We start from the raw sequence: 461,373 nt of genomic DNA, 5'->3' as shown, positions 1-461,373 counted from the left end.
CGAACCTGCTTGCTGTGCCGTTGACATAATAAAAGTCGTTCTCGCTGGCACCTGCTCAGCAACCTCCACTGGTTTGCGAGAAACAACAATGAAGCGAGTGTAGTTTTGTTGCTGATTGGCAATATCGGTTTTCAAGGCTTGCAAACCATACATTTCACCACCCACTTTGCTGCCAATGGCACCAACGGTTAAATCGTCGCCTCCGGCAACCACTTCCATTGCTTTGGAAGAGCTATCTACAAAATCTACTCGGGTATTCGCTAAGGTGCGCAAATAAAGGCTGCACTGAGCATAAGGTTGAGGGTGAGCATACAAGGTAGTTATTTGCTCTAGTTTGGCTTTTGGATGAGCCAAAATACAGTGGTCAATAGGTATTGATAGTTCACCAACAATCGACAAACTGGTGTGCTGCAATACATCGTATACCTCATTAATACTGCCAGAACTGGTGTTTTCTATAGGCAACATGCCGTAGTCAGCTTGACCAGATTCCACGGTATCAACAATGTCTTGGAATGCACTGCAGCCAAATTCAACAATTTGCTTTTTATAACGCGAGAAGTATTGATGAGTTGCAATATTACTGTAAGAGCCTTTGTTACCTAAAAATGCCACTCTTACCGCTTGCGCATGAATATCTGGATTAGTAATGCCTTGCAAAAATGCTTGTTGCGATAACACCGAGTCTTCGATGATGGTGTGATAAAGCTGAGTTACATAGTGGGCGTCTAAGCCTAATTCTCTGCCTTTATTTATTAGCTTAACCAGCAGCAACTGTTCACGTTCTTGGTCGCGAATCGCTTTGGGGTTTTCTATTTTACTTTTTGCTACTTCAACACTGAGTTGGCGACGCTCAGTCAGTAGTGTTAATAATGATTGGTCGAGCGCTGTTATTTTTGTTCGGATCTGCTCTAAGTCTGCCATCTGTTGTATTCCCTGTTAACAAAAAAGCCTCCTAAGAAGGAGGCTTTATGGATTCTGTGTGTTTTCGTTTTTACACCTATTCCGTCCGCCTCCCTAAAAGGGTGGAGTAAAAAAGAAACCAAACAAAAATCGGGTGTTGAATATTTTCATGACGTCAGACTAAAAAGCAATCAGGGGAAAGTCAAGTAATACCAAGCGATTAGTTGCTTGGTATTACTCTTTATTTAGCCTTTATGCGGCTTGTTCATCCTCGGAGCTAGGCTCGCCGTCGTCTACTTCACTCGGCGAACGTAAGAAATCTTTTCCAGAGCGGCTAGCGCGGTGCGCATTAGGCTTATCTTGGAAGCGGTGTAACTGGCGTTCAAGTTTTTGCCCTAAATTGTTAATGGCAACGCTCAGGTCTTGATGTTCATCGCTGGCAAACAGTTGTCCGTTTGGCAGATTGATCTTCGCTTCTACTTTTACCTTTTTATTGTCGGTGGTGATAATCACTTTTGGTGATATGAGCGGAATTTGGTTTTTTTCCAGTTTCTTAAAGCGCGCGGCAATGTGCTCGCGAATGGTTGGGGTAATAGAAATTGTCTTGCTGGTAATATCAATAATCATAAGCCTCCCAAAGACTATCTAGTAATTATTTCAACTCCAGAATACGACTTTCATAAATAAAAAACCAGATCTAGATCACTATTTCTTAAGGGTTAAATTGGCTGAGCTTGTGAATGTGATTGCTTAGCGAAAAGTACTATAAATTACCGGAAATCGCTTGAATGTTATGGCGAACTTGGGCACATTGGAGTGAATAACAAGCACTTGGTGTTAGCAATTAGTTTTTAATTAGTCATAAGCCAAAGGATGCCTTGCTTCATTGTTGACCACTATGGACAATATTCAACCTACAATCAGCGTTGTGAATTCCCCCGCGTCGTCTTCTGAAACCTCCACTGCACTTACCGAGCTCGCGCTTGCCTTAGCTGCTAAGCCTAGCGAAGGCTTTTTTGACGAGCTCATTAGCAGATTGGCGCAGCAAGTTGGTGCTTGCGAAGGCTATATTGCTCACTTCGATTCTCGAACCCCCAGTCTTCCTTGTATTCGCTACTGGCGAGAAGGCCAGTTTATTGGTGGAAAGCTAAGCCCTGCCTCAGCTAATTTGCTGGCTGAAATACGCGCTAGGCGGGTTGTAAATATTGATAACCTACAACAAGCTCATCCTGATTATGCGAGCACCCAACCTGAGATCCAGCAACCGTTACAAGGTTTTTGGGCACAGCAAATAGTTCAGCAACAGCGGGTTATTGGCTATATTGCCTTTAGCTTTAGCCAGGCAAAGTTTGATCATGCTTTGCTCGAACAACTGTTAGCCCCATTCTTTGAACGTTTAAGTAGCGAATTTGAGGTTCAACAACAACGAGAAGCTTTGAGCTTGTCGGCGATCGCCTTTGAGAGTAATGAAGGGCTTATTATTACCGATGTAAATTATCGCATCGTTAAAGTTAATAAGGCGTTTAGCCAAATTACCGGTTATCAACAACATGAAGTATTGGGACAGGAACTCACAGAAGTACTGGGCAATCCAAGCCCGGTATTTATTGAAGAAGTAGATGGCACGGTTAGGCGTAAAGGTGAGGTAGAACGGCAGCGCAAAAATGGCCAACGTTACACCCAGCAAGAAACCATCACTGCTGTTCACAATGATTTAGATTCGTTAACCCATTACGTAGTGTGTCTTCAAGACATATCGGCAAACAAAGCCACAGAGCAGCAAATTCAACATTTGGCTTATTTTGATGAGCTTACTGGTTTGCCTAATCGTCGAAAGCTGCGCGAAGAACTTAGCCTTTGTTTTTCACGTGCTAAAAAGCAGCATGCCATTGGCGCTTTGCTGTTTATCGACTTAGATCATTTTAAAAACATTAACGACTCATTAGGGCATGCTGCAGGCGACTGGGTATTGCAGCAGGTGGCCAAGCGTTTGCAGGAGCTTATTCGTGAGGGAGACGTGCTGGCTCGCTTAGGTGGTGATGAATTTGTTTTGCTGCTGGCAGATTTAGGAGAAAGCCCTCCTCACGCAGAGCAACAAGCCAATATTGTGGGTAAACGCTTAATCCAAACTATTTCCTCTCCTTATCCCTTTGATGGCCAGTCGCTGCATATTGGTGCCAGCGTAGGTATAACCTTGTTTCCTGGTAAGGGGCAAACCGCTGAAGACCTATTGAAGCAGGCTGATACAGCGATGTATCAAGCAAAGTCAGCCGGTCGGCGTACCGTTATCTTTTTTGATGATGGTATGCAAAAACAAGCCGATAAACGTTTAAAGCTACATAACGCGTTACGTGGAGCATTGGCCAACGACGAGTTGCTGCTTTATTACCAGCCGCAGCACATGGTGTCTACTGGTGAGTTAGTCGGCGCAGAGGCCTTAGTGCGCTGGCAACCTGAAGGTAAAGGTTTGGTTTCACCCACCGAGTTTATTCCCATTGCCGAAGAGTCAGACCTGATCATTGATATTGGTATGTGGGTATTAGAGCAAAGCTGTAAACACATGGCTCAGTGGCAGCAAAAGGGTTTACTGTTGCCAGAACTATCTGTGAATGTTAGTGCTAAACAGTTTCATCATCCTGAATTTGTCGACCGAGTAGAAGAGCTGATGACGCGTTATAGCATTGATGGCGCGATGCTTAATTTAGAAATTACTGAATCGGTGGTGCTAGGCCATGCAGAAGACACCATTCGAAAAATGGAGCAGCTAAAGGAAATGGGGCTGCGTTTTTCCATTGATGACTTTGGTGCCGGGTACTCGTCTTTAAGTTATTTGAAACGCTTGCCAGTGGATGAACTAAAAATTGATCGCTCGTTTATTCGTGATATTCCACGTGATAGCCGAGACATGGCCATTGTTGATGCGGTATTGGCGATGGCCAACCATTTAGGCTTTACCGTTACCGCTGAAGGCGTTGAAACGCGTCAGCAATTAGCCTTTCTTAAACAGCAAGGGTGTACCTTCTATCAAGGTTATTTATCCAGCAAAGCGATTACTGCAGAAGCCTTGGAGAGATATATTCAGCGTTTTCAGAGCAAATTTGGCTAATAGCCCTTTATCTTTTGCTTTCGAGTCGGTTATAACTAGAGCTAGATATTAGTTAAGTCGATGATTCGACTCACTCAATAAGGAACCGCGTATCATGAAATGGCTGTTATCGGCTTTTGCACTTTTGGTTTTAAATGTAGCTCATGCCGAAGATTTTGTTCGCTCCCACGCCCTAGTGATGCACGGTGAACCTGCCTTAGCTGCAGATTTTAGTCACCTTCCTTATGTGAATGTTAATGCGCCCAAACAAGGGAGTATTACTTACGATGCGCTTGGTACCTTTGATACTTTTAACTCTTTCATTGTTAAAGGCAATTCTGCTGCAGGTGTTGGCCAAATTTACGATACCTTGCTAACAGGCAACAGTGATGAGGCTTTTGCTCAATATGGCTTGCTGGCTGAGAGTATTGATTTACCAGCAGATCGCTCTTGGGTTCGTTTTAACCTTCGTCCCGAAGCACGTTTTCATGATGGCGAGCCAGTTACCGCAGAAGATGTGGTGTTCACCTTTAATTTATTGATGGAAAAAGCCGCCCCTCATTATCGCGCATATTATGCAAGTGTTGATGGTGTTAAAGCCGAATCTGCATCGAGTGTGCGTTTTACTTTCAAGCCAGGTAATAATCGAGAGCTACCACTTATCTTGGGTCAACTGCCGATATTGCCTAAGCACTTTTGGCAGAATCACGACTTTTCTAAAGCAGATTTAACCATTCCGCTGGGTTCTGGTCCTTACAAATTGGGTGAGTTTGATACAGGGCGCTCAGTGAGTTATCAGTTGGTTAAAGATTATTGGGCTAAGGATTTGCCGATTAACCGTGGGCGTTACAATTTTGCAGAGATTAAATATGAATACTACCGCGACTCTTCAGTAGCCTTAGAGGCTTTTAAATCTGGTCGAATTAGTTTTAGATTAGAGACCACAGCTAAGAGTTGGGCAACTGCTTACACTGGGCCAATGTTTGATAGTGGGAAGATAATTACCGATTCCATCGATAATCATAATCCTCAAGGCATGCAAGGCTTTGTATTTAACACTCGTCGTGATTTGTTTAAACAAACCGAAGTGCGTAAAGCGATTGGTTTATTGTTTGATTTTGAATGGACTAATGAGCAGCTTTTTTACGGTGCTTACACACGCAGTAATAGTTATTTTGCTGCTTCTGAATTGGCTTCAACTGGCTTACCAGAAGGTGGTGAGTTAGCGTTGTTGGAGCCTTTCAAAAAGCAGCTACCGCAAGAGTTATTCACTAAAGAGTTTACTCTAAACAAAACCCGCGGAGATGGAAATATTCGTCCGCAAATGCGTGAAGCGTTGGCTTTATTAAAGGGGGCCGGCTGGAGCTTAGATAAAGGCAAGCTAGTGGATGCCAACGGTAAACAACTGCATATCGAGTTTTTGCTGTATCAAAAGGCCTTTGAGCGCATCGTATTACCTTACACGCGCAACCTACAAAAAATAGGTATAAGTACTGAGATTCGCTTGGTTGATCTTTCTCAGTACGTCAATCGCTTGAATAACTTTGATTTTGATATGGTGGTTGGCAATTTTGGTCAGTCTTCCTCTCCGGGTAATGAGCAGCGTGATTATTGGGGAAGTAAAGCGGCTGAGCATGTTGGTTCGCGCAATATAATCGGTGTAAATAGCCCGGTTATCGATTCGTTGATTGAAGCGGTAATTGCTGCCGAGGACCGTCAGGCCTTGGTTGATGCAACCCGCGCTTTAGACCGAGTATTGTTGTGGTCGTATTACGTAGTACCGCAATGGCACTTAAATGCTTGGCGAGTTGCTTATTGGGATAAACTTAAACGACCTGAGCGTAACCCTAAATATGCGCTGGGTTTAGATAGCTGGTGGGTTGAATAGTTATCCAATGACTAGCTACATTCTTCGACGTTTATTATTGATGATCCCCACTTTGCTGGGGATCATGACTCTTAACTTCATTATTATTCAATCTGCGCCGGGTGGGCCGGTTGAACAAGCCATTGCTAAGATACAGGGCATTGATACCTCAGCTACCCGCCGCGTTGATTCCGGTGTAGATACCGAGATTATTCAATCTAATAATGGCGGGAATTCTAGCCAGTATCGCGGAGCACAAGGTTTACCACCAGAGTTGGTTGAAGAGCTAGAGCAACTGTATGGTTTTGATAAACCCTTACACGAGCGCTATTTTGAGATGCTAGGTAACTACCTTCGTTTCGATTTTGGTGACAGTTTTTATCGTGACAGCTCTGTAGTAGATTTAATTCTAGAAAAGATGCCGGTGTCTATTTCCTTGGGCTTATGGACCACTCTATTAGTCTATGGGATCTCCATTCCATTAGGCATCCGCAAAGCGGTGCAACACGGCAGTCGCTTTGATATTTGGAGTTCAACAGCGGTTACCATTGGTTTTGCCATTCCCAATTTCTTATTCGCCATTATGCTGATAGTGCTTTTTGCTGGTGGTAGTTATTGGGATTGGTTCCCGTTGCGCGGGTTAACGTCCAGCAATTGGGACGAACTAAGCTTGCTAGGCAAAGTGGGTGATTACTTTTGGCACCTCACACTACCTGTAACAGCCATGGTAATTAGTAGTTTTGCTACCTTAACGATGCTGACTAAAAACTCCTTCTTGGATGAGATTAATAAGCAATATGTGCTTACCGCTAGAGCTAAGGGCTTAACTGAAAATCGGGTACTTTACGGCCATGTTTTTCGTAATGCGATGTTACTGGTTATCTCGAGTTTACCTGCAACCTTAATTAGTATTTTCTTAACTGGCTCATTCATGATCGAAGTTATTTTCTCACTAGATGGCTTGGGTTTATTGGGCTTTGAGGCGGTGGTTAACCGTGATTACCCCGTGGTGTTTGGCACCTTGTATATATCTACGTTAATTGGTTTAGTTCTTAAGCTGATAAGTGATATAACCTATACCATGATTGACCCTCGAATTAACTTTGAGGGGAGGCAGTAGCATGGGAGTTGTAGCTCAATGGAAACGCGCTAAAGCCAGCCCACTTAACCAGCGTCGCTGGTCTCAATTTAAGGCGAATCGTCGTGGCTACTGGAGTTTTTGGCTATTTATTTTGCTGTTTTTCACTAGCTTATTTGCTGAATTTATTGCTAATGACAAACCCCTATTAATTCGCTTTCAACAGCAATGGATGATGCCGGTAGTGAGTGAATACACCGAGCTGGATTTTGGAGGGGACTTCGATTTAGCGGCTGATTATTCGGACCCTTACATTCAAGAACTGATTACAGAACAAGGTGGGTGGATGCTGTGGCCACCGGTGCGTTTTTCTTACGGAACTATTAATTACAATCTTAATGTGCCTTCGCCTTCTCCGCCTACCAGTGTTAATTGGTTAGGTACCGATGACCAGGGGCGAGATGTTTTCTCGCGCTTATTATATGGCTTTCGTTTGTCGGTATTGTTTGCTTTAGTTCTGGCGACTAGCAGCTCGGTGATTGGTGTAGCAGTAGGTGCTATGCAAGGCTACTTTGGTGGGCGAGTTGATTTGTTTGGTCAGCGCTTTATTGAGATTTGGTCGGGCATGCCGCAAATGTTTTTGCTGATTATTTTGTCCAGTTTGGTACAGCCAAACTTTTGGTGGCTACTCGGCATTTTGCTGCTATTTAGTTGGATGAGTTTGGTTGATGTGGTGCGTGCCGAGTTTTTACGAGGTCGTAATTTAGAGTATGTAAAAGCGGCTCGTGCCTTAGGTGTCGGCGACAGAGCGATTATGATACGACACATTTTGCCGAACGCCATGATTGCTACGTTAACCTTTATGCCGTTTATTTTCATTAGCGGGCTAACTGCATTAACGGCCTTAGATTATCTCGGCTTTGGTCTGCCGCCAGGCTCGCCTTCGTTAGGTGAAATGGTGGCGCAAGGAAAGAATAATCTGCAAGCGCCTTGGTTAGGGATAACTGCATTCTTCTCCATGTCGATTATCTTAGTGTTGTTGGTATTTATTGGTGAAGCAGCCCGTGATGCTTTCGACCCTAGAAAACGAGTGTAGGTAGCTGACAATGAACAAGTTATTAGAAGTAAAACAGCTATCTGTTTGTTTTGGTTTGCCAGAGCCGGTAGTAAAGCAAGTTAGTTTTGATGTCTATGCTGGTGAGATCTTGGCCTTGGTGGGGGAGAGTGGTTCCGGGAAATCGGTGACTGCGCTGTCGGTATTGTCTTTGCTGGGCGATAAAGCCGAGGTTAAGGGCGAAATTTTACTGCAGCAGAAGTCGGTGCTAAATCAACCAAAAAAACTGCTGCAGGCCTTACGTGGCGACCAAATCGCAATGATATTCCAAGAGCCTCTTACCTCGCTTAATCCTCTTCATAGTGTTGAAAAACAAATAAGCGAAGTATTGTGTGTACACCGAGGCATGCATAAACAACAGGCACGCGAACGGGTGTTAGAGTTGTTAAACTTGGTGGGCATTGTAGAGCCAGAAAAACGCTTGAATAGCTTTCCTCATGAGCTTTCTGGTGGGCAAAGGCAACGGGTGATGATTGCTATGGCCTTAGCCACTGAGCCAAAACTACTAATTGCCGACGAGCCCACCACTGCCTTAGATGTCACTATTCAATTACAAATTTTGGAGTTGCTTAAAGAGTTACAGCAAAAGCTAGGCATGGCAATTTTGCTTATTACGCACGATTTAAATGTTGTGCGAAACTATGCCGACCGAGTCGCGGTAATGAAGGCCGGTGAGTTGGTAGAGTTAAACGCTTGTCAGCAACTATTTTCTGCTCCACAACATGCGTATACAAAGGTATTGTTAGATTCTGAGCCTGTGCGTGAGCAGCTTCCTGCAGCTAAACAAGAGCTGTTACTTGAAGCCAGTAAGCTAAAAGTATGGTTTCCGATTAAGCGCGGCTTTTTGCAGCGTACGGTTGATCATATAAAGGCGGTTAACAGTATCGATTTTCATCTAAAACGTGGTGAAACACTGGGGATTGTAGGTGAAAGTGGCTCAGGTAAGAGTACCTTGGCCCAAGCGGTACTAAGGCTAATTGATAGTGAAGGTGAAATTGCGTTTAAGCGTGAGTTTATTCATGGCTATGGGGTAAAACAGATGCGACCGCTGCGTCGTTTTATGCAAATTGTGTTTCAAGATCCCTTCTCCAGTTTAAGTCCTCGTATGTCGGTGCTACAGATTATTGGCGAAGGTTTAAGTTTGCACTTTTCGCTTAACGAGCAGCAGCTTAAGCAACGCGTTTCTGAAGCTTTGCAAGATGTTGGCCTAGAGCCCGAAACTATGCATCGTTATCCACACGAATTCTCAGGCGGGCAGCGTCAGCGGATCTCATTAGCGCGAGCATTGGTATTGAAGCCTGAAGTGCTCATTTTAGATGAGCCTACTTCAGCTTTAGACAGTACCGTACAAAAGCAGTTATTGGAGTTACTTAAAAAACTTCAAGTAAAATATAACCTTAGCTATCTGTTCATTAGCCACGATTTAGCGGTTATTCGCGCCTTGTGTCATCGTGTGATGGTGATGCAACACGGGCAGTTGGTTGAGCAGGGCGAAACCGAGCAAATTTTTTCTGATGCAAAGCAAGATTATACTCGCCGATTAATCAATGCTGCGTTAATCTAAATATCAGTAGTTTCTTTTAATAGGGCGCCACTAGTAATGCTCAAGCGGTTTTGGCGAGTACTGGTTTGTTTGGTGTGTGGCAGCTTGGGCATGGCTCATGCTGCAGAGTTAAGCCCCCAACAGCAGTCTTATAAAGATATAAGAAAACTGCAACGTGCCGATAAATGGGCGCAGGCAGAAAAGTCTATCGAAAAGCTTGGCGCTTACCCCTTGGTGGATCATTTGCAATACTACCAGTTGCGTGGCCAATTGCGTAAAGCTTCACGTCAGCAAGTAGAACAGTTTATTTTAGACAATCCTCAATCTTACTTGAGCAATGCTTTGCAGCGCCGCTTTTTGTTGGAATTAGCGAGGCGTAAACAGTGGCAAAGTTACCTGGAGTTTTATCCAAAGCTACCCAATAGTATTGATTTGCAGTGCCACCATTATTTCGCTCAACTTAAAGTGGGCGATGCTAGTCAAGCTTGGCAAGGCGCCGAAAAACTATGGGTACATGGGCGTTCTCGCCCCAAAGCCTGCGACCCCTTATTTGACAGCTGGCAGAAAGCTGGAAATATTAGCGACCAACTACGTTGGCAACGAATGCTGTTGAGTTTTCAAGCCAGTAAGCCTGGTTTAATGAAATATGTTGCTAAGTCCTTATCTGATTCTAAAAAAGCTGATGCCAAGTTATTAGCGGATGCTTATGTTAAGCCTATGGCGGTGCTAAGTTCCGGTAAGTTAAAATTAAACCAATCTAGCCGCCATCAAGAAGTCGCTTTACTAGCAATTAAGCGTTTAGCTCGCTCAGACTTAGAGTCAGCCGTTGAGCATATTGAGCGTTGGTCGAAAGTACTGGCTAAATCAGACGCCTTGTACCTTAATGTTGAACGCTATCTGATCCGCAAAGTGATTAGTGACAAAAGCCCAGAATTATTGAAATGGTCAGATCGGCAGTTACGCCTTAATCCTGATACGGCGACAATTGAGCGTCGAATTCGCCTAGCCATAGCAGAGCAACAATGGGATCAAATAGGCTTGTGGATTGCCCGCCTTCCTGAAGCAAAGCAAAAACAAGAACGCTGGACCTACTGGCAAGCTCGTTCATTAGTGGCTTTAGGGCAGAAAGAACGTGCGCAACCTACCTTAGAGATGCTGGCTAAAGAACGAAGCTATCATGGCTTTTTATCTGCGCAGTTTTTACAGCAACCTTATCAACTGGGAGAGCAGCGTCATATCACTAGCGACGATACTCTGAAGCAGCTCAACCAACATCCTGTGGTGCTTAAAGTCACTGAACTACTTGCTTTGGGCGAGTATTACTCTGCCCGTACCGAGTGGGATACCTTGTTACGTCGTTCAAGTTTATTACGGCAGCTTGATTTAGGTGTATTAGCCCTAAACAATGATTGGCAAGATTTGGCGGTTCAAGCCTCTATTGTTGCAAAGCAGTGGGATCAGTTGGAAATGCGTTTCCCTCTAAGCTTTGCTAAAGAGTTTGAGTACTTTGCTAATAAACGACAGGTTGAGGCAAGCCTGCTTTATGCAGTCGCTCGTCAAGAGAGTGCTATGTATCCCTTGGCTCAAAGCTCGGTAGGCGCGCGCGGTTTAATGCAGCTAATGCCAGCCACAGCCAAAGAAACTGCACGAAAAATCGGTTTCCGTTATCGCTCGCGAAGCCAATTGTTCGAACCCGAAGATAATATACGCTTAGGCAGTGCTTACTTTGATGGTTTACTTAATCGCTATCAAGGGAATCGAATTCTTGCAGCAGCAGCTTACAACGCTGGGCCACACCGGGTAAACCGGTGGTTGAAGGAGCGTGGCGATGTGCCAGCCGACGTATGGGTAGAGTCTATTCCATTTAAAGAAACCCGCCATTACGTGCAAAGTGTGCTGGCTTATCAGGTGGTATACCAGTATCGACGTAAGCAGCAACTTACGCCGTTTCTTACGCCAAATGAACTGGGCTACCAATATGGAAAATCTAAGGGCTAAGGCGGTCTATCTTCCAGCCTTTGGCATCACTGGTATAGCGAAAGCGGTCGTGTAGACGGTCGGCTTTTCCTTGCCAGAACTCAATCGTGTCGGGGATGACTCGATAACCACCCCAAAACTCGGGCAATGGCACCGTTTTGTCAGCAAACTGCTGTTTGTATTGTGTTACTTGTTGCTCTAGCACTTCGCGGTTTGCGATAACTTGGCTTTGATGACTCGCCCAGGCGCCAATTTGACTACCTCGACCACGACTATGAAAGTAATCTTCTGACTCTTTAGGGCTAACGCGTTCTACGCGGCCTTCTATTCGTACTTGACGCTGTAAGATATTCCAATGAAAAGTGAGGCAAGCAAGTGGGTGGTTTTCTAACTCTTGGCCTTTTCTGCTGCCATAATTTGTATAAAAAACAAAGCCTTGATCGTTAAAGTCTTTGAGTAACACTACTCTGGCTGAAGGGCGGCCATCGGGACCTACCGAAGAAATGGTCATAGATTCAGGTAATACAATGCCTGACTTCTCTGCTTGTTTAAACCAATCGCCAAATAGCTCAAAAGGATCTTCATTTCCTTTTGGTTCTGGTGGGGAAAGCAGCACCCCTTGGCCTAAGGTTAGCGCACAGCGTATTTTACTTAAGAGTGACATAATTGATTTGCTTAATTAATTGATGCAACAAACAAAATTTGCATAAAAGGGTGAAAATAGCATAACTGACTAAAGATCATAGTTTACACTCTGTAGCACGGTTTCACTATCAAGTTTTGCTTTGGCTTGATATAGTTTTGCCTTGTTCGAGTTTCAGGTTTAATTCTGCTTAGCAGACGAAAAGAGGGTAAGTAATTTGGCCACAATTAAAGACGTTTCTCAGTTGGCGAATGTATCTATTTCGACAGTATCCCGTGTTATTAACAATACTGCCCAGGTTGCCCCGGAGAAACGAGAGGCCGTACTCAGAGCGATGGAAGAGCTGCATTATCGCCCTAACAGCTTTGCCCAGGCTTTAGTGAGCAAACGCTCAGATTGCATAGGCTTGATTGTTGGTGATTTAGGTGGTGGTCCATTCTTCGTGCAAATGATGAAAGGCATTGAAGAAGTTGTTGATGAGTCTGATAAATACACTATTGTGATGTCTGGTCACCATAGTGCAGAAAAAGAACGCCATGCCATCGATATTTTATTGCAACGCCAATGTGATGCAGTAATTGTTCACTCAATGGCATTAAGTGATGAAGAGCTACGCGAAGTAGCGGATTGTGATACGCCATTTATTTTCATTAACCGTTTAGTGCCTGGTTTTGAAAACCGTTGTGTGTATTTAGACAACCATGAAGGCTGTTACAAAGCGACGTCATTCTTGTTAGAAAAAGGTCATAAAGATATTGCGTTTATCACCACCGATGACTTGTCATTTGCTGATGGCGTCGAGCGTTTATCTGGCTATCGTCAAGCAATGGAAGAGAGCTCTGGTCCGCTTAACGAGCAATTAATTGCGCGTGCTTATCCCGACGAAGTGGGTGGCAGTCAAGCCGTTGATAAGTTGCTAGAGCGCGGCGTAGAGTTTAGCGCCATTGTTGGTTACAACGACTCTATGGTGGCAGGTGCATTATCAGCACTTCGTGACAAGGGTTATGATATTCCAGGGCAAATCTCTGTAGTGGGTTACGATGACAACCACTACGCGCGTTTTGTTCACCCTAAACTAACCACGGTTCGTTACCCAATTGAAGACATGGGCAAACGTGCTGCTCAGTTAGCAATTGATATTTTGGAGTCGAAAGATGACGAAATGGGACCAAATGTTATGGATCTAAAATTTCATCCAGAATTGATCGTTCGCGACTCCGCTAGCGATAAATCGTGATCCAATTCAAAAAATAATAATTAAGGCTGCTTGCAGCCTTTTTTATGACTTGTCTTGAAAAGGTTTTCTGGTATCGTTTTCACATCGAGTGCAACTGTTAGCCGCATTTGAAGATTGAGTTTGAGATGACTTAATTGAAACTTTCCCGCTGTATAGGGTTGTTTGAATTACTTAGCCTTTTCTAGGTATCAACAATTCTAAAAACTTGCTGTTACGACCTAATTTATTAGGTCGTTTTTTTTGTCTGCGTTTTGGCGAAGCTGGTTTTTCAACCCTTCCATAAAAGCCGCTAGTTAGTGCAGCCTCTATTCGCAGATGTAAACAATTAATGCTGAACTCACCCGTCTTTAAAGCCAGTTGGCTTGCCGCCATATTTTTATTTTTAATAGTGACCAGCCACATAGCTAGATAGGTATACTATGCAAACCTAAGGCACAGAAGGAAGCCCAGTGATTAAGCGAATTAGTATTGTAGGTTGTGGTTGGTTAGGGATGCCGTTGGCAAAGTCATTGCTAGAGCAAGGCTATCATGTGCTTGGCTCTAAGCGACACAATGAAGAGCTGGCTGAGCTTAGTGCCGTAGGCATAGAAGCTTACCGCCTAGAACTAAACCCGCAGCTTGATTCAGATAACATTGACGCTTTACTGAATAGCGATTTGCTGATCATCAATATTCCACCTGGGCGTAAAACCAACACTGCTGAATTTCATATTGCGCAAATAAGTAATTTGCTCGCAGCCGCCAAACGCCAAGGGCTGAAAAAGGTGCTGTTTGTTTCGTCTACTTCTGTATATGGCCCTATGCAGGGCGTGGTGGACGAATCTAGCCCACGGCTACCAGAGGCTACCTCCGGTAAGGCTTTAAAGCAGATTGAAGATGAGCTAATCAATGATGCTGATTTTGATGCTTCGATATTGCGTTTTTCAGGTTTGGTGGGCGGGCAACGTAAACCAGGACGTTTTCTCTCGGGTAAAACGGTGAGTGGCCCGAGTAGCCCGATTAATATTATCCATCGCAGTGATTGTATTGAGATCATCTGTCAAATTATTAAGCGTGATTGTTGGGGAGATACTTTTAATGCCAGCGCAGATCTTCATCCTACTAAGGAAACCTTTTACCAACTAGCAGCAGAGCAGTTGGGCTTGCCGGCTCCCAACTTTGTTGATGGAACAGCAAGTAACAAAGTTATTGCCAATAACAAACTAAAAGCCAGCCTAAATTTTCAATTTACCTATCCTGACCCTATGGCATGGTTGCAGGACAATATCGAAGAGGCAGAATAATGAGCGATTTTAGAAGTGATACTGTAACCCAACCTAGCCAAGCGATGCGCCAGCTAATGAGTGCTGCTCCAGTAGGTGACGATGTTTATGGGGATGACCCAACAGTAAATCATCTGCAAAGCTACGCTGCAGAGCGCATGGGCAAACAAGCTGCGTTATTTTGTAGTTCTGGTACTCAGGCCAATTTACTGGCGATAATGGCCCATTGCCAACGCGGAGATGAGTATATTTGTGGGCAAAATGCTCACAACTATAAATACGAAGGAGGCGGTGCGGCAGTACTTGGCAGCGTTCAGCCTCAGCCTATTGAAAACGAAGGCGATGGCAGCCTTAATTTAGATAAAGTAAAAGCCGCTATTAAATCCGATGATTTCCACTTTGCTAAAAGTCGTTTGTTATCGCTGGAAAACACCATTGGTGGAAAAGTATTGCCAATGGATTATTTAGCTACGCTACGTCCTTTTGTTAAGCAAAATAACCTGGCTTTGCATTTGGATGGCGCACGCATTTTTAATGCGATAATTAAAAGCGGTGAAGATGAACGAAAACTTGTTGACCCTTTCGACAGTTTTACAATTTGTTTATCTAAAGGACTTGGTGCACCTATTGGTTCTTTGTTGCTGGGCAGCGAAGAGCTTATTGCTCGTGCAACTCGAATAAGAAAAATGTTGGGTGGCGGGATGCGTCAAGCAGGTATTATTGCAGCTGCTGGACAATATGTTTTAGAAAACAATGTACAGCGTTTAGCCGATGACCATAGCAACGCTCTTTATCTAGCCGAGCAACTGGCAACTATTGAGGAGCTAAGTTGTGAGCCAAGCCTTGTGCAAACTAATATTGTATATGCCACGTGTTTAAAGCAGCAGTCTAGCGCATTGGCCGCTGCATTAGCTGAACAAGGGATTTTGATGACCGCTGGTACGCCAATGCGATTTGTTACCCATTTAAATGTGAACAAACAAGATATAGATACTCTGATAGCCGCAATTAAACAGTTTTACGCAGGACAATAAGGGCCCCAATGCTATGAAAATTGAAATGCTGAGTACCGGTGATGAAGTGTTACAAGGTGATATCGCCGATACCAATGCTGCTTGGTGTGGTCAAGAGTTAAATGAGCTGGGTTTAAGCTTTAGTCGTCGCCAAACGGTGGCAGATAATATGGACGATATTGTTGATGCGTTGCAGCAAGCGGCTGAGCGCAGCGACTGGGTATTAGTTAATGGTGGCTTGGGCCCTACCAGCGATGACTTGAGTGCTGAAGCCGCAGCGCGATTAACTGCTTGTGAGCTAGAGCTTAACCAAGATTGGCTAAAGCAGCTTGAAGCTTGGTATGTGGCACAAAACACTAAAATGCCTGAAAGTAATATCAAGCAAGCCATGTTACCCAAGGGCGCAGTAATGGTAGATAACCCTATAGGCACTGCATGTGGCTTTATAGTGGAACATGCTGGGGCAAAACTTATCTTTACCCCGGGCGTGCCTAGCGAGTTTAAGCGAATGCTCAAAGAGCAGTGGTTTCCGCAGCTAATCGCCGCTGCACCCAATGCGCAAGCCAAGGTTAAGCGCTTTTATACCTTTGGTTTGTCTGAGTCCTCACTTAGTGATCGCTTTAACGATTTAGCGCTACCAGAAGGTGTTCATCTGGGGTATCGCTCGGCGCGTCCAAGTATTGAAGTTAAGTTGTTTTATCCTCGCGAAGCTCCTCAATATGAGCAACTAAGCCAAGTTGTTCGCAACGAGTTAGCCGACCATGTATTTACCGAAGACCAAGGCAATTGGGCCTTGTACCTGCAACAGTTGATGATCGCGCAGGGCAGAAAGCTGGCCTTAGCTGAATCTTGCACTGGCGGGATGTTAGCTGCAGAACTGGTTGCGGTTGCGGGCAGTTCTGCCTACTTGGATCGCGGCTTTGTTACTTACAGTAATCAGGCAAAGCAGCAAAGCATAGGGGTGCCCTTAGCCACAATTGAGCAATATGGCGCAGTATCAATAGAAACTAGCCAAGCAATGGCTCTAGGCGCACTTAAACATAGTGAGGCTGATATTGCTTTGTCGGTCACTGGCATCGCAGGTCCAAGTGGCGGTAGTGAGGAAAAACCGGTAGGTACCGTTTGTTTTACCTTAGCAGAAGGCGATAAATGTATTAGTCAGCAGCTATTACTCAGTAATCGAAGTCGCTCGGTAGTACGTATTATGTCTACCGCCGTTGCTATGGATATGTTGCGTCGGTACTTAACCGGCTCGCCGGTATTAGGTGATTACCAGCACTTAAAACGCATTGATAGCGCCGATAGAATCCTGTAGCTGAATTAGTTTAACAGCGGCGAGTTTCACGAAATTTATTTGGCACTAGTGTGGTCTGTTATAAAAAGGAGATGCTATGTGGTTGAAATTTAAACGTGATTGGGAAGAGCCCGAGTCGGCTGTTACCCCAGAAGCGCTGTTTAAGCAGCGCCGCAATATTATCAAAGGCTTTGGCGTTGCAGGAGCTGCCAGTTTGCTTCCAGTTACGGGGCAGGCTGCGTCTTGGTTTGGTGGTGACGACGAAGAGCCTGCAGCAATAGTGCGACGCGCTCTCAATAAAACCGATATTCCCCCTTTGCATAACGATGCTTTAACGCCAGAGGCAAAAGCCATTAGTCATAATAATTTTTATGAGTTTGGCACCGCTAAAGATGACCCCGTTAAGAACAGCCGCCAGTTTAATCCTAACCCTTGGTCTTTCACCATCGATGGTTTGGTGGAAAAACCACTGACCTTAGATTTAGATGACGTAATGGCTAAAATGGCTCTAGAGCAACGTATTTACCGGTTACGTTGTGTAGAAGCTTGGTCGATGGTTATTCCTTGGGTTGGCTTTTCTTTGAGTGATTTGCTCAAACAGGTTAAACCTTTGTCATCAGCGCGTTATGTTGCTTTTGAAACGCTGTACGATCCAGAACAAATGCCAGGGCAGAAAAGCCGGTTTGTAGGTGGCGGCATCAATTATCCCTATGTAGAAGGCTTGCGTTTAGATGAAGCGATGAACCCTTTAAGCTTTATGGCAGTGGGCATGTATGGCAAAACCTTACCTGCGCAAAACGGTGCGCCATTGCGCTTAGTTCTGCCTTGGAAGTATGGGTTTAAGAGCATTAAGTCGATAGTACGAATTCGCTTTACCGAAGTAGAGCCGCCCACCACTTGGAATATCCTTTCACCCCATGAGTATGGCTTTTATGCCAATGTAAATCCCAAGGTCGACCACCCTCGATGGAGCCAAGCGTCTGAACGTAGAATTGATGACGCGGGTTTATTGGGACGCAAGCGTATCGATACCGAAATGTTCAATGGTTATGGTGAGCAGGTTGCCCACTTATACAAAAACATGGATTTAACCCGCTACTTCTAATGGTGCTTAGGTGAGTAAAGCTATAAACAAAACGCTTGCCAGCTATCGTTGGCAACTAAAAGGCCTATTGCACCTGCTGTTATTATGCCCGTTGTTTTATTGTGTTTTAGCGGTCGTTAATGGCTGGTGGGGAGGAGACCCCGTTCAAGCTATTATTCATTACCTAGCGAACAGTGCATTAAACATTTTAGTTATTACGCTTTGTTTAGCGCCTGTGTCACGTAGGTTTAAGTTACCTAGCTTATTAGCTTATCGGCGCTTAATTGGCCTTTATGTGTTCGTTTATGCACTGTTGCATTTAGCGGCTTACTTGGTGATTGATTTAGGTTTAGATTGGCAGCTATTTTGGCAGGAGAATATCCAACGACCTTACATTTGGTTGGGCATGGTTGCCTTTGTGGTATTGCTAGCAATGAGCATTACTTCGCTTAAAGCCTTACAACAAAAACTAGGGCGTCGTTGGTTGCAATTGCATGGCTTAGTTTATCCTATAACCTTGCTTGTTCTGGTTCACTTTTGGTGGTCATTAAAGTCGGGGTGGTTAGAACCGGTGCTTTATTTAGTAGTGGTTGCTGGCTTGTTTTCACTGCGAAAGCTGCAAATTCAGCGTTGGTTGAGTAGTTTTAATAATACCAGTCACTCTAAGTAAGTGATCAGAAATAAGGCAGGATTATTTGATAAGTAGTTATTCTACAATCAAAAATTCTTATAAATAGCTACTTTGGGGTAGGGGCCTTCCACAACGCGTAGTTGTTTTTGCCATTATGTTTAACTTGGTACATGGCTTGGTCTGCGCGATGGAGAATTTGGTTAAATTCTTCGTTGTGACGGTGAAAGCTGCACATACCTATGCTTAGGCTCACCGAAACTTCAATATGATTAAAACTATGAGTTTGGTTGAAACTATCGAGCAATGTTCTAGCCTGTTGCTCTAGCTGCTCGGTATCACTAAAGGGCAGCAGTATGGCAAACTCATCGCCGCCAATGCGCCCTGCCTTTGCCTTTTCAGGACAGCTATCTTGGATACGTTTAGCACAAGCTTTTAGTATGTGATCGCCCGCAGTATGGCCATACTGGTCGTTAATTGGCTTGAATTGATCTAAATCGACAAACATTAAGGTGCCGCCGTTGGCATCTATGGTTTGGCAAAATCGGTTGAACTCCGTTTCAAATGCATGGCGGTTTAGTAAACCCGTTAAGGTGTCATGGTGGGCCAACTTAGATAAGCGGTGTTGGTCTACGCGCAGTTGAGTGACATCGATATGCGTGCCAATCACTCGAAGTGGGTTATTGTCGCGATCATACTCTTGAATGGTGCCGCGGTCTTTAATCCAGCGAGTACTACCATCTTGATGCACCATGCGATATTCAATATTGTATTCATTACTATGCCCGTGGATCATTGACTCAAAAGCATTAATAGCTAGCTCTTTGTCTTCGGGGTGAAGGTTAGATTTCCAATTTTCGTAGAGTGCTTCCTGTTCAGAAGCTGAAATGCCACAAATTTTTCCGTATTCACAATTGTAAAGACTAAGCCTACCACTAGGAATATCCTGCTCCCAAAGCACAAGTCCGCTGTCGTTTAGGGCAATATTAAGAAGGTTTTTAGTGTCATCGAGTTGGGATTGTAGATGCCGATTTTGCTCGCGCAGTTCGGCGATTATCTTGTCGCTTTCATCCATTAATGCGGCTTCACAATGTGTTTACAATTGTAAGCAGTTTATCAAATTTTACTCTCGCTTTCCTATAATTATTTGACTCTCCGGTCAAATCTAAAGGGCGATACAGTTTTTTATTCCGTATCGCCAAGTTTACAAGTTGTTATTTAGGGCCTTAATTCTTACCAAGAACCAGTGCTTGGCATAGATGCCCAAGGCTCTTGTGGAGGTAGAGATTCACCTTGTTGTAAGAGTTCTACAGAGATTCCATCTGGAGAAACGATAAATGCCATGTGGCCGTCTCTTGGTGGGCGGTTAATGGTTACACCGGCATCTTGCAGTTTTTGGCACAAGCCGTAAATGTCTTCTACCGACACCGCAATGTGACCAAAGTTACGACCGCCGGTGTAGCTTTCCTGTTGGCCATCTTCATCTGGCCAGTTGTAAGTTAACTCTAAGCAAGGTGCGTTTTCGGCTTTTACTCGCTCAATGTCTTCATCGGCAGCCAAATAGATAAGAGAAAATCGCCCTTGTTCGCTTTCGTAACGACGCACTTCGCTCATGCCAAGTAAATCGCAGTAAAATCGCATGGACTCGTCGAGATCTTTAACTCGAACCATGGTGTGAAGAAACTTCATATTGTCTTCCTGTTAGTTTAATAATGATTAGATTTTTGCTAATCCTGAGTAATGCAGACATCCCCTTTGGGAATACAGCTACAACTCAAGATATAGCCTTGTTGTTTTTCATCGTCGGTTAATCCGCTATCTTCTAATACTTCAACTTCACCACTTTGCAGCTTAACTTTGCAGCTGCCACAAAAGCCGCCACGACAAGAGTAAGGTAAGTTTAGGCCTGCTTGTTCTGCTTGCTCTAATAAGTTTTGCTGATTGTTGCCTTGAAGGTAGGTATCCCAACTGTCGAATAAAATATTCAGCGCTTTAGTCTCTGAAGTCGTTGTTGGGTGATGACCAAAGCTCTCTTCGTAATAATCGTCTTCATGTAAACCTAAGGCTAACAGTTGTTCTTTAGCGCTTTGCATAAAGGTTTGCGGGCCACATACATAAACAGCGCGTTGTTCTAAATCTGCTACATCCATTAACATGCCTCGGTTTAGGCGACCTTGATAGCCTTGCCAGTTTTCAGGGGCTTGTTGGGTGAGTGTATAGCGGATACTGCAGTGACTAAAGCTTTGGCTAAGTAGCGCTAGCTCTTGCTTGGCAATGAGGTCATTTTCACTATGAGCACTATGCAAAAACACGATGTCGCGGTCGATATTCAAATCACTTAAATAGCGCATCATCGACAACATAGGGGTAATACCGCTGCCGGCGGAGAGTAAAAGTAATTTGGCGTTGCTGCTTTGCTTAACATGAAAATCGCCATCGGGAGCATGGGCTTTTAAGCTCATGTTTGGCTTGAGGGTATCATGAAGCCAGTTAGACACTTGGCCATTAAGCACCCGTTTAACGGTAATGGCTAAGCGTTGTGGGCGAGTAGGAGAGCTAGAAAGCGTGTAGTTGCGGCGCAGTGGCTTTCCGTCAACTTCAAACTCGAAGCCTATATATTGGCCAGGCAAATATTCACTCAAGGTTTGCTCGGGGGCCTCAAAGATAAAGGTTTTTACATCGTGAGTTTCTTGTTTTACTGCTAAACAACGTAACTCAAGTGCCTCACCTTGTTGCCACTGTTGTTTGTCTGGGGAAGTTTGGCTTCGTTTATTTACGTTTTCTGGGTAACGCTCTGGTGTGCGAGTTTCAAGCACTTCTACTGGGTCGTATAAGCTAATATTTCCGCTGTTAAGCGCCACAACATTCTGCCCAAAATAAAGATTGCCGTCTTCACCTTGGCGATACTTAGCTAGAGTACTAAGTGGTTCTTTGTTGGCATCAAACTCACCAGTGCGCTGGTCAAGGGTGGTAAATACACAACGTGAGCAAGGGTTTTGCACTTCAAATTCTACTTCACCAATCTTAAAGCGCTTCCAGCCGTCCTCGGCAAAGGCTTCAGTATTTTTAACCACTAAGTTAGGGCGAAATTGTTCCATGCTGTGCTTGGTGGTAGAGCGCAGGTTCAAGTCTTCGAGTGATGCTTCTGAGATCAGTAACAGTGGGTAACCATCGGCAAATGCAACTTGGGTTTCACGCTGTTTTACCAAACGAGATGAATGTTCACCAAAAAATACTAAATGGCATTTTTCCCCCAAATAGCGACTAAACCATTGGTCGTAAGATTCACTGCAATGCTGGGCTTGCACTGTATCTTTCCAAATCATTATCTCTTTGTAGTGACTAGAGAACTCGGCATATTGTATCGCTAAGTTTGGCATGTTCTCTGCTCTTAGCTGCAAACCGGTTTGGGTAAGCGCAGCATGAACTTGAGCCAGCTTTGGGTGAGTACGTGCGGTAATTTGTTTGCCATCCGGTTGGCAAACCACAAAGCGCCGGTCAAAGGCTAAGCCATGCTCTTCAACAAAGGCATGATTTAGATGAATACCTGCGGTTGACTTAATCGGATAAACACTTAATTGACTAACACGAGCATCATTCACTGCTTGAGCTTCCTTTTGCCTATTTAATCTAGCAATAGTACTCAAGCAAAGGCTTGGTAGCTAGGGTGTTCAGCAAAAAACGAGCTACGTTTTCGCCACCTCACCTTAACCACCGGGTCACGAGCTAAAGTGTAATTATATTATAAATGAATCTGTCAGTTTTATTTACAATCAACCCAAGAACTTAGCTGTTATAAAAAACTATTTATATATTTATCATTGCCTTATCTTTATGTCTTCAGCTGGCGTGCTTTTTGCTCACTAAATAGACTTTTAAGTTCACTCGTTATTTAAGGAAGGGAAGCTGTCATGAACAAAAAAGTTTTGCAGGCCTCGCTGGTTTCGTTAGCGATTGGATCGCTCTATGCGCCTATGGCCTCTGCTATCGTTATAACAGAAAGTTTTGATGCAATGGAGCTAGCTGAATCTTTGTTAGTTCCTGATTCAAGTATTGTTATCAATTCGGCGACTTTGTCTCAATCTGGTCTTGGGCAAGCTGGTACTTTCACCAATGAGTCTGGCGTATATGGTATTCCCTCGGAAGGCGGAGTGGTTCTTAGCTCTGGTTTAGTTAAATCGTATGAGGATGGGCCAAATACTGACAGTGGGTTTACCGGAAGTTTTGACACTGCAGCAACTGCTGAGCAAAACGCAATGTTAACCCCTTTAACGGGTATTCAAGGCCATTTTGATCCGGTGCAGTTAGATATTAGCTTCACGGTAAATTCAGTCGACCCTACCACATTGACTTTTTTCGGGGTATTTGGCTCTGAAGAGTGGCCGGAGTTTGTTGGTGGTACTGTCACCGATGGCTTTGGCTTATTTTTAAATGGTGAAAATATCGCAGGAGCCTTACCCACCGGTTCTAGTGCAGGTGACCCTTTGTTACCTATCAATATTGACCATCCAGATATGAGTGACATTCGAGGTACTGAGCTTGATGGTGTACTAGCACCAAACGGCAATCCGCAGTTGCGTTTTGATGCTCCAGTACAGCCAGGGGTAAACACCTTTACTTTCATTTTGGCTGATGCCGGCGATAGCGTGTTAGATACGACTATCTTCTTAAGTAGCTTTGGTGAATTAGGCGAATCTGAATTTGTGCCGATTTTGCCGGATCCGAGTAACCCTACTGATGAAAATGGTGCCTTTGTATTTGACCTACCCGAGGTACAAAGTGGTGAAACGATTTGGATCGACCCTGATGTAGCAGCTGGTTATGTCTACTCTACTGATGGTATGTTTGCTTCAGTTACCGCACCTTCATTAGCTTCGGTGAATGACCCAGATGGTTACGTGATTGAGTTTTTGTTTGAAGGAGTATTGCAGCAAATTGCATTAGCAGCAGGAGAAACGTTTGAGTTTGGTATCAACTTTGATCCTGTAAGTACCTTCACCTTAAGCGGCATTAACTTAGATCTTGGCTTGGATCCTACCAGTCCACTGGCATTTGTTACCGGTTTGTCTTTTGTCGAAACGGGCAGCTTCCAAGTATCGCAGCTACCCGTTACGGTATTTGTTCCAGATAACAACAGTGTGCCAGAGTCGCCAACGTTATTTATGTTTGGTCTAGTTATGGCATTTTGGGCTGGACGAAAAAAACTCAGTGCTTATTATAAATAGTATTGTTTTTAAAAGCCTAAGTGAAAACTTAGGCTTTAATCTTTTTGGGGTGTCATGAAACATATACTAATAGTTGTTTGGTCGATTGCGGTGTTTATTAGCAGCAGTGCATTGGCTGCTGACGATTCTGGTAAATTTGCTGCAAAAGGCGCCGCAAGAAAAAGCTGTAGTGACTTTACTCAAAGCGCTCAACAGAAAAATTCTGATTACTTACTTTATGGTGGTTGGTTAGAAGGTTACGTGACTTCTTACAATCAATTTCAGCCCTCAAACTATGATGTTGTGCCTTGGCAAACTACCGAGTTGTTGTTGGCATTACTGCAGCGTCATTGTAAAGCTAACCCCGATATTAAGTACTTAGACGCAGTAAATAGCTTAATTAAAACGGTGTTTCCAATTCGCTTAGAAAAAGAGAGCCCGTTAGTGCAGGTCTCTGTGGCCGATGCAAACTCTTATTATTATGTAGAGATTTTGCAGCGAGCTAAGCAGCGTTTAAAGTTTTTAGGGTATTACAATACCTCGGTTGATGGCTCAGTATTTACCCCATTGGATGTGGAAGTATTTGTTAAGTATCAAAAAGACATCGGCATTCCGCAAACGGGTATTCCCGACCAATTTACCCTGTCTAATTTATTCCTTAAAAAGACCCAATAACACAATTCAATTGTTTACCAAATAGAGCCACTTTACTTTAGAAGGAAAGTGGCTCTGTTACTTTGAATTTTTAGTAAAATATCGCATACTGTGTTTATATACAGTTTTGAGGCGATAGCTGTGGCAGATTTACAGCCAATACAACGTAAAATAATCCATGTTGATATGGACTGTTTTTATGCGGCTGTTGAAATGCGAGACCAGCCAGAGCTAGCCAATGTTCCTTTGGCTGTAGGCGGGATGCGCAGCGGTCGCGGGGTGTTGACTACTTGTAACTACCTTGCGCGTGAATATGGTGTTCGCTCAGCTATGCCAACCCATAAAGCCTTGCAGCTTTGCCCTCATTTGGTATTGGTGCCTCCACGCATGCAGGTTTACCAAGAAGTGAGTAAACAAGTACAAGGCATTTTTCATGAATACGCCGATGCTATCGAGCCGCTGTCTTTGGATGAAGCTTACCTAGATGTAAGTAATAGTGAGGCCTGCAAAGGCTCGGCCACACTCATCGCTGAACAAATCCGCCAAGATATTTTTGCTAAAACAGGTCTAACAGCATCTGCTGGTGTAGCGCCTGTGAAGTTTTTAGCCAAAATCGCCTCAGATTTAAACAAACCCAATGGCGTATATGTCATTAAACCGCAGCAAGTCAGTGAGTTTATCGAGACCTTAGCGCTTGAAAAAATTTCAGGTGTTGGCAAGGTGAGCATTGAGAAGCTGCATCATCAAGGTTTGTATACCGGCGGTGATGTTCGCCGTGCAGATAAAGACAAGTTAAAGCAGCTATTTGGTAAATTTGGCGAGATGTTGTGGCTGCGTTGTCAGGGGGTAGACGAGCGCGCTGTAAGTAACGATCGTAAGCGAAAATCGGTGGCGGTAGAGCGCACCTTTGCTAAAGACGAAGGTAACCAAGCTATTTTGGTAGAACGCTTGTTAGCCTTGCTGCCTGAGCTTAAGCGGCGCAGTGAAAAGCACTTAAAGCAAGCCAAGATGAATAAACTTGGGGTGAAAGTAAAATTTGCAGATTTTCAACAAACTACCAAAGAACAACAGTGTCAGCATATTGATGAGTCGGCATTATTGGAGTTGTTTGAAGAGGCGCTTGCTAGAGGGAAGGGAAAGGCGGTGCGGCTAATTGGTTTGCATATTGGTTTGGCTTATGAGCAGCAAAACCAGTCACCACAACTGGTTTTGCCGTTTGAATCGTTAACTACTTAACCTGAACTCGGGATAAGGAAGTGACGATAGCTTTGCAACCAAGTACTTAATCTAGTGTCATGTTTCTGTCGAGATAGTTTTGCTTAGTTCAAGGCGAAGCTGCGCGTCAATAGCTAGCCTATTGCAAGCATCTTCAACACCGAAATAAGTAAAAATAGCCGCTAGAAACCAGTTTATTATCCCGAGCTTAGGTTATTTAGTAAGGTCTCGGTCATAACTAAGTCGTTTAGCTGCATCTAAAGTTAACATTTGCATAAACGCTCGCGTTTCAGCGTCGCTGCCTGAGGGTGTTCCTGATTGACTACCTGCGCCAAAAACGTTTGTAGGTACGTTACGTTTTGCAAAGGCTTCTGCCCAAAGCGCTTGAATCTTTACTTCCGCTTCTAGTTTCTGAGCTAAGGCGTTATCCGCTTCAAGAATTACCCGCTTTTGATAGGCTTCTGCTTCTGCCAAGGTTCGTTTGGTTTCAGCTTCGATACGGGCTTTTTCTAGGTCGATTTCAGCCGTTTCTTTAGAGATCTCTGCCTGAGCCTTTAACTTCTCTGCATTGGTGATAGCAAGCTGTTTGTCGGTTTGCGCTTCGGTGGTTTTTTGAATCTGCTCAACCTTTGCTTGAGCTTGACGCTCTGCGACTTCACGTTCACCACGAGCAATGGCGAGTAGTCGTTGCTCTTCCTCTTGAACTCGCTGCTCGCGAGCAATGGCTCGGTCTGCTGAGGCTTTTTGTTTGAGCTGCATACGCTCAATAAACTTGGCATTCGGGCGCATATCGGTCACTAATGCTGATACTACCGTTACGCCAAAATCGGTGAAGCGCTGGGACTTACGCATCGGTAAGCCGTTTGTATCTAGTACTTTGTTCACCACAAATACTGTTTTGCTATCGTCACCATATTCTTCTTGGTCGGTGCCCAGAGCGGCGTTGGCAGTGCCTGTAGACTGTTTTGAGTGTATGGTGATTTCTTCACGTTTAACTAAGAAAATACCGCTACTCATTTGGTTTTCAAACTCTGAGTTGAATTCAGTTCTTCCGCCTGCATAGTATTCTTCGGCTGCCATTAATGAAGCATTTGCTTGCAAGGTTTCTTTAAAGGCTGGTATCAGTGCGGTACGTAATAAGTTTTCCGGCGATCTAAATTCATGGGCCAGTTTTAAGAAAGATTCATGGTCGGCAGGAATCGAAAAACGCACGGTGGCTTCGGCATGAGCGTCTACTTGGTCTAAGAACATAATGCTCATTGGCGGAAGGCTAGCTGAGGAGTTGTCAGAGTCTTTTTCCGCGCGGATAGAGTTTGTAGCAGCACCCGATAAAGACTGCACGGTCATTGCTCTCTTCCATGAGTTGTAACGGCCAAAAGGATAAAACTTATAACCAACTTCAGTGACTACCGCTTCATTACCGGTAACAGTTCTAACGTGGTATATGTAACCCGGTTCTGCATAGAAAAATGAGTTACTTAAGGTGTAGCCTAATCCCGCGAGGGCTAGCAAAATGAAAACAAACTTAAAGTTAAATTGAAATCCACCTTTTTTTAGCTTGTTTAGGCTATCTAGGGCTTTTTTCTGCACTGGCATTGGTTTCAGCCATTGTTAGTTCCTTCTAAATCAATGTTTACACTAAAAATTAAAGGCTGCGATATTAGCACAGCTCGCCGTCTTGTTGAGGGCAATATTAATAATTTAATAAACAGAGTTTTGGAACTATAACTCGCTGGAGGAGAGCTTTGATATATAAGGCAAACTGGCAGAGAAACCAGTTTGCCTTCTTAAACAGAATTTACTATTTAGTTGGGATGTTTTTCAGCACACTGAGTAGTAGTTGCCAGTATTTTTCTACAGCGGCAATTTCTACTTTCTCATCAGGGCTATGTGGGAACTTAATGGTAGGGCCAAAAGAAGCCATGTCCCATTCTGGGTAAGCACTTTTAAATAAGCCACATTCTAAGCCCGCATGAATCACCATCACATTTGGGCACTTGCCAAATAGCTCTTGGTAGCTTTGCTGAACGACGTTTTTCATTACCGAGTTAGCTTCTGGTTTCCAGCCTGGGTAGGCGCCAGTGTGGCTAATCTTAGCGTTGGTTAAACTGAACAGTGACGCTAAGCTCGCTTCAACTTGTAAACGGCTTGAATCAATGAGCGAACGCACTAATATTTTTGCATCAATGGTTGATTCTGTTTGGCTAATTACGCCAAGGTTAAGTGAGGTTTCTACTACACCGGTAACCGTTTGGCTCATGCTTACAACGCCGTTGGTGCAGGCATTTAAGCTGGCTATAATTTGTTGAGATAAGCTAGTGTTCAAGCTTGTCTCTGGAGTAGCAACCTGCTGGCTAGTAATGCTTAAAGCTGTTTCAACTAGCCCAAACTCGTCAACTATCTCAAGGGTTTGTGCTTCGATAACCTGCTCAAGCTCTGGGTGTTTTGCTGCGTTAAACACCAATTTACAGCTGGCTTCGCGAGGAATCGCATTGCGCAGGCTTCCGCCTTGTATCTCGCAAATGATTGGCTCAATGCCTTGCTGTTGCATGGCTGCCAGTAAACGCACTAATAATTTGTTGGCATTGGCGCGGCCAGTATCAATGTCGCAACCCGAGTGACCGCCTTTTAAGCCTTTAATGCTTAATTCAATGGCTAATTGATTGCTTTGGGTTGCTTGGTACTCAAGAGGAAAGCTCACGTTGGTATCGCCGCCACCGGCACAGCCCATGTAAACTTCACCTTCTTGCTCGGAGTCGGTGTTGATTAGCAGTTTACCTTCAAGCACACCAGCTTGCAGACCAAAGGCGCCAGTCATACCCGCTTCTTCATCAATGGTAAATAAGGCTTCAATAGGGCCGTGAGTGATGTCGTTACTGGTTAAAATGGCCAATATAGATGAGCCGCCAATGCCGTTATCTGCGCCCAGCGTTGTGCCTTCAGCGGTAACCCATTCGCCATCGATATAAGGGCGAATAGGATCTTTGGTAAAGTCGTGTTGGGTATCATTATTGGCTTGCGGCACCATGTCTAGGTGAGCTTGCAGTATTACGCCTTGGCGATCTTCCATGCCTGCGGTGGCAGGTTTTTTAATAATTACGTTGCCCACTTCATCTTGAAAATGTTCAAGTTGGTGTTCGGCAGCTAAACCCATTACCCAGTCAATCATTGCTTGTTCGTGCTTAGAGGGGTGGGGGATAGAACACATTGTTTCGAAGTGTTGCCATAAACCCTGGGGATGTAGTGAAGATAGTGTAGACACAAAGCCACCTTTTAAACTGTATTACTAGAATTAATAGAACTCTAGCAGCTCAAAACTGTGAATATAAGTCTGTTAATGTGCTTTTTGGTGGAATAATTGTTTGGGCGCAATAAATCATCTCTTTAACTAATGGTTTTGTTACTAGTGGCTAGCATGATAATCACTATCAAGAAAGCATCAAAATTCCCATATAAACTAAATAATTACCGCATTTCGAAGCATATTAACGTTATGAGTTGGTGATTTTAGCTTTTTTTGCTGATCTAGCGCAGGTTGGTTGCATCATCAGGTAGCTTCTTAGATTTGGGATGAATATAATGCCTCGCGATTTCTGCTAGCAGCATAATGGAATGCCTGTTAGTGGCCCAAAATAACCAACTGTCTGTCCAAGGAACATACGCCGTTATGTTAGAGAAACTATTTAAGCTAAAAGAGCACGGAACCAATGTGCGCACAGAGGTCATTGCAGGTTTAACCACCTTCTTAACCATGGCCTACATTATCTTTGTTAACCCTAGCATGCTTGCTGCCACCGAGATGGATCAAGGTGCAGTTTTTGTTGCAACCTGTTTGGCTGCGGCCATTGGCTGTTTCATTATGGGCTTGTACGCTAATTACCCAATTGCTCAAGCGCCAGGCATGGGCTTAAATGCCTTTTTTACCTATGGCGTTGTACTAGGCATGGGCCACACATGGCAGGTTGCTTTAGGTGCCGTGTTCTTGTCGGGTGTTATCTTCATTTTGCTAAGCCTATTTAAAGTGCGTGAGTGGATTATTAACTCGATTCCGCAAACTTTACGTGTAGGTATTGCTGCAGGTATTGGTTTATTCCTTGGTTTTATTGCGCTTAAAAACGCAGGTATTGTGGTTGATAACCCAGCTACCTTAGTAAGTTTAGGCAAAGAAAACCCGCACCAGATGATTCTGGCTGCTTTAGGTTTCTTTTTAATCATTGGTCTTGAATACCGTAAGGTAAAAGGCGGTGTATTAATTTCTATTTTGGCGATTACGGTACTGTCTATTGTATTGGGTTACACTCAATATGGCGGCATTGTTTCTATGCCACCAAATCCAGCGCCTACCTTCTTGCAGTTAGATATTATGGGGGCCTTAGATGTCACCATGATTAGCGTTATTTTTGCCTTCTTATTTGTAGATTTGTTCGATACCGCAGGTACCTTAACTGCAGTTGCCCAGCGCGGAAACTTGCTTGATGAGAAAGGCCGTTTACCTAATCTTAAGAAAGCGTTGATGGCAGACTCTAGTGCCACTATCGCCGGTTCTCTATTAGGTACTTCAAGTACAACTTCTTACATCGAAAGTGGCGCAGGTGTTGAAGCCGGTGGCCGTACTGGCTTAACAGCTGTGGTTGTGGGCGTTTTGTTTATTCTTGCTCTATTGTTCTCGCCGCTGGCGGGCATGATCCCAGCTTACGCGACAGCTGGCGCACTGTTCTATGTGTGTACTTTAATGCTGTCGGGCTTAATTAATGTAGATTGGACTGACCTTACTGAAGCGGCTCCAGCAGCGATTGTGGCTATCTTAATGCCATTGTCGTTCTCTATCGCAGACGGTATTGCATTAGGCTTTATTTCTTACGCGGTTATTAAGTTACTAGCTGGCCGCTACAAAGAAGTACCACTAAGTGTTTGGGTACTGGCTGCTGTATTTGTACTTAAGTTTGCGTTCTTCTAAAGCTTAGTCATTTAGAATGCATCCTAAGCCGTCACATAGTGGCGGCTTTTTTTTGTGATATATTTTATAAGTTGATAAGCAAGTGAGTAGGTTGTTTTGAAAGAAAATCTGTCGGAAGTATTGTTTAAACCTCGTATTAATGTGGTGGAAACATCCACCGTGTCTAACTCGAGCGCGGCTCAATTAAGCGCTGTAGGCCAAGAAGAAGGTCGCAACTGGTACCGTATCTTGCGCAGAGAATACTGGGCTTGGTTAGGCTTAGATCCTATCGAAACAGAAAGCCTGTTTGCAGATATCGCAATGTGCGATAAGCCGCGCACTAGCGAGTTGCTCGATACCATTGGCGGTTACCAGCCGGGCAACTGGAACTACGAATGGATGCAACGTGCAGTTAAACACCAAATTTCAGCTAAAGATGCCGAGCAAAATGGTCAGCGAGATAAAGCCTATCAAGAATTCTTACTCGCTAGCTATAGCGCTACTATTGCTGCCTACCCACATTTTAAGGGCGATGATTTAGTTGCTTCTGCTCATGCTTTAGCTCACAGCAATTTAATGGCTGCTACAGAGCAAAGTAAATATGAGTGTAAAACCATAAACGTACCGATAGACGGTAAACAAGTTGCTTGTTATTTGCACCTTCCAGATACCGACTCTGTAAAACCAGTGGTGATGGTGAGTGGAGGCTTAGACACCATTCAAACTGAGCTTTACCCGTTTTTTGAACGCTTCTTAGCGCCTGCAGGTATTGCCATGTTAACCGTAGACATGCCAGGAGCGGGGCATTGCCTTAACTGGAAGCTACAACAAGATAGCAGCCGTATTCACTTGGCTATATTAGATCACTTGCCAAAGGTGCCCTGGGTCGATGATGCGCGTGTTGCCATGCTGGGTTATCGCTTTGCCGGTAACGTAGCTGCTCGCTTAGCTTTTGTTGCCGCCGAGCGTTTGCGCGCAGTGGTAACTATTGGCGCACCAGTAGATAGGTTATTTAGTGATATCCAGCGATTTAATAACTTACCGCAAATGTATCAAGATTGTTTAGCTAATCGCAGTGGCGTGAATGCTTCAAATACTGAAGGACTCTATTATCGCTGTATGCCTTTGTCCTTGAAAACTCAGGGTATACTTGGCGGGCCAAGAACAAAGTTGCCAATGTTTGTGGTTGGCCGTAAAAATGACGCAATATGCCCAGAAACCGATGTTTCTTTGCTTAGTATGGCTTCGCCAAATTGCAAGGTTGAAGTGCTGAAAGAGCTTGATTCACTACAAAATTACAATCAGATCTTCACTAAGGTCACGCATTGGCTACAAAAGCAATTGTGATTTAGCTTAATTGTGGTCATTATGGACATACGGTACGTTATACAAACTATTGTCCTACTGTGGAGAGATTAAGCGCATGGAAGTGACTTGGCCAAGCCATGGAAAGTTAACATCGAGATTTACGGCCATGGGTCCGTATTTTCGTAAAGAACACAGCAGCAAAGAAATGTACTTTTTTGATTGCCTTGCCTCTTGTGTAAGCTCTAAACCTGCAGCTGATGAACGCGAGTTTTATGGCTGGTGGTTTGAATTACGGGTAAACGAAGACAGTTTTGAATATCACTACTGGTTTGGTTTATACGACAAGCAAGGCGAATGGCAGGAAGGTACCATTCCAAGTAAACACCAAACAGAAGTGCAACAGTCACTAGAGGTGTTTTATCAAAAGCTGCTGGATACACTGCAAAAGTTGGAGTTAGACCTAAGCGCTGCCCCCTCTTTGTCCCCCAATTTAGCTCTCCCGGCAGCGTAAGCCGAAGAGTTCCCCAAAAAAAATGGCGCACAGGCTCTGTGCGTCGGTTTAATATCAGGTAGAATACTCGCTTTGCATTTTAGCCGAGTTGGAATAGTAAAATAGCATGTCGAAGCAAACCATCGTCGTTAAGTTAGGCACCAGTGTGTTAACCAGCGGCACGTCTAAACTTGACCGCGCTCATATGATAGAGCTGGTACGCCAATGCGCGCTGCTACGAAAGGCGGGTCATCAACTTATTGTGGTTACTTCTGGAGCCATTGCCGCCGGTCGCGAGCACTTATCGCTAACCCATGGCAATATCGCGCCCACCATTGCTAATAAGCAAATGCTTGCTGCAGTTGGGCAAAGCCGGCTCATTCAAGTATGGGAAAGCCTATTTAGCATCTACGATATTCATGTAGGCCAAATGCTGTTAACTCGCGCCGATTTAGAGGACCGCGAGCGTTTCCTTAACGCTAAAGACATGCTTAAAGCGCTACTTAATCACGGTATTGTGCCTATCATCAACGAAAATGACGCGGTAGCCACTGCAGAAATTAAAGTGGGTGATAACGACAATTTGTCGGCGCTAGCGGCTATTTTAGGCGAAGCAGACAAACTATTATTGCTAACCGACCAACCTGGTCTGTTTACTGCCGATCCGCGTAATAACCCGGATGCAAAACTCATTGAAGAAGTGGCCGAGATTGATGCCTCTATTCGCTCTTTAGCGGGCGATAGTGTAAGCGGTTTAGGGACTGGTGGCATGGCAACTAAACTGCAAGCCGCCGAAATAGCCGGTAGAGCAGGCATTGAAGTAGTAATAGCCGCAGGCCACAGTGAGAACGTAATTACCCGCTTAAGTGAAGGAAAAAGTGTTGGCACTCGTTTCCCGCCAACCAATAGCCCACTAGAAAATCGCAAACAATGGATTTTGGCTGGGCCTCCTCCACATGGCGAGTTAGTATTGGATGACGGCGCATGTAAAGCAGTAGTAGAGCGTGGTTCTAGTTTGCTGCCCAAAGGGATTACCGCGATTAACGGCGAGTTTAACCGCGGCGATGTAGTACGCATTGTAAATCCGCAAGGTGGTGAAATTGCCCGTGGTATTTGCCGCTATCCGGCCAAAGATATGAATTTAATTAAAGGGCTACATTCAGAGCAAATTGATAAGACTCTGGGTTATGGCTACGGATCAGTTGCGGTGCACCGTGACGATTTAGTTTTAAAATAGGAATTGTTAGATGAGCTTACAAACACTTGGTCAACAGGCTAAACAAGCCAGCTTTGATTTGGCCACCTTAAGTACTAGCCAAAAAAACGCAGCCTTGGCGGCAATTGCTGATCAGCTTGAAGCTCAGCAAGAGAGCATTTTAGCGGCTAACAAAATTGATTTAGACGCCGCTCGCCAATCGGGTTTATCTGAAGCTTTACTTGACCGCTTAATGCTAAACAGTGAGCGACTAGCAGGTATTGCTAGCGATGTTCGCAACGTTATTTCGCTTAACGATCCTATAGGTAGCGAAATGGATTGCCGCGTATTAGAAAATGGCCTGCGCCTATCTCGCCGCCGTGTGCCGCTTGGCGTAGTAGGGGTTATTTATGAAGCTCGCCCTAACGTAACTATTGATATCGCAGCGCTATGTTTAAAAACCGGCAATGCCAGTATTTTGCGTGGCGGTAAAGAGACCTTCCACTCAAACATGGCCTTAGTTGCTGTTATTCAATCTGCTTTAGAGCAAAGTGGATTACCAGCGGCTGCGGTTCAATACATCGAAAAGCCTGATCGTGAACTGGTAGCAGAGCTGCTTCGTTTAGACGAATACGTGGATATGATTATTCCACGTGGTGGTGCTGGCCTGCACAAGATGTGTCAGGAGAATAGCACCATTCCGGTGATTATCGGCGGCTTTGGCATTAGCCATATTTACGTTGATAAGTCGGTAGATTTAGCAGCAGCATTAGATGTAATTGAAAACTCTAAAGTGCAGCGTCCATCGGCCTGTAATGCCTTAGACAGCCTGTTAGTTGACCAAAACGTAGCTGCCGAGTTACTGCCAATGCTAGCGGAACGCATGAATAAGGCCTCGGTTAAGTTAGTGGCTACCGAAAACGCCATGGCTGGCTTGGCAAACGCGCAAGACTTACAAGCGGCTGGCGAAGGTGATTTTGATACAGAATGGCTAAGCTACACCTTGGGTGTAAAAGTTGTTGCCGATGTAGAAGAAGCAATCGCTCACATGCGTACGCACAACGCGAGCCATTCTGACGCAATTTTGTCGAATAACTTAAATGCTGTAGAGCGTTTTGTGAATGCTGCGGGCTCTGCCGCTGTTTATGTTAATGCTTCAACCCGTTTCACCGATGGTGCGCAATTTGGCTTAGGTGCCGAAGTGGCAGTATCTACCCAAAAGCTGCATGCTCGCGGCCCAATGGGCTTGGAAGAGTTAACCTCTTACAAGTGGATCGGTATTGGCGACATGTTAGCTCGCCCTTAAGTTTTAATTCACTTATGCTAAAAGCCTGCTTTGCAGGCTTTTTGTTTTTAGAATGCAGGATTATGCGTATGTCTCGCCAACTTTGGTTAATTCGCCATGCTAAATCCAGTTGGGACGATCCAAGTTTAGGTGATAGACAACGCCCCTTAGCAGAGCGCGGCCACAAGGCCGCAAAGCTTATGGCAAGTCACTACGCTAGCCAGTTTTCTCAGCTTGAATTAGTACATTACTCACCAGCTCTGCGTGCCCAGCAAACCTGCGAATATTGGTTAGCACAGCGCAGCCAATACCTTAAAGGCAGTGAGGTAGAGGTCGACCTTCAAATCACTTGTGAAAACAGCCTATATACATTTCGCTGGGCAGATTTGCTGGTACATATTCAAAGCTTGCCTAAGCAAATAAGTAAAATTGCGCTAGTAGGGCATAACCCAGCCTTTGAAGACCTAGTAAACTACTTAACCGGTGAAGACTTAATTAAGTTTCCTACCGCAAGCCTAGCGGTGATTGAGGCTGGTTTAGAGTGGCAGAATTGGAGTGAGCAGAGTGCTTATTTGCGACTGTTTGATACGCCCAAGAAGTTGGCGGCGAAGTTGTAGGCTTGTTTTTGGAGCAAAGCACATCTACAAAGCATCATAAAATGACGAAGAAGTTTGGGTTACATAGGTTTTAGCTTAAAAGATTTAAATTAATCTCGACACTCCAAAAAAGAGTCCTACAAGAATCAAGATAAAATAAGTAGAACCCCATATCCCAACTAGACATTTAGAATAAAACCGAGAACAACCGCGCCACCATTCTAATGAACAATAGCCACAAACCACAATAATTATGTAGGGAAGTAACTTTTGAAAAATAGTGCCACCATGCATTTTAGGCTGTACAAAAATTGCTGCCCATATGTATCCAGTTAAAGAGACAAATATACAACTATATCGATAATACTTATTTTGAACTGATGATATTTTCATAGAGAAACTTAACGCCGTGATCTTGAGGGCTGCTTTAGCGGTTTCCAACTCATTGCTTTGTTAGGAGCTGTGAACATTTTTCTCTATCTCACTAATAGGCATGGGCAAGCCAAGATTTTTAAAAAAGTAAAAATGATTGAGAGGAAATATTCCTTGTTTAATAAAGGAAGTTTTCTTCTTTTCATACAATTAATTAAAATAGACTATCACCTTTCCTAAGTTATATCAGCCACCTAGACCTAAAATTGACAAGAATATCAGCATGGAGGTGTGCAGGCGTCTGTGGAAAATAGTAACTGTCATTTGCTGGTGTATAAACGCAGTGTTTTTGTGGGTGAAGTTATAAGCACAAAGTAAAAAAAACGCGATAACTCTATGACAACTCTCTTGAAACTCTATCAGCCAGTACCGGTAATTTTTGATACCTTCCACAAAGCATTTCTCTATCTCTTGTTCCTGATATCTGCACTACGTAGGCTGCTTATAAATCTTATTTAGTAATGCTTAGTGAGTGCTTAAATGACGCAGATATTCCTAAACCAAGCTTGGCTGTTAAGTTCTCCAGAATACCCAGAGATTAAGGTAGCTTGCCAGATTCCCGGTGATAACCATTCTGCCTTGCTTGAGGCGGGGTTAATTGCCGATCCTTATCAAGCCTGCAATGAAGCAGATGTTCAGTGGGTGGGCCAGGCTAACTGGGTGCTATCTAGCCGCTTTGAGGTAAGTGCTGAGCGGCTCGACAGTGACTTTATCGATTTACATTTAGGTCGTGTCGATACCATTGCCGATATCTATATTAACCAGCATTTAGTTGCGCAATGCGACAATATGTTTCGTTTGTGGTCTTTCAATATTAAGCCTTATTTAAAGGCTGGCAGTAATCAGCTGCAAGTGCGGTTTTCCCGTTCTGATTTAGCCGCAAAGCAACGAGCAAGTACTTTACCCTTTGCCGTCCCATCTTCCATGGGCAACAACCAAATTCCTTATATGAATAGTTTACGCAAGTCGCAGTGCCACGCTGGCTGGGATTGGGGAATTTGTTTGATGGTGAATGGTATCTACGACCCAGTGGAAATTAAGTTCACCAACCAAGCTCGATTGTTAGCTGTGCAAGTTGAGCAGCAGTGGCGTGACAACAGCGTGGATGTGTTGGTTAAGGTTAGTCATGACTCATCTTGCCGCTCACCAATTGATATTCAATTTGCAGAGCATGCCTTGCAAATACAGCCAGCAGCTGATTCATCCATTACTGAGGCCCGATTCCACATTGCGGAGCCACAGCTATGGTGGCCAGCAGGTTATGGTGAGCAGCCTTTATATTCGCTGCAAGTTAAGTTGGCTGAGCAGCTTATTGAGAAAAAGATAGGCTTACGAAAACTAGAGCTAGATACGCGAGCCGATAGCCATGGTTCTGCGATGACCTTTGTGATTAACGATTGCCCCATTACCGCCAAAGGCGCTAACTGGATCCCGCTTGATGCGATGCCATCTAGGCAAACAGCCGAGCGTTATCGCCAGCTATTAACTGATGCTAAAACCGCCAACATGAACATGCTGCGGGTTTGGGGCGGCGGCCAGTACGAGGCTGATGAGTTTTATCAACTGTGTGATGAGTTAGGCTTAATGGTGTGGCAAGACATGATGTTTGCCTGTTCATTGTATCCCAGTACCGATGAGTTTGTGGCAAACGTGCAGCTTGAATTAAGCGACCAAATTCAACGTTTACGTGACCATAGCTGTATTGTGCTGTGGTGCGGCGACAACGAAGTGATTGGTGCAATTAACTGGTACCCAGAATCCAAAGCTAATCGAGAACGTTATGTGGTGAATTACGACAGGCTTAATCGCGCTATTCAACAGACGGTGGAGCAGCACGATGCTAGCCGGGTATTCTGGCCCAGTTCGCCCTGTAATGGCGCATTAGATTATGGCGATGCATGGCATGATGATAGTAAAGGCGATATGCACTTTTGGGATGTTTGGCATTCGGGTAAATCCTTCTCTGCTTACCAACAAATTAAGCCACGTTTTTGCTCTGAGTTTGGTTATCAGTCTTGGCCGTCATTAGCGGAGGTGAAAAGCTTTGTACCGGAAGATGACTGGAATATTTGCTCACCCACTTTTGAAGCGCATCAAAAGAACCCTAGTGGTAATAGCATTATTACCGAGATGTTTACGCGGATGTTCCGCTTTCCGGCAAGCTTTGAACAAATGCTTTATTTGAGCCAAGTGCAACAAGCTCTTGCGATAAAAACGGCTTGTGATTTTTGGCGAGCTAATAGCCCCCAATGTAGAGGAATGCTGTATTGGCAGCTTAATGATAATTGGCCGGTAAGCTCGTGGTCGAGCATCGAATATAGCGGCCGCTGGAAGCAGTTGCACTATCACGCCAAGCGCTTTTTTGCTCCGCAATACCCGAGTTTTATTGAGGATGAGCAGGGTTTAGAACTGCGGATAATGAACGACAGCCCCAAAACCAAATCTATTAAGGTGTACCTACAGCGAGTGAACTGGCAAGGCAAGGTGGAATTTAGCGAGCAGTTGGCCTTAAGCCTTGAGCCAGATGCCAATGTATCAGCGTGGCAATGTGCTAAAGCGCAACTTGATGAGTGGCGTACGCAAGGCTTTTTGATTGTTTCACTCACATGTGAAGGTTCTCGCGTTCAAAATACTTGGGTAGGGGATAGCTACAAAAACTTACCTTTAGCCAAGGCTAAGGTCTCTTGCGCGGTGGATGAAAGTACTAGAACCATTATTTTATTAGCAGATAAACCGGCATTTTTTGTTCATTTAGAAAGTGATGCTCCGGGACGCTTTTCCGATTCAAGCATTACTTTGTTGGCTAATCAGCCGCAAACTATCAAATATTTGGGTGATGACTTTGCATCCATGGTGAGTAGTTTGCGGGTTTACCAGTTGGCTGATAGCTATTAGCTCGTTTAGTTGTTGTTTGGCCATGTGTTTGCCGTATCAATTAATGCGGCTAGCGCAGGTTTAGCACTAGCGCTGGCTTTTATGCATAAACCAATGCTGCGGTACATACGAGGTGCTAGCAGCTTTACTTGCTGTAGTTGCGGCGCTGTTTCGAGCACGCCAGTAGGTAAAAAAGAGATGCCGATGCCTGCATTTACTAGATGTTTAACTTGGGTTTTGTGTTGCGCTTTGGCGACCAAGTTAACTGCAAAGCCTTGTGAAGCCAGCAAACTCAAGGTTTGTTGGTGGGCTTCACATACTACACATTCAATAAAATTGTAGTTGTTTAAAGCTGCAATCTCTACCTGGTTTTGCTGCGCCAGCGGGTGTTGGCGAGGTACGCACAGTACGTAATCTTCTTGCCAAAGTGGAATGAATAGCTCGTCTTCTTGTTTAAACACATCAAGAGTTAGCCTGGCCTGAGCGCTTTTATCTTGGTGATCGAGTAGCTCAAAGTTAAACAATGGCTGTTGGCTTTTACTGTGCTGAATAAACTCCGCCAACAAGCTAGGGCTTAGGTCGTCAAAATTAGCCAGTTTAATCGGCAGGCTGGCCGGTTGCTCAGCAAACAGATTAGACATGCGCTTGAGCTGACCTAGCGTTTGAACGGCCATGGGGTAAAGGTGATGAGCTTGGTCGGTTAAATCAACCCCGCGCTTGTGGCGAATAAACAGCTGAACCCCTAACTCAGACTCAAGCTGTTTAATGGCCGAAGATAGTGATGGCTGAGAGACATAACAGCGCTCGGCGGCGGCTGTCATCGAGCGCTCTTCAAAAACTGCCACAAAGGATCTTAGTAAACGCGCATCCATAATTATTGCCTATAACAACCAAAGGAAATCGATATTTTACACCTATATATAGCAGAACTATAGTTAGCGCCAATAAAGCAGCAAGCGCAAATGTAGCGTCTTGTGGTGGGTTATTTATGTATTGGAGAATCTTATGTCTAAGCCTTTAGTTGTTATTACTGGTGCCAGTTCTGGAATTGGCGAAGCATGTGCAAAAACCTTATCGGCTGCGGGGCATCCGCTGTTATTGGTAGCGCGTCGTATTGAACGATTGGAGGCGCTAAACCTGCCAAATACCCTTTGTCGTAAAGTTGATGTGACCGAGCTTGCCGACTTTGAGCAAGCAATTAAAGATGCCGAAGCCTTGTATGGTCCAGTAGATATGTTGTTAAACAATGCTGGAGTTATGTTATTAGGTGCGGCTCACGAGCAAGCACCTAGCGAGTGGAAAACCATGTTGGACGTAAACGTTATGGGCTTACTTAATGGTATTCACTTGGTATTAGCAGGTATGAAGCAGCGCCAGCAAGGCACTATTATCAACGTGAGTTCAATTGCTGGGCGTAAAACCTTTCCTAGTCATGCTGCGTATTGCGGTACCAAGTTTGCGGTTCATGCTGTAAGCGAGAACATTCGCGAAGAAGTGGCAGGAGATAACGTACGAGTAACCGTGATTGCCCCAGGAGCGGTAGAAACTGAATTGCTTAGCCATACAACCAGCCAAGAGATTAAAGATGGCTATGAAGTATGGAAAGAAGAAATGGGTGGCGTGCTTAATACCCAAAACATTGCCGACGCTGTCGCTTACGCTTATGGCCAGCCGCAAAACGTGTGTATTCGTGAAGTAGTATTAGCCGCCACTGGCCAACCTGCATAGGTATTGTTAGTCATTAAGATAGCAAATAAAAAAAGAGAGCCTAAGCTCTCTTTTTTATGGCTGACTGTTAAAGCTTAAAAGAAGCCCAGTGGGTTAACGTCGTAACTCACCAGTAGGTTTTTGGTATTTTGATAATGAGAAATTGCTACTTGGTGCGTTTCTCTGCCAATGCCCGAGCGCTTGTAGCCGCCAAACGCAGCATGGGCAGGATAGGCATGGTAGCAGTTTATCCATACTCGACCTGCTTCAATTTTACGCCCCATACGCTGCGCCAAGTTCATGTCGCGCGTCCATACTCCTGCGCCAAGGCCATATTCACTATCGTTAGCAATGGCCAGTGCTTCTGCTTCATCTTTAAAGGTGGTAACAGAGATGACTGGGCCGAATATTTCTTCCTGAAATACTCGCATGTCATTAGTGCCTTTTAAGATAGTCGGGCTTACGTAATAGCCGTTATTGTGCTCACCCGGTAAGGCAGCGGTGACACCTCCGGTTAATACCTCGGCACCTTCGTTTTTACCTATCTCTAAATAACTCATAATTCTGTCTAACTGCCCTTTAGAAACCTGAGCGCCAACTTGGGTATTAATATCTAAGGGGTCACCTTGCTTAATGGTTTTCACTCGCTCTAATACCCGCTGCATAAACTTATCGTAAATAGATTCCTGAATTAGTGCGCGTGAAGGGCAAGTACACACTTCGCCTTGGTTGAAAAAGGCTAGAAGTAGGCCTTCAATCACTTTATCCAAATACTCATCTTCGTGGTCCATTACATCGGCAAATATCACATTGGGCGATTTACCGCCTAGCTCTACAGTGGAAGGAATCAGTGAATCTGCCGCGCATTTAAGAATGTGTTGGCCAATTTCGGTAGACCCGGTAAACGCAAGCTTGGCAATACGAGGGCTAATGGCTAAGGCTTGGCCAGCCTCTTCACCAAATCCGTTTACTATGTTCACCACGCCTTTTGGAATAAGGTCTTCGATTAACTCCATTAATACCATAATGGATGCAGGGGTTTGTTCGGCGGGTTTAAGCACCACACAATTACCTGCTGCTAAGGCTGGGCCGAGTTTCCAAGCCGCCATTAACATTGGGAAGTTCCAAGGAATAATTTGACCCACAACGCCTAGTGGCTCGGGGAAGTGATAACTCACAGTGCTGGCATCTAAGTCGGCTGCACCGCCTTCTTGAGCTCGAATACAGCCAGCAAAATAGCGGAAGTGATCAACCACAAGAGGCAGATCGGCATTGAGCGTTTCGCGGATCGCTTTGCCATTTTCCCAAGCTTCGGCCACGGCCAAATACTCAAGGTTCTGTTCAATTCTATCGGCAATGCGCAGCAACATATTTGAACGCTCGGTAACTGAAGTACTTCCCCAGCTTTCTTTGGCTGCATGGGCAGCATCTAAAGCAAGACCGATATCGTCAGCATCTGAGCGGGCCACTTGGCAATAAACCTCACCATTAACCGGAGAAGGGTTATCAAAGTACTGGCCGTTTACTGGCGCTACCCATTCGCCGCCAATAAAGTTGTTGTATTGCTCTTTAAAAGTGATTAACGAACCTTCGGTACCTGGCTGTGCGTAAACCATAGTCAATTCCTTTTTGTTTTGTTATCAATATGTTTCTTGTGAGCGCATTTCGTGACACGCCTGCGCTTTACATAGCAAGTGCTAAGCCATTGCATAGAAACTTGTTGTTAACAAAATGTAAAACTATGATTATTCACACAAACAATTTTGCACAGTGTGAGTAGCGAAAACTAGCCGGCTTAATAGGCTTGTCACACTGTTATTTTTTGGCACAGTTACATTGTCTCACTATGGAACACTGCAATGACCAACAAGCTACAACTTCCTAGCTCTATTAATGCATCTTGGTTACGTAGCCAAGATGCCGGCCTGCAAGAGCAAGTCGCTCCTCAGGTTTTACGCTTGGCTAAAACCGAGTTGGCAGAGCGTCACCATCGACAACAAGCGTTGATTTCATTGGTAGAGCGCTACGCCTATCCCTTGTTTGAGCAAGTAATGGCCCATAGTTCTAGCAGGCTCATTTTGTCGGATGTAGACGGTTACCTTATTCACCACTGGGGGGTAAAACGCTACAACGATAAGTTGGCAACTATTGCGCTAGAGAGTGGGGTGAATTGGCTAGAGCGATATAAAGGCACTAATGCGATTGGCACCGCTATTGCCACTGGGCAAGCAGTATCGGTAATTGGCGAGCAGCACTTTATTCAACAGCATCGTTTTATGAGTTGCAGCGCTTGCCCAATCTATAGTCCGAAGGGAGAAATGCTAGCCATTTTAGATATTACCAGCGAGCAGCAGCGGCATACTCAGCAAACCATGTTACTTGCTGCCAGCCTAGCCCAACAAGTTGAAACAGCTTTGTTATGCCAGTTGCCCGAGAGCCATTATCGGGTTGATCTTGCCGCGCAGCCGCATTTGCTCAACTCCGGGTGGCAAGGCATTGTGGTGGCCGACAGCGACGGCAAGGTATTAGGCTTAAACCCAATGGCGCGTCAGTTGGTGGATAAGTTACATGTAGGCGAAGCGTTGGCTAGTCACTTTGGTGAGGATTGGCAGCAAGCTCACTTGGCAGATAAGGCAAAGCTTCATCTGCAAACTAAGGCTTTAAAAGCAAGGCCAATCATTAGTAAAGGCATTTCTAGTAAGAGTGAGTCTCGTGACCCTCGGGTTAATACCGCTTGGTGGCAAGCTTGCAAGGTGGTGAGTAAATCAATTCCACTGCTCATTTTAGGTGAAACTGGTGTAGGTAAAGAGCGTTTTGTAAAACAGCTGCACCAACAAAGCCAACGAGCGAGCAAGGCCTTACAAGCCGTAAATTGCGCAGCCTTGCCAAATGAGCTGGTGGAAGCTGAGCTGTTTGGTTATCAAGCTGGCGCATTTACTGGAGCCAACCCCAAGGGTTTTGTGGGGAAAATTCGTCAAGCCGATGGTGGTTTTTTGTTTTTAGATGAAATTGGTGAAATGCCTATGGCTGCCCAAGCGCGTTTATTACGGGTGCTGCAAGAGCGAGAGGTGGTACCGGTGGGAGGCAATCAGGCCTATAAGGTAGACATTCAAGTGGTTGCAGCAACGCATGTTAATTTGCAGCAAAGGGTGAGTGAAGGCTTGTTTAGAGAAGATCTTTACTATCGCTTAAAAGGCTTGCAGATAAGCCTGCCAGCCCTGCGGGAGCGCAGTGACATAGGTTTGCTCATTAATAAGCTTCACCAGCGTTATTGCGAGCATAAACAAGATATAGAGCAGCGTTTGTTTAGCAAAATGCTGGCTTATACTTGGCCGGGTAACTTGCGTGAGTTGGACAATTTTATGCAAGTGGCTTGTTTAATGACCGAGCAGCAAGCCTTGCTACGCAGTGCTGATTTACCCGAATCGTTGCAACAGCAACTGGCCTTAACTAGCCCGCCTGAGCAAAACTGTGAACAAGCAGAACTGCAGCAAACCATTGAGCAAAACATCGCTCAGGTTTATCAGCATTGCCAAGGTAACGTGACTAAAAGTGCCAAACTGCTAGGCATTAGCCGCAATACCTTGTATCGCAAGTTACGCCAACTAAAACTTAAACATTAAAAAAGAGAGCCTAGGCTCTCTTTGGTTTTTTAAGGTGGTTGTTTACTGATTTGCGTCTGTTGGGCCGTAAATCTTATATTCACCCGACATTTGCAGTACTGCAAACATGTGCAATAAGCCGTCGTAGTAACGCCACTTACCGGTTGGCGTAGCTTGCTTCCACAAACGTTCGGTGAACTCTTTGGCTTCTTGGCTATCGGTAATTAAAGCAGCAGTGCCGTTCATTGCGTTTTGGCCAGAGCTGCCCCATTCAGATGCAACCTTTCCGCCCATTTCATGTACCGCAAAGTTTTGACCTTTACGTTTGTACTCGTCGGCATAGAACGAAATTAAACGGTCAGCTAACTCGGTTTGGCGAGGGTCATCGTTAAACCAGTGGTAGTCCATGGCAATGTTACCAATTACGCGGAACGCATCGTAACCAGATTTATGGCTAATATCGTTAAACGAGGTTTTTTGTGGAGTACCGTCAAAAGCTGCGTATTCAGAGTACAAGCCTGTTTCTGGGTGGGCTGCGTTATACAAGTAATCGCGACTCACTTGTGCGGCATCAAGCCATAGTTGTTGGTCTTCATCTGCCCAACGGCCCAGTAGCTCATAAAAAGCAGCCACGTGGTAAGACGGATCGGTGTATAAACCTAAGCTTTTCTCGGTAACAAATAGGATTTGTTTTTCATCGCGGTTAAACATAGGAACCTGCGAGTCAGTTTCTTCTTTGTTAACCATTGCTTGCAGAATTACATTAGCTTCATCGCTATATTGGAAAATACCTTCACCGGAACCCCAGCGGTTTTCTGCAAAGAATAAGGCCATAGCAAAGTAAAGTTCGCCGTCTGGTGCAGGGTTGTTATCCATTTTGGCAAACGGTGCTTCCGGTCTTAAATGCCAAGCAAAGTAATCTTTGTACCATCCTTCATGGTGTTGCATGTAAGTTTTAGAGAACTTCCAAAGCTTATTGAACATCTCTTGGTCGTCCATCTGTACGGCGATCATCATGCCGTAAGACATACCTTCCGAGCGAATATCGTTGCTACCAATATCTTTAATGAAGCCCATGTCGTCACCAACTGGGAAAAACACCGCTTTGCCGCTTTCACTGCGAGAATCTGAGTAAAACAGCTGTTGGTAAGTATCTTGTACTTTTTTATTCACTTGTTCTGGTGAAGCGATACCTAGCTCAACAAAGGCATTGCGGTATTCTCCAGAATAAAAAGCCCCAGGAGCACTAATATTGCTGGTGCTAGTGTTGCTTTGCTTAGTTGCTGGAGCTGATGATTGCTCAACGGGAGCCGCGCAAGAAGCTAAACCTAAAGGCAAGGCGAAAAACGCCAAGGTTTTCACCGTTTTCATTATGGTATTACGGTGGGTGGTAAAAGTATTCATAGTCATAATATGCTTTGTTACCTTTGTTCTAATTGTAATCACTGTTTATAGGGCTTTTAAATACGTGCTAAGCCAAACGATGTATTCAGGCTAGTGCAAAGGGCTGGGGGCTTATACTGTGATTTTCCGCAAAAGACTGTGAAATCTGGATAGTTTGCGTTGCATCGGCTTAGTCTGACCAAGGCAAACAAATATGGTAAAAGCAGCTGTGTAAATTTAATAATTACCGGAGGGGAATTATTGTTCATTTATAGATTTCCCTTTAGCTAGATTTAGCATTGAGGAAATCATGGCTAATTTTGTCGTGAAATAAGCTAATTCTTTTCAATACGTTGCGCAGATTTTGTTGCTCTAGCTCGGTTAAATCTGCCAAGGCCAGTACATCATTTACTTTACGCAAATCTGTGTATTCCACGATTTGGTTCATAAAGCGCAGCTGCCAAATATGGTCGAAAATGTAGACCATTTCGCGAAAGCTCATGGCGTCGATTTCTTGTTTGGTGGCTAGCTGCTTAAGTCTTGTCATGGTGTTCGCTTCGCGAATATCGTGCTTGAGTGCGTAAATTCGGCAAAAAATTTCCATGGGGCGTAAACAGGCTTTTAGATTAACTGATTCTACGCCGTCGATATTCTCGGTTTTGATTTGTTTAAAACTAGTGAGTGGCACTTTGTAAGACAGGCAATTTTTGGCGTAGGTGGCTAGAAACTGCGGCTGGTTTTGCACAGTAGTTTGAATATGCTGTTGGATGCTATCGACCAGCTGTTTTTTCCCATAGGTAGCGCGTATATCAAAAAATACATTTAGCTCTAATATCGAATCAGGCTTGGCGTGATTAATCCAAGCGCTAAAGTTTGCAGTCCACTCATCTAGGCTTAGGCACCATTGGTGATTGGTGGCCATAATCAAACCATCGCAATAGGGGTAACCGGCTTGGTTGAGTAGGGCACAAACCCGCTCGGCTAGATGCAAAAAGTAGCGTCTGGTTTGTTTTAGTTTGCTCGGATCTTTGGGCGTTTCAAATACAATGGCATTGTCTTGGTCTGAAAACAGCGTCATATCGTGGCGAGCATTGCTGCCGAAGGATATAAAGGAAAAGGGGACCGGCGGCTTTCCTAACTCTTGAATACTTAGCTCTATAAATCGGCAAATGGCCGCATCGTAGGCACTTCCAATAGCTCGGCGAAGATTATCAGGGCGAGAGCCTGCATCAATCATCTCGCGTATTAAGTCTGGCAGTTGATTAAGTGTTTCTACCACACCACCTTGGCTATCGCTAAGCGCAATATCTTCGACCACTCGACTGTTTAGCACTTGGTAATCGCTGACTTGCTTTACAAGGCCATAGGCGCCTCCATAAATCTTTCGGGTTATTGGGCGGAATGAAATCACATGACCATGCTTTTCAGAAAAGAATATCTTTGAAGAACTAACAATTATATCTAGCTGTTTGCCGCTTTTGGTGCTTAAGCAGGCTTCAAATTCTGCAGGTTCGGCGGTGTGTTTGAACAGTTCATCAAAATGCTGCAATAAAGGGGTGTTTTTGGGGGTGGCGGGAAATAGCTGCTGCCAAATATTAGCGCTTTGAAGCTCGGAGTCGCTGTAACCTAACATGCGATGTAGTCGGTTGTTTGAGTAAAGAATATCGCCGTCGGCTTCTAGAATGTAACCTTCGTTGGATGATTCAACCAAGGCGCGGTAACGATCTTTGGCCTCGTGTAGGGCGACTTCGGCGCGCTTTTTCCGGTTCTCGATGGTTCGGCTTTGACCAATGATGTAGCTCATTATGGCGCTAAGCCCCAAGGTAATGAGGAAGAAGGTGGTAAACAGCGTTTGTTCTAGCTTATCGATTTCTTTTTGCACATCGTCAAAATAGACACCGGTTCCCACTATCCATTGCCACTCTTCCACTGCTTGCACGTAGCTAAGTTTGGGCGCTGTTTTGTTGGCATCATCCTTCCATTGCCAGAGATATTCTAAGTAGCCTTCTTGATTGGCTTTAACCAGCTTGGTGAACTCAACAAAAATGTGTTTACCGCTTTTGTTCTCATTATCTGAGTAGTGTGTAAGATCTTGGCCTGTTAAGTCTTTACGGTAAGGGTGCATGATCATTCGTGGATGCATGTCGGTGATGAAGAAGTAATCTTTGTTTTCATCACCATAGCGCATCGCTTTTAGCTCATTGGCCGCTTTCGCCTGAGCCTGGCTTAGGCTTAGTTCTCCGCTTTGTTCTCTCGCTACATAACTGTCGACAATGCTAATGGCCGAGGAAGTGAGCTCTTTTATCGTTTGTCGTTTTTGACCCATCATCGAGTCTTCTACCAGCGGGATAATCACCAAAGCAACCGCACTTACAAATAATATAATGGCCAAAATGGTGGGCAGTACAATGCGAAAAGCAAAGCTGCCAATAAAACCTTGTTGATTAGCTTCGTTATCACGTAGGCCATCAAAATATTCCGCTAGCTCTTTGGCATCTAATACTGCGCTCAGTTCTTCATTGTGGGTGGCGTCGTGGTATTTGGCAGTAAAAGTACCATTTTCAAAATCGGCTCGAGAAGGCAGGTAGCCATCGTAATCATCTTTAATATGGGTTTCGACAACGTTCTTAATTTGTTGGCGTGAATACTTGCCATCGAACTCTTGGTAGGCTTCTTGAAGTGCTTCTTTGCAGTGCCTAAACCTGCGATGGTCGTAAGGGTCGTATTGCTCTAGCTTGCCTTCACGCAGGTAGTGATCAAATCCGTCGTGGTCGAAAAAGCCGTCAATCCATTTATGGATGTCTTCTGCTCGTATGCCAAATAGCTGTTCTGTGCGCTGCGCGTGCTCGGAAATTTTCATCGTAATCAGTTGGTTGAACTAAGTTCAGCATAACAATTAGTAGAGAATTAGCATATCGATGAAAGGGTAAAATAAAAAGCAGTTAACTTGCATGAAAAGTAATCTAAATCAAAAAGTCATCAAACTTTATTGTCTTATACTAAGACAAATTTTCCAGTACCAGTTACTAAGGGCGCGTATCGTACCCTTTTTTCAGCCTGCGGGAAAATATGTGGCTTTAGCTCCCAGCTTTTAGGCACCTGCTTACTAGGTGTTCTGTAGCGTCTGGGATGTCGTCTCGTGTTAGCCGAAGGTTAACATACAGAGCATAAATGGAAGTTAATGCGCAATGGCCCCCGCAATTACATAGGAAGTAAAACATGTCTAGTAAGAACAAGACATTCTATAGAGATATGCGCCGAAAAGCGCAGGAATTCGACAACCGTGAAGAATTTTTGAACCACGATCTCAAAATTATGAGTTTTCGTCGCTGGGGGATCCATTTACCACTGCGAGATTACAGCATTGAGATTGAGGATTGGGTTCCAGCCTTAGCCGCCACCATTGGTAAAGTAGTGATGGTAACCGCAATGGTTGCCGCGTTTGCCGCGCAATTTGGCTTATCGCCAGAGTTTGTTGCCGAAAACGTACGTTACGAGCTGCTTATTGCAGGTGCGTTATTTGTAATTCTGTTCTCTGCTATTTTAAACCCTAATGCTAATTTGGCCGGTACTCATGGGCCAATGATCCCCTTAATTCCCTTGATTGCTGCTGCAGGGGGACACCCGCTAGCGCTGGGTTTAATGGTGTGTGTGTTTGGTTTGATTTTGGCTTATACCAAGGGGGGCTCAAAGTTAATGACGCTAACCGGGGTTGGTGTTAGAGGGGGCTTGCTGATTTACTTGGGGGCTGTGGGCTTAATTGGTCAAATAAACAAAACCGAAGCTTGGGCGTCAGCTGGAGACCAAGGTTACATATCGTTTGCGGTGATTGGCGTTACCGTTTTAGTGTATGCCTATTTAGCAAAAGTAGGTAAACGTTGGTTAGCTATTCCGCTTTGTTCAGCTTTAGCAGGCATTGTTGCCTATGTATGTGGAGCAGATTTTGCCTTTACCACCGCACCTGGCTTACCGCATTTCAGTCCGTTTTACTGGTGGGGTGAAGATACTGGTTGGCAATTGGGTTGGCCTAATCTTCAGCACTTCATTGCGGTTATTCCTTTTGCCTTGCTTGCGGTAGCTATGTGGTCTCCAGACTATTTAGGTCACCGTGTATTCCAAGAGCTTAACTACCCGAAAGAAGCCAAAGGCGTGTTAATGGATGTGGATGACACCATGGTGGGTGCATCGGTGCGTCAAGGTGTTGGTGCATTATTGGGCGGAGGTAATTTAGCCTCATCGTGGGGAACCTACATGATCCCTGCTGCTATTGCTAAGCGCCCGATTCCCGGTGGCGCTTTGCTAACCGGTATCTTGTGTGTATTGGCATCGGTTCTTGGCTATCCAATGGACTTAGCCATGTGGGAGCCAGTGCTGCGTGTTGCTTTAATTGTAGGGGTGTTCTTACCTTTGCTTGAAGCTGGCATGCAAATGATTCACAAGCACAAAGATTCTTTAAGTGCCGGTATTTGTATTTTTGCCTGTGCCTTTGTTAATCCAGTGTTTGGTTGGGCTACTACCATGCTGCTGGATAACATGGGGTTAATTGGCGACCATGAGCGCGCTAAAGAACTATCGGCTAAAGACAAGTACCTTATTCCAGGCATTGCCTTTGTGATTTGTGTGGGCTCGCTAGCAATGGTGGGGCAGCTTCCTGGCATTCCAGCTTTAATTGGTAATTAAACGAGATAAATGCAAACTGGTTTAGCTACAAGGCAGCCTCGTTGGCTGCCTTTTTACTTCCTCAAGAAACACAGCTACCAAAGTACCTTAACTACATTCGTTCGGCTTTTGCCTTTTGTTTTCTGACTAAAGTAGCTCGCTTTAAATGCCGATGAGCATCAATTCCAGTTGTTTTTGCAGATGTTTTTCGGTGTCGGATTTCTTTACACTTTATTTTTTGGTTAGGATCTAGCGCTGTAATGACCATATTTATGATGAATAGCGCTTTCATTAAAACATCATAAAAACATCATTTTTTGAGTGGTATTTTGCGGTTGATTAAATTTTCGACGTATTATTCTGTAGAAAAATTTCATCATTTTAAATGCTGGTGTTTTTTACTTGCTTAAAGACAAATACCAGAACTTTTAGAAACAGCGGATGTATAGACATATAGCGCCTCGCCTAGCTGCTACTACTGCAAATTGTCATATAAACCTAGGCTGGAAGCGTTTTGATAAAGGTTTGCTTTGTCGATATAGCTTACACTTTGTGTGATCTGTGTCACTTTGTGGTTTTGGGGTACTAAAAATAAAATCTTTATAAAACATAGTGTTAATTATTTTGTAAGTCTTTCTATAGATTTGGCTTAGTACTTGCGAAGAATCTAGTGCGTTAAAGGAATACCTTTTAATAACAGCAAAGGATCTGAGCAATGAAAGCACTACTATTAACCTTAACGACATTGTTTATGGCTATGTCGGCAAATGCAACGGTAATGTTAACTAGCGACAACCCAGCGCAAGCACCGGGAGTGGAAACCTATTTAGGTGATTTTCCTACACCTTTTAGTGATCCGACTGCTTTTCCTAACGTTCCTGTTGCTCAAAGCGTGTTTGACGCAGGCTCTGACATTCGAGCGGCATTTATGCTTGATCTTGATATGTTAGATGAAACTACAGATGAAGGTACTGGCGGCTACTTAAATGGCCTATTGGACCTCGAGTTTTACTGGTTTAATGGCGCTAATTTAGTGTGGCAAAACTACAACCCTTACTCTTGGGATCAAATCGAAGCTTGGCAGCCTAGCTTTGATGTTCTTGCAGTATGGAGTGATAGCAGTTTGTTTGACGATGGCTTAGTAGAAAGTGGCGCTTGGACAGTGGTTGCTGCAGTTGAAGGAAGTGTAATTGGCGGTAAGCAATTTTCAGTTCCAGAACCAGCAAGTTATGCCTTAGTGCTATTTGGTTTACTTGCCATTGTGGGCAGAAGAATGCGCGGTTCATTATTCGCTAAATAAACTATAGCGGCTTACAAGGTCATTGAATTTTCATTTAATTAATCTTGTTAATAGCTGTTTTTATATGTAGTTTATATTTTGTTCGACGTTGTAACAGAAGGAGCCAATTATGGTTTACGTAAAACGGACTTTGACAGCAGCTTTGTTGCTTTCTAGTACCTATGCCGTTGCGGCCGATGCGCCTGCAGCACCAACGCTGTCTCCAAACGATTTGTTTGCAGCGATTAGTGCTGGAACGCCTATTACTACAGCTAACTTGTTAGCTAGTGCTGGTTTGCCAGACTTTGTGCCTAGCTTACCGGGTAACGGTGGCGGTGCTGGTGGTGGTGGTTTAACGGCTTCACCAAACTAGTTGAATAAGTATTTAAAAAGAGAGCCTTAAGGCTCTCTTTTTTATTGTGCTGCTAATAGATTTATCTTTTGCCAAGCGTCAGTTTATAAACTAAGTCTTGGGCACTTATTGAAAATTTTCCTGCATATATTCTTCAATTTTATTGGCTATGTTAACCAACTCATTTCTTAGCCAAGTATTTGCGGGATCTTGAGTAACCTTTTTCGGCCAAATAAGGTAATTGGACACAGGTTTAAATTCGAATGGTGGTCTAAAAACCTGCAGCTGTAGCCGTTCTTCAAACTGTAACGCCATGGATAGAGGCACAGCAGACAGGTAGTGTGATTGGCTACACATCATAATATTGCTAAACAGCGAACCACCGTGGTAAGCCACTCGCCGTTTGCTTAAATCAATATTGGTATAGTGACTCATGGTGTAAAGGTGTTGTCTTTTTCTTTCTAATACTGCGTGCTCTTCTTGCATATACTGCGCTTCAGATAAGCTGCCTTGAATCCTAGGGTGGTCTTGGCTACATACCACCACAAAGTCGCCGTCATAGAGTTTTTGGCTATTCAAGCTTGGCTCTTTGGGCGGCAGAATATCAATCATTAGGTCGTATTCTTGCGTGATTAAAGCGTCGTATATGTTTTCTTCGTATACCGGTTGGTCGAACACTTCGAGGCTGATGTTTTTATTGGGCAGCTTGGCAAACTGATCGAGTAATACCCACTGTAAGTGCTCGGGAGCGGTTATCACAAAATTTCGTTTTGAGTGAGCAGCGTCAAACTGTCCAAAGGAGTGGAACACCGAATTAAGTTGCTGCAGTGGCTCTTGAATTTGCGCGTAAAGGTTTACCGAATAATTGGTGGGGGCAACGCCGCGACCACTGCGAATAAATAGTTCCTGCTGTACCTCATTTTTTAGGCGCCCTAGCATAGTAGAAATGGTCGACTGATTTGTATTTAGGTGCTCTGCTGCCTTGCTCAAACTGCCATGCTCCATTACCGCTGCAAATGCCGCCAGCAAATTGTATTTGGGGATATCGTTGTGCATTTTGCTCACCGTATTTAACGCTAGTGCTAAAGCTCTTATAAGTAATTATCGTATTTACGATAGTTTGAAATCATATCAGCCTATTTTTTAATGCTCCAGATATAAATAAAGTGGCTGCAATTTCATAATTGTAAGGCTTTAAGGTTGAACTATGACAAATCGATGTAAGCAGGTGTTATTGCCACTAGCTATTTCTAGTACTTTGCTTGTAGCGGGATATACCCAAGCAACACCCGTAATCGAAGCTAGCTCTAGCGTAGGACAAGAACTGCAAACGAGTGCAGCACGCCAATACCAAAATATTGATTTAGATGCTCGCTATAACGACGGCGTGTTGATTGAGCATTCATCAAACCTGTTCTGGGGCAAAGGTGAGCGAATCAAGGTATTGTCTAAAACCGGTGAGACTTTAGCTTACACGGCTGAATCTGAGCATGTTCACCCAACATTGACTAAACATAGCCGCAAGATGGATCAAGCCATCATTCAGGTAGATCACAATGTTTACCTAGGCTACGGATTTGGTATTGATACACCAGTTATGATTGAAGGTGATGATGGCATCATCATTGTTGATCCAGGTGAGTCTGTGGAGATGGCTGAGTCGGTTAAACAGCAATTTAGAAAAATCACTACTAAGCCTGTGAAAGCAATAATTTACTCACACAATCATATTGACCATATCTCGGGTGTGCGAGCTTGGGTTAGCGATGAAGAGGTAAGCTCTGGTGCAGTTAAAATTATTGCTCAAGACGGCCTAACCAATGCGGTAGCAAACTGGTCATCTAACCTTGGTACCTTGTTTGGTCACCGTACTTCATACACTGGCGCAAAGCATGTTGAAGAGGGCGAACACGGTACCGTAAACGACGGTCTTGGTCCGCGCTTTATGCAGGGCGCTATTTCTTTTATTGAGCCTAATACACTAATTGCGGCCAACGCTACCTTAGATATCACTATTGCTGGCGTGCACATGCAAATTGTAAACGTACCTTCTGAGACTAAAGACGAAGTGGTTGTTTACCTACCCGAGCAAAAAATCCTGCATGCGGCGGAAGTATTGCAAGGCGAGAACTTCCCTAACTTACACACTATTCGTGGTACTAAGTTCCGCGACCCAGCAATGTGGTTTAAAGGTATTGATGTGATGCGTCAGTTTGATACTGAAATCATGATCAACTCACATGGGCGTCCAGTTGAAGGTAAAGCAGCGGTAGCTAACGTTTTAACTGCTTATCGAGATGCGATTCAATATACCCATGACCAAACTATTCGTTACATGAATAAAGGTTTAACACCTGACGAATTAGTTGAAGTGGTGAAATTACCTAAGCATCTAGCAGAGCATCCTTGGTTAGGCGAACACTACGGCACCGTTGCGCATGCTGTTCGTCAGATTTACGTTGGCTATGTGGGGTTCTTTGAAGCAGATCCTTGGCAACTAGAACCGATGGCTTATCAGCAACGCGCTAAGGCTTTTGTTGAGCTAATGGGCGGGCGTGACAACATTATCAACACCGCAAAAGCGGCAATTGAAGCTAAAAACTACACTTTTGCGGCAGAGATCCTATCGTACCCAATTACCGTGAATAAAGATGATATGCAGGCGCGCCAGCTTAAGGCCGATGCTTATAAAGCCTGGTCTGCTGAGCAAGTAAATATTAATTGGCGTAACTGGGCTCTTAATGCTGCAGCTGAGCTAGAGGGAGAGCGAGATTTCTCTAACCTAATTAGTTTTGCCTCGGTTGACGTATTAACGGCGCTACCAAGCAAGCAAATCTTCGACATGATGACCGCTACCTTAATTGCTGAAAAAACCATAGATGTGAACATGTCTATGAGCTACAGCTTTGCTGATACTGGTGAGTCATTCACTATTGAGATCCGCAATGGTATTGCTCAATTACATGAAGAAGTGCTAACTGATGCCAATGTGCAGATCAACACATCTCGTGCAGTGCTTAACCAAATACTCATGGCTGGACCAAATGCACTGCAAGTGATCGCCCGCAATATGGAAACAGGTAGCTTTAGTTTTGCAGAAGGCAGCATTAAAGACTTCGGTTTATTAATGAGTTACTTTGACCAAGCAACTCGCCCACAAGACTTAATGCTAATTGTACGCTAAGCAAAGCTGGTAAGGGGCCCTTGTGGCCCCTCTTTTGAGGGGACTCAGATGTTTAGATTGTTTAGCTATGTTTTGGCCATTATCCCAATCGCAGTATCTGCATGTGGCCTTCACCAGAGTACCGGTTTGTATTTACAGACCGAACCTGGCTCTTTAGCGGTCGTTGAAAGTGTTGTAGACGCGAGAATGCGTGACGCTTTAGGCAATGCTAATAAGCCTGAGCAATTTAGGCTTTATTTGTTTATGCGTCGCTTAGCTAAAGCTAATCCAGACAAAATTAGTTTTAGCTTATTTGAGGCAATTAAAGGGCACTATCGACAAATTTTGCTTGAGCCAAAGCTGAAGATAGTGGGGCGTGATACCCGGCCTAGTCAACAAGAACTGCTAGTGATCACCGAGCTGGATGTGTTAGACGCACTAGCATCAGGAACGCTAAGTTGGCAGCAAGCCCACGCTCAAGGTTTGATTGCCATAAATGGCAACGCCGAGGATGTGGCGCAACTAAAGCGTTGGTTTGCATCGCTGTTTTTAGCTAGGGCTTAAACATTAAGGCGTAGGCAAGGTTTTTGAACATTGCTAGCGGCTTTCAACTTTATTTTGAGGAGGGCTTTATGCGCCTACTTCGCACGATTATTTCTAAGATCCGCATCATCTTTATGGTGTTAGTTAAATTTACCTGCTTCATGTTGGTGATGCTGGGTGGTGCTTATTTGTTAGCCCCAATGGGAACGATCAATTCTAAAGACATCGACATGAGCATCTACAGCAACACACCGAATAACACCATGATGGTGTTATTTAACTCTGAGTATTTTAGTGGGTACCTGTTTGCAGTCACTATCGCCTTAGTGGGTTTTGTTGCTTATTTGCTTTGGGAGTTACACGAAGTAGCAGTGCATAAAGCACATGAGAAAAAAAGTGCACATATTCAATTGGTTTTTGCTTTGTCGTTATGTGGCCTATTTCTGCATAAGGCTTGGTGGGTATTGGCTATTATTATCGCTTTTGCTAACTGGGCACATATTGGTGCGTCGATTAGTAAAATTATTAGCAATGGCAGACAAAAAGCGCATTCTCCTCGTCGTCCATCCGAACATTCAGAGGCCTAAGCAATGAAAGAGGTAATGATTCCTTACATCCTAATTATGTGGATTTTAGTTTCTACTGGGGCGATTAAATGGACATTAAAAAGCGCGTTTTGGATTGTATCTGGTGGACTGATGATCTTGGTATTGCTAGGCGTGCTTTCTCGCCTATGGGCGCCGGTAGATTTAAGTTACTCATCAACGGTTAAAGCTCCGCATTCGGTATTGTCGCCGCTATTGCGCGAACAAATCGATAAGATCCATGTCGAACATAATCAATACGTTAAACAAGGTGAGGTGATTTACACCCTTATCGACACAACGTCGAGTGCCGAGTTAGAGAAGATTAAGGCGTCTATTGTTAAACAAGAAGAGGCTATTGCCCAGTTAAAGCGGGATGTGGCTAGGGCTAAAAAATCACCGGAGATTTTCAAACAGCGTGAGGTTGAGTACTACCATTCGCAATTACGTATTGCTAATTCGGCACTCGCTTCGCTACGTGCAGACGCTAAAAAAACTGAGTTTGAACAGGAAAGGAAAACAATTCGTGCGCCATTTGATGGCCAAGTTGCAGTGGTTAATGTGGCCGACGGAAGCCGCGTGGGCAATATGCATATATACGATACTGGTCGTAAATTTATGGAAATGCGTATTCCGGATCAAACTTATCGTTATGTTGAGGTGGGGCAGTTTGCCGAGTTTTATGTGGATGCTTATCCAGGCGAGATTTTCCGAGCTAGAGTTCACAGCCTTACTGCAGGTACCGGAGAGTCAGCGGTCTCTCCAATGCAGGGCCCGCAAAGTGTTCGCCAACATGTGGGAGCAAACGCCAGCTCGCATGGCCGAACGGTGATATTAGAAATTGTTGAACCCGAAGGTAAAGTCATCCCTATTGGCGCTACGGGTTCGGCGTGGATTTCGGCTAATAAACCGCATCCATTCTTCGGCTTTATTGATGTCATTGGCGCCGCTACCGTGCGCCTGCATTCTTATAAGTCTTACTTAAACGCGATGTAATAGCTGTTTAAAAGTACGCCCGTTGTGAGGGCGTACAACACACGTTTTAATCCCCACTTATTATTTTTACAGCACTAATTTTGTTTAGTGCTGAACTTAGGTTATTCATGAATACAATCAAAATGCTGCTGCTAGTAAGTGCTTCCTTCTTATTTGGCAAAGCTTATGCCGGCGCTTACATGTTCCCAGAACTTGGCATGATGAGCATTAGCACCGCTGGTGCAGGGGCTCAAGCCGTTGCCGAAGGCGCAGAAACTGCTTTTGCTAACCCTGCTGCCATGACGGAACTTAACACCACCACGTTTGCATTTAATGTGCAGGGAATGGTGTCTAACATTAACTATACCGACAATGGTTCAACTGGCGTGTTTGCGGGTGGGGAATCATCTTCGAAAGCTGGTACTGCGATGCCAGTGGGATCTATGTATGCCGTTACTCCGCTTAACGATAGTTGGTCTGTTGGCCTAGCTATAGCATCTGCCGGCGGTTCCATTATTGATTATGGGCCGAATTTCGCAGGTTCACTATTGCTACAAGATGCACAGTTAACCACTGTACAGTTTAATCCTAGCATTGCTTACCAAGTGAAAGATGACTGGTCGATAGGTTTAGGCTTGGTTGCTGAATATGGCGTATTAGAACAAAACTTTGCTGGTCATTCCGATTCCTTGTTACCTTCAGTTTCGGCAGAAGGTAGCAGTATCGAGTTTGGTTACACCCTTAGCAGCCTCTATAAATTTAATGACGACAATCGTATCGGCTTTACTTATCGCTCTGAGTTAAACCACGATATGGATGGTGATATTAGCTCTGACAATCGCAGCAGTTCTTCATCCATTAACATTATTATGCCAGCTGTGGCCATTGTTAGTGGTTATCATCAACTTGAAAGCAAACCCGCTTTATTATGGAGTTTAGGCTGGAGCGATTTTAGCAAAGTGTCTGAAACAGCTATTTCGCTGGCTAATCGTGAAGCGGGCATCGCGCGAGAATGGCAAGACACCTTTTCTGCCAGCGTTGGTATGCATTACCCCTTAAACCAGCTGTGGCGCTTAGAAAGTGGTGTATATTACGAGACCTCACCGCAAGATGATCCAAGCTTACAATACCCAGATGTGCCTACCGGAGAGTTATGGAAACTTGGGCTTGGTGCTAGCTACGAGATTAACCAAAACTGGCGGATGCAAATGTATTACGAGTACTACTACGGCGGCACCCCAAGTATTGATTACACCTTATTCGAAGGCTCAGCTGCAGAAAGCTCGTTAAAAGGTGATTATGAGGCGGCAGTTCATTTCTTTGGTGTATTGTTTAACTACCAGTTCTAGTTTGTGGTATTAAGCGCAAGGCAATAAAAAACCAGCATGTAATTGCTGGTTTTTTTAATGAAGGGGGAACTGGTTTAACTAAGCTTACTTCACTTCTTCGCCTTTGGCTTGTAAGTCTGCGTGGTAGCTTGAGCGTACTAAAGGCCCACAAGCTGCGTGAGTAAAGCCCATGGCCTCTGCTTTTTCTTTTAGTTCATCGAACTCTTCTGGCGGCACGTAACGCGCTACTGGTAGGTGATGACGGCTAGGTTGCAAGTATTGGCCAAGCGTTAGCATGGTTACGCCGTGTTCGCGTAAATCTCGCATAACCTGCAGGATCTCTTCATTGGTTTCGCCAAGCCCCATCATTAAACCTGATTTAGTAGGCACATTGGGGTGTAGCTCTTTGAAACGCTTTAGCAACGTTAATGACCATTGGTAATCTGAACCAGGGCGAACTTGCTTATATAAACCTGGAGCTGTTTCTAAGTTATGGTTAAAAACATCTGGCGGGTTTTTGTCTAAGATTTCTAAAGCGCGATCCATACGGCCTTTAAAATCAGGTACCAAGGTTTCTATTTGAATATGTGGGCTGCGTTGGCGAATTTCACTTACACATTCAGCAAAGTGGGCGGCACCGCCATCACGTAAGTCGTCGCGGTCTACCGAGGTAATTACCACATATTTTAGCTTCATGTCGGCAATGGTGGCGGCTAACTTGGCAGGTTCTTCGGCATCTAGTGCTAAGGGCTTACCGTGGCCAACATCGCAGAACGGGCAACGACGAGTACAAATATCACCCATAATCATAAAGGTAGCAGTACCGTGGTTAAAACACTCTGCCAAGTTAGGGCAAGATGCTTCTTCACATACCGAGTGCAAATTATGCTTGCGCATAGCACTTTTAATTTCATTGATTCGAGTGCTATCAGAAGGAAGTTTAATACGCATCCAATCGGGCTTACGTAACATGGTTTCCTTTTCCGAGGGTATTACCTTCACTGGAATAAATGCCATTTTGTCGGCATCGCGAAGTTTTACTCCGGGCTCCATACGCACTTTTTTTGCACTCATAGTGTGGGTAGTCCTTGTTGATGTTCTGTACTGCTATAAGCCAGCTGCTTCACTAACACCTTGCTAAGGTATTCGGCAACCTGACTAATGTTTGGGCTAGCGTCATAGTCGCTAATTTGTGCCATTTCTAAACCGGCATAACCACAGGGGTTAATTTGCAAAAACGGACTTAGGTCCATGTCTACGTTTAATGCTAAACCGTGGAAAGAGCAGCCTTTGCGAATACGTAAACCTAAAGAGGCTATTTTCTTTTTGTCTACATACACACCGGGTGCGTCTTTTTTGGCAAAAGCCTCAATCTTATAATGACTAAGGGTTTCGATGATGCTTTGTTCGATAATGGTGACTAAGTCGCGAACACCAAGTTTACGGCGACGCAAGTTGAGCAAGGGGTAAGCGACTAGTTGGCCAGGACCATGGTAAGTGACCTGACCGCCTCTATCTGCTTGCACCACCGGAATGTCGCTACTGGCTAGTAGGTGTTCCGCTTTACCGGCCTGACCTTGAGTAAACACTGGCTGGTGCTCTACCAGCCACAATTCGTCATCCTGCTCAGCGCTGCGTTGATCAGTAAAATCACGCATAGCTTGCAAGATGCTTGAATAGTCTTGAAGGCCCAGTTGGCGAATGATTAAGCGGTTTTGCTCAGGCATTATAGTACGTGGCGTACGTCTTCAATGGCACCTATTTGGGTGTAAAGGCTCTCAATGTGTTGTTTGCTGGTAACTTTAACCACCAAGGTAATTGATTTGTAATTGCCTTTACTGCTTGGACGCGTTTTAGGGCTGTAATCACCCGGCGCTAAACCTTGAATAACACTTAATACTTCATCTTCTAAAGTGTTGTTGTTTACGCCCATGATTTTAAAAGTAAAATCACATGGGAACTCTAAATATTCATCAAATTTAGTTTGCATTTCTGACCTAAGAATACTGATTTAAGCCGCGATTTTTGGTCGAGCTAGAAATAAAAAACGCGTTATTCTAACGCGTTTTTGTGAGCTTTGCCTAAAATTTCCGCCAATTGGCTTAGAGTTTATGCATTGGTCTTATTGCTTAACTAAATAAAGACGCAAAGAACAACTTAATGTAATCCAGTAAACGTTTGAAGATCCCGCCTTGTTCTACTTCTTGCAGAACAACTAATGGGTACTCGGCAACATCTTCTTCACCTACTTGGAAATACACTGAGCCTACAGTTTGACCTTGGCTTAATGGCGCTTTTAGCTCTTCTTTTAGCTCAAAGCTTGCTTGAAGCTGACTGGCTTGGCCGCGTGGTAGGGTAAGGGCGATATCTTGGTTAACACCTAAAGATACTGTGTCTTGGTCGGCCATCCATACCGTTTGTTCTACAAAGCTGTCGCCAGCTTTATAAGGTTTAACGGTTTCGAAAAATCTAAAGCCCCAATTAAGTAGCTTTTTACTCTCGGCTGCACGAGCTTTCGCAGAGTTAGTTCCCATAACTACTGCTACTAGACGCATGTCTTGGTTGGTAGCTGAAGAAACTAAGCTATAACCGGCCTTGCTAGTATGGCCCGTTTTCATGCCATCTACATTTAGGCTTTTATCCCATAGTAGTGTGTTGCGGTTGTGCTGAGTAATGCCGTTAAAAGTGAATGATTTCTCTTTGTAAATGGCGTACTCATCTGGCACATCGCGGATCATCGCTGTGGCCAAAATTGCCATATCTTTAGCAGTGGTATATTGCTCGGTGCTGTCTAGACCGTGGCTGTTAGCGAAGTGAGTATTTACCATGCCTAAGTGGCCAGCCCAAGAATTCATTAAGCTGGTGAATGAGTCTTCGCTGCCGGCAATATGTTCTGCCATGGCTACACAGGCGTCGTTACCTGATTGAATAATGATGCCGCGATTTAAGTCAGCAACTTTGACTTGCTTGCCAACTTCGATAAACATTTTTGAAGAATCTGGGAAGTTCTTCGACCAAGCTTTTTCGCTAATGGTTACCATGCCATTTGGGTCAAGCTTGCCCGATTTGATTTCTTTACCAATGATGTAGCTGGTCATGATTTTGGTTAAGCTGGCAGGCGCTAAGCTGTCTTCTTCATTTTCGGCAGCGAGTACTCGGCCTGAGTCAAAATCTACTAAGTAGTAGGCTTTGGCTGAAACAATAGGAGCATTAGGGATAACTTGAGGAGCGGCATAAGCTACGCTCATACTACTTGCAATCAGAAGCGCAGAGGCGCAGCTAACACGCTGAAATACATTTTTTATCATGGTTGGCTCTTTGGCTTGTTAGTCAATAAACACGGACGGCAAACACTATAACAAAACTTTTCGGCTGTTTGTTAGTATCCTGCTCTAAATCCGCTAGTTTGCTTTTAGATTAATGATATAAGCGTCTTTATAAGGGCCTTTACGCATGTTTGCCAAGTATTTCTCGGCGCTTAATACATCGTAATAGGGACCCAATCGCAGTTTCTGCCAGCCATTCTCGGTAACTAATTGAGTGCTTAAACCTTCAGCTTGTAACTGTTGCTGGTGTTGCTCTAATACTTGCTGATTTTTACTGGCGAGCAGTTGAACATAGTATTGTTGAGCACTCGGCTGAGGCTTTGTGGCGGCATTATCGTTATCAAAACGCAACAGCTTGATTTTTACTTTGGCAGTACCCGATTTCAGCATATCGAGCTTGTAAGCCGCCGCGTAGGATAAATCGATGATGCGTTTTTGGTGAAATGGACCGCGGTCGTTCACTCGCACAATCACGGTTTTGTTATTGCTTAAGTTGGTAACTTCTACGTAGCTGGGCAGTGGCAAATTTTTGTGGGCAGCCGACATACTATACATGTCGTAAATCTCACCGTTGGATGTGAGGTGACCATGAAACTTTTTGCCGTACCAGGACGCTTCTCCTTCAACTTCGTGCTGCTCTATATCGCGCCAAACTTGGTAGTTTTTTCCACGCACTGTGTAGTCACGATTGCCTTGGCGGCTGTATGGTTCAAAACGAGGGATGGGGTTTTCAATATGATCTAGCTCTGGAGCTGAATCGGGTGCCTTGTCATTACTCATCCCATAGCGCTGATCGCTTGGTGAAGAGCTACAAGCACTAAGCAGTGCTGCTAAGGCAACACTGCTCAAGTAAACGGTGACAAGGCGTTTAAACTTAATTGGCATTAGTTTGCGCCTGAGCCTTTCGTAGTTGCTCACTAAATTGATACACGGCCATGGCATAAAGCGGGCTGCGGTTATAGCGAGTAATCACATAGAAGTTATGTTCCGCTAACCAATAACTCTGGCCTTCAGCTTCTTCCAGCTCTAGCAGTTTAACGGGGGTGTTATCTGTTAAGCTCGCTTCGGTTTTTATTCCCGCTTGAGACAGCTCTTGCCAAGTATTGTTAATTTCTAACTTTTTGCTTAACCATGGTTTGGCCTGTGTAGTGTTTGACTCAGCGGCATGCACTACGGGTTTGCCTAATTGCCAACGGTGTTTGGCAAAGTAGTTAGCTACGCTGCCTATGGCATCAACGGGGTTGTTTAGCATGTCTACTTTGCCATCGTTATCAAAATCTACGCCGTAATGAATATAGCTAGAAGGGATAAATTGACCAAAGCCCATTGCGCCAGCGTACGAACCTTTAACTTCGTCTAAGGCCCAGCCTTGTTGTTCTGCTAAACGAATGTAATAAGCAAACTCTTTGCTAAAAAACTGGCCGCGTTTAGGGTAATGGAAACCTAAAGTATACAAGGCATCAATGACTGGGTAAGTCCCTTTGTGTCGCCCGTAGTAGGTCTCTACGCCAATAATGGCAACTATTATTTGTGCTGGAACCTTAAACTCTTTTTCAGCGCGCTCTATGGTTTCTTGGTGCTCTTGCCAAAAGGCTAAGCCAGCTGCTAAACGTTCTTCGGTAAGGAATAAATCGCGGTAAAGGTGCCAAGGTTTGGCTTCCCATGGTCGAGTAATTGCATCGATTACCGCTTGCTGATAGGTGGCTTGTTCGGCGGCTTTTTCTAAGCTTTTGAGCGGAATATCAAGTTCTTGGCTTAATGCTTCAATACGTTGCTGCTGTTCGGTGTTGGCCAAGGCAGAAAATGACCAGATTTGAGACAGAGCAAGTAATAAGCAACAACATAAGCGCATAGCAATCCTTATTGGGCATAAAGCCGTTTGTGAGTATGAACAGACATCAGAATGCCAAAACCTGCCATCAGTGTCACTATCGATGTGCCGCCATAGCTCACTAAAGGAAGCGGAACACCTACCACGGGTAGTAAACCGCTCACCATGCCAATGTTTACAAAGATATAAACGAAGAAGGTTAAAATAATGCAACCAGCCAACAAGCGGCCAAAGGCTGTTTGTGCTTGAGTGGCAATAAACAAGCCACGCCCAATGATGTAGAAATACAAACACATCAACAGCACTACGCCTAAAAAGCCAAACTCTTCGGCAAATACGGCAAAAATAAAATCGGTATGCCGCTCTGGCAAAAAGTCTAATTGAGATTGGGTGCCCTGCAGCCAGCCTTTACCGGCGAAGCCACCAGAGCCAATAGCAATTTTAGATTGAATAATGTGGTATCCCGCGCCTAGCGGGTCACTTTCTGGATTAAGTAAAGTGAGTACTCGCTGGCGCTGATAGTCGCGCATTAAGAAGAACCATAGCAAAGGAATAAAGGCGGCGATGGCTGCACCTGCAGCACCCACTAATCGCCAGCTCATTCCGGCTAAGAACAAGGCAAAAATCCCAGAGGCAGCAACCAGTAAAGATGTTCCTAAATCGGGCTGCTTAGCAATAAGCAAGGTTGGCGCAATTGCAATGGTGGCACCAATCAGTAAGTGTTTGAAGCTAGGTGGAAGAGGGTGCTGACTAATATAACGCGCGACCATGAGGGGCACCGCGAGCTTCATAATTTCAGAGGGTTGGAAACGAATAAAACCGAGATCTAACCAGCGCTGGGCACCTTTACCCACATCGCCCACTATCAGCACCGCCAATAGCATCAACAAACCGGAGAAAAAGAAAAAGGGCGCCCAGCGCAAATATACGTCGGGGGGAACTTGCGCCAGTACAAACATCACTACAGTCGCTAAGGCAATGCGCACCAGTTGGCGATTTAGCATCGCCATGCTCTCGCCGCTGGCGCTGTATAAAACAAACATGCCCAAGCCCATTAATAACACTAAACCAAGCAATAAAGGCCAATCTAGGTGCAGTCGCCACCACAAAGAGTTTTTCTGCTCTTGGCTATAGTTGCCCATGCTTAAAAGGTTTCCTTGGTTTCAAAATAACTATCAAATAACTCGCGAATTACTGGCGCTGCATTGGAGCTACCACCACCGGCATTTTCTACAACCACTGAGGCAACAATCTCGGGTTTTTCGAAGGGCGCATAGGCGACAAACATCGCGTTATCGCGGTGTTGTTCTTTAAGGCTTTCGGCATCGTATTCTGCATCTTCAGCGATGCCTACAACCTGCGCAGTACCCGATTTACCAGCAGCGACATAAGTGGTGTCTTCAAAAGCTTTACGCGCGGTACCGTTACTTTTGTTGATTACGCCGTACATACCATCTAAAGCAACCTGCCAGTTTTTGTCACTGTTTAAAGCAATAGGAGCTTGAATTTGCGGCGGCAAGCCAATGTGTGAGTTGGCATCGCCGACGCTTTTTAAAATACGTGGGGTAATAATTTTACCTTTGTTTACCAAAATATTGGTGGCCTGAGCGAGCTGTATAGGGGTGGTGGTCCAATAGCCTTGGCCAATGCCAACAGAAATGGTATCGCCTTGCCACCACGGTTGGCGGTAGCGAGCTCGCTTCCATTCCCGGCTAGGCATGTTGGCCCGGCTTTCTTCATGAATATCAATACCAGTGTATTTACCAAAACCAAATTTGCTCATGTAGGCATGCATTTCATCGATGCCGGTTTCATAAGCCAATTTGTAAAAATAGGTATCTACACTTTGTTCAATAGCTTTATAAACATCAACCCAACCATGTCCCCAGCGTTTCCAGTCACGGAAGCGGCGTTTGGTATTAGGAATTTGGAACCAACCAGGATCCCACATGCGTTGCTCAACGGTAATTTTACCCAGCTCTAAACCCATTACAGCTAACTGTGGTTTAACCGTAGAAGCTGGAGGATAAACGCCTTTGGTGGCTCGGTTAATCAGCGGGCGGTCGGTAGAGTTAAGCAGCTTGTTGTAATTTTTGCTGCTAATGCCATTTACAAACAGGTTAGGGTCATAACTTGGGCTAGATACCATGGCTAGTACGCCACTGGTTTTGGCATCAAGAAGAACCGCTGAACCACGGCGTCCTGCCAGCAACCTTTGAGCTTCTAGTTGCAAGCGAATGTCTACGTTGAGGTAGAGATCTTTACCTGGAATAGGTGGAACAATCTTCATGGTACGAATAATTCGGCCACGGTTATTCACTTCAACTTCTTGATAGCCAACACTGCCATGCAGAATCTCTTCGTAGTAGCGCTCGATACCTTGTTTGCCGATAGTGCGCGTTGCATCGTACTCGGCCAGTTTGTTCTCTTTTTCTAACCGCTCTAAGTCTTTTGCATTAATGCGCGCTACATAGCCCAATAAGTGGGTGAGGCTGTCGCCATAGGGATAAAAGCGAATTAAGCTGGCATCGATGCTGGCGCCATGAAATTTGTGCTGTTGCACGCTAAACATGGCCACTTGTTGTTCAGTAAGTTGCGACTTAAGCACTACTGGTTTAAAGCGACGTGTGTGTTTACGGTTTTGCTGGAATCGCTCAACATCGTTTTCGCTGAGCGCTAATAATTCACTTAGTTCGGCGATCATTTGGTCGAGGTCATCTACATTCTCTGGGATGATCTCTAAACTAAAGTTGGGGCGGTTTTCTGCCAGTAATACCCCATTCCTATCATAAACCAAGCCGCGGGGAGGGGCGATAGGTAAAACTTTAATGCGGTTGTCGTTAGAGCGAGTGGTGTAGGTTTCGTGCTGTTCAAATTGCAGGTAATAAAGGTTGCCCAGCAATACACAAATAAGCGCGAAGGTACCTAAAATAGCCACTAATGAACGACGGTTAAACAACCGTGATTCAGCCGAGTGGTCTCGCATTGCGACGCGCTGTCTTGCCATACTTTAGCGTTTATTCTCTGTGATAAGGGTGGTTAGCCGTAACACTCCACGCGCGATAGAGAGTTTCGGCTACGATAACTCTCACCATTGGGTGGGGCAAAGTGAGTGCCGATAGCGACCATCGTTGTTCGGCGATGTTGGTGCAACTTGGGGCTAAACCTTCTGGGCCACCAATTAACAGGCTTACATCGCGGCCGTCCATTTTCCAGTTGTCTAGTTGCTTCGCGAGCTGCGGGGTGGTCCAAGCTTTACCGGTAACCTCTAAAGTTACAACACGGTTGCCTTTAGGAATAACCGCTAAGGTGGCCTCACCTTCTTTATCAAGAATGCGCTTTATGTCGGCATTTTTACCGCGGTTCCCGGCTTTTACTTCAACCAGCTCTAGTGGCATATCTTTAGGAAAGCGACGCGCATACTCTTGATAGGCCGTCTCAACCCAAGCAGGCATTTTAGTGCCTACAGCCACTAACTGTATTTTCATCCGGCTTTAGACTCAGAAACAGCGGGTGCCCATAGTTTTTCAAGTTGGTAAAAGTCGCGAGCGCTGTCTTGCATTACGTGCAATACCACATCACCTAGATCAACCAATACCCACTCTGACTCGTCCATGCCTTCGATGCCAATCACTTCAAGTTCAACTTGCTTGGCTTCTTTAACTACATTGTCGGCGATGGATTTAACATGACGCTTAGAATTACCACTACAAATTATCATGGTATCGGTCACGTTAGAGAGTTGGCTTACGTCTAGATTTTGAATATCTCGACCTTTCATATCTTCAATTTTGTCTACTACAAAATCGATCAGTTGTTGGTTTTGCAACAAAAGAACCCCAAATTTGGCTTAAAAGATAAGTATATCACGCTCTGTCTGGCTAGGTTAAGCGCCGTAAAGCTTATGTTGAAGAATATAGTTAAGGACTTTTTCAGATAACTGATTTTTCAGCAAGTCTAGGTTTGCTTGGTTTTGCAAGTGCTGGCGGATCTGGCTCGAAGACATATCCATTTTTTGCAGCTGACAAAAGTATATTTTGCCATTGTTGTGAGCGCTTAGCTCACGAACATCTTTACATAACTTGGTTTCAAGCCATTGGCTTAGCTGCTCTGAGACTTGTAAGTGGTAACCGGGGCGCGCAATCACGACCAAATGTGCGTAGTCGCAAAGTGTTTGCCATTCACGCCATTTATCTAAATGATTGAACGAATCTAAACCCATCACAAAGCCAAGCGGCTGATTTGGATATTCATTAGCGAGTTGTTTAAGGGTATCGCAGGTATAAGAGTGGCCGCCTCGAGCAACTTCGCGCCAGTCTAGCTTAAGTTGAGGGTAATCACTTAGTGCAAGCTCTAGCAATTGTTGGCGGTGTTGCGCGGTGCTAAATTGCTTTTCTTTAAGCGGTGATAAGGCATTGGGCAGCAGTGTTATGTCGGCAGCATTGGTGGCGGCTAGCAATTGTTGGGCACTGATAACGTGTCCAAGGTGAATAGGGTCAAATGAGCCGCCAAAAAACAGCTTAAGCATGTGTTACCGCTGGTGATGCCAATTCAAACACTAAGCGCTCTAATTGGTGCCAAGCATGGTCACCGGTAAATTGCTTAATGGCTTTGTCTATTTCGGCAACTTGCATACGCGCAGCGTTAACTTGTTGTGGGCTATAGCGTTTTGCCGCGCTACTGACTAAGCCTTGGCGCTTATTCCAAACGCCGTGCTGTTTAAATAAACTGGAATGGTGGCTAGAGGGCTGCTCTTGCAAAAGCTGTAGCAACTTAAACTCTTTGTCTAGGCCCCAATTGATTAAGGTTGGCTCTTCGCCTTCAAGTTGCAGCTGCTTAATGATTAATAAGCTGCGCTGAAAGTCACCACCTAATAGTGCATCGACCAATTGAAAACTTGAGAAATGATTGGCATGTGACAAGCCCGCTTCAATTTCTTTTAACGAAGGAAGTTGCTGCCCCCAGCGTAATGCAATGGTTGATATTGCCTGGCTAAGCGCGAGTAAGTTCCCTTCATAATAATGCAGTAATAAGGCTATTAGGTCGTTATCGGCGGGCAGGTGTTGTTGGCTTAAACGTTGCCTTACCCAAGCGTGCAATTGTCCACCTTCTGGTGGATAAATCATTACCACTAAGCCTTGTTGGTCAAAAAGCTTGTACCAATTTTGCTTTTCATTGGCTTTGGTTAACTTAGGCACGCTGAGTAAAAATCGAGTCTCAGGGTTGAGCAACTGTAGTAGTTCATCAAGCTGATTTTGAATGGCTTTGTCGGGTACCCGATCAAGTTGCAGTTCAATTAAACGATATTGGCTAAACAGCGACAGCTCAGACATTGCATCAAAAATATCTGGCCATTGAAAGTCTGCATCAAAGGTGAACTTTAAGCGTTCTTCAGCCAAACCTTGTTGTTGTAATTGTTGGCGAATGCTGTCGATAGTTTCAATCTTAATCAGCGGTTCTTCACCTGCTATTAAATAGCAGCTGTAGTTTGCGGCATTTTGCTGTGACAAGCGGTCAGCGTAGATGCGCATATTACCAACTAACCGTAGCCAATTGACGCATAATTTGGTCGGCAGCCATTACCCGTAACTCGTCGTACAATAGCTCCCGCTCTCGTTGTTTTGCTAGTGCTGCTAAGGGGTTATCTTGGAAGTCTCGGTGGAGTTGCACATTAATCGGGAAGTTGCCTTGGTCGGCAATTTGCAAGTAACCGCCCACTTGATAACTTAACTCGTATTCTGCGACCTGACCGTTTTCGAATAACGACAGCGTGCGCTTGCTAATATCTTCGCCTCTTAGGTGCAGGGTTGGAATGCCACTTTCAGGAAATTCAAATACTGCGACATTGTTTTGCGCTAGTTGACGTTTTAGCTCACGAACTAGTGGGCTAAATTCATCACTTGAAGATACGTAGATTTGAGTGAGTTTCTCATCTAACAAATAGCTGCCACGTGGTGCAAAACCACAGGCCGAAATTAGGCTAATGGCTAAGGCAATAACGGCGAAACGAATGGTTGTAGTCATGCTTTCTCGCAGTAAAAAACGGCGGGTGATAGCCCGCCGTATAACTTAGTTAGCAACAATGTTAAGCAGTTTACCTGCAACATAAATCACTTTGCGTACGGTTTTTCCGTCAACAAACTTAGCGACATTTTCGTCGCCCATTGCCAGCGCTTGAACTGCCTCTTGGTCTGCATCTGCAGCCACAGTAAGTTTAGCGCGTAGCTTGCCGTTTACTTGCACAACAATGAGTTTGCTGTCTTCTACCATGGCTTTTTCATCGGCACTTGGCCAAGCCGCTGTATCAATGTCACCTTCGTTGCCAAGTAGTGTCCATAATTGGTCACAGATGTGCGGCGTAATAGGCGATAGCATTAGTACTACTGCATTAATTGCTTCACGGGTTACTGCGCGGTTATTGGCATCACTTTGATCAGCTTTAGTGAGTTTGTTCATCAACTCCATAATCGCTGCAATAGCAGTGTTAAAGGTTTGACGACGACCAACATCATCACTCACCTTAGCGATGGTTTTATGCACTTCACGACGTAGATCTTTTTGTGCTGCGCTCAAGCTTGCCACATCAAGCGCTGGTGTTTCGCCAGCATTAACGTGGTCGTAGGCAAGTTTCCAAACACGGCGTAGGAAACGTAATGAGCCTTCTACTGCGCTGTCTTGCCACTCAAGGGTTTGCTCGGCAGGAGCAGCAAACATCATAAACAAGCGCACAGTGTCGGCACCGTATTTGTCTACCATTACCTGTGGGTCGATGCCGTTGTTTTTCGACTTCGACATTTTACTCATGCCGGCGTAAACAAGTGCTTTGCCATCGGCAGTTTTAGCACTGGTAATACGGCCTTTTTCGTCTTTCTCAGTGATGGCATCAACTGGAGAAACCCAAACCTTACCGCCTTTCTCATCTTCGTAGTAGAAGGCGTCGGCTAATACCATGCCTTGAGTAAGCAAGCGTTTAAACGGTTCGTCTGAATCCACTAAGCCGGTATCGCGCAATAGTTTGTGGAAGAAACGTGCGTAAAGTAGGTGCAAAATCGCGTGCTCGATACCACCAATGTATTGATCAACCGGCAACCAGTAGTTTGCTTGCTCTGGGTCTAGCATCATGTCTTCGTTGTTAGCACTACAGTAACGCGCGTAGTACCAGCTAGATTCCATGAAGGTGTCGAAAGTATCGGTTTCGTGGAAGGCTTCTTGACCTTCAAATTCAGTTTTTGCCCACTCTGGATCGGCTTTAATTGGCGAGGTTACGCCATTCATCACCACATCTTCTGGAAGAACAACCGGTAGTTGGTCTTCTGGCACTGGCACAACATCACCGTTAGCTAGGTTTAGCATTGGGATTGGCGTACCCCAGTAACGCTGGCGGCTTACGCCCCAATCGCGTAGGCGGAAGTTAACTTGTTTGTTACCTTTACCAATGGATTCAAGTTTGGCTGCAACGGCATCAAAGGCGGCTTTAAATTCTAAGCCGTCAAATTCATCCGAGTTAAACAATACGCCTTTCTCGGTGAATGCCTGCTCTGATAAGTCTAGCTCAGCATCGCTTGGCTTAATCACACCTACAATGTCTAAACCGTAAGCTTGAGCAAATTCGAAATCACGTTGGTCGTGTGCTGGCACAGCCATTACTGCACCAGAGCCGTAACCCATTAATACAAAGTTAGCGACCCAAATTGGCACTAGCTTACCCGTTAGGGGATGAACGGCATTTAGGCCAGTGGCCATGCCTTTCTTCTCCATGGTCGCCATGTCGGCTTCGGCCACTTTGTTGTTTTTGCATTCTTCGATGAAGGCGGCTAATTCTGGGTTAGTTTTAGCGGCTTCTAAAGCAAGTGGATGTTGCGCAGCTACGCCAACGTAGGTTACACCCATTACGGTGTCTGGGCGGGTGGTGTAAATAGAGAATTGCTCGTTGCTGTTCTCTAAACCAAACTGTATTTCTACGCCTTCAGAACGGCCAATCCAGTTACGCTGCATGGTTTTTACTTGCTCTGGCCAATCGTCTAGTTGGTCGAGATCATCAAGTAACTCTTGTGCGTAATCGGTGATTTTAATAAACCACTGAGGGATTTCTTTTTGCTCTACTAAAGCACCAGAACGCCAGCCTCGGCCATCAATAACTTGTTCGTTGGCTAATACTGTTTGGTCTACTGGATCCCAGTTTACCGTAGCCATTTTTTTGTAAACTAAGCCTTTTTCGTAAAGCTTAGTGAAGAACCACTGCTCCCAACGGTAGTAATCTGGCTTACAGGTTGCCAGTTCACGGTCCCAGTCGTAGCCAAAACCCAACTGCTTTAGCTGAGTTTTCATATATTCGATATTCTCGTATGTCCATTTAGCTGGCGCAGTATTGTTGTTAATCGCTGCGTTTTCTGCTGGAAGACCAAATGCATCCCAACCCATTGGTTGCATAACGTTTTTACCTTGCATGCGCTGGTAGCGAGAGACTACATCACCAATGGTGTAGTTGCGCACGTGACCCATATGCAGGCGACCGCTTGGGTATGGGAACATAGACAGACAGTAAAACTTCTCTTTACCCGGCTGTTCAACAACTTTAAAGGTTTGCGCTTGCTCCCAGTGCTGTTGCACTTTGGTTTCAATATCACGCGGATTGTATTGCTCTTGCATTGATGGAATCTTCCAGAATGAACCAAATTTGGATTAGGCAGCCTATTGCTACCATACTCGATCCGCATAGGATACCGAGTCCGCCTGCCGACAACAATAGCTAGCGCACATTTGCAGTGAAACAAAAGGTCTATGCTTAATAATGTAAATGCACTTTAGACTGTGGGTGAGTTATGCCAAAGCGAGTAAAAGCCTATCAAGCCTTTGTGGAAGACCTTGAAAAACGCATTCAAGAAAGTGGGGAAGTGGGTCAAGAAGAGCTGTCTAAGCTAATTGATACCACGCAAGAGTATTTACAAGCTGCTAGTGATTTAAGCCAAGATGAATGGCAGCTTATTGCTAACTACGTTCGTCGAGATTTAAGCGACTGGAAAACCGATTACCAGCGCGCTTATGACGAAAGCCCTGGAATGGCACTGCTTAAAGAAAGCATATGGTATTGGCTGGCTAAGTTAAGTGACCAAAGCCAAGTAGAGTGGCATGAGTTGATTGGTGATCTGCAACATCAAGGCGTGTATCAAAGCGGCGAGCTAATTGGTTTAGGGGTGATAGAGTGCGCTGAATGTGGTGATAAAACCGCACTGTGGCACCCAACCATTATTAGTAGCTGCGAACATTGCCAAGGTAAGCGATTTTATCGTCATCCTATTAGTGAGCAGCAGGCTTGAGATAACTCAAAGCGCTTGTTATACCAATCGTACTAAGTAACGGTTCATTCTATCTGGTTAAAATGCTCGACAACTGCGTTAGGATTTTTGATTGTAGAATAACTACTTATCGAAAAATCCTGCCTTATTCTCGAGTATTTTTCCTGCGTTATTTCTGTTCACTTACTTAGTGTGATTGGTATCACGCCAGCGCTTTGATGCTTAGTTTAATAGTTGGCAGCAGGTTGCAGCTTTCGCTGGCGGATCCGTTGTACCAAGCCAGAGGCTAAACCAAGTAACACGATTAACGCGACAGGCCATAGACCAAAGCGTTGATAAGGTGTTATCCCAGTAGCAGGGGTAACATCATCGGTGAGTGTTAACTGTTGATACTCAGGCGCACGCTGCTGAATATTACCAAAGCGGTCGATTATTGCGGTTACCCCTGTATTGGTTGAGCGCACTACTGGTCTGCCAAATTCTAAGGCGCGCATTTGGGCAATTTCTAAATGCTGCTGTGGCCCAATAGAGGTGCCAAACCAAGCATCGTTGCTGACCGTTATAATCGCGTCGGTCTCTGGCGTAAATTGCGGTCTTAGCAATTCACCAAAGGCGATTTCATAGCAAATTGCCGCTAGCCATTGATGTCCTTTTACTTCCAAGTTCTGCTGCATAGTATCCCCGCGATTAAACGAAGACATTGGCAAATTGAAAAACGGCGCTAAGGGGCGCAGCAATTGCTCAAAAGGCACAAACTCACCTATCGGTAATAAGTGATTTTTATAGTAGCGATTAGGGTTTTCGTAGTAATACGCAGAACTTGCACCCGCTTCTTCCGTTTGCTGACCCAGTGTTATTAGTGCGTTGTAATACTGGTTACTTTGTAAGTCGTGAGCAATAACACCAGTGATTAAGGCTTGTTGTTTATTAAGTAATTGGCCGTCTAAGTCATGTAAGAAATCAATGACTTCATATTCTAAGGCTGCGATAGCGGATTCGGGCCAAACTATTACATCGGCATTGTCTATCGCGGCGGTTTCTTGTTGGTACATAACAAGGCTTGCTGCACGATGTTGTGGTAACCATTTTATATCTAGAGGCACATTGCCTTGTACCAATGCAACTTTTAGTGAGTCCTGAGCTTGGGTCCAGCTTACCCCTTTAAAGGTTAATCCCAGTACCAGCGGTAAGGCAATTGTTAGGCAAGCCAGCCAGCGAACCTTTCCCTTGTTAACCAAGATAAGTGCAGCTGATGCTGCAATTAACAACACTAGCCAAGTAACCCCATAAAGACCAAACACTGGTGCAATAGTTGATAATGGCGAATCTATTTGACTGTAACCAGGTTGCAACCAAGGAAAGCCCGTTAATACCCAGCTGCGCAGCCATTCACCTAGTAACCAGCAGGCGGGAAACCACAGCAAGAAAAACGTAAGCCGGCGCGGCCCTTGCCATTTGTTTGCAAGCCAACAGGAAAAGGCAGGGTACAGGGCAAGGTAGGCAACCAATAGCGCCATAAGTGCAAGGCTAACTATCAAAGGCATGCCGCCAAACTCAGCCATGCTTACGTGCACCCAGTGAATGCCATAGCCAAACCAGCCTAAGCCATAACAAAAGCCCAGTTTAAAGCCTGACTGCTCTGGCTTTAACAGTAGCAATAAACCTAATAGTGAGAGAGGCATCAGTGGCCAGAGGCCATAAGGAGCAAAGGCGAAGGGGGCGATAAGGCCACAAACAAAAGCGGCTAACAAACGTAGCCGCGGTGTTAATACTTGTTTCATTTATTCTTGAATGCTTAATTGCAAGGCTTTCTCTTCTGGTATGCTCACCTGTAGCTGCACTAAGCGGCGGCGGTCGGCGGTGCGAACCTTAAAGCGGTAGCCTTCAATTTCAATTGATTCCCCCCGGCCAGGTAAATGGCCAAAGGCGTGAGTCACCATTCCACCAATAGTATCCACTTCTTCGTCGCTAAATTCGCAACCAAAGTATTGGTTAAAGTCTTCGATGTCGGTGAGGGCATTTACCGCAAAGGTTTTATCATTGATGCGGCGAATATCATCTTGTAGCGCTTCTTCGTTGGCAAACTCATCTTCGATATCACCCACAATAATTTCGAGTATGTCTTCAATGGTCACCAGACCGGATACACCACCAAACTCATCAACTACAATGGCCATGTGGTAGCGCTCGCTGCGAAACTCTTTTAGCAGTTTGTCGATGCGTTTACTTTCTGGCACTACAACTGCAGGGCGAATCACTTCGCTAAGGGGCGTGGTTGATGCTTCTTCGGTAAAAGCGAATTTGAGCAGATCTTTGGCGAGAAGTACGCCTTCAATGTGGTCTTTGTCTTCGTTGATAACCGGAAAGCGAGAGTGTCGCGCTTCGGTTAGCGTGGGTAAAATCTGTGCAATGGTTTGGCTAACATCTAAGGTTACCATTTGCGAGCGAGGGATCATGATGTCTCTTACACGCTGGCTTGATACATCAAGCACACCTTCAATCATCTCTCGGGTATTTTGGTCGATCAGTTCTCGTTGATTGGCGTCTTGAATTACTTCTACCAATTCCTCTTTGCTTTTCGGCTCTCCTTGTACCAGCTGAACAATTTTATCTATCCAGCCTTTCTTAGCAGAACCGTTGCTAGAGTGAGGGTTGTCGTCGCTCATATCTTTCTTTTTTACCTAGTTAGTTATTCAACAGGTATTAGTAAGGGTTACTAATACCTAATTTGGTAAGCACTGCGATTTCTAGTGCTTCCATTTCTTCTGCTTCTTGATCCTCGATATGATCATAACCTAGCAGATGAAGGCTTCCATGTACAACCATGTGTGCCCAGTGATCAAACACCGGTTTTCCCTGTTCTTCGGCTTCACGTTCTACCACTTGGCGGCATATCACTAAGTCACCTAATAGTGGCAAACTTACGCCCGGAGGCGCTTCAAATGGGAAAGATAACACGTTGGTTGGTTTATCTTTATGACGGTATTGAGAATTTAACGCTTGGCTTTCGGCTTCGTCAACAATGCGAACGGTAATTTCGCTATCATGGTCTTGTTCTACCAAAGTTGCATGCAACCATGCTTCAAATGCGCTGATACTTGGCAGATTTTCTTCATCACCCGTGGCGATTTGTAGATCAACAACCGCCATGTTTATTCTCCGCCACTTTGGCTAAGTTTTTGCGCAGCTTCGCGGCGTTGCTTTTGTTTTTCTTCGGCAATGCGGTCACGCTCATCTTGCTCTTCGTAAGCTTCTACAATAGCGGCGACAATGGGGTGGCGAACCACGTCAGCGGCTTGGAAGAAATTAAAGCTTAGTGCTGGCACCTCACTCAGTACTTCAATGGCGTGGCGTAGGCCAGATTTTTGATGGCGTGGTAAGTCAATTTGAGTGATATCACCGGTAATCACCGCACGCGAGTTAAAGCCAATACGGGTTAAGAACATTTTCATTTGTTCTACCGTGGTATTCTGGCTTTCATCGAGAATGATGTAAGCATCGTTTAGAGTACGGCCACGCATGTAAGCTAAAGGAGCAACTTCTATAACATTGCGTTCTATTAAGCGCTCTACTTTTTCAAAGCCGAGCATTTCAAATAGGGCGTCGTAAAGTGGGCGTAGATAAGGATCGACTTTTTGGCTTAAGTCACCGGGTAAAAAACCCAGTTTTTCACCGGCTTCTACCGCTGGGCGAGTAAGCAAAATACGGCGTACCTCTTGGCGCTCTAGGGCGTCAACTGCACAAGCTACAGCCAAATAGGTTTTACCGGTACCTGCAGGGCCAATACCAAAGGTTACGTCGTGGCCAAGCATGTTACCAATATAGCTTGCTTGGTTTGGCGTACGCGGCTTAATTACACCCCGTTTGGTTTTAATGTTTAATTCTTTACCGTAGTGCTGAGTATTTTCTTCGTCTTGCTCGAGTGCGTGGCTCTCTTGAATCGCTAAGTGGACTTTTTCAGGGCTTAGCTCTGGAATATCGCCACCTTTTAGCGGCGCGGTTTCAACATATAGCGAACGCAAAATGCTACCAGCAATCAAACACATGCCATGGCGGCCAGTAATTTGAAAGTTGTTACTGCGGTAACTAATTTCTACACCTAAACGGCGTTCAAGTTGCTTTAAGTTGTCATCAAGTGGGCCGCAAAGTTGGGCAAGGCGAGGGCTAGAGGCTGGCTCTAGATGTATTTCAATAGAATTGATTTTATTACTCAAATTGTTTTCGGGCTGGCTATGGTAGCCAGCCTCAACTCCTTAAAAGCGTATCGGCGACTAAGGCGTAAAGCTCGCCACACCAAGGTGGTCAGCTTGCCCATCGGTTTTGTCGATAATAGTGGCAGGGGCAACGTCATTACGCAACTCCATTTGTTGTTCTGTTCTTAGCAATTCACCACGTAAAGAGTGAGCAAACACATCAACAATTTTCACATCAACGAATTGACCTATAACGTCATGGCTGCCTTCAAAGTTCACTACGCGGTTATTTTCAGTGCGGCCACGCAATTCCATTGGGTTTTTCTTGGAAGGGCCTTCAACCAAAATGCGTTGCTCGGTATCTAGCATACGGCGGCTAACTTGCATCGCTTGTTGGTTAATGCGCTCTTGCAAAATATATAAGCGTTGTTTTTTCTCTTCTTCACTTACGTCGTCTGGTAAGTCTGCCGCTGGCGTACCTGGGCGTGCGCTGTAAACAAAGCTAAAGCTCATATCAAAGTTAACTTGCTCAATAAGCTTCATTGTATCGGCAAAATCATCTTGGGTTTCACCAGGGTAGCCAACAATGAAGTCAGAGCTAATTTCGATGTCGGGGCGCGCTTTACGTAGCTTGCGAATAATCGATTTGTACTCAATGGCTGTGTGGCCGCGCTTCATTAAGTTAAGAATGCGGTCGGCACCACTTTGTACAGGTAGGTGTAAAAAGCTCACTAGCTCAGGAGTATCGGCATATACCTCAACAATATCGTCGGTAAATTCGATCGGGTGGCTTGTGGTAAAGCGAATACGGTCGATGCCATTAATGCTAGCAACGTAACGTAGTAGTTCGGCAAAAGTACAAATGTTGTCGTCGTGAGTAAGGCCGCGGTAGGCATTTACGTTTTGCCCAAGCAGGTTTACTTCACGTACCCCTTGTTCGGCTAACGAGGCAATTTCGTATAGAACATCGTCAAGCGGACGGCTTACTTCTTCGCCACGGGTATACGGTACAACACAGAAGGTACAATATTTACTACAGCCTTCCATAATTGATACAAACGCGGTTGCGCCTTCGGCTCGAGGCTCTGGTAAACGGTCAAACTTTTCGATTTCTGGGAAGCTTACGTCTACTACCGACTTCTCGCCGCCTTTCACTTGTTTGATCATTTCCGGCAAGCGGTGCAGGGTTTGCGGGCCAAACACAATATCAACGTAAGGTGCGCGCTCACGAATGGCTTTGCCTTCTTGTGAGGCTACACAGCCACCTACACCAATCACTAAGTTTGGCTTTTTGTTTTTGAGTGTTTTCCAGCGACCTAATTGGTGAAATACTTTTTCCTGCGCTTTTTCGCGAATAGAGCAAGTGTTTAGCAACAGTACGTCGGCATCGTCAGCTTCTTCAGTAAGCTGAAAACCATGGGTTGCATCGAGTAGGTCAGCCATTTTCGAGGAATCGTACTCGTTCATTTGGCAGCCCCAAGTTTTTATATGCAGCTTATTTCCCATCGTTTTACTCATCATTACATCGTTAAAAAAGGAGGCGTATTTTACTGGTTTATAGCAAGCCTTGCTAGTAACAATAACGGTGATTACCAGAAAAAGGTCAAAAAACATCCGCGTGCTGTTGTGTTGGCTTTGCCGCTCAAATTTTTATTTCAAGATTCGCATCCATTTATCGCTTCAGGTTACACTGCAGAAAATAGTGAGAACAAATTGAAATACCATGGAAAAATTTGATGTTGTGGTAATTGGCGGCGGCATGATTGGCGCAGCCAGTGCGCAAGGTTTTGCCTTGCAGGGCTTATCGGTATTGATGTTGGAGTCTTTTGAGCCCAAAGCTTTTGACACCAATCAGCCAATAGACTTGCGTGTAAGCGCAATAAGCCAAGCCAGCGTTAATTTACTTAAGCACTTGCAAGCTTGGCCGCATATTAGCGCTATGCGCTTGTGCCCCTACCTACAACTGCAAGTGTGGGAAGATCCCAAAGATAAGCTGATTTTTGATTCAGCTCAACTCGATTTGCCCGAATTAGGTTTTATGCTAGAAAATCGCATTATCCAATTAGGTTTATGGCAAGCCAACGAGCAGGTCGGTGTAAAACGTAATATCGTTAAGCAAGTACAGCTTGTTAGCAATACCGCGCAAGGTGTAGAGCTTAATGTTGATGGGAAAGCGGTGAGTGCAGGCTTGATGGTAGTCGCAGACGGTGCAAATTCTCAAATGCGCCAGCAGCTAGGTTTAGGCATTAGCGCTTGGGATTATCGCCATGATTGCTTTGCCATTAACGTTAGGCTAGATGCGCCTCAGCAAACGGCTACTTGGCAACAGTTTTATCCTACTGGCCCACGAGCGTTGTTACCACTGGCAGATCAACACGCTGCCCTTATTTGGTATGACGCTAAAGCCACTATTCAAGGCCTCAAGCAGCTTAACAAAGCGCAGCTAAAACAACGCATCGAATCAGAGTTTCCTGCTTTACCGGGTGATATTGAAATACTAGATAGCGCCAGTTTTCCGTTAACTCGACGCCACGTAGATCGTTATGTAAAACATAGCGCAGTGGTGATTGGCGATGCCGCTCATACTATTAACCCATTAGCAGGGCAGGGGGTAAACCTTGGCTACCGCGACGTGAAGTGCTTGTTGGAACAATTCGAGCGCTATGACATGGCGGATAAACAAAAGGCACTACGTCGCTTTGAAGTGCGCCGTAAGCCCGATAATCACCTGATGCAAAGCGGCATGGATTTGTTTTACTTAATGTTCTCCAACAGTTTGCCGCCGCTACAGGCTATTCGAAAGCTTGCAATTAAAAGCGTACAACAAGCGGGCCCAGTAAAAGACTGGGCACTTAAATATGCTTTAGGAGATTTGCAGTAGCACTCCTGTTTATTCGCTAACATTTAATGAGCCTGCGTTATTTTTGAACACTTACTTAGTGTGATTGGTATAAGCAGGTTTTTTTTAATGTTTGAAAGGCAGAAAGAAAAAAGGCCTGCTAAAAAGCAGGCCTTTTAAGGTGGCAGGGATAGCTGGATTTGAACCAACGAATGGCGGCATCAAAAGCCGCTGCCTTACCGCTTGGCGATATCCCTACAAAACTCTTTGAACTGGATTCTTCATTAGAGAAGAATGGTGCGGAAGGAGAGACTTGAACTCTCACACCTTGCGATACTAGAACCTAAATCTAGCGCGTCTACCAATTCCGCCACTTCCGCACGAAATACTTCTTAAAACTAATGGTGGCTATGGCGGGACTTGAACCTGCGACCCCAGCATTATGAGTGCTGTGCTCTAACCAGCTGAGCTACATAGCCATCTGCAATTTCACAATGTGAACTTACAAATTTATCGGCAGGGCAAGCAAATACTAGTCAACAACATAGCTTTTACTGTCTTACCTGGGCACATTGCCCTATTCAGTTACTGCATTCTCAGGTAAACCTGAGCACAATAAAAGTGGCAGGGATAGCTGGATTTGAACCAACGAATGGCGGCATCAAAAGCCGCTGCCTTACCGCTTGGCGATATCCCTGCAGAAACTTTTCGAAACAAGCTTACCGATGTTTCGAGTGTCTAAACCTAAGGTTTAGACTGCAACCAAGAATCATGGTTCTTGCTGCTTAACTCAAGTTACTAAACTCAAGCCTTAAAATGTGGCAGGGATAGCTGGATTTGAACCAACGAATGGCGGCATCAAAAGCCGCTGCCTTACCGCTTGGCGATATCCCTGCAGGGTCTTACTATTGGTTTCTTCTTAAANCCTTACCGCTTGGCGATATCCCTACAAAACTCTTTGAACTGGATTCTTCATTAGAGAAGAATGGTGCGGAAGGAGAGACTTGAACTCTCACACCTTGCGATACTAGAACCTAAATCTAGCGCGTCTACCAATTCCGCCACTTCCGCACGAAATACTTCTTAAAACTAATGGTGGCTATGGCGGGACTTGAACCTGCGACCCCAGCATTATGAGTGCTGTGCTCTAACCAGCTGAGCTACATAGCCATCTGCAATTTCACAATGTGAACTTACAAATTTATCGGCAGGGCAAGCAAATACTAGTCAACAACATAGCTTTTACTGTCTTACCTGGGCACATTGCCCTATTCAGTTACTGCATTCTCAGGTAAACCTGAGCACAATAAAAGTGGCAGGGATAGCTGGATTTGAACCAACGAATGGCGGCATCAAAAGCCGCTGCCTTACCGCTTGGCGATATCCCTGCAGAAACTTTTCGAAACAAGCTTACCGATGTTTCGAGTGTCTAAACCTAAGGTTTAGACTGCAACCAAGAATCATGGTTCTTGCTGCTTAACTCAAGTTACTAAACTCAAGCCTTAAAATGTGGCAGGGATAGCTGGATTTGAACCAACGAATGGCGGCATCAAAAGCCGCTGCCTTACCGCTTGGCGATATCCCTGCAGGGTCTTACTATTGGTTTCTTCTTAAAAGAAGAATGGTGCGGAAGGAGAGACTTGAACTCTCACACCTTGCGATACTAGAACCTAAATCTAGCGCGTCTACCAATTCCGCCACTTCCGCAAATTTCTTACTGTAACTTTAGCAGTATACAGTAATGGTGGCTATGGCGGGACTTGAACCTGCGACCCCAGCATTATGAGTGCTGTGCTCTAACCAGCTGAGCTACATAGCCTTGTTTTCTACGCTTTGCGTTGAGAACGGGGCGTATTATGCTGATGAGACCCAACAGCGTCAACCGTTTTTTTGCCAAAAAACGGCAAAAAAGTTTGTTTGCGCAGTTTGTGTACGCGATGCACTTAGTTTGCTCATTTCTGCTGTTTGCTTTGTGCGCAATTGACTGTTACTTGCTCGCTTTGGCCTAATAGGTTTTTAGGGGGCGCTAACAAACTGTTGCTAACAATAGAGTAAATAAGTCTAAAAACTATCTTTTGGGGATGTTTTAACGCTTTTGTTTAGATCTTAATTTGGTGTGAGTGGCGGTTAAACTGTTAAAATCGTTTTAGCTAAACCTGAATTGCAGATACAAAAAAGCCAACTTGACGTTGGCTTTTTGGGTTTACAGATAAGGTTTATACGTTAAATAAGAAGTGAATCACATCACCGTCTTTTACTACGTAAGTTTTACCTTCTTGGCGCCATTTACCGGCTGTTTTAGCGCCGGCTTCACCTTGGTGCTCAATGTAGTCGTCGTAACCAACCACTTCTGCACGAATATAGCCTTTCTCAAAATCGGTATGGATTTTACCGGCTGCTTGCGGGCCTGTAGCACCAACGGGTACGGTCCAAGCGCGAACTTCTTTTACACCCGCTGTGAAGTAGGTTTGTAAGTCTAGTAGTTCGTAACCTGCGCGAATTACCCGGTTTAGACCCGGTTCTTCTAGGCCCATTTCTTCCATGAATTCGGCTTTTTCTTCAGCGTCTAGCTCGGCAATTTCGCCTTCAATTTCAGCACAAACGGCTACTACTACTGCGTTTTCGCTTGCTGCAATCTCTTTTACCTTGTCTAAGTAAGGATTGTTCTCGAAACCATCGTCATTTACGTTTGCAATGTACATGGTTGGCTTAGCAGTTAAGAAGTTCATGTAAGCAATGGCTGCTTTTTCTTCTTTGCTTAGCTCTAAGCTACGTAGCATTAAGTCAGCTTCTAAATGCGCTTGTACTTTTACTAATACTTCTGCTTCAAATTTGGCGTCTTTATCGCCACCTTTGGCTTTCTTAGCAACGCGGATTTGCGCTTTTTCACAGGTGTCTAAGTCAGATAGCGCTAACTCGGTGTTAATTGTGTCGATGTCTTCTGCAGGATCTACCTTGCCAGATACGTGAACGATGTTGTCGTTTTCAAAACAACGAACAACATGGCCAATCGCGTCGGTTTCACGAATATTAGCTAAGAATTTATTACCTAAGCCTTCACCTTTAGAAGCGCCGGCAACCAAACCTGCAATGTCCACAAATTCCATAGTGGTTGGAAGAATGCGCTGTGGGTTAACAATGGCTGCTAAGGCGTCTAGGCGCTCATCAGGAACCGGTACTACGCCGGTGTTTGGCTCAATAGTACAAAATGGAAAGTTAGCAGCTTCAATGCCGGCTTGCGTCAGAGCGTTAAAAAGGGTCGACTTGCCTACGTTTGGCAAACCAACGATGCCACATTTAAATCCCATAATAATACCTATTTGTGTAAGGGGCTTAGCCCGCTTTGTAACTGTGTAATCGATTCATTGCTTTGCTTAAACCATCTTTAAGCAAAACATCGGTACTGCGTACCGCCTCATCAATTGCATCATCAATCAGTAGTTGTTCGTTTTTAGGCGCTTTACCTAGAACAAACCCAGAAACTCGGTCTTTATGACCGGGGTGTCCAATACCTATCCGTAAACGATGAAAATCTTTATTGTTGCCAAATTTGCTGATGATATCGCGCAGGCCATTGTGGCCGCCATGCCCACCACCTTTTTTAAAGCGAGCTACGCCAGGTGGTAAATCGAGTTCATCATGAGCAACCATAATCTGCTCAAGTTCAATGCGATAGAATTTGGCTAAAGAAGCGACAGACTTGCCACTAAGATTCATAAACGTTGTAGGAATTAACAAACGCATTTCTTGACCCGCCATTTGAATGCGGCCGGTTAATCCGAAATGTTTGCTATCTGGTTTTAGTTGGACGTGATGATTGTTGGCTAGCTGAGTGACTAACCATGCGCCAGCGTTATGGCGGGTGGCTGCATATTCGGGGCCTGGATTACCCAGGCCCACGAGTAAACGAATATCGTTTATCACTATTCTTCAGTAGCTTCTTCTTCAGAATCAGAAGCTTCTTCAGATGTACCCTTAGGAGTAGTAATAGATACTACTGCTTGGTCGTGATCTTCACCTTTAGCTAACTCAACAGAGGTAACGCCTTCAGGTAGAGCGATATCTGAAATGTGTAGTGAGCTACCTAGTTCTAGGTTAGCTACGTCCACTTCAATGTACTCAGGTAGATCTTTAGCTAGACAGCTAACTTCGATCTCAGTAGCTAAGTGATGTACTTTACCACCGTTTTTAACTGCTTCTGCAGAATCTTCGTTTAGGAAGTGCAGAGGTACAGCTTTGTGGATAGCTTTAGTGTTATCAACACGTTGGAAATCGATGTGTTGAACACGTGGCTTGTATGCATGACGCTGCATGTCTTTTACTAATACGTCTACTGCTTCACCAGCAACACTTAAAGTAATGATGCTTGAGTAAAATGCTTCAGCTTCTTGAGCTTTCATCACGTGACGTTGCTCAAGAGTGATTGATACAGGTTGTTGACCAGCACCGTAAACGATAGCAGGAACTTTTTCTTCGTGACGTAGGCGGCGGCTCGCACCTTTCCCTAGGTCTGTACGCAGTTCAGCGTCAAGTTTAATGTTAGACATTGTGTTTCTCCAAATAATAAAATGAGGCTAAAGTTTCGCGACCAAACTCTAACCAGTACCTCGTTGAATCAGCGTTAAAGTGAGTAACACTTGGCCACTTCAATTCAAAAGGCGCGGCATTCTACCATTGACGTTTTTGAAAGCCAATAAAAAAGCGCGGTAATTCACATTACCGCGCTTTTTAAGATTCTTTGTCTAATGCTACTTAGAACATTGCAGAGATAGACTCTTCGTTACTTACGCGACGAATAGCTTCTGCTAGCATTGGTGCAAGCGACAATTGACGAACTTTCTCAACATTACGCATTTCTTCAGTTAGCGGAATAGAGTCAGTGATAATCACTTCATCTAGTGCTGATTCGGTAATATTGTTTGCAGCATTACCAGAAAATACTGGGTGAGTAGCATAAGCAAATACGCGCTTAGCGCCTTTTGCTTTAAGTGCTGCAGCTGCTTGACAAAGTGTGCCACCAGTATCGATCATGTCATCAACCATGATGCAGTCACGGCCATCAACATCGCCAATAATGTTCATAACTTGAGCCACGTTAGCGCGAGGACGACGTTTGTCAATAATCGCTAAGTCGCTGTCGTTTAGCATTTTAGCTACTGCACGAGCACGTACAACACCACCGATGTCTGGTGATACAACTACTGGAGACTCTAGATTCTTGTCTAGCATGTCTTGTAGTAATACTGGGCTACCAAAAGCGTTATCAACTGGTACGTCGAAAAAGCCTTGAATTTGCTCAGCATGAAGGTCAACAGTTAGTACGCGGTCAACACCTACACTTGATAGGAAATCTGCCACTACTTTTGCGGTAATTGGCACACGCGCGCTGCGTGGGCGACGGTCTTGACGAGCGTAGCCAAAGTAAGGAATTACTGCAGTAATACGACCCGCAGAGGCACGACGTAGAGCGTCAACGATAACAATCAGCTCCATCACGTTGTCGTTTGTTGGAGCGCAAGTGGATTGGACAACAAAGATGTCTCCACCACGAACGTTTTCATTGATTTGTACACTAATCTCGCCATCACTGAATCTACCTACTGAAATATCACCTAGGGTGGTATAGAGGCGGTCAGCAATACGCTGGGCAAGTTCGGGCGTGGCGTTACCGGCGAAGAGTTTCATGTCTGGCACGATGGAAACCTCAGATTTATCGGGTCAAAAGAGCGTTACGTTTTTTAAGTTTGAAAGAATGAAATTTCTTAAAAACCTGCTGTGTTTAAGAGTGTTTTTTCGTTAGCCAACTGCCGATGAAGCGGCGATTGGTTACAGGCTTTACACACAAAACCAGAAATGTTTTTAGGGCGTTTATTCAGCACTGACAAGGCTTCACGCTCTGTTGCAAAGGCGGCAAAAACACATGAACCTGTTCCTGTCATCCTCGACGGCGCGTATTCTACCAACCAGCTAAGAGCTTGTGCAACCTCCGGATAAACTTTAGCCACAATTTCTTGGCAATCATTTTGCCAATTGTCGTTCAAAAGCTGCTGCCATGTTCTTTTTGGCGTGTTTCTTGGCAACTCCGGGTGGCCAAATACACTTTGCGTAGAAACATGCACCTCGGGATGCAAAACAACGTACCAAGGCTCATCAATGTCTACTGCTTGAACTTGCTCTCCTACACCTTCGGCAAATGCACTATGGCCATGAATAAAAATAGGCACATCGGCGCCAAGTTGCAAACCTAGCTGGGCTAACTCGGTTAAGCTCAAATCGCATTGCCATAAGCTGTTTAGCACCAATAAGGCCGTTGCAGCATTTGAAGAGCCACCACCAATACCGCCGCCCATGGGCAGTTGTTTGTTTAGTTTAATATTGGCGCCTCGGCTAACAGTGCAGTATTGCTGTAGCAAACGCGCAGCTTTTACAATTAAGTTATCTTCGGCTGGGAAATCTAGTTGGCTTTCTAAATTAATTACGCCATCGTCTGTTAGCTGAAAATAAAGCTGGTCACAACAGTCAATAAATTGAAACAGGGTTTGCAAGTCATGGTAGCCATTGTCGCGCTGACCTGTGATGTATAGAAACAGGTTTAACTTAGCTGGTGAGAGCCAAGGACCGCTAATGGGGTGTTGAGTCATTAATTTGCCATTTGTGAATATTCAGTTTTAGTAGGTTGTCGGCCGAGCGAAGTGTTAGCTGACGGGGCAGAGTATGTTGGTTATATTGCCCATAGTTTAAGTAATCAATCTGCCATTGCTCTTTGGTGGTGAATTCGGCTAAACGGTTTTGAGCATTAAGCTGGTAATCATTTTGAGTTGGAATGCCAAGCAACCAAGAAGGCAGCTGCTCTACCGGTACTTGCCAACCGGTTAAACGGTAAACCAACAATTGCGCATCGCTGCCTTGGTACTCTTCATCTTTGGTTTTTACCCATACTTTGCCTGGCTGGTAGTGCAACTCGATGCCTTGCATGCCAAGTGGCCCATTAATACGCAGTACACTTTTATTGTTGTTTTGTTGCCAGAATAGGTTGGCGGCTTGTCTTTCATTGTCATTGATAAAGGCTATTTTGCCGCTAAGTTGCCAATTTTTTATCTGTTGAAGTTCGCTTAGGTGCTGGCCCCATTCGCTGTTTTGCGTAGTAATGGGCGGGGGAGAAGTACATGCGCTAAGGCCAAGTACCAAAATGAATAGAGCAGCTAGATGACGCACAGCAATTCCGATTGTTTTTTTGCAGTATAAAAGTTCAAGGTAGCGGCTGTAAATTGCTTAAAAGCAAAGATGTGTCGATTTAGGCGATAAATTTTAGCTAATCAGGCGCGGCTTAACGTGCGAGTTTCTTTTATTTAGCCCTATATTCCCGTACAATTTGCTTTTTTACCCCATTAGGAAAAGGCGCAACAAAGCCCCACTACGATGACTCTGCAAGTCTTAGGAATCAATCACAAATCGGCTCCCGTTGGCCTGCGTGAAAAAGTCGCGTTTAGTCCAGAACAGGTTAACCAAGCTTTAAGCCATGCTGGTACTCAGCTAGGTGTGGAGATGGTGATCGTATCAACCTGTAATCGTACCGAGCTTTATTGCAACTTAGGTGAAGTAAGTTGCGATGATGTTGTGCAATGGTTGATTAGCTATAAGGGCTTAAATCAGCAAGAAGTATTACCTTGCCTTTATAAATACCAACAGCAGCAAGCGGTGGCTCATTTAATGAGGGTGGCAAGTGGTTTGGATTCGTTGATTTTAGGCGAGCCGCAAATTCTGGGGCAAATAAAACAAGCCTATACCGAATCACGCGAGGCCGGCTCCGTGGGGAGCGTATTGGAGCGTTTTTTCCAACGCGCTTTTTCTGTTGCTAAGCAAGTGAGAACAGATACCGATATTGGGGTAAATGCGGTATCGGTTGCTTTTGCCGCGGTAAGTTTAGCTAAACAGATTTTTGATGATTTAAGTGACTCAAAAGTATTGTTAGTGGGAGCTGGTGAAACCATAGAACTGGTTGCTAAACACCTTGTAGACCAAGGCGTAAACAAACTAATGGTGGCTAACCGCACGGTATCGCGGGCTAAAACCTTGGCCGACCGGTTTGGCGCCGAAGTGATAACCCTAAACGAAATACCTAATCACTTAGCCGAATCCGATATTGTGATTAGCTCCACCGCTAGCCCGTTACCGATTATTGGTAAAGGCATGGTTGAAACAGCACTTAAGAAACGTCGCTTTCAACCGATGTTTTTGGTGGATATAGCGGTTCCAAGAGATATTGAAGAACAAGTGGGTGAGCTGCGCGATGCTTACCTTTATACGGTGGATGATTTGCAAGGTATTGTTGAACAAAACATTGCGTCACGCCGAGAAGCAGCTGAGCAAGCTGAGTTTATAGTAGAAACGCAAAGTGAAGACTTTATGGGCTGGTTGCGCTCGTTGGAGTCGGTTACCACTATTCGAGATTATCGTAGCCATAGCGAACGCGTTCGCGATGCTGCTGTTGAAAAGGCCCTTGAGTCTTTGGCAAATGGTAAAGATCCCACAACGGTGATCCGCGAAACTGCGTTTCAGCTAACCAACAAACTTATTCACGCTCCTACCGAAGCCATTAATAAAGCAGGCCGTGATGGCCGACTTGAAGAGCTTGCGGTAATACGAGAGGCCATTGGCCTAAGAAAATAACCCGATTGTGGTCGATACTTCGTTGCTAACATTAGCAAGCGAGGTATTGCGTTTAACAGAGAGAAAGCATGAAAGCGTCAATTTTATCCAAACTTGAAACCTTGCAAGAGCGTTATCAAGAAGTTCAGGTTTTGCTGGGCGAGCCAGACATTATTTCTGACCAAGACAAGTTTCGCGGATTAACCAAGGAATACTCTCAGCTTGAAGAAGTGGTAAATTGTTTTACTGCCTACCAACAAGCTCAAGAGAATTTAGAGTCAGCAAATGAAATGCTACAGGACGACGATCCTGAAATGCGTGAAATGGCTGAGATGGAAATTGACGAAGCTAAACAAAGCATGGAGACCTTGTCGGAAGAGCTTCAGCTATTGTTGTTACCTCGCGACCCTAACGATTCGCGTAGTGTTTTCTTAGAAATTCGTGCCGGTGCAGGTGGCGATGAAGCTGCCATTTTTGCTGGTAACCTATTTAGAATGTACAGCAAGTTCTCTGAGAGCCAAGGTTGGCGCATGACTATTATGTCGTGTAACGAAAGCGAACAGGGCGGCTACAAAGAGCTTATTGCTAAGATTGACGGTGAAGACGTATACCGTTTGATGAAGTTTGAGTCAGGTGGTCACCGCGTACAACGAGTACCTGAAACTGAATCGCAAGGGCGTATTCATACCTCGGCTTGTACCGTGGTAATCATGCCAGAAATTCCAGAAGCTGAACAAATTGAGATTAACCCCGGTGATCTGCGGGTTGATACTTTCCGTGCATCGGGCGCGGGTGGTCAGCACGTAAACAAAACTGACTCGGCAATTCGTATTACCCACATTCCAAGTGGCGTAGTAGTGGAGTGTCAGGAAGAACGTTCGCAACATAAAAACCGCGCTAAAGCGATGTCGGTATTGTCATCTCGTTTACAAGCTGCAGAAGACGAAAAACGCCGCGCAGAAGAAACTGGTATGCGCCGCGAGTTGGTAGCCAGTGGTGACCGTAGTGAGCGTATTCGTACCTATAACTACCCGCAAGGGCGCGTGAGCGACCACCGCATCAACTTAACGTTGTACCGCTTAAACGACATCCTCGAAGGTGAGTTACTGGCCTTGCTTGACCCAATCTTGCAAGAATACCAAGCCGACCAACTTGCCGCCTTAGCAGAAGGTGAAGGCTAAGTTGTCCAGCATTGTTGAGGCTCAGCAATGGGCCAAGCAGCAACTTGCAGGCGGTGAATCCCCTAAGGTTGATGCCAAGGTTATTCTGCAACATGTATTGCAATGCAACCAAACCTATTTGCTCACTTGGCCCGAAAGGGCCTTAAGTGCAGAGCAATGGCAGCTTTACCAAACGCTAGTGACTAAACGCGTGGCCGGGGAACCTGTGGCTTACATTATTGGTGAGCGAGAGTTTTGGTCTTTATCATTAAAAGTGTCACCTGCAACTTTGATCCCGCGCCCAGATACCGAAGTTTTAGTTGAGCAAGCACTAAAGAAAGTGCTTAACCACGCCGATACCCATATAGTTGACCTAGGAACCGGCACTGGAGCAATAGCGCTAGCCTTAGCTAGCGAACTACCAAAAGCGGAAGTATTTGCCAGCGACCTACATGAAGATGCAGTAAACTTGGCTAAGTACAATGCGAGTGAGTTAGGTTTATCGCGGGTTCAGGTTAAACAAGGATCTTGGTTTAGTCCTTTTGTGGGGCAGAAGTTTGATTTAGTGGTGAGTAATCCGCCTTATATCGACCCGGCTGATCCACATTTGTCGCAGGGCGATGTGCGTTTTGAGCCAAGTTCAGCATTAACGGCAGAGCAGCATGGTTTAGCAGATATCGACCATATTGTGAGTCAGGCGCCAAGCTATTTAAAAGCTGGTGGTTGGTTATTGCTAGAGCACGGTTTCGACCAAAAGAATGCAGTGCAGCAGCTGCTCACTGCCAAAGGGTTTGATGAGGTGTTTACCGAGCAAGACTATGGCGGTATGGATCGCGTTACCGGTGGCCGTATTAAAGAATAAGGCAATACACCTGGTGTATTGTTAGTACAAGATTGTAAAGGAAAAGCTTGAGTGATTTTTCGAATTTTAGGTATTGAAGAAGAAATCTCTGGGCAGCCTATGGTGCTGGTGCGTAAAACCTTGCATCGATTATGGTTAGATTGGCTCAAACTTAATCCTCTCGAAGAGAAGGTTGAGCTGCGCTTTGAACAACTTAAAAAGCTGTTTTATGTCGACTTAGGCTTTACCAGTGATTGGCAAGCTTACTATCACAGTCAAAATTTATTGATTGGTGAGTCGCTTAGTCGACGCTGCGGCAATGCAACTAGCCTTGCGATGTTATTGCATTACTTTGCCCGTAAATTGGATATTGAATGCCACGCTATTGAGTTTCCCGCCCAAACTATTCTCGCTTTTAAAATGTCACAGCGCTTTGTATATTTTGATGCCTGTAATGGTGAAGAGTGCAGTTTAGCGCAGCTAGAAGTTATTCATCGAGGTCACAAAGGTAATCTGGCTCGTTTATCACAAGATGACTTAGAACCTATTTCTTCAGCACAAATGACCGAGCGTTGGTTAGCAGAGCTTAAGAGCGCTTGTTTACGTGAAGATGACTTTGAAATAGCGTTGCGGGTTTCTCAAGTATTACTACGCTTAAAGCCTGGCGACCCGCATGAAATGCGCGACCGTGGTTTTATTTATCAACAGTTAGATTGCAACAACGTTGCAATTAACGACTTTGAATATTTTATTGAACAGTGTCCCGATGACCCCTTATCGAAGATACTAAAGGTGCAGATCCACTCGATGGATTCGCAACCCGCAATTTTGCATTAAGAGGAATAGCATGCAGCAAAAAATCGTTAATATCGGCAAAATAAATGTGGCTAACGATGCGCCATTTACCTTGTTCGCTGGTATGAATGTATTGGAATCTCGTGACTTGGCAATGCGCATTGCCGAGCATTTTGTAGAAGTGACCAACAAGCTAGGCATTCCCTACGTTTTTAAAGCGTCTTTTGATAAAGCCAATCGCTCTTCTATTCATTCTTATCGTGGTCCAGGCATGGAACAAGGCCTGCGTTTATTAGAAGAGATTAAACAACAGTTCTCTATTCCGGTTATCACCGATGTGCATGAAGTTGCGCAAGCTGCACCCGTGGCGGAAGTTGCCGATGTTATTCAGTTACCTGCATTTTTGGCGCGCCAAACTGACTTAGTGGAAGCAATGGCAAAAACCGGTGCGGTAGTTAACGTTAAAAAACCTCAGTTTTTAAGTCCTTCGCAAATGGGTAATATCGTTGATAAGTTTGCTGAATGCGGCAACGAAAAAATCATCTTATGTGAGCGTGGTAGTAACTTTGGTTACGATAACCTAGTGGTAGATACCTTAGGTTTTGGCACCATGAAAAAAGTCAGCAAGGGTTCACCGGTTATTTTTGATGTGACTCATGCTCTGCAATGCCGTGACCCACTGGGTGCTGCATCGGGTGGTCGCCGTGAGCAAGTAGGTGAGTTAGCTAAAGCTGGCATGGCAACTGGCCTTGCTGGTCTGTTCTTGGAAGCTCATCCTGATCCAGAAAACGCGCAGTGTGATGGTCCAAGTGCCTTGCCTTTATCTAAGTTAGAACCGTTCCTAACTCAAATTAAAGCCTTGGATGATTTGGTTAAGTCCTTTGCTGAGCTAGATACCCACTCAAAATAAGAATTTTATCGATAATGCTAAGTTTAGGTTTCCCTAAGCCAGCACTCTTGTTAGGGTTAATAACAATGATGAGCCAAAGTAAGCGTTGCTTTGGCTCAAGCTAGAAGAAAAATGGAAGTGATATGTTAATAAAAGCCTTGCGCACAGGGTGCATGTTAGTAACGTTTGGTTACCTTAGCGCTTGTGCTAGCACTTCGAGTCAAGCTCCGCAAACCGTGGTGTTGGCAAAACCTCTGCAAGTTAATTATCAATCCGAAGTTGCTTTGGCTCGCCTTGGGCAAATGCTTAACTCTGGTGAGTACAATCAAGAGCAAATGGCGCAATTGTATTATGAGCGCGGCATTGTTTTTGACCGAGTAGGCCTGCGCGCCTTAGCGCGTTTTGACTTTAATCGAGCAATTCAGTTAAAGCCAGACTTTGTTGAAGCCTACAACTTTTTGGGTGTGTATTTTACCCTAGCGGAAGAATTCGATAGCGCTTTTGAAGCCTTTGACTCCGCCGTAGAACTGGCGCCTGATTATAGCTTTGCTTATTTCTACCGCGGTATAGCGCTTAATTACGCCAACAAACCTCAGCTTGCTATGGCCGATGTAAATCATTATGCCGACCAAGCGCCTAACGACCCATACCGAGTGCTATGGCGCTACCTTATTCAGCTAGAGGCGGGGGAGCCTGAGGCCCAAAATGAACTGGTTGAAGCTTTAAAAACTTACCGCAATGAAGATTGGGGTTGGCAGGTTGTGCGTTTATACGCTGGCGAGATTGACCAGCAAACTTTCCTAGGTACCACTATGGATGTGCAAGGGGATAACCGCGCCTTGGCCGAGCGACTATGTGAAGCGTATTTCTATATGGCGAAGTTAGCGCAGCGTGCTGGCGACCCACAATTAGCCAGCAGTTACTTTAAGCTTTCATTGGCCAATAACGTGTATGACTTTGTTGAGCACCGTTTGGCTCTGTTTGAACTAAATCGTTACGAGAGCCAAATTTAACTGGCTCTCGCAAGTTGAGTTAATCTTGCTGGCGAATGCCCGCAATTTGATGCCAATATCCATTCACACTATCGGGAGTTGGAAAATGCTCGTTAGTGTTACTTCTCAAGCGAAATGCTTCTAAGTGTTCAATACTTTCTTCACCTAAAGGGCTGATTCTTACTATATCAACCAGCCCTTTCATGCTTTGTTGGTCATTAATTAAGTCGTAGCATTCACCAGAAAGCGTTTGAATACCATTTAGTACAAATAATGGCTGACCTTCTTGGCTATTTACCACTCGCCCTGTTGGGTAGTTAATACAACAGGTTTCGCAGTTGTCCTTACTCTTACCTTCTGATTGCGCAGTAAAGCAGCGAGCAGAGTAGGCGAGTGGTAGGTGGCCGTAAGCAAACACTTCTATTTCAAAGCGCTCTCTTATGCCCATCTCTAAACATTCATTACTCAACTTTTGCAGCCAATCACGAGACAGCTCCACTGGCATTACCCAGCGTTGCATGCCTTGGTCGAGCAATACTTTAAGGGCATAAGCGTTATATATGTTAATTGCTGGGCCGCACACAAAAGGCAGCTTCGCTTTATGGGCTTCTTCTACCGCACTAAAGTCGTTGGCTTCAATGGTAAAATCACCATTGTCGATGAGTTTCTTTAAGTTGCGGATCTCTGAGGGTGCCTCTAGCAAAGCCATAGTGGAAATAACCACTTGCTTGCCTGCTTGAGACAATTGTTGCCCTAGGCCTATCCAATCTTGCGCTTTCATATTGCGGCGCTTACTGCACACTGTTTCGCCCAAATAGACAATGTCGGCACTGCTGGCTTTGGCTAAATGGTAAAACTCTTCAATTTGTTGGTTTGGCCAATAATATAAGATTGGCCCAAGTGAGTACTTCATAATCTACCTATAGTTATTGCCAAGCTTTGTGATAAGCACCCAATGTAGTTTGGCTACCTTCTGACAATTTAGCGAGTTGGCTCATCCATTGTTGTTTGGCGGCGTACTGTTCGGGTTGCGCTTGGTAGCTATCGATTGCTTCGCGCCATACTTGGGTGACTTGAGCTACGTAGGCTGGGCTGCGTTGGCGACCTTCAATTTTTACCGCAGAAATGTTGGCGGCAAATAACTCGGGCAGCAATTCAAGGGTATTTAAACTAGTAGGTTCTTCGAGCGCGTGGTAGCGCTGCCCATCAACATCAAAACGGCCTTTACATAGGGTCGGGTAACCGGCTGTTTCATTTGGCCCATAGCGGTCGATAAGTATATCGTTTAAACGAGATTCCAAGCCTTGTTCGGTTTCTTGCCAGCGAACAAATGAGGCGGGCGAACAAGCACCTACGGTGTTGGGGGATTCGCCGGTGAGATAAGACGATAAGTAGCAGCGCCCCTCAGCCATTACACATAGGCTACCAAAGGCAAATACTTCTAGTTCCATATCTGGGCAAGCACGTGATAATTGTTTAACTTGATGAATAGAGAGAACACGCGGTAATACCACTCGCTTAACGTTAAAGTTTCGCTGATAAAATGCGATTGCCGAAGCATTGGTGGCAGAAGCCTGAACCGATAAATGAACGGTTAAATTTGGGTAGGTGTTTTTGGCGTACTCTAACAAAGCAATATCAGCCAAAATAACCACATCGGCACCAATTTCTACTGCTCTATCAATGGCCGAGTACCACAAATGATGCTGCTCTGGGTGAGCAAAGGTATTAATTGCAATGTGTAGCTGACGTTGGTGTTGCTTTAAATAATCTACTGCTTTATCGAGCTTTTTCCCATCAAAATTGAGACCAGCAAAATGGCGGGCATTAGTGGCATCTTTAAAGCCAATATAGATAGCATCGGCACCATGATCCACCGCCGCCTTAACTGCAGGCAAGGAGCCAGCAGGGCAAAGTAATTCCATATTTCCCTCAACGCGAGATTTTTTGTCATTCTACTGGGCTTAGTTAGATGGGATATTGACTCAGCGCAGCTTTGCACTAGGGAAAACTGCGTAAACTGAGCCACTTATCAGCTTTGTTTGTTAATTTTATGAGGTCTTTAGTGCTTACTCGCTTAAAACAATCTTTAGTCAAAGACATGCCGCGTTTGTTAAGTTTACCAGTTAAATTGTGTCCCTTTGCGCTGCAAGGCAAAGCCATGGAAAAAGCACTGGCATTAAGTTTTGCTGAAGCGATCGAAGAGGGTGATTTAGACTTTTTAGAACAGCGTTGGTTAAAACTTAACGTGAGTGATTTAGCCGCAAGCTGGTATATCACTTTTGATGAAGAGCGATTAAAAGTGCAAGCTAATGCTCCGCAAGTTGATGTAAGTTTTTCTGGCGAGCTCAATGACTTTGTGCTGATGATGGGACGTCAAGAAGATCCCGATACACTGTTTTTTCAGCGCCGCTTAAAAATTGAAGGTGACACTGAGCTGGGTTTAGAGTTAAAAAACCTCTTGGATAACCTTGATATTGATGATCTACCAAGCTGGATGAGTGAGCCGCTAAAGCACGGTGCGGCTATGGTATCTGAATATCGTGTAGCGTAGACCTTATTTTTAAAAATTCAATGGCTTAAATGCATGCCATCTCCCGAATACTAAACGCGTTTTCAGCGCAACTTAGTTCTTTTGAACTACACTGAAGACAGGGTGGATGAGAAGGGGGTTGCATGCGAGTTGTGCTGCTGTTGCTAGCAATAGTGTGGGGAAGCGCTAGCGCCGAGCAATTGAGCTTTCTTTATTACAGAGAGCAAGGCAAAGCTATTTTTCAAGAGCTGCTGGATGAGTTTTCAGCGCAAAGCCAGCATCAAGTTAGTCTTTATCAGATCACTTCTGAAAGCTTAAAACCGGCACTGATTAAATCGGTGTTGCAAGGTACTGCTGCCGATGTTGCTTTTGCTCCTTCCGATATCATTGGCATTGCAGAGCAAGCTAAGCTGTCGGCCGTCCCTCGTGAATTTATCGAAGCCAATACACCTGATACCCTGTTACTTACAGCCACAATCGATGAGCAATTGCATGGGATCCCGATTTTGCAGGGCAACCACCTGATGCTTTTTTACAATCGCAGTTTGGTTGAGAAGCCCGCCAATTCTTGGCAAGAGTTGTTAGAGCAGAAAAAACATCTAGATGAACAAGGCATTGCCACCATCGGTTGGAATTACTCCGAGATGTATTGGTTCGCTGGGTTCTACAATACTTTTGGTGGCCGAATGACGCGTGGAAAGCAAGTAACGCTTGATGAGCCCCCTATGGAAGACGCGCTTAATTTTTATAAGAGCTTAGCTAAACGCAGTTTAGTGAGCGCCGAATGTACCTACGACTGTGGTTACAAAGATTTTATCGAAGGTAAGGTTGCGTACGCCATTAATGGCGAGTGGGCAGTGGCTGACTTTGAGCACCACTTAGGAGATGATTTAGGCATTGCTTTAATCCCGAACATTGGCAATAGCGCTTTTAAGCCACTTTCTTCTAGTCTGGTATTGGTTTTTCCTGATAAAAGCTTGAGTTCTAACAAAGCCGCTGCGCTGAAAGAACTGAGTGAGTTTTTACAAAGTGAAAAAGTGCAAAAGCGTTTATACCAAGAGGCTCGATTCCTGCCAGTAAACGCCGACTTAATTAATCAAATAAAACAGCAATCAAACCCCAATCAGGCTGCGATGTTAGCGCAGTTAGAGCAAGCGGTTCCTATGTCGGCAGAGGCAGCGCAAGCCAGTGCTTGGCTTGGCCTGCGTAAAGGCTTTGAGTTATTTAGTAAAGGCGTGCTGGATGCTGCTAAAGCTAGAGAGTATATGCAGCAATTTGCTGAAAGAGATTATAGGCAGACTCAAAAGCAATGATGATAAAAGCCAATCAGCTGAGAACAACATTAGCGCTTAGTATTCTGTTAGGGGCTTTATTGCCCAGTATACTCATTGGTTCTTTTCTTCTTAAGCAAATTTCAGAACAAGATCAACAAGCTGTTACGCAAACTTTGTATCTAAAAGCCAACAATATCGCGCAAAATATCCAGTACCAAGTAAGGCAGTTGCTACTGGATTTACAAAGCCTAGCCCAAGTTAATGATGTAGTGCTTACACCAACTTCAGCCATTTTTGGCTTCCACTCTAACCAACTTATTAGTGAGGTACTTCAGCAAAACAGCTGGGCCTCCGCGATTTATATTGTTGACTTAGAAGGACAAATTATTGAAGGCGCGCCTTTGCAGGCTGAGATATTGGACTTGCGGGTGCATTACGCAGCGATTCAACGTTTAAATCAACAAGTAAAAGCTGGCAGCAAAGAAGCATTAATCGAAGTTTATCAAGATTCTGAGTTCGCTCAGCTAGTGACTGGTATAGATGATATCGATAGCGATTCGGGTCTGCTATTTATGCAGCCACTGTTGCAGAAAAATCTAAACGCCATTCAAGATAGCCAGCAAGTTGGCGCGTTAGTTGTGTTTGTACCTATGCAGTCGATTTGGCGCGAAGCGGCTTCACGAATTTCTCAGCAAGGCTCCTTAGAGTTATTTCATTCACAGCGCTTACTGTTTAAAGGCTCTAAGGGAGAGCCACCTAAAAGACGATTTTACATAGATGTTGATTTGGATTTAAGCCAAATGGCAGAGCCTCTTTCGCTATCGTTGAGTGCACAAAGCCGCTCGCTTTGGGGGCTGCTGGTGGAGCGCCAATCAAATGTGGTAATTGTGTTGTTGGTTGTGTTTGTATTGGTGGCCGTTATTGCTTTAGCGATGACGCGCAGAATTATTGAGCCCTTAGAGCATTTAAGCCGCTTGGTAAGCAATTACTCGAAGGGGCGCTACGATACTAAGGTTCCCTCGCTGGCCTATGATGAGTTTAATCAGGTTGGGGGCTTGCTTAAAAGCATGGCGGCAAAAGTTATCAGCGATCAGGAGCAGTTAGAGCAACGGGTAGCAGAGCGAACCCAAGAGTTAGAGCAGGCTAATCATACATTGCAGCATACTTTAGCGAAATTGAACGATACCCAGCTAGAGCTTGTTGAAAAAGAAAAAATGGCCGCATTAGGTGGCTTAGTTGCGGGCATGGCTCATGAACTTAATACGCCTTTAGGTGTGGGCATTACAGCAGCATCTCAGTTAATCAGCAACTATCAGAGCATAGGGCAGCAACTTAAAGATGGCTCCTTAGCACGTTCAGAGCTGGAATCTATGCTGGATCAAGGTATTGAAGGAGGGAAGTTACTTGAGAGTAGCTTACAGCGCTCAGCGGCCCTAGTGAACACCTTTAAAGCCTTAGCGGGCAGTGATATAGATTCAAGCCTGCAACGACTTAACTTGAAAACCTGGCTTGAGCAGCAGTTGCAGATGTTCTTGCAGCCCTTTACCGATTTACATGTTCAACTAAGTGTTTCTGGCAGTAATCCAAGTATGCTGGTGAATCAACGGGCGCTAGAGCTGGTGTTGTCTTGTCTTATTGATAACTCCATTCAACATGGTTTTGCTAGTCATGCTTATCCACATGTGAAGGTGGATATTGATGCTAACCAAGAAATGGTAGAAATTAACTATCAAGATAATGGCAGCGGAGTATCTAACGAAGATATAAACCTTATTTTCAATCCTTTTTATACCACCGGCCGCAGTTCTGGAAATGTGGGTTTAGGCCTAAACCAAGTATACAACTTGGTTCATCAACACTTGCTAGGTAGCGTAGAAACCTTTAATGCTGAACCTCAAGGTTTGGGTTTTACTATTCGCTTACCGCGCGAGTATGGCCAACATCACGCTGCTTAGCCTTTCTTAGGCCAAGTAACAATGCGTCCATTATCAAAAATGCTGCCAGATTGAGCCACCCTCAGAGAGACAAAAATGTTATCTAAGGCAATATGGCTATGTTGATGGATTACCTTAGCTAAAACACTAACAAGTTGTTGTTGGCGCTTATCGCTATGTACATCGGGGATAAACAGCTCAACCATGAGTGGCGGCTGATTAGCTTGTTGCTGGTGGTGAACTTGTTGGTTTACAAAGTAGTGGCCCGGCTGAATGTAATTCCATTCTATGCTTATATGCTCTAGTTGAATCTTGGCTTGTTGAGCAAAAGCATTGGCCAGCTTATCTAGTAGGCTAGGCATATCAATGGCGTTGGGTAAGGCTAAGGAGCGAATATGCACGATTGGCATTTACAGCTTCTCCCACTTGGTTGTTATTACTTTCCTCTAGCCTAACGCATTACTTAAATTGTTCAAATTGTTGTTGAATTTGTTGATATAGCTCGGCGGTCCACTCTGGAAGATGATCTGGTACCGGGAAGAGCGGTAATAGTCTTGGGTCATGCGGGGCAATAACAACCTGGCTGTTGCCCGGTCCAATGCGTTCAACCAATACAAACAAATCTTCTATAGATTGATCCCCCATAGCTAAACAGCCAACCGAGGATGTTTTACCGTGAATAAATATATTGGAACCGGGTTGATGACGTTGCTCTTTTTTGGCCATGGCTAAATCAAAGCTATTGGGATAGTTCAGCTTCATTGACAAATGGAATTTACTGTTAGGGTTTAAGCCTTCAATTTCATAGATACCTTCTGGAACCTGTAAATCACCTTCACGTAATTTGGGGCCCGCGGTTCCGCTTGCATGGCGTATCCAATAGGTATGAATGTACTTATATCCCTCCCCAGAATCGGCCCATAACTCTAATCTGCGTGAGCGCTTGCTGGCCAATAAGGTGATTTTTTGTGGTGGGTAATCCACTTTTGCAGCTACAAATAGCGGCAATAGTCGCTTTAGACTATCGTTATGGTAAGTGTTAATTACTTGTTTAATCGACCGTTTACTCGCTGGTAGTGAAGACGACTCAGACCAATTGCTGGCAAACAGTGAAAAGCTGCAGCAAGCCATAAGCGCCGCGCAGCACAGTCGATAAAAACGCAAAAGTTAATACTCTATCGATTAAGTGAGAGAGAAGTGTACTTGTAGTTGCTGATGAGCGCCATAGTTGACGCTTTAATGTGAATGAAAGCAGAGATACATACTCAATCTTTATCTCAAGAGGAGGACCTTATTTGCTAGGTTTTAAACTTGTTGTATTCACCGTTAGCCTGCTTTGTTGTAGTCAACTTAGCGCTCGCACGCTTGAGCAATTAGACTATTACAGTGAAGAATTTTTCCCTTATAACTATGTTGAAGACGGACAAGCGGCGGGCTTTTCTGTTGAATTACTGGCACTTATATTTGCCCAGCTAAATAGTCCTGCGCCAAAGGTGAAAATTGTTCCTTGGACGCGTGGTTACGCCACCTTACAACAACAAGCCTATACCGTTTTATTTTCAACAATTAAAACTGAGCCGCGCAAAAATAAGTTTGAATGGGCGTGCCCGATCAACGTGAGTCGAGGAAAGTTTTATGGTTTAAGTGATAGCAAGCTTGAGATCAGGTCTTTAAAGGATGCTGAGAACTTAAAAATTGCGATTATGAAGGGACAAGCCATTGACGGTTTTTTAACTAAATCTGATTTTGCCGCTGAGCTGGTGCCGGTGAAGAGTGTTGAGCAAGCTTTTAAATTGTTAGCGCTGCGAAGGGTGGATTTGATGGCCTTAACTGAACAAAGCTTGGAAGGGCATCAGTCTAGCTTTAAACCTTTATACACTCTGTTTGAAAATGATTACTGCTTTGCTTTCAATCGCTCAATTAGCCAGCAACAATTAACCAGGTTTCAACATGCACTTGCGCAGGTAAGAGAATCCGAAGCTTTTCAACAGCTCTATCAAAAATACTTCTATTAAGCCTTAAGGTTGCAACTTTAGTCTTACTAGGCTTGTTAATAACTTGTTAATGCTTGCAACTGTGTCTAGGATGAAAATTCAATAAAATCATTATGATTGTCTAATTAGCTATTTGTTTGGCTCTAGCACTAGCAGGGCTGTTTACTAAGGAGAGTAACATCATGCGTCATTGGTTATGCAAGGTTGCGCTAATCACTAGTGCTTTATCTTTTTCAGTACAGGCCGACACGGGGACAAACTACCTTTTGGCTACCGCCAGTACTGGCGGAACTTACTATCCGGTTGGTGTTGCGCTGGCAACGTTAACTAAGGTGAAAATTCAGCCAAAACACAAGGTGAGTGTGTCTGCGATAAACTCAGCTGGTTCGGGCGAAAATATTAAATTGCTACGCGATAAAGAAGCTCAATTTGCCATTCTTCAAGGTTTATATGGTTCTTATGCGGTGAATGGCAGTGGCCCCTTAGAGAAAGAAGGTAAGCAAACTCATTTACGTTCAATCACCATGTTGTGGCAAAACGTAGAGCAGTTTGTGGTTAAAAATGAGCATGCTAAAAATGGTGATCTAAGTGACTTAATGGCCTTAGCGGGTAAAAAAGTCGCTTTAGGTAAAAAGAACTCTGGCACCATTGGTTCTAACCGCTTTTTGTTAGGTAACTTAGGCGTAGATATTGATAAACAAATGGAGCTGTTTTCTGCTGGTTATGGTCCTTCTGCAGAAGCGCTACAAAATGGGCAAGTAGAAGCCATTAATACTCCTGCCGGCGCACCAACAGGGGCAGTAACCAAACTGTTTGCCGCAGCGGCAAAGGATGTGAGCCCATTAGATGTAACCGATGAGCAAATGGAAAAAGCTAATGGTGGCTTAGGTCTGTGGACGCGTTATGTTATTCCAGCGGGTACTTATCCAAATCTTGATAAAGATTGGAACACCATGGCGCAGCCTAACTTTTTGGCTGTGCATGCAGATGTAGACGAGGAATTTGTCTATTTGCTTACCAAAACCATTTATGAAAACTTAGGCTTTTTACAAGCTATTCATAAAGCGACCAATGCCATGGCCTTAGATAAGGCATTAGCGGGTTTACCTGCTCCATTGCATCCCGGTGCTGCACGTTACTACCGTGAAGCAGGTTTAAACATTCCCGATAACTTAGTTGCACAATAGTTTTTTTACCTAGGCCTTCGGGTCTAGGTCTCCTTTATTCTCCTCAGGATTCATCACTATGCAATGGAATGCCGTACCTGACAGTATTCGCCAAGAAATTGAAGATACTCGTGCTATACCTCTTATATACGTTTTAGGCATTGTTATTAGTTTGGCGCATGTCTACTTCAATATTTTTGCGGATATTGCCGTGCTACAGCAAAACATTCTTCATTTTGCTGGTTTTATTTTGTTGTGTGGCTTATTAAAACCATTCAGTTCGCAACGCCATTTGGCCATTCTGGACAAATTGTGGGTGCTGGCTATTGCCTTCTCGGCGATATATCTACTGTTCGCGGAAGACCTCATTTATGAACGAGGTGTGCGCTTAGCCCCTTTAGACTGGTTATGTGGCTCGTTGGTGATTTTGGGGGCAATTGATATGACTCGCCGCGCCACTGGCTGGGTGATTCCTATTTTGATTGTAACAGCCATCTCCTATCTCGCCTGGTGGGGAAATTTTGTGCCGGGGGTCTTTCAGTTTAAGGGGCTGAGCTTAGAGACACTGCTGTTTAGAAGCATTTATGGCGATGATGCTATTTTTGGCAATATCGCACGAATTTCTGCAAGTTTTGTCTTCATGTTTATCCTGTTCGGCGCTTTTTTGCTGCGCTCTGGCGCGGGTGATTTTGTTATTCATTTGTCTAAAAGCATTGCTAGCCGCTTGGTTGGTGGGCCAGGAATAGTGGCCATTATTGCATCTGGACTTACTGGCACTATTTCTGGAAGCGCTGTTGCCAACACTGCGTCTACTGGCGTTGTGACTATTCCCTTGATGAAAAACGCTGGCTTTAGCCCGCGGTTTGCAGCTGCGGTAGAAGCATCGGCTTCTACTGGTGGGCAAATTGTGCCGCCAATAATGGGGGCAGGGGCTTTTGTCATGGCTAGTTACACACAAATTCCTTATAGCACCATTGTGATGGTGAGTATTCTTCCGGCCATTTTGTATTTTGCATCGCTAGTTTTTTATGTGAGAACTGAATCTTACAAAGCGGGGTTAACCCGAACTATGGAACAAGCTCCTCCTTTGCTACCGATGGTGATGCGTGAGGGATTGTCGTTTATTGTGCCGGTTACCTTGTTGATTGTATTGCTGGTAATGGGCTATACACCGACTTACGCAGCTGTTATTGCAATTATCGCGGTGATTGTGAGCTCATGGTTTACCCCAAACAAAATGGGGCTAACGGCAATTGCTGATGCCTTCGCGCTCGGTTCGCGCAATATGGTGGTAACCGCAGTACTGTTATGTTCAGTAGGTTTGATAGTTAATGTGATTGCCACTGCTGGTATCGGCAATACTTTTTCCTTGATGATTACCGAATGGTCTGGTGGGAGTTTGCTCGTGGCGCTGCTGCTGGTTGCTGTAGCATCTTTAGTGCTAGGCATGGGGCTGCCAGTAACCGCTTCTTATATTGTGTTGGCTACTTTGTCTGCTCCAGCGTTATTACAATTAATGGCTAATGTAGAGCTAGTGAACGCTTTAAGCTCTGGTGCTCTGAGTGCAGATGTGCAAGCTATTCTAATGTTGGTTGGGGTTAGTCCAGAGCAAGGTGCGATGAGTGTTGCCCAAGCCCAAGCATTAATAAACGATATGCCTGATGAAATGATGGCCTTACTGCGGCCAATGCTACTTGATGAAAATCAGTTATCTATGTTGCTATTAGCTGCACATTTAGTCATTTTCTGGCTCTCTCAAGACAGTAACGTTACCCCGCCAGTTTGTTTGTGTACCTTTACTGCTGCTGCGATCGCTAAATCTCCTCCAATGGCAACGGGCTTTACCTCATGGAAGATTGCCAAAGGCCTGTACATCATCCCGATATTGTTTGCTTATACGCCGCTTGCTCAAGGAGACTGGCTGGCTGCTTTTCAGGTGTTTATTTTTGCTTTACCGGGTTTATATGCTTTTACTTTGGTTATGCAGGGGTGGCAAAAATGCCAGCTTAAGCATTGGGAGCGGGCAGCCCTAGCGGCAATAGCACTTGTATTGTTAAGCCCCGTGCCCATGGCTTGGCAGATTGCGGCCTTAGTTAGCTTATTGGCAGCGGTGTTTTATATTGGGCATAGCGGTAAGAAAGCCAGTGAGTTAGCTTTGTGATTTTTAGTTGTACATTATGAATAATTTCATTGTTATCAACGATGTTTAGAGCCAGTTCACAGTTTGAAATGGAAGTGAATTGTCTCTGAATATCTCACTAGAATGTCCTTTCAATCTGGTTACTATGAATCAATTGATAACGCCTTAGAGAAATAAAATGACAGAACAGTTTAATTGGGGAGTCATTGCTCCTGGTCGTATTGCGCGTAACTTTGCTGAAGCCTTAGCGGTTATTCCTCAAGCTACTTTATATGCTGTAGCTAGCTCTAATCTGCAACGTGCGCAGGACTTTGTTGATGAGTTTGATGGCCAAATAGCGCTAGATGATTATCAACAGTTAGCAAACGATCCCAAGGTTGATGCTATCTATATTGCCAACCCTCATCGGTTTCATTTCGACAGTATTAAAATGTGCCTAGAAGCAGGCAAGCCAGTGTTGTGTGAAAAACCTCTCACTGTAAACGCGGCGCAAACTAAAGATCTAGTCGCCTTAGCAAAGGCCAATAATGTGTTCTTAATGGAAGCATTATGGACGCGCTTTCAGCCTGCGTGGCAACAGGTAAAATCTTGGCTTGTTCAGCAAAAAATTGGTGAGATTAAACTCATCAGTTCCAGTTTTGGTTTTAACATCCCACGTGATGAAGATGATCGTTTGCTTAACCGCGAGTTAGCCGGTGGTAGCCTATTAGACATGGGAGTGTATAACGTATCTATGTCTCAGTTTGTTACCCAAAGCAAACCTAAAAAAATTGTAGCTGATGGCCTTGTTGGTTGCACCGGTGTAGACGAGCGCAGCAGTGTGATTATGAATTATGGCCATTGCGCTAGCCAATTTACCTGTAACTTTTTGGCTAATACAGAAAACAGCTTCACCATTTTTGGTTCAAATGGGCATATCCGCGTACCGAGTATGTTCTGGGTTGGGACTCAAGCTTGTCTGAGTGTACATGGCGAGCCAGATATAGTTGAAGACTTTCCATTTCGTGCATCGGGCTTTGAGTACCAAATAGAAGAAGTGATGAGTTGTGTTGCTGCCGGTAAATTACAAAGTGAAGTGATGAGCTGGCAAGAGAGTATTGAAACCATGCAGATTATGGATGAAATTCGCTCTCAAATCGGTGTGAGTTACCCTTTTTTAGGTGAGTAAAGTTATTGGTTTTTTGCTGTAGAAAGGGCTACTAGTGCGTAATCACTTTCCTCAAATCTTATAGATTTGGACAATTTATCATCTTGCCTTAAAAAAGTTGTGGATAATTGTCTGATTTGCGAGCGGTTAAACTTAATGGGTCTTTACATTCGAAAATCATAAACGTAATATTCACACCGCTGCGGAGGGGTGGCAGAGTGGTCGAATGCACCGGTCTTGAAAACCGGCAAGGGTTAATAGCCCTTCGAGAGTTCAAATCTCTCCTCCTCCGCCATTTTTTTAAAGCCACGCTTAGCGTGGCTTTTTTCGTTTTATATCCTAGTCAATATTCAAAACTTAAGTTGCTGATATTAATAACTAAAATGTCAATTTCTTAAGCTTCCTCCGTTGTTTTTCTGTTTCTCATCTTAGATCTTTTTATTGAAACGCCAGCGTAATACAAATGAAATTGGTTCTACTTAAGCTCAGTTTTTGCTAAAAATCTGTCAACTTTTCAGCTGAAAAATAGTTGAGTTTGTTCATTGTTTTGTGTTGACAAACACTATTCAGCTACTTATAAATGAGTAATGTTTTTTCTTGTTTTGAGGCTTGTATCACCTTTAATTTATATTACCAATTAAATTTTGTGATATTTGTCAGGTTAGTTTTTTGTTTATGAAGAATCAAAATTAAGAGCGGTAAACGCCAAATTTTGGTTTAGTAACCACCCGTAAGATACAGAGATATACAAGCAATACATGGAATTTTTAAGCTTGATACTAGGGGTGTGCAATGGATATGCAGAAACAAAATGGCGTAGTTCGTTCTAACGAATTTGAACTCGCTGTTGTCTACCGAATTTCAGATGTATTTATCATTATTGCCGTTTTAGCTGGCTTGTCTTGGCTTAAAAATGGTTCCTTCGATTTGGCCTTTCAGCTAATGGGTGTTGGCCTCTCAGCCATCTACTTGGTTGTAGCGGAATCCTTCAACTTATACCGTTCGTGGCGGGTTTCTTCTCTCAAGGAACAAGCCATGGTTAACCTATGGGTTTGGATTATCAGCATTGCCTTGTTGTTCGCGGTTAACTATTTCCTTAAAATCTCGGCTACATACTCGCGAGTGGTGGTGGGTTCATGGGTAGTGGCCACGCCAATGTTACTGATAGCTTGGCGCCTAGTATTTCGTGAGAGTTTAGCGGTGATGCGTCGCTTTGGTTATAACACTCGCCGCGCAGCCATAATCGGGGTGTCGCAAAACGGTGTGCAACTCAAGGAAACCTTTGAAAATTCAGAAGAGCTAGGTATTCAATTTGTTGGCTTTTTTGATGATAGGGATGTTTCTCGTTTAGAAAGTAGTGGCTATACAGGGCCTGTAGCTAAGGTTGATACCGCGCTGGAAATGGCTAAACGTGGTGAAGTCGACCACGTGTATATTGCGTTGCCTATGCATGCCAAAGACCGCATTACTGGTTATTTACAACAACTATCAGATACCACTACAACCACCTTTATCGTGCCAGATTTCTTTACCTACAACTTGCTGCATTCACGATGGAGTTCGCTGGGGGATATTCAAACCGTAAGTGTATTTGATAGCCCATTCCGTGGCGGCAGTATGTTGGTGAAACGCATTCAAGATATTGTATTGGCGTCGATCATCATCATGTTGATTAGTCCGATTTTGTTGGCGGTGGCTATTGGTGTTAAGCGCTCATCTCCTGGCCCCATCTTGTTTAAGCAAGATCGCTATGGCCTAGACGGTAAGAAAATCCGTGTTTGGAAGTTTCGCTCAATGAGCACCCAAGATAATGGTGCTGTTGTGAAGCAAGCAACTAAAAATGATCCCCGAGTCACCAAGTTTGGTGCTTTTATTCGCCGTACTTCTTTAGATGAACTACCTCAATTCTTCAATGTGTTGATGGGCAGCATGTCTATTGTTGGGCCGCGTCCTCATGCGGTATCTCACAACGAAGAATATCGTCAAATCGTTAACCGTTACATGCTGCGTCATAAAGTGAAGCCTGGTATTACCGGCTGGGCGCAAATCAATGGTTACCGTGGTGAAACCGACACCTTAGAAAAAATGGAAAAGCGGGTGCAATACGATCTTGAGTACATTCGTGTGTGGACGCTTTGGATGGATATCAAAATTGTATTCCTCACTATCTTTAAAGGATTTGTAGGTAAAACTGCCTACTAAATAAAGCTGTTCAAGGAGTTGTGATGAATAGGGATGGTTCTCTCTTGGCTAGATTGTGTAACACCAAACACGCCTGGTATTTGCTAATAACGGTGTTGATGTGGGGCGGATTTAGCGCTGCTTCTCTGGCCAATGACCTAGAGCAAAGCTACCGCTTAGGCGCAGGTGACCGCATCCAAATAGTGGTATACGGCGAGAGCGATTTGTCGATGGAGTTGCTAGTGACCAATAGTGGCAAAATCGACTATCCCTACTTGGGGCGAATTCCAGTTAATAACCTTACTGCCCAGCAACTTAGAGATAACATTGAGCAGGGTTTGCGCGGTGATTACCTGATTAACCCTAAGGTAGCGGTAAACATTATTGGCTACCGACAGATCTTTATTAACGGTGAGGTAGAACACCCTGGTGGTTACGCTTACCAACCCGGTCTCACGGTTGAAAAAGCGATAGCCTTAGCGGGTGGTTTTACAGAGCGAGCGTCGAAAACAAATATCAATATTACTCCCGGAAATGGCACTAATGACTTAGTGAAAGCTGCGTTAAAGCACCGCATCGCTCCGGGAGACATTATTGTGGTTAAGGCCAGTTTCTTTTAAGGCCTAGCTTCTTTTACGGCAAGGGTGCCAACAGTAATACTCCGTAAGTTTGCTAACAGGGAAGTGTTTAGTTAATGACAACAACAGTGAATAATGCAGCTCTAATGCGCAACGGCAATAATGCAGATGATGAGTTTATTAACATCATGCAATATTTGTCGATTTTGAAGTCGCGATGGCTGATGATTTTGGGTTTTACATTTATCAGTGTTTTGCTGGCCATATTGTTGGTTTTTGCGATTAAGCCAACCTATCAGGCAACCGCAGTATTACTGATTGAAGCTGAGCAGCGTAAAGCGGTGTCGATTGATGATGTGATTGGCATTGACACTTCCAAGCAAGAGTATTACCTCACGCAGTTCGAATTACTTAAATCACGAAGCATTGCTCAACGAGTGATTGACGAATTTCAGCTCTATGACAACCCTGAGTTTAACGGCGCAAACGATGGTAAGGGCTTTAATGCCGCTGGCCTTAAAAGTTTGTTGCGCTCGGTGCCACTTATACAAAGCTTTATGCCTGAAGAAGAGCTTCCAGATTTAGAACAGCAGCAAGAAATTGCGCGTCAAAAAGTAATGAAAACCTTCCAGCGCAATCTACACATTAATCCGGTTAAAAAGACCCAGTTAGTAAATATTAGTTTTGACTCTAGGGATCCTAAACTAGCCGCCAAAATTGCCAACGCGGTAGGGGAGACTTACATCAACTCTAACCGTGAAAGTCGCATTATTGCTAATCAAGAAGCCACCAACTGGTTGGCTGACCGAATCGGTGTATTACAAGCTGCGGTGATAGAATCACAGAGCCGTTTGAGTGACTTTTTGCAGCGTGAGCAGTTAGTCGATGTAAGCGGTATTGACAGTTTAGCTAGCTCAGAGCTAGGCAACTTAAGCCGCCGTTTAGCCGATGCACAAGATCGCCGCACCGCTTCGGAGTCTATTTACTACTTACTACAAGATAATAAAAATACCGCTATCTCAGAGCTTTCTTCGGTAACGGCAATCTCTAATCATCCGCAGTTACGTGATGTGCGTTTGGCACAAATTGAAGCAGAGCGATTGGTTTCTGAGCTTAGTAAACGCTATGGGCCTAAACACGACAAGATGATCCGTGCTCAAGCTCAGTTGGCTTCGGTGAAAGAACGCTCTGAAGTGCTGCTTAGAGTACTCGCTTCTGGTGTTGAAAAAGAGTTGCGTAGTGCACGCGCTCAAGAAAACGCGATCCGCACCGAGATGGAAAACAAAAAGGCCGAGTTTCAAGATATTGCGCTTAAGCGGGCAACTTACGATGCCTTGAAGCGTGAAGTTGACAGTAACCAAAACCTCTATGATTTGTTTGTTACTCGCCAAAAAGAAACCAATGCTACTAGTGACTTTCAAGCCGCAGTAGCGCGCTTTGCCGATAGGGCTGTTACGCCATTATTTCCCGCTAAACCAAAGAAAGGCATCATTATTGTGCTGGCTGCCGCTTTTGGTTTGGCTGTTGCCATAGTGCTGGCGCTGCTTAGTCAATCACTTAACAACACCATTGAAAGCGCCAGCGGCATTGAAGACAAGCTTCGTCTTACTCCGCTTGGGGTTATTCCTTTGGTTAAACGCTCTCGTTTTAATAAGGATAATTTGCCGCTAGAGCAGTTCTTTGATGAGAAACAGCTCAACTTTAGTGAAGCTGTACGCAGCATTCGCACTTCTGTAATGCTGAACATGATGAGCCAACAGCGTAAGCTTTTGTCGGTGACCTCTTCGGTGCCTAATGAAGGTAAAACCACTACTGCCTTAAACTTAGCTATCGCGATGGCTGGTATGGAAAAAACCCTGTTAATTGATGGTGATTTACGTAAACCCTCTATGGGTGAACGCTTTAATCTTAACCGTGCTCACCCAGGCTTAAGTAACTTGTTAGTGATGGATGCAGAGTTAGATGATTGCGTGGTTCATCACGAGCGCTCTGGCCTTGATTTATTGCCCGCGGGAATGCAAACCGCTAATCCTCAAGAGCTATTGGCGGGTTCCAAATTTAAAGCGCTTATCGAAGAGCTCAGCGAGCATTACGACAAAATTATTATCGATACCCCGCCAATTGCGGCAGTAAGTGATGCCTTGATCATTGGTCAAATCACCAAATCAAGCATTGTGGTGGTAAATGCTGGGCGCACCAAGGTGAATCAAATTGAACATACCTTGCAGCAGATGATCAATCACAAAGTAGTGGTAGATGGGGTTATCTTGAACCGAGTAAATGCCAAAAACGAAACACGTTATGGTTACTACCGTGAATACGGAGTAAGCGCATGAGTGGGCTAAAGCGCATAGAGTCTTTAGTTAAGCGCTTTGGCAGCATTACCCTGCTGCGAGCTTTTAGTGCGACCGGCTTAATTTTGTTTTCGTCGGTAATCACTTGGCTTTATGGCATGGACAGCTTTGGTCAGGTTTCCTTTGCTATTTCAATTGCTAACTTAATTTTGGTGATTGGCCGTTACGGATCTGAGTATTCATTTTTTGGCCGCTATTTCGACTTATCAAGCCAAGGCGAAACTGATAAAGCGGCGCGAGTGTTGTTTGAAAAATGCCGCTTGTCACTGATTTTAAGTTTAAGCCTGGCCATTGTGGTCGTGCCCTTAAGCTTTAGTAGCATCGAGATAATCGTATTTTGTTTTTTGTATATTGTTGGCTTTGCGATTATTCAAATGGTGTCTCTATCTCACCGAGTGATCAAAGAGTTTTACCGATCTTATTTATTTGAAGCGGGTGTGTTTTTTGTCTTCAGCTCGCTGATTTTCTTGTTGTTGGCCTTGTCGGGCTTTACTAACGATGTATTTGTGGTGTTAAGCGCATGTTTACTCGCTTATTTTTGTTTATTTAGCCTGTTTGGTAATAAAAAGTTGCTGCAGGGTTTTAAGCTATCGGATGAAAGCGAAGGCATAAAACTTAGCCAGAGTTTAAAACAAGACTCTAAGTTTTTAGCTTTTACTTTGAGTGAATACGTATTGTTTTGGGGCATCATCTTAATTAGTGGTTATTCCCTTAGCGAATACGATACCGGCGTTATTGCATGGGGTGGGCGGATCTTCCAGTTGTTTGTATTTATCTTGGCTATTCGCAACAGCGTGCAAGTACCGGAGATTTTAGCCTCAAACGATATCAAGCAAAGCTATCTCAAAGTCCGTAAAGATGGCGTGCCCTTAAGTGTGGCTGGTTTGATTGTTTCTTCACTGGCCGTTGTTGTGGTGTATGTTATTGCAGACTTAGATTCTAAAACCTTGGTAATTTGGTCGCTGTTTGCTTTAGCGGCCTGCGTTCGTTTGTATTTTGGTCCGGTTTACCACATTTTTGTGAAATTCTCGGCCGACAAGCAGGTATATACCAACTGTGTGCTAACGGTGTTGGTTTGTGTGCTTTGCTCCGGCCTTGCTTTGTCTTTATCAACTGGCGCTCTTGGTTTAGCAGCGTGTTACCTAGTTACTTGGCTAGTCTCTCTAATTTATGCCGATAGTCAGTCTTTAGGTGGACACTATGGTCGAGTTTAAACGCACTAAACTCGGTGTTTGCTACCTACTGTTTTGGTCGCTGATGCTGTTATTGCTGATGACCGTTGGTAAAGATTTTTTGCCCTGGAAATGGGGCTACGATGCAATGAAGATAGAAGGGCGCTTTGTATTTTTTGAACTAGACGGCTCCTTCCTAGCCACCCGTGAATTGCTCTATTTTTTAGGACGTGAAAGCGCAGTGCTGAGCACGGCTACCATTGGTTTTTTGTGGCTTCTGGTTATTTCCAAATATGTGGTAACCCTTAAAGATTTATTGGTAGTGAGCTTGTTTACCCTGCCTAGTATGTTGCTCAATGTTATTTGGCCAGCCAAAGAAACTATAGTAATGGCGCTTTGTCTGCTGGTGTTTTACTCCACTTATTTTAGCCGTAAAGCCTTTATCTTTAGTGTTGTGGTGCTTTACGTGAGTTACGCGCTGCAGGTTCGTTCCTACTATTTTCTTATTCTAGGGGTATTTCTCGCTGGCTATGTCATGCAGTATTTTAGCGATAAAGGCTTTCCTATGCGTAATAGCCTTAATCGAACTGCGTTTAAGCTCGCAAGCTTTAAACCCGCTTGGTATTTTCTTGCCTTTTTTGTTTGCTTAGCCTTTTTGTTACCTGATGCCTTTTATCAAATGTCCCAAGGCCAGCGAGATATTTCCAATAACTACGCCAAGTTAGAGGGGAGTTTTAACGTAACTGCTTTCGACAATTTAGTGGATGTAGCACGTGGCTTGCCCTTTATTATTAATTTTGGCTGGGCCATGTTGCAGCTGAGTTTGCCGCTGATTTTTGCCCAAGGACTTAATCAATTGTTACTGCTGTTGTTTAGTGTCGGCGTTTTGATGATTTGTGGAAAAATGATTAAGCGTAAACAGGGAGACTTGTTACTTACCTTGTTTTGCTCTCACATGTTTGTACTGCTGCTATTTGAGCCCGATCAGGGAAGTTACTTTAGGCATATTTTATCGGCAGCTATTTATTTACTCCCCGCTTATTCACTTATTTTTGGTAGTTCTCGACAAGGAGTCTTAGATGACTAAAAAGGACACCCATTACCTTATTGCTGCAGTTCCTTATAGTGATAATTTTGGTGATGCATTAATTCATAATTCGCTGGCATGGAAGCTAGAAAATTATGATATCTCCAGTGAGGCCCTAGATATTGCCGGAAGGCATAACTTTGAGCGCAGTGCTCAGCAAAATGCAATTAAAGACAAGATCTTGAAGAGCCGTTTTGAATGGGTACGCCAGCTATTCATCCCTCTCAATAGTATGCTGGTGGCTGTTAAGAACTACCGTAATTGGATGAGTAAAGTGAAGGCCGCGGATGTGGTGTTGATGGGCGGCGGTAACCTTATTAGCGATGTTTATCTTAACTTCCCGCTTAAACTTTATTTTCTATCACTGTTTTGCTACTTCGCTAATACTGACTACGCGGTAGTGTATGTTGGGGTAGCTAAGCGGATGTCTAGGCCAGGGCGCTGGCTGTTCAAGCGATTGTTTGCGGCTAAGCAGTGTTTGTATATTTCGGTACGCGATGCTGCCAGTAAAGACAATATTGCTTACTTGTTTGGCGCGCAGATTGCCGACAAAGTGGTGGTGAGCATAGACCCCGCTGTGAATCTGAACCTTAGTTACAGTGAAGCGCCACACTCCGATCTTAGTAAACAAGCATACGCCGCCATTAACATTGTGAATCCGGTGGTATTAATGGTTAATTCTGACAACGATGTGAGTTTTAACGAGCAGGACTACCAGCAATGGATCAGCCGGTGTGTGGCTAAGGTTAAGGCTGCTGGTTTGTTACCGGTGCTTTATACCAATGGTGCCCAAGAAGACCAGCAATATATGCAAGACATTGCCAGCAGTTTGCCCGATGCAAAGGTAGTAAGCGTAGAGCAAGTTGATGATTTGGTTAAAGTAGTTAGTCAAGCGCAGTGTGTATTTGCTACTAGGCTTCACTCGGCAATTAGTGCCTTTTCTTTTTCGGTACCGTTTACCGTAATGAGTTGGGACAGCAAAGTGAGTGCCTTTGTTGAAGCGGTCAAACTACCCACTTCAATGTTGTTTGATTTTAGCCGCGAAGGCATGCAGCAACACAGCGAAACCATTCAATTAGCCGACATGTCCGAGCTGCAGCAACAAGTTATTCAAGCTCGTCACAAGGTAGTAAATGCTTGGGATGTAGAGTTTAGAGATATGCTGCAACGCTTAGAGCAGTATCAAGCGGAGAGCCAGTTATCATGAAGATATTACATGTAACCGAAACCTTGGTAGGCGGCGTAGAAACTTACTTAAACACCATTATCCCTTACCAGGCAGAGTGCTACGGCACTGACAATATTTTGGTGTTAGCGCCGCAGCAACACGTAGCGGAAGACGCGCCCTTAAAGGCCTATTATCGCTGCTTTGATCGGCCAAGCCGCAGCCTAGGTTCGTGTGCAAGTTTAGCTAAGTTGTTTAAGCAAGCGGTTATCGATTTTGACCCCGACGTGATTCATATCCACAGTACTTTTGCTGGTGTGGTTTGCCGCATACCGGGCCTAATTACCAAACGTAGTCAGCGGAAGGTGGTGTATTGTTCCCATGGCTGGTGCTTTGATGGTTACAGCGGCATTAAAGCGAAGGTGTTCTCACAAATCGAAAAGGTATTGGCTTACCGAGTCAGCTCGGTGATTAATATTTCTCATCATGATTTTGAAAGTGCTCGCCAGCAAAAGATTCCTGAGCATAAAATGGTGGTGTTTGAGAATGCTTTAGATGATTTGGAACAAGACATACAGCGAAGCGAAAACCAAGGCATGTTAAAGCTATTGTTTGTAGGGCGTTTAGACAAACAAAAAGGCGTAGATTTGCTAATCGAAGCCATTCGCCAAGTAGATAGCGAAGTAGAGCTGCACATTGCTGGCGCGAGTGTTGTGTCGAAACAACAGCTTAATGTTTCCGATTGTCGAGTGATTCAACATGGTTGGTGTAGCCAAGAGCAACTTCGTGAGCTTTATGCCAGTGTTGATGCGCTGGTTGTGCCTTCGCGTTGGGAAGGTTTTGGTTTGGTGGTGATAGAAGCGTTCCGCCAAGGTTTGCCGGTTGTTGTGAGTGACGCAGGTGCTTTGCCAAGTTTAGTTGCCGAGGGAAGCACCGGCTACGTGTTTGAAAATAGTAACAGCAATGCACTTGCCAAAGTTATTGGCCAACTCGATAGAACAACGCTTAGCGCGATGTCTCAACAATGTCGTGAAGTATTTGTAAGCCGCTTTGAGGCTAAACGTTTAAATACCCAATTAACCGATCTATATGCAGCGGCCGATTAGCCCATGTATAAATGTGCGGGAGGGCATCATTGATGAGCCAAGTTAAGCATAAGTTGTTTTTATTTGGGCTATTAGGCACCGCTCTATGGGTGGCTGTTGTTGCAGTGCAATATGGTCTAGCCAATGCAAACAGCTATGCGGTTGGCGCTTGGCATCAACGTTGGCAGAAAGATCTTAATCAGCAACTCACACAAACTAACTTAGATGTAGCCGAACACGTCACTCGTGACATGCTCGCTTGGCAAGCCAATCACCCTCATTATCAGGTATTGGCTGCCAAACAAGTAGAATGGAGTAACTTCTACAGCTTAGTTATTAGCCCCGATACTGCGAATAAGTCCCTGTTAAAAAAGCAGAACTTGCTTAAAGCTCAACAGTTCTATTTACGTTCCGCTGAGCTTAGGCCAACTTGGCCAAATACCTATGTTGATTTAGCTAAAAACGCTCTTTATCGCCAAGCCAGTAGCCAAGAGGCGATGGCGTATTTAGAGCTTGCCGCAAAGGTGGGTGAGAACGCGCCCGTTACTTTATTTGCCTATGTAGAGATTGGTTTAAGTTTGTGGCCCGAGCTAAGTATCGAGCAGCGTACAACGGTGGCTAAAGCCTTACTTAAAATTGAACAGCACACCTTTATGCATAAAGGTTTAAGCCAAGCAATGAAGCAACCGCAGTTTAAACAACGCGCCTGTGCTTTGTATTTGTTAGCCGGGATAGATTATGTCGCTTGTGCCAATACCTAAACAGCGATATTGGCGTATTGCTTGCTGCATCGTTGCGCTGTTGCTATTGCTAGCGAGTAGCTTAAAGAGCCTAGGCAACAATCGTGTGTTTTTTGTTGAGTTAGAAATTTTGTTGGGTGGCGATAGCGTGGTGCACTTTAGTGCTGCATTTATTGTTAGCACCTTGGTAATGATGGCGGTGAGTGACAAGTTGTACCGCTTAAAGCTAGTTAAGTTGCCATTGGTATTTGTAATGTTGTGCTTAGTGTTTGCGGTAGATGAAGGGCTGCAGTTGTTTTCTGCCCATCGACAGTTTTCCTGGGGCGACTTAGGCTTTAATTATGCAGGGTTAATTTGCGCAGGCGCTCTAGTTTGGCGCTTGCGACGACCACATGTATGGCAAGTAGCAGGAGAAGAAAATGTTCATTGATTTGCATTGTCATATATTGCCGGGGATTGATGATGGCGCACAGAACCTAAAGCAAGCCATTGCAATGGTAGAGATGGCAATAGCCAGCGGAACCAAAGTGATGGTGGCTACGCCACATATGCATCCAGGAATTTACAACAATAATCCAGCCACCATTGAAGCTGCTTATAACACGCTTAAGCATGCTATTACTCAGCGCGAACTAGACATCGAGCTTCGCAGTGCAGCTGAGGTGCATTTATGCCCAGAGGTGATGCTGTGGGCTCAAAAAGGTTTGCTGCCTTTTATTGGTGAGTATAAACATAAGTCTTTGTTGTTACTTGAGTTACCACATGGCAGTGTCCCTCAGGGAACAACCAGTTTAGTGCGCTGGCTACACAGCAACAATATTCAAGTCATGATTGCTCATCCAGAGCGTAACCATGGTATTTGGAAGAATCCTTACCAGCTATCTCAGTTACTCAAATTAGGGTGTTTGTTTCAAGTGACCGCTGGTTCTTTTTTAGGGCTCTTTCGCCAACAAGCACAGAACATAGCAGAGAGTTTACTTAAGGCAGATTCAATTCATATTGTGGCTAGTGATGCCCATGACTTGGAAAAGCGTACCCCCGATTTACGTGAAGCCTTTGAACAGATAAGCCTACTAAGCAGTGAGCAGCACGCAAAACGTTTGCTATGGGATAACCCAGCGCAAATGCTAGGCAAACACTAACAAGCAGCAATTTAATCACTAGATTTTTCCGGGCTTTGCCCAGAGATGACAAGGAAGCGCCGACTATGCGAGTATCGACGGGAAGATTAGAAGCGATAATCTTTGCCAGCTTTATCTTTTTACTAGTTTGGTTACCCATCCCTTTAGGCAGTAATCGCCCTTGGGCATGGTCAATAATGGAATTGATCATTGCCTTACAAAGTATTGGCTTGGCTTACTGTTTTAGAGCAAAAATCCCTTGGCAGTATCTGCGTCCTGGCTGGTGGTTATTAGCAGCGTTGGCAATATTTCAATTTTTTACTTTGCTGCAATTAGTGCCTTTACCTGCCGGTTTACTGGCTTGGCTTGCACCGCAAAATGCTGAGTTGCGCGCCGTTGCCAGTTTATCTGGTGACGCCGTCAATGGCTTCGCACCGCTTTCGTTAGATCCGGAGCAAAGTAAAATTAGCTTATTGAAAGGTGTGAGTTATTTGTTGCTGGCAGTGAATACCTTGTTGCTGGTGAACCGCCCAGAACGTATTCGTGCAGTGTTAATCGCCATTGTGGTAAGTGGTACTTTTCAAGCCTTTTATGGGGCGATGCTGTTATTGACGAATGTTGAGCAAAGCCCAGTATTTGGCACCGATATTGGCCCGGTGGCGACAGGCTCTTACATCTATAAAAACCACTTTGCTAATTACTTGTTACTTAGCTTAATGATGGGCTTAGCACTGATTGTCGCCGACTTAAAACTAACCGGCGCAGAGACTTGGCAGGCTCGTCTCTCTGGTTTGCTGGAAGCTGCCCTAAGCCCCAAAATGCTGGTGCGCATGTGCATGATTATTATGGTTATTGGCTTGGTTATGTCGCGTTCACGCATGGGCAATAGTGCGTTTTTTGCAACCACTGTTATTGGCGGAATATTGGCGTTACTGCTTTATAAGCAGCGGCCAAAAAGCCTTACCATATTAATGGTGAGTATACTTATTATCGACATGTTGATTGTGAGTTCACTGTTTGGCTTAAGTAAGGTAAGAGAGCGTTTGAGCTCTACGGTATTGGTAGACGAAGGGCGTATTTATATCTTTGATTGGGCGCTGAATATGCTCAAAGATTTCCCTGTTTGGGGCAGTGGTGCTGGCAGTTTTTATTCGGTGTTTCAAGCCTATTTACCTCAGCCTATCAGTGCTTTTTTCGACCATACCCATAACGACTATTTGCAGTTCGCCATTGAGTCGGGCTTGCCTGTTACTTTGCTTTTAGGAGCAGCGGTTTTATGGGTAGCCTATCGCTGCTTACGTACCTTGCGAAAACGTAACGACCCCTTAATGAAAGGAACGGCCTTAGGTTGCTTTATGGCCATTACCGCCATGCTAATACACATTAGTGTTGATTTTAACTTGCAAGCGCCCGCTAACGCAGCCACGTTTGTGGTGGTGTTAAGCCTCGCTCTAATTGCCAGCAAAATGCCTAAACAAGGCTATCAAGTGGTTTAGCTAGCGGCTTTATATTGACCGCTGGCTTTATCGCGAATTGACTTGCGTAAGCGCTCAACGGGTAGGTCGATACATTTGATAACCAATAGCGAAAGCACTACCAGTATTAGGCCTACCAGCAGCAAGGCCGCTGAACTGAAGTGTTGTTTAAATTTACTTACTTCGCCTAACAGCAGCACACTTGCGATGATGCTCGCTTGGTAATGAAGTAGGTAAATAGGGTAAGAAAAGTCGCCAATAAACTTATCGAAGCCAGAAGATATTTTGTTATGTAGGCTATGCCCCAAGGCTAAACTCAAAACTAGCATCGCACTAATTAGCATATTTGTATAAAACAGTATCTCCGCGGTAATTAAGTGCAAACCTTGATTAATTTGCCATGCGGTAAAACCAGAAATAGTGACCATAACCAGCAGTATTAATGCTGGTTTTTTTAGTATAACTTGCCAGCTAATCGGCACTTTATTTTGCTGTACGACAAAGTAGATAATGGCCCCAATGGAAAATGGCAGTGAGCCTGCTGGAATGGAAAAGTAACGGGCATGCCAGTATAGGTCGCCAATGTAGCTAGCAACAACATACAGCACAGATAAGGCTAACCAAACAAGGCAGCGTTGTAATGTTTTAGATATGCCCAAGCAAATGGCGCAATAGAAGAATACTTCTACGGTAAGTGCCCATGCCGCTGGAGATAAACGTGGCGTAATAGAGTGGGGTAGCCAACTTGGGTAAACCATGGTGAAGTTACCCAACAAGCTGGCGGCATTGCTCGGTATCGCAATGGTTGAAAAGCCTGCTATAGGAAAGTAGCGATTAAAGACCAGCAGCAAAAGCAAACTTAACAGGCAAGCAAACCAATACCCCGGATAAAGGCGTAAAAATCGATTAAGGGCAAATCGCTTCTTGCCTGAAGCTTGATAACCGTAACGCTGCTGCATTACATAGGTCATCAAATATCCACTAAGAATGTAGAAGCCAAACACTGCAAAGCGACCGAAGTCGCTAAGCCAAAACAAGTGCCCAAATACTACCATTAATGCCCACAGTGTCCTTACCGTGCCAAACATATTGCTACTCGTAAAATGTTAGAACAAACAGTTTGGCAGCTTAAATGGTTAATAACAAGCTACTAACAAATTAATAGTTTACTGGCCGTTAGATAAAGGGTACATCTGCAAATACTGGGTCAAGGCATTGGCTAAATTCACCGACCAAAATTGCCCCGCCATGGTTAATGCGGCTTGTTGGCCAGTTAAACTGACTAAACCATTTGTTTGCCAAGCTTTAAACAAGGGGTGGCAATGTTCAAAGAGCGTTCTTCCGTGGGGAAGTTTATCTGCATCAATCAGCCCCTGATCACAAGCACTGGTGATTGCTGCTTTTAGCTGGGCATTGTTAGCCGGCAAACTTAGCTGCTCAAAAGCCCAGTTATTTTCTGTTATGCCTGCGCGCCAAGTATCTATATCTCGAGTTTGCATTAAGGCATAACCGTTGATGTTGCCACCGGCTCCTGCGCCAATCGGCAAAATTTCGGCTCCCTGTTTGGCTAAGGAGTTATAGCGGCTCTGCTCTTGTTCTCCATTTGCCCAATGGCAATAACTAAGCTGTCGAAAAGCGTTTTGGGCGAAGAACTGATGCCCTTGTTGGTACATTAACGCTTTGTCGCTAGTGCTCAATGGAACGGCTTCACGGCCCGCATCAATATTGCGTTGTAAGCCGCTGCTACCAAAGGTAAGTAATTGATATAAATCTACTCCGTGCACGCCTGTATCTAATACATCTTGTAAGTCTTGCTGCCAGTTCTCTGGTGTTTGGTGGGGGAGGCCATAGATAAGGTCTATCGCAATGGTTGCGCGATTACTGGCTGTTAGTTGGTTTAAGCGCTCTACAATGTAGTCTCGCTTATCAAGGCGTTTAGCAGCACGGCGAACTTTGGAGTTAAAGCTTTGTACACCAAAAGAAAAACGATTGAAACCACCGTCAAGTGCTGCCTCAAACTTGTTATCGTCAAAGCGATTTAATCTGCCCTCTAGGGTTACTTCACAGCTGTCGCTTAAGGGAAAATAACGATGAATAAGCTGCCCAAGCTGGTTAAGTTGCTCTGGGCTTAAATCAGTGGGTGTTCCACCACCTACATATACCGCATCAAAGCTTCTTGCTTGTGTCCAAGGGTAGCGAGATTTAGCAATCAGCTCTTTCTCCAACAGCGTAAAATAATCATCTATCATTTGTTGATTGCTGGCGTATTGGAAGAAGTTACAAAAGGTGCAGCGAACTCGACAAAACGGGATGTGAATGTAAATAGCGCGAGGTAATTGACTCGCTTTGCTTTGGCTTAATTGCTTGCTTAGCATCTGGTGTGCTTGCTCGCCATTTAAAGACTCACGCTTACCATGGTTTGCATGAGCGCCAGTTTTTTTGGTGAAGGCAAATTGTAATGGAGAAGGGCTTGCTTGGCCGGTTAATGCTTCGGGCAATTGCTGTGGTGGTGCGAGATCAATGGTAGACATGCTGTACTCAAATAACTATTTAACCTTAAAGTAAATCATTATCATTTGCGTTTGTTTGATCTAAGCCAAGTTTACGTTTCTCATCTTTTAAATGTTTGTTATCAACACCTTTGGCTAAGATGCAAAATAAGGCCACTAATTAGGCATTTTAATGCTGGTTGTTATGCTTGTAAGTGATTGTTATTGAACTATGATTAGCCTACTAACCATCGAATCAAGGAAGAAAGATGAAGCCTTTCATTTATCGCGTATTTATTCCCTCTGTGTTGGCTGGCTTACTCGCAGCCTGTAGCTCTAGCCCTGAGCAAACTTGGCAAGTCGATCAAAGCTATAAAATCACCGTACTACATACTAACGATCATCATGGCCGCTTTTGGCACAACAAGTATGGTGAGTATGGCTTAGCAGCGCGGAAGACCTTAATTGATAGTATTCGAGAGGAAGTGGCCGCCGAAGGGGGCAGTGTATTGTTGTTATCCGGAGGTGACATTAACACCGGTGTGCCTGAGTCAGATTTATTAGACGCCGAGCCAGATTTCAAAGGCATGAATATGTTGGGTTACGATGCCATGGCGATAGGTAATCACGAGTTTGATAACAGCCTAGAGGTGTTAGCCAAGCAGCAACAGTGGGCCAATTTCCCTTTCTTATCCGCCAACATCTATTCAAAATCCACTGGAGAACGTAAGTTTCAAGGCTATCAAATGTTTGACTTACAAGGCGTGAAAGTGGCAGTGATAGGTTTCACTACCGAAGATACCTATAAACTGGTACTGCCAGATACTGTTGCGGATTTAGCCTTTGAAGATCCCAAAGTAGAAGCTAAAAAAGTGATTGCCGAGATTAACCAGCAGCACCAACCCGACCTAGTGTTTGCGGTTACTCATATGGGCCACTATGCCAATGCTAAACATGGCGTTAATGCGCCGGGAGATGTAAGTTTAGCGCGTTCACTTAATGAAGGTGAGTTAGATTTAATTGTAGGTGGCCACTCGCAAGAGCCGGTGTGTATGGAAGGCCCTAACATGTACACCCAAACCTTTAAGCCAGGTGATGAATGTAAACCCGATCAACAAAATGGCACTTGGATCGTCCAAGCCTATGAATGGGGTAAATATGTAGGGCGCGCCGATTACACCTTTAAAAATGGCGAATTTACTTTAGACAGCTACAAACTCATCCCAGTTAACTTAAAGAAAAAAATCAAAGTAGACGGCAAAAAACAGCGGGTGTTTGTGCAAGAGGAAATTGCCCACAACCCCGAAGTACTGGCTTTGTTAACCCCTTACCAAGAACAAGGCCAAGCGCAGCTTAATGTTAAGATTGCTGAACTAAGCGGCCGCTTAGTGGGTGACCGTGACAAAGTACGTTTTGGCCAAACCAATTTAGGCCGATTAATTGCGTCTGCCCATAAAGAACGCGTAAATGCTGATTTTGCAGTAATGAACTCTGGTGGTGTTCGAGCCTCTATTGAGGCAGGTGATATCAGCTATAAAGATGTGCTTACCGTACAGCCTTTTTCTAACACCATTACCTATGTAGATATGGATGGTGCAGAAGTGATGGAGTACTTATCGGTAGTTGCGGCTATGCCTGTGGATACCGGTGCTTACGCGCAATTTGCTGGCATTAGCATGAAAGTAATTGATGGCAAGGTGAGCGAAGTAGTAATTGCAGGCAAACCTTTAGATGAAGCCAGCATCTACCGTTTCACTGTTCCAAACTTTAATGCTACTGGCGGTGATGGTTATCCTAAAATCACAGACCATAACGGCTTTGTGGACACTGGCTTTGTAGATGCCGAAGTGCTTAAGGCTTACTTAGAGCAGCAAAGCCCTGTTAATGCCGCTGATTATGATGATAAAGGTGAGATTAGCTACCAGTAGTTACACGATATAAAAAAGCCTCTTTATGGGGCTTTTTTATTGGCTTTATTTGAGGATTAGTTGTTAGCTACACCCTTGATATACCCTCAATTAAATATTTGGTTTTGGTGGCTGTTATTCACTAAATGTTGATTGCGAAATTGTATTAGCTCGCTATCTTTTAGTTTATGTTCATTAAGTACTTAGTTGTTAAGGATGCTAATGAAAACCACCGCGCAATACTGGAATGTATTAGCTACAAACAATGCTAACCAATGGGAAGAGATAGAAGGCAGTGATGGGCAGTTACATCAGCTTACCCTAGCCATAGATAACAGCACCTGTGACTATACACGCCTAACTCGCTTTAAAGCTGGAGCAAATACCAAAGCCTTTGGCGCTAAATCACATACTTATCCAGAGGAGATCTACATTATCTCTGGCCGTTTGTATGACGCGGCGTTTGACCTTTGGTTAGAGGCTGGTCATTACGCCAGTCGACCACCAGGCGAGGTTCATGGACCATTTAAGTGTGAGCAAGAGTGTTTGGTGTTAGAAATTTCTTACCCAAGCCAAGCGTTAAGCTAATGCTGGCTAGTTTGTTCTACTATTGAGATAACATCACTTGATTGCTTGGGAGAAAATATGGGCAGCCAGTTAAAGCAGAATAAAGCTAATGCCGTGGCATTTTATCAAATGGCTTATTTGGGTGAGCCAGCCAAGGCGGTAAAAATGTATGTTGGAGATGAATACATTCAGCATAACCCTTTAGTTAAAAATGGCTTGCAAGGTTTTATAGACTACTTCGATGAAATGCAGCGCGACTATCCCAGCAAACAAATTAAGTTTCTACGCTGTATCGCCGAAGGTGACATGGTGGCGTTACATACTCACCAAATTTGGCCGGGAAATGATCAATACGTCACCATGGATTTTTTCCGCTTTGATGAGAATGGCAAAATTGTAGAGCATTGGGACAGCATACAAGAAGTGCCAGAAGGCAGTGCTAATGGCAATAGTATGTTCTAGTCAAAAGGGAGCTGCATTGGGTATAAAGCCGACTTAAGGTCGGCTTTATTGTTTATGGGAGCAGAAGAGTTAAAAGTACTTTATCCAAGCTTTGTTGCTACTGTGCTTATAGCGTGAGAACGCGCGAGTAGGCAGGTACAACACAACAGCTAATACCGCAGTTAATAACCATACTTGCCAAAGCGCGGCGAAGCCAAACAAACCGTCTACATTGGGACCAATGGTCCACATAACCAACTTATAACCAATGTGCACTCTAAGTCTAAAAAGGCAGCATTTTTATGCTGCCTTTAGTTTATGGTTTGTTTTGGTATTTCACCAAAATCTAGATTAGCTGTTGTCTACCACTTCAGCGGTTACTTCATTGCCGTTACGTTGCCCTTGGCTAAATGCATTAGCGTTTAGCAAGGTAGTATCAGCAATGCTTTGCAAGGCCTCTTGGGTTAAAAAGGCTTGGTGGCCAGTGAAGATAACGTTGTGACAAGCTGACAAACGGCGGAACACGTCATCCAAAATGACTTCGGCGGATAAATCTTCAAAGAACAATTCTTTTTCATGTTCATACACATCCAAAGCTAAGCCGCCTAATGTCCCGTCTTTTAGTGCTTCAATACAGGCCGTAGAATCTACCAGTTTGCCGCGGCTGGTGTTGATTAGCAAAGTGCCTTTTTTCATCTGACTAAAGGCCGATTTACCAATTAAGTAAGTATTCTCTGGGGTAAGCGGGCAGTGCAAGGTAATGATGTTTGATTGCGCCAGTAGCTCTGCCATGCTTACGTACTCTATGCCTAGCTCTTTAGCTGCGTCATTTGGGTAAGGGTCAAAAGCAATTACTCGGCAACCAAAACCCTTGAGTATGCGGGCGGTGGCTAAGCCGATTTTCCCGGTGCCTATTACTCCAGCGGTTTTACCAAAAATGTTCATGCCGGTTAAACCTTCTAACGAGAAGTTGGCATCACGGGTGCGTTGGTAAGCTTTGTGAATACGACGGTTTAAGGTCATCATCAACGCGATAGCGTGTTCGGCCACCGCTTCGGGTGAGTAAGCCGGTACGCGTGAAACGGTAATGCCTAGTTGCTCTGCTTTGGCGAGGTCTACATTGTTAAAGCCTGCACAACGTAACAGTATAAGTTGGATCCCGTGTTCGGCTAAGGCTTCCAAAGTTGCGGCAGACAAGTCGTCATTTACAAAGGCACATACCGCATCAGCGCCATGGGCTAAGCGGGCAGTTTTTGCCGAGAGGGCAGTATCGAAATACTCGATGCTAAAAGCTGAAGATGTATTTTGGGCATCAAAATGTTCGCGGTCGTAGCGCTTAGCGCTGAAAAAACTAATCTTCATAGCGTCTCCTAAAACAATGTTAGCTAACGATAGCTTGTTTTGTAATTTTATTACATAATAGCGTCATTGAATAACAAAAGTCGACAAGAGTTATGAGAAAGTTTCAGAAATCAGTTGTTCTAGAAATGGCCTCTGGATTAGCGGTGATTTACGCTGCTTTGTGGGCTGGTCGTTGGTTAAGCGAAATTAGCGGAAACCTTCTCCCTGCAAGCATTGTGGGTATGCTGCTGTTAACTATAGCCTTACAGTTTCGCTGGATTAAACTGGCTTGGGTAGAGCGAACTGCTAATCAATTTGTCCGCTGGATGTCACTTTTGTTTGTACCTATTAGTATTGGCTTAGTAGAGCATATTGAAACTTTATTACAGGCTTTACCTGCAATGTTGCTTACTTGTGCTTTGGCGACGCTGATTTTGCTGGTAGTGGTTGGTAAAGCTTACCAACACTGGGAGCACAAGCACGAGCTTAAGGCTACTCAGCCACAATCCGTAGACGGGGAGGCAAAATAATGGTGAATTTTCTTTACCTGCCGCTAACCATTGGATTGTTCATTGCTGCAAAACATCTGCAACAACGTTTTTCGGTTACCTGGCTTAATCCCGTTCTAATTACCTTGAGCATATTGGTGGTTAGTTTGTTGGCATTAGACATCTCTTTTGACGATTACAATCAATATAGTGGGTGGCTAAGTAAGCTACTAGAACCAGCAGTGGTTGCCTTAGGTGTTCCTTTATATAAGCAGTTATACGATATAAAAGCAGAACTACCACGCATTGCTATTACCATTGTTGTTGCGGCTGTTGTGGCTATTGCTACTACAGTTGGCTTGGCGCTGGTGGTTGGGGCATCGCCTGAAATCGCGGCGTCTTTAGCACCTAAATCAGTTACTACGCCTATTGCGGTGCTAATTAGTGAACAAGTGGCAGGTGAGCCCGCATTAACGGCTATTGCTGTACTGATAACTGGCTTAGTGGGTGCGGTAGTAGGGATACCGGTACTTAAATTATGTGGTGTGCACTCGAGCAAAGCACAAGGTATTGCCATGGGCACGGCCTGTCACGCTTTGGGGACTGCTCGCATTGCTGAAGAGGGGCATCAGCAAGGTGCTTATGGCGCCTTAGCTTTAGTGCTCAGTGCCACTTTTAGTGCAATGCTTTGTCCGCTTATTGTGCCGTTGTTTGCCTGAATTTAATCTTACTCAATCCTTAAAGCTTGATGTATTAGCTTGATGTCTACACTAGCTCAGTGAATATCTTGTTCCCGATTAAGCAACATAGATACGTTGCTTGATTTACTATTAGCTATAAGTTTAAGCCTGATAGCCCTGTTGTTTCAGTCTAACTTCCAGTCACTCACCTAGTTTCTAGCGTTAAGTTACTAGCGTTAAGCTTACCCAGCGTGTTGGCAAGTTTAGGCATATTCTAAACTGCCTCAGTTGCTTAAGTTTTGGTCTAAAGTTGTTGTTTCTGCGCTCTAATTACTCACCACAAAGTAAAGTTTTGTAAAGTTCTTAGTTCTTCGTAATTGTCTTGGGTTAAAACGTCAAATAACCTTATTTTTTTTATGGTTACTGTCGCTTATTGCTGCGATAGTTTATACAAATTGGCTAGCTCAACGATAAGGTTATACGCTTTATCTTGAGTCGAAAATTAGTCTACGGCTTTTGGTAAAGCCGATACAAAAACAATGTAAACGCGATAATTAAGGAATGAATATGAGCAACGATAGTTCTGCTGGAAAGTGCCCAGTAATGCATGGTGGAGCAACTACACCACAAGCGGCAAATATGAATTGGTGGCCCAAGTCACTGAACCTAGATATTCTTCATCAGCATGATACTAAAACCAACCCTTTTGGTGAGGCATTTAGTTATCGCGAAGCGCTCAAAACCCTTGATGTAGAAGCCTTAAAAAAAGACTTAAAAGCCTTAATGACCGACAGCCAAGACTGGTGGCCAGCAGATTGGGGACATTATGGTGGTTTGATGATTCGTATGGCTTGGCACTCGGCAGGAACCTATCGTGTTGCCGATGGCCGCGGTGGCGGTGCTAGTGGTAGCCAGCGTTTTGCACCGTTAAATTCTTGGCCAGATAATGCCAATTTAGATAAGGCGCGTCGCTTATTATGGCCAATCAAGAAGAAATACGGCAACAAGCTTAGCTGGGCCGACTTAATGCTGTTAGCTGGTAATATGGCTTATGAATCAATGGGCTTAGAAACCTTTGGTTTTGCTTTCGGGCGCGAAGATGTTTGGCACCCAGAAAAAGACATTTATTGGGGTGCTGAAAAAGAATGGCTAGCAGAAAGTGGCGGAGAAGGGTCGCGTTACTCCGGTGAACGTGATTTGGAAAACCCATTGGCTGCAGTAATGATGGGTTTGATCTACGTAAACCCAGAAGGCGTAGATGGTAAGCCTGACCCACTTAAAACCGCTCAAGATATGCGTACAACCTTTGCACGTATGGCAATGAACGACGAAGAAACTGTTGCCTTAACTGCTGGTGGTCATACCGTAGGTAAGTGTCACGGTAATGGCGACGCTTCTTTATTGGGTGCAGAGCCAGAAGGCGCGGGCATTGAAGAACAAGGCTTAGGTTGGAATAACCATAGCAAGCGTGGCATCGGCAGAGATACCGTTACTAGCGGTATCGAAGGTGCTTGGACTACCCATCCAACCCAATGGGATAACGGCTATTTTGAGTTGCTGTTTGGTTATGAATGGCAATTATCAAAAAGCCCTGCAGGCGCTGTTCAATGGGAACCTGTAGATATTAAAGAGCAAGACAAACCTACCGATGTTGAAGATCCAAGTGTTCGTTATAACCCAGTAATGACCGACGCGGATATGGCGCTTAAAGTAGACCCAGAGTATCGCAAGATTTCTGAGCGCTTTAAGAATGACCCAGAGTACTTCTCTAAAACCTTTGCGCGAGCTTGGTTCAAATTAACCCATCGCGACATGGGGCCTAAGTCTGTTTATGTCGGGCCAGATATTCCAGCCGAAGACCTTATTTGGCAAGATCCTATCCCAGCAGGATCAACATCTTATGATGTAGATGCAGTAAAACAACGCATTGCTGCTAGCGGCCTAAGCGTAGCTGAATTGGTGACTATCGCATGGGATAGTGCCCGTACTTATCGTGGCTCTGATAAACGTGGTGGAGCCAATGGGGCGCGGATCCGCCTAGCTCCGCAAAAGGATTGGCAAGCTAACGAGCCAGAAAAACTGGCTAAAGTATTAAGTGTATTGGAAGCGATTGCTGCAGATACAGGTGCAAGCCTTGCCGATGTAATTGTACTTGCTGGTAATGTGGGTGTTGAACAAGCCGTTAAAGCAGCGGGTTTAAACTTAGCTGTACCGTTTACGGCTGGCCGAGGTGATGCAAGCCAAGAGATGACCGACGTGGAGTCTTTTGAAGTATTGGAGCCACAAGCAGACGGTTTTCGTAACTACTTGCCGAAGTACTATGTGGTTACCGCAGAAGAGTTACTGCTCGACCGCGCTCAGTTAATGGGCTTAAGTGCGCCAGAAATGACCGTGCTAATTGGTGGTTTGCGAGTATTAGGCACCAATTATGCGGGTTCTGAAGCGGGAGTGTTTACCGACAAGGTTGGCACACTAAGCAATGATTTCTTCGTAAACCTTACCGATATGGCTAACACCTGGAAGCCAACTGGCAGAAACTCTTACGACATTTGTGAGCGTGTTAGTGGAGAAGTTAAATGGACAGCAACACGGGTTGATTTGGTGTTCGGTTCTAACTCGGTATTACGTTCTTATGCTGAGTTCTATGCTCAAGACGACAATAAAGAAAGGTTCGCCAAAGACTTTATTGCCGCTTGGACTAAAGTAATGAATGCAGATCGCTTCGATGTATAAGCGCAAGCTATAACTAACCAAAGGGCTCCTTGTGGAGCCCTTTTTATTTGATGTGTACCGTCCTAAACAAGTTCATATAAAACATCGGGAACGTTCTCTTCGTTCGCCGAGCCATCACTAAATTCAATCGCTTCAAACCCTTGCTTTTCATAAAATAGTCTCGCTGCTCGATTTTCCTGAAAAGTATATAGTCTGCATGGTCTACCAACTCGAGTTAATGCTTCTCGTAAAAGAGCCGTACCGATCCCTTTTCTAACCTCAGAAGGCTTGAGGTACAAGTTGTCAATCCAGTCAACTTCCTCCGCTTCTGATAGGGAACACATACCAACTAAATTACCGTCTACTTCAGCCACAAGCACTCTACCACTGGGTATCAGCTGTTCCTTAATCCAAGAATGTACTTCTTCGTCAGAGTGGACAACTGGCGCAAAAGCAACCAGTTCTTTACGAGACTCAAGATAAATAGCAGCCGTATCATTAGCATCGCCCGATTTGGCTGTACGAACTTCTATTGATTTCGACATGATTTTACCTGGCTGTAACCCCGCAAGCACGGGCAAAGGCCTGCGGCTTGCCGCATTGTGGCCTTTGTTCTTGAGGAACGTAGCGACGAGTTAGTGACTTGCATTGTTATACATCTCGAAGGGCTAACTTCCCATTTGTGAGCTTTTGAAGCTTTTTGGCTACCCTAGCTGATACGATTAGTTGCTTGAATAAATGCTCTGTATAAAAGTCATTGGAAATTATTATTACTTTATAGCCAATAAATTCTCTTTTTATTGATAACTCAAGATCATTTATATCAAGCAGTAAACTAAAACTTGGAAAACCCCCTATGATTCCTAACTGCTCTTTTCCGACAATAAAATGTACAGGTTGAGAATCCCAGTCAACTCGAACAAAGCCAAAAAACTTTTTGCCGACCAGGTCGCCTAAAGCATCGTATTTCGGACGTTTGGGAGTGTTTAGATACAAGGGCACAAAAGCCACAACCAACCCAATCAATGCCAAAAAAGGTACAACGTAGTCCAAAATTCAACCTCAGTCGTGTAACGTTTCAATAACCGGCACAGTTTTGCTGCGTCCGGCACCGAGGGTGCGAAGTTGATTGACTTGTTACATGCCGTTTCATGATTTTGCTGACTTTATTAGCTTTCCTATTTGCTCTACACCATCAAAAGTAGAGGGCAAGTTTCCATCCTCAGTAACAATTCCAGAAAATATAATGTTCTCAAATTTCGCCAATGACTCTGAGTCTTGCTTCTTGATTTCACTGGAGTATTCAGAGTAATGTTGAATAAACCTACAAAGAGTCTTTCGTAAATCAATTTGCAATAGCTGAGATTTTACTGATTTATAGTTAAAGAGTAACACCCTGAAATAGTAAATCGCGATAGCAGCCAAGGATAGTGTTGGAAATATAGAAACGATTAGCCCATCTTTAATAGCTGCTATGTTGTCGATATTTTTATAAATTATTATAAGCTCTGCCAATACTGGTAAAACTACAAGTGCAGATAATACCTTAAGCCAAAAGAGTATATTGTCTCGCTCATCAGATTTTTCCTTTGCTAGATCATCGAAACCTTGAAAGAGACCGACGAAATTAAAACCGTTTTCATACTCTGAAAGGGATTCCTTTAGCTTATTTACTCTAGTTTCTTTATCTACAATATCTTTTTCCCACTCTTTTTTTAGTTCTTCAGCTTTTGCAGAAATAGAATTGAAATCTTTAATGCTCTCTATCGAGTCACTATTCGCAATTGATTTGAATATACTGATTGGCATGTCACGGATTGCAAATTCAATTTGCTCCTTCGCGTGACTCTCAAACAAACCCACATTATTGAAAACAAAACGTCTAGCAGACTCAAATTCCATAGCGAGGTCATTCTTCATTGAAAGGTATAATTCAAATAGAAACCTAAAACACATTGAGCAAATATCATCTAGCCTTTCCTTTGACAGTTTCTGTTCTTCATCTGAAAGTCGGCTAATGAATTGATCCCCTATCCATTCAATGTTTATCTGGCAAAGATTATCCCATTGCTCTGGCTTATTCTCCATTGAGCTGACAACCAATCGAATCAGACTGTTTCTTTGTTTTCCAAAATCATCATCGGGAACAAGCACATCTACCTTGTGTTTAAATTTAGATAGAACAGTCTTGCTCTGGTTTGTATCAAATATAACCTTCATTCAATCTCCGTACAGTGAGCTTTAGGCATGTAACGCCCGCATAACGGGCTAATAAAGCTTGGCTACAATTGGTGAGGCTCGAACCAAGCCAAGCTTTATTAGTCCATGCGTTGATGCGTTTGTTATATTTCAACTTTATACGCAACGTATTCAATAACGGTGTTCGCATCCAGAATAGTAAGGTAGCGCATAAATTGCTGGTTAACTTCTAATAATTCATATACTTTTGGCGAATCTTTATTTGCACCGTTTATAGACTCATATTTTGTTAAGATATTTTGCTCACATTTCCAGTAACCTATTTCAGTATCCTGTGTAACTTCGCCTTGGTACTTAGTCGTAAAAGTAACTGAAGAGCTGCCATCTCGTTGGTAGGTAGATACCCAAGATTCATGAGCATTAATGTCAGGGTATGACTTTTCCCCTTTCCAGCTACCGATTAGGTTTGGGCATAAATCTGCTTTATTTGTTGCAACCCCAAACACTGAAGAGCACTGAAGTATTGTAATTAGTAGTAATGCTATTCTCAAAGCACTCTCCGTTGAAATATAACGCCCGCTTCAGCGGGGCCGAATGCGGAGCGGTTTTGGTGTTATTGTTTGAGCACAGCGAGTAACGCCAAAATTGCGTAGTATTTGGCCTCGGCTGCAAGCGTTTGTTCTATTGTGTTACCCACAAAGGTAGGCTACCTCTACCCTATCACCACAGTAAAATGCAGAGTCATCTTTTTTCGAAAACTCTATGCCTTTTTCAGTAGTAACATCCAGTCTCTGAGAATCTTTCCACACTGCGCTAACTTGTGCACCCTCTTTACTGAAGTAAAAAACTGAACCACCACCAGAACCCCACATCATTAGCGCAGACGTATGGATATATTTACCATCGCTAAATTCTTCAGTAACCGTAAAGACTTTCTGATTGTCAGGCGCGACAAGCTCAACTAATTTATTGACACGAAAGTCATGCTTTGTCTTCTTACGTCTTTTCTTCGTTTTCTTTTCACATGAAATTTCTTCGAGAAACGAATTCAGTGCAATTTTCCGGTTCTGTATATCGTCTTTACTAGCCCCCAGCTCTTCCCAGAGCTTTAAATCACTTCCACTCTTTATTATGGATAGGACTTTTTCATATACGCTTTGTTCTAGACTCTTTGTCTCCCACTGCGCGTAAGCCAGTGCAAACCAAGAGCTATTTGAATCTTCAAAGTCGTTGAAATATTCGGAGAGCGACTCCTTTATCTCTGAGCTAGCGTGCTCTGGGCTCGCGCCATTGTTATAGATATCAAAGAATCCATCATAAACATCAGCGAATGAATCACTATCTTTGATATTTACACCCCATACTCCCACTACGATTCATCTCCAAGTTTCGTTAGCAATAGAACGCCCGCATAACGGGCTAATAAAGTTTGGCTAAAATTGGTGAGGCACGAACCAAGCCAAACTTTATTAGTCCATGCGTTGATGCGTTTGTTATGTTTCTAGTAACACACCAAGTTTTTTATAATACATTGATATCAACATCCATCTCTGATCACCATATTCATCAAATTGATCACGCCAATCGGGACAACTATCTAAATATTTATCATCAACACAACTTAAAAAAGCATCTATTGAATCTGCAGTGAATTGAACACCAAATGGTTTGAAGTGTTCTTTATAGCTTTTAATTACAGATATAGATTGAAGATCCCCTGCTAATTTTAGAATTGATTCAAGCTCATCGAGTAAATGCATTGAATAAGTAAAAAAGTGATCCCACCCTTGCATATCTGCGATAGATTCAAAATAGCTTGTTACAAAAATAGGTCTTTCTATTTCGTGTAACGACTTTTCATTTACTAGCCCTTTTTCAACTATTTCATCGATGTTTAATTTACGCATAATCCCAAAGAAACATAACAGTTTATTAATAGGAAAATTTCCTTGTTTAAACACGGAATTTTTCCTCTTATCATACATTTGATAAAACCAAGGCTATCATCTTTCCTACGCTACATCAGCCACCTAGCTCGAAAAATAACAAAAACATCAGCATGAAAGTATGCAATCACATGTAGAAAGTAGGAATCACAGGTTCCTGTATATCATTACAGTGTTTTTTACCCAGCCAAAGATAGAAAAATCATGGGCAGATAGGTGGGTTAGTTCAGCTTTTTAATACGTAAAGGGTTAGAAACGTGGAAGTGAGTCTATTGTCTGCCATGTGTAGTTGATAAACAAAAGCCGCAGTTTGTGGCTGCGGCTTGTTAGTTTTAGCATCGTGCTTTAAAGCGCTAAGCGGAGCCTTTGGCAATTAGCATGTCGCCATGCAAGGCAACAAACTTATCGTAAAGTTGCTCTTCGCTTTCTTTATGCGCTGGGTCTACGGCAATGCAGTCAATCGGGCAAACATCAATGCAAGTAGGGCGGTCGTAATGGCCTTTGCATTCGGTGCAGCGCTCTGGATCAATGACTGTGATAATGCCGTCGTAAGAGATAGCCTGATTAGGGCACTCTGGTTCGCACATATCACAGTTGATGCATTTTTTGCTGATTAGCAAGGCCATGTTTAAGCCTTAACTTCTGCAGCTTGATGCGGGTTGCGGGTATCTTGGCCAGATTGAAGATTGCGCATTATAAGTGCGTGCTCTAAATCTACATTTTCTGGCACTGGTAAAAATACCGTATGGCCGCTGCCTTTAGCATCGTCAATTAGCTCACCTTTTTTGTTCTCTAGGTGCTCTAGTTTGAAGTTAAGGTTACCTTGTGGCGTCATTAGCTCCAGCGTATCACCCAGTACAAATTTGTTTTTAACGGTGATTTCGGCAAGGCCTGCTTGGTTGCGTCCTGCCACTTCACCCACAAATTGTTGGGTATCGCTTACCGAGTAACCATAGTCGTAGTTTTGGTACTCATCATGGGTATGGCGGCGTAAGAATCCCTCGGTATAACCGCGGTGGGCTAGGTTTTCCAAGGTACCCATTAGGCTTGGGTCAAAGGGTTTGCCAGCTACTGCATCGTTAATTGCTTGGCGATACACTTGAGCTGTACGCGCACAGTAGTAGAAAGACTTAGTACGGCCTTCAATTTTAAGTGAGTGCACACCCATTTTAGTTAAGCGCTCTACGTGTTGAATAGCACGTAAGTCTTTTGAGTTCATGATGTAAGTGCCGTGCTCATCTTCAAAGGCTGGCATGTACTCGTTAGGGCGGCCTTGCTCTTGCAATAAGAATACTTGGTCGCTCGGCGCGCCTGCACCCAAGGTAGGTTCAACCACTTGCGGTTGGGCAGCGATAATATCGCCCACTTCGTTTTCTTTGGCTTCGTGCGCGTTGTATTTCCAGCGGCACGAGTTAGTGCAAGTCCCTTGGTTTGGGTCGCGCTTATTAATGTAGCCCGACAGCAAACAGCGGCCAGAGTAGGCCATGCATAATGCGCCATGTACAAACACTTCAAGTTCCATTTCTGGCACTTGCATACGAATTTCTTCGATTTCGTCTAGCGATAGCTCGCGTGACAAAATCACTCGCTCTACACCTTGTTGCTGCCAAAATTTAACCGTAGCCCAGTTAATTGCGTTGGCTTGAACCGATAAATGAATAGTTTGATCGGGGAAGGCTTCGCGCACCATCATAATCATGCCTGGGTCAGACATAATCAAGGCGTCTGGCTTCATGGCAATCACTGGCTCAATATCGCGCAGGTAGGTTTTTAACTTAGCGTTATGCGGGGCAATATTGCTTACCACGTAGAGTTTTTTATCTTGTGCATGCGCTTCGTTAATCGCTAGTGCAAGATTCTCGTGGTTAAACTCGTTATTACGTACACGTAAAGAGTAACGAGGTTGGCCCGCGTATACCGCGTCGGCGCCATAGGCAAAGGCATAACGCATATTTTTTAGGGTGCCAGCAGGTGACAGTAGTTCAGGTGTAAACATCAAAGCTCCGGGTCTTAGTCGAATCATTGAGGAAGGCTGCGAGCAGCACAATAAGGGCGCGCATTTTACGCGTAGCGAGCGGGGCTTGCAATGGTTTTGCTTAAAAAATCACCAACCTTTAGCAAGTATCTGAAACTATGTTAATGGTTGGTGAAATAGGTAAGTAACTGTGAGGACTTAGCTGGTTAATTCGCCGCCTAAGGCTGCGATTAAATCGGGGATCATCTTAGTGAGTTCGCCACTGGCTAGGGCAAAGTCAGCATCAAAGCGCGCTGCTACATCACTTTTATCAATGTCTTCATTTTGTTCGGTGATGGTATCGGTGAACTTAACCCCTTTAATGCTCATGTCTTCGCTAATTAAAAAGCGAATTGAGTCAGCCCAGGTAAGCTCTAGTTTGGTCACAAACTTATCGGCATCTAAGTGCACTTTAATTTCGTCGCTAAACAAATCTTGTTCTTTACAACGAATAATACCGCCACCTTCTAAGGCACTGCGTAGCTCGGCTTCTTCGCCTAACTCAAAGTTGGCTGGAATGGCTTTTTCGTTTAACCAGTCAGTCATGGTTACGTCAGCCTGATTGGCTAATTTAATGGGTGTAACAGGCAGGCTGCCTAAAGATTTACGTAATAAAGAAATCACTTCTTCAGCCTTTTTAGCGCTACCGGCATCAACCGCAATTAGGTTGTTATCTGGGCTTACCCAAGCGTAGGTTAGGCTGGTGCGTGAGAAAGCACGAGGTAGAAGAGTCATCACGATTTCTTCTTTAAGGGCATCTTTCTCGGCTTTCTTTAATGGGCGCTGTTGCTCTTGCTCGATAAGCTCAATTTTGTCGGCTAAGGTGTCGCGTATCACCGATGCTGGTAGCATCTTCTCTTCTTTTTTAGCACATACCAAGTATTCGTTACCAATCACATGCGTAAGGCTTTGACCAAATTTGCCCATGGGGGTCACCCAGCCAAATTTGCTTAAGTCTTGGCTTCCGCAAGGGGTAAAGCTTAGCTCGCCTAAAGTAGCGTCTAGCTTCTCTGGCTCGAGCTCTAGCTCTTTGGTAATGCGAAACAACATTAGATTTTTAAACCACATAACGGAATAGCTCTTTAAGAAATTTGGGGCGCTATTCTACCAAAACTGTTTGACTTGTCAGTGGGGATTTCGGTTTTTTTTGAGGGCTTTGATGCTAACCACATAGTTAAAGAATGATTGAGTGTGTTTGAGTTGAATGAAGTTCGCGAACAAATTTGTTATTTAATGAGCTTGCTGTGAAGCTATTAGCAAAATCGCAGTTAATGCTTAGCTTTTATGGGATGACGAAGCGTAAACTAAGGTTCAACAAGATTATTCAAGCCCCTTACTGTGAGAGAGTGAAATGATAAAAAAAGTTATGGTGGTTGCCTCACTATTATGGGCATCGCTAGCGCAGGCTGAGCTGGCTAATTTGCCCTCTCAAATGCGAATAGCTGGTGTAGAAGAAGTAAAGCAAGGTTTGCTGGTGGCGGTATTACCGGCCCCAAGTATTAATAGTTGCCCTGCAAGTCAAGGTGGTCTTTATCTATTGAGTGAACACCCTAAGTATAATGAGTATGCTGCATTGCTAGAACAGTTAGCGGGTAGTGATGATAAGGTGAAAATAAAAGCACAAACTCGCCAATATGAAAGCTTTTGCGATATCACTTCAATAACCGTCTTACCTTAAGTTGTAATCGCAAACTTATTCGCTGGTTGCTTTTTTAAAGCAAGTTTTCCATGTCGATACCTTGTGAATAGGCGAGGTATCGACTGTATCCAATCTATTTGAGGCTTTGGTTCTACACCAACAAACAAGCTGTTACTTTGGATTGTATTAATAATCTATTAATTAAGTTGTTTCTCTGTTCTGATTCTACCTTTAGTTTTTATCCCTTTGTGTAGTATTCACTTCGCGGCTAAGCTTATGAATACAATGCACTACCGTGGCAGGAAACATGAACAATAGAGCTCAACGAAATACAAGGTTTTCATCTGCAACTCTACTCACCACCATGCTTTTCATACCATCCTTCGCCATTGCTAAAGACACTAGCAATTACAGAGGCTCGGGTAGCATTACTCAAGGCTTTGCAAAAACCGTAGAAGCTAATATTTTTGAGTGCAAAAACGGTCGGAGTCGAGTTGCTGGTATAGGTGAAGTGACTGATTCGACCGGTAAATCGTGGACGGTCCCGGCGAGCAATAACTATGCTACTGCCGCTAAGGCTGTCGACCTTTATGAAGAGTGTGCCAACATTACTCCTAAAAGCATCGCTGAAGTAGATCAAGACTCTGTTCCAGTGGTAGTGGTTGATCTAGAAGGAGAAGAAGTAACCGGGTATATCTTTGCTGATAACTACTTTGAACTCTATATTAACGGCACGCTGATCGCCGTTGATACAGTGCCTTTCACACCATTTAACTCCAGTATCGTGAAATTTAAGGTCAGTAAACCCTACACCATTGCCGTTAAAGTGATTGATTGGGAAGAGAACCTAGGGCTAGGCTCCGAGAATAATCGAGGTAAAGCGTTCCACCCTGGCGATGGTGGCTTTATTGCTAGCTTTAGCGACGGAACTGTCACCAGTGCAGACTGGCAAGCTCAAACTTATTACACATCGCCAATATATGATCTTAGCTGCTTAAATGAAGTTGCAGGCAAGCGATTGTCTGACAGCTGCACAACGCAAGGCACTGATGATGGGCAAGATGCTTTTGCTGTGCATTGGGAAACGCCAAGCAACTGGATGGCTAAAGAGTTTGACGCGAGTGCGTGGCCAAAGGCGAGCTTGTATTCAGAAGATGAAATTGGGGTAAACAACAAAAAAGCGTATATGAACTTTATCGACAAGTTCAGTGGCGCGGGAGCGAGCTTTATTTGGTCAACAAACGTGGTTCTCGATAATCAAGTGTTATTGAGATACCAAGTTAACTAGCCCTTATTCATTAGTATGGCTTAAGTTAGCCAGCGTGTTTAGCGCTGGCCGGTTTAGCGGCTAACAGTGGTTTGAAACACTATCGGTTTTCATCATATTCTTTTCTGGCGCGATTAATCTCGTCTTGATGCTTGTCAGCCCAAGATACCAATTTGTATAAGGGCTTAACCAGATCCTTACCCATTGTTGTAAGCGCATATTCAACTCTTACTGGTACTTCAGGGTATACCGTTCTATTCACGTAACCTTCTCGCTCTAGATCTCGCAGAGTTTGGGTTAACATTCGTTGAGAAATACCTTCTACTCTTGATTTAAGCGCATTGAATCGATCAGCTCCATCTACTAGGGCAAAGAGAATAAGCAGAGACCATTTATCACCGATTTGTGCCACAACATTACGCACCGGGCAGCTCGCATCGTTGTAAAAAATGCGTCTTGTTGATTTTGCTTTTTCTACCACTTTAATCACTCCTTCCATTTACACAACCTAGGTACTGGTTACCAAAAACTGCCTAACTAAGCATTTAGTGCCTTCTTGTTTTATAGGTTACTAATAATTACCATGGTTATCAATGTATACTTATTTAGCGCAACAACTATTGGAGTCAACCATGTTTAAAGTACTTAGTTCGTTTATTCTTTTGTTCGTGAGCACAATGGCACTTGCCCAGTCAAAAGACACTTTGATCATTGATTTACCTTCACTTAAGAAAGCCAGTTGGACAGAACAAGAGTTAGCCAATGCAGAGTTAATAAGCGACTTTGTGCAAAACCTTATGAATAACCATAATTTTGACTACGTTATGCAGCACTACAACGATAGTGCCTATGTGCAGCACAACAGAAACTTACCTGACAAAGTAACCGGCCTGGTCAGTTTCCTAGAAGAGTTTGTCGAAGATTACCCAGACTACACATACGATGTTAAACATATTTACGTTGATGGTGATTATGTGATTTTTCACTCTCATGCCACCTTAGAGAAGGAAGGCAGGGGAAACGACCAAAAAGGGATGAATATCATCGATACTTGGCGTATTGAAGAGGACCGAATCGTTGAACATTGGGATTCAATTCAAGCTCTAGATTTTTCTATGCGGGTATATTCCCTTATTAGCGGCGGTGATATCGCCAATTCAAATGGTGTTTTTTAATTGGATATTATAGGTAAAGAGAGCTTTATTCTTTGTCGTTAGCGGCCAACTGTATTTGGCCGCTATATCCCGGTAAACCGATAGATATAATCTAAATACAAGCCCAGTTGCTTGCCCGTTTGAAATATAAGGTTTCCCACCCTCGGGGCTTTACAGCTCTTTCTTAACAATAATAAGTATCCTTTTGCTGACTCACTCGTGTCGTTAATAGAGGTACTTTATTTTTGTTAGGGGAGAGCAATGTTTGAAGTTTTCACACGATTGGCGGATTGCTTAGTATTTTCATTTATGGGCTTGGAACCTGATTCTTCGCTAGCTATCGGTCTGCATTTCTTCATTGAAGACACCACAAAAATTTTGAGCCTACTAGTGGTGTTAATTTATTTCATCTCCTTTATCCGCGCTGGACTGAGTACCGAGAAAGTTCGAGATTACCTACAGGGCAAAAATCGGGGAGTTGGTTACGTTCTCGGAGCCATGTTTGGCGCTATTACACCTTTTTGTTCTTGTAGTTCTATTCCGCTTTTTATGGGATTTGTGTCTGCGCGAATTCCTATTGGCATCACCGTAGCTTTTTTGATCACTTCTCCTTTAATCAATGAGGTTGTAGTCATCATGCTAGGAAGCATTCTTGGGCTCAGATTTACGGTTATGTATATCGTTATAGGATTAAGTTTGGGTGTTTTGGCTGGCCTATTGTTAGACATATTGAAAGCCCATCGTTGGCTTCAGCCGTTTCTGGCTAAAGCTTATTTACAAGATGAAAGCGGTTGTTCAGCTAATACCCAAAATAGCTATGTTGCATTGAGCTATCAGCAGCGTCATCAATATGCAGTGAATGAAACAAGCACAATTGTAAAACGCATTTGGAAGTGGGTAATTGTAGGTGTGGGCATTGGCGCATTTATTCACGGCTTTGTACCCGCTCAGTGGTTTGAGCAAAACCTGTCTAATGGGCAGTGGTGGACAGTGCCGTTGGCAACACTCAGTGCAATTCCTATTTATACCAATGCTTCTGGAGTAGTGCCCATAATGGCCTCGTTGATAGACAAAGGTATGCCATTAGGAACGACTTTGGCATTTTGCATGGGGGCTGTCGCGGTGAGTTTGCCTGAATACATGATGCTCAAACAAGTGATGCAATACCGCTTACTGGCTTGGATAACCGGCTATCTATTTGTTGCTATCTCAATAGTAGGATGGCTATTCAATGCATATTACTAACAACAAAATGGTGAAATAAATGAAGACAGTTCAAGTGTATGGTTCAGGTTGTAAAAATTGTGTAGTTACTGCGGAACGAATTACTCAAGTTGCTCAAGAGTTTGGCTTACGAATAGAGGTTGAGAAGGTGACGGGACTTGAAGATATCATGAAGGCAGGAGTAATGACTACTCCGGCGGTGGCAGTGGATGGTATTATCCAACACGCAGGCTCTGTTCCTACAATTGAGCAGGTTCAACAGATGCTGGGCTAGTACTCAGCTCTAAAGAACTTTGCTTTAAGCGTTTGCTTGCGTAATTTTCCTCTAAGGTTTGATAATGAAATGCTTAATGAAAGCGTGGCAACAATCTGAATCTCTGCTTTATAACTGGTTGTTAAAGCAGACACAAAGTCAGCATGAAACAGAAGATATAATGCAAGAGGTTTTTCTTAAAGCAATGCGTAATAGTGAGCGCTTTTGCTCACTAAAAGATGGCAAATCTTGGCTGTTTAAAATGACCAAAAATCAGTTTATCGATCATTGGCGCCGCAAGATTGAAATTGAAGACATTGATGACTTAGAAACGGTAGATAAGATCTTGCCGGTAATGGAACAGCTGCAAAGCTGCTTGCCTCGAGTTTTACCTAAACTCTCCAGTCATCATCGGCATGTTATTGAGTTCTGCGATTTAAATGGCATGACGCAAGCACAATACTCCAAAGAGAATGGCTTGAGTTTAGCGGCAACCAAAGCGCGCCTCCGTAGAGCACGTGTCGAGCTAAAACAGATCTTAGTGACCGAGTGCCAAGTCTCGCAAAGTGCAACAGGTGTGTGCAGTTTTAAACGAGCGCAATAACTCCGAGTTGCTGATTTTTGGCTCTCATTATTCATCGAAGTCGATACCAGAAAATCTCGGTTCTTAAACAAAAACATTTAAGGTTTAATGGTTGGCTTTTTAATAAGCGATTGATATTTATTGATTATCATCCTAGTTGAACAGAGATTCTACGAATGTTGTTTCGCTAGAGCTTTAGTCTGCTGTAATTGTCTTGCTAAGAATTTTTGATTAGTTAATGCGCCATTTTTGTTAGTAGGCTGTGATCTTCATCGTTTTCAAGCGTACAAAATTCGATCTAATTCACACCGAGATCTTTTGTTAGTTACCATACTGTTGGTCTGGATGAACAGTAATGGTTTTACTCATTGAACTCTTTTACTAATGCTGCAGGTTTAACCCTGCGAAAAGCAGAGCAGAACGATTACGAAGATATAGGCGAGATTTGGCTGTCTGCCAGTTTACGTGCCCACGATTTTTTACCTAGTAAGTATTGGTGGGAGCGCCAAGATGCATTGCAGCGCTTGTATCAATATAAAGCGGAAGTGTGGGTGGCTGAAGTAGAAGGCCAAGTATGTGGATTTTTAGCCTTGGTAGAAAGCAAACTTATTGCTCTGTTTGTTGCGCCGTGCTGGCAGCGCAGGGGAATTGGTTCGCAGTTATTAGAGTTGGCCAAGAGCTTACGTTCACGATTAGAGTTACATTTGTTTGCCGATAATGCCGAAGCCTTTAGCTTTTATTTAAGGCATCGTTTCGAAGTATTGTGGAAGCGGCCAGAGCGTTACACCGGTTACCCCTTAGTACATATGGGTTTTAACCCGCAGCCGATGTTTGTAGAAAATACTGCGCCAGTCGCTTAACTGACGCAGTGAGTCACTTACTTGCCGTATAGGTTCTCGAAGCAGTAGTTGGTAGCTTCAACAAAACCTTCAACACTACCGCAGTCAAATCGCTTACCTTTAAATTTGTAGGCCATTACGCAGCCGTTTTGGGCCTGGGTAAGGAGTGCGTCGGTAAGTTGAATTTCGCCATTTTTACCCGGCTTGGTATCGCGAATAAGGCTGAAAATATCTGGCGTTAAGATGTAACGGCCAATTACAGCAAGGTTTGATGGTTCTTCACCTTTGGCTGGCTTTTCTACCATTGAGGTTACGCGGAATAAGTCATCACGCAGCGCTTCGCCTTCAATAACCCCGTATTTGTGCGCTTCTTCTCGCGGTACTTCCATCACTGCAATAATCGAGCAGCGGAATTGCTCGTAAAGCTTGGTCATTTGCGCTAGTACGCCGCCATCATCACCAAAACACAAGTCATCGGCTAGCACAACGCCGAAGGGTTCTTGGCCAATTAAGGTTTCACCACACAATACTGCATGGCCAAGGCCCATCATTTTCTTCTGGCGAGTAAAGGTACAGTCAACGTGATCGACCAAGTGACGAATTTCTTTTAAGTATTCTTCTTTGCTGGTGCCAGCAATTTCGTTTTCCAGTTCATAACTAATATCAAAGTGGTCGGCAATTGCGCGTTTACCCCGGCCAGTAATAAAGGCCATGTCGCTCATGTCTGCAGCTACCGCTTCTTCTACACCGTATTGAACCAAAGGCTTGTTTACTATGGGCAACATTTCTTTAGGCATAGACTTGGTAGCGGGTAAAAAGCGGGTGCCATAGCCTGCAACGGGAAATAAACATTTCTTAATCATGGTCATTGGAACTCCTTGTAACCGTACAATCTTGTTGAATGTTGGTTGGTTAGTATCTGTAATTACTAGAGCAAGAGCGATGCCGTGAATAGATGCAAATTAGCTAAATTATTGTTTTGTTTATAAATAATCGGTTTATTTTTGATTTAACTAAGTTTGAGCATGATTGGCTCTGCACCTTGGTGGTGCAAATCAAGAGGGCCAAGCTAAATGCTGCGTTAAAATGGCACAATGCTATTGCGCTATTTGGGTTGTCTATTCCTAGCTAAAAAAAGTAGGAGGTATTTATTTCACAATTTATTCATATAAAACAGTTGCTTAATTTTAAATGTGCTCGAGCGACCCAGTTAGCTAGCCTTGGCATAGTTATTGGAAATACTTTATTAATAGAACGCTAAGCAAGCCATGGTGGGAGCCTTTATGGAAGAACTCGAGTTATTACTTAAGCAAGTATATGGAACATCCTTAGACCCCAATTTAAGCCAAGACATCATCCAAAAGATTGAACAAAGCAAAGCCGGCTTTCCTCGCTATCAAGCTTGGTCTGAACAAGACGTGATATTAATTACCTACGGAGACAGCGTATTAAGCAATGAGTTAATGCCTATACAAAGTTTGCATCAGTTTTTACGCGAGTACTTATCGGGCTTAGTGAGTTCGGTGCATATTCTACCTTTTTTCCCCTTTAGCTCTGATGATGGTTTTTCGGTGATCGACTACTATCAAGTTAACTACAGCCTTGGTGATTGGACCGATGTAGCCAAGCTAAATCAAGATTTTGAGTTGATGTTTGATTTAGTAATGAACCACTGCTCACGCCAAAGTTTATGGTTTAATGATTTTGTAAATGGCTCGGGAGAGGGGCAGGACTACTTTGTTGAATCCGATCCAACGCTTGATTACAGCGCTGTAACCCGCCCACGAACTAGCCCGCTAATTGTTGATGTTTATACCCGCCAAGGCTTAAAACATGTTTGGGCCACCTTTAGTGATGATCAAATAGATTTAAATTTTGCTAACCCTAAAGTGCTGTTAGCCTTTGTGGATATTTTCTTGTTCTATCTAAAGCATGGTGCCCGTTTTATTCGTTTAGATGCCGTGGCTTTTGTATGGAAGATTCTCGGCACTAACTGTATTCACCTGCCACAAACCCACGCCATTGTTAAATTGCTGCGCTGGGTGATGGAGCAGCTGGACCCCAATATGGTGTTAATCACCGAAACGAACGTGCCTCACCAAGAAAACATTAGCTATTTTGGTGAAGGTGACGAAGCCCACATGGTCTACCAGTTTGCGCTACCTCCTTTGTTGTTGCACGCTCTAAACCGTGGCAACGGCCATTACCTAACTGCGTGGGCGAGGGATCTAGTGGCTTTGCCAAAAGGCTGTAACTACTTCAACTTTGTTGCGTCGCACGATGGTATAGGGGTGAGGGCGGTTGAACAGATTATTCCCAAACACGAAATTGCAGACTTAGCTGAGTCGGTACACAATTTTGGTGGCTTTGTAAGCATGAAGTCTAACGGAGACGGTACACAAAACCCTTACGAGCTAAACATCTCCTTATTTGACGCTTTACAAGGAACACGTACCGGGTCTGATCAATGGCAAGTCGAGCGCTTTTTATGTAGCCAAAAACTGCTATTGAGCTTGCAAGGCATTCCCGGCATCTACATTCATAGCTTAACCGCCACTGAAAATGACCAATCGTTGGTTGAGCAAACGGGCCGCACTCGTTCAATCAACCGTCATCGCTGGGATCGTCAAGATTTTGAGAAGCTATTGGCACAAGAGCATAGCTCGCAAGCTCTGGTTTTTCAGCGCTACCGTGATTTACTGGCCTTACGCAAAACCATTGCTGCTTTTCATCCTGAAGCGGCCCAGCGGGTTTATGACTGTGGTGACGCCCTGTTTGTATTACAGCGAGGCGATGCCCCAAGAACTGCAGACGACGGCGCCAAGCGCAATGGCTTGTTGGCCGTGTTTAATTTGACCAAATACCCACAACAAGTAGAGCACTACGCGCAGCTACCACAGGCTTATCAAGCTGAATGTGAAGACTTACTCAGTGATGAAAAAGTGATACTGGCTGATTATAAGCTCAAGCCTTATCAGGTGCTGTGGTTAGTGCCATAAGCGTACTATGCATTAGCAGTTTGCTTCGGTAGCTTTGTGAATGGCTAAACCAAGAAAGTAAAAACCAGCGCCAAGCGCTGGTTTTTTAGTTTAGGGATGATGGTTGCTTATGCGGCTTTGGTTACTTCAAAGCGCTCAACCAGTTGATGCAGGCGAATAATTGAGTTTTTCACTAGCGTGGTTCGGCGAGTTAGTTGTTGTGATGATAGCTCTAAGGAAGAGGTCGTCACTTGAGCCTGCTCGGCAGTTTCGCTATGACGTTCACTGTTGCCAGCAATCATATTAATGGTGGTGAACATACTTTCGACCGCTTGTTGTAGTTCGTCGCTACGGCTGCCAGAGTCTAGCAAGGCAGAGCTTTGGTCTACATTTTTAACGCCTTGCTCCATGTAATCGACAGCCGTTTCGGTTTTAACACGCAGTTTACCCATGGTGTTGCCAATGTGCTTGGCAGCGTCTGAGGTTCGTGTGGCAAGATTTCTCACTTCGTCGGCCACGACCGAAAAGCCACGACCATGTTCACCGGCGCGTGCTGCTTCAATGGCGGCATTTAGCGCCAGTAAGTTGGTTTGCTCGGTGATTTCGGTAATTAGCTTCACAATGTCTTCGATTTGCTTCATTTCATCGTTAACTTGGTTAACGCTTTTGGCTGAAGCCTCAACAATGCGTTTGATTTCTTGAGTATTTTCTACGGCATGCTGGTATTCGGTTTCGGCGTTTTCAACCATGTCGGTCATTACTTGCTGTAGGTTCTCGGCTGACTGAGTGGCTTTAACAATGTCGGTTTGCTGGTGTTGCGCTAAGTTAAGCAGCGAATCGATGGAATTAGAGGTTTGTTGAGTACAATTATCAACCACTCCACAGCGACGCAGCATAGAGCTGCTTACTTGTTTAACCTCGTTAGAGGCGTAAATAATACCGCCGACTACGCCTTCAAGGTTATCAATAAAGCTGTTAATCCAACGGCCTAAATCACCGGTTTCGTCGGGCTTAAACTTACTCGCATCTAAGCGACGTTTTAAGTCGCCATCACCTTCGGCAATGGTTTGAATCACCCCACTCATGTTTTCTAAACGTCTAGCCAATGGCTTAGCGACGATTTGTTTAAAACCAAAGAAGCTTAGGGCTGAAAATAACACCAGTAGCCCAGCTAGTTGATTAATGCTAAGGGCGAATTGTTGAGCAATTAATAGAGGAGGTACAAGGCTAAACAGTGAGCTTATTAAGTATTTGTTGCTTAACTTATGGCTTAGTGAACGATGGCGATATACTTCTTCAAGGTCGGCTTCACACATCATTCCCCAACGATCAAGCGAACCGCGTAGCTGAAAGGTAATGCCTTTACCAATGACCGGAATGTGTCGGTAATCCGAATAACCGGGGTAATCGATAAACAGGTTACTGCCATTTTTGATGGTTTCTCTCACGCCTGGGTGTAGCTCATTAGTGGCTGGATCAGTAAATCTAATTTCAAACTCGGTATGTTTGGCTACTTTTACTGTGCCCCAATCGGTGCTCACACCAGATTTTAAGTTTTCCCCATGAGAAAAGGTATTGTCTTCAAAGCGTGAACGAGACAATGCGGTACCTGGCTTAATGCTCGGGTCAAAATTGGCATCCACCATGAAGATGTAATTGTCACCCGACTCACTATATATATGGCCTGCTTCACGCTGAATTAAGTCACCTAATACGTCGTTAGGCACTCGGCCACACAAGCAGCCCACCACGTCACCGTTAACCTCCAAAGGCTGGTAGAACATTAAGGTAACTTGGTCATGAAATTTTGAGCTAGACGGACCAGGGGCTAGGGTGCGGGGATCTTGATAAGGGCCGTGCAAAAATTGCTGGCTAAGGCCTTGCTCTAGGGCTTGTTTGCTGGCGGCTATTTGTCCGGTATGTGGCTTATAGCTACTAGCGCTAACCTTGCCTTGAGAATCAACAATAAATAGTTCAGAGAAGTCACTATTGCGGCTTAGCAACTGAGACAGAACTTCCGGTTGTTGTTCTAAGGGTTTGGTGGCGAGATAAAACATAGCATCTTGAAGAAAGTCCCATTGGGTATTGGCCCAGCCTTGTAATAGTTTTACTCGTGTGTTCGAGATGCTTTCAAAGGTTTGTTTTAGTTGTGGCTTTCGTTTTCGGTTTAACCAGCTCGCTTTACGCATAGCTAGCTTTCCGCTGTTACCAAAAATAGGTAACCAGTGTTTTTCTTGTTGTGTTAATTGCATAGAGTCTAAGTCCATTTATATTATTTTTTGCCTTTTTTAAGCAAAATTAATGCCTTGCATTAAAATGGGGCTTATTTTTGATGCTTTTGTTTATTTGTTGTTCGCTTTGGTTGTTTTGTGTACTTACTTTGTGGTCTTTAGTGGTGCCCATGTCTCAATGTGGTGCGTCCTTGCCTTGTTAAAGCGCGTTTTTATGGCTTGGCCTTATGAAGAAATGAGCGACTAATAGCTATAAATACCAGATTCGAAACCTGTATCTTGGCAATTTGGGCTACTCAGCAAAATAAGTGCTAGATGATCTATTAAGAACTTTTGAACACAATGGTTATTGGGAGCAGGGAGGCTTAGGAAACCATTGGCTGATAATTCGGCTTTTTCACCTTCTATATTGCTAACAAATGTTTGGCTTAACTCTAGGCTTTCACCCGAAATGTGAAACAGCATTTGTGGTGAGTCAGAGAACATTTGAGTGCTAGTTTTAGGACTCGGTGAAATTGCTTTTTGGTAGAATCTTGCATCTCCGCAAGAACTTGAAAATAGTAAGTTGCTGTCTACTTGGCTAAAGCTATAGTGATGATCTGATAAGCTGCCGTTATAAGCTAGCATGCAGGATTTGTTTTCTAGGTAAGCTGTTTCAAGACTCACCACTCGTTGTACTAACGCTCGTTGTTCAAGTTCACGGTCTTGGGAGTAGTCATCCCAAAACAACACTCTGCCATTTTGGTCGATGGTGGCTACATGGTCATTCGCTTGGTCACGATAGATTCCAGCAGTGGTTAACGTGGCTCCCTTTGGTGGAGCGGGTATGTGGCCGTTATTGCCGTTTCTATCGCAGTTGCTGCTGCATTTACTGCGCAAATCTACGCCTCCTTTAGGTTCACAGGCGCTAAGCAATAGTAATGCACTTACTGCAAATAGTAGTTTAATGATTAATGAAGCTTTTAGTTCTGGATGAAAAGCGAATAAATAACCTTGTTTGAATCCACACTTTATTGGCCAACTCATTTTGTTATCCTCATAATTGATAGCATTACTGCGCTTTGGTTTTGTAGCTTGGTGTTAGCTTAACAAAGGCGTTTTCTATATATTGGAAGGCTGAGAGAACTAAATTACGGATTTTGGAATGCCAGATTTAGACTGCGAAGGGTATGAGTTTTTTGGGCTTAAGGATCCGCAAATACGTGGGATGCAAATAGAGCGTATAGAGTTTTTAATGGCTAACTTAGCTTGGTCTAAAAAAACCTTAGCAGATAAAGCGAATTTACCTACCAGCTCGGTTTACGCAAAATTAGATCGCGAAGGCACCAGCCAGCTAACCATGTTAGACATGTGTGCTATTGCAAAAGCCATGGATATTAGCGTGGTGCAACTACTGCCGCTTACTGCGGCAGAGAGAGAGGCTGGAGTTAAGCCTCCGGCAAAAGCTTCTATGTTAAAAATGTGGGATGCTCTATTGTCGAGAAATGCAGAGCAATTAGAAGTTATCTATCAAATAGATAAATTGCTTCACGACAAAAAAGGCTAAGTTAGCAGAACTGTTCGATGCTGCTTTTTAGGCCGCCAAACTAGGGTGGTTAAACATATTAAGCTTGTTGAATACTGCTTTGAGCTGTTTGTTGGCATCAAATTGAATGCCCACTCTCAATTTGTCGCTGGTTTGCTGCTGGCTTTTAATGGTGCCGTTTAACACTATTGGCTTTTCTGGGTTGAGTGGGAAACGTAAGATTATTTGTACAAACACCATACTTAAGCTTTGAGATGGCGCTGCTAATTCTATGCGACAGCCACCCTCCGACAAATCTAGTACTACGCCTTCCAGCATATTGCTGGATGCTTCCTCAGCCGAAACGCTAGCTGCTTGCTGCTCACTAATTACTACTGGTAGGTGAGTATTAATACGGCTTTTATGTCGAAGCTGAATAAACTCGATCTGCTCTGGGTATTCAACAAATAGCATAATTTGTGGCTTTTTGTTTATGGTGATGAGCTTGGTTTTAAAGGCCACACACAGGCCTGCATCACCCTCAACGATCATTCTTATCACACAGCTTTTACCTTCAAACATATGGTCTTGTTGCTGGGCATATATGTGTTGAGGCAAAGAAAAGGCAAAGTAAGCGCCTTCTTGATAACCCACCAATTTGGCTTTAATTCGTTGTTGCTTGTTTGCCGACAATTGAATGTCGACCATTGCGCCAGGGCTTAACTTAGTTAGGGTATTTACAATGGTTGTTCTATCAGTGGTGATTTGATGTTTACTCAAGTTGCTAACCCTCTTGTTATTGCCCTGCGGCGTTATACTTTACTGGTCAAATTGCGAGCATTGGCTACTGCGCGAGTCTAATAATTCTTCAGCCATAATCTCAAAATCTAGCGCTAATACGGTGGCTAAAAAAACGATCATTGCAGCCATTCGTTTACGAATCATATTCATTACTTCCGTTGTGCTTATCTGTAGCGATTGTAAGAAGGGATAGGATGTTAAATTGACTTTTTACGAATGCGGGGCAATAAAAAAGCTTGTTCAAAGAACAAGCTTTTTAGTGAGAGTTAATCTGAAAATCTAGCAGTTATCAGCTTCAACAGCTTCGTACAAACGCTCTAAAAAGTCTGGCGCTGCACTTTGTACGCGGTTCCAACTTGGAATGAATGGTGTAGCTGAAGGATTTTCTAAGAAGGTTTCACCTGCTTGCATTACTGCTTTAGAAAACAGTTCTACTGCATCTTCTTCAGAGTGGCGGTCTAGGGTTAAACCATTGATTAATGCGTCTGCATGGTAGTTCTCAATGAAATCTAAGGCCATACGGTAGTAAGTTGCTTTTAGTGTACGTAGTTTGCCGGGGCTGAATGTATGTCCTTGGGTTGCTAACTTACGAATGACCGCCTTACTAATATCGGTGGCCATTTTAGCTAAACCAGCGTCTAAGTTGTCTAGGCTTAAGTCTTGGTGTTTATGGTCGTAAACATCTGCAATGTCTACCTGACAAATTCGGTTGGTGGAGTGATTGCGGTAAATTTCAGACAATACGCCTATCTCTAAACCCCAGTCTGAGGGAATGCGCAAGTCATTTAATACGTCTGACTGCATTGAAAACTCACCCGCTAAGGAGTAACGGAAGCTATCTAGGTATTCTAAGTAATCGTCATAACCTTCAATTTTTTTCAAGGCTTTTAATAGTGGCGTTACTAGTAAGCGAGCCACGCGGCCATTTAGTTTGCCGTCGGCATGGCGGGCGTAAAAACCTTTACAGAACTCGTAGTTAAATAGAGGGTTGGCTACAGGGTACATTAGGCGAGCTAACATGCTTCGGTCGTAGGTGATAATGTCACAGTCGTGCAGACCCACTGCTTTGCTTTTTCCAGACGCAAGCGCGTAACCAAAACAATACCAAACGTTTCTGCCTTTACCGGGTTCTTTAGGGGCTAAGTTGTGCTCCGCGAGTTGGGCATCTAAGGCGCGCAGGCGAGGGCCGTCGTTCCACAAAATACGTACGTGCTGCGGTAAGCCCGAGAAGTATTCTTTTGCGTAAGCAAATTGTTCTTCGGTGGCACAATCTAAACCAATGATGATTTCACTTAGGTAAGGCACCTTAGCCAGTTCTTCAACAATGGTTGCCAATGCCGGGCGCTCTAGCTCCGAAAATAGCGAAGGTAGAACCAAACTCATAGGTCTAACTTTTGAAAACGCTATGAGCTCCTGTTCTAACTCTTCGAGTGGACGATCAGTTAAGTTATGTAAGGTAGTCACAATACCGTTTTGATAAAAATCAGCCATGGTTATGCTCCATTAAGTAAGGAATGTAAAATTTGTTGCATCGATTGATGCCAGCCATGCGGCCCGGGGTGGGGCGCTTGGCAAGAATTAGGGTGGTTAATTACCAGTGCTTGCGAGTGTTTGCGAGGAATCACTACTGGAATGTCAGCTTGTTCCAGCATACTTAGATCGTTATCGCTATCACCTAGGGCTATGTTGGTAAAATTGCGCTGAAAATGGTCTTTATATATTTTGTTAAACCAGTGCATGGCGTCGGCTTTATCAAACTTGGCTTTTACATGATAAAAGCGACCCCCTTTTATTACCGCTAAATTGTGTTCGGCAAGCTTCTCGGTAAACACCTTTAGTTGCGCATCGCTGTCATTCCAAAGTAGTGGCTCTGAGGCCATTCTTTGCTTGGCCAATTGCGCATCGTATTTTGCTAAACCGGTATTAAGCTGTACTTCGCTTAGGTTCATGTCGTTAAACCCTTGGAAGCGAAAATGGTGCTGTTGGCGCAAAACACTAAGGTATTGGCAAATGTCGGGGTAGCTAGGGCCAAAGGTCTTAATTTTCCAATGCTGTTTGCCAACATTAATAGGGCTGAGCTGCTCATGTTGAATAGGGCTGTCGGCTGGAATACAAACGGCTGAGCCGTTTTCGATGGCAAAAGGCTGTTGTAAGGCCATCTTTTTCTGCAGCTCTAATACTTCCATAAAGGTTTTACTGGTATTAAAGATAACCGGCACTTTTAGAAGCTTTAACTGGTTTAAACTGGGTACGGCAGCCTCAAAACTATAACTATCATGATCTAACAAGGTGCCATCTAAATCCGTAAATACCAGTAAGCTACTGGCGGTGGTGTATAGCTCTGTTGATGATAGTTGCTTAGCGAAATACTGCATGCTGCCCCTAAATTTAACTGAATGAGTTTCTACAAGACGAAGCACGAGCAATGCCACAAAGGCAAAAAACTTTTATCAAGACTTAGTAAATCTCATATTTATCAATAGTTTGTTAAGGGTTTAATATTCATTGGTTTAGCTTCTAGAGACGGAAGCTTTGAACCTAAGTGGTGCAGGCTGAACAATATACTGTTTCTTTGCACCAAAATGGCAAGTGCTATATTTACTTAAGCCTTTGATTTACACTGAGGCTTGTCATAAATCTGTCATTAATACGTCGCATAATTGCCACAGTTTCTTAGATTGAGATGAATGAGATGCCCAGGAAGATACTTGTTGTAGAAGATGAAGCTCCAATCCGCGAAATGCTATGTTTTGTATTAGAGCAGCATGGTTATGAGCCGATTGAAGCCGCCGACTATGACCAAGCTTTAGCTAAACTAACAGAACCTTACCCAGAGTTAGCTCTGTTAGATTGGATGTTGCCTGGTGGCAGTGGGATTTCAATTATTAAGCACATGCGTCGCCACGATCTTACTCGTCAAATTCCGGTTATTATGTTGACCGCAAAAGGCGAAGAAGAAGACAAGGTTCAAGGTTTAGAAGCCGGTGCAGATGATTACTTAACTAAGCCTTTCTCGCCTAAAGAGTTAATGGCACGTGTTAAAGCGGTAATTCGCCGTATATCACCTACTTCATTAGAAGAAACCATTGAAGTACAAGGCTTACGCCTTGATCCGGTTTCTCACCGCGTTAGCGTTGAAAATGAACCCTTGGATATGGGGCCAACAGAGTTTAAGCTACTGCACTTCTTTATGACTCACCCTGAGCGTGTTTATAGTCGTGAGCAGTTGCTCAACAACGTTTGGGGTACTAACGTGTATGTGGAAGACCGAACAGTGGATGTGCATATTCGTCGCTTACGTAAAGCGATTGGCCTTCAAGGATATGACCGTTTAATTCAAACTGTACGAGGTTCCGGTTACCGTTTTTCAACTAGGGTGAAGTAAATACGGATGTTTGTGCCTTTCTCTTGGCAACGAGTATTGTGGCGAGTGGCCTTGGTGTACTCGCCTTTATTTGTTCTGGGTATGTTTACCGGTTATACCCTAGAAATGTGTTTGTTGGCAGCGGTCATACATATTGTATGGATGTACACCCAACAACATAAATTGCTTGATTGGTTATATAACCAACGAAAGTTGTCCCCTCCGCATGGTTCTGGCAGCTGGGAGCCGGTGTTCCACGGCATTTATAACATGCTTAAACGCCGTTTAGGCCGCGAGCGAGAGCTAGCCCAATTGATGAAGTACTTTCGTTTGGGCGCCGAAGCTTTACCCGATGCTATTATAGTGATTAACCAAGATGGCGCCATTTTGTGGTGTAATCAGTTAGCGCAAGGCATGCTTGGTTTAAAGTGGCCAGCCGATGCTGGGCAGCACCTAACCAACCTTGTTCGTACCCCCAAGTTTGTAAATTACCTGCGTAAAGCCCGTTTCGATCAACCTCTTGAAATAGTTAGCCCTGTGCAAAGTAACGTGTGGTTAGAATTTCGTGCCATGCCTTATAGCCAACAACAGTTGCTATTAGTGATTCGTGATGTGAGCCAGCTACGTAAACTGGAAAAGATGCGCAAACGTTTTGTATCTAATGTTAGCCATGAACTGCGCACACCTTTAACGGTAATGCGCGGTTATTTAGAAATGCTCGACCAAGATGAAGTTGACCCAATGATTTGGGGCAAAGCGCGCAATACCATGTTGGATCAAAGTAGCCGCATGGAGAACTTGGTTAATCAGCTGCTTACTCTGGCCAAAATTGAATCAGCCTCAGTGGAAGATAATCAAGAGACCATTAACTTCTCGAGCATGGTGGGTAATCTAGAGGCCGAAGTAGCCGGTTTAGCAAAAGGTAAACAGTTAAGTTTTAGTTTTGACATCGCCCCAGATATAGAAATAAAAGGTGATCGTGAACAGTTGCGTAGTGCTTGCGGCAACCTAGTGAGTAATGCCATTAAGTACTGCGGGCAACCCGGCGAGATCCACGTGAGTTTATCACTGATTCCGCAGGGCGCACTGTTTTTGGTTAAAGACTCAGGCCCGGGTATTGAACGTAAACACGTACAACGTCTTACCGAGCGTTTCTATCGCGTAGATAAAGCGCGTTCTCGCGACACTGGTGGTGCTGGCCTTGGTTTATCTATTGTTAAACATGCGCTGCAACATCATGATAGCCAACTTAAAATTAAGAGCAGCGTGAGCAAGGGCAGTACCTTTAGTTTTATCATTCCTCGTAAGCTGTTTATCCAGCAATAATTCACTTGGTGAAGTCAGCAAAACGTTTGGCTTCACAGCTTTCAATTCTGCTGATACTTTTTGAACAATTGAGCTTATACTGAAGTATAAGTTTGATTTGTAATGGTATTCCTTTGAAATTACAGGGTCTTTTACGCAGTTTTATCTTAATGCTGAGCATGGCTTGGCTCGTCTTATTGGCCTTGCCTAGTGCAGCGGTGGAAGACGAGGTGGAGCTTCCAGAGAGTAGCGATTTACTGCAATTTCCTTTTTATATTCGCGAACCTTTTGTTGGTGACCTACCAGAAATTAAAGAGCGCAAAATTATTCGTGCCTTGGTGACTTATGGGAAGTCAGATTTTCATTTGGCAGATGGTCGGCCGCTTGGCATTCAAATCGAGTTGCTGCATTTGTACGAGAAATTTCTCAATCAAGGCATTAGGCGTGATGTAGAAAAAACCAAAGTTAAGATCGTGCCAGTGCATTTTGACCAGCTTATTCCCGCTTTAGAAGCGGGCAGAGGAGATGTGGTAGCCGCCTTTTTAACCGCAACGCCCGAGCGGAAGAAACAACTACGTTTCGCCTTAGGCAATGCAGAAGGGGTGAGTGAAGTATTAGTGAGCAATAAAGATGCACCTAAGGTAACCAGCTGGGAAGAACTGTCGGGTAAAAAGGTCTACGTGATGGATGGCAGCAGTTATGCCGAGCACTTAAAAGCCCTAAATTTCACCTTAAAAATGCGCGGCGTTAAACCGATTAAAGTAATAGAAGCCGATGGTAACTTGTTGTCTGAAGATATTTTGGAGCTGGTAAACGCAGGAGTGATGCCTTACACCATCATTGATGATTACAAAGCCCACTTGTGGGAAAAAGTGTTTAAAGATATTCGGATCAATGAGCAACTAACTACCAGTCGCAATCAAAGCCTAGGCTGGGCGGTGCGTAAAACTAATCCTAAGCTACAAGAAAACTTACAAGAGTTTGTAAATAAGCAAGTTAAACAAGGAAGTCTACTAGGCAATACTTTGCTTAATCGCTATTTCGACCATACTGCGTGGATCAATCGCTTAGCCAATTCTGAAGATCGAATGCGTTTTAACCGTTATGTGCCTTTCTTTAAAAAGTATGCCAATGAATACGACTTTGATTACCTAGCGATTGTTGCCCAGGGTTATCAGGAGTCGGGCTTAGACAATACCAAAGTTAGCCATCGCGGGGCGCGCGGTATTATGCAGTTACTACCTTCTACTGCTAAACAAATGGGCTACAGCGATTTAAGCGATCCTGAACAAAATATCGCGGCGGGAATTAAATACTTGGCCTGGTTGCGTACACATTATATTAATGAAGAAGGCATTGAAGACAGTGAGCGCATGGCCCTCATTTGGGCGGCCTACAATGCTGGGCCCACTAAAATGAACAAAATGCGCCGACTCACTAAAGAAATGAATTTAGATCCCAACTTGTGGTTTGGCAATGTGGAAATAGCAGCAGGGCGTATTATTGGTAGAGAAACAGTGCGTTATGTCTCCAACGTTTACAAGTATTACATCGCCTATACCTTAGCCTTAGATTTAGAGGGCGACAGAGAAGAGGAGTAGCGCCTGCTTTTACCTGTTAGTGGGTGAGTGAGTTAATCGAAAAGCGAGCAGAAATGCTCGCTTTTTTTAGCTGGTTCACAAGCTGGATAATTGCTTTGGCGAGTAGATTGCCAATCTCATTTCATAAATATAGTATTGTAATACATTTAAAGTTGTTATGGACAATACTTAATATGAAGTTGATTGGAAAGCCCCTTGGCTTGGTGTTGCTGTTATCTTTGGCGGGGTGTGGCGGTTCTTCTGAAACCGCTGGAGTGGCTGATCCTGGCAATGAGCCAAGTACGCCGGAAGAGCCAACAACTCCTGAGCCACCCACAGACCCAATAAATCCAAGTTGCCTTAGCCCTAAAGTGTTAAGCATTAGCCAAGCCAGTGATGATGGAAACCATAAAGTGGGCTATGGGCCAGAGAACTCTATTGACGGTAACTATGACAGCGAATCGCGTTGGTCGTCGGAAGGGATTGGTAAGCAAATAACCTACAGCCTAAGTAGTCCTTCAATTGTTACCGGTATTAACCTTTATTGGCTGAACAATACCAGTCGTTTTGCCTATTATGACTTAGCAATTTCTACCGATAACCTGCAGTGGCAGGATGTAGTGACAGGCGGAATGTCTGATAAAGCTACTGGCAGTGCAGAAGCGATTACGCTGACAGATGACTTAATTGAAAACGTTCAATACCTGCGCTTAACCGGCAACGGCAACTCAGAGAGTAATTGGAACAGTGTCATTGAAGTTACTGCAGAAGGCTGTAACGACGAAGTGGCTACCGAACCGGTTGAAGATCTTAACCCCTCTTTACCGCCATCTGATAACTTTGATTTACAAGATTGGTATTTGAGCATACCTACTGATACCGATAACTCTGGCACTGCAGACTCGATTAAAGAGTCTGAGCTAAACAATGGGTATGAGAACAGCGAGTATTTTTATACCGGAGCCGATGGTGGCATGGTATTCAAAACCCCTATCTATGGTTATAAAACCTCCGCAAATACTACTTATGTTCGTACCGAGTTACGAGAAATGCTACGACGTGGTGATACCAGCATAAGTACCCAAGGTGTAAATAAAAACAACTGGGTATTTTCTAGTGCGCCTAGCAGCGCGCAAAATAATGCGGGTGGAGTGAACGGTGAACTGTTTGCCACATTGGCGGTAAACCATGTCACAACTACCGGGGAAGATTATCAAATTGGTCGAGTAATCATTGGTCAAATTCATGCTAATGATGATGAGCCGATCCGCCTTTATTACCGTAAGTTGCCTAACAATGATAAAGGGGCTATCTATTTTGCTCACGAGTCGCGAAATCAATCTGATGATGATTGGGTGGAAATGATTGGTAGCCGAAGTAATACCGCTAGCAATCCTTCCGATGGTATCGCGCTAGATGAGAAATTTAGCTATCGGATTAAAGTTGTCGCTAATACCCTTAGCGTAACCATTATTCGCGAGGGTAAAGCTGACGTTTCTGCAAGCTACGATATGAGCGACAGCGCTTACGACGACCCAGACCAATATATGTACTTTAAAGCTGGGGTATACAATCAAAATAAATCTGGCGATGTTGACGACTACGTGCAAGCCACTTTTTATGCTTTGAGTAATACTCACCAAGGTTATAATCCTTAAAATTAAAAGCTCGGTAGACTATCTACCGAGCTTTTCCAGCTGCTTTATCAAAAAAACACTATTATTTTCTGTAATTAATTATCTGCTAATTCAATTAGTTATTTTCATTGTTTGGCAAAAAAGACAGTTTTTTTACGAAAATAATAGACTGACATATAACTGTCACACTGCAGAAATATAATTGTCATCGAATTCACCAATACTACATGACGAAAATAACTCAACGCGTCATTTATGGAGATAAAGATGACATTTAAAAAATTGCTTAGTGCAGTAGCTATTTCTGCCTCATTGGTAACAACTACCGTACTTGCAGCTGGCCTGGATGCCACTCTTCCTGAATACAAGAAAACAACTGGTGTTTCAGGTAACCTTTCATCTGTAGGTTCTGATACTTTAGCCAACATGATGACTTTGTGGGCTGAAGAGTTTAAGCGTGAATACCCTAACGTAAACGTACAAATTCAAGCTGCTGGTTCTTCTACTGCTCCTCCAGCTCTAACTGAAGGTACTTCTCAGTTCGGCCCAATGAGCCGTCAAATGAAGAGCAAAGAAGTAGAAGCTTTCGAAAAGCGCTTCGGTTACAAGCCAACTCCAGTTCGCGTAGCTATCGACGCATTGGCTGTATTTGTTCATAAAGACAACCCAATCGAAGGTTTAAACCTTGCTCAAGTTGACGCTATCTTCTCTTCTACTCTTAAGTGTGGTGAGAACGCTGTTGCTGACCGTTGGAGCCAAGTTGGCCTAGAAGGTTCTTGGGCTGATAAAGACATTCAATTGTTCGGCCGTAACTCAGTATCTGGTACTTACGGTTACTTCAAGAAAAAAGCACTTTGTAAGGGTGACTTCAAGAACACTGTAAACGAACAGCCTGGTTCTGCTTCAGTTGTTCAGTCTGTATCTTCTTCTTTGAACGCTATCGGTTACTCAGGTATTGGTTACAAAACGTCTGGTGTTAAAGCTGTTGCTCTTGCCAAGAAAGGTAACGACTACATTGAAGCTACTTTAGACAACGCCGCTACTGGTAAGTACCCACTATCTCGCTTCTTATACGTTTACGTTAACAAGCACCCTAACAAGCCATTAGCACCAATGGAGCGTGAGTTCCTAAAAATGATTCTGTCTAAAACAGGTCAAACCATTGTTGCTAAAGACGGTTACGTACCACTACCTTCAAAAGTAGTTATGGCTGACCTAGAAAAATTAGGTATCTCTCTATAATCTGAGAGTAGCTAATAATAAAACCTCGCTGCGGCGGGGTTTTTTGCTTTTAAGTCTCCACCAAAACTCGCCATCAGCGCTAACTTCAAGCAACTCTACTGAACTTCTCAAGCCTTGCCGCCGTACTCTAGATACATCTCTAATACCAATCACACTAAGTAAGCGATCAGCAATAGCGCAGGAAAAATACTCGAGAATAAGACAGAGATTTTCGATAAGTAGTTATTCTACAATCAAAAATTCTAACGCAGTTATCGAGTTTTCTAAGCAGATTGAATGATCAGTTAATTAGTACGATTGGTACAAATAAGGAAATAACCATGAAACTTGTTACTTTGCTGCTTGGTCTGTTTTTGGCTTCACAAGTGAACGCTGCAGGAAGTGGTCGATATGAATCTCAAAAAAGCAGTAAGCCGCTTAGTGCTGCTGAAGCCATGCTTAGTGAACAAAACTATCTTCAAGCTAGCGAATGGCTCAGTGACTACCTGCAAAGCAAAAAGGGTCGCCGTTCAGCCGACGCTTGGAACCTACTAGGCTTTAGCTTGCGTAAGCAAGGCCACTACCAGAAGGCTTTATATGCTTATCAGCAAGCCTTGTCTATCAAACCTTCTCATCTTGGCGCTTTAGAGTATTCGGGAGAGCTGTACTTGAGTCTGCAAGAGTTAGCGCGAGCAGAGCAAAACTTAGCACGATTGGAACAATATTGTGGTAATTGCCAAGAACAGCAACAGCTAGAATCGGCAATTTATCGCTATCTTGCTGAATAATATAGATTTTGTCGCTAATCGGCGACGTTTTAGCTTTGGTGGTAAATTTTGAGAATAGAGTTTATTTAGTGATTTATAGTGATTGGGTAGCGGTGAAAATCCTTTCAGCAACATATCTAGGTGAACTTCGGTTTTAATGAAATTGTCACTTGAAATGTGATTCGTGTCACACTAAATTATAGGTGTGACTTGGATCACGTTTGATTTGAGACACTAATGATATTAAATACTTAGGAGAAAGATTATGTTTGATTACTTTGGCGCACTTTACTCGTCGTATTATTTTACTAAAGCTGATGATTACAACTTTTATTGCGAAACTCGCAAAGATATTCACCGTTAAGACTCGTTAAAGGTGGATATATGGTTCTTCATCCGATCATTGGTTCAGCATTATCAACTTATGTTCGTTTCGGGTGCTTAGAGCAAGATAAAGGACAGCAGAGATAATTGTAATGAATCAAGTTAACCCCAGTGCCTGAAACGAGCTCGCTCCTTCAGGCATTTTTTATTCTTTTCCCCGCGCTTCCCGTCTTGTTCGTTTCCTGAGCAAATTATTTTAGCAAAAACTCTAAAACAAGCTTGCAATGTGATGTGTGTCACATTATTATTCTTTCCGTGAGCTGGTTCACACTTTTTAGTTTCTAGGAGAAACATTATGTTTGATTACTTTGGTTCTTTATATACAACTTACTATTTCACTAAAGCTGCGGATTACAAAGCAACAGATTCTAACAACCTACACCGTTAATCCTCACATTTGAACATGTGGGCTTAGCACTTAGCCTTTCGCAATGCCGAGAGAGTGACAGTCAACTGAGCGAGAATACACTATGAGTCAAATGTTCTAAAATGCCTGATAGCTTAAAAGCATCAGGCATTTTTCGTTTTAAAAATTTTTTTACCCCGTATCAAATTACTTCCCGACAAAATTACTTATACTGCTAGGCAGTGATTGTTAAATGAGAAATTTTTATGTCGTTAGTTCAACCTCTTATTCTTAAGTCTCAACAGCATCATGCTAGTTTTTTGCGCTTTAGCCTCGTTAACCGTGAGGCCCTAGCTGATTGTTTAAGTCAAATTCAAGCGCTTTACCGAGCAGAAGATACGGTGATTGGTTTTGGCCAGCCATTGCTCGCTATGAATAACACTGTAGTAGAAGGTGTAAAGAGTGCCGAGAGTATTCAAGGGCCAAAACGCACCAGTCCAGCTAACCAAGATGATTTATGGCTGCGAGCAAGTGGCAGCGATCCTGGTGAAGTGATGCTGCGTGTGCAAGAGTGGTTAGATGTTTTAGTGCCAAGCTTTAGTTTAAACGAACAAGTAGATGGCTTTTGTCACCGAGAGGGACGAGATCTATCGGGTTACGTAGATGGCACTGAAAATCCAGAAGACAACGCTGAGCAAGTGGTAGCCTTAACTGGCGAGAAGGGCATTGCTGGTTCAACCATGCTAGCGGTGCAAAAGTGGCAACATCAACTTAAACATTTCAATAGCCTGCCTAGCAAACATCAAGACGATATTATCGGTCGCCGCAAAAGTGATAATGTGGAGTTTCCTGAGTCGCCACCTTCAGCTCACGTGCGTCGTACGGCTCAAGAGAGCTTTACTCCAGAAGCCTTTATGTTACGCCGCAGCTTACCTTGGATAGAGCAGCAAGATTGTGGTTTAAACTTTGTGTGTTTTGCTAACAGCTTTTACCCTTTTGAGGCGCAGCTAAAACGTATGCTGGGTTGTGAAGATGGTATTGAAGATGGTTTGTTTGAATTTAGCCGCCCATTAAGCACCGCTTATTACTGGTGCCCACCAGTAGACGGTGAGCAGCTAGATTTAAGCTACCTACAGCTTTAGTTTAACCAAGCTGATTAGTTGGCGTTCATCGATTTAAGATGAACGCCATTTTTATTCTTCAAGCTCGGTTTTATAAAGCGCCATACCTCGAGCTTTATAGTTAGCAAGTGCTGCCGGGTGGTCTAAATCACAGGTGTGTACCCACACACGTGTTGGTTGCCATTGCCATGCTGTTTTAATGCACTGGCTGAGTAAACCGCCGCCTAAGCCTTGGCCAAAGAATGCTTTATCTAGACCAAAGTAGATGATTTCTACGCTGTTATCTTGGTGTTTATTTAGCTCAAAGTAACCGACAAATTGCTCACCTGAATAGGCGCCAAAGGTTCGTAGGTTTGCTGGCTGGGTATAGTCGGCCCACTGTTGCTCTGTCCACACAAGCTTATCGTTCCATTGCCAGTGTTTTCCTACTTCGCTATAAAACTGGCGACTTAGCTCAGCCTGATTGGTTTTTACTTCTTCAATTCTTACATGTTCTGGAAGGGGCTTAGCGTTGAGTTGCTCAAGCTGAGTTTGTTGTAGGTAGTATACGGTGGTCATTGTTTTTCCTATTGCAATTCTTTGCCGCAGTGTAGCAATTGCAGTGGCATCGCTCTATCTAAATTTTATTAGTAAGTAACTGATTATTAGATAAAATTATCAGTGTGAAATAGTTGTTACAACTGTCCAAGTTTTTTACATGCTGATAATTTAATTTTTTATTAGACAATTCAAGTTATTGAAATGAGGTTACTTATAGCTGATGGCTTAGTTTATGCTTTTACTTAGATATCACTAATAATGGGACTTTATTGGTATCGTTATCAGTATCGGCTATACCAAAAAGAGCGTTAGTTTTATGAAAACTTTGCCTATTGTGGCCGGCTTCTTTGCCATTCTATCCTCCTTCAACCTTTGGGCTACACCAGTAACAAGCTTCGTGGTGGGCGGAGTGTGTGACCCCTCTCGTGCTACCTTAAATTCTATTATGGAATCAGGAGAGGCAAGTGAATTGTTAGGAGGTGCCAATCCATCTTACTCTGCCAGTGCTTGTTTGGTGTTTGATGGAAATGATGACGGCAACGCGAACGATCCTCAGGTGAATATTGGTCAAAAAGACGATGGCTTGCTCAATACTAAGTATGGGCCTGATGATTCTTTGTTTTTTATTGAACCAGAAGAGCTGCAAAATTTGGATGACTTTCCTGCAGGCATTGCCGATGACCCCGGCTGGATTCACTTGGCTAGTGTAGGTGGCGCGGTAGGGCAGAATGAGCAATTAGCGGTGAACTATGATCAGGCAGGGCCAATTGCTAGTGGTGGATTATTCCTTGATATCGACGCTCTGCTAAACATGACGTTTACTTGTGTGGATGATGATAATGGCGAGTGCAAGGCAGTAGATTGGGTTATAGAAACCGATCCAAGTATTATCGACCAAGTATCTCAGTTGTTAGGTGAGGCGACTTTCGACCACCTTGTGTTCTCTATAAAAGCGGGTAATGGTTTTATACTTTACGACTTCGACTTTATCGATATTTTTACTCAGGAATTGAGTGATTATCCCGCTTCAAGTTTAAACTTTAATACCCCGTATAAGCTATCTGGTAGTTTAAACACCGGGGATTTTCTTAATCCGAATGGGAATAGTGCCCAGGCTATATCGCACTTAAATGTTTGGGCGCGAGACCCTTCCGATCCTTCTATTACGCGTATCAATGAACCAAGTACCTTTGGCATATTCATACTGGCTGTTCTTGGGGTGATTAGTGCGCGACTAGCCCGCAAAAATCCCCAAATTTCCTAAGCGCTTTACGCTTTGTTTTTCTAGTAAACCAAATGTAACTACTCGCTAGTAGTTACATTTCATTTACTTTTGTGTAAACGTTTTCCTGCTTTCGTGAGTACGCTCTCATTTTTGCTGAGGTAGGCCAACTAAAATCAGCCAATAAACTTGTTATCACTGTAACTGGTATATCCGCCTGTTAGAGCTTAGCAGTTAGATAACAAGCGCCTACATTGTACTACTTGGTTTATGGAGATAAGAATGACGCGAGTAAGCGCCACACTGTTAGCCCAAAAAGATTGGGAAAATCCCTCTGTTACTGAGCGTAATCGCTTACCCTCACATGCACCTTTAGCCTCATATAGCAGCTTAGATGCAGCCTTAAATCTGCAACAGGCAGAGCATCAGCTCAGTTTAAATGGGCAGTGGAATTTTTGTTTGCTAAAACAGCCTGAGCAATTGAGTGATGCGCTAATTGCTGGCAGCAAGGGTAGTTGGAAAAGTATAGCTGTGCCTGGTAATTGGCAGTTACAGGGCTTTGATAGAGCCATTTATACCAATGTAATTTACCCATTCGAAGTAAATCCTCCCTATGTGCCTAGTGATAACCCTACGGGGGTTTATCGTACTCAGTTTAACTACCAAGCTGCTTGGGCTAATAAACAAGTGCGTTTGCGTTTTGAAGGGGTTAACTCTGCTTTTCACGTAGTTATAAATGGCCAACAAGTGGGTTACGGACAAGATAGCCGTTTAGCCAGCGAATTTGATATTGGGCCTTTTTTACAAGAGGGGACCAACCAACTGTGTGTGATTGTTTATCGCTGGAGTGATGGGAGTTACCTAGAAGATCAAGACATGTGGTGGTTAAGCGGCATTTTTCGTGACGTGAGCATTTACGCTAAGCCGCAAGTTCATATTGCAGACTTTAGCATCAATACCCAACTAGATGCTTGTTATCGAGATGCGCGGTTGCAAGTAGAAGTGCAGCTAGCCGGCGCTAGTTTAGCGCAGTTAGACGGCTACCAAATTGAGTTGCAGCTTTATAACGGTGATGGCGCGGTATTCGCTAACCCAGTGCGAGAATCCACCAACAATTTGTCGGTGGATGAAAAAGGCGGCTTTGCCGATCGTATCTTTTTAAGCAGCAATGTTGTTGAACCTAAACTGTGGAGTGACGAACAACCTAATTTGTATCGAGCGGTCTTAAGTTTATTTGATGCTAAAGGAAACTTACTGGAAGTTGAACAAAGCTCGGTGGGCTTTCGCTGCGTAGAAATTAGCGATGGTTTATTGAAACTCAACGGCAAACCGGTGTTAATTCGTGGGGTAAACCGTCACGAACATGACCCAGAGCTTGGCCACGTAATGACCGAAGCCAGCATGTTGCAAGACATAAAGTTGCTAAAGCAGAACAACTTTAATGCTGTGCGCACCGCGCATTACCCTAATCACCCACGTTGGTATGAGCTCTGTGATGAATACGGATTATTGTTAGTTGATGAAACCAACCTAGAAACCCATGGCATGTTTCCGATGAAACGTTTGTCGGACGACCCGCAGTGGATGCATGCGTATATGCAGCGGGTGACTCGCATGGTGGCGCGTGACAAAAACCATCCGTCGATCATTATTTGGTCTTTAGGTAATGAGTCTGGCTATGGCTGTAATCACGATGCTATGTATGGCTGGATGAAACAAGCTGATCCAAGTCGCCCGATTCAATACGAAGGTGGTGGGGCTGATACTCCCGCTACTGATATTTTGTGCCCAATGTATGCTCGGGTAGATTGGGACACTGCAGGAGAGGGGATCCCTAAGCGAGCGATTACCGCGCACATTGCCGACCCTAACGAACAGCGTCCGCTTATTTTGTGTGAGTATGCCCATGCAATGGGCAACAGCCTGGGAAGTATTGAAGAGTACTGGCGAGCATTTCGTTTGCATCCTCGCTTGCAGGGCGGTTTTATTTGGGACTGGGTTGACCAAGGTATTACCAAGCAAACTGATTCTGGAGAAACTTACTGGGCCTATGGGGGCGATTTTGACGACCAACCTAATGATCGCCAGTTTTGTATTAACGGGCTGATTTTCCCAGATCGCAGTCCTCACCCTAGTTTGCATGAAATTAAGTATTTACAGCAATACTGGCAGATAAGTGCAGAAAACCCAGCCAAGGGCGAGGTGTTAATCAGCAATGAGCACTTAGTAAATGACAGTAGTAACACCGCAGGGGAGTGGCGAATAGAACGTAATGGCGAGCTATTTAGCCAAGGCGAGTTTAGCTTAAGCTTGCAAGCTGGTGAGCAGCAAATAGTGTGTTTGCCAAAGGCAGCTATGCAAGATTTAGCGACTCAAACTAGTGGTGAGTTTTGGCTAACTATAAACATTAAATTGAAACAGGCTACTGCTTGGGCACCTGCTGGCCATAGTTTGGCACAACAACAGTTTAAGTTAGCTTTCGGTGGTTTAAATAGCTCTAAACCTATAAATAAAGCCGAAGTTAAATGCACGCAGCAAGATCGCAGAATACGCTTTGAGAGCTCAAAGCAGCTGCTTGAATTTGATTGTGTTAGCGCGCAATGGCTAGCTTGGACGGTAAATGAAAAGCAGTTGTTTACCGCTGCACCGGTTGATAATTTTTACCGTGCTCCGCTCGATAATGATATTGGAGTAAGCGAAGCCAGCCAAATGGATCCCAACTCGTGGATTGCCCGTTGGCAAAGCGCTGGACTTCATCAACTCAAACGTGAAGCTTTAGATTTTAATTTCTCTCAACTTAGCAACGGATGCTGGCTTGTGGAATGCAGCAGCGAGTATCGCCATCAACAGAAAACCGCTTTTAAGGTGTTACACCGTTATGTGATTAGTGCCGACAAGGTAGCTTTTGATTGTGAGGTGAACGCCGCAGCTTACTTGCCGCCTCTGCCAAGGGTAGGGCTGAGCTTAAGCCTAGACAAACAATTTAGTGAGTTGTCGTGGTTTGGTTTGGGTCCACATGAAAATTACCGAGACCGTTTAGCCGCTGCTACTGTCAGCCGCTATAATGAAACTGTCGATAACTTGCATACCCCCTATATTTTCCCTAGCGAAAATGGCGGGAGGGGAGAAGTCAGACAGCTGTCTATTAAGCATGAGCAGAAGTTGAATCTAGAGCTGCAGTGCCAACCGAGTTTGCAAATGACAGCGAGTCGTTTTAGCCAGCAAGACTTAAGCGACGCAACACATAATTATCAGCTTAAAGACAGTGGCAGTGTGTTTATACATTTAGATGTTGCCCACCAAGGAGTGGGGGGAGATGACTCTTGGAGTCCTTCGGTACACCCTAAACATCAGGTACTAGAGAACTACTTTAGCTACCACATTGATTTTACCGCACAAGGATAGTTGCTATGAGCTTGTTTCATTTATTCGGGCGAAGCAGTAGCTTGCTGTTAAAGCAAACCAACAGCCTACCAGAAATCATTTATTGGGGCGCAAAGCTTAATGGCCCAATCGATGAAGCCTTGCTGGATGCCATTAGCCGACCGGTGCCTGAAGCAAGCTTAGATGAAGACGTGCCGTTAACCCTTTGCCCCGAGGCCAGTGAAGGGTGGTTCTCGAGCCCAGGCTTAGAGGGAAACCGCGCCGGTAAAGATTGGTGCCCAAGCTTTACCGCTAACGCCACCTTTGAAGGTCATAGCAAGTTAATTGTAGAAGCCGTAGATAGCCGTGCAGAATTAGCGCTTAGCTTAAGTGTAAGCCTTGATGAGGCGAGTGATGTGCTTACCTTGCAAAGTAAGGTAACTAACCTTGGCGAACAAGCTTATAATTTGCAGCGCTTGGCGCTGACCCTGCCTTTGCCAGCCTATTGCGATGAACTGTTATCATTACATGGCCGCTGGACTAAAGAGTTTCAGCAGCACCGTCAGCCCTTGGAGCGGGGGATAATAAGCCAAGAGAACCGTCGTGGGCGTACTTCACACCAGTATTTTCCGGGAGCGATTATCGGTAGCAAAGGTTTTTCTCACCAAGTGGGAGAAGTGTTTGGCTTTCATTTCGCTTGGAGTGGTAATCACCGTATTCAAAGCGGTGTAAAAACCGATGGGCGACGTTGGTTACAAGCCGAAGAGTTATTGCTTAGTGGTGAAGTTCGCTTGACTAAAGGCGAAAGTTACCAAACTCCAGAGTTGATGGCGACTTACGCCAGCACTGGCTTAAACTCGATGAGCGCTAACTTTCACCATTATGTGCGTAGTCACATTCTTCACTTTCCTGAAGCAGATAAAGCGAGACCGGTGCACCTTAACACCTGGGAAGGGATCTATTTTGACCACGATCCTGCTTACATTAAGCAAATGGCCAGCTTAGCAGCAGATATTGGTGTAGAGCGCTTTATTATTGATGATGGCTGGTTTATTGGTCGAGAACACGATAAAGCAGGTTTGGGAGATTGGTTTTTAGATAGCCAAAAATATCCTCAAGGCTTAGAAGAAGTGATAAACCATGTGCATGCATTAGGCATGGAGTTTGGTTTATGGTTTGAGCCAGAGATGGTTAACCCCGACTCAAATTTGTACCGTAAACACCCTGAATGGGTATTGGGACAGGCCGGTTATCAACAAAAAACGGGTCGTTACCAATATGTACTCGATTTACAAAATCCTCAGGTGTTTGCCTATTTGCTTGAGCGCTTAGATAGCCTGCTAAGTGAGTATGCTATTGCCTATATTAAGTGGGACATGAACCGCGAGCTAGTTCAACCAAGCCACTTAGGTGAAGCGGCGGTGCATGGTCAAACTCAAGCCTTTTATGCCTTAGTGGACGAATTGGCTAAACGCCACCCCGAGCTGGAAATCGAAAGCTGTTCATCGGGCGGCGGTCGCATTGACTATGAAGTACTAAAACGCAGTCATCGATTCTGGCTCTCAGATAGCAATGACGCGCTAGAGCGGCAAATTATGCAGCCAGCTATGTTGTACTTTTTCCCACCAGAAGTGATGGGCTCACACATTGGTCCTGCTCATAGCCATACCACCTATAGACAACATAGTATTGGGTTTAGGGGGCTAACCGCATTGGTTGGCCATATGGGCGTAGAGCTAGACCCAGTAGCAGTTGGTGCCAAAGAGCGAGAGCAGTTTGCGCACTATATTGCCTTACATAAATCACTGAGGCCCTTGCTGCATTCCGGTACTTTTCATCAGTTAAATGCTAGTGATAATAGCTGGCAAGCTTATGGTGTGTTAGACCAAGATAAAGGCGAAGGTGTCTACTGGGCGGTGCAGTTGTCGATGCCAGCTTACTCCTTGCCGGGCAGACTCAAGCTAATCAACTTACAGCCTCAAGCCCTTTATAAAGTTGAAGTATTGGATAAACCAGACTTTAAACACATTATGAAAAAGTTTCCTAACTGGCTTAAGAAAACATGTCTGCTTAGCGGTGAGAGTTTAATGAACTTAGGCTTACAGTTACCCATTATGGATCCAGAAACCGCGATGTTGATTAAAGTAACGCGCCAAGCTTAAGCTAAGTTAGTTAGCGCTAAGACGTGCGTATTCTTGTTGGCTTAAATCAAAAGAAGTGAGTAGGGTTTGCTGTGCTTCAAACCACAAGGAATCTTGTTGATCGCTGGCCATATCTAATAGCTTGGTTTTCAAGTCATCCGCTGCAGGAATGCTGCCGCTATTAATGCTGTTTAGTACTGCTAGTTGGACTGCTTGTGAATTGTTATAAAGCATATCGCTAGCAATACCTGAGCGCTGTTGATTGTGGCTAAAGCGCATGAGCTGAGATAGCAACATTTCTGCTTCATCACCATTGGCTGTTAGTACTTGCTGTTCCAATTCACTCGTAATTACTTGTCGTTCAGGATCTGAGATTTGATAAGGCTTTAACAAACTTAAGGCTTCTACTCGTGTATTGGTATCGGTTTGTTCTAGTGTTGCTAGGTCTACCAAGCCTTGTACCAGCAGCGGAGACTGAATTTCCGAAGCGCTGCTTAGCAGCGAAAGAAACTTCTGCTGAGACTGGGCATCACTTAGCATGGCGTACTGCTCTGCTAAGCCCAGCAAGGCTTGCTTACTGTTTGAGTTAGCGCTGCTTTGAATAGCTGAGAGTAGTAAATCAAAGTCAGGGTTGTCTATGTTAAGCGCTGCTAGTTGCTCAATTGAGCTCGCTAAGCTTGCAGGATTATTTTGTATAGCGTGCTTTAGTGCATCAAACTGCGCTGCTTTATTTGGATTAGCTTCATTATGTGCTTTGTTGCTTAGCTCTATGTTATCTGGAGTGTGTTTAACGTGAACCTGCGCTGGTTTGCTAACAGGCTGATTGGCGAAATTGTCTTCTAAGTTACTATTTCTAAACAATAAATCTGTATTTTTAGCACTGCTATTTACAGGGTTTTCCAGTGTTGCTAAATCTGTTTGTGAGTTTTCATGAGAGAAAGCCCCAGTGCTAGGCTTTGGATGGTAGATAACAGCAACGAGGTAGCCCGCGATAAAGGTGCCAGCTAAAGAGAGTACCCATCCATAAGTCTTCATAATTGCTTCCTGCGAGCGTTTTGAAGCTAAGCGTTACACAACACTTAGCTTCGTTTTAGGTTTAGTTAGGCACTATCGCAACCAAAGCGATAGGTCTACAGCACCTTTGTGATTGATGTTTGCATCGCCAAACACTTCAATGGCTAAGATTTGGTAACCATTGGCTAATCCATCTGTTTTAAAGCCTAGGTCGGAATTATCCCAGCGGTTGGCATGTGGGCCAAAATTTAGCTCTTGGTTGTTTCCGTGGGCAGTGGGTGAACGGCGTACGCTCCAAAACTGTTTGAAGCTTCGGTTTTCTCCACTGCCACAATATTGTGCGCCGTTGCGGTCTACAAGGTATACATCGTAAGTGGCGTTATTGGCGTAAACGGTGCCTTTGCTTTTTGCCGGCGCGCCAGCGTTCTCATCCCAAGGTACAAATTGCCCAGGCCCCTTCCAAGTATCTACAACATAGTATTCTTGCGAGGTACTGCCACTACATGACCAACCATATAGGGCTACTAAGGCTTTTTGAATATTGGAGTTACTGGTTAGCTCGCCAACGTTGTAACCAATCTTGCGATATCTCGCCCCTGTATTCCAGCCTAATCCGCCAATGGCATCTTCACCCCAAGATTTTGCCATATTCCATTCTGCACGATAGTGGCGGCCGGCATCGTTATAAAAACCAATTTTTACATCACAGGTTTTAATGTTGTTTTGGCTTAGTTCAAACCATGAATAAAAGTGGCCGCCGTAGTAACCAGAGCCATACCCGTTGCCGGAATCCGCAGCTGGATCGCAGATGGTTTTTCCTATACTTGCCGCACTTACCGTGCTCGGAGCGGTTAAGAGTAAAGAGCTAAGGGTTAATGTTAGCGCTAACATTGGAGTTTTCATTTAGGTGTCCCTATTCCGTTAAAGTTACCAACGAACTAGTCACACATGATTTCTTGTAGCGTGACCATACCACTCGTTAAAGAGCACGTTTACAAACGTGATTCTAATGTGTATTTTTTGTTACGCCTTAGTATTGGATTGATATAATTTTAAGGTCAAATCGAATAGTAAAAACTCAAGAACTGGTCAAACTAAGCGAAGAAATTCAACGTCTTGTGAGATAACGAAATTGACATGTGAGAAAGTGTAAAGGCTTTGTAAAAAGGGGGCTTGGACAATGACATGCAGCTTTATAAGCGATTGCTTGTGTATCTTAGCAATCGCTATATTTCACGCTGGCTAGAGGCTAATAGAAGACGTTTAATCGAACCTTCCTTCAATTGCAATATAATAGTTTAACTAATCAATAGAAGCTAAAATTGCGTCTAGCTTCGCGTATTTTTTGTACAATTCTTGTTCTTCGGTTTCACTATAATTGTGACTTAGCAGATCTATCTCTTTAAGTTGGATATCTCGCCATAGCTCCAAAGCTTGTAATTGTTCTTCGTTACTTAAGTTTGCTAGGACATTTACCTTTATCAAATCAGTTTGGTTGTCAGCGAATAGCTGATCTAACTGCTGATAAAGTGTATTGAAGGTGACGTTTACTTTGAGCTTATCGTTGTTTTCAGCGTTTTCTAATTGCTGTTCTAACGCGAGCATTTGCTTTCGCCAGTCTCTTGCAAGAGCTTGTTTATCGCTCGGTAAGTTAGCGATCGAAGCATCATAATCTACTACTACAAACGGGTCGCTTAAGCTTTCTAGATTGCGAACTTCTTCTGCGTGCAAACCCGAAAAATAGAATGCAAAAGCAAGAACAGGTGCGAACAGTCTTAGGTTTTGTTTAAGTCGGTAGTTCATGTTTAGTTCCTTGTGACTATATTGAATTCTGCTGTTTGGTCTTATCGAATTAGCGAGCATCTTGCTCCGGCTGATACTCGAGTAAATCGCCAGGTTGGCATTCTAAAACCTGACAAATTGCGCTTAGTGTTGAAAACCTAATGGCTTTGGCGCGGCCTGTTTTCAAAATCGATAAGTTTTGAACGGATATGCCCACGGCGTCTGACAGATCGTTCAAACGCATTTTTCTCTTGGCTAGCATTACGTCTAGATTAATTACTATCGTCATTGCTCGCTCCTGCTAAATGGTTGCGTCAACATCGGCTTGAATTTGCATGCCCAACTTCATCACGTGGGCGACCATAATCATAAACAAGCCTGCTAGAAGTAATGGGAAGTCTAACTGTATATACTCCAAGCTTACCCATTCATGAGGCGGTGGAATAAGGCCAAATAGGTGTTCTGGAGGCGGCGGTGGCATAAAGCCAAATACATCTTCTGGAGGTGGTGGGAAAGGCAAGCCAATCGGCATTTCCATAGGAAATACTAATTGCTCGATGAGATAGCTCGCAATACTGTTTACTGTAAACAGCGCAACTAATGCCCAGCCAATATATTGAAAACTGCGAGTGGTTTCTTGAGTGAAAACCTTGCCTTTGCTGTAGGCTAAGAACAAACGGTCAATTTGCCAAATCAAACAAGCCATAATGAGGCTAGTGGTGAAAAATATAGCCACTGCAACAAGGCGCATAGTGAGTGACAGTGGTTCAGGGGGAGCAAAATGCAGGTCATTGTCGATGATTTGACCGTTCTCAAAGATAAGTTCGGGATAACCAAACAGCATTTCCATAACCGTGTGAAAACTAAATACCCAAGGGCTGTGTTTCATTGGTTCAATATCTAAGCCCAGTTCACTAGGGAAACCCACCAAACAAATTAAAATTAAGGCAACTAAGCCCCATAGCATTAGTCGCATCCGTTTACCAACGATACTAATTGCTTCTAGTGATTGCATACCCTTGCTTCTCCATATAGGAAGTTTTCCTGATAAAAGATATTTATTTATCGATTATCATTAAATAATGAATGATAAAATTATTTGTGTAAACACTTTTTCTAGCTTTAATCACGTAAAGTTGAGCGGGCTTTTATTTGCTTTAGTTATGATGAAACCGAGAAGAATTGATCTAGTAGCTTTGACTCGAAATGGGCTTTTGGGTAGTTTACGCCCATTAACTAACCCCTTATTCTGAGCTTTATGATTAAGCAATTAGAGACTCATTGCAGACAGTTTTTACAGGGGCTGCAGACCAGTGATACTGCCCACGATATCGACCATATTGAGCGAGTCGTTAAATTGGCCACCTACCTGTGTAAACAAGAAGAGGGCAAGCTTGAAGTAGTGGCTCCAGCCGCTTGGTTACACGATTGTGTATCACTGCCTAAAAACCACCCTCAGCGCAGGCAGGCTTCTAGTTTAGCGGCAAATAAGGCAATTGATTTTCTTAAGTCAGTCGCTTACCCAACTCATTACTTAAATGAAATTCATCATGCAATAGAAGCCCATAGTTACAGCGCAGATATTAAGCCAACAAGCCTTGAAGCAAAGATTGTCCAAGATGCAGACCGTATAGACGCACTAGGTGCCATAGGTATTAGTCGCTGTATTCAAGTAGGTGCTAGCCTGCAACGTACACTTTATTGTGACGTAGACCCAATGTGTGACGCTCGGCAGCCGGATGACAGCCAATATACCATTGACCATTTTTTTACTAAGTTGTTAAATATTGTAGATACTGTGCATACCGACGCGGCTAAACGTGAAGCGGAGCAACGCAGCCAGTTTATGAAGGCGTATTTAGCCCAATTGAGCCACGAATTAGAGCCATCTCGCTAAGCTTGCCTAATCCGCCCTAAATAAAAAAGGCCGCTAATTCGCGGCCTTTTGTTTAGTGAGAACCTTAGGGGGTGTCTTCTTCAACAACTTTACGGCGAGGTTTAGATTCAATCGCCTTTAGGTAATCGTGAGTCCAAACTTGGGAGCGGATCTTACGGCGGTTACCACGTTGTACATACTGGTTTTGCTGCTTGGCGTCGATTATGCGCGCTTTGGTGGTGTCAGCAAACTGTAGGTCTAGCAGGTCAATCACCCGCTGTTTTAGCTCATCGTTGTAGATTGGCACGCCAACTTCAACACGCTCTTCAATGTTACGGGTCATCCAGTCAAAAGAAGCAATATAGACCTGATCTTCGCCGCTATGATGGAAGTGGAATACTCGCGGATGTTCAAGGAAGCGGTCAACAATACTGATAATTTTTATGTTGTCATTGTTGCCTTCAAGCCCTGGCACTAATGAACACATGCCCCGAATAATCATGCGGATTTTAACCCCAGCTTTACTGGCCGCATACAAACGAGTGACTACGCCTTTGTCGACTAAGTTGTTCACTTTAATCGTGATTGCCGCAGGATTGCCGGCGTTAGCTTGATTGATTTCGTAATCTATTAAGCTAAACAAGCGTCGGCGTGTATCGTTGGGCGATACAATAAGGTGCTGGAACTTAAAACGACGATAGGGCTGTTGGATAAAGCGAAATACGTTTTCCACCTCTTGGCCAATTTCTTGGTTTTTGGTGAACAGAGCAAAGTCGGTGTAAATTTTGGCCGTTTTTTCGTGGAAGTTTCCGGTACCAATATGGCTGTAATACACCCGTTGGTCGTCTTCTTTGCGGGTTACCAATAATAACTTTGAATGTACTTTTAGCGAAGGAACACCAAAGACAACTTTTACACCAGCATCGGTGAGCATTTGTGCCCAGCCAATGTTGGCTCCCTCATCAAAACGAGCGCGCAGTTCAATAACCACTGTAACTCGTTTGCCGTTGTTAGCGGCATCAATTAGTGAGTTCATTAAGTGAGACTTTTTCGCCACACGGTAGATATTGATTTTGATGCTGGTGACTTTTGGGTCAAAAGACGCTTGGCGCACAAACTCAGAAATATAACGGAATTTATGATACGGGTAGTAGAGTAGAATATCTCGCGCGCTAATGGCGTTAAATACCGTATCAAAGCTGTCGAAGTCACGGCAGTTCAGAGCAGGCAGCTTAGGGTTTTCTAAGTATTTTCTACCCACATTTGGGAAACCAATAAAGTCTTTAAAGTTATGGTAGCGGCTACCACTTACGCTGTGGTCAAGTTTAGAAATGTGCAGCATTTTACTTAAACGCTTCACCATGCTGTTGGGCATTTCTCTATCGTAAACAAAGCGCACTGGTTCGGCGGTTAAACGCTGCTTAATACCCTCAGACATTTTTTCTAGCAGGCCTTGGTCTACTTCGTCTGTGAGATCGTACTCGGCATCTCGAGTCATTTTGATTGAGTAAGCCGCAACAGAATCGTATTCGTAAAACCCTCGTAACAAATCATCTAAACAGAAGCGGATGATGTTATCCAAAATGATTAAGGTTTTACGTGTTTTTGAGCCATCGGGCGGCAATACCACAAAGCGCGGTAAGCTGTCGGTTGGGATCTCAATCAATAGGTGGCTTTCTTTATCTGCCTTTTTTACTTCTACCGCGAGGTAGGTGTATTCGTCTTTTAAAAAGCGAACCAAGTCGGTACGTTTGGTCAATACGATCGGCGTAATATGACGCAGCACCTTGTCTTTAAAGTATTTTCTTACCCAGTTTTGGTGGTTGTCGCTAAGCTGGTCTTCATTAATTAAGAAGATGTTTCGACGAGCAAGAGTGAGAATGATTTCGCGATAGGTATCGTCAAAATCTTGCTGTAATTCTGCCAGCTTGGCCTGCACGTCATTGAGCAGTTGGATTGATCCATCATCTTTAGATTTAAGTTCGTTAAGGATGATACGGCGCTTTAAGGCGGCAACCCTTACTTTATAAAACTCATCTTGGTTGTTGGAAAAAATACCTAAAAATCGAACACGTTCGATAATTGGTACTGAATGGTCTTGGGCTTCTTGCAAGACCCGTTGGTTAAACGAAAGCCAACTTAACTCTTTTTCTATATATAGACTGTCGCTCATTATTCACCTTTAGTACTTACTTCTTAAAAAGGGATTAGTCTTGTTCAATATCTACCATCAGGTCATCGGCTAGTGACTCTAAAGACTCTTGAATCGCTCCCAGTTGTTCATCGTCGGCGCATGGCACTGTGAGATTAGCAGTAAATATTAGGCCTCCCCAGTTGGGAGCACTGGCAACGTGAGTATTAATCTCGCTTAAGCTTACGCCCAGTGTATTTAGCGTTTGAGTCACCTCTTGCACAATGCCCACACGGTCATTCGCGGTAACGGTTATTGCTACTTGCTGTTGCTCTTCACTATTACTGCTATCGCCCTCTGCAATATTTACCAAAAGGTTTTCTTGGTTAAGTAGATCATGGCTAAGTGCGTCGAGATGCTGTTCATCAACTTCTAAGTGCAATATTCCGGCAAATTGACCAGCAAGTTCGGTTAGGCTGCTGGCTAGCCAGTTACCTTGGTGTTGAACGACTAATGAGGATAATTGATCAACGATACCAGGTCGGTCTTTACCAATTACACTTACCACGAGTTGTTTCATCTTGTTACTCCATAGCCTAGCGCACAATAGTTTTATGACAGCAAACTATTAGCGATGTTTCCGAGGGTTTAAAGTATGCATAGCTTTTAAGTAATTAGGAAGCTACTAAAAGCTGCGCTTGGGTAAAAAGCCAGCCAAGCATGCAATATAATTTCTTTGTAATATTAGGTACATACAAATGTAACATACACTTGTTAATCATAGTTGGTGAACGTTTTTTATCCCACCCAATTGTGACTTTTTTTTTAGTATTTCACCCTGTAACAATACTGTCATAAAACTGCCATATACTTTCGCCAGACCTATTAAATTGTGAGGGATATATGACGCAGTCAGTGTCATTTAATAGTAGTGCTCAGCGGCTAATTAAGGACCGACTAACCCGCTACAGCGTAAGTGCTGGCGGGATTGTTGTTCTATTAGCACTGATCTTAATTTTCTTCTATTTATTATATGTAGTTGCACCTATCTTCTACGGCGCGAGTTTAGAAAAATCTAAAACGATTCCGTTACAAGATAGCAGTGCCACAGTGGCTATTGGTGTTGAAGAGCAAAACGAAATTGCCTACCGCTTTAATGAAGACGGGCAGTTAAGCTTTTTTAACCTAATCGATAGCCAGCGCGAGTTTCAAGACTATCAAGTTGAAGCAGACATTACTGCGTCAGACCGCACAGTGCCAAACCAAGGTTTGGTGGCTTACGGTACCAGTGATGGCTTGGCTTATATAGTTTCACCTAAATTTGGTATTAGTTACCCTAACGACAAGCGTTTAATTACGCCAAGCATAGCTTACCCGATGGGTGAGCAAGCGCTAGTTATTGACCCACAAGGCCAAGCTATTGAGCAGTTGGCTTTTGAGCGTCAAGAAGAGTCGGCAGTGGTAGCAGCAGTTACCGCCGATGGCCGAGGCTTGTTGGTTCGTTACGAAGCCGAAGAAGACATGTTTAGTGAGTCTTTGGAATGGCTGCCCGAAACGGCTGATATTCCTAGCTTGCCAAGTAACATCGATCAAATTTTGGTAACGCCAGACTTACGCCGTTTATACATTCGTAACGGCAATCAGTTGGCTAACTACAATATCTCCGATATTGATAACGTGCGCTTAAATTCAGTGGACTTCATTAATAGCACCGACAGCAATGTCACTGATATTGCCTTACTAACCGGTGCAAGTTCATTAATTGTTGCAAACGACAATGGCAAAGTAAGCCAGTGGTTTGATGTTGCAAAAGATGGGGTACGAAAGCTTACGCAAATTCGTGAGTTTGATGCAGGCGCTAAAGTAAACGAAATTGGCGTTGAGTACTTCCGTAAGGGCTTTGTGGTAAGTGGGGAAGATGGTTCTATTACTTTGTTCCACACAACCGGCGGTGGCCGTTTAGTGCGTGAGATGACCGATGCTAAAGCCTTTAGCTTAGCTTTCTCTCCGCGAGCCAGTGGTCTACTCACTGAGACTGAAAACGGTCTTGAGTTTTATCACGTAGACAACGAGCACCCAGAAGTAACGTGGCGTGCCTTGTGGAGCAAAATTTGGTACGAAGGTTACCCTGAGCCGCAATATGTATGGCAATCAACTTCAGCCAGTGATGACTTTGAGCCTAAGCTCAGCTTAGTGCCAATTTCTTTTGGTACCATTAAAGCCGCTTTTTACGCGATGTTGTTTGCAGCGCCTATTGCTTTAGCTGGGGCTATCTACACTGCTTACTTTATGTCAGCGCCACTGCGCAAAGTGGTTAAGCCTACCGTAGAAATTATGGAAGCTTTACCTACGGTAATTTTGGGCTTTTTGGCGGGTTTATGGTTAGCGCCATTAATTGAAGACAACTTGCCTGGCGTAATTGCCATTATGTTGCTGCTACCGGTAGGTTTTTTGCTCACTGCTTTTGCTTGGTCAAAAATGCCGAAGAAAGTACGCCAGTTGCTACCAGAAGGTTGGGATGCAATCGTACTTATTCCAGTAGTTTTGTTTATTGGCTGGGGCTGTATCCAAATTAGCCCAGCGCTTGAGCAATGGATGTTCGACGGCGATGCACGTTTATACCTAACCAACGAGCTAGGCATTAACTTCGACCAACGTAATTCTATGGTGGTGGGTTTAGCCATGGGCTTTGCGGTTATTCCTACGATTTTCTCTATTGCAGAAGACGCGATTTTCTCAGTGCCAAAGCATTTGAGTAATGGCTCTTTAGCATTGGGTGCCACGCCTTGGCAAACCCTCACTAAAGTGGTGATTTTAACTGCTAGCCCGGGTATTTTCTCGGCAGTAATGATGGGCCTTGGTCGCGCAGTAGGTGAAACCATGATTGTACTTATGGCTACCGGTAATACCCCAGTAATGGATTGGAGTATCTTCCAAGGCATGCGTACTTTGTCGGCAAACATTGCGGTAGAGATGCCAGAGTCAGAAGTGGGAAGCTCACATTACCGAGTGCTGTTCTTAGCAGCCTTTGTATTGTTTGTATTTACCTTTGCATTTAACACCATTGCTGAATTTGTGCGCCAACGTCTGCGCGACAAATACAGCTCGCTGTAAATAGGGATATGGGAACTAACCGATGAATAAGTGGTTTAAATCAGGTAACCCGTGGATATGGATGACAGCGGGTGCGGTAAGCATAAGCTTAGTAGCAGTGATTGGATTGCTGCTGTTAATTGCCGCACGCGGTCTGGTCTATTTCTGGCCAAGTCCTGTACTTGAAATGGAAGTCAAACAGTTTGGTGAAACTCAAACTGTGATTGGCGAGTTGTATGACACCGAGCTTGTGCCTATTGAGCGCTTAAAAGCCTCTGGTGCAAATTTAGAAGGCTTAGATGGCGACTTTGTAGAGCGCTTTTTGATTAAGACCGGTAACCGTGAATACGTAAACTTAGATTTTCGTTGGTTAACCGAAAATGAAATCTTATCGAAGAAGCAGCCTGAAGGCATTGCGGTGGTTGAGCGTCGCACCAATGGTAACTTTTACGGTTACGTTGAAGGTATTGTTAAAGGTGACACCACCATTAATGCTGCTGATGATGCTGATCACGAAAAGCTGTTTGAGTTGTTAGAACGCTCTAATGGCATTATTGATCAAGCCGACTCGCTGCAGCGTCATGATATTGGTGGCATTAACTACAGCCTAGAGCGTTTACGTTTAAAGCAGCGTAAGTATGAGCTGGCAGATGAGCTAACGCCTGAACGCTTAGCTGGTATTGAAGCCGACGCCGAGCAATTGCACCAAGACTACTTGGTACTTGAGAAGCAACTATTTGCTTACCGTGATGATGCACGCCGTGACCAACTGATTATCCGTGATATGCGCGGTGAGTTGGTGACAATTCCAATGGATAATGTATTGGATGTGTTCTTCCCAAATGAGATGAACTGGTTCCAAAAACTAGCACATTGGGGGCATCAAGCGGTTAAATTTATTGTGTCTGAGCCACGTGAAGCTAATACCGAAGGCGGGGTATTCCCAGCTATCTTTGGTACGGTATTCATGGTGATGTTGATGGCCGTTATTGTTACGCCTTTAGGGGTTGTAGCCGCCATTTACTTGCACGAATATGCCGGCAATAACAGCTTTACTCGCTTAATACGAATCGCGGTAATTAACTTAGCTGGTGTACCTTCTATTGTTTACGGTGTATTTGGCTTAGGTTTCTTTGTTTATATGCTAGGTGGCAGTATTGACTCCTTGTTCTATCAAGAGTCGTTACCTACGCCAACTTTTGGCTCACCGGGTGTAATTTGGGCAGCCCTAACCTTGGCGATTCTTACCTTACCAGTGGTGATTGTATCTACCGAAGAAGGTTTGTCGCGGATACCTAGTGCGGTTCGTCAAGGCTCACTAGCTTTAGGCGCTACCAAAGCAGAAACGCTGTGGCGTATTGTTATTCCTATGGCGAGCCCGGCAATTATGACTGGCCTTATTTTGGCGGTAGCCCGTGCAGCCGGTGAAGTTGCGCCGTTGATGTTAGTAGGTGTCGTGAAACTAGCACCAACATTACCGCTTGATGGCAACTTCCCGTTCATTCACCTAGAGCGCAAATTCATGCACTTAGGCTTCCACATTTATGATGTGGGTTTCCAAAGCCCGAACGTAGAAGCAGCTCGACCTTTGGTGTACGCCACGGCATTTTTATTGGTAACGGTTATTATTGGCTTAAACTTAGCAGCCATCCAAATCCGTAACCGTTTACGCGAAAAGTTTAAAACGTTAGACCAATAAGCTAACGGCAATTTGTAGGAAAAAAAATGATTTCTTTGAATACAGAAAATAGTCGAGATACTAAATTAGATTTGGCTAACTTAACTGCAGAGCAAACTGCATTGGAAGTAAAGAACCTGGATCTTTACTACGGCAACAAACAAGCTTTGTTCGATGTGTCGATGAAGATCCCTAAAGGGCAAGTTACCGCCTTTATTGGCCCATCGGGCTGCGGTAAATCAACCTTATTGCGCTGTATTAACCGTATGAATGACTTGGTTGATATTTGTAAAATTAGCGGAGAGATCTTGCTACACGGGCAGAACATTTACGATAAAAGCGTAGACGTAGCCGCGCTACGTCGTAACGTTGGTATGGTGTTTCAGCGTCCAAACCCATTCCCAAAGTCTATTTACGAAAATGTAGTATATGGTTTACGCCTGCAAGGTATTAAAGATCGTCGCGTATTAGATGAAGCAGTAGAACGCTCACTACGTGGTGCAGCCTTGTGGGAAGAGGTAAAAGACCGCTTACACGAGAATGCTTTTGGTTTATCTGGTGGTCAGCAACAGCGTTTGGTAATTGCCCGCGCCATTGCGATTGAGCCTGAAGTGCTATTATTGGATGAACCTACATCAGCACTTGACCCAATTTCTACATTGACGATTGAAGAGTTGATTAACGACCTTAAGAGTCGTTACACCGTGGTGATTGTAACTCACAACATGCAACAAGCTGCGCGAGTATCAGACCAAACAGCCTTTATGTATATGGGCGACATGGTGGAATATGCTGATACCAATACCTTGTTTACAACACCAGCGAAGAAGCAAACCGAAGATTACATTACAGGCCGTTACGGTTAACCAAACCGTCGCTGAGGAAAAGATATGGATAAGTTAAACATGAACAAACACATATCTGGTCAGTTTAATGCTGAACTGGATCATGTGCGCAATCAAATTATGGCAATGGGTGGCTTAGTTGAACAGCAACTGATTGACGCCCTTAGCCTGTTAAGCCGACCTGACGCAGAGTTAGTGAGCAAGGTAATTAGCACCGACAGCAAAGTAAACTCTTTTGAAGTTGCTATTGATGAAGAGTGCACTCGCATTATTGCTAAGCGCCAACCTGCAGCTAGTGACTTACGTATTGTAATGGCGATTATTAAAACCATTGCTGATTTAGAGCGTATTGGTGATGCAGCAGAAAGCATTGCCCGTATGGTTGAGCGAAACATGGATAAACCGCTTAAGGCGTCTCTAAGTAGCTTAGAGCACTTGGGCCAGCACACCGCCAAAATGCTGCATGACGTGTTAGATGGTTTCGCACGTATGGATGTAGAAATGGCGTGGAGTGTTCACCAAGAAGATAAAAAGGTGGATAAAGAATACGAGCGCTTAATTCGTGAGTTGATGACTTATATGATGGAAGACCCTCGTTCTATTCCTCAAGTGCTAGATGCCTTAAACGCTGCACGTGCTATTGAGCGAGTAGGTGACCGTTGTCAAAACATTGCTGAGTACATTATCTACTTCGTAAGAGGTAAAGATATTCGCCATTTAGCCGGAGATGAAGTGGAAAAGCTGCTTTAAGGCTAAGGTTTAGGTGATAAAAAAGCTGGCGATTGGCCAGCTTTTTTAGTTTTTAGAGAAAAATATTTAAATTTTTTTCATTTCTCTGGTCTGATCTCTTCAAAAATCCATTTCTGTTTAATAACAACTTTTCCCGCTTATGTATCTTTAGTTGCTTAGTTGGCGAAAACAACACCGTTAATATAATTTTAAACTGTTGTTTAAAACAGCTTGTAAGTGCTTATTAAATATAATGTAACTTTCGTCTAATTGTCCTTCTATGAGACCTAGCTAACCTATTTACCTTTACGTAAGCGTCAATTGGTTTGGATGTTTTGGGTTACTTGTTCGTCAACTTGTATTTATATTACGTAATTAAATTTCTTTTTTCGACAAAGGTAGTAAACGGAAGGTTGACTAGTTGTTAATAAAATAGAGTTAATACTTTAAATAAAGCTTTGCTTTTGTTTTTCCCGGTGTTATAAAAAACAGGGTCTTGGGGAGGTTTTTAAACGGTTGTTTAATTTGTATCTCGATTTAAGACGAGGTTAGGTGTTTATCATTGAGGCTGTTTTATTTTTGTAACTGTAATTACAACTACGTAAAAGCTACATGTTTGGGTCGCAATTTACGTTAGATACAGTGGCAATTTACAAACAGGTGAACACTTAGCTAAATAAAGCCGACCAGGTTAATAAGCAGTGGCCAACGAGCTTAATAACAAGGCTAGATAAGGAGCAAAAGCCACAGTCAAAAGCAACAATAATGCTGATACGGCGCTCCAAACTTAGCTCGGTACTTTTAGACAAAAAAAGCAAAAGTTAAAAGTATCGAGTTGTATTTTCCAAGCATGTGTTGCTTGGCATTAATTAAAGAGTAACCGCACAAATAGCGGTACCAAAAAACTACGTGAATGAGTGATACAAGCTACTTGTATCGAGGAATAGAGTCTAAGAGGGATTGAACATGACATTAACAAGAGAACAGCAAATTCAAGCATTAGAAAAAGACTGGGCAGAGAACCCTCGCTGGAAAGGCGTTAAGCGTCCTTACACTGCTGAAGAAGTAGTGAAACTGCGTGGTTCTATTACCCCTGAAAACACCATTGCTCGACGTGGCGCCGAGAAGCTATGGACCTTAGTAAACGGCCAAGCTAAAAAAGGTTATGTAAACTGTTTAGGCGCTTTAACCGGTGGCCAAGCCGTTCAGCAAGCTAAAGCGGGCATCGAAGCTATCTACTTATCAGGTTGGCAGGTTGCCGCCGATAATAACTCTGCCTCTAGTATGTACCCTGATCAATCGCTATACCCTGTAGATTCCGTGCCTAAAGTGGTTGAGCGTATTAACAACTCTTTCCAACGTGCCGACCAAATTCAATGGGCCAATGGTCTGTCTCCTGCAAATGGTGGCTTAGATTACTTCTTACCAATTGTTGCCGACGCAGAAGCGGGTTTTGGCGGGGTGTTAAACGCCTTTGAGCTAATGAAGAACATGATCAAAGCGGGTGCTGCTGGTGTTCACTTTGAAGATCAACTTGCTTCAGTTAAAAAATGTGGCCACATGGGCGGAAAAGTATTGGTTCCAACCCAAGAAGCGGTGCAAAAACTGGTTGCAGCACGCTTTGCGGCTGACGTTGCCGGTGTTCCTACTTTGGTGATTGCTCGTACAGATGCTAACGCTGCAGACTTGCTAACCTCAGATGTAGACCCTTACGATGCCGAGTTCGTAGAAGGTGAACGCACAGCTGAAGGCTTCTACAAAGTACGTGCGGGTATCGACCAAGCGATTAGCCGAGGCCTAGCTTATGCAGAGTACGCCGATTTAATCTGGTGTGAAACTGCAACACCTTGCTTGGAAGAAGCTCGTAAATTTGCCGAAGCTATTCATGCTAAGCACCCAGGTCAGCTGTTAGCTTACAACTGTTCACCATCATTTAACTGGCGTAAGAATCTAGATGATGAAACCATTGCTAAGTTCCAGCAAGAGCTTAGCGACATGGGTTATAAGTACCAGTTCATCACCTTAGCCGGTATTCATAACATGTGGTACAACATGTTTGATCTTGCCCATAACTATGCGCAGGGCGAGGGCATGAAGCACTACGTGAACATGGTTCAAGAGAAAGAGTTCCAAGCTGCTGACCGAGGTTACACTTTCGTAGCTCACCAACAAGAAGTGGGTACGGGCTACTTTGACCAAGTAACCAACGTGATTCAAGGTGGTCAATCTTCAGTAACCGCGTTAACCGGTTCTACCGAAGAAGAGCAATTTAGCTAAGATTTACTATTTAGACACTAATAATAAAAACGCTATGTAACACCTATTTGAGCAGCCTAAGGGCTGCTCTTTTTCTATTTAATTAGTCTGATAGTTGCTCACAAATTCTTGAGCGTGAAGAAGCACCTTAGGGTAAAGCGCTAAAAATACTGCATCAAGTTCTGCAGAGTGACAAAGAATATCCTCGTACAACAGCTCTAGCTTTGCCGGGCGGCGCAGTCGCCGGCTAATAGCGCGTAAGGTGCCGGCAACACTGTCTTGATGCTGGTATTGTTCTAACCAATCATATTCACGCATATGGCTGGCGGTATGTTTGGCTTTGTCTGTTAGTGGGAAATGCTGGAGTTCTTCATAACACTGGCTTATAAACTCAGAACGTGAGTTGGTAGAAAAACGTTGCCAGTGCAAACTCAGCAAATAGTCGAAATACACGTCTAGGGCTATACCAGAGTAGCGTCTTAAACTGGTTTGAAAACAGTGAGCTAAACCCAGTTGATTGACTTGCTGATCGGTAAAGCTATCTATTTTTCGGTGTAGCTTTACGCCAAGTTGTACCTCGCTGTGGTAACTTTGCCAATTTTGTCCTTTTACAAAGTCGCCCAGAAAAGCGCCCACAATAGACGTGTTAGTATGCTGTGCAATCTGAAAGTGAGCTAAATAGTTCATTCACTAAGCATATATTAGGCAGCGGCACTTAGGCAGCTTTTGCAACATTAAACCCAATTTCTGCATATATTGCTTAAAGCCTTCAATCCTCCCTATAAGTAATCATTCAAAGGATGTTATTAGTGAACAGCAAAGTAATAACTCTCAGTATATTGTAGACAACTCGTATAATGATAAGGAGCAAACTTATATGTCGGATGAGAAGCGAATGACTGATAAAATTCCATCAGAAAAGCCTGTTTTTTAGATTTATTTTTACAGAGAAATAGAGTGGCTTGGGCGATATTTGGAGCACATCTGTTTTTAGTGCTAATACCAGTTTTGTGGAGTGACTTAAGGACAATAATCAGTTACTTTGCTGAAGCTTTTATCCTTACTTTTACCCTAATAAACATTTATCTATATAAAACGAAGAAAGTCTTTTTTGTGCACGGCGAGCTCGGTAACTATGCGGAAAAGCGTTTAGATAGGTCAGGGTTGCTAGGTAACATATACGTTTTTATTAACTTATGCCTCTATTTATTTATATTTACATATATATTCGTAAGAAGCTAATAACCAGATAGAAACATCGCTAAAGGATTTATTGAGAACAATTTGGACAATTAATGAAACACTTTTTTTATTTACTAGTCATACTCTTGGTTATGGGGTGCACGCCAACCGAGCCAGAAAAAAAGAACAACTTTCAATACGATGTAATAAAGGTGCCTTTAGCAATTAAGAAAGGACACTTTAAAGAGGCAAGAGAGTTGGCTGACCATTTAACAACTACTTATACTGATGAACCGCTATCCTACTATTGGTGTGGATTAGCTTATACTAATAAGGGGGGGGCTAACGCCGAAGAGTATACCCTTACCGAGGGCGCTCTATTTGAGAAGGGAATTACATGCTATGAGAACGCTCTTAAAATAGCGCCTGATTTCACGGACGTGTGGACAATTCTTATATCAACGTACGCAGATTCTAACCAACATACAGAGGCAATCGACACATTTGAACAGTTCTGGAATGAATATGAACTGCCTGATAAAGACAACTATTTGTGGAGTGCAATATTTGTCGTTGAGCAGTCATATGTTGAGGAAGGTAAGCAAAAGCAGCTCTACCAAATTTATTCTCAGATAATACGCTCAGGTATCGAAGATGAAGAATTACAAGCTCGCTTTTTAAAGCTAAAGGAAAGTATGGAAGACGAATCAATTAATAAATAGCCGCAAAAAATAGAGGAAAAAAGGATACCCAAGTCTTTTACATTAAATCCAGTTGTTGCATGTACTGCTTAAAACCTTCAACCCAGAAATCACTATGTTCATAAAAAAGTGCGTGGCCGTTTGCTGATGAGCCTAAAGAGTAAAACTGAAAATCTATCTGCCCGCCGGCTTCCTCAAAAGCTTGAGCGTAGCTTTCTATTTCACTATCTGAGTAATAAGGATCGTTGCGGCCATACAAAAATAAGTGGGGGAGTGGGTTGTTGTTAGCTGCCTGGCTAAACAAGCCTTGATTACTGGCAAGTGGGGTTTTGATTTGGCATTGGCCACCCATCCAACCACCGGAAAAATTAACTACGCCTTTAAACTTTTGAGGGTGTTTCGCAGCGTAAACTACCGATAATAATCCTCCTCGGGAATGACCACTAATGACAATCTTTTCTTGGTCTAGCCAAGTTTGTTGCTGCAGGTATTGCATGGTGGCATCTAGGCTTTGGGACGCGTAGTTAATACCCGACTCAACGCTATTTACACTGCAATTGTAAGATTCTTTATAACGGCCTTGTGATGCGCCTCTGCCTCGTCGCATTGGTATTAGCAAAGCAATGTTGTGCTTGTTTAAGTAAGCTCCAAATCCCCATGGCTTAATGGTTAGCGTGTTGGCTATTACGCCGGGCCCAGTAGAACCATGGTTAAAGATGACCAGTGGAAAAGGGCCTTCGCCTGCCGGTTTATATAAGGTTGCTTCTAACTGTATTTGCTTATCCCACAGCAGACCTTGCTCGGTCATTGGTATGTTTATGGTTTCACCCTGATCGAAAGCTTGGGCGATAGTTGCTAACAAGGTGAGTAACAGCGGTGCGAGGCGAAGCATCATAGCTTTAAAATCCTTAACAAGCTTGATAGGTGAGACTAGGGCCTGTTGATCTTTGGTGTTGAAATTTTGTTCGAGATAAGCGGGCTTTAATCGCGGCGAGCACTTAGAAGCCTAGTGTGCTAAGCAAGAAGTGCTTAACAAAGAGTAAAGTTCGCTTATCCGAACCCTTCGGGCAGCATTTCTTAGCCATTTATTCAGCGTTAGCGAGTGATTGTTAAGCCTACTTAACTGCACACTCACTGCCTTGCCTAAATGGCTAATAAATAGCTGCAAAAACCATCAGCAAAGATCAACAGACCCTAATAAACAATCTATAGCTTACCACTGCTGCGGTGGGCTTAGTTTGGCTTTTGTTAAAAAAGTGAAGGTAATTGAAATTGACTGTGGGAAGAATTATAGACAAAAAAAATCCAGCTCAAGGCTGGACAAAAAAACATAAGGAATGACTAATACGTGCTATCGCTAAGAGCACAATAGCAGGGGCGATTAGTGGCCCCATAAATCGACAAATTCAGTATCGGCTGAATGCGACGCCATAGGATGAGAGCGCCAAGCAATTTATGGATTAATCTTAGCGTGACAAAGCTCACAAAACAACCTGTTTTTGTAATTTTTTTACTAAAATATACAGGTTTTTTCTAATTTACTTAGCTGTGCGTCACGCTAATACTGAAATACTGTTGTAATATTACCTTATGCGTCAGGGCTTAAAGGTTCTTGTTCTGCCAGCATTTCTAGCAATGATATTGCAACACCTACAAAGTCAGTATCGGTAATTATTCCGATCAGCTTCTTACCTTCTACTACTGGCAGGCAGCCAATGCGGTGCCGTTCGATGTGCTTAGCGGCTTGCCCAACCCCTGCCGCTGCATCAACGGTATGCAACTTGGTCAGCATAATGTGTTTGAGCATTATTTGCTGTTCATGCGCGCGGCGCTGAGCTTCGGAAGTTTTGCTAAGGTTTGATTCTTGTGCGGCTAGTAAGGTTCGCTCGCTCACCAAACCAATAAGGTGTTGCTGACTATCCACTATAGGAAGATGGCGAATTTTGTGTTCGTTACACAAGCTAATAGCTTCTTCAAGCGTGGTCTGCTCAAAAGCAGTATGCGGGTTAGTGGTCATGATGTCGGCTACTTTAATCATAACGATACCTCTTGTTGTTTTCTCTCCTTTAAATTTAGTGTGTTAGCCAGAAAAGAGCTTGATGGAAATCAAGCTAATTAACGGCTTTGTAAACGGTTTATTAAAGTTGTTGTCTAGCTAGAAAAACTAACAAAAAATCGCTGTATTTTTTGCAAAATAAGCGATCTTCTGCTGCAAGTGTTAGTAGTTACATGCTAGATATTCTGGACGTGATGGCGCTATTTCAATTTGTCTAGGATATTGCTAAAAAAGTGTTTGGAATAAACGGTTTGCATAGTCGTCTGTCATACCCGCGATGTAGTCTGCAATCACCCTGGCTTGGCTTTCGTTGTCTTCACCTGCTTGCAACCAACGGCTGCGAGTATTGATGGGCAGTAAACGCTCTGGATCGCTGGCAAAAGCTTGAAATAACTCCATAACCACTTGCTGGCCTTTAAAGCGAACCATTTCTATCTCAGGTGTTTGAATCACATAGTGCAATACAAAATGTTTTAATACATCTAGCGCTTGCGCCATGGGAGGATCCATTTTAGCCTGATAGTCTAGCTGAGGTTCCTCAAATTTTGTTTGCGCTTGTAAGCTTATAGCGGTGATAAACCCATTCACAAGGCTGCCAATAGCATCTTTTTGATCGTAGTGATGTCGGCTAAATAGCTTCACCGACAGCCCGCCTATTTCATCTGCTAGCCAGCAATCTTTTATGTCGGCAATGGCCGAAGCTACCTGTTCTTGCCAGTCGTGTCGGCTAACTATGCCCATCACTATAGCGTCTTCTAAATCATGCACCCCATAAGCAATGTCATCAGCTAGCTCCATTATCGAGCAATCTAGGGATTTGTAGTTACTTTTACGGTGATGCGCGTCGCCTAGGCTGCGACTGCCAACAAAGGTCGTTCTATCAGCTTCGCTTAAGCTTTCAAGCACCCAGTTGTAAAGGTGCTTGTCATCATCATAAATACCTTTAGCTGGCGCCCAGTCCGCTACTTTTAACTGACGAAAGCTCTTAGCTACTGGTGGTAGCGGGTTTCTTTGCAATTGGCTGAGCAGGCAGGGGTACTTCATTATGCCTAACAGGGTTCGCCGGGTAAGGTTCATACCATTTGCACGAGTATACGGTTCAAGCTTGGTGAGAATACGAAAAGTTTGTGCATTGCCCTCAAAACCGCCGTCGTCACGCATCATGTAGTTGAGCGCTACTTCACCGCCGTGGCCAAAGGGCGGATGACCTATGTCATGAGCTAAGCAAAGGCTCTCGATAAGATTAAGCTCGGGCAATACGCAATTTTGTGGCTGATTGTTAGCGCTAATATGGCCAACAATACCAGTACCAATTTGCGCCACTTCAAGTGAGTGGGTGAGGCGAGTACGGTAGAAATCGTTGTTGCCTATGCTGAGGACTTGGGTTTTGTTTTGCAGGCGACGAAAGGCTGCGGAATGCAAAATTCGCGCTCTGTCTCGCTGCCAAACGCTGCGATGATCGTTACGTCTTTGATTTTGCTCTTCGGCGTATCTTGCTGTTCCAGCTTGTTGGCTTAGTTCACTCATTGCACGCTCCCAAGTTGCTTAATACCAATCGTACTAAGTAACTGTTCATTCTATCTGGTTAAAATGCTCGATAACTGCGTTAGAATTTTTGATCGTAGAATAGCTACTTATCGAAAAGCTCTGCCTTATTCCCGAGTATTTTTCCTGCGTTATTTCTGATCACTTACTTAATGTGATTGGTACAAGCTCTACACTACAACAGATTTTCTAAAAATAACATGACCTTAAGCTAATGCATCTGGCTGAATTAAACACAATAAAAAAGGGTGCTTAACGCACCCTTGTTGAGTTTTTGCAAGTGAGCTGCGATTAGTCGGCTTGGCGATAACCATCTAAGAAAGTGGCGATGCGGCCAATCGCTTCACGTAATTCTTCTTCGCGAGGCAAAAATACAATGCGGAAGTGATCTGGTTTGGTCCAGTTGAAGCCAGTACCTTGCACCACCAAAATTTTCTCTTGTTGCAGTAAGTCTAAGGCGAATTGTTGGTCGTCTTTAATGTTGAATTTTTTCACATCAAGCTTAGGGAACAAGTACATTGCTCCCTGCGGTTTTACACAACTTACACCGGGAATATCATTGAGTAGTTGCCAAGCTAAATTGCGCTGCTCATACAAGCGACCGCCTGGTACGATTAACTCATTAATACTTTGGTAACCACCTAAGGCGGTTTGAATGGCATGCTGAACTGGCACATTGGCACACAAGCGCATTGAGGCCAACATGTCTAAACCATCTATGTAATCTTTAGCGCGATGTTTAGGGCCGCTCACCAGCATCCAACCCGAGCGGAAACCACAGACTCGATAAGCCTTAGATAAACCGTTAAAGGTGAGGGTTAATACGTCGTCTGACAAAGTAGATAGAGGTACGTGCAGGGCTTCATCATAAATGACTTTCGAATAGATCTCGTCGGCAAATAAAATCAGATTATGCTGACGCGCTAATTCCACTAACTCCAAAAGCAATTCTTTACTATAAACTGCACCAGTAGGGTTGTTGGGGTTAATAACCACTAAGCCTTTGGTGCGAGGAGTAATTTTGCTGCGAATATCTTCAATGTCTGGGAACCAGCCAGCTTGTTCATCACATTCGTAATGTACAGGGTTACCGCCAGATAGTGTTACAGCGGCTGTCCATAATGGGTAATCCGGAGCTGGCACTAACATTTCATCGCCATTATTAAGCAGCGCTTGCATGGCCATTACGATTAGCTCACTCACACCGTTCCCTAAATAGATATCTTCTAGGGTAGTAGTGCGTAAGCCTTGCAATTGATAATGATGCATCACCGCTTTGCGGGCAGAGAATAAACCTTTTGAGTCACAGTAGCCTTGGGCGGTAGGTAGGTTATGAATAACATCTACCAGAATTTCTTCAGGGGCTTCAAAATTAAATTCGGCAGTATTGCCAATATTTAATTTGATAACACGGTGGCCGTCTTCTTCGAGGCGTTTTGCTTGTTTCAGCACTGGACCACGGATGTCGTAACATACGTTGTCTAGCTTATGTGACTTCTCTATTTGATACATGATGATTATGGGTCCCTTTACAATAAACGTATTAACTTATTTTTTGCGGTAGCATGCAAGTGTTTAGGCAAGCTAATTGCGCTTTTTCAGGATTTTTTATTATGAAAGCGCAGAACCGCGTTAGATGGTGATAAACTGACGGCGCAACATAATTGACTACTGCGAGACTATGTTAGAACTCAAACACTTAAAAACCTTACAAGCCTTAAGAGAAACCGGCTCTTTGGTGGTAGCTGCGCAGCGTTTATGCTTAACCCAATCGGCTCTTTCACATCAGCTCAAAGAGTTAGAATCGCGCATTGGGGCGAAGCTGTTTGTGCGTAAAACCAAGCCTTTGCGTTTTACTATGGCAGGCTTACGGGTGTTAGAGTTAGCAGATAGTGTGCTAGAGCAAGTTCAACATACCGAGCGTGAACTGGCCCGTTTAGTTGGTGGGCAAGCGGGGCGTTTGCACCTAGCCATTGAGTGCCATAGTTGCTTTAACTGGTTGATGCCTGCTATCGATAATTACCGAGGTTTGTGGCCAGATGTTGAGTTAGATTTCAGCAGCGGGTTTAGTTTTGAACCTTTACCTGAACTTGCCCAAGGTCAGTTAGATTTAGTTATTACTTCAGACCCTCAGCCTAGTGAAGGTATTGTATTTTCTCCACTGTTCTCTTATCAGCCGACCCTAGCTTTAAGCCCTAGTCATCCTTTGGTAGACAAGCCGGTAATAGAAGCAGAAGATTTTGCCAATCAAGTGCTCATCTCTTACCCAGTAGATACTCATCGTCTAGATCTGTTTAATCTGTTTTTAGACCCAGCCGGCGTTGAACCCTTAGCAGTACGTAAAGTGGATATGACCATTATGATGATGCAGCTGGTAGCCAGTGGCCGCGGGGTAGCTGTATTGCCAAATTGGGCATTAACTGAATATGTTAATAAAGGCTACATTGTGACGCGTGAGCTAGGAGACGGGAAACTGTGGCAAAACTTATATGCGGCGCGCCATGAAAGCCATCAAGACAGCGCCTATATCGAAGCGTTTTTAGATATTGCCCGGGAGCATTGCTTTAGTCATCTCGATGGTATTAAAGCTATCGGTGATAAATAACCGATGACTAAATAGGGTCTACAGCGATTAGTTGGTTATCAAACATGTTTTTGATTAAGCCAACAAACTCATCAATGAATTGCTGTTGCTGCTGGGTAGGGCTAGACATCCACACGCCAGAGAGAACTTGCTCTAAGTCGTTAACTATTGCGTCTATCTCGCGAATCACGGTGAAGCGGTGTTCACTGTCTAAATGCTCATGTTGACGACAAACCAACATCACGCTTTCTGATAGTTGCTCAGAGACATAGTCGCAAATAGTTAAGGGATTTTGCTGAGCTTGAGTATGCTCAAACAGCGCTAAGTTATCTGTTAAAAATCCTATTAACTGAATGTAACCTTCACTATCAGTTACCATCGTGCATGTATCCTCTCTCAAAAGTATTAGCCCTAGTGTATAACGAATATGCTCGAATACAACATGCGCTAAGACACATTTGTTAACACTTATAGGGTTTGGGTTAGCTCCGCTGAGTGAATGTAAGCCTGCAAGCAGTTACTTGGCAAAAATAAGCGTGGATTGGCACGGCGTAAGTCGCGCAAATGATAATCTAATAGGCGTTTATCTATTGGTGTATTGCTTTCGGTTTGTTGTAACCACTGTACCAAGCTTTGAGTATTTTGTTGGAAGCCCTGTTCTAAGCCAGCAATTTGTTGTTTGGTTTTAAGCATTTCTTCAACATTAAGCGGCGAGCGTTGCACCATATTTATGAGATAAGGCGTAAGTATACTCGCTTGCTTCATGTAGCTATCGTTCACTGGTACCGGTGATAACCTTAAGTTTTGCTGGCGCTCCAGCTGGCCACAAATATGGTTGGCTTTAAGCAGCGCCACAGTTTGCTGAATAATTTGGTTGGTATCAAAACCTTCGCCGTACATCTCATGAATGCCAGTGGCTAAATCGTGCTTAGCTAAACGCACTTTGTGAAAGGTGAGTTGCTCTCGGGTAAACAACCTAACTCGGCTAGGTGCTGCTGGTCGCGGCACAATAATCGCAATTTGATTACGTTTTTGCTCAAAGTACAAGTTGGCTATCGCATGTTGTTGCTCACTAATGCTGATCAGCTGGCCGCTAATTTGGCAGCCCACTGATTTAGGAACATCACCTAAATGGCTGGCACTTACATATTGATGCGGGTAGTCGGGTAGTGCTTGAATTTGTCCTAGTTGGCGCTGCATAAAGTGAGTTGCGATAGCTGCGCGACATATCGCGTTTTCACCAATCGCAGGCGGATTCAATACCTTCCAGCCAATCAACACAGCGGTAAGCAGCAACAAGCTGCTACTAATTGCTATTAAGGGTTGACGCCGAATGATCATGTTGGCCTCACAAGACAAAGAAAAACACAGATAGTTAAGTTATCTGTTACTTGCCGAAAAACTAAAGAGATTATTGAAAGTATAGTCCACCAAAAGCGGACCGCGGGGGCAGTATTAACGAAAGCGATAATGTTTTTTTGAGTACACCTCGGACAATTAGTCATGCCTGGGGGAATGTAAACGCATTTACTGACGGGGTTTGAAAACAGACGGAATCTTAGTTACTTATCAATAAAGTGGAGTTTCACTCAATTGGGTTATTGAACGCTTTGTTCGGTGCTCTAGTATAGCATTCCATTTAAAGTCTCTTGTCTAAAGCAGCTTATAGCTATTGGATTTATTATGCGTTTGGAATTGCCTCATAAAAGTTGGCAGAGAAAGACTCTTTTGGTACTGGTTTGTATGCTTATTGTGGGAATGCTACCGGAGTATAATGGTTTTTTTAGAAGTGATGATTCGTTTGAGAATACTAGTGAAATTTGTGGAACGGTGGAGTCATATTTTTATACTGGTTCTGGGAAAACATTCTCAGCTTGGTATCTGATTGTTGATAACGATGAAGGTAGATTTCAATTTAATGTTGACCGTCCTTTTATATTGCCATATATCCCTGACTTTAGAGAGCACATTGATTCGCCGATATGTATTGAATATATACCGATTCAATATAGCTCTCGAAGTAACAAATTTGTTGTTAATATTCTTTTTGATGGTAAAGAGTTACTAAACAAATCCTTAGTCAAAGAATATTATTTTACGCCGATAAGTCCTCTGTATCCGTTTTATCTTTTTGTTGTGTTTGTGTTGATTCTCGTTTTAACGGTACGGTTTGACGATTAGCCATGTGTGGCTAGCGGCCTTAAGATGAGAGGCTGCAGAATTAGCACTAATGGTTTAATAAAAAGTGTTAGGCAATTTGGCGCTTGAACGGAGGTTGTTCGGCCAACTCAACAGTGCCTTTGGGCTTGCTACAGCAGCTAAGAATTTGCCCTTTAGGAATGTTAGCTAAAGGCGTGTGGCTATATTCCACTTCGCCTTTTACTAGGGTGGTTCTGCAGGCGCCGCATACACCTTCGCGGCAATGATACTCCGGCGTAAAGCCAGCTTGTTCATACGCTTCTAAGATGCTTTTGTGGTGGCTATCAACCACCACTTCTATTCCGCCTGCAATAACGCGGCCTTCTTTCTGAGACATTACAGCTCAAAGTCCTCGAAGTCGTCGATATCAATACTAGAGTCGATTTGCCCTACTAAGTAAGAGCTAATCTCTGCTTCTTGTGGTGCCACTTGTACGTTGTCTGATACCAACCAAGAGTTGATCCAAGGGATAGGGTTGCTGCGATCTTCAAAGCAAGGTAACAAGCCCACCGCTTGCATGCGTGTATTGGTAATGTATTCAACGTATTGGCAAAGAATGTCTTCATTTAACCCAATCATCGAGCCATCTTTGAATAGGTATTTTGCCCATTCTTTTTCTTGCTCTGCGGCATCGGTAAACATGCGCCATGCGTCTACTTCACACTCGGCAGCAATTTCGGCCATTTCTGGATCGTCTTTGCCTTCGCGCATTAGGTTAATCATGTGCTGAGTACCGGTTAAATGCAGTGCTTCGTCACGGGCAATTAGCTTAATGATTTTGGCGTTACCTTCCATTAATTCGCGCTCTGCAAAGGCAAATGAACAGGCAAAGCTTACGTAGAAACGAATCGCTTCAAGTACGTTCACCGACATTAAGCAAAGATATAGTTTTTTCTTAAGCTCTCGCACGGTGATGTTATGAACAACACCATCAACCTCATGCTCTCCTTCACCATGCAGGTGGTAAATAGAGGTGGCTTGAATCAGATCGTCGTAGTAGCCGGCAATGTCGTTAGCGCGCTTGATGATCTCTTCATTTTCCATGATGTCATCAAATACTTCACCAGGGTTGCCCATTACATTACGAATAATGTGGGTGTATGAGCGAGAGTGAATGGTTTCACTAAAGGCCCAAGTTTCAATCCAGGTTTCTAACTCTGGCAAACTAACTAGTGGCAACAAAGCCACGTTAGGCGAACGGCCTTGAATACTATCAAGCAGTGTTTGGTACTTAAGGTTACTAATAAAAATATGCTGTTCGTGAGCCGGCAGTTTGTTGTAGTCAATACGGTCACGGCTTACGTCTACTTCTTCTGGACGCCAGAAGAAAGACAGTTGTTTTTCGATTAGTTTTTCAAAAATCTCATGACGCTGTTGGTCATAACGGGCCACGTTTACAGGCTGACCAAAGAACATTGGTTCTTTGGTAGCATCGTTGGCATTTTGAGTAAAAATTGAGTAGCTCATCTACATTTTTCCTAAAAATTTCTTAATGCGCTTTAGCGCGTAAACTTGGCTTAAATCTTACATGCTCCGCCAGCGCAATCATCATCTTCTGGCTCTGGCTTCAGGTCGTCTTGTTGGTCGCTAGCACCGTCGCGGGTGTTATGGTAGTACAGCGTTTTAACCCCATATTTGTAGGCGGTTAGCAAGTCGGCAATTAATGCTTTCATTGGTACGCGGTTACCTTCATAACGGCTTGGGTCGTAGTTAGTGTTGGCCGAGATACTTTGGTCAACAAACTTCTGCATTAGGCCAACTAGCTGCAAATAACCTTCGTTGCTAGGAATGTCCCACAGTAATTCGTAGTTGTCTTTAAGTGCTTCAAACTCTGGCACTACTTGTTTCAAAATACCGTCTTTACTGGCTTTAACGCTAATAAAACCGCGAGGTGGCTCAATACCGTTAGTTGCATTTGAAATCTGGCTAGAAGTCTCTGACGGCATTAAGGCAGAAAGCGTAGAGTTACGTAAGCCGTGAGTGACAATCTCTTCACGCAGCTCTTCCCAGTCGTAATGCAAAGGCTCATCGCTAAGCTTGTCTAACGACTGTTTGTAAGTATCGATAGGTAATACACCTTTCGAGTAAGTCGTCTCATTAAACATTGGGCAAGCGCCTTGCTCTTTGGCTAAGCGCATAGACGCCTTAAGCAACCAGTATTGAATCGCTTCAAAGGTGCGGTGAGTCAGGTTGTTGGCACTGCCATCGCTGTACTTAGTGCCATTTTTAGCTAGGTAGTAGGCGTAGTTGATAACACCTATCCCTAAGGTACGACGGCCATCAGAGCCTTTCTTGGCGGCTTTGATTGGGTAATCTTGATAATCTAGCAGGCTATCTAGAGCACGAACAGCAAGGTCAGACAGCTCTTCTAACTCATTTAAGTCTTCAATAGCGCCTAAGTTAAAGGCCGAAAGCGTACAAAGGGCAATTTCGCCGTTTTCATCATGTACATGTTGTAGCGGCTTGGTTGGTAAGGCAATTTCTAAACATAGGTTAGATTGGCGAACCGGTGCTTGTGCTGGGTCAAATGGGCTGTGAGTATTACAGTGGTCTACGTTTTGAATGTAGATGCGACCCGTTGAGGCGCGCTCTTGCATTAGCAACGAGAACAGGTCAACGGCCTTAATTTGTTCTTTACGGATGCTTGGGTCTTGCTCGTATTTCACATACAAGCTTTCAAACTTGTCTTGGTCTTCGAAGAAGGCATCGTAAAGCCCAGGTGCATCACTTGGTGAGAATAAGGTGATGTTCTCACCTTTTACCAAGCGTTGGTACATAAGCTTGTTAAGCTGCACACCGTAGTCCATGTGACGAACTCGGTTATCGTCTACACCACGGTTGTTTTTAAGTACTAAAAGTGATTCTACTTCTAGGTGCCAAAACGGGTAGAAAATTGTGGCTGCACCGCCGCGAACACCGCCTTGCGAGCAACATTTAACCGCTGTTTGGAAATACTTATAAAACGGAATACAACCCGTGTGGAAGGCTTCACCACCGCGAATTTCACTGCCTAGGGCGCGAATACGACCTGCGTTAATACCAATGCCCGCACGTTGTGAAACGTAAGTTACGATTGAAGAAGCTGTGGCATTAATTGACTCTAAGCTGTCGCCACACTCAATCAATACACAAGAGCTAAACTGGCGAGTTGGGGTACGTACGCCCGACATGATTGGCGTAGGTAAAGAGATTTTAAATTTAGACGTTGCATCATAAAAGCGACGAATGTAATCAAGACGAACCGATTTGTCGTAGTGAGCAAATAAACATGCTGCTACCAAAATATACAAGAACTGGGCACTTTCGAAAATTTCACCTGTAACGCGGTTTTGTACTAGGTATTTTCCTTCAAGTTGCTTAACTGCGCCGTATGAGAAGTCCATGTCGCGCCAATGGTCGATAAAGTCGTCCATTTGGGCAAATTCTTCAGGGCTGTAGTCTTTAAGCAAATGCATGTCGTAGCGGCCAGCTTCACACTGTTTTACTACGTGGTCGTAAAGCTTAGGTGGTTCAAATTGACCATAGGCTTTTTTGCGTAAATGGAATACTGCTAAACGCGCCGCCAAAAATTGGTAGTCTGGCGTTTCTTGAGAGATTAAATCTGCCGCAGCCTTAATTATGGTTTCATGAATATCTTTAGTGGCCATGCCATCGTAGAACTGGATATGAGACTTAAGTTCTACCTGCGATACCGAGACATTTTTAAGGCCTTTGGCGGCCCAAGTTATCACTCGGTGAATCTTGTCTAAGTTGATCGCTTCTTGTTTACCGCTGCGTTTGGTTATCAGAAGATCTTTATTCATGAAGGGGAGGCCCTGTTATCCTAATTTCGCTACTGCTGATCTAGTACTGCTATTTTTCCTTAGCCACTAGATATAGTGTTTTCAAATTTTATGGATACAAGATAATGAGGTTTTGGCTTTTTCGCAAGTCTTGGCAAAGTTGAAGATATTGTGTATAACTTGCAAATAACTCGGCTATGTTAGTAGTTACTAACTAGCTATCTATATAAGCTGACTAAGCTTGCATTAATGCAAGTTTTTTTTCGTAAAATTTTACTCAAAAAATTTATTTTTATAAAACTTGAACTTGCTTACAAATCGCCCAGCCAGTCGATTATTGTTTGTTCGAGCTGTTCACTTTTTTGGCAGTGAATATTTGCAGCCCATTGCTCAACCTTGTCTTCTTCAGAGAGATAACCCCACAGGGCAAGTAGGGTCGTCATATTGGTATTATTGCCCGCCTGAATATCGCGTTCAGCATCGCCCACATATAAGCAGTTCTCAGGCTTAACATTTATGATTTGGCAAGCCAATAGCATGGGTGCAGGGTCGGGCTTACGCAGTGGCAGTGTATCGCCGCCAACCAATACGCCAGACTGTTCAAACTCGGGGAAGAAGCGAAGTAACTGCTTACTTAAGCCCTCGGGCTTATTGGTAATTACCCCCCAAGAAATCTGGTGTTGGTTAAGCCATTGTAATGCTTGTTTAATTCCGGGGAAAAAATCGGTTCCTTGGCAGATGTTTTGCTCGTAGTAGTCAAGTAATTGTTGGCGTAATTCAGCTTGGGGTTGTTGCTCCCAAGTGCTGCCAAAGCCAGCCTTTAGTAAGCCGATAGCGCCGTGAGAGCTAAGCTGGCGTGCTTGGGCTAAGCTGAGTGGCGCTTGTTGGTGTTGCTCTAGCACATAGTTAGCAGCAGCGCCTAAGTCTGGTGCAGTATCAAGTAAGGTACCATCAAGGTCGAACAGTACCGCCGCTTGCTTATTCATTATTGCTCCGGTTTAGCTAATTGCACCATGTAGTTAACATCTACGTTTTTACTTAAGCGAAAGCTTTCAATAATAGGGGTAAATTGCACACCACTAATGGCTTCGCTACGTAAGTTGCTTTGGTCGGCCCATGCTAGTAGCTCCGAAGGGCGGATGAATTTGTCATGTTGGTGAGTGCCATCGGGAACAATTTTTAGTAACTTCTCTGCAGCAAGAATCATATAAAGGTAGGCTTTTGGCGTTCGGTTAATGGTAGAGACAAATACTTTACCGCCCGGTTTAACCATGCTGGCACAAGCCGCAATCACTGAGCCTGGGTCCGGTACGTGCTCTATCATCTCCATGCAGGTTACTACATCGTAGTGCGCTTGATGGGCTTCGGCATGCGCTTCTGCAGTGGTTTGTAAGTAGTTAAGTTGGCTACCGGTTTCTAAAGCATGTAGCTTGGCGACTTCAATTTGCTCTTTGCCCATATCAATAGCAGTAACGTCGGCACCACGAACCGCCATGCTTTCGGCTAAAATACCGCCACCGCAGCCTACATCGAGTACTTTTTTGCCAAATAAGCCTGCCGCGCCGCGCTCAATATAATCTAAACGCAGTGGATTGATTTGGTGAAGGGTTTTGAATTCCCCTTGTTTATCCCACCAACGTGAGGCTAAGCCTGCAAAATGTGCAATTTCTTGATGGTCAACATTTTCGTTGCTTTGAGGGTGTTCCATAAACTTGTCAATCCACGTCAGTATTTGTAGGCATTATAAGAACTTGTTCATTGCAGTCACTAGCTTTTGTTCAATTCTTGAGTTTTTTCATTTTTCTAACTGAAAAGAGCGACATCAAGCCTGTTAAGGCCGTTATTTTATGGTAAAGTTTGCGATTACGCTGAGTAATTGTAAAAAGCAATAAAAACGAAGGATTTTGTCGTCTATGAGCGATCTTGCAAAAGAGATTACGCCGGTCAATATCGAGGATGAGTTAAAGAGCTCATATCTTGATTACGCCATGAGCGTTATTGTGGGGCGCGCCTTGCCAGATGTACGTGATGGTTTAAAACCAGTACATCGCCGGGTGCTTTACGCAATGAATGTTTTGGGTAACGACTGGAATAAACCCTATAAAAAATCTGCCCGTGTGGTAGGTGACGTAATTGGTAAATATCACCCACATGGTGATAGTGCTGTTTACGATACGATTGTTCGCATGGCGCAGCCATTTTCGCTGCGTTACATGTTGGTAGACGGTCAAGGTAACTTTGGTTCGGTGGACGGCGATTCTGCGGCGGCCATGCGTTATACCGAAATCCGTATGGATAAGTTAGCCCACTCTTTACTGGCCGACTTAGAAAAAGAAACCGTAGACTTCGTACCTAACTACGATGGTACAGAGCAAATCCCTGAAGTACTGCCAACTCGAGTTCCTAACCTATTGGTTAATGGTTCTTCTGGTATTGCGGTAGGTATGGCGACCAACATTCCACCACACAACTTAACCGAAGTGGTTAACGGTTGTTTGGCAATGATTGAAAATCCAGACATCACTATTGATGAGCTGATGGAATTTATTCCAGCGCCAGATTTCCCTACTGCCGGTATCATTAACGGCCGTGCTGGTGTTATTCAAGCTTACCGTACTGGTCGTGGCAAAGTTTCTATTCGTGCTAAAGCCGAAGTAGTTACCGAGAAAAACGGTAAAGAAACCATTATTGTTCACGAGATCCCTTACCAGGTGAACAAAGCTCGTTTAATCGAGAAGATGGCCGAGCTGGTTAAAGATAAAAAACTAGAAGGTATTTCTGCTCTACGTGATGAGTCTGATAAAGACGGTATGCGTATTGTGGTTGAGCTTAAGCGTGATGCAGTGGGTGAAGTTGTACTAAACAACTTGTATTCACAAACGCAAATGCAGGTATCTTTTGGTATGAATATGGTGGCCTTGGATAACGGCCAGCCTAAGATATTCAACCTGCAAGAAATGATCGAGTGTTTCATTCGCCACCGCCGCGAAGTGGTTACACGTCGAACCGTATTTGAATTGCGCAAAGCGCGCGATCGTGCCCACATCCTTGAAGGTTTAGCCATTGCGCTAGCTAACATCGATGAGATTATTGAGCTAATCAAAACCTCACCAACCCCTGCTGAAGCAAAAGCTGCATTAGTGGCTAAGGGTTGGGATTTAGGCGCAGTATCAGCAATGTTAGAGCGTGCTGGTGATGACGCGGCTCGCCCAGATTGGCTAGAAGCTGAATTTGGTATTCGTGATGGCCAATACTTCATCACACCAATTCAAGCTCAAGCAATTCTAGACTTACGTTTACACAAGTTAACCGGTCTAGAACATGAAAAAATCATTGGCGAATACAAAGACCTGTTGGAACTTATCGCCGAATTACTCCACATTTTAAATAGCCCTGAGCGTTTGATGGAAGTAATTCGTGACGAACTTATCGAAGTGCGTGAGCAGTTTGGTGATGAGCGTCGCACCGAGATTTCTGCCAACAGTGCTGATATTTCTCTAGAAGACTTAATTAACGAAGAAGACGTGGTAGTAACCCTATCTCACGAAGGCTACGTTAAGTACCAACCATTGACTGAGTACGAATCTCAGCGCCGTGGTGGTAAAGGTAAAGCAGCAACCAAGATGAAGAATGAAGACTTCATCGAGAAATTGCTGGTTGCCAATACTCACGATACCGTACTGTGTTTCTCAACGGTAGGTAAAGTTTACTGGATGAAGGTTTACCAACTGCCGCTTGCGAGTCGTCAAGCGCGTGGTAAGCCAATTGTTAACTTACTTCCGTTAACTGAAGATGAGCGCATTACCGCTATCTTGCCGGTACGTGAGTACGAAGAAGACAAGTTCATCTTGTTTGCGACCGCTAACGGTACCGTTAAGAAAACACCGCTAACAGCATTTAAACGTCCGCTATCAAGTGGTATTCGTGCTATTAACCTTAATGATGATGACAAGCTAATTGGCGTAGATATTACCAACGGTAATAACGAAATTATGCTGTTCTCTGATGCAGGTAAAGTGGTTCGCTTTAACGAGAAGCAACGTGATAGTGAAACTGGCGCTGTGAAGCTAGACCCAGAAACTGGCGAAGAGCTATTAGCATTGCGTCCAATGGGTCGTACCGCTGCTGGTGTTCGTGGTATTTCACTTGATGCTGGCCAGAAAGTGGTATCGTTGATTGTGCCAACTGGTGACGGTGATATTCTTACCGCTACAGAAAATGGTTACGGTAAGCGTACCAAGCTTGATGAGTACCCAGCTAAGAGCCGTGCAACTAAAGGTGTTGTTTCTATTAAGGTGAGTGAGCGTAACGGCCTAGTGGTTGGTGCGGTTCAGGTAACCGAAGCGCAAGAAATGATGCTAATTACTAACGGTGGCACCTTGGTGCGTACTCGAGTAAATGAAGTATCTCTAGTGGGTCGTAATACTCAAGGTGTTACTTTAATCCGTACTTCTGAAGATGAGAAAGTGGTAGGCCTTCAGCGTATCGATGAAATTGAAGAAGACGAGTTAGAAGAGCTAGCCGAAGGCGAGCAGGCGGCTGAGGTAAGTGATGCAGCACCAAGCGGGGATGCACCAACTGCAGACGATGCTGGTGAGGCAGAGCCCGATCAGCAGTAAGCTAAAAATATAAAAACAACGGGCGGCTTTTAGCCGCTCGTTTTAGTTTAAAAAGATTATATGAACCACTTAAGTGGTCGCACACAACATAGAGTAAGAGATGTAGCATGGACAAAATCTATAACTTTTGTGCTGGTCCTGCGATGTTACCTGAAGCGGTAATGAAGCAGGCGCAAGCCGAGTTTTGTAACTGGCAAGGTCTAGGTGTATCGGTGATGGAAGTTAGTCACCGTGGTAAAGAATATATCGCTATGGCCGCCGAGGCCGAGCAAGATCTCCGCGATTTATTAAATATTCCAGATAACTACAAAGTGCTGTTTTGCCAAGGTGGTGGACGTGGTCAATTTGCTGCTGCGCCGCTAAACCTATTAGGTGATAAAAAGTCGATTAGTTTTATCACTACTGGACAGTGGTCTAAAGGTGCAGTAGCTGAGGGTGAAAAGCATGCCCAATCGAGTGTATTTGACGCGCTAAGTAGCAATGAGCAAGGACAAATCAGCGTAAAGCCAAGCGCTGAGTGGCAATTAGATAAAGACGCCGCTTATGTTCATTACTGTCCAAATGAAACCATCGAGGGCATTGCCATTGATGAAATCCCCGATGTGGGAGACATGGTATTAGTCGGCGACTTCTCTTCAACGATTTTGTCGCAACCTATTGATGTGAGTAAGTTCGGTTTAATTTACGCTGGCGCGCAAAAGAATATTGGCCCTTCGGGTTTAGCGATTGCTATTGTGCGTGACGATTTACTCGATAACGCTCACCCATTAACACCAAATATCTTCAACTACAGCTTATTAGCGGGCAGTGATTCCATGTTTAATACCCCGCCTACCTATTCATGGTATTTAGCTGGCTTGGTGTTTAAATGGTTAAAGCAACAGGGTGGATTAACTGCAATGGCTGAGAAAAATGCAGCTAAAGCCGAGTTACTTTACTCATATATTGATAGTAGTGATTTCTACCAAAATAACGTTGCTCCTGAAAACCGTTCTAAAATGAATGTGCCTTTTCAGTTAGCGAATAGCGAGCTGGATGCCGCCTTTTTAGCCGAGTCTGCAGCCGCTGGATTGGTGACTTTAAAAGGTCACCGAATTGTTGGTGGTATGCGTGCAAGCATTTACAATGCAATGCCAATTGAAGGCGTGCAAGCCTTAGTAGACTTTATGGCTGACTTTGCCCAGCGCAATCGCTAAGGAATTTTCATGACGTGTGATTTTCATGCTTTAGCCAATCAAGGCATACAAGGTTTACACCCTTATCAAGCAGGTAAACCAACCGACGAGCTAGAACGTGAGTTGGGCATTAGTAACATTGTTAAGCTCGCCTCTAACGAAAACCCTCTGGGCATGAGCCCACTGGCCTTGGCCGCAATTGAAAAAGCCACCAGTGAACTAACTCGTTATCCAGATTCAAATGGCTTTTATTTAAAACAAGCGCTGGCTGATAAATACAGTTTGGCTGCTGAGCAATTTACCTTAGGCAATGGCTCAAATGATGTATTGGATTTAATTGCTAGAGTATTTGTGAGTAGCGAGCATGAAGTAGTGTTCTCACAACATGCTTTTGTTGTTTACCCAATTGTGACGCAAGCAATAGGCGCAAAAGCGGTAGTTGTTCCAGCCAAAGACTGGGGGCACGATTTAGATGCCATGGCCGAAGCGATTACTGATAAGACCCGTTTGGTGTTTATCGCTAATCCGAATAACCCAACAGGTACTTTTCTTAGCAGTGATGCACTATATGGCTTTATGCAAAAGGTGTCAGAAAATGTAGTGGTGGTTTTAGACGAGGCTTATTACGAGTATTTGTCTGAAGACGAGCAGGCTCCTTCAACAAGCTGGTTAGCGCAGTTTAGCAACCTAGTGATTACTCGCACCTTTTCTAAGGCTTATGGTTTAGCTGGCTTGCGCGTTGGTTACGCTATTTCTAGCCCTGAGATTGCAGATTTACTAAACCGCTTACGTCAGCCGTTTAACGTGAATAGCCTTAGCTTGGTGGCGGCAGTGGCGGCGCTAAAAGATCAGCAATATTTACAGCAAAGTATTGCGTTAAATCAGCATGGTTTACAGCTGTTAAGCCAGTTCTTTAAGCAAAATGCTATTAGCTATATTCCTTCAAAAGGGAATTTTATTAGCTTTTTAGCGCCAAGTGGCGATGCTCAAGAGCTTTATCAGCAGTTACTCCATAAAGGCGTGATAGTTAGGCCGGTGGGCCCATATCAGATGCCTGGTTATCTGCGTGTAAGCATCGGTACTGAACAAGAAAACCAAACTTTTATTAAAGCTTTAAGCCAGCTAGTTGGCTCAAATTAGGTAGAGATTTCGATTCATGGAACAATTAACTTTACAGCCTATTTCTCGTATCAACGGTGAAATTAATTTACCTGGCTCAAAAAGCGTATCAAATCGTGCATTGTTATTAGCAGCACTGGCTGAAGGCGAGACCGTATTAAGTAACCTGCTCGACAGCGACGACATTCGTCACATGCTAAATGCACTTAAAAAGCTTGGTGTAGATTATCAGCTTTCTGAAGATCGCAGCCGCTGCACAGTGACTGGTTTAGGCAGAGCTTTTAAGGTCGCTCAAGCCGAAGAATTATTCTTAGGCAATGCTGGAACGGCAATGCGTCCTTTGTGTGCCGCCTTATGTTTGAGCCAAGGTGAGTTTACCTTAACCGGTGAACCGCGCATGGAAGAGCGCCCAATTGGTGCCTTAGTTGATGCCTTACGCCAAGTGGGAGCCGACGTAACTTACTTAAAGAATGAAAACTACCCTCCTTTAAGTATTAAAGGCACTGGCTTAGCTGGTGGCAAGGTCGACATCGACGGTTCTGTATCTAGTCAGTTCTTAACGGCCTTTTTAATGGCTGCACCGTATGCCCAGCAAGACACTGAAATTAGTATTGTTGGTGAGCTAGTATCAAAGCCTTATATTGATATCACCCTTAAGATGATGGCTGCCTTCGGTGTTGAAGTTGAAAACGATAACTACCAACGCTTTATCGTTAAAGGTCAGCAAACCTATCAGGGAGCTGGCGAGTTTTTGGTTGAAGGTGATGCGTCCTCGGCTTCTTACTTCCTTGCCGCTGGTGCAATTAAAGGCGGCGAAGTAAAAGTGACTGGCGTAGGCAAAAAGTCTATGCAGGGCGATGTATTATTTGCCGATGTATTGGCTGCAATGGGCGCCGATATAGAGTGGGGCGACGATTACATTATCGCTCGTAGCGGTGAGCTAAGCGCGGTAGATATGGACATGAACCATATTCCTGATGCAGCGATGACTATTGCTACCACTGCACTGTTTGCCAAAGGCACTACCGCCATTCGCAATGTTTATAACTGGCGAGTAAAAGAAACCGACCGATTAGCTGCTATGGCCACCGAGCTTAAAAAAGTGGGTGCAACAGTAACTGAAGGGCACGACTTTATCGAAGTTACTCCCCCTGCGAGCTTAAATCACGCGGCGATTGATACCTACGACGACCACCGCATGGCAATGTGTTTTTCTTTGGTTGCCTTAAGCGATACACCAGTAACAATTAACGATCCAAAGTGTACTTCTAAAACATTTCCTGATTATTTTGAGCGCTTGCAGCAACTTAGCGAATAAAACTATCGAAATGTGTTGGTAACTTAGTTAGTCTTAAAAGAGTCACTTTTGTGACTCTTTTTTTACGTCCGTACTTTGGCTCAAGCAAAAAGTTTGAGCTTATTAATATAAAGGCAAAAAGCCACATCATAAAGTACGGCAGAAACGGTAACTGGACTATGAATGTTTATACTGCGCGGCAGGCGATTCTCGATCGCCGGCAGCGGGTAGTAGCCTATGAGCTACTTTTTAGGGATGGACCAGACAATGTCTTTCCCGACATTGATCCACATGAAGCGACCTCCAAGCTGATTATCCGCACTCAGCTAAATGACGGCTTGAATGCGATCACTCAAGGCAAACCAGCCTTAATTAATTTCCCTGAAGAAAGCCTTCATTCTGAAATGATAAAGTTGCTACCCAATAAGCAGGTAGTGATAGAAATTTTAGAAGATGTAAAACCCAGTGAGAAGCTATATAAGCGTTGTCAGTCCTTGTTTCATCGTGGTTATAGGCTAGCTTTTGACGACTTCGTTTATCGGCCTGAATGGGAGCCTTACTTAAAGTTTGTTCGGCTTATAAAGGTTGATATACAGCGTACGCCGTTTGATCAACTAGAACCGCTATTTAGGGCCGTAAAATCGCGTAAAAACATCAAATTATTGGCTGAAAAGGTAGAAACGCAAGCGGAATATCAACAAGCGAAAGAAATGGGCTTTAACTTCTTTCAAGGTTACTACTTTTGTCAGCCTGAAATGCAAGTGGCGAAAGACATTGATGCTAGCTATTTGATGATATCCCGTTTGTTTTATGCCGCCACTCGTGAAGACGTAAACATTAATGAAGTAGTACGTTATTTTGAACGTGATACGGGATTAACCTACAAGCTACTGCGTTTTGTTAATTCTGGAAGTTTGCCAATTGTAGAAGACATTGCGTCAATTAAGCAAGCCGTGGTGTATATCGGCAATAATCAGTTGCGAAAATTAGTGGCATTATTGGCCAATGCCATGACTGTAAGCCACAAGCCGCGTGAGCTGGTGCGTATGTCGGTGCATCGGGCTAGGTTCTGCGAACTAGTGGCGATGCGCAAATCGCCGAGCATGCAAGAAACGGCGTTTTTATGTGGATTGTTTTCCTTGCTTGATGCCATTTTAGATAAACCTCTAACAGATGTTCTGTATAGCTTACCGCTCGATCAGGACATTCGTGACGCCTTGTGTTCAGAGCAACCGTCGATGCTGAGAGCCATGTTACTGACCATTAAATCTTATGAGGAAGGGCACTGGTATAAAACTGAGCGTTTAGCTGAACAACTGCGCATGGACTACACCCAAGTAGAGCAGTTAAATCTTCAAGCGCTGCTTTGGAGTGAGCAATATCAGTCGTTGATTGGGCAAAATTGAGCTAGCTCAATATATGATTTTGCTTACTTTCTTGAAAATTGTGACTCAAGAGCTTAATAAACTAAGTTTTAGTGAATTAAGTTGCACTCAGGTCAACTATTTTTCTTAGCTTTTTGGTATGCTGTCAGGACTATGAACTTGGTGCAACGAATGCCAGGTCAGAGCGTTTTTTTAGGAGCTAAATAGTTTGCGGTTGTGCCTCGTTAGATTCTTAACGTTGCTAGTGGTAGGTTGTTGTTGGTCGTTAGGCGCGAACGCCTATATAGTCAATGCGAGTGAATATCAATGGCTCGAAGATAATCCAGAAATCAGGGTTGCTGTTGTGGCAGACCGTTTGCCGCTGGAGACTATTGATCAGGCTGGTACTCCTCAAGGCTACGCGGTAGAAGCGCTAAATCAGCTGGCTTTTCAAACCCGTTTAAAACTCAAGTACACCGCTTATCCTAATATCACTGATGCGATAATGGCCTTACAACATGGCCAAGTGGACATGCTTAGCAGCGCCAGTTCGCACCGCCGTCTTAGTCCTTTTGTTCATTACACCTTAACCACTTGGGTTCAACCACTGGCGTTATTTCATCCGCTAGAGCAAGCGCGCTTCGCTAATATGAAACAATTAGCTGGGAAAAACGTAGCAACGGTTGCCGGGAGTAGTGCTCACGAAGCCTTATTAAGCAAATACCCCGACGTAAACATCATCGTGTATGCAAGCCTGGTTGAAGCCTTGCAATCGGTGGTGGAGCAACAAAGTGTTGCTTTGCTAGCGGGCAGTGATGAAGTGGCCGCTAACTTACGTGCCCATCCTCAATGGCGCTTACAGCAAGCGTTTCAGCTTGAACATGGCATGCTGCACCGCTTTGCTATTCGTGAAGATTGGCAGCCTTTAGTGGATTTAATGAACCGCGGCATCTTGTCCTTTGAGGCCGATTATAGCGAACAGACTTATCGACGCTGGCAGGCTTACGCGGCCAATAGCGGCCAAACAGGGCAGTTTTCTTACTGGTGGCTTCTCGGTGTATTGTTGTTGCTTTCGATAGTGACCTCAGCCTTTGTATTAGTAAGGCAGCATCTTAAAAAAGCCAATACCAAAACCTTACAACTACGCGAGCAACTTGATTATTGGAAAAATCATGATGAAGTAACCAGCTTGCCTAATCGTCGCCATATTACCCGCTTACTAACTAACTGGTTAGACGATGCAACCCCGTTATCGGTATTAATGTTTGATTTCCCAAGGCAAAACGAAGTATTCGAAAACTTCGGTCAGCGCTTAGGTGAAGTCACTAAAGAAGCTTATGCTAAGCGCGTTCAAAAAAGCTTACGTAAGCATTACCCTGAAGCACAATTAGCCTACTGGTATCACCATTACTTTGTAGTGGTTGTGCCAAATGTAAATAAAGACAAAGAAGTTATCGAAATCGCTAAGCAGATTGTGCAAAGCTGTCGCGGTTGGTTGCGTTTAGAACAACTTCAATTGCTGACTCGCTGTCATGTGGGTTACTGCAGCTATCATCCAAGGCGTGAAGCCTTACATAGCGACACTCTGTTAGCTAATACCTTTACCGCGCTAAATCACGCGGTTAAAACGGGTGTAAGTGTTTGCCGTTACCGACCGGATTTAAGCCAAGCGGGTTTGGTAAAACTCACCTTAGAATCTAAGTTGCGTCGCGCTATTGGCAATAACGAATTAGATTTATTCTTTCAGCCGCAATACTGTTTAAAAACCAATAAAGTAATTGGTGCCGAAGTATTGTTGCGTTGGTTTACCGAAGACGGCGCCATCTCACCCGATGAGTTTGTACCGGTTGCCGAAGAAACTGGTTTGGTACTGCAACTAGATAAGTGGGTGTTCCAAAATGCTATGCGCTTTATGGCGCGCTTCTCTAGCCAACTACCTGAAGGCTTTAAGTTATCGGTAAACTTTTCTGCTGCCACTGTGTCGCTGGGTCATGCAGAAAAAATTGCAATCAACTATGCCAAGCAGTGGCAGGTTAATCCACAGCGTATCTGTATCGAGATCACCGAGTCGGCGATGATGGAACAACCAACAGAAGCTAAAGCCAGTATTCAACGGATGCGTGATGCAGGCTTTGGTATCGCCATTGACGACTTTGGTACCGGTTATTCTTCAATGGCTTACCTTAAGCATTTGCCAGTAACGGTACTTAAAATTGACCGCGCCTTTGTTAGCGGTTTAGAAGATAATTTATCGGATCAACACATTGTTAAAGCGATGGTGATGATCGCTCGCAGTATGAAGTATCAAGTACTCATCGAGGGCATTGAAACTCAAGTTCAAGCCAACCTTGCTTCGGTAATGGGTTGTGAGCAAGCGCAAGGCTATTTCTTTGCGAGACCTCAGCCAGAAGCTGACTTTGTGAAGAACTATCTGCCTAAAACATCTACAAAAGAGAACCTTCGATTAGTAGTTAATTAATCTTGGCGCGGCTTTTGCTTTTCCCTGTATATCTTAAGAACAATGCCATTTATCTGGCGGTAGAGGGAAATCATGAGAGTAGATTCAGCAAACCTATTTAGCGAACTGCAATCAATGGCTGGTGAAATGAAAACAGGCGGTATCGCCAACGACATTGCTACGCCAAGCAGCCAGTTAACGACCTCTTCGGTAAACAGCGATTTTGGTAACCTACTAAAAGACGCGATAAATAATGTTAATGGCTTGCAATCTAATGCCAATGACTTGCGAACCCGCTTTGACTTAGGCGACCGCAGCGTGGGCATTGGTGATGTAATGATTGCCGCTCAAAAATCTAGCATCGCTTTTGATGCAACGGTTCAAGTAAGAAATAAGCTAGTTGATGCTTATAAACAAATCATGTCCATGCCGGTTTAGTGTGGCTAGGAGAATATTGTGGCTAGCGAAGGAAGTAACGCAATGAGTCAAGAACCGGCACTACTAGGTTCAGATAGCGAAGGTGATAGCTTAGAGGCTACCGAGCAGCAAAGCTCTGCCTTATCATTTTTAAGCAATGGTGACGTGCTGCGTCAAATCATCATGATTTTGGCTTTGGCTATTTGTTTGGCAATGGCTGTCTTCCTATTGATGTGGGCTAAAGAGCCCGAGATGCGTCCGCTAGGTAATATGAATACTAGCGAGTTGGTGGAGACCCTCGACTTCTTAGACGCCCAAAAAATTCCTTACACTATTGAAGGCAACACGGTATTAGTGAATGCCGAGCAATATCAAGATATTAAACTTAAACTGCGCCGCTCTGGGCTTACCGAAGCAGCGCCTGCCGGTGAACAAATTCTGCTAAACGATATGGGCTTTGGTGTGAGCCAACGCTTAGAAGGCGAGCGACTAAAGCTTAGTCGTGAGCGCCAGTTAGCCACCGCCATCGAACAAATGAAATCGGTGAATAAAGCACAAGTGCTGCTCGCCATTCCTAAAAGCAACGTATTTGCCCGCCGTGAGCAAAAGCCATCAGCTACCGTGGTGGTTAACTTGCGTGGCGGAAATGGCCTTAAGCAGGAAGAAATTGACTCCATCGTCGATATTGTTGCCTCTGCAGTTCAAGGCTTAGTACCTACTCGCGTTACAGTGACCGACCAAAACGGCCGCTTATTAAACTCGGGTAGCCAAGACCCGCTATCTTCACGCACTCGCAAAGAATTTGAGATGGAGCGTAAGCGCGAAGAAGAATATAAAGACAAAATTGACGCCATCATGATCCCAATTGTGGGCGTGGGCAATTACACGGCTGAAGTAGATGTAACACTTGATTTTACTGCCGTTGAACAAACTCAAAAGCGCTTTAACCCAGATTTGCCTGCTGTTCGCAGCGAATACACCATCGAAGATAACAACGTTGGTGCCGGCGCAATTGGCATCCCTGGTGCGTTAACTAATCAACCTCCACTGCCAGCAGAAATTCCAGAGCAAGCGGGAGCTGCTAATAACCAAGTTCAATCAGGCAGCAGCCATAAAGAATCTACCCGTAACTATGAGCTAGATACCACCATCAGCCATACTCGCTCTCAAGTGGGAACCTTGAGACGCTTGAGTGTATCGGTGGCTTTGGATTACAACAGTCAAGTTTCTGACAGTGGCGAAACAACCCGCGAGCCGCGCTCGGCCGAACAAATAGCCAGCATTCGCCGTTTATTACAAGGTGGTGTAGGTTTTAACCTAAGCCGCGGCGATACCCTAGAAGTGGTAAGTGTACCGTTTTCTCGCCCAGAAATTTTCACCGAAGCTGATTTACCCGTTTGGGAGCAAGCTTGGTTCTGGCGAGCAATGCGGATAGCGGGCAGCGTACTGGTATTAATTGTATTGATTGTTGCTGTAGTTCGCCCAATGCTGAATCGCATTCTATCTAGCGGTGAAGAAGATGAGCAGGCCGAAACTGATTTAGATGCAGCATTAGCCGCTTACGAAAATGACGATGATTTACAGCTTATCTCGGCAGATAATACTGAAGTAGACTTTGGTATTCGCGATGGACAACTTAAACTGCCAGACTTACATAAAGACGAAGACATGCTAAAAGCGGTACGTGCGCTAGTAGCTAATGAGCCAGACCTAGCGGCGATGGTGATTAAAGATTGGGTAATTAACGATGCCAAATGAAGATGAAGTAAATCCAGAGGAAGTCCTCGGTGATATGAGTGGTATTGAGCGCGCAGCGATTTTGATGCTGAGCCTCAATGAAGACGATGCCGCTACTATTTTCCGCCACCTTGAGCCAAAGCAGGTTCAGCGTTTAGGTATGGCAATGGCATCATTAGAAGACTTTTCTCACGACCGAGTGGTTGCGGTTCATCGCTTGTTTATTGATGACATCCAAAAATACACTAATATTGGCATTGGTAGTCAAGACTTCGTGCGTAATGCCTTAACCGCGGCATTGGGTGAAGATCGAGCGTCTAGCCTGGTGGACCAAATCATTATGGGTAGCGGCGCTAAAGGCCTTGATTCCTTGAAATGGATGGATGCTCGCCAGGTGGCTAACATCATTCAAAACGAACACCCGCAAATCCAAACCATTGTTTTGTCTTACTTGGAAGCTGAGCAATCTGCTGAGATTATGTCGCAATTCCAAGATAAAGTGCGCTTAGACTTAATGATGCGTATTGCCAATCTTGAAGAAGTTCAGCCTGCGGCACTAACCGAATTGAACGAAATTATGGAAAAACAGTTTGCTGGTCAAGCTGGTGCTCAAGCAGCCAAGATGGGCGGCCTGAAAGCTGCTGCAAACATCATGAACTTCTTAGATACCAACATGGAAGGCATGTTGATGGACTCTATTCGCGAAAGCGACGAAGAGATGGCGCAACAAATTCAAGATCTTATGTTTGTATTCGAAAACTTGGTGGATATCGATGACCGTGGTATCCAAACCTTGCTGCGTGATGTTCCGGGCGAGTTACTGCAAAAAGCACTTAAAGGTGCTGACGATTCACTGAAAGACAAGATCTTCAATAACATGTCTAAACGTGCTGCAGAAATGCTTAAAGATGACCTTGAAGCCATGGGACCAATCAAGGTTAGTGAAGTTGAAACTGCCCAGAAAGAAATTCTGTCGATTGCTCGACGCCTCTCAGAAGCCGGTGAAATTATGATTGGCGGCGGCGGTGGAGATGAGTTCTTATAAACATGAGCGACCAAGATAAAACGCCAGAACAAGAGAGCGAAGACCTCGCGCAAGACGATCCAATTGAAGCGTCCAGTGAGATGATGGATGAAGATGAGATAGCTGCGCTTTTAGAGCAAAATGACGCTTCACCAGCCGAAGAAGCGCCAGCAGCAGACGAACAAAGTAGCGATGTAAGCGACGAACAAGCGGCGATTGACACGATGTTAGCCGATGCAGCAGAACAGCAAAATATTGCGGCTGAGCAGCCAGCTAATGAACTACCAAATAATGAACAGGCTGACTCTGAGCCAGAAGACGATATAGCGTGGCCTCTCCCTGACTTCACCGATCCCCACCATGTTGAAGAAGAGCCTACTAGCAACGTATTCAATATGAAGCCAGCGTGGTTCAACGAAGAGCCCGTTGAAGAAGAGCCTGAAATTCAATTTGAGCCGATGACAATTGAAGAGCTTGAAGCGCTTCGACAGTCTGCTTATGAAGAGGGCAAAGCTGAAGGTAAAGCGGAAGGTCACAAAGAAGGTTTGCTAACCGGCCACGAAGAAGGCTTGGAACAAGGCAAGGCACAAGGCCATCAAGAGGGCTTAAGCCAAGGTTTAAGCGAAGGACAGCAACAAATTGATCAGTTAAGCAGCCGTTGGCAAGGGCTTATTGATCAGCTTCATCAGCCCAATAAACAGATTGATGAAGAGGTTGAGCAACAAGTGGTAGAGCTAGCCACTAAACTAGCGGCAGAGATTGTCCAAGTAGAGCTGGTGACTAACCCGAGCATAATCGCCAAAACCGTTAAGCAAGCAGTAGCTGCGCTACCTTTGCAAAAACAACATATTCGCATTCATCTACACCCAGAAGACATGGCGGTGATTCAAGCTGTATTTCCTCCAGAAACGCAAGCAAAGAAAAACTGGCAATTATTAGCAGATGGTAGCCTAACGCAAGGTGACTGTTTAATTGAAAACGATCTTTCTTCGGTATCTGTGGATATGAATGAAGTGATTAAACAAAGCCTACAGTCTTTTATTCGCCAAAATGGTCAAGATGATGACGCTGAGCCAACGACTTAAAGCTTATAACACTGAGCATGTTCGCAACGCTCCAACGGTTGCGGGTAAATTGACTCGGGTGGTTGGCTTAACCTTAGAAGCCGTTGGTTGTCGCGCGCCAGTAGGCTCGCTTTGTTCAGTAGAAACGCTTGATGGTTTTTTAGAAGCTGAAGTGGTTGGTTTTTCTGGCGATAAGCTTTTCCTGATGCCCAGTGAACAGCTTACCGGGGTGCTGCCTGGCGCTCGAGTTATTCCAATGCATGAACACCACGGTATTCCAGTAGGTATGGAGTTACTTGGCCGAGTAATTGACGGCGTAGGCAAACCACTTGATGGTTTGGGTGATATTAATTGCAAGCAAACCACTAACCTTAGCTCCGCGCGTTTAAACCCCATGGCAAGAAAGCCAATTAAACAACCATTGGATGTTGGGGTTCGTTCGATTAATTCGATACTTACCGTAGGTCAGGGTCAGCGAATGGGCCTATTTGCCGGCTCTGGTGTGGGTAAAAGTGTACTCATGGGCATGATGACGCGAGGAACTACTGCTGATGTAGTCGTTGTAGGTTTAATTGGTGAACGTGGCCGAGAAGTAAAAGAGTTTATTGACGACATTTTAGGTGAAGAAGGCCGCCAACGGGCGGTTGTGGTGGCTGCGCCTGCCGATGCTTCACCGCTTATGCGTTTGAAGGGCTGTGACACTACTTTAACCATTGCCGAGTACTTCCGCGATCAAGGCTTAAATGTATTACTGCTAATGGACTCTTTAACCCGCTACGCCCAAGCCCAGCGTGAAATAGCATTAGCCATTGGTGAGCCGCCAGCGACCAAAGGTTACCCACCATCAGTTTTTGCCAAGCTACCTCGTTTGGTGGAGCGCGCCGGTAATGGCGGAGAAGGGCAAGGTTCAATCACCGCCTTTTTTACCGTGCTTACCGAAGGAGATGATTTACAGGATCCGATTGCCGATGCTGCCCGAGCTATTCTTGACGGACATATAGTATTGTCGCGCGAGTTAGCCGACTCTGGCCATTACCCCGCGGTTGATATCGAAAAGTCTATCAGTCGGGTAATGCCTGCAGTAACGAGTGAAGGGCATCAGCAACTGGCTCGCCAGCTAAAATCGCTCAATGCTTCATACCAGCAAAACCAAGACCTTATTGCTATTGGTGCCTACCAACGCGGCGCAGATAAACGCATTGATTTAGCCATCGCTATGAAACCACACATGGACCAGTTCTTGCAGCAAGAGATGAAAGAAGTAGTAGCTTATGACGAAAGTCTGACGCGGATGGAACGCACCATGCAGATGGCTAACATCAACGCGCAAGGCCCATTATAAGCAGCTAAGATTTAGCTTAGTAGGAGATGGGCATGGCAAGGCGAGCTTTATATTTAATGGTGGAACGCTTGCAAGATCAAGAGCAAGACGCCGCTCGAGAAATGGCTGAAGCACAACAGCAACTTAGCGAATTTGAAGCTCAACTTGCGCATCTCGAAGACTACCGACGTTCCTATCTCGAGCAAGCCTTAGCCAAGGGAGTTGACGGTTTTTATGCGGACAGTTTTCACCAATATCAATTGTTTATTCAAAAGCTTGAACAAGCCAGCGTTCAGCAGGGGAAAAGCATTGAACAGGTGAAAAAGAACGTGTTGTTGAAGCGCAAACAATGGCTAGATGTACAAGCAAAGCGCAAAGCTATGGAACTGCTGATTGATAAACAAGTAAAACAAAAACAGCATAAACAAGCACGTGAAGAGCAAAAACTATTAGATGAATATGCGCTATATGCACATCTTCGAGGTCAAGTGAGCTAATCGGCACGTTTAATGCTTTGATTTTTAGATAATGCTAGCGCGCCTTCAATATGTGGGTCGCGAAACAAATATTTTTATCGCAAGGGTAAGCAAATATATGGAATTACTGTTAACCGACACAGCCAATGCCAAACAGTTTTCTTCACTAGGAAGTGCAGCGCTTAGTCCCTCTGAGAAAAGTGACGATTTTGCTAAATTAGTCAAAGAGTTAGAGAATCTCCCAAAAGCTGATAGCCCAGTAAAGCAAGCGATTGAAAAGCAGCTTTCCGGCTCGAAAAATAACGCGAGTGACGATGCTGAAGCTGGTAAAGCTCAAAGTCCTAGTGATTTATTAAAACAGTTGGATAATGCCAAGCAAGCGGCCGATGGTATTGAGAAAAACCAAGGTGAATCTAAAAAAACTGCTGAGACAGAGCTAGCTAACAGTAGTAAATCTTCTGATAGTAAAGACATTACTATCGCTGAAGAGTCTAGTGAGGAAGAATCCGTTGACACTGAAGCTTCTAGTAAAAATCAACAAAAACAGTCGCTTGTTGATAGTGACCTTGCCTCAAAACAAGAGAAAACAGCCGTTGGCGATGAAAAGCTAGCTGCCGATAAGCAAACGCTAGCTAATCAAACAACACAAAGCGGCAGAGAGTTGCCGCCTACTCAAACAGAAGCAACCAAAGCACATTCGAGCGATGCTAAAGACGATAGCCAAGTGAGCGATGGGAAAGATGCTGCAGCTAAACCCGTTAAAGTAGATATCGCAGCAACTGCTGGTTCACAAAATGCTCAAACAGCTAACTCAAAAGAAGCCGCGGTAGAAGGCCTGAACTCTACTAAGTCAGAAACAGCTGATAAAACCACCGCTGGCCAAGAGCAAAGCAGCAATAAACAACAGCTCGCTGGTGAGCCCGTAGAACCCAAAAAAGTTGCTGACAAAGACCCAAAACTTGACCCAAGCAATGAGCGAGTTACCAAAGAAAATGCACCAGCTTTAGCGGGTGAGCATAGCAAAACCTTAAGTGCTAAAGAGGGGGAGCGTTTGACGTCAAGCGCTAATGAAAAAGCGCCATTAGACAAAGTTGTTGCTACTGTTAGTCAAAGTGATGAGCAAAAAGCGCTTAAGGCTAAAGAGTCCGAAGCCTTAGCTTCTAGCACTACAGAAAAAGCTCTCGCGGATAAATCCCTAAGTGCTGCCCAAGACAAAGCTTCTGAAAAAACTTTATCTTTAGCAGAGCAAAACCGCTTAAAACAACAGGGGGAAGCTCAAGCTAATCATTCAATGGCTAAACCTCATGTAGACCAAGAGGGAGCGAAGGCCAAAGAGCTGAATGCTAAATTAAGCGGCGAAGCTGTGGCTGCTCAGCAAACCAATAAAGTAAGCGACGAGCCTAAAGCTGGCGTCGCTGTTCAGCAGGGCACTAATACTACCGTTAACAATAAAGCTAACGCTGCAGATGTTGTCCAGCAAAGCGATAAACTTGCCAGCGCAAGTATTGCTGCTGCGAGTAGCAAGCAATCGAGCAGTGAAAATGGTTCCGAGCATAAAGAACAGCAATCATCACAGGCTCAGCATCAGGGATTACCTAATCAAGCTGAAGTTACTCGGCCTCAAGAGCACCACAGTATTTTTAGAGCTGCTTCGGGCGCCGACGTGGTGGCTCGGGCAGAGCAGGGAAGTAATGAAGCTGTACTAAAACAAGCTCAGCAAGCTAACCAAGTTAATGACAAAGCAACGCAGTTCAATGAACGTTTAAACCCTGCGCAATACCAAGCGCCAGCTGAGTTAAACCAACGGGTACAATACATGTTGAGCCAGGGCATGCAAAAGGCTGAAATTCGTTTAGACCCTGCGGAGCTAGGAAGCATGCAAATTCGCTTGCAAATGAATCAAGACCAACAAGTCTCGGTACAAATTCAAGTACAAAATCCGCAAGCGCGTGAAGCTTTGGAACAAACAATGCCACGTTTACGAGAAATGCTGCAGCAACAGGGAATCGAACTGGGGCAAAATCAGGTTAGCCAACAAAATCAAGGCAGCGCTTCTCAACAAGGTAGAGGGCAAACAATGGCTGGTGGACAATCGACCAACGGCGAACTCGTTGATGATACTACTGAGCAAGACATGAGCGCATTGCTGGCGAATCAAGCAAACAGTGATGGCATTGACTTTTATGCCTAGTTTATTTCTATGAGATGCTGTTGAAGCGCCTCTTAACTATGTAATAATAAAAGCAGTTTAGCGATAATTTCATGGAAGCGTAGATGGCTGAAGAATCAGAATTAAAAGTAGAAGATGGTGAAGGTGGCAGTAAAAAGAAGCTAATTATCATCATCGCTATTGTAGCCGTATTGGTGATTGGTGGTGTGGTTGGCTTTTTGTTAATGGGTGGCGACTCAGATGAAGCACCGGCTGCAGCAGAACCAGCAGAGGAAGCAACTTCTTCAGTTACTCATACAGCCTTGTATGTAGGTATGCCAAGGCCATTCGTATTTAATATTGTGGGCGACCACCGAGATCGCTTAGTGCAAATTAAAGTACAATTATTGGTTCGTGGTACTGCCAATGAAGAAGCCGCCAAGTTGCATATTCCATTGATTGAAGGGACCTTATTGAGTGTATTTAGCTCTGCAACCGTAGAAGATCTATCCACTCAAGAAGGCAAAGACAAAATTCGCGAGAATTCGTTAACTGAGACACAAAAAGCATTAAAAGAGATAACCGGTAAAGTAGTGGTAGAAAAAATCCTATTCACCGGCTTTGTAATGCAATAAAGGACCAACGTGAGCGACTTATTAAGCCAAGACGAGATCGATGCGCTATTACACGGTGTTGATGACATAGAAGAGGACATCATAGAGCCAGAAATGTCTGGCAGTGTGGTGGAGTTTGACTTCTCTTCTCAAGATCGAATCGTTCGTGGACGAATGCCAACTCTTGAGTTGGTTAATGAACGATTTGCTAGGCATATGCGAATTAGCCTATTTAATATGATGCGCCGTACAGCGGAAGTATCGATTAATGGCGTGCAAATGATTAAGTTTGGCGAATACGTTCACACGCTATTTGTTCCTACAAGTTTAAACATGGTTCGTTTTCGACCTTTAAAAGGTACTGCATTAGTAACCATGGAAGCACGTTTGGTGTTCATTTTGGTAGAGAACTTCTTCGGTGGAGATGGGCGTTATCATGCCAAAATTGAAGGCCGCGAGTTTACACCTACCGAGCGCCGCATTATTCAAATGCTGCTTAAAATTATTTTTGAAGACTATGTAGAAGCTTGGGCGCCAGTAATGGACGTTGGCTTCGATTATTTAGACTCAGAAGTAAACCCTGCAATGGCCAATATCGTGAGTCCCACCGAAGTGATTGTTGTTAGTTCATTTCATATTGAGCTGGATGGCGGCGGTGGCGACTTCCATATATCTATGCCGTATTCAATGTTGGAGCCGATTCGAGAGCTCTTAGATGCGGGTGTGCAAAGTGATAAACAAGACACCGACCAGCGTTGGAGCTCAGCACTAAGTGATGAAATCATGGATGTGCCTGTGGGTTTACATACCAAATTGCTAGAAACTGACGTAACGTTGCGTCAGTTAATGGATCTTAAAGCGGGTGATATTATACCGGTTGAGATGCCTGAAACTGCTATGTTATATGTTGAAGATTTACCTAGTTACCGAGTTAAACTTGGTAGACAAAAAGAAAAAATGGCACTGAAAATTGATACTCAGTTAAAGCGTCCCGACACTGTGAAGAGTGACCTTGAAATGGTGGTAAGTAGCCGCCGTTCATCACCGGGCGACGAGTAAAGTAATAAGGATAAAATATGAGTGATCAAGATGATATGGCTGATGAGTGGGCAGCAGCGATGGCCGAAGCCGAGCCTGCTCCGCTTGAAGACTTTGTCGATGAATCAAAACCTATAACCGAAGAAGAGCAACGTAAACTTGATTCGATTATGGACATTCCTGTAACTATTTCCATGGAAGTAGGCCGCAGCAATATTAGCATCCGTAACCTGTTACAACTTAACCAAGGCTCAGTGGTAGAACTAGATAGGGTTGCCGGCGAACCGTTGGATGTTTTGGTAAACGGAACATTGATTGCGCACGGTGAAGTGGTAGTTGTAAATGATAAGTTTGGTATTCGCCTTACCGACGTTATTAGCCAAACCGAACGTATTAAAAAGCTCAAGTAATGCAACAAGTCCTCGCATTCATCATTGCAGCTGGTATTAGTTTGCCAGCTTTAGCTGAACAAGAAACCACTTCTCCTCCCAATAGCCAAGTTGAACTGCTTTCGTGGGTAATGTCTTTGGCTTTAGTTTTAGTCACTATTTTTGTTTGCGCATGGGTACTAAAGAAGACTCGGCTTAGCCAGTTTGCTGGTGGCCAGTCTAAAGTGGTCGCTAACTTAGCTTTAGGTACGCGAGAGCGGGTGATGGTGGTAGAAATTGGTGAACAGCAGTACTTAATTGGTGTTACTGCTCAATCTATAAACCTTTTGGATAAGTTAGATAACCCCATTGTTGCCAAGCCGAATAAGATGAGTGGCTCATTCACTAAACAGTTACAAGGATTGTTGGCTAAAAATGAAAAGTAAGCTGTTTATTTGCCTAAGTCTGTTGCTAGGTGTTGTTGCACCCAGTTTTGCTCAAGAAGGTATTTTACCGGCTATCACTATGACCACTAATCCAGATGGTGGACAAGAGTATTCGGTGACCTTGCAAGTCTTGGCTTTGATGACTGCGCTGTCATTTTTGCCTGCATTAGTGATTATGATGACATCTTTCACCCGCATTGTGGTGGTTATGTCTATCTTAAGGCAAGCCATGGGTTTGCAACAAAGTCCGTCAAATCAAGTAATTATTGGCATCGCTTTATTTTTGACCTTTTTCATTATGTCGCCGGTAATCGATGAAGTGAATACTCAGGCAGTTCAGCCATATTTAAGTGAAGATCTTACTTCGATGCAGGCTTTCGAAAAAGCCAAAGAGCCGCTCAAAGAGTTTATGTTGGCGCAAACCCGGCTAACGGATTTGGAAACCTTTGTTAAAATTGCCAAAGTGGAAGTAGGTTCGCCGGAAGAGGTACCTTTCAATGTACTTATTCCAGCCTTTATAACCTCAGAGCTTAAAACGGCTTTCCAAATTGGCTTTATGTTGTTTATTCCCTTCTTGGTTATCGACTTAGTGGTGGCCAGTATCTTAATGGCAATGGGTATGATGATGCTGTCGCCAATGATTGTATCTTTGCCATTTAAGTTAATGCTGTTTGTGTTGGTAGATGGTTGGAGCTTGGTGATGGGCACACTTGCAAATAGTTTTGGCGTATAGACGTAGGAGCCTATAGATGGAACCGGAAGTCTTTGTTGATGTATTTCGCCTTGCCTTAGGCCAAGTGATGCTATTGGTTTCAGCTGCAATTATTCCAAGTCTGTTGGTGGGTTTAATAGTCGCTATTTTCCAAGCCGCCACCTCAATTAACGAACAAACCTTAAGTTTTTTACCTCGCCTATTGGTTACCCTAGGTGCGCTTATTGTCGCTGGTCATTGGTTTACCGAGAAACTAATGGAGTTGTTTTTTACCATGGTGGATATGATTCCTCAGGTTGTTGGCTAATGGAGTTTCCAGCCAGTGTAGTGATGGCCTGGATTGGCCAGTATCTATGGGCGCTTACTCGAGTAGCCGCGATGCTGATGGTATTAGCAAGTTTTGGTGGTAAATCAGTTCCAACTCGAGTGCGCTTGTTACTAGCTTTAGCCATCACTTTTGCTTTAGTGCCTATTTTGCCGGAAGTAACTGGAATAGAAGTTTTTTCTTTTCAAGCTGTTATCGTTATTTTGCAGCAAGTACTGATTGGCGCCGCCATCGGATTTATTTCACAATTATTGATGCAAACCTTTGTGGTTGGCGGGCAAATTATTGCGATGCAAACCAGTTTGGGTTTTGCCTCCATGGTTGACCCGAATAACGGCCAAAGTACACCGGTTGTTGGTCAATTCTATTTGCTCTTAGCGACCCTGTTGTTTCTGGCCATTGACGGCCATTTGCAGTTAATTACTTTAATCGCTATGAGTTTTGAAACGCTACCGGTGGGCATGAGTGGCTTAAGTAGTTTGGATTATCAATTGCTGGCAGGGTGGTATTCACAATTATTTTTGGCTGCTTTAGCGCTATCTATATCCTCTGTAGTGGCAATGTTGCTGGTTAACTTTTCTTTCGGCATTATGACGCGAGCAGCCCCACAACTGAATATTTTTAGTATTGGTTTTGCGGTAAGTATGTTGTTTGGTTTATTCATTCTTTGGCTCACTATTGGTGGTTTTTTGGCGCATTTTGAACGTCAGTGGGAGGTTGGCCGCAGCTTGGCATGTGACATGCTGCTGATTGGTTGTTAAACCAATGGTCTAATTAGTATGGCAGACGACGAACAAGAAAAAACCGAAGACCCCACAGGGAAAAAACTCGAAGAAGCCCGTAACAAAGGCCAGGTAGCTCGTTCTAAAGAGTTAGGCACCGCTGCAGTACTTATTAGCGCAGCTTTAGTCATCATGGCATTTGGCGGTATGTTGGCGGAATCTATGGTCAAGGTTTTCCAAACCGCTTTTGTGATGAGTCGGGAAGAAGTTTTTGACGTAAATTTTATGCTAAAAAATATAGGTATTATGGGTTGGTTATTGTTTAAACCACTTATATGGATCATGGGCTTTATTACTTTAGCAGCGCTTATTGGCAATACCTTATTAGGAGGCATGCCTTTTAGCTGGGAGGCTGCAAGGCCAAAAGCCAGTAAAATGTCGCCCATTCAAGGTTTTAAACGGATGCTGGGCATTCAAGCTTTTGTAGAGTTCATCAAAAGCGTCGCTAAAGTGTTGGTCATTGCCGGGGTAGTATGGTTTGTCCTGCAATGGAAATTTGCTGAAATTCTTACTCTTAGCATGCAGTCTATCCCTGGTTCAATTGTTAATGCTTTGGATATGCTGCAATGGATGCTGTTAGCTTTAGTCTGTAGCTTGATTATTATTGTGATCATAGATGTGCCTTATCAAATTTGGAATCACAACAAGCAGCTTAAAATGTCTAAGCAAGAAGTAAAAGATGAGCATAAAAACATGGAGGGTAGCCCTGAAGTAAAAGGGCGCATTCGCCGCTTACAAATGGAAATGGCTGCTCGTCGAATGATGGCCGACGTACCTCAGGCGGACGTTGTTGTTACTAACCCAACACATTTCTCTGTAGCGCTAAAATACGACAGCAATGGCAGTGGAGCGCCAAAAGTAGTGGCTAAAGGGGTAGATGAAGTAGCCATGAAAATTCGCGAAATTGCGCGTCACTATGATGTACCAGTGATGCAAGCGCCTGCTTTAACTCGTTCTTTGTATCATACAACTAAACTTGGTTACGATATTCCTGAAGGTTTGTACGTTGCTGTAGCGCAAGTACTTGCTTTTGTTTTCCAACTTGAGCAATACCGCAAAGGTAAAGGCAAGCGTCCTAAACCGGTTGTTGATGATCTACCTATTCCAGATGATTTGAGATATTAACCTCAGTTTCAGCACTTACTTAGAGTGTTTTATGTGGTTGGCTCAGTTATTGCTTTTCTCGTTTCATCAATTGTTAGGAAGTCAGTATTTCGTCATTTATGGAAATCATCAATCGCCTCACCAGCTTTAAGCTTCAAGATCTAAAAAAAGTTGATGTCAATGTTATAAAGGGCTTTGGCACACCTATGGTAGTGCTAGCTACTTTAGGCATGGTGGTTTTGCCAATGGCCGCGTGGCTATTGGATATTCTGTTTGCTTTCAATATCTCTCTTGCTTTAGTGGTGTTATTGGTTGCTGTTTATACTAAGCGCCCGCTAGATTTTGCGGTGTTTCCTACCGTGTTGTTAATCGCCACTTTATTACGTTTGGCCTTGAACGTTGCCTCTACTCGAGTCGTTTTGTTAGAAGGGCATAACGGTGGAAATGCTGCTGGTAATGTAATTGAAGCTTTTGGTTCAGTGGTTATTGGCGGGAACTACGCTGTTGGTTTGGTGGTATTCCTGATCTTGATGATTATCAACTTTGTCGTGGTAACAAAAGGTGCTGGCCGTATCGCAGAAGTAAGCGCGCGCTTTACCTTGGATGCCATGCCAGGTAAGCAAATGGCGATTGATGCAGACTTAAATGCTGGCATTATCGACCAAGAACAAGCCCGTGAACGCCGCGCTGACGTAACTAACGAAGCTGATTTTTACGGATCAATGGATGGTGCTAGTAAGTTTGTTAAAGGTGATGCCATAGCCGGCATTTTGATTTTATTCATCAATATCTTAGGCGGTTTCATTATTGGTGTGGCCCAGCATGACCTAACCTTCGCTCAAGCTGCAGAGGTATACACCTTACTGACCATTGGTGATGGCTTAGTTGCGCAAATCCCGTCTTTACTATTGTCTATCGCTGCTGCCTTAGTGGTTACTCGCCAAAATACCGAAGCGGATATGGGTGAGCAGGTAAGCTTACAAATGTTCAAAGATCCACGAGTAATGATTATTTGTGGCTCGATTCTTTTCATTATGGGCATTGTGCCTGGCATGCCTCACTTAGCTTTTCTGAGCTGTGCAGCGGTTTGTTTGGGTGCTGCGTGGATGCGACATAAAGGCGATGCTAAGAAAGCTGCCGAGACTGCATTACAACCTGCTTCTTCCAGTTCTAATGTGAGCAGTGAGCCAAAAGAGCTAGGTTGGGATGATGTTCAACCGGTTGATGTGATTGGTCTTGAAGTCGGCTATCGCTTAATTCCTTTGGTGGATAAATCTCAAGGCGGTGAATTATTGGCGCGTATTAAAGGTGTGCGTAAGAAGTTATCGCAAGATTTGGGTTTTCTGGTGCCTGCTGTACATATTCGAGATAACCTAGATTTAGGCCCTAATCAGTATCGAATAACATTAATGGGCGTGACTTACGGTGAGTCGGAAGTGTTCCACGACCGCGAAATGGCGATCAACCCAGGTCAGGTATTTGGTAAAATTGAAGGCCAAGCCACCACAGATCCTGCCTTTGGCTTGGAAGCAGCTTGGGTAGCTACCGAGCAGCGCGAACATGCGCAAACATTGGGTTATACCGTGGTTGATTCCGCCACGGTTGTCGCAACCCACTTAAGTCAGCTACTTACGAACAATGCGGCCAGCCTACTTGGACACGAAGAAGTTCAAAATCTACTTGATATGCTAGGCGGCAGCTTGCCTAAATTGGTTGAAGGCTTAGTGCCAGACACTATGACTTTGTCTACGGTGGTTAAGGTACTGCAAAACCTACTTAATGAAGGTGTGCCTATTCGAGATGTTCGCAGCATTGTTCAAACCTTGGTTGAATATGGACCTAAGAGCCAAGACCCCGATATTCTTACCGCCGCCTGTCGTATCTCGTTAAAACGTTTAATCGTTCAAGAATTGATTGGCAGCGAGGCCGAACTTCCAGTAATTACTTTGTCTCCAGACTTGGAGCAGATATTGCATCAGTCTATGCAAGCGGCAGGAAACGATGGCGCAGGTATGGAGCCAGGTTTGGCAGAGAAACTCCAAGTATCATTAACGGAGGCGTGTCAAAACCAAGAAATGGCCGGTCAACCCGCTATCTTGTTAACCTCGGGCATACTGCGTTCAAGCATGTCTCGATTTGTTAAAACAGCAATGCCTGCATTAAGGGTTCTGTCTTATCAAGAAGTGCCAGAAGATAAACAAATACGAATTGTGAGTTCAGTGGGGCAGTAGCTTCAGCGAATTAGCAAAAGGAAGGTGAACAGTGAAAATGAAACGCTTTTTTGCAAAAGATATGCGAACCGCACTAGCCGAAGTGAAAGAAACTCTTGGCAGCGATGCGGTTATCATGTCTAACAAAAAGGTAACCGGTGGCATCGAAATTGTTGCTGCGGTTGAACCTTCTAGCGCTAAACAGGCTGCACCTAAAAGCGATAGAGAATTGCCTGAAGATAGCGTCAATTTGTCGTCTATGAATGCTGGCGCAGCCAAAAAAGCGCCAACAAAACAGCATCCAAGTCATGATTTTGACGAAAATGCCAGTTTGAAAGATAACCTAACCAACTTTATGCAGCGCCATCAAAAGCGTCAGCAAGAAAACTTGCAACAGTCTCAGCAAAAACAGCAACAGCAGCGCCCTCGCACTGTTCAAGCTCCACGCTCTTTAGCTCAACAACAAGGTTGGGCGCAGCAAGGCTCATTATCCAGCAAACCAAGCAACGCTTCACTTGGTGGACAACCAGCTCATTCAGCATCAGCAGCTGCTGGCAACGAAGTCGGCGAACTTAAAAAAGAAATGGCCGCCATGCGCAAGTTGCTTGAGCATCAAGTCTCTGGGTTAATGTGGCAGGAAGTAGAGCGCCAAGAGCCAGTTCGCGCGATGTTAATTAAGCAGTTGCAGCTAGTTGGTTTTGATGAAGATATGGCCGACCAAATAGCTGGATACATTCCCGAAGAACTCGGTGTCCAAGAAGGTTGGCAGCATTTACGTGAACTATTAGTCAATCAACTCCCGGTTGGCCAAGATGAGATTTTGTTAAAGGGTGGAGCTATTGCGTTGCTTGGCCCAACGGGCGTAGGAAAAACTACCACCATCGCCAAGTTAGCCGCACAGTTTGCAATGCGCCATGGCGCCGAAAGTGTGGCGATGATTACTACAGATACCTACCGTATTGGTGCTCATGAACAACTTGCTACTTACGGCAAAATTATGGGCTGCGCCGTACGCGTCGCCAATGATGAAGAAGAGCTTTCACAGTTGCTTTATCAGTTTAAAGACAAAAAGTTGGTACTTATTGATACCGCAGGTATGAGCCAACGAGATCTTCGCTTACACGAACAATTAGACAAGCTAGTAAAAAACAGCCGCGTGAACATTCGCAACTACTTGGTGATGTCGGCCAACGCGCAGCGTCGGGTAATTGAAGAAACTGTGAACCAATTTCAGCGAATTCCTTTAGCTGGTACCATACTTACCAAATTAGATGAAAGTTTGGCTTTAGGCGAAGTGTTAAATGTAACCTTGCGCCATGCCTTACCAATAAGTTACGTTACTCACGGCCAACAAGTGCCTGAAGATATTGCGGTAGCTGCGCCTACCCAATTAATAGAACAAGCATTATCGGTTATCGATAAGCAAAGCCAGCAACATTTCTGGTTTAGTGAAACCGAACAACAAAAGGTTTCAGATGTATTCTAAAGACAATGAATTTGACCAAGCTAGCGGCTTAAGAATGATGCAACAAAAAAACAATGTGAAAGTCATCGCTGTAACTGGCGGCAAAGGAGGCGTAGGTAAAACTAACGTTACTCTTAACATGGGCATAGCCATGGCTGCGCAAGGTAAGCGCGTAATGGTTCTAGATGCCGACTTAGGCCTTGCAAATGTAGATGTGCTGCTTGGTTTACGTGTAACTAAAAACCTCTCTCACGTTTTATCCGGTGAATGCACCTTAGATGAAGTATTAGTTAAAGGGCCCAATGGGATCTTAATTGCACCTGCTACTTCTGGTACTCAATCAATGGTGGAACTCAGTCCTGCGGAACACGCCGGGCTTATTCGTGCTTTTAGCAGTATGAAAACACCTATTGATGTGTTGCTAGTTGATACCGCAGCGGGCATCTCCGACATGGTTCTAAGCTTTGCCAAGGCGTCACAAGACATATTAGTGGTGGTGTGTGATGAGCCAACCTCTATTACCGATGCTTATGCACTCATAAAGCTGCTTTCAAACCAGCACGGTGTCTACAAATTTAAAGTGGTAGCAAATATGGTGCGTAGCTTACGCGAAGGCCAAGAATTGTTTGCTAAGCTTACTCGAGTTACCGATCGCTTCTTGGATGCTACACTCGAATTGGTATCTTGTATTCCTTATGACAATAACGTGCGCTTAGCCGTAAGAAAGCAACGAGTAGTGGTAGAAGCCTATCCTAAGTCTCCTGCTTCTTTGGCATTTCGCTCATTAGCAAGTAAAGCTTCTACTTGGCCAATTCCTGAACAAGCAGGTGGACATTTAGAATTTTTCATCGAGAACCTTCTCGAGTTTGGACAACGTAAAAATAGAGAACAGCTTAGTGAATAAAGTTGCCGCTTATGCCAGCGCTAATGACACTAATGTTTTGGTGGAGCGCCATGCAAACTTGGTCAAACGGATAGCCCATCATCTAATGGCTAGGCTTCCGGCTAGCGTGATTGTTGATGACTTGATCCAATCAGGAATGATTGGCTTAATCGAAGCCGCACGTAACTTTGATGGCTCAAAAGGCGCTAGCTTCGAAACCTACGCCGGCATCCGCATTCGTGGCTCTATGCTTGACGAAATTCGTCGTGGCGATTGGGTCCCACGCTCGGTACATAAAAACAGCCGTGCCATTAGTGACGCAATTGCAGAAGTCGAGAAAGAAAAAAACGGTGACGCAAAAGACGCCGAGGTTGCTGCAAAGCTTGGCGTAAGCTTAAGTGAGTACCACTCAATGTTGTCTGATGTAAATTGCGGACGCATTTTAGGTATCGATGACCTAGGTGTGAGTGAAGACGTCATATCAAGTGAAGAAAGTCGAGAACTAAACCGACCCTTTGAAGGTTTTGCCAATCAACGCTTTCAACAATCTCTTGCCGAATGTATTAAAGGTCTGCCAGAGAGAGAAGCACTGGTTTTGTCCCTCTATTATGATGAAGAACTTAACCTAAAAGAAATTGGTGAAGTATTGAGCGTAAGCGAGTCCCGAGTCAGTCAAATTCATAGTCAAGCGCTTGCTCGAGTTAAAACTCGAATGCGAGATTGGACACAATAGAGAAATTCATCCTTACATTTCTTGTAAAAGATGGACTAAAATTGTGTTTATTAAGGCATAATATCTATATTACATAAATTTTTGGCCTATTTAGTGGCTTGTAAAACATCCTGTTGGGGGACGTACCTTGGATAAAAATATGAAAATTCTGGTTGTTGATGATTTTTCAACGATGAGAAGGATTATTAAAAACCTACTTAGAGATCTTGGCTTCAACAATACTCATGAAGCCGATGACGGGAATACCGCATTACCTATGCTTAAAGGCGGCGATTTCGAATTTGTAGTAACTGATTGGAACATGCCTGGAATGGAAGGCATCGACCTATTGAAAAATATTCGTGCCGACGAAAGTTTGTCTCACTTACCTGTTTTAATGGTAACTGCCGAAGCAAAACGTGAACAGATCATCGAAGCTGCTCAAGCCGGCGTTAATGGATATATTGTTAAACCTTTCACTGCAGCCACGCTAAAAGAGAAGCTAGATAAGATTTTCGAAAGACTACAATAAGAAAGGAAGATGCGTGAGCACAGATACTCCGATTATTTCATTAGCCGACGCCAAATCTTTGGTTGCGCTACTTGAAGAAGGAAATGTCGCCGAGGCGAATCAACTTGTTAGTGAGCTTTGTGCTCCAAAAGCTAACCTGCTATTTGATAAGGTTGGGCAGCTCACTCGTCAGCTTCATGACTCTTTAAATGAATTTAAACTCGATATTCGAATTAACGAGTTAGCTAATCAAGAAATACCAGACGCTAAAGAGCGGTTAAACTATGTGATAGAGATGACCGATCAAGCGGCCAATAAAACCATGGACGCAGTAGAGTCTGGCCTTCCAATTGCCGATCAATTAACTAACGAAATCAACAGTATCATGCCTATATGGCAAAGTTTGATGGAACGAAGAATTGAAATCGGCCAATTTAAGGCGCTATGTCACCAAATCGATATTTTCCTTAATAGTTCTTCAGCAAATGCCGATAAACTACGTAGCATGTTAACCGAAATATTGATGGCTCAAGATTTCCAAGATTTAACCGGTCAGATGATTCGTAAGGTAATCACCTTGGTGCAAGAGGTGGAAGAAAGTCTGGTTGAAATGCTTACCTTGTTTGGAAATGAGAATGCCGAAGTAGTAGAAAATAAAAAAGTGACTAAATCTGCTATCGAAGCCGAAGGGCCAATATTAAATAAAGAGCAAAGGGACGACGTTGTTAACGACCAAGATGATGTTGATGACTTGTTGTCTAGTTTAGGATTTTAAGGGAGTAGCGCATGTCGTTTGATGTAGATGAAGACATCTTACAAGACTTTCTCGTAGAAGCGGCGGAGATCCTTGAGCAGCTGTCTGAACAGCTGGTTGATTTAGAAAAACGTCCAGATGACAGTGACTTGTTAAATGCCATATTTCGTGGCTTCCATACGGTTAAAGGTGGGGCAGGCTTTTTGTCATTGACCGAACTGGTTGATGTTTGTCACGGAGCTGAGAATATTTTTGACACATTGCGCAACGGTGGAAGGAGTGTATCGCCTGAGCTAATGGATGTGATTCTTGAAGCGCTAGATTCAGTTAATGATATGTTCGCTCAAGTTCAAGCACGCGAGCCTTTAACACCTGCGTCTCCTGCATTAATCGAAAGCTTACATCAGTTGTCTCGCCCAGAGTCTGCTGACGAAGTGGCTGCAGAGCCAGAGCCAGAGCCAGAGCCAGAGCCAGAGCCAGTAGCTGCGGCTCCGAGCGCCGATGCCGGCAATATTGACGAAATTACCGACGACGAGTTTGAGCGTTTGCTTGATGAGCTGCATGGCTCAGCTGCACCTGCTGCGGCCGCAACACCAAAACCCGCTCCCGCCGCTCCAGCCGAAAAGGCTGCCAGCGATGGTGATATTTCAGATGATGAATTTGAAAAACTGTTGGATGAGCTGCATGGTTCTAAGGCGCCAGGTGCAGGACAAGCGGCTGCACCTAAAACGCCAGAAGTAGCGAAGCCTAGTTCAAATGCTGATGAAATTGGCGATGATGAATTTGAGAAACTGCTAGACCAATTACATGGAGCAGGGAAAGCGCCTGACACTAAGGCCACTCCAGCTAAGCCCGCAGCTAAAGCTGCGCCTAAGCCAGCTGAAAAAATTGAAGCTAGTCCTAAAGCGCCTGCTAAACCAGCAGCACCAGCCAAACCTGCTGCTAAGGCTGCTCCAGCTAAACAAGAGCCTGCAAAAGCGCCAGCCAAGCAAGCTGTACCTCAAGGCGAAACCACCGTTCGCGTAGATACCCGCACTCTAGACGATATTATGAATATGGTGGGCGAGTTGGTATTGGTACGTAACCGCTTGGTGAGTTTGGGCCTTAATAGCAATGATGAGGATATGTCTAAAGCCACCGCTAACTTGGATGTGGTGACAGCTGATCTTCAAGGTGCGGTAATGAAAACCCGCATGCAGCCAATCAAAAAAGTGTTTGGCCGTTTCCCTCGCGTGGTTCGAGATTTAGCGCGAAGCTTGAAAAAAGACATTAACCTTGAGTTGGTGGGTGAAGATACTGACTTAGATAAAAACTTAGTTGAAGCGCTGGCAGATCCTTTGGTTCACTTAGTTCGAAACTCTGTTGACCATGGTATTGAGATGCCAGACGATCGAGTTGCTTCGGGTAAACCTCGTACCGGCGTTATTCGCCTATCAGCCTCACAAGAAGGCGATCATATCTTGCTTAAAATCGAGGATGATGGCGCTGGTATGAATGCCGATAAGCTAAAATCTATTGCGATTGAGCGCGGCGTGCTTGATGCCGATGCCGCTGCTCGCATGCCAGATAAAGATGCTTATAGTCTTATTTTTGCGCCAGGGTTCTCTACTAAGACTGAGATTTCAGACATCTCCGGTCGAGGTGTGGGCATGGACGTGGTTAAAACCAGCATTACCCAACTTAATGGTTCAGTTGATATTGATTCACAGTTGGGGCAAGGCACTACATTACAGATTAAAGTACCGCTAACCTTGGCTATTTTGCCAACCTTGATGGTCGACGTTGGCAAGCAGACTTTTGCCTTACCACTGACTAGCGTGAATGAAATCTTCCACCTAGACCTTACCAAAACTAACGTAGTTGATGGTCAAGAAACTGTGATTGTTCGTGATAAGGCAATTCCATTATTTTACTTACAAGACTGGTTAATTAGAAATGGTCAATCTGGAGAGCGTAGTTCTCAAGGGCACGTGGTTATCGTACAAATTGGCCCACAACAAGTCGGTTTTGTTGTTGATAATCTGATTGGCCAAGAAGAAGTGGTGATCAAAGCATTAGACCAATTATTGCAAGGTACTCCAGGTATGGCTGGTGCAACAATCACTAGTGATGGCCGTATTGCTTTAATTCTTGATATTCCAAGCCTGTTGAAACGCTACGCTCGTAAGATGTAAGCCTAGCCTTTAAGAAGAATCTAACATGGCAATAAAAGTACTTGTAGTTGATGATTCGAGCTTTTTCCGACGCCGGGTAAGCGAGATCATCAACGCGGACCCTTCTTTAGAAGTGGTCGATACCGCAAAAAATGGCCGTGAAGCCATCGACATGGTCGCTCGTCTAAAACCTGATGTAGTGACCATGGATATCGAAATGCCGATAATGGATGGTATCACTGCCGTTCGTGAAATTATGGCGAAGAATCCCACCCCGGTGCTTATGTTTTCTTCGCTAACTCACGAAGGCGCAAAGGCCACTCTTGATGCCCTAGAAGCTGGCGCTCTCGATTTTATTCCTAAAAAGTTTGAAGACATAGCTCGTGATAGAGAAGAAGCCGTTAGCCTTCTTCAGCAGCGGGTTAAAGCTATTGCTCGCCGTCGCGTTAGTGCTCGTCGAAGTGTTAGCACGCCGACTCCAAGCACTCCTGTTCGGCCTAGCACAGCTACAAGGCCTGCAGTAAAAGCTTCGCCAACTACTTCAGCCCCACAACCAAAAGAGCGTGCTACCGCCCGTTTTAAGCCTTCAGGCAAACGCTATAAGTTAGTGGCTATCGGTACATCCACTGGTGGCCCCGTTGCGCTACAAACCATTCTTACTCAAATACCTGCTGGGTTTTCTAAACCGATTCTATTGGTTCAACATATGCCGGCTACTTTTACTGCGGCTTTTGCTCAGCGACTTAATAGCTTGTCGAGAATCAATGTTAAACAAGCTGAGGACGGTGACGAGTTACGCCCTGGTTGGGCTTATTTAGCACCAGGTGGTAAGCAAATGTTGGTGGAAGGTCGTGGATCTTACGGTCGTTTACGGGTTATTGATGGTAACGATAAAGTAAATTACAAACCATGTGTTGATATTACTTTTGCCTCACTCGCAAAGAGTCACCAGTCTAATGTATTAGCGATGATACTAACTGGTATGGGGGCCGATGGCAGAGATGGCTCTCGCTTATTAAAAGAGCAGGGCTCTACCATTTGGGCGCAAGATGAAGCCAGCTGCGTGGTGTATGGTATGCCTCAAGCAGTTGCTAGTGCTGGTTTAGCGTCAGAACAACTACCTCTTGATCGCTTTTGTGAGGCGATTGTAGCGGAAATAGGGAATGGATAAACTTAGCATTGCTGGCGTGTTTATCGCCTTCTCTGCTGTTGGTTTAGGTCATTCTTTAGCGGGTGGAAGCTTTTCAGATCTGGTTAATTTGCACGCTTTTATTATTGTTGTAGGTGGTACGGTTGGCGCGGTCATGCTGCAAACGCCTGCTTCTCAATTTGTTCAAGCTATAAAATCCATTCCGCGAGTTTGGCAAACTCAACAACTAGATGTTAAAAAGCAAACTCAACTAATTTTAAGTTGGTCTCATACAGTTCGGAAAGATGGTTATCTGGTATTAGAAAAACATCGACAACAAGCCGATGCCTTTAGTGTACTAGGTTTAGAAATGTTGATAGATGGAGCTGAAACCGAGCAGTTAAAACAGTCGCTAGAAGATGTAATCGATCTTGAGCAAAACCGCTTAGAAAAACAAGCAGGGGTATTTGAAGCGATGGGTGGGTATTGCCCAACTGTTGGCATTCTCGGGGCGGTATTGGGGCTAATTCAAGCCATGGACTTTTTAACTAGCCCTGAGCAATTGGGTCAGGGAATTGCCGTTGCATTTGTTGCCACTATTTATGGGGTAGGGTTCGCCAACTTTGTGTTTTTGCCCATTGCCAACAAACTTCGTGCTTTAGCAGGAGAGCGAGCAATATACCAAGAGATGACTCTCGCCGGCCTAGTCTCTATTGCAGAGGGTGCCAATAGTATGGAAGTGCAACGACGCTTGCATAGCTTTAATACGGAACTTAGCTAATATGCGTCATCGCTACGCCACGCAGGCAAAGCGTAACGCAAGTACCGAACGTTGGCTGGTGTCTTACGCTGATTATATGACGCTAATGTTTGCCTTGTTTGTTGTTTTGTATGCCATGGCCATTGCTAATGAAAATGAATATCCCGAATTACAAACCCGATTGCAGCAAGCTATTTCACTTTTTGAAACTGACAAAGTCTCAAATCAAGAAATTGCTGCTATCGAGTTAGAAGGTTCCTCAGAGGCCGGCATATTATCTGGTAGACAATCTATATTAGATGGGGAAGTCTTTAAACGTGTAGAAGTGACTCCAGCAGCTAGCGATTATCAAAGCAATGATGACGGTGAAGGATTTATTCAGCTGGCTGAGCAACTGGCAACAGAGTTTAAAGATTTTCTAAAAACCGACGATATAGTAATAAGTTATGATGAACAATGGCTCACTATAGAGCTGGATAGTCGACTGTTTTTCGCTAGTGGCAGTGCGTACTTACTCAAACCTGCTGCTCAGGTTATTGATGTGTTGGCAGAAAAGCTACGTCAAGTAGATAACTATATTCGAGTTCGAGGTTACACTGATGAAGACAGTATTGATAGCGAGCTTTACCCTAGCAACTGGGAGTTATCCGCAGCGCGAGCAACAAGGGTCTTAAGAGAGTTGCAAGCTAGGGGAGTAGCGCCAGCTAGAATGGCATTAGAAGCTTACGCTGAGTTTGCTCCCGATGAATCGAGTACGAGTCGTCGCAAAAACCGACGAGTAGTCATCGCCTTAGCGAAATCTTTATGGCAGCCAAAGGCTGAAGTAAGCCCTGAAGAACCGGAAAAAGGTGAAGCAGAACCGAAAAAACAACCAGACAGTGAAACCATGTTAGCTGTGCCCTTAGAAGGCGGCGGGGTACGTTTTACAACAAGGCAGGAAGAATAGTGAAAGTTTGGACAGTAGCCAATCAAAAAGGTGGCGTAGGTAAAACCACTACGGTAATTTCGCTTGCCGGTTTGTTGGCGCAGCAGGGTAAACGCGTTCTGTTGTTAGATACCGATCCGCATGCTTCGTTAACCAGTTACTTGGGTTTTGATGTTGATAGCGTGCAAGGCACCCTATACGAGCTTTATCAAAACAGCCAAATTGATGATGCGATGGTTACTCATAGTATTCAGGCCACAGCATTTGATAATCTCGACCTTATCCCCGCCAGTATGGCTTTAGCAACGTTAGATAAAGTGCTAGGTCAACGTGAAGGTATGGGGCTCATTCTCAAACGCATCTTATCTCGCGTTGAAGATAAATATGACCATGTGCTTATAGATTGCCCGCCAGTATTAGGGGTAATGATGGTGAACGCTTTAGCTGCTAGTAACAGGGTGTTAGTGCCAGTACAAACCGAGTTCTTAGCAATTAAAGGCTTGGAGCGAATGGTTAAAACCTTAGCGATTATGCAGCGCTCTTGCCCCGGCCCCTTGCGCTACACTGTGGTTCCAACCATGTATGATAAGCGCACCAGAGCGTCATTGGCAGCGCTTAAAGAACTACAAGAAACTTACCCTAAAAATATTTGGAATTCGGTTATCCCCATCGACACTAAGTTTCGCGACGCTAGCCTTCGTCACACTCCGCCTTCTTATCATATTAAGAACTGTCGCGGCGTTTTTGCTTATCAAACATTATTAGCACATTTACTGCAAATGACAGATGAGCAGGGGCTATTATGAACAGTGACAAGTTGATGGAAGAAGCACTAGGCGACTACTTTGATTCATTACTTACTGAATCTGAGCCCGAGCCAGAAAAACGTCCCGGAGTAAAACCTGCAACTCAAGAAAAAGCAGCACAACACCTGGAGCCGCAAACCAAGCCATTGGAAGAGTTGTTTGCTGAAGCCGAGCAGCGCGTGGCTGCTGTTGCAGAAGCGCAACCGGTATTACTGCCCATTAAAGAGTTGCCGGAACAAGCGCCTGAGGTTGAAGTTGAGGTAAAGGTTGAAGAATTAGAGCAGCCGGTAGAAGAGCAAGAAGTTGAGGTTGAAACCGAAACATCCCTTGCTCCACAAGAAGAGCCAACTGCCGCCGAATGGCAAAATATCGACACTGATAACGACTTTCAGGTGCTATTTTTTGAAGTGGCAGGGGTAACTTTTGGTGTGCCGCTTACTCAGCTTGGAGGTATTCACCGAATCTCCGAAGTGAGCCCGTTGTTTGGTAAGCCTCCATGGTTTTCCGGGATTATGATCGAACGTGAAGAAAAGCTCAGTGTGGTTGATACCGCTAAATGGGTGATGCCAAATCAGCCCTTTGAGCCAGACTATAAGTATTTAGTGATGTTAGGTGAAAGTGCTTGGGGCTTAAGCTGTGAAAAACTATTTGGCACTGAGAGACTTAACCGAGATGACGTTAAATGGCGTTCAACGCCTGGTCAAAGACCTTGGTTAGCCGGAATGGTAAAGCAAAAAATGTGTGCCTTGTTGCATGTTGAAGAACTACAACAAATGCTCGCAGATGGCGTAGATATCGAAGGACATTAAAAATCTGAGAGCCCGATAGGCTTCTCAAGTTGAAAAGGTAGGAAAATCTGCCATTTAGTTTTATAACATATGATATATACTGAATAATATGAGTTGCGAGATCCGATAGGACTCACGAATACTAAAAAGGACACGCAGATGAGCGAGCAGCGTAACATCGCAGAAAATATTGCCGAAGATGAAGTATTACAATGGGTGACTTTTCAGCTAGAAAGTGAAACCTATGGCATCAACGTAATGCAGGTACAAGAAGTATTGCGTTATACCGAAATTGCCCCAGTACCAGGTGCGCCAAATTATGTACTAGGTATTATTAACTTGCGCGGCAATGTAGTTACGGTTATTGATACCCGTTCACGTTTTGGGTTGCCTTCTTCTGATATCACAGAAAATTCTCGAATTGTTATTATCGAAGCAGAATCTCAAGTGATTGGCATCTTGGTTGATAGTGTTGCAGAAGTGGTTTACTTGCGCTCGTCTGAGATTGATATCGCGCCAAATGTGGGTACTGAAGAAAGCGCTAAGTTTATCCAAGGTGTGAGTAATCGCGACGGACAATTGCTCATCTTAGTTGATCTAAATAAACTGCTTTCTGATGAAGAGTGGGACGAAGTAAGCTCACTATAAATGGATTGGATTAATCTGATTGCCCTAGTGGCAACCGTTGTTTGCCTTGTTGGTGCTAGTTGGTTCAGCAACAAGGCGCAACAGCAATTGAAAGCCAATGAGCAAAAAATGCAAAGCTTAGAGGTAGTCACCAAAAATCTTCTTCAGTCACATCGAGTGGTTGAAAAGCAACTGCAAGAAATTCATCAAGCCAATGCCTCTCTGGTGGGTGAGTTAGAACGGCAAAGTGAACAAGTAGAGCAGGCTTTTCTTCGCACCTCTCAAATCCAATCGCAAGATCCCGACAGCAAATTGTATACTCGAGCGGTAAAGCTGGTTGAATTAGGTGCAGATTTAGATGAAGTTATGCGCGAGTGTGAGCTGCCAAAAGCTGAAGCTGAATTGCTACTAAGTTTACGCAATAAAATGAAAGGGCATGTGAGTTAAGCTGGTTATAACTAGAGAACGCTTTTGCTTAGCCTTCCGTGTTTACACTCAAAGGTTTAACCTCATTAGCCCGATTCAAATTCTTGGTTTATTCTTCCCTTCCTTTACATTTCTATTTATGGCTTTATTAATTCAAATAAGTTACGAGAGCATGTTAGCGCTCAACTGAAATACCGCTATATACAAACAGGCTATGTTTTTGTTACTTGTATTGCAAAGCGCTGTAAACATGGCGTTAATCCTTATGCTCAATCTAGTTTTTAGGCTTAGCTGTGTTAACATCCTAGCCTGTGTGTTGGGCAAGAAAATAGTTGAATGTTAAAGGTTAATGGACTGTGTTGTGTACGTGAAGAACGAGTATTGTTCGACGACTTGTCTTTCACATTATCACCGGGTGAAATTTTGCAAGTCGCTGGGCCAAATGGGGCCGGTAAAACCAGTTTATTGCGATTGATTTCCGGCTTGTCACGCCCCGAAAGCGGAGAGATTTTTTGGCAAGAAGAAGCCATTTCTCAGCAGGCTGAGCAATACCATCAACAGTGTCTTTATCTAGGCCATCATGCTGGGGTAAAGGCTGAATTAAGTGCAGTAGAAAACTTACGTTTTTATCTAGGATTAGCTGGCGAAAGCATGGAACAAGAACAGCTTTACGCTTTGTTAACCCGTGTAGGTTTAGCAGGATTAGAAGAAGAAGCTGTTGCTCATCTTTCAGCAGGTCAGCAGCGCCGAGTTGGGCTGGCTAGGTTGTGGCTGGTTGCCCGCAAATTGTGGATCCTTGATGAACCATTTACCGCGATAGATAAACAAGGCGTCGCGTATTTGGAACAAGTTATTTTGTCTCATGCTCAAAAAGGAGGAATGGTGTTGTTAACGACTCATCAAGAGTTAAATATTCCTACTTCAGATTATCGAATCTTAGAGATTAAGCCGGCCTTTGAGGAAGCGCTGTAATGCATGCGTTTACTACTGTTGTTAAGCGTGAGCTTCTAGCGGCTTTTCGGCAAAAGTCAGATGTACTTAATCCGCTGTGGTTTATTCTCATCGTTATTACCTTATTCCCCATAGCGGTAGGCCCAGAGCCCTTGTTGTTGGCCAAAATAGCGCCGGGCATTTTGTGGGTGGCTGCGTTGTTATCTTCGTTATTGTCTTTAGAACGTTTATTTCGAGATGATTTTGCAGATGGGTCTTTAGAGCAGATGCTGATGAGTGGCTCATCGCTAGCCTTGATAGCCTTGGCTAAGATCGTTGCCCATTGGCTGATAACAGGTGTGCCTATCTTATTGCTTTCGCCTCTTTTGGCAGTGCTTCTGTCTTTAGAATGGCAAAGTTTCCAAGCTACCTTTTACACCTTAGTGCTTGGAACCCCAGTATTGAGTTTGATTGGTTCTGTAGGGGTCGCCTTAACCGTTGGTTTACGCAAAGGGGGCGTTTTACTTAGCTTGTTAGTTTTGCCTTTGTATATTCCGGTGTTGATTTTTGCGACATCTGCGATTGAAGCTGCGTCATTAAGCTTGCCCTATGCCGGGCATTTAGCGATCATGGGCGCCATAAGCTTACTTGCACTCACCTTAGCTCCTTTTGCCACGGCTGCAGCGCTAAGAGTAAGCATTAACTAAATTTAGAATAAGACCGAGAGAGTAAATACCATTATGTGGAAATGGTTACATCCATACGCAAAACCTGAGGCGAGTTACACCCTAGCGGGAAAATTTGTGCCTTGGTTTAGTGTTTTTGCCATTGTGTGTTTTTCTATAGGTTTAGTGTGGGGCCTTTTATTTGCACCTGCCGATTACCAACAAGGCGACAGTTTTAGGATTATCTATATTCATGTGCCTTCAGCAATTATGTCAATGGGTGCGTACTCATCAATGGCCATAGCGGCTTTTATCGGTTTAGTTTGGCAAATAAAACAAGCCGATATGTATGTAGCAGCTGTAGCGCCAGTTGGCGCTGTATTTACTTTTGTTGCCTTGTTTACCGGTGCAGCTTGGGGCAAACCAATGTGGGGAGCCTGGTGGGTATGGGATGCGCGCCTTACTTCAGAGTTAATATTGCTGTTTTTATATTTGGGGGTTATTGCCCTTTATAACGCATTTTCTGATAAAACCATGGCTGGTCGCGCTGCGGGTATTCTCAGCATTGTGGGGGTGATTAATTTGCCTATTATTCATTACTCGGTGGAGTGGTGGAATACCCTGCATCAGGGCGCAACTATTACTAAGTTTGATAAACCCTCTATTGATTCTCGAATGTTATGGCCCTTACTGCTTAATATTCTAGCCTTTGGATTTTTCCTTGGCGCGGTGAGCTTGGTTCGCTTTAGAACTGAACTGTTGCGCCGCGAGCAACGTAGACCATGGGTACAACAACTTATTCAACGCCATATTCAAGCAAAGGGGTAGCACGATGCAATTTGAATCAGTCGCAGATTTTTTTGCTATGGGTGGTTATGGTTTTTATGTGTGGCTTGCGTTTGGGGTAAGCGCTCTAGCCATGATAGGCATAGTGATAGACAGTATTGTTAAACGAAATGCCATTTTTAAATCTGTTGCGCGCCAAACTGCGCGACAGCAACGAGTTGAAGCAGCAAAAGAGGTAACTGAACGCTTATGAACCCAAGACGTAAAAAACGCTTAACGATTGTTCTAGCAATTGTAATTGGTTTGGGGGCTTCTATCGGCTTATTGCTGTTTGCGTTACAACAGAATATCGATCTATTTTACACTCCCTCCGAGCTGGTAAATGGCAAAGGAAAAGACGAGATTAAACCGGAAGTGGGTCAACGTTTAAGAATTGGTGGTTTAGTATTACCAGGAACGGTTGAGCGCTCGCAAACTAGCTTGCAAGTTAGTTTTAAGCTGAGTGATGCTGGTGGTGGTATTGTAACCATTAACTATGAAGGCATTCTGCCAGACTTATTTAGAGAAGGACAAGGCATTGTAGCGCAAGGTGAATTAGCCAATGCTACAACCGTAAATGCTTTTGAAGTACTCGCTAAGCACGACGAAGAATACATGCCACAGGAAGTGGCTGAAGCACTAGAAGGTATGGAACACTTTAAACCAGAATATACAGAAGCCCAGCTTAAAGGCTCTGGACACTAGAGACGGTAACTATGATCCCGGAACTTGGACATTACGCATTAATTCTTTCTTGTGCGTTAGCTATTTTACAAAGTGTATACCCGTTATGGGGCGCGAGTAAAAATAGTGTTTCATTAATGAAACTTGCTCGACCTTTAGCGCTAGCGCAGTTTGCCTTCGTCACATTGTCTTTTGTGGTCTTGAGCTACTCATTTGCTATAAATGATTTCTCGGTAGCTTATGTGGCTAATAACTCGAACAGCCAGTTACCGGTTTACTACCGCTTATCAGCTGTTTGGGGAGCGCACGAAGGTTCATTATTGCTGTGGGCAATGATTTTGTCGGGGTGGGGCGCTGCAGTAGCAATGTTCAGTCGCGGCTTACCACTCGACGCTGTTGCGCGAGTAGTGGCGGTAATGGGTATGATATGTGTAGGTTTTTACCTGTTCATCTTGCTTACTTCAAATCCCTTCGACAGAACTTTGCCATTTTTCCCGGTTGATGGACAAGATTTGAATCCTTTGTTGCAAGATGTTGGATTAATTTTCCATCCACCTCTTTTATATATGGGTTATGTAGGCTTTTCGGTGGCTTTTGCTTTTGCTATCGCCGCTCTAATGGCCGGGCGTTTAGATTCCACTTGGGCTCGTTGGTCTCGCCCTTGGACAATGGCGGCTTGGATTTTCCTTACTTTAGGTATCTCACTAGGAAGTTGGTGGGCCTACTACGAATTAGGCTGGGGCGGTTGGTGGTTCTGGGATCCAGTAGAAAATGCCTCATTTATGCCGTGGTTAGTGGGTACTGCGCTGCTGCATTCATTAGCAGTAACCGAAAAGCGAGGGGTGTTTAAATCCTGGACTGTGTTGCTGGCTATATCCGCGTTTTCTCTTAGCCTATTAGGAACCTTTTTAGTTCGCTCCGGCGTATTGGTCTCGGTGCATGCCTTCGCTAGCGATCCTGCTCGAGGCTTGTTTATTCTAGGCTTCTTGTTGGTGGTGATTGGTGGCTCTTTATTGCTGTTTGCTATTCGTGGCTCACAGGTGAAAAGTCGCGGAACTTATAGTTTGTTTTCTCGCGAGACCTTCTTGTTAATCAACAACATCTTACTAGTAGCCGCCTTAGTGGTGGTATTGTTGGGTACTTTATTGCCGCTTATTCACAAGGAAATCGGCCTTGGCAGCATCTCAATTGGTGAGGCCTTCTTTAACCGAATGTTCAGCTGGATGATTGTGCCTTTTGTGATTGCTTTGGGTATTGGTCCTTTGCTGCGGTGGAAGCGCCAAGATATTCGCCCCCTTAAAGGTTGGCTGCTGGCTTTAGCAGCATTTAGTTTATTGGTGCCAGCTGCATTATTAGTAATGCTAGCGCCGAAGTTCTACGCCTTGGCTTACATGGCGCTTGCCTTATCATTTTGGGTGATTAGCTGTACAGCTTTAGAAGTATATTTGCGTGCTACTCATCGCCACACTTTCACCAAAGGTTTAAAAGTACTCAGTCGTTCTCATTGGGCAATGGTACTTGGCCATTTAGGTCTTGCGGTAACGGTAATTGGCGTGGCTTTAACCAGCCATTACAGTATTGAACGTGACTTGCGTTTAGAACCAGGTGATTCGGTTACCTTTGCTGCTTATTCTTTTCACTTCAAACAGGTTGAGCCTTTAGTTGGTCCAAACTATGAAGGCCATGTTGGGGTAATAGACGTATATAAAGATGAGCACTTAGCAACTACCTTACGTGCAGAAAAACGCTTCTATCGGGTACAACGAAATATGATGACAGAAGCCGCCATTGATGCAGGCTTATGGCGTGACTTATATGCAGCAATGGGTGAACAGCTTCCCGGTGGAGCGTGGGCAGTGCGCCTATATTACAAACCCTTCATTCGTTGGATTTGGCTCGGCTCAATTATTATGGCAATTGGCGGTATATTTGCCATGTCGGATAAACGCTATCGTTTCAAAGTTAAGCAAGAACAGTTAAGTGGCAAGCCACCTGTAAAAAGTGCGAGTAGTAAAAGCACTGATTTAGCAGAGGAAGCTTAAATGAATAAACGTATTTTTTATTTTTTACTGCCTCTTATCGCGTTCTTGTTTATGGCGGTATTTTTGTATCGCGGTTTGTACAGTGACGCTACCGAGCTTGAGTCGGTATTAATCGGCAAGCCGGTTCCGCAATTCACTTTGCAAGATATTTATCAGCAAGATAAACAACACGATGCTGCGATATTTAAGGGCGAACCTTTGTTGCTAAATGTTTGGGCTACCTGGTGCCCCACCTGTCGTGCTGAACATACCTTTCTGAACTCCTTAGCTGAACAAGGCGTTAAGATTGTTGGCTTAAATTACAAAGACGATCGAATTAAAGCGATAAAGTGGTTGGAGCAACTGGGTAACCCTTATCAAGTGAATTTGTACGATGGTAAGGGTCTGTTGGCATTAGATCTTGGTGTGTATGGTGCTCCAGAAACCTATTTTATCGATAGCCAAGGCGTAATTCGTTATCGCCATGTGGGTGATGTGAACGCGCGTAATTGGCAAGCAGAGCTTGCGCCAATATTTGCTGGTTTGGATTAATCATGATGAAAACTTTTCAAAGCTTTTTAGCGGTGTTGTTACTTAGCCTTCCTATAATGGCGAACGCTGCGATTTCAGCTCACGAGTTTGATAACCCAGAACAGGAAGAGCTGTTTCGAGAGTTAACACGTGAGTTACGTTGCCCTAAATGTCAAAACAATAACATCTCAGATTCTAACGCTGGGCTTGCTCAAGACTTACGCGAGAAAACCTACCAAATGGTGAAGTCGGGCAGTGATAAACAAGAAGTATTGGATTATATGGTAGCGCGCTATGGCAACTTTGTGCGCTACGACCCACCACTTACTCCAGCCGTACTTACTCTGTGGATAGCGCCGGTTTTAATTATATTGATTGGTGGATTTACTGTGTGGCGACTAGCCCGAAGAAAAAAAGACGCAAAACCAGCGCTAGATGTGGCCGAACAAGAACGCCTTGAGCAGCTAATTAAACAAACGGAGCAAGAAAAATAATGACAGTATTTTGGTTGGTTGCTGCCGTTTTAACCCTGTTGGCTGTGGCGGTTGTTGTATTGCCTTTGTGGCGACAACGAGACAGTCGCTCGGTGACTCAAACAGAACTAAATAAAACTCTCTACAAAGATAGATTAATTGAAATTGAACAAGAGAATGCGCAAGGCTTAGCGGAAGATAGCTCAGTGTTAGTGAGCGAACTTCAGCATAATTTGTTGGATGATATTCCCGAAGAAGCAAGTGCCAAACGTAGTGCAATTTCCCCTTGGGTTGCGCTGCCCGGTGTAGTTTTTGTGGTGGCTATTTCCATTGGCATGTATATCAAATTAGGCAGTGCTGAAAAGGTTCAAGATTGGCAGGCGATTGTGCAAAAAATGCCAGAGCTGAGTAACAAGGTGCTGCTTGGTCAAGGTGGTGAGGTAAGCGAACAAGACTTAAATGAGTTCGCTTTAGGCTTGCGTACCAAGTTACATAATGACCCAAGTGATACACGCGGTTGGTTTTTATTGGCTAAAGTTGGCCAAGCTCTAAATCGTTTAGACATCATGACCGATGCCGCAGAGCAAGCTTATATGCGCGATTCAAAAAGTGCCAATATTATAGCTGTTTATGCTCAATCTTTGTTCTACAGTGGCGAACCCAGTGAACAAGCTCGAGCTGAGCGACTATTAGTATTAGCCCTACAGCAAGACTCTAGTCAATTAGAGCTTTGGTCCTTGTATGCTTTTATGGCACTTGAGCAACAGCAGTTTCAGTTGGCTATTGATCGCTGGCAGAGAATGCTTAGTTTGGTTGATGCTGATTCTGAGCGTTATCAAATGCTGCAACAAAGTATTGAATTTGCCGAAGCGCAAATTGCTCAACAGCAAGCGCCAGCTGCGGAACAACCCCCGGCTGTTGAGCAAGCGGTGGTTGAAAACAATCCAGCAAGTGGTCCTAGCTACAGTATCACTGTAGATGTGAAAGAAGGGTTGGAAGTGCCAGGCTCAAGCTTCTTGTTTGTGTTCGCTAAGTCTGTGAATGGGCCGCCAATGCCTTTAGCGGCCAAAAAAGTAGCGCATCCGCGTTTTCCTGTAACGGTGAATTTGTCAGACAGCGATAGCATGATGGAAGGTCTTAAGCTTTCTCAGCAAGGCGATTTTTATATTACCGCTCGTCTATCTTACGATAACAATGTACAAACCATTGAAGGTGATTGGGAAGGGCAATCTTCTGCTATCTCTCAGGGTGAAGAACAAGCAATAAGTTTGCTTATCGATACTCCCCTGTAATTATGTATTAATATTGTAAGTGTTAATAGTTTTTACTATTCAGCTCTTAACATAGATGCCATAATAAAAAGAGGTTGCTTAGCAACCTTTTTTTATTTGTATTCGCAAATTATTTGGTGAGTTGATTTGCGATAGGTATTTGACCAAGGAAGGGGGTATGAGTGCGTAAAGTAGTTACAGCTTTTTTGATGTTTGCTGTTATGTTGTCTACTGCATCTACCACAATGGCTAATGAAGTAGAGGCTTTTGATGAGCCTTATCAAGACTTCTCCGATCCTTTCGAGAGCTTCAATCGAAGCATGTGGAACTTCAACTATAACTATTTGGATAAGCCTCTTTATCGTCCTGTAACACATGTATATGCCGAGTACTTACCCTTTGGCATTCGCGAAGGCATGAATAACGTTATTCGTAACTTGGAAGAGCCCGCTAGTTTTGCTAACCATCTCCTGCAAGGCAAGGTAGAACGTGCTTCTAATAATCTAGTTCGATTTTTGTTTAACTCCAGCTTTGGTATTTTTGGCATTTTCGATTTAATGGGGCGCTCTGGTGTACAGCGAGACATTGAAGAGTTTGGCGATGTAATGGGGTTCTACGGGGTGCCAGAAGGGCCTTATGTAATGTTGCCCGTACTTGGGCCAACCACAGTACGTAAGGAAGTTGGCGACTGGGTAGACGCATTTGCATCGCCATTAACCAACTTAACGTTTGCCGAGCAGGTGATTAAGTGGGGCTTAGACGGCTTGTATAAACGTGCGTCAGTTATTGAGCAAGAACCTCTATTGGATAACTCGCTAGACAGCTATACTTTTGTTAAAGATGCTTACTTACAGTATCGCTTGTATCGCTTCTACAACGGTAAGCCGCCAACATCCTCAAAACAAGATATTGATTCAGCTTTAGAAGATTATTTAGACGAGTTAGAAGATTATTAATTAAGCTGAACTATGCTTGTAAGTAGTATCGTTCAGCGCACCTTACGGCTTCTGCTGCTAGTGTTAGCGCTGCCAACCCAGATTTGGTTTTTTACATACCTTTGTGTGGTATAAATTTTATACACGCTTGCTGGCGTTGCTGTTACTTTGCTTATATTATCAACACATTAGACCACCCGGATGCTATTAACGTATTAATTAATAAGGATATTTGGAGAGAGTGCTGGAGCGCGACGATAACCCTTTATACGGGATCTCAATTTTAGTTGTAGAAGATGAAGTGGTGTTTCGTCAGCAGTTGCTCGCGTTTCTAACTCAAAAAGGCGCGATGGTTGGGGCTGTAGGAGATGGACAAGAAGCCCTTAATGCTATCAATCAACAACATTACGATATTATTTTAATGGACCTCATCATGCCGCGCATGAATGGGGTGGAACTGCTGCAACGCTTAGACAACTTCCCCGGCAGTGTTGTGGTTATTTCCGGTAAAAGCACCATGGCCGATTTACGTAAGGTATTGCAGCTCGGTGCTAGTGACTTTTTAGTTAAACCACTTACCGATTTTAATGAGTTAACTGACACCATTCTTGCTAACCTTTCAATGGCTAACGAGCACAGCCTGCAAATGGAATTTGCCGAGTTTGATGAACATAAAGCCCACTTTAAGGCCAATGATGCTCAAGCGAGCATGGTATTGAATGAAATTCTTCCAGAGAATACCCAAGAAATCATCGGGTTCTTTTGTCATTATCGATTGAAGGGGCAATCTCTGTTTCCCATTATTAAGCAAATTGACGAGCATCATGTAGGTTTTTTGGTGGTTGATATTTGCTTATTAGGTGATGAAGGTGTGGTTGCTGCGGTCATAATAAATGGCTTTTTCCAAGACATGTGGAATCGCTTTTTGGTTAATGACCCTACAGCGCTTCAACCGAGCGAAGCGCTTAGTACGCTTAACCGTATTATTAAAGCGGCCGATCTACGGGCACCAGTTGCCTGTTTGTATGGTGTGATAGAGCACGACCAAGTATTGTTTGCCAATGCGGGTTTGTTAGATGCGCCAACTCCTTTTGATGCGGCTCATCCCGGAATGCCTTTAGGTCTTAACGCCGATGCTCATTACTTAGAAAGCATCGGAAAGTTGTCAGACATAGGCTTTAGCTTGCGCTTTAAAAACTTGGCCGACGATCGTATTAACTTGAAACTGTTTCCGGTAAGCTAAATTTAATGCTTTATGATTTTGTTAGAGGTTGTTTTGCGACGTAAAGGAATAGTTTTGGCCGGAGGGTCTGGGACTCGTTTATACCCGATTACGCAAGTGATTAGTAAGCAGTTAATGCCAATTTATGACAAACCGATGATCTATTATCCAATAGCTACATTAATGCTAGCTGGAATTACAGACATCCTAATTATCTCTACTCCCGACGACCTCCCTCGTTTCAAAAAACTTTTAAGTAATGGAACTCAGTGGGGACTAAAGTTTGAATATGCTGAACAAAACACCCCTGATGGTATTGCTCAAGCACTATTGATTGCTGAGACCTTTCTTGATGGCTGTGCTGCATGTTTGGTATTGGGAGATAACTTGTTTTACGGGCAGGGCTTGCCTCTAGCATTAAGTACTGCAGCCAAACAACGTACCGGGGCGTGTGTGTTTGGTTACCATGTTACCGACGCTGAGCGCTATGGGGTTGTGGAATTTGATAAAGATGGAAAGGTGTTGTCTATTGAGGAAAAGCCAGAAGTACCTAAGTCTAGTTTTGCAGTTACGGGTTGTTATTTTTTCGACAATCAAGTAGTTGACTTAGCTAAACAGCTTAAACCTTCTAAGCGCGGTGAACTAGAAATTACAGATCTTATAAACTTATATTTGGACAAAGGTTTATTGCAAGTTCAGTTACTTGGTCGTGGTAGTGCCTGGTTAGACACGGGCACACATGATTCGTTGCTAGAAGCCGCACAGTTTATTGCCGTTTTGGAAAAACGACAAGGTTTGAAAGTGTGCTGCCCAGAAGAGATCGCCTACCGGTTAGGGTTAATTGATGTACAACAGCTAAAAGCCTTAGCTGCGTCAATGCTAAATAACGCCTACGGTAAGTACCTAAATGCCCTTGTGCCATAAGTTTTGATAGTGAAAAGAGATATGAGTAAACGAATATTGGTAACCGGTGGTGCTGGGTTCATTGGTGCCAACTTTGTGCACTACTGGTTACAAAATCACCCCAATGATCAAATTGTTGTTTTAGACGCTCTGACTTATGCAGGAAATAAAGAAAGCCTATCTGATGTAGAAATTAACGATAATTTCAAATTTGTGTTGGGAGATATTTGTAATACCGACTTGGTGCTGAATTTGTTAGTTGAAGAAGAGCTTAATACCATTGTACATTTCGCAGCAGAGTCTCACGTCGACCGCTCAATTACTGGACCTGATGCATTTATTGAAACCAATATTATCGGAACCTACAGTTTACTTAAAGCGGCTAAAACAGTATGGATTGACCAACCAATTGCCCAAGATATACAGCCGTTAGCACATCGCTTTCATCACGTTAGTACAGATGAAGTTTACGGATCACTTGAGCCCAATGACCCAGCTTTCGCAGAAGATACTCAATACGCGCCCAACTCACCTTACTCTGCTAGCAAGGCCGCTAGTGATCACTTAGTCCGAGCTTACTACCATACCTACGGTCTGGAAGTCACAACCTCCAATTGTTCAAATAACTACGGTCCATTTCATTTCCCGGAAAAACTTATCCCACTAATTATTACTAATATACTAAGTAATAAAGCGTTACCTATTTATGGTGATGGTATGCAAGTTCGAGACTGGCTCTTTGTCGAAGACCACGTTCGAGGTATAGAGTTGGTTCTAGATAAGGGGCGTATCGGGGAAAGCTACAATATCGGCGGTAATAATGAGTGGACTAACATCGAAATCGTAAAGTTGGTTTGTCGATTATTAAACCAACGTTTCAGAAAATCATCTAGTTTGGCTATTCAGTACCCTTTGGCTAAAGCTGCTATTGCAGGTAATGCTGAATCGTTAATAAGTTTTGTTGGAGATAGAGCTGGACATGATCGCAGATATGCCATTGATGCCAGAAAAACTCAACTAGAATTGGGTTATGAGCCAGCAGTATCTTTTGAACAAGGCATAGAACTTACCATAGATTGGTATCTAAGGGCTCAAGATTGGTTGAAAGCCCTCTACCAAGAGTAAGTTTAATGTCGCAAAAACGTGCTTTTCTCCATGTCTTACAGGTTTATCTATAATAAAAACGACGAGTACAGCTCCAGTTGTATACTCTCTAATCTCATAGACTTTTATCTTCTTAGAATCTCAGGTTATTAAAAGTAGCATAATGTTATAGCGCGGTTACTAGTAGTAGTCAGCTTTATCAGTTAGTCTGAGCTTGTTTTATATTCTATAACGATATAACGAATTAAGAGCTGAAGACTAAATGGAAAATTATAACTTAACTCATCTTAAAGCATTAGAAGCCGAGAGTATCCATATCATCCGTGAAGTAGCGGCTGAATTCGACAACCCGGTAATGCTGTACTCTGTGGGTAAAGACTCCGCGGTAATGCTTCATTTAGCGCGTAAAGCTTTCTACCCCGGAAAAATTCCTTTCCCATTACTGCACGTAGATACCGACTGGAAATTTAAAGAAATGATCCAGTTCCGTGACCGCATGGCAGAAAAATACGATTTCGAATTGCTAGTGCATAAGAATCCTGAAGGTCTTGAAATGGGTATTGGCCCTTTCACTCACGGTAGTGCAGTGCACACCGATGTGATGAAAACTCAAGGCTTAAAGCAAGCATTAAACAAATATCAATTTGATGCTGCCTTTGGCGGAGCGCGTCGAGATGAAGAGAAGTCTCGAGCAAAAGAGCGAGTTTATTCATTCCGTGATAAAAACCACCGTTGGGATCCAAAATCACAACGTCCTGAACTTTGGAATACTTATAACTCTAAAGTAAACAAAGGCGAAAGCATTCGAGTATTCCCGCTATCTAACTGGACCGAGTTAGATATTTGGCAGTATATCTACCTAGAAAACATAGAAATTGTTCCTCTTTACTTGTCTCAAGAGCGCCCTGTCGTTGAGCGTGACGGCACTTTAATCATGGTAGATGATGAGCGTATGCCGGTTGAAGAAGGGGAAATTCAACACAAAATGGTACGTTTTCGTACTTTAGGTTGTTACCCACTTACCGGAGCCGTAGAGTCGGAAGCTACAACTTTACCTGAAGTTATTCAAGAAATGCTGTTGACTAAAACCTCTGAACGACAAGGTCGCGTGATTGACCATGATAGTGCTGGGTCAATGGAGAAGAAGAAAATGGAAGGTTATTTCTAAAGGAAATAGCAGGCTTCTAAACAGTATTTACCCGCTCAAGTTATTGGGTGGGAACAGAACAAGAATTTTGACGCTGGCGAAAGCTAGGAAAGCGAGGATACCATGTCTCATCAATCAACATTGATTGCTTCAGATATCGAAGAGTACTTACAACAACATGAACAGAAACAGCTACTACGTTTACTAACCTGTGGTAGCGTTGATGATGGTAAAAGCACCTTAATTGGTCGCTTATTGCATGATTCAAAAATGATTTTTGAAGATCAGTTAGCAACCATCAAAAATGATTCAAAACGTTTTAATACCACAGATGGTGAGTTTGACTTAGCGCTATTGGTTGACGGTTTACAGTCGGAACGTGAGCAAGGCATTACCATTGATGTTGCTTACCGTTATTTCTCTACAGAAAAGCGTAAGTTTATTATTGCCGACACTCCAGGTCATGAACAATACACCCGAAATATGGCAACTGGCGCATCGAATTGTGATTTAGCCATTGTAATGATTGATGCCCGCTATGGTGTGCAAGTACAAACTCGCCGCCACAGCTTTATCGTATCAACATTGGGTATTAAGCAAGTAATTGTAGCCATTAACAAAATGGATTTGGTCGAGTTTTCAGAAGCTCGATTTGAAGAGATCAAAGCAGAGTATCAAAAGTTTGCTGAGAATTTGAATATCGATAGCATCAAGTTCGTACCAATTTCTGCCTTAAATGGTGATAACGTGGTAGAGCGCAGCGAACAAAGCGCTTGGTATCACGGTGAAACCTTGATGGGTATGTTGGAAAGTGCGCCAATTAGTGCCGGACAAAACTTTGATGACTTCCGTTTCCCTGTTCAATACGTTAATCGTCCAAACCTAGATTTCCGTGGTTTCTGCGGCACGATCAGCTCTGGTGTTGTTCGCAAAGGCGATGAAGTAACGTCGTTACCTTCAGGCAAAACCTCGAAAGTGAAAAGCATCGTCACCTTTGATGGTGAAATTGATGAAGCTTACGCGCCTATGGCGGTAACTCTTACTTTAGAAGATGAAATTGATGCAAGTCGCGGAAACATGCTGGTGCATAGCAACAATAAACCTTGGGTAGCCAGCAGCGCAGAAGCAACCATTGTTTGGATGGCCGAAGAGCCAATGATTGCTAACAAACAATACGATTTTAAACTAGCGTCTAAAACCACTTCAGGCTCTATCGCTAAGATCGAGCACCAAATAGATGTGAATACCTTAGAAGAGCAAGAAGCTGTTCGCCTAGGCTTAAACGAGATTGGTTCTTGCCAAGTTCAGTTTAGCCAGCAAGTTGCTTTTGATGCCTATAACAAAGCCAAAGGCACTGGTTCATTTATTATTATTGACCGTATTTCTAATGTAACTGTAGGTGCCGGTATTATTACCGCAAAGGGTAGTTTAGAAGAAGCCGGGCAGCAGCAAGAGTTCTCTGCATTTGAATTAGAACTTAATGCGCTAGTTCGTAAACACTTCCCGCATTGGGATGCTAAAGACTTAAGCGAATTACTTAAGTAATGAGCATTCAGGCCATATTGGTGCTAGTGATTTTCATTGGCACCATTGCGTCTTTAATTCGTTATCAGCAGTATCCTGCTAAAATCTTTGGTGGGGTGATGCTACTGCTGTTCGTGCTTGATCTAGTTAGTAGCGATCAGCTGTTAGCTAGTGTATCGAATCAAGGTTTAATGACCTTGGTTCTTTTAATGTTATGCTCGATAGCCTTGGAAAAAACACGATTATTGCGAGTGCTAGCGGCCTCCATCATTAAACCATCGCTTCGTTCTACTTGGCTTCGATTATATTCCACTACGGTGCTGTCTTCTGCTGCCTTAAATAATACCGCGGTAGTTGCCACTTTATTGGCGCCAATTCGTAATAATCCTTATCACAGCGCTAGCCGCTTATTATTGCCCTTATCTTACGCGGCTATTTTAGGTGGAACGCTTACCTTAATTGGTACCTCTACCAACCTTATCGTAAATAGCTTGCTGCTTGAGAGCACTGGTGAAAGTTTGGGCTTTTTTGATTTCACCTTAATAGGCTTGGTTGCAGTGGTGGCTTGTGGTTTTACTTTGGCGTTTTTTTCACGCTATTTACCTGATCACCAGCGTGAAGAAAATCATTATCATCGCTACTTCATTGACGCCAAGATTCAAGCAGATTCTGCCTTAATAGGTAAGAGTGTTGAAGAAAACGGGCTGCGCCACTTGGAGTCTCTGTTCCTTGTGGAAATTGTTCGAGATGGAAAACTGATTAGCCCGGTAGCTCCCACCGAAGTGATGCAACAAGCCGACCGGCTTATTTTTAGCGGCGACGTTACAAAAGTTATGCAACTCAATCAGTTCTCTGGACTACAAACCTTTGCTGATTCAAATGGCTTATTGGGCTCTAACCTTACCGAAGTAGTTATTCGCCCAGAAAGCATGTTAGTGGGGAAAAGCTTAAAAGGCGCCGGATTTCGTGCACGCTTCGATGCAGCGGTTGTGGCAATTAAGCGAGATGGCGAAAGAGTATCAGGGAAGCTAGGCGAAATAACCCTGCAGGCCGGAGACTTTTTGGTGTTGGCGGTTGGCGCCGATTTTAAGTCGCGAACTAACCTTAGCAAAAACTTTATCGTGGTAAGTGGGGTTGAGCCCGATACTCGTCTAAATGGTGCTTCAGAGCTTATTGCAATTGGTGGCTTTGTTCTAGCCGTGGGTGCAGCAGCGATTGGCTTGGTTAGTCTATTTAAAGCTATGGTTGTTTTGTTAGGTGGTTTAATCTTTTTCAGGTGCTTAACACCCAGTGAATTAGTACGCCGTTTTCCTAAAGAAATTTGGTTAATAGTTGCATCAGCTTTGGCATTGTCGCAGGCGATGCACAATGCAGGTTTAGTGGAATTGCTTGAGGGCTTGTTCAACGGCGGCTTAAGTGGCCAATGGTTTATGCTGAGTTTAGTGGCAGTGTACCTACTAACTTGGATATTTACCGAGTTGGTTACCAATAATGCTGCGGCAGCCTTAATGTTTCCTTTAGCTTATGGTTTGGCTAACGCATTAGGAGCTAACCCGATGACCTTTGTTATGACGGTAGCTTTTGCAGCGAGTGCTAGCTTTGTAAGCCCCTATGGATATCAAACTAATTTAATGGTGTATAACGCCGGTCGCTACAGTTTGCGAGACTTTGTTAAATTAGGTTTACCGGTAGCCTTGGTTTATGGCTTGGTGGTTTTGGTATTGGTTCCAATAGTTTTTCCTTTATAGTGATTTTATTTAAATAGCAGAGTAGGCGAGTTATGGATAAAAAGAGCGAGAATGTGGTTTGGCATAATCATAGTGTTAATCGAGAGTTGCGCACGATGAAAAAAGGCCACAAACCCTGCGTACTTTGGTTTACTGGTTTAAGCGGCTCAGGGAAGTCTACTATTGCTAACGCAGTTGATTACTTATTGTATCAACGTGGTGTTCATACTTATGTTCTGGATGGTGACAATGTTCGCCATGGGCTAAACGGTGATTTAGGTTTTTCAGACACTGACCGAGTAGAAAACATTCGCCGTATTGGTGAAGTAGCCAAGCTGTTTGTAGATGCTGGTTTAGTGGTCTCTACCGCTTTTATTTCCCCCTTTAAAGCGGACCGTTCTTTAGTTCGCAATCAACTTAGTGATGGCGAATTTTTTGAAGTGTTTATTGATACGCCCTTAGAAGTGTGTGAGCAGCGTGATCCAAAAGGCTTGTACAAAAAGGCACGTAGCGGCGAGATTAAAAACTTCACCGGTATTAGCTCTGCCTACGAGGCGCCAGAAAAAGCTGATGTACACGTGCAAACCGATGGTAAATCGGTCGAACAGTGTGCAGAGTTCGTGGTAAATGCACTTATTAGTGCTGGTATTGTTAAGGCTTAGTAACGAGGTTCTCTTTGCGACACATAGATATCTTTAACGGTGATGCTGACGGCATTATTTCTCTGATTCAGCTTCGTTTAAACGAGCCCCAAGACAGTATTTTGCTTACAGGGGTTAAGCGTGAAAATAAGTTGATGAACGATTTTGAGTTTCAGCCAAATGATCAAGTCACCGTGCTCGATATTTCTATGGAAAAAAACCAAGATGGTTTACAGCGAGCCTTAGATGTAGGCGCTAATGTGCATTATGTTGACCATCATCGCCCCGGTGAAATACCAACGCACCCAAATCTGCTAGCAGATATTAATACCGATACGGATGTTTGCACTGCACTTTTGGTTGATGAAAAGCTTAAGGGAAAATATCACCATTGGGCAATTGCTGCTGCTTTTGGTGATAACCTAATTGCGAAAGCAGATGCTTTGTGTCAGCAAGCTCAATTAAGCGAGTTGCAATGCAAACAGTTAAAAGAGCTAGGCACTTTAGTTAATTACAACGGGTATGGTGCTGCGCTAGCCGATCTTCATTATGACCCTGCTATGCTATTTAAACAATTGCTTGAATACTCCTCCCCATTTGAAGCTGTTGCTGATAGTCAATCTGCCTATCATCAGCTAAAAAATGCTTATCAAGAAGATATGAATCTTGCCAACAGCGTAAAAGCTCACTACCAAAGCTCTATTGTAAAAGTAACTATCTTACCTAACGCGGCTTGGGCTAGACGGATAAGCGGCGTTTTTGGTAATCAACAAGCAAACCAACACCCCTCACTGGCGCATTTGGTTTTAACCGAAATTGATAGTCAAGCAGCAGTAGTTAGCTTGCGCGCCCCTCTTTCTCAAAAATATGGGGCAGGGGAAATTTGTAGTAACTATGAATCAGGGGGAGGGCGAGAAGCTGCCGCTGGAGTTAATCATTTTGACAATGAGCTACTAAAGCAGCTTATTGGCGACATAGAAAGGTATTATTCTTAGCTAAATTAGTTTTTCTGTTGGTTATTTAAGCAGTTGTTGGTTGTTATATTTGTGCCGCATCAAAAATAGGTAAAATATCCATCTTTTCCAGAAAGGCCTTTCAGCGATCTAGGCTGCTGTTTTTAAAACAATTAATAGTATTTAAACCATTGTAAAGCGCTTGAATATCAAACTGTTGGACTACAGATGGTATTTATCCATAAAATTGCTGTGTTATACTTTTCCCCCATTATTGTATAGTGCAGGGAATCGCTCCGTGGTAGTGTCAAATCGCTTAAAAACTTCTTTCAGTTTTCTCTTCTTTCTATTAGCTAGTGGAAGTACGCAAGCCAACACTTATGCTGGCGCTATTTTTTCCTACACATCAACAGAATATAACATTGACGGCTCTTCAGCTGAAAGCGGCCGTCCGCTATTGTTTCAAGCTCAAATAGGCCACTACTTTAATGACTATGTTGCCCTGGAAGGACGCTATGGTGTATCGACTGGTCGATCTGGTGGTATATCAGTAGACGGGTTAGCCTCGTTATTGGTAAAGGGTAATGTACCTATTACCGATCAAACGGCCATTTATGCACTTGTCGGTGGTTCTAGTGCCAAATTAGACCAGCAAAACAAAGGCAATAGTACCGAAACAGGTATGAGCTTTGGCTTGGGGGCTCACTATGCCCTAGGTAAACAAACAGCACTTACCCTTGAATACTTAAATAGCTTGAATACCGATAAAGCAAAAATTGGTGGTTTAAACTTGGCCTTTCAATATCGCTTCTAAGGTTTGATTAAAGCTAGAGTTAACTAAATATAAAAAATGCTTAAGTAATAAACACTTGTTGTTACTTAAAGCTTTGTCTGGCTAAAACGGCAAATGTAAGTTTACGTAAAGAAGTAAATTGAAGTATTATCGAGCTCGTTGTTAATTGTGTTTTCACAGCTAAATTTGTTGATTGAGAAAGAGAAGAATACAGAATGAAATTTGGACTTAGAAGTCTCATTGTTGTTTGGATGTTAACTGTATCCAATTTAGTCCTAGCTATGAATCTTAGCCCAGATCAAATTCAACAACTAAAAAGCCTGCCAGCAGATCAACAAGCCGCTCTAGCCAAACAGTACGGCGTAGATATTTCGCAATTCTCAAAATCGAACTCTGTCCCTTCACAAGCTAATGTTGACCAGCAAGCTCAGTTGCCTCAAAAAAGAGACATACAGGCGGAAGAACAAGCGCTTGCAGACAAGAATAGTGCTGGTGAGACTGCAGAATTACAACGTTTTGGTTTAGATGTTTTTGCCACACAACCCACTACTTTCGCACCTCTTAATAATATTCCTGTTACCGACAACTACCGACTGGGCCCCGGGGATACGCTAAACGTGCAATTGTTTGGTAAAGAGAATGGTACTTTTGAATTCAAGGTTAATCGTCATGGCAGTATTAGCTTTCCGGAATTGGGCCCAGTTAATGTTTCTGGATTAACATTTAACCAGGTTCGAGAACTTATTACTCAGCAAATACAAGAGAAAAAAATTGGTGTACGAAGCAATATCACTATGGGTGAGCTTCGTACAGTAGAAGTATTTGTATTAGGAGATGCATTTCAGCCTGGTAAGTATTTAGTTAGCTCGTTATCTACTATTACCCATGCTTTGTATGCCAGCGGTGGTGTAAACCAACAAGGTAGCTTACGAGATATTCGTTTGTTAAGAGATGGGCAATTAGTTAGCCGCTTCGATTTGTATGATTTGCTCTTAAGTGGAAATACCAGTAACGACCTCCAGTTGCGCAGTGGGGATGTAGTTTTTGTTGGCCCACTTGGCGATACCGTCAGTGTTGAAGGGGAAGTGGTTCGCCCTGCTATTTATGAGATTAGTGGTGAAGAATCTATCGCTGGTTTAATTCGAACTGCTGGTGGCTATACAACCAAAGCGTTTAAGAAATCGGCTAGATTAGAGAGAATTACTAACGAAGGCTTAATTGACCTAGTTACTTTGGATCTTAAATCTAAGACAGATCTTAAGATGAAACTACGAAATGGTGACTTTTTAACTATTGAGCAAGTGGATAAGCGTTCACCCAACTATGTATCACTCAAAGGTAACGTCGCTAGAGACGGCAGATATCAATGGCGTGAAGATTTGCGAGTTTCAGATATACTGCCCAATTTACAACGAAGCTTGAATAACAGTAGTGATCTAAATTATAGCTTAGTTATACGTAAGAACAGCGACCGTACTATTTCTGTTCTTCAAATCAATTTAGAGAAAGCTATTACAGAAAAACACTCAGCTGACAATATCTTGCTTAAGCCAGAAGATGAACTATTGGTGTTTACTAAATACGATTTAGAGCTGTTTAGCGAAGCATTTCAAATTGGATCTAAGGAAAAAGATTTACTCAGTGCCGATGCGGCAGCTTTAAACTCAAAGCTAGAAAATGCAGAGCACTTAGCTAATCAAACGATTGGTCAGCCTGAAAACGGCGTTTTATTTCAAAACCAAAACCAAAACCAAAACCAAAACCAAAACCAAAACCAAAACCAAAACCAAAACCAAAACCAAAACTCAAATATAACAGATGAGTTTAGTGAAGATGATTTAAAGCGCATTGCAAAAATTGCCGATATTTCGGAAGGCGAAGTTAAAAAAGTACTTTCATCAACACGAGAAAAGTTATTAGCGCCTATTCTCATCATGCTACAAGAACAGTCTAATTCCGGACGCGAATTAAACATTGTAGAAGTGTTTGGCGAAGTTAAATTTCCAGGTGTTTACCCAATTACAAATAAGAACAAAGTTAAAGACCTAATTGATGCAGCGGGTGGTCTAAAAAATGGCGCTTATGCCCTTCATAGCGAGTTAACTAGAACTGTTGTTCAAGACGCTAACGCTGACGTTACCTTGCTACGCTTAGATTTAAATGATGTTTTACAAGGCAATCCAGATCAAAACTTGGTACTGCAAGCCAGAGATAGGCTTAATGTTCTGGCCATTCCTAACTTACGTAAGCAGCGTACTGTGAGTTTACAAGGCGAAGTGCGGTTCCCTGGTACTTATGTGATTAAGCGCGGAGAAACCCTTGGCGACTTAATCAATAGGGCAGGCGGTTTAACCGAGTACGCCCACCAAGATGGTGCTGTATTCACTCGAGAAGCGCTTCGTGTGCGTGAGCAAATGCAAATAGACGCTTATGCAGAAAGTATTCGCCAAGAAGTCGCTAAAAAGAGCCTTCGTCAATCTGGCCCAGGTAGCTTTTCTTCCACTTCTAGCCCATCGGAGCAGTTAGACTTAATTCAAGAAATGAGCGGCACAAAAGCGCTAGGTAGAATGGTAGTTGACCTTCCTTCCATTCTTTTAGCGGACTCGTCTAAAGACTTTATGTTAGAAGATCAAGATATGCTCTATGTGCCCCAATACCGTAATACAGTAACAATTATGGGCGAGGTACAAATATCTACTTCTTATCTTCTTGACGAACAATACAGCTTTAAAGACTACATTAATTTTGCCGGCGGGGCTAAAAAGCAAGCTGACGAAGATAGAGTATTTGTAGTGCGCGCTAATGGTTCTGTGTACAAGCCAGAATCTGGCTTTTGGTTTAAAAATAGTAAGCAGCCATTGCAGCCAGGAGACACCATTGTTGTGCCAATTGACACCGATTACCGAGATGCCCTGAGCACTTGGACAGCAGTAACCCAAATTATGTATCAAATTGGCGTAGCAGTTAACGCCATCAATAAGTAACTGACTCAGCTGTAAGCTTGGTTTACATAAGATTAGATTAATAGAATATTTAGAGATTTATGACTCAACAAGTGCAACAACGTCAAGCATATCCACCGGCTTATTCCGAACAAGTCGCAGCAGATGAAATTGATCTGCGCGAATTGTTCTCAATTATTTGGCGCGGCAAATGGCTAATTATTGCTTGTACTGCTGTGTTTGCTATAGGCTCTGTATTATTTGCGATAAAGCAACCAAACGTCTATCGAGCAAATGCATTGCTAGCGGCCTCTAACCAAGAGAGTAATAAGCTAAGTGGTATGGCTGCTCAGTTTGGTGGTTTAGCTTCACTAGCTGGAATTAATTTAAATGCAGGCGGTGGAACCGATCAAACTACTTTAGCGATTGAGGTGCTAAAGTCTCGGCAGTTTTTTAAAAGCTTTTTAGATAGGTATCAAATAAAACCCGATTTAATGGCTGCAAAAGAGTGGAATTCAGTTAGCGGAGAGTTGAGCTATAACCCAGAGGTCTTTGATTCTCAATCTAATCAATGGAAGCGCGACTTTAAGGCTCCCAGACAAGCTGAGCCCTCTATGCAAGAGAGCTATGAAGTTTTTAAAGGAGTTTTGAGTGTAGCAACGAGTACAGAAACAGGTTTAGTGACTATTGCCGCTGAACATATTTCACCAATAGTGGCCCAGCAGTGGGTAAATTGGTTGGTTCAAGATATTAACCTGGTAATGCAGCAACGAAGTCAGCAAGAAACATTAGCTAATATTAACTACTTAAAAGAGCAATTAGAGAAAACATCTGTGGCACAAATGCAAACGGTGTTTTACCAACTTATAGAAGAGCAAACTAAAACCTTAATGTTAGCAGAAGCAAATGATGACTTCGTATTTAAAGTAGTAGATCCCGCAGTAGTGGCAGAGAGAAAAGTAAAACCCAAACGCGCACTTATTTGTGTATTGGGGACTTTACTAGGGGGGATGTTTGGTGTGATGCTGGTACTGGTTCGGCACTTTGCTAAAGGGCACTCTGATGTTTAGTCATTGTTCTATTCGCTTTATAAGTAAAGGTTGATACAGATGAGTACCTTTATACTATCTTTACTGGTTGCCTTTTTAGGCACTTACAGCGCGATTAAAGTATTAAAACCGATTGCGATTAAACATGAACTGGTAGACAAACCCAATGAGCGAAAGCTACATGTAGGTGCTATCCCTCTTATTGGTGGTTTAGCCGTATATATAGGCTTTGTACTTTCTTTATTGGTTATCGCTCAGGGTTATGATATTTCATTTAAGTACTTTTTGTTAGCTTCTGGCGGTATTCTATTAGTGGGGATGCTAGATGACAAATATGACTTAAGTGTACGTTTACGTATGTTCTGCCAAATAGTTGCCGCCAGCGTAATGATGTTTGCAAGCGGAGACCGTATAGAGAACTTAGGCAACTTATTAGTAATGGGCGATATCCACCTTGGCTGGGCAGCTGTACCATTTACTTACTTGGCCATTATGGGGGCTATTAACGCCTACAATATGGTCGACGGCATCGATGGTTTAGTTGGTGGTGTAACGTTTACTAGCATGCTGTCGCTATCACTTTTGTTCATATTAGAAGGTTTTGTGTTGGAATCTTGGATAGCTCTTTGCTTGGTAGTCGCGCTAATTCCCTATCTTATATTCAACCTAACTAGAGCGGATAACCCCAAGCGGAGTAAAATTTTCATGGGTGACGCAGGGTCAATGTTTGTTGGCTTAAGTGTGGTTTGGTTGCTGGCGATAGGCTCGCAAGGTGAAGTGCCAGCCTTTAAACCCGTAACCGCTTTGTGGGTTATTGCTATCCCACTTATGGATATGGCGGGGGTAATGATTAGGCGCAAGCGAAAGGGGCAATCACCTTTTAAGCCTGACAGAGACCACTTGCACCACATATTTATGCGGGCCGGTTTTACTTCAAGGCAAACACTTATTTGCATCACCTTACTAAGCTTTAGTATATCTATGGTAGGTGTATTGCTTAACTGTTTTAATGCTCCTGATTGGTTTTCTTTTGGTTTGTTTTTAGTGATGTTTATTGGTTATTTGAAGGTGTTAAAGCATGTATGGCGCTTGCTAATAGCGCTCCGAAGAGTGAAAGCATTTAGACGCATGCGGCGTGTTAATCAACTAAAACTTTCTAGAGCCAAGCAAGAAAGTGCTTAGACAAAGACTTTTATAGAAAACGCTCTTTTGGGGCGGGTTTACAAAAGTAAAATAAATATAGTTACAAGTTGAGCTAGTAAAGTTTTGCTGTCTCAATATGAATGAAAATCGTCTCAGCGCAAACGTAAACCCTGAGAACGAGTAATCGAAAAGCAATCAGGAATCGTTAGTATGATCAATATCTTGTCTCTTATCGGCCGAGATAAAGAACTATTCAGTGCAGATATTACGAGCCAAGCAGTAAAGCTAAAACATATCGTATCGGAATCAACTTTCTTAGTTTTAGGCGGCGCTGGCTCAATCGGACAAGCCGTAACTAAAGAGATTTTCAAACGTAACCCTAAGAAGCTACATGTTGTCGATATTAGTGAAAACAATATGGTAGAACTTGTTCGAGATATCCGTAGCTCATTTGGGTACATTGATGGTGACTTCCAAACATTTGCTTTAGACATTGGTTCTCAAGAGTACGATGCATTCATTAAAGCCGATGGAAAGTTCGATTATGTGCTAAACCTATCTGCACTTAAACATGTTAGAAGTGAGAAAGACCCTTATACATTGATGCGTATGATTGATGTAAACGTATTTAATACAGATAAAACGATTCAACAGGCTATAGATGCAGGAGCAAAAAAATACTTTTGTGTTTCAACAGACAAAGCCGCAAATCCAGTCAATATGATGGGGGCATCAAAGCGCATTATGGAGATGTTCCTTATGCGTAAAAGTGAGCAAATAGCAATCTCTACTGCTCGCTTTGCAAATGTTGCATTCTCTGATGGCTCACTGCTACACGGATTTAACCAACGTATCCAAAAACGCCAACCTATCGTAGCACCAAACGACATCAAGCGTTACTTTGTTACTCCTCAAGAGTCGGGAGAGCTATGTTTAATGTCTTGTATCTTTGGCGAAAACCGCGACATTTTCTTCCCGAAACTGAGCGAAGCTCTACATCTTATTTCGTTTGCAGATATTGCGGTGAAATACCTAGAGCAACTTGATTTTGAACCTCACCTATGTGAAACAGAAGAAGAAGCACGCCAGCTTGCACATACGCTTCCAGAGCAGGGCAAGTGGCCATGTTTGTTCACTGCAAGTGATACAACGGGTGAAAAAGACTTCGAAGAGTTTTTTACAGATAAAGAAGAGCTGGATATGTCTCGATTCGAAAATCTGGGCATCATCAAAAATGCTCCTCTTTATGAGCAAGAACTTCTTACTTTGTTTGAAAATAGTATTTCTGAGATGAAAGGTGAGCGAGCTTGGACTAAAGAGCAGATTGTGGAACTGTTCTTTACCATGATCCCTGATTTTGGACACAAAGAAACGGGTAAATACCTCGATAGCAAGATGTAAGTGGAGTATTCAATGAAAGCGGCATCTATTGTTAAATTTGTGAGAGATACTTACAAAACAAACGAATTTATTCCCTTACATGCACCGACGTTCGATGGCAACGAAAAAACGTACGTAATGGAAACAATTGAAAGTACATTTGTTTCTAGCGTCGGTAAGTTTGTTGATGATTTTGAGAGAAAAATTGAAGCTTACACTGGTACGGCTAAAGCTGTAGCGACAGTGAATGGTACAGCAGCATTGCATGCTGCATTGTACATGGCTGATGTTCAACGAGGCGACCTGGTTATTACGCAAGCTTTGACTTTTGTTGCAACCTGCAATGCTCTTTATCACATGGGGGCTGAGCCTATTTTTTTGGATGTTTCTCCCGTGAGTCTGGGATTGTGCCCTAAGGCTGTGGATGCATTTTTAGAAGATAATGCTGAAGTCATAGATGCGGAGTGTATCCATAAAAAAACAGGCAGAAGAATCAAAGCCGTTGTACCAATGCACACGTTCGGTCACCCTGTAGAGCTCGATGAACTGGTTGCCGTTTGCTTGAAATGGAACATCACTTTGGTTGAAGATGCCGCAGAAAGTCTTGGTTCGTTCTACAAGGGCAAGCACACCGGTACTATTGGTGATTTTGGTGCAGTTAGCTTCAATGGCAATAAGATCATTACCACTGGTGGTGGTGGCATGGTGTTATGTAAGACTCAAGAATCTGGTGCGCGTACTAAGCATGTCACGACGACAGCAAAAGTTCCTCATCCCTATGAGTTCTTCCATGATGAACCTGGCTTCAACTATCGTATGCCAAACCTGAATGCAGCACTTGGCTGTGCTCAGATGGAAGTCATTGAGCAATACCTGAAAAAGAAAAGGCTACTTGCAGAAGCCTACAAGGATTTCTTTAACGGAACAGATTTTAAATTTGTCACTGAGCCAGAATATGCGCAGTCAAACTACTGGCTAAATGCAATCATTTGTCCGGACAAAGAAAGTCGCGAAGAAGTACTTATAGGCACAAATGGTTCAGGCGTGATGACTCGACCTATTTGGAAGCTCATGCACAGGTTACCTATGTTTGAGAATGCAATACGTGGTGACCTCACTTACTCTGAGTTTATTGAGGCACACCTAATCAATCTTCCAAGCACCCCAGTGGAAATCAAAGGCTCAGTAGGTTTAATACATACATGACGCAGACACATAAAAAAGTTGCGGTCTTTACTGGTACAAGAGCAGAGTATGGTCTGCTCTTTTGGCTTTTAAAGGACATACAAAGCGATCCTGACTTAACACTTCAATTGCTTGTTTCTGGTATGCATTTATCACCGGAGTTTGGTGATACTTACAAACAAATTGAAAAAGATGGCTTCAATATCGATGAGAAAATAGAGATTTTGTTGTCTTCTGATTCCGCAGTAGGAACAGCGAAAAGTATGGGGCTGGGGGTTTTAGGTTTTGCCGATGCATTGTCGCGACTAGCGCCAGATGTTTTTGTCATCCTTGGGGATCGCTTTGAAGCGCTCGCCGCAGCACAAACAGCCATGATACTTCGTATACCGATTATTCACCTTCATGGTGGTGAGATCACGGAAGGTGCTTATGACGATGCGATTCGTCATGCGATTACCAAGTTGAGCTACTTACATGGGACATCGACAGACGAATATCGAAACCGAGTGATTCAACTTGGTGAATCGCCAGCACGTGTAAGAAATATTGGTGCAATTGGTTTAGACCACCTAAACCGAGCGTCTTTTATGACCGTTTCTGAGTTGAGCGAATCATTAAGTTTTGAACTCACGGAACCTTATTTTGTTGTTACCTATCATCCTGTTACATTGGGATTTGAATCTCCAGAGAAAAGCTTTAGGTCGCTTTTAGACTCATTGGATGAATACCCTGATCATCAAGTCATATTGACTTATCCAAACGCAGATGACGGTGGTCGACGCATTATCCCAATGCTAGAAGATTATGCGGCAAGTCAACCAAAACGTGTCTTGGCAATCCCATCACTAGGGCAAGTACGTTATCTAAGCTCGGTGAAACATGCGGCTGCAGTTATTGGTAATTCGTCGAGTGGTATTATTGAAGTACCAGCCTTTGATGTTCCTACAGTGAATATAGGGTCCAGACAAAAGGGGCGTTTGGCTGCAAAAAGTGTTCTAAATACCTCTGCTACGAAAGAATCCATAAGTAAAGCGATTGGCCTCGCTGTGAGCCGAAAGTATAAAGCTGAAGATGAAAGTATTGCTAACCCCTACGGGCAAGGTGATAGTAGCAAGCAAGTCATAGAGATGGTTAAAGGACTGGATTTTGAACCTTGTAAGTCTTTTTATGATGTAAACATTGAACCTGACTTAAACATGAAAGTGGAGTGAGACAATAATGACTTTGATTATTGCCGAAGCGGGTGTAAACCATAACGGCCAAGAAGAACTAGCGTTTTCTTTGGTCGATGCTGCTCACAAAGCTGGAGCAGATATAGTAAAGTTCCAAACTTTTAAAGCAAAAAACCTAGTTACCGAAGAGGCTAAGCAAGCTGAATATCAAGTAATAAATACTCAAAAGCAAGAGTCTCAGTTAGCGATGTTAAGCCGTTTAGAACTGTCGTACGAAACCCACCATGATCTCGTCAAATACTGCGATTCCCTTGGTATTGAATTTCTATCAACAGCTTTCGATTTAGAAAGTTTAGATTTCCTAGTCAACGATCTTGGTTTAACACGCTTGAAGTTACCTTCCGGTGAGTTAACGAACGCTCCTCTTGTATTGGCTCATGCTCGTACTGGTTGTGACCTTATTGTATCAACAGGTATGGCAACACTTTCCGAAATTGAGACAGCACTTGGAGTGATTGCTTTCGGTTATACAGCAGATGAAAAAGCAGAACCTTCAATGCTAGGATTCCAAGAATCTTATTCATCAGAAGCTGGTCAAAAAGCGCTAAAAGAGAAAGTAACAATTCTTCATTGTACGACGGAATATCCTGCTCCAATGGAAGAAATCAATCTAAGAGCAATGGATACGCTAGGGCGAGCATTTGACTTGGCGGCAGGCTATTCGGACCACAGTGAAGGAATAACGATTCCAATTGCGGCTGTTGCTCGTGGTGCAGCCTTGATCGAAAAGCATTTTACGTTAGATAAAAAGATGGAAGGTCCAGACCACAAAGCTTCCCTAGAGCCACAAGAACTAGAGGCAATGGTTAAAGCTATTCGTCAGATTGAGATTGCACTGGGGTCTAGCGTAAAAACACCGACAGTTTCTGAGGTAAAGAACAAATCAGTAGCACGAAAGAGTTTAGTGGCAGCAAAGGATATCCAAGAGAGTGAAGTGCTAACAGAGTCTAATCTTACAATTAAGCGTCCCGGCACTGGTTTGTCGCCTTATCGCTATTGGGAACTTCTTGGCACTAAAGCAACCAAAGTATACAAAGCAGGAGAGCTGATCATTGAGTGATGAAGTGAGTCTTCCTATTGTAATGATTGGTGGAGGCGGTCATGCCTCCGTTCTTGCTGAGATATTACTAGGTCAAGGAAGAAACATTATTGCTGTTGTGAGCCCTGCAGATATCAGTCAAAGAGAAGTATTTAAGGGAATATCTCATCTAAAAAATGATGGTGATGTTCTGAGTTTTTCTCCTAGTGATGTGCTCTTAGTGAACGGTATCGGAGCTCTGCCAAAGTCCAATCTGAAACGAAAAGTGAACGAGTATTTCCTTGCTTTGGGTTATCGTTTTGAGACGGTTCTCTCGAGCAGCGCATCTATCTCCCCATTTGCAAAAATAGGTGAAGGTTCTCAAATTTTACATTCAGTTATTATTCAGACGGGGGCTACAGTAGGTCGTCATAGTGTTGTTAACAGCGCTGCACTTGTTGAGCATGACAGCAACGTTGGAGAGTATTGCCACATAGCACCTCGAGCTTCACTTTGTGGTCAAGTTACTGTTGAAGAGGGGGTTTATGTTGGGGCTGGCGCCACGGTTGTTCAAGGAGTCACTTTGGCCTCGCGGTGTATTGTTGGTGCTGGTTCGACAATTTTATCAGATGTACAACACGACACGATGACTTTTTCTAAATTAAATCAAAACAATAAGTTGATCAAATATGATGAATAGTTGGAAGAAAGCGATTTTATCGCCATCGAATAGTATCAGAACCGCATTAGAAATTATTGATTCTGAAGCCCTTCGTGTTGCTTTGGTCGTTGCAGACGACGATCGTTTACTGGGAGTCGTAACAGATGGTGATATACGTCGAGGTTTATTAGCGTCTAAGGGGCTTGATAGTGCTGTCTCTGAGGTCATGAACTCTAACCCAATAACCGCTAAAGCATCGAGCTCTCGAGAAGAACTGATTGAGCTGATGAACAAGCTCGATATCCTATTTATCCCGCTGATTGATGATGGCAAACTTACCGGTCTAGAGACACTCCATGGCGCTCTAGTTGACAAGCCAAGCTACGAAAATCCAGTATTTATTATGGCGGGTGGTTTTGGTACTAGATTAAGACCACTGACAGACTCTTGCCCGAAGCCAATGCTCAAGATTGGTAACAAACCTATTCTTGAGACGGTGATCCGCAGTTTTGTCAAAGCTGGTTTTGTGAATTTTTATATCTCGACACACTACATGCCAGAGCAGATCATCAACTACTTCGGTGATGGTTCTGACCTAGGTATTAAGATCACCTATGTGCATGAAGATGAGCCTTTAGGTACCGGTGGCGCTCTGGGGCTTTTACCGGAGTCTTTACCTGCAGACTTACCACTGATTCTGATGAACGGTGATGTGTTAACCAAGGTAGATTTCCAGCGCTTGCTTGATTTCCATCAGGAGAACCAGGCGGACGCGACAATGTGTGTGCGTGAGTACGACTATCAAATCCCTTATGGTGTGATTAACGGCGAAGGCAACAAAATCACCAGTATGGTGGAAAAGCCGATTCAGCGATTCTTTGTGAATGCGGGTATCTATGTTGTGTCGCCACGAGTCATCAACTCGGTACCAAAGAACTACCGTATTGATATGCCAACGCTGCTTGAGCGTCACATGGAAGAACGCGACAACGTTCTGATGTTCCCAATCCATGAATACTGGTTAGACATCGGTCGTATGGACGATTTCAACCGTGCGCAAGCTGACATTCATACCTTAGGGATGGACTAACTGATGAAATGTGTTGCTGTTATTGGTCTAGGAAATATTGCCACTCGTCATCGTAAAAACCTCAAGCAACTGTTTCCTAATAGCAAGCTAGTTGCCATGTCTGCGAGTGGAAGAGTCCCTCGGGAAGTTGTCACTGATTGTGATGTTGTCGTGGGTGAGGTCAATGAACTTATCCCCCATGAGGTTGAGCTCGCTGTTGTTGCTTCTCCTGCCCCATTTCATGCTAAGCATGCCCTGCCTTTGATTGAGGCGAACATTCCTGTCCTTATAGAAAAACCACTTTCCGTAAGCGTTGCTGATAGCGAGCTTGTGCAGCAAGCGGCTGATAAACATGGTACGCCTGTCGCGATGGGTTACTGTCTGCGCTACTTATCATCGGCGATTACGTTTAAGAAGCTATTAGGGCAACAGGCGGTAGGACACATTTATAACGTAAATGTTGAAGTTGGGCAGTACTTGCCGGATTGGCGCCCTAATAAGGATTATCGCAGTAGAGTTTCTGCCAATGCCGAACTCGGTGGTGGTGCACTTCTAGAGTTGAGCCATGAGCTTGATTATGTGCAGTGGTTATTTGGTTCACTTGATGTGAAGTATGCGATCTTACGCTCTGGTGATGAATTGTCACTTGATGTGGAAGATTGCGCTGACATCGTTGCTGTATGTCAAAGTGCGGTGGTGAATATCCACTTAGACTTCCTACAGAGAAAACCATTTAGAAAGTGTCGAGTTATCGGTAGCTTAGGTACCTTAGAGTGGGATCTGATAAGAAACGAAATTACCCTCGCCAGCGCTAAAGGTGATGAAGTGCTTTACAGTGAACCGGACTGGGATAAGAACCAAATGTATTTGAATATGCTGACCGATTTTATCTCTAAAATTGAAGGGCGAGAGCATTCCTGCATTGATGTCGCAGAGGCTAAGCAGAGTGTTGAGCTGATCCAGCAAATCAGAGCAGCTAGTCACTAAATTATCGTTATTAAAGGCGTCACAATGAAAAACCATGCTTTTATTTTTGCCAGAGGCGGCTCAAAAGGGTTGCCTGGTAAGAACATTAAACATTTAGCCGGTAAACCCCTGCTGCAATACTCCATAGATGTTGCGAAAGCATGTTCATCGATAGACAAAGTTTTTGTATCAACAGATGATGCGGCGATCGCTGAGGTTGCTTTGGCAAATGATGCAATCTTGATTGAAAGACCCACTGAGCTTGCGTCAGATACCAGCCCTGAATGGCTTTCGTGGATGCACGCGGTTGAATGGGTTACTGATAACTATGGCTCGTTTGACCGCTTTGTCAGTCTGCCAGCAACCAGTCCTCTGCGCAGTGTTGATGATGTAGAAAGTGCAATTAAGCAGATAGCGGATAGTGATGCGGATGTTTGTATTGGTATCACACCTTCAAATCGCAGCCCATACTTTAACATGGTTCGAAGAGACGAAGCTGGTGATGTGCAACTGATGAACCTTATCGAAGGCGGCGTTGCTCGTCGTCAAGATGCCCCTGTCGCCTTTGACATCACTACGGTTGTTTATGTCACTTCACCAAGTTATATCCTACAAAACCAAAGCCTATTCGCAGGGCGAGTGACAAGTATCGAAGTGCCAAAAGATCGAGCAGTCGATATTGACGATATTTATGATTTTAAACTGGCAGAAGCCATCGTAGAAGGCGGTCTTTAAGTGGATAATTTATTAAAAGATAAAGTTATTTTCATCGCTGGTGCTGGTGGTCTATTGGGCTCTAAGCTCGTAACCAAAGTGCTTGCACAAGGCGCACGAGTGATTGCTGCGGATATTAATGTCGACAGCATGAAAGCGCGTATTGAAAACCTAGGCTGTGATATTAACGCTGAAGCAATTTCATTCCATACGCTCGACGTGACGGATGAAAGCGATGTTAAGCAGTTCTTCGCCCAGTTGGATGCTAATGTTGATGGTGCTGTAAACGCGACATACCCAAGAAACGCAACTTACGGAAAACACTTCTTCGATGTAAGCCTTGAAAGCTTCAATGAGAACCTATCATTGCACTTGGGCAGTGCTTTTCTATTCTCTCAACAAGCTGCGTCTTATTTTCAGCGTAATAGCAGAGAGTTCTCACTCGTTAACATCTCTTCTATCTATGGTGTAGTTGCACCAAAGTTCGATATCTATGACAACACTCCGATGACCATGCCTGTGGAGTACGCGGCAATTAAGGCAGCGATTCAACATCTCAACAAGTATGTGGTTGCTTATGTGAACGACAGTCAGTTCCGCATCAATAGCGTCAGCCCTGGTGGCATTTTCGATCATCAACCTGAAGCCTTCTTACAAGCCTACAAAAAGAAAACTCATGGCGCAGGCATGCTAGATGTTGATGACGTGATTGGTGCGGTGTTGTTCCTACTATCAGAGCAATCAAAGTACATCACCGGTCAGAACATCGTGGTTGATGATGGCTTTAGCCTATAAACGGCAACACAGAATTTAAAACTTAGATTGGCATTAGTTACATGAAAGACAATTTACTTATTATTGGGGCAGGTCAGTTGGGCAGCCGACACCTTCAAGCACTCGCGCAATTGGATGACAAGTTCAGCATCTATGTTCTAGACCCGTCCGAGCAATCACTTGATGTTGCTAAACAGCGTTACCAAGAGGTTGCTCAGGAGACTTCTCCAAAGGTGACGTACGTTACTGACATGGAAGCGATAGCTGGACTGAACGTAGAAGTTGCGATTGTGGCGACAAACGCTGCTGTACGCTTAGGTATCGTGAAGCAGTTGGTAGAAAAGCTGACCGTTAAATACCTGGTTCTGGAAAAAGTACTTTTCCAATCGGTAGCACAGCTAGTTGAAGCAGAGAAAATATTAGAAAACGCAGGCGTGAAAACTTGGGTGAACTGCCCGAGAAGACAATTCCCAGCATATCTGGCGCTAGCGCAGCAGTATCAAGGCGCTCAATCTGTTGCTCTAGAAGTGACGGGAAGCAACTGGGGGCTAGGATGTAACGCTATCCACTTTATTGATTTGTGGAACTACCTCGCGGGCTTCTCAAACTACGAGCTGGCTTTCCAAGATGATGTTAGCGTTATTGATAGCAAGCGCCCAGGCTACAAAGAGATCGTTGGTGGACTCTCTGCTCAAGCCGGCCAGCACAAGCTCTCTCTTCAGTGTGACCAGACAGAAAGCGGTCAGGTGATGGTCGATATTTCGGTCATCATTGACGGTGAGCGCATTGAACTCTCTGAGCGTGAAGGTGCGGTACGTTGGCTTGATCAAGATGGTGAAACGGTAAAAGAGTCGCCATTACAAATTTTCTTCCAAAGTCAGTTATCAAACAAAGTCGTATTGGACTTAATCAACAAACAAGACTGTGAGTTGACGCCATTGGCAACCTCAAACATGTTGCACGAAGAGTTCTTACGTAAAGCTGTCCCAATTTTCGACCCTAGCGCACGCAATGAACTAGAACAGTTAGTCCCAATTACATAAGGTTTCAAAATGATATTAATGATTGGTGCCGGACCGATGGCACAAGAGTACGCGAAAGTCCTTAATGGCCTGGAGCATGACTTTGTTGTAGTAGGACGCAGTGAAGCTTCAGCGGCTAAATTTCAAGAAGCGACTGGCGTTAGCCCTTTTATTGGTGGGTTGGATAAGTTTTGTGAGTCTGAAGACCTTAAGTCGTTCGAGTTTGGTATTGTAACCACAGGCGTTGAGCAACTAGCGCCGACAACCATCAAATTGATTGATCACGGTGTGAAAAACATCTTGGTAGAAAAACCAGCCGGTCTTGATGCGCAAGAAATCGCTGAGCTTGCTGACTACGCGGCAAGTCATGATGCTAAGGTTTATGTCGCTTACAACCGCCGATTCTTCTCATCGCTGCTCGCAGCGAAGGACATAATTAAGCAAGATGGTGGCGTTCAGAGCTTTAACTTCGAACTAACGGAGTGGGGGCATGTGATCGCGAAATTAGAAAAAGCGGAAGGCGTGAAAGAGAACTGGTTCCTTGCGAACACCACTCACGTAACTGACATGGCATTCCACCTTGGTGGTTTCCCTGAGCAGCTAAGCTGTTTCTTTAGTGGTAGCGAAGAGTGGCATGAGCGCTCATACAACTTCTCTGGTGCTGGTGTCTCAGACTCGGGCGCGCTATTTTCTTATCACGGTAACTGGGGGGCTCCTGGACGTTGGAGTGTGGAAATTCTGACTTCAGCACATCGCTTGATTTTTCGTCCAATGGAAAAGTTACAAATTCAGAAACTGGGTAGCGTTGCGATTGAGCCTATTGAAATTAATGACGCGTTAGATTCTCAATATAAGCCCGGGTTATACAAGCAGACCGAAGCATTTCTAAAAGGTGATGCAAGCAATCTTTGTTCTCTAGAAGAACAGAAGAAAAATATCAAGCTCTACAGTCGAATGGCTGGTTATACAATCTAAGGTTATTAGTGAAGTACTTTATGACCTAAGTGGATTATAATGAATGGATACATTAAATGGTAGGTTTAAATTTTAACCTAAGTGTTGTGTTTTTGGTTAATAAATTTAAATTTAAGATAAAAATATTAGTATGGTTTTATCTAGAGAAAACGTCTAGATTCATGGCTTGTTTTTCTCAGAATAATATTATTAAGTCTTATTGATAGGAAGATAAAATGCAGTTTGATATCTCAAATGCTAAAGTTGGTATTATAGGTTTAGGATATGTTGGTCTACCATTAGCAATAGAGTTTGGTAAAAAAAGACCAACTATTGGCTTCGACATTAATCAAAAGCGAGTAGATGAGTTACGCTCAGGAAAAGACAGCACCTTAGAATGTACTGAGTTAGAGTTAGCAGAAGCGACTCAAATTACATATACAACATCGCTAAAAGAACTAAGGGGCTGTAATGTATTTATTGTAACAGTTCCTACTCCTATTGACGAACATAAACAACCAGACCTAACACCTTTAATGCAAGCTTCTGAAGCTTTAGGCAAGGTGATTAAATTAAATGATGTTGTTATTTATGAGTCAACTGTTTACCCTGGGGCGACTGAGGAAGAGTGCATTCCAGTAATTGAGAAGGTCTCTGGATTAAAGTTTAACCAAGATTTTTTTGCTGGTTACTCACCAGAACGCATTAATCCAGGAGATAAAGAGCATCGTGTTACTAATATTTTGAAAGTAACTAGTGGTTCTACGTTAGAGGTTGCTGACTATGTTGATGCACTTTATAAGTCTATCATTGAAGCCGGTACTCATAAGGCTTCTTCTATAAAAGTAGCAGAAGCTTCGAAAGTTATTGAAAATGTACAGCGTGATGTGAACATTGCACTGATCAATGAACTGCATCATATTTTCAGTATTCTTGATATAGATACTCATGAAGTCATTGAGGCTGCTTCAACAAAATGGAATTTTATGAAGCTGAGCCCTGGCTTGGTCGGAGGACACTGCATCGGTGTCGATCCATACTATCTTCTTCACAAATCGCAAAAATCAGGTTATATACCAGATTTGATGAGAACTGCTAGAGAGATAAATGACAATGTGCCTTCATTTCTGGTAAATGACTTTTTGGCCAAACTTATTGGGAACAAAATCAACCCTGTAGGCTGTAACGTGAGCATTATGGGATTTACCTTTAAAGAGAATTGTCCTGACATCAGAAACACTAAAGTTTTCGATTTATACAAAAATTTAGTTAATCTTGGCTTTAATGTGAGTGTTTATGACCCTTGGGCATGTCCAAGTGAAGTTAAAGAATACTATAATATAGATATTCTCAATGACCTTGATAGAGCTATAGATACGGTTTTAATTTTGGCTGTTGGGCATGAGGATATTATTAAGTTTGTTCGTGAGCGTGAATTTCAATACGTTTATGATTTTAAAGGGTTAATTTAACTTCGGTGAGTTTAGTGGTTTTATCTGAGTGTAGGCAAAGCAATAAAAAAATTCTTATAATAACTGACTCTCTTGGGCTTCCTCGATTAACTCCCGAGAAACTCGCTGGAGAAGAATGTTGGCCCCACCGTATATCTAATGAAAATAGTAGCTATAGTACCTATTTATTTAGTAGGGGGGGGTTTTCAAGTAAAGAGCTTCTAAAAAATGTTAATGTGTATTTTAGAGCTTATGAGCCTGACATTATAATACTACAAGTTGGAATTGTTGACTGTGCTCCAAGAGCTCTAAAGTACGATGAGTTGAGATGTGTATCATCCATACCTATAGTACGAAACTTGATTAGAAGAATAGTTACAATGTATCGAAAGAAAATTGTTGAGTATAGAAAAATCACTTATGTCACCCCAAAACAGTTTCAGTTAAATATAAGTGAATTTAAAGAATGTTTCCCTGATACAGAAATCTATGCTTTAAGTATTGCGCCTGCAACAATTGATTATGAAAACTACAACCCAGGAGTGACAGCTAATATCAATAAATATAATGATATCCTAGGTTCATTGTTAAATATGATTGACCCATATAAAGGTGTAAAAGTTGATGAGTATGTGATGGACGATAATCATCACTTGAACAATAAAGGGCATGATTTAGTTTATGAAAAAATAAAGGCAATTTTTTTTAAATGAGAATTTTAAAGGACAGCATGATCTATGTTGCTGGAGAGCTGATATCAAAAGCTATGCCCTTTGTCTTGCTCCCTTATCTCAGCCGAAAGCTTGGCTCTGAAGGAATAGGGCATCTTTCATTTTTCTTATCTTTAGTTGTTTTGTTTCAAATTTATATTGGTTTTAACCAAGGCGGTGCCCTCGCAAGATATTATTATACCAAAGGAAAAAGAAATATTAGCTGTATATTTCAGACGTCGTTGATTCATAGTATTACATTTTCTTTTGTGTCATTACTGGTTGCATTTTATCTATCTCTTTCAATTGAATATTACTATTGCATACTTATATCATTGTTTAGTTCGATTGTTTCTTTGGGGCTGTCTTATTACCAATGCCAAAAGAATCCTAGATGCTATATAGTTATTCAACTTGTTGTTAATGCTATTTCATTAGTTGGTACTATAATGGCTTTTGAACTCCAGTCCGCAAGTGTTGAAATTCGATTGTTTTGGCTGTTGTTAAGTAATTTTTTAGTTGCTGTGATGTTATGTTATTTTGTTTTCTTTTCAAGAAAGATAAAAAATAGTATCAAGATACTAATTAACTATTGGAAGTATATATTTGTGTTTTCCTATCCCTTGCTTCTACACAGTGTCGCATCTTTTGGTAAAACTAGTTTGGATAGAATTATAATATACGATATGTTTTCAGCTAGCATGTTAGGGATATATTATACTGCTTTTCAAGTTTCTTCTGTTGTTAGTGTAATACTCATGGCGTTGAATAAGGCATTTATGCCCTACTATTATGAAAGACTAAAGGGTAAAGATATTACAATTTTGACGCTAGTTAAGTTGGCTAAATATTCTTTACTGCTGCCTGTTATGTTTGGCGGAGCCGCAAGTCTTCTACCTTCTCGCTTATACTCCATCATTCTTGGAGAGGGTTTTGAACATATCCATACTTATGTTCCAATTTTCGTTTTCTCTTTTTTTATGGCTATCCCTTATTATATTATTGGTGGGTATTTGATGTACCATGGTGAAAATTTAAAGCTTAGTATCTGTACGATACTGTCTTCGTTTATACATGTTGGCTCAGTTATATTCCTCTCGGGCTATGGTATTGAGAGTGTTGCTTACGCTTCAGTAGCTTCAAGTGTGTCACTGGTTATACTTCTCCGCCTATCAATTGAGACAACTATGAAGGTGGCTAGTGATGAAAGATGAGTTAAATAGTCTAAATAAAATTTTGTTTCGCTCTTATAGTGCATGTTCCGATCTTAAAAAAACAAACTTAAAAATAGAAACAAGGGTGAGAGCTTTAATTAGTTCGATTTCTGACATTCTGTACCTACTGTTCTGTAAAGAAAGGCATAAAGCTGATGTTGTGTTTTTCACATATGGTGTTAGCAGGGTAAAAAAAAATGGAGTTTCATTCAATAAGTTTTCTGACTCTATATCATCACTTAATACTTCACTGAGGTATGTGAACTTCGAAGATAACGAAGTAGGTTGTTTTAGTCACAAATCAAATTGTGTAGTTAATGTTAACGTATCTGTTGTGGATTTTTTGTCTAGGGTACTGTCTAGGGTACTAAATGCAAAAGTAAATAGTTATAGTGCTACGAACTATGAAGATTACCTGTCTAAGTTTGGCTATAAGAATAAGATTCAGTTTTACGTTTACCGCTTATTTTTTAAACGGTTCTTAAAACAAACTAATCCTGAGGTAGTATTTATTACTAATTGGTACGGTATACGAAGTATGTCTATAATATCTGTGGCGCATGAGCTCGATATCACTATTGTTGACATTCAACATGGTTTGTCTGCAGCAAATAACCATAGGTGTTATGTTGACCTTGAACTTGTTAGCAGCCATATATTACCAAGCAATTTTTTTTGCTGGTCACAAAGAGATGCTGACATGATTAATAACCAACTCTCAAAAGATAAGGCTGTAAACGTGGGGAGAGTCTGGAGTTTTCTGCCAAAAGAAGAAAACGAATTATCGTTTGAGAGCGATAAGCCTGTTGTGCTAGTGATCTGTGGATTAGATCTTCCAAGTTGGTTCCCTAGACTTGTGGACCGTATGAACGGCAGCTATAACTATCTCGTGAGGCCTCACCCGACATTTGGTTTATCTAAACCCAACTTAGACTTTTTGGATAAAGCAGAAAACGTATACGTACACGATCACGGCTCGCTTGAGGATGCTTTCGATTATGCTAGTTGCTGTATTGGAGAGTGGTCTGCAGGTTTAGTTGAGTCCCATGAAAGCGGAATTGTAACAATAGCCTATGGCTCAGAGGCTTGCACTTATTTTCATGACTCAAGTCTGTTAGCTACTGGTGATTTTGATTTATTCGTTAGTTACATGAAAAATTTTGAGAGACTCGATACAATTACTATTAAAAATTTAACGAAATATGAAAAGTGCATTACGGGTTTTATAAATGAAAGAATTGGTAAATAAAAAAAGTGGTTTAGTTAGTATTGTTACGCCGTTTAAAAACTCTATTAAGTATTTCCAAGAAACATACGATTCAGTTATGTCCCAAAAATATCGTGAGTTTGAGTGGTTTATAATCGATGACGGCTCGGATATTGAGCAGTATTCAGCATTGATAGAGATTTGCACAGACTCTAGAGTGACAATTCTCAAAAACATGGAAGTAGCTGGGGCAGGAGGCGCAAGAAACACTGGTATTAAACATATTTCTGGAGAATATATTACGTTTATAGATTCAGATGATATATGGCAAGATGACTTTCTTCAAAATAGCTTGTCCTTTATTGAAAAAAATAATTTAAATTCTTGTTTTTCAGGTTACAAGCGTTATCTAGAAAATAGAGGCCAGTTTATGGCCCCCTTTGTCCCATCGAGAGTCGTAACTAGCAAAGGTATTTTAAGAGGGTGTGATATATCGTGTTTAACTTTTTTGGGATTGAGTGAGTTTTTGAAAAAAGATGTGAGGTTTGGTAACTACAGAGCACGTAATGATCTCTATTTCTTTTACCATTATTTAGTTCATTCTGGACCTTCACATCCGAATGACGCGACATTAGCTACATACAGACTAGGAAAGAAATCAATAAGTTCAAATAAAATTAAGCTGATTAAATACCAATATTTCATAAACAGAGATGTAGCTAATAATAGTGTTGTTAGGTCAATGTTAAATGTAGCTGTTTGGGCTGTTTACGGTTTGGCGAAGTATAGATAAGTTAGGAGTGTTTTTGAACTATTATCTTGCGAGCTTTTTATTTTTTTGTTTTTACTTTCTTTCTATATTTGCACTTCTCTTTCCTAAGGTGAATGGAGTTAGAGCGATAAAGATGGTTAACCCTGTTTCATTCTTTATAATAATGTATTTTTTGAGGAATCATTTAGGCCTTCCGTTTTTATATTTTAGTCTTGATAGTTTTAAACAGCTAAGAAATATAGATCTTGATGCCCTTGTTGTTATAGCCGCTAGTAATTCGATCGTTGCCGTTGTTTTTTTGTTTTTTTGCTCGACAAATTTTTTTAAAAAATGGTCGTATTCTTCAACAGCTTTTTTAGATATTCGAATTCCAGAACTATCTCAGTTGGGAAAGCTTGTATGTTTAGCTTTAATCGCTTTGCTTTATACTTTTGCCTTAAAAAGAATATTAGATGGTTCAGCTTTACTAGCTTTGTTGCAGACCGGTGATGCCGGTGTCGCGCGTGATACCAGGCTAGAGTTGTATACGTCAGGAGCATATGTATTTGGTATTCGCCTGCAATATTTAAATGTGTTGTTTTTTGCCTTTGAGTTTTTTGCTTTGTATTTTCTTTGTTTAGGTTTTACGCATAAAAAGAAGTATTACTTGTTGTTATCGTTTTTGTTCTTCTTTGGTATCACATTGTGGCACCTTTCAAACACTTCAAAAGGTTATATTTCCATTATATTTTTCTATTTTTATATAGTGTATTGTTTTTATGAAAATAATCAAAGGTACGAATATCTTAAAGCATTAAAGTTGGGGATTCCTTTAGTAGCGTTAGCTTCTTTATTAGCATATTACTTTATGGGGAACAGCGAGATATACTTTTTCTACCCTATTGAAAGATTTACTGTCGGGAATCTACTGCCTCATTACATTATTTATTCCTATTTTGACATGTCTAGTGCTTTATGGGGGAGCTCCGTGCCTTCCTGGTACACATTCGGGCAGCATGAACAGTTTCTATTAGCAGAGTGGAACTGGAGATATATGAATGGAAAGCTAGATTCCGATTTAGCATATAATAATCCAAGTTCACTAATAGCAGAGCTCTATGCCAACTTTAATGTATTTGGATTGCCTTTGGTCTTTTTGTTTTTTTCTTACATAATGTTCGTTTGTAAAGTTCTGTCCTTGGTTGTTTATTCAAGGTTGAAGGGGGTGCTTTTTATTTATCTGACTTTTTATTTTTCTAAGTACTCAGTCCGTGAGTTCATGACAGCATTTTTTGATTATAGGTTGGTTTTAACAGTTGGCATGTGTAGTATTGCGATTTATCTTTTGACTAAAAAAATAAAGGATATTGGTAGTGACGATAGTTCACGTTTGTAAGTATTATTATGATTCTAAAGTGCATGATAATCTAATAAGAAACTTTGCTATTCACCATAAGTCTAGAGTAAAGGTGCTCGTCGGTAGTCATGAGCAGGAGAAGGGAAAGAATAAAGGTGTTTACTATTGCAAATATTCACGGCTGCTACGGTTCTTTTTACTAGCTAGAACGATGTGGGTTTTTATCTTTTCTATTAGGAGGGCTTTTTTTAAGGATGCTAAGCTAGTGTTCTGTCATACGCTGGTTGTTGATGGTGCAATTGGTTATCTAGCAAAGTTTTTTTTCAATGTACCTTACGTGCTTCAAGTGAGGAATACAGATATAAATTTTTATTATAAAAAATTTCCGTTTTACAGGCCTTTTTTTAATCTTATTTTGGAAAGTGCGTCAGCAGTAGGCTTTGTCTCAAACGCTAACATGAAATCATTCTATGCTATGAATGGTAGAGCGAATAGGATAAAGAAAGCATACCTATGGCCTAACGGAATAAACGACTTTTGGTTAGATAGTTGCGAGGATTTGTCATTAGATTTAAGTTTAACTGCTAATCGTAACGGTTTTTTATTTGTCGGTCGATTTAATGAGAATAAAAACCTTCGCAATGTCGTGTTAGCTCACCAAGCAATAGCATCTTGTGGTTATGATATTTCAATAACATATGTAGGGGGAGGGGCTAAAGAGTTTAAAGAATGTACCGGATTTAGCGCTTCCAACTTGAAAGGTACTGTTTTAATTGAAAAATTGGATATGAAGTCTTTAGCTAAATTATATACATCATCGGTTTGTCTCGTAGTACCTTCTTTTTTCGAAACTTTTGGTTTAGTTTACTTGGAGTCACTTTCTAAACACTGTCCTGTTATTTGTTCCTTCGGTCAGGGAATATACTCTCTTTTTCCTGAGTGTAAGTCGATTCAATTTGTTCAACCAAGCTCTGTTAACTCAATTAAAGAAGCAATGTTGTTTTTTCACCACAGTAGCCTTGAAGATAGAGACTTCCCTAAGTTGGATAACTTCAGTTGGTCATGTGTAAGTAATACTGTTTATAATGATTTGAAAGGGCTGTTATGAGACTAATCTATTACGTTTTAGGTTTTGCTGTTTTGATATTTAAAAAAGCTAAGTTCAGCAGAATAGCTTATGAGTCAAGAGTCATTTCTCTGCGTATAGCAGGAGCAAAAGTCGGTAGAGATGTTACTATACGACCTGGAGTTATTGTTAGCAACTGTAGAGGCGTTACGATTGGGGACGGCTGTTATTTGGGTGAAAATACGATAATAAGCGCTACAAATTCGAAAGTGCTAATAGGTGATAATACGCTTATAGCACCTAACAATTTAATAGTGGGTAGGAGTCATATAGTATCCGGGAAAGAACCAATTAAGTACTCAGGATATAGTAGTAAGCCGATAGTAATTCATAGCGACTGTTGGATAGGAGGTAGCTGCACAATTTTAGCCGGCGTTACAATAGGAGAAGGCGCAGTAGTTGCAGCTGGATCTGTGGTTAATAGGGATATTAGCGATTTTTGTATTTCAGGAGGTGTTCCTGCAAAGCTGCTTAGAAAACGATAATGAGTTTGTAACGAAGGCTTAAGTTTGGTAGCTTAATGAAATAATGAGCTTTTACAAAGCTTTATTATTACTTTAAGGTATTAATTTCGTTGTTCGGTAAACTTCTAGTTATCTAAATATTTAGTTTGTTTCTAACCACATTGCTTTTCAGGCTAGTCAGGTTGCCGTCCGTTATTGTTTCCATGGGGTGCGCTGAAGTATAAAAATTCAATATAGTTATATTTGTCAGTGGTTAATCAACACGTGTCTGGCGTTTTCAAGCTAGCCAAGCCTAAGGCGCAACATAAGATTAGCGTCGTTAACTACCCAGTTACCTTACTTAGCTATCCGAAACTATTTATCATTTTCCCCCACTTATACAGTGTAATTATGTGGATTCAACTTATCTCTAATTAGTTTTTCTATAGTTTTTTTGCCGCTGAAATTGAACGTTCATGGTAACTTGTTTCAGTTGTCCACTCTTTCATCTTTCATCTTTCATCTTTCACTTTTTAGTGTACTAACAATGTAATTTCGGGTGGGCTCCTCTCGATTTCTCTCATTTCTTGGTGGATTAGCCGATTCAAACCCTTTATGCTTAGTTATCGTGTATTTTTCTCGTGTTATAAGCACGGCCTTGTGTATAAGCTCTGTTGGCGAATTTGCTGTCCAGCATAGGATTGAGTGGCGCAACCAAGTTAACAATTTTATGCGTATCAGCATCACCAGCGAGGATGTGTTTGCGCCAAGGTCGGCACTTTCACTGCTGTGTTTTGTACCTTCCGTTCACCTATACCGTTTGTGTTCGCTTAGTTATAATACAACTCTAGCTTGGTGATTTAATGTCGAGACTATGACTTGAAAAGTGGAGTTGATGAAGCCCACTAATGCACGATGCGAACCTGTAAACACACACTTTAATATTACTGCTGTACTAATAGAGATTGGAACCACAGCGACCGTTTGCGTAACGCTAAACCATCGTTTCTACTAAGACTAATAAACCCTTTATGTGATCCAAGTATTTTGGTCTAATGATCTGAATATTGAGGGTTGGCTCATTGTTGCTTGGGTAACAACACACTCTGGTTAAGCCTGAGATTCTTAGGCACTTTCTAGGTTCTCAAAATACTGTTGCTCAAAGTCCGCAGGAGACGTAAGGCCATTGTTAGTGTCGACACTTCGAACTGTAGAACATTTCGCTATAGCGGAACACAGCTTGTCTAGCCTAATCCTTCGTTTTATACTTAATTTTGTGTACGTTTTTTTAAAGAAGCATTCTGCCACTGCGTTATCCCAACAATTTTCCCTACCGCTCGTACTGGGCTTTATACCTAATTAAGTCTGTATTTTTATAAAGTTACGGTCGGAGTGTTGGGAGTCCAGGTCAGTATGGAGGCTCACTTTATCGTTAGGCTTTTTCCCCAATATGCAGCAGTTAAGGCATCACGCACTAGTTCCTCAGTCATAAATTCACCCATAAACCATCTAACAATGTTGCGAGTATCCAGATCCATCATTACTGTTATGAACAGTAGACCTTCTTGGCTGCGGATTAAGGATATGGCTGCCCCAGCATAGATTTGGTTCCTATACAGCAAACTCACGATTAAGCGTATTAGCTGCATTAATGTCTGGTTTATCTCTATAGCAGCCCTTTAGTGACTTATACCCATGCTTTTTTTATACGTGCTTGACGTGTTCATTAATGCACTCGGTTTAGGCAAAAGGTAATTCGCAGTTCAGACAAATATTTATGGATATTACGATAACTGTAACTCAATCCCGAATGGTTTTATTGGGCCTACGAGCTTTTTCTCTTCACCTCCTCGTGGCTTAATGGATGCATAAGCAAGTTACAATAACCAATAGGGTACAGCTGCAAAGCTCGCCCCCCTGAATGGGGCAATGTTTGCTATGAGGTTTTATGGACGGGTAGTGTGTTCTTTGACTCGACTACAAAATACAAGGCAGATTCCTTCTAAATGTTTTGTGGTTCTGTCGCTTTACGTAATTCACGCTTAAGTTTGCGTATCTCGTCTTGCTGATTGTAGATAGTGATATATAGCCTCGCTACCTAGCTTGTTTAACTGCTTCGATTTTGAATTTAACAGGGTGATGTTATTAAAGTGTTCGATATATTTCTGTTCATTGTGAGTTCTATGAAGTGTTTATTGGCCTGTGAGAAAGCAAGCTGATCATACCTTGATTAAGTAGACTCTTATAACGCTATCCAGAGTATGTTCAATGAGTAATATTCTAGGATTGGGCAGGCCTTAGATGTATCATAATAATCGTTTAATTTTAGTATCCCCTTATTTAAAGAGGTTCATTAATGAAAATAGCAGTAGCTGGAACAGGCTATGTAGGTCTGTCTAACTCTATGTTAGTAGCACAGCACCATGAAGTAGTAGCTGTAGATGTTGTAGCTGAAAAAGTTGCCTTACTTAATAGCAAAAGATCACCTATAGTTGATGCTGAAATCGAAGATTTCCTCACAAATAAAACGCTCAGCTTTACAGCGACCTTGGATAAGCAGCAGGCTTATGTAGGTGCTGATTATGTGATCATCTCCACGCCTACAGACTACGATCCAGAAACGAACTATTTTAATACCCAATCTGTTGAATCTGTGATTGCAGATGTATTGGCAATTAACCCACAAGCGGTTATGGTAATTAAATCTACTGTACCGGTGGGTTACACTAAATCAGTGCGTGAGAAGTTTGGTGTAGATAACATTATTTTCTCACCTGAGTTTTTGCGAGAGGGCAGGGCACTGTACGATAACTTGCATCCTTCTCGGATTGTAGTTGGTGAAGAATCAGAACGTGCGCAAGTATTTGCCGATTTATTGGTAGAAGGTGCCGTAAAGGAAGACATTGATGTACTGCTAACTGACTCTACTGAAGCAGAAGCCATTAAGCTATTTGCTAATACTTATTTAGCGCTGCGCGTTGCTTACTTTAATGAATTAGATACTTACGCAGAAACCCATGGATTAGATAGTCGCTATATTATCGAAGGGGTCGGCCTAGACCCTCGCATTGGTAATCACTACAACAATCCCTCTTTTGGCTACGGTGGCTATTGTTTACCTAAAGATACTAAGCAACTATTAGCTAACTATAAAGACGTACCCAACAATATTATTGGTGCAATTGTGGATGCCAATACCACCCGTAAAGACTTTATCGCAGAATCAATAGTAAAGCGTAACCCTAAACGAGTAGGTGTTTATCGCTTAATTATGAAGTCGGGCTCGGATAACTTTAGAGCTTCGAGTATTCAGGGTATTATGAAGCGTATAAAAGCTAAAGGTATTGAGGTGGTGATTTATGAACCAGTGATGGAAGAAGAAGAATTTTTCCATTCTAAGGTTTATCGTGATCTTGAAAGGTTTAAACAAGATTGCGACGTTGTAATCGCAAATCGAATGGTTGACGAGATCAAGGATATTGCTGACAAAGTGTATACTCGTGATCTGTTTGGTAGTGATTAAGTCTACAGATTTGTACTGAAGATAGAGCCAAGGTATGAGCCTTGGCTTTTTTGTTCGAGCTTGACTCAACAGCTGGTGAGGTAGAGTATAATCCGCTTTTTCTTTGGAGTAATTTTGGCTAGAACGGCAGCAGCTTTACATATTTTGGTTAAGCATAAAGAGCAAGCTGTAGATATAATCATGCAGCTTAAGAAGGGAGCGAAGTTCCAAACTTTAGCCAAAAAACACTCTACTTGTCCTTCAGGAAAAAAGGGTGGTGATTTAGGTGAGTTTCGGCGCGGACAAATGGTGCCGCAGTTTGACAAGGTATGCTTTAGTGGCGAAATACTTGTGCCGCACCTAGTAAAAACTAAGCACGGCTGGCATGTGGTTAAAGTGCTTTATCGAACTTAATCTTCGACTGCTTTCTTGTTTATAGTTAGCTTTAGGCTTGAAGCGCTAGCTACATAGTTATCCCTTTTAGAGCTATTCATTTCAGCTTGTTAAAGTACCAGTTGAAACTACGAGCAGCTTTCAGGAAGGTTGTGTTCGAGTCTAATCTGTTTCAGTTTACTTAAGCTTTCTGACAGTTCGGTTTGGGCTTCTAGTACATTGCTCACTTGTTTGTCCAGCTTGATAATCTCTGCATAACTGGCATTTAACTTATCAACATCTCCTGTTTCGGCATAGCTAAGTGCTTCCACCCACACCCCTGCTTCTTGGTAATGTGGCTCGCTGGCGGCTTTGGATAACTTAGCTTTACTTAACGCGCTAGAGTAATCACATTTAGCCAATGCAACTATGCCATCAACAGCTGGTTCGCCAATAGCGGCAATAAGCTGTTCTTTACTTGGTAGTTGATTGGAGCTGTTTTCAGTAGTTTGTTGTGGTGCTTCCTTTGCAGAGGTTTGTTTCACATCTTGCACTGCACCTACAGCAGCACCTGATGCTGCACCTACCGCTGCGCCTCTCGCGGCTGATTCCAAAGGATCGCCGCCCCAAATTAAGCCTGAGACCAACCCGCCAGCAGCGCCTGCCAAAGCACCTGTCCCTGCGCCTTCTGCAGTATTAGCGCAGCTAATGAGATTAAGTGAGCCGATAAAAATCACACTAGCGATTACAGTCCGCTTGAGTTGATTGATAAACATAAAATAATTAGTCATTAATCTTCCTTGATTATTGAGTCTCTCAGCGCTTTACATGAAAATTGCTGAATATCTTAGTTTCTAATGCTGGTATTAATGCCTAGCCCTTGTACCAAATACATAGTTTTGGTAGTTGCTTCACGACTTGACGCTTTAACTTGTATTTAACAACTTTTTGCTTTGGGCGTGAAAACAATCAGTGTTAGTGTAGCAGTATTAATGTACTAAGGCGCTATTAACTAAAAGGATTTTAGTTAAGCTGGCTATATAGGTTAGTGCTGCTGTAATGGAAGAGCTAAGTGTTTAAGAAGTTACTGCTAACGGGTTTACTTTTATCGATGTTGTCGGTGTTAGGTAAAGCTTTAGCTTTTTTTCGAGATATTCTATTTGCTAGGGAAGTAGGTTTTAATGCTCAGTTAGATAGCTATTTATTGTTATTTGCTATCGCGATGTTTGTTATCAGTATTGTAACCGGAGCTTTGAATAGTTTATTGGCTTCTTTTCTAAAACGTCATCAATTCAATTTCAACCATTTTTACCGCCAGTTTTCACTCTTGTCCGTCGTGCTAACCATATTGTTTGCGTTTTTGTCAGGATATATTTTACCTCGGTTTATTTATAGCCCTTCTCAAGTTGAACCTTTGGTTTACTTTAGCTTTGTGGGGATTGTCGCGGCTGGCTTACTGCAGGCACCTTTAATCGCATCACTTACCGCTAAAAAACAGTTAGCTTTTTTGGGGGCATCTCAACTGATAATGCCGGCTTTCGGCCTAACGGTAGTTATCGTAGTTATGCTAGCAGGTAAAACTCTCACTATTTCTTACATTGCCTTGGCTCTCTTACTCGCTTACCTGCTGCATTTCTTCATCTTAGTATTTAAGCATTGGCATTTGAGTCAATTAGGTCGAGAACTCTACTCAACAGGTGCAAAACATAGCACTAAACCACTATTTAAAGAGTTTTTGTGGTTGGTTTTAAGCTCAAGCCTTCTCGCAACCTTACCCTTGATCGATTTGGGCTTTGCTAGCCAACTTGGTGAGGGGAGTGTGAGTGTATTAGGTAATGCCTACAAATTTGTCGCTGTTGCTCAAAGCGTATTGGCAATGAGCATCGGTAGCATGTTGATACCACACATGGCTGAATGGATCGAAAGTAAAGATTTACTCAAGGCTCGGCTTACTAAGGCTATTGGCTTGGCGGCAGTACTAGGAACTTGTGTTGCTGGGGCCCTTTATATCATCCTACCTCTTGTTATTCCTTTTATGTTTAAAGGCAGTGAAGTAGATATCACACAGACTTCAGAATTGGTAAGTGTTGCTCAGCTCTATACCTTATTGGTGCCGTTGTATTTGGTTGGAATGGTGCTTTCTCGGTGCGTTGTTAGTTTGGGCAAAGCGCGAGTGATGTTGCTTATCAATCTTACGGCTTTCTTTCTAAATATTGTGCTGGATTACCTAATGAGCCGTTGGTTTGGGCTTAGCGGCATAGCAATAACTACATCGATTATCTACTTTGTATCAGTCTGCCTATTGGCCTTTTTACTGCGAGATATATTGCTTCCATCTTCTAATAGGAAATTAAGGACCGAGCACCTTGGCTAAACTTACTATTTTGGTTCCTGGCCTCGCTCAAGGCGGTGCGGAGAGAGTCGCTTGCGAACTTGCCTCTCAATTTGCCGATACCAATCATGATATTGCCTTAGCGACTTTATTTGTTAGTTCACCTGTTTTTGAGGTAAGCCCTAAGTTAGCTATTCACCCACTTCGTCATCAGCAACGCTTCCACTTTAAAGGTGCGGGCTTGATTGAGAACATACTTACGATAAAAGCTATTAGGCGGTATGTATTGTCCCATGGCGTAGAGCGTTTAATGGTATTTACTCATCGTTTAGCGTGTTTAGCTTTTTTTGCAACTAGAGGGACAAGGGTTGAGATTTACTGTGGTGAAGTGAGCAACCCACTAATTGAAAGGCATGGCACATTGTGGAAAAGGCTCACTCGTTATTGCTACGCTCGTTTTGATGAAGTAGTACTACAAACAGACACCATCAGAAAAGCCTTAGCAGACTGGCGGCCGCAAGGTTACCAAGTTATTGGTAATAGTACCGCTATTGCTACTTTAGATGCCCCAACTAAAGCGCAAGTTAACTCTAAGAAGTTAGTGTTTATTGGCCGCCTAACACCGGAAAAAGGCTTACAAGATACTTTACACGCGCTGGCTCTCATCCCTGAAGATAAACGATGGCCATTAGATATTTATGGTTCTGGTGAATATCTGCAGCAGCTGTCAGAGCTTATCGTAAAATTAGGTTTAGAGTCCTGTGTAACCATGCATGGTCCAACTAATAAAGTAAAAGAGAAGCTGCAACAAGCCTGCGTATTTGTTATGAGCTCCTATAGGGAAGGGTTCCCAGTGGCATTGCTTGAGGCACAAGCAATGGGTCTGCCGGTAGTGAGTTATAAAACTTTATTTGGCCCCGAAGATATCGTTAAGCATGAAGTTACTGGTTTATTGGTTTCACTTAAGGATGTTAAAGCCCTAAGTGAAGCGCTGCTGCGCATTTTCGAATTGCCTGACAATGAGTTGCTGGCGTGGGGAGAGCAGGCTGCTTATTTAGCGAATAAACGTTATCACCCAGATATTATTTATGATAAATGGGAAAGCCTGTTGTTTAAGGATAACGCATAGTGAGTTTTAGGCAGGTACTTAATTGGCTCTCAATGATAGTGTTTGCTATGCACTTGTCCGCGTTGGATTTGTATCTAACCCGTTTAATTCCCGGCTTTTCTTATGTGGCATTGCTTGGCATGCTCGGAGTGTCGGTTTTATTTGCATTATTTGATAAGCGCTTTCACGTATTCCCTAAAACACAATGGTTGCTACTTAGCATGTTGTTAGTTAACTCATGCTACGGTCTGTCATTTATTGCTAGCCCACCGGTTAATTTGTCTAATGCTGCTTTTCCTTGGTTTCATTTAATCTGGTTGATGGTGCTATTCAATTGGTTTAGTACAGTGTCTCTGGCAACGGTACAGCGTGCTTGTTGGATATCGTTAATACTTGCTTGCGCTTCAATTTGGGGAGATGTTGTTAATCCAGGCACCTTTTCTAATTTGGATTATCGCGCAGCCGGTTTTGCTGGGGACGCTAATGATGGCGCGAGAGCCTTGGTGTTTTCATTGGCTGGAGTACTATTGTGTCGAAACAGTCGTAGTGGTTTTACTTGGCAAGAGTCTGTAGTTGTTTTATTTACGTTGTTTACCGTATTGGCTACTGCTTCTCGAAGTGGCTTATTACTATATACCCTCGTTATTTTGGGGTTCTATTCAATGATCTCTTTTCGAGCTAAATTAGGCTTTGTTATTTCTGGTTTATTGTTTGTATTGGTTGCTTTCCAAGCAAACCTAGGTGATAGCATCAACTCAAGAGCACTAGATCGACTATCCCCTTCTAGTCAGCAAGAGCTAGTTAGTAAAGATTCCTCTCGTTTAGATGTAGTGTTTGAATATTTAGAGATAATTGCGACCAATCCTTTAGGAATTGGCCGAGAGGGCAATGCGCAACGTGAAGTGAATGCTCACAATACCTTACTTAATATAGGTGCTGAAGCCGGTTTATTAGCAGCCTTGGGTCTTCTGCTTGTATTGTTCAGTCTTGCTAATCTTACTCGTATTTATCCTTTCAGCCTTTGGGGCTGTTTAATGCTAGTGCATATAGGTGTGGTTTTCTCTACTTCAAACGTATGGTACAGCCGAAGCTGGTTAATGTTTATCGCAGTAATGGTCGCCGCCGCTATGTATCAATACCAAAGGAATGAACAACAATGAGCCCATTGGCTAAGTTACCTGGTAACGGTTGCGACATCCTTATCTTTAGCTCCAGCTTCCACCAAGGGGGAGCGGAGCGCTTAGCTGTTACTTTAGCGAATTTATTGGCTTCGTATTGGTCTGTTGAGTTTCTTTCATTAAATGGTCAAGGTCCATTTAGGCAAGAGTTAGATGATAGGCTAAGTTGTCACATTGTGGGCCAACCATCGTCTTTAAAAGCCATTCCTTTGTTGGCTAATCAACTGAAAAGAATAAAACCTAAAGTGGTGTTTTGCTCGCAAAGCCATTTGACTTTTTCGATGTTGTGGGCAATTCGTTTGAGTGGGGTAAAGTGTAAGTTGGTTGCCAGAGAGGCATCTTGTCCTTCTACAAACCTACTAAGTATATCTTCATGGTTAAAACGCGCTTGGGTAAAAAATAGCGCCAAGTACGCTTATCGGAGAGCCGATTATTTGATTGCACCGGCAAAGTATGTTGCTTGCGATGTTAGCAATTACTTCGACCTGGATAGGGCTATTCAAATATTGGCCAACCCATTAGATAAAGATATGGTGAATAATCAATCCCTAGCGCCCTGCGAACACCCATGGGTGACAGATGAACAGCCTTATGTTTTAGCTGTGGGGCGCTTAGTTCCAGAGAAAGACTACGAGACCTTAATCAAAGCGATTGCTTTGTGTCAAAAGCAGCAAGTAACCCGCTTGATCATATTGGGAGAAGGCCCTTTGCGCGAAAAGCTTGAGGCTTTGGTTCAAGATTTAGGGTTAAGCGAAATTATATCGATAGCCGGGTTTGAGCGTAATCCATTTAACTATATGAAACATTGTCAGTCGTTTGTATTGAGTTCACTGGTTGAGGGAATGCCTAATGCCTTGGTTCAGGCGCAGTTTTTGGGGGTGCCTTGTATATCCAGTGACTGCCCTGGAGGCGCCATTGAGTTATTGCCGGAACAAAATTATTTTCCAGTAGGGGATGCAAAAGCGCTAGCCCAGCTTATCCTTAATCCGCCAAGCAATAGCGAGAGTAAGTTATTAGGCACACAAGGCTTTGTACCATTTTTTGAGAATATATTGTGACAATACTTCATTTCATTACGAATTTTGCACTTACCGGTGGCGCTGAAAAAATGTTAGCGAATTTGGTTAATAACCAGCCACAGCATAAGCATGTCATTGTTGCATTGATGCAAGCTTCAATTAAGAACCGTTCGCTAATTAAACAAGATAGTAGGGTAGAGTTTGTTAGCTTGAACGCCAAGGGGCCAGTGAGTATGTTACTTGCTGTGTTTAAGTTGCATCGCTTGGTTAAACAGTATGATGTATCTTTAATTCAAAGTTGGATGTATCACGCTAATGCGATAGCTGGCTTATATAAACAACTATTTTCCTCTAAACTCCCTCTGTTTATGGGGATTCATCACTCGCTAGATAAATACCAAGATGAAAAAGTGAGTACCCGTATCGCACTGTGGTTAGGTAGGCAAGTTGCCCGTAAAACTCAGCAGATAATTTGCTGTAGTCAGCGCAGCGTTCAGCAGCATATTGCTTATGGTTACCCTGCCGATAAGATGCAATTCATTGCAAATGGCTATCAGTTTGAACAAGTTGACTCATTAAGAGTGCAAGCCCAATTTGTCAGCGTAATTGGTGCGGCTGGGCGTTGGCACCCCGCTAAAGATTACGCCAACCTAATTGCAGCACTTGCGCCTGTTTGTCGGGCAAACGCTACGCTTTATCTGAAAATTGCTGGCCGAGACGTTAATGATCAAAATGACGAGCTAAAGGCAATCCTTACACGCTATGAATTTCCTAAAGAGCAATGCATGTTGCTTGATGAAGTAAGTGATATGGCAAGCTTCTATCAAGATATAGATGTTTTTGTATTGCCTTCCAAAACTGAAGGTTTTCCTAATGTACTGGTTGAAGCCATGAGCCATGCATTGCCTTGCATTACTACTGATGTAGGTGATGCGGCATTCATATTAAGTAAACCTGAGTGGGTAGTGGCCCCGCAGACTCCTAAAGACTTGCAAATCGCTATTGAGAGTATTATCGCCCTTAATCAAGTTGAGCGACAAAGAATGGCTAATGATAATCAGGCCAGGGTTTTAGCTGAGTTTTCTATAAGTGATATTAGTCAGCGTTACCTAGGAGCATACCAACGGGCGGAGCTACAGAGATGAGCCGAGTACTTGTCATAGCCAGTTTTGCTGATTCCATTTTAAGCTTTCGTGGTGACTTGCTTAAAGCGATGCAGCAGCAGGGTAAAGAAGTACATATTGCAGCGCCAGACTTTTCTCTAGAGCAGAAAAAAGCCCTGCTTGAGTTGGGCATTACCCCGCATGTTTATACCTTGCAGCGTACTGGTTTAAATCCACTAAAAGATGCTGCCAGTGTGTGGTCCTTGTTTCGTTTAATTTGCAGACTAAAACCTCAGCAAACGTTTGCTTATACCATTAAGCCGGTCATCTATGGAGCGCTTGCCGCGCGCTTTGCTGGTGTAAAAAGTGTTTACTCGATGATTACCGGTTTGGGTTACGTATTTACTCAGCAGAATGCAATTAAACAAAAAGTGCTGCATTCCTTGGTTAGTCTTTTGTATAAATCAGGCTTAGCCTGCTCAAAAGGGGTGTTTTTTCAAAACCCAGATGACCGTAAGCTGTTTGTTGATAAGGGCTTAGTACCAGAGCAAAAAACCAAGCTAATTAACGGCTCTGGGATTAATTTAGCGCGTTTCCCACTGCTAAGTTTACCCGCTTTAGATCGCCAGCAGCCCCAAATACACTTTTTGTTAATTGCTCGGCTGCTTAAAGACAAAGGTGTTGAAGAATACGCTGGCGCTGCACAAAAGCTTAAACAGCAAGGTTACCAATGTGTTTTTCATTTGGCTGGTTGGATTGATGATAACCCGAGCGCGATTGCTCAAACCGATTTAGATACTTGGGTTGAAGAAGGTACTGTTAAGTATCACGGCCGAATAGAGGATGTGGCAGGCTTAATTGCTCAATGCCATGTTTATGTTCTGCCATCTTACCGTGAGGGTACGCCTCGAACGGTTTTGGAAGCAATGAGTTGTGGCCGAGCAATTGTTACCACCGATGCGCCAGGCTGCAGAGAAACCGTGACGGATGGGGTGAATGGTTATTTAGTGCAGCCGCAAAGTGTCGATTCATTAGTTGAGGCTCTAAAACGATATTTTGAGCAACCTGAGCTGCTTACTCAACAAGCCGCTAAAAGTCGTCAGCTTGCAGAGCAGCGTTACGACGTTCGTTTGGTTAATCAACAAATCTTGCAATACATGGATGGAGGGAGCTAGTTGTTTAAGGACAAGGTGTTTTACTTTTTTGAACGGATCGCTGCGGCAATTTTGTTGGTGTTATTGTCTCCGTTATTTTTGTTGCTCTGCTGGCAGGTAGCCTCAAAGCTTGGCAAGCCGATTTTTTTCACTCAGCAGCGCCCAGGTTTACACGGTAAAGCGTTTAGTATGATTAAGTTTCGCAGCATGCGCGATGATAAAGATGCTCAAGGTAACTTACTCTCCGACGCAGAACGACTAGGCTCATTTGGCCGCGCTCTTCGAGCAAGCAGCGCCGATGAACTGCCAGAATTGTGGAATATTGTAAAAGGTGAAATGAGCTTTGTGGGGCCACGTCCATTGCTTATGGAGTATTTGCCCCTTTACTCGCCTGAACAGGCAAAGCGGCATGATGTTAAACCTGGGATAACCGGTTGGGCGCAAATTAATGGTCGTAATGCATTAAGCTGGCAGGAGAAATTTGAGCTGGACGTTTGGTACGTTAATAATCGCTCCCTTATGTTGGATATCAAAATACTGATACTTACCGTGAAAAAGGTGTTTGTGAAAGACGGTGTGAGCGCAGAAGGCGAGGCAACTATGAGCAAATTTACTGGGAACAGTGAATCATGAAATTAGCTATTTATGGAGCCGGAGGACACGCCAAAGTTGTGGTGGAGTTAGCTAAGCAGTTGGGTTATCAAACTATTTGTTTGTTTGACGAGCGCTGGCAAGAGCTTGGCGAAACCGAAGGTTGCCAAGTGATTGGCGGTTGGGCTGAGATGCTCACCTTTGTTACCACCAATACTGATTACGCCGTGCACGTTGCTATTGGCAATAATTCGACACGCTTGAGCCGTTTACAGCAGCTTCAACGGTTAGGCCTTAAACTCCCGATACTGATTCACCCTAAAGCCCATGTGTGTGCCTCGGCGCAAGTTGGTGAGGGGAGTGTGGTAATGGCTAATTCAACAATAAGTGTAGGGGTTAGTTTAGGTATCGGTAATATTATAAATCATAATAGCTCAGTTGATCACGATGTTCAGTTAGGTGATTGTGTACATGTTTGCCCAGGTGTTCATCTCGCCGGAGAGGTGAGTGTGGGAGACGAAAGTATGTTAGGAATTGGCAGCTGCGTTATTCAGGGAATTATCATTAAGGAGCGAGTGTTGGTAGGGGCTGGCGCGGTAGTGGTAAAAGATGTGAAGTCTGCTGAAAAAGTGTTCGGTAACCCAGCTAAAACACCTTAATTCACACTACTAAAGTTGTAGATTGCGTAGTTTTACAGCAATATAGGGAAGGTGTTTTAAAGGACTAAAAAAAGTAAAAATGCGAGATTTACCTTCTTGGCCAAGCTTTACAGAGCAGGAAGCTCAAGCTGTAAGTGATGTACTGCTATCAAATAAAGTTAACTATTGGACTGGTACCCAAGGCAAAACCTTTGAGAAAGAGTTTGCTGCTTGGGCTGAAACCAACCACGCAGTCGCTGTAGCAAATGGCACCTTAGCGTTAGAGCTAGCCCTGCGTGCTTTAGGCGTTACCTCAGGCGATGAGGTGATAGTTACCTCGCGAACCTTTATTGCCTCGGCTAGTGCAATTGTAAATGTTGGCGCTAAACCCGTTTTTGCCGATGTTGAATTAGCCAGCCAAAATATCACCGCAGAAAGCATAAATGCAGTTCTTAGCAAAGCAACTAAAGCTATTATTTGTGTGCACCTTGCAGGTTGGCCCTGTGAGATGGACACAATCAATCAGCTTGCAAAACAACATAATTTGTATGTGATTGAAGATTGTGCACAAGCCCACGGTGCTCTTTATCGCGGTAAGCCAGTGGGTGGATTAGGTGATGTAGCTGCTTGGTCATTTTGCCAAGATAAAATTATGACCACGGGTGGTGAAGGTGGCATGGTCACCACCAATGATAAGACTTTGTGGGAAAAAATGTGGTCGTATAAAGACCATGGCAAGTCTTACGATACCGTGTTTAATAAAGCGCACCCGCCTGGATTTCGTTGGCTACACGAGAGTATTGGTAGCAATTGGCGGATGACTGAGATGCAAGCAGCTATCGGTCGTATTCAATTGACTCGCATGGCCGATTGGCAAAAGCAGCGTCAAGCTAATGCGATGCAGCTGGCTAAATGCCTAGCTGAATTTTCATTTATTAAAATTCCTCAGCCTCCCAAGCATATTCAACATGCGTTTTATAAGTTTTATGTGTTTGTTGATAGCAATCAACAAACAGTAAGTCGCGATCAAATTATTGACGCACTAAATGCAGCAGGAGTGCCTTGTATGCAAGGTAGCTGCGGAGAAGTGTATTTAGAGAAGGCTTTTGACGGCTTAAATGTGAGGCCGCAACGACCATTAACTAATGCTAAACACTTAAGTGATGCAGCCATTATGTTCATGGTTCACCCAACCATTACTACGCAGGATATGCAGCATTTATGCGACCTTGTTGAAGATTGCTTAAGCCGTATATCTTCAGAGATAGCTGTTTGACTGGATTTGTCTAAAAAGGAATTTAGATGTTACCGCAATTTAATTTGATGAGTTTATTCGAGCGGCCAAGTCGCCGACAAAAAGTTGCGCTTATTTTTTCGCTCGACATAGTCTTTTTAAGTTTAGCTTTTTGGGGCGCACTTTGGGTTCGCTTTGAGACTCACCATTACTTTTTCGACACGCCAACCTGGATAACTTTTGGCTCGGTGATTGTTACAACGCTGGCGGGCTTTTGGTATTTCGGTCTTTATCGGGCAGTACTGCGTTATATCAATGAGAAAAACTTACAAGCAATCTTGTTTAGTTTTGCCTGTGCCACCCTTTTAATGATTGTCACCTCATTTTACTTACAAGCAGTGATCCCTCGAACAGCCCCTTTCATTTATTTAGCCTTTGGCATAATTATGTGTGGCGGAGTGCGTTTTGCTATTCGTTACTTATTTGTGTGGATAGAAAACAGTACTAAACAAAATGTGATTATTTTTGGTGCTGGAGACAGTGGTCGCCAGTTGCTTCAAGCTATTGGCCAAGGTGATGTTTTTCAGGCGGTAGCATTTATTGATGATAAGAAAGAATTGCGTCATTCCTTGATTCACGGGTTAACGGTTTATCCTCCTCAACAACTACCAATGCTGATTCATCGTTTCCATGTCAGCAAGGTTTTATTGGCTATTCCAAACGCCGGTAAAAAGCGACGTTCAGAAATTCTTACTTCTCTTGCTGATTTAAATACCGAAGTTCTCACTGTTCCTCGTTTAAATGATTTGGTGACCGGTGAAGCTAAAGTTGATCAAATCAAAGAGGTAGAAATTGAAGATTTATTGGGGCGCGAAGCAGTAAGCCCTGATTCTCATTTAATGGACAGTTCTATTCGCCATAAAACCGTGTTGGTAAGTGGCGCTGGTGGCTCTATTGGTTCAGAGCTTTGTCGTCAAATCATCCAGTATAGACCCAAGCGTTTGTTGCTTGTTGAGCGCTCAGAAGTGGCTTTGTATGAAATAGAACGTGAACTAATAAAACGATGTGAAGCCTTAGCACTTAACGTTGAACTGGTGCCATTGATGATTTCAGTTCAGCATTTACCCCGTTTAAGTGCCATGATGCAGGCTAATAAGGTAGATACGGTGTATCACGCTGCTGCTTATAAACATGTGCCCTTAGTTGAACAAAACGTGGTTGAAGGTGTATGTAACAATGTGTTTGGTTCTTACAACATCGCCCAAGCCGCAATTAAAGCAAAGGTAAGCACCTTTGTATTGGTATCAACCGACAAAGCGGTTAGACCAACCAATGTAATGGGAGCAACCAAACGTTTGGCTGAGCTAGTGATGCAGAGCTTAGCTGAACACCAGTCAGAAACTACTATTAGCATGGTGCGTTTTGGCAATGTATTGGGCTCGTCTGGTTCGGTTATTCCTCTGTTTAAAGAACAAATTCGTAAAGGCGAAGACTTAACCATTACGCACCCAGACATTATTCGCTACTTTATGACAATTCCAGAGGCTGCTCAGTTGGTTATTCAGGCGGGATCAATGGCTAAGGGCGGCGAGGTTTTTGTATTGGATATGGGCGAACCAGTGAAAATTGCTGAGCTTGCTAAACGCATGGTTCACCTTTCTGGTTTAGAGGTAAGGGATGAAGCCAATCCTGATGGTGATATTGAGCTTAAATATACCGGATTGCGCCCTGGCGAGAAGCTGTATGAAGAGTTGCTGGTGGGCGATGATGAGCGACCAACCGATCACCCACGTATTCTCACGGCCAACGAGAGCTTTATGCCTTGGGCAGAGTTGATGGCTTTGTTTGATGAGCTAAACCTAGCGTGTGAAGCCATGGACGAGCAAGCGGTAATCGCATTATTAAAACAAGCACCTTTGGCCTATTGCCAAGAGCAAGATAAGCCACAGCTAAAGGCTGTTTCGTAGTTGAGCAGCTCGCCGCTAACGCTTACCTTAATTCGAGGTTTACCGGGTAGCGGCAAGTCTACCTTAGCCGCCACTTTAGATGCTGTTCATCTAGAAGCTGATATGTACTTTGTTGATAAACAAGGCATATATAATTATCGCGCCGAAGATATTGGGCTGGCCCATCAATGGTGCCAGCAACAAACCGAACAACAATTAGCCTTGGGCAATAATGTGGTGGTGGCGAATACTTTTGTAAAACAGTGGGAGATGCAGGCTTATCGCGACTTAGCGCTTAAGTATAAAGCTGTATTAGAAGTAAAGTGTTGTAACGGCCGTTTTCCCAATATTCATGATGTAAGTGATTCGGTGATAAAAAAGATGCGCGATAACTGGGAAGATTAGGAAATAAAAAAGGCGCTAGTAGCGCCTTTTTTATTTGGAGCATTAAGCTGTTTTCGGCTCTGCGTACATTGCGCTTATTTGCTCAGCAAAGCGGCTCTCAATCACTGCTCGTCGCAGTTTTAAAGTAGGTGTTAGTTCACCTTGTTTCATACAGAATTCGCGTGGCAGTAGGGTAAACTGTTTTACTTGCTCAAACCTAGCCAGGTTGGTTTGTACTTGCTTTAGTCTGGCTTGAATAAGGTTTTTGATTTCTGCATTCTCAAGCAGTTCGTTTCGATGCTGCCATTTAATACCTAGTTGTTTAGCGTGTAGCTCTAGGGCTTCAAAAGCTGGAACAATCAAGGCTGAAACAAAATGGCGTGCGTCGGCAATAATGGCAACTTGTTCAAATAAAGGTTCGCGAATCAATGCGCCTTCTACTCGTTGAGGGGCAATGTATTTCCCTCCAGAGGTTTTCATCAGCTCTTTAATTCGTTCGGTTAACACTAGGTTACCTTCCTCATCTAGCTTTCCTGCATCGCCGGTATGTAGCCAGCCATTTACAATGGTGTCGGCAGTGGCTTGTGGTTTATTAAAGTAACCACGCATTACGGTGTCACCTTTAATTAAAATCTCTCCTTGTTCAGAGATTTTTACTTGTAGCGCTTCTAAAGGCTGACCAATGCTGCCGATGGTCTTTTTAGTTTGGCTGTAACAAGATACCGTAGCGGTAGACTCAGTCATGCCGTAGCCATAGTTAATGGGGATATCAAGGCTTTGAAAAAAGCTGTTAATGTCGTCTGCCAATTTAGCCCCTGAGCAGGGCAGTAACCGAGCTGGGCCAAATATTGCGCGAAGTTTCTTAAGAACAAGTTTGTTGGCAAGCGCATAGCGTACCTTTAGCAGCAGGCTAGGTGTTAGATTACTTTGCTTTGCAGCCAATCGCTGTTGAGCCACGCTTAAGGCCCAACTAAAAAGTACTTGTTTGGTTTTTGGGGCCGCGGCAACTTTCTGCAAAATGGCAGCATGGATTTTTTCATAGAGGCGCGGAACACTGCACATTAAGGTTGCTTGGCTACGTGGCAATGCTTCTTGTATTTGAGCTGGATCTTCTAGGTAAATGTTGCTCGCACCACGATATAAGATGTAATAAGTCCAAGCTCGCTCAAATACGTGACTTAGCGGTAAAAAGCTTAGTGATACATCGCTAGCTCTAACATCTAGGCGCTGGTCATGCATGGCAAAAGCTGCTGCAAAGTTAGCGTGGTCAAGTATTACACCTTTGGGTTCACCAGTAGTGCCAGAGGTGTATATAAGTGTAGCAAGGTCACTCATTTGTTGGTTTTGTTGCCGCAATAACAGCGTTTGCGCTTCGTCTGCTCCACCTAAACAAATTAGCTGTTGCCAGCTCAATACGTTTTCTTGTTGAGTGAGAGGGCTTTCTTCAAAACAAATCAGTGTTTCAATTTGTCCTGCATCTAACAGCTTTAAGCCTATCTCTATTTGCTCTTGTTGGCCCACAAATAATATTTTGCAGCCCGCATCCTCTAAAATGTATTGGCTTTGCTCTAGCGTGTTGGTTGGGTAAATAGGCACTACACAACCGCGCGCCGCTAAAATGCCTAAATCGGTGATAGTCCATTCAGGCATGTTGGGTGACATAATTGCCACGCCTTGCTGTTCTTCATGGCCTAGTTTGATTAAGCCTTTTGCTACTTGCGTCCATTGCTGCGAGAAATCCTTCCATGTAAAACACTGCCAAGCTTGGTTGCGCCAAATTTTTAGCGCAACCTGATCTAACTGTTGCTGAGCTTGTTGGCTAAGCAAGTTAACGATGTGCTGCATGTAATTACCTTTATGAGGATGAGGGCGAATAGCCATAATTAGGGGGGCTATTCTAGGTAGTTTTATTTGAGCGAACAAGTGTAAGCTAAACAGAACCGAAATATTATTTGGGTTTTATAGTGAAATTGTGGGCAATTACCGCATATCAATATGACAAATTGGCTATATGGCCAAGTTTTATACAAAAGCTAGGAGCTGCTCATATCTAAAGGAAACATAATCGAATTATGTCAATTACTGCTATCCTAATAGTTAGGTAAACGTTGTCTTTAGTGTGTTGCAATAAGTGGTTGAGGGTAATATTTTCCCTTGGTGAGAGCTATTACCCACAACAAAACATATTAAAAGACTGCTAAAGTGGCTAAATGACAGAGCTGGTAAGCTGTTTTGCCGCAGCTGCTGTTGGTTGCTCAAGGCTATGATTGTTGGTGCTTGTAAGACGATGTGAGGCTGTTTATTTTGTGCTAAATCGCAAAAATTGCCAATAATTAAATTACTTTATATTTAAAAGTGGAAACGTTTACCCTTTCGTGCTTCAATATACTTATTCGAAGCTGTTAAAGCTGTTTTTTGTAGAACTGGGTGCAGCATAAGCTGTACAGATTTTGGAGAACGTGATGAATAAGGTCTTGGTTACAGGCGGTATGGGCTACATTGGCAGCCATACTTGTGTACAACTGATTAATGCTGGTTTAACCCCCATTATTCTAGATAACCTATGTAACAGTAAGCGTGAAGTACTTGCACGAATCGAAACCTTAACCAAACAACAACCTGCTTTCTACCAAGGTGACGTGCGAGACCGCACGGTACTAGAAAAGATCTTTAGCGAACATAATATCGATTCTGTCATCCATTTTGCGGGCTTAAAAGCAGTAGGTGAGTCGGTTGAGAAGCCTTATGAGTACTACGACAATAACGTAACAGGTTCGTTAGTGCTAATTGATGTGATGCGTAAAGCTGGCGTAAAAAGCATTGTATTTAGCTCTTCGGCTACGGTGTACGGCGAGCCAAGTGTTATGCCAATCAACGAAGATACTCCAACCGGTGATGTGACTAACCCTTACGGTCGAAGTAAGTTTATGGTGGAAGAGTGCTTCCGCGATATTCAACTCGCGGCGCCAGATTTAAGCGTTACCTTACTGCGCTACTTTAACCCTGTTGGCGCTCATCCTAGTGGCTTAATGGGTGAAGACCCTCAAGGTATTCCAAATAACTTAATGCCGTTTATTGCGCAAGTTGCGGTAGGGCGCCGAGAGAGTTTGTCAGTATTTGGTGATGATTATCCAACCCCCGACGGCACTGGCGTTCGCGACTACATTCACGTTATGGATTTAGCTGATGGCCACGTTGCAGCCTTAACCAAAATTGGTGAGCAAGCCGGTTTACATATCTTCAACCTCGGAACCGGTAAAGGTAGCTCTGTGCTTGAAATGGTAAAAGCATTTAGCGCAGCTTGTGGTAAAGATATCGCTTACCAAATTTGCCCGCGCCGTAATGGCGACATTGCTGAATGCTGGGCCGCCACCGATAAAGCGGAAAAAGTTTTAGGCTGGAAAGCCACTCGCAGCATTGATGACATGACCGCTGATACCTGGAATTGGCAGTCAAATAACCCTAAAGGTTACGACCAGTAAAAGTTTAGAAAACAGAAAGCACTTTGTGGTGCTTTTTATGGAGTAAGAAAATCTCATGTTAGACACTCAATTCGACCCAACAGAGCATCCGCACCGTCGGTACAACCCGTTAACTGGACAGTGGATCTTAGTTTCTCCGCATCGTGCTAAGCGCCCGTGGAGCGGCCAAGATGAAACCCCGTCTACTGCTGAGCTTCCTAGCTACGACGAAGGCTGTTTTTTGTGTGCAGGAAATACCCGAATTTCTGGCGATGTAAATCCAGATTATAAGGGGACTTACGTATTTGGAAATGACTTCGCGGCATTGATGACGGGTTCACCTGACGTGCCTAAGTCAGCCGATCCCTTGTTTACCAGTATGGAAGCTCGTGGTTTAAGTCGAGTGATTTGTTTTTCTCCCGACCATAGCAAAACCTTACCCGAGCTTTCGGTACCCGCTATTCGAGGTGTTATCGACACTTGGAATGAGCAAATCGAAGAACTTGGTAAAGACTACCTTTGGGTTCAGGCTTTCGAGAATAAAGGTGAAACCATGGGCTGTTCTCAGCCTCATCCTCATGGCCAAATTTGGGCCAACAGCTTTTTACCGAATGAGATTGAGCGTAAAGACAAGCATTTACGAGAGTATTACCAGCAACACGGCAGCAACCTTTTAGTTGACTATGCAGCAAAAGAACAAGCTGATGGTGTACGAACGGTTGTTGAAACCGAGCATTGGCTGGCTGTAGTACCTTATTGGGCTGCATGGCCGTTTGAAACGATGCTATTGCCTAAAGCGCATATTCGTCGAATGAGCGAACTGTCTGATGAGCAACGTGACGACTTGTCTCTTGCCATTAAAAAGTTGACTAGTCGCTATGACAATCTGTTTAAGTGTTCATTCCCTTACTCAATGGGTTGGCACTATGCGCCTTTCTTCAAGGAAGGGGACACATCTACAGAGCATTGGCAATTACATGCCTTGTTCTACCCACCGCTATTACGTAGCGCCAGTGTGCGCAAGTTTATGGTGGGCTACGAAATGCTAGCAGAAAGCCAGCGTGACTTGACCGCCGAACAAGCGGCTGCAAAGCTTCGTGACCTAAGTGACGTACATTACAAAGAACAAGATCAGTAAAGGAGCCGATAATGACAGATCGCCAACAACAACTCATTGATAAGGTTGCTAGTGCCTTTACTGAAATGACCGGGCAAGCACCTGCAAAGCTGATACAAGCACCTGGGCGGGTAAACCTCATCGGTGAACATACCGATTATAACGATGGTTTTGTATTACCTTGCGCTATTGATTACCAAGCAGTAGTGGCTGCGTCTCCACGTACCGACAGTATTGTGCGGGTGGTATCAGTAGATTACGGTAATCAAGTTAACGAGTTTGATATAAGCCAACCTTTAGAATTTGACCAAGACCTAATGTGGGTTAACTACATTCGTGGGGTTATTTCAGTATTGCTGAACAAAGGTTTCACTTTTTCAGGTGCCGATATTGCGGTGAGTGGTAATGTGCCACAAGGTGCGGGCTTAAGCTCTTCGGCCGCGTTAGAAGTGGTTATTGGCCAAACGTTTAAAACGCTATACAAACTGGATGTGTCGCAACAGCAACTTGCCTTAATTGGACAAGAAGCTGAAAACAACTTTGTAGGTTGTAACTGCGGCATTATGGACCAACTTATTTCAGCCGAAGGTGAAGCAAACCACGCCTTACTTATCGATTGTCGTTCATTAGAAACCAAAGCGGTAGCCATGCCAGAAGATATGGCGGTTGTTATTATTAACAGCAACAAAAAACGTGGTTTGGTAGATAGTGAATACAATACTCGTCGTGAGCAATGTGAAGCTGCTGCTAAAGGTTTAGGGGCAAGTTCTTTACGTGATGTTAGTGAAGCGATGTTTGCTGAGAACTCGGCGAGCCTCGATCCTATTGTGGCGAAACGTGCGCGTCATGTAATTACTGAAAATGCCCGTACATTGGCTGCATCGGAAGCGTTAAAAGCCAACGATATGGCAAAACTGAGTGTGCTAATGGAACAGTCTCATGCCTCTATGCGTGACGATTTCGAAATCACCGTGCCGGAAGTAGATGGTCTTGTAGACATTGTTAAGCAAGTGATTGGCGCAGAAGGCGGCGTTCGCATGACCGGTGGTGGTTTTGGTGGTTGTATTGTGGCCTTGATACCACCTGCTTTAGTGGATGATGTGTGCCAAGCGGTTGAGCAGAAATACCAAGCATTAACAGGGCTAAAAGAAAGCATTTATGTGTGTAAAGCAATGCCTGGGGCTGGTGCTATTTAACCTCTAAGTGTTCATGCAAAAGCCTCGACTTGTTCGAGGCTTTTTTGTTTTTAGCTACGTCAAATGTTGACGAGTGACGGGAGTAAAATTTTGTTTTCTAGAAGTGAAAAGGTGGGCACTGTAATAATCAGCGGGTGAGTCGATAGTAGGTTGGGTGTAACGACTCAGGCTAGGTGGTTGATATCATTGTATTATGTGATTCACCTAGCGTATATGAACTATACATAGTTGAGCAAAGGGCTGCGTGGTAACATCTGCGTTGTCAGAAGGATAGTCTGATGAAAATAGCTAGATAGGAAGTCGCCCAAGGGCGGCTTTTTTGTGTCCAAAAGAAAATTGTAACTAGCAGCCAACAGTGAAAGAACTACGGTAACAGCTTTAGCTCATCTTTGTGGGTGACTTTGGCGTCAAAGTAAGTTGAATGCATTGCTAACAAGTGTGTGGCTACCTAAGCATTTGCCAGTTACTAATGGCTGGTAAAATGCTGTAATCAACTTAGTGAGCTAGTTTCACTTTCAAGGCACAAATAATGTAGATTGACGAGGTAAGAACATGAAAGGTGTAAGTTTTCACAAACGAGATGCACTATGGATGGCTCATATAATTGTCGAAGGGAAACGCAAGCATTTAGGGTGTTTTAAGAAGCAGGAAGAGGCTATCGCCGCCCGCAAAGCTGCGGAAAATGAGTGTGCGAAGGAGGCTGCGTAGCTATAGCGATAGAAAAAAGCCAAGTGTGCTGTAAATCGATTATGTCACAGCTAGGTACACGCACATAAACGTGGGCTAGAGCATACTTTGTTACGCAGATACTGGCGTCCCCTACAGGATTCGAACCTGTGTCTAAGACTTAGGAGGTCCTTGTTCTATCCAGCTGAACTAAGGGGACACTAAAGTAAGGCGCACACCTAGTTTAGTGTGCGGGTACATTATACTCAGCTTTAACTTTATGAAAAGCAAAGCCTTACTGTTTGCTTACTAAGTCACCAAGTTGAATATTTGCCGTCATGCTTGGGTCAACCGCTACCACAATGGCACTCTCTTGATACACTTGCTCAATTCTTACCATGCTGTCAGCCATAATTTGCTCTTGGCGTGGAATGTCCCAGTTTCCCCAGTGATAGTTTTGATGAATCAAGTTTAACAACATGCCGCGGTTAAGCTGATTCGCTTTCCCAAGGTTTATTTGCCAGCGATCTGGCCCCAGAACTTTTACCACGCTGCCTTGTAAGGGTTGGCAAGCTAGCAGGGCATCTACTTCGGTAACTACCTGTTGTAAGGTGGCGTTTACCGTTTCTCCATAGGCCGATAACCAAAACTCGGCAGAGTGGGGGGATACCACCTCTCTGGCGTCAAACTCCCATGGTGCGTTTACCGAAAAACGCTTGTTGTATATTTCTTCTAAATCAATGGCGTTGTATACCCTGGCATTCACCACAAAGTAACGTTGCGGATAACTAAGGTTAATAAATTTAGGCTTGTGCACTTGGTCTAGCGAAATGTTCTCGATTTCTAAGCCAAGCAAATATTGTGCGCCATAACGATCGGCAACATCTTTAATGCCCTTGTAGTTATGTTCTCCTGGCTTGTAATAATTTAAAGGTAACTTTGGTGGGGGCTTTACGTTGAACTGATTACCCACCTGGCGAGCAATGTCGTAGGTGCGTTGTTCAACTGCCGGTGATAGCTCTTGTAGTTGTCCCACACGCGCCTGATGTTGCTGCTTTAAGAAGGGAGGGAGTAGCAACATGTTTTTGCTATAGCCGCTGGCTTTACATTGGCTGGTAGCCGGGAATACGTCGGCCTGTAAAATTATATAGTATTGTTGGCCGTGATTACCTTCGTCTAATACGGTTAGGTTATGCAAGGAGCCTTTAGAAACCACTTCAATTTGATCAAGGGTGAGTTGCCCACCAGAGACTTTGCTAATGCTGGTAACAGACGCCCCCGAATACAACAGAAGCTGCTTAACCGCATCTTGGGTGGCTAAGCTTTTGGCTTGTTCAAAGTCGTTGTTTACGATGGTGGCTTGGCCCTTAGCCTCGTACCATATTGCCTGTGTCGACATGCTAATTAGCATCCCAACTAAAAGAATTATCTGTTTCATAAGGCCCTCCTATGTTTCGGAGTAAGCAATAACTATACCCAAAATAAAACGCTATTTTTTTGACTGGAACGGTTATTGCTTGGAACAGGGAAGTCGGAGGAGATTGATATGCGATATACGACACTATTTATTTTGCTGGTAACGCTACAAGGATGCAATACCAGTTTACATCATGTTTCTAATTATCCTTATGTGGAGCCGCGAGAGCAGCAAGATGCCGCTTTGTATGTGCATGTCGACAACCTGTCTCAACAGTTAACTGATGACGTGGATTTAACCGAGACTGACTCTGTGGCTATAAGTACGGTGGTGGATTTAGACAACTTGCAATCGAGCGATGGATTTGGGCGGCAAGTGGCAGAGGCAATGTTTGCCGCTTTATCGCGTGAAGGCGTAAATATGGTAGAGCCGCGCCTTACTGGACGTTTGCAAATGGACCCCGGTTTCGGCGAGTTTTCGTTATCGCGAGATGCAGATTTACTGAGAACTGAAATGGAGATTACCTATGTGGTGGTTGGCAGTTTTCAGCGAACAACTTCGGGTAGGCATGTAAATCTTCGTTTAGTTGAGCTATCTAGCCAAGCGGTTGTGTCGGCTGCTTATCAATTTATCCCCAATATGGCGGGGGCAACTTCACCGCGTGTGACTAGTGTAAATGGGAGCTTGCAGCGTCATGAACAATCTGTACTTTAGATCGTGGTTTATTAGTCTAGCGGTTTTGTTGTTGCTAGCTTGTACGCCAACAACCCAAGTTAAACAAGTTGAATGGACTTATGAGCCACCGGGTGACTTTACCGTGGTTAATGCCGTTGGTTATGCGCCTATTAGTCAGCAACGTGGCGCAGACATGAGCGCTAAACAATTACGCGCAATGAAAGCCTCGAAGCTGGACGCATACAGAGAGCTTTCTGAGCAAGTGTATGGCCAACATATCGATAGTACCGCAACTGTCAGCGATATGGTGCTTGGTAACGAGCGTTTAGCTGCCTCGGTTGCTGGGGTAATTCGTGGTGCTAAGGTGATTAACGCCTACGCGGTTGACGATGTATATGTCACTGAGTTGCAACTAGATTTCCGAGAAGTGTACCGCGTTACTATGTCTATGGCGCCAACTCGCCATCTTGAGAGTCAAAAAACCGTTCATTTTTAGTAAAGATTTTACCTTTCTGGCCGATACTTAAAGCGTAATAGACGATTAAGGAAGCGACATGAAAGGTATATCTTTAGTAGCCTTGGCTACTACAATGCTGGTGGGGTGCTCTAGTTCCCCATCAATGCAAAAAGTGGTGGTGTACGATGGCTCAAAGCATCACGCCGCACATACTCACAACGCTCACTACATGGAAGGTGTTGTAGATGAGAACGGGCAGTTGTTTTTAAGTGGAATGCAAAGCCGTTCGCTTAACCCTGCCAGCCCAGATATGAGTGACCCTGATGTTCAGCACTCACTGACCGATTATGTAAATCTAATGTCGCAACGCCTAGTCTCAAGCTCTCACTATGTGAATGCCGATACGCCTATTGGCGTGGCTTCGTTTGTTCCTTTAGATAACCTTCGCACCACTGATTTATTTGGCATGCAGCTAGCCGAAAGCTTTGTTTACGAAATGCAACAAAGTGGCTTTTCGGTAATTGATTATAAAACCACTGGTTTTATTCGCATTACCCCAGAAGGGGACTTTGTATATAGCCGCAACGTAAAAGAGTTATCTAAGCGTTTACCCATTGAATACTTGCTCGTAGGTACTTTTAGCAAATCAAATAAAGGTATTTTGGTTAACGCTCGGATCGTTGGCGCTCAATCAAAAGTCGTGGTTGCTTCTGCTCAAGAGCTTATTCCGAATGAGGTGTATCAAAGCAAAGTACCTGCGCCAGTTAAGCGAGATGGGGTAATGATTATCGAGTCGCGTAAGCAGGCCAGTAAAACTAAGATGCCGATGGGGGAGCGTGGTTAGTTAATTTCGTCTATTACTGTTATACGCAAAACCCTAGCCTTGGCTGGGGTTTTGTTGTTTTTGAATATGTAACTACTACAAGCAACATTTTTTCCATTAACAACAGTAGAGCATTCAGAAGTTCAAATTCAATTAGCTAAGGTGAACAGCTTAATGCCCAGTTAATTTGGATTATGTAGTTTCTGGAAGCGAGGGGTAACTTAAGCTTTAAAGCCTTTACCCATTCGTTGTGAACTGTGCTTTTTACCTAGTTTGTCATAGGTAGACGCATTTTGGTTTTGCAGTTGGTCAATTACGGCACTTAGCTGTTTGACTTTTTCATTGCTGGCTTTAATTATTTCGCCATTTAGCTGATTGCGTTCTTGGCATTGGGCCAGCAAACTTTTGATGGTATCTACTTGTTGAACAAATTGAGGATCTGAATTCAGCTGTTCTTTATTGGAAGACGCTGCGATCTCTTCATCGGCACTCGCTATTAGCGCCAGTACTTGTTCTTTTTGCTCAGCAACAGCATAAAGAGCAATAGTATCGTCTTGTTCAAGAGCAACTTTTTCTTGCTCCAAAAGAGAAAGCAGCAAGGTGAGTTGCTGCTCTTGAGTATTCAGTAGTGGGGCGATCATAGGCTAATTATCCAAGCGCTTTATTAAACTCACTTTCAAAGTCACCCATTTTCTGTGCAACTTTATTGGCATCTACTTGATAAGTACCATCGGCCACCGCTTGCTTGATTGATTCGAGCTTCGAGCTTCTGCTATCTGAATCACTGAGCAAATTCTGCTGAATACGGTTTAGTTGTTGTGCTTCGTTTGTAAGCATAACTGAATCCTGGGCTGCAGCAGAACCAGCGGTTGAACGTTGTTCAGCGCTTTCTTTTGTGCCTTTGTCAGCAACTCGATTTGAGTCTAGTTGACTAGGACGGTTTCCACCTAAGTTGTTAATATTTAAAGCCATAATGGCGCCCCACAGTTAATCAATTTTTCGTATTCAATAAAGCTATCGGCTTGCTTTGATAAAACTTTAGAAAAAAATTAAAGTTTTACCTCAACTATTCCAATCGCTTTTACTCGGCCGGTGACCAGACGCTGAGACTGATTATTTCTAACCCGAATGGTATCACCGATAGTGCCACTAGACAAAGCGGTACCTTGGGTTGTTACATTCAGCCCACCTGCATTGGCGGAGATGGTAACAGCATCACCTTTGCAAACTATGCAAATATCGCGCCCGGTTATAATTTGGTCTTTACGCATTGCTCGTCTAAGTTTAGCACCAACTAAGAGCTCTAGCTCTGTGAAGTAACTGCCGCGTAAGCGATTCTCGGGCAAAAAATTAGTGGTAAGTTGCGCGTTAGTTAAGGCAGCCCCTTCCTGGATGGGGGAGGCTGCTACTACCACGGCAAGCAATACTTGTTTGCGTACTGGGATATAGAGGCGCCAGTTTGCGTGTTCATCACACGTAACTAATACACTGGTGTTTCTGCGTACTTCACCATTGGCTAAACTGTAACGATAAGGCGTTGAACAGTCGGGGATCGCGATTCGCTCATCTAATTGATTAGCGGTTAGCTCAATTTTTTGACTATTGTCGTGAGTTATCTGTGAATAAACAAAATCTACTGCTGCTTTTTCAAGCTGCGAGTGCAGCTCACTAGTGTGAGCAGTAAGACTAAAACAAAATAATACGAGTGAAGCAGCAATTTTTATCAACATTTCCGATATGATACCGATAAAGCAAAGTAACAATTGGCTTTTTTGTCTATGCTTAACAAGTCGATGTTAAGCCTCTTGGTGTCAAAAAAACGACAATTAAGTTAGATTAAGCGATAGTATACAGGGGTTAAGCAAGGTTGATGCCCCTTTCTAAGGAGTGATAAGTATATGGCGGGTATTTTAGATTCGGTAAACCAGCGTACGCAGCTAGTAGGACAGAATCGCTTAGAGTTGTTGTTATTCAGGTTAAATGGGTCTCAGCGCTATGGCATTAATGTATTTAAAGTAAAAGAAGTCTTACAGTGTCCGCCACTTACCGCGCTGCCTAAACTAAATCCTGTTATCCGAGGTGTGGCACATATTCGTGGCCAAACTATTTCGGTCATTGATTTAAGTTCAGCCACAGGCGGGCGTCCAATAGAAGATGTAACCAAGTGTTTCATCATCATTTCAGAGTACAACCGTTCTGTGCAGGGCTTTTTAGTAGGCTCGGTCGAGCGTATTGTAAATATGAATTGGGAAGACATTTTGCCGCCGCCAAAAGGGGCGGGTAAGTTCAACTACCTGACAGCGGTAACAGAGGTTGAAAAAGAGCTAGTTTCTATTTTAGACGTTGAAAAGATTCTCGATGAAATTTCTCCGGTTGATACCACTGTAAGTAAAGAGATTGTTGAAGAAGCAGCCGCAAACGTTCAAATAGACAAAAAAGTATTGGTGGTTGACGATTCTTCGGTGGCGCGAAATCAAGTTAAGCGCGCGGTAACCTCCTTAGGGGTAGAAGCCTTACTTTGCCAAGATGGACGAGAAGCCCTCGAACTGTTAACCACTATGGCTAAAGATGGTCCAATTACCGATCAAATAGCGCTGGTGATTTCAGATATTGAAATGCCAGAAATGGATGGTTACACCTTAACCGCGGAAGTACGTTCTCATCCAGATTTAAAAGGTCTGCACATAATTTTACACACCTCCTTAAGTGGTGTATTCAACCAAGCTATGGTAAATAAAGTTGGCGCTAACGCCTTTATTGCTAAATTTAATCCAGATGAATTAGCTGCCGCTGTTCGTCAATCTTTATAGAGTGTGGATGCATTGAGAACCATAACAGATGATGTGTATAAACAGTTTTGTGGCTTTCTAGAAAAGCAGTGCGGAATTGTATTAGGTGATAACAAGCAATACTTAGTAAAGAGCCGTTTATCGCCTTTAATGGCTCAGTACTCTGTAGCGAGCCTTACCGAGCTAGTTCAAAAAGCCATGAGCCTACGTGAGCGTGATTTACGTGCGGCCGTGGTTGACGCCATGACCACTAATGAGACTCTGTGGTTTAGGGATACTTATCCATTTCAATTGCTCGGTGACAAACTCTTGCCTGAGTTCACAAAGCTATCTCGGCCAGTGAAGATTTGGTCAGCGGCAAGCTCCTCTGGCCAAGAGCCATACTCTATTATGATGACTTCACTGGAGTATCAGGCTAAACGCCCTGGAACCTTACCTATGGGGGTGCAGGTAGTGGGAACTGACATATCTCCGTCGATGCTGGAACATTGTAAGCGTGGTGAGTATGACACTTTAGCTTTGGCGCGTGGTTTATCGCCAGAGCGTAAGCGTCAGTTTTTTGAAGCGACTACCGACGGCAGATTTCGAGTTAATGATAAAGTGCGTAAAAATGTTAGCTTTAGACCGCTTAATCTCTTAGATAGTTACGCGTTAATGGGTAAATTCGATATCATTTTTTGTCGTAATGTTTTGATTTACTTTAACGCTGATGTGAAATCGAAGATCCTTAATCAGTTTGCTCAAGCATTAAACCCTAATGGATATTTAATGTTGGGAGCCTCTGAGTCTATTACCGGCTTAACCGATCGTTTTAATATGTTGCGTTGCCATCCCGGCATTGTTTATCAACTAAAATAAGCTAAACCCGAAGCGGCAGTAAATGGCAATAGTTGCCGCTTTACTTGCCGCTAGCATCACCCTGCCACCGTTATCTTGCATACCAATACAACTAAGTTCCTTAGTTAGTTGAACAAAAAGCGTCAAAAAAACTCTGGCACAGCTCTTGCTAAATATTCTTCGTAGAAGTGTAACGAGGTGTATATGGCAATAACATTTGATAAAGCATTAGGCGTTCATCAGCATACTGTAGGTGTAAGAGCCCGCCGTTCTGAGGTGATTGCAAGTAACATTGCTAATGCTGATACACCTAACTATAAAGCACGAGATATAGATTTTAATAAAGCATTTGCTGCCGCTAAAAGTAAGCAGGGTGGTGGAATGCACATCACTAATGAGCGCCACATCAGCGGCGGTAACAGCCAGTTTGCCGAACTAGGTTTTCAAGTGCCGGATCAACCAGACACCGGTGACGGTAATACCGTTGATGTACAAAAAGAGAAAGCTGCATTTATGCAAAATGGCCTGGAATATCAAGCAGGTATAAACTTTCTTTCAAGCAAGTTTAGTGGCTTACGTAATGCAATTAAGGGAGGTCAATAATGAGCTTTTTTAATGTTTTTGATATTTCAGCTTCGGCCATGAAGGCGCAGTCGGTACGTTTAAATACCACTGCCAGTAACCTAGCCAATGCCGACAGTATTAGTTCAAGTATCGATCAAACGTATCGAGCAAGAAAACCAGTGTTTGAGGCTGAGTTAAATAAAGCATCTCAAGCACAAGTTGAATCTGCACAAGTTAAAGTAGCGGGCATAGTTGAATCAGATGCTCCGTTGCGTAAAGAGTATTACCCAGAACACCCCATGGCTAATGAAGAAGGGTATATCTTCAAGCCAAACGTCAACGTTATTGAAGAAATGGCCGACATGATGAGTGCTTCTCGCTCCTATCAAGCCAATGTTCAAGTAACTGAAGCCGCTAAGCAAATGCTAAATAGCACGCTCAATCTGGGTAAAAGTTAAGGAGTAGCCAGTGTCTACTATTGATCCGTTACAAAATAATTATTGGCAACCAGAGTCGGTTGTTCCAGAGAGCAATAACAATCAGTCATTGGGGCAAGAGGATTTCTTCTCACTGCTTACTACTCAGTTGCAGTATCAAGATCCAAGTAAACCCGTTGATAACGCTGAGATGATTGCGCAAATGGCGAGCTTTCAGACTTCCGAGGGGATTGCTGAGCTTGGTACTAAGTTTGACACCATGAACTCGATCATGAATTCATCGGCTGCCTTGCAGGCGTCAACTTTAGTGGGCCAGAAAGTGTTAGTCCCGCTAGATTACGGACATAACGGTGGTACTGGTTTTGACGGTGTAGCGGTAACTGGTGCAGCAACAACCAATGTAAAAGTTTCGGTCGAGAACGCGGCGGGTGAAGTCGTCAAAGTTATCGACTTAGGTGAGGGAAGCGGCAACATGCCATTCTCTTGGGACGGCACCGATTCCAATGGGAATCCAATGCCAGAAGGTAAGTACAACATTAAAGTTAATGGTGTTCAGGGCGGTAAAGAGATCAGTTTACCCACCGCAACATATGCAAGCGTAGGTAGCGTGAGCTTAGCTGGTGGCACATCTGGCGTAGTCGTCAATTTAGAAGGCTTAGGTGGCATTGCAATGAGCGATGTTCTCGAAGTAGCCAAGGCCTAACAAAGAATAGTAAAACGATAGGAGATTGAGAGATGTCATTTAATATCGCTCTAAGCGGCATCAATGCCTCGCAAAAGGATCTTGACGTAACGGCGAACAATATTGCTAACGTCAACACCATTGGTTTTAAAGAGTCGCGTGCTGAGTTTGCCGATGTGTATGCAACATCGATTTTCTCAAATGCTCGTACCGCAGTAGGTAATGGTGTTAAAACTGTAGATGTAGCTCAGCAATTCCACCAAGGTAGTCTTAACTTTACCCAGAATGCCTTAGATATGGCGATCAGTGGCGAAGGCTTTTTTGTTACCGCATCAGACTTAACCACTCAAACACGAGAGTTTACTCGTGCGGGTGCGTTTAAGTTAAATGCTGATAACTTTATTGTTAACTCGCAAGGTCAATACCTACAAGGTTATACCGTGAACAACAGCGGCACGCCTTCAGCGGTGAGTATGGCTGCAACCAGCGCAATTCAAATTAGTGCTGAAGTAGGTAACCCTACCATGACTAGCCAAGTTGATATGAGTTTTAACTTGCCATCGAGCGGTACTACTCATGATATAGGCGATTTCGACCCAACCGACAGCAATACCTACACGTCTGCCACTTCGGTGACGGTGTATGATTCTCAAGGTGGCTCGCATGTTGCTGAGACCTTCTTTATTAAAGATGACACCACGGCTAACACATGGCACAAGTTAATATACATTGACGGTATGCCAGTAGATGTTGCAGGTGGTACAGCTAATACCCCTAACGCGGGTAACCCTAATCCAAATATCCCTGCATCAGCGACTTTAACTTTTGATAATACCGGTGCATTAGCATCTACAGCGCCACTTATTATTGAGACTGTAGCGCTTGGTACTGCTCCACCAAACGGCCCTGGTGGTGTATGGGATCCGGTAACGGGTTCTGTAGATCCAACGCAAACCATTACTTTTAACCTAAATGGCCCAACTCAGTACAACTCAGCCTTTGAAGTATCTAGTTTATCGCAAGATGGTTCTACCGTTGGTAAATTGACAGGTATTGATATTGGCCCAGATGGTTTGGTTGTTGCCTCTTACAGTAATGGTCAAACAACCAATATTGCTAAAGTATCGGTTGCTAAATTTGCCAATAACCAAGGTTTAGCGCAAATCGGTGATACCTCATGGCAGCAAACCCAGTTAAGTGGTGAAGCGATTGCCGGTGAAGGTAACTCGGGGACTTTCGGTAAAATCAACTCTGCTTCTTTAGAACAAGCTAACGTTAACTTAACCGAGCAGTTGGTTAATTTGATTAGTGCTCAGCGTAACTTCCAGGCTAACTCTCGTGCCTTAGAAGTTAACTCAACGCTACAGCAAACTATTATTCAGATACGTTAATAGCCAATTAGCATTTGAGCAAAAAGGCAGCCTTGACTGCCTTTTTATTTTATTGATTCAATTGGCTTTTTTAATCATATTTCTCATCTTTTATCTTCTGGCATTCTAATTGCTTTATTTCCTTTGAGTCAGCTAATTGACGTAGGAAATAGACATGGACCAACTACTTTATATATCGATGACCGGTGCAAAACAAAACATGCACTCGCTCGCGGTACGAGGTAACAACCTTGCAAATGCAAATACCACAGGCTTTAAAGCCGATTTAGAGAATGCACGCTCTATGCAGGCTTTCGGGCCAGGCATGCCATCTCGGGTATTTGCTATGACCGAGCGCCCAACTCAAAACTTTACCGATGGTCTGTTAAAAACCACTGGTCGGGATTTAGACGTGGCGATTAAAGGTGAAGGTTGGATTTCGGTCCAAGACAAGGATGGTAATGAAGCGTTGTCTCGGAATGGTAACTTTACCATTTCAGCCGCTGGTGTTTTACAAACCATGCAAGGGCAGCCCGTATTAGGTAATCAAGACGCGCCAATCATTATTCCCCTACCTGTTGAAAAGCTAGAAATTAACGAAGATGGCACCATAGAAATTAGGCCAGAAGGCGCACCTGCCGATGCCTTGGAAGAAGTTAACCGAATTAAGCTAAGCAATCCTTTTGCTGGCGAGTTAACTAAAGGCGACGACGGTTTATTTCGTGCCACCAATGGTCAACCTTATCTGCCCGATGCCACCGTTGAGTTGGTTAAGGGAGCGCTGGAAGGAAGTAACGTGAACCCAGTGCAAGAAATGACACATATGATCAGCATGCAACGTCAATTTGAAATGCAAATAAAAATGATGAAAACCGCTGAAGAAAACGAAAAAGCAACCAACAACTTGTTGCGATTAAGCTAGGTATAAGGAGCGTATTATGCATCCCGCATTATGGATCAGTAAAACTGGCTTAGATGCCCAACAAACCAACGTCTCGGTTATTTCAAACAATTTAGCCAATGCCAGTACTGTTGGTTACAAAAAAAGTCGCGCAGTATTTGAAGACTTGCTTTACCAAACGATTAACCAACCGGGTGGCCGTTCGTCTCAAAACACGACTATGCCATCGGGCTTAATGATTGGTGCCGGTGCTAAAGTTATCGCCACTCAAAAAAACCATGACCAAGGTAATGTGCAAACTACCGATAACGCTTTTGATTTAATGATTGATGGGCGTGGTTTCTTTGAAATTTTGATGCCCGACGGTACAACAGCTTACACCCGTAATGGCCAATTTGGTCTTAACGATGAAGGCACTATTGTTACACCTGGATCTGGTTATCCCTTACAGCCAGAAATTCAAGTACCTGAAGATGCACAAAGCTTTACCGTAGGTGAAGACGGCGAGGTAAGTGTTCGCTTACCTGGACAAACCGACAGTCAAGTTATTGGCCAAATTACCATTACTGACTTTGTTAATCCTTCTGGATTAGAGCCTCGTGGCCAAAACTTGTATTTAGAAACCGGCGCTAGTGGTGCTCCCCAAAATGGTATTGCATCAGAGAATGGTTTAGGCGCTATCCGTCAAGGTTCTTTAGAAACTTCAAACGTGAATGTGACCGAGGAGCTGGTTAACTTAATTGAGGCGCAACGGGTTTACGAGATGAATTCAAAGGTAATTTCAACCGTAGACCAAATGTTGACCTTCGCAACGCAGCAACTGTAATCAAAGTTTAGAGAGAGGGATTGCTCATGAATAAACTAATGGTAGTAGCAACCTGTATGGCAATGGCTGGCTGTGCCAGTGTAAACACCGCCGTAGTGCCCGATGATCCTGAGTTTGCGCCGGTATATCCAGAAGATGTGGCCGTAGAAGCAAGAATTACTGGTTCACTATTCACCGAAAATGGCGCCAATAATTTGTACTCAGATAAAAAAGCCCACCGGATTGGTGACATTATTGTGGTGACCTTAGCTGAGCGTACTCAGGCCAGCAAATCAGCCAGTAATGAGTTGGCTAAAGACAAGAACTTAAATCTAAACCAAATCACAGTACCTGGTGGTGTAGCTACAATTAACGGTAATCCAATAGAACTTGGTTTAAGCCAAAGTAGTGATTTTACAGGTGAAGCCGACGCTGCTCAAAGTAACAGCTTAAATGGCAATATTTCGGTTAATGTTGTTCAAGTATTGGCCAACGGCAATCTAATCATTAGCGGCGAAAAATGGCTAATGTTGAATAACGGTAATGAGTATATTCGCTTAACGGGCATTATACGCCCTGAAGACGTAGCACCAGATAACTCTATTACATCGTTACGCATTGCCAATGCACGCATTCAATATGGTGGTACCGGCGATTTTGCTAATACCACTAATCAGGGATGGTTATCTAAATTCTTTAATGGTCCTGTTTGGCCATTCTAAGCCCTGAGTTTTAGGAGTAATCTTATGTTTAAACGAAGCATTGTAATTTTGAGCTTGGGTTTATGCTTAGTAGCAAATTCGGTAAATGCCGCACGTGTTAAAGACGTAGCAAACATTGCCGGTGTGCGTTCTAACCAATTAACCGGTTATGGCTTAGTGGTAGGCCTGCCTGGCACAGGTGAAAAAAATAGTGATTTTGCCAAGCAGTCTTTTGCAACAATGTTACGTAACTTTGGGATTACGGTTCCTCCAGGGACTAATTTAAAAATTAAGAACGTTGCTCCTGTGGCTGTACATGCTGAATTACCCGCTTTTGTTAAGCCTGGGCAAACTATTGACATTACCGTGTCTGCCATTGGTGAAGCGAAAAGCTTACGTGGCGGAAGTTTAATTCAAACTTTCCTAAAAGGTGCCGACGGCGAAGTATATGCCTTGGCTCAGGGGAGTTTAATTGTAGGAGGCTTTGGCGCAGAGGGAGCTGATGGCTCTAAAGTTATTTCGAATACACCAACGGTTGGTCGCATTCCTAACGGCGCTATTGTAGAGCGCTCGGTGCCTTCACCGTTTATGAGTGGTGATACAATCACCTTTAACCTTAAGCGCTCGGATTTCACTACTGCAAAACGTTTAGCTGATACCATTAATGGCTTAGTAGGCCCCAATACTGCTACGCCAATGGACGCAGCCTCTGTACAAGTATTCGCTCCACGTGACCCCGGACAGCGTGTTGCCTACTTATCTACATTAGAAAACTTAACCTTTGAACCTGCCTCAGAGTCAGCCAAAATTATTGTTAACTCGCGCACTGGTACCATTGTAATCGGTAAAGACGTTCGCTTGTTACCTGCTGCGATTACTCACGGTGGTTTAACCGTTAAAATTGCCGAAACCCCGTTAATTTCTCAGCCTAATGCATTCTCCAATGGAGAGACGGTAGAAACTACCGTGAGCACAATTGAAGCAACGGAAGAAGACTCAAGAATGTTCAACTTTGACCCCGGCGCATCGCTTGACGACTTGGTGCGTGCTGTTAATCGGGTAGGGGTTGCTCCTGGTGACTTAGTCTCTATTTTAGAAGCGCTAAAACAAGCTGGCGCTATTCAAGGCGAGTTGTTGGTGATTTAACATGGCAATGGACGCAGTCAAACAATCAGCAAACTACCATGACTTAGCCAGTTTAGATGAGCTAAGAAGTGCTGCTCAAAAAGATCCGAACAAGGCACTAAAGCAAGTTGCCAGTCAGTTTGAGTCTTTGTTTATGCAGATGTTGATGAAACAGATGCGTAAGAGTAATGAATTGTTTGAAAGTGATACGCCATTAAATAATCGCCACACGCAAACTTACCGAGACATGCATGATAACCAAATGGCGTTGGAATTATCTTCTTCTGGTGCTTTAGGACTTGCCGATTTAATAGTGGCCCAGCTCGATCCCGCTGCAGCCAATGTTACGCCAGCATCTGTATTGCGTGGTGGCCAAAATATTGATCTTCAACAGCGTTCTTTAAATGCCTCAGATACAACTGGCAAGAATATTGCTGAATCGACTAGTGTAACGGCCGCAAGTAGCAAAACTTTAGAAAAAGATAATGCCAGCGCTGCCGTTAGTGAAAAAACTGAGGAAGCAGCGGCAATAAATCGGCAAAGTTTTGCCTCTCCTGGAGAGTTTATTCAAGCAATCTTGCCTGTAGCCAAAAAGTTGGCCGCTGACAAAGGCATTGAACCGATGGCAATTGTTGCACAGGCTGCGCTTGAGTCGGGTTGGGGTAAAAAGGTTATCGCAAATAGTGACGGTTCAAGTAGCCACAACCTATTTGGGATAAAAGCGGATAATCGCTGGCAGGGAGATAAGGCAGTTGTGAACACTTTAGAGTATAGAAATGGTCAAGCCAATCAAGAACGAGCAGCCTTTCGCTCATATGACTCATTTGAAGATAGTGTTAAAGACTACTTATCGTTTGTGGAAGGGCCGCGTTACCAACAAGCTTTAGCCAACGGCATGGACGCAAAACAGTACGCTAAGGAATTACAAGCTGCTGGTTATGCCACCGATCCTCAATATGCCAATAAGATTGGTCAGATTTTAGACGGCAAACATTTTGCGGAATTTAGTCAACAAGCGGTTGAAGGGGAGTAATTAAGCTATGGCAATGAACGACCTACTTACAATTGGTTCTTCTGGGGTTGCCGCGCATCAACGTTTATTGATGACCACAGGTAACAACATTGCTAATGTTAATACACCCGGTTACAGCTTACAGCGCACCTTTTACACTGCCGATACCTTAGGCGGCGTTCGCGAAGGTTATACTGAGCGAGTGTTAAACGGGTTTGCGCAAGCACAAATGTTTCGTGATACCTCTACCTACGCTAACCGTAATGCCTACCTTGAGTCGGTCAGCCATATTGATGCGATCCTTAGTGATGACTCACTATCCTTAAGTAGCAAGTTTGACGATACCTTTACTCAGCTGCATGCAACAACTGATAATCCCACTGCGCTTTCGACTCGAGAGCTAGCATTGTCTCAGTTTAACGCCTTGACAGATCGCTACAGAACCTTAAATGAACAATATCAAATTCAAGAGAAGAACCTAAGTCAAGACATAACTGAAAAAGCCGAAGAAGCAAATACCTTAATTACAAATATTGCCGAGATAAATAAAGAAATTATCGCTGCTGGTGGTAGCCCTCTCGACGGTAACAATGCGATTCTATCCGATAAACGCGACCAAGCGATTAAAGAATTAGCTGAACTGATAGATATCAATACCATTGTTCAAGATGATGGCTCAACATTGGTATTTATGCGCTCCGGCCAAGCCTTAGTGCTACAAGATGACCATACTAAATTGTCGATTGTTGATGGTGATCCAGATAGTACTCAAAAAGAGATGACGTTGAGCCTGGCAGGCTCTACACGCATCATTGGTCGAGAAGATATTGGCGGTACCATTGGTGGTTTAATGGAATACCGTAAAACCACTTTAGATACTAGTCGTAACCAATTAGGTCAGTTATCGATAGCAATGACAGATGCGTTTAATACTCAAAATAGATTGGGTATGGACTTAAATGGCGATATTGGTGGAGACATTTTTACCTTACCAACTTTTAATGGTAAGGAGTTTTCAACTAATACCACTGCTGGAACCATAAGTGGAAGCTTTATTGCTGGCAGTGGTAGCGAAGTTACTCCTTACGATTACCGAGTTACCTTTACTTCAGCGACAACCTTTGAAGTTCAGCGCTATGATGGAGACCAACCCATTGATGCGGTAATTGCAGGGACCATCCCTCCAACTAATTTTCAGCTTGATGGTATGGACTGGGATTTCTCTTCTGGCCCCTTTGCTGCTGGAGACCGACATCTTATTCAACCGGTGCGAGATGCAGCAGCTTCAATGACAGTGAGTATGAGCCAACCAGAGAAACTTGCTTTGGCTTCACCAATACGTGTTGAGCGGGAACTTAATAACCGCGGAAATGCAACGGTTTCAATTGATTCTGTTTATGACACTGACCCTGTAACGTCAGATTTTACCTCACCTGGTGGATATGATGTAAATGGCCCAGCCGAAGTGCGCATCAATGCCGTAGGCGATTACGAAATTTATGACGGTTTGGGCGTATTAATGGCCACCGCACCAGCTGCCAGTGCAGGTCAACAGCTGTTTTCGAACGCAGTGCCTGCATTAACACCAGGTTACGAAATAAACATAGATGGTGATGTACAAGAAGGTGATGTATTCACCATGGGTTACAATACCGATGGTTTTAACGATAACTACAATGCGTTGCGTCTCGTTGATTTGCAGCAGCAAGATTTGGTACGTAAAAGCTTAGCCACTAGTGGCGACAACAAAATGACGATGAACGATGCTTATGCCAGCGTGGTAAGTTTTGTTGGTGGTAAGACTAGTGAGGCAAGGGTGGCGGCATCGGCAGCTAACTCTTTACTGGAACAAAGTACCCAACGGCACAATTCAATTTCTGGCGTTAATTTGGATGAAGAAGCATCAAATTTGATTCGCTTCCAGCAAGCTTACGCTGCCTCAGCTCAAGTGATTAGTGCCGCGCAAGAAACCTTTCAAACTCTACTAAGCTCAGTGAGGTAATAAACTATGCGAGTTTCCAGTATTAACTTGTATCAAAACTCACTAAATGGTGTGCTTAACTCTCAGCAACAAGTTGAGAAGATGAACCAACATCTTATCACTAATAAGAAGTTGCTAACTGCTGCTGACGGTCCTTCGGACATGAGTAAAACCATGTTTTTGACCACGGAAATAACCTTAACAGAGCAGCATTTAAAGAATGGCACCTTGTTGGAAAATGCGCTTAACTTCGAAGAGTCAACCTTGGATGGGATGATCAATGCCATGCAGCGAGCAAGAGTATTGGGGGTTCAGTCAGGCGATGGTATTAATGGTAGCACTGAACGTGCTTCGCTCGCACAGGAGTTGCGTCAGATACAAAACCAAATGCTAGATTTTATGAACAGTCAAAACGCTGATGGTAGTTATGTATTTTCGGGCTTTCAAACCCAAAAACAACCATATGTGTATGATGGAACTGATTATAATTATCAGGGGGATGCGGGAGTTAATGAATTAAAAGTATCTTCTTCGGTATATATTCAAAGTAATGATACTGGGCAGGAGGTTTTTGATAATGTATTTAAACGTTTTGGAACTAATGACCTAACACCTAATATTACATCGGTAGTTAATGACCAGCGCGCTTATGACAGTTTTCATAAATTAAATTACGATCCTATTACACCAGCAAATAATACATACCAGGTGCAAACTACCGCTGGAGTGCCAGATACTTATGAGATTTTGGATAGTGTTGGTGCATCTTTAGTTCCTCCCGTAACTGGTAACTATGTACCTAATGAACCTATTAACTTTAATGGGCTTGAAGTTATAGTATCGACTGTTGCAGGTAGTGCCAACGAGTCATTTGAATTGGCTCCGCCTGAGAAGGATAATATATTGAATATGCTATCTGATTTTATTATTGCCTTGGAAGACCCCAATTTCGTGGAAAGTGACTTTTTGGAGGCGCAATCTGATTTCTTGGTAGGTTTAGATAATTCGTTGGAAAGTGTGAACCTTACTTTAGGATCCCTTGGTGCGAGGGGTAACTCTTTGGATTCAGTGCGCTCTGCTGCTGCTTCTATGGATGTGATTAATCAGCAATCAAGAGCAAGCCTCAGCGAGGTTGATTTCGCTGAGGCTGTAAGCAACCTACAAAAAGCTGAGCTTGCTCTAAACACTTCTTACTCCTCGTATAGCAGAATTAGCCAATTATCTTTATTTAATTACCTATAACACTAAAGTTTATATTCTATCAGCCGTTATAAAGGTTGCTTCAATGTTGAAGCAACCTTTTTTATTTAGACGCTTAGGGTGTATAAATAAAATAAAAATAAATGCTAAAGAATATTGAAGCGCTGCCGTTATATAGGGTAAGTCAGAAACAAAAAATAACTGACAACTAATAAAACCTATAAATGGTTAATATATAGATAGGAGAAATATCATGGCTTTATACGTAAATACTAATGTGTCATCAATTAACGCACAGCGTCAACTTTACAACTCAGGTATTGGTCTAGATACATCGTTTCAGCGTTTATCATCAGGTTTTCGTATTAATAGCGCCAAGGACGATGCGGCAGGCCTACAAATATCAAACCGCTTTACCACCCAAATTCAGGGTCTGGATCGTGCGGTTATGAACGCCCAAGATGGTATTTCAGTAGCGCAAACTGCTGAAGGTGCGATGGATGAAGTAACCAACATGCTACAACGTATGCGTGTTCTCGCCATTCAATCTCAAGATGGTGTTAATAACACAGACGACCGACTAGCATTGCAAGCGGAAGTAAGCCAGCTTAAAGCTGAGATCAGTCGGGTTGGTACAACTACTAAGTTTGGTGGAATTCAGTTGCTTGACGGTTCTTACAGTGCAAACTTTTTAGTGGGTGCGAATGCTGGTGAGAATATTCAAGTGTCGATTGCCACTTCGGTCACGCAAGCCGGTTTGGGTATTGGAACGATTTCGGTTAGTTCTGCTGCCGGTGCAAGTGGTTCCATGGCAGCTATTGACTCAGCTCTTAAAGTCATTGATGAAGAGCGAGCAAACCTTGGTGCGGTGCAAAACCGTTTCCAATCTACCATTCGCAACTTGTCTAATATTTCTGAAAATGTAACCGCAGCACGTTCGCGTATTAAAGATACGGACTTTGCCAAAGAAACTGCTGAATTGACACGTAACCAGATTCTACAGCAGACATCGACAACTATTTTGGCTCAAGCCAACCAGCGTCCTCAGGCTGCACTATCACTACTTGGATAATATAAAAAAGAAAGGACGGTGGGGGTTCAATCCACCGTCCTCAGACTGCAGTAGCGCAATTAATACTCTTAGGAGGCTCAATTCCATACCAATAATAAGTTGCGCTTTGGTTTCGCTCTCAATCTCCTATCGTTTCGAGCGATACGGTCAAGTGATGCATACTCACTTGGCCTTTTTTTCGCAGCGGTTCAGACTGCGAGTATAATAAAGCAATGTGCGTGCCAATAATTAACAGCAATAATTTGACGTTCAATTATTGCTCAATGACTATAAATGTATCGTTTTTTAGCTGAGTTTAGAAGTTTTTTCTGGTCCCTAAAGCCAGTGTTTACAAGGCTTGCCGTAAACGCGGCAAAAAAATTCCGCTTATTTCCTCTTTTTTTCTAAAGCTTTTTCCTCCATTGCCGCTAACAAATATGAAGTTAATAAAACTTTGGTCCATTTTTAAGTTGTCTTGATTTACAGTTCATAAATCAGGGGTTCAACAACTAACAAATGGTTTAGGTCGTCCTGACATAGTTCAATCAGGATGAGCGATTTCTTAGGAGGCTCAAATTATGGCATTAGTTGTCAACACCAATGTGTCGTCATTGAACGCACAGCGCCAGTTATACAATTCTGGTAATTCTTTAGATACTGCCTATCAGCGTTTAAGTTCTGGTTTCAGAATTAACAGTGCAAAAGATGATGCAGCAGGTCTACAAATTTCTAATCGCATGACATCGCAAATCCAAGGTTTGGATCGTGCAGTGATGAATGCACAAGATGGTATCTCTGTTTCACAAACAGCTGAAGGCGCAATGGATGAAGTAACCAATATGCTTCAACGTATGCGAGTTCTCGCTGTTCAATCACAAGATGGTGTAAACAACAGTGATGACCGTGCAGCACTTCAAGCTGAAGTGAGTCAATTAAAAGCAGAAATCACTCGTGTTGGTGATACTACCAACTTTGGGGGAACTAAGCTTTTAGACGGTGCCTACAGCGCAGACTTCTTGGTTGGTGCTAATGCTGGTGAGAAAATCAATGTAGCGATCAATACCACTATCACTGCCGGTGGACTAGGCGTAAGTGGTATCAGCGTATCTTCTGCTGGTGGCGCTTCTGCAGCAATGGCGGCAATTGATTCTGCTTTGAAGTCGGTGGATTCGGAACGTGCTAACTTAGGTGCGTTGCAAAACCGTTTCCAATCTACGATTCGTAATTTGTCGAACATTTCAGAGAATGTTAGCGGCGCACGTTCACGAATTAAAGATACTGACTTTGCTAAAGAAACTGCTGAGTTAACGAAATCTCAGATTCTTCAGCAGACCAGTACCTCTATCTTGGCACAGGCAAATCAACGTCCACAGGCTGCGTTAGCCCTCGTATAATAGACAAAATAATAGAAGAAACACGCGGCCGCACTTATACTAATAAGTGTGGCTTGCTTTGTTTTAAGGAGTCTGGTTTATGGATAGCAATGTAAGTACCATTTCTGCTTCAAACCTCACTACTGGTTTGGCCGTTGGCAAAGAGCAGAAAGTAAGTGCTGCTGAAAAAATGGAAGTGGCACAGTTATCGCTTCAGAAAGAGCAGCAAAAGATTAAGGCTGAGCAAGAAGCTGAGCAAAAAGAACGTCAAACGGAAGACCGAACTCAAGTAGAAGATGTAGTTAGTTCGCTGAATCAACTACTAGAGGTGCAAGATCGTGACGTAAAATTTGTAGTTGATGAGCGAGATGGTCAATTTTTCACTTCAGTGCTTAATAGAAGTACTGATGAGTTAATTAGAGAAATCCCGACAGAAGAGTACCGTCAACTTGAAGAGCGTTTAAGAAAGTTCCAAGATGCTATCGGACAAACCACGGGTTTGTTTGTAGATCAAATTGTATAGAAGGGTTGTGCTATGACGGGTATTACAGCAGCAGGTATTGGTAGTGGCTTGGATTTAGAGGCCTTAATTGAAGTTTCTATTGATGCAATTAAAGTACCTCAAGAAGCACGACTTCAGGAGCGGCGTGAATCGCTCGATGTAACCCTTTCAGCAGTTGGATCAATTAAGTCAGCTATGAGTTCGTTTCTTGGTATTTTAGACAAAGCCAAGGAGCCCACCACATTTTTCCCTCGCTCCGCTTTTGTCGGTGGGAGTAATGTTAGTGGAGAGAGTTATAGTGGACCATTCGGAGTAACGGTTGGGGATGATGCTACAAATGGCAGTTATGACGTTGAGGTGCTATCTCTTGCATCTGGTTCAAGAGTAGCCACTCAAACTGAATACGCGTCTAGTTCTACAGTTATTGCTAATACCGAGGGTGAATTAACTTTTGCAGCAGGTTCTGGCACCGATGAAGAAACGTTCACTGTTCAAGTTACCGCAGGCATGACCTTGTCACAATTACGGGAGGCGGTAAATGAAGCAGGCGAAAACTTTGGTGTAAGCGCGAACTTAATCAACACTGGAACTGGTACTCAACTGGTGTTCGACTCCTCAAAATCGGGTGCTGACGATGATGCTGATCCAGCTAATGGTAACCCAAATGACTTGCGGATAATCTCAAGTGGTACCGCTAATGGTGACTTGGATGCTTTAATTGGTAATACTCAAGTAACTAAAAGCGCTTCGGAAGCGCGCATATCAGTAAACGGTATTGAGGCTACTAGCAATACTAATACTTTCAGTGATGTTATTTCTGGCGTGACTATAGACGTCAATACTTTGACTAGCTCCTCTACTACACTCGAAATAAAACCTGACGATGACGCGGCAGTTGAAAGTGTTCGTAGTTTTATTGACGCATACAACAAAATAATCTCAGAAATCGACAAGTACAGTAAGCCGGATAAGGTATTAGAAGGCGAAGACAGTAGTCGTAAAGAGCTTAGTGGTGATGCCATGTTCCGCTCAATGAAGTACAGTTTAGGTAAAATGAGCACTACTGGCTTTGAGGACCCAAGTCAGCCAGGACGTGTAACTACCCTTTATGCTCTTGGTATTGAGATGGATGAAAGTGGTCAATTAACGCTTGATGAAGGTCAATTGAAAGAGTGGGTAGATGGTGATTTAGATAAACTTGGCGAGATTTTTGCAGGAGAGAATGGCATAGTCGATACATTTTACGACTTTACCAAAAGTTATGAGCAAACTGGCGGGGTGTTAGCCTCGCGTGAAGATACAACTCGCTCACAACTTAAAGACCTTGACTACGCTGACCTTGCTTTGAAAGAGCGAATGGCTGAGTATGAGTCAACGTTAAGAGCCAAATACACCGCATTCGACCAAACCATGGGTGCGCTTAATAGCCAGATGTCCTATATAATGGGCCAGCTCGGCTAATAATTTATAGGATGTAATGCATGTACAAACATGGAATTAATCAATATCGACAAGTAGGTATTAAAGATCAAATAGCTACTGCCGATCCGCATCAGATTACTCAGCTCTTAATGCAAACTGCATTAGAAAACCTGTCAGTAGCCAAAGGTTGTATAGAGCGTAATGATATCTCTAGCAAAGCTAAACCAATTGCTAAGGCAACTTCCATCATTACTTCTCTTAGAGATACATTGGACCATGAGAAAGGTGGTGAAATAGCTACCAATTTACAAGATTTGTATAACTTTATGCTCGAACGTTTGTCTGAAGCTAGCATCAACAATGATGCAACGATTATTGCTGAGGTGATGGAAATATTCCTACCAATTAAATCGGCATGGGATCAAATTCCAGAGTCAGCAAAAACTGAAGCTTATAACCAACGATGAGTGACCGCTCTCTCAATCTACTGCAAGCTCAAATTGAACAAGCAAGTGTGTTGTTGGTTAAGTTAAAAGAAGATCTTGTCGAAGGCCTCATTGATCAAGAAGAAATCTTAGCAAGGTTAGAATCGCACGCACAACAAGTCGAATCGTTTTTTAGCACTGGCACAGAAGACATGCCTAGCGAGCATAAGCAGCTGATTGTTGATTATGTGGCTCAAATGAAACAAGTATTTGAAGCCTTAGCGCTTGAAAAACAACAGACAAGTGAAAAGCTTGGAAAAATGCGTAGAGGGAGGAAAGTTAGCTCGGCGTACAATCAAAATACCTAATCTGAGGTCTGCATGCTATTTAACGTCAATTTTCAGATTCATACTGACGAAGAGACTCAATCTAAGCTAGAAGCCAATATGGGCGCTTATACTAAGCGTCGTTTTGCTCAAAACTTCAAAGCTTTTTCTACGCTTTTCCCTTCATTATCTGAGCTGGTCGGCGCTTATATTCTTAAGCAATACGCTCCTTTTGTGACCCGAACCAAGCACCTAAATGTAAGTAACAATTACAAAGGGAGGGCGCTGTATCACGTTAATCCTTCTCTTCATGTAGAGCAGCAAGTCACTAGTTTTTCTAAACAAGCTTTGCAAGCTCAACGTCAGCTTAGTCAGACTCCTAATCCGACATTTGATCCCGCTCCAGGAGCCAAACTTGACAGTTATTTTCCCGGTTTGTCAGATAATTATCAGCCTTTGTCAGAGACTTGTGACAGCCTTATTGTATTAGGTTGTGGCTTGGGGCTGCACATTGATAAGTTGTTATCACTAAAGCCATGGAAGCGTTTGCTTATAGTTGAGCCATCACTCGAACTTTTGCATATTTCTTTGTACAGTGCTAACTGGATGTCGGTGTTACGTTATGCCAGCCAGAATGGCTGCGAAGTTGCCATGGTTGGCGGGGTTGAAGGTAGAGAGAGCTTCTCTCACATTGATGAGTGGGTCAAGCAGCACCAGCTTGTGGAGTGTTGCCTGCAACGCCACTATAGCTATAGCGAGTTTAACCAACTTGAACTAGCTGTTGCTAAAGGTGAAGTGGGCTTAGCTAGTTTTTCTAGCTTTGCGCCTAAAGCTATCAGTCGTGATCGTCAGTATGAGTGCACTTTACCGTTGATTAATTGGTACTCGAAATCTGAAACATCTAGTCAGAGTGTTATTGAAGAGGCCTTAGTCTCTAGTCGTTTTCAACGAAATTTTGCCGCATTAGAAAAGCGTTTTCCTGATATTGCTGAAGCATTTAAAAATTATGAGTTGAGCCAGTGGAAACTGTTTAGCATGCCAGATGGTGAGCTTAATTTATTCCATGCAGTGAGTGGTGATGTTTTGTTCCAACGTTCGCCTAAAGGAGAGTCTGAGCAGTTCTTTGAGCATTACCTGAAATCACCAAGAATCGAAACACTCGATGCTCGTTATATTCTGCGAAAGCCAAGTCCATTTTTACATTACAAATATTCCGATGAACTTCGCGCTCTAGTTCAGAAGCTTCCCAGTGATAGCCGACAGTTGCCAGAGAAGATACCTTCTTTCATTATGTATGGCTGTGGTTTGGGCTACCAAGTCTCACAACTACTGCTTCAGCATAAAGTTGATAACTTCATTCTTTATGAACCTAGCTGGGACTTCTTCTATGCGTCTTTATTTACGATAGACTGGGCCGAAATACTCCGAGTTGCGGATGAAGAAGAGCGCCACATTTACCTTAATGTTGGTGATGATGGCAGTAATATGTTTAATGACATCCATCTGCGGATGCATGTTCAAGGCATTAATATTCTCTCATATACTTTTTTCTTCACGAGCTATTTTGATGAGGAGCTAGATAAGAGTATTCGAGCCACTCGTGAGCAATTTCAGATCCTCACCAATATCATGGAGTATTATGATCATTCACTGTTCAATATTACTCATACTAACCATCTGTTAAAGCAAAGTTCTACGCACGTTTTACTCAAAGATAAGCCAGAGGATATTACTGAAGAGTTAGCTGAAACGCCGGTTTTTGTCATCGGTAATGGGCCGTCTCTGGACTCTTGCGTAGAGGTGATCAAAGAAAACCGTGATAAAGCGATCCTTGTGTCTTGTGGAACAAGCTTAAAGGCGCTGTATGAGTTGGGTATCCAACCTGATTTCCATGCGGAAGTTGAGCAAACTAATGCAACAACACTGTGGATTTCTCAAGTCCCTGATAAGCAATGGTTAAAGCAGATCTCTTTATTATCGGTTTGTGGTGTCCATCCTAATGTTGCTGCCATGTTTAAAGATTGCTTCTTGGGTATGAAGTTGGGGGAGGCTTCCACTGTGGCATACGGCCGTATGGACGAAAGCTTTGCGGAATACCAAGGTATACTATATTCCTATCCAACAGTGTCTAATTGCGCTATTTCTTCCCTGCTTAAACTAGGGTTTAAACAACTTTATCTGTTTGGTGTTGACTTAGGCTTTAAGGACTTGGCGAAGCACCACAGTGTTCACTCTGCATACTATAAGAAGGATGGAGAGCAACTATATGATTATGGCCGTCATGGTATTGGGTTTAGAGTGAAAGGAAATTTTGAAAGCGAGGTTTATACCAAGCATGAATTTAAATTTTCTGCGGAGATTATTGCAACCTCGCTGGCGGAGTTCCCTAGAGTTGAGTGCTATAACACTAGTGATGGAGCGTATATAGAAGGAACCATGCCGCTGCAACCTGACTCAGTGCTGTTATTAAATAATGCATTGGATAAGACGGGATTTAAGCATCGACTTGCCAGTAAAGCTTATCGAAGAGAGCTTGGTTCTTGTGTTGAAGATTTTGAAGGTTTTTATCGTAAAGATAACTTCATTGATAGTTTTGAACCGATACGGGCCTTGTGGGATGAGCCATGCATTAGCTGGGAGCAAACACTCGAAATGATGGCAGAGCAAGGAAGATTGTTTAAGAAAGCGTCCGAAGACCCCCATTCTTTGCTTTATTTTTTACTTCGAGGTAGCGGAGCGTTTTGTCTCACATATATGACTCGCTTGGCGTTTTCTGATGAAGATGAAGCGCTGTGTATGTCTCGTTTGGCTGAAGCGATTGAAGTTTGGAAGAATTACTTAGACGATGCGAAAGGTTTTTATCTTGAGCATTACGGTGAATTTGATCAAACAGCAGCACCATTGGCTGGTGCTAGCTTTAACTAAGTATTAATAAGAGACTAACAAAGATAGATTTTTTGGCCTAAGTATTGCTTTAAAATTATCAAACGAATTGATTAAAGGTAGGCTTAAAGGTGTCTGAATCGTCGCTGTTAGTAGATTGGCAAAGTTATCCTGTCCTGAAAGAGGTCTATGGCGAACTAGCATCGCCACTGCGGTTAACTCCAGCACGTGAAGTTCTTAGTCAATTTATTGTCGCTCTGCAGCAGGGAGGGGAGACCGCCAAGCCTATCTACGAGATGTTGCTTGGTGAACTCGGGTCTCTGGCTATGACTAGTGACCATTGGCTGATTGCCCGTTACAGTATAGATTTATCACAAGGGCAACAACTCAGCTCTGTGGAGCGGCTCTCAGAGCTGTGTGGGAGTATCGATTTTAGCTTTGAAGTATCAAACTACATATACTGGAACTTAGTTTCTAAAGTTTTTGCACAGCGCCATCAGTTTGAAGATAACCTCCGATATACCATCTTAGATAGAGCTTTCTCGGCACTATTCGAGAAATATAAAGTTGCTATTAACCAATTAGAGGCTGAGCAAACTAAGTCAGCGACTGATGATTCTATTACTGAACTGCTTGATGGCGTAGAAATCCTTATAATAACTAATCAGTTTCTTGGCCCAAAGCATTCGCCGACTCGACTCTGTACCGATATGGCGACTTTTTACCAAGGGCTTGGTTACAGTACGGTAGTCATCAATGCCAACATACTTCCGACTCAGGCTGAATCTTTGTTCATTGGCGGCGGCGCTTTTAATTCCGTACAACAGTTTTCTCTGGCGGGTTATGACATCCATGTTGATTCGGAGGTAATTACCGACTTTAGAGCCAATGGCCACACGTATAGCAGAGTGATCAGAGGGGAGGAGCATTTCAAGTTTCTTCAATGTTCAGACTTGATAAGTCAAAAGACATTACTGGATGCGGTGATTAAACAACAGCCCAAGTTGGTCATCTCTTTGTCTGATAGCAACTTAATGTCTGAGTATCTTGCTAGCTCTGGGCTTAGTACGATTTGTTTCCCGACTGTGTCCGATACACCTGTCACTATCTACAGCCCGGCGTTATTGAGAACCAAAGTAGATAAACAGCACCTAGCTTACACAAAGTTTAAAGACAGCAAGTTTACCCCGGACCATTACCCCCATCGACATATTGCTTCCACTGAATTGAGCCGTAAAGAACTAGGCTGGAGTGAACAACAATTTGTGCTAGTGGTTGTTGGTTCTCGTTTACATGCAGAAGTGGACGCGGCAATGTGTGACTGTTTGTATCAGTTGCTTTCTGCGTCTGCAAATATTGCGGTGGCCTTTGTTGGGACCGCAAACTTGCAAGCTCCTCAACAGCTAAAAGAATTTTCTGAGCGAGTGTTCGTTCATGGTCACCAAAAGGATCTGTATAGCCTTATACATCTTAGTGATATGTTCATAAATCCCGATCGAGTCGGAGGTGGCACTGGCTGCGTAATGGCGCTCGCTGCCGGCAAACCTGTCGCAGCGCTAGAGGCGAGCTACAGTGATGTGGCCTGGAGTGCGGGAGAAAACTTCTGCTTTACTACTTGGTTGCAGTTAGCCGAATTTGTGTTGAATTGCCATAACGACACGGATTTTTATTTGCAACAAAGTAACTTGGCTATCAAGCGAAATGAGCCGAAGTTAGATGATTCAGTAGCTTATCAGGCGTTGCTGAAAGATATGGCTATGCCCTTGCCTATGGAGGGAGCATGATAAACGTGACCAAAAGCTATTTGCCCAATAGAGAAAAGTACAAGCGGTATGTCGACAAAATATTCGATAGCTGTCACTTAACTAATAACGGACCGCTCAAAAGAGAACTTGAGCAACGCTTGAGTGAGTTCTTAGGGGTAAGTAATCTGTTGCTAGTTTGTAATGGCACAGCAGCGCTGTCATTGGCCTTTAATGCTTTGCAAATAAAGGGCAAGGTCATCACTACTCCGTTTACTTTTGCCGCAACCACTGGTGCTTTGACTTGGGGAGCGCTTAAGCCCAAGTTTGTTGATGTATCTAAAGACACCTTTAATCTGGAGCCCCATGCCGTGGAACAAGGCTTAGATGATGAAGTTAGCGCTATTCTCCCTGTTCATGTATTTGGTAATGCATGTGACGTTATAGCTTTAGATAAATTATCTAATAAGCACAAGAAAAAGTTAATTTATGATGCCTCACACTGCTTTGGTGTGCGCAATGGTAGCGGTAGCCTCCTGCAGTATGGAGATGCTAGTACATTGAGCTTTCATGCTACTAAGCTTTTTCACACTGTAGAGGGCGGTGCGGTAGCCTTTAAAGATAATGATGTCTATGAGCAAGCTAAGGCAATGATCAATTTTGGGATTAATGAGTCAGGGCAGCTAAGTGGCTTTGGTACTAATGCTAAAATGAGTGAGTTTCATGCGGCAATGGGTCTGTGTGTACTTGATGATATGCCGTGGATCCTAGAGCGAAGAGCCGAGCTTATGGAAATGTATCAGCGCGCATTAACTCAACATGTGACTTTTCAGCTTATTAACCCAAAATTCTCGAAGAGTAACGCCTATTGCCCAGTTATATTTGAGACGTCAGAGATGCGCGACCGTGTTGACTTAGGTCTGCGACGTAATGGTATTAACCCAAGGGTCTATTTTAGCCCCTCCTTAGATACGGTGTATCCCGATGCTGCCATTATGGCTAACTCCAGAGAACTAGTAGAACGAATTTTGTGTTTACCTTTATACGCTGAATTGACTAACCAACAGCACCGACTTATTTGTAAAACCATCATTGCAGCGTTGCGAGGTTAAAATGGACCTAGGGATCATGCAGCCGTATTTTCTACCTTATTTGGGTTATTTTCAGTTGTTTAATCATGTCGATCGATTCGTTATCTACGACAACATCCAATTTACTAAAAAAGGCTGGATCCAACGGAATAGAGTTTTGGCGAATGGCGAGCCCAGTTACATCGGTTTACCGCTAAAAAAAGCCTCTGATTATGCAAATATTGACGAACGTGAACTGGCGGGTACCTGGGGCAAAGAACGAGGCAAGCTTGTTGCCAAAGTTAGCCAAAACTACCGAAAAGCTCCTAGCTTTGAGAGCACAATCAGCTTGTTTGAGCGCATTGTGAATCACCCTTCCACAAACTTGTTTGACTTCTTAGCCAATAGTCTCAGCGTTGTAGCGGAGCACTTATCTATTACTACTCCGGTGCTCGCCAGTTCTAGCTTTACAGGGAACCAGTTGTTACAAGCCGAAGAGCGGGTTATTGACCTTTGCCAACGGATGGAAGCGAAGCGGTATGTTAACCCCATCGGTGGCACGGAACTGTATAGCCACACACGCTTTGCTGAACAGGGCCTGCATTTGGCGTTTCTGGAGTATCAAGTTCGTCCTTATCCGCAAGCATCGGAAGGGTTTTACTCCCACCTTTCTATCCTTGATGTACTTATGTGGAATGACTTAGCATTGGTGAAAAAGATGCTTAAACACGACTTTAGTTTACTCGGAGCCGCCGATGTATCACTGGACTAAAAAAGGCCTAATTTTTAAGGTAGCTGAGCACACCCAAGGCAGCTGGATGCAAGAGTTTGCGCAAGCTCCTGCTAGCTTGGTGTTGGATGACCGAGTTCGAATTTTCTTTTCATGCAGAGGTCTGGCTTCCGACACAGGCCAATATACCAGCTATTGCAGTTTCGTAGACTTATCTAAGGATGATTTAACTCGAGTTATTGCCGTCTCTAACAAGCCAGTATTGAGTCCTGGTGGACGTGGAGAGTTTGATGAATTTGGCGTCTATCCAATGTCAGTGGTCCGAAGAGGCCAAGAAGTGTGGGCATATTTTGCGGGTTGGACTCGCTGCAGCAGTGTGCCATTTAACACTGCGATTGGTTGGGCTAAGAGTCAAGATAAAGGGCTGAGTTTTACCAAACAAGGGCGTGGGCCAGTTTTATCTTATAGCCTGCATGAACCTTTTGTGTTGAGCGGACCTAAAATTAGAGAGTTTAACGGCAAGCTTTATATGTTTTATATCGCGGGTAGTCACTGGCTAGAAAACGGGGTAGATAAGCCCGAGCCAGTTTACAAAATTCGCTTGGCAGTATCTAGTGATGGTCAGCATTGGACCAAGTTAAACCAAAATTTAATTGCCGATAAGTTAGGTTTAAATGAAGCGCAAGCGAGTCCAGATGTGATTTGGGCTAATGGTAAGTTTCATATGTTTTACTGTTATCGACAGGGCCTTAACTTCCGGGGGAAAGAAGGAGGTTATCGTTTGGGCTATGCAAGCTCAACGGACCTGGAAAACTGGACTCGAGAAGATGCTAAACTTGGGATAGATATCTCAGAGCAAGGCTGGGACAGCGAAATGATGAGCTACCCTCACTTGCTTCACCTCGACGGCAGGACATACATGTTTTATTTAGGAAATGGGGTTGGCCGTGAAGGTTTTGGTTTAGCCGAGTTACAGGGGGCGTTATGAGTTTTAAGTGGCGCAAACTTGGTCAAATATTTAATCCGTCAGAACACAAGCTGCCAGCCGGATGCAAGGAGTTTGCTCAATCACCGCAAGCCCTGGTTCTGGATGATCGGGTCCGCATCTATTATGCTGCTAGACAAGTAGACAAGCTAGGTATGTTCGTTAGCCAGATTCTTTTTGCTGATTTTGATAAACAGTTGTCTTCGTTGCTAGCAGTAAGCGATAGACCAGTGCTCCCCCTAGGGGAGTTGGGATGTTTTGATGAACATGGGATCTTCCCTTTAAACCCGTTACCTGTCGGTGATCAGGTTTATGCCTATACCTGTGGTTGGAGTCGTCGCCAATCGGTAAGCGTCGAGACATCAGTCGGCCTAGCGATTAGTGATGATCACGGGAAAAGCTTTAAACGTTTAGGCAAAGGGCCAATACTCAGCTCCTCATTAGCAGAGCCCTTCCTCGTAGGTGATGCCTTTGTACAGCGTTTCCAAGGCAAGTTTCATATGTGGTATATGTTTGGCACTGAGTGGTTAAGCTCGCCAACGCGCGATGTTGCCGAGCGAGTATATAAAATTGGTCATGCTGTTTCCGATGATGGCATTGACTGGCATAAAGAAGAAGGTAAGCAAATTATTGCCGATGCCTTAGGGCCAGAGGAAAGTATGGCGCTACCATCTGTGATCGAATTTGATGGCCGCTACCATATGGTGTTCTGTTACCGTCATTCAACCGATTTCAGATCTAATCCAGCGCGCGGATATCGCTTAGGTTATGCCGTATCCAGCGATCTACATCACTGGGAGCGGTGTGATGAGCAATTAGGCATGGAATTTCCTCAAAGTGGTTGGGATGCCGATATGCAGTGCTACCCGCATTGGTTTCATTGTGACGGAGAGATATTTCTGCTCTACAACGGCAACCAGTTTGGCCGCAATGGTTTTGGAGCATTTCAACTTGTCCGCTAAGTCACCAATACTGCTGTTAAACAAAGCCCAAGCTAATCAAATTAACCAACACTTACTGCGTTGCGATGACAGTTTCTCTCCGCATTTGAGCTCAACGGTTTGCCTAGATCAATATGCGGAAAAGCTGTTTAGCAAGGCGCAACGATTAGAATTATGGGTAGATGAGCTGCTAGTTGGATTACTGGCTTTTTACTTGAATGAAGAGTTTGTATTTATTACCAATATTAGCCTTGAAGAGTCTTGGCGAGGGAGTCATTATGCCAAGACAATGCTGGAAGAGTGTGAGTACTTGGCTCTAGATAATAAGTTGAATACTGTTCGACTTGAAGTTGGAAGCGCTAATGATAGGGCGAGAGCGTTTTACCAACGTAATGGCTTTACGAAACACGCAGTGCAAAATCAACCAAGCCTTCTGCGACTGGAAAAAACCTTAAAGAGTACGCAATGATGGAAGAACGGAATTACAACCAAGAAATTATCGATAACGCAGAGCGTCAGTATGCTTACAGCTTCGACTTTGACGTGATGCACCCATTTATGTTACAGGCCTTTAAGGCATTCTGGCGTGAAGGTTCAAGCTTAGAGCTTGGGTGTTTTCAAGGTGCCTTTAGTAAACGTTTGCTTTCGGTAAGCGAGCAACTCACTTGTGTTGAAGCCTCAAGTGATGCTTTGCAGGTAGCCAAGCAGGAAATAGGGGATCAAGCCACTTTCGTTAATGGTCGGTTTGAAGATGTCTCACTACCTGAAACCTATGACAACATTGTAATGACACATGTGTTGGAGCATGTAGACGATCCAGTTGTAGTACTAAAGCGGATTAACCAAGAGTGGTTAGGCGCTAAAGGGCGTTTTTTTTTAGTCTGTCCCAACGCTAATGCACCTTCGCGCCAAATAGCAGTGAAAATGGGGCTGATTTCTCATAATTCTGCCGTAACGCCTGGAGAGCAAGAACACGGGCACCGCTGTACTTATACGCTTGACACTTTAGAGCGTGATGCGAAAGCTGCTGGGCTAAAGGTGATTTACCGTAGCGGCATATTTTTCAAGGCTCTTGCTAATTTCCAATGGGATCGCTTATTACAAACCGACATCATCAGCAAGAAGTACCTGCAAGGCTGCTATGAGTTAGGGCACCAATACCCAGACTTGTGTTCAAGTATTATGCTGGTCTGTGAGAAAGGTGAATGAACTAAGGCACGTTCTTGAAACGTGCCCAGTAAGTAGTTTAGTTGGCGCTATTTTTGTGGCTTATCACTAATTCAGCGAAGTATTCATCAAGATCTTGTTCTTCTGAACCCAGTAACTGATGGTAGACCTTGCTAGGAAAAGCGATGGTATTCTCTTTGAATTGTACGAAGGTTTGTGGAGGTTCATCTTCCGTTTCTTCCTGATAGAGCCAGCTTCCACCTACTGTTTGAATAAATACCTCACCCACATACGCGCCGAACAAATAAGAGAGAGTAAACAGCTCTTTATCGTCAATAGACAAGGCGTCGATATTACTAATAATGTTGCTAACCGTAGACACACTTGACTCGGAAAAGTCGAGTTCACAGTTGTAATTTCCTTTTGCAAAAGCAATCGCATCTTGCGCCGCACCTTGCATTAGTTCCACAATGTTTACTTTCTCTGACATAACTATTCTGTCCTTTTAGTCGTAATTATTTAACCAAATCCCAAGAGGTAGGGGTGCCTCGTAACACATCCTTTAAAAGGGTCTTGCCGATTAACTGTTCCATCTCTTTTGGAGCTAAGCCATAACCGGGGCGAATTCTCCGTAGGTGTTTTTCTTCGATAACACTACCAGCTGGCAGGTCTTGCACAAAATACACTGAACGTCGAAATTTTAGGTTGGTTTGTTCAGCTTGCTGAGTTGCTATATCTGAGCGACCCAAAGCGGCATGCGATTGTTTTGTTACTTCGCATAATTCTTTTAATTCATTAGGTTCCAAAGAAAATGATGAGTCCGGGCCACCGTCATTTCGGTCCAAAATTACGTGCTTTTCAATGACATTTGCACCTAAAGCAGTGGCGCTAATTGCTGCGAGGTGACCTATACTATGGTCAGATAGCCCCACTAAGCAGTCAAATTCTTCTGCCAGTTTATTCATGCTGTTTAAATTGGCTTGCTCAACTGGTGATGGATAAGCACTAATACAATGAAGTAGTACCAGCTGTTTGCAGCCGTTGTGCTTGGCACATTGAACCGCCTGGGATACTTCTTCAAGGTTAGCCATGCCAGTAGACATGATCATTGGTTTACCCGTTTTTGCTACGTAGGCGATAAGGGGGAGGTCCACCAATTCAAATGAGGCGACTTTATAAGCTGGAGCGTTAAGTGACTCTAATAAATCTACTGCACTTTCGTCAAAGGGAGAAGAAAATAGAGTGATGTTTAGCTCATTAGCTTTGTCGAAAAGTGTTTTATGCCACTCGAATGGAGTGTAGGCTTTAGCGTAAAGCTGGTAGAGGCTTTGTCCCTCCCACAGGCCATCTTCAATCAAGAAGCCGGGCATGTCAGATTCAATTGTCATTGTGTCAGGCGTGTAGCTTTGGATTTTGATTGCATCCGCACCGGCGTTTTTTATCGCGACCATAGTGTCTAAGGCTTTTTTCAAAGAACCATTATGGTTTGCAGACAGCTCCGCGATGATATAGGGCGGAAAAGCCTGACCTAGTTGACGGTCTGCAATCGAAAATTCGTTCATTGATTATCCTTGCTCCTGGATCCAGTAATCTGGTTTAACTTGTTGAAACCCTGACTTTTTGAATAGATTTTGTGAGGCGTAGTTGTTCTCTTTGACCTGAGCCTCAAGCTTTACCGTTGGGAAACACTTCCGTATTAGCCTTAGCATCGCATAGGCGTTGCCTTGGCGATAGTATGCGGGGGCACAGTATATGGAAATCAACATGCTTTGATTAGCTTGTCGAGTGAGCCGTACACTGCCCAAAGCAGTTTTACCCGACTTGGCTAGGAAAATGTATTCGTCTGAGTTGTCTAATGCTTGCTCAAACCAACTAAGGTGCTCTGGCCAAAGTGGCGCTTCAGGTGAGTTTGCATATTGTCTGGTTTGAGGCAGTGATTGCCATTGATACAATTGTTCTGCATCGCCGTGAACAGCTCGCTGGAGTTTGACTGCTCGACCCTTATTATTTGAGGTAGTTAGGGCCGCAAACGCGATGCGCTCTGTTCCATGCCCATCGATTAAAGCCTGCGCTGCAGCAGACAAACTTTGGTAGCGTTTATCTACTGTGACTAAGGCTTGGTCGAGTTCTTGTTGAGTAAGCTCAGGAATTACAACTGCAACCGCTTTAGCATCCATAGCTGCAGTGTTATCCCGCTGGTTCTCTGCCATGCAAAAGCAAATAGACGGTAAACCGAGGTAGCAGCGTTCCCACGCCGAGCCACCAGCTGCACCAATAGCAATATCGGCTGCTAGTTGGCGCTGTGGCATATCTTTTACCGCTTGATTTACCTCTACATGGAATCGACTTGATTGGGCGGCTAAATTTAGACTGGCGATCTGTTGGTAAGCCGCTCCGACGACCACATCCAATACCACGTCATCGGCTAGTTGAGATTTTTCTAATAGCTGCAAGCTTCTCAGGGTTAAGTTATCTAGGTCACTTCCACCGAAATTCAGCAGTAGCCGATTTATCGAAGAGTATGATCGGCGCTTGAATGATGCTTGTTGTCGGTACGTTAAGTAAGAGGGATTTAGTATGCTGAAATCACTACCCAATAACAGCTGGCAGTGTGGCATCACTAAGTCTTGGTAGTCAGCCTCACTACGTTGTGGAGACTGGTCAACTAGGATGTCACAGTCGTGATGGCGATTGGCTAGGTCGTCTACAACCATGATTTTTTCAACATAGTCGCTTAATGGGGTTTCCCAGGCTTTATTTAAGCTATAGTGGTCGACAATCAGTAAATCAGGTCTGCAGTTTAGAGAGTGAATAAACTGCCTAGTTTGTTCTAGGTCATCTTCTTGAGTACCGCCGAGCCATTGGGCATAACCCGTTTGCGAGGGGGGCTGTTCAGAAATGGAAAGGCGCTCAACTGGATAGCCAAGTGTTTCTAGTTGAGTTATGAGACTTCCTGCAAAGTTTTTACAAATAAACCTTACATCTGCGCCTAGAGATTTATAAAGCTCGGCAAGGCTTAGGCAGCGCGTAACATGGCCGGTGCCTATTATGGTTGATGCGTCAGCGCGAATAAGCACAAGCACTTAGCTTTCCTCTAATATTCGATGCTGATAGATCAATTCGGCCAGTCGCCAATCATCTGGGTCATCAATATCCACCACGGAACCTTTTGGTAAGACTAACGGACTGGCCAAAGAGCTTAAAATGGGTTTAGCTTCGATAAAGGCATTGTAGGTACCCCAATAAAACTGCCCGGTATCGTAGTAATGCGCTTGCAAATCTTGCGACCGAGTGGCGACTGCCTCTGGTTTAGCCATCGCGATGTGGCCATTGTTATCCACGGCTAAGGCTCGTTGGATTGGACTTGGGTATTCACATACAGGGTAGCAATAATCGCTATCTTGCTGGATTAGCAGTTCAAGGCCTTTACGTAGATGAGAAGCTTGCACAAATGGAGCCGTTGCGTATATACAGCAAACGAAAGCTGGCTCTTGTTCAATCGAAGGTTGCTTGAGAGCATGCTGAATGACTTCAACCGTACCAGCAAAGTCATTGCTGAGATCTGCTGGCCTCAGAAAAGGAACTGAAGCGCCATAACTTTTGGCGATAGTAGCTATCTCTGTTGAATCAGTGGATACAACGACTTGATTAAAGCATTTAGATTCTAAAGCGCTCTGAATGCTATATGCAATTATGGGTTTACCGTGAAACTGTCGAATGTTTTTTTTCGGTATCCGCTTACTGCCACCACGAGCAGGAATAATCGCAATACGTTTCATAGCAGCCCCTCGGCCAAGCATTGCATAATATAATCTTGTTGTGAGTCAGATAAGCCTGGGTATAGTGGCAGACTTATTGCTCGCTGGTAATAGTTTTCCGCTTTCGGAAAGTCTCCTGCTTGGAAGCCAAGCGCCTTATAATAGGGTTGTAGATGAACGGGAATATAATGAACATTAACGTTGATTTTATTTTGTCTTAAATGAGCAAAAAGCTGCTTTCGTTTGCCGGCGTCATGTAAGCGGATAACGTAGAGGTGCCAAGCTGAACTCGCTTTTTCTAGTTCTAAAGGTAAATCTAATGGAAGCCCACTCAGGCCCTTTGTATAGCGTTTTGCTAACTGTTGGCGCTGTGCAATCCAAGGAAAGACATTCTTTAATTGTGAACTACCTAGCGCAGCTTGAAGGTCGGTCATTCGGTAATTGAAGCCTAGATCGATTTGTTGGTAATACCAATCTCCATCGGGGGCTTGATCCATCAATTGCGGGTCGCGGGTCACTCCATGGCTACGTAGCAACTGCATTTTTTTGTGTAATTCGGGGGCATTAGTTAACGCTGCGCCTCCTTCGCCGGTAGTGATTATCTTTACTGGGTGAAAGCTAAATACGGTGATATCACTATATTTACAATTGCCAATTTGCTCGTTTAAATAGCGTCCGCCAATAGCATGAGAAGCGTCTTCGATAATGTTGAAGTTATATTGTTTGCCAAGTGCTGCAATAGCTTGCATATCACAAGGCTGACCACACATGTGCACTGCGATTATGACCTTTGGTAGTTTCCCTTGCTGTTTCGCTTGTTCTAGTTTTTGTTCTAAAGCATTAGCGCACAAGTTATAGGTATCGGGATCAATATCAACAAAATCAACTTGAGCACCGCAATACAGCGCGCAGTTAGCTGAGGCCACAAAAGTAATTGGGCTGGTCCAAACAATATCGCCATTTCCCACCTCAAGTACTTTACATGCGATATGTAAAGCGCTGGTTGCAGAATTTGTGGCAAGAGCGTATTTAGCTCCGCTTAAATCACACAGCGCCTGCTCAAACTCAGGAACGCAAGGTCCTTGGGTTAAGTAATCTGAGCGCAGAACCTCAACAACAGCTTCAATATCCTGCTCAGAGATATTCTGTTTTCCGTAAGGAATCATATCTCTGCCAATTTATCAAAAGCTAAAATTTGTTCAGGGCTTAAATAGTCTGGATTGGTTTCTGAGTGGTACTCAAATCCAGCTTCTACTTGTTTACCCACTTCATCGATGAGGTTTCTCGCGTAGTTGTGCTCATCGTTGTAAAACTTGATACTAGGACAAATGACGTAATGATCATCAAATTCAATGGTGAGATGGGAGTCATCACCAGGGCACATGATTTCGTGTAGCTTTTCTCCGGGTCTTATACCGATAATTTTAATCGGTAGGTCCGGCGCATAGGTTTTCGCCAAGTCAACAATTCGCACCGATGGTATTTTGGGAATAAATATCTCTCCTCCGTACATGCGGCTGAAATTTTTAAGCACAAAATCAACGCCTTGCTGGAGAGTAATCCAAAAACGGGTCATATCCTCATGAGTGATTGGTAAGTGGTCACTACCATTAGCAATGAGCTGTTTGAAGAATGGAACAACGGAGCCTCTGGAGCCAACAACGTTGCCATAGCGAACAACCGCAAACCGAGTTTGTCCTTGACCCACCATGTTATTCGCTGCAACAAAAAGCTTGTCTGAAGCAAGCTTGGTTGCGCCATACAAATTAATTGGTGATGCGGCTTTATCTGTTGAAAGCGCAATCACTTTGCTGACGTTATTTTCGATAGCGGCTTTAATTACGTTTTCGGCACCATGAATGTTTGTTTTGATGCACTCCATAGGGTTGTATTCAGCGGCGGGTACCTGCTTTAGTGCTGCCGCATGAATAACATAATCTACATCGTTCATGGCCTGTATTAAGCGTTCTCTATCCCGCACATCACCAATGAAATATCGCATACATGGGTCGTTAAAATGCTGCTGCATCTCATATTGCTTTAACTCATCACGAGAATAGATAATGAGGCGTTTAGGCTTATAGCGCTCAAGAATGGTCTTTGTGTACTTCTTACCAAATGAACCTGTGCCGCCAGTAATTAAAATAGACTTATTATCAAACATAACGATTCCATATATTCGTTAGTAATAGAACACTTATACAAATCATAAGCTTCCGTTACTGTTACGCTAAGCAATAAATGCTCCATTTATGAACTTGGCTAGAAAAATCACCGAACTTTTTTAGTAGTAGCTCACTAATTCTACACATCATCTAAGATCTCAGGGCTTAGTAAGCCTTGGTTTATTCATAAATCAAAGTTGCGTCATATTTTTGTCGCTTTTACTGCTTATGCCTTGCGTATTTTTGACGCCTGTTTACAATCATTTAATAGGGTAACTAGCCATAAGTTTGTCGCAAGGTAGCTTATTTTTTGCAGGGGATAGGGATGCAAGCATCCAATAGCGTTTTAGTTTGTGAAAGTGACCAAGAGAGAGCTAAGCAACTAGAAACGGTACTTGGTTTTATTGGCCAACAATTTAACGTATGCAATACCGACGAGCTAAGTGCTTTGGCGAGTAATGCAGATAAAGTTGTACTAATCAGTAAACAGTTAGAGGATGTGCAAAGCATTATTGCTAAACATCCTCATTGTCCATTTTTAACAGTAGGTGAGGGCAGCATCGTTGAGGTGTTACCTAACCTTATCGGCCATTTAGATCTACCTTTTAATTATGAGCAGCTTACTCAGTTGCTACATCACTGTGACGCATACTTAACTCATCTACCTGGTAAAACAAGCCCTGCTAAAAGTGAGCGTTTACGCCAGAACTTGATTGGTAAAGGTATCGCTATTCAAGAAGTACGTCACTTGATAGAACAGGTGGCAACTAAAGAAGCCAACGTACTTATTCTCGGTGAATCGGGTACGGGTAAAGAAGTGGTAGCCAAAGCTATTCACGACCATTCAGTGCGCAGCGAAGGGCCATTTGTGCCAATTAACTGTGGCGCTATCCCTCCCGATTTACTTGAAAGTGAATTATTTGGCCATGAAAAAGGCGCGTTTACTGGCGCCTTTGCTATGCGCAAAGGCCGCTTTGAATTGGCCGAAGGTGGCACGTTGTTCTTAGACGAAATTGGTGACATGCCAATGCCTATGCAGGTTAAATTACTACGTGTACTGCAAGAGCGTCAGTTTGAGAGAGTGGGTGGAAGTAAAGCGATTACCGCAAATGTGCGAGTGGTAGCGGCAACGCACCGCCAGCTAGAGCGGATGATTGAACAAGAGAAGTTTCGAGAAGATTTATATTATCGCTTGAACGTATTCCCCATTGAAATGCCATCGTTGCGAGAGCGCCAGGATGATATTCCTCTGTTGCTTCAAGAGTTGGTTAATCGCCATGAAGACGAGCATTCGGCAGTGGTTAGGTTTACCCAACGCGCAGTTGAGTCCTTAATGCAGCATCAATGGCCAGGTAACGTACGTGAGTTATCCAATTTGGTTGAACGCCTGCTAATTTTGCATCCTGACCAAATTGTCGACGTAAACGATTTGCCGCCGAAGTATCGTCATATTGATGCCGAAACCTTTGAGCCTAATTACAGCCCTGAGCTAGCTGAACGCGATGCGCTGTTAGCTATTTTTAGTGATGAAGATGCTTCGGTATTTTCTGATCCAAGTCCCGAAGCGCTGTTTCCTGATGGGGAGCAAGATCAGGAGCTTGATGAAGAAGGCTGGGGAGCGGTACAGCAGCTCCCAGATGAAGGTGTTAACTTAAAAGAGTTATTGGCAGACTTAGAGGTAGATTTAATTCGCCAAGCGCTTGAGCAGCAAGATGGTGTGGTTGCTCGAGCGGCAGAACAACTGGGGATGCGGCGAACAACCTTGGTTGAAAAAATGCGTAAGTACGGTTTGAATAAAGATAGCTAAACGCATAAATCTAATATTAAGGCTCTGAATTCAGAGCCTTTTTTATATGGCACGAATATTGATTGATAAGCACTGTTAACGGTTTTATGACGCGGAGCTTATTTCATGCCCTCAGTGCAACTTCAACAACAGCCAACCAGCTTATCTGAGCATAACTTGTCGCAGATTTTCGACGTTATGCCATCGGGCTTAGTATTGCTTGATAATAAAGGTTTTGTCTCTAGGGCAAATCCGGTGGCTAAGCAATTGCTGGGAGATGATATAGAGCAACAACGTTGGTTAGAGGCAGTACCAAGATTGTTCTCGCCAAAGGCCGATGATGGACACGAACTCTCATTGGTTGATGGCAGGCGGGTAAAGCTAAGTCTCTCGCCTTTACAAGATACTCAAGGTCAGCTCATTGTTTTGACCGATATGACACATACCCGCCAACTTCAAGCCAATGTTGCCAAGTTGCAGCGTATGTCTGCGTTAGGAAATATGGTGGCCTCGCTAGCCCATCAAATTAGAACGCCACTTTCCGCTGCCATGCTGTATGGCTCTAATTTATCGAATAAAACCTTGTCGGATAATGCCCGCGATAACTTTCAAAATAAAATGATGGACCGCCTTAATGACTTAGAAACACAAGTGAACGATATGCTGTTGTTTGCTAAAAGTGGCGAAAAGATGGTGGTTAATCAGGTCAGTGCTCAGCAAATCATAGAACAATTGCAAGCTGCTACTGAGGCTTGCGTGCGTCAACATCAGGTTAAATTGTCCTGCGTAGTAAGTGCACCACATGCAGAAGTTCTAGTTAATGCCAATGCCTTGGTTTCTGCCTTGTCTAATTTGGTCGAAAACGCCGCGCAGTTAAGTGTTAAGGGAGGTGAACTAAAAGTTCACCTTAGCTGTTCTGGTGAGGAGCTTCTCATTAGTGTCGAAGACCACGCTGGTGGGATAGATGAAGCGAGCAAACATAAAATATTTGAACCTTTTTATACCACTAAGCAAAACGGAACAGGTTTAGGCTTGGCGGTAGTGAACTCTGTAGTGAAGGCGCATCACGGAAGTATTGAGCTTGAATCAAATTCAAAAGGCTCATGCTTTACAGTGCGTTTACCACGTCCTGAGGCACACCATCATGATCTTGCTGTAGGAGGGCAATAACCATGAGTCAATCTACAATCCTTATTGTTGAAGATGATGCCGGTCTTCGAGAAGCATTGGTAGATACCTTGCAATTAGCGGGATATCACTGTGAACAAGCGGATAGTGCAGAGTCTGCACTCATTGTCTTAGCGGAAGAACCCGTTGATCTAGTGGTGAGTGATGTGCAAATGAGTGGCATGGATGGTTTAAGCCTACTTAAAAATATCAAACAAAAATGGCCACAAACGCCAGTTTTGTTAATGACCGCTTATGCCAAAATTGACGATGCCGTTTCGGCAATGCGTGATGGTGCTATTGACTACCTATCAAAACCTTTTTCACCAGAAGTATTGCTAAACCAGGTTGGCCGCTATGCACCTTCTATTAAGGTAGAAAAACGCGAACCTGTTTATGGCGATGCTTCTACCGAAGCGTTATTAAAGTTGAGCCAGAAAGTTGCAGCGTCTGAGGCGTCGGTATTGATTAGCGGGCCAAGTGGCGCGGGTAAAGAAGTATTGTCACGTTATATTCACGACTGCTCACCACGTAAAGACCACGAGTTTGTCGCTATAAACTGTGCCGCTATCCCCGAGAATATGCTTGAAGCAACGTTGTTTGGTTATGAGAAAGGTGCCTTTACTGGTGCCATCAAAGCTTGTCCTGGTAAGTTCGAGCAGGCGCAAGGCGGAACTATTTTGCTAGATGAAATTAGTGAAATGGATCTTGGCTTACAAGCTAAGCTACTGCGAGTGTTACAAGAGCGGGAAGTTGAGCGCTTGGGCAGCCGCAAAATGATAAAACTAGATGTTCGCGTGATTGCTACCAGCAACCGAGATATGCGAGAAATTGTTAGGCTAGGTCAGTTTAGAGAAGATTTATATTACCGACTAAATGTATTTCCACTAAATTGGCTACCATTAGAGCAACGTAAAGGAGATGTATTGCCTTTAGCGACGCATTTGCTCAATCGCCATTGTGCACAAAACTATGAGCTGAGCTTAAGTGCGCAGCATAAATTACTCAATCATTCCTGGCCGGGTAATGTGCGCGAGCTAGACAATGTTATGCAAAGGGCGCTAATTCTAGCTAATGGTAACGTGATTGATAGTGACTGCTTAGTCATAGAAAATCAGTTAGAGCCATTACAGGTTGAACCCGTGGTTGAGTCATCACTGGCAAATGAACCTTTAGGTAACGAGTTACGCCAGCAAGAACAACAAATTATTTTAGATACACTTAAAGCGTGCCATGGCAAGCGTAAAGATGTCGCGGAAAAGTTGGGTATTAGTCCTAGAACACTCCGCTACAAGTTGGCACGCATCAAAGATTCTGGTGTAGAGCTTCCCGCCTAAAAAATAGCAGACACTATTAACAAAAAGCAGTATATCCAGATGATATACTGCTTTTTGTTTAAAAGTGGGATAAGCGTTCGGTTTATTTTGTTTTTTGTTAATAAATTAGTGAGGCTTATTGTCGGCTTTTCACGTATAATGCCGCCGAATTTTTTAGTTCTTATCTATCCCCCGATAAGAACTCGCATTTTGCTTTGGACATTATGGAGGACTCATGACTCAAAACGTTCCAGTGGTGACAATTGACGGGCCTAGTGGTTCTGGTAAGGGCACTTTATGCCAAAAGCTAGCTCAGCATTATCAATGGCAACTTCTGGATAGCGGAGCCATTTATCGAGTCTTGGCTTTAGCTGCTTTGCATCATGAAGTAGCTTTAGACAATGAAGAAGCGTTAAGTCTTTTAGCTGCTCACCTTGATGTGCGATTTGAAGCTAAAGAAGGCAATACTTTAGTCATTTTGGAAGGGGAAGATGTTTCCCTGGAAATTCGTAAAGAAACAGCTGGCAATGCCGCTTCTAAAGTTGCTGCATTTCCGCGAGTGCGTGAAGCCTTATTACGACGCCAGCGCGCGTTTCGAGAAGAGCCTGGCTTGATTGCCGATGGGCGAGATATGGGAACGGTAGTTTTTGTTGACGCTCCGGCGAAGATCTTTTTAGATGCAAGCGCAGCAGAACGGGCGCAGCGACGCTATAATCAGTTGCAAGAAAAAGGCTTTAGTGTTAGTTTTGACCACCTTTTGAGCGAAATTGAAGAACGTGACCACCGTGATAGAAATCGTAGTGTAGCGCCTTTAGTTCCTGCTCAAGATGCGTTAGTTATTGATTCTACATCACTTTCTATTGAAGAAGTGGTGAAAATGTCGATAGAGTATATCGACAGTAAATTAACCCAGTAATCTCTGGGATTTGGCGCACCTATACCAAGGATGAATTAGGTGTTTATTATTAACCCCATTTAGCCGGATTGCTAAGTGGACGTTCTTATATGTGTAATTAAATAATGACTGAATCTTTTGCTCAACTCTTTGAAGAGTCACTTCAAGACCTAGAATTCCGTTCTGGTTCGATTGTTAAAGGTACTGTAGTAGGTATCGAAAACGGTATGGTACTAGTAGACGCTGGCCTTAAGTCAGAATCTGCTATCCCTGCAGAACAGTTCAAAAACTCTGCTGGCGAACTAGAAATTGAAGTAGGCGCGCAAGTAGACGTAGCGTTAGACGCTGTAGAAGATGGTTTCGGTGAAACTGTTCTTTCTCGCGAAAAAGCGAAACGTCACGAAGCGTGGATCCAACTTGAAAGTGCTTACGAAGAGCAAGCAACGGTTGTTGGTATCATTAACGGTAAAGTTAAAGGTGGCTTTACAGTTGAAGTTAACACCATCCGTGCATTCTTGCCTGGTTCACTAGTTGACGTTCGCCCTGTGCGCGATACTGCTCACCTAGAAGGTAAAGAGCTTGAATTTAAAGTTATCAAACTAGATCAAAAACGTAACAACGTAGTTGTTTCTCGTCGTGCTGTTATCGAAACTGAAAACAGTGTTGAACGTGATCAACTTCTTGAGAACCTACAAGAAGGTCAAGAAGTTAAAGGTATCGTTAAGAACCTTACTGACTACGGTGCATTCGTTGATCTTGGCGGTGTTGACGGTCTTCTACACATCACTGACATGGCTTGGAAACGCGTTAAGCACCCAAGCGAAATTGTTAATGTTGGCGACGAAATCAACGTTAAAGTACTTAAGTTTGACCGTGAGCGCACTCGTGTATCTCTAGGTCTTAAGCAGCTGGGTGAAGATCCATGGGTAGCAATTGCTAACCGTTACCCAGAAGGTGCTCGTCTTGAAGGTCGCGTAACTAACCTAACTGACTACGGTTGTTTTGTTGAAATCGAAGACGGTGTTGAAGGTCTAGTTCACGTTTCTGAAATGGATTGGACTAACAAAAACATCCACCCATCTAAAGTTGTTAACGTGGGTGACCTTGTTGAAGTTATGGTATTGGATATCGACGAAGAACGTCGTCGTATCTCACTTGGTTTGAAACAGTGTAAAGTTAACCCATGGGAGCTATTCGCTAGCACTCATGATAAGAACGACAAAGTTTCAGGTAAGATCAAGTCTATCACTGACTTCGGTATCTTCATCGGCCTAGACGGCGGTATTGACGGTCTTGTTCACCTATCTGACATCTCTTGGGATGCTCAAGGTGAAGAAGCGGTTCGCGACTTTAAGAAAGGCGACGAAATCGAAGCTGTTGTACTGCAAGTTGACGCAGAACGTGAGCGCATTAGCCTAGGTGTTAAACAGCTTGCTGAAGATCCGTTCAACAACTACCTAGCTGACCTTAAGAAAGGTGCTTTAGTTAACGGTACTGTTACTGAAGTTGATGCTAAAGGTGCAACTGTTGAACTAGCAAGTGGCGTTGAAGGTTACTTACGTGCTGGCGATGTTAGCCGTGACCGTGTTGAAGATGCATCACTTGTTCTTTCTGTTGGCGACCAACTTGAAGCTAAGTTCGTTGGTGTTGACCGTAAGAACCGTGTAATCAGCCTTTCTATCCGTGCTAAAGATGAAGCGGACGAGAAAGAAGCAATGGCCACTCTGAACAAGAAAGAAGACGCTCAGATTGGTAACGCTATGGCTGATGCATTCAAATCTGCACTTAAAGGCGAATAATCTTTAAATCTTTTTTTAGATTTATGTGATTGAATATTGGGGGGGACTTGTTCCCCCCCATTTCTTTATCTACACTGGTATTAGTTCCCTTTATCAATGGCTTGGAGAATCCATGACTAAATCTGATTTGATTGAAATACTCGCTAGTAAACATATTCAATTTACCAGTAAAGAAATTGAGTCGGCAATTAAAGAAATTCTTGAGCAAATGACCTGTTCATTACAGGAAGGCGATAGAATTGAAATTCGTGGTTTTGGTAGTTTTTCACTGCACTTCCGTGCACCCCGAGTGGGCCGAAATCCTAAAACAGGTGAAAAGGTAGAGTTGTCTGGGAAGCATGTTCCCCACTTTAAACCTGGTAAAGAGTTGCGAGAGCGCGTAAACGCTGGCCTATAGTATTGTTTCTTTTACAATTAGGTGATCTTGGCTGGTTAAATTAACGTGATTGCTGCATAATTTCCCTAGCTTTTGTTTGGCTCTGGGAGGTTATGTGAAAGCAATATTCTCAACGCTGTTATTAGTTGTACTGTTCGTTACTGCACTTGCTGTGGGCGCGCAAAATGATGAAGTAGTAAGTGTCAATTATCTTATTGCTGAATCGGATATGCGCTTGTCATGGCTTATGGCTGGTTTGTTCATAGCTGGCTTTATTACTTGTCTTTTATTTTTGTTGGCTTTTTATACTCGTATTCGTTTTGAAAGCGCTGGCTTGAAGCGTCGATTGGCTAAGCAGCAAAAACAACTAAATAAGTTGCAAGACGAGACGGTCAAGGATAGTTAATGCTAGGCTTGTTGTTTTTGTTGTTACCAGTAGCTGCCGCTTATGGATGGTACATGGGGCAGCGCAGCGTTAGGCAAAATCAGCAACAGCAAGCAAATCACGTATCTAAGCAATACGTAGAAGGCTTAAACCTCCTTCTATCTAATCAATCTGATAAAGCTGTAGATCTGTTTGTAGAGCTGCTACAAGTAGATTCAGAAACCATTGATACCCATCTCGCACTCGGAAATTTATTTAGACAGCGTGGTGAAGTTGACCGAGCTATTCGAATTCACCAAAACTTGATTGCCCGTGAAGGCATCGACATCGACCAAAAGAACCTCGCTCTACAACAATTATCAAAAGATTATTTAGCCGCAGGCTTATTTGATAGAGCAGAAGCTTTGCTCATTGAGTTGCAAGAAGAGCCAGATTACCGCCAGTTAGCCTTAAAACAATTACTCAGCATCTATCAGCAAACTCGAGAATGGCCGCAAGCGATTGCTGTGGCCAAAAAAATAGACCCTAAAGAACTGAGTGATGTTAATCGTCAAATTGCGCATTTTTATTGCGAGCAAGCGCAAGAGTTAGAAACTGCTGGGAAGCTTTCAAAAAGCCAAGCTTTACTCAAAAAAGCGCTTAGCGCAGACAAAAAGTGTGTGCGAGCTAGTTTGCATTTAGCCCAAATTCAAAATGCAGAAGGCGATTATAAAGCAGCACTTAAAAATTTAAATAAGATCCCAGAGCAAGATATCGACTTTGCCTCCGATGCTTTATCTCTATACAAAACCTGTAGTGATAATTTGGCAAAGCCCGAGTACTATCAGCAGTTTTTAGAGTACTGCTTATCAATAAAAAGTATTGCTAGCGTAGCGGTAGAGCTTTCGATTATTTATCGGGAGGCGCACGGCGCAGAGCAAGCTCAGGATTTGTTGGTAGATGAGCTGAAACGCAACCCTACCATGAAAGGATTTCATCACTTAATGGGCCTTCATCTCGCTTCTGCTGAAGAAGGTCAAGCTAAACAAAGCCTGCAAGTTTTGCGTGGCTTAGTTACCCAACAATTAAAGATTAAACCTCACTATCAGTGTCGACGCTGTGGCTTTTCATCTCATTCTATATATTGGCATTGTCCATCATGTAAGAGTTGGGGCACAGTTAAACCAATAGTGGGATTAGACGGAGAGTAGAAACAATGCAAGACCCAAAGGTATTAGTTGCCCTCGATTATGCAGATATCGATCAATGTATGGCATTTGTAGAGCAATTAGAGCCGGGCTCATGTCGTCTTAAAGTGGGTAAAGAAATGTTCACTTTGTTCGGCCCTCAGTTGGTAAAGGAGCTTCACAACAAAGGCTTTGAAGTATTCTTAGACCTAAAATTTCATGATATCCCTAACACAGTGGCTAAAGCAGTAGCCGCAGCTGCGGAGTTAGGTGTATGGATGGTTAACGTGCATGCCAGCGGTGGCCGTAGAATGATGGAAGCGGCAAAAGCTGCGTTAGAACCTTATGGTGATAAACGACCTAAGTTGATCGCAGTAACTGTGTTAACCAGTATGGACCAATCTGATTTATTAGAACTGGGTACTGAGCTTAGCCCAATGCAGCAAGTAGAGCGTTTGGCAACACTTACTAAGCAATCTGGCTTGGATGGGGTGGTGTGCTCAGCTCATGAAGCCAAAATGCTAAAATCGCTACTTGGTGAAGAGTTTGCGCTGGTAACCCCAGGAATTAGACCTACAGGCAGTGCGCAAGGCGATCAACGTAGGATTATGACGCCGGTTGAAGCAGTTACTGCAGGCTCTGATTATTTGGTTATAGGTCGGCCGATTACTCAAGCCGACTCACCTGCAGAGGTACTAAGCAGTATTAACGCAGAGCTAAGTGCTTAGCTTATAGCTTCGCCATAACGGCCACCAAAGCAGCAAAGCGAAGCTAATCCCAAGTACCGCAAATAATAGATGGGCATCGATAGCAACATCGATGCCTATCAAATCCGTTACCCACGGGTCACCGCCGTATAATTGCTCCATGAGTAGCTTCGCACTTAAGCCTGTCAGTATGATGGCACCGACGCGTTTCTTGTCGGTGAATAAATCAGCCATTGCCGCGTAGGCTATTAAGCCATGGATTAAGCCCGAGAGTCCTACATACTCATCATATTTAGCAAACCATAATAGCCCACCGCCTACTAGACATAAGCTAATGCTAATCAACATGAAGTGCTGATTAGATAATCGGTCATCAAAAACAAAATACACCAGCACCAAGGTTGCAACATTCATTAGCCAATGAATAAGGTTATTGTGGCTTAAGTTACCCGACACAATGCGCCAATACTCTCCTTGACTAATTAGCTGTTTGTTCCAACTCATTAGTTCGGTATGTGCAAGAAAAAACCACGAGCAGCTTATTACAATAAGCAGGAACCAAAATCGGTTCACAAAATATTTGAGCATGTTTATTCGTAGCTTAGAGGGTCTGTAACAGCATTTAGTTTAAAGGCTTCTAGACGTTCTTGGCAGGCTCCACATTTGCCGCAGGCTTGCTCGCGTCCGTTATAACAGGTCCATGTTTTACCGTAGTCTAAACCCATGGCTAAGCCATCGCTTAATATGTCTATTTTCGATTGCTCTAGATAGGGACTAATGACTTCTACGGCCTCGTAGTTAGCTATTAGGCTTACGTCATTCATCTTCTTCACAAACTCTGGGCGACAATCGGGGTAGATTGCATGGTCGCCAGAATGCGCGCCATAGAATACTTTCTTAGCACCTATAGACACGGCGTAGCCGATAGCCAGCGATAGCAAAATCATATTACGGTTTGGTACAACCGTTGATTTCATCGATTCTTCTTGGTAATCACCTTCCGGAATATCAATGTCAGAAGTGAGTGAGGAGCCTGCAAGCAGCTGATTGATTGCAGTGATATCTACGATTTTATGTTCGATACCAAGCTCTTCAGTTACCTTTTGAGCATATTCCAGTTCTTTAACATGGCGTTGACCGTAGTTGAAGCTAAGAGCATAAGGTTGTAGGCCCAATTGCAAGGTTTTATGGAGAACAGTGAACGAGTCCATTCCACCTGAATAAATCACTACCGCTTTTTCTTTCATTATTTGCTCTTTAAAATATGTTTTAATACTGCCTTAGATTTTCGCTTATTATGATCTGGGATACAAATGGCATCTCTTGCTTTACCTGTTAATGAAGTGTTTGAAACCATCCAAGGGGAGGGGTTTCATACTGGTGTTCCCTCAATATTTGTTCGTTTACAGGGCTGTGATGTTGGTTGTTCTTGGTGCGATACCAAACATACCTGGCAAGTTTTAGAATCTGACCGTGTGCAACCCGAGCTAATTATTGGCGCCAGCGGAGACTCTGCTCGTTGGGCAATGCTCACACCTAATCAACTCCTAGAGCAGTTCAAAACTCGCTATCAGGCGAAACATATTGTTATTACCGGTGGTGAGCCGTGTATCTACGATTTACATGAGCTTACCAATGTCTTAATTGCAGCGGGTTATTCAGTGCAAATTGAAACCAGCGGCACCTATCCAGTAAACGCCGCAGCCAAAGCATGGGTAACGGTTTCTCCAAAGGTTGATATGAAAGGCGGTAAGGTGGTTATTGAACAAGCCTTACACCGAGCGAATGAAATTAAACACCCAGTAGCCCGTGAGCGAGACTTAACTAATTTAAAAAGTTTATTAACTGGTATGACTAGTAACTTAGATGTATTGGTGTGTTTGCAACCCATTAGTCAACAGCAAAGAGCTACCGAGTTATGTATTCAAGCTTGTATTGAAAATAATTGGCGCTTGTCTTTACAAACGCATAAGTTTATTGGAATTGAATAGCAGCTCCTATAGAGCTAGCCAAATATATTATCTTATAAAGGATTATTATGACTATTTTAGTTACGGGTGGAGCAGGTTATATAGGTAGCCACACAGTAGTTGAATTATTAAACCAAGGCGAAGAAGTGGTTATTGTAGATAACCTTTGTAATTCTCATGCTGCATCAATCGAAAGAATTGAGAAAATTTGCCAAAAGCGCCCTACATTTTATCAGGTAGATATTCGGGATAAATCAGAGTTAAACACGGTATTTTCTAAGCATAAGTTTAAATCTGTTATTCATTTTGCGGGTTTAAAAGCAGTTGGCGAATCGACAACTATTCCTCTACATTATTATCAAAATAATGTCTCTGGAACTTTAACCTTATGTGAAGTAATGGCTGAGCATAAGGTTAAAAACTTAGTCTTTAGCTCTTCTGCTACTGTATATGGTGACCCGCACACAGTACCTATTTTGGAGAACTTTCCTACTGGTGCTACCAATCCTTATGGGCGCTCTAAGTTAATTGTAGAAGAGATGCTGACTGATCTATATAAATCTGATGATAGCTGGAACATAGCTTTACTGCGTTATTTCAACCCTGTTGGAGCGCATAAGTCAGGCTTAATTGGTGAAGATCCAAACGGTATTCCAAATAATCTAGTACCTTACATTACCCAGGTGGCTGTAGGGCGTTTAGCTGAGTTAAGTGTATTTGGCGATGACTACGATACCACAGATGGTACGGGAGTTCGTGACTACATTCACGTAGTGGATTTGGCAAAAGGCCACTTAAAAGCGCTAAACAAACTTGATGCTAAGGCTGGGTTGGTTACTTACAACCTAGGAACTGGTCAAGGTTATAGCGTACTAGAAATGGTTGCTGCGTTTGAAAAGGTATCGGGACAATCAATTGCTTATAAAATAGCACCTCGTCGCCCAGGTGATATTGCTGCATGTTATTCAGATCCTAGCTTAGCTAAACAGGAATTATCTTGGCAGGCTGAATTAAGTTTGGATGATATGGCTGAAGACTCTTGGCGCTGGCAACAAGGCAATCCAAATGGTTTTGCCTCTTAATATTGCTGGAATAAAAAAGGAGCCTTAAAGCTCCTTTTTTAATTTAGATGATAACTAGATAAGAAAATCTTCTTTAGTTTTGCCTTCATTTTTAATTGCACGTTGGATCGGAGAAGGTGTTCTTCCTTGGCCTGTCCAGGTTTTTTCTTCGCCATTTTCATCAACAAACTTGTATTTAGCTGGCAGTGGTTGACGTTTCTTTCGCTCTTTTACTGGCGCGTCACCAATCATCGATAGTAATTCACTTGGGTCGATACCATCTTGTTCGAGTAATGCTTTATATTTCTCTAGCTTCTCGCGTTTTTCTTGCTGTTGTTTCTCTTCTTCAGCTTGTTGTGCGAAGCGTTCATCTAAAATGACTTTAAGTTTATTGTAGCTATCTTCTAATTGCTCAATTGATAATTCTTTTGTAGCAGCTTTAAGACTTCTTGCGTTTAAAAATACCTTAACGAAATCGCTCATGTTAATCCTATCTATTTATTAGTATTGGTTAATCTATTACAAAATATTAATTACTAAATAAAACTTGTCAATAAACTAAACTTAAATAAACAGTATTAGTTGCTACTTTTAGTTTTAGTTGCTTAATGGTTTTGGTTGAATATGCCGCCTTGTTGGGTATAATGCAGCGCTTAACGCTATATTGTAGAGGAGCGCTGGTCAAAAGTAGTGCAGAGTGGGGTGATTCCAATGATTCTGTATGAAAGGGGCCCGCGCCGAAGTAACTAGCACTATCAAGGCTAATTACTGGTGTCGGATTTAATAGATACGACACTGTCATAGTCCAACTATGGAGAGCTACAGAGTGAAAGCCTATCGGCTTCTAGTCACTCAATTTGCTCTCTGAATTTAAAAACAGAGAAAACATGCAAACCATTTCTTATACCGATTCATTTTTATCTATTCTTCCACCGGTGATTGCGCTGTTGGTTGCCTTAGCAACAAGACGCGTAATTATTGCACTTAGCTGCGGCATCATCACGGGTGCTTTGTTACTCAGTAACTTTTCTTTTGTAGATTCTGGCATTTATTTGTCACAGCTTGCTGCTGGCTTAGCGTGGGATGACGGTGCGCCTAACTGGTGGAATCTGCAAATTATTATCTTCCTGCTGCTGCTAGGCGCCATGACTAGCTTAATGACTGCTACTGGCGCAACCACAGCCTTTGCAGAATGGGCTAAGCAACGGATTAAGACCAAGCGTCATGCTACCGTTACCACTGCCTTGTTAAGCTTTGTGGTGTTTGTCGATGACTATTTCCACAGTTTAGCGGTGGGTAGCGTTGCGCGTCCGCTTACTGACCAAGTAGGGGTATCGCGCGCCAAGCTCGCTTACTTGCTTGACTCAACGGCTGCGCCAATGTGTGTACTGATGCCATTATCGAGTTGGGGGGCTTATATTATTGCCTTAGTAGGTGGTTTGTTGGTTACTCACAATATCACTGACATCACACCGCTGGCGGCGTTTGCCACCATGATCCCACTAAACTTTTACGCTGTGTTTGCTTTGCTAATGGCCTTAGTGGTTGCTTATTTCAATATTAATATTGGTCCAATGAAGCAGCATGAGAGAAACGCTGAGAAGGGGCAATTGTTTGATGAGAGCAAGGGTATCCCTGCAGGTAGTGTGAATCATGACTTTGAAGCCGATAACGGCTCACCGCTTGGTTTAGTACTGCCTATCGCTATTTTAACCTTGGTGACATTTGCTAGCTTTGTGGTTACAGGCGCTACGGCATTAGAAGAAGGGCAAGCCTTTAGCTTGTTAGCCGCATTAGAGAATACCGATGTGACCCTGTCTTTGGTCACCGGTGGCGTAATAGGCCTATTGGTGAGCGTGGGTTTTGCGTTTAAGCAACAGCTTAGCTTGTCTCAGCTTGCTCATGCCATTTGGGTGGGTATTAAGGCTATGAGCCCAGCCATTCTTATTTTGGTGTTTGCTTGGTCTATTAGTGGCGTAATCGGCGATATGGAAACCGGCAAGTACCTAGCTTCTAAATTAGATGGCGCGATTAGCCCAGCTATTTTGCCAGTGTTAGTATTTGTATTAGCGGGTTTAATGGCCTTCTCTACTGGTACTAGCTGGGGCACGTTTGGCATTATGTTGCCAATTGCTGCCGATATGTCAGTAGCCAGTGATGTGAGCTTAATACTGCCTATGTTGTCTGCAGTATTAGCGGGTGCGGTATTTGGTGATCATTGTTCGCCTATCTCCGATACCACTATTTTGTCATCTACCGGCGCAGCTTGTCACCACATTGACCACGTAGCCACGCAGCTCCCTTACGCTTTGTTAGTCGCCAAAATAAGCATTAGCTGTTACTTGGTAATGGGAATGACCGGAAGTGTGATCGCTTCACTTGCCGTTGGTTTGTTATTGTTTGCCATTACTATCGCAACTTTGTACCATCGCCAGCAAAATTCAGCTTTGGCACTAAACAGTAAATAAACAAGGAACTGCGCTGTAAATGGCTTCACTACATTTTAAATATGCCGCTATGAATTCTGGAAAATCAACCCAACTTATTCAAGCTCATTTTAATTATCAAGAGCGCGGTATGAATCCTTTGGCGCTGATCCCTGCAATGGATACCCGCGATGGTGTGGGTACCATTAAAGCTCGAGTAGGTTTGTCCTTAGAGGCTGAAACCTTTTGTGCAGAGCAGGACTTGTTTGAATTGGTAAGCTCTAAAAATCAGCAAAACAAACAAGATGTCGTTATTGTGGATGAAGGGCAGTTTTTGCGTAAAGACCAAGTGTATCAACTGGCTAGAGTAGTTGACGACTTGCACATACCGGTAATGGTTTATGGTTTAAAAACAGATTTTATGGGGGAGCTATTTGAAGGTGCTTACCATTTACTGTGTTTAGCCGATAAGCTCGAAGAGCTTAAAACCATTTGTTGGTGTGGCAATAAAGGCCACTTTAATGCTCGTATTGACCAACATGGTCAGGTAGTGAGTGAAGGGCAGCAAATTGAAATTGGTGGCAACGAACGATATGTATCGCTATGCCGTAAGCACTTTATTCAAGGCAATGCAGGCGAGCATTAATCTTTAGTTAGTTTATTAAGAGCGTCGTTACAGCGGCGCTCTGCTGATTTTAACTCCATTAACACCACTTGAATATCTTCTAACTGCTGCAATAAACTCAACTTTCTTAGTTTAATACTGTCAATTAATCCTGTTACCTCTTTGCTACTGCTTAGCTTGGCGTCATATAAATCGAACAGCTCTTTTATCTCTTTTAAAGAAAAGCCTAATCGTTTGCCGCGTAAAATGAGTTTGAGTCGAAGTTTGTCGTGTTTGGAATAAAGCCGCTTAGTGCCATCGCGAACAGGCTGTAATAGGCCTTGGTCTTCGTAGAAGCGAATGCTGCGAGTGCTTATGGTAAATTCTTGGGCTAGTTCGCTAATTGAATAGGGGGTAGGGGTATTTACCATGGCTGCCCTCAGTACGTGTGGTTGAATAACTGAAGCGTGGGTGAAACTTAAGCTTAGGTCAAGCAACCGGCGTGTTGCCGGTTGCTCTTCAAGACTTAAAAGCTGTGGTTGTATTGAATAGCGGCAATGTACGCATCACCTTTCGATACAAACTCAACCCCTTCCTCGTTAAACGCCCCTTCTTTACCTTGAATGTAAGTAAAGCCGGTATCAATACTGCCTTTCTCACTTAAATGGTAAGTAAAGCCAATGCCGTAGTTGTAGCGGTCGTTGTCGGGAATACTGATGGTTTTATGGGTGCGAGAAGGACTTTGGTCAAAGGCCATACCTGCACGTAATTCCCAGGCAGGGTTTAGGTACCAAGTTCCACCAAAAGAAACGCGGTAAGAGTTACTAAACTGCTCTTGTTTGTTTAGTACGCTGCCAATGCCTTCTGAGGTGGCGTCAATTTCTTGGAAGGTACTCCAGCCAGTCCAAACATAGCTGTAGTGAACGGCAAAGGCATCATTTAAGCGGTTGTAACCAGATACTTCAAAAATGTCTGGCAGGTTAAGGGTCAGCTCGCCACCAATGGTTTGTCCGCCGGTTCCGTAAGGGTTATCACTTAGCCCTTCAGGAATGTCTGAGTGGTAGTCACCTTTAAATTTAAGGTCCACTTTTGAGCGGTAGCTAATACCGAAGCGGTGATCTTCATTTACTTCCCACATACCGCCGATGTTCCAACCAAAACCCCAGCCGTCACCTTCTAAAGAGGCGGCTGTGCCGCTTGGTGGAAATGGACCGCCAGTACCAAAGTTACGTACTAGCTTAGCAGTACCGTAAACGGCGTTTACACCAGCACCAACGCTAAATTGGTCATTGATGCGGTACGACACGTTTGGATTTAGGTTTAAGGTAATTAACTCTGTTTGGCCAGCAAGGGCTCCAGCAGCGTAATCTTCTGGATAATCTGTAGATAAACCAAAGTTTGAGAACATGCCAACACCCCAGGCCCACTTGTCATTAAGTGGTTGGATGAAATAGCCAGCCGGTACTGCTGCACCAGGCACTACATCGTTATTGGTTAAGGCTTGGTCTATTGAATCTACGCCTGTATTACCTCTAACGTAAACGTCAGGCGCGATATAACTTAAAGCACCCGATACCGCAATAGTGTCGAACATCGACATTGCAGCAGGGTTACGTGCCATAACGGCAGCGTTGTCGGCAATAGCAGCTTCACCCGCAAACGAGCGGCCTAGCCCCGAAGCAGAGTGTTCCACTAGTTGAAAACCGGCTGCGTTTACATGAGCGGCAGTAAATGTAGCTGACGCGGCAAGAAGCGCGAGTGGTAATTTCCTTATTTTCATCGTTCCCTCTCTAATTACGGGGTTAAACGTTTAGTTATGTATGGGTCTTAGTAAGAGCGCTGACCTCTGACCAGATTAAGAGTAAATAAAATAATTGTTAAGTGTTTGTTAATGCTTTATGTCAAAAGTTGGAGCTGCTGCACAAAAGTTAAACACTTGTTTAATCTTGGTGAGCTAAGAAATATAAATGATTGTTTCGAAACATCAAGCGGGATTGTTGAGCTTTATTGCTAGTTCACAAACAAAAAAATCAACCCCCATTGATAAGACAATAGGAGTTGACTTTATTTTAATTAAATCAGATAGATTGATTTAAATCTGCGGTGAGCGTATCAAGTGCTTTTTCAATAGGTTCGTTACGTTCACCTACCACGACAAGGTTGGCATTAGATAGTTTAGAAACCATCCCGTGCATCTTTTTATCGGCAAAGCTTTCAACCGCTTGCAACTCGGTGGATTTAGGCACTACAAACACATTTATATTTGAGCCCATTTTTCCTTTCATAATCATATGAAAAGCTGGCGCACCTGCATAAGCACAGTGGTTAACATACACAACCTCGCCAGGAAGTTGGTCAAAGCTTGCACCATAACGGGCTAACTTAGCATTAATTGTTTGCAGGCTTGGCTGTTCATCAACACCGCTGGTATAAGGCATTTCGTGATAAACATGTTCTAAAGCTACTTGGCCCATATTTACTTGCCCGGTAGGCAGTTGCCAATTAACTAAGCTAAAACTTAAACCCACTACAAAGGCAATGGATGCAGCCATAGCAATATGTACTCGAGTTTTGCGGCGGTATTCCAGTTGTGAATCGTCGAAGCTTTGGCTTAGTATTAGTCGCTCTGCAAGCGCGTCTGGCACATCTACGTTTAGTGCTTGCTCTAACTTGCACTCAAACTGCTGCATCTCGTCATACAGTTTTTTATTTTTAGGTGTGCGCGTTGCTTCCTGTATAAGCGTATCGCTACGCTCTCGAGGATTGGTATACAACTGACGGCGAAATTCTAGCTCATCCATTGCTTTGTCCTCGTTCTTGGTCATTATCTAGGGCTTCTTTGAGCTGATTTCTTGCTCTAAAAAGCCGTGTCATTACTGTGTTTTTATTTAGCTCTAACATATCGGCAATCTCATCACCGCTAAATCCACCTATCACTTGGAGTAGCAGCGGTTCTTTATATTCAGGTGCCAGCTTATCTATTTGGCGGCGTAACCATTCATTTTCAATTTGTTGCTCGGTAGATGTAGCGTTTACATCGGCAACTGAATGATCCTCGATATCCACCAAGTTAAACTGTTTTCGCTCGAAGCGACGGGCGTTTTCTCGGCGAAGAATGGTAATTAACCACGCTTTGGCTGCCTTTTCATCTTTAAGGCTGTCGAGTGAACGCCAAGCTCTAAGAAAGGTCTCTTGAACTATGTCTTCGGCGATATGCTTATCCTTTACTAGCCAGTAGGCGTAACGGTAAACATCCTTATTGTAAGCCTGTACTAAGGCTTCATAACGTTTTTGTTTTGCTTCCATATCCGACATGACCGAGTCGGTTTGGTTTTTCTTTCGAAAAAAATCAACAACCATGTAATTTCCTAGATAAAACGTCGAAGGCTAATCTGTTATGATACGCATCAAAGAGACCTTATTTGGTCTATGGTACACACTATACACCTGATTTCGCTTTGGTTTAGATTGAAGAGTTATAACTAAGGCCTGTTGTAAATGAAAGGAAAATAGATGAAAACTAAGTTAGAAGAATCTAAAACTTGTTGTTGTGTTGATGTTGGTGCGGTTATCGACGGCGAAGAATGTACAGCACAAGTTGAAGAAGTGTTTGCCGAGCAACAACAAGCCGAAGCCCGATTAAACGCTTTAGTAGACAAAGCTCGTAAGGCAGAGTCTGATCCTTGTGAGATTAGCAGCGAAGTTACCGCTGTTGAAGGCGGGTTTAAACTGGCTGCTTCGTTTACTTTTTGCTGCCAAGCAGAAAGCCTAATCTTTCAATTAGGCTTAAACCGCTAAGCGGTGTTTTTATATTAAGGATTGAGCGAGGAGAGCCCTTCTTCTCGCTCTTTTTTTCCTTGGCCTTGTTTCTTTAAGGCTTGGCATTGCTGGAAAAACGCGAGTAAATCAAAGTCTGTTTTATCATCGCTCGCCCAGTTCGCGGCGCTAATTTCTTTATGCAGAGCGGCAAAGCTGCTAGTTAGCTGCTGTTTATTTATCCACTTAGCTAAGGCTTGTTCAGCTTGCAGCTTTTGGCCCGCTTTACAGGCCGCAGCAAACTGTGTCCAATAGTCATCATCTAAATCTACTGCGCTAGCATTTGGCGCTAGTTGAGCCTCTTGCTTGGCATTGCTTTTTTTACGTTTTATCACCCAAACCAACAACGCAAGGGTCATTATCCATGCAAGGGCGAAAAACCAAGTCCACAATGAGGTGCTAGGTTTTTCTTGCACTTCAGGGAGAACTTGTTGATTGCTCGGTAATGATTGCAACTGCTGATTTACCGGAGCTGCCACTACGGTAATGGTTCGCGGTGCTATATCGGCACTGGCTTGTTGATCTTTGCTTAAATCCCACCAAGGTAGTGACCAGCCAGGAAGAGTCAGTTCGCCTTCGTTTACTGGTATCAGTGCAACATTTAAACTGCGTTGCGCAAACACTATTCCATCTTTAACTATGGTGCGGTCTTGGTACGCTTCTGGGTAAACCCGAAAATCTTCTCCGTAATTAATATCAATTTCCGGCAGTTGATCTTCGGTTATTCCAGCAACGGTTAAGTTGATAATACGGGTAAAAGCTTGGCCTTGCTGATAGTCACTTTGCAGTGGTTGAATTTCTTCATATAGCAATAGGTCATTGGAAGGCAGCCACGTACCTGGAAAACTTGCCGGTGGCGCTTTTACTTCTAAAGACAAGGTTTGCGCGGCAATGTCTACCGGCCTTGCTCGGCGGTTGATGTCGTTGGCTAGGCCGCTTAAACGTGGCCCTTTTACTTCAAATTCACCGGCCTTTTCAGGGGTGACTAACCAGTGACGGGTAAGGGTGCGATAACGTTTGCCATCAATTATCTCTAAATCTTGCTTGTCGTCACCTAGCTTTTCTATTTTGGCGCCGAGCATGCTGGGCGCGATAATATTGGCTTGGTCTAGGCTATTTGCTACCCAAATCTTGGCGGTATAGGTTACAGGCTGGCCAATGTAAACCTGAGCATTATCCAAGCTTACTTCCATACGTACCTGGTCTTTACTTGGCTCTATGGCTGCAATGGTTTTGGCTTTAAGTTGAATTGGCGTTGTATTTTGCCCACCAATATTAAAACTAGGGATAAGGTAATTACCTTCTTCGCGCACCAATAGGGTAGTGGTCCAGCGAGTTTGGGTAGATGATTCACCATTAATGCTGGTGTGTTGGCGGCTAGTTGAAGTACTGCCTACTACAAACTTTTGCCTTAACAACACCGATGAGTCAAATTCACTGGCCGCCAAGGTATCGTCGGCCACAATTTCTAGCGTGAAGGCTTGGCCAACTGCCACAGGATTTTGACTAACCGAAGCGGTAACTTTAGTCGTGGCATAAGCATTAAAGCTAAGTAAAAGAATAAAAAATACACTAAGCGCTTTCACTTACCAGTTCTCCTGATTACTAGGCTGACGACGTCGTTTTTGATATTCAAGGTACATTTTATTGCGAAGCAACAAACTTGGGTCATTGGGTAGATCCTCGAGCCATTTCTGTAACTCTTCTTGGTCACTCGGTTCACCTTGCGAGTTATTGGCTTGCGCGCTTTGCTCAGGCTCTTGTTCTTCATTTGACTGTTCTTCGCTGGCTTGCGCCTGTTGTTGCTGTTCAGACTCTTGCTCTTGCTCGGACTGTTGCTCAGAAGGCGATTGTTGGTCTTGATTCTCTTCTGCTTGGGAATCGTCCTGCTGTTGGTCACCTTGTTGTTGAGACGAGTCCGACTCTGATTGCTGATCTGAATCGCTAGAATCTTGCTGCTCTGACTGTTGCTGGTTTTGCTGCTGTTGTTCTAACAGCTCTTCAACTAATTTCTTATTATGTTGAGCGGCAGGGAAGTCATTTTGTAACTCTAAGGCTTGCTCATAGGCTTCTATCGCTTGTTGATAATCACCAAGTTGAGCATGAGCATTTCCTTGGTTAAACCACCCATTGGCACTGCTATCTTGAGCAAACAGCGCTTGCGCCTCTTGATAGTTACCAGCTTTGTATAAAGCTGAGGCTTTCCAACTTGGGTCGGTAAACAGCTCAGCAGCTTCGCCATAGCGTTCTTCTTCAAAAGCTTGTTGTGCTTGTTGGGCTTGATTTGTCCACACCGAGTTAGCCAGAGCGGGCTTTGGTAGGGCAAAAATGCTAACACATAAACTAACTAGCAATAGCTCTGCGCGGCGCACGCTATTTAGTAGCATCAATAAAATAAAAGGCAGCAGATAAAAGCCAATATCTTTTCTCACCTGCGCTTGTTGGTTGCTTTGTTGTTCGCTATCAAAACTGCGGCTACGTAAGGAGCTCAGTTTCTCAATATCGCTATTATCAGCACTAATTAGCTGGCAAATACCGCCGGTGTTTTGGCAAAGTGGCAGAAAGTTATCTGCTTCTAGCTTAGCAATAACAATGCTGCCATATTGGTCTTTTAGCATGCTGCCATCTTCTAGAGGAATGGGCGCTCCTTCTTCGGTGCCTAAGGCCAACATAGAAAAACGTAAATTATGTTGTTGCAAGCTACTTAAGCTTAACTGCATTTGCTGTTCAGTGAGCCCGTCTCCAATCACTACTACATCGCCTTGCGCGTAGCCGGCTTGTTTGATTAGCTCGGCAGCTTGTTCAATAGCAAGGTTAAGGGCTGAACCGTGAGCTGGCATTAACTCTGGTTTTAGGTGGGGAACCAGGTTGGCGAGTGTATTGGTATCACTACTTAAGGGGCTAAGTACAAATGCATCTCCTGCATAAGCAATAAGTGCGGTTTCACCATCTTTCCATTGCTCGAGTAAATCTAGTGCTTTGTACTTTGCCAGTTCCACTCTATCAGGTTTTACATCCCGCGCTCGCATCGAATAAGACATGTCCATGATTAGCACACGGGCAGAACCTTCGCGGTATAGTGGTACGTTGTCACTAATAATGCTTGGGCCACTTAAGGCGATTAGAATCAGAGCCAGTAAGCTGGTTAAAGACCATTGGGAGCGTTTGCTTTGTTTTGGAGAATCTACCAAATATTTAGCAATGCCTGGGCTAAGCAGTTTGCTCCAAGCAGATTGTTCGCGCTGCTGCTTTTTAAACAACAGCAGTAATAAAAGTGGGCTAAGCAATAGCCATTCTGGACGCAATAAGCTTATATCAAACATTGCTTGCCTCCTGATTAAAACGGCGCATTAGCATCGGGCTGGCTAAACTAGCCACTAATAGCAAGGTTGCTAACGCCAAGGGCCAATAATACAACTCGTATTGTGGGCGGTAGAACTGCTGAGCCTCTGAGATTGGATTTAAAGCATTTATCTCTTGGTAGATTTTCGAAAGATCTTCGGTGCTGCGAGCTCGGTAATATTGACCACCAGTCATTTCAGCTATTTTTATCAACGCGCCTTCGTCGAGATCTTGCGAAGGATTTATCTTACGTGCGCCAAATAAAGTTTGTTGGTAAAGCTCGTCGGCGCCCACACCAATGGTGTAAATCACCACTTGATTCTTGGCTGCCATCTCTGCGGCTTGCATCGGGTCAACCGAGCCAGAAGTATTTTGGCCATCGGTAAGTAGAATAAGGATCCGCTGCTCTGCTGGGTGGTTCATTAGTTGTTTAATACCTAGACCGATGCCTTCACCAATAGCGGTTCTGTCGCCAACTAAACCGTGTACTAGCTCTTTTACTTGAATTAGCAAGCTGTCTAAATCAAAGCTTAGTGGGCTGGCTAAATAGGCATGGTCGGCAAATAAAATCATGCCTAAACGGTCGCCGCGGCGTTGTTCAATAAATTCGCTAAGCAAAAACTTAAGGGCTGTTAGCCGGTCTACCGCTTCACCATCAAGTTGCATATCTTTGATTTGCATACTGCCCGACATATCAACCGATAATAATAAATCGCGGCCTTGCTCATTTAAGCCTTGGACTTCATCGTCTAGCCATACTGGACGTGCTAAAGCAGTAATGCACAAAATCCAAACTAACCATTTAAGGCCAATTTTTAGTGGGCTATTGGTTTTTTCCAAAGCAGCTTGCTGTTGGGTAAAAGGCAAACTGCTGTTTAATAATACTTCGCTTTGTTGTTGCTTGGCTTGGCTGAATTTTTCTACCAACCAAAGCACAGGAACAAGCACAAATACGTAAGGCCAGACAAACTCAAACATCGCGGCCTCCCTTATTTTTGCCATTCAAGTGTTGTTTGGTGTTTTGCTGATTCCTGCCAAAGCCAAATAAGCTGGCCATACTTAGCGGCGGTCTTAGCTGTTTAATCCACTGTTCGCCAAGTTGAATACATTGCTGGGCAGAATCCGATGGGGTAGCTGAGTACAAGGCTTGCTGCCAAGCATCTTGTAGCTCTGAGAATGCAGCTTGGTTTTTTCGTGAAGTACTGTCTAAAAAGGCTAACCATGCTTGACCATTTAGCGAAGCGACTTGTTGACGTGGGTAATAACTCAAGGCCAAGCGCTTCATTAATACGTTGAGTTCTGCCAAGGTGGCTGGTTGTTGCTTGAGCTTAAGTAATGCTTCACGTCGAGGTTTATCTAAATACCAAAAACGCCAAGCTGCAAATAGCAGTAAGCTAAGTGAAAGTATGACCAGTACACCAAGTAGCCACCAACCAATGGCGGGGAGGGCGGTTTCGTAAGTTGTGGGTAAAATGATGTCTTTTAAATCAACTAGAGGATTAGTTTGCTCAGGCATAGTCCTGCCACTCTAAGGCTGTTGAAAAATGCTGATGAGGAATGCGAGCTTGTTGCAGCATTTGCTCAATCTGTTGTTGGCGCTGATTAGCCAAACGCTTAAATTGTTGCCTAAATGCTTTGTTATCTGGCTGCAAATATCCCTCGCGGTTGCCATTGCTTACTTGCAGTTGCATTGCGGTATGCGCTTTGGGCAGTTGTTGCTCTAAAGGATCGCTAATTTGCCAAGCAAACACTTGGTTATGGCTAGCTAAGCGCTGTAAATGCAAGGAGGCTGCTTTGTCAAAATGGTAAAAGTCGCTAATTAAATGCACTTGGTAGCCGGTTTTGACTAACTGGCATAAAGTCTCAAGATTGTGAGTTGGCGACGAGCCCTGCAGTTGCTGCTCACTTAATGCGGCAAACTGTTGATTGTGCACATCAACAATGCTTTGTAGCTGAGCTAACCAATGGGTTTTACTGGCTGCTGGTTTCTGGTTGTGGGCTTGCTCACCTAAGTGCAGAGTTAAGGCCACGCGCTCACCTAGTTGTTGGGCATTCCAGCCTAAACAGGCCGCCAGCTCACTCGCGAAAACCGACTTAAGTTTGTCACCGCTGCCAAAATACATGGAGTGTGATAAATCAAGAAAGATAAACACCGGATGCTCGCGGTCTTCTCGAAACAATTTGGTATGGGTTTTACCGGTGCGCGCCGTTACTCGCCAGTCGATGCAACGAATGTCATCTCCTGGTTGATAATGACGCACTTCGTCAAACTCCATGCCTCGTCCTCGAACTTTGCTTAAGCGATTCCCATGACGGCTACTACTCACTTGGCGCCAGGGAGGCATATTTAAGTGAATAGCACGCGCTTCAATCAACTGTTCAATCTGTAAACTTACCGGCGATTGGCGACTAATGGTATCCATTAGGCAAAGGCCACCAATTCAAGTAAACGTTGGATAACCGCATCGGCTTGAATCCCTTTGGCTTGCGCTTGGTAGCTAAGCAATAAGCGATGGCGTAATACTGGATAAGCTAATTGTTGAATATCTTCCGGGCTAACAAAATCTCGACCGTCGAGCCAAGCTTTAGCGCGAGCGGCGCGGGCTAATGAAATGCTGGCGCGTGGGCTTGCACCAAACTCTAACCACTGACTAAATTCGTCGGTGTAGCGCTCTGGTTGGCGAGTAGCCACCACTAAATCAACAATGTATTGGTTAAGCTGAGGTGCGATGTGAACTTCCATAATCGCTCGGCGCAGGGCAAATAGCTTTTGTTGAGTGAGCGGTTCAGGCTGACGTAAGTGCACTTGCTTGGCTTCACGTTCAGTAAGTTGCAGAATCTTGAGTTCGTTTTCTGCATCAGGGTAGTTCAAACACAGCTTAAACATAAAGCGGTCTAGTTGCGCTTCTGGAAGTGGGTAAGTACCTTCTTGCTCAATGGGGTTTTGAGTAGCCATTACCATAAACAGTTTGGGCAGTTTATAGCTGTTGCTACCTACCGTGATTTGCTGCTCGGCCATGGCTTCAAGTAAAGCCGATTGCACTTTAGCAGGGGCACGGTTAATTTCGTCCGCCAATACTAAGTTGTGAAAAATAGGCCCTTTCTGAAAGCTAAAGCTGGCAGTCTCTGGGTGAAACACATCGGTACCGGTTAAATCTGCAGGTAATAAGTCTGGGGTGAACTGGACTCGATGAAAATCACCTTCTATACATTCCGATAGTGCTTTTACCGCTCGGGTCTTAGCAAGGCCTGGAGGTCCCTCCACTAATATGTGCCCGTCGGCCAATAAAGCGATAAGTAATTGATTAATAAATTCAGTTTGGCCAACTATGCTTTGGTTAAGGTAATCTCTAATGGCCGATAGTGTGTTGTTACTCATTTGATCCTCTGAATTGTTCATCGCATGCGGATGATAAAACACTCTTCAGTTAGGCTCAAAAAATTTCCTTTAAATTTGACGGCTTACTACTAGTTTTAATCGCTTGTTTGAATTATGTGAAGAAATGGTTAATATAAAGCTTATGAGGTCTGACCTCTTAACTCGTTAAGGATAAATTGAATGCACCAACAACAATCTTTACAAACGGCGAATGGCGCACGCATAGCAGTAGTTGCGGGTTTGCGTACTCCATTTGCGCGTCAAGCCACAGCCTATCATGATGTTCCAGCCGTAGATCTTGGGAAAATGGTGGTTAATGAATTAATTAAGCGTGTAGATCTAGACGTGAAAGAGATTCAACAACTGGTATTTGGTCAAGTAGTACAAATGCCTGCAGCGCCAAACATTGCCCGTGAAATTGTTTTGGGTACTCCATTAGATGTGTCTACTGACGCATATAGTGTTTCTAGGGCTTGTGCGACTAGTTTTCAGGCAACGGTTAACGTAGTTGAGTCCATTATGGCTGGCACAATTGATTGTGGTATTGCTGGTGGTGCAGATTCATCTTCAGTGTTACCTATTGGAGTGAGCAAAAAGCTAGCTCGCAGTTTACTTGAGCTATCTAAAGCCCGCAGTGCAGGGCAGCGTTGGAACATTATTAAAAAGCTAAGAATTAAAGACTTAGCGCCAGTTCCTCCTGCAGTTGCTGAGTATTCAACCGGTATTTCAATGGGACAAACTGCTGAGCAAATGGCTAAAACGCACGGTATAAAACGTGCCGACCAAGACAAGTTAGCCGCGCGTTCACACCGCTTAGCGCATCAGGCTTGGGAAGAAGGTAAGTTGGACGACGAAGTAATGACCGCTTACCCCGAGCCTTTTAAAACCTCTATTAGCCGTGACAATAATGTGCGCGGTGACTCAAGTGAAGAGAAACTGGCCAAACTAAAACCCGTATTCGACCGCAAGCATGGTTCGGTAACTGCAGCTAACGCTACTCCGCTTACCGATGGAGCCGCCGCGGTGTTACTTATGCGAGAAGATAAAGCCAAAGAGCAAGGTTTACCTATTTTAGGTTACATAAAGAGTTATGCCTTTGCTGGCATCGATGTGTGGGAAGACATGTTAATGGGGCCTTCTTACGCAACCCCAATTGCTTTAGACCGCGCAGGTATTAGTTTGCAAGACTTAGACTTAATTGAAATGCACGAAGCCTTTGCCGCTCAAACGCTAGCGAACGTTAAAATGTTTGCCAGTGACGAATTTGCTAAGTCTATTGGCCGAGAGAAAGCCTTGGGTGAAATTGACATGGAGAAGTTTAACGTAATGGGTAGCTCAATTGCTTATGGTCACCCCTTTGCCGCCACTGGTGCGCGAATGATTACGCAAATGCTTAACGAGCTTCGTCGTCGCGGTGGTGGTTTAGGTTTAACCACTGCCTGTGCGGCAGGTGGTTTGGGCGCGGCAATGGTTTTGGAGGTTGAATAATGGAACAGCAAACTTTCACCTTAACGATTGAAGAGAATATTGCGCTGCTAAAAATTGATGTACATGGTGAAACCATGAACACCTTAAAAGCCGAATTTGGCCCCGAGCTGGATGCCATATTGGATGACCTAGCTTCTCAGTCTCAACTTACTGGTATGGTGGTGTATAGCGGAAAGGCTGATTCGTTTATCGCCGGCGCTGATATTGGCATGTTGGACAGTTGTGATACTGCCGCCGATGCGCAAAAGCTCTCACAAGACGGACACAAAGTTTTCGCCCGCTTAGCTAAGCTACCGTTTCCGGTTATCGCTGCTATTCATGGACCGTGCTTAGGTGGCGGCTTAGAAGTCGCCTTAGCTTGTGATTATCGAGTATGTAGTAACGACGATAAAACCAGCCTAGGCTTGCCTGAAGTGCAACTTGGTCTGTTACCCGGTGGCGGTGGTACTCAACGCTTACCAAAGCTGGTTGGTATTCAAAAAGCTTTAGAGATGATGCTTACTGGCAAACAGTTACGCCCCAAGCAAGCCCTAAAAAGTGGCTTAGTGGATGAAATGGTACCAAACAGCGTACTGCTAGATGTTGCTAAGAAGTATGCTGGTAAAGCTAAACGTAAACCAAAACCTAAACTAAGTAGCATTTCAAAGTTATTGGAAGGTAACCCAGTTGGTCGTAATGTGTTGTTTTCTCAGGTAACTAAGCAAACCATGAGCAAAACGCGTGGCAATTACCCAGCGCCTAACGAGATTATTGCCTGTGTTAAAGCTGGGATTGAGAAAAATACCGAGGCCGCTTATCAAGAAGAAGCCAAGCGTTTTGCTGACTTAGTGAAAAGCCCTGAGTCAGCAGCGTTGCGCGGCTTGTTTTTTGCGTCGAATGAACTGAAAAAAGAAAGCTTGTTTGAAGGTGTGTCGCCACAAAGAATTAATCAAGTTGCTGTTTTAGGTGGTGGTTTAATGGGAGCGGGCATTGCTTTTGTGTCGGCGACCAAAGCTAAAGCACAAGTTCGTATTAAAGATATTAGCGAAAAAGGTGTGTTAGGCGGCCTAAATTACGCCTATAAGTTGTTAGATAAAAAGCGTAAACGCCGGTTTATCACTAATGCCCAGTTGCAGCAGCAAATGAACAACATTACCGGCGGAACAGATTTTGTTGGCATGCAAAATAGCCAAATTGTGGTGGAAGCAGTATTTGAAGATTTAGCGCTTAAGCAACAAATGGTGGCTGATATTGAAGCCAATTGTAATCAAAAAACGATTTTTGCCAGCAATACTTCTTCATTGCCTATTGGGCAAATAGCGGCTAAAGCTGAGCGCCCAGAGCAAGTGATTGGCTTGCATTACTTTAGTCCAGTAGAAAAAATGCCGTTGGCTGAAATTATTCCGCATGCTGGCACTAATGAGCAAACCATTGCCGATACGGTAGAGTTTGCTCGTAAACAAGGGAAGACTGCAATTGTAGTGAAAGATGGTGCAGGCTTTTACGTAAACCGTATTCTTGCGCCTTACATGAATGAAGCCGCCATGTTGTTGCTAGAAGGGCAGAGCATTGAACATTTAGATAAAACGCTACTAGATTATGGCTTCCCAGTTGGCCCAATGACCTTGCTTGACGAAGTAGGCATTGATGTAGGCTCTAAAATTGCTCCGATTCTCGAAGCTGAGCTAGGTGAGCGTTTTAAAGCGCCAGATGCATTTGCCAAACTTATCGATGATAAGCGCTTAGGTAAGAAAAACGGTCGAGGTTTCTATCTCTACGGCAAAGGTAAAAAAGCCAAAGCCAAGCAAGTTGACGAAAAGGTGTACTCGGTACTGGGTGTTAAACCCAAAACCTCACTCGATGCAGCTACCTTGTCTAAGCGTTGTGTTTATATGATGCTTAATGAAGCAGCGCGCTGTTTAGATGAAGGGGTTATACACAGTGCACGAGATGGTGATTTAGGTGCTATTTTCGGTATTGGCTTCCCACCTTTCTTAGGTGGACCATTCCGCGCTATGGATAGCATTGGTATTGCTAACTTGGTGAAAGAGCTTCAGGCGATGGAATCAAGCTACGGTGAGCGTTTTAAACCTTGCGAAGCCTTGGTTGCAATGGCTGATAAAGGCCAAAGCTATTACCCTTAAATTGTAAAGTAAGCATAACAAAAGCCAAGGTGAATAATTCTCCTTGGCTTTAGTGTAACTAAGACATTTCTGTTAACATCTCCACCCTGTCTGTATTAGAGCGAGTCGTATGTTTTTCGTTTTGTTGTTGTCAGTCTGTTTTGGGCTATTTTTCTACGTAGAAGCTATTAAGTTTTCTTTGCCGCGATGGCGTTGGGCATTGGTGGGCTTATTGTTTGGGCCACTGTGTATGCCACTGCTCTGGACGCATCAAAAGCTTAATGTAAAGCGCAGCCAAGGTTTTAACGATAGCCGAATGAAGGCTTAATCTAGCCTTCACTGTTTATAGTTTCTCATCTCTTTTAGTTATAGCAATAAATTGCTGAATCACTCTGAAACTCACTACGGCTTTTAACTACTCGTACTGTCTCTAAATGGTGGGTATTTAAAGGCTCAGCTTGCTGCTCACTTGCTCCATGGTTGTATACGATAACCCGGTCTCGCTGCTTGCTTTTTAAGCTCATCATAAATCGGACGAGGTCAACCCGCTCAAGCCGTTCAATGCATTCCGCTGCACGCTGGCGCTGGTTAAAGGTCAAGTCTTTGTTGCCGATGCTTACCCAAAAACGCTGAGCACGGGTTCGCATATTGCTTTCGCGCTCTAGTATTTGGGCAATTAGTCCTTGTTTGCTTTGTTGCCATTGCGCGTCACTTAGCTCAAACATCAGCACCGGGAACTCATCCAAAAAGTCGTTAATGGCATCGAGCAGTGTTTGCGGTTGCCCATGTGGTGATTGCACATAGAAAATAATGCCGGGGTGGCGATTAAGCGGCAAGTTGCCTGTTCCCACAATGTAACCTAGCTGCTGCTTGGTGCGTAACTCATTAAAGAAGGTTGAGGTCATAATGTGGTTACTTAGGGTAAACAAGGCAATGCTCTCAGGGCTTAAGTCTCGGCTTTGGTAATAAATCATTAGCGCCGAGTCATTTTGCTGACAATTAATTTCGTATAACAAGCTTCCTTGATCTTTAATGCTAATAAGCTTTCTTGGTGTTTCCTTTGATGGGCTGGTATCCGGTGATATCTCTTGCTGAATAAACTCACCCAGCTCTTCAATTGTTGGCTCCGACCAATTGCCGTAAGCCAACATTTCTATATGAATGTTTTGATAAAGCTTGGCCACAAAGTCGGGCAGCTCTTCTAATTGAACGTCTTCTAGCTCTTCGAGTAAGGCGCTAGGCGGCGGGTTGTTAGGTTGCAGCAACGAGGTTAGTTCGCTAAACAATTGCGAAATCGGCTTTACTTGCATCTGGTTTTGCCAGTGTTTTGCTAACTGCTGTTTAATTATTCCAAAGCGCTTACGCTCAAAATGACCGAATAAGCGGTTATTCATGATCATCTTGAGTAGCAAGATTTGTTTGTCACTAAATCCAGATAGGTGCAAGGTGTAGCCGCCTTGATGGGCATAGAGCTGGTAAGACATGCCAGCAATCTCGGCTTGGTAAGTCATCTCGCTGAGATGATCTAGCATCAACTCTACCATTAAGCGCGTGCAAACAATGTTGCGCACCGAAGCTACCGCATGTTTTGAATCTACAGACACATACAAATGCCCTTTAGGGACTCTAAATTCTGGTTCATTACTAAACCATAAGCGAAAGCCAGGTTTATCAAACAGCAATCTAGGCTCAGCTTCTTGTTCTTGTGGCTCAACCAAAGGCGATTGGTTAAAAGACAAAAATGGATTACTGGCGGGTAGTTGCAAACTTTCTAATTCACCTGGTGATTGCCAGCGTTTAATGCGCTCAGGTTCAATGCGTTTTACCGAATAGGGGGTGTGGTACCACTTAGCTATTTTATCTCCCTTAACATTGGGTGATACCAAAGTAATACGCATTCTCTCAGGGACAATTTGTTTTAAGCATTGCGAGATAAGAGCTTGGTCGTAGTTCTCCATGGCGTAATCGCCATAGATAACATCGTCTGCGGGATAATGCTGTAAGTTAATGGCTAAGTGAGAGACTAAGTCGATAGCCCGTGATTTTTCCTGATAAAGGAAGGCCCGTTCAAATACTTGCTGTTTTTCGCTGTAGCGCCAAGCTTGTAAACCATGTTGGCGAATCATTTCCAAGTAACTAAAGCTCGCGTCGATGATTGAGTCAATGCAGTTTAAGCCTTCATCGGTTAAGGAGTAGCTAATGCAAAAATCCTTAAAATTGCTGCCACTGACTCCGCCACCCGCAGCCATAGAGTTAATTAAACCGGCATGGCGCAATAGAGCCACTAAGCTGCCGGGCCCTTCATAACCTAAAATATGTGCAATATAGGTGAGAGGCTTTTGTCGATAAAGTGAATCCATGTCGCCAAAGCCAAAAGATAAAGTGAGCTTTTTAAGATCTTTAACCGGCTGAATATGGGTTTCTAATGCCAGGTTCTCCGGCAAATAAAAGGGGGCTATTTTAGGTTTATTTACAACAATCTTTGGAATTGCGGAAAACAGTTGCCGCACATGGGCTTCATTTTGGTCAAGCTCATGGGGGCTAAGCACTGCTAGCGACATTAAATCGGCCGAGTAATGCTGTTGATAAAAGGCGATTAGGTCGTCTCTAATCGATGTTTCACCATCACTAAGGGTATCTAAGCTACCTACAGAAAACTGACTGAAGGGATGATCGGGATTTACCGTTTCTTTATGCACTTGGTAAATGCGGCGTACATCGTCTTTTATTTTTAGTTGGTATTCAGAGTTAACAGCTTGTCGTTCACGCTCAACCAGCTCTGGGTTAAAACACGGGCAGATGAAAAACTGGCTAAAGCGGTCAAGCGCTTCGTCAAACCAATCGTTATCAATATCAAAATAGTAATTGGTGTGTTCGGTGCCTGTCCACGCGTTATTGCTACCGCCATGGCGGTTTATGAAACTTTGGTATTCACCTGCTTTAGGATAAGAATCTGTTCCCAAAAAAAGCATATGCTCTAAAAAGTGAGCCAAGCCTTCACGGTTTTTGGGATCGTTAAAATGGCCAATATTTACTGCGAGAGAAGCAGCAGACTTTTGCGCTGTTTCATCTTGTACTAACAAGACCTTAAGACCATTGTTTAAAGTTATGTAACGATATTGTTTTGGATCGTTAGGGCTAGTGCGCAAGGCAACATTCCTTGTTTATGGCGATAGTATGATTATCAGTCGCTTAACTTGGTCTTGCAAACTCTGATGGATGTTTTGTGGCATATCAATTAAATTAGCAGCCAAAATTAGTAAGCTTAGACGTTTAACACGTCTCAATTAATTAAGAAGAGCCCTTTTATGCAAGTATTTATCATGCGTCATGGTGAAGCCGAAATGTTCGCTGCTAGCGATAGCGAGCGAGCACTAAACCAATCTGGCTTAAATGAAGTAGGTAAAATGGGGGCGTATCTAGCGGATAAACTACCACAATTAGATTATGTATTAGTGAGCCCATATTTGCGTGCGCAGCAAACATGGCAGCTTTTGGCTAAAAGCTTACCGGAAGCGGTTAAAGTGATCGAATTAAACGAGCTAACGCCCTCTGGTGACGAAGTAGCCGTGGTGAGCTTAATTAACGAACTTGCTTTAGAGCAACCACAAGGTAATTTGCTAGTGGTATCTCATTTGCCGCTAGTGGGCTTTATTGTTGAAGGCCTAGTGGCTGAAGCTGGTGCTCCATTATTTAGTACTGCGGCTGTTGCTGAGTTGCAAGTAGGGCAAGAAAACAGCTTTATCTCACTGCAACACCCAATAAGCTTGTAGTAAAACAAACTTATCAACCGGTTAGCTGTTTACTGTTGGTGTATTGCTCTAAATCTCAAAGGTTCCCAGTTTTTTGTGCTTTTGAGATCTTCTTCGCGGAACAGTGAATTGCTGCCGATTTCCTTAGAATTCGCCAATATCTCCTAGTAGTATTCGTTTTGTCAAAACAGCAGTGGACATAATGAATGAAAATATTTTCCCGTTATTCTCCAGTTAAAATTGCCCGTTACGTTAAAGCGTTTTTTAAAGGACGCTTGTATATTCAAGGACGAGGGGCATACGAGTTTAAAAATGGTAAATTAGAAACTTTGGCAAATCACAAAACCACTAAGCACCGGCAAACAGTGGCAGAAGTGAACCAACACATCGACGAATTTAAGAATAAAGCCGCTTAACAATAGGCTTTGTTTAGAAAGTAGAAACCACTCTTCGGAGTGGTTTTTTAGTTTGGAGAACTAATTAACACTAACAACGCACTAGAGCCGCCGTGTATTTTGGGAGCCTGATGAAAGGCGAGCACTTCTGGATGTTGAGCCAGCCACTGAGGTACTTTAGTTTTGAGGATTTGTTGACCATGGCCATGCATTATGGAGGCAACGTGGTAGTGCTGTTGCTTGCACTCAATGATTAACGCGGCGATTTCTTGTTTTGCTTGGAGCTGAGTAAGGCCGTGTAAGTCGAGTAGAATCTCAGGGGAATAATCTCCACGACGGAGTTTTTTTAGCTCATAGGGATCGCATTCATCACTTTGCCAACGCATTGGCCCTTCGTCTGGTAGCAAAGGGTGGTACTCATCAGAAAAGAAGAATTGGCTATTATTTAAGGCCGCACGTTGCTGTTTTTCCCTTTGTTGGCTTTTTTGCTTGATTCGAGTGGGCTCAAGACTTATTTTATCTTGTTTTATCTGGCGAACGCCTTTGAGCGCTTCTTTGAAAGCAGCGAAATCTTCGTCAGTTGGTTTTTTCATCTTTTATTATCAGTTGTGCCTGAAGCCATATAGTGGGTGATTGTACTTAATCTGGAGGCCAAATTGGAAAAGATATTTATCGAAGAAGCAATCGATGAGTTACATACTATTCAAGATATGATCCGCTGGGCGGTGAGTCGATTTAATGCTTCTGGCGTTTTCTATGGTCATGGAACTGACAACGCTTGGGACGAAGCTGTACAACTTATATTGCCTAGTCTTCATTTACCTTTGGATGTTGATCCAGAGGTAAGGCATGCGCGTTTAACTCGTCAAGAACGTAGTTTATTGGTTGAGCTGGTGGTTAAGCGTGTTCAAGAGCGCTTGCCTGTGGCTTACTTAACCAACAAAGCATGGTTTGCTGGTTTAGAGTTTTACGTGGACGAAAGAGTGCTTGTGCCTCGTTCTCCTTTTGCTGAACTTATTGAAACCCAATTCTCGCCGTGGTTGGTAGAAGAGCCCAAGCGGATACTAGATTTATGCACGGGCAGCGCTTGTATAGCTATTGGTTGCGCTTATGCTTTCCCCGAAGCAGAAGTAGACGCGGTTGATATTTCGGAAGACGCCCTAGCAGTAGCCGAGATTAATATTCAAGGGCATGGCTTAGAGCAACAAGTTACGCCTATTTTGTCTGATGGCTTAAACGCGTTGAAAGGGCATACTTATGATCTAATTGTCAGCAACCCGCCTTATGTTGATGCTGAAGACATGAGTAACTTGCCAGATGAGTTTATGCATGAGCCTGAGTTAGGCTTGGCATCGGGTTTTGATGGCTTAGAGTTAACTAAAAAGATTTTGGCTGATGCCGCAGATCACTTAACTACAAATGGTTTGTTAATTGTAGAAATTGGCAATAGCCAAGTGCATATGCAGCAACAGTTTCCCGATGTTCCGTTTACATGGATAGAGTTTACCAACGGCGGGCACGGAGTATTTATTATTAGCCGCGAGCAATTGCTTGCTTGCCGCTCGCAATTTGAACAGTAAGGATAGAATTAATGGCAGGAAACAGCATTGGCCAGCTCTTTCGCGTAACAACCTTTGGTGAAAGCCACGGTGTTGCACTGGGTTGTATTATTGATGGGTGTCCACCGGGACTAGAAATTAACGAAGCAATGATTCAAAAAGATTTGGATCGTCGTAGACCGGGTACATCACGCTATACCACCCAGCGTCGTGAACCTGACCAAGTTAAAATTCTTGCAGGTGTATTTGAAGGAAAGACTACCGGTACCTCGATTGGCTTAATGATTGAGAACACCGATCAGCGTTCAAAAGATTACTCTAATATTAAAGATATGTTCCGCCCAGGCCATGCAGACTACACCTATCATCAAAAGTACGGTACCCGAGATTACCGTGGTGGTGGTCGCTCTTCTGCTCGTGAAACCGCAATGCGGGTAGCGGCGGGTGTAATCGCTAAAGAATATTTGAAGCAACATCACGGTGTAGAGATCCACGGTTACTTAAGTGAACTCGGCCCAGTAAAAGCTGAGAATATCGACTTTTCTCAAATTGAGCAGAACCCGTTTTTCTTTCCAGACGAAAGCAAGTTGGAAGAGCTTGATGAGTTTATGCGAGCGCTGAAAAAAGAAGGTGATTCAATTGGCGCGCGTTTAAGTATTGTTGCTAAGCAAGTTCCAGTTGGCTTAGGTGAGCCAGTATTTGATCGTTTAGATGCTGATATTGCGCATGCACTAATGGGCATTAATGCAGTTAAAGCGGTAGAAATTGGTGACGGCTTTGCGGTCGTTAACCAACGTGGCAGTGAACATCGCGATGAAATGACACCTGAAGGCTTTAGTTCTAACCATGCCGGTGGTGTGTTGGGGGGCATTTCGTCTGGTCAAGATGTGGTTGCACATATAGCCTTAAAACCCACTTCAAGTATTACTGTACCTGGGCAAACTATTGATAAATATGGCAAGCCGGTAGAAGTTGTGACCAAAGGGCGCCACGACCCATGTGTTGGTATTCGCGCAGTACCGATTGCTGAAGCAATGTTAGCAATTGTGTTAATGGATCATTGTTTACGCCAGCGCGGCCAAAACGGCGCTGTAGCGACAGAAACACCGATCCTGCGTTAAGCATTTAGCCTTTAACAGTAAGCCCTTAAATGTTGCATTTAGGGGCTTTTTTATAGCATAGCGAGAACTAGAGAATAGCGATGCTGGATGACGTAAAGCAGCTTATTTTACTGTTTAATGAAACCTTTGCTGATTTTAATACTGAGCTCGTTGCTGGAGAAGATGATCCGATTTATCTACCAGCAGGTGAAGATAGGGTTAAGCACCAAATAGTGTTTGCTCATGGCTTTTATGCCAGTGCCTTACACGAGATTGCTCATTGGTGTATTGCCGGTGAGCAGCGCCGACAGTTAGAAGATTATGGCTATTGGTATAAGGCAGATGGGCGAAACCAACAGCAGCAATTGGACTTTGAAAAAGTGGAATATAAGCCGCAAGCCGTGGAGTGTGGCCTAGCGCGCGCTGCAGGACGTACTTTTCAAGTGAGTGTTGATAACTTATCTGGCTTTCAAAGTGACCGCCATGCATTTACTGCTGCGGTTGAAGAGCAGTATCAGCTATATTTGCAGCAAGGCTTCCCGGTAAGGGCTCGAAAATTCATGACGGTGTTAAACAAGGCAAACCAAGCATTGGTTGAGGATGCAAATGATTAAGTTGGGTTTGATTGTAAATCCCATTGCTGGTGTTGGGGGTAGCGTTGCGCTAAAAGGCTCTGATGGGGTGAGTGAACAGGCACTTGCTAAGGGTGCAACAAAAAAAGCCAACTTGCGCGCTGAGCAAGCTTTGCTGGCGCTAAGCCAAGTTCAACAAGCGTTTATTGTTTACACCGCGTCTGGCGAAATGGGTGAGGACTTGTGTCAAAAGCTATCCTTGCCTCATGAAGTGATTTATCAAGCTAATCAACCCTCAGATGCGCTTGATACTCAACAAGCCGCGCAGCAGCTGGCTGAGCTTGGTGTAGAGCTACTCATTTTTGCGGGCGGAGATGGTACCGCTAGAGACGTGCTTAGTGCTGTGGGCGAGGGGACTAAGTGTTTAGGTATTCCTGCTGGTTGTAAGATTCATTCTGGCGTTTATGGCGTTACGCCTGCCGCTAGTGGCATTGTTATTGAGAAGCTAGTTAAAGGCGAAATGCTAAGCCTTAAAAGCGCCGATGTAATGGATATTGATGAGCAAGCTTTTCGCCAAGGAAGAGTGCGTGCTAAGTGTTTTGGCGAGATGCTTGTGCCTGATGAATTGCGTTATGTTCAGTCGGTTAAGCAAGGTGGTATTGAATCTGAAGAGCTAGTTTTGCAGGATATTGCCGCCGAAGTGATAGAGTTGTTAGAAGATGAGCAGTTTATCGCAGGATCAGGCTCCACTGTAGCCGCCATTATGCAGGAGTTATCACTGCCTAATACTCTTCTGGGAGTAGATTTGGTTAAAGATCACCAAATCGTCCAAGAGGATTTGACCGAAGCTGAGCTGATTAATAGAATAAGCGACGTACAAACTAAGCTATTGATTACACCCATTGGTGGTCAGGGACATTTATTTGGCCGTGGCAATCAACAACTAGGCCCTGCGGTTATTCGCAAGCTTGGCCGGGAAAACATTGTAGTTGTAGCAACAAAAACTAAACTTAAATCTTTGCATGGACGCCCGTTGATTGTTGATACTGGCGATACAGAACTAGATAAGAATTTATCTGGAAGCATCAAGGTAATTACTGGTTACCGAGATTATATTATGTATCGAGTATCGAACCCTGAAAATGAGGTTACCGATGCTCAAGAATTATGTCACCCTGCTGCAGACTTACCTGAACAGCCACGACACTAATCTAAATGCTCCACCAAAAAATGTTATTCAATACCTAAGTGATCATCTTGGGGTTGTTGCAACACTAACTGAATTAAGCGGTCGCCCAATGGTGCATTGCTTAAAATCACAAATGCATATTGCCTTGTTGGATGCTCACTTTGACGGTGAAACAGACGAAACTATGCAATCGCAGGTAGAGGCTTTATGGCGCGATGCTATTTCGTTTGCTGATAGTCAACAGCAAGTTGTTTCTGCTGTAGCCTAAGTGATTAAGTGAAGAATAAAAAAAGCAAAGCTTCGGCTTTGCTTTTTTAGTTTGTTTACCTGAGTATTAATCAGGTGTTTTATGAGCAAACAGGCTGGTTTGGTTTCGACCATTGTGTTTACTTTGATATAAGGCTTGGTCGGTATTAGCTAACCAGTCTTTAGCACTGGCAGTTTGATCATCTAGCTCTGCCACTCCCAAGCTCACAGTAAACGGAATTTCTACTCCATCTACTACTGGTTTTAAGGCCTCAATCGCGGTTCGTAAACGTTCACAAAATATTTTGGCATGCTCCGAATCTGTATCGGTTAAAATAACGCCAAATTCTTCGCCGCCATAACGCCCTGCAATATCGGTTTTACGCATAACCTTGCGTAATGTATCACCCACTAAAGTAATGATTTTATCGCCAGCCGGATGACCGTAGGTATCATTCACTTGTTTAAAGTGGTCAATATCAAACATCACTAGAGAGCTAGGGGCGGTGTTTCGTACAAAGCGATTAAACTCTTGTTCTAATCTATCTTGCCAGTATCCTCGGTTGTATAACTGAGTGAGTTTGTCGGTACGGCTTAGTATTTTTAACTCTTCATTGACCTTTTGCGCTTCAAGTTTATTCACTGCGTTATCGGTAACATCATAAATAATTAAACTAATATGGGTAACGATACCGGTTAATGACGTAAGCGGAATGATGGTGATGTTTTGGTACATAAAATCTACCGTACCAGTGATTGGGCGATAGTTTTTAAAGGGGAATACGTGCGGTCGCTGTTCCCAGGTGGTAAATGCGCGGTTCTTTAGAAAAAACACCGAATCAATTTTGTGGCGCAGCCAATCTTCTGGAAGCTGAGGAAATAGCGAGAACAGCTTTTTACCTTGGGCTTGGTCGGGACGCAAGCCACTGTGGGTTTCCATGAAGTTGTTCCACACTTGTACTTGGTAGTCTTTATCGAGCACCACTAGTCCGACATCGATAGTTTGTATCATGTCCAGCATCCAGTGGAACTCGTTCATTTCATTTTGATGTTGGCTCATTGGTGCTCAAATAAGTAAGAAATTTTGTTATTTAGAGTTGGCAGCGAATCTTCAGTAATCAGCAATAATAAGTCACATTGAATGTTGTGCTTTTCAATAGTGTAGTTGATTTCAATTGCCAAAGTTTTTTGCCAGCGTTGGGTATTACTGTTTATTAAGTCGCCGATATTACAATGTTGTCCCAATACCACGGGGTGGCCTTGTGAAAAGCCAACATCTAGTTGGTCGGATACTCCCTTCAGGCAAGCACCGATAAGAATGTTGGCAATGTCCATTAGCACTTCTAGTTGCCCATTGTCATCTAATTCGCCTTGATAATTCATAAGCTTAGACATATCAGCGAAACTAGAATCGTGGAACAAAAGCAGCGCTTCTCCGGCGATACCAGAGCCAATAAAGCCTTGGCAAACCGCCGACATTGCTTCGTTTTCTTCAACCGAAGTCAGCGCCATATGCAATTCACTAGTTTCAAGAATATTAACGTTGGGGATGGGTAAAACGATAAATGCATCGAGTAAGCGCGCTAGTAAGTCTGCTGCTCGTCCCATTGCTACGTTGGCAATCTCTTGGTAGTGGTCCCTAAAATCGACAATTTTCGGTGAAAGCGTATCGTTGACCGGTGCCGGCATTTTATCTAAAGCGGCTAAGTCGTTTTCAAGCTCAAGCAGTTGCTGCGATTCAACAATGCCGTAGGCAACCAAGATTTCACCAATTTTAGCTTTGTTCGTAGGCTTCTTAATGAAATCGAGGGCACCAAGTTGTTTAACTCGGGTATAGGCTTCGGGTTGAACATCGCCAGACACCACAATAATCAGTGCCGGTAAATCGTTCTTCTGCACTTCTTCTAGTACTTCATATCCGTCCATTACTGGCATGTTGAGATCGAGGAAAACCACGTCTCCTTTACCTTGGCGGATCAAGTCAACCCCTTCTTGGCCATGTTTGGCGAAGCTTATCTCTACATCCCAGCCTGGTGGAAGGCTGCGGGCCATTTGCTTTCTTGCGAGGTTGGAGTCATCGCATATGAGAATTGGTAACGACATAATTTACTATTAACTCTCCTTGTATGCTGACAGTATGAAGCTAAATGCCAACCTTGCTAAGTCTCAATTGATAAAAAACAGAGATTTGTATGCCGCGCTTTGAGGTGATTCACAAAAACTGTTCTGTAGTTCGGTGTAAAGATAAGTTTAGTCGAGAAGTTATTGATTATTAGTTAAAGTTTCAAACTTGTGCTGACTGTCTGTTATGCTGCAGGGTCAAAATATAAAAATAAATCTATTAATTAGCGTTAAAGCTAGTAAACGGAAGTGGACTTTTAGAGGAACTAAAGTGAAACCAGCAAGATGGATCAGGCAAGGAGTAGTGGCCGTTTGTATACTGTTTTCTGTATGCGCACAGTCTGCCTCGGTGCAAAGTAGTATAGAGTATTATGATGTTAGCGCTCATGATTTAAACCAATTACGTAATCAGCTGAAAGCGCAAGGTCCCCAAAAACAAGGAAATCGTTACAGTATTGCTGCGCAATATCGAATGAATTGGACACCTAAGGTGCAAATTCGTAACGACCGTTGTGAGGCCCTTCAACCGGAGTTACAGCTAAGTGCTGATTTAGTGATGCCTCGTTGGATAAGCCAGAGTAATGCAGATTTCGCAGCCCAGCAATCTTGGATTGGCTATATTGCAGCTGCTCAGCAGTACCACCAAAAAATCACCCGTTTAATAGAACAAAGTGTTGACCGCTTTATTCAGCAAACTCAAGGCTTAAGTGCAACTGAGTGCGACAAACTAGAAGCTCTAATTAATGCCAAAGGCAGAGCAGCTTTAGCTAGCGCACAACAAAAGGTTCGTACCTATCAGCGTCAAACACGCCATGGCGAGTCTTTAGGTTTAACAATACCTTAAGTTATCAGCAATTTGGGCCAAGACTATTTTGTTAGCTTGGCCAATTAGAACGTTGATTCAACACGCTGATCTATTTTTGAACTCACGATAATTTAAGGCTAGAGGGCGCTTTTTTACTAAACGTCGGTTCCAAAAACGATGTGGATGAACGCAATTTAAAGTACTTTGCTTAAGTGGTATCGGTTCGTTACATAGTTGAGCGGCTAACAACTCCGTAGCAAATGGTGCGCTGCATATTCCTCTTGAACCAAAACCAATAGCAACAAATACTCCGCCATAACTTGGTGGATTCACCTCTTGCCATTGCTGTTGGTATTGCTCACTAAACAATTGCTCCAAATTTGGCAATTGGCCTATCAATGGAAAATGGTCGCGCACTGCGCAGCGGGTTGCTGCACGGCCTGGTATATTTGCCAGCTTTAATTGTTCATTCCAGGGCTGGGGCTGACACTTTCTAATTGCCTTTAAGTTGCTCTCTGCTTCGTTGGCTTTTAGCTCAAGGCTTAAATCATTGCGAATGTAACTGGCACCAATGCAATGCTGCTGTTGGTTGGCTGGTGTTAAGTAGCCTTCGTAACACAATACTTTACTGAGCTTACTTAATTGCGGCGTTGTTTCGATATGGCTGACTTGCCCACGCACGGGCGTGATGGGAAGCTGCTCCGCTTGGGGCAAATTCAATAGATGGTGAGACTGACAGAAAACTATATTGTTGTGTTGTTTTACTTGTGAGCCAAAATGTAGTCTACAGCCTTGGTTCTCCAGTTCAAATTCGCTTAACTCATGCTCGTAGTGCACACTTAACAGACCAGATTGCTCCGCTGCTTTTAGAATGGTTTGCACACATTGTTTTGCATTCACCCAGCCTGCGTGAGGATAAAATAAAGCTTCATCATCTAAACTCACGCCAGCAAGCTCGCTGGCGGTAGCCTTATCTACCGGGTAAACCAAGTTTTTAGGGTAGCCAGCTTGTGCAATGTTGAGATTTTTTGCTTGAGACTTTTCGTTGTAAGCCAATTGCAATAAGCCGCAGTAATCGTGTTCAACTTCTAATTGCTGTTGTGCCAATTGCGCCAACACTTGATGATGATAATTAAAGGCATGCTGAAAAAACTCACTAACATGAGGTTGGTTAGGACTAAGTAAAGGATACACTGCGCCTTGTCGATTGCCGGAGGCCTCTAAAGCAGCAGCGCTATTTTTTTCATATAAACTAACGTTTATTCCACGTTTGACTAAGGCATATGCGAGGCTAACACCAGTAATGCCCGCGCCAATAACTGCGACGTCTTCTCCCGCTTTAATCCCATTGCGGCTATATAGTCGCGAATTTAAGCTTTGAGGTGCAGTGTGCTGTTTGAAACGGCCCACTAACATGTCCCGCTTTCGGCCAAAACCTTTTGCTTTTTGCGTATCAAAGCCTACTTCAATCAAACCTCTTCTCACAAAGCCTGCTGCGGTAAAGGTGGCTAAGGAAGCATCATCAGCAGAAAGTACAGCCATGCCTTCAAATAATTTTTGTGTCCACATATCAGGATTTTTGCTGGGAGCGAAACCATCTAAAAACCAAGAGTTAACCAAGCCTCCGCTGATGTTCGGGACTTCTGGCAGGTTATGGTGCACATCGCCGATCCAAATGTCTAAGGTAATGGGTACCGGGTGGCGAAAGGCAATTCGATGACATCCTGGCGTCATAATTTGAGGGTAGAATGCAATTAGCTGGTCACTGAACTCTTTAAGTTCAGGCCATTGTTTTAGGGCTTGGCTTAGATCGTTTAGTGATAAAGGGTGCTTTTCAAAGCTAATAAAATGTAGTCGAGTTAACGCTGTATCGGGGTTTGTTTCGAGAAGTTGCTGGTAATGCTGCCATGCTGCCAAAAAGTTTAAGCCGGTGCCAAAGCCAGTCTCGGCGATAACATAGCTAGCCGTTTGGTGATTTTTCCAGCGCTCAGTGAGTTGATTTTGTTCAATAAAAACGTAACGACTTTCGGCTAAGCCATTGTCGACAGAAAAATAGACATCATCGTAATCGGTAGCCACAGGGGTACCTTCTGGATTCCAATGAATCGTGGCTGTTGTGGTGTTATTCACATTATCCGATGAAGACAAAACTTTACCTCGAGTTTTACTAGAAAATTTAAGCGTACACGTGTACTCTCATCCGACCAGATTAGGCTGCAAAATCGGTAACATAGCAGCAAATACAACCCGTGAGACCATCTGATGAAAAGAGCAGTTATCACCGGGCTAGGCATTATATCTAGTATCGGTAACAATAAAGAAGAAGTATTAGCATCCTTACAAGCAGGTAAATCGGGAATTACCCATTCACCTGAGTTTGCCGAGCAAAACTTACGTAGCCAAGTATGGGGTGATTTAAAAATTAACCCTGCTGAGCATGTTGATCGCAAAACCATGCGCTTCATGGGCGACGCTGCAGCATTTTCTTACCTTTCAATGCAACAAGCTATTGAAGATGCCAAGCTAGGCGAAGACTTAGTATCAAACGAGCGCACCGGTTTAGTTGTTGGCTCTGGCGGTGCGTCGTCTAAAAACCAAGTGGAAGCAGCTGATATTTTACGCGCCAAAGGCGTGCGTCGTGTTGGCCCTTACATGGTACCTAGAACCATGTCGAGCACCACCTCTGCTTGCTTAGCGACACCGTTTAAAATTAAAGGTGTTAACTATTCAATTAGCAGCGCTTGTGCAACCAGTGCTCACTGTATTGGCCATGCTTTAGAGCTGATTCAATTAGGCAAGCAAGACGTTGTTTTTGCTGGTGGCGGTGAAGAGCTTCACTGGACCCTAGCCATGGAATTTGATGCTATGGGTGCATTGTCGACTAAATACAACGACAACCCAGAGCTTGCCTCACGTACTTATGATGCAGACCGCGATGGTTTTGTTATCTCTGGTGGCGGCGGTATGGTTGTGGTTGAAGAGCTTGAGCATGCGCTTGCTCGTGGTGCTAAAATCTACGGTGAAGTAGTGGGTTATGGTGCAACGTCTGATGGTTTCGATATGGTTGCGCCATCTGGTGAGGGCGCAGTGCGCTGTATGCGCCAAGCTATGCAAGGGCTAGAAGGTGACATCGATTACGTAAATACCCATGGTACTTCAACGCCGGTAGGCGATGTGAAAGAGTTGGGCGCAATTCAAGAAGTGTTTGGTGGCAACAGCCCATTAATTAGCGCAACTAAAGCGATGACTGGTCACGCATTAGGCGCGGCTGGTGTTCACGAAGCAATTTACTCGTTGCTGATGATGGAAAATGACTTCGTTGCACCAAGCATTAACATTAATAACTTGGATGAAAAAGCCGAAGGTTTGAACATTGTGGCTAATGAAGCCAAGAGCGCGAAGTTAAATCGCGTAATGTCTAACAGCTTTGGGTTTGGTGGTACTAACGCCACGCTTGTAATCGAACGTTTCCAAGACTAAATCAATTTTGTTTGAAAAAAGCTGCCTTTGGGCAGCTTTTTTTTTTATGGAATTTATAACGCGTGGTAAGATTCCCCACCTCAAAAATTAGGTAGCCTCCAATAGCATACGCAATGAAGATAGTTGTCGACGAAAATATCCCCTTTGCTCAACAAATTTTAAGCCAACACGGTGAAGTAGTAGCTGTAGATGGCCGAACTATGCAGCCGCAGCTGTTAGTTGATGCTGACGCCTTATTAGTCCGCTCAGTGACCAAGGTTAATCAGCAGCTACTTTCTCAAGCCAACAAACTAAAGTTTGTTGGTACCGCCACCATTGGCACCGAACATGTAGAGCAAAACTATTTAGCTGAGCGAGGCATTGCTTTTGCTAGCGCTCCAGGCTGCAATGCGATTGCTGTAGGGGAGTATGTAGCGACTGCTTTGTTAGCTGCCGCTGAGTATCGCCAGCAATCACTAGCTGGAAAAACCATTGCGATTGTTGGTGCCGGAAATACAGGGTCACAAGTGGCAAAGCGTGCTGCAGCTTTAGGTATGCAAGTAACGCTTTATGATCCACCGCTTGCCGAGCAAGGAGTTCTTGCTAATTCGGTTAGCTTTGAGCAGGTACTTGGTGCAGACGTTATTAGTTTACATGTACCATCAACTAAAACTGGTAAGCACCCAACATACCACCTGTTTAATCAACAGGTACTTAGCAAACTCACACCAGAGCAGATTTTAGTTAATGCTTGCCGTGGGGAAGTCATAGATAACCAAGCCTTGCTAGAATTTGCAGCGCAAGGGAAATCACCGCTATTGGTATTGGACGTATGGGAAGGTGAACCCACTATACTTGAGCCGCTAGTGAAGTATGCCTTTATTGCCACTCCGCATATTGCTGGTTATAGCTTAGAGGGGAAAATGCGTGGTACCAGTATGGTGTACCAAGCCATGTGCCAAGCATTAAAGATTGAAGCTAACGATTTAAGTGAGCAGTTGTTACCTGTGCCTGAGTTTTCGCAGATCACCCTCAAAGGGGAGCTAAGTGATTCTCAGCTAACAAAATTGACCCAACTGGTTTACAACATTTTTGCTGACGATCGCCGTTTTCGCCAGCATGGAGCAAGCCCTTCAGGGTTTGATAAGCTCCGCAAATTTTATCCGCAACGCAGAGAGTTTTCTGCGCTGCAGGTGGTTAATCAACATAAGCAAGCAAACCTAGGTGCGCTTGGCTTTAACATTCAAGAGAACAAGTAATGCAACAGTTTCATAATGTCGCAATTATCGGCGCAGAAAGTGAGCAAAGTCAGCAGTTGCTAAGCCTACTAGAGCAAAGAGAGTTTCCTGCTGCGCAGATTTTTCCTTTAAACATCGACGTAGCAGAAGAGCTCGACGAAGAAGAGCAGGAAAGTCGCTTAAAGTGGCAAGGTCAAAGCCTTGAAATTGCTGAGGCACCGTTAGTTAACTGGTCGGAAGTGAGTGTAGCTTGGTTGCTCTCTAGTGAAGAAGCAGCCGTTGATATGGCTGAACAGGCCCGCCAACTTGGTTGTGTAATTATCGACATGGCGCATGCCAACCAAGAAGCTTATTCATGGGTGCATGCCGCGGTTAACCCTGAACAAGTGGCTGAAGGTTTGTCTGAGCGTTGGTTAAATTGCCCAAGTAGTTTAGCCGGACAATTAGCCTTGCTACTGCACATAATCCAACAAGATGTTGAGTTAGAGCGAGTAGAAGTAAATGCCATGCTGAGCGCGGCAAATAAAGGCAAGCCGGGTGTCGATGAGCTAGCAGGACAAACCGCGCGTTTGCTAAACGGTTTGCCGGTTGAGCCTAAACTGTTTGCTCAACAACTCGCGTTTAACCTATTGCCAGAGCAGGGCGAGGAAGCATTGCTGGGTGCTAGCCAATTTGAGGCTGAGTTAAGTGAACAGTGTCGAGCTATGTTGCAGTCTCCTGAGCTTAACATCAATGTAAGTGCGCAACATGTTCCGGTATTCTACGGCGATACTTTGTCACTGCATTTGTACGGAACCTATTCCTTGGATTTGCTAAGCATAAAAGAATGGTTATCGAACCACCAAGCCTTTGAACTGGTAGAGGGTGAACTGGTTACGCCGGTAAGTAACATTGCAAACAGCGAATCAATAGTCCTAAGCCGTTTACGCCAAAATCCAAATACAGAAAATGGTGTTAACTTAACTTTAATGGCCAATAACCCGCAATCAGGTGTGGTAGCGAACGCCGCTTTAATCGCAGAAACTTTAATAAAACAATATATTTAAGCGAATTATGTTTAGATAATTGTCAATGCGCCGATAACTCTAGTTGAGGAAAAGCGTAGTAAAATGCGATCTAGGCGTAAACTGTTAGTTGTTTCGCTAGATCGCTGATTGTTAGCTGGTTATATTAAAGCAATAACAAAGGATTGAAGCGATTCAGTCTCCAGGAAGAAAACAAGGAAAAACTATGGGGCGGAAGATTTCCCTCGTTGCATTGTCGGCTGTTTTATCATTTTCAACTCTCAGTACAGCCATCGCACAAGAAACGGGTACCTTTTATGTTGAGTTAGTGGGGCCAGACGAAGTTGTTGGTGAACCTGAACAACAAACATATGGGCCGGTGCGCAGCAATGACACTTTATGGGCTATTGCGAGTTTAAATCGTCCTTCCCGTTCAATCAGCGTGTATCAAATGATGTTCGCAATATTGAACAAAAACCCTCAAGCCTTTAATAACGGCAATATTAATTCCATTATCAACGGTAGCTACCTTTCGCTTCCTACGCTTGAAGAAGCGCAAGCGGTTAACCATCAAGCTGCAGTAAGAGCCTTAGCGCCGAAGAAAACCACTAAAGTGGTTGTAAATAAGCCGGCGGCACAAACAACTACCACCACGACTACGCCAGTTGCTACACCTAAAGCGGTTACTCCCGCTCGCCCAATGGCAGATGCCGGAGCCTTAGAAAAAACCCAAAAAGATTTAGACTCCTTACGTGATCGCCTAGAAACCAGAATTGACGAGCTAGAGCAGTTAAAACGCCAAGAGTTTGATGTATTAAAACAGCAAATGGATGAATCTAGCCAGCAGATGGTAGGTTTGGCTGAAGTAAACCATCGCATGAAAATGCGCATTCAAGAGCTAAGTGACGAGCTCGCCAGTATTCGTGAAGAGTTAAACGAAAACCGTCGCAATCAAACTCAAATATTGCAACTGCTAGAAAAACCAAAAATTGACGCCAGTGAGATGGACAAAGAAAGCAGCTCGGGCTTCTTTTCTTCACCATTAAATATTGGCTTAGTGATTTTTATTCCAATTCTGCTTATTGCACTAGTGATTACCTTGCTGTTTAGACGTAAGGCCAAAAAAGAGCTAGAAGAGCAAGATAAGGAAATGGCTGAATCAACCATCAATATGATGGATGATGAAAATGATGAGTTTTCACAGCTATTTAGCGACAACTTAGAGCCTGAAGATGAACAAACCGAAGACTTAAATAGTCAGTTTGAAGAAGATGAGCCAGATCTAAGCGTTGATGAAACGATCCCAGAGCCTGAATCGTTTGAAGATGATACCGATGATTTAGAGCCCGAAATTGAAGAAGCTAGCTTTGAAGACTTTGCCGCTGCGCAAGAAGAAGCTGACCCGATTAGTGAGATTTCTTTAGACGACAGTGAAATGGCGGCTTTAGATGCCTTTGAATCTGACGACCTTGTTCCCTCACTAGATGATGCACTTGAGGAAGAAAGCCCAGCGGAAGAAGATCCAGATGCGGTAATTAGTGCCGATGACCTTGCCGCTGCCTTAGCCATGGACGACGAGGAAGACTTGTTTGAAGTGAGCGAAGAAGGCCCGGCTGATAATGATGAGCTTTCATTTGAAGATGCGCTTAAACAGCAGCAAGAAATGGAAGCAGAGTTATCGGAAGTTAGTGAGCAAGAAAAAGTCGATTTAGACAACATTGATTTATCAGCAGAACTAGACGAAGACGAGTTAACTACGCTTGAAGACCCAACTGCTAGCCTAGAAGATGAGTTTGAGAATTTAGAAGGTGAGTCAGGAACGCTTGAAGACGCCGCTGCTGACTTAGCAGCATTAAGTGCTGCTGAAGAAGTAAGTGACGCTGCAGAGTCTGAAACTTCTGCTGTCGAAGAGCCAGAAGCCTTTGACCTAGATGATGACTTTGTTGATTTAACCGAACTGGAACTTGAAGATCCATCTATTGAGGCTGCGGAGGAAGCTGCTGAAGCAGTTGCCGATAACGTTACCGATATTGGTGATTTTGAAAGCGAGCTTGAAGACCTAGCGCTCGAGCCTCTGGCCGAGGAAGAAACGCCTGAGCTATCCACAGATTCGCTTAGTGACGATAAAGAAGATAAAGAAGATGAAGTTTCTGATGATGACATTGATAGCATGTTTGCCAGTTTTGGTTCAGATGCTTTCAATGAAAATGCTGAAGCAACTGAGCAAGATGAACTTCCTTCTCGTAGCGACATCGAAGAACGAGAATTTGTCGACATCGATATGCTTTTAAATGATGCAGACGAAGACAGTACTGACGAAGCTGATCCATACGACAGCCCAAGTTTGGACGTAGAGCTTGATTCGTTCCCAGATGTATTACCGCAAGAGCAACCTGCCGTTGATGTTGACGCAAATGCCGAAATGGCTTCCAAGCTTGATTTAGCGAGAGCCTATTTGGAGATCGACGATCAAGACGGCGCTAAGAAAATTCTTCAAGAAGTGCTAATTAGCGAAGACAAAAGTTTGAAGAAAGAAGCCGAGGAGTTACTTTCTCGCTTTAGCTAAAACTTAGTTATACGGAAAAAGGCAGTGATCTTATCACTGCCTTTTTTGTATCTGCTATTCAACAGAGGGTGCTGATAAAGCGGTGACTTTGTGCTGTCATTTTTTTATCATAGCCGCCAAAGATACAATCAGTGGTAATTTATGCGCATCGCTTTAGGCATCGAATATGATGGTGCCGGATATTTTGGTTGGCAACGCCAACGAGACGTTCAATCAATCCAGCAAGAATTAGAATCTAGCCTATCTATCGTGGCTAATAGCCCGATCGAGGTTCAATGTGCAGGTAGAACCGATGCCGGCGTCCATGCAACCGGACAAGTAGTGCATTTTGATTCGCCCGTTGAGCGCAAAATGGCGGCTTGGACATTAGGCGTAAATGCTAACATGCCAAAAAATGTTGCCGTGCGCTGGGCTAAACCGGTTAGCGACCAATTTCATGCGCGTTTTAGCGCTACTGCCCGCCGCTATCGCTACGTTATCTATAACAGCCGATTTCGCCCAGCAATCCTTAATCAAGGCTTGAGCTTTTATCATCAGCCGCTAGATATAGAGTTGATGGAACAAGCAGGGCAAGCACTGCTTGGGGAACAAGACTTCACCTCTTTTCGTGCTGTGCAGTGTCAAAGCCGCAGTCCATTCCGCCGAGTTGAACATCTAAAAGTAAGCCGCTACAACGATTATGTAGTGGTGGACATTAAAGCCAATGCTTTTGTGCATCACATGGTTAGAAATATTGTTGGTAGTTTATTGAAAGTGGGCCAGCAAGAGCGACCAGTAGAATGGATTGCTGAGTTATTGGCAGTAAAAGATCGCGCTCAAGCTGCAGCCACTGCCAAAGCGGCTGGTTTGTATTTAGTTCAAGTGGATTATCCCGAAGAATTTGACTTACCGAATTTGCCCATCGGACCGTTGTTTTTGCCAGCAAGTTAAAAAAAACTGTACGATAATGAAGGGTTAGACCAGTTTTATGTAAAATATTTTGGCCAATTGTGGTTTAATTGCCGCCATTCAATGCATTCTGTTATCACGGCGATTTTATCGCCTATTGAGAAGTAAGGTTCCCGATGAGTTGGTTAGAGAAAATTCTTCCGAAAAGTAAAAGTGCTTCTGGTAAGCGACGCAATATTCCAGAAGGTGTATGGACCAAGTGTGCTTCCTGCGAGCAAACTTTATACCGTGCAGAGGTAGAACGTAACCACAATGTTTGTCCCAAGTGTGACCACCATATGCGGATTGGTGCTCGTGACCGCTTAGAAGCCTTCTTAGACCAAGATGGTCGTGAAGAATTAGCGGCAGAGCTAGAGCCTCGCGATAAGCTTAAGTTTAAAGACAGCAAAAAATACAAAGACCGTATTGCCAGCGCTCAGCGCAATACTGGTGAAAAAGACGCATTAGTAGTAATGAAAGGTGAGCTGAAGGGTTTGCCTGTAGTGGCTTGTGCCTTTGAGTTTGCCTATATGGGTGGCTCTATGGGCTCGGTAGTGGGAGCACGCTTTGTAGCCGCAGTAGATAAGTGCTTAGCAGAAAACCGCGCCTTGATTTGTTTTTCCGCCAGTGGTGGTGCGCGCATGCAAGAAGCTTTGTTCTCGCTAATGCAAATGGCGAAAACCTCGGCAGCGTTGGCTAAAATGCGTGAAAAAGGTTTACCTTATTTCTCAGTGCTTACGGATCCGACCATGGGCGGTGTATCTGCCAGCTTTGCAATGCTGGGTGATATTAATATTGCCGAGCCAAAAGCCTTAATTGGTTTTGCTGGTCCTCGCGTTATTGAACAAACCGTTCGCGAGAAACTACCTGAAGGATTCCAGCGCAGTGAGTTTTTGCTCGAGAAAGGCGCTATCGACATCATTATTGACCGCCGTAACATGCGTGACCGCATTGCTGGAATGGCTTCAAAAATGATGGGCATTGTAAGCACGGATACCGAGGTGTTGGTTGAGCCCATCGATGCTGATGAAGATTTAGGACCGACTATTTCTGCCAACGAAAAAGAATAATATGTCGTCTAAGAAAGAAGCTCAAAGCCGGTCTCTTGCAGACTGGCTTTGTTATTTAGAAGCTCAGCATCATAGCGCGATTGATTTAGGTTTAGAGCGGGTTGCCAAAGTGGCTGACTACGCAAAACTACGCCATTTAGATGCTACGGTGATTACGGTGGCCGGCACCAATGGTAAAGGGTCTACCTGCGCGCTACTTGAACAGATATTGGTTGCGCAAGGGTATCAAGTCGGTGTTTATAGCTCACCACATATCCTGGATTATCGAGAGCGAGTCAGAATAAACGGTCAACTGCCCGAAGCCGATGCATTTTGCCAGTCATTTTCTGCCATTGAAGAGCTTCGCCAAGAAACCAGTTTAAGTTATTTTGAGTTTGGTACGCTTGCTGCCGTTTGGATGTTTACCCAGCAGCCTTTGGATTATGTCATTTTAGAAGTCGGCTTGGGCGGACGTTTAGATGCTACCAATATTGTTGAGCCTGATGTGAGTGTGGTTACAACCGTTGCAGTTGACCATGTAGATTGGTTGGGTGACGACATACAGCAAATTGGTCGCGAGAAAGCCGGTATATTTCGTGAAAACGGTAAAGTGGTAGTAGGGGACAGCAATATAGTTGCCAGCGTCTTGGAGTGTTCTGCACAACTCAACTGTAATCAACTAGCCGCTGGGAAAGAATATCAGCTGGAAAAAGAGGCGGATAGCTGGGCTTATCGTGGCGTAAAATTGAACTACCAAGGTCTGCCTTATCCCCGTTTGCCTTTAGTGAATGCGGGCACTGCTATTGCTACCTTAGAACACCTTGGGCTTGAAATACCTAGCGCCTATTTGTCTAAAGCAATCAAAGAGTGGCAGCTTGCTGGTCGCTTGCAAGTCATTTCTGACAAGCCATTGGTCGTGGTAGATGTGGCACATAATCCGCAGTCTGCTAACTACTTAGCATCTCAATTACCCTCGCTAGCTAATGGCCGTAAAATTATTGCACTGTGCGCGATGCTGGGTGATAAAGATATGCAACAGTCGGTACAACCTTTAGTTGGCATGGTAGAACAATGGCATATTAGCGGTTTAGCTGGACCTCGTGGTGACGACGGTAGTGCATTGGCGAGTTGCTTAGCTTCTCAAGCAAGCTTAACTCGTTATCCGCAATTGGCTCAGGCTTATTCTGCTGCCCTCAAACTATTAGACGATAACGCCATGTTAATTGTGTTTGGTTCTTTTTTTACCGTGGCCGAGATATTAGAATTGTCTTCTTCAGCAACAGCAGAGAGTTAACATTGACTGCACAGTTTAAAAACCGCTTAGTGGGCACCATCTTCTTAGTCGCGTTGGGAGTAATTATTATTCCTGATATTCTTGATGGTAAAAAAACGCGAGTTGAAGAAGAGTTCAATGCGATCCCTTTTGCGCCAAAAGTTGACTCACTCCCCCCTCTGCTTATCGACTTGCCCAATGAGCAAGAGTTGGTCGCTACTGATATTGCAGACGATGAAAGTAGCACAAAGCAAGCAGCTAATTCGGAACAGGCAACGAGCACTTCGACAGTTAGTGAAACAAAGCCAGCCATTGAGCCAGTGGATGCACCACAGCTTGAATTTGCTAAGCCGGCCTATATTGTTCAACTGGGCACGTTTAAAAACTCTCAAAATGTTACGCGTTTGGTTGCAAAGCTAAGAGAAGCCGGTTTTCAAGCTCACTCATACCCAGAGCCTGCTGTAGAAGGGGAGCTAAATAGAGTGTTTGTAGGGCCCAATGTATCTAAAAAAACATTAGAACAGCAACAAAGTAAATTGAAGGAACTCACAGGCTTAAGCGGAAAAATTCGCGAGTTTGATCCTTTGTTTAAGTAAGTATGAAAAAATACAAGCACGCATTTTATTTTTGTTTCTGGTAGAATTCGCAGCGTTTTTCAACAAGTAGAAAATTTATGGCTTGGGTAGACTACGTCATCATCGGCGTAATAGTATTGTCGGCATTAATTAGCTTGGTTCGCGGCTTCGTTAAAGAGGCCCTGTCGCTGGTCTCTTGGGTAGCGGCTTTTTTCATCGCATCGCAGTTTTATCACGACCTATCCAGTTACTTCACTCTCATTGAAAATCCCTATTATCGCAGTGGCGTAGCCATTGTTTTGCTGTTTATAGCCACCCTTGTACTTGGTGCGCTGGTTAATTACTTATTTAGTCACTTGGTCAACTCAACGGGTTTAACCGGTACCGATAGGGTACTGGGGATCTGTTTTGGGGCTATCCGAGGGGCATTAGTGGTAAGCGCTTTGCTGTTTGTATTGTCGTTTACCGGTTTTCCAGAATCCTCATGGTGGAAAGGGTCGTTATTGATTCCCGAATTCACCGTGATTGTTCAATGGTTTTTTGAGTTTTTAAAAGATTCTTCTAGTTTTTTACATAACTACCAATCTTAATAAGGAAAAGCTTCATGTGTGGTATTGTCGGCATTGTCGGTGCTAGTCCCGTTAACCAAGCGATTTATGATGCGCTAACAGTTTTACAGCATCGTGGTCAGGATGCTGCGGGTATCGTTACTATTACCGAAGGTATGTTTAAACAACGCAAAGCCAACGGATTGGTAAGAGATGTGTTTGAAGTTAAACACATGCAGCGTTTACGTGGTAATTTGGGTATTGGTCACGTGCGTTATCCAACCGCGGGTAGCTCTAGTGCAGCAGAAGCTCAGCCTTTTTATGTTAACTCTCCTTTTGGTTTAGCTTTGGCGCACAATGGCAACTTAACCAATGCTAAAGAGTTACGCGAAGAGATGGCTAAGCGCGCTCGACGTCACATCAACACTACTTCTGATTCAGAAGTGCTGCTTAATGTACTGGCCCATGAGCTAGATAGCATAGTGGAAGATGAGTTATGCGAAAAACAAGTGTTCACCGCGGTTAGCCGTGTACACAAGAAAATTCGTGGTGCTTACGCCGTAGCTGCGTTAATCATTGGCCAAGGTATGGTGGCATTCCGTGACCCTAACGGTATTCGTCCTTTGGTACTGGGTAAGAAAACCAGCGATGAAAATCCAGAGAAAATGGAATACATGGTGGCATCAGAAAGTGTTGCACTTGATGCAGTTGGTTTTGAGTTTGTGCGCAGCGTTGCGCCAGGTGAAGCGGTGTACGTAACTGAAGATGGTCAGTTATTCACTCAGCAATGTGCCGAAAATGCGGCTCACAATCCGTGTATTTTTGAGTATGTATACTTTGCTCGTCCTGATTCAATTATCGATAAAATCTCGGTATACGGTGCACGCGTTAACATGGGCACCAAGTTAGGCGAGAAAATTGCTCGCGAATGGGATGATTTAGATATTGATGTAGTGATCCCAATTCCTGAGACATCCTGTGACACGGCTTTACAAATTGCCATGCATCTTGATTTACCGTATCGCCAAGGTTTCGTTAAAAACCGCTACATTGGCCGTACCTTTATTATGCCGGGTCAAACTCAGCGTCGTAAATCGGTTCGCCGTAAATTGAACGCGATTGATGTAGAGTTTAAAGGCAAAAACGTACTGTTAGTTGACGACTCGATTGTTCGTGGTACTACTTCTGAGCAGATTATTGAAATGGCTCGTGAAGCAGGTGCAAACAAAGTTTACTTTGCTTCAGCGTCTCCTGAAATCCGTTTCCCGAACGTATATGGTATTGATATGCCTTCGGCTAACGAGTTGGTTGCTCATGGCCGCGAAGTTGACGAAATTTGCCAGTTGATTGGCGCTGACGGTCTTATTTTCCAAGACTTAGAAGACCTAATTGTGGCTTGTCGTGAAAGTAACCCTGAGATCCAAACTTTTGAAACTTCAGTATTCAACGGGAAATATGTAACTAACGATATTGACCAAGACTACTTGAACTATTTGGATCAGCTACGTAACAATGATGCAAAGGCTGTTCAGGCTCACGAAGAAGTAGCAAACCTAGAGTTGCATAACGAAGGTAGCTAATCCTTTTGATATTGCTCTAGAATAAAAAAAAGCACCCATTATGGGTGCTTTTTTGTTCTGCTCTTAAGTGCAAATCTACCTAGAAAATTCAGTTTTACTGAACTCAACTCGCTCGAGCGGATTGCGTTCAATGCCTTCGGCAATGATCTTTTCTACAAGTTTAAGACGAGGCAAAATACCTTCGCCATTGGCTATTTGAATAGCCAGGCCTGGTCGGGCATTAAGTTCTAACAGCATTGGGCCATTCGATTTATCCAATACCATGTCGGTACCCAAATAACCCATCCCCGACATCTCATAACAACTAGATGCTAGTTCAAGCAAGCGCTGCCAATGAGGAACCACTAATTCTTTAAGCGGTCGGTCTGTATCAGGGTGTTTTTCTATCGGCCTATCAAATTGAACTGCATGTAAAGCTCGCCCTGAACCGATATCGATACCAACACCTACAGCGCCTTGGTGTAGGTTAGCCTTACCGTCTGAAGCTGCTGTAGACAGGCGCATCATTGCCATCACCGGGTAACCCTGAAAAACGATTACCCGAACATCTGGCACACCTTCAAAGCTAAACCCATCAAAACAAGAGTCAAACTCAATTAGCGCTTCAATTACTGCAACATCGGGGCTGCCGCCAAGTGAGAACAAACCGGCTAAGATGTTTGAGCAATGACGCTTCACATCTTCTTCATGCGCGGGTGCTCCACTGGGTTTAAAAAACACCCCAGACTCTTGCTTAGTAATAACCAATATACCTTTGCCACCAGAACCTTTAGCAGGCTTTATCACAAAGCCAGGGTGTTTGTGCAGTAAGGGAATGATTGATTGAATATCATGTTGAGTGCGCACTACGCCAATAAGTGCTGGTATGGTGACATCATCTCGCTGAGCAATGATCTTGGTTTTAAGTTTATTGTCGACTAGTGGATAAAGTTTACGCGGGTTGTACCGGGCGATATAGCCAGTGTTGCGTTGGTTCATCCCCATGATGCCCTTGCGGGCAAGTTTAAAAGGGCTAGTGAATTGACTAAGCATTAGCCCTCCTTATCCGCGAGAGGCTTAAAGCGACGTAGTTCTAATAGGCGGTATCCAGTGTAGTTACCAAGAATCAAAATAATACCTAGTACAATGAATTGAATGCCCATGAAGTTAAAGGTTAAGTGGCGAACGTATTCGTTGTTCATCGCTAGGAAGGCGAGAACGGCTACTAGTAAACTACCGCCACCCTGCATCACTACTTCTTTAGGGCCTTCTTCTTCCCACAGCACCGACATCCGTTCGATGGTCCACGAAAGAATAATCATTGGGAAGAAGGTGATTTTCAAACCTTCCGTTAAGCCTACTTTAAAACTCATTACGCTGAAGATAGAGATAATACCGATCACCGTAATAATCACCGCGGATATTCGCGATACCAGCAGCAAATTCAGATGGGAGAGGTAGCCACGAATCACTAGGCCTGTTCCAACTACCAGTAGGAATCCGATTAAACCAGTCATTAGTGAGGTTTGCATAAATGCCATGGCGATTAGCACTGGCATAAAGGTACCCGAGGTTTTAAGGCCAACAAGTACACGTAGCAAAACCACCATTAATACGCCAATTGGAATAAGCAAAATGCCTTTAAATAGCGCTTGCTCTTCTAAAGGTAAGCTATCAATTGAGAAGTTAAGAAAATCAGCTTCGCTGATTTTAGGGGCAACGGCTGATTGGGCACTTTGCTCAACCAGTAACATTGAGAAAGTCACTTGTGAGTCTTTACCGCCAACAACTTCTAGCAAGCTATTGCCATTGTATTCCCACAATAGGGTGTTGTCTGGCCGGCCTTGAGTTCCGGTTGCTAAATCAAAAATCTGCCAGTCATTTTCGTCTTTAAAAACCTGAATGTATTCAGTAATGCCTTGACGGCGGCGGCCATCTTCTAGCTGTAAGCCTCGAACAATACGTGCAGGCACATCGGCATTATTTAGTAGGTCTACCACTAAACGGTTTTTAGGTTTGTAATCTAAAATTAAACCCGTATTTTGGCTTTTACTGGCAGTTTCACCGGTTAGAGCTTTAATTAACTCGCGAGTAAAGCTATAGGCATCAGCTGAAACTTCTTCGGCTTGCTTAGCTAAGTGATTAGCAGCGGTGAAGTAGGGTTCTGGATATTCGGTAAACGGTGTATCAGGCATCTTCGGCTGATAAATATCTGCCGCTTTAGGGTCAACCAAGAAGTCTACTTTATAGTACATCTCTTGATGGCCGTCGGCTGTGCGCTTAGTCCAGATGGCGCGAGGATTATCTTGGTCGTTTACAAAAGATAAGCCATAAGCTAATGACGCTGTTGATTCATGAATACGTGTATAGCCACGTTGGGTTAATGGTAAAGCAAGTACTGCTTCAACGCTTTCGCCTTTGGCATCAAATTCTACCTTGGCTTCAATTGACCAAATCTGGCGCTTTTCGCCAGGAAACCAAGGCACTTCAAATTGAACATGGCGGTAGAGTGTCATGCTTATTCCTATCAGCATGCACAGGGTGACAATAAAGTAAAATATATTGCGAGAACTCATGGGCATTAATCCTTAAATGTCGGCTTCGCTTGGGTAAACTTTTGGCTTATATCTACCACACTTATATCTTTTAGAAAGCTACGTCCTAGTAGCACTGGGTAACTAAGGTGGTTGCGGTCGGTTAGGGTAAATTGGGTCTTTTCTGAAATTGGACCTAATTTAACTAACATCGAAACAACTGGGCGTTTATCTACTTTGTTGGTTGATGATTGAGTGACTTCTGCAGTGCGCACTACTGGGCGCTCTACAATGATATCGCTATCAAGCGTATTGTGGCGCATGTTAAAACGTACCCAGTTCTTACCATCACGTTCAAATTTCACAATGTCGGTGGCATTAAGTGATGACGTTGCCGCACCAGTATCAATACGTGCTTGGAAGGCATTCTTTTGCCCTTCTAAGCTTACCCATTCAGATTCACCTAACACGGTTTTGTTGCCAAGCTTGTAGCTTGTTTGCTTGCTGCAGCTCTGTGGGGTTGATTTGGAAGTCGCAACTGGCACTGGGGCTATTGCTACCACTTTATCTTCAAGCTGATCAAAACGTTGTTGTTGAGCTTCTAGTTGCTCAGAAATTGACTCACATTGGCTTAACACTGAAGTCTGCTGAGCCGAAAGCGCTGATAATTGTTCTAGAGTTTGGTCGTTAGATTGAGAGGCTTGTTGGCTCGCACAAGCGGTAAGTGCAAGAGACAATGAAATTATCGAAAGCTTTTTCATAGTTCAAATCCATTAGGCAAAAGTAAAAACTGCGGTTTAAGTGTTTGTTTTAGCATAGCGTATGAAAACTGTTTAGTCTGGATTAATTGCAATTAAAACAGCACGTTTGGGAGCCGGTAGCCCTTCTACAGTTTTCGAATTATCATTTGGGTCTAAGTAGTCTTCGAGTGACTCGTGAGTCATCCATGAGGTACTTCTTTGTTCTTTGGTTGAGGTAACGTCAATATCGACAATTCGTACATCAACAAAGCCGACTTTTTCTAGCCATAATTTTAAGGCTGCGGTACTTGGCAAAAACCAAACATTGGGCATTTTCCCGTACCGGCCAGCAGGCACTAGTACTTGGTTTTCGTCGCCATCAACAACCAAGGTTTCAAGTACTAACTCTCCACCTTTATGCAGTTGTTCTTTTAATTGAATAAGGTGGTCCATTGGTGAGCGGCGATGATAAAGCACTCCCATCGAAAATACCGTATCAAAGGCGCGCAATTTAGGGAGCTCTTGAATACCTAAAGGCAACAAGTGAACGCGTTGGTCATTGTTGGCAAAATTGCGAATGGCTTCAAATTGCATGAGGAATAGGGTTGAAGGGTCGATGCCTACTACAAACTCTGCATCATCTCCTAGCATTCGCCACATGTGATAACCGCTGCCACAACCCACGTCTAATACATAGCGATGTTTAAGTGGAGAGATATGGTTACGGATGCGCTCCCACTTCCAATCGGAACGCCATTCTGTGTCGATATTAATCCCATAAACATCAAATGGGCCTTTACGCCAAGGGTGTAAGTGGCGCAGTAAATTCTCAATTTTTTTACGCTCACCTTCAGGCATTTCTTCGGCTTTACCAATACTGACTTTATCTTTAAGTTCTATGTGAGCAGTTGTTTGTTGAGGGAATTTATTAAGTACACGCTGCCAGCGTGGGAAGTCGCCATGAGCATGTTCTTTTTGCCAATCACCTAATTGAGCGGGCAGTGTATAAAGCCAATGCTTAAGGCGATTTTTGGCAATTATTTGGTAAAAGTCAGAGAAGTCTATCATTGGTTACAAGAGCTTGATATTACGAAGGTATATGCGGCTAATTGTAGCAAGCTTTAGCGCTTTTTGGTGATAAAGCGCTAAAGATACTTAGCTAAAACGGGCATTTGTTCACTAATTGTTCTAATTCACCTTGTCGATTTTTATCCAATTTATACTATGCCCGTTTTCATCTCTCCAATTGCCGCTATCACAGGCATCTATAGCTTTGCTTGCGATGATGAGTTGATCTTTAAAGTGAAGGCGCATGCCCAGCTGGTGAAATGCCTTGATAGCGGAGTTATTTAGCGGCTCGTGCGTTCTAACAAATAAAACTAAAGGGCTGCGTTGAGCGATGAAATCATCACTTAAAGCGCTAAGTAGCTGTTGGTTATCATGGCTACTGATACTTGCTAGTGCCAGCGTTTGCCCTTGATATCGGGCAAGTGCTAAGTAGGGGGCCGGTTTTAGCTGGCTTTGGTTAGAATTATAAGCGCTAAACCATTCAAAACTTTGCTCTTGCCAAGCGTAAGATATGGGGAAGTGAGCACTTTTACTTGAATTGAAGTTTATCTTTTTGTTGTTAGGTGAATAAGTTCTATAGTTTTGTTGCTGTGCGTCGATATTTAAAGAGGGAAGAGTAGCCACCAAGATACTATCATTAATTGTAGAGCGCGCTTTAGCTGAAAGCGTCTCAAGCCGAGTCATCACCGATGACTGAGTAGCGCTTATGGTGACAGCAGACTGAGAACAATCATTGATGAGCAGTGAGTCATAATCCAGTTGCTCCACTTGCACAGTGGCCTGAACTTGAACGCTAAAGCTAAGCAACACAACTGACGCTAAAACTTTTTCTATAAAAATCATAATTAAATACATAGGGTTAGTGTGAACACAATGATGCTAGCACAAATTCTAAGTAACAAGACAAATGGTCAACAATAAACACAGCAGGAAGCTGGCAAGGGGTAATTGATGGGTAATTTATCGATTAAACAACGTTTAATCTTAACAATCTTAATCCTGTTAGCGGTGTTAAGTGGTGTGCAAGCTTGGTTCCAAGCAAGAACCTTATCTCAAGAAACACGTTTAGATATTGCGGGAGACGCAAAGCAGTTAGCTCAAGCAGCTACCGACCAAGTAAGCCTGTGGTTCGACTCTAAACTTGCGATTGCAAGAGGGATGTCTTCGGACCCCAATTCTTCAAGTTTTGTATCTGATTTAGTGCAAGCCAAGCAAAGTGGCGATTTCATTTATTTTTACTTTGGCAGCAGCCAAGGTGAAATGACCATGCACGACCCGAATGAAACCCTGCCAGACGGATACGATCCAAGAACCCGACCTTGGTATAAGGGGGCGCAGGCTAATGGTTCGTTTGTTTCGGACCCTTATGTTGATGCCACCTCTGGGCAAATGGTTATATCGGTGGCGCAAAGAGTCAGTGGCGGCGTTTACGCTGGTGATTTAGGTTTAGATGTTGTGACTCAACGCGTGTTAAACCTAGCCAGCGAACAAGTTTATCCGGTAATTGTTGACCAGCAAGGTTTAGTGGTGATTCATGGTGATAACAATATGGTGCTTAAGAAAGCCACAGAGTTGTCTCCCGAGCTTAGTGCGAGTTTTATTGAGCAAGTTGCCCGCACAGCCGAATTGAGTGAATTACAGGTTAGCGGCAAAGATAGCTTTGTAAGTATAAGCCCAATTGAAGGTACCGAATGGTACTTGATGTTTGTTTATGACAAGAAATTGGCATTGGCACCCGTTCAGGCGATGGTGCAAAGTTCGGTGATTTTTGCGGTCATTCTTTTTGTCATCATTGCTGTGGTAATGCTTAAAGTGATATCTGCGATGTTGAAACCAATTGAAGTTTTAGGCGAGGCGATTAGTGAGCTCTCATCGGGTGACGGCGATTTAACCAAGCGAATTAACATGCAGCGTAATGATGAGATAGGCGCGCTAGCAGATGGCGTTGACCGCTTTATCGATCAATTACATGAGCTGATGAAAGATATCGCCCAAGACGCAGACCGATTGCAGCAAGCGGCAGCGCTAACCAATAATTCAACCAGTGAATCTAACTTGCAGATAGAGCGCCAGCAAGCTGAAGTGACTCAGGTAGCAACCGCTGTTAATGAGATGGCTGCCACTGCCAATGAAGTGGCTAACAATGCTGAACAAACGGCCGAAGCTGCGCGTGAATCCGCCGATTCTTGTGAGCAAGGCAAAGTATTAATTGGTCGAAACCAACAGCAAGTGAATAGCTTGGCTGGTCAGCTAGATGGTGCGGCAGAAACCGTGCAAGAGCTTGAGCGAAATACCCAGGAAATTAGCGATATTTTATCGACTATTCAGGGTATTGCTGAACAAACCAACTTATTGGCGTTAAATGCTGCTATTGAGGCTGCACGCGCCGGCGAGCAAGGGCGCGGATTTGCCGTTGTTGCTGATGAGGTACGTAATTTGTCGCAACGTACACAAAGTTCAACTGAAGAAATTAAAGCGATGTTAGAGCGTTTGCAGGGCAATACCCATAGCACTGTTCAAACCATGGACGAAAGTCAGCAGTTAGTAAAAATAAGTGTTGAAGAAGCTACTAAGGCTGCAGAAATGCTGGAGAATATTACTAACTCAATTACCCACATTAGTGATATGGCCACGCAGATCTCTAGTGCCGCTGAGGAACAAAGAGCGGTCACCGAAGAGGTTGGGCGCAATACCCAAGGCATTCAAGATGCGTCTTTAGAGCTCGCTGAACAAGCTGCTGGTAGCTCGCAGCGAGCGACCGAGTTAGATGAAATTGCTGACAAGTTACATAAAGAAGTGGGCGCGTTTAAGATATAGGTGTTTCAATCTAAAAGGCCTGCGAAAGCAGGCCTTTTTGGTTTAACTCAAAAATACTAACCCTGCGCCGCCAAGGCAAATTAACATTACATACAGCGGCAATTTAAACACCCGCAACAAGCAAAAACCTAACAAGGCTAATACTACTTCTAAGTTAGAGTGGATAGCGCTGGTGAAAATAGGTTGATATAGCGCCGCAACAAGTAAACCAACTACTGCCGCGTTCACCATCTGCATTGCAGCAGAGAACTTAGCCTGATTGGCTAGGGCTTGCCAAGCATCAACAAAGGCCAAAACTAACAGAAAACCCGGTAGAAAAATTGCTATTGTGGCAACTAAGGCATAAACCATAGGGCTTTGTTCACCGACTATTGCCCCAAGGTAACTCGCAATAGTGAACATTGGGCCAGGCACCGCTTGGGCTGCTGCGTAGGCGGTTAAGAACTGCTCTTGGTTTACTTCGTTAACTAATGTTTGTTGTAGCAATGGCAGAACAACATGACCACCACCAAATACCCAACTGCCCGCTTGATAAAATTGGCTAAAGCTGGCCGCTAGCTGTGGCAGGTCTAAAAAGGCCAGTAAAAGCAAAGCACAAAATGCCACTAAGTAAGGCAGTTTAATGGAGCCGGATGGTTTATTTTGTTTGGGGTCTAAGGGCTTAAGCGCGAGTAGTTTCTTGTGTAAGAACAAACCGGCAATTGCCGCAATAGCCAAACACAGTAATTGAGTACTTAAATTTGGAAGCAATAACAAAGCAGAAGCAGTGATAAAACAAGCACTGCTTAAATATAAATTACTACAAAACTGACCGTACATTTGGCGAACAGCATCCACTACAACAACCAAAGCAGCAATTTTTAAACCTGCGATTAGCCCCAACACTAAGGGATTATTATTGCTATAGCTTGCCGCTAGAGCCAAGGCTGTCATGAGGGCTGCTGAGGGCAGGGTAAAGCCAATAAAAGCCGCTATTGCACCTAGCTTTCCGGCTCGGCGCAAACCTATAGCAAAACCCACTTGCGAAGAGCCTGGGCCGGGTAGGAACTGGCTTAAAGCAACCAAGTTTGCATATTCTTGCTGGCTCATCCAGTTTCGGTTATCAACAAACTCTTGTTTAAAAAAGCCAATATGCGCAGCTGGGCCACCAAAACTGACTAAACCCAAGCGAAGAAAGGTGGTAAATACTTCTATTATTGCTGTCATCATTCTTAATGTAATAAGCAAAAATTGGATTTTATGAAGCTTTTGTTACAGGAATATTTCCTCTGGCAAATTGTTTAGCATGTACTTAGTTGCTGCGGTGAAATAAGCTTAATTGTCGTTAAACGAATTAAAGGAATAGGTCGTTTTTCATGAGTGGTGATAATAATGCTTTAAAGCATTGGCTATTAATTTTCGGTATCTTGCTGATGCAAGCTTGTAGCACTAAGCCTGAGCGGTATTCTTGCGAAGGGGCCTTAACTGACTTAGACCATTTGCTTAGCAGCGAGGTTGGAACGCTCAATGCCAAGCGTATACCCAAGCACCCTGGCTTGCGCTACGACCGGTTTATTTACAGCTTTATTAGTGAGCGAGATAGTGGCTCAAATATTGGTCAGCACGATCTTATCAGCTACATGAGCGATGCCGCTAAAATGGGTTTATTGCTAGAGTGGCAGAACCTAACTAGTCAACAAATGAGTGAATGGAAGCAACGTTATCCAGAGTATTCACAAAATACTTTTATTGAAAGCTGTGTGGAGCAAGCTAAGCAGCAATATTTAGCTCAAGCAGCACAAAGCGCAGAACTGCTTAAAAGCTTATTACCAGATGATGATTACTCAGATACCGCAAAATTTTTTGGCATTTATCCTATTAGCTCCAAAGTATTTGCTAGCGCCGTTGAAAAAGAACAGCAGAGCTTACAAGCGCATTGGCAGCAAGCCTCACTAAAAGTCTATTCTGGGTTTAAGCAAGACCAAGCAGTCCTTTACATCCCCAAACCACTTAAACATGGCTTGGCAATGCCGTTAAGCCTTAATCACTTAGGGCAGTTAAGTAATGAGCAGCAAGCTCAGCACTTGCTGAATAAGTTTGCGCCACAGTGGCTAATAGAAAATTCGAGTAAAGACAACCTGCCCGGTAAGCCAGCTTGGCAGGGCGAACAGTTGCAAGTAGATACCGATATAGCCACTAGTTTTTCACTTATTAGCTATGGCAGATACCAGCAGCAAACCACCATTCAACTTAATTATGTTATGTGGTTTAAGCAGCGCCCTGAACTTAGCGCTGTTGATTGGGTGGCAGGGCAGCACGATGCAGTTATTTTTCGTATTCACTTAACACCTCAGTTAGAGGTACTTGCTTACGATAGTATTCATCTTTGTGGCTGCTGGTATACCCTCATGCTACCAAATGGCCAACCCTATCAAGCTTTGCAAGATAGTGCCCAAGAGCCAGTATTGATGCACAGGGTGGATGCTCAAACTAAAATGCGTATTAGCATTAGTGCCGATACACATCAAATTGTGGGATTAGCTCCGGCTGAAGAAAATACTGAGCTGAAAACCATTGAATACCAGTCTTTAGCTTGGCAGCAATTAAATCTATTGGCTAAAGCTGATCTGACACAAAGCGTATTTGATAGACAGGGCTATGTTTATGGCTCGCAACGCTTGGAGCGTTGGTTTTTTTGGCCAATGGGAGTAAAACAACCGGGCAGTTTGCGTCGCTTTGGTGACCATGCCATAAGCTTTGTTGGCGAACGGTATTTTGACCAAGCTTACTTGTTAGAAGATTTAGGTGTGCAATAATGCCTTACACTTTCTTTAGTACCTTGCTAACTATATAAAATATTTAGGAATAAAGACTATGAGTTACGATAACAACAATATCTTCGCCAAAATCCTACGTGGAGAAACGAGCTGCTTAAAAGTTTATGAAGATGAACACACCTTGGCGTTTATGGATATTATGCCGCAAGCAGATGGCCACACCTTAGTTATCCCTAAAGAAGCGGCCGAGACCTTACTCGACCTGTCTGATGACGCAGCCGCTGCCACCATTAAAACGGTGAAAAAAGTGGCTAAAGCGGTTAAGCAGGCCATGGGTGCTGAAGGTGTGAGTTTAGTGCAATTTAATGGCGCAGCTGCAGGGCAAACGGTTCCTCATATTCATTTCCACATTATTCCTGGCTCTTTAGCCGAAGCGCGCAGCCATGCTAGAAACATGGTGGACAATGAAAGCCTGCAACCTTTTGCGGATAAAATCTCAGCCTTGTTGGCAAGTTAACGACATGATAGCTAGAGCCTGCCTTTATTTAAGAGCAGGCTTGGCTAACTAGAACCAAGTTATTTAATGGCTACCAATGAGCCAAAATTAAAACATTGAAACCAAAGTTCACTGGCCGAAAAACCTGCGTCGGCAAAACGTTGTTTATGTTGCTCTATGGTATCTGGTACCAATACATTGTCTAAAGAACTGCGTTTTTGGCTGATTTCTAATTCGCTGTAGCCATTGGCTCGCTTGAAATCTAGATGAAGTTCGCTAATTAAGCCTTGAATACTTGCTTGGCTAAAATGAAATTTTTCACTCACTATTAATATTCCGCCAGCCTTCATGCCTTTGTGGATTTTTTTCAGCAAAGTTAAACGTTGCTCTTGGGCAACAAACTGCAGAGTGAAGTTAAGTACTACTACAGACGCCTCACTTATTTCAATATCGCAAATATCCTCGCAGATAACGGCAACTGGCACAGAGCCACGAAAAGCATCTAAGTGCTTTTGGCAGCGCTCAACCATGGCAGGGGAGTTATCAACGGCAATAATCTCTACGTTTTCTTTCTTTACCGCACGGCGCATCGCAAGTGTGGCTGCGCCTAAAGAACAGCCTAAATCATACAGCTTGCTATTAGGCTGGTGGAACTGTTCAGTTAAGTGTCCAATGGTGGAAATGATGTTGCTGTAACCAGGCACAGAACGTTGAATCATATCGGGGAATACTTCCGCAACTTGATCGTCAAATTTAAATTCGCCCAGCTGGGTAATGGGTTGAGAGAAAAGTTTATCTTTGCCTTGCATGGCGGAGTCTCGTAGAAAACGTGTGTGAATTAAGCGCTAATAATCGTAAAGCGAGCTATTGTAACCAGCAAATTCCTGCTTGTCTTTGGCAAATTTAAGTCCTTCGCTAGATTTATTGCTCTATCACTATTCTTATTTGTAGTCGCTTTCCTTTATACTATCGCCCTTTCACTGAACAAAGCTAACAAGTGCTTTGCTCAAGATGATTATTCGCTGAAATTTTAAAACGTAAAACGGGAAAGGCCAAATGCGCACTGTTTACTGTGGACAAGTAACCAAAGAGCTAGTTGATCAAGAAATAAATTTAGTAGGTTGGGTAAATCGACGCCGTGATTTGGGCGGTGTAATCTTCATCGATTTACGTGACCGTGAAGGCATTGTGCAAGTGGTGTTTGATCCGGATCGTGAAGACGTATTTAGCACAGCAAATAGCTTGCGTAATGAGTTTTGTGTTCGACTAAAAGGTCGTGTGCGTGCTCGTCCAGATAGCCAGATAAATAGCGACATGCGTACTGGTGAAGTTGAGTTGTTAGGTTTAGAGCTTGAGATTTTAAACCGTTCAGCACCATTGCCATTAGATAGCAATCAAGACAACTCGGAAGAGCAGCGCTTAAAATACCGCTACTTAGATTTACGTCGCCCTGAAATGAGCGAGCGTATGGTATTCCGCGCCAAAGTAACTGGCTTTGTTCGTCGTTTTATGGAAGACAATGGCTTCTTAGATATTGAAACGCCAATTCTTACCAAAGCTACGCCAGAAGGCGCGCGTGATTACTTGGTACCAAGCCGTACTCACAAAGGCCAGTTTTTTGCCTTGCCTCAATCACCGCAAATCTTTAAGCAATTGCTAATGATGTCGGGTATGGACCGTTACTACCAAATCGTAAAATGTTTCCGTGATGAAGATTTACGTGCTGACCGTCAACCGGAATTTACGCAGATTGATATTGAAACTTCATTCATGAGCTCAGACGAAGTAATGGCTGTTACTGAGCAAATGGTTCGTGAGCTATTTGTTTCGATGTTAGACGTAGATCTTGGCGAGTTCCCGCAAATGACTTACGCAGAAGCAATGCGTTTGTACGGTTCAGACAAGCCAGACTTACGAAACCCTATGCAGTTGGTAGACGTTGCTGATTTACTTAAAGATGTCGAGTTTAAAGTATTCTCAGGCCCTGCAAATGACGAAAAAGGCCGTGTAGCGGTATTACGTGTACCGGGTGGCGCAACACTTTCTCGTAAGCAAATTGATGATTACGGCAAATATGTTGGGATTTATGGGGCTAAAGGTCTTGCCTGGATGAAGGTGAATGACTTAGCTGCAGGTTTTGAGGGCTTACAATCTCCTATTCTTAAGTTCTTAAACGAAGAAGTTGCCAAAGGCATTGTTGAGCGCAGTGGTGCGCAAGATGGTGACTTGATTTTATTTGGCGCAGATAAAGCTAACGTTGTATGTGAAGCGATGGGCGCACTTCGTTTGAAAGTGGGTGAAGACTTAGGCTTAGTATCTGATGAGTGGAAACCGCTTTGGGTTGTTGATTTCCCAATGTTTGAAGAGGTGGATGGTCAATTCCACGCGATTCACCACCCATTCACTGCACCAGTAGCTGGTGTATCGGCCGAGCAACTGGCCGCGTCTCCAGCAGGTGTATTATCTAATGCCTATGATATGGTGCTAAATGGCTGTGAGCTTGGTGGTGGTAGTGTGCGTATTCACAAACAAGATATGCAAGCTGCGGCCTTTAAAGTGCTAGGTATTAGTGATGAAGAAGCACAAGAAAAGTTTGGTTTCTTGTTAGAAGCTCTACAGTACGGTGCTCCACCTCACGCAGGTTTAGCTTTTGGTCTAGACCGCTTAGTGATGTTAATGACTGGTGCAAGCTCAATTCGCGACGTGATGGCTTTCCCTAAAACTGCCACTGCGGCTTGTCCGCTAACAAGCGCGCCAAGTGCAGCTAACCCGGTAGCACTCGAAGAGTTAGCATTAAATGTAAAACTGCCTGAGTAGTTTTAAGCAAAGTAAAAAAGGCGAGCATCTAGCTCGCCTTTTTTGTATCTATTAATTCTTACAAACTAGTTAACTTGTGTGACTAGAGTGACTCGGCGATTGAGGGATTTTAAACAAGGGATGCAAGTGCAAAACATTGCCATCTTTATCCAATAATGCGCCTTTCTCGTTACATTTTTGATAAAAGGCCAAGGCTTCTTGCTTAGTTTGCGGTCGACCAAAGAAGTAACCCTGTACTTTGTCAAAGCCATTTTTCTTTAACCAATTAGCATGCTCTAGAGTCTCCACTCCCTCTACCAGTATTTCGTAATCGAGAGTGTCCATTAGCGTACGCATACTTAATACAATATTTTGGGTAGACACAGAGGTAATGGCGTTATGACCAAACTCACGGTCAAACTTAATTTTGTCACAGGCTAGGTTGCTTAAGTAGCTGAGTGAAGTAAAGCCTTTACCAAAGTCATCAAAGGCTACGCGAATACCTGCGGCTCTAATTTCATTGAGTTGGGATTTAACTTGCTGGTAGCTTTGTACTGCAACACTTTCGGTAATTTCAAGTTCTAGGTAATTACTACCTACGTTTACGGTTTTAAATTTGCTGATGAGTTTTTGAGCGAAGTGTTTATCTTCAAATTGTCGGCCACTGATGTTGAAGGCAATGGTTAACTCTTCGTAGCCCTTGCTTGTAAGCTCTTCAAGCAAGGCTAAAGATTTGTCGATTACCCAGTAACCCAACGGCAGTATGTGGCGGCCTGATTCGACGGTATCGAGGAACTGTCCGGGATTCATAAGGCCTTGAGTAGGATGATTCCAGCGGAGTAATAATTCAAAGCCGGTGACTCGTTGGTGTTGCATAGACACTTGCGGTTGCAAGTAAAGCTCTAGTTCATTGTTACTCATGGCATTTTGAAATTGGTTCTCGATGGTGAACACCATGTCGTTCTGACGAGCTAATTCAATATCAAAATGGGTGCAGCAGTTCCTACCTTTACGTTTTGAAGAATACATGGCTAAGTCAGCATACTTCACTAGCAGTTGCGGTTCGTATTCGGCTTGCTTGGCGGTGGCAATACCGATACTTAGTGTTACCTTCATCGAAATGCCGGAAATAGTAATGTCGCGAGATATCTCTTGGGCCAGACTATAAGCAAAGCCCAATACACTGTCTTTGTCTTTTTGATTGATAAGTAGAGTGAACTCATCGCCGCCGAGTCGGAACGTACTTGAAGCGAACTGACTGAGTCGCATAATGCGCTTGGCCACTTGTACTAATAGTAAATCACCAAAGTCATGGCCTAAGGTATCGTTAATGGTTTTGAAGTTGTCGAGATCAATGTAAATCAGGCTGAGCTCTTCGCCTTGCTTAGCGGCTTCTTCTAATGCTTCACTAAGTTGCTTCAAAAAAGCCGTTCGATTAGGCAACTCTGTGAGTGGATCTTCCATGGCCATTTTCTCAAGAACTTTGGTATTAGCCGCGATGCTTGAGCGCATTTCTGAAAAGCTGTTGGCAAGCTCAATAGATATGTGGTCTAGGGAATCAAATTCATCATTAAATAGGTGTAACTTGTTTTGTGGCTTGTAGCTTTCGTTCTCTAAAATAGTCGGTAAGCTGGCGGTGTGGTAGCGCAGGTTACTCAGTGGGCGGCGCATCAGCAAAAGGCCAATCGCAATGGCCAGGGCCATGGTAAACAATAGCAGCATAGTTAGCTGGTTTTCGAAGCGAGTTTGTAAGAAAACTTGTTCGCTCCAATCCTTAAGAATCACCAACTTAAGGGTACTATTTGAACTGTCTTTAATAGGGTAGAGCTTACCAACAATGGTTTTATCTTCTACTTTAAACTCCATATTGTCGTGATGCCGATACTCTATGGCGCTGTCGAACCATTGCTGGCTTAGTACCTGAGTATTGGTGGCTAACAATATGCTTTTGTATAAGGGGCGGTCTAAATCGACTATCGCCAGCTCAATATCATCGCGTTGGGTTACGTTAATTAAGGCATCTGCCAATTCAAGTTGAAAGGCTAAAACCCCTTGCTCTGTGTTGCGGGTTCTTATTGGCAGCGAAATCCACAAATGACAAACTTCGAAACATTCGATGAGGCGCATCGGTTTAGAGCGCAAGGTGACTTGTTCAAGTAGCTCTTTGGGTGGGGGAGAGTCAAGTACGCTGCAGGCATAATTATCTATGGCAAATACCGTACAACCGTTAGCTATTGGCATTAACCATTGTAAATCTGGTAACTGCCTATTGAGGTAACGTTCCAGGTCTTGCATGCTTTCTGCTTGGCTCAGAAGGGTTTGAGCTTCAAAAATGTATGTGATGCTATCGCTTAAACGTTCTATTTGGTCGTTAAATTCTAAAGCGTAGTTATCTAAATAGCTTAATTTTAATTGGGCTTGTTGTTTTTGATAGTGCTCCATTGCGGTTAAACCAAAAATAGAGACCACAATGCCCGCCGCGAGAATGAGCACCAAAGTGAGTTTTAGTCGCACGCTAACGTAGCGATTCTTTAGATCCACCAAGGGGAACTTGCTTAACTTCATTGGCTATTCCATTGATTTAGCATAAGGCAATAAGTGACTAATTAATTGCTTACTTACTAAGCATAGAGTGAAATATCAAAAGCGGTAACTTAGTTGCATTGCAAACAAGCGCCAATACCGTTCAGGATTGTTGGTTCGAGTGGGGTTTAGGTCTCGAACAGGGGGAAGCATTGAGGTTCCTACAAACCAGTGGTGTTCCAGTTTTAGCTGAAAGTTACGATGGAAATTCCACGTTGCTCCAATGGTGAAATCTTCGAGATCGCGTAAGTTGGTTTCAATGTCATCATCAATAAAATGGCTGTTGTCGTAGCGAGCTAGCAAGTTCCACTGCTGATTTACAATGAAAATACCCTGTAGATAATAGGCATTCATATCGATACTGCCATCAAAAATTGGCGCTAAGGGTTTAGCAGCATCGTTTTTTCCTTCAGCATAAGTACCACCTCGTCGCATGGTAAATTCACCCGTTAGCTCGTAGCGCTGTTGCGAATACTGTAGCGAAGCAATGTACTGGTCGGTATCAATAGTGAAATCGAAAGGTAAACGCACCGGACTAGCCGGAGGTGCCAAATCTATCGAATCTTTTAAATGCATTTTTAAACGACGATACTCTAGGCCCAAGTACCAATTGGCGTTAGGGCGAGCGGAAAAGTGTATTGAACTATTCCACTCACTTTCAAAAGTACCCCCTTGGTCTTGCCCAAAAAAGCGCCGACTAAAGCTCTCATCAAAGGCTTCTTTACCAATGGATGCTGCGAATGTGTATTGTTGGCCACTTAGCGTGAAATAGTCTAAATCTAACCTTACGCCATCGGCCCTTAAACTCTGTTCTTTAAGGATGTGCGGGTAAACCGATAGCGGCAATACAATACTGGGGCGAGTAAACGGCACGTCTCGGGTTTCACCATAAATCCCGTTGGAAATTTTGAAACGGCCAAACTTAAAGCCAACTTCCCAGTCTTCGTTTGTAGGAACCTTGTAGTTAAGGCTTAAATAATCTACATCTAAACCAGATTCGAACCAATCGCCGCTTTCTTGGGCAATCACTAATCCTGAAACAGACCAATTTGGGTTGATATACCAAAAGCCTCGAAGACCTGCTTCGAACAATGGGCCACTATCACCAGAGTTATAACCGTAATAATTGTTTGCGTTTACGTCGATATAACTGGCAGACACAAAGCCGCCCCAAGAGAGTTTACCTTTAGCCTGAGCGGGAAAAATGACAACGCTTAAGCTAGTCAACAATAGTAGAATGAAGTTCTTCATTGCTCACCTCTTGGCTGGTGTATCCAATAGCGTTGGGATTATTTTTTATGGTGTCTAACATTTCTTGTTCAGAGTTCACGATGGTTGGAGCAATAGCGGTACCCGTGTAAATTTGGCGTTCCCAAATTCGGGTTAGCTGATAGGGAAACAATTTGAGTGCGTCTAAACAAAACTGTTTATGTAACTCGTTGTTGTCATCCATAACGACCAGTTCGATGATTTGACCATCAGGCCAGTTTTTTTGTCTTAGTGAGAAAATGGCACGGATCTGCTTAGCACTTAGCTCAGCCTGTTGGCTTGAGTGAGTAAGTAGCCACACCTCGGCATGAATGGGTATGCTAATGCTGACTAAAGAGAATAACGCAACAATTTTTACAGCAATCGCCTGCCGTTTTAAAAACTGAGATAATTTGCGCCAATAAATTACAATCATAGCCTTCCGTGGTTAGCTCATAACTATTGTGTTAAAGATTATGTCTTTAAATATAGGCTAATTTTTTCAATAAGTTAAGCTAAATGATTTTTTGTTTAGCATTGTTTAAATATCCAACAGGAAGTCTTGGCTTGTTATTATTTTTATTAGAATTATCAATAGAAAGGGTGTTTCTTAAGTTAAATGTTATCTCATAATTATGTAATATATATGAATGACATTACACTTTATGTGGTTTGTACTTTCAGCTAAAACGGCCGTTTAGTTTGTTTCATGTCTATGTCTTCAGTCTTAAAGCTCTTTATCGAGCTAGATCATTGTTCAATTAATTAATCCTAGGCTTGTCATATTCTTAGCGTTTATCATCTTGGCTAAACCAAACTTAGGGGAATTCGATGGCGGGTCACAGTAAATGGGCCAATATTAAGCACCGTAAAGCTGCTCAAGATGCTAAACGCGGTAAAGTGTTTACTAAGTTTATTCGAGAGCTAACAGTAGCTGCTAGAGAGGGAGGCTCTGATCCCGATGCTAACCCTAGACTTCGTGCCGCTATTGATAAGTCTTTGTCGAACAATATGACGCGCGACACCATTAATCGTGCAGTACAACGAGGTGCTGGTGAACTCGACGGACAACAGTTGGAAACTGTTATCTACGAAGGCTATGGGCCTGGAGGGACAGCGGTTTTAGTAGAAACAATGACTGATAATCGCAATCGCACCGTATCAAGTGTTCGACATGCTTTTTCCAAAAGTGGTGGCAACCTTGGCACCGATGGTAGCGTTTCATATCTTTTTGAAAAGAAAGGGGTGATATCCTACCCAGCAGGCAGTGACGAAGACGCAATTATGGAGGTGGCTTTGGAAGCTGGTGCCGATGATGTACTAAGCCACGATGATGGAAGCGTTGATGTATATACGAGCCCAGAGGAGTTTGGCGGAGTTAAAGATGCACTAGATGCCTCTGGTATCGTGGCTATTAACTCTGAGGTTACCATGGTTGCATCAACACAGGCCGAGCTAGACGCAAACACCGCACCTAAGCTGCTGCGGCTAATAGACATGCTAGAAGATGATGACGATGTTCAAGAGGTTTATCACAACGGCGAGATATCCGATGATGTTGCAGCGCAGCTTTAATTAACCGTGAGCATTATTTTAGGCATTGATCCCGGCTCGCGGATCACCGGATACGGACTTGTTAAACAAGCCCATGGGCGAATAGAGTATTTGGGCAGTGGTTGTATTCGCACCAATGAAAAAGATTTACCGCTCAGGTTAAAACAAATCCACGCTGGAGTGAGTGAAATTATCACTCAATTCTCGCCCGACGAGTTTGCCATAGAACAAGTTTTTATGGCCAAGAATGCTGATTCAGCGTTAAAGCTTGGTCAAGCTCGTGGCGCGGCGATTGTATCAGCAGTAAGCCAAGACTTGCCTGTGGCAGAGTATTCGGCGCGGCAAATAAAACAAGCAGTGGTAGGAACTGGAGCAGCAGATAAATCACAAGTTCAACACATGGTGACCCAACTTCTAAACTTGTCGGCAAGCCCACAAGCAGACGCAGCTGATGCCCTTGCTGTCGCTTTATGTCATTGCCATACCAGACAAAGCTTAATTGGTATGGCGGGCAAAGTCCGAGGTACAGTGAGGCGTCGACTACGTTAATTTATTGTATGAAAAAACAACAGTCAGAAGTTTTTTTTGAATTATTCTGCGTAACTAATTGAAACCACCAAGTTTGACCCAATATATTGCTGATAGAGATTATTAGCTAAGGTAAAGAGGACGACATGACCTTAGAGCGTTCAGAACGTTTCGAAATTCCCGTATTACCGCTGCGCGACGTGGTGGTATATCCGCACATGGTTATTCCATTGTTTGTTGGTCGTGAAAAATCTATCCGTTGCTTAGAAAGTGCAATGAGCCAAGACAAGCAAGTATTGCTAGTGGCTCAAAAGGACGCAAGCAATGACGACCCACAGGTTGATGACCTATACACAGTAGGTACCGTTGCTAATATTCTTCAATTACTTAAGCTGCCTGATGGTACCGTTAAAGTACTGGTAGAAGGTAGTCAGCGCGCTAAGCTCGAGCAAATTGTTCAAGAAGAAGAGTACTATGTAGCTGCCGCTGAGTATGTAGTATCTGCACAGCCCGATGAAAAAGAGCAAGAAGTGATGGTGCGCTCTGCCATTAGCCAATTTGAAGGCTACATCAAGCTAAACAAGAAGATTCCGCCTGAGGTGCTTACTTCTGTTTCTGGCATAGATGATGCGGCGCGTTTAGCCGATACCATGGCTGCTCACATGCCGCTCAAGTTAGAAGACAAACAGTCGGTGCTTGAAATTGCCAGTATTCCTGAACGTCTTGAATACCTAATGGCAATGATGGAGTCTGAGATTGATTTGCTACACGTTGAGAAAAAGATCCGTGGACGTGTGAAAAAGCAAATGGAAAAAAGCCAGCGTGAGTATTACTTAAACGAGCAAATGAAGGCCATCCAAAAAGAATTGGGTGAGTCGGAAGATGGTCAAGACGAATTTGAGCAGCTTTCTCAACGCATCGATGAAGCCAAAATGCCTGAAGAGGCAAAAGAGAAAACGCTTGCCGAGCTCAACAAGCTTAAAATGATGTCGCCAATGTCGGCAGAAGCCACTGTAGTGCGCGGTTATGTTGATTGGATGCTTAGTGTTCCTTGGGTTAAGCGCTCAAAAGTGAAGCGTGATTTAGCCAAAGCCGAGCAGGTGCTTAATCAAGACCACTACGGCTTAGAGAAAGTAAAAGAACGTATTTTGGAATACTTGGCAGTGCAAAGCCGAGTCAACAAACTTAAAGGTCCTATCCTTTGTTTAGTTGGTCCGCCAGGTGTAGGTAAAACCTCACTGGGCCAATCTATCGCCAAATCAACCGGACGCAAGTACGTACGTATGGCCTTAGGTGGCGTGCGTGATGAAGCTGAGATTCGCGGGCACCGTAGAACGTATATTGGTTCTATGCCGGGTAAGTTGATTCAAAAAATGTCTAAAGTGGCGGTGAAAAACCCACTATTCTTGCTCGATGAAATTGACAAGATGGCATCTGACATGCGCGGTGACCCTGCCTCTGCATTGTTAGAAGTATTAGACCCTGAGCAAAACAATAGCTTTAACGATCATTACCTTGAAGTCGATTATGACTTATCAGATGTAATGTTTGTTGCTACCTCAAACTCAATGAATATTCCTGGTCCATTGCTTGACCGTATGGAAGTGATTCGTTTGTCGGGCTATACCGAAGACGAAAAACTCAATATTGCTAAACAGCACTTAATTAGCAAACAGATCAAGCGCAATGGTTTGAAAGAGCACGAAATAGTTATCGAAGACAGCGCTATCATTGGCATTATTCGTTACTACACCCGTGAAGCTGGTGTGCGTAGCTTAGAGCGTGAGATCTCAAAGTTGTGTCGCAAAGCAGTGAAAGAAATTTTGCTAAACAAAGACACCAAGAAAGTAGAAATACGCCAAGATAACCTCAGTGAGTACCTTGGTGTGCAGCGTTGTGATTATGGCAAAGCCGATGAGAACAACCGTGTTGGTATGGTAACAGGCCTCGCTTGGACTGAAGTGGGCGGCGACTTGTTAACTATCGAAACAGCATCGGTGCCAGGCAAAGGTAAACTTAGTTATACCGGTTCTCTTGGTGATGTGATGCAAGAGTCTATTCAAGCAGCCATGACTGTGGTTAGAGCTCGCGCGGATAAGTGGCGCATTAACAGCGATTTCTATGAGAAACGTGATATTCACGTACACGTACCGGAAGGTGCAACACCAAAAGATGGCCCAAGTGCCGGTATTGCAATGTGTACCGCTTTAGTTTCTAGCCTAACCGGTAATCCGGTAAAAGCTGAAGTCGCGATGACCGGTGAAATTACCTTACGTGGTGAAGTATTGCCGATTGGCGGCTTGAAAGAGAAGCTATTGGCTGCGCATCGTGGCGGAATTAAAACCGTTCTTATTCCACAAGAAAATGAACGTGATTTAGAAGAGATACCAGAAAATGTTATTGGCGACCTTAAAATCATTCCAGTTCGCTGGATTGAGCAGGTTCTGGAAGCGGCTTTAGAGCAAAATCCTGAAGGCTTTGAAGTAAAAGCTTGAGTCAATGCAAATAAACGATATTCAATCGTGAAATAGTACTTGCCAGCCTTGTTCAAGGGCTATAGCCTAAGGCTGGCAAGGAAGCCGTTGATAACAATATTGATGGTATATTTTAACTAAATGTAGACTGACGAACCTCATTCTGAGCCGCGATTATTAGGGAAGCTTCCCTGCGGTGAGAAGAAAAGGAATAACAACAAGGGGAACCAATTGTGAATAAAGCTCAACTCGTAGACAAAATCGCTGAAGGCGCTGACATTTCTAAGGCCGCTGCAGGTCGTGCGCTGGATTCTTTCATTGACGCGATTTCAGACACACTTAAAGAAGGCGACAACGTTGCTTTGGTAGGTTTCGGTACTTTCCAAGTTAAAGAACGTTCTGCCCGTACTGGTCGTAACCCTCAGACTGGTGCAGAGATCCAAATTGCCGCTGCTAACGTACCGTCGTTTAAAGCAGGTAAAGCGTTAAAAGACGCTGTAAACTAACTGTCAGACGCAATTGCGATCTGTCAAAGGCGCATCCATTCGATGCGCTTTTTCATTATTTAATGTGGTAAAGAGTAATTAAGCATGTTGGAAAAGCTCCGTGAAGGAAGCCAAGGTCCGGTAGCCAAAATCATCCTAGGTTTGGTCATATTATCTTTCGCTCTGGCTGGTGTAGGTAGCTACATCGCAAGCCCTAGTGAGCAATTAGCCGCTGAAGTTAATGGTGAGTCCATTAGCCGTGCAGAGTTTGATCAAGCTTATCAAAATGAGCGTGCCCGCTTAGAAAGCCAGTTTGGTGCTGCGTTTAATCAACTAGCCGCCGACCCAAGCTACATGGCCCAGTTTAGAAGTAACGTATTAGACCGAATGATTGGTGAGCGCTTGTTAGACCAAGCTGCAGAAAACTACGGTTTACGCGTAAGCGACGCGCAAGTTAAATCACAAATTTTAAGCATGCAAGAATTCCAAGTTGACGGTCGTTTTGATAACGAGCGTTACTTAGCTGTTCTTTACCGCGCCAACCTCCAACCTGCTCAATTTCGCGATATGATTCGTAACGACTTAACCCGTCGTCAATTGCAGCAAGCTTTGTTAGGTAGTGAGTTTGCGCTACCAAGTGAAGCTGAGTTGCTGGTTAAGCTAAATCAACAAACTCGTGACGTGCGCTACGTTACGGTTCCTGTTGCTCAGTTTGCTGATCAAGAAGCGCCAAGTGAAGAAGACTTATTGGCTTACTACGAAGAACGTAAAAACACTTTCCGCACTCAAGAGTCGGTAGATGTTGAGTACATCGTAGTTGATGCAGAGAAAATTGCTGCAAGCATAGAAGTTAGCGAAGAAGACATTCAACAATTTTACGATGCAAATCAGCTAACTTATTCACAACCAGAGAAGCGTAAAGTTGCCCATATTTTGGTTGCTGATGAAGCTAAAGCTGAAGAGCTGTTAGCTAAGATCAATCAAGGTGAAGAATTTGCGACGCTAGCCGCTGCTGAATCTGAAGATACTTTTAGTGGTCAGGAAGGTGGTGAACTAGATTGGTTTGAAAGTGGCGTAATGGCTCCTGAGTTCGATGCTGCTTCATTCGCACTTGTTAATAGCGGTGACGTAAGTGAAGTTGTTAAAACTGAGTTTGGTTATCACCTGATTAAATTGCTGGATGTTCAAGAATCTCAAGCACAACCTTTAGAAGAAGTGAAAGAGCAAATTAGTCAGCGCCTGCAACAAGAACAAGCACAAGATGCGTTCTATGAGCAAGCTCAGCGTCTTGCTGAAGTATCCTTCGAAATTCCTGATTCATTAGCTGATGTTGCTAGCGAAACGGGCTTAGAAGTTGAAACTGTTAAAGGTTTAACTCGCGCTAGTGCCAATGGTGCCTTAGGCGAGCCTCAGGTAATTAATCAACTATTTAACTTAGACTTCATCGCTGAAGGCTTAAATAGTGATGCAATCCAGTTGTCAGACAACAGTTCAATTGTTGTTCGTGTTATGGCTCACCAAGCTTCAGAAGTAAAACCTTATGAAGAGGTTAAAGCACAAATTAACACTGCACTTACTCAGTCTCGTTCAACAAAGGCCGCACAAGATTATGCAGATAGCCTAATTGCTGCGCTTGAAAGTGGTGAAGGCATAGATGCTTTGTTGTATGAGCAGCAACTTAAACTAGATTCTAAGTTTAAGGTAGCTCGTGATAGCCAAGACTTTGAGCCTCAAGTGGTACGTCATTTATTTATGATGGCAAAACCTTCAGAGCAAAAAGTAGCGAGCCGCATTACTACGATGAGCGGTGACCAACTGGTTATTCAATTAACAGCAGTTAACGAAGCAGAAACCGTTGATGCCAGTGAAACTAATCAATGGTTACAACAACTTAGCAATGTTAAAACTGAAGCAAGTTATCAAGTATTGATTGATGTCTTAAAAAGCAAAGCAGAAATCCAAAACTTGTTGTAAGCTTAGTGCTTACGTAAGATACTGAAAAAAGGACGTTTTACGTCCTTTTTTAGTTTTGGAGAACAATGTGAAGAAATCCATTGTGCTGCTTATAGCACTTCTTGGTATCGGTTTAGGCGTGACGTCTTTTGTTTACTTTGCTTATCCAGAGTTGGTTGGCATAGAGCCTGAGCTTAAAGTAAACCCTATTGTAGGTACTTGGGAAGCAGAACATGATTTTTATGGCAAGAAAGAACGCCTTGTATTCTCAGAAGATGGCCAAGTTAAATCTGGCAGCCGGGTAGCGACCAAATACAAGATAAATGGCAATCGAGTAGTAGTGACATCAGCGGATAAAGTGATTGAATACCGCATTTCAAAAGATGGTCAAACATTGGATGCATACTTGCCAAGAGCAGGGCGTATTCGTTATCAAAGAATTAATTAAAAAAGCCCTTAACAGCAACTGTTAAGGGCTTTTGTGGTTGTTAAGCTATTAATTAGTCTAAGGTTACTACTTCAAACGGCACTGCTGTTGCAACATCTTCTTCGTAATCAACACCGTCAACACCGAAGCCAAATAGCTTCAAAAACTCCGCTTTATAATATTCGTAGTCAGTATGTTCTTTCAGGTTCTCGGTGGTAATTTGTGGCCATAGTTCAACACAAGCTTGTTGAATATCTTCACGTAATTCCCAATCATCTAAACGTAGACGATTCTGCTCATCTACAGGAGCTTGTTCACCTTCTAGGTACAAACGTTCATTGAATAAACGATAGATTTGCTCCATACAGCCTTCGTGCAAACCTTGTTCTTTCATGATTTTGAAAACCATCGAGATGTATAAAGGCATTACGGGAATCGCAGAACTGGCTTGGGTAACAACACTCTTAAGCACTGCAACGTTGGCTGAGCCTTGCTTACTGCTTAGTTTTTCATTAAGTGCCGTAGCAGCGCGATCTAGGTCCATTTTCGCTTTACCTAAAGCACCATCCCAATAGATTGGCCAAGTTAGCGCGGTGCCGATGTAACTATAGGCAACGGTTTTACAACCCTCAGCTAGCACGCCGGCTTCATCTAAGGCTTTAATCCAAAGTTCCCAGTCTTCGCCACCCATTACCGTTACTGTATCAGCGATTTCTTGCTCGGTTGCTGGCTCCACGCTCGCTTCGATAATGGTATCTTTATTGGTATCAACAGCTGTTGCTGTGTAAGTTTCACCGATAGGTTTTAAGCTAGAGCGAATCAGTTCTCCGCTGTCTGGTAATTTACGAACTGGAGAGGCTAGCGAATAAACCACAAGGTCAATCTGTCCAAGATCTTGTTTAATTAAGTCAACAGCGGCTTGTTTTGCTTGATGTGAGAATGCGTCACCATTGATGCTTTTAGCATAAAGGCCGGCTTCACGCGCTTTTTGGTCAAATGCAGCAGCATTGTACCAACCTGCAGTACCAGGTTTCTTTTCAGTGGCAGGCTTTTCGAAAAACACGCCAATAGTTGCGGCATCGCTACCAAAAGCTGCCGCGATGCGCGATGACAAACCATATCCGCTTGAAGAACCAACCACCAATACTCGCTTAGGACCATTGCTTACTTTGCCTTGCTGTTTGGTGTAATCGATTTGCTCTTGTACATTAGCCGCACAGCCTACCGGGTGAGTGGTTGTACAGATAAAGCCTCGGATCTTGGGTTTGATGATCATACTAATTCCTTTAAGGTGTCCGATAATAAGGCGCTGAATACGTGATTGTTATAGCGCTAAAAAATGCAGTGATTCTAGCATGTTTACCGCTAAAGTTGCATTTAGCCTAGCTGATCAGAGCAGTTAAATAGGGAGGAATTGAGTTTTATTGTGTCGTTAGTTTATAGACCCTAGCTTAGGCGATGTAAATTTATTATCAAAAGAACTATACATTATCTTATTTAGGTAGTATCAATAACATAACGCGATAAAAAAATAAGACTCAAGACACTTAAGGGAATAAGGGTTAAGCTTTTGAAAAGTAAAATATTGCCGACCAGCATTAAAGGAAAGGTGGTTGGTTTACCCACCAGTAAAACCACTCAGCATGCTGCTAAAAAGAAAGCTGCAGAGATTGCCAAGCATTATGAAACCTATTTTCATCCACTTGTTGCGCTCAGCGACGAAGATGTAGAAAGTGTCTATCACCTTCGTCACGATGTTTATTGTGAAGAGTTAGGCTTTGAGCCGGTTAACCCGCAAAAAGTTGAACGCGATGAATTTGACGATTACTCCGACTATTGCTTAGTGCGACACAAGTCTTCAAATACCTATGCTAGTACCGTACGAGTTGTGGCCCCGTCAGGCGAGCAATTACTACCTCTGGAAAAATATTGCGAAGGTGCTATTACCGATGAGGAATTACATCCGCAAAATTTTGCTCGAGAAGACGTTTGTGAAATTTCCCGTTTAGCATTAAGAGCAACATTTAGACGACGTAAAGCCGACAAATTTAAAGACTCAGCGGTGGGCGGGATTAACATCAACGAGCTCTATGAAGAAGAGCTGCGCTGCTTTCCTTTTATCACTGCCAGTATGTACCTAGCCGCTACAGTGTTGGTAGAGCGCCATAATATCAAACATGCTTATGTGATGATGGAGCCTCGCTTAGCTCGAAGCACCGCGCTATTGGGCATTAAATTTCAACAAATTGGTCCCGTTGTTGAGTACCATGGACAACGCGCGCCATATTATATTACTGCGGAAAAGATCCGCAGTGATTTGCCCATTACCTTAAGACCATTAATGGATATGATCGAGCGCGAAGTTAACGCTTCTCTTTCTATGTCACAAGTGGTGGGTGCGCAAGAAAGTATTCTGTATAGAGGTAATTCTTAATACCTTTCTCTATTTACGAAAGGCATTTTGATAGGCATTTATCAGTCGTTGACTCAGCTCGTGTTCGGGCTGAGTAAAGAACTCTTCGGTATGCTTAAATTCTACGGCTTTGCCTTGCTGCATCACTAGTACTTTGTCTGAAAAGTGTCGAACTAACCCCAAGTCATTGGATACAAAGATATAGCTGATAGCAAATCGTTGCTGAAGCTCTAGTAATAGGTTAATGATTTGGGCTCTCACCGAGACATCAAGGGCTGCAATGCTTTCATCAATAACAATGATTTTGGGGCTTAAAATTAACGCTCTAGCAACCGCAATACGCTGTTTCTGACCACTAGATAGCATACTGGGGAAAAACTCGGCATGCTCTTCTAATAAACCCACTAATTTTAAGGTAGCAATTACCTTTTGCTGCTGCTCTTGCTGCGACAGCGCAGTATTTAGAATAAGTGGTGCAGACAAAATTCGACCGATGTTAGAACGCGGGTTGAGCGAGCTATTTGGGTCTTGAAATATCATTCTGATTAAGCGGCACCTGCGGGTGTAGTCGCCAAACTTTAAAGCCTCGCCGTTAACAAAAATATCCCCGTTACTCGGTTTGTTGATGCCCGCCAATACTTTTGCCAAGCTAGATTTACCAGAACCTGACTCACCAATTATCGCTAAGCTTTCACCCATGTTTAGCTCGAAACTTATGTCATCGATGGCTGCAAAACGTTGTCTGCTCAACCAACCTTTATGAACATAAACGTGTTGAGATAAGTTTTTTACGTGCAGCAAATTAGCCATTATTGCTTACCTTTTTCTAAGTTTAAAGGGTAGTGGCAAGCATATTGATGACCTTTCACCTTTTTAAGTTTGGGTTGAGTAACACATTTTCGCTGCGCTTTTGGGCAACGCGGGCCAAGTCGACAGCCAATCGGCAAGTGTTGTAAAGCGGGAATCGAGCCGGGTAGGCCAGGTAAAAACGCTTTGCGCTCAAAAGGTTTATTAAATTGTGGCGCTGAGCTAAGTAAAGCTGAGGTATAAGGGTGCCTTGAACTTCCTACCACTTGGTCAGAACGACCCACTTCTACCATTTGGCCGCAATAAATTACGCTGATGGTATCTGCTAAGTCGGACAGTGTGTTTAAGTCATGACTAATTAACAAAATGGCGGTGTTGTTTAGTTTATTTAGTTTGTGTAATAAGCGTAAAATTTGGCTGGCTGTGGTCACTTCCATGGCTGTAGTTGGCTCATCGGCAACTAATAACTTAGGCTGCCCAGCAATGGCCATGGCAATCATAACTTTTTGGCAAAGCCCATCCGATAGCTCATAAGGATAGCTGCGCATTACCTTGTGGTGATCTTTAACACCTACTTTATGCAGTAAGGCTTGCGCTTGCTTTTTTCGCCACTGGAAACGTCGCCAAAATCCACCTTTAATATTGTGGCAGGGAATGGCTTCCTCAATTTGTTTACCAACCTCTTCTGAGGGGTCTAAACAAGAGCTAGGCTCTTGAAATATCATTGCAATTTCATGGCCTAGTACTTTGCGCCGCTGGCGGGTAGTTAAGGACATTAGGTCTACGTCACCCAAGCGCATGCGGTCGGCTTTGATAGTCCAGCTGGGTTTAGTTACCCCTAATAATGCTTTGGCAATTAAGCTTTTGCCTGAACCAGACTCACCGACTAAGGCCTTTATTTCGCCCTCTGCCATGGTAAGGCTAACTCGATCTACCGCTTTAACTATTCCTGCGGGTGTGTTGATTTCAATAGTTAGGTTGCGAATATCTAGTAAAGCCATTAGTCGACTCCTTGAATCATCGCTTGGCGTAAACCTTCACCTACCATATTCACACTAAGAATACTGGTCATGATGACGAAGCCGGGTAGGGTAACGGTCCAAGGTGCAGAAAAGAGTAAATCTTTACTTCCACCTAACATGGCGCCCCATTCTGGCAGTGGCGCTTGTGCACCAATGCCAATAAATCCAAGGGCGGTAATATCGATAAGTGATGAAGAAAAGCTGCGACTAATTTGAAATACAATTGAGTCAGCAATATTAGGGAGCACGCCATTTTTCAAAATACGGTAGTTAGTAGCACCATCTAGGCGAATCGCCGTAATGTACTCCTTTTGAATTTCGCTTGAAACAGCAATATAGGTAAAACGAATAAACTGCGGGATCTGCGCCAATGCAATCGCAATCAATGTATTCTCTAAGCCGGTTCCGAGAAAAGACACCACCATAATTGCAATTAACAGGGAAGGAATCGATAACGCGGTATCCATCACGTGGTGTAGCACACTCGATTTAATTCCACGGCTCATGCCAGAAAGAATGCCTACGGGAATACCAATTAAAGCGGCAAGCGTTACTACTATAAAGCCGCCACCAAAGGTTAATTGGCAACCATAGATTAAGCGGCTGAGTAGATCTCTGCCTAAGTCATCAGTGCCTAAAAAGTTATCTACATGGCCCTGCTGATTCCAAGATGGAGGCTGTAATAAGTTGTCGCCTTGATAATCCAGTGGGTAGGGCGCAATCAGCGGCCCGAACAAGGCCAGCACTAAAAAGCCAAGTAACACCCAAAAACCAACCATCGCAACAGAGTTGTCTCTAAAACGGATCAGTACCTGCTGCAAGGCACTGGAAATAGTCGTTTCAGAAAATACATTAGTGCTGAGCATAAACTTCTCTTCGACGCAGTGGGTGGATGAGTGCGGTAAACAAATCGGTTAAAACAAAGGTGATAATCACTAAGGTTGCTACAGCTAACATGCCGCCTTGAATAGCAATGTAGTCTTGCTGATAAATGCTTGAAATTAACCAACGCCCAATGCCCGGCCACGCAAATACCACTTCTAGCACCATTGCCATAGTTAGCACGTTGCCAAATTGCAAACCTAAGCTAGGAAGAATAGGGGGGAGCGCGTTGTGTAAGGCATGGCGAGTTACTATTTGCCATTTCGACAAGCCCTTTGTAGCGGCGGCTTTAATGTAGTTTTCACTCATTACTTTAGCCATAGAGTTGGATAGCTGGCGAATAACCTCTGTAGTGGGCACCACAGCCAGTACTAGTGTTGGCAAAGCTAAGTGGCTTAATATGCTCATAAGCGCTGGCCAGCGGGCTTGAGGCTCTAACCACATCACGTCAATAATGCCAAAACCGGTTACTTGAGGAATTTCCAATAGCAAGTCATAGCGCCCTGATACGGGGAACCATCCCAGCATTAGGGAGGAGTTCATGACTAAGAGTAGCGCAAGCCAAAAGACCGGAATGCTGTAACCCACCATTGTCACACTTAAAATTAGGTTTCTAATCCAGTGCTGATGGTAAATTCCGGCTAAGGTACCCAGCGGGATCCCAATAATAAACGACAACAAAAAAGCCGAAAAACAAAGCTCTAAGGTGGCGGGGAGAAAACTTACCAGTTCATCAAACACTGGTTTGCCGCTAATGCTCGATACACCCAAGTCGCCATTGATGTTTTGCAAAACAAACAATGCGTATTGTTTAAACCAAAAATCATCGGACTCAATTAATAAGTTCTGATTCTGCTGAAAAATAAAAGCAATTAAGTTGATGATTAAAAAAGTAATCACCAGTAGGTTAATGCGGCGAATCAAATATCGGAGCATGGCTTACTTCCTATAGGCGTTGTTGAACGAAACGCCTCCAAATGGGTTCCAAGTAATACCGTGAACGCTGTCATTATAGGAATACATTTTTAATGCATGGGTTAAAGGTAAAATAGGCACATCTTGTTCGATTATTTTTTGGATCTTGTAATAGTTTCTCACTCGGTCGGCAAGGCGCGGAGAAGCGGTTGCAGCATTGAGTAGCTGTTCAAAGTGGCCATTACACCAACGGCTAAAATTATACCCTTGTTCTACCGCATCACATGAGAACTGCTGTCTGAAAAAGTCATCGGGGTCACTGTTATCGGTAGACCAGCCAACCAGTAATAAATCGTAGTTTACTTCTGGTGCGCGCAAATAACGGCGTAATACTTGCCAATCTAACAAACGAACGTTGACTTGATAGCCATCATTCACCAAATCGTTTCGGATTAATTCAGCCGTTTTTCGTGGTTGTGGATTATAGCTTTTAGCTTCATTTAATACCCACAACTCTATGGGTTGTTGTTTGGCTTTTTCAATGTAGGGGTAAACCAGGTGGTCTTGCTCTGGTGAGCGAGATTGATGGCGGTAAGCCCAAGAAGAAGGAGAAAGAACGCCGTTGGCAATGTCTGCCGTTGATAAATAGACCGAGTCTAGAATCCGCTGCTTATTTACCAGCCCAGCTACATTTCGGCGAATTCGTACATCGGCAAAAGGAGGCTTTTGAGTATTGAATGCTAAGTAAGAAACATTTAGTCCAGCCTGCACGGAGACTAACAGTTCTTCGCGGGCTTTAAGCACTTCAAGTTGGTTTGCTGCGGGCTGCGCCATAATATCGCATTGACCAGTTAGCAACTTGGCTAAGCGAATAGATGAGGTTGGGGTTATATCAAATACCAACTGCTGCATCGGTGGCGCACCACGCCAGTGTAACCAATGTCGGTAGTATCGAATAAAGTGGTCTTTACGCTGGTTAACGTAATAAAACGGCCCACTGCCAATGGGCAGTTGATCGAGTAGCCCAAGTTGGTTTGATTGGTTGAGTTTATCGGCATACTCAGCTGAAAGAATTACTGCATAGTCGCTGGCTAGGTTTGCCAAAAATGCCGCATCTGGTCGCTTTAACTCAAATTCAACACTGCTATCAGACAACTTAGTGAGTTTACGAATATTGCTGCCAAAGCCAATATTATTGAAAAAGGGATAATCGCCGTTAGCCAAGATGTAAAGTGGATGTTCGGGATCTAGAATGCGTTCAAAGCTTAGCATCACATCATCGGCATTCAAGTTGCGCGATGGGCTAAAGTAATCGGTTTTATGAAAATGAATACCTTGGCGTAAATAGAAACGATAACGCAGCCCGTCTTCGCTTACCTGCCAGTTATTAGCAACACCGCCAACCAGTTGCTGAGTAATGGGATCAACTTCAACTAAGCGGTCATAAAGGTGTCGCGATGTCACCGCAATCGCATTGATTGAGCTTTCAAGTTGTGGGTTAAAAGTATGCGGTGCGGTTTCGGTACAATAGACTAAACCAAGCTTTTTTACGTCTTTTTGCTGGTCACAGCCAAGTAGCAAAAAAGCCAGACACATCACTGTGCCAATTGAGAATGCATTCATGAGAAGCTGATATCCTGATAACTGCTTGATAATTTACCATTAACCATCTGCTTATCTCAACCAATGAAAGGCTTAGCCTTGAGTATTAATGTTATGTTTTTTGATCAAACCCCTTAGTTGATGGTAGCTGATCTGTAAGGCTTTAGCGCTGGCTGTTTGTTTGTAATGATGGTTTGCTAAGGTTTCACTAATTAATTGCTTCTCAAAGTCGGCTACTTGTTGATTAAAATCAAGTTGCTTGGGCCTAATTGGCGAATCTTGTGGCGCTTGCTTTAGTGGGCGCCATGGCGAAGCAAAAGGGTCTAGGTTTATTGCATCAACTAAACCTTGGTTATCACTGTTCTCTACCACCGCTCGCTCTACAACGTTTTTAAGTTCACGAATATTGCCAGGCCAAGAATAATCATTTAGTTGTGTTAGCACCGTTGGGCTAAAACTAGGGACCTGGGAAAAATTGAGCTCTCTAGCCATTTTGTGAGCAAAATGCTCGGCTAATAGTTGAATATCTTCAACGCGGTGGCGTAATGGCGGTAAGGTAATCACCGCGAAAGATAATCGGTCTAGCAAATCAGCTCTAAAATCCCCTTGCTCCACTAACTCTGGCAGGTCTTGGTTAGTGGCACACACTAATCGAACATCTACCTCAATAGGCTTATTACTGCCAAGGCGTTCAATTTTATTGTACTCAATGGTGCGTAATAGCTTCTCTTGCACTTCATTTGGCATGTTGGCCAGTTCATCTAAGAACAAGGTGCCTTTATCTGCTTGTTCAAATCGGCCAATACGTTGCTGAGATGCCCCGGTATATGCGCCGGCTTGATGCCCAAATAGCTCAGACTCAATCAAGTTTGGGTTCAAGCTTGCGCAGTTTAAGCTTAAATAGTGTTTGTCCCAGCGCTCTGACAAAAAATGTAAGCGTTCAGCAATCAACTCTTTACCGGTGCCCCTTTCACCAATAACCAGAACGGGTCGGTTTAGCGGAGCTAAGAGTGATACCTTGTCTAACACCTCCAAAAAACTAGGTGCCTTACCTAATAGGCTAGGGGAATCCATTTGGTCTCTCTGACTAAAAGTTGGTTAATATAACTATATAGTCATTATTGAGTTTTGTCATTTATCTATAAAAGTCATAAATATCAGTGGCTTGATAAATTGGCATGCGACTTGTAAACAATTATCTCGAAAACATACATTGATCTTTATTCGACCTTATTAGGAGTCCCCCATGGGAATGTTTAGCCGCTTAACAGATATTATTAACTCCAACATCAGCACCATGTTGGATAAAGCTGAAGATCCGCAAAAGATGCTACGCCTTATCATTCAAGAAATGGAAGACACCTTGGTGGAAGTGCGTGCTAGTACAGCAAAAGTATTGGCCGATAAAAAACAGCTGATACGTAAAATTGAGCATTTGGAAGAGCAAGCCGAAGATTGGCAGGCTAAAGCTGAACTTGCCTTAAGCCGCGAGCGAGAAGATTTAGCGCGCTTGGCTTTAGTTGAGAAGAAACACTTACAAGAGTCAATTAAGCAGCAGCAAAAAGAACTAGGCTTAGTGGACGATAGTTTGTTGCAGTTGCAGCAAGAGATTGAGCAGCTAGAGCTTAAATTAAGCGAATCAAGGAATCGTCAAGCTGGTTTATTAGCTCGTCAAACTACAGCCAAAAACCGTCATGCAGTAAGACAGCAGCTAGATAATGAACGCGCGTTAAAAACACGAGAAAAATTTGAGCAGTTTCAAGCTAAGATCGATCAACTAGAAGCGCGCGCAGAAGTATTTGGTAAGGAAGGCGATAACAACCCTGACTTAAACAAGCAATTTGCTGAGTTAAGTGCTGACGCTGAAATTGCCGACGAGCTAGACAAGCTTAAAGCCAAGTTAGAGCAAAAATAGGAGAATTTATGCTTACCGTATTGGTGACGCCGTTAATTTTGTTTATGGCCATAGTGGCCCCACTGTGGCTTATTTTACATTACAAGAGTAAGCGTCAGGTAGAACATGGAATTAGTGAACAAGAGCGCGAGCAGCTAAATGCTTTAGCTACTCGAGCCAAAGATATGTCAGCGCGCATTCATGCTTTAGAGAATATTTTAGATGAAAGCGTGCCGCATTGGAGGGAGCGCTAATGTTTGATAAACCGCTATATCGCGACCCACAAAAAGGCAAAATTGCAGGGGTGTGTGCTGGTTTAGCACACAGCCTTGGCGCCGAAACATGGTTAATTCGAATCATTGCTGTGACTTTGGCAATTACTAACCTCGGACTATTTTTTATTATCTACGGTGCAGCATGGTTGTTTATGGATAAACGTCCCAGTAACTTAAGAGGGGATGAGGGAGTAACCATTAAGTCAAAAGTGTGGCAACGCGGCGAAACGCCTAGTCAAGCAGTTAGCGAGCTAGAGCACCAGTTTGATGATTTTGAACAGCGTTTACGCAAAGTAGAAAAAGTGGTCACAGCTCGAGATTTCGAGCTTCATAGTCAGTTTAAAAACCTCTAATTCAAGCGCATCTTGCAAATACCTAGTTCAAATTAACTCAAGTGAATGTTAAATGACGCTTGGGTTAAGCTTACTTTTTTGGTTAGACTAAAGAAGTATATACACAATTGGACAGTCTAACTCACTGGTCCGATAGGGAAATAGGAGTGCTTTTTGCGTTTAGTATGGATAGTTGGAGAAGGCGGTATGTGGTGTTGCTGTGAGTTTTTACAGGCCCTACAGCTGCTGTCTGCATCACTAAAAGAGCAAGCGGCAACAACATGCGCATAGAGTTAAACTGCCAACAAAACACCGAAGTTTTTAGCGCGGTTCTCGGCGTTTTAGTTAAACATGGTTTAGCGCTACAAGCCATGCAGAGTGTCGACACCGGGCACTTGTTTCTTCACCTTACCGAATTAGAGCTTCCTCTAACACAGCAATTGCTTAGTGAATTTCGTTGCCTCAATGGTGTATCAGATGCGCGTATTGTGTCGGCCTTGCCTTCTGAAGTTGAACACAAAGAAGTTCAAATTTTATTAGACAACGTACCTTACCCAGTGGTGCTGATTGATAAATCTGGAGAAATTCGCCAGTTTAATCAGGCTTTTGAGCAATCCTGTGGTGATACACCTCATCCTCTTACCAACAGCGATATAAGTAAATTCTTGCGTGGATTTAGTGTCCAACGTTGGTTTGGTAGTGGTTCCGGTAAGCGAGAGCTAGTAGAAATTCAGCTGAGCGGCCGAGTCTACATGGCTGATATTATTCCGCTGTCAGAAACAGCACTGTTTTCGCATCTACCCGGCGCAATTATGCTGTTTAAGTCTGCCCATTGGTTAGAGGCTAGCTTCGATTTATCGCAAATTGAACTTGGGATTAGTGAAGGGCGTTTAGTTGCAACTAGCGATGAGACCAGCAATGTTCTTAATAGCTTAAAACGTTTAGTTGAACACCCAATGCCAACACTATTATTTGGAGAAGCGGGGGTTGGTAAGCGATTTTTAGCGCGCTTGTTAAACGAGCTTTCTATGGGCAGTGATGAACGCTTTCATGCGGTAAGCTGTCATAACCAAGAATATAGTTTGTCTGAGCAACTAGCAGAAATTGCTGCTGAACAACCCAATACGGTGTTGTTAAGCAATATTGAAAAGCTAAAGAGCAGCGAAGTTGAAGATGCGGTTAGCTCTTTAAGCGCGCCTCAACTCGGGATTAAACACCTACTGTTCTCTAGCCGCTATACGCCTGAGCAACTGGCCGCGCTATGGGGAGGCGACTGCTATTACTCGTTAATCAAAAACAGCATTAATGTTCCGCCACTTCGTCAGCGAAAAGAAGACATTGTGCCATTGGCGCAATCTTGGTTAGATTTTCAGTACGCTAAACACCAAGAAGTTCCGCCACCTCTAAGCAGAGAAGTAAAGCGCTACTTGAGTTCTTTAAGTTGGCCGGGCAATATTCCTCAGCTTTATCAAGTGCTGCAAGACTCCTTGGATATTGGCAGTATGAAAAAATGGCAAGTGAGTGACATTAAATATCATCATGAAAAAGTGGTAGACAATGTCAGCATCGAGAGCTTGCTGCAGCAAGATTATCACTCTGCTATGGGAGAGTTCGAACACCTGCTGTTAAGTTATCATTATCCTCAGCACCCTAGCTCGCGACTATTAGCGAAAAAGTTAGGCCTGTCTCATACCGCCATCGCCAATAAATTACGTGAACACAATATTCGTAATAAAACCGACTTAGATAATTAAGCATACTTTAGTATGTTAGCGTTAGTCACCGAAACTAAGGCTTTCGGTGACTACCTAGCTATATCAGCAAACTGGTAAATTCGTCCTAAGCTTACTGCTTTGTTTCGAGTGTTAAGCAAACCCTTTGCAAAATTAAAGCTTTTAGTAAAAACAGCCCTGAAATAGCCCTTGAAAACGCGATCGGTGGTTTACCCGTGCGCTGGTTTTGCTATGATGCGGCAAGCAAAAAAATAAACTAATGCAACGGAGACGCAAACACAATGAACACTTATAAGATCGCCTTATTGGCCGGCGACGGCATCGGCCCAGAAGTAATGAAACAAGCGGTCAAAGTATTAAAAGCAGTTGAAGCGCGTAACCCTGAAGTAGCATTTGAGTTAAACGAAGCACTATTTGGTGCAGTAGCCTACTTCGAAACGGGTAAATCTTTTCCTGCTGAAACCATCGCTATTTGTGATGAAGCAGACGCAATCTTAAAAGGCACCATTGGCCTTAACCACGAAGATTCTAAAAAAATTCCAGTAGACGAGCAGCCAGAACGCGGCGCGCTACTGCCTTTACGTCGTCGTTACAATACCTATGCTAACTTTCGTCCAGTGTACTTACCTCAAGAATTAGCTCACTTCTCGCCACTTAAGCCTGAAGTTATCGGAGAAGGTATTGACCTTATGATCATCCGCGAGCTAGTTGGTGGTTTGTACTTTGGTGAGAAAGAAGTAGGCAAAGACGACAACGGTAAGCGTTATGTTCGTGAAGTACTTGAGTACGACGAAGACCAAATTCGCGATATTCTAAAAGTAGGTTTTGAAACTGCTCAGCGTCGTAAAAAAGTGCTGCATAACATCCATAAAAGTAACGTACTTAAATCAAGCGTGTTGTGGAATGAGATCCTAGAAGAAGTAGCAGTAGACTACCCAGATGTAGAAGTTAAGCACATTTTGGTTGATGCGGCGGCTACTTACTTATGTTTAAACCCAGGCCAATTTGACGTAATGGTTATGGAAAACATGTTTGGTGATATTTTAAGTGACCAGGGCGGTGGTATTTTAGGTTCATTAGGTCTTATGCCTTCAGCGTGTGTTGGTCCAGAGAAGTCTTACTACGAACCATCTCACGGCAGTGCTCCAGATATCGCTGGCAAAAACATTGCTAACCCATACTCAATGATAGGCTCTGTAGCATTAATGCTAGAAATGAGCTTTGGCATGGAGCAAGAAGCGAAGAACCTATGGCACGCAATGAAGTCGGTGTTTGCTAATGGTTACGGCACGCCAGACCTAGCCAAAGGTGAAGATGCAAAACTTATCGATACCGACGCCTTTGGCGACATGGTAGTTGATGAGCTAAACAAAGCACCTCGTGTCTAATTCGTAGAATGCCAAAAACCAGCCTACGGGCTGGTTTTTTGTTATAGCGCTTCAATCAATCAGTCAGTGCGCAATGCATGCTTAAGTGTATTGTAAAAACCAAGCTGGATTTAACTACCATGAAAAAATCAACCAAAATAGTGAGTGCTGGTCGCGATAAAAAGTGGACTCAAGGCTTAGTAAACCCTCCGGTATCTCGAGGGTCTACCGTTGTATTTAACAGCGTTAAAGAGATGAAACAAGCCACGGCTAAACGTCATGATAAAACCTTGTTTTATGGACGTAGGGGCACCCAAACCCACTTTGCCTTTCAAGAGGCCATGGTGGAAATAGAAGGCGGTGCAGGCTGTGCTTTGTATCCTTGTGGTACGGCTGCAATTAGTGGTGCGCTGTTGTCTTTTTTGAAGCATGGTGACCATCTGCTCATGGTGGATACTGCCTACGAACCAACTCGCGACCTTTGCGACAAATTGCTTAGCCGCTATGGCATAGAAACCACCTATTATGATCCAATGATTGGCGGTGCTATCAGCGAGTTAATTCAAACCAATACCAAAGTGATTTTCTTGGAGTCTCCAGGCTCTTTAACCATGGAAGTGCAAGACTCTCCAGCGATTGTGGCTGCAGCGCGAGCGGCAAACCAAGATATCGTGGTGATGTTAGATAATACTTGGGCATCGCCAGTTAACTTTAGTCCTTTTGATTTCGACATCGACATTTCTATTCAAGCCGCCACTAAGTACATTGTGGGGCATTCAGATGTAATGTTAGGCACTGCGGTGGCTAATCAGCGTTGTTGGGATCAACTGCGTGAAAACTCTTATTTACTGGGTCAGTGCACTTCGCCAGACGATATCTATTTGGCAATGCGCGGAATGCGTACCTTGGGTGTGCGTTTGGCACAGCATCAAAAAAATGCCCTAGAAGTGGCTAACTGGCTAGCGCAGAGAGATGATGTTGACCATGTTCGCCATCCCGCTTTGACAAGCTGCCCTGGTAATGAGTTTTTTGAACGTGATTTTCAAGGTTCTTGTGGGTTGTTTTCCTTTGTCATGAAAGGCGGCAATCAAGCGGCATTAACCGCGCTATTAGATGGAATGGAACATTTTAAGATGGGCTATTCTTGGGGCGGTTACGAAAGCTTGATCATGGGAGTGAATGGGGTAGAGAAGCTACGCACTGCGACTCAATGGAAGGCTGAAGGTACCTTGATTCGTGTTCATATTGGCCTTGAAGACACCAGCGATTTAATCGCCGATTTAGACGCTGGCCTTGCGCGATTTAACGCTGCCTTGTAGTGGTTTAATTTTATCGCTGTTTATAAGTCGCCCTAGGGCGACTTTTTTGTGGCTAATTATCACAATTTTATAACATTTTCCCAATCGGCTTGTTGCTTGAAATTTGCTTTGTTAGCGTTAATGCATAATTAAAGCAAAGGAATGCACATGCTACTTCAAGCAACTATAAAATGGTCCACCACGCTGTTATTAGCGTGTTTACTTGCTGCCTGTGGAGGTGGAGGAGGAAGTGACGGTGGAACGCCTTCACAGCCCTTAACCGGCGCGCAACTATTTAGCCAAGCGGATCCCGCTGGTAATCAATTTTCTTGTAGTACTTGTCATGCTACCAGTGAAAATGCGCAAGGCTTAGATGCGCAGCAACTTCATCGGCCAGCGCATTCTCTGTTAAACGCTACCCGCCGAAATGCCTTTTATAATGGTACGTTTAGCGAAGTGATTGATGCAGTAAACAATTGTCGAGTCGATTGGATGGATGCAAGCCCTTATGTTAGCGACAGCAATGATTGGTTGGCATTAGAAGAATACTTAGCAGGCTTGAGCGATAGTGGTGATGCAACAGAAATTGCCTTTAATCAGGTCGCTGCCGTTAGTGATTTTAGTGCAGCGGATATAAGCGCTGGGCATGAGCTATTTAATCAAACCTGTGCTACTTGCCACGGACAAAATGCCGCAGGGACCGGGCTAGCAAGAACGCTTGTCGGCAGCGGCTTAAGTGCTCAACAAGTGGCTAATAAGGTACGTAACTCTGGGCCAAGCACTAGCAGCTATTTCACCAACCTCTCTGGTGGTAACATGCCGTTTTGGAGTGAGCAACGGCTCAGCGACCAAGAGCTAGTAGACATTGCTAGTTATGTTGAGAGCATTAATGGGCCGCAAAGCTTTAGTTGTAATGCTAGCGACCACCCTAAAGTTGGCCAGGTAGCCATGTTAAGCACACTTTCTCACAATGTGAGCGGGCGGGTAGAGATCATCGACAATTGTACAATTGAAGTCACCGAATTCAATTACGATGGTGGTGGTCCAGACGTACTATTTTATGGTGCTCCAAGCAGCGATTATACCCAAGGTGGTTTTGCTATCGGCGATATTATTAATGGCCCGATGTATAACAACGATACTCTAAGGTTAAGCTTAGCCAACGCCCAACAGTTAGATCAGCTAGCCGGCATTAGTGTATGGTGTCGAGATTTCAGCGTAAGTTTTGGCGACGGTTTATTTAATTAAACACTAGGGGCTGTTTATCTTTCGCGGTTAAATTTTGTTCGCGAAAAAATCGTTTTAGGCACGGCAAGGCGTGTGTAGCCTAGCATTCTAGGTAAATTGCCTTAACAAAGCATAAAACGATTTTAGCCGAACCCTTCGGGCAGCATTTGTGGTTTATTTCTACTGTGTTATCAGCTTCTCATGTAGGCCCACTGCACATCAAAGCTTCTGCCTTGTATAAACAGCCACAAATTGCTGCAAAATTCATCTCGAAAGATAAACAGCCCCTAGTTAAAGGCGAGCATTGCTCGCCTTTTAAATCTGCCTGTTACTCACAAGCCTGAGGTTTCCCAATGCCATAACCTTGCACAAAATCTACGCCTATTTCTTCTAACACTGCGTGAATTTCCGCATCTTCTACAAACTCAGCCACGGTTTTCATATTCATTAAATGTGCAATGGCATTAATTGACTCAACAATGGCGCGGTCGGTAGGTTGTTTAACAATATTGACCACCAAACTGCCGTCAATTTTTAGATAATCAACTGGTAGGTTCTTCAAATAACCAAATGACGAAGCACCGCTGCCAAAATCGTCTAAGGCAAAGCGAACCCCAAGTGCTTTCATTTCTCTAATGAACTCAAGTGCACGTGAGAGCTGTGATATTGCTGCGGTTTCGGTTATCTCAAAGCAGATGTTTCTAGGGTTAACTTGTGAGCTTAGTAACAGCTCTTTAACCCGATTTACAAATTCGTCATTACTTAGGCTAAGACCCGACAGGTTTATCGATACCACGGTATCCCCTTCGGGAAAGTACTGCTGATAGCGCTCGAATACCGTTTTTAAAACCCACTGGTCAATAATGGTTATCACGCTGTGTTTTTCTGCAGCAGGGATAAACAAATTAGGAGGAATGGTTTTACCTTGTTCATCGCGGTAGCGGATTAAAATCTCATAATGTTTGTGGCTATCTTGTTGGCCTATTGGCGCAATAACTTGTTTGGCTAAGTAGAATTGGTTTTGCTCTATCGCTTGGGCAACATTGGCGATGTAGCCCATTTGTTGTTCTTCATTAAACAACTCATCATCGTTTAGATTGGCAACATAAACTCGACCACGGCCAGCTTCTTTGGCTTTGTAGCAAGATAGGTCGGCTTTACTAAGTAACTCGGTGTCGTTTAATGCGCCAGTAATCGGCACCATGCCAATGCTCACACCTACGTTAAATAGCCGTTGATTCCAGTGAAAGCGGTAGCTATCAACTTGTGCAATAACTGTTTCACACAATTGCTGGGCATCGCTAAGGCTTTTATTTGGCAATATTAGGCCAAACTCATCACCACCTAAGCGGCCAACAATATCTTGGTGAGTGGTGCAGCGTTTAATTACGGTGGCAACTTCTGCCAACATTGCGTCACCGATAAGATGGCCTGCAGTATCGTTAACCAGTTTAAAGCGGTCTAAATCTAAAAAGCACAAAAAGCCACTAACAGCTTGCTGTTGAGATTGTTGCACATAAGTTTTAAGCTTTTCATTAAAACTAGAACGGTTGATTAAACCTGTTAATTCATCGTAAGCGGCCTGATAAGCAAGCTTTTTACTCAACAGGTGTTCTTCAGTAATTTCTTTGCTAATGCCACGATAACCAATGTATAAGCCATGTTTATCAAATACCGGCTTACCATTAAGCAGGAATATTTTTATGTCTTTACTGGTAAGTTTTAGCTTAAAAGTTAAATTGTTGATGGGCTGCTGGTAGGCGAGGGCTGCTTCATATTCAAGCCACGGGAAGCTTATATTGGGATCATGTTTGCACAGCTCTGCCAAGGTTTTACCAATAAGTTGATTGGGCTCTTGTCCATACAGAGCTTGGGTTTCGCCAGATATATAACTAAGGCGCTGCTCGGTATCTGTTTCCCAGAATACATTCGCACCAGCATTGGCTAAATCTCTGTAGCGGGTTTCATTCTCCGCCAGGATATGGCGAGTGATACTGCCGCGACGAATAACCTCGGCGAGTAAGATGATGATGAGAATGCTCACAATAAATGCCGACACTACTAGGCGAACCATCAACTTGTATTTTTCGTAAAAGGTTTCTTCTTTGTTGATGATTAAAGCGTCTACGGGCAGAGAGTTGAGTTTGAAACTGTGTTCGTTTAGTTGCTCCCAGTTAAATACCCACTGGCTACGCGCTAAGGTGATGGGTTCTATGCTTTCCATTGGTTCGTTGCTTAGAATGCGTTTTACTAGCTCGGCTGCGCGCATCGCATGTTGTCGGCCATCAAGCTCATCTGCTCCCACCGCGCCATACTTGAGTGTGGTTATGGCAATGGTGTAAATCGGGTTATTAGTCCAAGTAACCAACTGCTCGGTGCCTTGGTTCCAACTTAGTAGCGCATTGTTTTGGTTTGGGTTGATGAGTTGCCCTAGTAACAGAACAGGCACATTACTGGAGAACTGGCTGAATACTTCGCTGATATCATCTAAAGATAACTCTTCAATGACATGAATATTACTTGGTGCACCAGGTTTACCAAACACCGTGCGCGCTTTGGCTAAGTTCGCTAAGCCTGTGGCACTTTTGTCAACAATTAGCACCAGCTCATCAACTCCGCTTTGGCTTTTGATGCTGGTGATGGTGCTGGCAATATCGCGGTTTTCAAATACTCCGGTCATATTTGGAGCATCGAGAACGTCTTCTGTTACTCGATTAATGCCTAAATAAACGATGGGGGTGCTAGTAAAAAATTCGTTTCGATGATGGCGGATTAAGTTGAAAGCAGGGTCATCGGAAATAACAATAACATCTAATTCAGTGCTGGCATATTTGGTCTTGAGATACTTCAAAAAGCTTAGATTGAACTCACCTTGTGGATAGCGTTTAGCATCTAAGTATTCGTGGAATAATCGAGTATCTTGATCTTCTTTGAACGAGCTGTCTAAGCCCTTTTTTAGGTATCCTGTCCAAAAATGCTCTGCATGGTAAGAGTGGATAACTAATACATTATTGCTAGCTTGAGCGGCAAAACTTAAGGCTGCAAATAGTGTAAATAAAGGCAATATACATTTAAACAGATATTTTAGGATACTCGAGTTTTGCAAATTGGCTCCCTGCCTTAGCATTGTATTAGCTATCCCTAGATACAGTATCAACATGAACGTCTATTAAGCCTAAGCCATTGTTTGATACTTGCTCACCGATTTAAATAATCGCACAATGTTGATGATATATCGTTATTTGCGTAAGTGCTTATTAATAAAGCGTGAACTTAATTACAGCTTTGCTTAGCGGCCTAAACAATAGGCCTACTAATCACAATGATTACTGTAATTACTGCCTTGAAATTTAGTGGTTTGTGAGCCAGTTACCTAGATTTAAATTGCGCTAATTTCCTTAAGCTGCACTGTGTCATCATGGCAAAGCTCTGCAAGATGTATTTGTAGTTATGAGGCTTTCAGGGCTTTAGCTTTTGTTGTAGATAGTTGGCGAATAGTTCTTGATAAGCATGGGTTTCTTTTACTTGTTTTAAAGCCAGCTTAAATTGCTCAATCACCGTATCGTCTACGGCTTGATTAAAGGCATAACAAAGCTGTTCTTGGTTAAGCAGCCATTTTACTTCGTAGTTGCTTAGCGAATAGCTATTTTGTTTGGCGGCGTGCCGAATGGTTTGCTCGGTTCCGGCAATAAAGTCAACACGATTGGCTACTAGCAGTTTTATTAGGTGGTGGTAGCTGTCGGTGAGCATTAAACTGCCATCGTCTACTTCATTGTTCAGCAGCAGTTGCTCGCCAACATCGGCTCGTAGAACGCCAACCTTTAACTCATTGAGTTGCTCAAGAGACTGAATGTTTGGCGTGCTATCTGCTTTGCCTAGCAGCACAACACTAACGGTATCAATTGGGCAAACCCACTTAAAATATTGTTTACGTTTGGCGGTGAGAACCGTTGCAAACAATACTGTGTTTGGCTTCTGCTCTAATAAATAATAAGCCCGCTCCCAAGGCATAACTTTAATTGCTTGCTCGGGATGCTCCATCTGTTGCCACATCAGTTTCAATAGCTCAACCGCGAAGCCCTGAGCTTGTCCTTGCTGGTCAAGATAGTTAATAGGGTAGGCATCTTCTGTTAAATAGCTCAATTTATCTAGCGCAGCATAGCTAGATAAACTAAAGCAATAGAGACAGAGAAGGGTAAACAAGCGCTGCATAGTTCTACTCTACGAATAACAATTCGTTTAAGTATAGAAAGTGAGTTACTAAGCTTGCTAGATTTCTGCTAAATGTGCGCTAAGTAGAACTTAAAGTAATTACTCAATAGGCAATCTCACGCAAAATTCCACGCCGCTGTTGTCGGTAAAATTGCGAGCACTAATGGTGCCGCCATGAAATTCTGTTATTAACCTAGCAATATACAAGCCCAAACCTAAATGCGGTTTTTGTTGAGCTTGTTGGCTGCGAATAGACACCATTGATTCAAAAATTTGCTCCACCATGTTGTCGGGGAGGGTGGGTCCATGGTTGCTTATTAACAACACGGCATCTTTGTTGTCTTGCTGGAAACTGACTTTAATGGCCTTGTCTGGAAGACTAAATTCCATCGCATTGGCCACTAATTTATCCATTAACTGAGCGATGTATTCTGGCACACCGCTTATCAGCATGGTATTTGGGCTAATATCGCAGTCGAAGGCCTGTTCAGGGTAAGTGTACTGGTAGCCTTGCATGCAACCAGAGACTACCTTGTTTAGTGGAAATTCACTGGTTTCTGCTTGAGATAGACTTTGCTCTAAACGGGTGGCTTCGCTCATGTTGTTGAGGATCATGTTTAGTCGATTTACCCCTTCTTGGGCTCGGTCTAGGTACTTTTGCGTATCCTGATCATGCGTTTTCAAACTTAAGTGCTCTAGCGATGAACGCACTACTGCAACCGGTGTTCGTAGTTCGTGAGATAGGCGCGAAGACATATTTTCTAAATAATGGGTATATTGCGCTAAACGGCCAACAATATTGGCGAAGCTACGAGAAAGGTCACCAATTTCGTCACGGTCTTTAGAGCCTTGTAACGAGGCTTTAACCCTTCCTTGGCTATCAATGGCTTTTTCTGCTTGGTCACGTAGTTTGCGAATGCGGCTAGAAATGCTCGAAGCAAACAAAAATAGCGATAGTGTGCCCACTCCCATCACTAGCAGAATAATGTTAAATAAGCGCTCTAAAGCACGATTACGTAAGGTACGAATGCCGTTGGTGGTTTCCTCTGCTATTACTACCCCCATCACTTGATCGTCTATCCAAATTGGGCTGGCAGCGGCCAATACCACAGCTCTCCCATCGGGGGTTAAACGCCAAGTAGAGCCCGGTTTTCCGCTTAATGCTTGCTTAATGTGGCTGCCATCTAATTGGGTGGAGTCTTGTAATGAGTCGACAAAATCCTGAGGCGGTTTGGTTAATACCTTGTAGTAAAGAGGGTGAAGGTATTCGCTGGTGAACTTGTTCCACCAGCTTTCTTTGTTTATTGGGCTTAAGCTGCGAGCCCAAATGCTTTGGGTGCTTCGAATGTCGCCAGATTTAGCTAATACGCGGCCATGTTTATCAACTACCCAAATGCGTGAGCTGTTGTGGCTCATGCCTTTAATAATGCTTTCTATTTCCGGAGAAGGGACCAGTACTGTGCCAAGTTTATCCACTGTATCAATGGCCGAGGTACCAACAATGGAAACCAATTCTCGCTTGGGCGTGCGGTTTACATCATAGATAGAAAAGCCTAACTTGCTGCCCACCATGCTAAGAGGGATCCGTAGCTCAATATTGTAGCCTTTATCCGTTTTTAGCCATTGCCCCTGAATCTTGACCTCTGGTGTTACGGGAGTTGTTTGGCTGGGATCTAGCGGTAGCTCAAAAGCGTTGATCCAGCCGTCTTCGGTAGTGGCAACAATATAGCGGCGGAACTGACCGTCGGGAGCTAAAGTTGCAATCGCTAAATGGTCGTTATTATCTACTCGTAAGGTGTTTTTACCTCGGTAAACGACATCGCTATCGGTCACTTCAAAATAGGCGTATAGGTAACGGCCAAATTTTCCCACCATGTGAGTAAATTCGCTAGTTAAAGCTGTATTGGGATCTGCTTGATAAATAACATGTTCTTCACCATAGCGTAGCATGCGATGCTGATATTCCTGCCAATCGTTGAGCTTGCCATCGAGCTGAATTGGGCCAGACAAAGGATAAGCATATAAATCACGGCCTTTTTGCACTTGGCTTAAAAAGCTGGCTTGGCTGTTAAACAGTTTTGGCCGCTCATGCAGTGCGGTAGCAAGTGCTTGGGTGGTGCCTTCTAAAGTTTTTTCCTGACCTAAACGTAGGTATTTTTCCATCTCCCAGACATATTGATAGCCCAACCAAGGCAGGCACAACAAAAACAGTGACAAGATGGTGACTTTGGCCCGTAGGCCTATAGGTAATACAGGTAGCATTAGGCAAGGCTATCCCAGCGGTAACCCATGCCGTACACCGTATCGATGCACTCAAAATTTGGGTCTGCGGCTAAAAACTTTTTACGGATCCGTTTCACATGTGACGTAATGGTGCTGTCGTCTACAAAGATTTTTGCTTCGGTCATTAGCTCTTGGCGGCTACGCACATGTCCTGGACGTTTGGCTAAAGCATGCACCATCCAAAATTCGGTTACGGTGAGCTCGATGGTTTGCTGATCCCAGGTTACTTGCATGCGATTGCCATCAATGGCTAAGGGGCCTCGTTCTAACAAGTTGTTCTCTTCTGGGGCTGCGCCGACTAATTCCGAGCGGCGAAATAATGCTGCTATGCGGGCAACTAGGTGTGGGAAGCTAATATCTTTGGTGAGGTAATCGTCGGCACCTAAACGTAAGCCACAAACGGTATCAAAGTCGCTATCGCGAGCGGTTAAGAAAATAATTGGCAAGGTGCTAGACATAGCACGCAGTGATTGGCACAAGGAAAAGCCACCGTCTATTTCATCTTCTAGACCAATATCAATAATCGCCAAATCGGGCAAGCGGGTGTTAAAAGCGGCCAGAGCCGTAGGCCGGTTGGCATAGGCTTGCACACTGTAGCCTTGTTGTTGCAATACGTCTTTGTAGTTTTCGCGGATCGCCGCTTCATCTTCTACGATGGCAATTCGTCTCATATTGATACTTAAGTTCTAAGCTGCTGACTTGCATAGACTATACATTATTTTTAAGCGCCTTTGGGGGCTTCGGGGCAATTGCCATTTTGTTGCCACAATTGATAAGCGAACTGCCATTTTTACCGCCTGATAATGCCATTTCAGCGGTGTTTAATTGATTCATCGAAAGGGCAAGCACAAGCAAGCCTATTAAATTAAACACACTGAGAAGGACATACTCATGAAAAAGCACCTAATTGCATTAACCGTAATCAGCACTTTAAGCCTATCTACTCAAACAATGGCCAACAACGAGATTCAAGCAAGCGAGCGAAATGGCAAAACCGAAATGATTGGTTTTGGCTCTGGCGCGGCAGTCGGCGCTTTAGTTGGCGGACCTATTGGGGCATTTATTGGCGGCTTTACTGGCGTTTGGATAGGCAAATCGGTCGCCGATGAAGAAGAGTTAGCCGCCCAACAACACCAACTGGGTGAGCAGCAACAAGAAATTGAAGTACTGGCAAAACGCAGTGAGCAGTTAGAGTCACTTACTCAGCAACATGCCCGCGTGAATGCTCAGCTCTCTCAGCTAGAAATGGCGCAACAGCAAAAACTTGAAGAGCTAGCAATTGGTTTGAATGTGCAGTTTAAAACTGGTTCGTCGGTGATTGAGCCTCACTTTAAACAACAGCTTGACGATGTGGTATACGCCATGAGTTTAGCGCCCGATTTAAAACTCGACCTTACTGGTTATGCCGATCGTCAAGGTGATTCTAGTTATAACCAAGCCTTATCGGAGCAACGTTTAGCTGAAGTTCGCCGCTACTTAATAAATAACGGTATTGCTGAGTCGCGCCTGCATTCGCAAGCCTTTGGTGACACTGCTCCCTTAAAAGCTGAAGCTAATTTAGAAAACAACTTCTTTGACCGCCGAGTCACCTTAAAGCTGATGTCTGACCGAGGCATGTTGGCCGCTCAGTAATAATGGCAGCTAAAGGAGATAGCGTTATGAAAATAGATCTACTGAAAATCAGTACCCGCTTTTGTTATAGCGTCTCTTTTGGCGGCGCACTCATCATATTATGGGCGGCCTTTGTGTCGCCCAGCCAAGCGGCACTGCACACGGAGCGAGATGTTGTTGAACAATCTGAGCAAGCCAGCTTGGTGTATTTCGATAGTAATGGGCAGCGCCAGTACAGCTTGCCTTTATCTACAAAGGTAAACATGCAAGTCTCTGGCATGACCAATAGGGTTACTTTGAGCCAAACTTTTGTCAATGACAGTGAGCAGTGGGTAAACGGCACTTATATGTTTCCTTTACCCAATAATGCCGCGGTCGATCAGATGCAGCTGGTGGTAGGAGAGCGCGTTATTGAAGGGCAGATTCAAGAAAAGAAACAAGCCAAACGTACTTTCGAAACGGCCAAAAAGCAGGGAAAGCGCGCTAGTTTGCTTGAGCAGCTGCGGCCAAATATTTTTACCACTGCAGTAGCTAATTTAGGGCCAAACCAAAGCTTGGTGGTGAAGATATCGTATCAGCAGCAACTCAGCTATGAAGATGGCGAATTTAGCTTACGCTTTCCTATGGTGGTGAATCCACGTTACAGCCCGCAAATTTTCAAAGACCAAACCCGAAGAACGCTGGCCGATGAAAGTGAAATGCCCTTGTCTTTAGCCAGTTTGCTGCAGGAGCCTTATCAACAAGAAAACAACAGTAGTGAATTTAACCAGGCTTATCAGCTATTGCGCCATAGCGCTCGCCAATATGCGCAAGCTGGAAGCCAACCCTCACTCAAGGCAGATTTGCATATAGCCCTAAATAGTGGCTTTGAGCTCGAAACCTTAGAGAGCCTTTATCACCCAATAGATAAGAGCATTCGTAGTGACGGCACCATCGACATAAGCTTGCTCGATAGCAAAGCCAATCGTGACTTTGTTTTAAAGTGGCGACCCATAGTGGGCAGTCGACCAGAGGCGGCCTTGTACAGTCAAACTGGTTTAACTCACTCAAACACTCAATTGCCTGCCAAAGACGACTACGCCTTGTTAATGCTGATGCCACCACAAGGCAAGCCTGCCGATATTATCGATATTCCCAGAGAATTGATTTTAGTGATTGATACCTCGGGCTCAATGTCGGGAGAATCGATGATTCAAGCGCGTGAGGCCTTGCATGAAGCCCTGTCTGGATTAGCAGAAGGGGATTACTTTAATATCATTGAGTTTAACTCAAACTATCGTCGTTTTAAGCCGAGTGCTGTTAGCGCCAATGCTAGCAATAAAGCCAAAGCGCGCCGCTTTATTAATGGCTTAAGTGCTAATGGTGGCACCGAGATGTTTTCTGCTTTAAATGTTGCGCTAAGTGATCCCAAACAAGCAGCCTCAAACGCCTTACGCCAAGTAATTTTTATTACTGATGGGGCAGTGAGCAATGAACAGTCATTGTTTGAGCTAATCGATAATCGTCTAGCGGATAACCGTTTATTTACCATAGGCATTGGCTCTGCACCTAACTCTCATTTCATGCAGCGGGCTGCCGAGTTAGGGAAGGGCACCTTTACTTACATTGGTAAGCAAAGTGAGGTAAAACAGCAGGTTACACGCCTGTTCAAGCAAATTGCTCACCCCGTAGTGAGTGATGTCAAGTTGGCCTTTAGTGATGGCACCGTGCCAGAGTATTGGCCAAGCAGCATTCCCGATTTGTACCTAGGCCAACCATTGATGCTTAGTCTTAAGTTACCCAGCGGGTCGCAACCGCAACTGGTGGTGAGTGGCAATATTGATGGGCAATTTTGGCAACGTAGTCTTAATTTGCAAACCAAGCAGCCAGCAGTAGGCCTAGATTTACTATGGGCGCGCCATTATATCGCAGCCTTAGAGCTTAGCAATCGCTACCTGTATGAAGAGAGGGTAGAAAAACAAGTACTTGCCTTGGCACTTAAGTATCACTTAGTGAGCTCGCAAACCAGTTTGGTTGCCGTAGATGTAACGCCTGCTAGGCCGGCAAACCTACCTGTTTTAGATAAGCAGATAGATGGTGGAATGCCGCATGGTTGGCAGCCTCCTGCTGCTTTGCCTCAAACCTCAACAGCAAGCCGTTTACACATTTTGTTCGGTTTAGTTCTTCTAATTGCTGCCATGTTAATGCTTAGAGAAAAGCCGTTAGCAGGGCTAGCCAAGTTCAAACCATAAACGCTGCTAGAGAGCCGCCAGCTAACCAAGCTGGTGGCTACTCAAACCTCTACTTTTCACAATACACTGTTTTTAGGGAACGTTATGAGCATTAGTTTTTTAGCTAAACATCCAGTGCCATGTAGTCTATTTTTGTTGGGGATTTTGGTACTAGGCCACGGTGCTTATATTCAAGCAAAGGCATATTTGGCTCAGTTTTTAATTGCTCAAGCTTGGCAGCAAACCTTAGATGACCAACAAATACATAAACCTTGGCACTGGGCCGATACCTATCCCGTTGCAAAACTTAGCTTTGTAACCAAACAAGAAAGTATTGGTTTTAAGCATCAGGTTGAATCGGTTTATGTATTAGCTGGCGCATCGGGCAGAACCTTGGCTTTTGGTCCTGGCTTAGTGTTAAGCGGAGCTCCTATTGGGGAAGTAGGTAATACGGTTATTGCTGGGCACCGTGATACCCATTTTGCTAACTTAGCCGCAGTAAACAAAGGTGATTTATTACAAGTAGAAGCCAAGAACGGTGACATACTGCTCTACCAAGTGGTGAATACACAAATTGCTCATCAAAGTGACACCCTGTTTATGGCGCCCAGTGATGATAACCGCTTAACTCTAATCACCTGTTATCCCTTCAACCAACTGGGTGGTGGAGCAGAGCAGCGCTATATTGTAGAAGCGCTGCATGTGAATAAACCTGCGGCTATATAAGCCAACAATGACTACTAATGCCGCTGACTGTGTTGTTCGCGGTATTGCTCGGGGGTACTGCCTGTCCATGCGGCAAAGGCGCGATAAAAAGACGTTGCTTCATGAAACCCGAGTAAGAAGGATACTTCGGAACTTGAAATAACCGTTCGACTTAAGTAAAACTCGGCTAACTCTTGCCTTGTTTGATTTAACACCCCTTGGTAATTAACCTGCTCGGCACTGAGTTTTCGTTGTAGGGTACGTTTACTCATTGCTAACTCGCTGGCAACGTTTTCTATTGATACCTGACCACTGGGAATGAGCTCTAGCAGGGCACTTTTAACCCTTTGTTCGGTAGCTACATTGCTTTCTATCTGAGATAAGCGTTTTTTTAGTTCAGGCTCAAAGATATTCCACATACCATTGTTTTCAGTGAGAAATGCTTGCTCTGTATCACTGGTGCGAAAAGCTAAACTGAGCGCATCACCAGAGCTCACAGCAACACCAAAATATGCTTGGTATTGTTGGCCGGCGGTAATGCCCTTAGGGCAAGTAACGCTTAGAGGCTGAATATGTTTTCTTGTTGCGGTGCGGAGTAGTTGAGTGAAAAACACCGCTTCCATTAATACTAAACTTCGGCACAGACTTTGTTGTTTATCTAAGGGTTGTAAGCTTAAGCGAGTAAGCTCTTGGTCGGTTTCTATTTCAAGCTTTAACGGTGCGATTAGCGGTTTAAACTGCTGCAGGCGCATTAAGGCTACTTTAAAGTTCGGGCTGCATAAGCTGGCAAAGATAGGCGGGTCAAAGGCTTCAACACAAAAACTATCAGCAAAACATAGCGCCATGTCCCTGTCGCCAACTAGTTGGTCCAAACTATTCCAAAACCGAAAGTATTCGCTACTGGTAAGCATTGCGCCTTCTCGAGTGAATAAATCTGCAGGCAGTTTAGCAATTCGAAGTAGTTCACTGGGTGAAATACCAAAGTCGGCGAGCATTACTTGCCAACCTTGGTGAAGCGGAAATTTTGAAGCAGGTTTCATTGTTTCTCCATAATGGAAGGCTTAGCTAAATTTACTAAGCCTAAGCATTTATCTTATGCGGTCTTTTCCATTGCTTGGCGAGATAGCTTTAATACTAATTTACGTGGCAATAATGGAATAATCCAGTTGAGCATAAAATGTAAGCTAGCCTCGTTAATTACTAATAGTTGACCCTTTTCCATGGCTTGATAGCCACATTTTGCTACTGATTCAGCACTCGCTGCGTTTTTCCAAGCATCTACGCCTTGTAGGTTGCCGGCTTCGACAAAACCAGTGTTTACTGTTCCTGGACACAGCACAGTAACGGTAACGTTTGTATCTGAAACTTCTTCTGCAAGTGCTTGAGAAAAAGAGGTGACATACGCTTTACTGGCGTAATACACCGCTTGTAAAGGCCCCGGTAGCATTGATGCTGTTGAAGAAACGTTAAGAATTTTGCCTCTGTTTCTGGCTACCATGCCTTGTAAGTAAAAATGACTAAGCTCGGTTAAGGTCACCATGTTTAGTTGCATCATTGCTTGTTCGGCGGCGAAGTCTCGCTCGTGAAACTTACCATGACCACCAAAACCCGCGTTATTGATTAGAACATCGACCTGAATACCTAAACTTTCGGTGTGCTCGAACAATGTTTTTGCTGCATCGGGCTTGGCTAGATCTTGGGCTATAAATGTCACTGATACTTTATATTGATTCTCCAGCTCTAGTTTTAGTGTTTCTAGGCTTTGTTTACTTCTCGCCACAAGAACTAAATCGCCGCCTTATGCGGCATGTAAGTAAGCAAATTGTTTGCCTATGCCACCTGAAGCACCAGTGATTAAAGCGACGTTATTTGTTTGCAAAGTCATGTTGTATTCCTAGCTGCTGTAGTTATTTTATGTAGCCAGTTTATTAGCCGAAAAGGACAAAATCTTTTCCGATAACGACACTTTACTAGCCATTCGTGCCAAAACACAAAAAACAAAATGTTTAATGCGAAAAAGGCCGCTAGTGCGGCCTTTAGTTGTTAATCTGCGATAAGCTTTTAGCTAAGTACTAGGGTGTTGGGGAAGAACTGCGTCCAAATACCGTAGTGAACACCGTTATGAGTTGCTACTTGTTTACCTTCACTATTAAGCAGCTTTACAATTTCGCCATCGGTTTCTATTTGTAAGGTTTCTCCGCCAAACTCAAAGGTAAAGCCATTGTTATTTCTAGCAAAGCCAGGGTCGATAGCAATTTGCTCGCTGCCATTGTCATAACCAAATACTTCTAGTTTTGGATTTAAGCGAGTATCGTCCAAATTCAAGGTATCAAAGATGAAATCTGGGTTTTCAATGTTACGTTGGTTCTTAAGTGGTTGTTCGAATAAACCCAACAATACTTCGTCGATTAAGCGTTCCATTCCATAAATGTATACTTGAGCATCTGGGTACAAGGCTTTGGCTGTTTCCCACTCCATTTGGGTATTAGGAAGCACAGATGTTTGGTGCTCGGTAAACTCAGACTGCATGGTGATTTGCTGAATAGCGGTACCATTGTTGATGTCTTTAAACACAAGGTTGTTATGTACTTGGCCTAATACCTGTAGGTTTGACTCACCTAATCCATAATCAGTTTCCACCACCATTGGCAAGTTTGATAAACCACAGTAGGTAACGGCATATTCGGTGCCATCTTGCTCAAAGCCAGCCACGTGCGGTACTTGTAAGTGATAGCGTGGGAAGATATAGCTTTGCTCACCCAACTCAACAACGTATACCCGAGAGTCTTCTTCAGGAATCAGTTCGTCAGCTTGCTCTACCGAGTAGTATTGCGCGGAAAACTGCTCTGTTGGAAAAGCCGTTGGCATGGCATAAGATTGCGCCCAAAAGGTAACGGCGACTCCTGCAGTAGATAGCGCCATCCACATCGGCTTCCAATATTTCCCCTTGCTGTTTGCCCACCATAAAATGGCTAGTGCGATGGCTTGCGCTGCCCAAAAGTAAGGCATATAGCGGAAATAGTGTAAAACCCAGTCTCTGGGTACACCAATGGTTTGGCCTGGCTCGGTCATTAACACCGCACAAAAAATAGCAATTAATGCCAATGTTAATGCATACAAATTAAAGAGTATTTTCATTATTCCTCCCCTGCGAGCAAATTGCTGTTAGCGCTTACGTCTGCTTCAACAATAACGCTGCACTTTTGCTCTTGCTCACTTCACTTAATGAGTGGCAGTTAACTGCCGTTTCAATTCAAAACTTGGTTAAAGTTTTACATAGCGATGAGTTGGGAGTAATGCCCGTTAGTGGGAAGCATTGTTGCAAATAATGAACGAATAGAAGCTTAAGCTAATCATTAATAGAGGCTGTGGCTAAGTGTTGGTTGTTGGCCACTAATGAATGATGCCTTGGCCATAGAAGGGTAGATAAAAATCTTGTGCCATTATAATTAAATAAGTTAAAAGTAGGCAGCTGTTGAAACGCTTAGGCGAATCGTATTACCTTTAAGCAACCAACAGTCAGTTATTCGGTAATGTATAAGGAACTATATTGTCGCGCCTGTCCCCGCAGCTTAATCGCATAAACAGCTTGCTTGCTTTTATTCATCAGAATATTGAGCAAAGCATGAGTGTGCATGATTTAGCCGCGCAAAGCTGTTGGTCGCGCTGGCAGTTGCAACGTATTTTTCAGGAACTCACCAATAAAAATTTGGCCAAGTATGTGCGCGAACAAAAGTTGAGCCGAGCGGCAGAGCAATTACTTGATGGCAAAATGCGAGTAACCGATATCGCACTGCAATATGGTTTTAATTCTGAAGTAAGCTTTAGCCGCGCCTTTAAACAGCATTTTGGGCTCGCTCCCGGAGCGTATAAACGCCGCGGTGACCGCCAAGGCATTAGTGCACCAATGGTGCTAATGGATAACCCGCGTAGCCAAACTCAACGAATGATAGAGGTTCGCATAGAGAGCCGGCCTGCATTTAAGGTCTACGGTGTGGCGGGACAAATAGATAATTTGTATACCCCCCAAGCAGATTTTAAGCTAAAAGTTCCTTCTTTATGGCGCAGTTTTCATCAGCTTTATCCGATGCAAAGTGAAGGGTTAACCGGGGTGGTAGACACCCTAAATATTCACGCTAGCGGTAAACTTAATTACTTGGCGGGTAGCCAGCAATTAAGCGAAGCCTCTGAACAGCTACAGTGCTGGAATGTGCCACAGCAGTTGTATGCCATTGTTAGCCACACCGGGCTTATTCAAGACTTAGCGGCCACTATCGATTGGTTTATTCATCAATGGTTGCCAGAATCTGAATACCAAGGGGTAGATGGCTACGAGCTAGAATGTTATCCCGAGAACTACCAACCGCAGTCGCCAAGCGCGACTATGGAATACTTCCTACCTATTCAAAAATGATGATTTAAGTCAATCTCGCTGTAAATAATGCAAAAAATCTTGTTATTTGCACCAAATTGTTAAGTTTTTAAAATGTGATCTGTATAGAATCATAAATGAGAATCATTATCAGTAGCATTTAACTTTGCGTTAACAAGAGATAACAAACGGATCATGTTTAATACTAAAATCACTACCATTGCGATGCTGGTGGCCTCTGTATTGAGTGCACCAGCTTTGGCTGAAGAAGCCGCCATTAGCGAAAAACAAGCAGACGAAAAGCTAACGGTACTAGGAAAAACTTACCGTAATACGGCAACTAAAACAGCACTGTTGCCAGAAGAAACACCGCAGTCAATTTCAACCATTGATCGCGAAACCTTAGATTTACGCGGAGTAAACTCGGTTTCAGAGGCACTTCGCTACACCCCTGGTGTGCACACTCAATTGCGCGGTGGGGCAGTTAATCGCCTAGATCTATTCAATATTCGTGGTTTTACTAACTATCAAAACTACTACGATGGATTACAGCTGCAATACAATGCTTGGAATCTACAACCACAAATTGACGCCTTTGCGGTAGAGCAGGTAGAAGTATTTAAAGGACCAACTTCGGTGCTTTACGGCGCAATGCCGCCAGGTGGTATGGTTAACCTTATTGCTAAACGCCCAACCATGGAGCGTGCTACCGATGTAAGCGTAGCATCAGGTAGTCATAACCTACTAGAAGCGTCAGTTGATTCGCGCGGTCAAATAGGTGACAGCAATGTTGCTTACCGCTTCTTGGGTAAAGCAACTAAACAAGATGGAATGGCCGATACTTCTCAGCAAGAGCGTTACCTTATCGCTCCGTCGATTGATTGGCATGTGAGCGATAAAACGCTGGTTAACCTAAATGCTTATTATCAAAACGATCCTCATGCGGGTATTTACACCACCATGCCAGCTTATGGCACGGTGTTAGACAATCCGAACGGCAAGCTGTCGAAAAACTTATTCACCGGTGACGAAAACTGGAACAAGTTTGAACGCGAGTTTGGCTTATATGGTTTTAAAATTAACCATGAGTTCAATAGTAATTGGACCCTGTTGCACGCTACCCGTTACTTAGATGCAAAAGCACTACAGCACAATACTTACAATGTAGGCCTAGAGCCAACAGACGGGCGCACCGTTTACCGCCGTGCATACCTAACGGATGAAAGCTCTAAAGGTTGGACTACCGATACGCAACTAAGCGGTAACTTTACCACGGGTATGGTTGAGCATAGTTTATTGATTGGTTTTGATTGGCAGCAGCTAAAGTCTGAAGTGACATACTACGATGGAGCAACAACATCCATTGATATTTATGCACCAGACAATAACCAACTAAACCCAAATGAGGTTTACGATTACATCAAAGGTAATCCAGACGGTTACAACCAAGTTAACAGTTACAAAACCACTCAAACTGGTGTGTATATTCAAGACCAAATGCGTATCGACCGCCTAATTGTTATGGCTGGTGCCCGCTTTGATCAATACAAAAGTGACAGTGTTTACCACCTAGCTGGTGACTACACCGACAGTGTGGATCAAAACAATACCTCTTACCGTTTAGGTGGCTTGTACGAGTTTGATAATGGTATTTCGCCATACATTAACTACGCTGACAGCTTTGAGCCAACGCCGGGAACAGACAAAGACGGTAATGCCTTTGAGCCTTCAACCGGCAGCCAATGGGAAGGTGGTATTAAGTACAATTCAGCAGATATGAGCCAAATGCTTAACTTAGCAGCATTCCATATCACTAAAGAAGGTGCCTTAACTCAAGATCCAGATGGTGCTCCGCATCACCAAATTCAGGTTGGTGAATCGGTATCGAAAGGTTTTGAAGCGGAAGGTCGTTGGTGGGCAACTTCTAATCTGGATCTTACCGCAAGTTATACCTATCAAAATGTTGAGATCACTAAAGATAACTCAGGCTTAGAAGGTAAAACGCCGGTATGGGTTCCTGATCAACTAGCCAACTTATGGGCAAATTATCACTTCTTTGGTGGCAGCTTAGACGGCTTAACCCTAGGTGGTGGTGTGCGCTACATTGGTGAAACTCAAATTGATGCAGCCAATAGTAGCACCGTAGACGGCTACACCGTGGCAGACGTTTCAGTTAACTATGGCCTTGGCCGCTTAGGCAGCGGGCTAGAGAGCTCTGCGGTATCGTTAGCGGTAACCAACTTGTTTGATAAAGAGTCTTACAGTTGTTACGACACCTTAAATTGTTGGGCAAATGACGAGCGCCGTGTGGTTGCTCGACTAAAAATGGGCTTCTAAATAAGGGTTACGGAGCTAGCAAATTATTGCTAGCTCCGAGTAGTAATGACGGTAAATAGCGATAAACACTATAACCAAATGCTGCAACAATTTGCTGTTGCAGCTTTTGAGTTTCTGAGTCCTGTAGATTCGGCCGAACAATGGGTGCGTGAAGGCTCCGTAGATAGCATGGGTGAACTGTATCAGTTTTGGCAGTTACAGCATCCAGAAGCGGGCAAAATCTACTGGCAAAGTCGCAGTTGGAGCATGTTGGCTTGGCAACCTATCAGCCTTGCCTTGATTGCTTGTTACCAAGTGCAAGCCAGCCCCGATTTATCTCGTTTGAGTCAGCGTTATCATTTAGGCAATGTATTTGGTTATCGTTTTGAAGCTAACGAGTTAGCGCTTTGGCAGCAATTTGAGTCTGCTGCTTTACTACGTAAATCAATTGCACAATCTCTACGCGTTTTGCTGGATCAGCTGCTAAAAGATTTTAGCCAAGTGGCTCGGATTAGCCCTAGTACCGCTTATCGAAATATCGCCGATGGGCTATTGGATATGATGTTACGTGGAGCAAAAGCTAGCCAGCAAGTGATTAAGCCCGAACTTGTTGAGCATGAATTTCAACATTGGTTGCAAGATTTAGCACTGCCTCTTGAACCCCGAGCAACATTATTTGAAGACCCACAAGGTAGCCTGCAAGTTGCGAGGGTGAGTTGTTGTATGGACTATAAAAAACAGCAGGGGAGTTATTGTGTTGGCTGCCCATGCGAGCCGAAATAAAAGGCAGAACAATAAAGATGTATCAATTAAGCAAGATAAACGTTGAGCGAGATAATAGAAGCATATTGTCTATTGACGAACTAAGCATAGATCCCACCGCCTTTACCGTAGTGCTTGGACATAATGGCTCTGGTAAATCTACCTTGGTCAATCTGTTAACCCAGCAGTTTTCGCCAGATAGCGGTGAGATAAGCCTTAACAACAAAACCTTAGCTAGCTATAAAGCGCGCGAGTTAGCGCAATTGGTGGCTTATCTTCCTCAGCAACTACCGCAAGTTGCAGGTATGACAGTACATGAGCTGTGCAAGCTGGGGCGTTTTCCATGGCGTGGAAGTTTTGGCCGCTGGCAGCCTCAAGATTATCAGGCAATTGAGCAGGCCATTGAACAAACCGATTTAGTTCAATATCAGGACAGCTTTGTCGATGAGCTAAGTGGCGGCGAGCGCCAGCGTGCATTTATTGCGATGTTATTGGCGCAGCAGTCGCCATTATTGGTACTGGATGAGCCGACTTCAGCCTTAGACATTAGCCATCAATACCAGCTTATGGAGCTGCTTCAGTCACTCAACAAACAAACTCAAAAGGGAATGGTGGTAATTATTCACGAACTTAATTTGGCTTTGCGCTACGCCACCAATGTTATTGCCTTAAAACACGGCAAGGTGGTGTTTTCTGGCCCTAAAAGCTTGTTGGAGAATGAAGCGACGTTATCCGATTTATTTGCCAGCAATATTAAGTTGCTTGAGCACCCTCAAGATCACACCAAGGTGGCAACAGTATGTTTGTAGCACTCACTCGCATTAGTTTAATTTTTTGCTTATTTACGGCTGCTGCTAAGGCAGACATTATGGTTGAAGATAGTCTCGGAACCCATAAACTGAGCGCGCATCCGCAAAGAGTTGCCGCGCTTAACTGGGATGTTGCCGAGCAAGTGCTGGAGTTGGGAGTTACACCTATTGCTATGTCTGACATTGGCGGCTATCAAGAATGGGTAGTACAACCCAAGGTACCGCAAGGGGTGGTGGATATTGGTACACGCACCGAGCCAAATTTGTCATTACTGGCTGAACTAAAGCCCGACGTTATTCTTATTGCTTCTCCACAAAAAGACCTTATGGCGCGTTTATCGGCCATTGCACCAGTGCTGTTCTATCAAAACTACAGCGCTAAACACAAAAACGCTGAAGCGGTGGTAGAGAACTACCTTCGAATCGCTCAGTTGTTGAATAAAACAGAGTTTGCCCAGCAACGCTTGGCAGATACTCAACAAGAATTAGATTCACTCTCCCAGCAGCTGCTTGAGGCTTATGGTGGAGAGCTGCCAGAAGTTGCTGCTATTCGTTTTGCCAGCACCAGCTCTGTTTATCTTTATGATGAAAACTCTATTCCAGTACATGCTCTCAATCGTTTAGGTATTCGTTCTGCCATGCCAGAGCGAGGCAGCCAATGGGGCGTGGCCAAAAAACGCATTACCGAACTTGCCCAAGTAGAGCAGGGCATGGTGTTGTATTTTGAACCTTTTGCTCATCATCAAGCCTTAGATAATTCTAGGCTGTGGCAAGCAATGCCTTTTGTTAAAAATCAACGAGTAAGCAGTGTTGCTGCAACTTGGAGTTATGGCGGCGCTATGTCGGTGTTGTACAACGCACGAGCCTTAACTAAAAGCTTACTGGAACTATCACCTCAATGATTAAAGCTTACTCCATCTCGCTTGGCGCGCTGCTGCTTGGTTTGGTATTAAGCCTAGTGTTTGGTAGCGATTTAGCGTTTCAGCGGCAATGGCAATTGATTGGCGGTGTCGAGCCTGAACAATTTATAGATTTTGCTTACCTTTACTCACTGTTGCCACGTATGACCATGGCCTTAATGGTTGGGGCAAGTTTAGGCTTAGTGGGCAGCTTAATGCAGCTGCTCACTCAAAACCCTTTGTTGTCTCCACTAACTATGGGAACCTCTTCAGGGGCTTGGCTAGCTTTGGTGATGCTTAACTTATGGGTGCCGCTTGATATTGCAGATTTAAGTGCGGCGGCCGCGATGATTGGTGCAATGTTCGCCATGTTTTTGGTCATCGCCATTGTCGGTATACGCAACCTTAGTGGCTTGCCAGTCGTGCTGGCCGGTATGGCGGTAAACATTGTTTTAGGAGCGGTGGCCACCGCAATCATTTTGCTGAATGAGCAATTTGCTAGCAACTTGTTTATTTGGGGGGCTGGCGATTTAGAGCAAAATGATTGGTTTTGGCCGCTTTGGTTAGCCCCTCGTTTGTTGCCCGCCATTTTGATTTTTCTATTAGCCCCGCGGGTCCTGAGTTTACTTAAACTTGGCCAGCAAGGCGCAGCGGCACGTGGTTTAAATGTAGTGCCAATGTTTTTGCTGCTATCGGTAGTGGGTGTGTGGTTAGTGGCGGCCAGTATTACTGCTGTAGGGGTGATTAGTTTTGTTGGGTTAATTAGTCCTAATATCGCGCGGCGCGTAGGCGCAAGAACAACCACTAATGAACTATGGTTGAGCTGCATTATTGGTGCATTGCTATTAGTATTCACCGATTTATTAGCCAATGCCTTAAGTGAGCAAATTGGTGATGTTGTGCATAGTGGTATTGCAGCAGCACTGGTTGGTGCGCCAATACTTATAGTGCTATGCCAGCGGCAGTTACGCGCGCAAGATCAGCTTTCTTTAAGCTTACCTCAATCAAGATTGCGTTGGCGTAATCGTTATTATGGCTTAGCTGCTTTTATTATTGCTTTAACTGCTTTGCTTTCTTTACTGGGACAGCATAATGCAGGAAGTTGGAGCTTAGCGATCCCAGATGCATTCAACTGGTTATTACGCTGGCCTCGCTGGTTAACTGCAGTATCGGCTGGTGCAGCGCTCGCGGTGGCTGGGTGTGTATTACAACGTTTAATTTTTAACCCTCTAGCTAGCCCGGACATTTTAGGGGTTTCTGCTGGGGCCACCATGAGCTTGGTAGGTTTAACCGTTATCACTGGTGCCAGCATTTTTAGCGCATCTCCCTGGGTGGCTATATTAGGCAGTACCATTGTATTAGCCCTATTGTTTTTGTTTAGTACTTATCGGCAGTTTTCTCCGGCCAAACTGGTTCTGTGTGGTATTGCGTTAGCGGCATTGATTGAAGGTTTAGTGCACTTTGCGTTAGCCAGCGGCCAGCAAGAGATATACGAAATTTTGGCTTGGTTGGCAGGTTCTACCTATCGGGTTAGCCCAGAAGCCGCATTACGCTTAGCTGCAGTAAGTTTTGTGGTAATTTTAGGTTTGTATGTGTTACATCCTTGGCTAAGTTTGATTTCGGCTGGTCGCTCGTTTGCACAAGCAAGAGGCCTAGCTGTGCCCAAAGCTTATGTGTTGATGTTACTGGGAGTAGCCTTACTGTGTGCCATGGTAACTGCTACCATGGGACCGGTAGCATTTGTGGGTTTGCTGGCGCCACATGTTGCGGTAATGCTAGGGGCGCGTTTAGCTAAACAACAGATTATTGTGTCTGCCTTGGTAGGGGCTTTATTGTTGTCTTTTGCAGATTTGATAAGCCAATGGATTTTTTATCCTAGCCAAGTGGCTGCTGGAACCTTGGTATCAATTATTGGTGGTATTTATTTTATCGCCTTATTGGTGCGTGGTCAGCGACAGGCCAGAGCTTAATCAATGAAAATGAGAATTAATTGCGTTACACTCGGCGTGTATTACTATTGCTGCCAGCGCTTAATCAGTGCTGGTTCTATTAAACGATTGGAAGTATTCATGTTTAGTTATCTACTTCGAGTCAAATGGTTGTTGTTAACAGCCAGTTTGATGACAAGCATTTCCTTTGGCTCGCAAGCCGAGCAGTTAGATCAAGCACGCAAGATTGAAGGCGAGATTGTTGACCAAGCAAAACACAGTCAACAACGTATCGACCAATCAAGTGATCAGGCTTTGGCCTTAGCGTCAGAGATTCAAGCGCTAGAGCGAGAAGTGAGCCAACTAAAGGTATACAAAAATCACCTTAGTCGCTTAGTTGAAAGCCAGCAAAGTGAGCAGCATAGTTTACAAGAACAACTCAATGAAATTGGCTCAACTCGCTTGGGAGTAGTGCCACTTATGTATCAAATGCTCGAGGGGCTAGCCCAATTACATGAGCAAGATTTGCCGATCCGCAGTGAGGCTCGCCAGCAGCGCCTAGCAAAGTTAAATACGCTAATGAGCCAAGCGGATGTTAGCGACTCAGAAAAGTATCGTCGGATATTAGAAGCCTATCAAATTGAATTGGATTATGGCTTGAAATTAGGCAGCTACGAAGCGCAAATTGAGCTTGATGGCCCACGCCAAGTAGAGCTGTTAAATCTAGGCAGAGTAAGCTTGGTCGCGCGTAGTTTAGATCATCAACAGTATTGGGCATGGCATCAAAATAGCCAGCAATGGCAAGTTATCGAAAGTAAGCAGCATAGCAATGTAGGCTTAGCCTTTGATGTAGCAAATAAAGTCGCAGCACCGAGTTTATTAGTACTGCCACTGGCGCTAAGTACGGAGGCTAATCAATGAAACCCTTTGTATTGATAACACTGCTGGCTTTAAGTCACAACGCGGCTTTGGCAGAAGAAACCTTACTAAGCACCACGCAACAAGCTAAGCAGCAAGAGTTACAGCATAACCAAGTAAGAGAGCAAGGCTTTGAGCAAGATTTAGCGCAGCTTAAAGCGCGCCAGCAAGCTTTATTGGCCGAGCGTGATGCCTTACAGAAGGATACAGATAGTTTAAGTGATAGTTTCACTAACAATGAAAAAACCTTAGCAGAATTAGAAACCGAGCTACATTTAGCGTCTGGTAGTTTAGGCGAGTTATTTGGTGTAGTGAGGCAAGCCGCTAAAGAGCTCAAACTAGAGTTACAAACCAGCGCATTGGTGGCAAATCAGCCAGAGGTGTTATCCACCTTAGATCAAATAGAGCAAGCGCGCGCGCTGCCCTCTATGACTGAACTAGAAGGTTTGTGGCAAGCA

At 43.7% G+C, this 461,373-nt stretch carries 417 protein-coding genes, 13 tRNA genes, 1 pseudogene, 1 riboswitch and 1 other annotated feature (2 of these 433 running past the window's edge); of the genes and pseudogenes, 281 read left to right on the top strand and 150 right to left on the bottom strand.

Annotated features, from left to right (window positions below; genetic code table 11):
• Both aroF and hpf read right to left on the bottom strand, forming a co-directional pair.
• Positions 1 to 924, bottom strand: partial view of a 3-deoxy-7-phosphoheptulonate synthase gene (gene aroF, locus ACYFDN_RS03400; protein ID WP_483509993.1) — the 5' portion only. Its footprint begins 1,080 nt before the window's first position; the window shows 924 of its 2,004 coding nt (coding positions 1–924); its start codon is at positions 922 to 924; the stop codon falls past the left edge of the window.
• 17 nt (positions 925 to 941) lie between these two features.
• Positions 942 to 1,070: a sequence feature (Phe leader region), on the bottom strand.
• 85 nt (positions 1,071 to 1,155) lie between these two features.
• The gene (gene hpf / locus ACYFDN_RS03395; protein WP_016403975.1) at positions 1,156 to 1,530 is read right to left on the bottom strand and encodes a ribosome hibernation-promoting factor, HPF/YfiA family; all 375 of its coding nucleotides are present in this window, start codon (positions 1,528 to 1,530) and stop codon (positions 1,156 to 1,158) included.
• 259 nt (positions 1,531 to 1,789) lie between these two features.
• Between hpf and ACYFDN_RS03390 the strand changes: the two genes are divergently transcribed.
• From ACYFDN_RS03390 to ACYFDN_RS03365, 6 genes are all read left to right on the top strand, one after another.
• Positions 1,790 to 4,009 carry a putative bifunctional diguanylate cyclase/phosphodiesterase gene (locus ACYFDN_RS03390; RefSeq protein ID WP_483509992.1) on the top strand — a complete coding sequence of 740 codons (2,220 nt, stop codon included), beginning with the start codon at positions 1,790 to 1,792 and terminating at the stop codon, positions 4,007 to 4,009.
• A gap of 94 nt (positions 4,010 to 4,103) precedes the next feature.
• Positions 4,104 to 5,876: an extracellular solute-binding protein gene (locus ACYFDN_RS03385; RefSeq protein ID WP_483509991.1), complete on the top strand. Its 1,773-nt coding sequence runs from the start codon at positions 4,104 to 4,106 to the stop codon at positions 5,874 to 5,876.
• Between the two features lie 7 nt (positions 5,877 to 5,883).
• On the top strand, positions 5,884 to 6,975 hold the full coding sequence (locus ACYFDN_RS03380; RefSeq protein ID WP_483509990.1) for a microcin C ABC transporter permease YejB: 1,092 nt from the start codon (positions 5,884 to 5,886) through the stop codon (positions 6,973 to 6,975).
• A gap of 1 nt (position 6,976) precedes the next feature.
• The gene (locus ACYFDN_RS03375) at positions 6,977 to 8,029 is read left to right on the top strand and encodes an ABC transporter permease (RefSeq protein WP_483509989.1); all 1,053 of its coding nucleotides are present in this window, start codon (positions 6,977 to 6,979) and stop codon (positions 8,027 to 8,029) included.
• Between the two features lie 10 nt (positions 8,030 to 8,039).
• The gene (locus ACYFDN_RS03370) at positions 8,040 to 9,611 is read left to right on the top strand and encodes an ABC transporter ATP-binding protein (RefSeq protein WP_483509988.1); all 1,572 of its coding nucleotides are present in this window, start codon (positions 8,040 to 8,042) and stop codon (positions 9,609 to 9,611) included.
• Between the two features lie 36 nt (positions 9,612 to 9,647).
• Positions 9,648 to 11,588 carry a transglycosylase SLT domain-containing protein gene (locus tag ACYFDN_RS03365; protein WP_483509987.1) on the top strand — a complete coding sequence of 647 codons (1,941 nt, stop codon included), beginning with the start codon at positions 9,648 to 9,650 and terminating at the stop codon, positions 11,586 to 11,588.
• Here the strand turns inward: ACYFDN_RS03365 and pdxH are convergent.
• Positions 11,578 to 12,231, bottom strand: a complete 654-nt coding sequence (pdxH, locus tag ACYFDN_RS03360; RefSeq protein ID WP_483509986.1) for a pyridoxamine 5'-phosphate oxidase — start codon at positions 12,229 to 12,231, stop codon at positions 11,578 to 11,580. The genes ACYFDN_RS03365 and pdxH overlap by 11 nt on opposite strands.
• A 196-nt stretch (positions 12,232 to 12,427) precedes the next feature.
• Between pdxH and ACYFDN_RS03355 the strand changes: the two genes are divergently transcribed.
• The 6 genes from ACYFDN_RS03355 (at position 12,428) to ACYFDN_RS03330 (ending at position 18,770) form a co-directional block, all read left to right on the top strand.
• The gene (locus ACYFDN_RS03355) at positions 12,428 to 13,447 is read left to right on the top strand and encodes a LacI family DNA-binding transcriptional regulator (RefSeq protein ID WP_040307276.1); all 1,020 of its coding nucleotides are present in this window, start codon (positions 12,428 to 12,430) and stop codon (positions 13,445 to 13,447) included.
• 449 nt (positions 13,448 to 13,896) lie between these two features.
• A complete protein-coding gene (locus ACYFDN_RS03350; RefSeq protein WP_483509985.1) occupies positions 13,897 to 14,730 on the top strand; it encodes an SDR family oxidoreductase in 834 nt (277 codons plus the stop codon).
• Complete coding sequence (gene ltaE, locus ACYFDN_RS03345) at positions 14,730 to 15,743, top strand: low-specificity L-threonine aldolase (protein WP_483509984.1); 1,014 nt, start codon at positions 14,730 to 14,732, stop codon at positions 15,741 to 15,743. The genes ACYFDN_RS03350 and ltaE overlap by 1 nt, the downstream gene beginning before the upstream one ends.
• A 13-nt stretch (positions 15,744 to 15,756) precedes the next feature.
• Positions 15,757 to 17,037, top strand: a complete 1,281-nt coding sequence (locus tag ACYFDN_RS03340; RefSeq protein WP_483509983.1) for a CinA family nicotinamide mononucleotide deamidase-related protein — start codon at positions 15,757 to 15,759, stop codon at positions 17,035 to 17,037.
• A 76-nt stretch (positions 17,038 to 17,113) separates the two neighbouring features.
• Positions 17,114 to 18,121, top strand: a complete 1,008-nt coding sequence (gene msrP / locus ACYFDN_RS03335) for a protein-methionine-sulfoxide reductase catalytic subunit MsrP (RefSeq protein WP_483509982.1) — start codon at positions 17,114 to 17,116, stop codon at positions 18,119 to 18,121.
• A gap of 10 nt (positions 18,122 to 18,131) precedes the next feature.
• Entirely contained in the window at positions 18,132 to 18,770 is a 639-nt protein-coding gene (locus ACYFDN_RS03330; protein ID WP_483509981.1) for a protein-methionine-sulfoxide reductase heme-binding subunit MsrQ, read from the top strand.
• 67 nt (positions 18,771 to 18,837) lie between these two features.
• Here the strand turns inward: ACYFDN_RS03330 and ACYFDN_RS03325 are convergent, their stop codons facing one another.
• The 3 genes from ACYFDN_RS03325 to ACYFDN_RS03315 form a co-directional block, all read right to left on the bottom strand.
• On the bottom strand, positions 18,838 to 19,803 hold the full coding sequence (locus tag ACYFDN_RS03325) for a GGDEF domain-containing protein (RefSeq protein WP_483509980.1): 966 nt from the start codon (positions 19,801 to 19,803) through the stop codon (positions 18,838 to 18,840).
• Between the two features lie 158 nt (positions 19,804 to 19,961).
• Complete coding sequence (gene gloA / locus ACYFDN_RS03320) at positions 19,962 to 20,417, bottom strand: lactoylglutathione lyase (protein ID WP_406610897.1); 456 nt, start codon at positions 20,415 to 20,417, stop codon at positions 19,962 to 19,964.
• A gap of 38 nt (positions 20,418 to 20,455) precedes the next feature.
• Entirely contained in the window at positions 20,456 to 22,330 is a 1,875-nt protein-coding gene (locus ACYFDN_RS03315) for an MOSC N-terminal beta barrel domain-containing protein (RefSeq protein ID WP_483509979.1), read from the bottom strand.
• 309 nt (positions 22,331 to 22,639) lie between these two features.
• On the opposite strand from ACYFDN_RS03315, the gene ACYFDN_RS03310 reads away from it, so the two are divergent.
• From ACYFDN_RS03310 to dinB, 3 genes are all read left to right on the top strand, one after another.
• Positions 22,640 to 23,953: a choice-of-anchor L domain-containing protein gene (locus ACYFDN_RS03310; protein WP_483509978.1), complete on the top strand. Its 1,314-nt coding sequence runs from the start codon at positions 22,640 to 22,642 to the stop codon at positions 23,951 to 23,953.
• A 54-nt stretch (positions 23,954 to 24,007) separates the two neighbouring features.
• Positions 24,008 to 24,607, top strand: coding sequence for a peptidoglycan-binding domain-containing protein (locus ACYFDN_RS03305; RefSeq protein WP_483509977.1), 600 nt, complete (start codon positions 24,008 to 24,010; stop codon positions 24,605 to 24,607).
• 120 nt (positions 24,608 to 24,727) lie between these two features.
• Entirely contained in the window at positions 24,728 to 25,822 is a 1,095-nt protein-coding gene (gene dinB / locus ACYFDN_RS03300) for a DNA polymerase IV (protein WP_483509976.1), read from the top strand.
• Between the two features lie 192 nt (positions 25,823 to 26,014).
• Here the strand turns inward: dinB and ACYFDN_RS03295 are convergent, their stop codons facing one another.
• On the bottom strand, positions 26,015 to 27,397 hold the full coding sequence (locus ACYFDN_RS03295; RefSeq protein WP_483509975.1) for an SPFH domain-containing protein: 1,383 nt from the start codon (positions 27,395 to 27,397) through the stop codon (positions 26,015 to 26,017).
• 205 nt (positions 27,398 to 27,602) lie between these two features.
• Positions 27,603 to 29,063, bottom strand: coding sequence for an aminoacyl-histidine dipeptidase (locus ACYFDN_RS03290; RefSeq protein ID WP_483509974.1), 1,461 nt, complete (start codon positions 29,061 to 29,063; stop codon positions 27,603 to 27,605).
• Positions 29,064 to 29,468: 405 nt separating this feature from the next.
• Here ACYFDN_RS03290 and ACYFDN_RS03285 point away from each other — a divergent pair, with 405 nt between their 5' ends.
• The 7 genes from ACYFDN_RS03285 to ACYFDN_RS03255 all read left to right on the top strand — a co-directional run bounded on the left by ACYFDN_RS03285 (position 29,469) and on the right by ACYFDN_RS03255 (position 38,938).
• Positions 29,469 to 30,758, top strand: coding sequence for an NCS2 family permease (locus ACYFDN_RS03285; RefSeq protein WP_483509973.1), 1,290 nt, complete (start codon positions 29,469 to 29,471; stop codon positions 30,756 to 30,758).
• Positions 30,759 to 30,854: 96 nt separating this feature from the next.
• Entirely contained in the window at positions 30,855 to 32,084 is a 1,230-nt protein-coding gene (locus ACYFDN_RS03280) for an alpha/beta hydrolase (protein WP_152781569.1), read from the top strand.
• A 76-nt stretch (positions 32,085 to 32,160) separates the two neighbouring features.
• Positions 32,161 to 32,556 carry a sigma factor-binding protein Crl gene (gene crl / locus ACYFDN_RS03275; RefSeq protein WP_016402229.1) on the top strand — a complete coding sequence of 132 codons (396 nt, stop codon included), beginning with the start codon at positions 32,161 to 32,163 and terminating at the stop codon, positions 32,554 to 32,556.
• 106 nt (positions 32,557 to 32,662) lie between these two features.
• On the top strand, positions 32,663 to 33,772 hold the full coding sequence (gene proB / locus ACYFDN_RS03270; RefSeq protein WP_221074250.1) for a glutamate 5-kinase: 1,110 nt from the start codon (positions 32,663 to 32,665) through the stop codon (positions 33,770 to 33,772).
• A 10-nt stretch (positions 33,773 to 33,782) separates the two neighbouring features.
• Positions 33,783 to 35,036: a glutamate-5-semialdehyde dehydrogenase gene (locus ACYFDN_RS03265; RefSeq protein WP_472591437.1), complete on the top strand. Its 1,254-nt coding sequence runs from the start codon at positions 33,783 to 33,785 to the stop codon at positions 35,034 to 35,036.
• Between the two features lie 68 nt (positions 35,037 to 35,104).
• Positions 35,105 to 35,632 carry a SixA phosphatase family protein gene (locus ACYFDN_RS03260; protein WP_483509972.1) on the top strand — a complete coding sequence of 176 codons (528 nt, stop codon included), beginning with the start codon at positions 35,105 to 35,107 and terminating at the stop codon, positions 35,630 to 35,632.
• Between the two features lie 891 nt (positions 35,633 to 36,523).
• Positions 36,524 to 38,938 carry a beta-mannosidase gene (locus ACYFDN_RS03255; protein ID WP_483509971.1) on the top strand — a complete coding sequence of 805 codons (2,415 nt, stop codon included), beginning with the start codon at positions 36,524 to 36,526 and terminating at the stop codon, positions 38,936 to 38,938.
• Positions 38,939 to 38,943: 5 nt separating this feature from the next.
• On the opposite strand, the gene ACYFDN_RS03250 is transcribed toward ACYFDN_RS03255, so the two are convergent.
• The gene (locus ACYFDN_RS03250; protein WP_483509970.1) at positions 38,944 to 39,789 is read right to left on the bottom strand and encodes a LysR family transcriptional regulator; all 846 of its coding nucleotides are present in this window, start codon (positions 39,787 to 39,789) and stop codon (positions 38,944 to 38,946) included.
• A 133-nt stretch (positions 39,790 to 39,922) separates the two neighbouring features.
• On the opposite strand from ACYFDN_RS03250, the gene ACYFDN_RS03245 reads away from it, so the two are divergent.
• On the top strand, positions 39,923 to 40,645 hold the full coding sequence (locus ACYFDN_RS03245; RefSeq protein WP_016402222.1) for an SDR family oxidoreductase: 723 nt from the start codon (positions 39,923 to 39,925) through the stop codon (positions 40,643 to 40,645).
• 74 nt (positions 40,646 to 40,719) lie between these two features.
• Here ACYFDN_RS03245 and exaC read toward each other — a convergent pair whose 3' ends face one another.
• On the bottom strand, positions 40,720 to 42,240 hold the full coding sequence (gene exaC, locus ACYFDN_RS03240) for an acetaldehyde dehydrogenase ExaC (protein WP_016402221.1): 1,521 nt from the start codon (positions 42,238 to 42,240) through the stop codon (positions 40,720 to 40,722).
• A gap of 243 nt (positions 42,241 to 42,483) precedes the next feature.
• Here exaC and ACYFDN_RS03235 point away from each other — a divergent pair, with 243 nt between their 5' ends.
• A complete protein-coding gene (locus tag ACYFDN_RS03235) occupies positions 42,484 to 44,247 on the top strand; it encodes a sigma-54-dependent Fis family transcriptional regulator (RefSeq protein WP_483509969.1) in 1,764 nt (587 codons plus the stop codon).
• 42 nt (positions 44,248 to 44,289) lie between these two features.
• Here the strand turns inward: ACYFDN_RS03235 and ACYFDN_RS03230 are convergent, their stop codons facing one another.
• Both ACYFDN_RS03230 and ACYFDN_RS03225 read right to left on the bottom strand, forming a co-directional pair.
• Positions 44,290 to 45,636, bottom strand: a complete 1,347-nt coding sequence (locus ACYFDN_RS03230) for a family 8 glycosyl hydrolase (RefSeq protein WP_483509968.1) — start codon at positions 45,634 to 45,636, stop codon at positions 44,290 to 44,292.
• Positions 45,637 to 45,892: 256 nt separating this feature from the next.
• A complete protein-coding gene (locus ACYFDN_RS03225) occupies positions 45,893 to 48,469 on the bottom strand; it encodes a DUF294 nucleotidyltransferase-like domain-containing protein (RefSeq protein ID WP_483509967.1) in 2,577 nt (858 codons plus the stop codon).
• 359 nt (positions 48,470 to 48,828) lie between these two features.
• Between ACYFDN_RS03225 and ACYFDN_RS03220 the strand changes: the two genes are divergently transcribed.
• The 3 genes from ACYFDN_RS03220 (at position 48,829) to ACYFDN_RS03210 (ending at position 51,920) form a co-directional block, all read left to right on the top strand.
• Positions 48,829 to 50,289 carry a DUF3360 family protein gene (locus tag ACYFDN_RS03220; protein ID WP_152781546.1) on the top strand — a complete coding sequence of 487 codons (1,461 nt, stop codon included), beginning with the start codon at positions 48,829 to 48,831 and terminating at the stop codon, positions 50,287 to 50,289.
• A 694-nt stretch (positions 50,290 to 50,983) separates the two neighbouring features.
• Positions 50,984 to 51,568, top strand: coding sequence for a PEP-CTERM sorting domain-containing protein (locus ACYFDN_RS03215; RefSeq protein ID WP_483509966.1), 585 nt, complete (start codon positions 50,984 to 50,986; stop codon positions 51,566 to 51,568).
• 109 nt (positions 51,569 to 51,677) lie between these two features.
• Positions 51,678 to 51,920 (top strand): hypothetical protein, encoded by a 243-nt coding sequence (locus ACYFDN_RS03210; protein ID WP_016402214.1) that lies wholly within the window; start codon positions 51,678 to 51,680, stop codon positions 51,918 to 51,920.
• A gap of 105 nt (positions 51,921 to 52,025) precedes the next feature.
• Here ACYFDN_RS03210 and ACYFDN_RS03205 read toward each other — a convergent pair whose 3' ends face one another.
• Positions 52,026 to 52,955 (bottom strand): LysR family transcriptional regulator, encoded by a 930-nt coding sequence (locus ACYFDN_RS03205; RefSeq protein WP_483509965.1) that lies wholly within the window; start codon positions 52,953 to 52,955, stop codon positions 52,026 to 52,028.
• 151 nt (positions 52,956 to 53,106) lie between these two features.
• Between ACYFDN_RS03205 and ACYFDN_RS03200 the strand changes: the two genes are divergently transcribed.
• From ACYFDN_RS03200 to ACYFDN_RS03180, 5 genes are all read left to right on the top strand, one after another.
• On the top strand, positions 53,107 to 55,083 hold the full coding sequence (locus ACYFDN_RS03200) for an alkyl sulfatase dimerization domain-containing protein (RefSeq protein ID WP_483509964.1): 1,977 nt from the start codon (positions 53,107 to 53,109) through the stop codon (positions 55,081 to 55,083).
• A gap of 48 nt (positions 55,084 to 55,131) precedes the next feature.
• Positions 55,132 to 55,626: a hypothetical protein gene (locus tag ACYFDN_RS03195; protein ID WP_483509963.1), complete on the top strand. Its 495-nt coding sequence runs from the start codon at positions 55,132 to 55,134 to the stop codon at positions 55,624 to 55,626.
• Between the two features lie 68 nt (positions 55,627 to 55,694).
• Positions 55,695 to 56,192: a hypothetical protein gene (locus ACYFDN_RS03190; RefSeq protein WP_016402210.1), complete on the top strand. Its 498-nt coding sequence runs from the start codon at positions 55,695 to 55,697 to the stop codon at positions 56,190 to 56,192.
• Positions 56,193 to 56,195: 3 nt separating this feature from the next.
• On the top strand, positions 56,196 to 57,185 hold the full coding sequence (locus tag ACYFDN_RS03185; RefSeq protein ID WP_483509962.1) for an efflux RND transporter periplasmic adaptor subunit: 990 nt from the start codon (positions 56,196 to 56,198) through the stop codon (positions 57,183 to 57,185).
• Between the two features lie 107 nt (positions 57,186 to 57,292).
• Positions 57,293 to 58,513: an OmpP1/FadL family transporter gene (locus ACYFDN_RS03180; protein ID WP_483509961.1), complete on the top strand. Its 1,221-nt coding sequence runs from the start codon at positions 57,293 to 57,295 to the stop codon at positions 58,511 to 58,513.
• An 84-nt stretch (positions 58,514 to 58,597) separates the two neighbouring features.
• Here ACYFDN_RS03180 and lipA read toward each other — a convergent pair whose 3' ends face one another.
• From lipA to leuS, 14 genes are all read right to left on the bottom strand, one after another.
• Positions 58,598 to 59,566 carry a lipoyl synthase gene (lipA, locus tag ACYFDN_RS03175; protein ID WP_016402207.1) on the bottom strand — a complete coding sequence of 323 codons (969 nt, stop codon included), beginning with the start codon at positions 59,564 to 59,566 and terminating at the stop codon, positions 58,598 to 58,600.
• Positions 59,563 to 60,219: a lipoyl(octanoyl) transferase LipB gene (lipB, locus tag ACYFDN_RS03170; protein WP_483509960.1), complete on the bottom strand. Its 657-nt coding sequence runs from the start codon at positions 60,217 to 60,219 to the stop codon at positions 59,563 to 59,565. The genes lipA and lipB overlap by 4 nt, the downstream gene beginning before the upstream one ends.
• The gene (gene ybeD / locus ACYFDN_RS03165; RefSeq protein WP_040307275.1) at positions 60,219 to 60,497 is read right to left on the bottom strand and encodes a DUF493 family protein YbeD; all 279 of its coding nucleotides are present in this window, start codon (positions 60,495 to 60,497) and stop codon (positions 60,219 to 60,221) included. The genes lipB and ybeD overlap by 1 nt, the downstream gene beginning before the upstream one ends.
• Positions 60,498 to 60,621: 124 nt before the next feature.
• The gene (locus ACYFDN_RS03160; protein ID WP_016402204.1) at positions 60,622 to 61,800 is read right to left on the bottom strand and encodes a serine hydrolase; all 1,179 of its coding nucleotides are present in this window, start codon (positions 61,798 to 61,800) and stop codon (positions 60,622 to 60,624) included.
• A 93-nt stretch (positions 61,801 to 61,893) separates the two neighbouring features.
• Positions 61,894 to 62,703, bottom strand: a complete 810-nt coding sequence (locus ACYFDN_RS03155; protein ID WP_483509959.1) for a septal ring lytic transglycosylase RlpA family protein — start codon at positions 62,701 to 62,703, stop codon at positions 61,894 to 61,896.
• On the bottom strand, positions 62,693 to 63,670 hold the full coding sequence (gene mltB, locus ACYFDN_RS03150; RefSeq protein WP_483509958.1) for a lytic murein transglycosylase B: 978 nt from the start codon (positions 63,668 to 63,670) through the stop codon (positions 62,693 to 62,695). The genes ACYFDN_RS03155 and mltB overlap by 11 nt, the downstream gene beginning before the upstream one ends.
• Positions 63,671 to 63,678: 8 nt before the next feature.
• The gene (rodA, locus tag ACYFDN_RS03145; protein WP_016402201.1) at positions 63,679 to 64,791 is read right to left on the bottom strand and encodes a rod shape-determining protein RodA; all 1,113 of its coding nucleotides are present in this window, start codon (positions 64,789 to 64,791) and stop codon (positions 63,679 to 63,681) included.
• Between the two features lie 2 nt (positions 64,792 to 64,793).
• Positions 64,794 to 66,656, bottom strand: a complete 1,863-nt coding sequence (gene mrdA / locus ACYFDN_RS03140) for a penicillin-binding protein 2 (protein WP_040307274.1) — start codon at positions 66,654 to 66,656, stop codon at positions 64,794 to 64,796.
• A gap of 10 nt (positions 66,657 to 66,666) precedes the next feature.
• Positions 66,667 to 67,137 carry a 23S rRNA (pseudouridine(1915)-N(3))-methyltransferase RlmH gene (rlmH, locus tag ACYFDN_RS03135; protein ID WP_016402199.1) on the bottom strand — a complete coding sequence of 157 codons (471 nt, stop codon included), beginning with the start codon at positions 67,135 to 67,137 and terminating at the stop codon, positions 66,667 to 66,669.
• Positions 67,134 to 67,478 (bottom strand): ribosome silencing factor, encoded by a 345-nt coding sequence (gene rsfS / locus ACYFDN_RS03130; RefSeq protein WP_016402198.1) that lies wholly within the window; start codon positions 67,476 to 67,478, stop codon positions 67,134 to 67,136. The genes rlmH and rsfS overlap by 4 nt, the downstream gene beginning before the upstream one ends.
• A 57-nt stretch (positions 67,479 to 67,535) precedes the next feature.
• Positions 67,536 to 68,177 (bottom strand): nicotinate-nucleotide adenylyltransferase, encoded by a 642-nt coding sequence (nadD, locus tag ACYFDN_RS03125; protein ID WP_483509957.1) that lies wholly within the window; start codon positions 68,175 to 68,177, stop codon positions 67,536 to 67,538.
• Positions 68,170 to 69,180: a DNA polymerase III subunit delta gene (holA, locus tag ACYFDN_RS03120; protein ID WP_483509956.1), complete on the bottom strand. Its 1,011-nt coding sequence runs from the start codon at positions 69,178 to 69,180 to the stop codon at positions 68,170 to 68,172. Before holA ends, nadD begins: the two co-directional genes overlap by 8 nt.
• A 1-nt stretch (position 69,181) precedes the next feature.
• Positions 69,182 to 69,673, bottom strand: coding sequence for an LPS-assembly lipoprotein LptE (locus tag ACYFDN_RS03115; RefSeq protein ID WP_483509955.1), 492 nt, complete (start codon positions 69,671 to 69,673; stop codon positions 69,182 to 69,184).
• 45 nt (positions 69,674 to 69,718) lie between these two features.
• Positions 69,719 to 72,298, bottom strand: coding sequence for a leucine--tRNA ligase (gene leuS, locus ACYFDN_RS03110; RefSeq protein WP_483509954.1), 2,580 nt, complete (start codon positions 72,296 to 72,298; stop codon positions 69,719 to 69,721).
• Positions 72,299 to 72,471: 173 nt separating this feature from the next.
• On the opposite strand from leuS, the gene ACYFDN_RS03105 reads away from it, so the two are divergent.
• Positions 72,472 to 72,966, top strand: a complete 495-nt coding sequence (locus ACYFDN_RS03105; protein WP_016402193.1) for a zinc ribbon-containing protein — start codon at positions 72,472 to 72,474, stop codon at positions 72,964 to 72,966.
• Positions 72,967 to 73,172: 206 nt separating this feature from the next.
• On the opposite strand, the gene lnt is transcribed toward ACYFDN_RS03105, so the two are convergent.
• From lnt to miaB, 5 genes are read right to left on the bottom strand one after another with little or no spacing between them, the layout of a single operon-like run.
• Entirely contained in the window at positions 73,173 to 74,726 is a 1,554-nt protein-coding gene (gene lnt, locus ACYFDN_RS03100) for an apolipoprotein N-acyltransferase (protein WP_483509953.1), read from the bottom strand.
• Positions 74,727 to 75,611, bottom strand: coding sequence for a CNNM family magnesium/cobalt transport protein CorC (gene corC, locus ACYFDN_RS03095; protein WP_016402191.1), 885 nt, complete (start codon positions 75,609 to 75,611; stop codon positions 74,727 to 74,729). It lies immediately after the preceding gene.
• Positions 75,612 to 75,648: 37 nt separating this feature from the next.
• Entirely contained in the window at positions 75,649 to 76,095 is a 447-nt protein-coding gene (gene ybeY / locus ACYFDN_RS03090) for an rRNA maturation RNase YbeY (RefSeq protein WP_016402190.1), read from the bottom strand.
• A gap of 2 nt (positions 76,096 to 76,097) precedes the next feature.
• Positions 76,098 to 77,159 carry a PhoH family protein gene (locus ACYFDN_RS03085; protein WP_016402189.1) on the bottom strand — a complete coding sequence of 354 codons (1,062 nt, stop codon included), beginning with the start codon at positions 77,157 to 77,159 and terminating at the stop codon, positions 76,098 to 76,100.
• Positions 77,160 to 77,216: 57 nt separating this feature from the next.
• On the bottom strand, positions 77,217 to 78,644 hold the full coding sequence (gene miaB, locus ACYFDN_RS03080) for a tRNA (N6-isopentenyl adenosine(37)-C2)-methylthiotransferase MiaB (protein ID WP_040307283.1): 1,428 nt from the start codon (positions 78,642 to 78,644) through the stop codon (positions 77,217 to 77,219).
• Between miaB and ACYFDN_RS03075 the strand changes: the two genes are divergently transcribed.
• Together ACYFDN_RS03075 and ACYFDN_RS03070 are read left to right on the top strand one after the other, a co-directional pair.
• Positions 78,606 to 78,875, top strand: a complete 270-nt coding sequence (locus ACYFDN_RS03075; RefSeq protein ID WP_483510048.1) for a hypothetical protein — start codon at positions 78,606 to 78,608, stop codon at positions 78,873 to 78,875. The genes miaB and ACYFDN_RS03075 overlap by 39 nt on opposite strands.
• Positions 78,862 to 80,019 (top strand): FAD-dependent monooxygenase, encoded by a 1,158-nt coding sequence (locus tag ACYFDN_RS03070; protein ID WP_483509952.1) that lies wholly within the window; start codon positions 78,862 to 78,864, stop codon positions 80,017 to 80,019. The genes ACYFDN_RS03075 and ACYFDN_RS03070 overlap by 14 nt, the downstream gene beginning before the upstream one ends.
• 140 nt (positions 80,020 to 80,159) lie before the next feature.
• On the opposite strand, the gene ACYFDN_RS03065 is transcribed toward ACYFDN_RS03070, so the two are convergent.
• The 17 genes from ACYFDN_RS03065 to lolB form a co-directional block, all read right to left on the bottom strand.
• Positions 80,160 to 80,234, bottom strand: a tRNA-Gln gene (locus ACYFDN_RS03065).
• 38 nt (positions 80,235 to 80,272) lie between these two features.
• Positions 80,273 to 80,357: transfer RNA gene (locus ACYFDN_RS03060), tRNA-Leu, on the bottom strand.
• A gap of 22 nt (positions 80,358 to 80,379) precedes the next feature.
• A tRNA-Met gene (locus ACYFDN_RS03055) sits at positions 80,380 to 80,456 on the bottom strand.
• Positions 80,457 to 80,599: 143 nt separating this feature from the next.
• Positions 80,600 to 80,674, bottom strand: a tRNA-Gln gene (locus tag ACYFDN_RS03050).
• A 122-nt stretch (positions 80,675 to 80,796) separates the two neighbouring features.
• Positions 80,797 to 80,871 (bottom strand) — tRNA-Gln (locus tag ACYFDN_RS03045).
• Positions 80,872 to 80,963: 92 nt separating this feature from the next.
• Positions 80,964 to 81,048, bottom strand: a tRNA-Leu gene (locus tag ACYFDN_RS03040).
• Positions 81,049 to 81,070: 22 nt separating this feature from the next.
• A tRNA-Met gene (locus ACYFDN_RS03035) sits at positions 81,071 to 81,147 on the bottom strand.
• 143 nt (positions 81,148 to 81,290) lie between these two features.
• Positions 81,291 to 81,365: transfer RNA gene (locus ACYFDN_RS03030), tRNA-Gln, on the bottom strand.
• Between the two features lie 122 nt (positions 81,366 to 81,487).
• Positions 81,488 to 81,562, bottom strand: a tRNA-Gln gene (locus tag ACYFDN_RS03025).
• A gap of 37 nt (positions 81,563 to 81,599) precedes the next feature.
• Positions 81,600 to 81,684 (bottom strand) — tRNA-Leu (locus tag ACYFDN_RS03020).
• A gap of 35 nt (positions 81,685 to 81,719) precedes the next feature.
• Positions 81,720 to 81,796, bottom strand: a tRNA-Met gene (locus tag ACYFDN_RS03015).
• A 397-nt stretch (positions 81,797 to 82,193) separates the two neighbouring features.
• Positions 82,194 to 83,285 (bottom strand): redox-regulated ATPase YchF, encoded by a 1,092-nt coding sequence (ychF, locus tag ACYFDN_RS03010; protein WP_016402185.1) that lies wholly within the window; start codon positions 83,283 to 83,285, stop codon positions 82,194 to 82,196.
• Positions 83,286 to 83,310: 25 nt separating this feature from the next.
• Positions 83,311 to 83,901, bottom strand: a complete 591-nt coding sequence (pth, locus tag ACYFDN_RS03005; RefSeq protein WP_016402184.1) for an aminoacyl-tRNA hydrolase — start codon at positions 83,899 to 83,901, stop codon at positions 83,311 to 83,313.
• On the bottom strand, positions 83,901 to 84,524 hold the full coding sequence (locus ACYFDN_RS03000; protein WP_016402183.1) for a 50S ribosomal protein L25/general stress protein Ctc: 624 nt from the start codon (positions 84,522 to 84,524) through the stop codon (positions 83,901 to 83,903). Before ACYFDN_RS03000 ends, pth begins: the two co-directional genes overlap by 1 nt.
• Positions 84,525 to 84,729: 205 nt before the next feature.
• On the bottom strand, positions 84,730 to 85,671 hold the full coding sequence (locus tag ACYFDN_RS02995) for a ribose-phosphate pyrophosphokinase (protein WP_016402182.1): 942 nt from the start codon (positions 85,669 to 85,671) through the stop codon (positions 84,730 to 84,732).
• Between the two features lie 68 nt (positions 85,672 to 85,739).
• Entirely contained in the window at positions 85,740 to 86,618 is an 879-nt protein-coding gene (gene ispE / locus ACYFDN_RS02990; protein ID WP_483509951.1) for a 4-(cytidine 5'-diphospho)-2-C-methyl-D-erythritol kinase, read from the bottom strand.
• A complete protein-coding gene (gene lolB / locus ACYFDN_RS02985) occupies positions 86,599 to 87,192 on the bottom strand; it encodes a lipoprotein insertase outer membrane protein LolB (protein ID WP_152781503.1) in 594 nt (197 codons plus the stop codon). The genes ispE and lolB overlap by 20 nt, the downstream gene beginning before the upstream one ends.
• A gap of 204 nt (positions 87,193 to 87,396) precedes the next feature.
• Here lolB and hemA point away from each other — a divergent pair, with 204 nt between their 5' ends.
• The 6 genes from hemA (at position 87,397) to nlpI (ending at position 93,324) form a co-directional block, all read left to right on the top strand.
• The gene (hemA, locus tag ACYFDN_RS02980) at positions 87,397 to 88,647 is read left to right on the top strand and encodes a glutamyl-tRNA reductase (protein WP_152781501.1); all 1,251 of its coding nucleotides are present in this window, start codon (positions 87,397 to 87,399) and stop codon (positions 88,645 to 88,647) included.
• Positions 88,648 to 88,715: 68 nt separating this feature from the next.
• Positions 88,716 to 89,807, top strand: a complete 1,092-nt coding sequence (gene prfA / locus ACYFDN_RS02975; protein WP_016402177.1) for a peptide chain release factor 1 — start codon at positions 88,716 to 88,718, stop codon at positions 89,805 to 89,807.
• A 1-nt stretch (position 89,808) separates the two neighbouring features.
• Positions 89,809 to 90,648: a peptide chain release factor N(5)-glutamine methyltransferase gene (gene prmC / locus ACYFDN_RS02970; RefSeq protein WP_483509950.1), complete on the top strand. Its 840-nt coding sequence runs from the start codon at positions 89,809 to 89,811 to the stop codon at positions 90,646 to 90,648.
• Between the two features lie 51 nt (positions 90,649 to 90,699).
• Positions 90,700 to 91,464 (top strand): SirB1 family protein, encoded by a 765-nt coding sequence (locus ACYFDN_RS02965; protein WP_016402175.1) that lies wholly within the window; start codon positions 90,700 to 90,702, stop codon positions 91,462 to 91,464.
• A gap of 10 nt (positions 91,465 to 91,474) precedes the next feature.
• On the top strand, positions 91,475 to 92,332 hold the full coding sequence (gene kdsA / locus ACYFDN_RS02960; protein WP_472591377.1) for a 3-deoxy-8-phosphooctulonate synthase: 858 nt from the start codon (positions 91,475 to 91,477) through the stop codon (positions 92,330 to 92,332).
• 122 nt (positions 92,333 to 92,454) lie between these two features.
• Positions 92,455 to 93,324 carry a lipoprotein NlpI gene (nlpI, locus tag ACYFDN_RS02955; RefSeq protein ID WP_483509949.1) on the top strand — a complete coding sequence of 290 codons (870 nt, stop codon included), beginning with the start codon at positions 92,455 to 92,457 and terminating at the stop codon, positions 93,322 to 93,324.
• 19 nt (positions 93,325 to 93,343) lie between these two features.
• Here the strand turns inward: nlpI and ACYFDN_RS02950 are convergent, their stop codons facing one another.
• Both ACYFDN_RS02950 and ubiU read right to left on the bottom strand, forming a co-directional pair.
• Positions 93,344 to 94,216, bottom strand: coding sequence for a U32 family peptidase (locus tag ACYFDN_RS02950; RefSeq protein WP_483509948.1), 873 nt, complete (start codon positions 94,214 to 94,216; stop codon positions 93,344 to 93,346).
• 13 nt (positions 94,217 to 94,229) lie between these two features.
• The gene (ubiU, locus tag ACYFDN_RS02945) at positions 94,230 to 95,228 is read right to left on the bottom strand and encodes a ubiquinone anaerobic biosynthesis protein UbiU (protein WP_483509947.1); all 999 of its coding nucleotides are present in this window, start codon (positions 95,226 to 95,228) and stop codon (positions 94,230 to 94,232) included.
• Between the two features lie 128 nt (positions 95,229 to 95,356).
• Here ubiU and ubiT point away from each other — a divergent pair, with 128 nt between their 5' ends.
• From ubiT to ACYFDN_RS02930, 3 genes are all read left to right on the top strand, one after another.
• On the top strand, positions 95,357 to 95,857 hold the full coding sequence (ubiT, locus tag ACYFDN_RS02940) for a ubiquinone anaerobic biosynthesis accessory factor UbiT (protein WP_483509946.1): 501 nt from the start codon (positions 95,357 to 95,359) through the stop codon (positions 95,855 to 95,857).
• 122 nt (positions 95,858 to 95,979) lie between these two features.
• A complete protein-coding gene (locus ACYFDN_RS02935) occupies positions 95,980 to 97,149 on the top strand; it encodes a sugar ABC transporter substrate-binding protein (RefSeq protein ID WP_338625242.1) in 1,170 nt (389 codons plus the stop codon).
• Positions 97,150 to 97,208: 59 nt separating this feature from the next.
• On the top strand, positions 97,209 to 99,065 hold the full coding sequence (locus ACYFDN_RS02930) for a sensor histidine kinase (RefSeq protein ID WP_483509945.1): 1,857 nt from the start codon (positions 97,209 to 97,211) through the stop codon (positions 99,063 to 99,065).
• Here the strand turns inward: ACYFDN_RS02930 and ACYFDN_RS02925 are convergent.
• Both ACYFDN_RS02925 and ACYFDN_RS02920 read right to left on the bottom strand, forming a co-directional pair.
• A complete protein-coding gene (locus ACYFDN_RS02925) occupies positions 99,062 to 99,454 on the bottom strand; it encodes a hypothetical protein (protein ID WP_472591373.1) in 393 nt (130 codons plus the stop codon). The genes ACYFDN_RS02930 and ACYFDN_RS02925 overlap by 4 nt on opposite strands.
• 49 nt (positions 99,455 to 99,503) lie before the next feature.
• Complete coding sequence (locus ACYFDN_RS02920; RefSeq protein ID WP_483509944.1) at positions 99,504 to 100,052, bottom strand: L,D-transpeptidase family protein; 549 nt, start codon at positions 100,050 to 100,052, stop codon at positions 99,504 to 99,506.
• A 287-nt stretch (positions 100,053 to 100,339) separates the two neighbouring features.
• On the opposite strand from ACYFDN_RS02920, the gene ACYFDN_RS02915 reads away from it, so the two are divergent.
• The 16 genes from ACYFDN_RS02915 (at position 100,340) to ACYFDN_RS02840 (ending at position 118,470) form a co-directional block, all read left to right on the top strand.
• Complete coding sequence (locus tag ACYFDN_RS02915; protein WP_472591372.1) at positions 100,340 to 101,059, top strand: substrate-binding periplasmic protein; 720 nt, start codon at positions 100,340 to 100,342, stop codon at positions 101,057 to 101,059.
• Between the two features lie 161 nt (positions 101,060 to 101,220).
• Positions 101,221 to 102,225: a TAXI family TRAP transporter solute-binding subunit gene (locus tag ACYFDN_RS02910; protein WP_338625252.1), complete on the top strand. Its 1,005-nt coding sequence runs from the start codon at positions 101,221 to 101,223 to the stop codon at positions 102,223 to 102,225.
• A 58-nt stretch (positions 102,226 to 102,283) separates the two neighbouring features.
• Positions 102,284 to 104,365: a TRAP transporter permease gene (locus ACYFDN_RS02905; protein ID WP_483509943.1), complete on the top strand. Its 2,082-nt coding sequence runs from the start codon at positions 102,284 to 102,286 to the stop codon at positions 104,363 to 104,365.
• Between the two features lie 157 nt (positions 104,366 to 104,522).
• Positions 104,523 to 105,512 (top strand): Gfo/Idh/MocA family protein, encoded by a 990-nt coding sequence (locus ACYFDN_RS02900; RefSeq protein ID WP_483509942.1) that lies wholly within the window; start codon positions 104,523 to 104,525, stop codon positions 105,510 to 105,512.
• Positions 105,513 to 105,695: 183 nt separating this feature from the next.
• A tRNA-Ser gene (locus ACYFDN_RS02895) sits at positions 105,696 to 105,786 on the top strand.
• 497 nt (positions 105,787 to 106,283) lie between these two features.
• Positions 106,284 to 107,693, top strand: coding sequence for an undecaprenyl-phosphate glucose phosphotransferase (locus ACYFDN_RS02890; RefSeq protein ID WP_016402157.1), 1,410 nt, complete (start codon positions 106,284 to 106,286; stop codon positions 107,691 to 107,693).
• 23 nt (positions 107,694 to 107,716) lie between these two features.
• On the top strand, positions 107,717 to 108,292 hold the full coding sequence (locus ACYFDN_RS02885) for a polysaccharide biosynthesis/export family protein (RefSeq protein WP_338625259.1): 576 nt from the start codon (positions 107,717 to 107,719) through the stop codon (positions 108,290 to 108,292).
• Positions 108,293 to 108,366: 74 nt separating this feature from the next.
• The gene (locus ACYFDN_RS02880) at positions 108,367 to 110,586 is read left to right on the top strand and encodes a GumC family protein (RefSeq protein ID WP_338625261.1); all 2,220 of its coding nucleotides are present in this window, start codon (positions 108,367 to 108,369) and stop codon (positions 110,584 to 110,586) included.
• Positions 110,583 to 111,818 carry a hypothetical protein gene (locus tag ACYFDN_RS02875; RefSeq protein ID WP_483509941.1) on the top strand — a complete coding sequence of 412 codons (1,236 nt, stop codon included), beginning with the start codon at positions 110,583 to 110,585 and terminating at the stop codon, positions 111,816 to 111,818. Before ACYFDN_RS02880 ends, ACYFDN_RS02875 begins: the two co-directional genes overlap by 4 nt.
• Positions 111,805 to 112,863 (top strand): hypothetical protein, encoded by a 1,059-nt coding sequence (locus ACYFDN_RS02870; protein WP_483509940.1) that lies wholly within the window; start codon positions 111,805 to 111,807, stop codon positions 112,861 to 112,863. Before ACYFDN_RS02875 ends, ACYFDN_RS02870 begins: the two co-directional genes overlap by 14 nt.
• Entirely contained in the window at positions 112,856 to 114,070 is a 1,215-nt protein-coding gene (locus ACYFDN_RS02865) for a polysaccharide pyruvyl transferase family protein (protein ID WP_483509939.1), read from the top strand. The genes ACYFDN_RS02870 and ACYFDN_RS02865 overlap by 8 nt, the downstream gene beginning before the upstream one ends.
• Positions 114,067 to 115,134 (top strand): glycosyltransferase family 4 protein, encoded by a 1,068-nt coding sequence (locus ACYFDN_RS02860; RefSeq protein WP_016402151.1) that lies wholly within the window; start codon positions 114,067 to 114,069, stop codon positions 115,132 to 115,134. The genes ACYFDN_RS02865 and ACYFDN_RS02860 overlap by 4 nt, the downstream gene beginning before the upstream one ends.
• A 32-nt stretch (positions 115,135 to 115,166) precedes the next feature.
• Complete coding sequence (locus ACYFDN_RS02855) at positions 115,167 to 115,874, top strand: hypothetical protein (protein ID WP_483509938.1); 708 nt, start codon at positions 115,167 to 115,169, stop codon at positions 115,872 to 115,874.
• Positions 115,852 to 116,283, top strand: coding sequence for a VanZ family protein (locus ACYFDN_RS02850; RefSeq protein ID WP_338625272.1), 432 nt, complete (start codon positions 115,852 to 115,854; stop codon positions 116,281 to 116,283). Before ACYFDN_RS02855 ends, ACYFDN_RS02850 begins: the two co-directional genes overlap by 23 nt.
• Positions 116,273 to 116,995, top strand: a complete 723-nt coding sequence (locus ACYFDN_RS02845; protein WP_483509937.1) for a tyrosine-protein phosphatase — start codon at positions 116,273 to 116,275, stop codon at positions 116,993 to 116,995. Before ACYFDN_RS02850 ends, ACYFDN_RS02845 begins: the two co-directional genes overlap by 11 nt.
• A gap of 65 nt (positions 116,996 to 117,060) precedes the next feature.
• Positions 117,061 to 118,470, top strand: a complete 1,410-nt coding sequence (locus tag ACYFDN_RS02840) for an O-antigen ligase family protein (protein WP_483509936.1) — start codon at positions 117,061 to 117,063, stop codon at positions 118,468 to 118,470.
• Here ACYFDN_RS02840 and ACYFDN_RS02835 read toward each other — a convergent pair.
• Both ACYFDN_RS02835 and hutW read right to left on the bottom strand, forming a co-directional pair.
• Entirely contained in the window at positions 118,467 to 119,537 is a 1,071-nt protein-coding gene (locus ACYFDN_RS02835; RefSeq protein WP_483509935.1) for an acyltransferase family protein, read from the bottom strand. The two genes, ACYFDN_RS02840 and ACYFDN_RS02835, sit on opposite strands and share 4 nt — an antisense overlap.
• A gap of 78 nt (positions 119,538 to 119,615) precedes the next feature.
• Positions 119,616 to 120,980 (bottom strand): heme anaerobic degradation radical SAM methyltransferase ChuW/HutW, encoded by a 1,365-nt coding sequence (gene hutW, locus ACYFDN_RS02830; protein WP_483509934.1) that lies wholly within the window; start codon positions 120,978 to 120,980, stop codon positions 119,616 to 119,618.
• A 227-nt stretch (positions 120,981 to 121,207) separates the two neighbouring features.
• Between hutW and ushA the strand changes: the two genes are divergently transcribed.
• The 3 genes from ushA (at position 121,208) to ACYFDN_RS02815 (ending at position 123,874) form a co-directional block, all read left to right on the top strand.
• Complete coding sequence (gene ushA / locus ACYFDN_RS02825; protein WP_483509933.1) at positions 121,208 to 122,866, top strand: bifunctional UDP-sugar hydrolase/5'-nucleotidase UshA; 1,659 nt, start codon at positions 121,208 to 121,210, stop codon at positions 122,864 to 122,866.
• 201 nt (positions 122,867 to 123,067) lie between these two features.
• A complete protein-coding gene (locus tag ACYFDN_RS02820) occupies positions 123,068 to 123,433 on the top strand; it encodes a cupin domain-containing protein (RefSeq protein ID WP_483509932.1) in 366 nt (121 codons plus the stop codon).
• Positions 123,434 to 123,490: 57 nt separating this feature from the next.
• A complete protein-coding gene (locus ACYFDN_RS02815; RefSeq protein ID WP_483509931.1) occupies positions 123,491 to 123,874 on the top strand; it encodes a nuclear transport factor 2 family protein in 384 nt (127 codons plus the stop codon).
• 69 nt (positions 123,875 to 123,943) lie between these two features.
• Here the strand turns inward: ACYFDN_RS02815 and ACYFDN_RS02810 are convergent, their stop codons facing one another.
• Both ACYFDN_RS02810 and ACYFDN_RS02805 read right to left on the bottom strand, forming a co-directional pair.
• The gene (locus ACYFDN_RS02810) at positions 123,944 to 124,105 is read right to left on the bottom strand and encodes a hypothetical protein (protein WP_483509930.1); all 162 of its coding nucleotides are present in this window, start codon (positions 124,103 to 124,105) and stop codon (positions 123,944 to 123,946) included.
• 99 nt (positions 124,106 to 124,204) lie between these two features.
• A complete protein-coding gene (locus ACYFDN_RS02805) occupies positions 124,205 to 125,215 on the bottom strand; it encodes a 2-hydroxyacid dehydrogenase (protein WP_016401791.1) in 1,011 nt (336 codons plus the stop codon).
• Positions 125,216 to 125,307: 92 nt separating this feature from the next.
• On the opposite strand from ACYFDN_RS02805, the gene ACYFDN_RS02800 reads away from it, so the two are divergent.
• The 3 genes from ACYFDN_RS02800 to katG all read left to right on the top strand — a co-directional run bounded on the left by ACYFDN_RS02800 (position 125,308) and on the right by katG (position 129,095).
• Positions 125,308 to 125,724, top strand: a complete 417-nt coding sequence (locus ACYFDN_RS02800) for a CidA/LrgA family protein (RefSeq protein ID WP_221074188.1) — start codon at positions 125,308 to 125,310, stop codon at positions 125,722 to 125,724.
• Positions 125,724 to 126,401 (top strand): LrgB family protein, encoded by a 678-nt coding sequence (locus tag ACYFDN_RS02795; protein WP_016401789.1) that lies wholly within the window; start codon positions 125,724 to 125,726, stop codon positions 126,399 to 126,401. The genes ACYFDN_RS02800 and ACYFDN_RS02795 overlap by 1 nt, the downstream gene beginning before the upstream one ends.
• A gap of 528 nt (positions 126,402 to 126,929) precedes the next feature.
• Positions 126,930 to 129,095: a catalase/peroxidase HPI gene (gene katG, locus ACYFDN_RS02790; RefSeq protein WP_483509929.1), complete on the top strand. Its 2,166-nt coding sequence runs from the start codon at positions 126,930 to 126,932 to the stop codon at positions 129,093 to 129,095.
• 62 nt (positions 129,096 to 129,157) lie between these two features.
• Here katG and ACYFDN_RS02785 read toward each other — a convergent pair whose 3' ends face one another.
• The 9 genes from ACYFDN_RS02785 to rdgC form a co-directional block, all read right to left on the bottom strand.
• Positions 129,158 to 129,619: an N-acetyltransferase family protein gene (locus ACYFDN_RS02785; protein ID WP_483509928.1), complete on the bottom strand. Its 462-nt coding sequence runs from the start codon at positions 129,617 to 129,619 to the stop codon at positions 129,158 to 129,160.
• 106 nt (positions 129,620 to 129,725) lie between these two features.
• Complete coding sequence (locus ACYFDN_RS02780) at positions 129,726 to 130,127, bottom strand: hypothetical protein (protein WP_040307154.1); 402 nt, start codon at positions 130,125 to 130,127, stop codon at positions 129,726 to 129,728.
• Positions 130,128 to 130,223: 96 nt separating this feature from the next.
• Positions 130,224 to 131,294 (bottom strand): hypothetical protein, encoded by a 1,071-nt coding sequence (locus ACYFDN_RS02775; protein ID WP_016401787.1) that lies wholly within the window; start codon positions 131,292 to 131,294, stop codon positions 130,224 to 130,226.
• 122 nt (positions 131,295 to 131,416) lie between these two features.
• Complete coding sequence (locus ACYFDN_RS02770; protein WP_215426396.1) at positions 131,417 to 131,824, bottom strand: hypothetical protein; 408 nt, start codon at positions 131,822 to 131,824, stop codon at positions 131,417 to 131,419.
• 138 nt (positions 131,825 to 131,962) lie between these two features.
• Positions 131,963 to 132,643: a hypothetical protein gene (locus ACYFDN_RS02765; RefSeq protein WP_483509927.1), complete on the bottom strand. Its 681-nt coding sequence runs from the start codon at positions 132,641 to 132,643 to the stop codon at positions 131,963 to 131,965.
• A gap of 123 nt (positions 132,644 to 132,766) precedes the next feature.
• Positions 132,767 to 133,234: a hypothetical protein gene (locus ACYFDN_RS02760; protein WP_483509926.1), complete on the bottom strand. Its 468-nt coding sequence runs from the start codon at positions 133,232 to 133,234 to the stop codon at positions 132,767 to 132,769.
• A 338-nt stretch (positions 133,235 to 133,572) separates the two neighbouring features.
• Positions 133,573 to 133,845, bottom strand: coding sequence for a YfhL family 4Fe-4S dicluster ferredoxin (locus tag ACYFDN_RS02755; protein WP_152781432.1), 273 nt, complete (start codon positions 133,843 to 133,845; stop codon positions 133,573 to 133,575).
• A 2-nt stretch (positions 133,846 to 133,847) separates the two neighbouring features.
• On the bottom strand, positions 133,848 to 135,215 hold the full coding sequence (gene trhP / locus ACYFDN_RS02750; RefSeq protein WP_016401781.1) for a prephenate-dependent tRNA uridine(34) hydroxylase TrhP: 1,368 nt from the start codon (positions 135,213 to 135,215) through the stop codon (positions 133,848 to 133,850).
• Positions 135,216 to 135,392: 177 nt separating this feature from the next.
• A complete protein-coding gene (rdgC, locus tag ACYFDN_RS02745; protein ID WP_016401780.1) occupies positions 135,393 to 136,301 on the bottom strand; it encodes a recombination-associated protein RdgC in 909 nt (302 codons plus the stop codon).
• Positions 136,302 to 136,584: 283 nt separating this feature from the next.
• On the opposite strand from rdgC, the gene ACYFDN_RS02740 reads away from it, so the two are divergent.
• Together ACYFDN_RS02740 and ACYFDN_RS02735 are read left to right on the top strand one after the other, a co-directional pair.
• The gene (locus ACYFDN_RS02740; RefSeq protein ID WP_152781418.1) at positions 136,585 to 136,911 is read left to right on the top strand and encodes a hypothetical protein; all 327 of its coding nucleotides are present in this window, start codon (positions 136,585 to 136,587) and stop codon (positions 136,909 to 136,911) included.
• A gap of 268 nt (positions 136,912 to 137,179) precedes the next feature.
• Positions 137,180 to 138,160 (top strand): hypothetical protein, encoded by a 981-nt coding sequence (locus ACYFDN_RS02735; RefSeq protein WP_483509925.1) that lies wholly within the window; start codon positions 137,180 to 137,182, stop codon positions 138,158 to 138,160.
• Positions 138,161 to 138,239: 79 nt separating this feature from the next.
• Here ACYFDN_RS02735 and ACYFDN_RS02730 read toward each other — a convergent pair whose 3' ends face one another.
• Positions 138,240 to 138,638: a winged helix-turn-helix transcriptional regulator gene (locus tag ACYFDN_RS02730; protein WP_483509924.1), complete on the bottom strand. Its 399-nt coding sequence runs from the start codon at positions 138,636 to 138,638 to the stop codon at positions 138,240 to 138,242.
• Between the two features lie 133 nt (positions 138,639 to 138,771).
• Between ACYFDN_RS02730 and ACYFDN_RS02725 the strand changes: the two genes are divergently transcribed.
• The 5 genes from ACYFDN_RS02725 to ACYFDN_RS02705 all read left to right on the top strand — a co-directional run bounded on the left by ACYFDN_RS02725 (position 138,772) and on the right by ACYFDN_RS02705 (position 142,213).
• Positions 138,772 to 139,314 carry a nuclear transport factor 2 family protein gene (locus ACYFDN_RS02725; RefSeq protein ID WP_483509923.1) on the top strand — a complete coding sequence of 181 codons (543 nt, stop codon included), beginning with the start codon at positions 138,772 to 138,774 and terminating at the stop codon, positions 139,312 to 139,314.
• Positions 139,315 to 139,554: 240 nt separating this feature from the next.
• A complete protein-coding gene (locus tag ACYFDN_RS02720) occupies positions 139,555 to 140,538 on the top strand; it encodes a permease (RefSeq protein WP_483509922.1) in 984 nt (327 codons plus the stop codon).
• 19 nt (positions 140,539 to 140,557) lie between these two features.
• Positions 140,558 to 140,791: a thioredoxin family protein gene (locus ACYFDN_RS02715; RefSeq protein ID WP_483509921.1), complete on the top strand. Its 234-nt coding sequence runs from the start codon at positions 140,558 to 140,560 to the stop codon at positions 140,789 to 140,791.
• 64 nt (positions 140,792 to 140,855) lie between these two features.
• Positions 140,856 to 141,374, top strand: coding sequence for a sigma-70 family RNA polymerase sigma factor (locus ACYFDN_RS02710; RefSeq protein WP_483509920.1), 519 nt, complete (start codon positions 140,856 to 140,858; stop codon positions 141,372 to 141,374).
• Between the two features lie 347 nt (positions 141,375 to 141,721).
• Entirely contained in the window at positions 141,722 to 142,213 is a 492-nt protein-coding gene (locus ACYFDN_RS02705) for a GNAT family N-acetyltransferase (protein WP_152781406.1), read from the top strand.
• A gap of 17 nt (positions 142,214 to 142,230) precedes the next feature.
• Here the strand turns inward: ACYFDN_RS02705 and galU are convergent, their stop codons facing one another.
• Positions 142,231 to 143,055 (bottom strand): UTP--glucose-1-phosphate uridylyltransferase GalU, encoded by an 825-nt coding sequence (galU, locus tag ACYFDN_RS02700; RefSeq protein WP_040307170.1) that lies wholly within the window; start codon positions 143,053 to 143,055, stop codon positions 142,231 to 142,233.
• 420 nt (positions 143,056 to 143,475) lie between these two features.
• Between galU and ACYFDN_RS02695 the strand changes: the two genes are divergently transcribed.
• A complete protein-coding gene (locus ACYFDN_RS02695) occupies positions 143,476 to 145,191 on the top strand; it encodes a sugar phosphorylase (protein WP_483509919.1) in 1,716 nt (571 codons plus the stop codon).
• A 107-nt stretch (positions 145,192 to 145,298) separates the two neighbouring features.
• On the opposite strand, the gene ACYFDN_RS02690 is transcribed toward ACYFDN_RS02695, so the two are convergent.
• Positions 145,299 to 147,422 (bottom strand): methyl-accepting chemotaxis protein, encoded by a 2,124-nt coding sequence (locus ACYFDN_RS02690; RefSeq protein ID WP_483509918.1) that lies wholly within the window; start codon positions 147,420 to 147,422, stop codon positions 145,299 to 145,301.
• Between the two features lie 222 nt (positions 147,423 to 147,644).
• Positions 147,645 to 148,427, bottom strand: a complete 783-nt coding sequence (locus ACYFDN_RS02685; RefSeq protein ID WP_483509917.1) for a hypothetical protein — start codon at positions 148,425 to 148,427, stop codon at positions 147,645 to 147,647.
• A 118-nt stretch (positions 148,428 to 148,545) separates the two neighbouring features.
• Here ACYFDN_RS02685 and ACYFDN_RS02680 point away from each other — a divergent pair, with 118 nt between their 5' ends.
• Complete coding sequence (locus ACYFDN_RS02680) at positions 148,546 to 148,947, top strand: XRE family transcriptional regulator (RefSeq protein ID WP_483509916.1); 402 nt, start codon at positions 148,546 to 148,548, stop codon at positions 148,945 to 148,947.
• 27 nt (positions 148,948 to 148,974) lie between these two features.
• Here the strand turns inward: ACYFDN_RS02680 and ACYFDN_RS02675 are convergent, their stop codons facing one another.
• The 4 genes from ACYFDN_RS02675 to ACYFDN_RS02660 form a co-directional block, all read right to left on the bottom strand.
• Positions 148,975 to 149,685, bottom strand: coding sequence for a flagellar brake protein (locus ACYFDN_RS02675; protein WP_483509915.1), 711 nt, complete (start codon positions 149,683 to 149,685; stop codon positions 148,975 to 148,977).
• Between the two features lie 39 nt (positions 149,686 to 149,724).
• Positions 149,725 to 149,856: a hypothetical protein gene (locus ACYFDN_RS02670; RefSeq protein ID WP_483509914.1), complete on the bottom strand. Its 132-nt coding sequence runs from the start codon at positions 149,854 to 149,856 to the stop codon at positions 149,725 to 149,727.
• Positions 149,857 to 149,985: 129 nt separating this feature from the next.
• The gene (locus ACYFDN_RS02665; protein WP_016401764.1) at positions 149,986 to 151,197 is read right to left on the bottom strand and encodes a glycosyltransferase family protein; all 1,212 of its coding nucleotides are present in this window, start codon (positions 151,195 to 151,197) and stop codon (positions 149,986 to 149,988) included.
• Between the two features lie 2 nt (positions 151,198 to 151,199).
• Complete coding sequence (locus ACYFDN_RS02660; protein ID WP_016401763.1) at positions 151,200 to 152,081, bottom strand: HAD-IIB family hydrolase; 882 nt, start codon at positions 152,079 to 152,081, stop codon at positions 151,200 to 151,202.
• A gap of 317 nt (positions 152,082 to 152,398) precedes the next feature.
• Here ACYFDN_RS02660 and phoB point away from each other — a divergent pair, with 317 nt between their 5' ends.
• From phoB to ACYFDN_RS02625, 7 genes are all read left to right on the top strand, one after another.
• The gene (gene phoB / locus ACYFDN_RS02655) at positions 152,399 to 153,091 is read left to right on the top strand and encodes a phosphate regulon transcriptional regulator PhoB (protein ID WP_040307168.1); all 693 of its coding nucleotides are present in this window, start codon (positions 152,399 to 152,401) and stop codon (positions 153,089 to 153,091) included.
• 6 nt (positions 153,092 to 153,097) lie between these two features.
• Entirely contained in the window at positions 153,098 to 154,396 is a 1,299-nt protein-coding gene (phoR, locus tag ACYFDN_RS02650; protein WP_483509913.1) for a phosphate regulon sensor histidine kinase PhoR, read from the top strand.
• 158 nt (positions 154,397 to 154,554) lie between these two features.
• On the top strand, positions 154,555 to 155,976 hold the full coding sequence (locus ACYFDN_RS02645) for an MltF family protein (RefSeq protein WP_483509912.1): 1,422 nt from the start codon (positions 154,555 to 154,557) through the stop codon (positions 155,974 to 155,976).
• 173 nt (positions 155,977 to 156,149) lie between these two features.
• Positions 156,150 to 157,613 carry a polysaccharide lyase family 7 protein gene (locus tag ACYFDN_RS02640; RefSeq protein ID WP_483509911.1) on the top strand — a complete coding sequence of 488 codons (1,464 nt, stop codon included), beginning with the start codon at positions 156,150 to 156,152 and terminating at the stop codon, positions 157,611 to 157,613.
• A gap of 246 nt (positions 157,614 to 157,859) precedes the next feature.
• Complete coding sequence (locus tag ACYFDN_RS02635) at positions 157,860 to 158,834, top strand: PstS family phosphate ABC transporter substrate-binding protein (protein WP_016401758.1); 975 nt, start codon at positions 157,860 to 157,862, stop codon at positions 158,832 to 158,834.
• Positions 158,835 to 159,154: 320 nt separating this feature from the next.
• The gene (locus tag ACYFDN_RS02630; protein ID WP_483509910.1) at positions 159,155 to 159,601 is read left to right on the top strand and encodes a tetratricopeptide repeat protein; all 447 of its coding nucleotides are present in this window, start codon (positions 159,155 to 159,157) and stop codon (positions 159,599 to 159,601) included.
• A gap of 975 nt (positions 159,602 to 160,576) precedes the next feature.
• Positions 160,577 to 161,452: a Dyp-type peroxidase gene (locus tag ACYFDN_RS02625; protein ID WP_338625362.1), complete on the top strand. Its 876-nt coding sequence runs from the start codon at positions 160,577 to 160,579 to the stop codon at positions 161,450 to 161,452.
• 51 nt (positions 161,453 to 161,503) lie between these two features.
• On the opposite strand, the gene ACYFDN_RS02620 is transcribed toward ACYFDN_RS02625, so the two are convergent.
• On the bottom strand, positions 161,504 to 161,989 hold the full coding sequence (locus ACYFDN_RS02620; protein WP_483509909.1) for a GNAT family N-acetyltransferase: 486 nt from the start codon (positions 161,987 to 161,989) through the stop codon (positions 161,504 to 161,506).
• A 298-nt stretch (positions 161,990 to 162,287) separates the two neighbouring features.
• Here ACYFDN_RS02620 and ACYFDN_RS02615 point away from each other — a divergent pair, with 298 nt between their 5' ends.
• From ACYFDN_RS02615 to ACYFDN_RS02605, 3 genes are all read left to right on the top strand, one after another.
• Complete coding sequence (locus ACYFDN_RS02615) at positions 162,288 to 163,235, top strand: hypothetical protein (protein WP_483509908.1); 948 nt, start codon at positions 162,288 to 162,290, stop codon at positions 163,233 to 163,235.
• A gap of 240 nt (positions 163,236 to 163,475) precedes the next feature.
• Entirely contained in the window at positions 163,476 to 166,598 is a 3,123-nt protein-coding gene (locus ACYFDN_RS02610) for a beta-galactosidase (RefSeq protein WP_483509907.1), read from the top strand.
• Between the two features lie 5 nt (positions 166,599 to 166,603).
• A complete protein-coding gene (locus tag ACYFDN_RS02605) occupies positions 166,604 to 168,718 on the top strand; it encodes an alpha-galactosidase (RefSeq protein WP_483509906.1) in 2,115 nt (704 codons plus the stop codon).
• A 6-nt stretch (positions 168,719 to 168,724) separates the two neighbouring features.
• Here the strand turns inward: ACYFDN_RS02605 and ACYFDN_RS02600 are convergent, their stop codons facing one another.
• The 5 genes from ACYFDN_RS02600 to ACYFDN_RS02580 form a co-directional block, all read right to left on the bottom strand.
• On the bottom strand, positions 168,725 to 169,732 hold the full coding sequence (locus ACYFDN_RS02600) for a hypothetical protein (protein WP_483509905.1): 1,008 nt from the start codon (positions 169,730 to 169,732) through the stop codon (positions 168,725 to 168,727).
• Positions 169,733 to 169,804: 72 nt separating this feature from the next.
• Positions 169,805 to 170,614 (bottom strand): glycoside hydrolase family 11 protein, encoded by an 810-nt coding sequence (locus ACYFDN_RS02595; RefSeq protein ID WP_483509904.1) that lies wholly within the window; start codon positions 170,612 to 170,614, stop codon positions 169,805 to 169,807.
• 399 nt (positions 170,615 to 171,013) lie between these two features.
• Positions 171,014 to 171,514 carry a hypothetical protein gene (locus ACYFDN_RS02590; protein WP_483509903.1) on the bottom strand — a complete coding sequence of 167 codons (501 nt, stop codon included), beginning with the start codon at positions 171,512 to 171,514 and terminating at the stop codon, positions 171,014 to 171,016.
• A 49-nt stretch (positions 171,515 to 171,563) separates the two neighbouring features.
• A complete protein-coding gene (locus tag ACYFDN_RS02585) occupies positions 171,564 to 171,782 on the bottom strand; it encodes a helix-turn-helix domain-containing protein (protein ID WP_016401747.1) in 219 nt (72 codons plus the stop codon).
• 12 nt (positions 171,783 to 171,794) lie between these two features.
• Complete coding sequence (locus ACYFDN_RS02580; protein ID WP_483509902.1) at positions 171,795 to 172,508, bottom strand: DUF2975 domain-containing protein; 714 nt, start codon at positions 172,506 to 172,508, stop codon at positions 171,795 to 171,797.
• 243 nt (positions 172,509 to 172,751) lie between these two features.
• On the opposite strand from ACYFDN_RS02580, the gene ACYFDN_RS02575 reads away from it, so the two are divergent.
• A complete protein-coding gene (locus tag ACYFDN_RS02575; RefSeq protein ID WP_483509901.1) occupies positions 172,752 to 173,390 on the top strand; it encodes an HD domain-containing protein in 639 nt (212 codons plus the stop codon).
• A 64-nt stretch (positions 173,391 to 173,454) separates the two neighbouring features.
• Here the strand turns inward: ACYFDN_RS02575 and ppk1 are convergent, their stop codons facing one another.
• Both ppk1 and ACYFDN_RS02565 read right to left on the bottom strand, forming a co-directional pair.
• The gene (gene ppk1 / locus ACYFDN_RS02570) at positions 173,455 to 175,542 is read right to left on the bottom strand and encodes a polyphosphate kinase 1 (RefSeq protein ID WP_483509900.1); all 2,088 of its coding nucleotides are present in this window, start codon (positions 175,540 to 175,542) and stop codon (positions 173,455 to 173,457) included.
• A 34-nt stretch (positions 175,543 to 175,576) separates the two neighbouring features.
• On the bottom strand, positions 175,577 to 176,080 hold the full coding sequence (locus ACYFDN_RS02565) for a glycine cleavage system transcriptional repressor (RefSeq protein WP_483509899.1): 504 nt from the start codon (positions 176,078 to 176,080) through the stop codon (positions 175,577 to 175,579).
• 323 nt (positions 176,081 to 176,403) lie between these two features.
• Between ACYFDN_RS02565 and ACYFDN_RS02560 the strand changes: the two genes are divergently transcribed.
• From ACYFDN_RS02560 to aceA, 5 genes are all read left to right on the top strand, one after another.
• The gene (locus ACYFDN_RS02560) at positions 176,404 to 178,614 is read left to right on the top strand and encodes an ABC transporter permease subunit (RefSeq protein WP_483509898.1); all 2,211 of its coding nucleotides are present in this window, start codon (positions 176,404 to 176,406) and stop codon (positions 178,612 to 178,614) included.
• A gap of 22 nt (positions 178,615 to 178,636) precedes the next feature.
• Positions 178,637 to 180,292, top strand: a complete 1,656-nt coding sequence (gene pstA, locus ACYFDN_RS02555) for a phosphate ABC transporter permease PstA (RefSeq protein WP_338625389.1) — start codon at positions 178,637 to 178,639, stop codon at positions 180,290 to 180,292.
• Positions 180,293 to 180,318: 26 nt separating this feature from the next.
• Positions 180,319 to 181,137, top strand: coding sequence for a phosphate ABC transporter ATP-binding protein PstB (gene pstB / locus ACYFDN_RS02550; protein ID WP_016401740.1), 819 nt, complete (start codon positions 180,319 to 180,321; stop codon positions 181,135 to 181,137).
• A 24-nt stretch (positions 181,138 to 181,161) separates the two neighbouring features.
• Positions 181,162 to 181,866: a phosphate signaling complex protein PhoU gene (phoU, locus tag ACYFDN_RS02545; RefSeq protein ID WP_016401739.1), complete on the top strand. Its 705-nt coding sequence runs from the start codon at positions 181,162 to 181,164 to the stop codon at positions 181,864 to 181,866.
• Between the two features lie 945 nt (positions 181,867 to 182,811).
• Positions 182,812 to 184,122: an isocitrate lyase gene (gene aceA / locus ACYFDN_RS02540; protein ID WP_483509897.1), complete on the top strand. Its 1,311-nt coding sequence runs from the start codon at positions 182,812 to 182,814 to the stop codon at positions 184,120 to 184,122.
• 78 nt (positions 184,123 to 184,200) lie between these two features.
• Here aceA and ACYFDN_RS02535 read toward each other — a convergent pair whose 3' ends face one another.
• Positions 184,201 to 184,788, bottom strand: a complete 588-nt coding sequence (locus ACYFDN_RS02535; RefSeq protein ID WP_483509896.1) for an acyl carrier protein phosphodiesterase — start codon at positions 184,786 to 184,788, stop codon at positions 184,201 to 184,203.
• Positions 184,789 to 185,396: 608 nt separating this feature from the next.
• Between ACYFDN_RS02535 and ACYFDN_RS02530 the strand changes: the two genes are divergently transcribed.
• A complete protein-coding gene (locus ACYFDN_RS02530; RefSeq protein WP_483509895.1) occupies positions 185,397 to 186,005 on the top strand; it encodes a hypothetical protein in 609 nt (202 codons plus the stop codon).
• A gap of 37 nt (positions 186,006 to 186,042) precedes the next feature.
• Here the strand turns inward: ACYFDN_RS02530 and ACYFDN_RS02525 are convergent, their stop codons facing one another.
• From ACYFDN_RS02525 to ACYFDN_RS02510, 4 genes are all read right to left on the bottom strand, one after another.
• Positions 186,043 to 186,879, bottom strand: a complete 837-nt coding sequence (locus ACYFDN_RS02525) for a dienelactone hydrolase family protein (RefSeq protein ID WP_483509894.1) — start codon at positions 186,877 to 186,879, stop codon at positions 186,043 to 186,045.
• Between the two features lie 693 nt (positions 186,880 to 187,572).
• Positions 187,573 to 188,022: a CBS domain-containing protein gene (locus ACYFDN_RS02520; RefSeq protein WP_016401734.1), complete on the bottom strand. Its 450-nt coding sequence runs from the start codon at positions 188,020 to 188,022 to the stop codon at positions 187,573 to 187,575.
• Between the two features lie 243 nt (positions 188,023 to 188,265).
• On the bottom strand, positions 188,266 to 189,567 hold the full coding sequence (locus tag ACYFDN_RS02515) for an anti-phage deoxyguanosine triphosphatase (protein ID WP_483509893.1): 1,302 nt from the start codon (positions 189,565 to 189,567) through the stop codon (positions 188,266 to 188,268).
• Positions 189,568 to 189,876: 309 nt separating this feature from the next.
• A complete protein-coding gene (locus ACYFDN_RS02510) occupies positions 189,877 to 191,097 on the bottom strand; it encodes a pyridoxal phosphate-dependent aminotransferase (protein WP_016401732.1) in 1,221 nt (406 codons plus the stop codon).
• 169 nt (positions 191,098 to 191,266) lie between these two features.
• On the opposite strand from ACYFDN_RS02510, the gene ACYFDN_RS02505 reads away from it, so the two are divergent.
• Positions 191,267 to 192,190: a LysR substrate-binding domain-containing protein gene (locus tag ACYFDN_RS02505; protein WP_152781354.1), complete on the top strand. Its 924-nt coding sequence runs from the start codon at positions 191,267 to 191,269 to the stop codon at positions 192,188 to 192,190.
• A gap of 7 nt (positions 192,191 to 192,197) precedes the next feature.
• Here the strand turns inward: ACYFDN_RS02505 and ACYFDN_RS02500 are convergent, their stop codons facing one another.
• Together ACYFDN_RS02500 and ACYFDN_RS02495 are read right to left on the bottom strand one after the other, a co-directional pair.
• The gene (locus ACYFDN_RS02500) at positions 192,198 to 192,548 is read right to left on the bottom strand and encodes a DUF3802 family protein (protein WP_016401730.1); all 351 of its coding nucleotides are present in this window, start codon (positions 192,546 to 192,548) and stop codon (positions 192,198 to 192,200) included.
• 89 nt (positions 192,549 to 192,637) lie between these two features.
• Positions 192,638 to 193,510, bottom strand: a complete 873-nt coding sequence (locus ACYFDN_RS02495) for a hypothetical protein (protein WP_483509892.1) — start codon at positions 193,508 to 193,510, stop codon at positions 192,638 to 192,640.
• A gap of 342 nt (positions 193,511 to 193,852) precedes the next feature.
• On the opposite strand from ACYFDN_RS02495, the gene ACYFDN_RS02490 reads away from it, so the two are divergent.
• Positions 193,853 to 194,350, top strand: a complete 498-nt coding sequence (locus tag ACYFDN_RS02490) for a hypothetical protein (RefSeq protein WP_406611001.1) — start codon at positions 193,853 to 193,855, stop codon at positions 194,348 to 194,350.
• 67 nt (positions 194,351 to 194,417) lie between these two features.
• On the opposite strand, the gene yfaE is transcribed toward ACYFDN_RS02490, so the two are convergent.
• From yfaE to ubiG, 5 genes are all read right to left on the bottom strand, one after another.
• A complete protein-coding gene (gene yfaE / locus ACYFDN_RS02485; protein ID WP_152781350.1) occupies positions 194,418 to 194,705 on the bottom strand; it encodes a class I ribonucleotide reductase maintenance protein YfaE in 288 nt (95 codons plus the stop codon).
• Positions 194,705 to 195,835, bottom strand: coding sequence for a class Ia ribonucleoside-diphosphate reductase subunit beta (nrdB, locus tag ACYFDN_RS02480; protein WP_220720956.1), 1,131 nt, complete (start codon positions 195,833 to 195,835; stop codon positions 194,705 to 194,707). Before nrdB ends, yfaE begins: the two co-directional genes overlap by 1 nt.
• Positions 195,836 to 195,885: 50 nt before the next feature.
• Complete coding sequence (nrdA, locus tag ACYFDN_RS02475) at positions 195,886 to 198,171, bottom strand: class 1a ribonucleoside-diphosphate reductase subunit alpha (protein ID WP_016401726.1); 2,286 nt, start codon at positions 198,169 to 198,171, stop codon at positions 195,886 to 195,888.
• Between the two features lie 290 nt (positions 198,172 to 198,461).
• Positions 198,462 to 199,136, bottom strand: coding sequence for an HAD family hydrolase (locus ACYFDN_RS02470; RefSeq protein ID WP_483509891.1), 675 nt, complete (start codon positions 199,134 to 199,136; stop codon positions 198,462 to 198,464).
• A complete protein-coding gene (ubiG, locus tag ACYFDN_RS02465; RefSeq protein ID WP_483509890.1) occupies positions 199,136 to 199,858 on the bottom strand; it encodes a bifunctional 2-polyprenyl-6-hydroxyphenol methylase/3-demethylubiquinol 3-O-methyltransferase UbiG in 723 nt (240 codons plus the stop codon). The genes ACYFDN_RS02470 and ubiG overlap by 1 nt, the downstream gene beginning before the upstream one ends.
• Positions 199,859 to 200,063: 205 nt before the next feature.
• Between ubiG and gyrA the strand changes: the two genes are divergently transcribed.
• From gyrA to ACYFDN_RS02085, 76 genes are all read left to right on the top strand, one after another.
• Positions 200,064 to 202,769 carry a DNA topoisomerase (ATP-hydrolyzing) subunit A gene (gene gyrA, locus ACYFDN_RS02460; RefSeq protein WP_483509889.1) on the top strand — a complete coding sequence of 902 codons (2,706 nt, stop codon included), beginning with the start codon at positions 200,064 to 200,066 and terminating at the stop codon, positions 202,767 to 202,769.
• Positions 202,770 to 202,876: 107 nt separating this feature from the next.
• Positions 202,877 to 203,965: a 3-phosphoserine/phosphohydroxythreonine transaminase gene (serC, locus tag ACYFDN_RS02455; RefSeq protein ID WP_483509888.1), complete on the top strand. Its 1,089-nt coding sequence runs from the start codon at positions 202,877 to 202,879 to the stop codon at positions 203,963 to 203,965.
• A 9-nt stretch (positions 203,966 to 203,974) separates the two neighbouring features.
• Positions 203,975 to 205,084, top strand: coding sequence for a histidinol-phosphate transaminase (gene hisC, locus ACYFDN_RS02450; protein WP_483509887.1), 1,110 nt, complete (start codon positions 203,975 to 203,977; stop codon positions 205,082 to 205,084).
• Positions 205,085 to 205,100: 16 nt separating this feature from the next.
• A complete protein-coding gene (gene aroA, locus ACYFDN_RS02445; protein WP_406611005.1) occupies positions 205,101 to 206,381 on the top strand; it encodes a 3-phosphoshikimate 1-carboxyvinyltransferase in 1,281 nt (426 codons plus the stop codon).
• A gap of 158 nt (positions 206,382 to 206,539) precedes the next feature.
• Positions 206,540 to 207,766, top strand: coding sequence for an EAL and HDOD domain-containing protein (locus ACYFDN_RS02440; protein ID WP_483509886.1), 1,227 nt, complete (start codon positions 206,540 to 206,542; stop codon positions 207,764 to 207,766).
• Between the two features lie 223 nt (positions 207,767 to 207,989).
• Positions 207,990 to 210,203, top strand: a complete 2,214-nt coding sequence (locus tag ACYFDN_RS02435; RefSeq protein ID WP_483510045.1) for an EAL domain-containing protein — start codon at positions 207,990 to 207,992, stop codon at positions 210,201 to 210,203.
• A 72-nt stretch (positions 210,204 to 210,275) separates the two neighbouring features.
• Positions 210,276 to 210,620 carry a flagellar hook-basal body complex protein FliE gene (fliE, locus tag ACYFDN_RS02430; protein ID WP_406611007.1) on the top strand — a complete coding sequence of 115 codons (345 nt, stop codon included), beginning with the start codon at positions 210,276 to 210,278 and terminating at the stop codon, positions 210,618 to 210,620.
• A 42-nt stretch (positions 210,621 to 210,662) separates the two neighbouring features.
• Positions 210,663 to 212,357: a flagellar basal-body MS-ring/collar protein FliF gene (gene fliF / locus ACYFDN_RS02425; protein ID WP_152781330.1), complete on the top strand. Its 1,695-nt coding sequence runs from the start codon at positions 210,663 to 210,665 to the stop codon at positions 212,355 to 212,357.
• Positions 212,347 to 213,381 (top strand): flagellar motor switch protein FliG, encoded by a 1,035-nt coding sequence (fliG, locus tag ACYFDN_RS02420; protein WP_040307146.1) that lies wholly within the window; start codon positions 212,347 to 212,349, stop codon positions 213,379 to 213,381. Before fliF ends, fliG begins: the two co-directional genes overlap by 11 nt.
• A gap of 2 nt (positions 213,382 to 213,383) precedes the next feature.
• Positions 213,384 to 214,445 (top strand): flagellar assembly protein FliH, encoded by a 1,062-nt coding sequence (fliH, locus tag ACYFDN_RS02415; RefSeq protein WP_483509885.1) that lies wholly within the window; start codon positions 213,384 to 213,386, stop codon positions 214,443 to 214,445.
• Positions 214,420 to 215,766 carry a flagellar protein export ATPase FliI gene (gene fliI / locus ACYFDN_RS02410; protein ID WP_483509884.1) on the top strand — a complete coding sequence of 449 codons (1,347 nt, stop codon included), beginning with the start codon at positions 214,420 to 214,422 and terminating at the stop codon, positions 215,764 to 215,766. The genes fliH and fliI overlap by 26 nt, the downstream gene beginning before the upstream one ends.
• A 32-nt stretch (positions 215,767 to 215,798) precedes the next feature.
• Complete coding sequence (gene fliJ / locus ACYFDN_RS02405) at positions 215,799 to 216,242, top strand: flagellar export protein FliJ (protein WP_483509883.1); 444 nt, start codon at positions 215,799 to 215,801, stop codon at positions 216,240 to 216,242.
• 97 nt (positions 216,243 to 216,339) lie between these two features.
• Complete coding sequence (locus tag ACYFDN_RS02400) at positions 216,340 to 218,412, top strand: flagellar hook-length control protein FliK (protein WP_483509882.1); 2,073 nt, start codon at positions 216,340 to 216,342, stop codon at positions 218,410 to 218,412.
• Positions 218,413 to 218,495: 83 nt separating this feature from the next.
• Positions 218,496 to 219,005 (top strand): flagellar basal body-associated protein FliL, encoded by a 510-nt coding sequence (gene fliL / locus ACYFDN_RS02395; protein ID WP_338625437.1) that lies wholly within the window; start codon positions 218,496 to 218,498, stop codon positions 219,003 to 219,005.
• Between the two features lie 9 nt (positions 219,006 to 219,014).
• Positions 219,015 to 220,043: a flagellar motor switch protein FliM gene (gene fliM / locus ACYFDN_RS02390; RefSeq protein WP_016401708.1), complete on the top strand. Its 1,029-nt coding sequence runs from the start codon at positions 219,015 to 219,017 to the stop codon at positions 220,041 to 220,043.
• Positions 220,044 to 220,060: 17 nt separating this feature from the next.
• Positions 220,061 to 220,432: a flagellar motor switch protein FliN gene (gene fliN, locus ACYFDN_RS02385; RefSeq protein ID WP_016401707.1), complete on the top strand. Its 372-nt coding sequence runs from the start codon at positions 220,061 to 220,063 to the stop codon at positions 220,430 to 220,432.
• On the top strand, positions 220,432 to 220,836 hold the full coding sequence (gene fliO, locus ACYFDN_RS02380) for a flagellar biosynthetic protein FliO (RefSeq protein ID WP_483509881.1): 405 nt from the start codon (positions 220,432 to 220,434) through the stop codon (positions 220,834 to 220,836). The genes fliN and fliO overlap by 1 nt, the downstream gene beginning before the upstream one ends.
• Entirely contained in the window at positions 220,826 to 221,569 is a 744-nt protein-coding gene (gene fliP / locus ACYFDN_RS02375; protein WP_338625442.1) for a flagellar type III secretion system pore protein FliP, read from the top strand. The genes fliO and fliP overlap by 11 nt, the downstream gene beginning before the upstream one ends.
• 16 nt (positions 221,570 to 221,585) lie before the next feature.
• Positions 221,586 to 221,855 carry a flagellar biosynthetic protein FliQ gene (locus ACYFDN_RS02370; protein ID WP_338625444.1) on the top strand — a complete coding sequence of 90 codons (270 nt, stop codon included), beginning with the start codon at positions 221,586 to 221,588 and terminating at the stop codon, positions 221,853 to 221,855.
• Positions 221,855 to 222,634 carry a flagellar biosynthetic protein FliR gene (gene fliR, locus ACYFDN_RS02365; RefSeq protein WP_338625446.1) on the top strand — a complete coding sequence of 260 codons (780 nt, stop codon included), beginning with the start codon at positions 221,855 to 221,857 and terminating at the stop codon, positions 222,632 to 222,634. The genes ACYFDN_RS02370 and fliR overlap by 1 nt, the downstream gene beginning before the upstream one ends.
• 18 nt (positions 222,635 to 222,652) lie before the next feature.
• Positions 222,653 to 223,780: a flagellar biosynthesis protein FlhB gene (flhB, locus tag ACYFDN_RS02360; protein ID WP_483509880.1), complete on the top strand. Its 1,128-nt coding sequence runs from the start codon at positions 222,653 to 222,655 to the stop codon at positions 223,778 to 223,780.
• Between the two features lie 98 nt (positions 223,781 to 223,878).
• Positions 223,879 to 225,990 carry a flagellar biosynthesis protein FlhA gene (flhA, locus tag ACYFDN_RS02355; RefSeq protein WP_016401701.1) on the top strand — a complete coding sequence of 704 codons (2,112 nt, stop codon included), beginning with the start codon at positions 223,879 to 223,881 and terminating at the stop codon, positions 225,988 to 225,990.
• A 37-nt stretch (positions 225,991 to 226,027) separates the two neighbouring features.
• Positions 226,028 to 227,455 carry a flagellar biosynthesis GTPase FlhF gene (gene flhF / locus ACYFDN_RS02350; protein ID WP_483509879.1) on the top strand — a complete coding sequence of 476 codons (1,428 nt, stop codon included), beginning with the start codon at positions 226,028 to 226,030 and terminating at the stop codon, positions 227,453 to 227,455.
• Positions 227,445 to 228,338 carry a MinD/ParA family protein gene (locus ACYFDN_RS02345; RefSeq protein ID WP_016401699.1) on the top strand — a complete coding sequence of 298 codons (894 nt, stop codon included), beginning with the start codon at positions 227,445 to 227,447 and terminating at the stop codon, positions 228,336 to 228,338. Before flhF ends, ACYFDN_RS02345 begins: the two co-directional genes overlap by 11 nt.
• Positions 228,331 to 229,050, top strand: a complete 720-nt coding sequence (locus ACYFDN_RS02340; protein ID WP_016401698.1) for an RNA polymerase sigma factor FliA — start codon at positions 228,331 to 228,333, stop codon at positions 229,048 to 229,050. Before ACYFDN_RS02345 ends, ACYFDN_RS02340 begins: the two co-directional genes overlap by 8 nt.
• A gap of 127 nt (positions 229,051 to 229,177) precedes the next feature.
• Complete coding sequence (gene cheY, locus ACYFDN_RS02335; RefSeq protein ID WP_084681816.1) at positions 229,178 to 229,561, top strand: chemotaxis response regulator CheY; 384 nt, start codon at positions 229,178 to 229,180, stop codon at positions 229,559 to 229,561.
• 13 nt (positions 229,562 to 229,574) lie between these two features.
• On the top strand, positions 229,575 to 230,315 hold the full coding sequence (locus ACYFDN_RS02330; protein WP_016401696.1) for a protein phosphatase CheZ: 741 nt from the start codon (positions 229,575 to 229,577) through the stop codon (positions 230,313 to 230,315).
• 11 nt (positions 230,316 to 230,326) lie between these two features.
• Complete coding sequence (locus tag ACYFDN_RS02325; RefSeq protein WP_483509878.1) at positions 230,327 to 232,468, top strand: chemotaxis protein CheA; 2,142 nt, start codon at positions 230,327 to 230,329, stop codon at positions 232,466 to 232,468.
• 25 nt (positions 232,469 to 232,493) lie between these two features.
• Positions 232,494 to 233,618, top strand: coding sequence for a protein-glutamate methylesterase/protein-glutamine glutaminase (locus ACYFDN_RS02320; RefSeq protein WP_483509877.1), 1,125 nt, complete (start codon positions 232,494 to 232,496; stop codon positions 233,616 to 233,618).
• Positions 233,611 to 234,357, top strand: a complete 747-nt coding sequence (locus ACYFDN_RS02315; RefSeq protein WP_483509876.1) for a flagellar motor protein — start codon at positions 233,611 to 233,613, stop codon at positions 234,355 to 234,357. The genes ACYFDN_RS02320 and ACYFDN_RS02315 overlap by 8 nt, the downstream gene beginning before the upstream one ends.
• Before the next feature lies 1 nt (position 234,358).
• The gene (locus ACYFDN_RS02310; RefSeq protein WP_483509875.1) at positions 234,359 to 235,282 is read left to right on the top strand and encodes a flagellar motor protein MotB; all 924 of its coding nucleotides are present in this window, start codon (positions 234,359 to 234,361) and stop codon (positions 235,280 to 235,282) included.
• On the top strand, positions 235,282 to 236,067 hold the full coding sequence (locus ACYFDN_RS02305) for a ParA family protein (protein WP_016401691.1): 786 nt from the start codon (positions 235,282 to 235,284) through the stop codon (positions 236,065 to 236,067). The genes ACYFDN_RS02310 and ACYFDN_RS02305 overlap by 1 nt, the downstream gene beginning before the upstream one ends.
• Positions 236,064 to 236,876, top strand: coding sequence for a chemotaxis protein CheW (locus tag ACYFDN_RS02300; RefSeq protein WP_483509874.1), 813 nt, complete (start codon positions 236,064 to 236,066; stop codon positions 236,874 to 236,876). Before ACYFDN_RS02305 ends, ACYFDN_RS02300 begins: the two co-directional genes overlap by 4 nt.
• Before the next feature lie 138 nt (positions 236,877 to 237,014).
• Positions 237,015 to 237,503: a chemotaxis protein CheW gene (locus ACYFDN_RS02295; protein WP_016401689.1), complete on the top strand. Its 489-nt coding sequence runs from the start codon at positions 237,015 to 237,017 to the stop codon at positions 237,501 to 237,503.
• Positions 237,504 to 237,929, top strand: a complete 426-nt coding sequence (locus tag ACYFDN_RS02290) for a DUF2802 domain-containing protein (RefSeq protein WP_483509873.1) — start codon at positions 237,504 to 237,506, stop codon at positions 237,927 to 237,929.
• A 315-nt stretch (positions 237,930 to 238,244) separates the two neighbouring features.
• Positions 238,245 to 238,880, top strand: a complete 636-nt coding sequence (gene ccmA, locus ACYFDN_RS02285) for a cytochrome c biogenesis heme-transporting ATPase CcmA (RefSeq protein ID WP_016401687.1) — start codon at positions 238,245 to 238,247, stop codon at positions 238,878 to 238,880.
• Positions 238,880 to 239,545, top strand: coding sequence for a heme exporter protein CcmB (gene ccmB, locus ACYFDN_RS02280; RefSeq protein ID WP_016401686.1), 666 nt, complete (start codon positions 238,880 to 238,882; stop codon positions 239,543 to 239,545). Before ccmA ends, ccmB begins: the two co-directional genes overlap by 1 nt.
• A gap of 33 nt (positions 239,546 to 239,578) precedes the next feature.
• Complete coding sequence (locus ACYFDN_RS02275) at positions 239,579 to 240,331, top strand: heme ABC transporter permease (protein ID WP_472591300.1); 753 nt, start codon at positions 239,579 to 239,581, stop codon at positions 240,329 to 240,331.
• A gap of 4 nt (positions 240,332 to 240,335) precedes the next feature.
• Positions 240,336 to 240,542: a heme exporter protein CcmD gene (ccmD, locus tag ACYFDN_RS02270; protein WP_483509872.1), complete on the top strand. Its 207-nt coding sequence runs from the start codon at positions 240,336 to 240,338 to the stop codon at positions 240,540 to 240,542.
• Entirely contained in the window at positions 240,539 to 241,033 is a 495-nt protein-coding gene (gene ccmE / locus ACYFDN_RS02265; RefSeq protein WP_016401683.1) for a cytochrome c maturation protein CcmE, read from the top strand. Before ccmD ends, ccmE begins: the two co-directional genes overlap by 4 nt.
• A gap of 11 nt (positions 241,034 to 241,044) precedes the next feature.
• Entirely contained in the window at positions 241,045 to 243,054 is a 2,010-nt protein-coding gene (locus tag ACYFDN_RS02260) for a heme lyase CcmF/NrfE family subunit (protein WP_483509871.1), read from the top strand.
• A complete protein-coding gene (locus ACYFDN_RS02255) occupies positions 243,055 to 243,585 on the top strand; it encodes a DsbE family thiol:disulfide interchange protein (RefSeq protein ID WP_016401681.1) in 531 nt (176 codons plus the stop codon).
• A gap of 2 nt (positions 243,586 to 243,587) precedes the next feature.
• Positions 243,588 to 244,058, top strand: coding sequence for a cytochrome c-type biogenesis protein (locus ACYFDN_RS02250; protein ID WP_483509870.1), 471 nt, complete (start codon positions 243,588 to 243,590; stop codon positions 244,056 to 244,058).
• On the top strand, positions 244,058 to 245,329 hold the full coding sequence (gene ccmI / locus ACYFDN_RS02245; RefSeq protein ID WP_483509869.1) for a c-type cytochrome biogenesis protein CcmI: 1,272 nt from the start codon (positions 244,058 to 244,060) through the stop codon (positions 245,327 to 245,329). Before ACYFDN_RS02250 ends, ccmI begins: the two co-directional genes overlap by 1 nt.
• A gap of 161 nt (positions 245,330 to 245,490) precedes the next feature.
• Positions 245,491 to 246,264: an MlaA family lipoprotein gene (locus ACYFDN_RS02240; RefSeq protein WP_483509868.1), complete on the top strand. Its 774-nt coding sequence runs from the start codon at positions 245,491 to 245,493 to the stop codon at positions 246,262 to 246,264.
• Between the two features lie 220 nt (positions 246,265 to 246,484).
• Positions 246,485 to 247,486, top strand: coding sequence for a response regulator (locus tag ACYFDN_RS02235; protein ID WP_483509867.1), 1,002 nt, complete (start codon positions 246,485 to 246,487; stop codon positions 247,484 to 247,486).
• A 12-nt stretch (positions 247,487 to 247,498) separates the two neighbouring features.
• Positions 247,499 to 248,389, top strand: a complete 891-nt coding sequence (gene rfbA / locus ACYFDN_RS02230; RefSeq protein WP_483509866.1) for a glucose-1-phosphate thymidylyltransferase RfbA — start codon at positions 247,499 to 247,501, stop codon at positions 248,387 to 248,389.
• 21 nt (positions 248,390 to 248,410) lie between these two features.
• A complete protein-coding gene (rfbB, locus tag ACYFDN_RS02225) occupies positions 248,411 to 249,493 on the top strand; it encodes a dTDP-glucose 4,6-dehydratase (protein WP_483509865.1) in 1,083 nt (360 codons plus the stop codon).
• 241 nt (positions 249,494 to 249,734) lie between these two features.
• On the top strand, positions 249,735 to 250,640 hold the full coding sequence (gene cysD, locus ACYFDN_RS02220) for a sulfate adenylyltransferase subunit CysD (RefSeq protein ID WP_016401676.1): 906 nt from the start codon (positions 249,735 to 249,737) through the stop codon (positions 250,638 to 250,640).
• 102 nt (positions 250,641 to 250,742) lie between these two features.
• Positions 250,743 to 252,164, top strand: coding sequence for a sulfate adenylyltransferase subunit CysN (gene cysN / locus ACYFDN_RS02215; protein ID WP_338625488.1), 1,422 nt, complete (start codon positions 250,743 to 250,745; stop codon positions 252,162 to 252,164).
• Complete coding sequence (locus tag ACYFDN_RS02210) at positions 252,164 to 253,891, top strand: SLC13 family permease (RefSeq protein WP_483509864.1); 1,728 nt, start codon at positions 252,164 to 252,166, stop codon at positions 253,889 to 253,891. The genes cysN and ACYFDN_RS02210 overlap by 1 nt, the downstream gene beginning before the upstream one ends.
• 32 nt (positions 253,892 to 253,923) lie before the next feature.
• Entirely contained in the window at positions 253,924 to 254,532 is a 609-nt protein-coding gene (gene cysC, locus ACYFDN_RS02205) for an adenylyl-sulfate kinase (RefSeq protein ID WP_221074105.1), read from the top strand.
• Between the two features lie 14 nt (positions 254,533 to 254,546).
• Positions 254,547 to 255,506: a DHH family phosphoesterase gene (locus tag ACYFDN_RS02200; RefSeq protein WP_483509863.1), complete on the top strand. Its 960-nt coding sequence runs from the start codon at positions 254,547 to 254,549 to the stop codon at positions 255,504 to 255,506.
• A gap of 256 nt (positions 255,507 to 255,762) precedes the next feature.
• The gene (locus ACYFDN_RS02195; protein WP_483509862.1) at positions 255,763 to 256,278 is read left to right on the top strand and encodes an outer membrane beta-barrel protein; all 516 of its coding nucleotides are present in this window, start codon (positions 255,763 to 255,765) and stop codon (positions 256,276 to 256,278) included.
• A gap of 260 nt (positions 256,279 to 256,538) precedes the next feature.
• On the top strand, positions 256,539 to 259,241 hold the full coding sequence (locus ACYFDN_RS02190) for an SLBB domain-containing protein (protein ID WP_483509861.1): 2,703 nt from the start codon (positions 256,539 to 256,541) through the stop codon (positions 259,239 to 259,241).
• Between the two features lie 59 nt (positions 259,242 to 259,300).
• A complete protein-coding gene (locus ACYFDN_RS02185; RefSeq protein ID WP_483509860.1) occupies positions 259,301 to 260,269 on the top strand; it encodes a Wzz/FepE/Etk N-terminal domain-containing protein in 969 nt (322 codons plus the stop codon).
• A 39-nt stretch (positions 260,270 to 260,308) separates the two neighbouring features.
• Positions 260,309 to 261,430, top strand: a complete 1,122-nt coding sequence (wecA, locus tag ACYFDN_RS02180) for a UDP-N-acetylglucosamine--undecaprenyl-phosphate N-acetylglucosaminephosphotransferase (protein ID WP_483509859.1) — start codon at positions 260,309 to 260,311, stop codon at positions 261,428 to 261,430.
• Positions 261,431 to 261,601: 171 nt separating this feature from the next.
• Positions 261,602 to 262,792: a UDP-N-acetylglucosamine 4,6-dehydratase gene (locus ACYFDN_RS02175; protein WP_483509858.1), complete on the top strand. Its 1,191-nt coding sequence runs from the start codon at positions 261,602 to 261,604 to the stop codon at positions 262,790 to 262,792.
• 12 nt (positions 262,793 to 262,804) lie between these two features.
• Entirely contained in the window at positions 262,805 to 263,977 is a 1,173-nt protein-coding gene (locus ACYFDN_RS02170) for a LegC family aminotransferase (RefSeq protein WP_483509857.1), read from the top strand.
• Complete coding sequence (neuC, locus tag ACYFDN_RS02165) at positions 263,974 to 265,167, top strand: UDP-N-acetylglucosamine 2-epimerase (RefSeq protein ID WP_483509856.1); 1,194 nt, start codon at positions 263,974 to 263,976, stop codon at positions 265,165 to 265,167. Before ACYFDN_RS02170 ends, neuC begins: the two co-directional genes overlap by 4 nt.
• 7 nt (positions 265,168 to 265,174) lie before the next feature.
• Positions 265,175 to 266,248, top strand: coding sequence for an N-acetylneuraminate synthase (gene neuB, locus ACYFDN_RS02160; protein ID WP_483509855.1), 1,074 nt, complete (start codon positions 265,175 to 265,177; stop codon positions 266,246 to 266,248).
• Positions 266,241 to 266,906, top strand: a complete 666-nt coding sequence (locus ACYFDN_RS02155; RefSeq protein WP_483509854.1) for an acetyltransferase — start codon at positions 266,241 to 266,243, stop codon at positions 266,904 to 266,906. The genes neuB and ACYFDN_RS02155 overlap by 8 nt, the downstream gene beginning before the upstream one ends.
• Entirely contained in the window at positions 266,896 to 267,957 is a 1,062-nt protein-coding gene (locus ACYFDN_RS02150) for a nucleotidyltransferase family protein (RefSeq protein ID WP_483509853.1), read from the top strand. Before ACYFDN_RS02155 ends, ACYFDN_RS02150 begins: the two co-directional genes overlap by 11 nt.
• A 3-nt stretch (positions 267,958 to 267,960) precedes the next feature.
• Positions 267,961 to 268,923: a Gfo/Idh/MocA family protein gene (locus ACYFDN_RS02145; RefSeq protein ID WP_483509852.1), complete on the top strand. Its 963-nt coding sequence runs from the start codon at positions 267,961 to 267,963 to the stop codon at positions 268,921 to 268,923.
• Positions 268,924 to 268,947: 24 nt separating this feature from the next.
• Positions 268,948 to 269,637: an acylneuraminate cytidylyltransferase family protein gene (locus ACYFDN_RS02140; RefSeq protein WP_483509851.1), complete on the top strand. Its 690-nt coding sequence runs from the start codon at positions 268,948 to 268,950 to the stop codon at positions 269,635 to 269,637.
• Positions 269,638 to 270,411 carry an oxidoreductase gene (locus ACYFDN_RS02135; RefSeq protein ID WP_483509850.1) on the top strand — a complete coding sequence of 258 codons (774 nt, stop codon included), beginning with the start codon at positions 269,638 to 269,640 and terminating at the stop codon, positions 270,409 to 270,411.
• Between the two features lie 41 nt (positions 270,412 to 270,452).
• Positions 270,453 to 271,433, top strand: coding sequence for a Gfo/Idh/MocA family oxidoreductase (locus ACYFDN_RS02130; protein ID WP_483509849.1), 981 nt, complete (start codon positions 270,453 to 270,455; stop codon positions 271,431 to 271,433).
• 9 nt (positions 271,434 to 271,442) lie between these two features.
• Entirely contained in the window at positions 271,443 to 272,387 is a 945-nt protein-coding gene (locus ACYFDN_RS02125; protein ID WP_483509848.1) for a Gfo/Idh/MocA family protein, read from the top strand.
• A gap of 215 nt (positions 272,388 to 272,602) precedes the next feature.
• Entirely contained in the window at positions 272,603 to 273,838 is a 1,236-nt protein-coding gene (locus tag ACYFDN_RS02120; RefSeq protein ID WP_483509847.1) for a nucleotide sugar dehydrogenase, read from the top strand.
• Between the two features lie 14 nt (positions 273,839 to 273,852).
• Positions 273,853 to 274,530 carry a hypothetical protein gene (locus tag ACYFDN_RS02115; RefSeq protein WP_483509846.1) on the top strand — a complete coding sequence of 226 codons (678 nt, stop codon included), beginning with the start codon at positions 273,853 to 273,855 and terminating at the stop codon, positions 274,528 to 274,530.
• Positions 274,527 to 275,741, top strand: a complete 1,215-nt coding sequence (locus tag ACYFDN_RS02110; protein ID WP_483509845.1) for an oligosaccharide flippase family protein — start codon at positions 274,527 to 274,529, stop codon at positions 275,739 to 275,741. Before ACYFDN_RS02115 ends, ACYFDN_RS02110 begins: the two co-directional genes overlap by 4 nt.
• The gene (locus tag ACYFDN_RS02105; RefSeq protein WP_483509844.1) at positions 275,731 to 276,990 is read left to right on the top strand and encodes a hypothetical protein; all 1,260 of its coding nucleotides are present in this window, start codon (positions 275,731 to 275,733) and stop codon (positions 276,988 to 276,990) included. Before ACYFDN_RS02110 ends, ACYFDN_RS02105 begins: the two co-directional genes overlap by 11 nt.
• Positions 276,971 to 277,741, top strand: coding sequence for a glycosyltransferase family 2 protein (locus ACYFDN_RS02100; RefSeq protein WP_483509843.1), 771 nt, complete (start codon positions 276,971 to 276,973; stop codon positions 277,739 to 277,741). The genes ACYFDN_RS02105 and ACYFDN_RS02100 overlap by 20 nt, the downstream gene beginning before the upstream one ends.
• A 13-nt stretch (positions 277,742 to 277,754) precedes the next feature.
• Positions 277,755 to 279,095: a hypothetical protein gene (locus ACYFDN_RS02095; protein WP_483509842.1), complete on the top strand. Its 1,341-nt coding sequence runs from the start codon at positions 277,755 to 277,757 to the stop codon at positions 279,093 to 279,095.
• Positions 279,073 to 280,164 (top strand): glycosyltransferase, encoded by a 1,092-nt coding sequence (locus tag ACYFDN_RS02090; protein WP_483509841.1) that lies wholly within the window; start codon positions 279,073 to 279,075, stop codon positions 280,162 to 280,164. The genes ACYFDN_RS02095 and ACYFDN_RS02090 overlap by 23 nt, the downstream gene beginning before the upstream one ends.
• On the top strand, positions 280,161 to 280,667 hold the full coding sequence (locus ACYFDN_RS02085) for an acyltransferase (protein ID WP_483509840.1): 507 nt from the start codon (positions 280,161 to 280,163) through the stop codon (positions 280,665 to 280,667). The genes ACYFDN_RS02090 and ACYFDN_RS02085 overlap by 4 nt, the downstream gene beginning before the upstream one ends.
• Before the next feature lie 1,379 nt (positions 280,668 to 282,046).
• Here ACYFDN_RS02085 and ACYFDN_RS02080 read toward each other — a convergent pair.
• Positions 282,047 to 282,274, bottom strand: a complete 228-nt coding sequence (locus ACYFDN_RS02080; RefSeq protein WP_483509839.1) for a hypothetical protein — start codon at positions 282,272 to 282,274, stop codon at positions 282,047 to 282,049.
• Between the two features lie 707 nt (positions 282,275 to 282,981).
• Between ACYFDN_RS02080 and ACYFDN_RS02075 the strand changes: the two genes are divergently transcribed.
• Both ACYFDN_RS02075 and ppiC read left to right on the top strand, forming a co-directional pair.
• A complete protein-coding gene (locus ACYFDN_RS02075) occupies positions 282,982 to 284,148 on the top strand; it encodes a nucleotide sugar dehydrogenase (protein ID WP_483509838.1) in 1,167 nt (388 codons plus the stop codon).
• A gap of 114 nt (positions 284,149 to 284,262) precedes the next feature.
• Positions 284,263 to 284,541: a peptidylprolyl isomerase PpiC gene (ppiC, locus tag ACYFDN_RS02070; RefSeq protein ID WP_483509837.1), complete on the top strand. Its 279-nt coding sequence runs from the start codon at positions 284,263 to 284,265 to the stop codon at positions 284,539 to 284,541.
• 107 nt (positions 284,542 to 284,648) lie between these two features.
• Here ppiC and ACYFDN_RS02065 read toward each other — a convergent pair whose 3' ends face one another.
• The gene (locus ACYFDN_RS02065) at positions 284,649 to 285,290 is read right to left on the bottom strand and encodes a hypothetical protein (protein ID WP_483509836.1); all 642 of its coding nucleotides are present in this window, start codon (positions 285,288 to 285,290) and stop codon (positions 284,649 to 284,651) included.
• 281 nt (positions 285,291 to 285,571) lie between these two features.
• Between ACYFDN_RS02065 and ACYFDN_RS02060 the strand changes: the two genes are divergently transcribed.
• The 11 genes from ACYFDN_RS02060 (at position 285,572) to ACYFDN_RS02010 (ending at position 297,207) form a co-directional block, all read left to right on the top strand.
• Positions 285,572 to 286,873, top strand: a complete 1,302-nt coding sequence (locus ACYFDN_RS02060) for a lipid II flippase MurJ (RefSeq protein WP_483509835.1) — start codon at positions 285,572 to 285,574, stop codon at positions 286,871 to 286,873.
• On the top strand, positions 286,866 to 287,960 hold the full coding sequence (locus ACYFDN_RS02055; protein WP_483509834.1) for a glycosyltransferase: 1,095 nt from the start codon (positions 286,866 to 286,868) through the stop codon (positions 287,958 to 287,960). Before ACYFDN_RS02060 ends, ACYFDN_RS02055 begins: the two co-directional genes overlap by 8 nt.
• The gene (locus tag ACYFDN_RS02050; RefSeq protein ID WP_483509833.1) at positions 287,960 to 289,099 is read left to right on the top strand and encodes an O-antigen ligase family protein; all 1,140 of its coding nucleotides are present in this window, start codon (positions 287,960 to 287,962) and stop codon (positions 289,097 to 289,099) included. Before ACYFDN_RS02055 ends, ACYFDN_RS02050 begins: the two co-directional genes overlap by 1 nt.
• Entirely contained in the window at positions 289,096 to 290,175 is a 1,080-nt protein-coding gene (locus tag ACYFDN_RS02045) for a glycosyltransferase (protein ID WP_483509832.1), read from the top strand. Before ACYFDN_RS02050 ends, ACYFDN_RS02045 begins: the two co-directional genes overlap by 4 nt.
• The gene (locus ACYFDN_RS02040) at positions 290,172 to 291,281 is read left to right on the top strand and encodes a glycosyltransferase (protein WP_483509831.1); all 1,110 of its coding nucleotides are present in this window, start codon (positions 290,172 to 290,174) and stop codon (positions 291,279 to 291,281) included. The genes ACYFDN_RS02045 and ACYFDN_RS02040 overlap by 4 nt, the downstream gene beginning before the upstream one ends.
• A complete protein-coding gene (locus ACYFDN_RS02035) occupies positions 291,278 to 292,414 on the top strand; it encodes a glycosyltransferase family 4 protein (RefSeq protein ID WP_483509830.1) in 1,137 nt (378 codons plus the stop codon). The genes ACYFDN_RS02040 and ACYFDN_RS02035 overlap by 4 nt, the downstream gene beginning before the upstream one ends.
• The gene (locus ACYFDN_RS02030; RefSeq protein ID WP_483509829.1) at positions 292,415 to 293,026 is read left to right on the top strand and encodes a sugar transferase; all 612 of its coding nucleotides are present in this window, start codon (positions 292,415 to 292,417) and stop codon (positions 293,024 to 293,026) included. It abuts the gene before it with no gap.
• Entirely contained in the window at positions 293,023 to 293,643 is a 621-nt protein-coding gene (locus ACYFDN_RS02025) for an acetyltransferase (protein WP_483509828.1), read from the top strand. Before ACYFDN_RS02030 ends, ACYFDN_RS02025 begins: the two co-directional genes overlap by 4 nt.
• Before the next feature lie 79 nt (positions 293,644 to 293,722).
• Positions 293,723 to 294,898, top strand: a complete 1,176-nt coding sequence (locus ACYFDN_RS02020; protein WP_483509827.1) for a DegT/DnrJ/EryC1/StrS family aminotransferase — start codon at positions 293,723 to 293,725, stop codon at positions 294,896 to 294,898.
• Positions 294,899 to 294,924: 26 nt separating this feature from the next.
• On the top strand, positions 294,925 to 296,823 hold the full coding sequence (locus ACYFDN_RS02015) for a polysaccharide biosynthesis protein (RefSeq protein ID WP_483509826.1): 1,899 nt from the start codon (positions 294,925 to 294,927) through the stop codon (positions 296,821 to 296,823).
• Positions 296,824 to 297,207, top strand: coding sequence for an AAA family ATPase (locus ACYFDN_RS02010; RefSeq protein ID WP_483509825.1), 384 nt, complete (start codon positions 296,824 to 296,826; stop codon positions 297,205 to 297,207). It begins immediately after the preceding gene.
• Positions 297,208 to 297,249: 42 nt separating this feature from the next.
• Here ACYFDN_RS02010 and ACYFDN_RS02005 read toward each other — a convergent pair whose 3' ends face one another.
• Complete coding sequence (locus ACYFDN_RS02005; protein WP_483509824.1) at positions 297,250 to 299,031, bottom strand: AMP-dependent synthetase/ligase; 1,782 nt, start codon at positions 299,029 to 299,031, stop codon at positions 297,250 to 297,252.
• Positions 299,032 to 299,648: 617 nt separating this feature from the next.
• On the opposite strand from ACYFDN_RS02005, the gene galE (ACYFDN_RS02000) reads away from it, so the two are divergent.
• The 4 genes from galE (ACYFDN_RS02000) (at position 299,649) to ACYFDN_RS01985 (ending at position 303,668) form a co-directional block, all read left to right on the top strand.
• Positions 299,649 to 300,668, top strand: coding sequence for a UDP-glucose 4-epimerase GalE (gene galE / locus ACYFDN_RS02000; protein WP_338625574.1), 1,020 nt, complete (start codon positions 299,649 to 299,651; stop codon positions 300,666 to 300,668).
• 55 nt (positions 300,669 to 300,723) lie between these two features.
• Positions 300,724 to 301,785, top strand: coding sequence for a UDP-glucose--hexose-1-phosphate uridylyltransferase (locus ACYFDN_RS01995; RefSeq protein WP_483509823.1), 1,062 nt, complete (start codon positions 300,724 to 300,726; stop codon positions 301,783 to 301,785).
• 11 nt (positions 301,786 to 301,796) lie between these two features.
• On the top strand, positions 301,797 to 302,960 hold the full coding sequence (gene galK, locus ACYFDN_RS01990; protein WP_483509822.1) for a galactokinase: 1,164 nt from the start codon (positions 301,797 to 301,799) through the stop codon (positions 302,958 to 302,960).
• 552 nt (positions 302,961 to 303,512) lie between these two features.
• Positions 303,513 to 303,668 carry a hypothetical protein gene (locus tag ACYFDN_RS01985; RefSeq protein WP_483509821.1) on the top strand — a complete coding sequence of 52 codons (156 nt, stop codon included), beginning with the start codon at positions 303,513 to 303,515 and terminating at the stop codon, positions 303,666 to 303,668.
• Between the two features lie 102 nt (positions 303,669 to 303,770).
• Here ACYFDN_RS01985 and ACYFDN_RS01980 read toward each other — a convergent pair.
• Together ACYFDN_RS01980 and ACYFDN_RS01975 are read right to left on the bottom strand one after the other, a co-directional pair.
• Positions 303,771 to 303,846 (bottom strand) — tRNA-Arg (locus tag ACYFDN_RS01980).
• Between the two features lie 75 nt (positions 303,847 to 303,921).
• A complete protein-coding gene (locus ACYFDN_RS01975) occupies positions 303,922 to 305,064 on the bottom strand; it encodes a flagellar assembly protein T N-terminal domain-containing protein (protein ID WP_483509820.1) in 1,143 nt (380 codons plus the stop codon).
• Between the two features lie 108 nt (positions 305,065 to 305,172).
• Here ACYFDN_RS01975 and ACYFDN_RS01970 point away from each other — a divergent pair, with 108 nt between their 5' ends.
• From ACYFDN_RS01970 to ACYFDN_RS01960, 3 genes are read left to right on the top strand one after another with little or no spacing between them, the layout of a single operon-like run.
• Positions 305,173 to 305,757, top strand: coding sequence for a FlgO family outer membrane protein (locus ACYFDN_RS01970; protein ID WP_152781209.1), 585 nt, complete (start codon positions 305,173 to 305,175; stop codon positions 305,755 to 305,757).
• The gene (locus ACYFDN_RS01965; protein WP_016402486.1) at positions 305,738 to 306,214 is read left to right on the top strand and encodes an LPP20 family lipoprotein; all 477 of its coding nucleotides are present in this window, start codon (positions 305,738 to 305,740) and stop codon (positions 306,212 to 306,214) included. Before ACYFDN_RS01970 ends, ACYFDN_RS01965 begins: the two co-directional genes overlap by 20 nt.
• Before the next feature lie 58 nt (positions 306,215 to 306,272).
• On the top strand, positions 306,273 to 307,019 hold the full coding sequence (locus tag ACYFDN_RS01960) for a FlgO family outer membrane protein (protein WP_483509819.1): 747 nt from the start codon (positions 306,273 to 306,275) through the stop codon (positions 307,017 to 307,019).
• 200 nt (positions 307,020 to 307,219) lie between these two features.
• On the opposite strand, the gene flgN is transcribed toward ACYFDN_RS01960, so the two are convergent.
• From flgN to flgA, 3 genes are all read right to left on the bottom strand, one after another.
• Positions 307,220 to 307,639 carry a flagellar export chaperone FlgN gene (flgN, locus tag ACYFDN_RS01955; protein ID WP_483509818.1) on the bottom strand — a complete coding sequence of 140 codons (420 nt, stop codon included), beginning with the start codon at positions 307,637 to 307,639 and terminating at the stop codon, positions 307,220 to 307,222.
• Between the two features lie 7 nt (positions 307,640 to 307,646).
• Positions 307,647 to 307,970 (bottom strand): flagellar biosynthesis anti-sigma factor FlgM, encoded by a 324-nt coding sequence (gene flgM / locus ACYFDN_RS01950; RefSeq protein WP_016402483.1) that lies wholly within the window; start codon positions 307,968 to 307,970, stop codon positions 307,647 to 307,649.
• A 77-nt stretch (positions 307,971 to 308,047) separates the two neighbouring features.
• Positions 308,048 to 308,728 carry a flagellar basal body P-ring formation chaperone FlgA gene (gene flgA / locus ACYFDN_RS01945; protein WP_152781205.1) on the bottom strand — a complete coding sequence of 227 codons (681 nt, stop codon included), beginning with the start codon at positions 308,726 to 308,728 and terminating at the stop codon, positions 308,048 to 308,050.
• A 168-nt stretch (positions 308,729 to 308,896) separates the two neighbouring features.
• On the opposite strand from flgA, the gene ACYFDN_RS01940 reads away from it, so the two are divergent.
• The 27 genes from ACYFDN_RS01940 (at position 308,897) to ACYFDN_RS01810 (ending at position 336,061) form a co-directional block, all read left to right on the top strand.
• Positions 308,897 to 309,808, top strand: a complete 912-nt coding sequence (locus ACYFDN_RS01940) for a chemotaxis protein CheV (protein WP_016402481.1) — start codon at positions 308,897 to 308,899, stop codon at positions 309,806 to 309,808.
• A 12-nt stretch (positions 309,809 to 309,820) separates the two neighbouring features.
• Positions 309,821 to 310,645 (top strand): CheR family methyltransferase, encoded by an 825-nt coding sequence (locus tag ACYFDN_RS01935; protein WP_016402480.1) that lies wholly within the window; start codon positions 309,821 to 309,823, stop codon positions 310,643 to 310,645.
• A gap of 183 nt (positions 310,646 to 310,828) precedes the next feature.
• Positions 310,829 to 311,227 carry a flagellar basal body rod protein FlgB gene (gene flgB / locus ACYFDN_RS01930; protein WP_152781203.1) on the top strand — a complete coding sequence of 133 codons (399 nt, stop codon included), beginning with the start codon at positions 310,829 to 310,831 and terminating at the stop codon, positions 311,225 to 311,227.
• On the top strand, positions 311,227 to 311,646 hold the full coding sequence (gene flgC / locus ACYFDN_RS01925) for a flagellar basal body rod protein FlgC (protein WP_016402477.1): 420 nt from the start codon (positions 311,227 to 311,229) through the stop codon (positions 311,644 to 311,646). Before flgB ends, flgC begins: the two co-directional genes overlap by 1 nt.
• 10 nt (positions 311,647 to 311,656) lie before the next feature.
• Positions 311,657 to 312,328 carry a flagellar hook assembly protein FlgD gene (locus ACYFDN_RS01920; RefSeq protein WP_016402476.1) on the top strand — a complete coding sequence of 224 codons (672 nt, stop codon included), beginning with the start codon at positions 311,657 to 311,659 and terminating at the stop codon, positions 312,326 to 312,328.
• A 32-nt stretch (positions 312,329 to 312,360) separates the two neighbouring features.
• Positions 312,361 to 313,698: a flagellar hook protein FlgE gene (flgE, locus tag ACYFDN_RS01915; protein ID WP_016402475.1), complete on the top strand. Its 1,338-nt coding sequence runs from the start codon at positions 312,361 to 312,363 to the stop codon at positions 313,696 to 313,698.
• 154 nt (positions 313,699 to 313,852) lie between these two features.
• Positions 313,853 to 314,599, top strand: a complete 747-nt coding sequence (gene flgF, locus ACYFDN_RS01910) for a flagellar basal-body rod protein FlgF (RefSeq protein WP_483509817.1) — start codon at positions 313,853 to 313,855, stop codon at positions 314,597 to 314,599.
• Positions 314,600 to 314,615: 16 nt separating this feature from the next.
• Positions 314,616 to 315,404 (top strand): flagellar basal-body rod protein FlgG, encoded by a 789-nt coding sequence (gene flgG / locus ACYFDN_RS01905; RefSeq protein ID WP_016402473.1) that lies wholly within the window; start codon positions 314,616 to 314,618, stop codon positions 315,402 to 315,404.
• Positions 315,405 to 315,430: 26 nt separating this feature from the next.
• Positions 315,431 to 316,105: a flagellar basal body L-ring protein FlgH gene (flgH, locus tag ACYFDN_RS01900; protein WP_016402472.1), complete on the top strand. Its 675-nt coding sequence runs from the start codon at positions 315,431 to 315,433 to the stop codon at positions 316,103 to 316,105.
• A 24-nt stretch (positions 316,106 to 316,129) separates the two neighbouring features.
• Positions 316,130 to 317,230 carry a flagellar basal body P-ring protein FlgI gene (locus ACYFDN_RS01895; RefSeq protein ID WP_016402471.1) on the top strand — a complete coding sequence of 367 codons (1,101 nt, stop codon included), beginning with the start codon at positions 316,130 to 316,132 and terminating at the stop codon, positions 317,228 to 317,230.
• A 1-nt stretch (position 317,231) separates the two neighbouring features.
• Positions 317,232 to 318,242, top strand: a complete 1,011-nt coding sequence (gene flgJ / locus ACYFDN_RS01890) for a flagellar assembly peptidoglycan hydrolase FlgJ (protein WP_483509816.1) — start codon at positions 317,232 to 317,234, stop codon at positions 318,240 to 318,242.
• A gap of 7 nt (positions 318,243 to 318,249) precedes the next feature.
• Positions 318,250 to 320,223: a flagellar hook-associated protein FlgK gene (gene flgK, locus ACYFDN_RS01885; protein WP_483509815.1), complete on the top strand. Its 1,974-nt coding sequence runs from the start codon at positions 318,250 to 318,252 to the stop codon at positions 320,221 to 320,223.
• Between the two features lie 6 nt (positions 320,224 to 320,229).
• A complete protein-coding gene (gene flgL / locus ACYFDN_RS01880; protein ID WP_483509814.1) occupies positions 320,230 to 321,444 on the top strand; it encodes a flagellar hook-associated protein FlgL in 1,215 nt (404 codons plus the stop codon).
• A gap of 211 nt (positions 321,445 to 321,655) precedes the next feature.
• The gene (locus tag ACYFDN_RS01875) at positions 321,656 to 322,474 is read left to right on the top strand and encodes a flagellin N-terminal helical domain-containing protein (RefSeq protein ID WP_483509813.1); all 819 of its coding nucleotides are present in this window, start codon (positions 321,656 to 321,658) and stop codon (positions 322,472 to 322,474) included.
• Positions 322,475 to 323,031: 557 nt separating this feature from the next.
• The gene (locus ACYFDN_RS01870; RefSeq protein ID WP_338625623.1) at positions 323,032 to 323,847 is read left to right on the top strand and encodes a flagellin N-terminal helical domain-containing protein; all 816 of its coding nucleotides are present in this window, start codon (positions 323,032 to 323,034) and stop codon (positions 323,845 to 323,847) included.
• Between the two features lie 79 nt (positions 323,848 to 323,926).
• Positions 323,927 to 324,349: a flagellar protein FlaG gene (locus ACYFDN_RS01865; protein WP_338625625.1), complete on the top strand. Its 423-nt coding sequence runs from the start codon at positions 323,927 to 323,929 to the stop codon at positions 324,347 to 324,349.
• 12 nt (positions 324,350 to 324,361) lie between these two features.
• Positions 324,362 to 325,789: a flagellar filament capping protein FliD gene (gene fliD, locus ACYFDN_RS01860; protein ID WP_338625627.1), complete on the top strand. Its 1,428-nt coding sequence runs from the start codon at positions 324,362 to 324,364 to the stop codon at positions 325,787 to 325,789.
• 20 nt (positions 325,790 to 325,809) lie between these two features.
• Positions 325,810 to 326,217: a flagellar export chaperone FliS gene (gene fliS / locus ACYFDN_RS01855; RefSeq protein WP_406611092.1), complete on the top strand. Its 408-nt coding sequence runs from the start codon at positions 325,810 to 325,812 to the stop codon at positions 326,215 to 326,217.
• Entirely contained in the window at positions 326,214 to 326,543 is a 330-nt protein-coding gene (locus tag ACYFDN_RS01850) for a hypothetical protein (protein WP_338625631.1), read from the top strand. Before fliS ends, ACYFDN_RS01850 begins: the two co-directional genes overlap by 4 nt.
• A 12-nt stretch (positions 326,544 to 326,555) precedes the next feature.
• Positions 326,556 to 329,426 (top strand): motility associated factor glycosyltransferase family protein, encoded by a 2,871-nt coding sequence (locus ACYFDN_RS01845; RefSeq protein ID WP_483509812.1) that lies wholly within the window; start codon positions 326,556 to 326,558, stop codon positions 329,424 to 329,426.
• An 89-nt stretch (positions 329,427 to 329,515) separates the two neighbouring features.
• Positions 329,516 to 331,168: a glycosyltransferase family 4 protein gene (locus ACYFDN_RS01840; protein WP_483509811.1), complete on the top strand. Its 1,653-nt coding sequence runs from the start codon at positions 329,516 to 329,518 to the stop codon at positions 331,166 to 331,168.
• Positions 331,165 to 332,238: a DegT/DnrJ/EryC1/StrS family aminotransferase gene (locus ACYFDN_RS01835; RefSeq protein WP_483509810.1), complete on the top strand. Its 1,074-nt coding sequence runs from the start codon at positions 331,165 to 331,167 to the stop codon at positions 332,236 to 332,238. The genes ACYFDN_RS01840 and ACYFDN_RS01835 overlap by 4 nt, the downstream gene beginning before the upstream one ends.
• 16 nt (positions 332,239 to 332,254) lie before the next feature.
• Positions 332,255 to 332,968, top strand: a complete 714-nt coding sequence (locus ACYFDN_RS01830; RefSeq protein WP_483509809.1) for a WbqC family protein — start codon at positions 332,255 to 332,257, stop codon at positions 332,966 to 332,968.
• Entirely contained in the window at positions 332,952 to 333,914 is a 963-nt protein-coding gene (locus tag ACYFDN_RS01825) for a hypothetical protein (protein ID WP_483509808.1), read from the top strand. The genes ACYFDN_RS01830 and ACYFDN_RS01825 overlap by 17 nt, the downstream gene beginning before the upstream one ends.
• The gene (locus tag ACYFDN_RS01820) at positions 333,911 to 334,873 is read left to right on the top strand and encodes a hypothetical protein (RefSeq protein WP_483509807.1); all 963 of its coding nucleotides are present in this window, start codon (positions 333,911 to 333,913) and stop codon (positions 334,871 to 334,873) included. The genes ACYFDN_RS01825 and ACYFDN_RS01820 overlap by 4 nt, the downstream gene beginning before the upstream one ends.
• Positions 334,863 to 335,321 (top strand): GNAT family N-acetyltransferase, encoded by a 459-nt coding sequence (locus tag ACYFDN_RS01815; protein WP_483509806.1) that lies wholly within the window; start codon positions 334,863 to 334,865, stop codon positions 335,319 to 335,321. Before ACYFDN_RS01820 ends, ACYFDN_RS01815 begins: the two co-directional genes overlap by 11 nt.
• Entirely contained in the window at positions 335,318 to 336,061 is a 744-nt protein-coding gene (locus ACYFDN_RS01810) for a class I SAM-dependent methyltransferase (protein WP_483509805.1), read from the top strand. Before ACYFDN_RS01815 ends, ACYFDN_RS01810 begins: the two co-directional genes overlap by 4 nt.
• Positions 336,062 to 336,098: 37 nt before the next feature.
• Here the strand turns inward: ACYFDN_RS01810 and ACYFDN_RS01805 are convergent, their stop codons facing one another.
• From ACYFDN_RS01805 to pseB, 6 genes are read right to left on the bottom strand one after another with little or no spacing between them, the layout of a single operon-like run.
• Positions 336,099 to 336,509, bottom strand: a complete 411-nt coding sequence (locus ACYFDN_RS01805) for a hypothetical protein (protein WP_483509804.1) — start codon at positions 336,507 to 336,509, stop codon at positions 336,099 to 336,101.
• A 25-nt stretch (positions 336,510 to 336,534) separates the two neighbouring features.
• Positions 336,535 to 337,581, bottom strand: a complete 1,047-nt coding sequence (pseI, locus tag ACYFDN_RS01800; protein ID WP_483509803.1) for a pseudaminic acid synthase — start codon at positions 337,579 to 337,581, stop codon at positions 336,535 to 336,537.
• Positions 337,582 to 337,584: 3 nt separating this feature from the next.
• The gene (gene pseG / locus ACYFDN_RS01795) at positions 337,585 to 339,102 is read right to left on the bottom strand and encodes a UDP-2,4-diacetamido-2,4,6-trideoxy-beta-L-altropyranose hydrolase (RefSeq protein ID WP_483509802.1); all 1,518 of its coding nucleotides are present in this window, start codon (positions 339,100 to 339,102) and stop codon (positions 337,585 to 337,587) included.
• Positions 339,103 to 339,798 carry a pseudaminic acid cytidylyltransferase gene (pseF, locus tag ACYFDN_RS01790; protein WP_483509801.1) on the bottom strand — a complete coding sequence of 232 codons (696 nt, stop codon included), beginning with the start codon at positions 339,796 to 339,798 and terminating at the stop codon, positions 339,103 to 339,105. It lies immediately after the preceding gene.
• Positions 339,795 to 340,943 carry a UDP-4-amino-4,6-dideoxy-N-acetyl-beta-L-altrosamine transaminase gene (gene pseC, locus ACYFDN_RS01785; protein ID WP_483509800.1) on the bottom strand — a complete coding sequence of 383 codons (1,149 nt, stop codon included), beginning with the start codon at positions 340,941 to 340,943 and terminating at the stop codon, positions 339,795 to 339,797. The genes pseF and pseC overlap by 4 nt, the downstream gene beginning before the upstream one ends.
• Positions 340,940 to 341,941, bottom strand: a complete 1,002-nt coding sequence (gene pseB / locus ACYFDN_RS01780; RefSeq protein ID WP_483509799.1) for a UDP-N-acetylglucosamine 4,6-dehydratase (inverting) — start codon at positions 341,939 to 341,941, stop codon at positions 340,940 to 340,942. Before pseB ends, pseC begins: the two co-directional genes overlap by 4 nt.
• Positions 341,942 to 342,267: 326 nt before the next feature.
• Here pseB and ACYFDN_RS01775 point away from each other — a divergent pair, with 326 nt between their 5' ends.
• The 9 genes from ACYFDN_RS01775 (at position 342,268) to pyrF (ending at position 351,560) form a co-directional block, all read left to right on the top strand.
• Positions 342,268 to 343,749 (top strand): sigma-54 dependent transcriptional regulator, encoded by a 1,482-nt coding sequence (locus ACYFDN_RS01775; RefSeq protein ID WP_483509798.1) that lies wholly within the window; start codon positions 342,268 to 342,270, stop codon positions 343,747 to 343,749.
• 105 nt (positions 343,750 to 343,854) lie between these two features.
• Entirely contained in the window at positions 343,855 to 344,898 is a 1,044-nt protein-coding gene (locus ACYFDN_RS01770; RefSeq protein ID WP_483509797.1) for a sensor histidine kinase, read from the top strand.
• 2 nt (positions 344,899 to 344,900) lie between these two features.
• The gene (locus ACYFDN_RS01765) at positions 344,901 to 346,232 is read left to right on the top strand and encodes a sigma-54-dependent transcriptional regulator (protein ID WP_483509796.1); all 1,332 of its coding nucleotides are present in this window, start codon (positions 344,901 to 344,903) and stop codon (positions 346,230 to 346,232) included.
• Positions 346,233 to 346,446: 214 nt separating this feature from the next.
• Positions 346,447 to 347,127 carry a (d)CMP kinase gene (gene cmk / locus ACYFDN_RS01760; protein WP_472591225.1) on the top strand — a complete coding sequence of 227 codons (681 nt, stop codon included), beginning with the start codon at positions 346,447 to 346,449 and terminating at the stop codon, positions 347,125 to 347,127.
• A 104-nt stretch (positions 347,128 to 347,231) separates the two neighbouring features.
• A complete protein-coding gene (rpsA, locus tag ACYFDN_RS01755) occupies positions 347,232 to 348,905 on the top strand; it encodes a 30S ribosomal protein S1 (RefSeq protein WP_016403457.1) in 1,674 nt (557 codons plus the stop codon).
• A 112-nt stretch (positions 348,906 to 349,017) separates the two neighbouring features.
• Complete coding sequence (locus ACYFDN_RS01750) at positions 349,018 to 349,302, top strand: integration host factor subunit beta (RefSeq protein ID WP_016403456.1); 285 nt, start codon at positions 349,018 to 349,020, stop codon at positions 349,300 to 349,302.
• Positions 349,303 to 349,396: 94 nt separating this feature from the next.
• Positions 349,397 to 349,687, top strand: a complete 291-nt coding sequence (locus ACYFDN_RS01745) for a LapA family protein (protein WP_483509795.1) — start codon at positions 349,397 to 349,399, stop codon at positions 349,685 to 349,687.
• Positions 349,687 to 350,856, top strand: coding sequence for a lipopolysaccharide assembly protein LapB (lapB, locus tag ACYFDN_RS01740; RefSeq protein ID WP_483509794.1), 1,170 nt, complete (start codon positions 349,687 to 349,689; stop codon positions 350,854 to 350,856). The genes ACYFDN_RS01745 and lapB overlap by 1 nt, the downstream gene beginning before the upstream one ends.
• Before the next feature lie 5 nt (positions 350,857 to 350,861).
• Entirely contained in the window at positions 350,862 to 351,560 is a 699-nt protein-coding gene (gene pyrF, locus ACYFDN_RS01735) for an orotidine-5'-phosphate decarboxylase (protein WP_483509793.1), read from the top strand.
• Here pyrF and rrtA read toward each other — a convergent pair.
• Both rrtA and queC read right to left on the bottom strand, forming a co-directional pair.
• Positions 351,549 to 352,043, bottom strand: a complete 495-nt coding sequence (gene rrtA / locus ACYFDN_RS01730) for a rhombosortase (protein ID WP_338625672.1) — start codon at positions 352,041 to 352,043, stop codon at positions 351,549 to 351,551. The genes pyrF and rrtA overlap by 12 nt on opposite strands.
• 86 nt (positions 352,044 to 352,129) lie before the next feature.
• Positions 352,130 to 352,786, bottom strand: a complete 657-nt coding sequence (queC, locus tag ACYFDN_RS01725) for a 7-cyano-7-deazaguanine synthase QueC (protein WP_220721095.1) — start codon at positions 352,784 to 352,786, stop codon at positions 352,130 to 352,132.
• A 66-nt stretch (positions 352,787 to 352,852) separates the two neighbouring features.
• On the opposite strand from queC, the gene queE reads away from it, so the two are divergent.
• Positions 352,853 to 353,530 (top strand): 7-carboxy-7-deazaguanine synthase QueE, encoded by a 678-nt coding sequence (gene queE, locus ACYFDN_RS01720; protein WP_483509792.1) that lies wholly within the window; start codon positions 352,853 to 352,855, stop codon positions 353,528 to 353,530.
• A 47-nt stretch (positions 353,531 to 353,577) separates the two neighbouring features.
• Positions 353,578 to 354,591, top strand: a complete 1,014-nt coding sequence (gene galE / locus ACYFDN_RS01715; RefSeq protein WP_472591219.1) for a UDP-glucose 4-epimerase GalE — start codon at positions 353,578 to 353,580, stop codon at positions 354,589 to 354,591.
• Positions 354,592 to 354,645: 54 nt separating this feature from the next.
• Here galE (ACYFDN_RS01715) and ACYFDN_RS01710 read toward each other — a convergent pair whose 3' ends face one another.
• Positions 354,646 to 355,053 carry an H-NS family histone-like protein gene (locus ACYFDN_RS01710; protein WP_016403448.1) on the bottom strand — a complete coding sequence of 136 codons (408 nt, stop codon included), beginning with the start codon at positions 355,051 to 355,053 and terminating at the stop codon, positions 354,646 to 354,648.
• A 176-nt stretch (positions 355,054 to 355,229) separates the two neighbouring features.
• A riboswitch (Lysine riboswitch) is annotated at positions 355,230 to 355,400 on the top strand.
• A gap of 57 nt (positions 355,401 to 355,457) precedes the next feature.
• On the opposite strand from ACYFDN_RS01710, the gene ACYFDN_RS01705 reads away from it, so the two are divergent.
• Together ACYFDN_RS01705 and ACYFDN_RS01700 are read left to right on the top strand one after the other, a co-directional pair.
• Positions 355,458 to 357,038 (top strand): Na+/H+ antiporter NhaC family protein, encoded by a 1,581-nt coding sequence (locus tag ACYFDN_RS01705; protein ID WP_483509791.1) that lies wholly within the window; start codon positions 355,458 to 355,460, stop codon positions 357,036 to 357,038.
• A 19-nt stretch (positions 357,039 to 357,057) separates the two neighbouring features.
• Positions 357,058 to 357,642: a thymidine kinase gene (locus ACYFDN_RS01700; protein ID WP_483509790.1), complete on the top strand. Its 585-nt coding sequence runs from the start codon at positions 357,058 to 357,060 to the stop codon at positions 357,640 to 357,642.
• Here the strand turns inward: ACYFDN_RS01700 and ACYFDN_RS01695 are convergent.
• From ACYFDN_RS01695 to ACYFDN_RS01680, 4 genes are all read right to left on the bottom strand, one after another.
• A complete protein-coding gene (locus ACYFDN_RS01695) occupies positions 357,639 to 358,031 on the bottom strand; it encodes a MerR family transcriptional regulator (RefSeq protein ID WP_016403445.1) in 393 nt (130 codons plus the stop codon). The two genes, ACYFDN_RS01700 and ACYFDN_RS01695, sit on opposite strands and share 4 nt — an antisense overlap.
• Before the next feature lie 95 nt (positions 358,032 to 358,126).
• Positions 358,127 to 359,380, bottom strand: coding sequence for an outer membrane protein transport protein (locus ACYFDN_RS01690; protein WP_406611114.1), 1,254 nt, complete (start codon positions 359,378 to 359,380; stop codon positions 358,127 to 358,129).
• Between the two features lie 298 nt (positions 359,381 to 359,678).
• Positions 359,679 to 360,425 carry a DUF3379 domain-containing protein gene (locus ACYFDN_RS01685; RefSeq protein ID WP_084681985.1) on the bottom strand — a complete coding sequence of 249 codons (747 nt, stop codon included), beginning with the start codon at positions 360,423 to 360,425 and terminating at the stop codon, positions 359,679 to 359,681.
• Positions 360,394 to 360,960: a sigma-70 family RNA polymerase sigma factor gene (locus ACYFDN_RS01680; protein ID WP_016403442.1), complete on the bottom strand. Its 567-nt coding sequence runs from the start codon at positions 360,958 to 360,960 to the stop codon at positions 360,394 to 360,396. The genes ACYFDN_RS01685 and ACYFDN_RS01680 overlap by 32 nt, the downstream gene beginning before the upstream one ends.
• A gap of 153 nt (positions 360,961 to 361,113) precedes the next feature.
• Here ACYFDN_RS01680 and ACYFDN_RS01675 point away from each other — a divergent pair, with 153 nt between their 5' ends.
• Positions 361,114 to 361,398 carry a YfcZ/YiiS family protein gene (locus ACYFDN_RS01675; protein WP_016403441.1) on the top strand — a complete coding sequence of 95 codons (285 nt, stop codon included), beginning with the start codon at positions 361,114 to 361,116 and terminating at the stop codon, positions 361,396 to 361,398.
• Positions 361,399 to 361,412: 14 nt separating this feature from the next.
• On the opposite strand, the gene ACYFDN_RS01670 is transcribed toward ACYFDN_RS01675, so the two are convergent.
• The 6 genes from ACYFDN_RS01670 to ACYFDN_RS01645 are packed head-to-tail and all read right to left on the bottom strand — an operon-like array spanning position 361,413 to position 368,137.
• Entirely contained in the window at positions 361,413 to 363,002 is a 1,590-nt protein-coding gene (locus ACYFDN_RS01670; RefSeq protein WP_483509789.1) for a BatD family protein, read from the bottom strand.
• Complete coding sequence (locus ACYFDN_RS01665) at positions 363,003 to 364,739, bottom strand: vWA domain-containing protein (protein WP_483509788.1); 1,737 nt, start codon at positions 364,737 to 364,739, stop codon at positions 363,003 to 363,005.
• The gene (locus tag ACYFDN_RS01660; protein WP_152781120.1) at positions 364,732 to 365,736 is read right to left on the bottom strand and encodes a VWA domain-containing protein; all 1,005 of its coding nucleotides are present in this window, start codon (positions 365,734 to 365,736) and stop codon (positions 364,732 to 364,734) included. The genes ACYFDN_RS01665 and ACYFDN_RS01660 overlap by 8 nt, the downstream gene beginning before the upstream one ends.
• Positions 365,729 to 366,274 (bottom strand): DUF4381 domain-containing protein, encoded by a 546-nt coding sequence (locus tag ACYFDN_RS01655; RefSeq protein WP_483509787.1) that lies wholly within the window; start codon positions 366,272 to 366,274, stop codon positions 365,729 to 365,731. Before ACYFDN_RS01655 ends, ACYFDN_RS01660 begins: the two co-directional genes overlap by 8 nt.
• A complete protein-coding gene (locus tag ACYFDN_RS01650) occupies positions 366,267 to 367,181 on the bottom strand; it encodes a DUF58 domain-containing protein (protein WP_483509786.1) in 915 nt (304 codons plus the stop codon). Before ACYFDN_RS01650 ends, ACYFDN_RS01655 begins: the two co-directional genes overlap by 8 nt.
• On the bottom strand, positions 367,181 to 368,137 hold the full coding sequence (locus ACYFDN_RS01645) for an AAA family ATPase (protein WP_016403435.1): 957 nt from the start codon (positions 368,135 to 368,137) through the stop codon (positions 367,181 to 367,183). Before ACYFDN_RS01645 ends, ACYFDN_RS01650 begins: the two co-directional genes overlap by 1 nt.
• A 180-nt stretch (positions 368,138 to 368,317) precedes the next feature.
• On the opposite strand from ACYFDN_RS01645, the gene fadI reads away from it, so the two are divergent.
• The 3 genes from fadI to ACYFDN_RS01630 all read left to right on the top strand — a co-directional run bounded on the left by fadI (position 368,318) and on the right by ACYFDN_RS01630 (position 372,055).
• The gene (fadI, locus tag ACYFDN_RS01640) at positions 368,318 to 369,625 is read left to right on the top strand and encodes an acetyl-CoA C-acyltransferase FadI (protein WP_483509785.1); all 1,308 of its coding nucleotides are present in this window, start codon (positions 368,318 to 368,320) and stop codon (positions 369,623 to 369,625) included.
• Entirely contained in the window at positions 369,625 to 371,748 is a 2,124-nt protein-coding gene (gene fadJ / locus ACYFDN_RS01635) for a fatty acid oxidation complex subunit alpha FadJ (RefSeq protein WP_483509784.1), read from the top strand. The genes fadI and fadJ overlap by 1 nt, the downstream gene beginning before the upstream one ends.
• 109 nt (positions 371,749 to 371,857) lie before the next feature.
• Positions 371,858 to 372,055: a hypothetical protein gene (locus tag ACYFDN_RS01630; protein WP_483509783.1), complete on the top strand. Its 198-nt coding sequence runs from the start codon at positions 371,858 to 371,860 to the stop codon at positions 372,053 to 372,055.
• Between the two features lie 34 nt (positions 372,056 to 372,089).
• On the opposite strand, the gene ACYFDN_RS01625 is transcribed toward ACYFDN_RS01630, so the two are convergent.
• Positions 372,090 to 374,876, bottom strand: coding sequence for an insulinase family protein (locus ACYFDN_RS01625; RefSeq protein ID WP_483509782.1), 2,787 nt, complete (start codon positions 374,874 to 374,876; stop codon positions 372,090 to 372,092).
• A gap of 159 nt (positions 374,877 to 375,035) precedes the next feature.
• Between ACYFDN_RS01625 and sixA the strand changes: the two genes are divergently transcribed.
• Both sixA and ACYFDN_RS01615 read left to right on the top strand, forming a co-directional pair.
• Positions 375,036 to 375,500 (top strand): phosphohistidine phosphatase SixA, encoded by a 465-nt coding sequence (sixA, locus tag ACYFDN_RS01620; RefSeq protein WP_483509781.1) that lies wholly within the window; start codon positions 375,036 to 375,038, stop codon positions 375,498 to 375,500.
• A 185-nt stretch (positions 375,501 to 375,685) separates the two neighbouring features.
• Positions 375,686 to 375,895: a DUF1107 family protein gene (locus ACYFDN_RS01615; protein WP_016403429.1), complete on the top strand. Its 210-nt coding sequence runs from the start codon at positions 375,686 to 375,688 to the stop codon at positions 375,893 to 375,895.
• A gap of 47 nt (positions 375,896 to 375,942) precedes the next feature.
• Here the strand turns inward: ACYFDN_RS01615 and smrB are convergent, their stop codons facing one another.
• Positions 375,943 to 376,467, bottom strand: coding sequence for an endonuclease SmrB (smrB, locus tag ACYFDN_RS01610; RefSeq protein WP_016403428.1), 525 nt, complete (start codon positions 376,465 to 376,467; stop codon positions 375,943 to 375,945).
• 63 nt (positions 376,468 to 376,530) lie between these two features.
• Between smrB and prmB the strand changes: the two genes are divergently transcribed.
• The 5 genes from prmB (at position 376,531) to ACYFDN_RS01585 (ending at position 380,562) form a co-directional block, all read left to right on the top strand.
• Complete coding sequence (gene prmB, locus ACYFDN_RS01605) at positions 376,531 to 377,454, top strand: 50S ribosomal protein L3 N(5)-glutamine methyltransferase (protein WP_483509780.1); 924 nt, start codon at positions 376,531 to 376,533, stop codon at positions 377,452 to 377,454.
• 11 nt (positions 377,455 to 377,465) lie between these two features.
• A complete protein-coding gene (gene aroC / locus ACYFDN_RS01600) occupies positions 377,466 to 378,554 on the top strand; it encodes a chorismate synthase (RefSeq protein ID WP_152781102.1) in 1,089 nt (362 codons plus the stop codon).
• Positions 378,555 to 378,634: 80 nt separating this feature from the next.
• On the top strand, positions 378,635 to 379,147 hold the full coding sequence (locus ACYFDN_RS01595) for an elongation factor P hydroxylase (protein ID WP_483509779.1): 513 nt from the start codon (positions 378,635 to 378,637) through the stop codon (positions 379,145 to 379,147).
• Entirely contained in the window at positions 379,140 to 380,315 is a 1,176-nt protein-coding gene (locus ACYFDN_RS01590; protein WP_483509778.1) for an ATP-NAD kinase family protein, read from the top strand. The genes ACYFDN_RS01595 and ACYFDN_RS01590 overlap by 8 nt, the downstream gene beginning before the upstream one ends.
• Positions 380,260 to 380,562, top strand: a complete 303-nt coding sequence (locus ACYFDN_RS01585; protein WP_152781096.1) for a hypothetical protein — start codon at positions 380,260 to 380,262, stop codon at positions 380,560 to 380,562. Before ACYFDN_RS01590 ends, ACYFDN_RS01585 begins: the two co-directional genes overlap by 56 nt.
• Before the next feature lie 66 nt (positions 380,563 to 380,628).
• Here ACYFDN_RS01585 and ACYFDN_RS01580 read toward each other — a convergent pair whose 3' ends face one another.
• Together ACYFDN_RS01580 and ACYFDN_RS01575 are read right to left on the bottom strand one after the other, a co-directional pair.
• Positions 380,629 to 381,600, bottom strand: coding sequence for a GGDEF domain-containing protein (locus ACYFDN_RS01580; protein ID WP_016403422.1), 972 nt, complete (start codon positions 381,598 to 381,600; stop codon positions 380,629 to 380,631).
• A complete protein-coding gene (locus ACYFDN_RS01575; RefSeq protein ID WP_040307574.1) occupies positions 381,597 to 382,643 on the bottom strand; it encodes a response regulator in 1,047 nt (348 codons plus the stop codon). The genes ACYFDN_RS01580 and ACYFDN_RS01575 overlap by 4 nt, the downstream gene beginning before the upstream one ends.
• Positions 382,644 to 382,932: 289 nt before the next feature.
• On the opposite strand from ACYFDN_RS01575, the gene ACYFDN_RS01570 reads away from it, so the two are divergent.
• On the top strand, positions 382,933 to 383,505 hold the full coding sequence (locus ACYFDN_RS01570) for a DUF922 domain-containing protein (RefSeq protein WP_194164089.1): 573 nt from the start codon (positions 382,933 to 382,935) through the stop codon (positions 383,503 to 383,505).
• A gap of 57 nt (positions 383,506 to 383,562) precedes the next feature.
• Here the strand turns inward: ACYFDN_RS01570 and mnmC are convergent, their stop codons facing one another.
• On the bottom strand, positions 383,563 to 385,614 hold the full coding sequence (gene mnmC, locus ACYFDN_RS01565; RefSeq protein ID WP_483509777.1) for a bifunctional tRNA (5-methylaminomethyl-2-thiouridine)(34)-methyltransferase MnmC2/FAD-dependent 5-carboxymethylaminomethyl-2-thiouridine(34) oxidoreductase MnmC1: 2,052 nt from the start codon (positions 385,612 to 385,614) through the stop codon (positions 383,563 to 383,565).
• Positions 385,615 to 385,728: 114 nt separating this feature from the next.
• Between mnmC and fabB the strand changes: the two genes are divergently transcribed.
• The 10 genes from fabB to purF all read left to right on the top strand — a co-directional run bounded on the left by fabB (position 385,729) and on the right by purF (position 397,685).
• Positions 385,729 to 386,946, top strand: coding sequence for a beta-ketoacyl-ACP synthase I (gene fabB / locus ACYFDN_RS01560; protein ID WP_483509776.1), 1,218 nt, complete (start codon positions 385,729 to 385,731; stop codon positions 386,944 to 386,946).
• Positions 386,947 to 387,059: 113 nt separating this feature from the next.
• Positions 387,060 to 388,184, top strand: a complete 1,125-nt coding sequence (locus tag ACYFDN_RS01555) for a 4-phosphoerythronate dehydrogenase (RefSeq protein WP_483509775.1) — start codon at positions 387,060 to 387,062, stop codon at positions 388,182 to 388,184.
• On the top strand, positions 388,184 to 389,209 hold the full coding sequence (locus ACYFDN_RS01550) for an Asd/ArgC dimerization domain-containing protein (RefSeq protein WP_483509774.1): 1,026 nt from the start codon (positions 388,184 to 388,186) through the stop codon (positions 389,207 to 389,209). The genes ACYFDN_RS01555 and ACYFDN_RS01550 overlap by 1 nt, the downstream gene beginning before the upstream one ends.
• A gap of 184 nt (positions 389,210 to 389,393) precedes the next feature.
• The gene (locus ACYFDN_RS01545; RefSeq protein WP_483509773.1) at positions 389,394 to 391,733 is read left to right on the top strand and encodes a FimV/HubP family polar landmark protein; all 2,340 of its coding nucleotides are present in this window, start codon (positions 389,394 to 389,396) and stop codon (positions 391,731 to 391,733) included.
• Between the two features lie 141 nt (positions 391,734 to 391,874).
• Positions 391,875 to 392,663: a tRNA pseudouridine(38-40) synthase TruA gene (gene truA / locus ACYFDN_RS01540; protein ID WP_152781083.1), complete on the top strand. Its 789-nt coding sequence runs from the start codon at positions 391,875 to 391,877 to the stop codon at positions 392,661 to 392,663.
• A 134-nt stretch (positions 392,664 to 392,797) separates the two neighbouring features.
• On the top strand, positions 392,798 to 393,730 hold the full coding sequence (gene accD, locus ACYFDN_RS01535) for an acetyl-CoA carboxylase, carboxyltransferase subunit beta (RefSeq protein WP_152781081.1): 933 nt from the start codon (positions 392,798 to 392,800) through the stop codon (positions 393,728 to 393,730).
• A 1-nt stretch (position 393,731) separates the two neighbouring features.
• Positions 393,732 to 395,003, top strand: coding sequence for a bifunctional tetrahydrofolate synthase/dihydrofolate synthase (gene folC, locus ACYFDN_RS01530; protein WP_483509772.1), 1,272 nt, complete (start codon positions 393,732 to 393,734; stop codon positions 395,001 to 395,003).
• Positions 395,004 to 395,005: 2 nt separating this feature from the next.
• Positions 395,006 to 395,578: an SPOR domain-containing protein gene (locus tag ACYFDN_RS01525; protein ID WP_483509771.1), complete on the top strand. Its 573-nt coding sequence runs from the start codon at positions 395,006 to 395,008 to the stop codon at positions 395,576 to 395,578.
• A gap of 77 nt (positions 395,579 to 395,655) precedes the next feature.
• Complete coding sequence (locus tag ACYFDN_RS01520; protein ID WP_016403410.1) at positions 395,656 to 396,147, top strand: CvpA family protein; 492 nt, start codon at positions 395,656 to 395,658, stop codon at positions 396,145 to 396,147.
• Between the two features lie 14 nt (positions 396,148 to 396,161).
• Complete coding sequence (gene purF / locus ACYFDN_RS01515; protein ID WP_016403409.1) at positions 396,162 to 397,685, top strand: amidophosphoribosyltransferase; 1,524 nt, start codon at positions 396,162 to 396,164, stop codon at positions 397,683 to 397,685.
• A gap of 75 nt (positions 397,686 to 397,760) precedes the next feature.
• Here the strand turns inward: purF and ACYFDN_RS01510 are convergent, their stop codons facing one another.
• From ACYFDN_RS01510 to ACYFDN_RS01490, 5 genes are all read right to left on the bottom strand, one after another.
• A complete protein-coding gene (locus ACYFDN_RS01510) occupies positions 397,761 to 398,717 on the bottom strand; it encodes an alpha-L-glutamate ligase-like protein (RefSeq protein ID WP_016403408.1) in 957 nt (318 codons plus the stop codon).
• The gene (locus ACYFDN_RS01505) at positions 398,717 to 400,240 is read right to left on the bottom strand and encodes an inactive transglutaminase family protein (RefSeq protein ID WP_040307570.1); all 1,524 of its coding nucleotides are present in this window, start codon (positions 400,238 to 400,240) and stop codon (positions 398,717 to 398,719) included. The genes ACYFDN_RS01510 and ACYFDN_RS01505 overlap by 1 nt, the downstream gene beginning before the upstream one ends.
• Before the next feature lie 5 nt (positions 400,241 to 400,245).
• Positions 400,246 to 400,959 carry an ATP-dependent zinc protease family protein gene (locus tag ACYFDN_RS01500; RefSeq protein ID WP_483509770.1) on the bottom strand — a complete coding sequence of 238 codons (714 nt, stop codon included), beginning with the start codon at positions 400,957 to 400,959 and terminating at the stop codon, positions 400,246 to 400,248.
• Positions 400,960 to 401,031: 72 nt separating this feature from the next.
• On the bottom strand, positions 401,032 to 402,006 hold the full coding sequence (gene cmoB / locus ACYFDN_RS01495; protein ID WP_483509769.1) for a tRNA 5-methoxyuridine(34)/uridine 5-oxyacetic acid(34) synthase CmoB: 975 nt from the start codon (positions 402,004 to 402,006) through the stop codon (positions 401,032 to 401,034).
• A gap of 120 nt (positions 402,007 to 402,126) precedes the next feature.
• Positions 402,127 to 402,849 (bottom strand): hypothetical protein, encoded by a 723-nt coding sequence (locus ACYFDN_RS01490; RefSeq protein WP_483509768.1) that lies wholly within the window; start codon positions 402,847 to 402,849, stop codon positions 402,127 to 402,129.
• Between the two features lie 108 nt (positions 402,850 to 402,957).
• Here ACYFDN_RS01490 and ACYFDN_RS01485 point away from each other — a divergent pair, with 108 nt between their 5' ends.
• Positions 402,958 to 404,823 (top strand): methyl-accepting chemotaxis protein, encoded by a 1,866-nt coding sequence (locus ACYFDN_RS01485; RefSeq protein WP_483509767.1) that lies wholly within the window; start codon positions 402,958 to 402,960, stop codon positions 404,821 to 404,823.
• A gap of 42 nt (positions 404,824 to 404,865) precedes the next feature.
• On the opposite strand, the gene chrA is transcribed toward ACYFDN_RS01485, so the two are convergent.
• On the bottom strand, positions 404,866 to 406,032 hold the full coding sequence (gene chrA / locus ACYFDN_RS01480; protein WP_483509766.1) for a chromate efflux transporter: 1,167 nt from the start codon (positions 406,030 to 406,032) through the stop codon (positions 404,866 to 404,868).
• A 146-nt stretch (positions 406,033 to 406,178) separates the two neighbouring features.
• Here chrA and ACYFDN_RS01475 point away from each other — a divergent pair, with 146 nt between their 5' ends.
• Together ACYFDN_RS01475 and ACYFDN_RS01470 are read left to right on the top strand one after the other, a co-directional pair.
• Entirely contained in the window at positions 406,179 to 407,618 is a 1,440-nt protein-coding gene (locus tag ACYFDN_RS01475; protein WP_483509765.1) for a hypothetical protein, read from the top strand.
• A gap of 58 nt (positions 407,619 to 407,676) precedes the next feature.
• Positions 407,677 to 408,096 (top strand): HIT family protein, encoded by a 420-nt coding sequence (locus ACYFDN_RS01470; RefSeq protein WP_483509764.1) that lies wholly within the window; start codon positions 407,677 to 407,679, stop codon positions 408,094 to 408,096.
• A 59-nt stretch (positions 408,097 to 408,155) separates the two neighbouring features.
• Here ACYFDN_RS01470 and cmoA read toward each other — a convergent pair whose 3' ends face one another.
• Positions 408,156 to 408,884, bottom strand: a complete 729-nt coding sequence (gene cmoA / locus ACYFDN_RS01465; RefSeq protein WP_472591187.1) for a carboxy-S-adenosyl-L-methionine synthase CmoA — start codon at positions 408,882 to 408,884, stop codon at positions 408,156 to 408,158.
• 247 nt (positions 408,885 to 409,131) lie between these two features.
• Between cmoA and aspS the strand changes: the two genes are divergently transcribed.
• Positions 409,132 to 410,892 (top strand): aspartate--tRNA ligase, encoded by a 1,761-nt coding sequence (gene aspS / locus ACYFDN_RS01460; protein WP_406611141.1) that lies wholly within the window; start codon positions 409,132 to 409,134, stop codon positions 410,890 to 410,892.
• A gap of 69 nt (positions 410,893 to 410,961) precedes the next feature.
• On the opposite strand, the gene ACYFDN_RS01455 is transcribed toward aspS, so the two are convergent.
• From ACYFDN_RS01455 to ACYFDN_RS01445, 3 genes are all read right to left on the bottom strand, one after another.
• Positions 410,962 to 413,436: a putative bifunctional diguanylate cyclase/phosphodiesterase gene (locus ACYFDN_RS01455; protein ID WP_483509763.1), complete on the bottom strand. Its 2,475-nt coding sequence runs from the start codon at positions 413,434 to 413,436 to the stop codon at positions 410,962 to 410,964.
• Positions 413,437 to 413,511: 75 nt separating this feature from the next.
• Positions 413,512 to 414,705, bottom strand: a complete 1,194-nt coding sequence (locus tag ACYFDN_RS01450) for a hypothetical protein (RefSeq protein ID WP_016402629.1) — start codon at positions 414,703 to 414,705, stop codon at positions 413,512 to 413,514.
• Positions 414,674 to 415,138, bottom strand: coding sequence for a type 2 periplasmic-binding domain-containing protein (locus tag ACYFDN_RS01445; RefSeq protein ID WP_152781058.1), 465 nt, complete (start codon positions 415,136 to 415,138; stop codon positions 414,674 to 414,676). Before ACYFDN_RS01445 ends, ACYFDN_RS01450 begins: the two co-directional genes overlap by 32 nt.
• Positions 415,139 to 415,533: 395 nt before the next feature.
• On the opposite strand from ACYFDN_RS01445, the gene ACYFDN_RS01440 reads away from it, so the two are divergent.
• The 6 genes from ACYFDN_RS01440 to ACYFDN_RS01415 all read left to right on the top strand — a co-directional run bounded on the left by ACYFDN_RS01440 (position 415,534) and on the right by ACYFDN_RS01415 (position 422,144).
• Entirely contained in the window at positions 415,534 to 416,277 is a 744-nt protein-coding gene (locus ACYFDN_RS01440) for a YebC/PmpR family DNA-binding transcriptional regulator (RefSeq protein WP_483509762.1), read from the top strand.
• 6 nt (positions 416,278 to 416,283) lie between these two features.
• On the top strand, positions 416,284 to 416,805 hold the full coding sequence (gene ruvC / locus ACYFDN_RS01435; RefSeq protein WP_483509761.1) for a crossover junction endodeoxyribonuclease RuvC: 522 nt from the start codon (positions 416,284 to 416,286) through the stop codon (positions 416,803 to 416,805).
• Between the two features lie 125 nt (positions 416,806 to 416,930).
• The gene (gene lon, locus ACYFDN_RS01430; RefSeq protein WP_163133485.1) at positions 416,931 to 419,279 is read left to right on the top strand and encodes an endopeptidase La; all 2,349 of its coding nucleotides are present in this window, start codon (positions 416,931 to 416,933) and stop codon (positions 419,277 to 419,279) included.
• Positions 419,280 to 419,491: 212 nt separating this feature from the next.
• Positions 419,492 to 419,764 carry a nucleoid-associated protein HU-beta gene (gene hupB / locus ACYFDN_RS01425; protein WP_016402624.1) on the top strand — a complete coding sequence of 91 codons (273 nt, stop codon included), beginning with the start codon at positions 419,492 to 419,494 and terminating at the stop codon, positions 419,762 to 419,764.
• Positions 419,765 to 419,848: 84 nt separating this feature from the next.
• Entirely contained in the window at positions 419,849 to 421,717 is a 1,869-nt protein-coding gene (locus ACYFDN_RS01420) for a SurA N-terminal domain-containing protein (protein ID WP_483509760.1), read from the top strand.
• Between the two features lie 67 nt (positions 421,718 to 421,784).
• A complete protein-coding gene (locus ACYFDN_RS01415; RefSeq protein WP_016402622.1) occupies positions 421,785 to 422,144 on the top strand; it encodes a DUF2850 domain-containing protein in 360 nt (119 codons plus the stop codon).
• A gap of 52 nt (positions 422,145 to 422,196) precedes the next feature.
• Here the strand turns inward: ACYFDN_RS01415 and fabV are convergent, their stop codons facing one another.
• Positions 422,197 to 423,399: an enoyl-ACP reductase FabV gene (gene fabV / locus ACYFDN_RS01410; protein ID WP_483509759.1), complete on the bottom strand. Its 1,203-nt coding sequence runs from the start codon at positions 423,397 to 423,399 to the stop codon at positions 422,197 to 422,199.
• Positions 423,400 to 423,693: 294 nt separating this feature from the next.
• On the opposite strand from fabV, the gene ACYFDN_RS01405 reads away from it, so the two are divergent.
• Positions 423,694 to 424,557 carry a PEP-CTERM/exosortase system-associated acyltransferase gene (locus ACYFDN_RS01405; protein ID WP_227981214.1) on the top strand — a complete coding sequence of 288 codons (864 nt, stop codon included), beginning with the start codon at positions 423,694 to 423,696 and terminating at the stop codon, positions 424,555 to 424,557.
• Between the two features lie 9 nt (positions 424,558 to 424,566).
• On the opposite strand, the gene ACYFDN_RS01400 is transcribed toward ACYFDN_RS01405, so the two are convergent.
• The 6 genes from ACYFDN_RS01400 to pspF form a co-directional block, all read right to left on the bottom strand.
• On the bottom strand, positions 424,567 to 425,349 hold the full coding sequence (locus ACYFDN_RS01400; RefSeq protein WP_371923311.1) for a peptide ABC transporter ATP-binding protein: 783 nt from the start codon (positions 425,347 to 425,349) through the stop codon (positions 424,567 to 424,569).
• Positions 425,346 to 426,344: a peptide ABC transporter ATP-binding protein gene (locus ACYFDN_RS01395; protein ID WP_483509758.1), complete on the bottom strand. Its 999-nt coding sequence runs from the start codon at positions 426,342 to 426,344 to the stop codon at positions 425,346 to 425,348. The genes ACYFDN_RS01400 and ACYFDN_RS01395 overlap by 4 nt, the downstream gene beginning before the upstream one ends.
• On the bottom strand, positions 426,344 to 427,231 hold the full coding sequence (locus ACYFDN_RS01390; protein WP_152781047.1) for an ABC transporter permease subunit: 888 nt from the start codon (positions 427,229 to 427,231) through the stop codon (positions 426,344 to 426,346). Before ACYFDN_RS01390 ends, ACYFDN_RS01395 begins: the two co-directional genes overlap by 1 nt.
• A complete protein-coding gene (locus ACYFDN_RS01385) occupies positions 427,218 to 428,183 on the bottom strand; it encodes an ABC transporter permease (RefSeq protein WP_152781045.1) in 966 nt (321 codons plus the stop codon). Before ACYFDN_RS01385 ends, ACYFDN_RS01390 begins: the two co-directional genes overlap by 14 nt.
• A gap of 3 nt (positions 428,184 to 428,186) precedes the next feature.
• Positions 428,187 to 429,785: an ABC transporter substrate-binding protein gene (locus tag ACYFDN_RS01380; RefSeq protein ID WP_483509757.1), complete on the bottom strand. Its 1,599-nt coding sequence runs from the start codon at positions 429,783 to 429,785 to the stop codon at positions 428,187 to 428,189.
• Between the two features lie 72 nt (positions 429,786 to 429,857).
• On the bottom strand, positions 429,858 to 430,838 hold the full coding sequence (gene pspF / locus ACYFDN_RS01375) for a phage shock protein operon transcriptional activator (protein WP_483509756.1): 981 nt from the start codon (positions 430,836 to 430,838) through the stop codon (positions 429,858 to 429,860).
• 172 nt (positions 430,839 to 431,010) lie between these two features.
• Here pspF and pspA point away from each other — a divergent pair, with 172 nt between their 5' ends.
• The 7 genes from pspA (at position 431,011) to ACYFDN_RS01340 (ending at position 437,911) form a co-directional block, all read left to right on the top strand.
• Positions 431,011 to 431,679, top strand: a complete 669-nt coding sequence (gene pspA / locus ACYFDN_RS01370) for a phage shock protein PspA (RefSeq protein ID WP_016402612.1) — start codon at positions 431,011 to 431,013, stop codon at positions 431,677 to 431,679.
• 8 nt (positions 431,680 to 431,687) lie between these two features.
• Complete coding sequence (gene pspB, locus ACYFDN_RS01365; protein WP_016402611.1) at positions 431,688 to 431,912, top strand: envelope stress response membrane protein PspB; 225 nt, start codon at positions 431,688 to 431,690, stop codon at positions 431,910 to 431,912.
• Entirely contained in the window at positions 431,912 to 432,286 is a 375-nt protein-coding gene (gene pspC / locus ACYFDN_RS01360; protein ID WP_016402610.1) for an envelope stress response membrane protein PspC, read from the top strand. The genes pspB and pspC overlap by 1 nt, the downstream gene beginning before the upstream one ends.
• 260 nt (positions 432,287 to 432,546) lie before the next feature.
• Positions 432,547 to 434,019 (top strand): TyrR/PhhR family helix-turn-helix DNA-binding protein, encoded by a 1,473-nt coding sequence (locus ACYFDN_RS01355; protein WP_338625791.1) that lies wholly within the window; start codon positions 432,547 to 432,549, stop codon positions 434,017 to 434,019.
• A gap of 260 nt (positions 434,020 to 434,279) precedes the next feature.
• A complete protein-coding gene (gene leuB, locus ACYFDN_RS01350; protein WP_016402607.1) occupies positions 434,280 to 435,386 on the top strand; it encodes a 3-isopropylmalate dehydrogenase in 1,107 nt (368 codons plus the stop codon).
• 119 nt (positions 435,387 to 435,505) lie between these two features.
• Entirely contained in the window at positions 435,506 to 436,684 is a 1,179-nt protein-coding gene (locus tag ACYFDN_RS01345; RefSeq protein WP_483509755.1) for a cystathionine beta-lyase, read from the top strand.
• Positions 436,685 to 436,831: 147 nt separating this feature from the next.
• Positions 436,832 to 437,911, top strand: a complete 1,080-nt coding sequence (locus ACYFDN_RS01340; protein ID WP_483509754.1) for a DM13 domain-containing protein — start codon at positions 436,832 to 436,834, stop codon at positions 437,909 to 437,911.
• A gap of 307 nt (positions 437,912 to 438,218) precedes the next feature.
• Here the strand turns inward: ACYFDN_RS01340 and ACYFDN_RS01335 are convergent, their stop codons facing one another.
• The 4 genes from ACYFDN_RS01335 to pdsR form a co-directional block, all read right to left on the bottom strand.
• Positions 438,219 to 440,996: an EAL domain-containing protein gene (locus ACYFDN_RS01335; RefSeq protein WP_483509753.1), complete on the bottom strand. Its 2,778-nt coding sequence runs from the start codon at positions 440,994 to 440,996 to the stop codon at positions 438,219 to 438,221.
• 353 nt (positions 440,997 to 441,349) lie between these two features.
• Positions 441,350 to 442,102 (bottom strand): substrate-binding periplasmic protein, encoded by a 753-nt coding sequence (locus ACYFDN_RS01330; RefSeq protein WP_483509752.1) that lies wholly within the window; start codon positions 442,100 to 442,102, stop codon positions 441,350 to 441,352.
• Between the two features lie 99 nt (positions 442,103 to 442,201).
• A complete protein-coding gene (pdsS, locus tag ACYFDN_RS01325) occupies positions 442,202 to 444,364 on the bottom strand; it encodes a proteobacterial dedicated sortase system histidine kinase (RefSeq protein WP_483509751.1) in 2,163 nt (720 codons plus the stop codon).
• Positions 444,364 to 445,056, bottom strand: a complete 693-nt coding sequence (pdsR, locus tag ACYFDN_RS01320; protein ID WP_483509750.1) for a proteobacterial dedicated sortase system response regulator — start codon at positions 445,054 to 445,056, stop codon at positions 444,364 to 444,366. The genes pdsS and pdsR overlap by 1 nt, the downstream gene beginning before the upstream one ends.
• Positions 445,057 to 445,276: 220 nt before the next feature.
• Here pdsR and pdsO point away from each other — a divergent pair, with 220 nt between their 5' ends.
• The 3 genes from pdsO (at position 445,277) to ACYFDN_RS01305 (ending at position 448,932) form a co-directional block, all read left to right on the top strand.
• Positions 445,277 to 446,017 carry a sortase-associated OmpA-like protein PdsO gene (gene pdsO / locus ACYFDN_RS01315; protein ID WP_483509749.1) on the top strand — a complete coding sequence of 247 codons (741 nt, stop codon included), beginning with the start codon at positions 445,277 to 445,279 and terminating at the stop codon, positions 446,015 to 446,017.
• A gap of 26 nt (positions 446,018 to 446,043) precedes the next feature.
• A complete protein-coding gene (locus ACYFDN_RS01310; protein ID WP_483509748.1) occupies positions 446,044 to 448,227 on the top strand; it encodes a marine proteobacterial sortase target protein in 2,184 nt (727 codons plus the stop codon).
• An 84-nt stretch (positions 448,228 to 448,311) separates the two neighbouring features.
• Positions 448,312 to 448,932, top strand: coding sequence for a class GN sortase (locus tag ACYFDN_RS01305; protein ID WP_483509747.1), 621 nt, complete (start codon positions 448,312 to 448,314; stop codon positions 448,930 to 448,932).
• A gap of 14 nt (positions 448,933 to 448,946) precedes the next feature.
• On the opposite strand, the gene ACYFDN_RS01300 is transcribed toward ACYFDN_RS01305, so the two are convergent.
• From ACYFDN_RS01300 to ACYFDN_RS01290, 3 genes and pseudogenes are all read right to left on the bottom strand, one after another.
• Positions 448,947 to 449,951 carry an AraC family transcriptional regulator gene (locus ACYFDN_RS01300; protein ID WP_483509746.1) on the bottom strand — a complete coding sequence of 335 codons (1,005 nt, stop codon included), beginning with the start codon at positions 449,949 to 449,951 and terminating at the stop codon, positions 448,947 to 448,949.
• 53 nt (positions 449,952 to 450,004) lie between these two features.
• Positions 450,005 to 450,697: pseudogene (locus ACYFDN_RS01295) on the bottom strand (SDR family NAD(P)-dependent oxidoreductase); the annotation flags it as partial.
• Positions 450,698 to 450,972: 275 nt separating this feature from the next.
• Entirely contained in the window at positions 450,973 to 452,049 is a 1,077-nt protein-coding gene (locus ACYFDN_RS01290) for a DUF3179 domain-containing (seleno)protein (protein WP_483509745.1), read from the bottom strand.
• A gap of 412 nt (positions 452,050 to 452,461) precedes the next feature.
• On the opposite strand from ACYFDN_RS01290, the gene ACYFDN_RS01285 reads away from it, so the two are divergent.
• The 8 genes from ACYFDN_RS01285 to ACYFDN_RS01250 form a co-directional block, all read left to right on the top strand.
• On the top strand, positions 452,462 to 453,325 hold the full coding sequence (locus tag ACYFDN_RS01285) for an AraC family transcriptional regulator (protein WP_016402593.1): 864 nt from the start codon (positions 452,462 to 452,464) through the stop codon (positions 453,323 to 453,325).
• Between the two features lie 153 nt (positions 453,326 to 453,478).
• Positions 453,479 to 455,620, top strand: coding sequence for a TonB-dependent siderophore receptor (locus ACYFDN_RS01280; RefSeq protein ID WP_483509744.1), 2,142 nt, complete (start codon positions 453,479 to 453,481; stop codon positions 455,618 to 455,620).
• A gap of 45 nt (positions 455,621 to 455,665) precedes the next feature.
• Positions 455,666 to 456,382 (top strand): siderophore ferric iron reductase, encoded by a 717-nt coding sequence (locus ACYFDN_RS01275; protein ID WP_483509743.1) that lies wholly within the window; start codon positions 455,666 to 455,668, stop codon positions 456,380 to 456,382.
• Between the two features lie 17 nt (positions 456,383 to 456,399).
• Positions 456,400 to 457,170, top strand: a complete 771-nt coding sequence (locus tag ACYFDN_RS01270) for an ABC transporter ATP-binding protein (protein WP_483509742.1) — start codon at positions 456,400 to 456,402, stop codon at positions 457,168 to 457,170.
• The gene (locus ACYFDN_RS01265) at positions 457,161 to 458,072 is read left to right on the top strand and encodes an iron-siderophore ABC transporter substrate-binding protein (protein WP_483509741.1); all 912 of its coding nucleotides are present in this window, start codon (positions 457,161 to 457,163) and stop codon (positions 458,070 to 458,072) included. Before ACYFDN_RS01270 ends, ACYFDN_RS01265 begins: the two co-directional genes overlap by 10 nt.
• The gene (gene fhuB / locus ACYFDN_RS01260; RefSeq protein WP_483509740.1) at positions 458,069 to 460,039 is read left to right on the top strand and encodes a Fe(3+)-hydroxamate ABC transporter permease FhuB; all 1,971 of its coding nucleotides are present in this window, start codon (positions 458,069 to 458,071) and stop codon (positions 460,037 to 460,039) included. The genes ACYFDN_RS01265 and fhuB overlap by 4 nt, the downstream gene beginning before the upstream one ends.
• A 99-nt stretch (positions 460,040 to 460,138) precedes the next feature.
• On the top strand, positions 460,139 to 460,918 hold the full coding sequence (locus ACYFDN_RS01255; protein ID WP_483509739.1) for a DUF3450 domain-containing protein: 780 nt from the start codon (positions 460,139 to 460,141) through the stop codon (positions 460,916 to 460,918).
• Positions 460,915 to 461,373, top strand: the beginning of a protein-coding gene (locus tag ACYFDN_RS01250; protein WP_483509738.1) for a MotA/TolQ/ExbB proton channel family protein. 876 nt of this gene lie beyond the right edge of the window; 459 of the gene's 1,335 nt are visible here — the first part of the coding sequence; the start codon lies at positions 460,915 to 460,917; its stop codon lies off the right edge, out of view. The genes ACYFDN_RS01255 and ACYFDN_RS01250 overlap by 4 nt, the downstream gene beginning before the upstream one ends.

It is taken from the genome of Agarivorans sp. D1326 (genome assembly GCF_056958115.1).
Note: the sequence above shows the minus strand (reverse complement) of the source record. Positions and strands in the feature narration are given on the sequence as shown.

Bases quoted from the DNA above. Each gene is read 5' to 3' on its own strand.
- ACYFDN_RS02275 (WP_472591300.1), top strand. From the start codon at position 239,579: ATGTGGAAATGGTTACATCCATACGCAAAACCTGAGGCGAGTTACACC.
- ACYFDN_RS01630 (WP_483509783.1), top strand. From the start codon at position 371,858: ATGTTTTTCGTTTTGTTGTTGTCAGTCTGTTTTGGGCTATTTTTCTAC.
- flgF (WP_483509817.1), top strand. From the start codon at position 313,853: ATGGACCAACTACTTTATATATCGATGACCGGTGCAAAACAAAACATG.
- ACYFDN_RS02900 (WP_483509942.1), top strand. From the start codon at position 104,523: ATGACAGAACAGTTTAATTGGGGAGTCATTGCTCCTGGTCGTATTGCG.
- ACYFDN_RS02250 (WP_483509870.1), top strand. From the start codon at position 243,588: ATGATGAAAACTTTTCAAAGCTTTTTAGCGGTGTTGTTACTTAGCCTT.
- ACYFDN_RS02325 (WP_483509878.1), top strand. From the start codon at position 230,327: ATGTCGTTTGATGTAGATGAAGACATCTTACAAGACTTTCTCGTAGAA.
- ACYFDN_RS01440 (WP_483509762.1), top strand. From the start codon at position 415,534: ATGGCGGGTCACAGTAAATGGGCCAATATTAAGCACCGTAAAGCTGCT.
- lapB (WP_483509794.1), top strand. From the start codon at position 349,687: ATGCTAGGCTTGTTGTTTTTGTTGTTACCAGTAGCTGCCGCTTATGGA.
- ACYFDN_RS02805 (WP_016401791.1), bottom strand. From the start codon at position 125,215: ATGAAGATTAGTTTTTTCAGCGCTAAGCGCTACGACCGCGAACATTTT.
- ACYFDN_RS02665 (WP_016401764.1), bottom strand. From the start codon at position 151,197: ATGGCTGATTTTTATCAAAACGGTATTGTGACTACCTTACATAACTTA.
- pdxH (WP_483509986.1), bottom strand. From the start codon at position 12,231: ATGTCACTCTTAAGTAAAATACGCTGTGCGCTAACCTTAGGCCAAGGG.
- ACYFDN_RS02905 (WP_483509943.1), top strand. From the start codon at position 102,284: ATGCAATGGAATGCCGTACCTGACAGTATTCGCCAAGAAATTGAAGAT.
- ACYFDN_RS03115 (WP_483509955.1), bottom strand. From the start codon at position 69,673: ATGACTACAACCATTCGTTTCGCCGTTATTGCCTTAGCCATTAGCCTA.
- ACYFDN_RS02525 (WP_483509894.1), bottom strand. From the start codon at position 186,879: ATGATGCTTCGCCTCGCACCGCTGTTACTCACCTTGTTAGCAACTATC.
- ACYFDN_RS03215 (WP_483509966.1), top strand. From the start codon at position 50,984: ATGAAAGCACTACTATTAACCTTAACGACATTGTTTATGGCTATGTCG.
- ACYFDN_RS02565 (WP_483509899.1), bottom strand. From the start codon at position 176,080: ATGAAACAACTCGTGGTAAGTGTAATTGGTAAAGACCGACCTGGTATC.
- galU (WP_040307170.1), bottom strand. From the start codon at position 143,055: ATGATTAAGAAATGTTTATTTCCCGTTGCAGGCTATGGCACCCGCTTT.
- ACYFDN_RS01850 (WP_338625631.1), top strand. From the start codon at position 326,214: ATGAGTGACCGCTCTCTCAATCTACTGCAAGCTCAAATTGAACAAGCA.
- ACYFDN_RS02085 (WP_483509840.1), top strand. From the start codon at position 280,161: ATGAGACTAATCTATTACGTTTTAGGTTTTGCTGTTTTGATATTTAAA.
- ACYFDN_RS02710 (WP_483509920.1), top strand. From the start codon at position 140,856: ATGAAATGCTTAATGAAAGCGTGGCAACAATCTGAATCTCTGCTTTAT.
- ACYFDN_RS02870 (WP_483509940.1), top strand. From the start codon at position 111,805: ATGGTCGAGTTTAAACGCACTAAACTCGGTGTTTGCTACCTACTGTTT.
- ACYFDN_RS02530 (WP_483509895.1), top strand. From the start codon at position 185,397: ATGAAACACTTTTTTTATTTACTAGTCATACTCTTGGTTATGGGGTGC.
- ACYFDN_RS03205 (WP_483509965.1), bottom strand. From the start codon at position 52,955: ATGCACAACGATATCCCCAAATACAATTTGCTGGCGGCATTTGCAGCG.
- ccmB (WP_016401686.1), top strand. From the start codon at position 238,880: ATGCATGCGTTTACTACTGTTGTTAAGCGTGAGCTTCTAGCGGCTTTT.
- flgK (WP_483509815.1), top strand. From the start codon at position 318,250: ATGGCAATGAACGACCTACTTACAATTGGTTCTTCTGGGGTTGCCGCG.
- ubiG (WP_483509890.1), bottom strand. From the start codon at position 199,858: ATGGAACACCCTCAAAGCAACGAAAATGTTGACCATCAAGAAATTGCA.
- ACYFDN_RS03370 (WP_483509988.1), top strand. From the start codon at position 8,040: ATGAACAAGTTATTAGAAGTAAAACAGCTATCTGTTTGTTTTGGTTTG.
- ccmA (WP_016401687.1), top strand. From the start codon at position 238,245: ATGTTAAAGGTTAATGGACTGTGTTGTGTACGTGAAGAACGAGTATTG.
- ACYFDN_RS02735 (WP_483509925.1), top strand. From the start codon at position 137,180: ATGAACAATAGAGCTCAACGAAATACAAGGTTTTCATCTGCAACTCTA.
- fliE (WP_406611007.1), top strand. From the start codon at position 210,276: ATGAGAGTAGATTCAGCAAACCTATTTAGCGAACTGCAATCAATGGCT.
- ACYFDN_RS02640 (WP_483509911.1), top strand. From the start codon at position 156,150: ATGAAGTTGATTGGAAAGCCCCTTGGCTTGGTGTTGCTGTTATCTTTG.
- ACYFDN_RS01875 (WP_483509813.1), top strand. From the start codon at position 321,656: ATGGCTTTATACGTAAATACTAATGTGTCATCAATTAACGCACAGCGT.
- ychF (WP_016402185.1), bottom strand. From the start codon at position 83,285: ATGGGATTTAAATGTGGCATCGTTGGTTTGCCAAACGTAGGCAAGTCG.
- ACYFDN_RS03295 (WP_483509975.1), bottom strand. From the start codon at position 27,397: ATGCCAGTGCAGAAAAAAGCCCTAGATAGCCTAAACAAGCTAAAAAAA.
- ACYFDN_RS02595 (WP_483509904.1), bottom strand. From the start codon at position 170,614: ATGAAAACTCCAATGTTAGCGCTAACATTAACCCTTAGCTCTTTACTC.
- ACYFDN_RS01970 (WP_152781209.1), top strand. From the start codon at position 305,173: ATGCGATATACGACACTATTTATTTTGCTGGTAACGCTACAAGGATGC.
- ACYFDN_RS01475 (WP_483509765.1), top strand. From the start codon at position 406,179: ATGAGTGGTGATAATAATGCTTTAAAGCATTGGCTATTAATTTTCGGT.
- ACYFDN_RS02470 (WP_483509891.1), bottom strand. From the start codon at position 199,136: ATGAATAAGCAAGCGGCGGTACTGTTCGACCTTGATGGTACCTTACTT.
- ACYFDN_RS02020 (WP_483509827.1), top strand. From the start codon at position 293,723: ATGCGAGATTTACCTTCTTGGCCAAGCTTTACAGAGCAGGAAGCTCAA.
- flgL (WP_483509814.1), top strand. From the start codon at position 320,230: ATGCGAGTTTCCAGTATTAACTTGTATCAAAACTCACTAAATGGTGTG.
- ACYFDN_RS02795 (WP_016401789.1), top strand. From the start codon at position 125,724: ATGGTGAATTTTCTTTACCTGCCGCTAACCATTGGATTGTTCATTGCT.
- ACYFDN_RS02065 (WP_483509836.1), bottom strand. From the start codon at position 285,290: ATGACTAATTATTTTATGTTTATCAATCAACTCAAGCGGACTGTAATC.
- ACYFDN_RS01470 (WP_483509764.1), top strand. From the start codon at position 407,677: ATGAGTTACGATAACAACAATATCTTCGCCAAAATCCTACGTGGAGAA.
- ACYFDN_RS01870 (WP_338625623.1), top strand. From the start codon at position 323,032: ATGGCATTAGTTGTCAACACCAATGTGTCGTCATTGAACGCACAGCGC.
- fliO (WP_483509881.1), top strand. From the start codon at position 220,432: ATGCAACAAGTCCTCGCATTCATCATTGCAGCTGGTATTAGTTTGCCA.
- ACYFDN_RS01965 (WP_016402486.1), top strand. From the start codon at position 305,738: ATGAACAATCTGTACTTTAGATCGTGGTTTATTAGTCTAGCGGTTTTG.
- rfbA (WP_483509866.1), top strand. From the start codon at position 247,499: ATGATTTTGTTAGAGGTTGTTTTGCGACGTAAAGGAATAGTTTTGGCC.
- ACYFDN_RS02820 (WP_483509932.1), top strand. From the start codon at position 123,068: ATGAAAACCACCGCGCAATACTGGAATGTATTAGCTACAAACAATGCT.
- ACYFDN_RS03225 (WP_483509967.1), bottom strand. From the start codon at position 48,469: ATGAAAATTTCCGAGCACGCGCAGCGCACAGAACAGCTATTTGGCATA.
- ACYFDN_RS01255 (WP_483509739.1), top strand. From the start codon at position 460,139: ATGTTTAGTTATCTACTTCGAGTCAAATGGTTGTTGTTAACAGCCAGT.
- ACYFDN_RS02300 (WP_483509874.1), top strand. From the start codon at position 236,064: ATGAACAGTGACAAGTTGATGGAAGAAGCACTAGGCGACTACTTTGAT.
- ACYFDN_RS01835 (WP_483509810.1), top strand. From the start codon at position 331,165: ATGATAAACGTGACCAAAAGCTATTTGCCCAATAGAGAAAAGTACAAG.
- pseB (WP_483509799.1), bottom strand. From the start codon at position 341,941: ATGTTTGATAATAAGTCTATTTTAATTACTGGCGGCACAGGTTCATTT.
- leuS (WP_483509954.1), bottom strand. From the start codon at position 72,298: ATGCAAGAGCAATACAATCCGCGTGATATTGAAACCAAAGTGCAACAG.
- ACYFDN_RS01355 (WP_338625791.1), top strand. From the start codon at position 432,547: ATGCGCATAGAGTTAAACTGCCAACAAAACACCGAAGTTTTTAGCGCG.
- ACYFDN_RS03365 (WP_483509987.1), top strand. From the start codon at position 9,648: ATGCTCAAGCGGTTTTGGCGAGTACTGGTTTGTTTGGTGTGTGGCAGC.
- ACYFDN_RS01290 (WP_483509745.1), bottom strand. From the start codon at position 452,049: ATGAAAATACTCTTTAATTTGTATGCATTAACATTGGCATTAATTGCT.
- ushA (WP_483509933.1), top strand. From the start codon at position 121,208: ATGAAGCCTTTCATTTATCGCGTATTTATTCCCTCTGTGTTGGCTGGC.
- ACYFDN_RS02175 (WP_483509858.1), top strand. From the start codon at position 261,602: ATGATCAATATCTTGTCTCTTATCGGCCGAGATAAAGAACTATTCAGT.
- ACYFDN_RS02630 (WP_483509910.1), top strand. From the start codon at position 159,155: ATGAAACTTGTTACTTTGCTGCTTGGTCTGTTTTTGGCTTCACAAGTG.
- pstB (WP_016401740.1), top strand. From the start codon at position 180,319: ATGATTTCTTTGAATACAGAAAATAGTCGAGATACTAAATTAGATTTG.
- ACYFDN_RS03230 (WP_483509968.1), bottom strand. From the start codon at position 45,636: ATGACTATGAATACTTTTACCACCCACCGTAATACCATAATGAAAACG.
- lipA (WP_016402207.1), bottom strand. From the start codon at position 59,566: ATGAGTGCAAAAAAAGTGCGTATGGAGCCCGGAGTAAAACTTCGCGAT.
- ACYFDN_RS02190 (WP_483509861.1), top strand. From the start codon at position 256,539: ATGAATCTTAGCCCAGATCAAATTCAACAACTAAAAAGCCTGCCAGCA.
- ACYFDN_RS03185 (WP_483509962.1), top strand. From the start codon at position 56,196: ATGAAAGAGGTAATGATTCCTTACATCCTAATTATGTGGATTTTAGTT.
- ACYFDN_RS02440 (WP_483509886.1), top strand. From the start codon at position 206,540: ATGAATGTTTATACTGCGCGGCAGGCGATTCTCGATCGCCGGCAGCGG.
- ACYFDN_RS02255 (WP_016401681.1), top strand. From the start codon at position 243,055: ATGAATAAACGTATTTTTTATTTTTTACTGCCTCTTATCGCGTTCTTG.
- fliS (WP_406611092.1), top strand. From the start codon at position 325,810: ATGTACAAACATGGAATTAATCAATATCGACAAGTAGGTATTAAAGAT.
- ACYFDN_RS02005 (WP_483509824.1), bottom strand. From the start codon at position 299,031: ATGCAGCACATCGTTAACTTGCTTAGCCAACAAGCTCAGCAACAGTTA.
- ACYFDN_RS03180 (WP_483509961.1), top strand. From the start codon at position 57,293: ATGAATACAATCAAAATGCTGCTGCTAGTAAGTGCTTCCTTCTTATTT.
- flgB (WP_152781203.1), top strand. From the start codon at position 310,829: ATGGCAATAACATTTGATAAAGCATTAGGCGTTCATCAGCATACTGTA.
- hisC (WP_483509887.1), top strand. From the start codon at position 203,975: ATGACGTGTGATTTTCATGCTTTAGCCAATCAAGGCATACAAGGTTTA.
- msrP (WP_483509982.1), top strand. From the start codon at position 17,114: ATGTGGTTGAAATTTAAACGTGATTGGGAAGAGCCCGAGTCGGCTGTT.
- ACYFDN_RS03340 (WP_483509983.1), top strand. From the start codon at position 15,757: ATGAAAATTGAAATGCTGAGTACCGGTGATGAAGTGTTACAAGGTGAT.
- ACYFDN_RS02575 (WP_483509901.1), top strand. From the start codon at position 172,752: ATGATTAAGCAATTAGAGACTCATTGCAGACAGTTTTTACAGGGGCTG.
- katG (WP_483509929.1), top strand. From the start codon at position 126,930: ATGAGCAACGATAGTTCTGCTGGAAAGTGCCCAGTAATGCATGGTGGA.
- ACYFDN_RS01690 (WP_406611114.1), bottom strand. From the start codon at position 359,380: ATGAAAATAAGGAAATTACCACTCGCGCTTCTTGCCGCGTCAGCTACA.
- ACYFDN_RS01695 (WP_016403445.1), bottom strand. From the start codon at position 358,031: ATGGTAAATACCCCTACCCCCTATTCAATTAGCGAACTAGCCCAAGAA.
- rlmH (WP_016402199.1), bottom strand. From the start codon at position 67,137: ATGAAAATACAGTTAGTGGCTGTAGGCACTAAAATGCCTGCTTGGGTT.
- pspC (WP_016402610.1), top strand. From the start codon at position 431,912: ATGTTTGATAAACCGCTATATCGCGACCCACAAAAAGGCAAAATTGCA.
- cmk (WP_472591225.1), top strand. From the start codon at position 346,447: ATGACTCAAAACGTTCCAGTGGTGACAATTGACGGGCCTAGTGGTTCT.
- ACYFDN_RS02695 (WP_483509919.1), top strand. From the start codon at position 143,476: ATGGAAGAACTCGAGTTATTACTTAAGCAAGTATATGGAACATCCTTA.
- ltaE (WP_483509984.1), top strand. From the start codon at position 14,730: ATGAGCGATTTTAGAAGTGATACTGTAACCCAACCTAGCCAAGCGATG.
- holA (WP_483509956.1), bottom strand. From the start codon at position 69,180: ATGCGCATCTACGCTGACCGCTTGTCACAGCAAAATGCCGCAAACTAC.
- ACYFDN_RS02535 (WP_483509896.1), bottom strand. From the start codon at position 184,788: ATGAACTATTTAGCTCACTTTCAGATTGCACAGCATACTAACACGTCT.
- galE (WP_472591219.1), top strand. From the start codon at position 353,578: ATGACTATTTTAGTTACGGGTGGAGCAGGTTATATAGGTAGCCACACA.
- ACYFDN_RS02105 (WP_483509844.1), top strand. From the start codon at position 275,731: ATGAAAGATGAGTTAAATAGTCTAAATAAAATTTTGTTTCGCTCTTAT.
- ACYFDN_RS01750 (WP_016403456.1), top strand. From the start codon at position 349,018: ATGACTAAATCTGATTTGATTGAAATACTCGCTAGTAAACATATTCAA.
- ACYFDN_RS01555 (WP_483509775.1), top strand. From the start codon at position 387,060: ATGAAGATAGTTGTCGACGAAAATATCCCCTTTGCTCAACAAATTTTA.
- ccmD (WP_483509872.1), top strand. From the start codon at position 240,336: ATGCAATTTGAATCAGTCGCAGATTTTTTTGCTATGGGTGGTTATGGT.
- fliF (WP_152781330.1), top strand. From the start codon at position 210,663: ATGAGTCAAGAACCGGCACTACTAGGTTCAGATAGCGAAGGTGATAGC.
- nlpI (WP_483509949.1), top strand. From the start codon at position 92,455: ATGTTAATAAAAGCCTTGCGCACAGGGTGCATGTTAGTAACGTTTGGT.
- queC (WP_220721095.1), bottom strand. From the start codon at position 352,786: ATGAAAGAAAAAGCGGTAGTGATTTATTCAGGTGGAATGGACTCGTTC.
- fliJ (WP_483509883.1), top strand. From the start codon at position 215,799: ATGGCAAGGCGAGCTTTATATTTAATGGTGGAACGCTTGCAAGATCAA.
- ACYFDN_RS01420 (WP_483509760.1), top strand. From the start codon at position 419,849: ATGTTGGAAAAGCTCCGTGAAGGAAGCCAAGGTCCGGTAGCCAAAATC.
- lnt (WP_483509953.1), bottom strand. From the start codon at position 74,726: ATGAAACAAGTATTAACACCGCGGCTACGTTTGTTAGCCGCTTTTGTT.
- ACYFDN_RS02835 (WP_483509935.1), bottom strand. From the start codon at position 119,537: ATGTTTGGCACGGTAAGGACACTGTGGGCATTAATGGTAGTATTTGGG.
- crl (WP_016402229.1), top strand. From the start codon at position 32,161: ATGGAAGTGACTTGGCCAAGCCATGGAAAGTTAACATCGAGATTTACG.
- pdsR (WP_483509750.1), bottom strand. From the start codon at position 445,056: ATGAGACGAATTGCCATCGTAGAAGATGAAGCGGCGATCCGCGAAAAC.
- phoB (WP_040307168.1), top strand. From the start codon at position 152,399: ATGCCCAGGAAGATACTTGTTGTAGAAGATGAAGCTCCAATCCGCGAA.
- ACYFDN_RS03310 (WP_483509978.1), top strand. From the start codon at position 22,640: ATGAACAAAAAAGTTTTGCAGGCCTCGCTGGTTTCGTTAGCGATTGGA.
- pspB (WP_016402611.1), top strand. From the start codon at position 431,688: ATGCTTACCGTATTGGTGACGCCGTTAATTTTGTTTATGGCCATAGTG.
- ACYFDN_RS01810 (WP_483509805.1), top strand. From the start codon at position 335,318: ATGATGGAAGAACGGAATTACAACCAAGAAATTATCGATAACGCAGAG.
- hutW (WP_483509934.1), bottom strand. From the start codon at position 120,980: ATGTCTACCATTGATCTCGCACCACCACAGCAATTGCCCGAAGCATTA.
- cmoA (WP_472591187.1), bottom strand. From the start codon at position 408,884: ATGCAAGGCAAAGATAAACTTTTCTCTCAACCCATTACCCAGCTGGGC.
- serC (WP_483509888.1), top strand. From the start codon at position 202,877: ATGGACAAAATCTATAACTTTTGTGCTGGTCCTGCGATGTTACCTGAA.
- ACYFDN_RS02145 (WP_483509852.1), top strand. From the start codon at position 267,961: ATGAAATGTGTTGCTGTTATTGGTCTAGGAAATATTGCCACTCGTCAT.
- ACYFDN_RS02130 (WP_483509849.1), top strand. From the start codon at position 270,453: ATGAAAGACAATTTACTTATTATTGGGGCAGGTCAGTTGGGCAGCCGA.
- pseF (WP_483509801.1), bottom strand. From the start codon at position 339,798: ATGAAACGTATTGCGATTATTCCTGCTCGTGGTGGCAGTAAGCGGATA.
- ACYFDN_RS03155 (WP_483509959.1), bottom strand. From the start codon at position 62,703: ATGCCAATTAAGTTTAAACGCCTTGTCACCGTTTACTTGAGCAGTGTT.
- ACYFDN_RS02585 (WP_016401747.1), bottom strand. From the start codon at position 171,782: ATGACGATAGTAATTAATCTAGACGTAATGCTAGCCAAGAGAAAAATG.
- ACYFDN_RS02370 (WP_338625444.1), top strand. From the start codon at position 221,586: ATGGAACCGGAAGTCTTTGTTGATGTATTTCGCCTTGCCTTAGGCCAA.
- ACYFDN_RS01490 (WP_483509768.1), bottom strand. From the start codon at position 402,849: ATGATTTTTATAGAAAAAGTTTTAGCGTCAGTTGTGTTGCTTAGCTTT.
- ACYFDN_RS02625 (WP_338625362.1), top strand. From the start codon at position 160,577: ATGTCGTTAGTTCAACCTCTTATTCTTAAGTCTCAACAGCATCATGCT.
- galE (WP_338625574.1), top strand. From the start codon at position 299,649: ATGAATAAGGTCTTGGTTACAGGCGGTATGGGCTACATTGGCAGCCAT.
- flgH (WP_016402472.1), top strand. From the start codon at position 315,431: ATGAATAAACTAATGGTAGTAGCAACCTGTATGGCAATGGCTGGCTGT.
- ACYFDN_RS01775 (WP_483509798.1), top strand. From the start codon at position 342,268: ATGCAAGCATCCAATAGCGTTTTAGTTTGTGAAAGTGACCAAGAGAGA.
- flhA (WP_016401701.1), top strand. From the start codon at position 223,879: ATGGAAATCATCAATCGCCTCACCAGCTTTAAGCTTCAAGATCTAAAA.
- ACYFDN_RS02855 (WP_483509938.1), top strand. From the start codon at position 115,167: ATGAGCCAAGTTAAGCATAAGTTGTTTTTATTTGGGCTATTAGGCACC.
- ACYFDN_RS02620 (WP_483509909.1), bottom strand. From the start codon at position 161,989: ATGACCACCGTATACTACCTACAACAAACTCAGCTTGAGCAACTCAAC.
- ACYFDN_RS02100 (WP_483509843.1), top strand. From the start codon at position 276,971: ATGAAAGAATTGGTAAATAAAAAAAGTGGTTTAGTTAGTATTGTTACG.
- fabV (WP_483509759.1), bottom strand. From the start codon at position 423,399: ATGATCATCAAACCCAAGATCCGAGGCTTTATCTGTACAACCACTCAC.
- ccmE (WP_016401683.1), top strand. From the start codon at position 240,539: ATGAACCCAAGACGTAAAAAACGCTTAACGATTGTTCTAGCAATTGTA.
- smrB (WP_016403428.1), bottom strand. From the start codon at position 376,467: ATGAAAAAACCAACTGACGAAGATTTCGCTGCTTTCAAAGAAGCGCTC.
- ACYFDN_RS01450 (WP_016402629.1), bottom strand. From the start codon at position 414,705: ATGAAGAACTTCATTCTACTATTGTTGACTAGCTTAAGCGTTGTCATT.
- yfaE (WP_152781350.1), bottom strand. From the start codon at position 194,705: ATGTCTCAGAAAGAAGGCCGCGTTATTGCAGGCGGAATAGAAGTGGTG.
- ACYFDN_RS02720 (WP_483509922.1), top strand. From the start codon at position 139,555: ATGTTTGAAGTTTTCACACGATTGGCGGATTGCTTAGTATTTTCATTT.
- ACYFDN_RS02035 (WP_483509830.1), top strand. From the start codon at position 291,278: ATGAGCCGAGTACTTGTCATAGCCAGTTTTGCTGATTCCATTTTAAGC.
- ppk1 (WP_483509900.1), bottom strand. From the start codon at position 175,542: ATGAGCGACAGTCTATATATAGAAAAAGAGTTAAGTTGGCTTTCGTTT.
- miaB (WP_040307283.1), bottom strand. From the start codon at position 78,644: ATGGGAAATAAGCTGCATATAAAAACTTGGGGCTGCCAAATGAACGAG.
- flgG (WP_016402473.1), top strand. From the start codon at position 314,616: ATGCATCCCGCATTATGGATCAGTAAAACTGGCTTAGATGCCCAACAA.
- ACYFDN_RS03325 (WP_483509980.1), bottom strand. From the start codon at position 19,803: ATGGATGAAAGCGACAAGATAATCGCCGAACTGCGCGAGCAAAATCGG.
- ACYFDN_RS01265 (WP_483509741.1), top strand. From the start codon at position 457,161: ATGTTTGTAGCACTCACTCGCATTAGTTTAATTTTTTGCTTATTTACG.
- purF (WP_016403409.1), top strand. From the start codon at position 396,162: ATGTGTGGTATTGTCGGCATTGTCGGTGCTAGTCCCGTTAACCAAGCG.
- ACYFDN_RS02865 (WP_483509939.1), top strand. From the start codon at position 112,856: ATGACTAAAAAGGACACCCATTACCTTATTGCTGCAGTTCCTTATAGT.
- ACYFDN_RS02140 (WP_483509851.1), top strand. From the start codon at position 268,948: ATGAAAAACCATGCTTTTATTTTTGCCAGAGGCGGCTCAAAAGGGTTG.
- ACYFDN_RS02615 (WP_483509908.1), top strand. From the start codon at position 162,288: ATGAAAACTTTGCCTATTGTGGCCGGCTTCTTTGCCATTCTATCCTCC.
- ACYFDN_RS01345 (WP_483509755.1), top strand. From the start codon at position 435,506: ATGAAAAAATCAACCAAAATAGTGAGTGCTGGTCGCGATAAAAAGTGG.
- folC (WP_483509772.1), top strand. From the start codon at position 393,732: ATGTCGTCTAAGAAAGAAGCTCAAAGCCGGTCTCTTGCAGACTGGCTT.
- ACYFDN_RS01595 (WP_483509779.1), top strand. From the start codon at position 378,635: ATGCTGGATGACGTAAAGCAGCTTATTTTACTGTTTAATGAAACCTTT.
- fadI (WP_483509785.1), top strand. From the start codon at position 368,318: ATGCACCAACAACAATCTTTACAAACGGCGAATGGCGCACGCATAGCA.
- cysN (WP_338625488.1), top strand. From the start codon at position 250,743: ATGTCTCATCAATCAACATTGATTGCTTCAGATATCGAAGAGTACTTA.
- flgC (WP_016402477.1), top strand. From the start codon at position 311,227: ATGAGCTTTTTTAATGTTTTTGATATTTCAGCTTCGGCCATGAAGGCG.
- ACYFDN_RS01680 (WP_016403442.1), bottom strand. From the start codon at position 360,960: ATGGTTGTTGATTTTTTTCGAAAGAAAAACCAAACCGACTCGGTCATG.
- ACYFDN_RS02320 (WP_483509877.1), top strand. From the start codon at position 232,494: ATGGCAATAAAAGTACTTGTAGTTGATGATTCGAGCTTTTTCCGACGC.
- fhuB (WP_483509740.1), top strand. From the start codon at position 458,069: ATGATTAAAGCTTACTCCATCTCGCTTGGCGCGCTGCTGCTTGGTTTG.
- ACYFDN_RS02860 (WP_016402151.1), top strand. From the start codon at position 114,067: ATGAAGATATTACATGTAACCGAAACCTTGGTAGGCGGCGTAGAAACT.
- ACYFDN_RS01700 (WP_483509790.1), top strand. From the start codon at position 357,058: ATGGCTTCACTACATTTTAAATATGCCGCTATGAATTCTGGAAAATCA.
- ACYFDN_RS02500 (WP_016401730.1), bottom strand. From the start codon at position 192,548: ATGGTAACTGATAGTGAAGGTTACATTCAGTTAATAGGATTTTTAACA.
- ACYFDN_RS01825 (WP_483509808.1), top strand. From the start codon at position 332,952: ATGTATCACTGGACTAAAAAAGGCCTAATTTTTAAGGTAGCTGAGCAC.
- ACYFDN_RS02775 (WP_016401787.1), bottom strand. From the start codon at position 131,294: ATGAAGGTTATATTTGATACAAACCAGAGCAAGACTGTTCTATCTAAA.
- ACYFDN_RS03285 (WP_483509973.1), top strand. From the start codon at position 29,469: ATGTTAGAGAAACTATTTAAGCTAAAAGAGCACGGAACCAATGTGCGC.
- ACYFDN_RS02080 (WP_483509839.1), bottom strand. From the start codon at position 282,274: ATGCAGCTAATACGCTTAATCGTGAGTTTGCTGTATAGGAACCAAATC.
- ACYFDN_RS02935 (WP_338625242.1), top strand. From the start codon at position 95,980: ATGCGAGTTGTGCTGCTGTTGCTAGCAATAGTGTGGGGAAGCGCTAGC.
- leuB (WP_016402607.1), top strand. From the start codon at position 434,280: ATGAACACTTATAAGATCGCCTTATTGGCCGGCGACGGCATCGGCCCA.
- ACYFDN_RS02725 (WP_483509923.1), top strand. From the start codon at position 138,772: ATGTTTAAAGTACTTAGTTCGTTTATTCTTTTGTTCGTGAGCACAATG.
- ACYFDN_RS01280 (WP_483509744.1), top strand. From the start codon at position 453,479: ATGTTTAATACTAAAATCACTACCATTGCGATGCTGGTGGCCTCTGTA.
- ybeY (WP_016402190.1), bottom strand. From the start codon at position 76,095: ATGGCGGTTGTTGATCTACAAATCGCCACGGGTGATGAAGAAAATCTG.
- flgM (WP_016402483.1), bottom strand. From the start codon at position 307,970: ATGGCTTTAAATATTAACAACTTAGGTGGAAACCGTCCTAGTCAACTA.
- ACYFDN_RS01995 (WP_483509823.1), top strand. From the start codon at position 300,724: ATGTTAGACACTCAATTCGACCCAACAGAGCATCCGCACCGTCGGTAC.
- pseI (WP_483509803.1), bottom strand. From the start codon at position 337,581: ATGAACGAATTTTCGATTGCAGACCGTCAACTAGGTCAGGCTTTTCCG.
- ACYFDN_RS02950 (WP_483509948.1), bottom strand. From the start codon at position 94,216: ATGAAGTACTCACTTGGGCCAATCTTATATTATTGGCCAAACCAACAA.
- ACYFDN_RS02495 (WP_483509892.1), bottom strand. From the start codon at position 193,510: ATGATCATTCGGCGTCAACCCTTAATAGCAATTAGTAGCAGCTTGTTG.
- fliL (WP_338625437.1), top strand. From the start codon at position 218,496: ATGGCTGAAGAATCAGAATTAAAAGTAGAAGATGGTGAAGGTGGCAGT.
- hpf (WP_016403975.1), bottom strand. From the start codon at position 1,530: ATGATTATTGATATTACCAGCAAGACAATTTCTATTACCCCAACCATT.
- ACYFDN_RS01865 (WP_338625625.1), top strand. From the start codon at position 323,927: ATGGATAGCAATGTAAGTACCATTTCTGCTTCAAACCTCACTACTGGT.
- nadD (WP_483509957.1), bottom strand. From the start codon at position 68,177: ATGCTTAAGCTGTTTTTTGGCGGCTCATTTGACCCTATTCACCTTGGA.
- gyrA (WP_483509889.1), top strand. From the start codon at position 200,064: ATGAGCGATCTTGCAAAAGAGATTACGCCGGTCAATATCGAGGATGAG.
- ACYFDN_RS01770 (WP_483509797.1), top strand. From the start codon at position 343,855: ATGCCCTCAGTGCAACTTCAACAACAGCCAACCAGCTTATCTGAGCAT.
- ACYFDN_RS02610 (WP_483509907.1), top strand. From the start codon at position 163,476: ATGACGCGAGTAAGCGCCACACTGTTAGCCCAAAAAGATTGGGAAAAT.
- ACYFDN_RS01455 (WP_483509763.1), bottom strand. From the start codon at position 413,436: ATGAAGTTAAGCAAGTTCCCCTTGGTGGATCTAAAGAATCGCTACGTT.
- ACYFDN_RS01705 (WP_483509791.1), top strand. From the start codon at position 355,458: ATGCAAACCATTTCTTATACCGATTCATTTTTATCTATTCTTCCACCG.
- chrA (WP_483509766.1), bottom strand. From the start codon at position 406,032: ATGATGACAGCAATAATAGAAGTATTTACCACCTTTCTTCGCTTGGGT.
- ACYFDN_RS02315 (WP_483509876.1), top strand. From the start codon at position 233,611: ATGGATAAACTTAGCATTGCTGGCGTGTTTATCGCCTTCTCTGCTGTT.
- kdsA (WP_472591377.1), top strand. From the start codon at position 91,475: ATGCAGCAAAAAATCGTTAATATCGGCAAAATAAATGTGGCTAACGAT.
- ACYFDN_RS01580 (WP_016403422.1), bottom strand. From the start codon at position 381,600: ATGAGCCAACATCAAAATGAAATGAACGAGTTCCACTGGATGCTGGAC.
- ACYFDN_RS01385 (WP_152781045.1), bottom strand. From the start codon at position 428,183: ATGCTCCGATATTTGATTCGCCGCATTAACCTACTGGTGATTACTTTT.
- ACYFDN_RS01615 (WP_016403429.1), top strand. From the start codon at position 375,686: ATGAAAATATTTTCCCGTTATTCTCCAGTTAAAATTGCCCGTTACGTT.
- rpsA (WP_016403457.1), top strand. From the start codon at position 347,232: ATGACTGAATCTTTTGCTCAACTCTTTGAAGAGTCACTTCAAGACCTA.
- ACYFDN_RS02810 (WP_483509930.1), bottom strand. From the start codon at position 124,105: ATGTGGACCATTGGTCCCAATGTAGACGGTTTGTTTGGCTTCGCCGCG.
- ACYFDN_RS03375 (WP_483509989.1), top strand. From the start codon at position 6,977: ATGGGAGTTGTAGCTCAATGGAAACGCGCTAAAGCCAGCCCACTTAAC.
- ACYFDN_RS02045 (WP_483509832.1), top strand. From the start codon at position 289,096: ATGAGCCCATTGGCTAAGTTACCTGGTAACGGTTGCGACATCCTTATC.
- nrdA (WP_016401726.1), bottom strand. From the start codon at position 198,171: ATGAATAAAGATCTTCTGATAACCAAACGCAGCGGTAAACAAGAAGCG.
- ACYFDN_RS02590 (WP_483509903.1), bottom strand. From the start codon at position 171,514: ATGAACTACCGACTTAAACAAAACCTAAGACTGTTCGCACCTGTTCTT.
- ACYFDN_RS01590 (WP_483509778.1), top strand. From the start codon at position 379,140: ATGATTAAGTTGGGTTTGATTGTAAATCCCATTGCTGGTGTTGGGGGT.
- pstA (WP_338625389.1), top strand. From the start codon at position 178,637: ATGAATAAGTGGTTTAAATCAGGTAACCCGTGGATATGGATGACAGCG.
- queE (WP_483509792.1), top strand. From the start codon at position 352,853: ATGGCATCTCTTGCTTTACCTGTTAATGAAGTGTTTGAAACCATCCAA.
- ACYFDN_RS02510 (WP_016401732.1), bottom strand. From the start codon at position 191,097: ATGTATCAAATAGAGAAGTCACATAAGCTAGACAACGTATGTTACGAC.
- ACYFDN_RS03385 (WP_483509991.1), top strand. From the start codon at position 4,104: ATGAAATGGCTGTTATCGGCTTTTGCACTTTTGGTTTTAAATGTAGCT.
- ACYFDN_RS03160 (WP_016402204.1), bottom strand. From the start codon at position 61,800: ATGATAAAAAATGTATTTCAGCGTGTTAGCTGCGCCTCTGCGCTTCTG.
- ACYFDN_RS01985 (WP_483509821.1), top strand. From the start codon at position 303,513: ATGAAAGGTGTAAGTTTTCACAAACGAGATGCACTATGGATGGCTCAT.
- ACYFDN_RS01845 (WP_483509812.1), top strand. From the start codon at position 326,556: ATGCTATTTAACGTCAATTTTCAGATTCATACTGACGAAGAGACTCAA.
- ACYFDN_RS02890 (WP_016402157.1), top strand. From the start codon at position 106,284: ATGGATATGCAGAAACAAAATGGCGTAGTTCGTTCTAACGAATTTGAA.
- ACYFDN_RS02875 (WP_483509941.1), top strand. From the start codon at position 110,583: ATGAGTGGGCTAAAGCGCATAGAGTCTTTAGTTAAGCGCTTTGGCAGC.
- ubiT (WP_483509946.1), top strand. From the start codon at position 95,357: ATGAGGTCTTTAGTGCTTACTCGCTTAAAACAATCTTTAGTCAAAGAC.
- ACYFDN_RS02660 (WP_016401763.1), bottom strand. From the start codon at position 152,081: ATGCAGTATTTCGCTAAGCAACTATCATCAACAGAGCTATACACCACC.
- ACYFDN_RS03070 (WP_483509952.1), top strand. From the start codon at position 78,862: ATGGAAAAATTTGATGTTGTGGTAATTGGCGGCGGCATGATTGGCGCA.
- ACYFDN_RS02815 (WP_483509931.1), top strand. From the start codon at position 123,491: ATGGGCAGCCAGTTAAAGCAGAATAAAGCTAATGCCGTGGCATTTTAT.
- phoR (WP_483509913.1), top strand. From the start codon at position 153,098: ATGTTTGTGCCTTTCTCTTGGCAACGAGTATTGTGGCGAGTGGCCTTG.
- prfA (WP_016402177.1), top strand. From the start codon at position 88,716: ATGAAAGCGTCAATTTTATCCAAACTTGAAACCTTGCAAGAGCGTTAT.
- ACYFDN_RS01575 (WP_040307574.1), bottom strand. From the start codon at position 382,643: ATGTCGTTACCAATTCTCATATGCGATGACTCCAACCTCGCAAGAAAG.
- ACYFDN_RS02520 (WP_016401734.1), bottom strand. From the start codon at position 188,022: ATGATTAAAGTAGCCGACATCATGACCACTAACCCGCATACTGCTTTT.
- ACYFDN_RS02885 (WP_338625259.1), top strand. From the start codon at position 107,717: ATGAATAGGGATGGTTCTCTCTTGGCTAGATTGTGTAACACCAAACAC.
- pdsS (WP_483509751.1), bottom strand. From the start codon at position 444,364: ATGCTACCTGTATTACCTATAGGCCTACGGGCCAAAGTCACCATCTTG.
- flgN (WP_483509818.1), bottom strand. From the start codon at position 307,639: ATGATCGCCCCACTACTGAATACTCAAGAGCAGCAACTCACCTTGCTG.
- lon (WP_163133485.1), top strand. From the start codon at position 416,931: ATGACCTTAGAGCGTTCAGAACGTTTCGAAATTCCCGTATTACCGCTG.
- ACYFDN_RS01310 (WP_483509748.1), top strand. From the start codon at position 446,044: ATGAAAATAGATCTACTGAAAATCAGTACCCGCTTTTGTTATAGCGTC.
- ACYFDN_RS02025 (WP_483509828.1), top strand. From the start codon at position 293,023: ATGAAATTAGCTATTTATGGAGCCGGAGGACACGCCAAAGTTGTGGTG.
- ACYFDN_RS01585 (WP_152781096.1), top strand. From the start codon at position 380,260: ATGCTCAAGAATTATGTCACCCTGCTGCAGACTTACCTGAACAGCCAC.
- ACYFDN_RS01940 (WP_016402481.1), top strand. From the start codon at position 308,897: ATGGCGGGTATTTTAGATTCGGTAAACCAGCGTACGCAGCTAGTAGGA.
- ACYFDN_RS01520 (WP_016403410.1), top strand. From the start codon at position 395,656: ATGGCTTGGGTAGACTACGTCATCATCGGCGTAATAGTATTGTCGGCA.
- fliG (WP_040307146.1), top strand. From the start codon at position 212,347: ATGCCAAATGAAGATGAAGTAAATCCAGAGGAAGTCCTCGGTGATATG.
- ACYFDN_RS01710 (WP_016403448.1), bottom strand. From the start codon at position 355,053: ATGAGCGATTTCGTTAAGGTATTTTTAAACGCAAGAAGTCTTAAAGCT.
- ACYFDN_RS02635 (WP_016401758.1), top strand. From the start codon at position 157,860: ATGACATTTAAAAAATTGCTTAGTGCAGTAGCTATTTCTGCCTCATTG.
- aroA (WP_406611005.1), top strand. From the start codon at position 205,101: ATGGAACAATTAACTTTACAGCCTATTTCTCGTATCAACGGTGAAATT.
- ACYFDN_RS02515 (WP_483509893.1), bottom strand. From the start codon at position 189,567: ATGAGTGAACTAAGCCAACAAGCTGGAACAGCAAGATACGCCGAAGAG.
- ACYFDN_RS02400 (WP_483509882.1), top strand. From the start codon at position 216,340: ATGGAATTACTGTTAACCGACACAGCCAATGCCAAACAGTTTTCTTCA.
- ACYFDN_RS02210 (WP_483509864.1), top strand. From the start codon at position 252,164: ATGAGCATTCAGGCCATATTGGTGCTAGTGATTTTCATTGGCACCATT.
- ACYFDN_RS02345 (WP_016401699.1), top strand. From the start codon at position 227,445: ATGTATTCTAAAGACAATGAATTTGACCAAGCTAGCGGCTTAAGAATG.
- galK (WP_483509822.1), top strand. From the start codon at position 301,797: ATGACAGATCGCCAACAACAACTCATTGATAAGGTTGCTAGTGCCTTT.
- truA (WP_152781083.1), top strand. From the start codon at position 391,875: ATGCGCATCGCTTTAGGCATCGAATATGATGGTGCCGGATATTTTGGT.
- ACYFDN_RS01500 (WP_483509770.1), bottom strand. From the start codon at position 400,959: ATGAAAAAGCTTTCGATAATTTCATTGTCTCTTGCACTTACCGCTTGT.
- ACYFDN_RS02645 (WP_483509912.1), top strand. From the start codon at position 154,555: ATGGCTTGGCTCGTCTTATTGGCCTTGCCTAGTGCAGCGGTGGAAGAC.
- ACYFDN_RS02260 (WP_483509871.1), top strand. From the start codon at position 241,045: ATGATCCCGGAACTTGGACATTACGCATTAATTCTTTCTTGTGCGTTA.
- flhF (WP_483509879.1), top strand. From the start codon at position 226,028: ATGAAACGCTTTTTTGCAAAAGATATGCGAACCGCACTAGCCGAAGTG.
- ACYFDN_RS02560 (WP_483509898.1), top strand. From the start codon at position 176,404: ATGACGCAGTCAGTGTCATTTAATAGTAGTGCTCAGCGGCTAATTAAG.
- ACYFDN_RS02925 (WP_472591373.1), bottom strand. From the start codon at position 99,454: ATGCCAATCGTGCATATTCGCTCCTTAGCCTTACCCAACGCCATTGAT.
- gloA (WP_406610897.1), bottom strand. From the start codon at position 20,417: ATGAAGTTTCTTCACACCATGGTTCGAGTTAAAGATCTCGACGAGTCC.
- wecA (WP_483509859.1), top strand. From the start codon at position 260,309: ATGAGTACCTTTATACTATCTTTACTGGTTGCCTTTTTAGGCACTTAC.
- ACYFDN_RS01445 (WP_152781058.1), bottom strand. From the start codon at position 415,138: ATGATTGTAATTTATTGGCGCAAATTATCTCAGTTTTTAAAACGGCAG.
- cysD (WP_016401676.1), top strand. From the start codon at position 249,735: ATGGAAAATTATAACTTAACTCATCTTAAAGCATTAGAAGCCGAGAGT.
- ACYFDN_RS01830 (WP_483509809.1), top strand. From the start codon at position 332,255: ATGCAGCCGTATTTTCTACCTTATTTGGGTTATTTTCAGTTGTTTAAT.
- ACYFDN_RS02605 (WP_483509906.1), top strand. From the start codon at position 166,604: ATGAGCTTGTTTCATTTATTCGGGCGAAGCAGTAGCTTGCTGTTAAAG.
- neuB (WP_483509855.1), top strand. From the start codon at position 265,175: ATGACTTTGATTATTGCCGAAGCGGGTGTAAACCATAACGGCCAAGAA.
- pspF (WP_483509756.1), bottom strand. From the start codon at position 430,838: ATGGATTCCCCTAGCCTATTAGGTAAGGCACCTAGTTTTTTGGAGGTG.
- ACYFDN_RS02840 (WP_483509936.1), top strand. From the start codon at position 117,061: ATGCGAGTATCGACGGGAAGATTAGAAGCGATAATCTTTGCCAGCTTT.
- ACYFDN_RS02600 (WP_483509905.1), bottom strand. From the start codon at position 169,732: ATGAAGACTTATGGATGGGTACTCTCTTTAGCTGGCACCTTTATCGCG.
- ACYFDN_RS01305 (WP_483509747.1), top strand. From the start codon at position 448,312: ATGAGCATTAGTTTTTTAGCTAAACATCCAGTGCCATGTAGTCTATTT.
- ACYFDN_RS02505 (WP_152781354.1), top strand. From the start codon at position 191,267: ATGTTAGAACTCAAACACTTAAAAACCTTACAAGCCTTAAGAGAAACC.
- fliN (WP_016401707.1), top strand. From the start codon at position 220,061: ATGAGTGATCAAGATGATATGGCTGATGAGTGGGCAGCAGCGATGGCC.
- ubiU (WP_483509947.1), bottom strand. From the start codon at position 95,228: ATGGAATTACTTTGCCCTGCTGGCTCCTTGCCTGCAGTTAAGGCGGCG.
- flgJ (WP_483509816.1), top strand. From the start codon at position 317,232: ATGGCAATGGACGCAGTCAAACAATCAGCAAACTACCATGACTTAGCC.
- phoU (WP_016401739.1), top strand. From the start codon at position 181,162: ATGGATAAGTTAAACATGAACAAACACATATCTGGTCAGTTTAATGCT.
- ACYFDN_RS03260 (WP_483509972.1), top strand. From the start codon at position 35,105: ATGTCTCGCCAACTTTGGTTAATTCGCCATGCTAAATCCAGTTGGGAC.
- ACYFDN_RS01550 (WP_483509774.1), top strand. From the start codon at position 388,184: ATGCAACAGTTTCATAATGTCGCAATTATCGGCGCAGAAAGTGAGCAA.
- rrtA (WP_338625672.1), bottom strand. From the start codon at position 352,043: ATGAGTTGGAACAAACAGCTAATTAGTCAAGGAGAGTATTGGCGCATT.
- ACYFDN_RS02310 (WP_483509875.1), top strand. From the start codon at position 234,359: ATGCGTCATCGCTACGCCACGCAGGCAAAGCGTAACGCAAGTACCGAA.
- fliP (WP_338625442.1), top strand. From the start codon at position 220,826: ATGAAAAGTAAGCTGTTTATTTGCCTAAGTCTGTTGCTAGGTGTTGTT.
- ACYFDN_RS03250 (WP_483509970.1), bottom strand. From the start codon at position 39,789: ATGGATGCGCGTTTACTAAGATCCTTTGTGGCAGTTTTTGAAGAGCGC.
- ispE (WP_483509951.1), bottom strand. From the start codon at position 86,618: ATGACTCAACACCCCATTAGCGGTCCTTGGCTCTCACCAGCTAAGTTA.
- hemA (WP_152781501.1), top strand. From the start codon at position 87,397: ATGACTCTGCAAGTCTTAGGAATCAATCACAAATCGGCTCCCGTTGGC.
- fadJ (WP_483509784.1), top strand. From the start codon at position 369,625: ATGGAACAGCAAACTTTCACCTTAACGATTGAAGAGAATATTGCGCTG.
- ACYFDN_RS01650 (WP_483509786.1), bottom strand. From the start codon at position 367,181: ATGGATACCATTAGTCGCCAATCGCCGGTAAGTTTACAGATTGAACAG.
- ACYFDN_RS03255 (WP_483509971.1), top strand. From the start codon at position 36,524: ATGACGCAGATATTCCTAAACCAAGCTTGGCTGTTAAGTTCTCCAGAA.
- ACYFDN_RS01675 (WP_016403441.1), top strand. From the start codon at position 361,114: ATGAAAACTAAGTTAGAAGAATCTAAAACTTGTTGTTGTGTTGATGTT.
- ACYFDN_RS03265 (WP_472591437.1), top strand. From the start codon at position 33,783: ATGAGCTTACAAACACTTGGTCAACAGGCTAAACAAGCCAGCTTTGAT.
- cysC (WP_221074105.1), top strand. From the start codon at position 253,924: ATGGATAAAAAGAGCGAGAATGTGGTTTGGCATAATCATAGTGTTAAT.
- accD (WP_152781081.1), top strand. From the start codon at position 392,798: ATGAGTTGGTTAGAGAAAATTCTTCCGAAAAGTAAAAGTGCTTCTGGT.
- fliH (WP_483509885.1), top strand. From the start codon at position 213,384: ATGAGCGACCAAGATAAAACGCCAGAACAAGAGAGCGAAGACCTCGCG.
- ACYFDN_RS02075 (WP_483509838.1), top strand. From the start codon at position 282,982: ATGAAAATAGCAGTAGCTGGAACAGGCTATGTAGGTCTGTCTAACTCT.
- sixA (WP_483509781.1), top strand. From the start codon at position 375,036: ATGCAAGTATTTATCATGCGTCATGGTGAAGCCGAAATGTTCGCTGCT.
- ACYFDN_RS03220 (WP_152781546.1), top strand. From the start codon at position 48,829: ATGTCTAGTAAGAACAAGACATTCTATAGAGATATGCGCCGAAAAGCG.
- ACYFDN_RS03195 (WP_483509963.1), top strand. From the start codon at position 55,132: ATGTTTAGATTGTTTAGCTATGTTTTGGCCATTATCCCAATCGCAGTA.
- mrdA (WP_040307274.1), bottom strand. From the start codon at position 66,656: ATGGCAAGACAGCGCGTCGCAATGCGAGACCACTCGGCTGAATCACGG.
- ACYFDN_RS01485 (WP_483509767.1), top strand. From the start codon at position 402,958: ATGGGTAATTTATCGATTAAACAACGTTTAATCTTAACAATCTTAATC.
- fabB (WP_483509776.1), top strand. From the start codon at position 385,729: ATGAAAAGAGCAGTTATCACCGGGCTAGGCATTATATCTAGTATCGGT.
- ACYFDN_RS03245 (WP_016402222.1), top strand. From the start codon at position 39,923: ATGTCTAAGCCTTTAGTTGTTATTACTGGTGCCAGTTCTGGAATTGGC.
- ACYFDN_RS01645 (WP_016403435.1), bottom strand. From the start codon at position 368,137: ATGAGTAACAACACACTATCGGCCATTAGAGATTACCTTAACCAAAGC.
- ACYFDN_RS01660 (WP_152781120.1), bottom strand. From the start codon at position 365,736: ATGTTTGAGTTTGTCTGGCCTTACGTATTTGTGCTTGTTCCTGTGCTT.
- ACYFDN_RS01805 (WP_483509804.1), bottom strand. From the start codon at position 336,509: ATGTCAGAGAAAGTAAACATTGTGGAACTAATGCAAGGTGCGGCGCAA.
- ACYFDN_RS01975 (WP_483509820.1), bottom strand. From the start codon at position 305,064: ATGAAACAGATAATTCTTTTAGTTGGGATGCTAATTAGCATGTCGACA.
- rdgC (WP_016401780.1), bottom strand. From the start codon at position 136,301: ATGTGGTTTAAAAATCTAATGTTGTTTCGCATTACCAAAGAGCTAGAG.
- ACYFDN_RS02715 (WP_483509921.1), top strand. From the start codon at position 140,558: ATGAAGACAGTTCAAGTGTATGGTTCAGGTTGTAAAAATTGTGTAGTT.
- ACYFDN_RS02880 (WP_338625261.1), top strand. From the start codon at position 108,367: ATGACAACAACAGTGAATAATGCAGCTCTAATGCGCAACGGCAATAAT.
- ACYFDN_RS03000 (WP_016402183.1), bottom strand. From the start codon at position 84,524: ATGTCTAACATTAAACTTGACGCTGAACTGCGTACAGACCTAGGGAAA.
- fliR (WP_338625446.1), top strand. From the start codon at position 221,855: ATGGAGTTTCCAGCCAGTGTAGTGATGGCCTGGATTGGCCAGTATCTA.
- ACYFDN_RS01380 (WP_483509757.1), bottom strand. From the start codon at position 429,785: ATGAATGCATTCTCAATTGGCACAGTGATGTGTCTGGCTTTTTTGCTA.
- rodA (WP_016402201.1), bottom strand. From the start codon at position 64,791: ATGGGCAACTATAGCCAAGAGCAGAAAAACTCTTTGTGGTGGCGACTG.
- ACYFDN_RS01340 (WP_483509754.1), top strand. From the start codon at position 436,832: ATGCTACTTCAAGCAACTATAAAATGGTCCACCACGCTGTTATTAGCG.
- pyrF (WP_483509793.1), top strand. From the start codon at position 350,862: ATGCAAGACCCAAAGGTATTAGTTGCCCTCGATTATGCAGATATCGAT.
- ACYFDN_RS02170 (WP_483509857.1), top strand. From the start codon at position 262,805: ATGAAAGCGGCATCTATTGTTAAATTTGTGAGAGATACTTACAAAACA.
- aspS (WP_406611141.1), top strand. From the start codon at position 409,132: ATGCGCACTGTTTACTGTGGACAAGTAACCAAAGAGCTAGTTGATCAA.
- ACYFDN_RS01960 (WP_483509819.1), top strand. From the start codon at position 306,273: ATGAAAGGTATATCTTTAGTAGCCTTGGCTACTACAATGCTGGTGGGG.
- ACYFDN_RS03190 (WP_016402210.1), top strand. From the start codon at position 55,695: ATGCGCCTACTTCGCACGATTATTTCTAAGATCCGCATCATCTTTATG.
- cmoB (WP_483509769.1), bottom strand. From the start codon at position 402,006: ATGATAGACTTCTCTGACTTTTACCAAATAATTGCCAAAAATCGCCTT.
- ACYFDN_RS01505 (WP_040307570.1), bottom strand. From the start codon at position 400,240: ATGAGTTCTCGCAATATATTTTACTTTATTGTCACCCTGTGCATGCTG.
- pspA (WP_016402612.1), top strand. From the start codon at position 431,011: ATGGGAATGTTTAGCCGCTTAACAGATATTATTAACTCCAACATCAGC.
- fliD (WP_338625627.1), top strand. From the start codon at position 324,362: ATGACGGGTATTACAGCAGCAGGTATTGGTAGTGGCTTGGATTTAGAG.
- ACYFDN_RS02755 (WP_152781432.1), bottom strand. From the start codon at position 133,845: ATGGCCTTGCTAATCAGCAAAAAATGCATCAACTGTGATATGTGCGAA.
- ACYFDN_RS01330 (WP_483509752.1), bottom strand. From the start codon at position 442,102: ATGCAGCGCTTGTTTACCCTTCTCTGTCTCTATTGCTTTAGTTTATCT.
- ACYFDN_RS01545 (WP_483509773.1), top strand. From the start codon at position 389,394: ATGGGGCGGAAGATTTCCCTCGTTGCATTGTCGGCTGTTTTATCATTT.
- lipB (WP_483509960.1), bottom strand. From the start codon at position 60,219: ATGCCTGAGCAAAACCGCTTAATCATTCGCCAACTGGGCCTTCAAGAC.
- fliI (WP_483509884.1), top strand. From the start codon at position 214,420: ATGATGACGCTGAGCCAACGACTTAAAGCTTATAACACTGAGCATGTT.
- ACYFDN_RS02295 (WP_016401689.1), top strand. From the start codon at position 237,015: ATGAGCGAGCAGCGTAACATCGCAGAAAATATTGCCGAAGATGAAGTA.
- ACYFDN_RS01300 (WP_483509746.1), bottom strand. From the start codon at position 449,951: ATGAAACCTGCTTCAAAATTTCCGCTTCACCAAGGTTGGCAAGTAATG.
- ACYFDN_RS01275 (WP_483509743.1), top strand. From the start codon at position 455,666: ATGACGGTAAATAGCGATAAACACTATAACCAAATGCTGCAACAATTT.
- ACYFDN_RS02185 (WP_483509860.1), top strand. From the start codon at position 259,301: ATGACTCAACAAGTGCAACAACGTCAAGCATATCCACCGGCTTATTCC.
- ACYFDN_RS01665 (WP_483509788.1), bottom strand. From the start codon at position 364,739: ATGTTTGATATAAGCTTATTGCGTCCAGAATGGCTATTGCTTAGCCCA.
- ACYFDN_RS01765 (WP_483509796.1), top strand. From the start codon at position 344,901: ATGAGTCAATCTACAATCCTTATTGTTGAAGATGATGCCGGTCTTCGA.
- ACYFDN_RS02850 (WP_338625272.1), top strand. From the start codon at position 115,852: ATGTCGCTTGTGCCAATACCTAAACAGCGATATTGGCGTATTGCTTGC.
- ACYFDN_RS01270 (WP_483509742.1), top strand. From the start codon at position 456,400: ATGTATCAATTAAGCAAGATAAACGTTGAGCGAGATAATAGAAGCATA.
- pseC (WP_483509800.1), bottom strand. From the start codon at position 340,943: ATGATTCCTTACGGAAAACAGAATATCTCTGAGCAGGATATTGAAGCT.
- ACYFDN_RS01655 (WP_483509787.1), bottom strand. From the start codon at position 366,274: ATGCCTGAGCAAACTAATCCTCTAGTTGATTTAAAAGACATCATTTTA.
- trhP (WP_016401781.1), bottom strand. From the start codon at position 135,215: ATGTTTACACCTGAACTACTGTCACCTGCTGGCACCCTAAAAAATATG.
- ACYFDN_RS02740 (WP_152781418.1), top strand. From the start codon at position 136,585: ATGATAAAAAAAGTTATGGTGGTTGCCTCACTATTATGGGCATCGCTA.
- aceA (WP_483509897.1), top strand. From the start codon at position 182,812: ATGACATTAACAAGAGAACAGCAAATTCAAGCATTAGAAAAAGACTGG.
- pdsO (WP_483509749.1), top strand. From the start codon at position 445,277: ATGAAAAAGCACCTAATTGCATTAACCGTAATCAGCACTTTAAGCCTA.
- ACYFDN_RS02125 (WP_483509848.1), top strand. From the start codon at position 271,443: ATGATATTAATGATTGGTGCCGGACCGATGGCACAAGAGTACGCGAAA.
- flhB (WP_483509880.1), top strand. From the start codon at position 222,653: ATGGCAGACGACGAACAAGAAAAAACCGAAGACCCCACAGGGAAAAAA.
- ACYFDN_RS01395 (WP_483509758.1), bottom strand. From the start codon at position 426,344: ATGGCTTTACTAGATATTCGCAACCTAACTATTGAAATCAACACACCC.
- ACYFDN_RS03105 (WP_016402193.1), top strand. From the start codon at position 72,472: ATGCCAAAGCGAGTAAAAGCCTATCAAGCCTTTGTGGAAGACCTTGAA.
- corC (WP_016402191.1), bottom strand. From the start codon at position 75,611: ATGAGCGACGACAACCCTCACTCTAGCAACGGTTCTGCTAAGAAAGGC.
- neuC (WP_483509856.1), top strand. From the start codon at position 263,974: ATGACGCAGACACATAAAAAAGTTGCGGTCTTTACTGGTACAAGAGCA.
- aroC (WP_152781102.1), top strand. From the start codon at position 377,466: ATGGCAGGAAACAGCATTGGCCAGCTCTTTCGCGTAACAACCTTTGGT.
- ACYFDN_RS01820 (WP_483509807.1), top strand. From the start codon at position 333,911: ATGAGTTTTAAGTGGCGCAAACTTGGTCAAATATTTAATCCGTCAGAA.
- ACYFDN_RS02680 (WP_483509916.1), top strand. From the start codon at position 148,546: ATGCCAGATTTAGACTGCGAAGGGTATGAGTTTTTTGGGCTTAAGGAT.
- ACYFDN_RS02150 (WP_483509853.1), top strand. From the start codon at position 266,896: ATGATGAATAGTTGGAAGAAAGCGATTTTATCGCCATCGAATAGTATC.
- ACYFDN_RS02845 (WP_483509937.1), top strand. From the start codon at position 116,273: ATGTTCATTGATTTGCATTGTCATATATTGCCGGGGATTGATGATGGC.
- rfbB (WP_483509865.1), top strand. From the start codon at position 248,411: ATGAGTAAACGAATATTGGTAACCGGTGGTGCTGGGTTCATTGGTGCC.
- ACYFDN_RS02685 (WP_483509917.1), bottom strand. From the start codon at position 148,427: ATGAGTTGGCCAATAAAGTGTGGATTCAAACAAGGTTATTTATTCGCT.
- ACYFDN_RS03305 (WP_483509977.1), top strand. From the start codon at position 24,008: ATGAAACATATACTAATAGTTGTTTGGTCGATTGCGGTGTTTATTAGC.
- ACYFDN_RS02110 (WP_483509845.1), top strand. From the start codon at position 274,527: ATGAGAATTTTAAAGGACAGCATGATCTATGTTGCTGGAGAGCTGATA.
- proB (WP_221074250.1), top strand. From the start codon at position 32,663: ATGTCGAAGCAAACCATCGTCGTTAAGTTAGGCACCAGTGTGTTAACC.
- ACYFDN_RS02120 (WP_483509847.1), top strand. From the start codon at position 272,603: ATGCAGTTTGATATCTCAAATGCTAAAGTTGGTATTATAGGTTTAGGA.
- ACYFDN_RS03380 (WP_483509990.1), top strand. From the start codon at position 5,884: ATGACTAGCTACATTCTTCGACGTTTATTATTGATGATCCCCACTTTG.
- ACYFDN_RS02580 (WP_483509902.1), bottom strand. From the start codon at position 172,508: ATGCAATCACTAGAAGCAATTAGTATCGTTGGTAAACGGATGCGACTA.
- ACYFDN_RS01510 (WP_016403408.1), bottom strand. From the start codon at position 398,717: ATGCTTAGTCAATTCACTAGCCCTTTTAAACTTGCCCGCAAGGGCATC.
- flgE (WP_016402475.1), top strand. From the start codon at position 312,361: ATGTCATTTAATATCGCTCTAAGCGGCATCAATGCCTCGCAAAAGGAT.
- ACYFDN_RS02730 (WP_483509924.1), bottom strand. From the start codon at position 138,638: ATGGAAGGAGTGATTAAAGTGGTAGAAAAAGCAAAATCAACAAGACGC.
- nrdB (WP_220720956.1), bottom strand. From the start codon at position 195,835: ATGAGCTACTCAATTTTTACTCAAAATGCCAACGATGCTACCAAAGAA.
- ACYFDN_RS03210 (WP_016402214.1), top strand. From the start codon at position 51,678: ATGGTTTACGTAAAACGGACTTTGACAGCAGCTTTGTTGCTTTCTAGT.
- flgA (WP_152781205.1), bottom strand. From the start codon at position 308,728: ATGTTGATAAAAATTGCTGCTTCACTCGTATTATTTTGTTTTAGTCTT.
- ACYFDN_RS02670 (WP_483509914.1), bottom strand. From the start codon at position 149,856: ATGAATATGATTCGTAAACGAATGGCTGCAATGATCGTTTTTTTAGCC.
- ACYFDN_RS02800 (WP_221074188.1), top strand. From the start codon at position 125,308: ATGAGAAAGTTTCAGAAATCAGTTGTTCTAGAAATGGCCTCTGGATTA.
- ACYFDN_RS01895 (WP_016402471.1), top strand. From the start codon at position 316,130: ATGTTTAAACGAAGCATTGTAATTTTGAGCTTGGGTTTATGCTTAGTA.
- ACYFDN_RS02490 (WP_406611001.1), top strand. From the start codon at position 193,853: ATGCGTTTGGAATTGCCTCATAAAAGTTGGCAGAGAAAGACTCTTTTG.
- exaC (WP_016402221.1), bottom strand. From the start codon at position 42,240: ATGGTTTACGCACAGCCAGGTACCGAAGGTTCGTTAATCACTTTTAAA.
- ACYFDN_RS02910 (WP_338625252.1), top strand. From the start codon at position 101,221: ATGCGTCATTGGTTATGCAAGGTTGCGCTAATCACTAGTGCTTTATCT.
- ACYFDN_RS01390 (WP_152781047.1), bottom strand. From the start codon at position 427,231: ATGCTCAGCACTAATGTATTTTCTGAAACGACTATTTCCAGTGCCTTG.
- ACYFDN_RS03235 (WP_483509969.1), top strand. From the start codon at position 42,484: ATGACCAACAAGCTACAACTTCCTAGCTCTATTAATGCATCTTGGTTA.
- ccmI (WP_483509869.1), top strand. From the start codon at position 244,058: ATGACAGTATTTTGGTTGGTTGCTGCCGTTTTAACCCTGTTGGCTGTG.
- ACYFDN_RS02690 (WP_483509918.1), bottom strand. From the start codon at position 147,422: ATGCAATTAACACAACAAGAAAAACACTGGTTACCTATTTTTGGTAAC.
- ACYFDN_RS01685 (WP_084681985.1), bottom strand. From the start codon at position 360,425: ATGACCAAGAACGAGGACAAAGCAATGGATGAGCTAGAATTTCGCCGT.
- ACYFDN_RS02290 (WP_483509873.1), top strand. From the start codon at position 237,504: ATGGATTGGATTAATCTGATTGCCCTAGTGGCAACCGTTGTTTGCCTT.
- mltB (WP_483509958.1), bottom strand. From the start codon at position 63,670: ATGCGCTTATGTTGTTGCTTATTACTTGCTCTGTCTCAAATCTGGTCA.
- ACYFDN_RS02015 (WP_483509826.1), top strand. From the start codon at position 294,925: ATGTTACCGCAATTTAATTTGATGAGTTTATTCGAGCGGCCAAGTCGC.
- ACYFDN_RS03200 (WP_483509964.1), top strand. From the start codon at position 53,107: ATGACAAATCGATGTAAGCAGGTGTTATTGCCACTAGCTATTTCTAGT.
- ACYFDN_RS02785 (WP_483509928.1), bottom strand. From the start codon at position 129,619: ATGTCGAAATCAATAGAAGTTCGTACAGCCAAATCGGGCGATGCTAAT.